Annotated in this window: 427 protein-coding genes, 3 tRNA genes and 1 pseudogene (1 of these 431 cut by a window edge); 265 read left to right on the top strand and 166 right to left on the bottom strand. The window is 63.0% G+C overall.

The window, feature by feature from the left end:
* Positions 1-44: 44 nt before the first annotated feature.
* Entirely contained in the window at positions 45-872 is an 828-nt protein-coding gene (locus ACVZUB_RS11775) for a siderophore-interacting protein (protein WP_081557697.1), read from the bottom strand.
* A 291-nt stretch (positions 873-1163) separates the two neighbouring features.
* Between ACVZUB_RS11775 and nrdH the strand changes: the two genes are divergently transcribed.
* From nrdH to nrdE, 3 genes are all read left to right on the top strand, one after another.
* Positions 1164-1394, top strand: coding sequence for a glutaredoxin-like protein NrdH (gene nrdH / locus ACVZUB_RS11780; RefSeq protein ID WP_003944717.1), 231 nt, complete (start codon positions 1164-1166; stop codon positions 1392-1394).
* A gap of 82 nt (positions 1395-1476) precedes the next feature.
* Positions 1477-1956 (top strand): class Ib ribonucleoside-diphosphate reductase assembly flavoprotein NrdI, encoded by a 480-nt coding sequence (gene nrdI / locus ACVZUB_RS11785; protein ID WP_003944767.1) that lies wholly within the window; start codon positions 1477-1479, stop codon positions 1954-1956.
* Positions 1914-4097, top strand: a complete 2184-nt coding sequence (gene nrdE, locus ACVZUB_RS11790) for a class 1b ribonucleoside-diphosphate reductase subunit alpha (RefSeq protein ID WP_003944756.1) — start codon at positions 1914-1916, stop codon at positions 4095-4097. The genes nrdI and nrdE overlap by 43 nt, the downstream gene beginning before the upstream one ends.
* 61 nt (positions 4098-4158) lie before the next feature.
* On the opposite strand, the gene ACVZUB_RS11795 is transcribed toward nrdE, so the two are convergent.
* Positions 4159-4371, bottom strand: a complete 213-nt coding sequence (locus ACVZUB_RS11795) for a type II toxin-antitoxin system antitoxin (protein ID WP_003944723.1) — start codon at positions 4369-4371, stop codon at positions 4159-4161.
* Positions 4372-4383: 12 nt separating this feature from the next.
* Positions 4384-5301 carry an SPFH domain-containing protein gene (locus ACVZUB_RS11800; protein WP_003944699.1) on the bottom strand — a complete coding sequence of 306 codons (918 nt, stop codon included), beginning with the start codon at positions 5299-5301 and terminating at the stop codon, positions 4384-4386.
* Positions 5302-5471: 170 nt separating this feature from the next.
* Between ACVZUB_RS11800 and nrdF the strand changes: the two genes are divergently transcribed.
* Positions 5472-6437: a class 1b ribonucleoside-diphosphate reductase subunit beta gene (gene nrdF / locus ACVZUB_RS11805; protein WP_003944744.1), complete on the top strand. Its 966-nt coding sequence runs from the start codon at positions 5472-5474 to the stop codon at positions 6435-6437.
* A gap of 94 nt (positions 6438-6531) precedes the next feature.
* Here the strand turns inward: nrdF and ACVZUB_RS11810 are convergent, their stop codons facing one another.
* From ACVZUB_RS11810 to ACVZUB_RS11820, 3 genes are all read right to left on the bottom strand, one after another.
* Positions 6532-7005: an NUDIX hydrolase gene (locus tag ACVZUB_RS11810; RefSeq protein WP_007736052.1), complete on the bottom strand. Its 474-nt coding sequence runs from the start codon at positions 7003-7005 to the stop codon at positions 6532-6534.
* A gap of 66 nt (positions 7006-7071) precedes the next feature.
* A complete protein-coding gene (locus ACVZUB_RS11815; protein ID WP_231783550.1) occupies positions 7072-8076 on the bottom strand; it encodes an iron-siderophore ABC transporter substrate-binding protein in 1005 nt (334 codons plus the stop codon).
* A 157-nt stretch (positions 8077-8233) separates the two neighbouring features.
* Complete coding sequence (locus tag ACVZUB_RS11820; RefSeq protein ID WP_054187778.1) at positions 8234-9229, bottom strand: ABC transporter substrate-binding protein; 996 nt, start codon at positions 9227-9229, stop codon at positions 8234-8236.
* Positions 9230-9579: 350 nt separating this feature from the next.
* Here ACVZUB_RS11820 and ctaD point away from each other — a divergent pair, with 350 nt between their 5' ends.
* From ctaD to yczE, 4 genes are all read left to right on the top strand, one after another.
* The gene (gene ctaD, locus ACVZUB_RS11825; RefSeq protein WP_020907234.1) at positions 9580-11370 is read left to right on the top strand and encodes an aa3-type cytochrome oxidase subunit I; all 1791 of its coding nucleotides are present in this window, start codon (positions 9580-9582) and stop codon (positions 11368-11370) included.
* 116 nt (positions 11371-11486) lie between these two features.
* Positions 11487-12707, top strand: coding sequence for a phosphoserine phosphatase SerB (gene serB, locus ACVZUB_RS11830; RefSeq protein WP_003944761.1), 1221 nt, complete (start codon positions 11487-11489; stop codon positions 12705-12707).
* On the top strand, positions 12704-13489 hold the full coding sequence (locus ACVZUB_RS11835; RefSeq protein ID WP_063836273.1) for a peptidyl-tRNA hydrolase: 786 nt from the start codon (positions 12704-12706) through the stop codon (positions 13487-13489). Before serB ends, ACVZUB_RS11835 begins: the two co-directional genes overlap by 4 nt.
* Positions 13490-13526: 37 nt before the next feature.
* Positions 13527-14321 carry a membrane protein YczE gene (gene yczE, locus ACVZUB_RS11840; RefSeq protein WP_251014174.1) on the top strand — a complete coding sequence of 265 codons (795 nt, stop codon included), beginning with the start codon at positions 13527-13529 and terminating at the stop codon, positions 14319-14321.
* Here the strand turns inward: yczE and glgX are convergent.
* Positions 14234-16276 (bottom strand): annotated as a pseudogene (glgX, locus tag ACVZUB_RS11845) (glycogen debranching protein GlgX); the annotation flags it as partial. The gene yczE and the pseudogene glgX overlap by 88 nt on opposite strands.
* A gap of 51 nt (positions 16277-16327) precedes the next feature.
* On the opposite strand from glgX, the gene ACVZUB_RS11850 reads away from it, so the two are divergent.
* Genes ACVZUB_RS11850 through ACVZUB_RS11870 form a run of 5 tightly spaced genes read left to right on the top strand, consistent with a single transcriptional unit; the run spans position 16328 to position 21043 of the window.
* Positions 16328-17149, top strand: coding sequence for an ABC transporter ATP-binding protein (locus ACVZUB_RS11850; protein WP_003944728.1), 822 nt, complete (start codon positions 16328-16330; stop codon positions 17147-17149).
* Positions 17150-17205: 56 nt separating this feature from the next.
* On the top strand, positions 17206-18024 hold the full coding sequence (locus tag ACVZUB_RS11855) for an NUDIX hydrolase (protein WP_003944751.1): 819 nt from the start codon (positions 17206-17208) through the stop codon (positions 18022-18024).
* 10 nt (positions 18025-18034) lie between these two features.
* On the top strand, positions 18035-18814 hold the full coding sequence (locus tag ACVZUB_RS11860) for an enoyl-CoA hydratase/isomerase family protein (protein WP_003944701.1): 780 nt from the start codon (positions 18035-18037) through the stop codon (positions 18812-18814).
* Positions 18815-18867: 53 nt separating this feature from the next.
* Complete coding sequence (locus ACVZUB_RS11865) at positions 18868-19884, top strand: class I SAM-dependent methyltransferase (RefSeq protein WP_003944733.1); 1017 nt, start codon at positions 18868-18870, stop codon at positions 19882-19884.
* Position 19885: 1 nt separating this feature from the next.
* On the top strand, positions 19886-21043 hold the full coding sequence (locus ACVZUB_RS11870; RefSeq protein ID WP_283551761.1) for a THUMP-like domain-containing protein: 1158 nt from the start codon (positions 19886-19888) through the stop codon (positions 21041-21043).
* A 1-nt stretch (position 21044) separates the two neighbouring features.
* Here the strand turns inward: ACVZUB_RS11870 and ACVZUB_RS11875 are convergent, their stop codons facing one another.
* A complete protein-coding gene (locus tag ACVZUB_RS11875) occupies positions 21045-22352 on the bottom strand; it encodes an outer membrane protein assembly factor BamB family protein (RefSeq protein WP_020969293.1) in 1308 nt (435 codons plus the stop codon).
* 137 nt (positions 22353-22489) lie between these two features.
* Between ACVZUB_RS11875 and ACVZUB_RS11880 the strand changes: the two genes are divergently transcribed.
* The gene (locus ACVZUB_RS11880) at positions 22490-23254 is read left to right on the top strand and encodes an acyltransferase (protein ID WP_003944741.1); all 765 of its coding nucleotides are present in this window, start codon (positions 22490-22492) and stop codon (positions 23252-23254) included.
* 97 nt (positions 23255-23351) lie between these two features.
* Complete coding sequence (locus tag ACVZUB_RS11885) at positions 23352-23987, top strand: maleylpyruvate isomerase family mycothiol-dependent enzyme (RefSeq protein WP_003944749.1); 636 nt, start codon at positions 23352-23354, stop codon at positions 23985-23987.
* Positions 23988-24005: 18 nt separating this feature from the next.
* Here ACVZUB_RS11885 and ACVZUB_RS11890 read toward each other — a convergent pair whose 3' ends face one another.
* From ACVZUB_RS11890 to ACVZUB_RS11900, 3 genes are read right to left on the bottom strand one after another with little or no spacing between them, the layout of a single operon-like run.
* Positions 24006-25250 carry a glycosyltransferase family 4 protein gene (locus ACVZUB_RS11890; protein WP_003944732.1) on the bottom strand — a complete coding sequence of 415 codons (1245 nt, stop codon included), beginning with the start codon at positions 25248-25250 and terminating at the stop codon, positions 24006-24008.
* Positions 25247-26773 (bottom strand): 1,4-alpha-glucan branching protein domain-containing protein, encoded by a 1527-nt coding sequence (locus tag ACVZUB_RS11895; RefSeq protein WP_482628528.1) that lies wholly within the window; start codon positions 26771-26773, stop codon positions 25247-25249. The genes ACVZUB_RS11890 and ACVZUB_RS11895 overlap by 4 nt, the downstream gene beginning before the upstream one ends.
* A gap of 29 nt (positions 26774-26802) precedes the next feature.
* Positions 26803-27582 carry a class I SAM-dependent methyltransferase gene (locus ACVZUB_RS11900; protein WP_050794067.1) on the bottom strand — a complete coding sequence of 260 codons (780 nt, stop codon included), beginning with the start codon at positions 27580-27582 and terminating at the stop codon, positions 26803-26805.
* A 271-nt stretch (positions 27583-27853) separates the two neighbouring features.
* On the opposite strand from ACVZUB_RS11900, the gene ACVZUB_RS11905 reads away from it, so the two are divergent.
* From ACVZUB_RS11905 to ACVZUB_RS11945, 9 genes are all read left to right on the top strand, one after another.
* Complete coding sequence (locus ACVZUB_RS11905) at positions 27854-28654, top strand: electron transfer flavoprotein subunit beta/FixA family protein (RefSeq protein ID WP_003944754.1); 801 nt, start codon at positions 27854-27856, stop codon at positions 28652-28654.
* 48 nt (positions 28655-28702) lie between these two features.
* On the top strand, positions 28703-29659 hold the full coding sequence (locus ACVZUB_RS11910; protein WP_003944698.1) for an electron transfer flavoprotein subunit alpha/FixB family protein: 957 nt from the start codon (positions 28703-28705) through the stop codon (positions 29657-29659).
* 135 nt (positions 29660-29794) lie between these two features.
* Positions 29795-30631: a GNAT family N-acetyltransferase gene (locus tag ACVZUB_RS11915; RefSeq protein WP_116056878.1), complete on the top strand. Its 837-nt coding sequence runs from the start codon at positions 29795-29797 to the stop codon at positions 30629-30631.
* Positions 30631-31530, top strand: a complete 900-nt coding sequence (locus ACVZUB_RS11920) for a lysophospholipid acyltransferase family protein (protein ID WP_003944726.1) — start codon at positions 30631-30633, stop codon at positions 31528-31530. The genes ACVZUB_RS11915 and ACVZUB_RS11920 overlap by 1 nt, the downstream gene beginning before the upstream one ends.
* 52 nt (positions 31531-31582) lie before the next feature.
* Entirely contained in the window at positions 31583-32812 is a 1230-nt protein-coding gene (locus tag ACVZUB_RS11925) for a cysteine desulfurase family protein (RefSeq protein ID WP_073512980.1), read from the top strand.
* Positions 32812-33924, top strand: a complete 1113-nt coding sequence (mnmA, locus tag ACVZUB_RS11930) for a tRNA 2-thiouridine(34) synthase MnmA (protein ID WP_029255100.1) — start codon at positions 32812-32814, stop codon at positions 33922-33924. Before ACVZUB_RS11925 ends, mnmA begins: the two co-directional genes overlap by 1 nt.
* The gene (locus tag ACVZUB_RS11935; protein ID WP_397523856.1) at positions 33921-34943 is read left to right on the top strand and encodes a uroporphyrinogen decarboxylase/cobalamine-independent methonine synthase family protein; all 1023 of its coding nucleotides are present in this window, start codon (positions 33921-33923) and stop codon (positions 34941-34943) included. The genes mnmA and ACVZUB_RS11935 overlap by 4 nt, the downstream gene beginning before the upstream one ends.
* A gap of 81 nt (positions 34944-35024) precedes the next feature.
* Positions 35025-37106 carry an NAD-dependent DNA ligase LigA gene (gene ligA, locus ACVZUB_RS11940; RefSeq protein ID WP_372027845.1) on the top strand — a complete coding sequence of 694 codons (2082 nt, stop codon included), beginning with the start codon at positions 35025-35027 and terminating at the stop codon, positions 37104-37106.
* A gap of 47 nt (positions 37107-37153) precedes the next feature.
* Complete coding sequence (locus tag ACVZUB_RS11945; RefSeq protein ID WP_003944764.1) at positions 37154-37642, top strand: GNAT family N-acetyltransferase; 489 nt, start codon at positions 37154-37156, stop codon at positions 37640-37642.
* A gap of 13 nt (positions 37643-37655) precedes the next feature.
* Here ACVZUB_RS11945 and ACVZUB_RS11950 read toward each other — a convergent pair whose 3' ends face one another.
* Positions 37656-38306, bottom strand: coding sequence for an ACT domain-containing protein (locus ACVZUB_RS11950; RefSeq protein ID WP_003944719.1), 651 nt, complete (start codon positions 38304-38306; stop codon positions 37656-37658).
* Between the two features lie 280 nt (positions 38307-38586).
* Here ACVZUB_RS11950 and gatC point away from each other — a divergent pair, with 280 nt between their 5' ends.
* Both gatC and gatA read left to right on the top strand, forming a co-directional pair.
* On the top strand, positions 38587-38886 hold the full coding sequence (gatC, locus tag ACVZUB_RS11955) for an Asp-tRNA(Asn)/Glu-tRNA(Gln) amidotransferase subunit GatC (RefSeq protein ID WP_003944747.1): 300 nt from the start codon (positions 38587-38589) through the stop codon (positions 38884-38886).
* Positions 38883-40361 carry an Asp-tRNA(Asn)/Glu-tRNA(Gln) amidotransferase subunit GatA gene (gatA, locus tag ACVZUB_RS11960; protein ID WP_208689634.1) on the top strand — a complete coding sequence of 493 codons (1479 nt, stop codon included), beginning with the start codon at positions 38883-38885 and terminating at the stop codon, positions 40359-40361. The genes gatC and gatA overlap by 4 nt, the downstream gene beginning before the upstream one ends.
* Before the next feature lie 57 nt (positions 40362-40418).
* Here the strand turns inward: gatA and ACVZUB_RS11965 are convergent, their stop codons facing one another.
* Positions 40419-41807 (bottom strand): alpha/beta-hydrolase family protein, encoded by a 1389-nt coding sequence (locus tag ACVZUB_RS11965; protein WP_397523854.1) that lies wholly within the window; start codon positions 41805-41807, stop codon positions 40419-40421.
* Positions 41804-42478: a membrane protein gene (locus ACVZUB_RS11970; RefSeq protein WP_039973090.1), complete on the bottom strand. Its 675-nt coding sequence runs from the start codon at positions 42476-42478 to the stop codon at positions 41804-41806. Before ACVZUB_RS11970 ends, ACVZUB_RS11965 begins: the two co-directional genes overlap by 4 nt.
* Before the next feature lie 164 nt (positions 42479-42642).
* On the opposite strand from ACVZUB_RS11970, the gene ACVZUB_RS11975 reads away from it, so the two are divergent.
* The 4 genes from ACVZUB_RS11975 (at position 42643) to gatB (ending at position 47273) form a co-directional block, all read left to right on the top strand.
* Positions 42643-43917 carry a sensor histidine kinase gene (locus tag ACVZUB_RS11975; protein ID WP_208689632.1) on the top strand — a complete coding sequence of 425 codons (1275 nt, stop codon included), beginning with the start codon at positions 42643-42645 and terminating at the stop codon, positions 43915-43917.
* A 9-nt stretch (positions 43918-43926) separates the two neighbouring features.
* Complete coding sequence (locus tag ACVZUB_RS11980) at positions 43927-44589, top strand: response regulator (protein WP_054187770.1); 663 nt, start codon at positions 43927-43929, stop codon at positions 44587-44589.
* Between the two features lie 115 nt (positions 44590-44704).
* Positions 44705-45736, top strand: a complete 1032-nt coding sequence (locus ACVZUB_RS11985; RefSeq protein ID WP_047271265.1) for an ATP-dependent 6-phosphofructokinase — start codon at positions 44705-44707, stop codon at positions 45734-45736.
* Between the two features lie 25 nt (positions 45737-45761).
* A complete protein-coding gene (gatB, locus tag ACVZUB_RS11990; RefSeq protein ID WP_007729370.1) occupies positions 45762-47273 on the top strand; it encodes an Asp-tRNA(Asn)/Glu-tRNA(Gln) amidotransferase subunit GatB in 1512 nt (503 codons plus the stop codon).
* 88 nt (positions 47274-47361) lie between these two features.
* Here gatB and ACVZUB_RS11995 read toward each other — a convergent pair whose 3' ends face one another.
* Both ACVZUB_RS11995 and ACVZUB_RS12000 read right to left on the bottom strand, forming a co-directional pair.
* Complete coding sequence (locus ACVZUB_RS11995) at positions 47362-48408, bottom strand: NAD(P)-dependent alcohol dehydrogenase (RefSeq protein WP_482628438.1); 1047 nt, start codon at positions 48406-48408, stop codon at positions 47362-47364.
* A 140-nt stretch (positions 48409-48548) separates the two neighbouring features.
* Positions 48549-49679, bottom strand: a complete 1131-nt coding sequence (locus ACVZUB_RS12000; protein WP_003944688.1) for a PQQ-dependent sugar dehydrogenase — start codon at positions 49677-49679, stop codon at positions 48549-48551.
* A 90-nt stretch (positions 49680-49769) separates the two neighbouring features.
* Between ACVZUB_RS12000 and ACVZUB_RS12005 the strand changes: the two genes are divergently transcribed.
* Positions 49770-50597 carry a DoxX family protein gene (locus ACVZUB_RS12005; RefSeq protein WP_003944742.1) on the top strand — a complete coding sequence of 276 codons (828 nt, stop codon included), beginning with the start codon at positions 49770-49772 and terminating at the stop codon, positions 50595-50597.
* 69 nt (positions 50598-50666) lie between these two features.
* Here ACVZUB_RS12005 and ACVZUB_RS12010 read toward each other — a convergent pair whose 3' ends face one another.
* From ACVZUB_RS12010 to ACVZUB_RS12020, 3 genes are all read right to left on the bottom strand, one after another.
* Complete coding sequence (locus tag ACVZUB_RS12010; protein ID WP_003944693.1) at positions 50667-52202, bottom strand: amino acid permease; 1536 nt, start codon at positions 52200-52202, stop codon at positions 50667-50669.
* A 767-nt stretch (positions 52203-52969) separates the two neighbouring features.
* On the bottom strand, positions 52970-54811 hold the full coding sequence (gene ilvD / locus ACVZUB_RS12015; protein WP_007729361.1) for a dihydroxy-acid dehydratase: 1842 nt from the start codon (positions 54809-54811) through the stop codon (positions 52970-52972).
* Between the two features lie 72 nt (positions 54812-54883).
* Positions 54884-55405: a PH domain-containing protein gene (locus ACVZUB_RS12020; RefSeq protein WP_083057532.1), complete on the bottom strand. Its 522-nt coding sequence runs from the start codon at positions 55403-55405 to the stop codon at positions 54884-54886.
* Between the two features lie 266 nt (positions 55406-55671).
* Here ACVZUB_RS12020 and ACVZUB_RS12025 point away from each other — a divergent pair, with 266 nt between their 5' ends.
* From ACVZUB_RS12025 to ACVZUB_RS12070, 10 genes are all read left to right on the top strand, one after another.
* Complete coding sequence (locus ACVZUB_RS12025) at positions 55672-57612, top strand: acetolactate synthase large subunit (protein ID WP_030535411.1); 1941 nt, start codon at positions 55672-55674, stop codon at positions 57610-57612.
* Positions 57609-58112 carry an acetolactate synthase small subunit gene (ilvN, locus tag ACVZUB_RS12030; RefSeq protein ID WP_003944718.1) on the top strand — a complete coding sequence of 168 codons (504 nt, stop codon included), beginning with the start codon at positions 57609-57611 and terminating at the stop codon, positions 58110-58112. Before ACVZUB_RS12025 ends, ilvN begins: the two co-directional genes overlap by 4 nt.
* Before the next feature lie 53 nt (positions 58113-58165).
* Complete coding sequence (ilvC, locus tag ACVZUB_RS12035; protein WP_030535412.1) at positions 58166-59167, top strand: ketol-acid reductoisomerase; 1002 nt, start codon at positions 58166-58168, stop codon at positions 59165-59167.
* 250 nt (positions 59168-59417) lie between these two features.
* The gene (gene serA, locus ACVZUB_RS12040) at positions 59418-61010 is read left to right on the top strand and encodes a phosphoglycerate dehydrogenase (protein WP_003944758.1); all 1593 of its coding nucleotides are present in this window, start codon (positions 59418-59420) and stop codon (positions 61008-61010) included.
* A gap of 74 nt (positions 61011-61084) precedes the next feature.
* Positions 61085-62098: a 3-isopropylmalate dehydrogenase gene (locus ACVZUB_RS12045; RefSeq protein ID WP_003944691.1), complete on the top strand. Its 1014-nt coding sequence runs from the start codon at positions 61085-61087 to the stop codon at positions 62096-62098.
* A gap of 84 nt (positions 62099-62182) precedes the next feature.
* Positions 62183-62956: a fumarylacetoacetate hydrolase family protein gene (locus ACVZUB_RS12050; protein ID WP_003944722.1), complete on the top strand. Its 774-nt coding sequence runs from the start codon at positions 62183-62185 to the stop codon at positions 62954-62956.
* Positions 62957-63347: 391 nt separating this feature from the next.
* Positions 63348-64508 (top strand): alkane 1-monooxygenase, encoded by a 1161-nt coding sequence (locus ACVZUB_RS12055; protein ID WP_482628439.1) that lies wholly within the window; start codon positions 63348-63350, stop codon positions 64506-64508.
* Positions 64509-64581: 73 nt separating this feature from the next.
* Positions 64582-66057, top strand: a complete 1476-nt coding sequence (gltX, locus tag ACVZUB_RS12060) for a glutamate--tRNA ligase (protein ID WP_083057476.1) — start codon at positions 64582-64584, stop codon at positions 66055-66057.
* Positions 66058-66213: 156 nt separating this feature from the next.
* Positions 66214-66285, top strand: a tRNA-Gln gene (locus ACVZUB_RS12065).
* Between the two features lie 96 nt (positions 66286-66381).
* Positions 66382-66454 (top strand) — tRNA-Glu (locus ACVZUB_RS12070).
* Positions 66455-66593: 139 nt separating this feature from the next.
* Here the strand turns inward: ACVZUB_RS12070 and ACVZUB_RS12075 are convergent.
* The 3 genes from ACVZUB_RS12075 to ACVZUB_RS12085 form a co-directional block, all read right to left on the bottom strand.
* A complete protein-coding gene (locus ACVZUB_RS12075) occupies positions 66594-66791 on the bottom strand; it encodes a DUF5302 domain-containing protein (protein ID WP_007729345.1) in 198 nt (65 codons plus the stop codon).
* An 83-nt stretch (positions 66792-66874) separates the two neighbouring features.
* The gene (locus ACVZUB_RS12080; protein WP_003944740.1) at positions 66875-67378 is read right to left on the bottom strand and encodes a pyridoxamine 5'-phosphate oxidase family protein; all 504 of its coding nucleotides are present in this window, start codon (positions 67376-67378) and stop codon (positions 66875-66877) included.
* 55 nt (positions 67379-67433) lie between these two features.
* The gene (locus tag ACVZUB_RS12085) at positions 67434-68135 is read right to left on the bottom strand and encodes an IclR family transcriptional regulator (RefSeq protein ID WP_007729342.1); all 702 of its coding nucleotides are present in this window, start codon (positions 68133-68135) and stop codon (positions 67434-67436) included.
* A 158-nt stretch (positions 68136-68293) separates the two neighbouring features.
* Between ACVZUB_RS12085 and leuC the strand changes: the two genes are divergently transcribed.
* The 3 genes from leuC to ACVZUB_RS12100 all read left to right on the top strand — a co-directional run bounded on the left by leuC (position 68294) and on the right by ACVZUB_RS12100 (position 71196).
* A complete protein-coding gene (leuC, locus tag ACVZUB_RS12090; protein WP_003944727.1) occupies positions 68294-69715 on the top strand; it encodes a 3-isopropylmalate dehydratase large subunit in 1422 nt (473 codons plus the stop codon).
* A gap of 28 nt (positions 69716-69743) precedes the next feature.
* A complete protein-coding gene (leuD, locus tag ACVZUB_RS12095) occupies positions 69744-70352 on the top strand; it encodes a 3-isopropylmalate dehydratase small subunit (RefSeq protein WP_003944724.1) in 609 nt (202 codons plus the stop codon).
* 157 nt (positions 70353-70509) lie between these two features.
* Complete coding sequence (locus ACVZUB_RS12100) at positions 70510-71196, top strand: HU family DNA-binding protein (RefSeq protein WP_047271271.1); 687 nt, start codon at positions 70510-70512, stop codon at positions 71194-71196.
* Positions 71197-71363: 167 nt separating this feature from the next.
* Here ACVZUB_RS12100 and ACVZUB_RS12105 read toward each other — a convergent pair whose 3' ends face one another.
* Genes ACVZUB_RS12105 through cofC form a run of 3 tightly spaced genes read right to left on the bottom strand, consistent with a single transcriptional unit; the run spans position 71364 to position 75352 of the window.
* Positions 71364-72290: a bifunctional NUDIX hydrolase/histidine phosphatase family protein gene (locus ACVZUB_RS12105; RefSeq protein ID WP_058038612.1), complete on the bottom strand. Its 927-nt coding sequence runs from the start codon at positions 72288-72290 to the stop codon at positions 71364-71366.
* Between the two features lie 17 nt (positions 72291-72307).
* Positions 72308-74551, bottom strand: a complete 2244-nt coding sequence (locus ACVZUB_RS12110; protein ID WP_003942685.1) for an RNA degradosome polyphosphate kinase — start codon at positions 74549-74551, stop codon at positions 72308-72310.
* 51 nt (positions 74552-74602) lie between these two features.
* Positions 74603-75352, bottom strand: coding sequence for a 2-phospho-L-lactate guanylyltransferase (cofC, locus tag ACVZUB_RS12115; RefSeq protein ID WP_482628440.1), 750 nt, complete (start codon positions 75350-75352; stop codon positions 74603-74605).
* A gap of 126 nt (positions 75353-75478) precedes the next feature.
* On the opposite strand from cofC, the gene ACVZUB_RS12120 reads away from it, so the two are divergent.
* The 3 genes from ACVZUB_RS12120 to ACVZUB_RS12130 all read left to right on the top strand — a co-directional run bounded on the left by ACVZUB_RS12120 (position 75479) and on the right by ACVZUB_RS12130 (position 78803).
* Entirely contained in the window at positions 75479-76477 is a 999-nt protein-coding gene (locus ACVZUB_RS12120) for an NAD(P)H-dependent glycerol-3-phosphate dehydrogenase (RefSeq protein WP_030535420.1), read from the top strand.
* Entirely contained in the window at positions 76474-77625 is a 1152-nt protein-coding gene (locus ACVZUB_RS12125; RefSeq protein WP_083057460.1) for a cystathionine gamma-lyase, read from the top strand. The genes ACVZUB_RS12120 and ACVZUB_RS12125 overlap by 4 nt, the downstream gene beginning before the upstream one ends.
* Positions 77626-77696: 71 nt before the next feature.
* Positions 77697-78803, top strand: coding sequence for a D-alanine--D-alanine ligase family protein (locus ACVZUB_RS12130; protein ID WP_042450837.1), 1107 nt, complete (start codon positions 77697-77699; stop codon positions 78801-78803).
* On the opposite strand, the gene ACVZUB_RS12135 is transcribed toward ACVZUB_RS12130, so the two are convergent.
* Complete coding sequence (locus ACVZUB_RS12135) at positions 78804-79496, bottom strand: DUF3515 domain-containing protein (RefSeq protein WP_003942765.1); 693 nt, start codon at positions 79494-79496, stop codon at positions 78804-78806.
* Positions 79497-79573: 77 nt separating this feature from the next.
* On the opposite strand from ACVZUB_RS12135, the gene ACVZUB_RS12140 reads away from it, so the two are divergent.
* The 3 genes from ACVZUB_RS12140 to ACVZUB_RS12150 are packed head-to-tail and all read left to right on the top strand — an operon-like array spanning position 79574 to position 81807.
* A complete protein-coding gene (locus tag ACVZUB_RS12140; protein ID WP_082920675.1) occupies positions 79574-80605 on the top strand; it encodes a thiamine-phosphate kinase in 1032 nt (343 codons plus the stop codon).
* 9 nt (positions 80606-80614) lie between these two features.
* Positions 80615-81136 (top strand): gamma carbonic anhydrase family protein, encoded by a 522-nt coding sequence (locus tag ACVZUB_RS12145; protein ID WP_007729328.1) that lies wholly within the window; start codon positions 80615-80617, stop codon positions 81134-81136.
* On the top strand, positions 81136-81807 hold the full coding sequence (locus ACVZUB_RS12150; protein ID WP_007729326.1) for a uracil-DNA glycosylase: 672 nt from the start codon (positions 81136-81138) through the stop codon (positions 81805-81807). The genes ACVZUB_RS12145 and ACVZUB_RS12150 overlap by 1 nt, the downstream gene beginning before the upstream one ends.
* Before the next feature lie 66 nt (positions 81808-81873).
* Here the strand turns inward: ACVZUB_RS12150 and ACVZUB_RS12155 are convergent, their stop codons facing one another.
* The gene (locus ACVZUB_RS12155) at positions 81874-82668 is read right to left on the bottom strand and encodes an enoyl-CoA hydratase-related protein (RefSeq protein WP_003942812.1); all 795 of its coding nucleotides are present in this window, start codon (positions 82666-82668) and stop codon (positions 81874-81876) included.
* Between the two features lie 159 nt (positions 82669-82827).
* The gene (gene rpmB / locus ACVZUB_RS12160) at positions 82828-83019 is read right to left on the bottom strand and encodes a 50S ribosomal protein L28 (RefSeq protein WP_003942669.1); all 192 of its coding nucleotides are present in this window, start codon (positions 83017-83019) and stop codon (positions 82828-82830) included.
* 333 nt (positions 83020-83352) lie between these two features.
* On the opposite strand from rpmB, the gene ACVZUB_RS12165 reads away from it, so the two are divergent.
* The 24 genes from ACVZUB_RS12165 (at position 83353) to trmD (ending at position 111662) form a co-directional block, all read left to right on the top strand.
* Positions 83353-85062, top strand: coding sequence for a DAK2 domain-containing protein (locus ACVZUB_RS12165; RefSeq protein WP_083057458.1), 1710 nt, complete (start codon positions 83353-83355; stop codon positions 85060-85062).
* A gap of 73 nt (positions 85063-85135) precedes the next feature.
* The gene (gene recG, locus ACVZUB_RS12170) at positions 85136-87397 is read left to right on the top strand and encodes an ATP-dependent DNA helicase RecG (RefSeq protein ID WP_083057529.1); all 2262 of its coding nucleotides are present in this window, start codon (positions 85136-85138) and stop codon (positions 87395-87397) included.
* A gap of 120 nt (positions 87398-87517) precedes the next feature.
* A complete protein-coding gene (locus ACVZUB_RS12175; RefSeq protein WP_003942675.1) occupies positions 87518-90922 on the top strand; it encodes a pyruvate carboxylase in 3405 nt (1134 codons plus the stop codon).
* The gene (gene rsmD / locus ACVZUB_RS12180) at positions 90919-91485 is read left to right on the top strand and encodes a 16S rRNA (guanine(966)-N(2))-methyltransferase RsmD (RefSeq protein WP_030535425.1); all 567 of its coding nucleotides are present in this window, start codon (positions 90919-90921) and stop codon (positions 91483-91485) included. The genes ACVZUB_RS12175 and rsmD overlap by 4 nt, the downstream gene beginning before the upstream one ends.
* Positions 91482-91976: a pantetheine-phosphate adenylyltransferase gene (coaD, locus tag ACVZUB_RS12185; protein ID WP_003942776.1), complete on the top strand. Its 495-nt coding sequence runs from the start codon at positions 91482-91484 to the stop codon at positions 91974-91976. The genes rsmD and coaD overlap by 4 nt, the downstream gene beginning before the upstream one ends.
* Before the next feature lie 131 nt (positions 91977-92107).
* Positions 92108-92869: a DivIVA domain-containing protein gene (locus ACVZUB_RS12190; RefSeq protein ID WP_003942696.1), complete on the top strand. Its 762-nt coding sequence runs from the start codon at positions 92108-92110 to the stop codon at positions 92867-92869.
* Positions 92870-93058: 189 nt separating this feature from the next.
* On the top strand, positions 93059-93619 hold the full coding sequence (locus ACVZUB_RS12195) for a YceD family protein (protein ID WP_007729319.1): 561 nt from the start codon (positions 93059-93061) through the stop codon (positions 93617-93619).
* A gap of 2 nt (positions 93620-93621) precedes the next feature.
* A complete protein-coding gene (gene rpmF / locus ACVZUB_RS12200) occupies positions 93622-93804 on the top strand; it encodes a 50S ribosomal protein L32 (RefSeq protein ID WP_007729318.1) in 183 nt (60 codons plus the stop codon).
* Positions 93805-93823: 19 nt separating this feature from the next.
* Positions 93824-94597 (top strand): ribonuclease III, encoded by a 774-nt coding sequence (gene rnc / locus ACVZUB_RS12205; RefSeq protein WP_003942759.1) that lies wholly within the window; start codon positions 93824-93826, stop codon positions 94595-94597.
* Positions 94598-94605: 8 nt separating this feature from the next.
* Positions 94606-95475: a bifunctional DNA-formamidopyrimidine glycosylase/DNA-(apurinic or apyrimidinic site) lyase gene (gene mutM / locus ACVZUB_RS12210; protein WP_003942752.1), complete on the top strand. Its 870-nt coding sequence runs from the start codon at positions 94606-94608 to the stop codon at positions 95473-95475.
* Between the two features lie 42 nt (positions 95476-95517).
* Positions 95518-95970 carry an OsmC family protein gene (locus ACVZUB_RS12215; RefSeq protein WP_003942740.1) on the top strand — a complete coding sequence of 151 codons (453 nt, stop codon included), beginning with the start codon at positions 95518-95520 and terminating at the stop codon, positions 95968-95970.
* Positions 95970-96893 (top strand): SMP-30/gluconolactonase/LRE family protein, encoded by a 924-nt coding sequence (locus tag ACVZUB_RS12220; RefSeq protein ID WP_042450824.1) that lies wholly within the window; start codon positions 95970-95972, stop codon positions 96891-96893. The genes ACVZUB_RS12215 and ACVZUB_RS12220 overlap by 1 nt, the downstream gene beginning before the upstream one ends.
* Before the next feature lie 5 nt (positions 96894-96898).
* Complete coding sequence (locus ACVZUB_RS12225; protein WP_007729313.1) at positions 96899-97183, top strand: acylphosphatase; 285 nt, start codon at positions 96899-96901, stop codon at positions 97181-97183.
* 26 nt (positions 97184-97209) lie between these two features.
* Complete coding sequence (gene smc / locus ACVZUB_RS12230; protein ID WP_482628441.1) at positions 97210-100797, top strand: chromosome segregation protein SMC; 3588 nt, start codon at positions 97210-97212, stop codon at positions 100795-100797.
* Between the two features lie 42 nt (positions 100798-100839).
* The gene (gene ftsY, locus ACVZUB_RS12235) at positions 100840-102264 is read left to right on the top strand and encodes a signal recognition particle-docking protein FtsY (RefSeq protein ID WP_063316584.1); all 1425 of its coding nucleotides are present in this window, start codon (positions 100840-100842) and stop codon (positions 102262-102264) included.
* A 247-nt stretch (positions 102265-102511) separates the two neighbouring features.
* Positions 102512-103771 carry an ammonium transporter gene (locus tag ACVZUB_RS12240; protein ID WP_042450902.1) on the top strand — a complete coding sequence of 420 codons (1260 nt, stop codon included), beginning with the start codon at positions 102512-102514 and terminating at the stop codon, positions 103769-103771.
* A gap of 56 nt (positions 103772-103827) precedes the next feature.
* Positions 103828-104166 carry a P-II family nitrogen regulator gene (locus ACVZUB_RS12245; protein WP_003942772.1) on the top strand — a complete coding sequence of 113 codons (339 nt, stop codon included), beginning with the start codon at positions 103828-103830 and terminating at the stop codon, positions 104164-104166.
* On the top strand, positions 104156-106663 hold the full coding sequence (locus tag ACVZUB_RS12250; protein WP_482628442.1) for a [protein-PII] uridylyltransferase: 2508 nt from the start codon (positions 104156-104158) through the stop codon (positions 106661-106663). Before ACVZUB_RS12245 ends, ACVZUB_RS12250 begins: the two co-directional genes overlap by 11 nt.
* A gap of 115 nt (positions 106664-106778) precedes the next feature.
* Positions 106779-108356: a signal recognition particle protein gene (gene ffh, locus ACVZUB_RS12255; protein WP_003942713.1), complete on the top strand. Its 1578-nt coding sequence runs from the start codon at positions 106779-106781 to the stop codon at positions 108354-108356.
* A 3-nt stretch (positions 108357-108359) separates the two neighbouring features.
* Positions 108360-109442 carry an amidohydrolase family protein gene (locus ACVZUB_RS12260; RefSeq protein WP_482628443.1) on the top strand — a complete coding sequence of 361 codons (1083 nt, stop codon included), beginning with the start codon at positions 108360-108362 and terminating at the stop codon, positions 109440-109442.
* Positions 109443-109651: 209 nt separating this feature from the next.
* A complete protein-coding gene (rpsP, locus tag ACVZUB_RS12265; RefSeq protein WP_003942818.1) occupies positions 109652-110122 on the top strand; it encodes a 30S ribosomal protein S16 in 471 nt (156 codons plus the stop codon).
* Complete coding sequence (locus ACVZUB_RS12270) at positions 110119-110361, top strand: RNA-binding protein (RefSeq protein ID WP_003939023.1); 243 nt, start codon at positions 110119-110121, stop codon at positions 110359-110361. The genes rpsP and ACVZUB_RS12270 overlap by 4 nt, the downstream gene beginning before the upstream one ends.
* A 14-nt stretch (positions 110362-110375) precedes the next feature.
* Positions 110376-110948 (top strand): ribosome maturation factor RimM, encoded by a 573-nt coding sequence (gene rimM, locus ACVZUB_RS12275; RefSeq protein ID WP_050656639.1) that lies wholly within the window; start codon positions 110376-110378, stop codon positions 110946-110948.
* A 9-nt stretch (positions 110949-110957) separates the two neighbouring features.
* Positions 110958-111662 carry a tRNA (guanosine(37)-N1)-methyltransferase TrmD gene (trmD, locus tag ACVZUB_RS12280; protein ID WP_003942745.1) on the top strand — a complete coding sequence of 235 codons (705 nt, stop codon included), beginning with the start codon at positions 110958-110960 and terminating at the stop codon, positions 111660-111662.
* Here the strand turns inward: trmD and ACVZUB_RS12285 are convergent.
* The gene (locus ACVZUB_RS12285) at positions 111659-112234 is read right to left on the bottom strand and encodes a dihydrofolate reductase family protein (protein WP_063316583.1); all 576 of its coding nucleotides are present in this window, start codon (positions 112232-112234) and stop codon (positions 111659-111661) included. The genes trmD and ACVZUB_RS12285 overlap by 4 nt on opposite strands.
* 68 nt (positions 112235-112302) lie before the next feature.
* Between ACVZUB_RS12285 and ACVZUB_RS12290 the strand changes: the two genes are divergently transcribed.
* Positions 112303-112881: a TetR/AcrR family transcriptional regulator gene (locus ACVZUB_RS12290; protein ID WP_003942695.1), complete on the top strand. Its 579-nt coding sequence runs from the start codon at positions 112303-112305 to the stop codon at positions 112879-112881.
* Between the two features lie 4 nt (positions 112882-112885).
* Here the strand turns inward: ACVZUB_RS12290 and ACVZUB_RS12295 are convergent, their stop codons facing one another.
* Positions 112886-113332, bottom strand: a complete 447-nt coding sequence (locus ACVZUB_RS12295; RefSeq protein WP_063316582.1) for a GtrA family protein — start codon at positions 113330-113332, stop codon at positions 112886-112888.
* Positions 113329-115527 carry a hypothetical protein gene (locus tag ACVZUB_RS12300; protein ID WP_063316740.1) on the bottom strand — a complete coding sequence of 733 codons (2199 nt, stop codon included), beginning with the start codon at positions 115525-115527 and terminating at the stop codon, positions 113329-113331. Before ACVZUB_RS12300 ends, ACVZUB_RS12295 begins: the two co-directional genes overlap by 4 nt.
* Positions 115528-115699: 172 nt before the next feature.
* Here ACVZUB_RS12300 and ACVZUB_RS12305 point away from each other — a divergent pair, with 172 nt between their 5' ends.
* Together ACVZUB_RS12305 and rffA are read left to right on the top strand one after the other, a co-directional pair.
* Positions 115700-116686, top strand: coding sequence for a glycosyltransferase (locus tag ACVZUB_RS12305; RefSeq protein ID WP_003942691.1), 987 nt, complete (start codon positions 115700-115702; stop codon positions 116684-116686).
* Positions 116676-117818: a dTDP-4-amino-4,6-dideoxygalactose transaminase gene (rffA, locus tag ACVZUB_RS12310; protein WP_003942806.1), complete on the top strand. Its 1143-nt coding sequence runs from the start codon at positions 116676-116678 to the stop codon at positions 117816-117818. Before ACVZUB_RS12305 ends, rffA begins: the two co-directional genes overlap by 11 nt.
* 26 nt (positions 117819-117844) lie before the next feature.
* On the opposite strand, the gene ACVZUB_RS12315 is transcribed toward rffA, so the two are convergent.
* Positions 117845-118831: a serine hydrolase gene (locus ACVZUB_RS12315; protein WP_007729299.1), complete on the bottom strand. Its 987-nt coding sequence runs from the start codon at positions 118829-118831 to the stop codon at positions 117845-117847.
* A gap of 75 nt (positions 118832-118906) precedes the next feature.
* Between ACVZUB_RS12315 and ACVZUB_RS12320 the strand changes: the two genes are divergently transcribed.
* The 6 genes from ACVZUB_RS12320 (at position 118907) to ACVZUB_RS12345 (ending at position 124602) form a co-directional block, all read left to right on the top strand.
* Positions 118907-121246, top strand: a complete 2340-nt coding sequence (locus tag ACVZUB_RS12320) for a Tex family protein (RefSeq protein WP_047271289.1) — start codon at positions 118907-118909, stop codon at positions 121244-121246.
* 104 nt (positions 121247-121350) lie between these two features.
* Positions 121351-122238: a hypothetical protein gene (locus tag ACVZUB_RS12325; protein WP_003942742.1), complete on the top strand. Its 888-nt coding sequence runs from the start codon at positions 121351-121353 to the stop codon at positions 122236-122238.
* An 89-nt stretch (positions 122239-122327) separates the two neighbouring features.
* A complete protein-coding gene (gene rplS, locus ACVZUB_RS12330) occupies positions 122328-122669 on the top strand; it encodes a 50S ribosomal protein L19 (protein ID WP_003942791.1) in 342 nt (113 codons plus the stop codon).
* Between the two features lie 55 nt (positions 122670-122724).
* Positions 122725-123528: a signal peptidase I gene (gene lepB / locus ACVZUB_RS12335; RefSeq protein WP_172403453.1), complete on the top strand. Its 804-nt coding sequence runs from the start codon at positions 122725-122727 to the stop codon at positions 123526-123528.
* A 50-nt stretch (positions 123529-123578) separates the two neighbouring features.
* Entirely contained in the window at positions 123579-124259 is a 681-nt protein-coding gene (locus ACVZUB_RS12340; protein WP_024487346.1) for a ribonuclease HII, read from the top strand.
* A 37-nt stretch (positions 124260-124296) separates the two neighbouring features.
* Complete coding sequence (locus ACVZUB_RS12345) at positions 124297-124602, top strand: DUF2469 domain-containing protein (RefSeq protein WP_003942715.1); 306 nt, start codon at positions 124297-124299, stop codon at positions 124600-124602.
* 84 nt (positions 124603-124686) lie between these two features.
* Here the strand turns inward: ACVZUB_RS12345 and ACVZUB_RS12350 are convergent, their stop codons facing one another.
* The 3 genes from ACVZUB_RS12350 to ACVZUB_RS12360 all read right to left on the bottom strand — a co-directional run bounded on the left by ACVZUB_RS12350 (position 124687) and on the right by ACVZUB_RS12360 (position 127273).
* The gene (locus tag ACVZUB_RS12350; RefSeq protein WP_007734861.1) at positions 124687-125868 is read right to left on the bottom strand and encodes an RtcB family protein; all 1182 of its coding nucleotides are present in this window, start codon (positions 125866-125868) and stop codon (positions 124687-124689) included.
* 97 nt (positions 125869-125965) lie between these two features.
* Positions 125966-126184: a hypothetical protein gene (locus tag ACVZUB_RS12355; protein WP_003942716.1), complete on the bottom strand. Its 219-nt coding sequence runs from the start codon at positions 126182-126184 to the stop codon at positions 125966-125968.
* 81 nt (positions 126185-126265) lie between these two features.
* Positions 126266-127273 carry an iron-siderophore ABC transporter substrate-binding protein gene (locus ACVZUB_RS12360; protein WP_207623858.1) on the bottom strand — a complete coding sequence of 336 codons (1008 nt, stop codon included), beginning with the start codon at positions 127271-127273 and terminating at the stop codon, positions 126266-126268.
* Between the two features lie 144 nt (positions 127274-127417).
* Here ACVZUB_RS12360 and ACVZUB_RS12365 point away from each other — a divergent pair, with 144 nt between their 5' ends.
* Positions 127418-128224, top strand: coding sequence for a helix-turn-helix transcriptional regulator (locus ACVZUB_RS12365; protein WP_007734863.1), 807 nt, complete (start codon positions 127418-127420; stop codon positions 128222-128224).
* Positions 128225-128339: 115 nt separating this feature from the next.
* Here ACVZUB_RS12365 and ACVZUB_RS12370 read toward each other — a convergent pair whose 3' ends face one another.
* Positions 128340-129074, bottom strand: a complete 735-nt coding sequence (locus ACVZUB_RS12370) for a hypothetical protein (protein ID WP_030535439.1) — start codon at positions 129072-129074, stop codon at positions 128340-128342.
* A 266-nt stretch (positions 129075-129340) separates the two neighbouring features.
* Between ACVZUB_RS12370 and ACVZUB_RS12375 the strand changes: the two genes are divergently transcribed.
* From ACVZUB_RS12375 to ACVZUB_RS12395, 5 genes are all read left to right on the top strand, one after another.
* Positions 129341-129697 carry a YraN family protein gene (locus ACVZUB_RS12375; RefSeq protein WP_063316738.1) on the top strand — a complete coding sequence of 119 codons (357 nt, stop codon included), beginning with the start codon at positions 129341-129343 and terminating at the stop codon, positions 129695-129697.
* Positions 129697-131205, top strand: a complete 1509-nt coding sequence (locus ACVZUB_RS12380) for a YifB family Mg chelatase-like AAA ATPase (RefSeq protein WP_063316580.1) — start codon at positions 129697-129699, stop codon at positions 131203-131205. Before ACVZUB_RS12375 ends, ACVZUB_RS12380 begins: the two co-directional genes overlap by 1 nt.
* Positions 131202-132329 (top strand): DNA-processing protein DprA, encoded by a 1128-nt coding sequence (dprA, locus tag ACVZUB_RS12385; RefSeq protein WP_063316579.1) that lies wholly within the window; start codon positions 131202-131204, stop codon positions 132327-132329. Before ACVZUB_RS12380 ends, dprA begins: the two co-directional genes overlap by 4 nt.
* 461 nt (positions 132330-132790) lie before the next feature.
* Positions 132791-133150: a histone-like nucleoid-structuring protein Lsr2 gene (locus ACVZUB_RS12390; RefSeq protein WP_003942721.1), complete on the top strand. Its 360-nt coding sequence runs from the start codon at positions 132791-132793 to the stop codon at positions 133148-133150.
* A 293-nt stretch (positions 133151-133443) separates the two neighbouring features.
* Positions 133444-134214, top strand: a complete 771-nt coding sequence (locus ACVZUB_RS12395; RefSeq protein WP_063316578.1) for a siderophore-interacting protein — start codon at positions 133444-133446, stop codon at positions 134212-134214.
* Here the strand turns inward: ACVZUB_RS12395 and ACVZUB_RS12400 are convergent.
* Positions 134211-135383 (bottom strand): multidrug effflux MFS transporter, encoded by a 1173-nt coding sequence (locus ACVZUB_RS12400; protein ID WP_007734871.1) that lies wholly within the window; start codon positions 135381-135383, stop codon positions 134211-134213. The genes ACVZUB_RS12395 and ACVZUB_RS12400 overlap by 4 nt on opposite strands.
* An 84-nt stretch (positions 135384-135467) precedes the next feature.
* Here ACVZUB_RS12400 and ACVZUB_RS12405 point away from each other — a divergent pair, with 84 nt between their 5' ends.
* Together ACVZUB_RS12405 and ACVZUB_RS12410 are read left to right on the top strand one after the other, a co-directional pair.
* Positions 135468-136394 (top strand): tyrosine recombinase XerC, encoded by a 927-nt coding sequence (locus ACVZUB_RS12405; protein ID WP_003942767.1) that lies wholly within the window; start codon positions 135468-135470, stop codon positions 136392-136394.
* A 123-nt stretch (positions 136395-136517) separates the two neighbouring features.
* Positions 136518-137627, top strand: coding sequence for a MinD/ParA family ATP-binding protein (locus tag ACVZUB_RS12410; RefSeq protein ID WP_003942711.1), 1110 nt, complete (start codon positions 136518-136520; stop codon positions 137625-137627).
* A 25-nt stretch (positions 137628-137652) separates the two neighbouring features.
* Here ACVZUB_RS12410 and ACVZUB_RS12415 read toward each other — a convergent pair whose 3' ends face one another.
* Complete coding sequence (locus ACVZUB_RS12415) at positions 137653-138147, bottom strand: M23 family metallopeptidase (protein ID WP_231915103.1); 495 nt, start codon at positions 138145-138147, stop codon at positions 137653-137655.
* Positions 138148-138460: 313 nt separating this feature from the next.
* Here ACVZUB_RS12415 and rpsB point away from each other — a divergent pair, with 313 nt between their 5' ends.
* From rpsB to ACVZUB_RS12445, 6 genes are all read left to right on the top strand, one after another.
* Positions 138461-139318 carry a 30S ribosomal protein S2 gene (gene rpsB / locus ACVZUB_RS12420; protein WP_003942709.1) on the top strand — a complete coding sequence of 286 codons (858 nt, stop codon included), beginning with the start codon at positions 138461-138463 and terminating at the stop codon, positions 139316-139318.
* 152 nt (positions 139319-139470) lie between these two features.
* Complete coding sequence (tsf, locus tag ACVZUB_RS12425) at positions 139471-140298, top strand: translation elongation factor Ts (protein ID WP_054781688.1); 828 nt, start codon at positions 139471-139473, stop codon at positions 140296-140298.
* A 200-nt stretch (positions 140299-140498) separates the two neighbouring features.
* Complete coding sequence (gene pyrH / locus ACVZUB_RS12430; RefSeq protein WP_003942722.1) at positions 140499-141227, top strand: UMP kinase; 729 nt, start codon at positions 140499-140501, stop codon at positions 141225-141227.
* Positions 141228-141270: 43 nt separating this feature from the next.
* Entirely contained in the window at positions 141271-141828 is a 558-nt protein-coding gene (gene frr / locus ACVZUB_RS12435; RefSeq protein WP_042924420.1) for a ribosome recycling factor, read from the top strand.
* Positions 141829-141876: 48 nt separating this feature from the next.
* Positions 141877-142773 (top strand): phosphatidate cytidylyltransferase, encoded by an 897-nt coding sequence (locus tag ACVZUB_RS12440; protein WP_003942673.1) that lies wholly within the window; start codon positions 141877-141879, stop codon positions 142771-142773.
* A gap of 6 nt (positions 142774-142779) precedes the next feature.
* Complete coding sequence (locus ACVZUB_RS12445) at positions 142780-143508, top strand: class I SAM-dependent methyltransferase (RefSeq protein ID WP_054827408.1); 729 nt, start codon at positions 142780-142782, stop codon at positions 143506-143508.
* A 79-nt stretch (positions 143509-143587) separates the two neighbouring features.
* On the opposite strand, the gene ACVZUB_RS12450 is transcribed toward ACVZUB_RS12445, so the two are convergent.
* Positions 143588-144430: an HpcH/HpaI aldolase/citrate lyase family protein gene (locus ACVZUB_RS12450; RefSeq protein WP_030535660.1), complete on the bottom strand. Its 843-nt coding sequence runs from the start codon at positions 144428-144430 to the stop codon at positions 143588-143590.
* A gap of 95 nt (positions 144431-144525) precedes the next feature.
* A complete protein-coding gene (locus tag ACVZUB_RS12455) occupies positions 144526-144936 on the bottom strand; it encodes a LapA family protein (RefSeq protein ID WP_073512295.1) in 411 nt (136 codons plus the stop codon).
* Positions 144937-145038: 102 nt separating this feature from the next.
* Here ACVZUB_RS12455 and rlmN point away from each other — a divergent pair, with 102 nt between their 5' ends.
* Positions 145039-146148 carry a dual-specificity RNA methyltransferase RlmN gene (rlmN, locus tag ACVZUB_RS12460; RefSeq protein ID WP_003942816.1) on the top strand — a complete coding sequence of 370 codons (1110 nt, stop codon included), beginning with the start codon at positions 145039-145041 and terminating at the stop codon, positions 146146-146148.
* A gap of 78 nt (positions 146149-146226) precedes the next feature.
* On the opposite strand, the gene ACVZUB_RS12465 is transcribed toward rlmN, so the two are convergent.
* Positions 146227-146496, bottom strand: coding sequence for a DUF2631 domain-containing protein (locus tag ACVZUB_RS12465; protein ID WP_003942762.1), 270 nt, complete (start codon positions 146494-146496; stop codon positions 146227-146229).
* A 120-nt stretch (positions 146497-146616) separates the two neighbouring features.
* Here ACVZUB_RS12465 and dxr point away from each other — a divergent pair, with 120 nt between their 5' ends.
* From dxr to ACVZUB_RS12490, 5 genes are all read left to right on the top strand, one after another.
* Positions 146617-147774, top strand: a complete 1158-nt coding sequence (gene dxr / locus ACVZUB_RS12470) for a 1-deoxy-D-xylulose-5-phosphate reductoisomerase (protein WP_063316575.1) — start codon at positions 146617-146619, stop codon at positions 147772-147774.
* A 7-nt stretch (positions 147775-147781) separates the two neighbouring features.
* Positions 147782-148993: a M50 family metallopeptidase gene (locus tag ACVZUB_RS12475; protein WP_030535658.1), complete on the top strand. Its 1212-nt coding sequence runs from the start codon at positions 147782-147784 to the stop codon at positions 148991-148993.
* A gap of 87 nt (positions 148994-149080) precedes the next feature.
* On the top strand, positions 149081-150238 hold the full coding sequence (gene ispG / locus ACVZUB_RS12480) for a flavodoxin-dependent (E)-4-hydroxy-3-methylbut-2-enyl-diphosphate synthase (protein ID WP_007734888.1): 1158 nt from the start codon (positions 149081-149083) through the stop codon (positions 150236-150238).
* A gap of 111 nt (positions 150239-150349) precedes the next feature.
* On the top strand, positions 150350-151186 hold the full coding sequence (locus tag ACVZUB_RS12485; protein WP_058226322.1) for a GNAT family N-acetyltransferase: 837 nt from the start codon (positions 150350-150352) through the stop codon (positions 151184-151186).
* 69 nt (positions 151187-151255) lie between these two features.
* On the top strand, positions 151256-153070 hold the full coding sequence (locus ACVZUB_RS12490; protein WP_204855719.1) for a penicillin-binding transpeptidase domain-containing protein: 1815 nt from the start codon (positions 151256-151258) through the stop codon (positions 153068-153070).
* 4 nt (positions 153071-153074) lie between these two features.
* Here the strand turns inward: ACVZUB_RS12490 and ACVZUB_RS12495 are convergent, their stop codons facing one another.
* Positions 153075-153884: a LuxR C-terminal-related transcriptional regulator gene (locus tag ACVZUB_RS12495; RefSeq protein WP_042450799.1), complete on the bottom strand. Its 810-nt coding sequence runs from the start codon at positions 153882-153884 to the stop codon at positions 153075-153077.
* A gap of 178 nt (positions 153885-154062) precedes the next feature.
* Between ACVZUB_RS12495 and ACVZUB_RS12500 the strand changes: the two genes are divergently transcribed.
* A complete protein-coding gene (locus tag ACVZUB_RS12500; protein ID WP_003942743.1) occupies positions 154063-155685 on the top strand; it encodes an AMP-binding protein in 1623 nt (540 codons plus the stop codon).
* A 56-nt stretch (positions 155686-155741) separates the two neighbouring features.
* Here the strand turns inward: ACVZUB_RS12500 and ACVZUB_RS12505 are convergent, their stop codons facing one another.
* The 6 genes from ACVZUB_RS12505 to ACVZUB_RS12530 are packed head-to-tail and all read right to left on the bottom strand — an operon-like array spanning position 155742 to position 161484.
* Positions 155742-156527 (bottom strand): ABC transporter permease, encoded by a 786-nt coding sequence (locus ACVZUB_RS12505; RefSeq protein WP_003942733.1) that lies wholly within the window; start codon positions 156525-156527, stop codon positions 155742-155744.
* The gene (locus ACVZUB_RS12510; RefSeq protein ID WP_378503874.1) at positions 156502-157404 is read right to left on the bottom strand and encodes a 2-aminoethylphosphonate ABC transporter permease subunit; all 903 of its coding nucleotides are present in this window, start codon (positions 157402-157404) and stop codon (positions 156502-156504) included. The genes ACVZUB_RS12505 and ACVZUB_RS12510 overlap by 26 nt, the downstream gene beginning before the upstream one ends.
* Positions 157401-158576 carry an ABC transporter ATP-binding protein gene (locus ACVZUB_RS12515; RefSeq protein WP_003942699.1) on the bottom strand — a complete coding sequence of 392 codons (1176 nt, stop codon included), beginning with the start codon at positions 158574-158576 and terminating at the stop codon, positions 157401-157403. The genes ACVZUB_RS12510 and ACVZUB_RS12515 overlap by 4 nt, the downstream gene beginning before the upstream one ends.
* 2 nt (positions 158577-158578) lie before the next feature.
* Positions 158579-159628, bottom strand: coding sequence for a 2-aminoethylphosphonate ABC transporter substrate-binding protein (locus ACVZUB_RS12520; RefSeq protein WP_003942754.1), 1050 nt, complete (start codon positions 159626-159628; stop codon positions 158579-158581).
* 25 nt (positions 159629-159653) lie between these two features.
* Positions 159654-160331 (bottom strand): phosphonatase-like hydrolase, encoded by a 678-nt coding sequence (locus ACVZUB_RS12525; protein WP_020907384.1) that lies wholly within the window; start codon positions 160329-160331, stop codon positions 159654-159656.
* Positions 160332-160356: 25 nt separating this feature from the next.
* Positions 160357-161484 carry a TIGR03364 family FAD-dependent oxidoreductase gene (locus tag ACVZUB_RS12530; protein WP_482628444.1) on the bottom strand — a complete coding sequence of 376 codons (1128 nt, stop codon included), beginning with the start codon at positions 161482-161484 and terminating at the stop codon, positions 160357-160359.
* A 96-nt stretch (positions 161485-161580) separates the two neighbouring features.
* Between ACVZUB_RS12530 and ACVZUB_RS12535 the strand changes: the two genes are divergently transcribed.
* Positions 161581-162324 (top strand): GntR family transcriptional regulator, encoded by a 744-nt coding sequence (locus tag ACVZUB_RS12535; protein ID WP_003942751.1) that lies wholly within the window; start codon positions 161581-161583, stop codon positions 162322-162324.
* Positions 162325-162426: 102 nt separating this feature from the next.
* Positions 162427-163278, top strand: a complete 852-nt coding sequence (locus ACVZUB_RS12540; RefSeq protein WP_030535650.1) for an SDR family oxidoreductase — start codon at positions 162427-162429, stop codon at positions 163276-163278.
* 15 nt (positions 163279-163293) lie between these two features.
* Here ACVZUB_RS12540 and ACVZUB_RS12545 read toward each other — a convergent pair whose 3' ends face one another.
* The 7 genes from ACVZUB_RS12545 to ACVZUB_RS12575 form a co-directional block, all read right to left on the bottom strand.
* Complete coding sequence (locus ACVZUB_RS12545; RefSeq protein ID WP_482628445.1) at positions 163294-164421, bottom strand: FAD-dependent oxidoreductase; 1128 nt, start codon at positions 164419-164421, stop codon at positions 163294-163296.
* A gap of 9 nt (positions 164422-164430) precedes the next feature.
* A complete protein-coding gene (locus tag ACVZUB_RS12550) occupies positions 164431-165117 on the bottom strand; it encodes a TetR/AcrR family transcriptional regulator C-terminal domain-containing protein (RefSeq protein WP_482628446.1) in 687 nt (228 codons plus the stop codon).
* Between the two features lie 306 nt (positions 165118-165423).
* Positions 165424-166569, bottom strand: a complete 1146-nt coding sequence (locus ACVZUB_RS12555; protein ID WP_482628447.1) for a serine hydrolase domain-containing protein — start codon at positions 166567-166569, stop codon at positions 165424-165426.
* A gap of 126 nt (positions 166570-166695) precedes the next feature.
* Positions 166696-167601, bottom strand: coding sequence for a hypothetical protein (locus ACVZUB_RS12560; protein ID WP_232508948.1), 906 nt, complete (start codon positions 167599-167601; stop codon positions 166696-166698).
* A 125-nt stretch (positions 167602-167726) separates the two neighbouring features.
* Positions 167727-169085 (bottom strand): L-serine ammonia-lyase, encoded by a 1359-nt coding sequence (locus ACVZUB_RS12565; RefSeq protein ID WP_482628448.1) that lies wholly within the window; start codon positions 169083-169085, stop codon positions 167727-167729.
* Positions 169082-170296 (bottom strand): amidohydrolase, encoded by a 1215-nt coding sequence (locus tag ACVZUB_RS12570; protein WP_482628449.1) that lies wholly within the window; start codon positions 170294-170296, stop codon positions 169082-169084. Before ACVZUB_RS12570 ends, ACVZUB_RS12565 begins: the two co-directional genes overlap by 4 nt.
* A gap of 84 nt (positions 170297-170380) precedes the next feature.
* Positions 170381-171724 (bottom strand): DUF3100 domain-containing protein, encoded by a 1344-nt coding sequence (locus ACVZUB_RS12575; protein ID WP_003942681.1) that lies wholly within the window; start codon positions 171722-171724, stop codon positions 170381-170383.
* Between the two features lie 136 nt (positions 171725-171860).
* On the opposite strand from ACVZUB_RS12575, the gene ACVZUB_RS12580 reads away from it, so the two are divergent.
* Positions 171861-172859: an Lrp/AsnC family transcriptional regulator gene (locus ACVZUB_RS12580; RefSeq protein WP_228232586.1), complete on the top strand. Its 999-nt coding sequence runs from the start codon at positions 171861-171863 to the stop codon at positions 172857-172859.
* 36 nt (positions 172860-172895) lie between these two features.
* On the opposite strand, the gene ACVZUB_RS12585 is transcribed toward ACVZUB_RS12580, so the two are convergent.
* The 4 genes from ACVZUB_RS12585 to ppk2 are packed head-to-tail and all read right to left on the bottom strand — an operon-like array spanning position 172896 to position 179221.
* Positions 172896-173861, bottom strand: a complete 966-nt coding sequence (locus ACVZUB_RS12585) for an endonuclease/exonuclease/phosphatase family protein (protein ID WP_482628450.1) — start codon at positions 173859-173861, stop codon at positions 172896-172898.
* Between the two features lie 48 nt (positions 173862-173909).
* Positions 173910-175604 (bottom strand): SulP family inorganic anion transporter, encoded by a 1695-nt coding sequence (locus ACVZUB_RS12590; RefSeq protein ID WP_482628451.1) that lies wholly within the window; start codon positions 175602-175604, stop codon positions 173910-173912.
* Between the two features lie 17 nt (positions 175605-175621).
* Positions 175622-178363: a cation-translocating P-type ATPase gene (locus ACVZUB_RS12595; protein WP_482628452.1), complete on the bottom strand. Its 2742-nt coding sequence runs from the start codon at positions 178361-178363 to the stop codon at positions 175622-175624.
* Positions 178364-178390: 27 nt separating this feature from the next.
* A complete protein-coding gene (ppk2, locus tag ACVZUB_RS12600; RefSeq protein WP_482628529.1) occupies positions 178391-179221 on the bottom strand; it encodes a polyphosphate kinase 2 in 831 nt (276 codons plus the stop codon).
* A 191-nt stretch (positions 179222-179412) separates the two neighbouring features.
* On the opposite strand from ppk2, the gene ACVZUB_RS12605 reads away from it, so the two are divergent.
* Positions 179413-179664, top strand: a complete 252-nt coding sequence (locus ACVZUB_RS12605; RefSeq protein WP_007734945.1) for a three-helix bundle dimerization domain-containing protein — start codon at positions 179413-179415, stop codon at positions 179662-179664.
* Between the two features lie 133 nt (positions 179665-179797).
* Entirely contained in the window at positions 179798-180175 is a 378-nt protein-coding gene (locus ACVZUB_RS12610) for an SHOCT domain-containing protein (RefSeq protein WP_003942794.1), read from the top strand.
* On the opposite strand, the gene ACVZUB_RS12615 is transcribed toward ACVZUB_RS12610, so the two are convergent.
* Together ACVZUB_RS12615 and ACVZUB_RS12620 are read right to left on the bottom strand one after the other, a co-directional pair.
* Positions 180153-181598, bottom strand: coding sequence for a hypothetical protein (locus ACVZUB_RS12615; RefSeq protein ID WP_050656479.1), 1446 nt, complete (start codon positions 181596-181598; stop codon positions 180153-180155). The genes ACVZUB_RS12610 and ACVZUB_RS12615 overlap by 23 nt on opposite strands.
* Before the next feature lie 75 nt (positions 181599-181673).
* A complete protein-coding gene (locus ACVZUB_RS12620) occupies positions 181674-182072 on the bottom strand; it encodes a DUF7144 family membrane protein (RefSeq protein ID WP_007734954.1) in 399 nt (132 codons plus the stop codon).
* Positions 182073-182234: 162 nt separating this feature from the next.
* On the opposite strand from ACVZUB_RS12620, the gene ACVZUB_RS12625 reads away from it, so the two are divergent.
* Entirely contained in the window at positions 182235-182828 is a 594-nt protein-coding gene (locus ACVZUB_RS12625) for a GNAT family N-acetyltransferase (protein WP_482628453.1), read from the top strand.
* A 17-nt stretch (positions 182829-182845) separates the two neighbouring features.
* Here ACVZUB_RS12625 and ACVZUB_RS12630 read toward each other — a convergent pair whose 3' ends face one another.
* The 4 genes from ACVZUB_RS12630 to ACVZUB_RS12645 form a co-directional block, all read right to left on the bottom strand.
* Positions 182846-183922, bottom strand: a complete 1077-nt coding sequence (locus ACVZUB_RS12630) for an iron-siderophore ABC transporter substrate-binding protein (RefSeq protein ID WP_223304443.1) — start codon at positions 183920-183922, stop codon at positions 182846-182848.
* A 142-nt stretch (positions 183923-184064) separates the two neighbouring features.
* Positions 184065-184901: a helix-turn-helix transcriptional regulator gene (locus ACVZUB_RS12635; RefSeq protein ID WP_030535637.1), complete on the bottom strand. Its 837-nt coding sequence runs from the start codon at positions 184899-184901 to the stop codon at positions 184065-184067.
* A gap of 55 nt (positions 184902-184956) precedes the next feature.
* The gene (locus ACVZUB_RS12640; RefSeq protein WP_003942819.1) at positions 184957-185283 is read right to left on the bottom strand and encodes a DMT family transporter; all 327 of its coding nucleotides are present in this window, start codon (positions 185281-185283) and stop codon (positions 184957-184959) included.
* Positions 185280-185630 carry a DMT family transporter gene (locus tag ACVZUB_RS12645; RefSeq protein ID WP_064073692.1) on the bottom strand — a complete coding sequence of 117 codons (351 nt, stop codon included), beginning with the start codon at positions 185628-185630 and terminating at the stop codon, positions 185280-185282. Before ACVZUB_RS12645 ends, ACVZUB_RS12640 begins: the two co-directional genes overlap by 4 nt.
* A gap of 53 nt (positions 185631-185683) precedes the next feature.
* Here ACVZUB_RS12645 and ACVZUB_RS12650 point away from each other — a divergent pair, with 53 nt between their 5' ends.
* The 5 genes from ACVZUB_RS12650 (at position 185684) to ACVZUB_RS12670 (ending at position 190374) form a co-directional block, all read left to right on the top strand.
* Positions 185684-186403, top strand: coding sequence for a transglutaminase domain-containing protein (locus tag ACVZUB_RS12650; RefSeq protein ID WP_218695133.1), 720 nt, complete (start codon positions 185684-185686; stop codon positions 186401-186403).
* Positions 186404-186432: 29 nt separating this feature from the next.
* On the top strand, positions 186433-187290 hold the full coding sequence (map, locus tag ACVZUB_RS12655; RefSeq protein ID WP_007734970.1) for a type I methionyl aminopeptidase: 858 nt from the start codon (positions 186433-186435) through the stop codon (positions 187288-187290).
* Between the two features lie 8 nt (positions 187291-187298).
* A complete protein-coding gene (locus tag ACVZUB_RS12660) occupies positions 187299-188810 on the top strand; it encodes a cobyric acid synthase (RefSeq protein ID WP_003942774.1) in 1512 nt (503 codons plus the stop codon).
* Between the two features lie 84 nt (positions 188811-188894).
* Positions 188895-189464, top strand: a complete 570-nt coding sequence (locus ACVZUB_RS12665) for an RNA polymerase sigma factor (RefSeq protein WP_007734974.1) — start codon at positions 188895-188897, stop codon at positions 189462-189464.
* Positions 189465-189540: 76 nt separating this feature from the next.
* Complete coding sequence (locus ACVZUB_RS12670) at positions 189541-190374, top strand: ANTAR domain-containing protein (RefSeq protein ID WP_482628530.1); 834 nt, start codon at positions 189541-189543, stop codon at positions 190372-190374.
* Here ACVZUB_RS12670 and ACVZUB_RS12675 read toward each other — a convergent pair.
* A complete protein-coding gene (locus tag ACVZUB_RS12675) occupies positions 190371-190796 on the bottom strand; it encodes a DUF6069 family protein (RefSeq protein WP_063316565.1) in 426 nt (141 codons plus the stop codon). The genes ACVZUB_RS12670 and ACVZUB_RS12675 overlap by 4 nt on opposite strands.
* An 88-nt stretch (positions 190797-190884) precedes the next feature.
* A complete protein-coding gene (locus ACVZUB_RS12680) occupies positions 190885-191754 on the bottom strand; it encodes a PhzF family phenazine biosynthesis protein (protein ID WP_228232590.1) in 870 nt (289 codons plus the stop codon).
* A 121-nt stretch (positions 191755-191875) separates the two neighbouring features.
* Between ACVZUB_RS12680 and ACVZUB_RS12685 the strand changes: the two genes are divergently transcribed.
* Both ACVZUB_RS12685 and ACVZUB_RS12690 read left to right on the top strand, forming a co-directional pair.
* Entirely contained in the window at positions 191876-192337 is a 462-nt protein-coding gene (locus ACVZUB_RS12685) for a PPOX class F420-dependent oxidoreductase (protein ID WP_063316564.1), read from the top strand.
* Between the two features lie 208 nt (positions 192338-192545).
* The gene (locus tag ACVZUB_RS12690) at positions 192546-193091 is read left to right on the top strand and encodes an alpha/beta fold hydrolase (protein WP_003942671.1); all 546 of its coding nucleotides are present in this window, start codon (positions 192546-192548) and stop codon (positions 193089-193091) included.
* A gap of 77 nt (positions 193092-193168) precedes the next feature.
* On the opposite strand, the gene mtr is transcribed toward ACVZUB_RS12690, so the two are convergent.
* Both mtr and ACVZUB_RS12700 read right to left on the bottom strand, forming a co-directional pair.
* On the bottom strand, positions 193169-194545 hold the full coding sequence (gene mtr, locus ACVZUB_RS12695; RefSeq protein ID WP_063316563.1) for a mycothione reductase: 1377 nt from the start codon (positions 194543-194545) through the stop codon (positions 193169-193171).
* Entirely contained in the window at positions 194542-195591 is a 1050-nt protein-coding gene (locus ACVZUB_RS12700) for an alpha/beta hydrolase (RefSeq protein WP_003942674.1), read from the bottom strand. The genes mtr and ACVZUB_RS12700 overlap by 4 nt, the downstream gene beginning before the upstream one ends.
* Before the next feature lie 146 nt (positions 195592-195737).
* On the opposite strand from ACVZUB_RS12700, the gene mqo reads away from it, so the two are divergent.
* The 10 genes from mqo (at position 195738) to ACVZUB_RS12750 (ending at position 207155) form a co-directional block, all read left to right on the top strand.
* A complete protein-coding gene (mqo, locus tag ACVZUB_RS12705; protein ID WP_003942820.1) occupies positions 195738-197276 on the top strand; it encodes a malate dehydrogenase (quinone) in 1539 nt (512 codons plus the stop codon).
* Between the two features lie 11 nt (positions 197277-197287).
* Entirely contained in the window at positions 197288-197764 is a 477-nt protein-coding gene (locus ACVZUB_RS12710) for a GNAT family N-acetyltransferase (protein ID WP_003942808.1), read from the top strand.
* 224 nt (positions 197765-197988) lie between these two features.
* On the top strand, positions 197989-199950 hold the full coding sequence (locus ACVZUB_RS12715; RefSeq protein WP_042925829.1) for a magnesium chelatase subunit D family protein: 1962 nt from the start codon (positions 197989-197991) through the stop codon (positions 199948-199950).
* A gap of 21 nt (positions 199951-199971) precedes the next feature.
* Positions 199972-200586 carry a cob(I)yrinic acid a,c-diamide adenosyltransferase gene (gene cobO, locus ACVZUB_RS12720; RefSeq protein ID WP_003942784.1) on the top strand — a complete coding sequence of 205 codons (615 nt, stop codon included), beginning with the start codon at positions 199972-199974 and terminating at the stop codon, positions 200584-200586.
* Positions 200580-201956: a cobyrinic acid a,c-diamide synthase CobB gene (locus tag ACVZUB_RS12725; RefSeq protein WP_039973452.1), complete on the top strand. Its 1377-nt coding sequence runs from the start codon at positions 200580-200582 to the stop codon at positions 201954-201956. The genes cobO and ACVZUB_RS12725 overlap by 7 nt, the downstream gene beginning before the upstream one ends.
* The gene (locus ACVZUB_RS12730; RefSeq protein ID WP_063316562.1) at positions 201940-202353 is read left to right on the top strand and encodes a cobalamin biosynthesis protein; all 414 of its coding nucleotides are present in this window, start codon (positions 201940-201942) and stop codon (positions 202351-202353) included. The genes ACVZUB_RS12725 and ACVZUB_RS12730 overlap by 17 nt, the downstream gene beginning before the upstream one ends.
* The gene (cobA, locus tag ACVZUB_RS12735; RefSeq protein WP_047271356.1) at positions 202350-203576 is read left to right on the top strand and encodes a uroporphyrinogen-III C-methyltransferase; all 1227 of its coding nucleotides are present in this window, start codon (positions 202350-202352) and stop codon (positions 203574-203576) included. Before ACVZUB_RS12730 ends, cobA begins: the two co-directional genes overlap by 4 nt.
* 59 nt (positions 203577-203635) lie before the next feature.
* Positions 203636-205102, top strand: a complete 1467-nt coding sequence (locus ACVZUB_RS12740; RefSeq protein WP_042925809.1) for an MFS transporter — start codon at positions 203636-203638, stop codon at positions 205100-205102.
* An 80-nt stretch (positions 205103-205182) separates the two neighbouring features.
* Positions 205183-205611: a CBS domain-containing protein gene (locus ACVZUB_RS12745; RefSeq protein WP_007735005.1), complete on the top strand. Its 429-nt coding sequence runs from the start codon at positions 205183-205185 to the stop codon at positions 205609-205611.
* Positions 205612-205646: 35 nt separating this feature from the next.
* Positions 205647-207155, top strand: a complete 1509-nt coding sequence (locus ACVZUB_RS12750; protein WP_482628454.1) for a protein adenylyltransferase SelO — start codon at positions 205647-205649, stop codon at positions 207153-207155.
* Positions 207156-207167: 12 nt separating this feature from the next.
* Here the strand turns inward: ACVZUB_RS12750 and yaaA are convergent, their stop codons facing one another.
* On the bottom strand, positions 207168-207911 hold the full coding sequence (gene yaaA / locus ACVZUB_RS12755) for a peroxide stress protein YaaA (protein ID WP_482628455.1): 744 nt from the start codon (positions 207909-207911) through the stop codon (positions 207168-207170).
* A gap of 55 nt (positions 207912-207966) precedes the next feature.
* On the opposite strand from yaaA, the gene ACVZUB_RS12760 reads away from it, so the two are divergent.
* The 5 genes from ACVZUB_RS12760 to ACVZUB_RS12780 all read left to right on the top strand — a co-directional run bounded on the left by ACVZUB_RS12760 (position 207967) and on the right by ACVZUB_RS12780 (position 213710).
* Complete coding sequence (locus ACVZUB_RS12760) at positions 207967-209712, top strand: proline--tRNA ligase (protein ID WP_054188575.1); 1746 nt, start codon at positions 207967-207969, stop codon at positions 209710-209712.
* Between the two features lie 79 nt (positions 209713-209791).
* A complete protein-coding gene (locus ACVZUB_RS12765) occupies positions 209792-210463 on the top strand; it encodes an O-methyltransferase (protein WP_020969392.1) in 672 nt (223 codons plus the stop codon).
* 22 nt (positions 210464-210485) lie between these two features.
* Positions 210486-211145: a rhomboid-like protein gene (locus ACVZUB_RS12770; protein ID WP_007735016.1), complete on the top strand. Its 660-nt coding sequence runs from the start codon at positions 210486-210488 to the stop codon at positions 211143-211145.
* A 58-nt stretch (positions 211146-211203) separates the two neighbouring features.
* Complete coding sequence (locus ACVZUB_RS12775) at positions 211204-212934, top strand: acyl-CoA dehydrogenase family protein (RefSeq protein ID WP_007735018.1); 1731 nt, start codon at positions 211204-211206, stop codon at positions 212932-212934.
* Positions 212931-213710 carry a nuclear transport factor 2 family protein gene (locus ACVZUB_RS12780; protein WP_030535621.1) on the top strand — a complete coding sequence of 260 codons (780 nt, stop codon included), beginning with the start codon at positions 212931-212933 and terminating at the stop codon, positions 213708-213710. The genes ACVZUB_RS12775 and ACVZUB_RS12780 overlap by 4 nt, the downstream gene beginning before the upstream one ends.
* 75 nt (positions 213711-213785) lie before the next feature.
* On the opposite strand, the gene ACVZUB_RS12785 is transcribed toward ACVZUB_RS12780, so the two are convergent.
* Positions 213786-214211 carry a pyridoxamine 5'-phosphate oxidase family protein gene (locus ACVZUB_RS12785; RefSeq protein WP_003942732.1) on the bottom strand — a complete coding sequence of 142 codons (426 nt, stop codon included), beginning with the start codon at positions 214209-214211 and terminating at the stop codon, positions 213786-213788.
* Positions 214212-214370: 159 nt separating this feature from the next.
* Between ACVZUB_RS12785 and ACVZUB_RS12790 the strand changes: the two genes are divergently transcribed.
* Both ACVZUB_RS12790 and ACVZUB_RS12795 read left to right on the top strand, forming a co-directional pair.
* Positions 214371-215666: an MFS transporter gene (locus ACVZUB_RS12790; RefSeq protein ID WP_063316737.1), complete on the top strand. Its 1296-nt coding sequence runs from the start codon at positions 214371-214373 to the stop codon at positions 215664-215666.
* A gap of 91 nt (positions 215667-215757) precedes the next feature.
* A complete protein-coding gene (locus ACVZUB_RS12795; RefSeq protein ID WP_007735024.1) occupies positions 215758-216714 on the top strand; it encodes a DMT family transporter in 957 nt (318 codons plus the stop codon).
* Here ACVZUB_RS12795 and ACVZUB_RS12800 read toward each other — a convergent pair.
* The 3 genes from ACVZUB_RS12800 to ACVZUB_RS12810 all read right to left on the bottom strand — a co-directional run bounded on the left by ACVZUB_RS12800 (position 216676) and on the right by ACVZUB_RS12810 (position 218732).
* A complete protein-coding gene (locus ACVZUB_RS12800; protein ID WP_003942723.1) occupies positions 216676-217509 on the bottom strand; it encodes an SDR family NAD(P)-dependent oxidoreductase in 834 nt (277 codons plus the stop codon). The genes ACVZUB_RS12795 and ACVZUB_RS12800 overlap by 39 nt on opposite strands.
* The gene (locus ACVZUB_RS12805; RefSeq protein ID WP_007735030.1) at positions 217506-218003 is read right to left on the bottom strand and encodes a nuclear transport factor 2 family protein; all 498 of its coding nucleotides are present in this window, start codon (positions 218001-218003) and stop codon (positions 217506-217508) included. Before ACVZUB_RS12805 ends, ACVZUB_RS12800 begins: the two co-directional genes overlap by 4 nt.
* 93 nt (positions 218004-218096) lie before the next feature.
* Complete coding sequence (locus tag ACVZUB_RS12810) at positions 218097-218732, bottom strand: TetR/AcrR family transcriptional regulator (protein WP_003942694.1); 636 nt, start codon at positions 218730-218732, stop codon at positions 218097-218099.
* Positions 218733-218815: 83 nt separating this feature from the next.
* Between ACVZUB_RS12810 and ACVZUB_RS12815 the strand changes: the two genes are divergently transcribed.
* Entirely contained in the window at positions 218816-220240 is a 1425-nt protein-coding gene (locus ACVZUB_RS12815; protein WP_391591004.1) for an MFS transporter, read from the top strand.
* A gap of 53 nt (positions 220241-220293) precedes the next feature.
* On the opposite strand, the gene ACVZUB_RS12820 is transcribed toward ACVZUB_RS12815, so the two are convergent.
* Positions 220294-220749: a ferritin-like domain-containing protein gene (locus tag ACVZUB_RS12820; RefSeq protein ID WP_058226297.1), complete on the bottom strand. Its 456-nt coding sequence runs from the start codon at positions 220747-220749 to the stop codon at positions 220294-220296.
* Entirely contained in the window at positions 220746-221195 is a 450-nt protein-coding gene (locus ACVZUB_RS12825) for a hypothetical protein (protein WP_234551405.1), read from the bottom strand. Before ACVZUB_RS12825 ends, ACVZUB_RS12820 begins: the two co-directional genes overlap by 4 nt.
* Before the next feature lie 271 nt (positions 221196-221466).
* On the opposite strand from ACVZUB_RS12825, the gene rimP reads away from it, so the two are divergent.
* The 12 genes from rimP to ACVZUB_RS12885 all read left to right on the top strand — a co-directional run bounded on the left by rimP (position 221467) and on the right by ACVZUB_RS12885 (position 233141).
* Positions 221467-222087, top strand: coding sequence for a ribosome maturation factor RimP (rimP, locus tag ACVZUB_RS12830; RefSeq protein ID WP_003942795.1), 621 nt, complete (start codon positions 221467-221469; stop codon positions 222085-222087).
* Positions 222084-223115, top strand: a complete 1032-nt coding sequence (gene nusA, locus ACVZUB_RS12835; protein WP_003942738.1) for a transcription termination factor NusA — start codon at positions 222084-222086, stop codon at positions 223113-223115. Before rimP ends, nusA begins: the two co-directional genes overlap by 4 nt.
* 44 nt (positions 223116-223159) lie before the next feature.
* Complete coding sequence (locus ACVZUB_RS12840; protein WP_019748063.1) at positions 223160-223510, top strand: YlxR family protein; 351 nt, start codon at positions 223160-223162, stop codon at positions 223508-223510.
* Between the two features lie 108 nt (positions 223511-223618).
* The gene (infB, locus tag ACVZUB_RS12845) at positions 223619-226564 is read left to right on the top strand and encodes a translation initiation factor IF-2 (protein ID WP_482628456.1); all 2946 of its coding nucleotides are present in this window, start codon (positions 223619-223621) and stop codon (positions 226562-226564) included.
* Positions 226565-226677: 113 nt separating this feature from the next.
* Complete coding sequence (locus ACVZUB_RS12850) at positions 226678-226968, top strand: DUF503 domain-containing protein (protein ID WP_003942205.1); 291 nt, start codon at positions 226678-226680, stop codon at positions 226966-226968.
* Between the two features lie 266 nt (positions 226969-227234).
* A complete protein-coding gene (gene rbfA, locus ACVZUB_RS12855) occupies positions 227235-227714 on the top strand; it encodes a 30S ribosome-binding factor RbfA (protein ID WP_003942248.1) in 480 nt (159 codons plus the stop codon).
* Between the two features lie 12 nt (positions 227715-227726).
* Positions 227727-228719: a DHH family phosphoesterase gene (locus ACVZUB_RS12860; RefSeq protein WP_063316554.1), complete on the top strand. Its 993-nt coding sequence runs from the start codon at positions 227727-227729 to the stop codon at positions 228717-228719.
* Between the two features lie 10 nt (positions 228720-228729).
* The gene (locus ACVZUB_RS12865; RefSeq protein ID WP_063316735.1) at positions 228730-230133 is read left to right on the top strand and encodes an MATE family efflux transporter; all 1404 of its coding nucleotides are present in this window, start codon (positions 228730-228732) and stop codon (positions 230131-230133) included.
* On the top strand, positions 230118-231041 hold the full coding sequence (locus ACVZUB_RS12870; protein ID WP_058226293.1) for a metallophosphoesterase family protein: 924 nt from the start codon (positions 230118-230120) through the stop codon (positions 231039-231041). The genes ACVZUB_RS12865 and ACVZUB_RS12870 overlap by 16 nt, the downstream gene beginning before the upstream one ends.
* A 13-nt stretch (positions 231042-231054) precedes the next feature.
* On the top strand, positions 231055-231714 hold the full coding sequence (locus ACVZUB_RS12875) for a 4'-phosphopantetheinyl transferase family protein (protein ID WP_063316553.1): 660 nt from the start codon (positions 231055-231057) through the stop codon (positions 231712-231714).
* Between the two features lie 24 nt (positions 231715-231738).
* Positions 231739-232659, top strand: coding sequence for a tRNA pseudouridine(55) synthase TruB (truB, locus tag ACVZUB_RS12880; protein ID WP_020907442.1), 921 nt, complete (start codon positions 231739-231741; stop codon positions 232657-232659).
* Complete coding sequence (locus tag ACVZUB_RS12885; RefSeq protein WP_482628457.1) at positions 232656-233141, top strand: GNAT family N-acetyltransferase; 486 nt, start codon at positions 232656-232658, stop codon at positions 233139-233141. The genes truB and ACVZUB_RS12885 overlap by 4 nt, the downstream gene beginning before the upstream one ends.
* Here ACVZUB_RS12885 and ACVZUB_RS12890 read toward each other — a convergent pair.
* Entirely contained in the window at positions 233138-233884 is a 747-nt protein-coding gene (locus ACVZUB_RS12890) for a metal-dependent transcriptional regulator (protein WP_003942116.1), read from the bottom strand. The two genes, ACVZUB_RS12885 and ACVZUB_RS12890, sit on opposite strands and share 4 nt — an antisense overlap.
* 117 nt (positions 233885-234001) lie before the next feature.
* Between ACVZUB_RS12890 and ACVZUB_RS12895 the strand changes: the two genes are divergently transcribed.
* From ACVZUB_RS12895 to ACVZUB_RS13005, 23 genes are all read left to right on the top strand, one after another.
* A complete protein-coding gene (locus ACVZUB_RS12895; protein WP_003942148.1) occupies positions 234002-234982 on the top strand; it encodes a bifunctional riboflavin kinase/FAD synthetase in 981 nt (326 codons plus the stop codon).
* 158 nt (positions 234983-235140) lie between these two features.
* On the top strand, positions 235141-235410 hold the full coding sequence (gene rpsO / locus ACVZUB_RS12900; RefSeq protein WP_007735061.1) for a 30S ribosomal protein S15: 270 nt from the start codon (positions 235141-235143) through the stop codon (positions 235408-235410).
* Positions 235411-235862: 452 nt separating this feature from the next.
* On the top strand, positions 235863-238133 hold the full coding sequence (locus ACVZUB_RS12905; protein ID WP_482628458.1) for a polyribonucleotide nucleotidyltransferase: 2271 nt from the start codon (positions 235863-235865) through the stop codon (positions 238131-238133).
* A 127-nt stretch (positions 238134-238260) separates the two neighbouring features.
* Positions 238261-239619: a M16 family metallopeptidase gene (locus tag ACVZUB_RS12910; protein WP_003942169.1), complete on the top strand. Its 1359-nt coding sequence runs from the start codon at positions 238261-238263 to the stop codon at positions 239617-239619.
* Positions 239620-239647: 28 nt separating this feature from the next.
* Complete coding sequence (locus ACVZUB_RS12915; protein WP_007735068.1) at positions 239648-240760, top strand: alcohol dehydrogenase catalytic domain-containing protein; 1113 nt, start codon at positions 239648-239650, stop codon at positions 240758-240760.
* A gap of 181 nt (positions 240761-240941) precedes the next feature.
* Positions 240942-242636 (top strand): cutinase family protein, encoded by a 1695-nt coding sequence (locus ACVZUB_RS12920; protein WP_482628459.1) that lies wholly within the window; start codon positions 240942-240944, stop codon positions 242634-242636.
* A gap of 160 nt (positions 242637-242796) precedes the next feature.
* Positions 242797-243126, top strand: a complete 330-nt coding sequence (gene hypA, locus ACVZUB_RS12925) for a hydrogenase maturation nickel metallochaperone HypA (RefSeq protein ID WP_073512368.1) — start codon at positions 242797-242799, stop codon at positions 243124-243126.
* Positions 243127-243128: 2 nt separating this feature from the next.
* Entirely contained in the window at positions 243129-243935 is an 807-nt protein-coding gene (hypB, locus tag ACVZUB_RS12930; RefSeq protein ID WP_042450725.1) for a hydrogenase nickel incorporation protein HypB, read from the top strand.
* 181 nt (positions 243936-244116) lie between these two features.
* Positions 244117-245232: an NADH-quinone oxidoreductase subunit B family protein gene (locus ACVZUB_RS12935; RefSeq protein WP_042922651.1), complete on the top strand. Its 1116-nt coding sequence runs from the start codon at positions 244117-244119 to the stop codon at positions 245230-245232.
* A gap of 54 nt (positions 245233-245286) precedes the next feature.
* Positions 245287-247080 (top strand): nickel-dependent hydrogenase large subunit, encoded by a 1794-nt coding sequence (locus tag ACVZUB_RS12940; protein ID WP_058038665.1) that lies wholly within the window; start codon positions 245287-245289, stop codon positions 247078-247080.
* A gap of 3 nt (positions 247081-247083) precedes the next feature.
* Positions 247084-247986, top strand: coding sequence for a NifU family protein (locus ACVZUB_RS12945; protein WP_003942277.1), 903 nt, complete (start codon positions 247084-247086; stop codon positions 247984-247986).
* A gap of 19 nt (positions 247987-248005) precedes the next feature.
* On the top strand, positions 248006-248626 hold the full coding sequence (locus ACVZUB_RS12950) for a DUF5947 family protein (RefSeq protein ID WP_042922570.1): 621 nt from the start codon (positions 248006-248008) through the stop codon (positions 248624-248626).
* On the top strand, positions 248623-249261 hold the full coding sequence (locus ACVZUB_RS12955; RefSeq protein WP_007735081.1) for a DUF6084 family protein: 639 nt from the start codon (positions 248623-248625) through the stop codon (positions 249259-249261). Before ACVZUB_RS12950 ends, ACVZUB_RS12955 begins: the two co-directional genes overlap by 4 nt.
* Entirely contained in the window at positions 249258-250619 is a 1362-nt protein-coding gene (locus ACVZUB_RS12960) for a hypothetical protein (protein ID WP_482628460.1), read from the top strand. Before ACVZUB_RS12955 ends, ACVZUB_RS12960 begins: the two co-directional genes overlap by 4 nt.
* A gap of 48 nt (positions 250620-250667) precedes the next feature.
* Positions 250668-250787, top strand: a complete 120-nt coding sequence (locus ACVZUB_RS12965; protein ID WP_003942178.1) for a DUF6893 family small protein — start codon at positions 250668-250670, stop codon at positions 250785-250787.
* 6 nt (positions 250788-250793) lie between these two features.
* Positions 250794-251288 carry a hydrogenase maturation protease gene (locus ACVZUB_RS12970; RefSeq protein WP_003942183.1) on the top strand — a complete coding sequence of 165 codons (495 nt, stop codon included), beginning with the start codon at positions 250794-250796 and terminating at the stop codon, positions 251286-251288.
* A 3-nt stretch (positions 251289-251291) separates the two neighbouring features.
* Positions 251292-251579, top strand: a complete 288-nt coding sequence (locus tag ACVZUB_RS12975; protein WP_065455645.1) for a HypC/HybG/HupF family hydrogenase formation chaperone — start codon at positions 251292-251294, stop codon at positions 251577-251579.
* On the top strand, positions 251576-253864 hold the full coding sequence (gene hypF / locus ACVZUB_RS12980) for a carbamoyltransferase HypF (RefSeq protein ID WP_050655148.1): 2289 nt from the start codon (positions 251576-251578) through the stop codon (positions 253862-253864). The genes ACVZUB_RS12975 and hypF overlap by 4 nt, the downstream gene beginning before the upstream one ends.
* Positions 253865-253880: 16 nt before the next feature.
* Positions 253881-254180, top strand: coding sequence for a HypC/HybG/HupF family hydrogenase formation chaperone (locus tag ACVZUB_RS12985; RefSeq protein ID WP_003942168.1), 300 nt, complete (start codon positions 253881-253883; stop codon positions 254178-254180).
* The gene (gene hypD / locus ACVZUB_RS12990; RefSeq protein ID WP_042450712.1) at positions 254177-255289 is read left to right on the top strand and encodes a hydrogenase formation protein HypD; all 1113 of its coding nucleotides are present in this window, start codon (positions 254177-254179) and stop codon (positions 255287-255289) included. Before ACVZUB_RS12985 ends, hypD begins: the two co-directional genes overlap by 4 nt.
* Complete coding sequence (gene hypE / locus ACVZUB_RS12995; protein WP_063316546.1) at positions 255279-256349, top strand: hydrogenase expression/formation protein HypE; 1071 nt, start codon at positions 255279-255281, stop codon at positions 256347-256349. The genes hypD and hypE overlap by 11 nt, the downstream gene beginning before the upstream one ends.
* Entirely contained in the window at positions 256349-257098 is a 750-nt protein-coding gene (locus tag ACVZUB_RS13000; protein ID WP_063316545.1) for a DUF6390 family protein, read from the top strand. Before hypE ends, ACVZUB_RS13000 begins: the two co-directional genes overlap by 1 nt.
* Before the next feature lie 31 nt (positions 257099-257129).
* A complete protein-coding gene (locus ACVZUB_RS13005; protein ID WP_482628461.1) occupies positions 257130-258947 on the top strand; it encodes an ABC transporter ATP-binding protein/permease in 1818 nt (605 codons plus the stop codon).
* A gap of 82 nt (positions 258948-259029) precedes the next feature.
* Here the strand turns inward: ACVZUB_RS13005 and ACVZUB_RS13010 are convergent, their stop codons facing one another.
* Positions 259030-261435 (bottom strand): ATP-binding protein, encoded by a 2406-nt coding sequence (locus ACVZUB_RS13010; protein ID WP_482628462.1) that lies wholly within the window; start codon positions 261433-261435, stop codon positions 259030-259032.
* Between the two features lie 153 nt (positions 261436-261588).
* Between ACVZUB_RS13010 and ACVZUB_RS13015 the strand changes: the two genes are divergently transcribed.
* The 3 genes from ACVZUB_RS13015 (at position 261589) to ACVZUB_RS13025 (ending at position 265760) form a co-directional block, all read left to right on the top strand.
* Positions 261589-263253 (top strand): alpha/beta hydrolase, encoded by a 1665-nt coding sequence (locus tag ACVZUB_RS13015; protein ID WP_482628463.1) that lies wholly within the window; start codon positions 261589-261591, stop codon positions 263251-263253.
* Positions 263254-263356: 103 nt separating this feature from the next.
* Positions 263357-264784 (top strand): hypothetical protein, encoded by a 1428-nt coding sequence (locus ACVZUB_RS13020; RefSeq protein ID WP_054831324.1) that lies wholly within the window; start codon positions 263357-263359, stop codon positions 264782-264784.
* A gap of 313 nt (positions 264785-265097) precedes the next feature.
* Positions 265098-265760, top strand: a complete 663-nt coding sequence (locus tag ACVZUB_RS13025; RefSeq protein ID WP_482628464.1) for a GAP family protein — start codon at positions 265098-265100, stop codon at positions 265758-265760.
* 51 nt (positions 265761-265811) lie between these two features.
* On the opposite strand, the gene ACVZUB_RS13030 is transcribed toward ACVZUB_RS13025, so the two are convergent.
* The gene (locus ACVZUB_RS13030; RefSeq protein ID WP_482628465.1) at positions 265812-267275 is read right to left on the bottom strand and encodes a glycoside hydrolase family 5 protein; all 1464 of its coding nucleotides are present in this window, start codon (positions 267273-267275) and stop codon (positions 265812-265814) included.
* Positions 267276-267451: 176 nt separating this feature from the next.
* Between ACVZUB_RS13030 and ACVZUB_RS13035 the strand changes: the two genes are divergently transcribed.
* Positions 267452-268372 carry an alpha/beta hydrolase gene (locus ACVZUB_RS13035; RefSeq protein WP_482628466.1) on the top strand — a complete coding sequence of 307 codons (921 nt, stop codon included), beginning with the start codon at positions 267452-267454 and terminating at the stop codon, positions 268370-268372.
* 16 nt (positions 268373-268388) lie between these two features.
* Here the strand turns inward: ACVZUB_RS13035 and ACVZUB_RS13040 are convergent, their stop codons facing one another.
* Complete coding sequence (locus tag ACVZUB_RS13040; protein ID WP_482628467.1) at positions 268389-269591, bottom strand: PucR family transcriptional regulator; 1203 nt, start codon at positions 269589-269591, stop codon at positions 268389-268391.
* Positions 269592-269787: 196 nt separating this feature from the next.
* Here ACVZUB_RS13040 and ACVZUB_RS13045 point away from each other — a divergent pair, with 196 nt between their 5' ends.
* The 5 genes from ACVZUB_RS13045 (at position 269788) to ACVZUB_RS13065 (ending at position 274352) form a co-directional block, all read left to right on the top strand.
* Positions 269788-270045 carry a DUF3311 domain-containing protein gene (locus tag ACVZUB_RS13045; protein ID WP_003942271.1) on the top strand — a complete coding sequence of 86 codons (258 nt, stop codon included), beginning with the start codon at positions 269788-269790 and terminating at the stop codon, positions 270043-270045.
* A complete protein-coding gene (locus ACVZUB_RS13050; RefSeq protein ID WP_003942149.1) occupies positions 270042-271538 on the top strand; it encodes a sodium:solute symporter family protein in 1497 nt (498 codons plus the stop codon). Before ACVZUB_RS13045 ends, ACVZUB_RS13050 begins: the two co-directional genes overlap by 4 nt.
* On the top strand, positions 271535-273124 hold the full coding sequence (locus ACVZUB_RS13055) for an amidohydrolase (protein WP_065455803.1): 1590 nt from the start codon (positions 271535-271537) through the stop codon (positions 273122-273124). Before ACVZUB_RS13050 ends, ACVZUB_RS13055 begins: the two co-directional genes overlap by 4 nt.
* A 50-nt stretch (positions 273125-273174) precedes the next feature.
* On the top strand, positions 273175-273330 hold the full coding sequence (locus tag ACVZUB_RS13060) for a hypothetical protein (protein ID WP_155419219.1): 156 nt from the start codon (positions 273175-273177) through the stop codon (positions 273328-273330).
* 107 nt (positions 273331-273437) lie between these two features.
* Positions 273438-274352 carry a tyrosine-protein phosphatase gene (locus tag ACVZUB_RS13065; protein WP_007735104.1) on the top strand — a complete coding sequence of 305 codons (915 nt, stop codon included), beginning with the start codon at positions 273438-273440 and terminating at the stop codon, positions 274350-274352.
* A 174-nt stretch (positions 274353-274526) separates the two neighbouring features.
* On the opposite strand, the gene ACVZUB_RS13070 is transcribed toward ACVZUB_RS13065, so the two are convergent.
* Positions 274527-275102, bottom strand: a complete 576-nt coding sequence (locus tag ACVZUB_RS13070) for a TetR/AcrR family transcriptional regulator (protein ID WP_030535586.1) — start codon at positions 275100-275102, stop codon at positions 274527-274529.
* 108 nt (positions 275103-275210) lie between these two features.
* On the opposite strand from ACVZUB_RS13070, the gene ACVZUB_RS13075 reads away from it, so the two are divergent.
* From ACVZUB_RS13075 to ACVZUB_RS13085, 3 genes are all read left to right on the top strand, one after another.
* Positions 275211-276392 (top strand): GDSL-type esterase/lipase family protein, encoded by a 1182-nt coding sequence (locus tag ACVZUB_RS13075; RefSeq protein WP_482628468.1) that lies wholly within the window; start codon positions 275211-275213, stop codon positions 276390-276392.
* 71 nt (positions 276393-276463) lie between these two features.
* Positions 276464-276970: a VOC family protein gene (locus ACVZUB_RS13080; protein ID WP_042922656.1), complete on the top strand. Its 507-nt coding sequence runs from the start codon at positions 276464-276466 to the stop codon at positions 276968-276970.
* Between the two features lie 52 nt (positions 276971-277022).
* Positions 277023-277838 carry a MerR family transcriptional regulator gene (locus tag ACVZUB_RS13085; protein ID WP_052027951.1) on the top strand — a complete coding sequence of 272 codons (816 nt, stop codon included), beginning with the start codon at positions 277023-277025 and terminating at the stop codon, positions 277836-277838.
* A 19-nt stretch (positions 277839-277857) separates the two neighbouring features.
* Here the strand turns inward: ACVZUB_RS13085 and ACVZUB_RS13090 are convergent, their stop codons facing one another.
* A complete protein-coding gene (locus ACVZUB_RS13090) occupies positions 277858-278013 on the bottom strand; it encodes a hypothetical protein (protein WP_003942131.1) in 156 nt (51 codons plus the stop codon).
* A gap of 276 nt (positions 278014-278289) precedes the next feature.
* Here ACVZUB_RS13090 and lplAB point away from each other — a divergent pair, with 276 nt between their 5' ends.
* Complete coding sequence (lplAB, locus tag ACVZUB_RS13095) at positions 278290-279339, top strand: lipoate-protein ligase LplAB (RefSeq protein WP_482628469.1); 1050 nt, start codon at positions 278290-278292, stop codon at positions 279337-279339.
* Positions 279340-279384: 45 nt separating this feature from the next.
* Here the strand turns inward: lplAB and ACVZUB_RS13100 are convergent, their stop codons facing one another.
* Both ACVZUB_RS13100 and ACVZUB_RS13105 read right to left on the bottom strand, forming a co-directional pair.
* Positions 279385-280545, bottom strand: a complete 1161-nt coding sequence (locus ACVZUB_RS13100) for a DUF7802 domain-containing protein (RefSeq protein ID WP_030535582.1) — start codon at positions 280543-280545, stop codon at positions 279385-279387.
* Entirely contained in the window at positions 280545-281492 is a 948-nt protein-coding gene (locus ACVZUB_RS13105; RefSeq protein WP_482628470.1) for a metal-dependent hydrolase, read from the bottom strand. The genes ACVZUB_RS13100 and ACVZUB_RS13105 overlap by 1 nt, the downstream gene beginning before the upstream one ends.
* Positions 281493-281717: 225 nt before the next feature.
* Between ACVZUB_RS13105 and ACVZUB_RS13110 the strand changes: the two genes are divergently transcribed.
* Positions 281718-282374 (top strand): TetR/AcrR family transcriptional regulator, encoded by a 657-nt coding sequence (locus ACVZUB_RS13110; RefSeq protein ID WP_007735111.1) that lies wholly within the window; start codon positions 281718-281720, stop codon positions 282372-282374.
* Here the strand turns inward: ACVZUB_RS13110 and ACVZUB_RS13115 are convergent.
* Both ACVZUB_RS13115 and ACVZUB_RS13120 read right to left on the bottom strand, forming a co-directional pair.
* The gene (locus tag ACVZUB_RS13115; RefSeq protein ID WP_042450697.1) at positions 282340-283074 is read right to left on the bottom strand and encodes an energy-coupling factor transporter transmembrane component T family protein; all 735 of its coding nucleotides are present in this window, start codon (positions 283072-283074) and stop codon (positions 282340-282342) included. The two genes, ACVZUB_RS13110 and ACVZUB_RS13115, sit on opposite strands and share 35 nt — an antisense overlap.
* Positions 283071-285110, bottom strand: a complete 2040-nt coding sequence (locus ACVZUB_RS13120) for an ABC transporter ATP-binding protein (protein ID WP_482628471.1) — start codon at positions 285108-285110, stop codon at positions 283071-283073. The genes ACVZUB_RS13115 and ACVZUB_RS13120 overlap by 4 nt, the downstream gene beginning before the upstream one ends.
* A gap of 111 nt (positions 285111-285221) precedes the next feature.
* On the opposite strand from ACVZUB_RS13120, the gene dapB reads away from it, so the two are divergent.
* Both dapB and ACVZUB_RS13130 read left to right on the top strand, forming a co-directional pair.
* Positions 285222-285977, top strand: a complete 756-nt coding sequence (gene dapB / locus ACVZUB_RS13125; protein WP_007735114.1) for a 4-hydroxy-tetrahydrodipicolinate reductase — start codon at positions 285222-285224, stop codon at positions 285975-285977.
* On the top strand, positions 285974-286438 hold the full coding sequence (locus tag ACVZUB_RS13130) for a hypothetical protein (protein WP_065455653.1): 465 nt from the start codon (positions 285974-285976) through the stop codon (positions 286436-286438). Before dapB ends, ACVZUB_RS13130 begins: the two co-directional genes overlap by 4 nt.
* 34 nt (positions 286439-286472) lie before the next feature.
* On the opposite strand, the gene ACVZUB_RS13135 is transcribed toward ACVZUB_RS13130, so the two are convergent.
* Both ACVZUB_RS13135 and ACVZUB_RS13140 read right to left on the bottom strand, forming a co-directional pair.
* Positions 286473-287129: a DUF3105 domain-containing protein gene (locus ACVZUB_RS13135; protein WP_003942235.1), complete on the bottom strand. Its 657-nt coding sequence runs from the start codon at positions 287127-287129 to the stop codon at positions 286473-286475.
* Positions 287130-287177: 48 nt separating this feature from the next.
* On the bottom strand, positions 287178-288125 hold the full coding sequence (locus ACVZUB_RS13140) for a hypothetical protein (RefSeq protein ID WP_058038678.1): 948 nt from the start codon (positions 288123-288125) through the stop codon (positions 287178-287180).
* Between the two features lie 200 nt (positions 288126-288325).
* Here ACVZUB_RS13140 and ACVZUB_RS13145 point away from each other — a divergent pair, with 200 nt between their 5' ends.
* Positions 288326-288724 (top strand): DUF1801 domain-containing protein, encoded by a 399-nt coding sequence (locus ACVZUB_RS13145; RefSeq protein ID WP_007735116.1) that lies wholly within the window; start codon positions 288326-288328, stop codon positions 288722-288724.
* Between the two features lie 7 nt (positions 288725-288731).
* Here ACVZUB_RS13145 and ACVZUB_RS13150 read toward each other — a convergent pair whose 3' ends face one another.
* The gene (locus ACVZUB_RS13150; RefSeq protein ID WP_020969440.1) at positions 288732-289889 is read right to left on the bottom strand and encodes an isochorismate synthase; all 1158 of its coding nucleotides are present in this window, start codon (positions 289887-289889) and stop codon (positions 288732-288734) included.
* A gap of 200 nt (positions 289890-290089) precedes the next feature.
* Between ACVZUB_RS13150 and ACVZUB_RS13155 the strand changes: the two genes are divergently transcribed.
* The 9 genes from ACVZUB_RS13155 (at position 290090) to ACVZUB_RS13195 (ending at position 309861) form a co-directional block, all read left to right on the top strand.
* Positions 290090-290320 (top strand): phosphopantetheine-binding protein, encoded by a 231-nt coding sequence (locus ACVZUB_RS13155; RefSeq protein ID WP_003942230.1) that lies wholly within the window; start codon positions 290090-290092, stop codon positions 290318-290320.
* Complete coding sequence (locus ACVZUB_RS13160) at positions 290308-291108, top strand: 2,3-dihydro-2,3-dihydroxybenzoate dehydrogenase (protein WP_003942103.1); 801 nt, start codon at positions 290308-290310, stop codon at positions 291106-291108. Before ACVZUB_RS13155 ends, ACVZUB_RS13160 begins: the two co-directional genes overlap by 13 nt.
* A gap of 41 nt (positions 291109-291149) precedes the next feature.
* Positions 291150-292814 (top strand): (2,3-dihydroxybenzoyl)adenylate synthase, encoded by a 1665-nt coding sequence (locus tag ACVZUB_RS13165; protein ID WP_042450693.1) that lies wholly within the window; start codon positions 291150-291152, stop codon positions 292812-292814.
* A gap of 36 nt (positions 292815-292850) precedes the next feature.
* On the top strand, positions 292851-293498 hold the full coding sequence (locus ACVZUB_RS13170; protein WP_003942132.1) for an isochorismatase family protein: 648 nt from the start codon (positions 292851-292853) through the stop codon (positions 293496-293498).
* A gap of 47 nt (positions 293499-293545) precedes the next feature.
* The gene (locus ACVZUB_RS13175) at positions 293546-293998 is read left to right on the top strand and encodes a flavodoxin family protein (protein ID WP_003942217.1); all 453 of its coding nucleotides are present in this window, start codon (positions 293546-293548) and stop codon (positions 293996-293998) included.
* Positions 293999-294205: 207 nt separating this feature from the next.
* Positions 294206-306667, top strand: coding sequence for an amino acid adenylation domain-containing protein (locus tag ACVZUB_RS13180; RefSeq protein WP_482628472.1), 12462 nt, complete (start codon positions 294206-294208; stop codon positions 306665-306667).
* A gap of 40 nt (positions 306668-306707) precedes the next feature.
* Positions 306708-307721 carry a Fe2+-enterobactin ABC transporter substrate-binding protein gene (locus ACVZUB_RS13185; protein WP_003942170.1) on the top strand — a complete coding sequence of 338 codons (1014 nt, stop codon included), beginning with the start codon at positions 306708-306710 and terminating at the stop codon, positions 307719-307721.
* On the top strand, positions 307718-309019 hold the full coding sequence (gene entS / locus ACVZUB_RS13190; RefSeq protein WP_007735127.1) for an enterobactin transporter EntS: 1302 nt from the start codon (positions 307718-307720) through the stop codon (positions 309017-309019). The genes ACVZUB_RS13185 and entS overlap by 4 nt, the downstream gene beginning before the upstream one ends.
* The gene (locus ACVZUB_RS13195) at positions 309016-309861 is read left to right on the top strand and encodes a siderophore-interacting protein (RefSeq protein ID WP_161120997.1); all 846 of its coding nucleotides are present in this window, start codon (positions 309016-309018) and stop codon (positions 309859-309861) included. The genes entS and ACVZUB_RS13195 overlap by 4 nt, the downstream gene beginning before the upstream one ends.
* On the opposite strand, the gene ACVZUB_RS13200 is transcribed toward ACVZUB_RS13195, so the two are convergent.
* On the bottom strand, positions 309810-311258 hold the full coding sequence (locus ACVZUB_RS13200) for an MFS transporter (protein WP_372027644.1): 1449 nt from the start codon (positions 311256-311258) through the stop codon (positions 309810-309812). The two genes, ACVZUB_RS13195 and ACVZUB_RS13200, sit on opposite strands and share 52 nt — an antisense overlap.
* Before the next feature lie 522 nt (positions 311259-311780).
* On the opposite strand from ACVZUB_RS13200, the gene ACVZUB_RS13205 reads away from it, so the two are divergent.
* Positions 311781-312194, top strand: coding sequence for a hypothetical protein (locus ACVZUB_RS13205; RefSeq protein WP_372027646.1), 414 nt, complete (start codon positions 311781-311783; stop codon positions 312192-312194).
* An 84-nt stretch (positions 312195-312278) separates the two neighbouring features.
* Here the strand turns inward: ACVZUB_RS13205 and ACVZUB_RS13210 are convergent, their stop codons facing one another.
* The 24 genes from ACVZUB_RS13210 to ACVZUB_RS13325 form a co-directional block, all read right to left on the bottom strand.
* A complete protein-coding gene (locus ACVZUB_RS13210) occupies positions 312279-313904 on the bottom strand; it encodes an ABC transporter permease (RefSeq protein WP_372027648.1) in 1626 nt (541 codons plus the stop codon).
* Positions 313901-314692: an ABC transporter ATP-binding protein gene (locus ACVZUB_RS13215; RefSeq protein WP_019748159.1), complete on the bottom strand. Its 792-nt coding sequence runs from the start codon at positions 314690-314692 to the stop codon at positions 313901-313903. The genes ACVZUB_RS13210 and ACVZUB_RS13215 overlap by 4 nt, the downstream gene beginning before the upstream one ends.
* A gap of 120 nt (positions 314693-314812) precedes the next feature.
* Positions 314813-314883 (bottom strand) — tRNA-Cys (locus tag ACVZUB_RS13220).
* 104 nt (positions 314884-314987) lie between these two features.
* A complete protein-coding gene (locus ACVZUB_RS13225; RefSeq protein ID WP_003942244.1) occupies positions 314988-315614 on the bottom strand; it encodes a class I SAM-dependent methyltransferase in 627 nt (208 codons plus the stop codon).
* Between the two features lie 20 nt (positions 315615-315634).
* Positions 315635-316351 (bottom strand): hypothetical protein, encoded by a 717-nt coding sequence (locus tag ACVZUB_RS13230; RefSeq protein WP_042922610.1) that lies wholly within the window; start codon positions 316349-316351, stop codon positions 315635-315637.
* Positions 316348-316932, bottom strand: coding sequence for an RNA polymerase sigma factor (locus tag ACVZUB_RS13235; protein ID WP_063316531.1), 585 nt, complete (start codon positions 316930-316932; stop codon positions 316348-316350). The genes ACVZUB_RS13230 and ACVZUB_RS13235 overlap by 4 nt, the downstream gene beginning before the upstream one ends.
* Before the next feature lie 30 nt (positions 316933-316962).
* Entirely contained in the window at positions 316963-317646 is a 684-nt protein-coding gene (locus ACVZUB_RS13240) for a lysoplasmalogenase (protein ID WP_065455660.1), read from the bottom strand.
* A 4-nt stretch (positions 317647-317650) separates the two neighbouring features.
* Positions 317651-319246 carry an NADH-quinone oxidoreductase subunit NuoN gene (nuoN, locus tag ACVZUB_RS13245; RefSeq protein WP_482628473.1) on the bottom strand — a complete coding sequence of 532 codons (1596 nt, stop codon included), beginning with the start codon at positions 319244-319246 and terminating at the stop codon, positions 317651-317653.
* Positions 319243-320847 (bottom strand): NADH-quinone oxidoreductase subunit M, encoded by a 1605-nt coding sequence (locus ACVZUB_RS13250; RefSeq protein WP_482628474.1) that lies wholly within the window; start codon positions 320845-320847, stop codon positions 319243-319245. Before ACVZUB_RS13250 ends, nuoN begins: the two co-directional genes overlap by 4 nt.
* Positions 320841-322733: an NADH-quinone oxidoreductase subunit L gene (nuoL, locus tag ACVZUB_RS13255; protein ID WP_482628475.1), complete on the bottom strand. Its 1893-nt coding sequence runs from the start codon at positions 322731-322733 to the stop codon at positions 320841-320843. The genes ACVZUB_RS13250 and nuoL overlap by 7 nt, the downstream gene beginning before the upstream one ends.
* Before the next feature lies 1 nt (position 322734).
* Complete coding sequence (gene nuoK / locus ACVZUB_RS13260) at positions 322735-323034, bottom strand: NADH-quinone oxidoreductase subunit NuoK (RefSeq protein ID WP_003942238.1); 300 nt, start codon at positions 323032-323034, stop codon at positions 322735-322737.
* Complete coding sequence (locus tag ACVZUB_RS13265) at positions 323031-323828, bottom strand: NADH-quinone oxidoreductase subunit J (protein WP_165638337.1); 798 nt, start codon at positions 323826-323828, stop codon at positions 323031-323033. The genes nuoK and ACVZUB_RS13265 overlap by 4 nt, the downstream gene beginning before the upstream one ends.
* A complete protein-coding gene (gene nuoI, locus ACVZUB_RS13270) occupies positions 323825-324382 on the bottom strand; it encodes an NADH-quinone oxidoreductase subunit NuoI (protein ID WP_003942192.1) in 558 nt (185 codons plus the stop codon). The genes ACVZUB_RS13265 and nuoI overlap by 4 nt, the downstream gene beginning before the upstream one ends.
* Entirely contained in the window at positions 324375-325715 is a 1341-nt protein-coding gene (gene nuoH / locus ACVZUB_RS13275) for an NADH-quinone oxidoreductase subunit NuoH (protein ID WP_047271442.1), read from the bottom strand. The genes nuoI and nuoH overlap by 8 nt, the downstream gene beginning before the upstream one ends.
* Positions 325712-328141: an NADH-quinone oxidoreductase subunit G gene (locus ACVZUB_RS13280; RefSeq protein ID WP_482628476.1), complete on the bottom strand. Its 2430-nt coding sequence runs from the start codon at positions 328139-328141 to the stop codon at positions 325712-325714. The genes nuoH and ACVZUB_RS13280 overlap by 4 nt, the downstream gene beginning before the upstream one ends.
* On the bottom strand, positions 328138-329457 hold the full coding sequence (gene nuoF, locus ACVZUB_RS13285; RefSeq protein ID WP_050655787.1) for an NADH-quinone oxidoreductase subunit NuoF: 1320 nt from the start codon (positions 329455-329457) through the stop codon (positions 328138-328140). The genes ACVZUB_RS13280 and nuoF overlap by 4 nt, the downstream gene beginning before the upstream one ends.
* 1 nt (position 329458) lies before the next feature.
* Positions 329459-330283 (bottom strand): NADH-quinone oxidoreductase subunit NuoE, encoded by an 825-nt coding sequence (gene nuoE / locus ACVZUB_RS13290; RefSeq protein ID WP_054782111.1) that lies wholly within the window; start codon positions 330281-330283, stop codon positions 329459-329461.
* On the bottom strand, positions 330280-331611 hold the full coding sequence (gene nuoD / locus ACVZUB_RS13295; RefSeq protein WP_214514353.1) for an NADH dehydrogenase (quinone) subunit D: 1332 nt from the start codon (positions 331609-331611) through the stop codon (positions 330280-330282). The genes nuoE and nuoD overlap by 4 nt, the downstream gene beginning before the upstream one ends.
* Entirely contained in the window at positions 331611-332273 is a 663-nt protein-coding gene (locus ACVZUB_RS13300) for an NADH-quinone oxidoreductase subunit C (RefSeq protein ID WP_007735151.1), read from the bottom strand. The genes nuoD and ACVZUB_RS13300 overlap by 1 nt, the downstream gene beginning before the upstream one ends.
* Positions 332270-332824: a NuoB/complex I 20 kDa subunit family protein gene (locus ACVZUB_RS13305; RefSeq protein ID WP_003942234.1), complete on the bottom strand. Its 555-nt coding sequence runs from the start codon at positions 332822-332824 to the stop codon at positions 332270-332272. The genes ACVZUB_RS13300 and ACVZUB_RS13305 overlap by 4 nt, the downstream gene beginning before the upstream one ends.
* Positions 332825-332904: 80 nt before the next feature.
* Positions 332905-333264, bottom strand: a complete 360-nt coding sequence (locus ACVZUB_RS13310; protein WP_003942165.1) for an NADH-quinone oxidoreductase subunit A — start codon at positions 333262-333264, stop codon at positions 332905-332907.
* 211 nt (positions 333265-333475) lie between these two features.
* Positions 333476-333868 carry an Rv3143 family two-component system response regulator gene (locus ACVZUB_RS13315; protein ID WP_042450864.1) on the bottom strand — a complete coding sequence of 131 codons (393 nt, stop codon included), beginning with the start codon at positions 333866-333868 and terminating at the stop codon, positions 333476-333478.
* 181 nt (positions 333869-334049) lie between these two features.
* Positions 334050-334484 (bottom strand): SRPBCC family protein, encoded by a 435-nt coding sequence (locus ACVZUB_RS13320; RefSeq protein ID WP_003942203.1) that lies wholly within the window; start codon positions 334482-334484, stop codon positions 334050-334052.
* Between the two features lie 87 nt (positions 334485-334571).
* The gene (locus ACVZUB_RS13325) at positions 334572-335051 is read right to left on the bottom strand and encodes a toxin-antitoxin system HicB family antitoxin (protein ID WP_003942206.1); all 480 of its coding nucleotides are present in this window, start codon (positions 335049-335051) and stop codon (positions 334572-334574) included.
* A 154-nt stretch (positions 335052-335205) separates the two neighbouring features.
* Between ACVZUB_RS13325 and thyX the strand changes: the two genes are divergently transcribed.
* The 6 genes from thyX to ACVZUB_RS13355 all read left to right on the top strand — a co-directional run bounded on the left by thyX (position 335206) and on the right by ACVZUB_RS13355 (position 343522).
* Entirely contained in the window at positions 335206-335958 is a 753-nt protein-coding gene (thyX, locus tag ACVZUB_RS13330; protein ID WP_003942250.1) for an FAD-dependent thymidylate synthase, read from the top strand.
* A gap of 43 nt (positions 335959-336001) precedes the next feature.
* On the top strand, positions 336002-336907 hold the full coding sequence (gene dapA, locus ACVZUB_RS13335) for a 4-hydroxy-tetrahydrodipicolinate synthase (RefSeq protein WP_003942142.1): 906 nt from the start codon (positions 336002-336004) through the stop codon (positions 336905-336907).
* A complete protein-coding gene (locus ACVZUB_RS13340; RefSeq protein WP_050655788.1) occupies positions 336908-338917 on the top strand; it encodes a ribonuclease J in 2010 nt (669 codons plus the stop codon).
* A 59-nt stretch (positions 338918-338976) separates the two neighbouring features.
* Positions 338977-339600 carry a TIGR03085 family metal-binding protein gene (locus tag ACVZUB_RS13345; protein ID WP_003942175.1) on the top strand — a complete coding sequence of 208 codons (624 nt, stop codon included), beginning with the start codon at positions 338977-338979 and terminating at the stop codon, positions 339598-339600.
* Between the two features lie 124 nt (positions 339601-339724).
* Positions 339725-342496, top strand: a complete 2772-nt coding sequence (locus ACVZUB_RS13350; RefSeq protein ID WP_030535561.1) for a DNA translocase FtsK — start codon at positions 339725-339727, stop codon at positions 342494-342496.
* Positions 342497-342541: 45 nt separating this feature from the next.
* Positions 342542-343522, top strand: coding sequence for a TerC family protein (locus ACVZUB_RS13355; protein WP_019748181.1), 981 nt, complete (start codon positions 342542-342544; stop codon positions 343520-343522).
* 16 nt (positions 343523-343538) lie between these two features.
* Here ACVZUB_RS13355 and ACVZUB_RS13360 read toward each other — a convergent pair whose 3' ends face one another.
* Positions 343539-343823: a YciI family protein gene (locus ACVZUB_RS13360; protein ID WP_003942124.1), complete on the bottom strand. Its 285-nt coding sequence runs from the start codon at positions 343821-343823 to the stop codon at positions 343539-343541.
* A 58-nt stretch (positions 343824-343881) separates the two neighbouring features.
* Positions 343882-344406: an amino-acid N-acetyltransferase gene (locus tag ACVZUB_RS13365; protein WP_007735157.1), complete on the bottom strand. Its 525-nt coding sequence runs from the start codon at positions 344404-344406 to the stop codon at positions 343882-343884.
* Between the two features lie 120 nt (positions 344407-344526).
* Here ACVZUB_RS13365 and pgsA point away from each other — a divergent pair, with 120 nt between their 5' ends.
* The 5 genes from pgsA to pspM all read left to right on the top strand — a co-directional run bounded on the left by pgsA (position 344527) and on the right by pspM (position 347979).
* Entirely contained in the window at positions 344527-345168 is a 642-nt protein-coding gene (gene pgsA / locus ACVZUB_RS13370) for a CDP-diacylglycerol--glycerol-3-phosphate 3-phosphatidyltransferase (RefSeq protein WP_003942125.1), read from the top strand.
* Entirely contained in the window at positions 345165-345662 is a 498-nt protein-coding gene (locus tag ACVZUB_RS13375; RefSeq protein ID WP_030535560.1) for a CinA family protein, read from the top strand. Before pgsA ends, ACVZUB_RS13375 begins: the two co-directional genes overlap by 4 nt.
* Before the next feature lie 90 nt (positions 345663-345752).
* Positions 345753-346133 carry a helix-turn-helix domain-containing protein gene (locus ACVZUB_RS13380; protein WP_003942191.1) on the top strand — a complete coding sequence of 127 codons (381 nt, stop codon included), beginning with the start codon at positions 345753-345755 and terminating at the stop codon, positions 346131-346133.
* Positions 346134-346289: 156 nt separating this feature from the next.
* Positions 346290-347102, top strand: coding sequence for a phage shock protein PspA (pspA, locus tag ACVZUB_RS13385; protein WP_003942098.1), 813 nt, complete (start codon positions 346290-346292; stop codon positions 347100-347102).
* Positions 347103-347133: 31 nt separating this feature from the next.
* Positions 347134-347979: a phage shock envelope stress response protein PspM gene (pspM, locus tag ACVZUB_RS13390; RefSeq protein WP_020907518.1), complete on the top strand. Its 846-nt coding sequence runs from the start codon at positions 347134-347136 to the stop codon at positions 347977-347979.
* Between the two features lie 38 nt (positions 347980-348017).
* Here pspM and ACVZUB_RS13395 read toward each other — a convergent pair whose 3' ends face one another.
* Genes ACVZUB_RS13395 through ACVZUB_RS13405 form a run of 3 tightly spaced genes read right to left on the bottom strand, consistent with a single transcriptional unit; the run spans position 348018 to position 349903 of the window.
* Positions 348018-348623, bottom strand: coding sequence for an energy-coupling factor transporter transmembrane component T family protein (locus tag ACVZUB_RS13395; protein ID WP_081557782.1), 606 nt, complete (start codon positions 348621-348623; stop codon positions 348018-348020).
* Entirely contained in the window at positions 348620-349300 is a 681-nt protein-coding gene (locus ACVZUB_RS13400; protein ID WP_081557783.1) for an energy-coupling factor ABC transporter ATP-binding protein, read from the bottom strand. Before ACVZUB_RS13400 ends, ACVZUB_RS13395 begins: the two co-directional genes overlap by 4 nt.
* Before the next feature lie 6 nt (positions 349301-349306).
* Positions 349307-349903, bottom strand: coding sequence for a biotin transporter BioY (locus tag ACVZUB_RS13405; protein ID WP_007735162.1), 597 nt, complete (start codon positions 349901-349903; stop codon positions 349307-349309).
* Positions 349904-350128: 225 nt separating this feature from the next.
* Here ACVZUB_RS13405 and ACVZUB_RS13410 point away from each other — a divergent pair, with 225 nt between their 5' ends.
* From ACVZUB_RS13410 to recX, 8 genes are all read left to right on the top strand, one after another.
* Positions 350129-350317, top strand: a complete 189-nt coding sequence (locus ACVZUB_RS13410; protein WP_020907519.1) for a hypothetical protein — start codon at positions 350129-350131, stop codon at positions 350315-350317.
* A gap of 17 nt (positions 350318-350334) precedes the next feature.
* The gene (locus tag ACVZUB_RS13415; protein ID WP_042450681.1) at positions 350335-351048 is read left to right on the top strand and encodes a PIG-L deacetylase family protein; all 714 of its coding nucleotides are present in this window, start codon (positions 350335-350337) and stop codon (positions 351046-351048) included.
* 73 nt (positions 351049-351121) lie between these two features.
* A complete protein-coding gene (locus ACVZUB_RS13420) occupies positions 351122-351760 on the top strand; it encodes a TetR/AcrR family transcriptional regulator (RefSeq protein WP_003942216.1) in 639 nt (212 codons plus the stop codon).
* A 2-nt stretch (positions 351761-351762) separates the two neighbouring features.
* Positions 351763-353298, top strand: a complete 1536-nt coding sequence (locus ACVZUB_RS13425; RefSeq protein ID WP_064444528.1) for a glycerol-3-phosphate dehydrogenase/oxidase — start codon at positions 351763-351765, stop codon at positions 353296-353298.
* Between the two features lie 12 nt (positions 353299-353310).
* Positions 353311-354474, top strand: a complete 1164-nt coding sequence (locus ACVZUB_RS13430) for a glycosyltransferase (protein WP_042450679.1) — start codon at positions 353311-353313, stop codon at positions 354472-354474.
* Between the two features lie 52 nt (positions 354475-354526).
* Positions 354527-354721, top strand: a complete 195-nt coding sequence (locus tag ACVZUB_RS13435) for a DUF3046 domain-containing protein (protein WP_003942185.1) — start codon at positions 354527-354529, stop codon at positions 354719-354721.
* Between the two features lie 288 nt (positions 354722-355009).
* The gene (recA, locus tag ACVZUB_RS13440; protein ID WP_007735170.1) at positions 355010-356047 is read left to right on the top strand and encodes a recombinase RecA; all 1038 of its coding nucleotides are present in this window, start codon (positions 355010-355012) and stop codon (positions 356045-356047) included.
* Between the two features lie 8 nt (positions 356048-356055).
* Positions 356056-356634 carry a recombination regulator RecX gene (gene recX / locus ACVZUB_RS13445; protein ID WP_054825713.1) on the top strand — a complete coding sequence of 193 codons (579 nt, stop codon included), beginning with the start codon at positions 356056-356058 and terminating at the stop codon, positions 356632-356634.
* Positions 356635-356749: 115 nt separating this feature from the next.
* Here the strand turns inward: recX and ACVZUB_RS13450 are convergent, their stop codons facing one another.
* The 4 genes from ACVZUB_RS13450 to gluA form a co-directional block, all read right to left on the bottom strand.
* Positions 356750-357646, bottom strand: coding sequence for an amino acid ABC transporter permease (locus ACVZUB_RS13450; RefSeq protein WP_007735172.1), 897 nt, complete (start codon positions 357644-357646; stop codon positions 356750-356752).
* Complete coding sequence (locus tag ACVZUB_RS13455) at positions 357643-358323, bottom strand: amino acid ABC transporter permease (protein WP_003942105.1); 681 nt, start codon at positions 358321-358323, stop codon at positions 357643-357645. Before ACVZUB_RS13455 ends, ACVZUB_RS13450 begins: the two co-directional genes overlap by 4 nt.
* Positions 358324-358421: 98 nt before the next feature.
* The gene (locus ACVZUB_RS13460; RefSeq protein ID WP_003942146.1) at positions 358422-359252 is read right to left on the bottom strand and encodes a glutamate ABC transporter substrate-binding protein; all 831 of its coding nucleotides are present in this window, start codon (positions 359250-359252) and stop codon (positions 358422-358424) included.
* Between the two features lie 124 nt (positions 359253-359376).
* On the bottom strand, positions 359377-360105 hold the full coding sequence (gene gluA / locus ACVZUB_RS13465; protein ID WP_007735175.1) for a glutamate ABC transporter ATP-binding protein GluA: 729 nt from the start codon (positions 360103-360105) through the stop codon (positions 359377-359379).
* A gap of 231 nt (positions 360106-360336) precedes the next feature.
* Here gluA and miaB point away from each other — a divergent pair, with 231 nt between their 5' ends.
* Both miaB and ACVZUB_RS13475 read left to right on the top strand, forming a co-directional pair.
* Positions 360337-361884 carry a tRNA (N6-isopentenyl adenosine(37)-C2)-methylthiotransferase MiaB gene (miaB, locus tag ACVZUB_RS13470; protein WP_063316727.1) on the top strand — a complete coding sequence of 516 codons (1548 nt, stop codon included), beginning with the start codon at positions 360337-360339 and terminating at the stop codon, positions 361882-361884.
* On the top strand, positions 361881-362471 hold the full coding sequence (locus tag ACVZUB_RS13475; RefSeq protein WP_063316728.1) for an Rv2732c family membrane protein: 591 nt from the start codon (positions 361881-361883) through the stop codon (positions 362469-362471). The genes miaB and ACVZUB_RS13475 overlap by 4 nt, the downstream gene beginning before the upstream one ends.
* Positions 362472-362565: 94 nt before the next feature.
* On the opposite strand, the gene ACVZUB_RS13480 is transcribed toward ACVZUB_RS13475, so the two are convergent.
* Positions 362566-363951: a DUF349 domain-containing protein gene (locus ACVZUB_RS13480; RefSeq protein ID WP_003942193.1), complete on the bottom strand. Its 1386-nt coding sequence runs from the start codon at positions 363949-363951 to the stop codon at positions 362566-362568.
* A gap of 139 nt (positions 363952-364090) precedes the next feature.
* Here ACVZUB_RS13480 and ACVZUB_RS13485 point away from each other — a divergent pair, with 139 nt between their 5' ends.
* From ACVZUB_RS13485 to ACVZUB_RS13515, 7 genes are all read left to right on the top strand, one after another.
* Positions 364091-364852 carry a class III extradiol dioxygenase subunit B-like domain-containing protein gene (locus tag ACVZUB_RS13485; protein WP_054188530.1) on the top strand — a complete coding sequence of 254 codons (762 nt, stop codon included), beginning with the start codon at positions 364091-364093 and terminating at the stop codon, positions 364850-364852.
* Positions 364840-365775 (top strand): tRNA (adenosine(37)-N6)-dimethylallyltransferase MiaA, encoded by a 936-nt coding sequence (miaA, locus tag ACVZUB_RS13490; RefSeq protein WP_007735177.1) that lies wholly within the window; start codon positions 364840-364842, stop codon positions 365773-365775. Before ACVZUB_RS13485 ends, miaA begins: the two co-directional genes overlap by 13 nt.
* A gap of 84 nt (positions 365776-365859) precedes the next feature.
* Positions 365860-366531 carry a class F sortase gene (locus ACVZUB_RS13495; protein ID WP_081557784.1) on the top strand — a complete coding sequence of 224 codons (672 nt, stop codon included), beginning with the start codon at positions 365860-365862 and terminating at the stop codon, positions 366529-366531.
* A gap of 32 nt (positions 366532-366563) precedes the next feature.
* Positions 366564-367433 carry a diaminopimelate epimerase gene (gene dapF, locus ACVZUB_RS13500; RefSeq protein WP_063316726.1) on the top strand — a complete coding sequence of 290 codons (870 nt, stop codon included), beginning with the start codon at positions 366564-366566 and terminating at the stop codon, positions 367431-367433.
* Between the two features lie 74 nt (positions 367434-367507).
* On the top strand, positions 367508-368983 hold the full coding sequence (gene hflX / locus ACVZUB_RS13505) for a GTPase HflX (RefSeq protein ID WP_003942213.1): 1476 nt from the start codon (positions 367508-367510) through the stop codon (positions 368981-368983).
* Positions 368984-368993: 10 nt separating this feature from the next.
* Complete coding sequence (locus ACVZUB_RS13510) at positions 368994-369983, top strand: hypothetical protein (protein WP_308252600.1); 990 nt, start codon at positions 368994-368996, stop codon at positions 369981-369983.
* A gap of 56 nt (positions 369984-370039) precedes the next feature.
* Complete coding sequence (locus tag ACVZUB_RS13515; RefSeq protein WP_234551384.1) at positions 370040-371365, top strand: alpha/beta hydrolase; 1326 nt, start codon at positions 370040-370042, stop codon at positions 371363-371365.
* 39 nt (positions 371366-371404) lie between these two features.
* Here the strand turns inward: ACVZUB_RS13515 and ACVZUB_RS13520 are convergent, their stop codons facing one another.
* From ACVZUB_RS13520 to ACVZUB_RS13535, 4 genes are all read right to left on the bottom strand, one after another.
* Entirely contained in the window at positions 371405-371662 is a 258-nt protein-coding gene (locus ACVZUB_RS13520; protein WP_003942144.1) for an HPr family phosphocarrier protein, read from the bottom strand.
* A 97-nt stretch (positions 371663-371759) separates the two neighbouring features.
* A complete protein-coding gene (locus tag ACVZUB_RS13525; protein WP_050655799.1) occupies positions 371760-373829 on the bottom strand; it encodes a PTS fructose transporter subunit IIABC in 2070 nt (689 codons plus the stop codon).
* An 18-nt stretch (positions 373830-373847) separates the two neighbouring features.
* A complete protein-coding gene (gene pfkB / locus ACVZUB_RS13530) occupies positions 373848-374843 on the bottom strand; it encodes a 1-phosphofructokinase (RefSeq protein ID WP_030535546.1) in 996 nt (331 codons plus the stop codon).
* Complete coding sequence (locus ACVZUB_RS13535) at positions 374840-375607, bottom strand: DeoR/GlpR family DNA-binding transcription regulator (RefSeq protein ID WP_003942134.1); 768 nt, start codon at positions 375605-375607, stop codon at positions 374840-374842. The genes pfkB and ACVZUB_RS13535 overlap by 4 nt, the downstream gene beginning before the upstream one ends.
* A gap of 191 nt (positions 375608-375798) precedes the next feature.
* On the opposite strand from ACVZUB_RS13535, the gene ACVZUB_RS13540 reads away from it, so the two are divergent.
* From ACVZUB_RS13540 to ACVZUB_RS13550, 3 genes are all read left to right on the top strand, one after another.
* A complete protein-coding gene (locus ACVZUB_RS13540) occupies positions 375799-377472 on the top strand; it encodes a putative PEP-binding protein (RefSeq protein WP_482628477.1) in 1674 nt (557 codons plus the stop codon).
* 75 nt (positions 377473-377547) lie between these two features.
* Positions 377548-378828, top strand: a complete 1281-nt coding sequence (locus tag ACVZUB_RS13545) for a uracil-xanthine permease family protein (protein WP_020907537.1) — start codon at positions 377548-377550, stop codon at positions 378826-378828.
* Between the two features lie 189 nt (positions 378829-379017).
* Complete coding sequence (locus ACVZUB_RS13550; protein WP_007735194.1) at positions 379018-380160, top strand: acyl-CoA dehydrogenase family protein; 1143 nt, start codon at positions 379018-379020, stop codon at positions 380158-380160.
* Between the two features lie 94 nt (positions 380161-380254).
* Here ACVZUB_RS13550 and lexA read toward each other — a convergent pair whose 3' ends face one another.
* The gene (gene lexA / locus ACVZUB_RS13555) at positions 380255-380983 is read right to left on the bottom strand and encodes a transcriptional repressor LexA (RefSeq protein ID WP_482628478.1); all 729 of its coding nucleotides are present in this window, start codon (positions 380981-380983) and stop codon (positions 380255-380257) included.
* A gap of 279 nt (positions 380984-381262) precedes the next feature.
* On the opposite strand from lexA, the gene ACVZUB_RS13560 reads away from it, so the two are divergent.
* A complete protein-coding gene (locus tag ACVZUB_RS13560; protein ID WP_482628479.1) occupies positions 381263-381976 on the top strand; it encodes a LysM peptidoglycan-binding domain-containing protein in 714 nt (237 codons plus the stop codon).
* A 194-nt stretch (positions 381977-382170) separates the two neighbouring features.
* Positions 382171-382668, top strand: a complete 498-nt coding sequence (gene nrdR / locus ACVZUB_RS13565) for a transcriptional regulator NrdR (protein WP_030535543.1) — start codon at positions 382171-382173, stop codon at positions 382666-382668.
* Positions 382669-382954: 286 nt separating this feature from the next.
* On the opposite strand, the gene hrpA is transcribed toward nrdR, so the two are convergent.
* Entirely contained in the window at positions 382955-386860 is a 3906-nt protein-coding gene (gene hrpA / locus ACVZUB_RS13570) for an ATP-dependent RNA helicase HrpA (protein ID WP_482628480.1), read from the bottom strand.
* 101 nt (positions 386861-386961) lie between these two features.
* Between hrpA and ACVZUB_RS13575 the strand changes: the two genes are divergently transcribed.
* Positions 386962-387591 (top strand): Pr6Pr family membrane protein, encoded by a 630-nt coding sequence (locus ACVZUB_RS13575; protein WP_064075592.1) that lies wholly within the window; start codon positions 386962-386964, stop codon positions 387589-387591.
* Here the strand turns inward: ACVZUB_RS13575 and ACVZUB_RS13580 are convergent.
* The gene (locus ACVZUB_RS13580) at positions 387562-387879 is read right to left on the bottom strand and encodes a DUF2322 family protein (RefSeq protein WP_054188522.1); all 318 of its coding nucleotides are present in this window, start codon (positions 387877-387879) and stop codon (positions 387562-387564) included. The two genes, ACVZUB_RS13575 and ACVZUB_RS13580, sit on opposite strands and share 30 nt — an antisense overlap.
* A 132-nt stretch (positions 387880-388011) precedes the next feature.
* On the opposite strand from ACVZUB_RS13580, the gene ACVZUB_RS13585 reads away from it, so the two are divergent.
* The gene (locus tag ACVZUB_RS13585; RefSeq protein WP_063315392.1) at positions 388012-389235 is read left to right on the top strand and encodes an aminotransferase family protein; all 1224 of its coding nucleotides are present in this window, start codon (positions 388012-388014) and stop codon (positions 389233-389235) included.
* 2 nt (positions 389236-389237) lie between these two features.
* On the opposite strand, the gene ACVZUB_RS13590 is transcribed toward ACVZUB_RS13585, so the two are convergent.
* Complete coding sequence (locus ACVZUB_RS13590; protein ID WP_064075590.1) at positions 389238-389504, bottom strand: hypothetical protein; 267 nt, start codon at positions 389502-389504, stop codon at positions 389238-389240.
* A 17-nt stretch (positions 389505-389521) separates the two neighbouring features.
* Here ACVZUB_RS13590 and ACVZUB_RS13595 point away from each other — a divergent pair, with 17 nt between their 5' ends.
* On the top strand, positions 389522-390220 hold the full coding sequence (locus ACVZUB_RS13595) for a hypothetical protein (protein WP_030536898.1): 699 nt from the start codon (positions 389522-389524) through the stop codon (positions 390218-390220).
* On the opposite strand, the gene ACVZUB_RS13600 is transcribed toward ACVZUB_RS13595, so the two are convergent.
* The 3 genes from ACVZUB_RS13600 to ACVZUB_RS13610 form a co-directional block, all read right to left on the bottom strand.
* Positions 390206-390886, bottom strand: a complete 681-nt coding sequence (locus ACVZUB_RS13600) for a PhzF family phenazine biosynthesis protein (RefSeq protein WP_003942237.1) — start codon at positions 390884-390886, stop codon at positions 390206-390208. The genes ACVZUB_RS13595 and ACVZUB_RS13600 overlap by 15 nt on opposite strands.
* Positions 390887-390966: 80 nt before the next feature.
* Complete coding sequence (gene ahpD / locus ACVZUB_RS13605; RefSeq protein ID WP_003942122.1) at positions 390967-391506, bottom strand: alkylhydroperoxidase, AhpD family; 540 nt, start codon at positions 391504-391506, stop codon at positions 390967-390969.
* Between the two features lie 2 nt (positions 391507-391508).
* Positions 391509-392096 (bottom strand): peroxiredoxin, encoded by a 588-nt coding sequence (locus ACVZUB_RS13610; protein ID WP_003942119.1) that lies wholly within the window; start codon positions 392094-392096, stop codon positions 391509-391511.
* A gap of 229 nt (positions 392097-392325) precedes the next feature.
* Here ACVZUB_RS13610 and ACVZUB_RS13615 point away from each other — a divergent pair, with 229 nt between their 5' ends.
* Entirely contained in the window at positions 392326-393246 is a 921-nt protein-coding gene (locus ACVZUB_RS13615; protein ID WP_482628481.1) for a LysR substrate-binding domain-containing protein, read from the top strand.
* A 28-nt stretch (positions 393247-393274) separates the two neighbouring features.
* Here the strand turns inward: ACVZUB_RS13615 and ACVZUB_RS13620 are convergent, their stop codons facing one another.
* Both ACVZUB_RS13620 and ACVZUB_RS13625 read right to left on the bottom strand, forming a co-directional pair.
* The gene (locus ACVZUB_RS13620) at positions 393275-394675 is read right to left on the bottom strand and encodes an FAD-binding oxidoreductase (protein WP_311094766.1); all 1401 of its coding nucleotides are present in this window, start codon (positions 394673-394675) and stop codon (positions 393275-393277) included.
* 122 nt (positions 394676-394797) lie between these two features.
* Positions 394798-395646: a LysR substrate-binding domain-containing protein gene (locus ACVZUB_RS13625; RefSeq protein ID WP_003942255.1), complete on the bottom strand. Its 849-nt coding sequence runs from the start codon at positions 395644-395646 to the stop codon at positions 394798-394800.
* A gap of 56 nt (positions 395647-395702) precedes the next feature.
* Between ACVZUB_RS13625 and ACVZUB_RS13630 the strand changes: the two genes are divergently transcribed.
* Entirely contained in the window at positions 395703-396110 is a 408-nt protein-coding gene (locus tag ACVZUB_RS13630) for a DUF5997 family protein (protein WP_007732807.1), read from the top strand.
* Positions 396111-396163: 53 nt separating this feature from the next.
* Here ACVZUB_RS13630 and ACVZUB_RS13635 read toward each other — a convergent pair whose 3' ends face one another.
* The 3 genes from ACVZUB_RS13635 to ACVZUB_RS13645 form a co-directional block, all read right to left on the bottom strand.
* Positions 396164-398668 carry a DEAD/DEAH box helicase gene (locus tag ACVZUB_RS13635; protein ID WP_065455676.1) on the bottom strand — a complete coding sequence of 835 codons (2505 nt, stop codon included), beginning with the start codon at positions 398666-398668 and terminating at the stop codon, positions 396164-396166.
* A gap of 26 nt (positions 398669-398694) precedes the next feature.
* A complete protein-coding gene (locus tag ACVZUB_RS13640) occupies positions 398695-399732 on the bottom strand; it encodes an alpha/beta fold hydrolase (protein WP_482628482.1) in 1038 nt (345 codons plus the stop codon).
* A gap of 181 nt (positions 399733-399913) precedes the next feature.
* Complete coding sequence (locus ACVZUB_RS13645) at positions 399914-400873, bottom strand: proteasome assembly chaperone family protein (protein WP_003942198.1); 960 nt, start codon at positions 400871-400873, stop codon at positions 399914-399916.
* Positions 400874-401228: 355 nt separating this feature from the next.
* Between ACVZUB_RS13645 and ACVZUB_RS13650 the strand changes: the two genes are divergently transcribed.
* Positions 401229-401984 carry a sensor domain-containing protein gene (locus tag ACVZUB_RS13650; protein WP_459682724.1) on the top strand — a complete coding sequence of 252 codons (756 nt, stop codon included), beginning with the start codon at positions 401229-401231 and terminating at the stop codon, positions 401982-401984.
* A 155-nt stretch (positions 401985-402139) separates the two neighbouring features.
* Complete coding sequence (locus ACVZUB_RS13655; protein WP_219467490.1) at positions 402140-403273, top strand: DUF4192 domain-containing protein; 1134 nt, start codon at positions 402140-402142, stop codon at positions 403271-403273.
* On the opposite strand, the gene galE is transcribed toward ACVZUB_RS13655, so the two are convergent.
* The gene (gene galE / locus ACVZUB_RS13660) at positions 403270-404259 is read right to left on the bottom strand and encodes a UDP-glucose 4-epimerase GalE (protein WP_003942257.1); all 990 of its coding nucleotides are present in this window, start codon (positions 404257-404259) and stop codon (positions 403270-403272) included. The two genes, ACVZUB_RS13655 and galE, sit on opposite strands and share 4 nt — an antisense overlap.
* A gap of 8 nt (positions 404260-404267) precedes the next feature.
* The gene (locus ACVZUB_RS13665; protein ID WP_003942150.1) at positions 404268-404954 is read right to left on the bottom strand and encodes an iron-dependent transcriptional repressor DtxR; all 687 of its coding nucleotides are present in this window, start codon (positions 404952-404954) and stop codon (positions 404268-404270) included.
* A 176-nt stretch (positions 404955-405130) separates the two neighbouring features.
* On the opposite strand from ACVZUB_RS13665, the gene ACVZUB_RS13670 reads away from it, so the two are divergent.
* Both ACVZUB_RS13670 and ACVZUB_RS13675 read left to right on the top strand, forming a co-directional pair.
* The gene (locus ACVZUB_RS13670; RefSeq protein WP_042919945.1) at positions 405131-406402 is read left to right on the top strand and encodes an acetoin utilization protein AcuC; all 1272 of its coding nucleotides are present in this window, start codon (positions 405131-405133) and stop codon (positions 406400-406402) included.
* The gene (locus ACVZUB_RS13675; RefSeq protein ID WP_482628483.1) at positions 406395-409106 is read left to right on the top strand and encodes a bifunctional acetate--CoA ligase family protein/GNAT family N-acetyltransferase; all 2712 of its coding nucleotides are present in this window, start codon (positions 406395-406397) and stop codon (positions 409104-409106) included. The genes ACVZUB_RS13670 and ACVZUB_RS13675 overlap by 8 nt, the downstream gene beginning before the upstream one ends.
* Positions 409107-409230: 124 nt before the next feature.
* Here ACVZUB_RS13675 and ACVZUB_RS13680 read toward each other — a convergent pair whose 3' ends face one another.
* From ACVZUB_RS13680 to ACVZUB_RS13690, 3 genes are all read right to left on the bottom strand, one after another.
* On the bottom strand, positions 409231-410202 hold the full coding sequence (locus tag ACVZUB_RS13680) for a sigma-70 family RNA polymerase sigma factor (protein WP_003942639.1): 972 nt from the start codon (positions 410200-410202) through the stop codon (positions 409231-409233).
* A gap of 159 nt (positions 410203-410361) precedes the next feature.
* Complete coding sequence (locus tag ACVZUB_RS13685) at positions 410362-411861, bottom strand: DUF7782 domain-containing protein (protein ID WP_054188517.1); 1500 nt, start codon at positions 411859-411861, stop codon at positions 410362-410364.
* Between the two features lie 26 nt (positions 411862-411887).
* Positions 411888-412247, bottom strand: a complete 360-nt coding sequence (locus ACVZUB_RS13690; RefSeq protein WP_003942638.1) for a DUF3099 domain-containing protein — start codon at positions 412245-412247, stop codon at positions 411888-411890.
* Between the two features lie 83 nt (positions 412248-412330).
* On the opposite strand from ACVZUB_RS13690, the gene ACVZUB_RS13695 reads away from it, so the two are divergent.
* Positions 412331-412567, top strand: a complete 237-nt coding sequence (locus ACVZUB_RS13695; RefSeq protein ID WP_003942602.1) for a DUF3039 domain-containing protein — start codon at positions 412331-412333, stop codon at positions 412565-412567.
* Here the strand turns inward: ACVZUB_RS13695 and ACVZUB_RS13700 are convergent.
* A complete protein-coding gene (locus tag ACVZUB_RS13700) occupies positions 412540-413802 on the bottom strand; it encodes a YihY/virulence factor BrkB family protein (RefSeq protein WP_030536891.1) in 1263 nt (420 codons plus the stop codon). The two genes, ACVZUB_RS13695 and ACVZUB_RS13700, sit on opposite strands and share 28 nt — an antisense overlap.
* A gap of 256 nt (positions 413803-414058) precedes the next feature.
* Between ACVZUB_RS13700 and ACVZUB_RS13705 the strand changes: the two genes are divergently transcribed.
* On the top strand, positions 414059-415837 hold the full coding sequence (locus tag ACVZUB_RS13705; protein WP_003942642.1) for a DEAD/DEAH box helicase: 1779 nt from the start codon (positions 414059-414061) through the stop codon (positions 415835-415837).
* A 133-nt stretch (positions 415838-415970) separates the two neighbouring features.
* Here the strand turns inward: ACVZUB_RS13705 and ACVZUB_RS13710 are convergent, their stop codons facing one another.
* Positions 415971-416162: a DUF7455 domain-containing protein gene (locus ACVZUB_RS13710; RefSeq protein WP_003942643.1), complete on the bottom strand. Its 192-nt coding sequence runs from the start codon at positions 416160-416162 to the stop codon at positions 415971-415973.
* Positions 416163-416396: 234 nt separating this feature from the next.
* On the opposite strand from ACVZUB_RS13710, the gene ACVZUB_RS13715 reads away from it, so the two are divergent.
* The 4 genes from ACVZUB_RS13715 to ACVZUB_RS13730 all read left to right on the top strand — a co-directional run bounded on the left by ACVZUB_RS13715 (position 416397) and on the right by ACVZUB_RS13730 (position 419354).
* Complete coding sequence (locus ACVZUB_RS13715; protein WP_209922846.1) at positions 416397-416774, top strand: DUF952 domain-containing protein; 378 nt, start codon at positions 416397-416399, stop codon at positions 416772-416774.
* Positions 416775-416860: 86 nt separating this feature from the next.
* Positions 416861-417343, top strand: a complete 483-nt coding sequence (locus ACVZUB_RS13720) for a cation:proton antiporter regulatory subunit (protein ID WP_021344116.1) — start codon at positions 416861-416863, stop codon at positions 417341-417343.
* 7 nt (positions 417344-417350) lie between these two features.
* A complete protein-coding gene (locus tag ACVZUB_RS13725) occupies positions 417351-418523 on the top strand; it encodes a cation:proton antiporter (protein ID WP_166502234.1) in 1173 nt (390 codons plus the stop codon).
* A gap of 21 nt (positions 418524-418544) precedes the next feature.
* Positions 418545-419354: a tyrosine-protein phosphatase gene (locus ACVZUB_RS13730; RefSeq protein WP_482628484.1), complete on the top strand. Its 810-nt coding sequence runs from the start codon at positions 418545-418547 to the stop codon at positions 419352-419354.
* 69 nt (positions 419355-419423) lie between these two features.
* Here ACVZUB_RS13730 and ACVZUB_RS13735 read toward each other — a convergent pair whose 3' ends face one another.
* Positions 419424-420848, bottom strand: a complete 1425-nt coding sequence (locus tag ACVZUB_RS13735) for an RNA polymerase sigma factor (protein ID WP_370333980.1) — start codon at positions 420846-420848, stop codon at positions 419424-419426.
* Positions 420849-420960: 112 nt separating this feature from the next.
* Positions 420961-421728: a polyphosphate--glucose phosphotransferase gene (gene ppgK, locus ACVZUB_RS13740; protein ID WP_118607164.1), complete on the bottom strand. Its 768-nt coding sequence runs from the start codon at positions 421726-421728 to the stop codon at positions 420961-420963.
* A 169-nt stretch (positions 421729-421897) separates the two neighbouring features.
* Here ppgK and ACVZUB_RS13745 point away from each other — a divergent pair, with 169 nt between their 5' ends.
* On the top strand, positions 421898-422776 hold the full coding sequence (locus ACVZUB_RS13745; protein WP_047269355.1) for an inositol monophosphatase family protein: 879 nt from the start codon (positions 421898-421900) through the stop codon (positions 422774-422776).
* 6 nt (positions 422777-422782) lie between these two features.
* Here ACVZUB_RS13745 and cei read toward each other — a convergent pair whose 3' ends face one another.
* On the bottom strand, positions 422783-423466 hold the full coding sequence (cei, locus tag ACVZUB_RS13750; RefSeq protein ID WP_003942618.1) for an envelope integrity protein Cei: 684 nt from the start codon (positions 423464-423466) through the stop codon (positions 422783-422785).
* A 533-nt stretch (positions 423467-423999) separates the two neighbouring features.
* Here cei and ACVZUB_RS13755 point away from each other — a divergent pair.
* On the top strand, positions 424000-424302 hold the full coding sequence (locus ACVZUB_RS13755; protein ID WP_003942593.1) for a DUF4193 domain-containing protein: 303 nt from the start codon (positions 424000-424002) through the stop codon (positions 424300-424302).
* An 80-nt stretch (positions 424303-424382) separates the two neighbouring features.
* On the opposite strand, the gene ACVZUB_RS13760 is transcribed toward ACVZUB_RS13755, so the two are convergent.
* Positions 424383-424880, bottom strand: a complete 498-nt coding sequence (locus ACVZUB_RS13760) for a DUF3093 domain-containing protein (protein WP_003942596.1) — start codon at positions 424878-424880, stop codon at positions 424383-424385.
* Positions 424881-424921: 41 nt separating this feature from the next.
* Here ACVZUB_RS13760 and dut point away from each other — a divergent pair, with 41 nt between their 5' ends.
* Together dut and ACVZUB_RS13770 are read left to right on the top strand one after the other, a co-directional pair.
* A complete protein-coding gene (dut, locus tag ACVZUB_RS13765) occupies positions 424922-425416 on the top strand; it encodes a dUTP diphosphatase (protein ID WP_317553041.1) in 495 nt (164 codons plus the stop codon).
* Positions 425417-425419: 3 nt separating this feature from the next.
* Positions 425420-426259: a DUF3710 domain-containing protein gene (locus ACVZUB_RS13770; protein ID WP_003942585.1), complete on the top strand. Its 840-nt coding sequence runs from the start codon at positions 425420-425422 to the stop codon at positions 426257-426259.
* An 11-nt stretch (positions 426260-426270) separates the two neighbouring features.
* Here ACVZUB_RS13770 and ACVZUB_RS13775 read toward each other — a convergent pair whose 3' ends face one another.
* Positions 426271-426996, bottom strand: coding sequence for an alpha/beta fold hydrolase (locus tag ACVZUB_RS13775; RefSeq protein WP_204855774.1), 726 nt, complete (start codon positions 426994-426996; stop codon positions 426271-426273).
* Positions 426997-427134: 138 nt separating this feature from the next.
* On the opposite strand from ACVZUB_RS13775, the gene ACVZUB_RS13780 reads away from it, so the two are divergent.
* Positions 427135-427509 carry an OB-fold nucleic acid binding domain-containing protein gene (locus tag ACVZUB_RS13780; RefSeq protein WP_003942613.1) on the top strand — a complete coding sequence of 125 codons (375 nt, stop codon included), beginning with the start codon at positions 427135-427137 and terminating at the stop codon, positions 427507-427509.
* Between the two features lie 52 nt (positions 427510-427561).
* Entirely contained in the window at positions 427562-428275 is a 714-nt protein-coding gene (locus ACVZUB_RS13785; protein WP_003942611.1) for a DUF3159 domain-containing protein, read from the top strand.
* Here ACVZUB_RS13785 and ACVZUB_RS13790 read toward each other — a convergent pair.
* The 3 genes from ACVZUB_RS13790 to ACVZUB_RS13800 form a co-directional block, all read right to left on the bottom strand.
* Positions 428268-428561 (bottom strand): GNAT family N-acetyltransferase, encoded by a 294-nt coding sequence (locus ACVZUB_RS13790; protein ID WP_378398203.1) that lies wholly within the window; start codon positions 428559-428561, stop codon positions 428268-428270. The two genes, ACVZUB_RS13785 and ACVZUB_RS13790, sit on opposite strands and share 8 nt — an antisense overlap.
* A gap of 33 nt (positions 428562-428594) precedes the next feature.
* A complete protein-coding gene (locus ACVZUB_RS13795; RefSeq protein ID WP_003942632.1) occupies positions 428595-429257 on the bottom strand; it encodes a potassium channel family protein in 663 nt (220 codons plus the stop codon).
* 86 nt (positions 429258-429343) lie between these two features.
* The gene (locus ACVZUB_RS13800; protein ID WP_003942587.1) at positions 429344-430009 is read right to left on the bottom strand and encodes a potassium channel family protein; all 666 of its coding nucleotides are present in this window, start codon (positions 430007-430009) and stop codon (positions 429344-429346) included.
* Between the two features lie 171 nt (positions 430010-430180).
* Here ACVZUB_RS13800 and ACVZUB_RS13805 point away from each other — a divergent pair, with 171 nt between their 5' ends.
* The 4 genes from ACVZUB_RS13805 (at position 430181) to ACVZUB_RS13820 (ending at position 435787) form a co-directional block, all read left to right on the top strand.
* Positions 430181-432175 (top strand): APC family permease, encoded by a 1995-nt coding sequence (locus ACVZUB_RS13805; RefSeq protein ID WP_007732857.1) that lies wholly within the window; start codon positions 430181-430183, stop codon positions 432173-432175.
* 48 nt (positions 432176-432223) lie between these two features.
* Complete coding sequence (locus tag ACVZUB_RS13810) at positions 432224-433492, top strand: class I SAM-dependent RNA methyltransferase (RefSeq protein WP_482628485.1); 1269 nt, start codon at positions 432224-432226, stop codon at positions 433490-433492.
* Positions 433493-433646: 154 nt separating this feature from the next.
* Entirely contained in the window at positions 433647-434135 is a 489-nt protein-coding gene (locus ACVZUB_RS13815; protein WP_003942624.1) for a MarR family winged helix-turn-helix transcriptional regulator, read from the top strand.
* A 5-nt stretch (positions 434136-434140) separates the two neighbouring features.
* Positions 434141-435787, top strand: coding sequence for an MDR family MFS transporter (locus tag ACVZUB_RS13820; RefSeq protein WP_007732863.1), 1647 nt, complete (start codon positions 434141-434143; stop codon positions 435785-435787).
* Positions 435788-435838: 51 nt separating this feature from the next.
* Here the strand turns inward: ACVZUB_RS13820 and ACVZUB_RS13825 are convergent, their stop codons facing one another.
* Together ACVZUB_RS13825 and glsA are read right to left on the bottom strand one after the other, a co-directional pair.
* Complete coding sequence (locus tag ACVZUB_RS13825) at positions 435839-436504, bottom strand: SIMPL domain-containing protein (protein WP_482628486.1); 666 nt, start codon at positions 436502-436504, stop codon at positions 435839-435841.
* A gap of 9 nt (positions 436505-436513) precedes the next feature.
* Positions 436514-438340 carry a glutaminase A gene (gene glsA / locus ACVZUB_RS13830; protein WP_047269337.1) on the bottom strand — a complete coding sequence of 609 codons (1827 nt, stop codon included), beginning with the start codon at positions 438338-438340 and terminating at the stop codon, positions 436514-436516.
* A 252-nt stretch (positions 438341-438592) separates the two neighbouring features.
* Here glsA and dxs point away from each other — a divergent pair, with 252 nt between their 5' ends.
* Positions 438593-440539 (top strand): 1-deoxy-D-xylulose-5-phosphate synthase, encoded by a 1947-nt coding sequence (gene dxs, locus ACVZUB_RS13835; protein ID WP_007732868.1) that lies wholly within the window; start codon positions 438593-438595, stop codon positions 440537-440539.
* Positions 440540-440627: 88 nt separating this feature from the next.
* Here dxs and ACVZUB_RS13840 read toward each other — a convergent pair whose 3' ends face one another.
* Together ACVZUB_RS13840 and ACVZUB_RS13845 are read right to left on the bottom strand one after the other, a co-directional pair.
* Positions 440628-442070 (bottom strand): sugar porter family MFS transporter, encoded by a 1443-nt coding sequence (locus tag ACVZUB_RS13840; RefSeq protein WP_050656622.1) that lies wholly within the window; start codon positions 442068-442070, stop codon positions 440628-440630.
* A gap of 350 nt (positions 442071-442420) precedes the next feature.
* Positions 442421-443437 carry an iron-siderophore ABC transporter substrate-binding protein gene (locus tag ACVZUB_RS13845; protein WP_054828247.1) on the bottom strand — a complete coding sequence of 339 codons (1017 nt, stop codon included), beginning with the start codon at positions 443435-443437 and terminating at the stop codon, positions 442421-442423.
* A gap of 123 nt (positions 443438-443560) precedes the next feature.
* Here ACVZUB_RS13845 and ACVZUB_RS13850 point away from each other — a divergent pair, with 123 nt between their 5' ends.
* Both ACVZUB_RS13850 and ACVZUB_RS13855 read left to right on the top strand, forming a co-directional pair.
* Positions 443561-444112, top strand: coding sequence for a TetR/AcrR family transcriptional regulator (locus tag ACVZUB_RS13850; protein ID WP_003942617.1), 552 nt, complete (start codon positions 443561-443563; stop codon positions 444110-444112).
* A gap of 102 nt (positions 444113-444214) precedes the next feature.
* A complete protein-coding gene (locus ACVZUB_RS13855) occupies positions 444215-445786 on the top strand; it encodes a GMC oxidoreductase (protein WP_081557794.1) in 1572 nt (523 codons plus the stop codon).
* Positions 445787-445852: 66 nt separating this feature from the next.
* Here ACVZUB_RS13855 and ACVZUB_RS13860 read toward each other — a convergent pair whose 3' ends face one another.
* The 5 genes from ACVZUB_RS13860 to ACVZUB_RS13880 form a co-directional block, all read right to left on the bottom strand.
* Positions 445853-447958 (bottom strand): 3-hydroxyacyl-CoA dehydrogenase NAD-binding domain-containing protein, encoded by a 2106-nt coding sequence (locus ACVZUB_RS13860; RefSeq protein ID WP_482628487.1) that lies wholly within the window; start codon positions 447956-447958, stop codon positions 445853-445855.
* The gene (locus tag ACVZUB_RS13865) at positions 447959-449179 is read right to left on the bottom strand and encodes a thiolase family protein (RefSeq protein ID WP_003942598.1); all 1221 of its coding nucleotides are present in this window, start codon (positions 449177-449179) and stop codon (positions 447959-447961) included. It abuts the gene before it with no gap.
* Between the two features lie 161 nt (positions 449180-449340).
* Positions 449341-450630, bottom strand: coding sequence for an HRDC domain-containing protein (locus ACVZUB_RS13870; protein ID WP_482628488.1), 1290 nt, complete (start codon positions 450628-450630; stop codon positions 449341-449343).
* A gap of 11 nt (positions 450631-450641) precedes the next feature.
* Positions 450642-452048 carry a WS/DGAT/MGAT family O-acyltransferase gene (locus tag ACVZUB_RS13875; RefSeq protein WP_003942594.1) on the bottom strand — a complete coding sequence of 469 codons (1407 nt, stop codon included), beginning with the start codon at positions 452046-452048 and terminating at the stop codon, positions 450642-450644.
* Between the two features lie 60 nt (positions 452049-452108).
* Positions 452109-452699, bottom strand: a complete 591-nt coding sequence (locus ACVZUB_RS13880) for a DUF3000 domain-containing protein (RefSeq protein ID WP_003942604.1) — start codon at positions 452697-452699, stop codon at positions 452109-452111.
* A 187-nt stretch (positions 452700-452886) separates the two neighbouring features.
* Here ACVZUB_RS13880 and hemE point away from each other — a divergent pair, with 187 nt between their 5' ends.
* The 7 genes from hemE to ACVZUB_RS13915 all read left to right on the top strand — a co-directional run bounded on the left by hemE (position 452887) and on the right by ACVZUB_RS13915 (position 460135).
* A complete protein-coding gene (hemE, locus tag ACVZUB_RS13885) occupies positions 452887-453966 on the top strand; it encodes a uroporphyrinogen decarboxylase (protein WP_482628531.1) in 1080 nt (359 codons plus the stop codon).
* Positions 453963-455324 carry a protoporphyrinogen oxidase gene (locus ACVZUB_RS13890; protein WP_482628489.1) on the top strand — a complete coding sequence of 454 codons (1362 nt, stop codon included), beginning with the start codon at positions 453963-453965 and terminating at the stop codon, positions 455322-455324. Before hemE ends, ACVZUB_RS13890 begins: the two co-directional genes overlap by 4 nt.
* 4 nt (positions 455325-455328) lie before the next feature.
* Complete coding sequence (hemQ, locus tag ACVZUB_RS13895) at positions 455329-456024, top strand: hydrogen peroxide-dependent heme synthase (protein ID WP_003942644.1); 696 nt, start codon at positions 455329-455331, stop codon at positions 456022-456024.
* Between the two features lie 54 nt (positions 456025-456078).
* Positions 456079-458355 (top strand): molybdopterin guanine dinucleotide-containing S/N-oxide reductase, encoded by a 2277-nt coding sequence (locus ACVZUB_RS13900; RefSeq protein WP_482628532.1) that lies wholly within the window; start codon positions 456079-456081, stop codon positions 458353-458355.
* Positions 458356-458437: 82 nt separating this feature from the next.
* Positions 458438-458911 (top strand): YbaB/EbfC family nucleoid-associated protein, encoded by a 474-nt coding sequence (locus tag ACVZUB_RS13905; RefSeq protein WP_223304570.1) that lies wholly within the window; start codon positions 458438-458440, stop codon positions 458909-458911.
* Positions 458904-459215, top strand: a complete 312-nt coding sequence (locus tag ACVZUB_RS13910) for a hypothetical protein (protein WP_003942588.1) — start codon at positions 458904-458906, stop codon at positions 459213-459215. Before ACVZUB_RS13905 ends, ACVZUB_RS13910 begins: the two co-directional genes overlap by 8 nt.
* The gene (locus ACVZUB_RS13915) at positions 459215-460135 is read left to right on the top strand and encodes a WXG100-like domain-containing protein (RefSeq protein WP_003942627.1); all 921 of its coding nucleotides are present in this window, start codon (positions 459215-459217) and stop codon (positions 460133-460135) included. The genes ACVZUB_RS13910 and ACVZUB_RS13915 overlap by 1 nt, the downstream gene beginning before the upstream one ends.
* Before the next feature lie 58 nt (positions 460136-460193).
* Here the strand turns inward: ACVZUB_RS13915 and msrB are convergent, their stop codons facing one another.
* On the bottom strand, positions 460194-460625 hold the full coding sequence (msrB, locus tag ACVZUB_RS13920) for a peptide-methionine (R)-S-oxide reductase MsrB (protein WP_003942631.1): 432 nt from the start codon (positions 460623-460625) through the stop codon (positions 460194-460196).
* A gap of 9 nt (positions 460626-460634) precedes the next feature.
* Positions 460635-461373, bottom strand: partial view of a glycosyltransferase family 87 protein gene (locus tag ACVZUB_RS13925; protein WP_042449935.1) — the 3' portion only. 545 nt of this gene lie beyond the right edge of the window; only the last 739 of its 1284 coding nucleotides appear in the window; its start codon lies beyond the right edge, outside the window; it ends in the stop codon at positions 460635-460637.

A 461373-nucleotide genomic window follows, 5' to 3' on the forward strand; every position in this document is an offset into this window, starting at 1 on the left:
GGAAGGTATGGCCCTCACTCGTATGCGAGTCACGCCCATATGCGCTAAAGCCCTTCGCGTTCCATCGCGTCGTCGACGGCGTCGCGAACCGACTCGAAATCCTTGCCGGCCATCATCGCTTCGCCCATCGCGGCGTCGATACGGTCGGCGACGACGGCGTACCGACGCTCCCAGTTCTCCTTGTCCTCCCGCCAGTAACCCATCACGTGCATGCGGGGTGCCGGGATTTCCCATGTTCGACGCAGATGGGCGCGGATGCGTCTGGCGGTCGCGGCCTCGACTGCACACCAGATGTAGCCCTCGCCGGGAGGCAGGGCAGCGCCGGCCAATTCGGCGAGCAGCGAGTCCGATTCCTCGATCCATCGGTAGTGAGCGTCGGCGCGCGTCGTGAACGTCTGCTGTTCGCTCGGCGCGGGTACCTGCGCGATGACGTGGATCGGTAGACCGTCGGGTGCTTCTTCGAGAATTCGCCCGATCGCGGGCAGAGCGGCGTGATCGGCGACCATCAGCAGCCAGTCGCAACCTGCCGGCGGCGTGAACCACCCGCTCGCCGTCGAGAGGTGAACGGTCTCGCCCGGTTGCGCAGTCGCGGCCCAGAGTGCCGCGCCGCCGTGGCCGTGGAGAACGAAGTCGATCTCCAGCTCGTTCTTCGACGGCTGCCAGCGCCGGACCGTGTAACTGCGGGCGTGAGGGGGAATGAGAGGGAATCTGACGAGCACCCGTTCGTCCGGGCTACCACTCGTCTCGAAGTCGCTCAGGCCCTCCCCACCGAAGGTGATTCTGCGCATCAACGGTGTCACCTGCTGTGTTCTCGTCACGGTTGCCTGGTGGCGTGGAGCCTCGTCCTTCGGGGGTGTTTCCACGACGCTCATGGTAGGTCCGTGGCGCGGCTCCGAGAGGCCGGCGAGCAAAAAAATAAACTGTGACGCGCGACACGCCGACGCGCCGGGAAATGAAGGCGCTGAACAGGGGCGACCTGGGAATTCCAACGATGTGACTCACAACATCTCGCGTTATGTGTTTCTGTCGGCCACTAGGTGTAGTGTCTTGAGCACTGAGAGACCACAACGCGGAACGCTTCGAGCGAGACTCCGGCAATCGGTCGTATCGGTGCTGAACATCACTACATCGGCCTTTGTTGGCTAAGCGAAAGAGGGACTCTCATGAGCATCACCGTCTACACCAAGCCCGCTTGCGTTCAGTGCAATGCCACCTACCGCGCCCTGGACAAGGCCGGTCTCGAATACAACGTCATCGACATCACCGAGGATGCCGAAGCCCGCGACTACGTCATGGCTCTCGGGTACCTCCAGGCACCCATCGTGGTTGCCGGTGAAGATCACTGGTCGGGCTTCCGTCCCGATCGCATCAAGACCCTGACCGTCGCTGCTTGAAGCGCCGCAGTGTCGGCGGTGGACACCTCCGCCGACACATCTGAGTAGTTCCGGGCACCGTACAAGAAAATGGTGACAACCGATGACTTCGCTGGTCTACTTTTCCAGCGTGTCGGAGAACACCCACCGATTCGTTCAACGTCTCGGCCTGCCTGCGACACGTATACCTATCCATGACCGTGACGGCTCATTTCGTGTAGACGAGCCCTATGTGCTGATTCTGCCCACCTATGGTGGCGGGGTCACCGTGACAGGGCGCGACACCAGTTATGTACCGAAGCCGGTCATTCGTTTTTTGAACAATCCACACAACAGGTCGTTGATCAGAGCAGTGATCGCGGCGGGAAACACCAATTTCGGTGAGTCCTTTTGCTATGCAGGAAACATCATTTCCCAGAAATGCCACGTTCCTTTTCTGTACCGGTTCGAACTCATGGGCACTGCCGAGGACGTCGACCGGGTACGAGAAGGCTTGGGGGAGTTCTGGAATCATCTCGAAACAGAGAAGGAGCACGGGCAGTGGCGCCAACCATCACTGACACGATCGCGGCAGGAAGCGTAGAGCGTGATGCGCGCGGCGGCGATTCCACCAACGGTCTCGACTACCACGCACTCAACGCCATGCTCAACCTGTACGGCGCCAACGGTGAGATCCAGTTCGAGATGGATGTCGCTGCAGCCCGTCAGTACTTCTTGCAGCACGTCAACCAGAACACCGTGTTCTTCCACAACCTCGACGAGAAGCTGGACTACCTCGTCGAGGAAAACTATTACGAGCCCGAGGTTCTCGATCAGTACTCACGTACTTTCGTGAAGTTCCTGATCGATCACGCGTACGCCAAGAAGTTCCGCTTCCCGACGTTCCTGGGTGCATTCAAGTACTACACCTCCTACACGCTCAAGACCTTCGACGGTAAGCGCTACCTCGAGCGTTTCGAAGATCGTGTCTGCATGGTTGCGCTCACCCTGGCCGCAGGCAACGAAGACCTGGCCGTCGAACTCGTCGACGAGATCATCGCCGGACGCTTCCAGCCCGCCACCCCGACGTTCCTGAACTCGGGCAAGAAGCAGCGCGGTGAGCCCGTGTCCTGCTTCCTGCTTCGTATCGAAGACAACATGGAGTCCATCGGTCGCTCCATCAACTCGGCACTGCAGCTGTCCAAGCGCGGTGGCGGAGTTGCCTTGCTGCTCACCAACGTTCGTGAGCACGGCGCCCCGATCAAGAAGATCGAGAACCAGAGTTCGGGTGTCATCCCGATCATGAAGCTTCTCGAGGACTCGTTCTCCTACGCCAACCAGTTGGGTGCGCGTCAGGGCGCCGGTGCTGTGTACCTGCATGCGCACCACCCCGACATCTACCGGTTCCTCGACACCAAGCGTGAGAACGCCGACGAGAAGATCCGTATCAAGACGCTCTCACTCGGCGTCGTGATCCCGGACATCACGTTCGAACTGGCGAAGAAGAACGAGGACATGTACCTGTTCTCGCCGTACGACGTCGAGCGCATCTACGGAGTTCCGTTCTCCGACATCAACGTCTCCGAGAAGTACTACGAGATGGTCGACGACAAGCGAATTCGCAAGTCCAAGATCAAAGCTCGCGAGTTCTTCCAGACCGTCGCCGAATTGCAGTTCGAATCGGGCTACCCCTACATCATGTTCGAGGACACGGTGAACCGGGCAAACCCGATCGAGGGCAAGATCACGCACTCGAACCTGTGCTCGGAGATCCTGCAGGTTTCGACGCCTTCACTGTTCAACGACGACCTGTCCTACTCGAAGGTCGGCAAGGACATCTCCTGCAACCTGGGTTCGCTGAACATCGCGAAGACCATGGACTCGCCCGACTTCGCCAAGACCATCGAAGTGTCGATCCGCGGATTGACGGCGGTGTCCGATCAGACGCACATCTACTCGGTGCCGTCGATCGAGCAGGGCAACAACGACTCTCACGCCATCGGCCTCGGTCAGATGAACCTGCACGGATACCTTGCTCGTGAGCGGATCTTCTACGGCAGCGAAGAAGGCATCGACTTCACGAACATCTACTTCTACACCGTGCTCTTCCACGCACTGCGTGCGTCGAACAAGATCGCCATCGAGCGCGGCTCGTACTTCAAGGGTTTCCCGGAGTCGAAGTACGCCTCGGGTGAATTCTTCGACAAGTACACCGATCAGGCTTGGGAGCCGGCAACCGACAAGGTTCGCGGACTCTTCGCCGATGCGAAGCTGCACATCCCCACTCAGGACGACTGGCGTGAGCTGAAGGCTTCGGTTCAGAAGCACGGTATCTACAACCAGAACCTTCAGGCCGTCCCGCCGACCGGCTCGATCTCGTACATCAACTACTCCACCAGCTCCATCCACCCGGTGGCGTCGAAGATCGAGATCCGCAAGGAAGGCAAGATCGGCCGCGTCTACTACCCGGCGCCCTACCTGACCAACGACAACCTGGAGTACTACCAGGATGCCTACGAAATCGGGTACGAGAAGATCGTCGACACCTATGCTGCCGCAACGCAACACGTCGACCAGGGCCTGTCGCTGACGCTGTTCTTCAAGGACACCGCAACCACTCGCGACATCAACAAGGCGCAGATCTACGCGTGGCGTAAGGGCATCAAGACGCTGTACTACATCCGTCTGCGTCAGATGGCACTCGAAGGCACCGAGGTCGAGGGCTGCGTTTCCTGCATGCTGTAAAGGGCTCCGCCCCCGTGCGCCTTTTCGGTAGTGGTTACTACCAAAAAGGCGCACAGGGGTATCAGGCCGGCGGGCGGCCGGGACCGTGCATCTTGCCGGCGTTCTTCGGCATTCGACCGTGCTCGGTGAGTGCGCGCCGAAGGAGAAACTCGATCTGGGCGTTGGTACTTCGGAGATCGTCGGCGGCCCAGCGGGCAAGCGCGTCGTGCACCGCTGGGTCCAACCGAAGAAGGATCTTCTTACGCTCGGATCGCGGAGCTGGATCCGTGGCCATGTGGCCTTTCCTTTACTGGTAGAGCGAACCGGTGTTGAGCACCGGTTGTGCGTCGCGGTCGCCGCACAGCACGACCAGAAGGTTACTGATCATCGTCGCCTTCCGTTCCTCGTCGAGTTCGACGACGTGCTTTTCCTCGAGCTGCTTGAGTGCCATGTCGACCATGGACACCGCACCTTCGACGATTTGCTTGCGGGCGGCGATCACTGCACCCGCTTGCTGGCGCCGAAGCATCGCGCTGGCGATTTCGGGTGCATACGAGAGCCGGTTGATGCGTGTCTCGATAACTTCGACACCCGCAGCACGTACGCGGGCGTGAACCTCCTCCGACAAGGTGGTGGTGATGATATCGGCGTTCTCGCGCAACGAGACTCGGCCTTCGGCGTCGTACGGGTAGCTACCGGCGATATGGCGGACGGCCGCCTCGGTCTGTACGGAGACGAACTCCTCGTAATCGTCCACCTGGAACGAGGCGAGCGCTGTGTCGGCCACCTGCCAGACGACCACCGCCGAGATCTCGATGGGATTGCCGTCGGCGTCGTTCACTTTCGCCTGACCGGTCTCATGGTTTCGGATGCGCGTCGAGATCGATCGACGGACCGTCAGCGGGTTTGTCCATCGCAGTCCCGGCGTGCGCAAGGTGCCGCTGTACGAGCTTCCGAGAAGTTGCAGAACTCGGGCTTGATTAGGTTGCACCAAGGTCAGGCCCATCAGGAGGGGGAGTGACGCGATGAACAGCACCACTCCGACCGGAATCAGGGCGAAGAGTCCCAGAACTCCGCCAACGACGGACAGCGCGATTCCGGCCAGGAAGAGAAGGACGCCGCCGAGGAGCATCCAGCTGCCGGACAGGTCCCAGCCTGGGCGTTCGGCGATCGTTGTGGTGGCGACACCGGTCGGTTTCTCGGCCACGGTGGGTGTGCTGGTCATGCGAGACTCGCTTTCCATCGGTAAGTGATATTTAATTGATATCACATTTTTTGTACTCGTGGAGGGGCGCGTGCGACACATGTTGTTGTGTTGGCATCGCGAACCCGACACAACGGGTAGTGTTCAGGCAAGCCAACATTCGGCAGTATCTCTCTCGCTAGGTAGGAATTATGGTCAAGCTGGTCAGTCGCGTTTCCGCCATCAACTGGAATCGCGTCCAGGACGAGAAGGACGCCGAGGTATGGGATCGCCTCGTCAGCAACTTCTGGCTGCCCGAAAAGGTGCCGGTCTCCAACGACATCCCGTCCTGGGGAACGCTGACCGCGCAGGAGCAGCAGCTCACCATGCGCGTCTTCACGGGCCTGACGCTGCTCGACACCATCCAGGGAACGGTCGGCGCCGTCAGCCTCATCCCGGACGCGATCACTCCCCACGAAGAAGCGGTGTACACCAACATCGCCTTCATGGAATCGGTGCACGCGAAGAGTTACAGCTCGATCTTCTCGACGCTGTGCTCCACCCCCGACATCGACGACGCGTTCCGCTGGTCGGAGGAGAACCCCAACCTGCAGCGCAAGGCGCAGATCGTTCTCGACTACTACAACGGCGAGTCGCCGCTCAAGCGCAAGGTCGCATCGACGCTCCTCGAGAGCTTCCTCTTCTACTCCGGCTTCTACCTGCCGATGTACTGGTCCTCGCGAGCCAAGCTCACCAACACCGCAGACCTCATCCGCCTCATCATCCGCGACGAGGCCGTGCACGGGTACTACATCGGCTACAAGTACCAGAAGGGCCTCGAACAGCTCACCGAGGCCGAGCGTGAAGAGCTCAAGAACTACACGTTCGAGTTGCTCTTCGAGCTCTACGAGAACGAGGTCGACTACACCCAGGACCTCTACGACGGCGTCGGTCTGACCGAGGATGTCAAGAAGTTCCTGCGCTACAACGCCAACAAGGCGCTCAACAATCTCGGCTACGAAGGCCTCTTCCCGAAGGACGAGACGGACGTCAATCCGGCTATCCTGTCGGCACTTTCACCGAATGCGGACGAGAATCACGACTTCTTCTCCGGCTCGGGTAGCTCCTACGTCATCGGCAAAGCCGTCAACACCGAAGACGACGACTGGGATTTCTAGAGCGACCCGCTCGGGATTTCCAGAGCGACCTACACACCGAAGCCCGACTCCTGCACACGCGGGAATCGGGCTTCGGCCGTGTATTGGGAGCGGACTAGCGCTGAAACCACGCTTCCGGCTTGTCCAGCAACGCTTTTGCGAGGCGCAGACGCGAGGTTTCCGTCATGTCCGAAGGCAGTGCGCTCGGCGCGAACCACGCGACCTCGAGGTTTTCGTCGTCCGCCACGTGTGCATCTCCGCCGGTCCACCTGGCCAGGAAACACACGTCGAGGTACTGAGTCACGTCGCCGTTGGGGTACGTAATGGGCTCTGTGACATCGACACTCGTGATCCGAACCAATTCGGCGTCGACGCCGGTTTCTTCCTTCGCCTCGCGCACCGCCGCCGCCGACGGTTCCTCCCCAGGCTCGAGAACGCCGGACACGACGGCCCACTGACCGTTGTCGGCGCGGCGGGTGAGCAGGACCCGACCGTCGTCGTCGCGGATCACGACGCTCACTCCGGACAGCCAGAGCGGCGCATGACCGACCTTCTCGCGCAAAGCGACAATGAATTCCGGGATCGGCATGATCAGAACCCGACCGTCACAGTTGTGGCGAGCCGCCTCGAATGTGGGAGTTGTGGTTCGTTCCGGTCAGCTCGCATATCCGTTCAAGGTTCCCTTCAAGTCCGCCAATACGGCACGGGCAGCAGTCATCCCGTTTCCGTTCCAGATGTCGTCTTCCGCTACGAACACACGTCGGTCTGTGGCAGCGGCGAGGTCCTGCCACTGGTCGCTCTTCATGATCTCGGTGCCGTAGGTACGGCCGTTCGGCCCGTCGAAGAGGACGTAGATCAAGTCCCCTTCGGCGGCGCTGAGATCGTCGGCCGGAATCGGTGCCGTGGTCGCATCGGTCAATCGCTGCGCCGGTGGGCGCCGGACGCCGACGTCGCTGAGGATCTGTCCGGCGAAGGATGCAGGGCCCTCGATCTGCAGGTCCTTCGAACCGAACCGAACCACTGATGCCTGCGTCTGCGATGCATTCAATGCGTCGCCGAGCTGCACGACGTCCTGCTGGTAGCGGTCGAGCTCCGTCGCAGCCGCGGACGAACGGCCCAGTGCCTGGCCGGCGAGGGCGAACTGCGCTTTCCAGTACACGGGATCCGAGCCCGCGAACACGGTGGGGGCGATGGCGTCGAGTTGCCCGTACAAGCCGTCGGACGCCGGACTGGACCCGAGGATCAAGTCCGGCGCGGCGGCCTTCACGGCGTTGACGTCAGGTGCGCTCACGGGGCCGACACTCGGAATCTCCGAGATGCCGAAACCTAGGTACGACGGTTGAGGTGAGTCGACACCGGTCGCGGCGCCCACTACCCGCTCCCACAGGCCGAGGGCGCACACGGCGTCCATCGAGACGCTGTCGAGGACCACGATCCGTTGGGGATCGGAAGGAACCTCGGTTTCACCCGCAGTGTGTACGACTCGACGCTTCACCCCGGGGCCCGCTCCCGGGTCGGCTTGCGTCGGCGTCGGGCACGCGGTGGCGGTGTCGCGTTCGATGCCCATCACGCCGGCACCGGCGATCGACGTAGTGGTCCGGACGATGGTGCTCGCGGGATCGTCCGACGAGTCGGACGAGCAACCACCGAGGACGAGCATCGTGGCGGCGATCCCCAGGATCGAGACACGACGAACGGACGTGCAGGCGGTCGTGCGTGAGAGAACAGACGTGCGTGAGAGAACAGACGTGCGTGAGAGAACAGACAAGTCGACGGCTTCCTGTGTGAGCGGGCGCCGTTCAGGTTAGCTGTTCGACTCAGCTGTTCTGCTTGTCCACCTCGAACGTGTCCGAGAGGTCGTCGAGGATCATGTGGGCGCCCTGGATGCTGACCGGCGACATCCAACGTGAATCGTCCACGTCGACCTTGCGTCCTCGAAGCGTCTGCCACAGCGGGCTCTCGAGGAACGGCTTCGCGGCTTCGGCGCTCTTGCCCTCGGCGTCCTGCCAGGTGCTGATGAAGATGACGTCCGCGTCGGCTTCGTTGATCAGCTCGGGGCTGATCTTCATCATGATGTTGCCGGCATCGGCGGGGTCAGGTCCCTGGTTGTCCGGGCGCTTCAGCCCGGCATCCTGAAGAACGATGCCGCTGAACGAGGTAGTGCGGTAGAGGCGTGCGGTCGGTTCACCGGCGAACCGGACTACCGAGATGACCGGGTTGTTCGCCTTCTCGTTGATTTCCTTGCCGACGGCAGCCGCGCGAGTTTCGTATTCGGAGATTTTCGCCTCGGCCAGCGATTCCTTGCCCAGCGCTTGACCGACTACACGGATGTTGTCCTTCCACGTCGGACCGGTTGTCTGGGTGAAGACGGTGGGCGCGATTGCGGAGAGCTGCTCGTAGTTCTTCCCGTCGCGGACCTCGGCGGAGATGATGAGGTCCGGCTGCAGTGCGGCGATCTTCTCGAGGCTTGCACTGCTGACCGTCCCGACCGAGACTGCGTCCGGGGCGAATTCCTCTCGGGAGGATCCGAGGTAGTCGGGCAGACCGGGCTCGCGGTAGTCGACGTAGCCGACGAGCGGGGATTCGAGGAGAAGGACGGCGTCGGTGAAGCTGTTGTCGAGCGCGACGATCCGCTGGGGTGCGGCCGGGATTTCGGTGCTTCCGCGGAAGTGCTCGACGGTACGGGGAAATGCGCCCGACTCGGTCGAGTTGGTGTTTGCAGCGGGCTCGTCGTTACTCGAGCACGCTGGAACGACCAAGGCGATCGAAGCTGCGACCGCTACCAGCGCGGCCCGGCGGGGAAAGAATTTCACTGATTGGCTCCTGAGATGAGTTAGGCGAGGGTGACCTTATCAGTGGAGGGGTTGGCCGAAAACGGACACCGACCGAATTCTTCGACGCGCACGACACGCCGATTCGGAAGTGGGTTCGGACTCCCGGGGGAACATAAACCGCAGGTCGTTCGTTCGGTGCCGTGAAAAACGGATGCTCGAGTACGACGCAGAGTAGGACCGGGTCGCGGTGCCTCGGAGTCACGGTCTACGATTCGATGAGCGCAAGCCAGAAGCCGTTGTCCGCAGCCCGGGCGACGGACCCTGCGGGCGCAACCAAGGGCTCTTTGACGGAGTCTGCGGAGCGACCAAAGGCACATTCAGGAGGATCAGTGACTGCCGTAGCGCCCCAGCCAGTCCCCACGATAGCGCCGGCCAGGCCTTACCCGCCGCGGCAGGGACCCAAGGGCTCATTCATTTTCAAGATGATCACGACCACCGATCCCAAGGTGCTCGGAATCATGTACTTGGCGACTTCCATCGCCTTCTTCCTCATCGGTGGCCTCATGGCACTGATGATGCGTGCCGAACTTGCTGTACCCGGCATGCAGTTCCTTTCCAACGAACAGTTCAACCAGCTGTTCACCATGCACGGCACGATCATGCTGCTGCTGTACGCGACCCCGATCGTCTTCGGCTTCGCGAACTACATTCTTCCGCTCCAAATCGGTGCACCCGACGTCGCGTTCCCGCGCCTGAACGCGTTCAGCTACTGGCTGTACCTGTTCGGTGCGATCATCACGACGGCCGGATTCGTCACGCCCGGTGGCGCAGCAGACTTCGGTTGGACGGCGTACACGCCGCTGACCAGCGCGCTGCACAGCCCCGGCGTCGGCGCCGACCTGTGGGTCCTGGGTCTGGCCGTCGCCGGCCTCGGCACCATCCTCGGTGGCGTCAACATGGTCACCACCGTGATCTGCCTGCGCGCACCCGGTATGACCATGTTCCGCATGCCGATCTTCACCTGGAACATCTTCATCACCAGCATCCTGATCCTGCTGGCGTTCCCGCTGCTGACCGCTGCATTCATGGGTCTGTTCGTCGACCGCCATCTCGGTGGGCACATCTTCGACCCGGCAACGGGCGGTGTGCTCCTGTGGCAGCACCTGTTCTGGTTCTTCGGTCACCCCGAGGTGTACATCATCGCGCTGCCGTTCTTCGGCATCGTCTCGGAGATCTTCCCGGTCTTCAGCCGTAAGCCGATCTTCGGCTACAGCGGCCTGGTGTACGCAACGTTGGCCATCGCCGCTCTGTCGATCGCTGTGTGGGCCCACCACATGTACGCAACCGGCGCTGTTCTCCTGCCGTACTTCTCGTTCATGACGTTCCTGATCGCCGTGCCGACAGGTGTGAAGATCTTCAACTGGATCGGCACGATGTGGAAGGGGCAGTTGACCTTCGAATCGCCGATGCTGTTCTCGATCGGCTTCCTGATCACCTTCCTCTTCGGTGGTCTGTCGGGTGTCATCCTCGCGAGCCCGCCGCTCGACTTCCACGTCACGGACAGCTACTTCGTCGTCGCCCACTTCCACTACGTGGTCTTCGGCACGGTCGTGTTCGCCACGTACGCCGGTATCTACTTCTGGTTCCCGAAGATGACCGGTCGCATGATGGACGAGCGCCTCGGCAAGTGGCACTTCTGGACCACGTTCGTCGGTTTCCACGGCACGTTCCTCGTTCAGCACTGGCTCGGCGCCGAAGGTATGCCGCGTCGTTACGCCGACTACCTGCCCTCGGACGGGTTCACGGTTCTGAACTCGGTGTCCACGATCTTCGCCTTCGTACTCGGTGCCTCGACGCTTCCGTTCATCTGGAACGTCTTCAAGAGTTACCGCTACGGCGAAGTTGTCACCGTCGACGATCCGTGGGGTTACGGAAACTCGCTGGAGTGGGCAACCACCTGCCCGCCGCCGCGTCACAACTTCACCGAGTTGCCGCGCATCCGTAGCGAGCGTCCGGCGTTCGAGCTGCACTACCCGCACATGGTGGAGCGGATGCGCGCGGAAGCGCACGTCGGCCCCGGCCACGGCGGGAAGAACGCCAGCACCGTGCTCGAAGATGCTCGTCACGAGCCGCTCACGGTCGGGGACGAAGGCGACCCCGGAACCGACAGCCGCTCCTGAGCGAAGTAACACACTGAAGTAATCAGCGAAGGCCCCGCCCGAGTAACGGGTGGGGCCTTTCGCTTGGCACAATAGTGACGATCAAGACGCGAACGAAGAAACGATCGGAGTTTTCGGTGGGTGCCTCTGACACCACTGTTCTGGTGACTGTGACCGGGCCGGACCGCCCTGGCGTCACCTCGGTACTGTTCGCGGCGCTGTCGCGGCACGATGTGCGTCTACTCGACGTGGAGCAGGTGGTGATTCGAGGTCGACTGACACTCGGTGTCATGGTTGCCTGCCCGAACGATCCCGAAGCGCTTCAGGAAGAACTCGAACAGGCGATGGCGACGGTCGGAATGAACGTCGACATCGAAATCGGTGCCGATCCCGGACGGCCCGCGGTGTCCACCCACGCGGTCGTTGTTCTCGGTAGCCCGGTCAATGCTCGCGCAATGCGATCGGTGGCACGCGAACTCGCGAAGCAGGGCGCAAACATCGATTCCATCCGTGGTGTCGCCGACTATCCGGTCACCGGCCTCGAACTCAGCGTCAGCGCGGCCGATACGGCCGACGGCGACGCGAAGCTGCGCACCGGACTCGCCGAGGTCGCCGCTCTCGAAAACGTCGACATCGCGGTCGAGCGCGCAGGTCTCGCTCGCCGGGCCAAGCGTCTGATCGTGTTCGACGTGGACTCGACGCTCGTCCAGGGCGAGGTCATCGAGATGCTCGCCGCGAAGGCCGGCGTCGAGGACGAGGTCCGCGCCGTCACCGAAGCTGCGATGCGCGGCGAGATCGACTTCACCGAATCACTGCACCAGCGTGTGGCGACACTCGCCGGTCTCGACGCCTCCGTCATCGACGAGGTGGCAGAGAGCATCGAACTGACGCCGGGTGCGCGAACCACGATTCGCACCCTGCGCCGTCTCGGATTCCACTGCGGCGTGGTGTCGGGTGGCTTCCGGCAGGTCATCGAAGGCCTCGCACACGAACTCGAACTGGACTTCGTGCACGCCAACACCCTCGAAATCGTCGACGGCAAGCTGACCGGACGTGTGATCGGTGAAATCGTCGACCGCGCCGCGAAGGCCGTTGCGCTGCGCAAGTTCGCCGATCAGGTCGGTGTGCCGATGGAACAGACCGTCGCCGTCGGTGACGGTGCCAACGACATCGACATGCTCAACGCCGCGGGCCTGGGCGTGGCGTTCAACGCCAAGCCTGCGTTGCGGGAGGTCGCAGATGCTGCGTTGTCGCATCCCTTCCTCGACGCTGTGCTGTTCATTCTCGGTGTGACCCGCGACGAGGTCGAGGCTGCGGACGCCGTCGACGGTGGCGTGCGACGCGTACCGATTCCATGAGTTCCGATCCAGCATTCAGTTCCGATCCAGCTGTGATGTCCGGCCCCGATTCGCGCTGGCGCGAGCGCCACGCGGTGCTGGCTGCTGGGTACGGAGGGCGAGACGATCCCGCGGATCCGGCGCTGGTGTTGGCGATGCCGATCGTTCTGCACATTCCGAAGGCAGACCCGCCCAAGCGCACCGCACTGCTGGAGGCTGCGGCAACGGCGGCTGTGGCGCTGTGTCTGGACGAACGCGTCGGGTTCACCGAAGACGGGGAACCCGGCCCCTGGCACGAGGACTATTCGGCGTGGGTGGGTGCCCGGATTCGGAAGGTGTCTCGTCGAGCGCGAGGAGCGCAGTGGCTCGCCGCGCAGGAGGTACCGGGAATCACCGTCGATGTGGATGGCGCGCAGGCGCGGGCTCTGGTTCCCGGGCCGGTCGGAGAACTGGACCCGCGAATCAAGAAGTTGCAGATCGGTGGGACCGATCTCGAGCACGACGAGCCTGGCCCGCCGGAGCCTGGTCTTCCGGTGCTGTGGATCGACTCGGCGCTCGAGATGACGGTTGGCAAGGCGTCGGCACAGGTCGGGCATGCCTCGATGTTGTTGGCGGCGGCCATGTCCGAGAAACAGTGCTGGGCCTGGGCGCAGAACGACTTTCGCTGCTCGGTGCGCGACGCGAGCCCGGAACAGTGGGCCGAAGCAGTAGTTCGGCTGAAGAAGTCGGAGGCCGTCGCGGTTCGTGACGCTGGTTTCACGGAAGTGGCACCAGGCTCCATGACAGTCATCGCGGTTCCGTAGAGACGCAACCGACCAGTCCAGTATCGGCAACTTGGCTATGGATGAACAGTCCAGTGGCCATCAAGATGGTCGGGTGTTGATACGGAGATTCGCCTCGCTGTTCGTTGGTCTGTGGTTGTACGGCTTCTCGATGGCCATGATGATCACAGCCGGTCTTGGTCTGGATCCCTGGGATGTGTTCCATCAGGGCGTGGCCGAGCATGTTTCGCTCAGTTTCGGCGTGATCACTGCGATTACCGGTGCGGTGGTGCTGCTGCTCTGGATTCCGATCCGTCAGCGGCCGGGATTCGGAACGGTCGCCAATGTCGTTGTAATTGCCATCTCGGTGGATACCTCACTGGCCTTCTTGCCGGTCTTTGATTCCATGCCAGTTCGAGCCATGATCATGGTCGCGGGAATCCTCCTCAACGGACTGGCCAGCGTTCTCTACATCGGCGCGGGCATGGGGCCGGGCCCCCGCGACGGATTGATGACCGGACTGGTCGCTCGCACAGGTCTGTCGGTCAGGCTCGTGCGTACCAGCATCGAGATCGCGGTCCTCACGACCGGATGGCTCCTCGGTGGAACCGTCGGCGTCGGAACAGTGTTGTACGCCTTCGGGATCGGACCGACCATTCAATTCCTCATCAAGGTGCTGCCGGATTCCATGACAGCAGCGGTGACCGGAGGACGTGTCACGGAACGTAAGGCCAAGACCGTGGGGCCGGTCAGCGAAATCTCGGTGCCGACGGGAACTTCGGCCGTGGAGGCAGGTTCTCCGGTGGGTGACGCCGAATCGAACGATGCAGTCAAGGTGCCGTCGAACCATTCCGGAGTGCCGACGGTGACCTGAACCGGTCCACCGGAATGCAGGATCAGGAGCCAACTGTCGTCACCGAGTGGGCGCCCGGTTCGAGTGTGAGACCGAACGTCGGCTCCGTCGATCCAGGCCTGCAGCGTTCGGTGACTCTCGTCGTACCATGCGGTGTCGTCGAACTCGACGCCGGCAGCGTCGAACCAGACGAGGTCCGGGTGCTCCAGTCTTCTTCTGCCTTCGAAGAATTCGGGCTGACGCAACGCTGGTGCTGCTCGGCGTAATCCGAACGCTCGGGAGACGAACTGCACCAACGACTGATCGGCCGCCGTCCAGTCCAGGGCCCACGAATCGGCTGGGGAGGCAAGTGTGGGAACACAATACGCGTTGTTGTTTCCGCCGAGACTGTGGCCGAACTCGTCTCCGGCGGTGAGCATCGGTGTACCTGTCGACAGCACGAGTGTGGCCAGTAGCGCCCGTACGTGACGTGCCCTGGCGTCCTGAATCTCGGGATCGGTGCTCGGGCCTTCGATTCCGTGGTTGAACGAATCGTTGTGATCGGCGCCGTCACGATTGTCTTCACCGTTGGCCTCGTTGTGTTTGCGGTTGTATGCCACGAGATCGGCGGCGGTGAACCCGTCGTGCGCTGTGACGAAGTTGATCGACGCCCAGGGGCGACGGCCGCTGCCGGCAAAGATGTCCTCGGAACCGGCGAGGCGCGACGCGACCTTCCGGACGCTGGATCCGCCGTTCCAGAACTGGCGAATGGTGCTGCGGTACTTGTCGTTCCATTCGGACCACTGGAGTCCGAAGTTTCCGACCTGGTAACCGTCGGCAGTCGCATCCCACGGTTCGGCGATGAGCTTGCACCGAGTCAGTACCGGATCGGAGGAGATGGCGGACAGGATGGACGCCCGCTGGTCGAAGCCTCCGCCGCGCGGCCTACCCAACGCGCTCGCAAGATCGAATCGGAAGCCGTCGACACCCATTTCGGTGGCCCAGTAACGGAGGCTGTCGGTGATCATGCGGACGGCGATGGGGGAGCAGGCGTCGACCGTGTTGCCGCACCCGGTCAGGTCGATGTCGCGGCCGTCGCCGTCGAGAAGGTAATAGCCGGGGCCGTCCAAACCTCGCCAGCTGACACTGATTCCGTCGACACTCTGCTCGCAGGTGTGGTTGTAGACGACGTCGAGGACGACCTCGATGCCTGCCGCGTGTAGTGCGTCGACCATGATCCGGAACTCGGTGACTTCGCCGCCCGGAGTTGCCGCGTATCCGGGATGCGGGGCGAAGTACGACGCCGTCGAGTATCCCCAGTGGTTGCGCATCCCTCGCTCGCGGACGCTCTGTTCGGTCAGAAACGCCTGTACGGGAAGCAGTTCCACGGCAGTGACGCCGAGTGAGACGAGGTGATCGATCACGGCCGGTGCCGTCAGGCCGAGGTACGTTCCGCGGTGGGCGGCGGGTACTCCTGGATGACTGGCGGTGTACGCGCCCACATGCAGTTCGTAGATGACGCTTTCCTCCCACGGCGTCTCGAGGCGGGCTCCGGCGGGCGCGAGGCCGGGAGTCACCACGGACAGCGGCACGTGGCCGAGCGAGTCGACCGTCGACGGGTCGCCGAAGGGATCGTCGGCGTACGACAGGAGGGCACGGTGATCACCGAGATCCCCCTCGATGCGGCGCGCCCACGGATCGACGAGCAGCTTGTGTGGATTAAGTCTCAGCCCGGCGCGCGGATTCCACGGGCCGGACGCCCGAATTCCGTAACGCTGCCCCGCACCGATCCCGGAGATGATTCCATGCCAGATTCCGTACGTGTGTTGCCGAAGTTCGACGCGATCTTCGTTTCCGTCCTGGTCGATCAGGCAGATGTGGACGCTCGACGCGGCCGGGGCGTGGACCGCGAACTGGGTTCCGGAGTCCACGATGTTGGCGCCGAGTGGGAACGGAGACCCGGGCGTCGGGGTGTGAGTTTCGATGAGAGGCGACACGCAAGATGATCCTGCCGTGAACGGCCGGAGAATGTGCGGGAAGATGTTCGGGTGCCGCTACCTGATCCAGATCTGCTCATCGATTTCGACAACGTACTCATCCGTCGGGGAGGGTCCACTCTCGTGGGGCCCGTCACCTGGAAAGTGGAGCTGGACGAGCGATGGGTGGTGCTCGGACCCAACGGTGCCGGCAAGACCTCGCTGCTGCGCATCGCGGCCGGTGAGACTTTCCCGACCAGTGGTTCTGCCCACCTCCTTGGCGAAGTTCTCGGCAAGGTCGACGTCAACGAGTTGCGCCCGCGAATCGGTTTGTCCTCGTCGTCGTTGGCGAACCGCGTGCCCGGCGACGAGAAGGTCAGCGACCTCGTCGTGTCGGCGGGCTACGCCGTTCTCGGTCGGTGGCGCGAGGAGTACGAATCCATGGACACCTCGCGCGCTGTGGAGATGCTCGAAAGCCTCGGCGCCGAGCACCTGGCGGATCGGACGTACGGGACGCTTTCCGAAGGCGAGCGCAAGCGCGTCCTCATCGCGCGAGCCTTGATGACCGATCCCGAACTTCTTCTTCTGGACGAGCCCGCCGCCGGGCTCGACCTCGGTGGCCGTGAGGAACTTGTGGCCAGACTCGCCGAACTGGCTGCCGATCCGGACGCCCCGGCTACCGTTCTGATCACCCATCACGTCGAGGAAATCCCGCCGGGATTCACCCACGCACTCCTTCTCAAGGAAGGGGAGGTCGTCTCTCAGGGCCTTCTGGACGACGTCATCACCGCCGAAAATCTGAGCGCGGCATTCAGCCAGTCCATCAGCCTCGACAAGGCGGACGGCCGATACTTCGCGCGCCGCGCGAGGCCGTCCGGAGCTCATCGCGCGTGAGCTTCAATGGGACCTGAAATGCGGCCCAGATCACAGATCGCGTAGGTTCGCGAAGCATGGCTAACGAGAATGCAAACGCTGTCCCCGAGCCCAAGGATGCGTCGACCGTCATCTTGGTGCGCGATGCCGAATCCGGGATCGAGATCTTCCTGCTTCAACGAGTACAGGGGATGGCGTTTGCCGGGGGCATGACGGTATTCCCCGGCGGCGGCGTCGACAAGTCCGATGCGACGGCCGAGGTCGAGTGGGCCGGACCGTCGGTCGAGTGGTGGGCCGAGCGGTTCAGCACGGATGTTGCTCGGGCGAAGGCTCTCGTCTTGGCTGCGGTGCGGGAAACTTTCGAGGAGTGCGGTGTCCTGCTGGCCGGCCCCACGGCTGACACGGTCGTCGCGGACACGGCCGGCTATGCACAGGACCGCGTTGCTCTCGAAAAGCACGAGCTGTCGTTCAGCGATTTCCTGAAGAAGGAGAACCTGGTCCTGCGCACGGATCTGCTGCGGCCGTGGGCGAACTGGATCACGCCGGTGGGCGAGACCCGCCGCTACGACACGCGCTTCTTCGTCGCAGCGTCACCGACCGGACAGATCGCGGACGGGGTCACCTCCGAGGCCGCCGAGGTGCGTTGGCAGAGCCCGCAGGACGCGCTCGCGCATTGGCGGGAGGGTGGCAGCATCCTGTTGCCGCCGACGTGGAGTCAGCTGACCGAATTGGCCAAGTTCAGTTCGGTGGCGGAGATACTCGCAGCCGAGCCGGAGATTCCCGTCATCCTGCCTACGTTGATCACCGACGAGGAAACGCTGCGCGTCGAGTTCCCGAACCAGGACGGTTACTACGTCGCCGGGCCGCATCCGTGGTCGGTCAAGGCGGCAAAGTAACCTCTCGACCATGGCTGAATTTGTGACTCTCGAGGTTTCCGAAGGCATCGGCACCATCCGTCTGGCGCGTCCGCCCATGAACGCTCTGAACCGTCAGGTTCAGGACGAGTTGGCTGCTGCCGCACACGCTGCGACCGTCGACAAGGCAGTCAAGGCCGTCATCGTCTACGGCGGCGAGAAAGTCTTCGCAGCAGGTGCAGACGTCAAGGAAATGGCCGAGATGGATTACGGCCAGATCCGTGACGCGATCGGTGGCATGCAGGCCGGGCTCGGCGCCGTGGCGTCCATCCCGAAGCCGACCGTTGCCGCGATCACCGGATACGCACTCGGTGGTGGACTCGAAGTTGCACTCTCGGCCGATCGCCGGATCGTCGGAGACAACGCCAAGCTCGGAGTTCCGGAGATTCTGCTCGGAATCATTCCCGGTGGCGGCGGAACGCAGCGCCTGGCTCGTCTGATCGGTCCGGCAAAGGCCAAGGATCTGGTCTTCACCGGCCGTTTCGTCGGGGCTGACGAGGCGTTGGCCATCGGTCTGGTCGACGAGGTCGTCGCTCCCGACGACGTGTACACCGCCGCTCGCACGTGGGCCTCGCAGTTCGTCGGGGGAGCGTCACGTGCGTTGGCTGCTGCCAAGGCAGCCATCGACGAGGGTCTGAACACCGACCTGGAATCCGGGCTCAAGATCGAGCAGCATCTGTTCGCCGGATTGTTCGCGACCAAGGATCAGGCGATCGGCATGGAGTCGTTCATCGCGAACGGTCCGGGCAAGGCCGAGTTCACGGGCGAGTAGGCTCCCCTAAACTAGAACTTGTTCATCTCTTACCAGCGAGTAGGATAGCCGCCATGACAGCCAGCCCGAATGACGACGCAACCGTCACGCCGCCCGCCGCTACCGACACCTCGGTAGTCGACCCCGCGCCGCGGCCGCACGCCACGGCCGAAGAGGTCGAGGCCGCTCGTAAGGACACCAAGCTCGCCCAGGTGCTCTACCACGACTGGGAAGCCGAAACCTACGACGACAAGTGGTCCATCTCGTACGACGAGCGCTGCATCGACTACGCACGTGGTCGTTTCGACGCCGTCGCGGGCGATCAGCCGCTCCCGTACGAGCGCGCGCTCGAACTCGGTTGCGGCACCGGATTCTTCCTCCTGAACCTGATGCAGGGTGGAGTCGCCAAGACCGGTTCGGTCACCGACCTCTCGCCCGGTATGGTCAAGGTCGCACTGCGCAATGCCGAAAGCCTCGGCCTTCCGGTCGACGGCCGTGTTGCCGATGCCGAGACCATTCCGTACGAGGACAACACCTTCGACCTGGTGGTCGGCCACGCCGTGCTGCACCACATTCCGGACGTCGAGAAGTCGCTGCGTGAGGTCCTTCGTGTCCTCAAGCCCGGCGGACGTTTCGTCTTCGCCGGTGAGCCCACCACTGTCGGCAACTTCTACGCCCGCTGGCTCGGCCGCGCGACGTGGGAAGCAACCACACGCGTGACCAAGCTGCCGTTCCTCGCAGACTGGCGTCGTCCGCAAGAGGAACTCGACGAGTCTTCTCGTGCAGCAGCTCTCGAAGCTGTCGTCGACATCCACACGTTCGACCCCACCGACCTCGAGAACATGGCGAAGTCTGCGGGCGCCGATCAGGTCCACGCTGCCACCGAGGAATTCGCCGCGGCGCTTCTCGGCTGGCCTGTCCGTACCTTCGAAGCGGCTGTTCCGCCGGAGAAGCTCGGTTGGGGCTGGGGGCGTTTCGCTTTCGGTGGTTGGAAGACGCTCAGCTGGGTCGACGAGAAGGTGCTCCGCCACGTCGTTCCTCGCGGATTCTTCTACAACGTCATGATCACCGGCGTGAAGCCCGGCAACTGAATTGGGTTATGACTTCACCCTCGGCGACGTCGACTATCTCGGAAGTGATTCCGGCGTAGCTGCCTTGGCCGAGGTGGATCAGCTCGAACTGTCCACGCGTACGCGTCTGGCCGACATCGGCCGGACGCGTACGCGTTTCGGTGATCACATGCCTGCGCTCGTGGACACCGTCCTGCTTCGACGCAAGGCCGTTACGAAACTGCCCGGCAGTGATCAGTGGTTGTTCACGGACGACGCGATGCAGCAGGCCACTCCCGGTGTTGTGGCGGCGCACCGCGCGCAGCGTCTGATCGGGCGCGACGTCCACGACGTGACGTGCTCCATCGGCGCCGAACTGCATGCCTTGACCGGAGTTGCGCATCGCGTGATCGGCAGCGACATCGATTCCGTTCGCCTGGCGATGGCACAGCGCAATGTGCCGAGCGCAGCGTTGCTGCGGGCCGACGCGCTCCGCCCGACGACACGCGACACCGTCGTACTGGCAGACCCCGCACGGCGATCGGGCGGTCGCCGCACTCACGATCCGGCAGCGTTGATGCCACCTCTACCGGACCTCATCGAGGCGTACTCCGGCCGTGATCTCGCGGTGAAGTGTGCTCCCGGACTCGATTTCGACAATCTGGGCTGGGACGGGGAAGTCGAGGTCGTCTCGCTCGACGGCGGCGTCAAGGAAGCCTGCCTGTGGTCGACGGGGCTGGCCGAGTCCGGCGTCACGCGTCGAGCTTCGGTGCTTCGCTCCGACGGGAGCGGGTGGGCGATCACCGACGCCGAGGACGACGTGATTCCGGAGCAAGCGCCGGGGGAGTGGATCATCGACCCGGACGGAGCGGTAGTGCGCGCGGGCCTCGTGCGCCACTACGCGGCCAGACACGGCCTCTGGCAGCTCGATCCACGCATCGCTTATCTGACCGGTGACAGCGTCCCTGAGGGAGTTCGCGGATTCCGGATCCTCGAGCAGATCAAGTACTCCGAGAAACTGCTCAAACAGACACTGTCCAAGCGGGACTGCGGTGTGGCCGAAATCCTGGTGCGAGGAGTCGACGTGGACCCGGCAGTGCTGCGTCCACGGCTCAAGCTCAAGGGCTCGCGTGCACTGAGCGTCGTGATCGTGCGGATCGGACGATCGGCGTCGGCCTTCATCTGTGAGGCGTCCCGCTAGCTCACTTGAAGACGAACAGCTCACCGATTGCGCTGGGCGTCAACACTTCGCCCTTGGGGCCGATCGAGGTGCCGACGGTGAAGCCGACTGCTCCCGGCAACGTGTCCTGATCCACCGTCTCACCGGTTTCGGTGTCGAAGGTGATCAGGCTCAGTCCGTTCTCACCCTCGCGGACGACGGTGTATCCGGTGTTGCCGGCGGTCTGCGCCGGAACGCCCAGTTGCAGAAGGTCTTTACGTTCCCAGGCCAGTTCGGCGTGATCTCCCTCGTCGCGCACGGCAAGGAGGTGGCCCTTGTCGCCGCCGGCGGGAATGATCAAACCGTCGTCGGACGTCGAGGCACTACCGGCCGAGTTGAAGCCGATGTCGTAACTCCACCTGGTGTCACCGGTTTCAGCGTTCACTGCCCAGAGAGATCCGTTGTTGTCGGTGGCGTAGACGGTCTTGCCGTCCTTCGACAGGTCCGGGCTCGACGCCGTTCCACCGGGAAGCGCGTCGGTGGACCACTCGCGGGTGATGGACGGATTGTCGCCGCCTGTGTACTTCATGGCGACCAGATCGGCTGCCTGAGAACTGGGTCCGTAGAAGGTGAAGTAGAACTTGCCGGTGCCCAGGTCCACTGCCGGGGTATTGGCCACCGGGCAGCCGGACGTGCCGAGGAAGCACTCGTTCAAACCCTTGTTGTCGGGAATGAGTTCTGCATTCGCGCCCTGGTCGATCGACGGCGGCGGGATCAGGTCGAACGACGGAACCACTTTTGCGCCGGTCTGCGGGTTGAGCACGTTGATCTGACCCAATTGGGTGATGAACAACAGGTTTCCGTCGCCGGTGAACTGTGACGAGAGAGGAGTGCCCACAACGAGCGTGCGCCAACGCAATTGACCAGTCTCGGTGAAGGACATCATCGCGCCGCTCTCGCCGACATAGACATTGGTGGCCGTGTCGACGATGGGTGTGGACGCGACTACTCCGTCGTTGAGTCGAGCGCACCACTTCTTGCGACCCGTATCCATCTGGAACGAGAAGAGATTGCAGCCGTTCTCGGTGCGGGCGGTGACGAAGCTCTGGCCGTTCGCGGCCACCGAGGCGTACGCGGCAACCGGACCGCCGAGAGGGCGTGACCATGCGAACTCGACATCGCGTGATCCGGTGACCGGGCTCGTGTCGCTGTTGCGGGCGTCGGCATGCATGGCCGGCCAACCCGCCGACGCGTACCGGTCCACCCGTCCGTCGTCGCTGCCGCAACCGGCGATCAGGGCCGCAGCGATCGCCGTCGACACCATCACGGACGACCGTAGGACCCGCCGCATCACAATCTCCCTGCCTTCACTTGATCAAGAGCCCTCGGTAACTGCACAAGCCCGGACCAGAGACTATCCCGACCGGGGCAACGTGACGGGGCACACCCCGAGGGTCGGTGAGTCGGCCCCACGTAGGCTGAACACTCATGACGAGCATGTGGGGCGCACCGTTGCGCACTCGATGGCGGGGATCACGCCGAGGCGACAGCGATCAGGCCAAGTTCTTGACGGTCGATTCCCTCAAATGGGTTCTGGCGAACAAGGCGTACACACCCTGGTATCTGGTGCGGTACTACCGTCTCGCCAAGTTCAAGATGGCCAACCCGCACGTGATCCTGCGCGGCATGGTGTTCCTCGGCAAGAACGTCGAAATCCATTCCACCCCCGACCTGTCCCGCCTCGAGATCGGGCGCTGGGTGCACATCGGTGACGGCAACGCGATCCGCTGCCACGAAGGCTCGCTGCGCATCGGCGACAAGGTCGTCTTCGGCAAGGACAACGTCGTCAACACGTACCTCGACATCGAAATCGGTGCGTCGACGCTCGTAGCCGACTGGTGCTACATCTGCGACTTCGACCACCGCATGGACGACATCAACACACCGATCAAGGACCAGGGCATCGTCAAGGGCCCCGTCCGTATCGGCCCGGACACGTGGGTGGCAGCGAAGGTCACCGTGCTGCGAAATACCCGCGTCGGACGCGGTTGTGTCCTCGGGGCGCACGCCGTCGTCAAGGGAGACATCCCGGACTACAGCATCGCGGTCGGCTCGCCCGCGAAGGCGGTCAAGAACCGCAAGTCCGATTGGGAAGCCGGCGCTGCCGATCGTGCAAAGTACATCGCGGCGCTCGAGGACATCGCACGCAAGAAGGCTGCTGCGGACGCTGCCGACGCGTCGTCGACGTCGTAGCTCACTTTTCGGCAGAACCAGCGATTACTTTCGGCGCCGCAACCGGTCTGTATCGGTATCGGCGCCGAAAGTCTGCGCCGGTGAAAGGAGTGCCGACATGAGCGAACAGACACCCGAATGGGTCGTGGCGCAGCGCCGCGAACTGGTGGGATTTCTCGAAGGCCTGAGCACGGAGCAGTGGAACGCGCCGACCCTGTGCGAGGGGTGGCGGGTCCGCGAAGTGATCGCGCACATCACCATGCCCTACCGATACTCGGCGCCGCGATTCGTCGTGGAAATGGTCAAGTCACGCGGAAACTTCAACAAGATGTCGAACCGGCGAGCGCTCGCCGATGCGTCGGAAGTCGGTGAGCGACAACTGCTTGCCTCGCTTCGCGACAACGTTGCACACCCGTGGAAGCCACCAGGCGGCGGCTTCGAGGGTGCGCTCTCGCACGACGTGATCCACGGTCAGGACATTCGCGTGGCACTCGGCGACGATTACGTGGTGCCCGAAGACCGGCTCACTCGTGTGCTCAGCGGACTCTCGCCCAAAACCGTGAAGTATTTCGGAACTGACCTCGACGGCGCTCGGCTGCGCGCCGACGACCGAGACTGGACGTACGGTGCCGGCGCCGAGGTTCACGGGGCGGCGCAGGATCTCCTGCTCGTGCTGTGCGGCCGGATGCTGCCACCAGGCCATCTGCTCGGGGATGCGAGTTCTCGTTTCACCGCGCCACTCCCGACCCCCTGAGATCAGCACAAAGCGAGCTCAGCGACCGGGCAGCGGACGCTCGGGGATCTGCGGACGGGCCAACGGCTGTCGCACCCGACGCTTCGCGCCCGCGTAGACGTGAGCAGTCTCCTCGGCGACCTGATGCCAGTCGAAGTCCGATGTCAGGCGTGCGCGGGCGGCCACTGCCCGTTCCTGTGCCCCGGCGGGATCGTCGAGTACCTCGCGGACAGCCGAGGTGAGCCCGGCGATGTCGCCCGGTTGGAAGGACATCCCCGTCACCCCGTCGACGACGGCTTCGCCCAGTCCGCCTGCGGTGGACGTGATCAGCGGAGTGCCGGCCGCCGCCGCTTCGAGGGCGATGATCCCGAAAGGCTCGTAGCGCGACGGCAGGACGATGGCGTCCGCTCCGTGCAGCCAGCTGAGCAGTTCCGTGTGATCGAGGTTGCCGAGAAAGTCCACCGCCCGCGCGACGCGATGCGTGCGTGCCTGTTGGTAGAGCCAGGTGAACTGGGTGCCTTCGCCCGCGATCGCGAGGGTCGTGCCGGGGTGGCTACGACGGATTCGGGGGAGTGCTGCGATGGCGTCCTGCACGCCCTTCTCGTATTCCAGGCGGCCGACGAAGAGGAGTTTCGGCGGTCCGGATCGCGGTCCACGTTCGCGAAAGTTCCACGTGGTCACGTCGATTCCGTTGCGGATGACGGTGATCGGCGGCAGCGTCGGGCCGTAGAGCTCGGTCACTTCTTCCTGCATGGACGCCGAACAAGTTATGAGAGAGTCGGATTCGTTTGCCAGCCACCACTCGACGGAGTGGACCTGGCGGTTGATGCGTCCGGAGATCCAGCCGCTGTGGCGACCCGCCTCGGTGGCGTGAAGTGTGGAAACCAGTGGGACATCATAGAATTCGGCCAGGGCGATCGCCGGATGTGCGACCAGCCAGTCGTGCGCGTGCACGACGTCGGGCTGCCAGCCCTCGCCCACTCCTGGCTTGTGCAGCGCCATCCCGGCACGGACCATCGCGTGACCCATCGCGAGGGTCCACGCGAGCATGTCCTCGCCGAAGACGAAGTGCGCGGGGTCCTCGGCCACTGCGACGACAAGGACGCCCTCGGAAATGTGCGTGATCGTCGGGTGCGTCGACGCATCCGTGCCGGAGGGGCGACGCGAGAGAACAACGACCTCGTGGCCCGCGGCTGCCAACTCGGTGGCGAGATGGTGGACGTGTCGACCGAGCCCGCCGACGACGACCGGTGGGTACTCCCACGAGACGATGAGAATTTTCACGACGGACTCAGTTCTGTGTCAGGTAGACGGCGAGCATCCAGTCCCGGGAACAACCCGTCGGCGCGATTCCAGCCTTCGGCGAGTCGCTCGGCGACGGCATCGCGGCCGGAAACGAGCGCTTCGGAGATTTCCCTGGTCGCGTGGGCGTGCTTGTGTGCGCGTTCGCGGGCGTACCCCGCGGCCGAATCCTTGCTCACCATGAATGCCCAATCGCTCGAAACTGTCATCAGTGTCTCGCGAAGTACCTGATCGTTGACCCGGTTTCGCAGTTCCGGTCGTCCGGGTGCGTTGTCGCGTCCGCGAGACTTGTCCACGGTGCCGAGCGCGGTATCGACCACCTCGGAGTTCAGTTGCACCAGGTCGGACACCTGATCGCCAGCCCAGACACGCCAGTCCTTACCCGATCCCCAGGACGAATCCTCGAGTTGAACGGGTTCGCCGACGTATCCCGACGCCTTGGCGTCGGCGAGGGTGCCGACGCGAATTCCGGCCTCGGGAAGCGCGCGCAGGAGTTTTTCGAGCCACTGCGGACCCTCGTGCCACCAGTGCCCGAACAGTTCGGTGTCGAAAGCTGCGACCACCAGGGCGTCGCGGCCGATGCGGGTGGATTCACTGCGCAGACGCGCCCGAACGGTTTCGACGAAGTCGGCGACATGCTTGTCGACGGCGGCGGCGGCGAGTTCGGGGTCGTACGGCAACTTGTCGGCGGAGTCGACGGTCCGTCCGGTGACCCGCGACGGCTTGAGGCCCGTCTCGTGGTCGTAGGTGTGGAAGTCGCGGTAAGCAGCGTGTCCCGGATATCCGGATTTGGGGGACCAGACGCGGTAGCTGACCTGCAGGTCGCGGCCGAATGCAACCACGTCGGATTCTCGAACCGGGCGGCCGAGGGACGTGTCGCCGCGCAAGGCGGGGCCGTCGACCATGAAGTGGGTGACGCCCGCTTCGGCGTACCCGCGCTCCATGCCCGGGGTGTACCCGCACTCAGGTCCCCAGATCCCGGTCGGAGTGTGATTCCACCGGGCATGCGCGTCGGCGAGACCTTCGCGGAGGGAGAACGCCCGCAAGCGAGGATCGAGCAGCGGTTGGAACGGGTGAGCCAGCGGCCCGCCGAGAAGCTCGAAGGCCTCGCGATCGATGAGGTCGCGGAACACCGGTGAGGCGCCGTGCTGCCAGTGAGTCTCGAAATCTGCGAGAGCGGCAGCTGAGGCCCGGTGCTCGCGCGCGCCGAGTTCGCGGTGCGCCGCGTCCGGCATGCCGGCAGCCTCGTGGGCGCGGATTTGCCAGTTGCCGAGCCAGTGATGCATCCCGGCGAGGCAGTGGGGATCGTCCAACTGGGCCGCGAGCACCGGCGTGATTCCCAGCGTCAGCAGGTGCGATCGGCCCTCGTCGGCCAGGCGACGTAGCGCGGCGGCGAGCGGAATGTACGACGCAGCCCAGGACTGGTAGATCCATTCCTCGCCGACTGGCCATCTGCCGTGGTTGGCGAGCCACGGCAGATGGGAGTGCAGAACCAGGGCGAACATCCCCGGTTCGGTGACGGGTGTTGCGTTACTCACTCGCCGGATTCCTTCACGGCAATAGCGACGAGGTCGAGGCTGTCGTCGATGTCGGGTTCGCTGATGCTGAAGTCGTCGACGGTGATGCCCTCGACGTCGCGGGTGAGATCTTCCGGCCAGGGCTCGCCGGCCAACGCGCGGTCGATCTGCGCATTGATGAACGATCCGCCGTGCTTGGCGTCGAGTTCCTTCAGACGTGAACCGTGATGGACGCCGGTCATCAACTGAACGCGGAATCCGGCGTCTTCGAGCAATTCGGTCATTTCGGAGGCGTTGAGCTCACGAGTGTGGAAAGGGTTGAGCGGCGTGTCGCGGCCGGGGGAGAAGGTGATCCGGTTGGGGGTGCTGATGAGAAGTTCACCGCCGGGAGCGAGAACTCGGAAGCATTCGCGTAGGAACTGACCCTGATCCCACAGGTGCTCGATCACCTGGAAATTGACGACGACGTCAACCGAGTTGTCCGCCAGTGGAAGCTCGGCGAGGTTGCCGTGGAGCATCTCGACGCGGGGGTAGCGGGCACGGACGTGCTCGACCGCGGAGATGTCGTAGTCGAGGCCGGTAACCTTTGTTGCGACGTCCGCAATCATGTTGGCGCCGTAGCCTTCTCCGGAACCGGCCTCGAGGACTCGGCGGTCCGTGCAGCGCTCCAGAAGTGCGCGGTACACCACTTCGTGGCGTCGGAACCAGTAGTTCTCCTCGGGGATTCCTGGCACGGTTCGTTCGCCCGTCAAGGGCAGGGGTGCGTCCTCGTGGTTGCTGACACTCGTTTCACTCACCCGTGCGAGATTAGTGCCATCCGAGTAGAACGTGTTCGCCGTGGTCCAGATCACTGCTGTCAATTCCTGTTCGTGCCGTTATGGTGGACGAGGTTCCACGTTAAGTTACCCACCGGTAACTTAACGTGGGGTAATCTAACGCACAGCCGACGTGAACCGAGAAATTCGCCCGTAGGGAGACCTGTCGGACTCTCTTTTCGGACGCTCGGACTGCGCGAGCACCACAGACGATTTATCAGGTGAATTACACACAGGAGGTCGACGAAGACCCATGACGAATATCGTTGTTTTGATCAAGCAGGTCCCCGACACATGGTCCGAGCGCAAGCTGACCGACGGCGACTACACGCTTGACCGTGAAGCCGCCGACGCAGTCCTCGACGAGATCAACGAGCGCTCCGTCGAAGAAGCACTCCTCATCAAGGAAGCTCAGGGCGGTGAGGTAACGGTGCTGTCCGCAGGTCCCGACCGCGCCACCGACGCTATCCGCAAGGCTCTCTCGATGGGCGCCGACAAGGCCGTCCACATCAACGACCCGGCACTGCACGGCTCCGACGCGATCCAGACCGCATGGACGCTCGCTGCTGCTCTCGGACAGATCACCTTCGAGAACGACGAGCCTGCCGACCTGATCATCGCCGGCAACGAGGCCACCGACGGCCGCGTCGGCGCTGTTCCGGCCATCATCGCCGAGTACCTGGGCATCCCGCAGCTCACGCAGCTGCGCAAGGTCGTCGTCGCCGACGGCAAGATCACCGGTGAGCGCGAGACCGACGAGGGCGTCTTCGGCCTCGAGGCTTCGCTGCCCGCGATCGTCTCGGTCACCGAGAAGATCAACGAGCCGCGCTTCCCGTCCTTCAAGGGCATCATGGCCGCGAAGAAGAAGGAAGTTCTCGTCTACACGCTGGCCGACCTCGGAGTCGACCCGGAGACCGTCGGAGTTGCCAACGCCGGCACCACCGTGACGTCCTCCACCCCCAAGCCCCCCCGTACCGCTGGTGAGCGCATCGTCGACGAGGGAGACGGTGGCACCAAGATTGCCGCGTACCTCGTCAGCAACAAGGTCATCTGATCGCGCCCTTCTAGACATCCAGCAGAAGAACTCAGGGAGAGTTAAGTCATGGCAGAAGTACTTGTGCTCGTAGAGCACGCAGAGGGTGCGCTGAAGAAGGTCAGCACCGAACTCATCACCGCTGCACGCGCACTCGGTGAGCCGTCGGCAGTTGTCGCCGGCCCCGCGGGCACCGCAGCAAAGCTCGCCGACGCTCTGGCAGCAGCCGGCGCCGAGAAGATCTACGTCGCCGAGTCCGACGACATCGACGGCTACCTCGTCACCCCCAAGGTCGACGTTCTCGCCGCTCTGGTCGAGTCCACCAGCCCGGCAGCAGTCATCACCGCAGCCGGCACCGAGGGCAAAGAGGTTGCCGGTCGTCTGGCCGCACGTCTGGGCTCCGGATTGCTGACCGACGTCATCGAGATCAAGGCTGACGGCACCGGCGTCCACTCCATCTTCGGTGGCGCGTTCACCGTCGAGGCCAAGGCCAACGGCGACGTTCCCGTCTACTCGGTTCGTCCGGGCGCAGTCGAGGCTGCTCCGCAGGCCGGCGCAGGCGAGCAGATCACCGTCGAGGTTCCGGCCCAGGACGAGAGTGCCGTCAAGGTCACCTCGCGTGAGCCCATCGTCGGCGGCGACCGCCCCGAGCTCACCGAGGCGTCGGTTGTCGTCTCCGGTGGACGTGGTGTCGGCAGCGCGGACAAGTTCTCCGTCGTCGAAGAGCTGGCCGACTCCCTCGGCGCTGCAGTCGGTGCTTCGCGTGCCGCTGTGGACTCGGGTTACTACCCCGGACAGTTCCAGGTCGGTCAGACCGGTAAGACGGTCTCCCCGCAGCTGTACATCGCGCTCGGCATTTCCGGTGCCATCCAGCACCGCGCCGGCATGCAGACGTCCAAGACCATCGTCGCGGTCAACAAGGACGAAGAGGCACCCATCTTCGAGATCGCCGACTTCGGCATCGTGGGCGACCTGTTCAACGTCGCACCGCAGCTCACCGAAGCTGTGAAGTCCCACAAGGGCTGAAAAGCACAAACTGCTGTGCGCCTTTATCAACCCCCCGCGGTTGATAAAGGCGCACAGTGCTTTATTCACCCGGCCTGCATCGGCATGTCACTTCGTCGATACCGAGACGCCGTTCGCGCTCGATAAACCTTGCGCATGACAATTACGTCAGTCCTTCGCTCCGCGAGTGACAATCTCGGCCGTGAGGTCGCCCAGCCGAGATATTCCCTGATCGTCTCCTCCGACCGCGAGCATCGTGTCGCAGCGCAGCGCCTTCGATACCGAGTGTTCGCCTCCGAGCCAGGCTTCTCCCTCCCGGCCTCGGCCGGGGTCTTCGAACTCGACGCCGACGGCTTCGACGAATTCTGTGATCATCTACTCGTTCGTGACAACATCACCGAGGAGTACGTCGGCTGCTACCGAATGCTGCCGCCGGATTCCGCTGCGGCGGCGGGTGGGTATTACACCGCAACCGAATTCGACATCTCCGCGCTCGATCCGGTGTCGAACAGGATTGTCGAAATGGGTCGCGCGTGCGTCGATCCCGCTCACCGCACCGGATCCGTCCTGAGCCTGATGTGGTCGGGCATCCTGCACTATCTCGAATTGACCGGATACGAGTGGGTGATGGGCTGCGTCTCCGTGCCCGTCTTGCCGAGCCCCGATTCAATTGCCGGCGCCGATGTCCGCGGCGTCCGTGACTTCGTGATGAACAAGCACGCCAGTCCGGGGTCGCGGCGGGTGATCCCACGAAACCCGGTGGTCCTCGGGGGTCTGACGCTCGACGAGATCGCCGCATCGGAACGCGTGACGATGCCGCCGTTGCTCCGTGGTTACTTGCGGATGGGCGCGATGATCTGCGGGGAACCTGCTCACGATCCCGAGTTCGGTGTGGCCGATTTTGTTGCACTGCAAGGCCTTCACTCCGCCAACAAGCGTTACCTCGAACGGCTGCGATCGGCGGCCGCCGCACACGAGTCGGGGATCGGCTGATGACCGCGGCGGTGCCGTACTGGGTGCCGACGAGCCCCTGCGGCGACGGGTGCCTACCCGCGGACGCACCCGGTGTGTCGAGTATCACCGTGATGGCCCGCGGGGTCATGGTCGGTGCCGCACTGGTGACTGCGCCTGTGCTTTCAGCCGGCTGGCTGCTCCCGCGCACCTGGCGTACTGAGATGCAACGCGGATACTCGCGCGCGTTGCTTCGTTGTCTGGGGATGAAGCTGACGGTCGACGACCAGCGGTTGGGGCGCGCGGAACCTGACGGGGTCATGGTTGTCGCCGGTCACGTGTCCTGGACCGACGTCCTCGTCGCGAGCGCCGTTGCTCCGGCCAACTTCGTCGCCCGCGCCGACCTGCTCGACTGGGCAGTGCTCGGCGGTCTCGCGCGCCGGATGCGCGTCGTCCCTATCGACCGCGCCCGACTGCGTGAACTCCCCGGAACCGTCGACGTCGTTCGCGAACGCCTGCAGCGAGGTGTCCGGGTGATGGTGTTCCCCGAGGGAACGACCTGGTGCGGGCGGGCGTACGGCGGTTTTCGTCCGGCGATGTTCCAAGCAGCCGTCGACGCCGAATGCCCGGTTCAGCCGATGGCGATCCGCTACGAGAACGCCGACGGTTCCCTGTGCACCGGACCCTGCTTTGTCGGCACCGAAACGATCGGTCAGTCCATCCGTCGGATCCTGCGTCAGAAGAACGTCGAGGTGAAGGTCAGGCTGGCTCCGCTCGAGGAGGCAGGGGAGTGTCGAGCCGATCTCGCGCAGCGATGCGAGAGAGCCGTACGCGGCGTCGACATCATCGATCTGGCAGCTCATGACATCTTCGACCCCGCACCGGAACTCGTGACACAAGCCGTGGGACAAATCGATCCTTCCCCGGCGATGAGCGCTTAGCCTGCTGAGCGAGGCTGGTCGAACTCTCGTGCTGGGCTATCCTTGTCAAGCCATGACTCTGCCTGCACACAGTGCCCACGCCGGATTTCCGGTGTACCTCGATCATGCCGCCACGACTCCGATGTCGGCAGCCGCTATCGAGGCGATGACCGATACCTTCAAAACCGTGGGCAACGCGTCCTCGCTGCACGGCTCCGGCCGTGCGGCCCGGCGCCGCGTCGAGGAATCGCGCGAATCGATCGCCGCCAGCCTGGGTGCGCGGCCGTCGGAGGTCATCTTCACCTCCGGAGGCACCGAGAGCGACAATCTCGCGGTCAAGGGCATCTACTGGGCTCGCCGTGACGCAGACCCGCGACGCACTCGCATCCTGGCCAGCTCCGTCGAGCATCATGCTGTGCTCGACGCCGTCGAGTGGCTCGAGCAGCACGAGGGCGCGCGCGTGACGTGGTTGCCGGTCGACGAGAACGGTGTCGTCGACCCGCAGACCTTGCGTGACGAGCTTTCCGTCCACGCCGACGAGGTAGCACTCGTGACGGTGATGTGGGCCAACAACGAGGTCGGCTCGATCATGCCGATCGTGGAGTTGGCGGAGATTTCGGCTGAGTTCGAGATTCCGATGCACAGCGACGCGGTTCAGGCAGTTGCACAATTGCCGGTCGATTTCGCGGCGAGCAAATTGGCCGCGCTGAGCATCGCGGCGCACAAGTTCGGTGGTCCGCACGGCGTCGGCGCGCTTCTGCTCGGACGCCAGGTTCCCTGTGTGCCGCTCCTTCACGGCGGCGGACACGAACGTGATCTGCGTTCGGGGACGCCGGACACCGCGGGAGTTGTCGGGATGGCTGCGGCGCTGCGCGCGAATGTCGCGAACTTCGATTCGAGCACAAGGGAATTGGCGAAGCTGCGTGACCGTTTGATCGACGGGGTCCTGGAGATTCTTCCCGAGTCGGTGCTCAACGGCCCGACCGGATCCGATCGGCTTCCCGGTAACGCGCACTTCACCTTCCCCGGCTGCGAGGGCGATTCGTTGCTGATGCTGCTCGACGCCGCCGGTATCGAATGTTCCACCGGTTCGGCCTGCACCGCCGGTGTGGCCAGAGCCAGCCATGTCTTGATCGCGATGGGCGTCGAATCGCCCGTCGCGCGTGGCTCACTGAGATTTTCGCTCGGACATACGTCGAGTGTCACCGATGTGGACGCGCTGATCGCTGCGCTTCCACAAGTAGTAGAGCGCGCTCGGGCCGCCGGTCTTGCCGGTGCCGGTTCGCGTGGAGGGGATCGCTGATGCGAGTACTCGCAGCCATGAGCGGAGGTGTCGACTCCGCTGTCGCCGCCGCCCGCGCTGTTGCCGCCGGACATGACGTCGTCGGCGTTCATCTTGCGCTGTCCACGGCGCCGGGTGCATTGCGGACGGGTTCGCGTGGATGCTGCTCGAAGGAAGATGCCGGCGACGCCAGGCGCGCCGCCGACGTTCTCGGAATACCCTTCTACGTCTGGGATTTCGCCGATCGCTTCAAGGAAGACGTGATCGACGACTTCGTGGCGTCGTACGCAGCGGGTGAGACCCCCAATCCGTGCCTGCGCTGCAACGAGAAGATCAAGTTCACCGCACTCGCCGACCGTGCAGTCGCTCTCGGCTTCGACGCCGTGGCGACCGGTCACTACGCGCGCCTCGAAGGCGGCGTCCTGCGCCGGGCGGTCGACGCTGACAAGGACCAGTCGTACGTCCTCGGTGTCCTGACGGCCGATCAGCTTTCGCGAGCGATGTTCCCGATCGGTGACACACCGAAAGAACAGATCCGCGAGGAAGCCGCCGAGCGCGGTCTGGCTGTGGCGAACAAGCCTGACAGTCACGACATCTGCTTCATCCCGACCGGCGATACCCGAGCATTCCTGGGTGCGCGCATCGGCGTTCGTCCGGGAAGCGTCGTCGACGCCGATTCGGGTGAAGTCCTCGCTGCGCACGACGGCGTACACGGCTTCACGATCGGACAGCGCAAGGGTCTCGGCGTCGAAGGTCCCGCAGGTGACGGCCGTCCGCGGTACGTGACCGCGATCGAGCCCGAAACCGGAACGGTCCGAGTGGGTTCGGCCAAGAATCTCGACGTCTGGGCCATCTCGGCGCAGCGTGCGATCTGGACCTCGGGCCAGGCGCCTGAGGGCCCCGTCGAGTGCATGGTGCAGGTCCGTGCGCACGGCGGGCTGGCGCAGGCCGTTGCGGAGGCCGTCGACGACGGTACTTCGGGCGGCGGCATCTCCATTTCGTTGCGCGAACCACTGACCGGCGTCGCGAAGGGCCAGGCCGTCGTGCTGTATCGCCCCGACAGCGAACTGGGCGACCAGGTTCTCGGCAGTGGCACCATCTCCGGCACCGAATCCGAGCCGAACACACTGTGACACAGCAGGTTTCCATCGGTGGCCTCGTCACCGGAATCGGATCCTGGCCGGGCACGGACGCCCGCGAAAGCGCCGCAACCATCCTTGGCGAACTGGGCGGTTTCCCACACCTGGTGGAGTTGCCGAGCCGCGGTCTCGGCGCTGACATGGTCGGCCGGGCGGGGGCAATTCTGGTCGACATCAACCTCGACGCCTCGACCCGTGCCTATCGAGTCGTGCCTCGGAGGGGCAATGTCGCGAAGCGAGCCGAGGACTTTCTGAATCAGGATCTCGACGCGCTCGAGGAAGCCTGGGAGTCGGCGCGCTTGGTCGGCGAAGACCACGTCGTCAAGCTCCAGGTCGCCGGCCCGCTGACACTCGGCGCCGAGATCGAAGTCGCAAACGGTTCGCGAGTTCTCGTCGACCGCGGTGCGCTCCGCGACGTCGCAGAATCACTCGGTGAGGGTCTCGCGCGTCATGCGGCCGAGGTCACTCGCCGCACCGGCGCCGCAGTGGTGATTCAGTTGGACGAGCCGCAGATCGCGGCAGTTCTGGCCGGTTCGCTGCCTGGGCGCACCAAGATGGAGAGCGTTCCGGCACTGCCGGAACCCGAGGCACTCGCCGTACTCGACTCGACGATCAGCGGTTGCGGACTGCCCACAATCGTCCACAGTTGCGGCACAGACATGCCGTGGGATCTACTGAGGCGAAGCCAGGCGTTCGGCGTGAGCTTCGACATGTCGCTCATCGGCTCACGCGATCTCGACGGTATCGGCCAGTTGTTCGACGCCGGCAAGGAATTGGCGCTCGGTCTGGTTCCGTCCGTGGAGCCGGAAAAGCCGGTGACGTGGAAAGAGTGTGCGATGCCCGCCGTCACACTGGTAGATCGTCTCGGCTTCTCTCGTGAACTCCTGCAGACCCAGGTCGCGGTCACTCCGCGTTGCGGTCTTTCGGGTGCGAACCTCGACTGGGCTCGTGCCGCCCTTCTGCTGTGTACAGACGTCGGCAAGGCATTGGTGGACGATCCGTCGGCGTTCTAGTGTGTGCGTTCCGATGTGGAGTCGTGTGGTGTGTCGGTGTGAACCGATAATCTTCTAGCTGTGACTGAAACCGCGGATGCAATGCAGCCAGCGCCCAACGAGGCGCGCGAGCAGTGGACGGAGCTGGCCGAAGAGGTACGCCAGCATCAGTTCCGCTACTACGTTCGTGATGCGCCCGTCATTTCGGACGGTGCATTCGACACATTGCTCGGGCAGCTCAATGCTCTCGAAGAGCAGTACCCGGATCTGCGAACTCCCGACTCTCCGACGCAACTCGTCGGTGGCGGATTCGCGACGGACTTCACGTCCGTCGACCACCTGGAGCGGATGCTCAGCCTCGACAACGTCTTCGACGAGTCGGAGCTCCGAGCATGGATCGCCAAGGTAGAGCAGGAAACCGGGCCGGAACTGCACTATCTCTGTGAAGTGAAAATCGATGGTGTCGCCCTCAATCTCGTCTACGAGAACGGCAAACTCGTTCGTGCCGCAACCCGCGGTGACGGTCGTACGGGCGAGCTGGTCACGCTCAACGCTCTGACGATCAACGACATCCCGGAGCGCCTTACCGCCACGGACGAGTACCCGATTCCGAGCCTGCTCGAGGTGCGTGGCGAGGTGTTCTTCCGCCTCGAGGACTTCGCAGCACTCAATGCCTCCCTGGTGGAGGAGGGGAAGGCGCCGTTCGCCAATCCGCGCAACTCCGCGGCGGGCTCCCTGCGTCAGAAGAATCCTGCCGTCACCGCGCGTCGCCGCCTCGGAATGATCTGCCACGGGTTCGGGCGCATGGAAGGTTTCGAGCCGGCCTCGCAGTACGACGCCTACGTGGCCCTCGCCGCCTGGGGTCTGCCGGTGTCCACGCACACCTCACGGGTGGTCGGCGCCGACGCCGTGGTCGAGAAGATGAAGTACTGGGGAGAACACCGCCACGACGTCGAGCACGAGATCGACGGGTTGGTGGTCAAGGTCGACGAGATGTCGTTACATCGACGTCTGGGCACCACGTCGCGCGCACCACGGTGGGCTATCGCGTACAAGTACCCGCCGGAAGAGGTCACGACCAAGCTCCTCGACATCCGGGTCAGTGTCGGACGTACGGGTCGTGTGACGCCGTTCGCGTACATGGAACCCGTCACAGTGGCGGGTTCCACTGTGTCCTTGGCCACGCTGCACAACGGCTCGGAGGTCAAGCGCAAGGGTGTGCTGATCGGCGACACCGTGGTGTTGCGCAAGGCCGGAGACGTCATCCCCGAGGTTCTCGGTCCCGTGGCAGACGTTCGTGACGGTACCGAGCGCGAGTTCGTCATGCCGACACATTGTCCCGAGTGCGGCACGTTGTTGGCACCCGCGAAAGAGGGCGACGTCGACGTGCGATGCCCCAATCAGCAGTACTGCCCGGCGCAGTTGCGCGAGCGCGTGTTCCACGTCTCGGGGCGCGGTGCATTCGACATCGAGGTGCTCGGTTACGAGGCCGCGACCGGGCTGTTGGAGGCGAAGGTCATCGGCGACGAGGGCGATCTCTTCTCACTCGACGCCGAGAAACTGATCGAAGTTCCGATCTTCCGCACCAATGCGGGATCCCTGTCCGCCAACGGAAAACGCTTGCTGGCCAACCTGGATTCGGCCAAGGACAAGCCGCTGTGGAGAGTGCTTGTGGCACTGTCGATTCGGCACGTCGGCCCCACTGCCGCGAGGGCGTTGGCCGGCGAATTCGGCTCGCTGCAACGCATTCGGGAAGCCTCGGTCGACGAGTTGGCTGCAGTGGACGGCGTCGGATCGACTATCGCCGCCGCCGTCGTGGAGTGGTTCTCCGTCGACTGGCATCAGCAGATCGTCGACAAGTGGGCGTCGGCCGGAGTACGCATGGAGGACGAACGCGACAATTCGATTCCGCGCAATCTCGAGGGCCTCTCGATCGTCGTCACCGGTTCGCTCGAGACCTACTCACGTGATCAGGCGAAGGAAGCGATTCTGGTGCGCGGCGGCAAGGCGGCAGGGTCGGTCTCGAAGAAGACTGCGTTTGTCGTCGTCGGTGAAGCGCCCGGTTCCAAGCACGACAAGGCGGTCGAATTGGGTGTGCCGGTGCTCGACGAAGACGGCTTCCGGCGGTTGCTCGAAGATGGCCCGGATGCGGTCGCTCCCACCGATTTGGACGAACCAGAGTGACTTTGTCCGATTTCTGAGATTGGTGTGCTGGGTGCGATAGTGACGCCATGATCGAGATTCGTGAAGTTCTTCCGGCTGAGTTCGAGACCGTCGGGGAGCTGACTGTGCAGTCGTACGTGGGTGGCGGATTTGTCGCCGGCGGATCGCCGTACGCGGAGCGCCTGCGCGACACCGCAACTCGGGTGGAGCAGGGGCGGGTGCTGGTTGCGGTTCTCGGTGACGAAGTCGTGGGCTCGTTGACGATCGCAGAACCCGGCACGCCCTTCGCGGATGTTGCGCAGAAGGGCGAACTCGAGTTCCGCATGCTCGCAGTCTCGCCGCAAGCTCGGGGATCGGGCGCCGGAACCGCATTGGTTCGCGCAGTGATCGCCGAAGCCTACGACCGCGGCGATCACTCGGTGGTCATCTCGACGCAGCCCGAGATGGTCGATGCCCGTCGTATCTACGACCGCAACGGTTTCGTCCCCGATCCCGAGCGGGCGTGGGAGCCGATTCGCGGTATGGAACTGACCGTCATGGTTCGCGGCCTGGCCTGATCAGCCAGCCTGGTCAACCCAGTACCGTCGCCACGATTCCTGCGAGGTAGCCGAGGCGGGCTATCTCCGAAGGGCGGAATTCGGGCCCACCGGGACGACCGAGCATGAGGACTCGATTGCCGGAGCCGAGAGGTGCGGCAGCGAGGCTGGTGTTCATGTCGCGCCATACGTCCGGAACCCAGTCGGCCTCGCCGTCGAGGGCGGTGGGCTTGTCCAGTGGCATCCACGGAATGTCGGTGGCGTGGGTTTCCGGCGCGCCGGCGCTACCGACGACGCGGTACGCACCGTGCTTGCCGATGTCCGCGACGACGCACCAGCCGACTCGCAGTACACGCGGCGCGCCGTCGACGAGGACCTGTAGTCGATCGTTTCGGGCCGTCGCAACGGAATCTATGAGTTCGAGCTCACGGTGAGTGTCGAGAATCCCGGCGTAGGGGCGGATCGAATCGACCAGCACGTCCGGTAGATGCTCGGCAGCGGTGATCAAGGTGTCGGGCAGCGCGCCCGGTTCGACGTCGACCACGAGGTCGTCGATGGCAAAACCGTCACCTCGTTCCACGACGTCGAGGGAGAGGATGTCTGCGCCCACGGATCCGAGAGCTACGGCGAGCGCGCCGAGGCTGCCTGGTCGATCGGGCAGTTGGACGCGAAGCAGGTACGACACGTGCGTGCCTTTCGCTGATCGGTTCTCGCCCGGATCACGTCGACCCGGGCCTGACTCATCTTTGCACTTGCCCAACTTGCGATGGTGGGCGCCGCGGCGGCGTCACGCCGGATGCACATGCTTGTCACACGAGCGAAACACACCGCGGGCATCCGGCGTGGCGATCGACACAGTGAGCGTGCTCGTCGTTCGATACAGCGGGCGTGCTTACAGGTCTGTCGCGGCGAGCAACTAGGCTGGACCGGCAATGTTCACGTCCTCTTCCGAAAGGGGCCCCGCGGTGCCTGCCATCTCCCGTGACGAGGTCGCGCACCTCGCGCGGCTGTCCAGACTCGCCCTGTCCGATGCCGAACTCGACGAGTTCGCCGGTCAGTTGGATTCGATTCTCAACCACGTCAAGGTGGTCACCGAGGTTGCGGCCGACGACGTCCCGCCCATGGCGAATCCCAATGCCGTCACCAACGTGACGCGCCCCGACGTGATCGTGCCCGGGTTGACCCCCGAGCAGGCATTGTCCGGAGCACCCGCAGTCGAACAGGATCGCTTTGCGGTTCCGCAGATCCTTGGAGAGGGCGAATGACCGATCTGACCACGCTGGACGCCGCTGAGCTGGCCGGCAAGATCCACTCGCGTGAGGTGTCCTCGGTAGAGGTCACGCAGGCGCATCTCGACCGCATCGCGGCCGTCGACACCGAGTACCACGCCTTCCTGCACGTTGCAGGCGAACAGGCTCTCGAAGCCGCCGCAGCAGTGGACAACTCGCTGGCGGGCGGAAACGAACCCGCTTCGGCACTCGCCGGCGTTCCGATCGCGCTGAAGGACATCTTCACCACGACGGACATGCCGACCACCTGTGCGTCGAAGATTCTCGAAGGCTGGGTCGCGCCGTACGACGCGACTCTGACCTCCAAGCTGCGCGCTGCCGGCATCCCGATCCTCGGCAAGACGAACCTCGACGAGTTCGCGATGGGCTCTTCGACCGAGAACTCGGCCTTCGGCCCGACGCGTAACCCGTGGGACGTCACCCGCATCCCCGGTGGCTCGGGCGGCGGTAGTGCAGCGGCGCTCGCGTCCCGTCAGGCCCCGCTGGCCATCGGCACTGACACCGGCGGTTCGATCCGTCAGCCCGCTGCGGTCACCGCAACGGTCGGCACCAAGCCGACGTACGGAACTGTCTCACGCTTCGGACTCGTCGCGTGCGCCTCCTCGCTCGATCAGGGCGGTCCCTGTGGCCGCACCGTGCTCGACACCGCTCTGCTGCACGAGGTCATCGCCGGGCACGATCCGCGTGACTCCACGTCCATCGACGCCCCCGTGCGTCCGGTGGTCGCTGCGGCACGTGAAGGTGCAGCCGGCGACCTGCGCGGCGTCAAAGTCGGTGTGGTCAAGGAACTTCACTCCGACAGCTACCAGCCAGGCGTCATCGCTTCCTTCGATGCTGCCGTCGAGCAGCTCAAGGCACTCGGTGCCGAGGTTGTCGAGGTCTCGTGCCCGAGCTTCGAGCACGCGCTCGCGTCGTACTATCTGGTGCTGCCCAGTGAGGTCTCGTCCAACCTGGCCCGCTTCGACGCGATGCGCTACGGACTGCGTGTCGACGACGGCAACATGAGTGCCGACCAGGTCATGGCGGCAACCCGCGCCGCCGGTTTCGGTCCGGAGGTCAAGCGCCGCATCATGATCGGTACCTACGCACTGTCCTCGGGCTACTACGACGCCTACTACGGTTCGGCGCTCAAGGTTCGTACCCTCATCGCACGCGATTTCGACAGGGCCTACGAGAAGGTGGATGTACTGGTCTCGCCGACCAGCCCGTTCACGCCGTGGAAGTTGGGGGAGAAGGTCGGCGATCCGTTGGCCATGTACCTCTCCGACCTGTGCACGCTGCCGACCAACCTGGCCGGACACTGCGCGATGTCGGTGCCCTCGGGCCTGTCCGCGGACGACAACCTGCCGGTGGGCTTGCAGATCATGGCGCCCGCCATGGCTGACGAGCGCCTCTACCGTGTCGGTGCGGCCTACGAAGCTGCACGCGGCCCGATCGCGACTGCAGTCTGACCTGTTTGCTGTGCGCCTTTATCAACCCCCCGCGGTTAATAAAGGCGCACAGCAGTTTCAGGAGCAAGTTCTCAGGGCCGTCCCCTGATCGGTTCCGTAGCGATGGCCGTGACCGGCGGGGACACCGAGCGAACCGAGCATGTCGACGGTGGTCTGCAAGAACGTGACACCCGGGATCCACTGCGGGATCGGTGCATCTTGCACGGCACGGCTCAGATCCGGCTTCTGCGTCGCGAGGGCGGGGGACCACCACACCACCGGGTCAGACGTGTTCGCTAGGACGGTTGCGCCGTCCGTCCCTGTCGCGCCGGCCGGGGGACCTGCCCACAACACGTCGCACGGGACAATGGGACTGCCCTCGGACAGTGCGGCGCTGCCGCCGACGGCGCCGAGGCTCTGTCCGTAGAGGAACAGGTCCGGTCGATCCTCGGCGGGCATGGCGGCAATGTGGCTACCGACAGCTGTGAACAGGGCGGTGGCTGATTCCTCGGCGTCGTTGCGGCTGAACAGGAATGTCGCCCAACTGGGTGCGTCGGAGTATTGCTGCCCGACTATTGCGACGTCGCCGCCGAACCGTTGCTCGATACCGTCGACTGCATGCGTGTCGATCCACCCCGATCCGGTCGGAACGGCCACTACGACGCTGTTGCGGGTAAAGCCGCCGACGCGATCGAGTTCGCTCACCGCGAGAGCGGCACGTGATGCAGTGTCGGGTGCCGAATCCAAACCGGCGTAGACGCGCACCGAGTCTTCGCCTGCTGCGACGAACTTGCGTCCCTCAGCCCCCATCGAGGTCCACGAGATGAGCGATTCGGAGCTGCCTGTCGCGGAGGCCGAAAGTGGCTGTGTCAGAGCGGTGTCGATGTACGCGTTGGACTTGTCGAACGAATCGGAAAGACCGTTCCACACGGCGGGACCGACTACCAACTGCACTCCGAGAACACCCATGACCAGTGCGCCAACACTCCGCGCGAAACCCATCCACCGCAGCGCCTTCGAAAGTCCGACCCCGAGGCCCCAGAGTGAAAGGGCGGTCAGTGCTGCAATGCAACCCGCCTCCGCCCAGTGGAGAAGTCCGGCAGACGGTGCGCCCATCGCCGCTCGCAACGAGTTCTGCCAACCGGCGGCGGCGAACATCGCAACTGCGGTGCCGGCAGTCGACAACCCGAACGCGGTGATGCGCCAATGACGTTCGTCGAATCGGGCCTTGACCCGGTCGGGGACGAGCCGACGGGCTACCGCGGAGAACGCCCACATCGCCAGTAGTCCGGCCGCGACGAGCAGACCGCTGAACACCCCTTGTAGTACGGCTGATCGCGGCAGGAGTCCGGGAGCCAGCGAGATGGCGGACATCGCTGCCACGGCGACGCTCGTGGACACGCGGGGGAGTGCGAGCGCCCCGACTCGGGCGAGGACGGGGGTCCGTGACGCATTCAGAACGCTCATGCTGCAATCGCTTTCGGGGAGTAGGAGAACTCGTTCGACGGGTCGAGGCGCCGCGATCGCATCAGGGTGAAGCCGAAGGCGGAGACTGCCAGAACACCGGCCGTGCCATAACCGAATCCCGATTCCGCGACCGGCGTCAGATAGCTTTGGCGCCAGGAGTTTCCGTTCACAGCCGTGACTGCTACATCGGCCATCGCGAAGCAATACCCTCGTGAGAGAAAGGACGTGCGGTCTTCACACGCGGCATGCATTCGCTGGTCGAGCTGACCGTCGAGGACCTGACGTGCCCACGGCCCCAGTTCCGTTCCGTGCGAATGCGCGTAGCGGAGTAGGTCGTAGCCTAGATCGTGCGCTTTGCAGGCCGAGTCGAATTCGTCGGGAAGTGGGACCGGCGACGAGCAGTCGCCGTGGGGATTGGCGAGGTATCCGTCGACGACGGCGGGGGTGTAACCGGCGAATGCCGCAAAGTCCGCCGGGATGGTGGTCGCAGCGTCAGCGGCATCCGCAGTAGTCACGGTGGCGATCGCCCTGGATGCGTTCGAATTCTCGGTGCGCGGCGACTGGGCTCCGCTCGCTCCGGCAGTGACCGTGATCGCTGCCGTTGCAGCCAGCGCCAGGGCAGCCCAGGTGCCGGCGCTTCGAGAGATGTCTTTCACCCGTGTGATCCGCATGCCGTTCACGCTATGAACGGACAATCCTGGCGGTCATCGCTCTGTGGAGGGGTTCTCCGACGCGCATTCGGGTGAGAATTCCCTCCCCTGTGATACCTCGGAGGTAGGGGGATCTCACTCTGCAGTATGAGGACTTTCGGGGTTCGCCTTCATAGGCTTGACGAGTGATCAAGGTCCGTAGGAAGAACAAGGGTGCACCGGATGTGCCCGCGCCGACATACGCCACCGCCGGGTCGATGCTGTCCGGCCTCGACGGGGCGGTCGTTCATTCGGAGAAAGTGCGTCGGGCAACCAGTTTCGTGGCCCGCGGTCAGTTCTGGAACATCGTCATCGTAGCGATCACTCTGATCCTCTATTCGATTGCCTGGCCGACACTGCAACTGACGCATCATGTTTCGCCGCCGATCATGCCCTTCGTCGCCGCGTTGGCTGCATTTCCGTTCGTCCTGATCCGGATCAACGCTCCGTTGGGGTGGGCGGTGTCGGCGGTCTCGGCGTTGATCATCCCGTTGGTGTTCGACAACACTCCCGGTTACGACTACCCGTGGCAGGTCGTCCACATCATCGTGCTGATGTCGTTGCTGGCCGCAGTGAGTCTGCGGGCGCCTATTCAGGTTGTCGGTGTCGCCTGGATCGCCACAGTGCTGCTCTTTCTCGGCAACGCCCCGGGAAGCGACGGCGCCGGTTGGGCTGTGGGGCTGAGTGCCCTGGTCGTCTTCTGCCTGTTGATCCGCTGGTTGGTCCTCTCGCGCCGCCAGTTGGCCAAGCAGGAGGAAGTCAGTGAACTCGAACGCACTCGACGCACGATCCTCGAGGAGAAGGCGCGGATCGCCCGCGACTTGCACGACATCGTGGCCCACCACATGTCGATGGTGGTCGTGCAAGCTCAGAGTGCGCCGTACAGACTCGATGCAGTCACTCCGGAGATCCGAACCGAATTCGAATCGATAAGTGAGACAGGGCGAGCAGCGCTCAACGAGATTCGTGGTCTCCTCGGAGTGCTGCGCAGCGACGGGGACCCCATGGTGACAGCTCCGCAACCGGGCGTCGACCAGTTGGACGAACTGTTGCTCGGCAGTACCCGTGCCGGTTTGCCGGTGTCGTGGCGAGTCGACGGCGATCGAGCGTCGGTCTCGGAATCCACGGGCCTTGCGCTCTACCGGATCATTCAGGAGTCGATCACCAACGCGGCCAGGCATTCGCCAGGCGGACCCATCGAGGTCGCCGTGGCATTCGGTCCGCAATCGGTGAGCGCGCTCGTGAACAACGGACCTTCGCCATTGGGTGGCAATCAGCACTCGGCGTCGGAAACCACTGGTGGCAACGGAATCCGCGGAATGCGAGAGCGGGCTTCGGCGGTGGGCGGCATGCTGCTGGCAAACCGGCGACAGGACGGAGGGTTCGAGGTCCGGGCCGAGTTGCCGTCGATGCCCGCCTAGGCTGTCCGAGTGCCCATCACAGTATTCATCGCAGACGACCAGGCGATGGTTCGACAAGGGTTCGGAGCCCTACTCTCCGCCCAGCCCGACATCAGCGTGATCGGCGATGCGCCGGACGGCAAGATCGCCGTCGCCGAGGTCGCGCGATTGCGTCCGGATGTGGTCTTGATGGATGTTCGCATGCCCGAGATGAACGGACTCGACGCTGCCCGCCAGATTCTGTCCGCCGGATGGGAACCGCCGGTGCGAGTCCTCATGCTCACCACTTTCGACATCGACGACTACGTCTACGAGGCCCTGAGCGTCGGAGCGAGCGGGTTCATGCTCAAGGACGCACCGGCTGAGGAGCTGATTCGGGCGGTACGCGTCGTTGCCGAAGGGCAGGCTTTGCTGGCGCCGACGGTGACTCGGCGTCTGATTGCCGATGTGACCAGCCGGCGGGCGGCCCCGCGCGCACGGCCCGAAGCGCTGGACGCCCTGACCCCGCGTGAGCGCGAGGTCCTCGAACTGATCGCCCGCGGATTGTCCAACGTCGAGATCGCCGAGCGGCTGTTCGTCGCCGAGCAGACCGTCAAGACCCATGTCGGAAAGGTGCTGTCGAAGCTCGATCTGCGCGATCGCGCCCAGGCAGTCGTGTTGGCGTACGAAAGCGGGCTCGTCACGCCGGGTTAGGGGTCCCGTGCGGCGCGGCGTTGCGGCTCGGCAACGCCGCTATCCTGCGGCAATACGGTGACTGGGGGAAGATGGACACCAAGATCCACAATCCGGTCACGAGAGGTGCTGCACTATGCGAATCGGAATCCTCACGGGCGGCGGCGACTGCCCGGGCTTGAACGCGGTCATCCGCGCCGTCGTACGTACGTCGGCCGGTCGTTACAGCAGTACCGTGGTCGGATTCCGGGACGGCTGGCGAGGATTGCTCGAGGACCGCAAGGTCCCGCTCGACTCCGATGACCGCATCAACCGCATCCTCACCCGCGGTGGCACGATCCTCGGCACCGCTCGCGTGAACCCCGACAAACTCCGTGCGGGCCTCGATCAGATCAAGCAGACTCTCGACGACAACGGGATCGACGTCCTGATCCCGATCGGCGGCGAAGGCACACTCACCGCGGCCAGTTGGCTTTCCGAGAGCGGCGTACCCGTGATCGGTGTGCCCAAGACGATCGACAACGACATCGATTGCACTGACGTGACTTTCGGTTTCGACACCGCCTTGGCTGTCGCCACCGACGCCATCGACAGGCTCCACACAACCGCCGAATCGCACCAGCGCGTCATGCTCGTCGAGGTCATGGGCCGGCATGCGGGCTGGATCGCGCTGCAGGCCGGACTGGCGTCGGGGGCACACCTGACTCTGGTTCCGGAACAGCCGTTCGACGTCGACGAGGTGTGCGCGATGGTCAAGAAGCGCTTCCAGCGTGGCGACTCCCACTTCATCTGCGTCGTGGCTGAAGGTGCGATGCCCGATCCCGCGTCGATGACCCTGCGCGAAGGTGGCATAGACGAGTTCGGCCACAAGATCTTCACCGGTGTCGCGCAGCAGCTCGGAAACGAGATCGAGCGCCGGATCGGCAAGGAAGTTCGCACCACCGTCCTCGGGCACATTCAGCGCGGTGGCACCCCGACGCCGCACGACCGCATCCTCGCCACTCGCTTCGGCGTTCATGCCACCGACGCAGCTCACCGCGGAGATTTCGGTCAGATGGTCGCGTTGCACGGAACGTCCATCGACCTCGTTCCGCTCGCCGAGGCGACCCGCAAACTCAAGACGGTGCCCAAGGAGCGCTACGAGGAGGCAGCCGCATTCTTCGGCTGAGCCGCAGACGCATAAACTGATCACCATGACTGCTGTCGATGCGCCCGACATCCTCGATTACGACGAAGTACTGACCAAGTACGAGCCTGTGATGGGTATGGAGGTGCACGTAGAACTCGGCACCGCGACCAAGATGTTCTGCCCGTGCCCCACCGAGTTCGGTGCCGAACCCAATACCCAGGTGTGCCCGGTCTGTCTGGGCATGCCCGGTTCGTTGCCGGTGGTGAACGCAGCCGCTGTCGAGTCCGCGATCCGGATCGGCCTTGCGCTCAACTGCTCCATCACGCCGTGGGGCCGATTCGCACGCAAGAACTACTTCTACCCGGATCAGCCGAAGAACTACCAGATCTCCCAGTACGACGAGCCGATCGCAACCGAGGGTTACCTCGACGTGATCCTCGACGACGGCACGACGTGGCGCGTCGAGATCGAGCGCGCCCACATGGAGGAGGACACCGGTAAGTCCCTCCACGTGGGTGGCGCTACCGGTCGTATCCACGGTGCCAGCCATTCGCTGCTCGACTACAACCGTGCGGGCGTTCCGTTGGTGGAGATCGTCACCAAGACCATCCACGGTGCCGGTGAGCGCGCCCCCGAGGTTGCTCGCGCGTACGTCACGGCGCTTCGTGATCTGCTGAAGTCCCTCGACGTCTCCGACGTCCGCATGGATCAGGGATCGATGCGCTGCGACGCCAACATCTCCCTCATGCCGATCGGTTCCACCGAACTGGGGACCCGCACCGAGACCAAGAACGTCAACTCCCTCAAGAGCGTCGAGGTCGCAGTTCGCTACGAAATGCGCCGTCAGGCAGCAGTTCTCGACGCCGGCGGTGAGGTCATCCAGGAGACCCGCCATTTCCAGGAAGGCGACGGCACCACCGCAGCGGGACGCCGGAAGGAAACGGCCGAGGACTACCGCTACTTCCCGGAACCGGATCTCGAGCCCGTCGCTCCGAGCGCCGAGTGGGTCGAAGAACTGCGCGGTACCTTGCCGGAGCTTCCCTGGATTCGCCGTGCGCGGATCCAGAAGGACTGGGGAATCTCCGACGAGGTCATGCGCGACCTCGTCAATGCCGGTGCCATCGATCTGGTGATCGCGACCACCGAGGCCGGTGCTTCGCCCGAGGCAGCGCGCTCCTGGTGGCTGTCCTACCTGTCACAGCAGGCGAACACCCGTGGCGTCGAACTCGGCGCTCTGCCGATCACCCCGGCGCAGGTTGCCCAGGTCGTAGCTCTCATCGACAGCGGCAAGCTCAACAACAAAGTGGCTCGCCAGGTCGTCGATCACGTCCTCGACGGCGAGGGTGACCCGGAGCAGGTTGTCGCGGCCCACCCGGAGTTGGTCGTCGAACGTGACGAAACCAAGCTCAAGGCAGCCGTCGACGAAGCGCTCGCAGCGAACCCCGACATCGCGGACAAGATTCGCAGTGGCAAGGTGCAGGCCGCCGGAAAGATCGTCGGCGACGTCATGAAGGCCACTCGTGGACAGGCAGACGCGGCTCGTGTGAAGGAACTTGTCATCGAGGCGTGCAGCTAGCGCACACTGAATTTCTGACACTGATGCCCGGCCGAATCGAATTCGGCCGGGCATCAGTGTTTTTCGCTGTCGTTTTGCCGCTGTCGGTCTACAGACCAGGGACCACAACCGCGCGGCCGCTGAGCGTTCCGGCGGCCAGTCGTCGATACGCTTCGGCGCCGTTGTCGAGACTGAAGGTCTCCACCGCGATGTCGAAGATGCCGGCGTGCGCCAGGTCGATCAATTCGATCAGCTCGTTGCGGGCACCCCAGTACGGAACTGTCACAGAAGCCTCGTAAGGACTTTGGAAGAACCCGACTTTGGCATGGGCCTGCCCGTCGCCGATCCCGACGATCGTGACGTCCGATCCGACGCCGGCGACAGCCATCGCGGTGTCGATGGTGGGCTGATAGCCGACGAAGTCGAGAACCAGTGCGGCGCCCCGACTTCCGGTGATCCTGCGGACGTTCTCGGCCGCGTCCTTGTCGGACAGGACCACTTCGTGAGCGCCTACCTTGGTTGCCAGTTCGAGCTTGTCCGCGCTCACGTCGAGTGCGATGACGGTTGCTGCCGAGAGGTGGCGGAGGAGTTGGATGGCGACATGGCCGAGACCGCCGGTACCGATGACGACGGCGTACGCGCCACCGCGAAGTTTCGGCAGTGAACGCTTGATCGCGTGATACGGAGTCAGACCGGCGTCGGTCAGCGGCACCGTCTTGACCGGATCGAGGTCGCCGATCGGGACGAGGTGGCGAGGTGAATCGACGATCATGAATTCGGCCAACGCGCCGGGTGCACCGAGACCAGGAGGATTGATGCCGAGTTCTTTTGCCCGAGAACAGTAGTTTTCGAGTCCTTGCGAGCAGTGCCAACAGCTGCCACAGCCCCAGGGTCCGTAGACGACGACATTGGTTCCGATGTCGAGTCCTTCGACGCCCTCGCCGACGGCGGCGACCCGGCCGGCGCCTTCGTGGCCGAGCGTGAGAGGAAGGCCGTAGGTGTACTGCTCTTCGGGCAGGCTCATGATGAAGTCGTCCGAGTGGCAGACGCCGGCAGCGGTGACTTCCAGGAGCACTTCACCTGGACCGGGCTCGGGTTTGGGAATCTCCGTGAGTTCGGGTTCTGCGCCGATTCTCGTGTACTGGATTGCCTTCATACCGACTCCTTTGTCGTGGTTGGGCCAACCGGTCCTGGCAAATGCGTGGTGTTTAGCCCCGCTAACAAAAGAGTACGCATCTGTGCATGTTCGGTCACGGGATCCGTGACCGAACAGACATGCTGCTCGGCGATCTCAGCTCAGTCGATCCCGCCGCTGCCACTCGGCATCGGGATCTTGACCACCTTGTCGTCGTTCGGACCCGGCTCGCCCGCGGTTTTGTTTATCGTGCTCGCCCACATCAAACCGTCGGATCCGAGTGCCAAACCGCCCAGCTGGCCGTACGTGTCTTTCGCCACTGCCGACGGCGCGGTCGTAACTGCTCCTGTTCCTGGATCTGCGGCCAGCGCCGAGATCGCTTTGCCGGCCCCCAGCGCGACAGCTACCACTCCCTGCGCCGCGATGCACCCGCCGACTCCGGGTCGGTCGGGCCACGTCCACGCGGGGGATGTCACCGTGCCGTCGGCGCCGACGCGTTGGAGGCGATCCTCGAGAGTGGTTCGGTCCGTGACCCACGTTGCGATTCCCGGATCGACGCACACGCCGCCGCCGTTTCCGATTCCGGACAGAACAACTTCCGGGCGAGGCGGCGCAGCGTTGGGTGTCAGCGATCGGACCCGCAAGAGTTTCCCCGCCAACGAGGCGGGATCCTGAGCAACCGCAGGGTTTCCGGTATCGCCTGTCAGAACCATGAGCTGGTCCGGGGCCGCGAACTCCAGTGACCCGCCGTTGCCGCTCGCGCCGCGCGGGATTCCACCGAGTACTTCCTTGGCGGTGTCACCCGGAGCGATGCGGACCACCCGGTTGTCCGTTCCGGTGGTGACGTAGGCATAGATCAGGTTGTCTTCGACAAACGTGGGGGAGAGTGCGATGTCGAGCAGGCCGCCGTCACCGCTGCCGTCGACGTCGATCTTGGCTACCTCGACCGGTGTCGTGTTGGGAGCTACCTGCATGATCCGGCCGGTCCGCCGTTCGGCGACCAGTCCGGAGTTCCCGTCCGGGAGTGTGACGAGCCCACCCGTGGTGTCGAGACAGGTTGCGATCACGGCGGTGTCGGCATCCTGACACGGTCCGAGGGGGCCGGTCCGCGGCGCCGGCGGCGTGGTCGACGGCGGCGGGTTCTCCGGCTGCACTTCCGCGCTGGCCTGGTTGGTCGGTTCGGGTGTGAACGGCGAGGCAGTCGATTCGTCGAAGTCGGCGCAACCTGCGAGCAACGATGTCCCGAGCACCAGCGCCAGTGCGCCCAGCGCTGCATGCCTACCCGTAGTCATGCCCAAGACGTTACGTAATGCACGGCAGATGCCGCCACGCCGGACCAAGGTTCCCCGTCGAGTTCGTGAATCGGTCATAGGCTCACCTACGTGACTGACGAGCGAAAAGATCCCAGCGAGTTGTCGGATGCGGACAAGCCGACGGGCAATGTGTCCAGTCCGTATGATTCGCCCACCGAACAATTTCCGACGGTGAGCGCCAAGAATCCGTTGCCGCGGACCGACGACGATCTCGATTTCGGTTCCACGAACGCCAACTCCCTGACCGAACAGATACCGACATACCGAGCACCTGGCGCGGATCAGCCGACCGTGGCTCTCGAGCGTGAGACGGCGTACGACGCTCCGATCGCCGCCGTCCCCACCGCCGAAGCCGTGGCAGGTACAACTGAGTCTCCGCGGGGCCGAGGCACTCTCGACCTCGGGTTGCTTGCACTGCGATTGGCCGTCGGTGGAACTGCGTTGGTGCACGGTCTGCAGAAGTTGACCGGTATCTGGAACGGGCCGGGGCTGAACGGGTTCGAGTCGATGCTGGCGGACGCCGGGTTCCAGCAGGCGAAGTGGATGGCGATACTCGGCGCCGTCGGTGAAGTCGCAGGTGGCGCCCTCCTGATCCTCGGGTTGCTGACTCCCGTTGCGGCAGCGTCGGTTCTGGCGGTGATGATCAATGCGTGGGCGCTGCGTCAGGCGAGCGCACCCGGCCTGGAGTACTTCGCCCCGGCCGGGACCGAGTACGAGATGCTGCTCGGAATCTGTGCGGGCGTCATCATTTTGACGGGACCAGGTCGTATTGCGCTCGACGGTCGTCGTGGCTGGGCAACTCGTCCGTTTATCGGATCGCTCGTGGTTTTGATCCTCGGTATCGCTGCCGGTGTCTGCACCTGGATCTTCCTGAACGGTGCCAATCCGCTCATCTGAAACTCGCGCCGTCGAACAAAACGAACCGCCGCTCTCCGAATCGGAGAGCGGCGGTTCGTTTGTGAAGGATCAGTCCTTGACGAGTACCGGGTCGGCGTTCGCGGACGGGATGGCCGTTCCGTCCTTGAGCTTGCGACCGAGGACCGACTTGCGGTGACCGTAGGCGAAGTACACGAGCACACCGATGGCCATCCAGACGAGGAACCGGATCCAGGTCTCGACCGAGAGGTTGAGCATCAGCCAACCGCAGGCGAGCACGGCGACGATCGGAACGAACGGCACCAGCGGGACGCGGAATCCGCGCGGCAGGTCGGGGCGGGTGCGGCGAAGGACGATGACACCGACACAAACCAGGACGAAGGCGAACAGCGTTCCGATGTTGACCATCTCTTCGAGCGTGCCCATGGGGAAGAACGCTGCCAGGACGGCAACGATGCCACCGACGATCAACGTGATGCGCATCGGGATGCCCTTGGCGTTGGTCTTGGCCAGGCTGCGCGGCATGAGGCCGTCACGGGACATGGCGAAGAGGACGCGGGTCTGGCCGAGCATCATGACCATGACAACTGTCGTGAGGCCGGCCAGGCCACCGAAGTTGATGGCGGTTTGTGCCCAACCGATTCCGTTGGCCTCGAATGCGGTTGCGAGGGTGGCGCTGGAATCGCCGACCAACGGACTGCCGTCCTTGAGTTCGGTGTACTTGACCATGCCGGTCAGTACGAGCGTGACGGCAACGTAGAGAACCGTGACGATGGCGAGCGAGCCGAAGATTCCTCGCGGCAACGACTTCTGCGGGTTCTTGGTTTCCTCGGCGGTGGTGGCGACGACGTCGAAACCGATGAAGGCAAAGAACACGAGGCTGGCGGCTGCGAGCAATCCGTAAGCGCCGTAGCTACTTCCGCCTGCGCCGGTCAGCCAGGAGAACAAGGTCTGATGGATTCCGCTTGCAGAACTCTCGGTTCCTTCGGACGGCGGGATGAAGGGGGAGTAGTTCTCCTTCTTGATGTAGAACGCGCCCACGACGATGACGAGCAGGACTACTGCGATCTTGATCGCGGTGATGATTGCGGAGACTCGCGAGGAAACCTTGGTGCCGATCGCGAGGATCAGCGTGATCGCGCCGATGATGAGCAGAGCGCCCCAATCGAAGCTGATCGAACCGATGTGGGCGGTGGTGCTTCCGCTGGCCCCGATGACGTTGCCGAGGTACAGCGACCAGCCCTTGCCGACGACGGCGGAGGCGAGAGCGAACTCGAGAATGAGGTCCCAGCCGATGATCCAGGCGGCGAACTCCCCGAACGTGGCGTAGGAGAACGTGTATGCGCTGCCTGCGACGGGGACGGTGGAGGCGAACTCCGCGTAACACAGCGCGGCGAGGCCACAGGCGATGGCAGCGAGAACGAATGCCAGTGAAATGGAGGGTCCTGCGACATTGCCTGCGGTTCGAGCAGTCAGCGTGAAGATGCCTGCGCCGATGACGACGGCGACTCCGAATACCGTGAGGTCCTTCGCGGTCAGTTCCTTCTTGAGCTTTGTCTCAGGCTCGTCGGTGTCCGCGATCGATTGCTCGACGGATTTGGTGCGCCATATGCCGACTCCGGGCATGTATTGCTCCTTGGTTGTTTCCCGTCGACCTTGTGGGTGACGGGCGGTGGCTGACTGTCGTCGTTGTGATGTGCGTCTCAGCGACCTGATGAGGGAACCACTGGTGAGCGCCGTGTGCAAGTCGGCTCGCTCGAACTGACCGAAATGATCACCTGACTGAAAGTCATCCCCCCTCATGTATCTGAATTGATCAGCTGGTGTCTGAAACCCTACGTCCAAGTGAATTCGCTCACGAGCCGGACGCGCGATTCGGTCTGAAATGTCTGATAGCTCATATCGTTCCGTTGGTGCTCCGCGTGTCGCCCGACTATTCGGTACCTGTCGGTCGGTCTTGCTGTCGATGAGTTGCACTGTCGCTGTACCAGCACGTCCCATTTCACCCGTATCGGGGCGACAGGCGAGAGGACCACCGCGTACCTGGATCCGGTCGAGCGTCCATCACGCGTCGTGGCAGAGTGTGTCGGCGACGGGATGATCGGATTGGGTTGTGGTTCAAGCTCATACAACACCGGAGGAAGTATGGCGTGTTCGGACGCAGTCGGTCCCGCGTTCTTCTCCGCGGTGAAATGAACCCGACTCTGTCGACCCTCTGTCGTGGCCCGTTGGCGAGCATTCTCGTGGAGCTGAGTTCGTTGCCGCACGTGCGGCTGCCCGAAAATCTTGTGTGACTGTCACATCGGCTACGGGCGTCTCGAGCCGCACGAGCGCTGACAGAAAAAATCCCCGGCCGAAAAGCGGCCGGGGATTTTTTCGATTCGTGGCAGAACTTACGGAACGTAGCGAACCGCGCCCTTGTCGGCGGACGTCGCCAGAGCGGCGTAGGCGCGCAGTGCTGTCGTCACGGTGCGCTGACGATCGACCGGCTGCCACGGGCGCTCCGAGGCCTCCATCTTCGCGCGTCGCTCGGCGAGGACGTCGTCGTCGACCAGGATCTCGAGCGTGCGCGAGGCGACGTCGATGCGAACCTGATCGCCGTTCTGGACGAGACCGATGATTCCGCCTGCGGCAGCCTCGGGGGAGATGTGACCGATGGACAGCCCGGAGGTTCCGCCCGAGAAACGACCGTCGGTGATCAGCGCGCATTCCTTACCGAGGCCTGCGCCCTTGAGGAAGGCAGTGGGGTGCAGCATTTCCTGCATGCCGGGGCCACCCTTGGGGCCTTCGTAGCGCACGACGAGAACGTCGCCGGCCTTGATCTTCTTCTGCAAGATGACCGAGACGGCTTCTTCTTGGGATTCGACGACGAGCGCCGGGCCCTGGAAGGAGAACAGTTCCTCGTCGATGCCGGCCGTCTTGAGGATTGCGCCGTCGAGTGCGATGTTGCCACGCAGGACAACCAAGCCGCCTTCGACGGTGTAGGCGTTCTCGACGTCGCGGATACAGCCGCCGGCCGCATCGGTGTCGAGGGCAGACCAACGGTTGTCCGTGGAGAACGGTTCGATGGTGCGCACGCCGCCGGGAGCCGCGTGGAAGAGTTCGATTGCCTCGTCGGTTGCCTTGCCGGAGCGGATGTCCCAGTCGTCAAGCCACTGGTCGAAGCTCTTGGTGTGCACGGTGGACACGTCGGTTTCGAGGAGTCCGCCGCGGCGAAGCTCACCGAGCAGGGCGGGGATTCCGCCGGCGCGGTGGACGTCTTCCATGTGGTAGTCCGAGTTGGGAGAGACCTTGGACAGGCACGGAACCTTTCGGCTGATCGCGTCGATGGTGTCGAGGTCGAAGTCGACCTCGCCTTCCTGCGCCGCAGCCAGCGTGTGCAGGACGGTGTTGGTGGAACCGCCCATGGCGACGTCGAGAGCCATCGCGTTGCGGAACGCTGCCGGGGTCGCGATGTTGCGTGGCAGCACCGACTCGTCGCCGTCGCGGTAGTACTTGAGGGCAGCCTCGACCACGGTGGTGCCCGCACGAGAGAAGAGTGCGTGACGAGCCTTGTGAGTTGCCAGCGTGGAGCCGTTGCCCGGCAATGCGAGGCCGAGGGCCTCCGTCAGGCAGTTCATGGAATTGGCGGTGAACATTCCGGAGCAGGACCCGCATGTCGGGCACGCGCTGCGCTCGACCTCGTCGAGGCCCTCGTCGGACACGGCATCGTTGGCAGAGGCGGAGATCGCGGTGATGAGGTCGGTGGGGGCTTGGGCCACGCCGCCGACGACCACTGCCTTACCGGCCTCCATCGGACCACCGGAGACGAAGACGGTCGGGATGTTGAGACGCATTGCAGCGTTGAGCATGCCGGGAGTGATCTTGTCGCAGTTGGAGATACACACCAGTGCGTCGGCTGTGTGGGCGTTTGCCATGTACTCGACCGAGTCGGCGATGATCTCGCGGCTCGGGAGCGAGTAGAGCATTCCGCCGTGGCCCATTGCGATGCCGTCGTCGACTGCGATGGTGTGGAACTCACGAGCGACGCCGCCGGCCGCACTGATGGCCTCGGCAACGATCTCGCCCACGTTCTTGAGATGCACGTGGCCGGGTACGAACTGGGTGTACGAGTTCGCTACGGCGACGATCGGCTTTCCGAAGTCGGAATCCGTCATTCCTGTGGCGCGCCACAGGGATCGGGCTCCGGCAGCATTACGTCCGATGGTGGTGGTGCGTGACCTCAACGGGGGCATGGGCGTGTTCCTTATGTGATCGTTGCTGGTCCACTCAAATAGAAGCGAGGGCCTTTCAACGCTACTCGCGTGTTACGGGCGCTTCTCTTCGGGCTGGTCCTGTGTGTTCTCGGCGACCTCGGATTCTGCGTCTGCTTCTGCAGCTGCTTCTTCCTCTTCGGCTTCCTTGGCGGCGAAGGCTTCTGCGGCAGATGCGTAGGGATCGGTGATGCGGCCGCCGCTGGCGATCGCGATCTCGGGAAGCCTGACGAAGCTGACCGCAGGCAGGGTCACCTCGGTTCCGTCGGTGAGTTCCGCGCGCGCCCAACTCCGCTTCGGGAAGCGGAAACCCTTGACGTCGTCCCAGGCGAGGGTGCGCTTGGAGAACGTCGAGCGGACCTCGAGGCCGTCAGGGCTGACGGTGGTGCGCAGTCGCGCGACGAGATAGACGGCGATGATCGGAAGGATCAGCAACCAGCTGAAGGCGACGGGCCACCCGAAGATCGGGAAGCTGACCGCGAACAGAAGGAACGCGCACGCCATGTAAGCGAGCTGCGAAATGCGGATGACGTGCCGAAGTGGTTTCGGCGTGTGGGATGATTGAGCCGGTGGCACGGGCTGCTGCGAAGTTGACACCTCTACATCTTCGCATTGCAGCCGATGTATCTCAGATTCTGGGACGGTCGACTCACCAAGTTTGCCGTTCGCGACTAGCGCCTCTACTGTCGAGTGCGTGAAACAGAATGAGTTGCTCGTAATCGGCCGGCGCGTCGTCGCCTGAGTCGATTTTTCAACTCACCAGATAACGACGCGCCACCCTCGCTCAGCAGATGCTGACGGGGGTTTTTTGTTGCCCGGAGCCAGAATCAGAGGATTTCCCAGTGAGCGCACCAACAGCACGGCCTCAACCCACGCCGCGCAAGTCAGGGACACCGAGCCCGACAACCGCGGCTGCCGCAACCCAGACGGCCAACCGTCGCCAGCTCCCGCCTGAGCGGGTAACCGGCGCGCAGTCTGTGGTTCGAGCCCTCGAAGAGCTCGAGGTCGACACGGTATTCGGCATTCCCGGCGGTGCCGTGCTCCCGGTTTACGACCCACTCTTCGATTCGGTCAAGGTCCGCCACGTGCTTGTGCGCCACGAGCAGGGTGCAGGCCACGCTGCCACCGGTTACGCCCAGGCGACCGGCAAGGTCGGCGTCTGCATGGCCACCTCGGGTCCCGGTGCGACCAACCTGGTCACGCCGCTGGCCGACGCGCAGATGGACTCCGTTCCGATCGTGGCGATCACCGGACAGGTGGCGCGCTCGCTGATCGGTACCGACGGCTTCCAGGAAGCCGACATCTCAGGCATCACGATGCCGGTCACCAAGCACAACTTCCTGATCACCGACGCGATCGACATCCCGCGCATCATGGCCGAGGCCTTCTACCTCGCGGCCAGCGGTCGCCCCGGCGCCGTCCTGGTCGATATCCCCAAGGACATCCTGCAGTCGCAGACCACGTTCTCGTGGCCGCCGGAGATGCGTCTGCCGGGCTACCGCCCGGTGACCAAGCCGCACGGCAAGCAGGTTCGTGAAGCTGCACGTCTGATCGCCGACGCCAAGTCGCCGGTTCTGTACGTTGGTGGCGGCGTCATCAAGTCCGACTCCTCGCCGGAGCTGCTCGAATTGGCCGAGCTGACCGGTATCCCCGTCGTCACCACGCTGATGGCCCGCGGAGCGTTCCCGGACAGTCACGACCTCAACTGCGGTATGCCGGGAATGCACGGCACCGTTGCCGCAGTCGCCGCTCTGCAGCGTAGCGATCTACTGATCACCCTCGGTGCGCGTTTCGACGACCGCGTCACCGGTCAGTTGAATTCCTTCGCGCCCGACGCCAAGGTCATCCATGCCGACATCGACCCGGCCGAGATCGGCAAGAACCGCTACGCGGACGTCCCGATCGTGGGCGACTGCAAAGAGGTCATCACCGAACTCATCGAGGCGATCCGTGCCGACATGGCCACGGGCACCACGTTCGACCTCACCGAGTGGTGGGCGTACCTGAACGACATCCGTCGTACGTACCCGCTGAGCTACGACCGTCCCACCGACGGTCAGCTGAGCCCGGAGTACGTGATCCAGACCGTCGGCAAGCTCGCCGGACCGGATGCCATCTACTGCGCCGGCGTCGGTCAGCACCAGATGTGGGCCGCGCAGTTCGTCGGCTACGAGAAGCCGCGCACGTGGCTCAACTCGGGCGGGCTCGGCACCATGGGGTACGCGGTTCCCGCAGCCATGGGCGCCAAGATGGGTATGCCCGACACCGAGGTGTGGGCGATCGACGGCGACGGCTGCTTCCAGATGACCAATCAGGAACTCGCAACCTGCGCACTCGAAGGTATTCCGATCAAGGTTGCCCTCATCAACAACGGCAACCTCGGCATGGTGCGCCAGTGGCAGACACTCTTCTATGAAGAGCGCTACTCCAACACCAACCTCGGAACGCACGGCGCCATCCGCATCCCGGACTTCGTGAAGCTCGCAGAAGCATTGGGCTGCCACGGAATTCGTGTCGAGCGTGAAGAAGATGTCGAAGCTGCGATCCGTGAGGCGCAGTCCATCAACGACAAGCCTGTCGTGATCGACTTCATCGTCACCGCCGACGCACAGGTGTGGCCGATGGTCGCTGCCGGAACGAGCAACGACGAAATCATGGCGGCCCGGGGCATCCGGCCGCTGTTCGACGACGACGAGGCAGTTGCCGAGCCCGCCGTCATCCACGAAGCCATGTCACGCGAGCAAGCCGGACCCGCCGCGGGCACAGGGGAGGATCAGAAGTGAGCACCAGTCACACCCTCAGTGTTCTCGTCGAGGACAAGCCAGGCGTGCTGGCTCGCGTCTCCGCACTTTTCTCCCGCCGCGGATTCAACATCGAATCCCTTGCGGTGGGCGGAACCGAGATCCCCGAGATCTCACGTATGACCATCGTCGTCACGGTCGACGAGTTCCCTCTCGAGCAGGTGACGAAGCAGCTCAACAAGCTGATCAACGTCATCAAGATCGTCGAGCAGGACGGTGAAGCATCCGTCGCTCGTGAGCTCGTGCTCATCAAGGTGCGCGCTGATGCAAGCGTGCGCACGCAGGTCATCGAAACGGTGAACCTGTTCCGCGCCAAGGTGATCGACGTCTCTCCGGAGTCCGTCACCATCGAGGCGACCGGTACTCGGTCCAAGCTGGATGCACTGCTGCGGATGCTTGATCCGTACGGTATCCGGGAGATCGTTCAGTCCGGGGTCGTGGCAGTCGGTCGAGGGCCGAAGTCGATCACGGCCACCCGCTAGTACTTTTAGACACGTAAAAATCCAAGGAGAGGTTGAGAACTGTGGCAGTCGAGATGTTCTACGACGACGATGCCGATCTGTCGATCATTCAGGGCCGCAAGGTTGCTGTGATCGGCTACGGAAGCCAGGGCCACGCCCATTCGCTGAGCCTGCGTGACTCGGGCGTCGATGTGCGCATCGGCCTCAAGGAAGGCTCGAAGTCGCGTGAGAAGGCTGAAGAGCAGGGGCTGACGGTCGGTACGCCGGCAGAGGTTTCCGAGTGGGCCGACGTCATCATGGTGCTCGCACCTGACACCGCGCAGGCGAGCATTTTCACCAATGACATCGAGCCGAACCTCAAGGACGGCGACGCGCTGTTCTTCGGTCACGGCCTGAACATTCACTTCGACCTGATCAAGGCCCCGGAGTTCGTCACCGTCGGCATGGTCGCCCCCAAGGGCCCCGGCCACCTGGTGCGTCGTCAGTTCGTCGACGGCAAGGGCGTTCCCGCGCTCATTGCCATCGACCAGGATCCCAAGGGTGAAGGACAGGCTCTCGCTCTGTCCTACGCCAAGGGCATCGGCGGAACCCGCGCAGGCGTCATCAAGACCACGTTCAAGGAAGAGACCGAGACGGACCTCTTCGGCGAGCAGGCCGTGCTCTGCGGCGGCACCGAGGAACTGGTCAAGACCGGTTTCGAGGTCATGGTCGAGGCCGGCTACGCACCCGAGATGGCGTACTTCGAGGTTCTGCACGAGCTCAAGCTCATCGTCGACCTCATGTACGAGGGTGGCATCGCCCGCATGAACTACTCGGTGTCCGACACCGCTGAGTTCGGTGGATACCTCTCCGGCCCGCGCGTCATCGACGCCGACACCAAGGAGCGCATGAAGGCGATCCTGGCCGACATCCAGTCCGGCGAGTTCACCCGTCGTCTGGTTGCCAACGTCGAGAACGGCAACACCGAGCTCGAGGGCCTGCGCAAGGCCAACGCCGAGCACCCCATCGAGGTCACCGGCAAGAAGCTGCGCGACCTGATGAGCTGGGTCGATCGTCCGATCACCGAAACCGCGTAATTCGCAGTTTCACGCTCCACGTCTCCACTGGCCTGATGCCGCGCCGGTTCAATTACGTTGAACCAGCGCGGCATTGGGCCGGAGTCGTTTTCCGGGTCGTCTGAGTCCGGATTCATATTCCATCGAGAATTTGCCCGCGAATGTGTCCACTATGTGGTATTGCCTACCGCGTTGTGGATTCCAAGTGAGCGCGCACTAAACTATCGGTGGTTAAACCACCTTCACACCCACCTAATCAGGGAGTTTGCACGTGAGCCAGCCTGGCCGTCCCGTTGTTCTGATCGCCGACAAGCTCGCGCCGTCCACAGTCGAGGCGCTCGGTGACGGTGTGGAGGTGCGTTGGGTCGACGGACCCGACCGCCCGGCGCTGCTCGCCGCGGTACCCGAGGCCGACGCGATTCTCGTCCGTTCCGCCACTACCGTCGACGCCGAGGTTCTGGCTGCCGGCACCAAGCTGAAGATCATCGGCCGCGCCGGTGTCGGCCTGGACAACGTCGAGATCCCCGCAGCCACCGAGCGCGGCGTGATGGTCGTCAACGCACCGACCTCCAACATTCACTCCGCTGCCGAGCACGCTGTCGCGCTCCTCATGTCGACCGCTCGCCAGATTCCCGCAGCAGACAAGACCCTGCGTGAGAACACCTGGAAGCGAAGCAAGTTCAACGGTGTCGAGATCCTCGGCAAGACCGTCGGTGTCGTCGGACTCGGCCGCATCGGCCAGCTCTTCGCGCAGCGTCTCGCTGCGTTCGAGACCACGATCATCGCGTACGACCCCTACCTGCCCGCAGCGCGCGCAGCGCAGCTCGGCATCGAACTGGTCACCATCGACGAGCTCGTCGAGCGCGCCGACTTCATCTCCGTGCACCTGCCCAAGACCAAGGAAACGGCCGGCCTGATCAACGCCGAGCGCCTCGCCAAGGCCAAGGACGGCGTCATCATCGTCAACGCCGCTCGCGGTGGTCTGATCGACGAAGATGCGCTCTACGACGCACTCGTCTCCGGCAAGGTCCGAGGCGCCGGTCTCGACGTGTTCAGCACCGAGCCGTGCACCGATTCCAAGCTTTTCGAGCTCGACAACGTCGTTGTCACCCCGCACCTCGGAGCATCGACGTCCGAGGCTCAGGACCGCGCAGGCATCGACGTGGCGAAGAGTGTTCTCCTCGCTCTGGCAGGCGAATTCGTTCCCGAGGCTGTCAACGTCTCCGGCGGCCCCGTGGGCGAAGAAGTTGCTCCGTGGCTCGAGCTGGTCCGCAAGCTCGGTCTCCTCGCTGCGACGTTGTCGCCCGAAGCTGTGCAGACCGTGCAGGTTGTCGCCACCGGCGAGCTGTCTGCCGAAACCGTCGACATCCTCGGACTGGCTGCACTGCGCGGCGTGTTCTCCGCCAGCAGCGATGAGGCTGTCACGTTCGTCAACGCTCCGGCACTGGCCGAGCAGCGCGGCGTGACCGTGTCGGTCGAGAAGCACTCCGAGGCTCTTGCTCACCGCAGCGCGGTCGAGGTGCGTGCAGTTGCCGCCGACGGCACGGTCACGTCGGTCACGGGTGCACTCACCGGTCTGCAGCAGGTCGAGAAGATCGTCAACATCAACGGACGCAGCTTCGACTTGCGCGCCGAGGGCCACAACATCGTCGTTCACTACAGCGATCGCCCGGGCGTTCTCGGTGTCCTCGGCACCGTCCTCGGAAACGCGGGCGTCGACATCCTCGCAGCAGCACTGAGCCAGGATGCCGAAGGCGAAGGCGCAACTGTCATCTTGCGCGTCGATCGCGTCGTCGGTGACGCCGAGGTCGAGGCAATCGTCTCGCAGCTCGACGCTCGCGTCGCCCAGGTCGACCTTTCCTGATTGTTTTTGCTGTGCGCCTTTATCAACCGCCCGCGGTTGATAAAGGCGCACAGTTCTACTGAGATGAGGACTCCATGAAGCTTGCGGTCATTCCGGGTGACGGAATCGGCGTCGAGGTCACTGCCGAGGCGCTCAAGGTGCTCGGCAAGTTGGTTCCGGATCTGGAAACCACCGAATACGATCTCGGTGCCCGTCGCTACAACGCCACCGGCGAGTTGCTCCCGGCGGACGAGCTGGACCAGATTCGTCAGCACGACGCAATTCTGTTGGGCGCCATCGGTGATCCGCGGATCGTCGCACCCGGCATCCTCGAGCGTGGTCTGCTGCTGAACATGCGCTTCCAGCTCGATCATCACGTGAATCTTCGCCCCGCACAGCTGTATCCGGGTGCGCTGTCGCCGTTGGCGGCCCAGCCGGAGATCGACTTCGTCGTGGTTCGTGAAGGCACCGAGGGTCCGTACACCGGAAACGGTGGAGCGATCCGCGTCGGCACCGATCACGAGATCGCAACCGAGGTGTCGATCAATACCTGGTTCGGTGCCGAGCGCGTGGTGCGTTACGCATTTGCCTTGGCGCAGACCCGGTCCAAGCACCTCACCTTGATTCACAAGACCAACGTGCTCTCCAACGCGGGCGCAATCTGGACGCGTGCAATCGAGACCGTCGGTGCCGAGTTCCCGGACGTCGAAACCGCGTACTGCCACATCGACGCGGCCACGATCTACATGGTCACCGACCCGTCGCGCTTCGACGTGATCGTCACGGACAACCTCTTCGGTGACATCATCACCGACCTCGCCGGCGCCGTAACCGGTGGCATCGGTTTGGCCGCAAGCGGAAACATCGATGCCTCGGGTACCAACCCGTCGATGTTCGAGCCCGTTCACGGCAGTGCTCCGGACATCGCCGGCAAGGGAATCGCTGATCCCACCGCCGCGATCCTCTCGGCCGCACTGCTTCTTCGCCATCTCGGACGCGAGGACGACGCCGCTCGGGTCGAGGCTGTGGTCGCTGCCGACCTGGCTACCCGCGGCGAAGGTCCCATCTCCACAACGGAGATCGGCGACCGGATCACTGCAGCGCTGTAAGGAATTCTTTCACGAGACTGACGCGCGTAAGCCTTTCGGCTTGCGCGCGTCAGTCGTTTCCGGCACCCCGATAGACTGGCCGGCATGCGTCTTGGTCGAATTGCCAGTCCCGATGGTGTTGCGTTCGTCAGTATCGAAGGTGAAGAGGATGCCCTCGTCGCCAAGGAAATTGCGGAGCACCCGTTCGGGAACCCCACATTTACCGGCCGAAGTTGGCCGCTCGCCGATGTTCGTCTGCTGGCTCCGATTCTCGCCAGCAAGGTGATCTGCATCGGCAAGAATTATGCAGATCACATCGCGGAGATGGGCGGAGAGGCTCCCGCGGACCCCGTGATCTTCCTCAAGCCGAACACGTCCATAGTTGGCCCGGGTGCCCCGATCGTCTTGCCTCCCACCTCGAACGAGGTGCACTTCGAGGGTGAACTCGCGGTCGTCATCGGTCAACCGTGCAAGGACGTTCCGGCGGCGAAGGCGTTGAGCGTGGTCCTCGGTTACACGATCGCCAACGACGTGTCGGCGCGAGATCATCAGCGTCACGACGGGCAGTGGACGCGCGCGAAGGGCCACGACACTTTCTGCCCACTCGGCCCCTGGATCGAAACCAGTCTGGATGCGTCCGACGTCGATATCAAGACCGAGGTGAACGGCCAGGTCAAGCAGGACAGCAGCACGGCTTTTCTCCTCCACGACATTCCGAAGATCATCGAGTGGATCTCGGCGGTGATGACTCTCTTGCCTGGCGACGTCATCCTCACCGGCACCCCCGCCGGAGTAGGCCCGATCGTCGACGGCGATTCCGTGTCGGTCACGGTCTCGGGGATCGGCACTCTCACGAACCCGGTGACCGCCAAGAGCTGATCCTGACCCGGTTCGTTCAGTCACGCGACTACTGAGGCCCCATCCAACCGGATGGGGCCTCCGTCGTGGTGTGAGGTCGAGAGGTGTCTGTCGCAGAAAAGTTGCAAGATGGTAACTATCGCCAGTGGGGTGATCGGGATTGCCTACCGACTCGAAGAAATCAGGCTCTGGGACTGACCTGCGGGTTTCATGACCCAGGCGAAGCTTCGCTTCTGATCCTCCTGGCGTTATGTCGGATTTGGCCAGGTTGGGAGAGTTCGCCCCACGGTTTGCTGTCGCGGCCCGTAACAGACCAAATTCCCTGAAATGTAACGCTGAGCAGTAGGGTGACCGATAACTGGATAGAAGCCGATGGGGCAATCGAGTGGATTGCGCAGAAACGTGGTGATACATGACGACCTTCGCGGAAGCCTCCCGGACAGCGGCAGGGCAAGCGCGGAACGGGCAGCGGCCGGTGTGGCGAGACAAGAAGCGCTACCTGTGGCCACTGGGTTTGCTGGTTCCTCTCAGCCCGTTCGCTGCGTGGTTCCTGGTCGACAAATTCAGTCTCGGGCTCTTCTGGGCCATCGGGGCGTGGCTGATCGTCATCGTCATTCCCCTGATCGATCTCCTGGCGGGCGAGGACGGCAACAGCCCACCGGACGAAGCGATCCCTGAATTGCAAGAGGATCGTTTCTACCGCTGGTGCACGTACTTGTTCCTGCCCCTCCAATACGTCGGGCTGGTGTTCGTCGCGTGGTGCTGGGTGAACGCTCCGATAGCGGCGGGGGAGAAGTTCGCGCTCGCGATGACTGCCGGCGTGGTTGCCGGTGTGGGGATCAACGCGGCGCATGAATTGGGGCACAAGAGTGAGAAGCTCGAGAAGTGGCTCGCGAAAGTAGCGCTCGCGCAGTCCTTCTACGGCCATTTCTACGTCGAACACAACCATGGTCATCACGTCCGCGTCGCGACGCCGGAGGATCCGGCCAGCTCGCGGTACAAGGAAAACTTCTGGTTCTTCTTGCCTCGCAGCGTCATCGGCGGCCTGCGCTCGGGATGGCGGATCGAAAGCGCTCGTCTGAGGCGTCAGGGGAGACGGACGTGGAGTTACCGCAACAACATCCTGAACGCGTGGGCGATGAGTGTGGTTCTGTTCGGCAGTCTGATCGCCGCGTTCGGCTGGGAAATTGCGCCGTGGCTCGCCGTTCAGGCAATTGCAGGCTTCACGTTCCTCGAGACCGCCAACTATCTCGAGCACTACGGCTTGCTACGTGCGAAGCGGCCTGACGGCTCGTACGTCCGGTGCTCGCCCGAGGACAGCTGGAACAGCGACCACGTCGTCAGCAATCTGTTCCTCTATCAACTTCAGCGTCACAGCGACCATCACGCGAATCCGCGTCTGCAGTACCAGAGCCTGCGAAGTGCGGCCGAAGCGCCGCAACTTCCAGCGGGTTACGCAGTCATGATCGTCTGCGCGTGGGTGCCGCCGCTGTGGCGAAAGGTCATGGACAAGCGACTGCTGGCCTACTACGACGGCGACATGACACGCATCAACGTCCTGCCGGGTAAGTGATCGGCCGGATGGAGGAAGGGCTGCCGGACTAACCTGTAGTACGACCATCCATCATCGCCGAGCCAAGTGAGCCATGACCAACAGCGAAGTACGCGTCCGTTTCTGTCCGTCACCCACCGGAACCCCGCACGTGGGTTTGGTGCGCACCGCCTTGTTCAACTGGGCATTCGCACGACACCACGGCGGCACATTCGTGTTCCGTATCGAAGACACCGATGCGCAGCGCGACAGTGAAGAGTCCTACCAGGCCATCCTCGACGCCCTCCGCTGGTTGGGGCTCAATTGGGACGAAGGCCCGGAGGTCGGTGGGCCGCACGCACCGTATCGCCAGTCCGAGCGTCGCGACCTGCATCTCGACGTTGTTGCCAAGTTGCTGGCCGCGGGCGAGGCCTACGAGTCCTACTCGACGAACGAGGAGGTCGAAGCGCGACACAAGGCGGCCGGACGCGATCCGAAGCTCGGATACGACAACTTCGATCGCGAGCTCAGCGACGAGCAGCGCGCTGCCTACATCGCCGAGGGGCGCAAGCCCGTCGTCCGCCTCCGGATGCCCGATTATGATCTGACCTGGAACGACCTGGTGCGGGGCGAGACCACGTTCAAGGCAGGCACCGTTCCGGACTTCGCGCTGACTCGCGGCAACGGCATTCCGCTGTACACCTTGGTCAACCCGGTCGACGACGCGTTGATGAAGATCACCCATGTACTGCGCGGCGAAGATCTGCTGTCCTCGACTCCGCGTCAGCTCGCGTTGTACGAGGCATTGATTCGTATCGGTGTCGCCGATTTCACACCGTCGTTCGGGCACTTGCCTTTCGTGATGGGTCAGGGCAACAAGAAGCTTTCCAAGCGCGATCCCGAGTCCAACCTCTTCATCCACCGCGATCGGGGCTTCATTCCCGAGGGATTGCTGAACTACCTGGCTCTGCTCGGGTGGAGCATCGCCGACGATCACGATGTCTTCTCGCTCGACGAGATGGTTGCGGCCTTCGACGTCTCCAAGGTCAACTCCAATCCTGCCCGCTTCGACCAGAAGAAGGCCGACGCGATCAATGCCGAGCACATTCGTCTGCTCGAGCCGGCCGACTTCGCCGGTCGTCTGAAGTCGTTCCTGGTGGAGCACGGACACATCGGCGCCGACGTCGACGAAGCGACGTTCACTGTTGCGGCGGACCTCGTGCAGACGCGCATCGTCGTCCTGTCCGACGCGTGGGATCTGCTGAAATTCCTGTTCGTCGACGAGGCGTCGTTTGCTCTCGATCCGGCCGCGACGGCAAAGAACTTGAAGGAAGATGCCGGTCCGGTTCTGGACGCGTCTCTTGCGGCGCTCGATGCCATCTCAGAGTGGTCGGCGGCCAGTATCGAGGAAGCACTCAAGAAGGCCCTCATCGAGGATCTGGAGCTCAAACCGCGTAAGGCCTTCGCTCCGGTTCGGGTCGCGATCACGGGCTCTCACATCAGCCCTCCGCTGTACGAGTCGATGGAATTGCTCGGTCGTGAGGTCTCGCTCGCTCGGTTGCGCGCCGGTAGGGCAGCGGTAACCGCCTAGATCGGACGGTCTTCCGGCCGAAAATGAAGCAAAAACCTCCTGTGACCATACGATTTGGTATTTGGGGCAGGGGTACTGGTAATCTTCTTTTCGGCCGGAGACGAGCCGCCGAGCACAACAGCGAAGCGGATCGAGCAAGGCTGGTGAGCAAGACCTTGGGGTATGGTGTAATTGGCAACACAGCGGTTTCTGGTACCGCCATTCTAGGTTCGAGTCCTGGTACCCCAGCGGAAATCCGGTCGATTTTGTGGCCGGACTCAGACAAGCTAAGCTTGCTGAGCATCCAAGAGCAAGACTGAAATACCACGTTTAAAAGCGTGTCCTGGCCCCGTCGTCTAGCGGCCTAGGACGCCGCCCTCTCAAGGCGGTAGCGCGGGTTCGAATCCCGTCGGGGCTACAAAGGAAAGACCCTCTGATCATTGATCGGGGGGTCTTTTCGTATGTGCGGGAAATGTATCCGGCGGTGCGAAAAACGATCACCCCCAGTCGAATTCGACTGGGGGTGATCGTCATCTCACTCTGTTGTCCGCGATCGGTTATCCGCTCTTACGGCGGAACTCTCGCTTGTGATCGGCCGGGCCATGCGTGTTGTGGACCTTGGACTGTCCGTCGCGATGGTCGGTCGATTTGGCGTTCTGATGATTCTTCCGTTCGAGGGCCTCACGGAACTTTCGTTTGGTTTCCTCCGATTGGGATTCGGGTTCGGACGGGGTGTTGCTGTCGAGATCGCTCATATGCTCACTCCTTGTTGTTGGGCCTGTTGGTGAAACTACGCCGGCCCGAATTCGATTGCTCGTGATTTTTCCGCTCACGAATCTCAGGGCTGCGGCGGCGGTGCGGTAGAGCCGGAAAGAGGCATCGCAGGCATCCCGAGCTTGCGGTGATCCCACGAACGAGTTCGATCGGGAACGAACCGTACCGCGACGCGCTTGTGGAGCATCGCGTCGACGGCCGGGCGGAGATCGTCGGTGTACGGGCCCGTGTATCGCTCCCAGACGCTGATTCCCACAGCGAAGAGGGCTTCCGGATCTTCGACGATGACCCCGGTACCCTCCATCGAGACTCCTCGGAGCGTGTCGTACGTCTGACCGTCTTCGATCAGGACGGACATTCGGGCGTCCCGGCGAAGATTGACGGCCTTCTGCGACTTGGCTTTGGTCTCGAACCAGATTTCGCCGTCGACTATCGCGAACCACATCGCGATCAGGTGAGGCATTCCGTCGGCGCTCAACGTCGCCATCGTTGCCGTACGGCTCTTTTCGACGAAGCTCGAGATTTCGGCCTCGGTCATCGTGATCTGACTACGCTGCTTTCCTGCCATGGTCGCGTCGCACTCCTACGTGCTCGAGGATCTGAAGGCCTTACTGTGTCACGAATTACAGACGCTTGTGGAGCGCTTCGGCAGCTGCGAGAAGGTCCGCCGCCCAGCGAGCTCCCGGTCGTCTACCCATCCGATCGATGGGGCCGGAGACCGAAATCGCGGCAATGACAGCGCCTGCCGAGTCGCGGACGGGAGCCGCGACGCTGGCGACACCGGGCTCACGTTCGGCCGCGCTCTGTGCCCAGCCGCGCCGGCGAACCTCGAGCAGCACTCGTTCGCCGAAGGATGCATCGGCGAGGACGGTCCGTTGGGTTTGTGGATCTGCCCATGCGAGAAGGACCTTGGCGCCGGATCCGGCGTTCATCGGCAGTCGGGCTCCGACGAGCACCGTGTCACGCAGGCCGGTCGGTGGTTCCATCGACGCGACGCAGATGCGTTGTGTGCCTTCGCGACGGTACAGCTGGACGCTTTCGCCGGTGATTTCGCGAAGGCGGGGGAGGATGAGTCCGGCCGCAGCAATGAGTGGATCATTAGCGGTGGCAGCGAGTTCGGCGAGTCCGGGCCCTGGGCACCACTGACCGTCCGAGTCGCGAGTGAGGAGTCGATGGACTTCGAGACCGACGGCGAGTCTATGGGCGGTCGCGCGCGGCAAACCGGTTCGTGCACAGAGTTCGGTGAGGCTGCACGGTTCCTCAGCTACTGCATGAAGCACGCCCATTGCTTTGTCCAGGACGCCGATGCCGCTATGCTGTCTCATAGGTCGATACCAGTTTCTCGCATAGTGGGATGCTACCGCATTTCCTGGAGGGATAGCGCATTTCCTCGGGACAGTCTGCATCTGCTGTGAAGGCTGGGGACCTACTTCACGCGCGGCGGGCCAGCCCGTAGTCCGCCGACGCGAGGCTACGTACAGAGGTGGAAGACATGGCACAGAAAGCACGCACTCTCGCCGAGAAGGTGTGGGACGACCACGTTGTCGTGAAAGGGGAGGGGCAGGATCCCGACCTCATCTACATCGATCTCCACCTCGTTCACGAAGTGACGAGCCCCCAGGCATTCGACGGACTTCGCCTGGCGGGACGCCAGTTGCGCCGTCCCGACCTGACGATCGCCACCGAGGACCACAACGTTCCGACGATCGACATCGACAAGCCGATCGCAGATCCTGTGTCCAAGACTCAGGTCGACACCTTGCGCCGAAATTGCGAGGAGTTCGGAGTTCGCTTGCACCGCATGGGCGATCTCGACCAAGGCATCGTGCATGTGGTCGGACCGCAGCTCGGCCTGACGCAGCCCGGAACCACCGTGGTGTGCGGCGACAGTCATACGTCGACGCACGGCGCATTCGGTGCGCTCGCAATGGGAATCGGCACCAGCGAGGTCGAGCATGTGATGGCAACGCAGACATTGTCGTTGCGCCCCTTCAAGACCATGGCGATCACGGTCGACGGCGAGCTGCCTCCCGGCGTCACGAGCAAGGACTTGATCCTCGCAGTCATCGCCAAGATCGGCACCGGCGGCGGCCAGGGCTACGTACTGGAGTACCGCGGCGAGGCCATTCGCAAACTGTCGATGGAAGCTCGTATGACCATCTGCAACATGTCGATCGAGGCCGGAGCCCGCGCGGGCATGATCGCACCGGACGAGACCACTTACGAGTTCATCAAGGGCCGTCCGCATGCACCGTCCGGCGCAGAGTGGGACGAAGCCGTCGCCGCGTGGGAGTTGCTCAAGACCGACGAGGGCGCGGAATTCGACAACGAGGTTCACATCGACGCAAGCGCATTGACGCCTTTCGTCACGTGGGGAACCAATCCGGGACAGGGTGCGCCGCTCGGCGACCGTGTGCCTGATCCCGAACTGATCGTCGACGAGAGCGAGCGTCAGGCAGCCGAGAAGGCGCTGACCTACATGGGTCTCGACGCCGGTATGCCGCTTCGGGATGTTTCTGTCGACACCGTGTTCGTCGGTTCGTGCACCAACGGACGCATCGAAGACCTGCGCGCAGTGGCGGAGGTGCTCGAGGGTCGCCATGTGGCAGAGGGCGTTCGGATGCTCATCGTTCCCGGCTCGATGCGGGTGCGGGCTCAAGCCGAAAGCGAAGGTCTCGGTGAAATCTTCACAGCGGCAGGGGCTGAATGGCGCCAGGCCGGTTGCTCGATGTGCTTGGGAATGAACCCTGACCAGCTTGCTCCCGGCGAGCGTTCGGCATCGACGTCCAACCGGAATTTCGAAGGCCGACAGGGTAAAGGCGGCCGGACTCATCTGGTTTCCCCGCTCGTCGCGGCTGCCACGGCGGTCCGCGGAACGCTCTCGGCACCGGCCGATCTGGTCTGACCCACTTACCATCTCGAGGAGAATTTCGATGGAATCCTTTACCACGCACAAGGGTATCGGCGTCCCGCTGCGACGCTCGAATGTCGATACCGACCAGATCATCCCTGCCGTGTACCTGAAACGGGTGACGCGCACCGGATTCGAGGACGGGCTGTTTGCAGGCTGGCGTACCGACCCCAACTTCATTCTGAATCTGGCTCCGTACGACAAGGGAAGCGTCCTCGTGGCCGGTCCCGATTTCGGCACGGGCTCTTCGCGTGAGCATGCCGTGTGGGCTCTCTCCGACTTCGGATTTCGGGTCGTCATTGCTTCCCGGTTCGCCGACATCTTCCGCGGAAACGCCGGAAAAGCCGGTCTCGTAGCGGCACAGGTCGAGCAGAGCGACGTCGAATTGCTCTGGAAGTTGCTCGAAGAGCAGCCCGGACTGGAATTGACAGTAGATCTCGAGAATCGGACCGTCAGCGCCGGAACTACGGTGGTGCCGTTCAATATTGACGACTACACACGGTGGCGTCTGCTGGAGGGTCTCGACGACATCGGACTGACATTGCGGCAGGTAGACGCGATTTCCGAGTTCGAAAAGTCAAGGCCTTCATGGAAACCGACTACCCTTCCAGCCCGAATTTCGCAGGGCTGAACCGAAATCCGCAACTCCGCGCGGGAAGAGAAATAGGTCACCATTTCGCAGTCACGTTGAATGAGAATTGGCGTGGCACATAGACTCTTGCCGTTATCAGGTTTACCGTGGTTCTCAGTCGGTCCGACGGTGGACCACAATTAGCGGAGGAATTTCAATGAACAAGGCAGAGCTCATCGATGTTCTGACTGAAAAGCTGGGTTCGGACAGGCGCACAGCGACCGACGCAGTGGAGCACGTCGTGGACACCATCGTCCGCGCCGTCCACCGTGGCGAGAGCGTGACCATCACCGGCTTCGGAGTCTTCGAGCAGCGTCGTCGTGCAGCACGTGTTGCACGCAACCCGCGTACGGGCGAGACCGTCAAGGTCAAGCCGACGTCGGTTCCGGCTTTCCGTCCGGGTGCGCAGTTCAAGGCTGTTATCGCTGGTGGACAGAAGCTTCCGGCCACCGGCCCGGCAGTCAAGCGTGGCGTAGCAGCACCGGCCACCAAGGCTGCAGCCAAGAAGGCTGCTGCCAAGAAGACCGCAGCCAAGAAGGCTCCGGCCAAGAAGGCTCCGGCCAAGACCGCAGCCAAGAAGACGGTTGCCGCGAAGGCTCCCGCCAAGAAGGCTCCGGCCAAGACCGCAGCCAAGAAGACGGTTGCCACCAAGGCTCCCGCCAAGAAGGCTCCGGCCAAGACCGCAGCCAAGAAGACGGTTGCCACCAAGGCTCCCGCCAAGAAGGCTCCGGCCAAGACCGCAGCCAAGGCTCCGGCCAAGAAGGCTCCGGCCAAGAAGGCTCCCGCCAAGACCGCAGCCAAGAAGGCTCCGGCCAAGAAGGCTCCGGCCAAGCGCGCAAAGTAGTCGCGTTCGGGTGAAAAACCCGATGCCGTAAGACAAAGAGGTGCAGCCGCGGATCAGATCCGCGGCTGCACCTCTTTTTTGCTGTCTGGGAGAAGTGTGAATTCTCCTGTGTTTCAGTGCTTTGCAAAACTACCGAATCGAGCTGAGTGTCGGTTGGTCCAAATCCCTCAGGAGTTGGCGACTTTGGGGAGCGGGCTGTCGAGGTGATCCGCGGCTACCAGACGGCCGTCGAGGAACGAGAGCACCCAAGTGCTCGCCTTACGGTTGCGCGCCGAGGGCAGTGTTACACCGGCCGTATCAGCCCACCAGCGCATCAAATCGGGGATGACGCCTCCTTGGCTGCAGATTACGGGAGTGCCCTCCAGTGCGGCGATCTGCAGCGCACGCGCCCTGGCGGCGTCGGGATCGGCCTCGTAACCTTCTTCGGTCAGAAGAGGTTCCGTCGAAATCTCTACACCCAATGCCTCCGCCAATGGCATCACAGTGTCGATGCAGCGCGTACGGTCAGCCGCGAAAACCGAATCGGCTCCGAAGATTTTCAGCTGTTCGACCAAGGCGGCGGATTGCTCTTTGCCCTTGGCGTCGAGTGGACGCACATTGTCGTCGCCCTTGTATCGCTTACGGCTTCCAGCTTTTGCGTGGCGGACGAGTAATACCGTTTTCGTGTCAGGCCGAAGGGAAACGAAGCGGCGAAGAATCATTCGATCCATCGGGTAGGAAAGATGATCGGCGACCTCGGTGACCGGAAGCCAATAGAGAACATCCACTTCGCTATTCGGCCCGAAATCTCCGTCCACTGCTTCGGCCGACCAGTATTCGACCCGTTTGAGTTTGCGATGTCCCGGGATCGGGTACGTCACGCCACCGAGGTGCCTTCCGAAACGTCCGGTGATCGAGGTCTCTTCGCGGACCTCCCGAACTGCTGCGGTCAAGAAGGTCTCGCCGGGATCGAGCTTTCCTTTGGGGAATGACCAGTCGTCGTACTTCGGTCGATGTACGACGGCGATCTCGATGGCGGAAGGATCCTGAGGAGCCTTCCGCCACAGAACCGCGCCTGCGGCAAAGATGTTGGCTTTGACCGGCTTGTCGTTCATTGTGTGATCCGAGCCCGTCAAGACCCGCTGGCGGTGCGGCTGCGCATCAACGACTGTTGATGCTCACGTACGTCCTCACCGCGTTCGGGGGCAGCGACCCAACTCCCGTCCGGATGCAGTACCCAGCAGCGAGTTCGGGGATCGAGCGCGGAGTCGAAGATGTCACCGAGTTGCTTCGACAGTTTCGGGTCCTTGACCTGCACCATGACCTCGACGCGGCGATCGAGGTTGCGGTGCATCATGTCTGCGCTGCCGATCCAGAATTCGTCGGCCGAGCGGAAATGGAACATTCGCGAGTGTTCGAGGAAGCGTCCGAGAATGGAACGTACTTCGATGTTTTCGCTGAGGCCGGGAACGCCCGGCTTGAGCGCGCAGATTCCGCGGACCACGATCTCGACGGGGATACCGGCCTTGGATGCGCGGTACAACGCGTCGATGACCTGCTCGTCGACCAATGCGTTGGCCTTCAAGCGGATACCGGCATCGCGGCCTGCGAGCTTGTGAGCGATCTCGTTGTCGATCCGCTCGATGATCCCGCGGCGAACCCCGTACGGCGCTACGAGAAGGTTGCGGTAGCTCGTCTTTCGGGAGTATCCGGTCAGCGAGTTGAAGAGGTCGGTGAGGTCTGCACCGATCTCCGGTGCTGCGGTGAGCAATCCGACGTCCTCGTACATGCGCGCGGTCTTCGGGTTGTAGTTGCCCGTGCCGATGTGGCAGTAACGACGAATGGTCGAGCCCTCTCGTCTGACGACGAGGCACGTCTTGCAGTGAGTCTTGAGACCGACGAGACCGTAGACGACGTGAACGCCGGCCTGCTCGAGTTTGCGTGCCCACTTGATGTTGGCCTGCTCGTCGAAGCGGGCCTTGATCTCCACCAGCGCGACAACCTGCTTGCCCGCTTCGGCGGCGTCGATCAGTGCATTGACGATGGGGGAGTCGCCGGAAGTGCGGTACAGGGTCTGCTTGATCGCGAGCACCTGCGGGTCGGCGGCGGCCTGTTCGATGAAGCGTTGAACGCTTGTGGAAAACGAGTCGTATGGGTGGTGGACGAGCACGTCGCCTTCGCGCAGGGTCGAGAACACGCTCTTCGGAGTCTCGCGTTCACCGAACGCCGGATGCGTCGCCGGGACGAACGGAGCGTCTTTGAGAGCGGGGCGGTCGACGGCGTAAACCTGCCAGAGGCAGGACAAGTCGAGGAGACCGGAAACTTCGATCACGTCGGCCGGATCGACGTCGAGTTCACGCAGAAGCAGTTCGAGCATGTGCTCGGTCATGTCGTCGGCAACTTCGAGGCGAACGGGTGAACCGAAACGACGACGCGCCAATTCACGTTCGAGTGCCTGCAGCAGATCCTCGTCCCGATCTTCTTCGACCTCGAAATCGGCGTTGCGTGTGATTCGGAAAGCGTGATGTTCGACGATTTCCATTCCGGGGAACAGCACGTCCAGATGAGCCGAAATCAGTTCTTCCATCGGGAGGAAAGAATCGATGGTGGACGAAGATGTCGTGCTCTTGACTCGCACGAACCGGCCGACGTTGTCGGGAACCTTGACGCGAGCGAAGTGTTCGCCGCGGGTGACGGAGTCCTTCACTGTCACGGCGAGGTTGAGGCTCAGTCCGCTGATGTAGGGGAACGGGTGGGCGTGATCGACTGCCAACGGCGTCAGTACCGGGAAGACCTGCTCGTGGAAATGCGCCGAGAGCCGGCCGTGATCGTCGGCACTGAGGTCGGCCCATCGAACAATTGAAATGCCTTCTGCCGCCAGGGCAGGGCGGACTGAGTCGAGAAACACGTGTGCGTGCTTGTCGGCGAGTTCCTGGGTGCGACGCGCGATGAGCGCCAATTGTTCGCGTGGGGAGAGGCCGTCGGCGGACCTGACCGACAGTCCCGTCTCGTCGCGGCGCTTGAGTCCGGCGACCCGGACCATGAAAAATTCGTCGAGATTGGAAGCGAAGATGGCGAGGAACTTTGCGCGTTCGAGCAACGGCAGTGACTCGTCGGCGGCCAATGCGAGAACACGGGCATTGAAATCGAGCCAGCTGAGTTCGCGGTTGAGGTAACGATCCTCGGGAAGTCCGACGAGCAATTCGGGTAGCTCTGCCTTGGTAGCTGCAGGGGGAGCGCCCGGGATGTTGGTGGCGACCGCGACGGCCTGAGATCGCGGCGAGGTGGCCGCGCCGTTCTCGTGCCGGCCGGAGCTGTGGTCTCCGTCCGACTGGTCTTCGGAAATACGGTTTTCGAGTGCTTCGCCATTGCTCACTCGTCGATCATCCCCCACAATCGCGCGGTCCGACAATCGATGAAAGAAAATTCATCGACTGTTCGACGGCGTGGCCTTGAGTCTGGTCAACGAAGCCGATGTCGCGGGGCCTACTCCCAGTGCTCGCACAGTGCCGAGATCGGCATGGGTGTCGACGTCGGTGCGCAGTCCCGGCCATTGGCCGTTGAGTGGACGAGCACCTGAATTGGCATGTCCAAGTGCGGATTCCGGCCCGAACCGAGGGTCGAGCGCGCTTTCGCCGCACGCAAACAATGCGGAAGTGCCGGTGCCGTGGTGATCGACGACGACTGAACGTCCGCCGCTTCGGGCCGCGGCCACGGCCTCCGTCAGTTCGCTCGGTTGCATGGCGGGCAAGTCGGCTTGCAGCACAACGAGGTCGACCACTCCGCGCTTGGCTCGGATATCGGCGGCCGCTGCACTCAACGCCGCGTTGAGGGTTTCCTCCGTGCGCGGTGTTGCGCCGTTGGTTCGGGCGGCGTCGGGAGCTGGATCGGCGTAGACCGTCACGCCTACGGAATATGCAAGGGCGGCAACGGTGGGGTCTGGGGTGACCACTGTGACGCTGTCGATGGCCGAGACGGCTGCAACTGTGGCGAGGGTGTCGTGAAGCATGGCCAACACGAGGTCTGCACGCGCGTCCGAGTCGAGTTCGCCCGCGAGGCGGGACTTGGCCGATCTCAAGGACTTGACGGCCACTATCGCATGCATGGGGCGTTCGATCTCCGTGCGCGCATGCGGTGTCACCACGGCGTGTGGGTACGGGGGTTCCGCGCTGTCCATCCCTCGATCTTGCCAGTCATCACGCTCGGTGTCCGCGGCTGCCCACCGCAGTGCACCACAGGCGATACTCTGTGCAGACGATTTTTCTGGCGGCGACCCGCTTCGCCGGGTAGACGGGGTGAGCGTGTGAGTAAGGCAGCTGTATTGGGCGCAGGTTCGTGGGGAACGGCGTTGGCGAAGGTGATGGCCGAGGCCGGAACCGACGTGACGATGTGGGCCAGGCGTGAAGAGGTCGCGAAGCGCATCGACACCACGCACGAGAACAGCGACTATCTGCCAGGCATTGCTTTGCCTTCGTCGATTCGCGCGACCCACCACCACGAGGAGGCGATGGCAGGTGCTGACTTCATCGTGCTGGCGGTTCCCTCGCAGTCGCTACGAGCAAACCTGGAGCAGTGGAAAGGCTCGATCGGACCCGATGCGACTCTGCTGAGTCTGGCCAAGGGAATCGAGACCGGGACGCTCATGCGCATGAGCCAGGTCATCGTGTCGGTGACCGGCGTGGAACCGGGGCGCGTCGCGGTGCTCTCGGGCCCGAACCTTGCACACGAGATCGCCGGCGGGCAGCCCGCGGCGACGGTGATCGCCTGTTCGGATTCCTCGCGTGCCCTCGCTCTCCAGGATGCTTGTGCTACCGGCTATTTCAGGCCGTACACCAACTCCGACGTCATCGGATGCGAGATCGGTGGTGCGTGTAAGAACGTGATCGCGCTGGCCTGCGGCATGGCCGCCGGCAGTGGATTCGGCGACAACACGGTTGCCAGCATCATCACCCGTGGGCTCGCCGAGACGATTCGTCTCGGCGTTGCGCTCGGCGCCAAGGCGTCGACTCTTGCAGGCTTGGCGGGCGTCGGTGACCTGGTAGCGACCTGCACGTCCGAGTTGTCGCGAAACCGGACGTTCGGAGAGCGGCTCGGACGAGGCGGGTCGATGGAGTCGGCACAGAAGGCAACCAACGGTCAGGTCGCCGAGGGCGTGAAGTCGTGCACGTCGGTACGCGCACTCGCTGCCGGATACGACGTGGAGATGCCGTTGACCGACGCGGTCCACCGGGTGTGCCACGAAGGCATGGCCGTCAGCGATGCGATCGGTCAGTTGCTCGGACGCCGGACGAAGCCGGAATGAGTGAAATCGGTGTGGGTCGCTTCGAGGATTACGGGGATTCGACGCGCAGCGTGAGCGCCGTCGCGCGCGAACACGCCGCGGGTCAGCCCATGCAACTGGGCCCGATATTCGCAGCGCCGTACCAACTTTCGGCGGACGAAGGTTCCGAGTCCGATACCTATGCACGTGCATCGAACCCGGGTTGGCGCGGACTCGAATCCGCGCTCGCGGCGCTCGAGAGAGCGGACCACGCCCTCGTCATGGGATCGGGGATGTCCGCGATCACCGCTACCTTGCGCAGCGTCCTCGTCGCGGGGGATACCGTCGTCGTGCCCTCGGACGGGTATTACCAAGTGCGGTTGTACGCGAACGAGCGCCTCGCGCCGTTGGGAATCACCGTTCGCGAGGTTTCGACTCTGCAGATGGGCGACGCGAGCTTCGTAGATCTGCTCGACGCGTCACCGGGCCGCGTGGTCGTCGTCGCCGAGACGCCGTCCAACCCGGTGCTGGACGTGGTCGACCTTCGCGTGCTCGCCGACGTGTGCCACCGTTCGGGTGCGCTGCTGATCGTCGACAACACGACCGCGACACCGCTGGGTCAGCGCCCGCTCGAATTGGGTGCCGACGTCGTGGTGGCCAGCGGTACCAAGGCTCTCAGCGGGCACAGTGACCTCCTGATGGGTTACGTCGCCACCTCCGATGCGGCAGTGAGTCGGCGAATCGAGCGTGAGCGACTTCTCTCGGGAACGGTGCTCGGCCCCTTCGAGACGTGGCTTGCGCACCGGAGCCTCGGCACGGCAGGCCTGCGATTCGGGCGTCAGTGCGACAACGCGCTGGCGCTTGCCGAGATGTTGGTAAATCACAAAGCAGTCCGGTCCGTTCGTTACCCCGGCCTTCGCGGTGACCCGTCCCACGCAACGGCATCCGGTCAGATGAATCGATTCGGTGGATTGGTGAGCGTCGAGTTGGATTCGGCTCAGGCATTCCACTCGTTCGTCGAAGCGAGCGCTCTCGTCACGGCTGCTACCAGCTTCGGCGGGATCCACACGACGGCGGATCGCCGTGCGCGCTGGGGCGATCCGGTCAGTGCAGGTTTTGTCCGAATCGCTTGTGGCATCGAGGACACCGCCGATCTCCTGGCCGACATCGAGCGCGCACTCGACGCGTAAACGGGCCGGGTCGACGAAATCGGTCCGGCCCGATCGCGTGCCGCAGTCGATTCGGCGGTACGGTTTGACGCGTGAACAGCAGTCGTACCCGCGTGGCCGTGATCTTCGGTGGCCGGAGCAATGAGCATTCAGTGTCCTGTGTTTCCGCCGGAAGCGTCCTGAGCAACCTCGACCCCGATCGGTACGACGTCGTACCGATCGGCATCACCGTCGACGGTTCCTGGGTGCTCGGTTCGAGCGACCCCAGTTCCCTCGCGATCAGCGGGCGCGCGCTGCCGTCGGTCGACAAAGACGGAACGTCGGTGGTCCTCAGCGCGGACCCCACCCGCGAGGGCGAGGTCATCTCCTTCGACGGCTCCGACGCCGGTGCTGTGCTCGCGTCGGTCGACGTCGTGTTCCCCGTTCTTCATGGGGCTTACGGTGAAGACGGCACGATTCAGGGTCTGCTCGAACTTGCCGGGGTTCCGTACGTCGGACCCGGAGTTCTGGCCAGCGCCGCCGGCATGGACAAAGAGTTCACGAAGAAGCTTCTTGCTGCTGAAGGACTTCCCGTCGGAGTGCAGGTCGTGCTTCGACCGGGAACCGCAACGCTGACCGAAGAGCAGAAGGCGGAATTGGGCCTTCCGGTTTTCGTCAAGCCCGCTCGTGGAGGCTCGTCCATCGGCATCACTCGGGTGAGCAATTGGGACGGTCTGGACGGGGCGATCGCTCATGCACGCCTGCATGATCCCAAGGTGATCGTCGAAGGCGCGATCATCGGCCGCGAGGTTGAATGCGGCGTCCTCGAATTCCCGAACGGCGACGTCAAGGCGAGTGTGGTCGCCGAGATCCGGATGCCCGATTCCGACGCCGATTCGGACGCGTTCTACGACTTCGACACCAAGTACCTCGACGACGTCTGTGAATTCGACATCCCCGCGAAACTCGACGAGTCGGTGAGCGACCAGATCAGGGAGCTTGCTGTCCGCGCGTTCAAGGCACTCGATTGCCAGGGACTCTCGCGGGTCGATTTCTTCGTCACGGCTGACGGCCCGGTGATCAACGAGATCAACACGATGCCCGGGTTCACTTCCATCTCGATGTACCCGAAGATGTGGAACGCCACCGGAATCGATTACCGCACTTTGATTTCGACTCTGGTCGACACCGCCGTCGCTCGCGGCACCGGCCTTCGCTGATCAGGGAACCGCGACCGGCGCCGGGTCGAGAGGCTTCTGTTCGAGAGTCGCCGTGATGGTGTCGGAGATTTCCTGAATCGGCGTCGGACCGGTCCCGTCGGGGATCGTGATACCGATGTATTCACCGCGGTCTACGGCAAACCAAGTGCTCGCCGCCAAACCGATGTCGGTTCCCGAGACCTGGAACCACTGGACACCGTTCACGACCTGTAGTGCTGCAGCCTGGTCGAACTCGGACGGACGGTCGAGTCCGCAGCGCAAGACGATCGGCTCTCCTTCGCTGCGCTGCCACGCTGCCGCACCGGCCGGAGCAGGTTCCACCAATTCGGCTTTCGTGAAGTCGTCGATCTTGTCGGGGAGCGCGCCGAGAAGGGAAACGCAGGCCGGCGACTCCGCTGCCGGTGCCGGTACGGGTCCCAATGCAACCGGCGAGAGTTCAGGGTTGTTTCCCGCGACGACGGCCGCGATCACTACTCCGACGATCAGGGCTACCGGGAGTGCGATGGCGGTGGCGATCAGCGCCGGACTGCGGCGCTCTGACGGATCGTCGTCGCCGTCGGGGTCGATGTCGGCGTTGTCTGCGGTGGAGGTGTTTTCTGCCATGCTCAGTTCTTCGCTCGGGTCCTGGTCCAGTCGATCAGCGGTCTTGTCACTTCTGAGAGCATGTCGGTGAATCGGTAGGATTGCCGACACACGCGTGAGCTTGCAGAAGCATTCACGACCACAGCTAGAAGGTACCGCAGGCCGCTTACGAGCGAATTGCGTCGGCATTGGAGAGACTCATCGCATCATCGGAGTTCACTGCATCATCGGAGTTCGGGTCGGAGCCCACTGTCGAGCAGGTGGGGGAGTTCGACGTGATCGCGCGATCTCTTCTCGGCCGAATCCAACCGGTCACCACTGAATTGGGGCCGGGTGACGATGCCGCCATCGTGACTTCCGGAGACGGCCGTGTGGTTGTCTCGTCCGACATGTTGGTCGAAGGTCGACATTTCCGAATGGATTGGTCTTCACCACGCGACATCGGCCGGAAGGCAGTGGCACAGAACGCTGCTGATGTGGTCTCGATGGGAGCGCGGCCGACGGCCTTCACGGTGTCTCTGGGGTGCCCGCCTTCGACACCCGTCGACGTGGTCGACGCAATCTCCGCGGGAATCTGGGACGCGGCAACCGATCTGGGTGCCGGTGTGGTCGGCGGTGACCTGGTCCAGTCACCGGTGATCGTGGTGTCGGTGACCGTGCTCGGCGATCTCGGTGGCCGTGCGGCAGTTCTGCGTTCGGGAGCAAAGATCGGTGACAAGATCGCGGTCGCCGGGTTGTTCGGTTGCTCGGCAGCAGGGTTGGCACTACTACTCGACGAAGCCGTACTGCTCGACAAGCCCGCAAACTTTCCAGATTTGCTTGCCTCCCATCGCGTTCCGAATCCGCCGTATCAATCGGCATGGGACGCCGCAGAATCAGCACATTCCATGACGGACGTGTCCGACGGATTGATCGCGGACCTCCGACATCTCGCAGAGGCCTCGCACGTGCGGTTCGACATCTTCTCGGCTGCGGTTCCGACCTCACCGGATGTCGCATCGGCGGCCGAGGCGCTCGACGTCGATCCGCTGGACTGGATCCTCTCCGGTGGTGAAGATCACGGATTCGCAGCAACTTTCGGGCCTGAGGTCGAGATTCCGTCGGGTTGGATCGTGATCGGTGAGGTTGCCGCCGGTTCGGGCGTGAGCGTCGACGGTTCGCTTCGCGAGAGCGACGGGGGCTGGCACAGCTTTTCGACCACCGGTACCACCGCGGTATAGGTTGCTTTCATGGCTGTATACGCACTTGGAGACAGAGTTCCGGACATTCATCCGGACGCATACGTCCACCCGGACGCGGTGGTGATCGGCGCCGTGACTCTCGCAGCGGGTACCTCGATCTGGCCGCAAGCGGTATTGCGTGGTGACTACGGAACCATTTCGGTGGGAATCGGATCGAACATCCAGGACGGAACCGTCATCCATTGCACCGCCATCGATGCGACTGTCATCGGTTCCGGTTGCGTCGTGGGCCACAACGCGCACATCGAGGGATCGACCATCGAGGACCATTGCCTGATCGCGTCGGGGTCAGTTGTTCTCAACGGAACGGTGATCGGGACGGGGTCGATCGTCGCCGCGGGTGCGGTGGTGGCCAACAAGATGCAGGTTCCCCCGCGCAGCATGGCACTCGGTGTGCCCGCCAAGGTCCGTGCGGGATACGAAGTTCCGCTCGGCCACCTCGACGGAAACGTCAAGATGTACGCAGCCAATGCGGCGTACTACCGCGACGCGTTGCGCAGGCTCGACTGATGGCGCCGCTTGCAGAGATCGTCGATCCAGGGTGGGCGCGGGCACTCGAACCGGTCTCGGAGCAGATCTCCGCGATGGGTAAGTTCTTGCGCGAAGAGATCGCTGCGGGACGGGAGTACCTGCCGGCGGGGGAGAACGTCTTGCGTGCGTTCACGAACCCTTTCGAGGACGTTCGAGTGCTCATCGTCGGTCAGGACCCTTATCCGACGCCCGGTCACGCTGTCGGGTTGAGCTTTTCGGTTGCACCGGACGTGCGGCCGGTTCCGCGAAGTCTCGGCAACATCTACAAGGAGTATCACCAGGATCTCGGGTTGCCGATACCGCCGAACGGCGATCTGACACCGTGGTCGAAACAAGGTGTGCTGCTTCTCAATCGCGTTCTCACCGTGCAGCCGGGTCAAGCCGCTTCTCATCGTAAGAAGGGCTGGGAGCCGGTGACCGAGCAGGCTATCCGCGCTCTGGTCGCGCGGTCGTCGCCGATGGTGGCGATCTTGTGGGGTCGTGACGCGGCCACTCTCGCGCCGATGCTCGGCGACACACCGATCATCGAATCCGCGCACCCGTCACCGCTTTCGGCCTCGCGTGGCTTCTTCGGTTCGCGCCCCTTCAGTCGTGCGAACGAACTCTTGACCGGACTCGGAGCCGATCCGGTCGACTGGAATCTGGGCTGATCGAACGGTGTCTGCACGAACCGGCCTGCCGAACGTCGAGTCGCGACGTTCGGCACGGCAGTTCGACTAGGCCTGCTTTGCGGAAGTGAAATCGGGCCGACGCTTGTCGACGAACGCGTCGACGCCCTCGCGTCCGATCGGGCTGTTCGCTGCGATGGCGATGGACGCGGCTTCGGCGTCGAGTTGCTCGGCGAGCGAGTTCGTCCGCGACGAACGCAGCAGTGCTTTGATTCCCGAGTACGACGTACTCGGTCCGTTGGCCAGAGCGCGGGCGAGGCGAGCTGCCTCTTCTTGGACCTCGTCGTCGCCGACGAGTCGGGTGAGGATCCCCAGGCGGACGGCTTCGTCGCCACCGATCACCGAATCGTTGAGAAGAATCTCGCGAGCGCGTGCCACGCCGACGATGCGTGGAAGCGTCCACGACATTCCGCCGTCCGGGGTGAAACCGATGGAGGGGTACGCGGGGCGAAGCTTGGTGCCGGTGCCGCCGATTGCGACGTCGGCGAGGCAGACCAGGCTCATTCCGGCGCCGGCAGCCCATCCGTGGACCCCGGCCACCACTGGAGCGGTCGCAGCGTCGAGCGCGCGAACGAACACGTGGAAGACGCGGGCAACCTCGGCGACGTACTCGCCGCGGTCAGGGGCTGCGGCGAACGCACGGACGTTGCCGCCGGCACAGAAGTTTGCGCCTTCGCCGACCAGAAGGATGCTCCCGATGTCGTTTCCGACTGTCTCGAGCGCCTGCGCGCCCTGAACCAGTCCTTCGTCGTCGAGGGAGGTGCCGTTGGCGGCGGTGGAAATGGTGATGCGGAGTACGCCCTCGTCGAGGGTCACTTTGCTCAGGTCATCGATGGAAGTCACTCAACGCACATTACGGGTGTCGGACAGCCATGCGAAACACGGGGACACATAGATACAGCCACATAGATACAGCCACATAGATACAGCCACATAGATACAGCTCTGCCCCCGTCACCGAAGTGACGGGGGCAGAGCCTGCAATAGTTTGTGCTCGGGCAATCAGCCCCGAGCGACCTTGCCTGCCTTCAGGCAGGAGGTGCACACGTTGACCTTACGGGTGTTACCCGGGGCAACCTCGGTACGAACAGACTGAATGTTCGGGTTCCAGCGACGATTGGTACGCCGGTGCGAGTGCGAGACCGACTTACCGAAGCCGGGCCCCTTGGCGCATACGTCGCAGACGGCAGCCATAGTCGCGAACTCCTTGTTAGAAATGAATATTGAAGTGGTTACCCTACACGGTAGGGCAGCCAGAATTACAATCCGAATATACTCGACTTCGAACCGATCCTTGACCGCTCACTGTGCAGTCGAACGTGAAAACAGTCAATCAGCAACAAACAAAGTGCAGCATTATTTCGTGTAGCCCGTTCGAGGCAACCGTGTAAGAGTAACCGCTTCCGGCCCGAATGGCCAAACCGCCCGGTAATGACGGTTGCGCAGAAGCGTCGGACTACCCTCGACTGCACCGATCACCGATCTCTTTTTCATCGTCAGTCTTTCCATCGTCGAGGGGAACCGTCAGTGGGGGAAGTGCAACGCGTCGCCGAAGAAGCGGAATCCGTCGCGGACGGACATCTGCTGCGGCGCTGGGCCCGCCGGGCGGTCGACAGCCTCCAGAAACGTCGCGGTGAGATCAACAACCTCAACGTCTTTCCCATCCCTGATTCGGATACCGGCACCAATCTGCTGTTCACGATGCGGGCTGCACTCGATTCCGCTGAGACGATCGAGGACGACGTCCGCAGTGCGGGCCGCGTCGCCAACGCTCTGGCTCGGGGCGCCGTGTCCGGTGCTCGCGGTAATTCCGGAGTGATCCTCTCCCAGGTGATCCGGGGCATCGCCGAGAGCGTTCAAGGTGAGCACATCGACGGCCGAAGCTTCGCGAACTCGCTGACCACGGCGACGACGCTGGCCTCTCGGGCTGTCTCCGATCTGGTGGAAGGCACCATCGTCACGGTATTGCGCGCATCGGGAGTAGCAGCGCAGGAGTGCGTCGACACCAGGACACCGAGCGGCGAGGATCTTGCATCCGTGGTTGCCGCCGCTGCCGACGCCGCTGCGGTCGCACTGAACAAGACGCCGGAGCAACTGGACGTTCTCGCGTCCGCCGGGGTGGTCGATGCCGGGGGATTCGGTCTGGTTCTGATCCTCGACGCCTTTGTCGAGGTGCTGACCGGGAAGCCGCAGGTTCGCGAAGATCTGGGGACGCCGGACCCGAGGTCGAGCGCAGTTGTCGACGTCAGCGCATTCGATCACGATTGGGCTCACAAGAGCCCGATCGAATGTGGTGATCACTCGGAACAGGATTTCGAGGTCATGTACCTCGTCGACGACTCCGACGACGATCGCATGACGGCGCTGCGCACGCGGCTGTCCGTCCTCGGAGATTCGACGGTCATCGTCAGCGACGGTTTCGGCGGCTGGTCGGTGCACGTGCATTGCTGCGATGCCGGTGCAGCCGTGGAAGCCGGCCTCGAGGCCGGGAAGGTGCACGGTATTCGCATCAGCAGTTTTCTCGTCGACGAACGCGACCAGTTGGTGGCACGGGCGGAGAGGCGATTCCCCGGGGCCGGCGCGCGCGGCGTACTGGCCGTCGTTGCCGGTGACAGCGCGGCGGCGTTGTTCGAGAGTGAGGGTGCGACGGTTCTTCGGTGCGACGATGCGCCGGTGACACGCGCACAACTGCTCGGCCGCATTCGTCAGATGGAACGCAGCGAAGTTCTGGTGCTGCCGAACGGCGCCTTGACCGCTCAGGAACTCGTCGCAGTCAGTGCTGCTGCACGCGATCCGCTTCACCAGGTTCTGCTGCTGTCGACGTCGTCGATGGTCCAGGGCCTGGCAGCACTTGCCGTTCACGACCCTCAGCGCAACGTCGCCGACGACGGCTTCACGATGTCCGAGGCGGCGGCCGCCACGCGATGGGGATCGTTGCGGATCGCGGTCGAGCGTTCGCTGACCTACGTCGGGACATGTGATCCGGGTGACGCGATCGGTCTGATGGGGCACGAGGTGGTGCTCATCGGTCCCGACGTCGCGGAGTCGAGTGCGCGACTGGTCGACCTCGCGCTCGGATCCGGTGGCGAACTCGTGACCCTACTCATGGGCGCAGACGCGCCGGACGACCTGGCCGGGCAGCTCGAGGCGCACGTCGTCGCGCACCACCCGGGCGTCGACGTGCTCGTCTATCAGGGTGATCAGCCGGGTGACCTGTTCCAGTTGGGTGTGGAGTGATCGAACCGGGTCTGTCGGTGACTGCTGATATACGAACACATGTGCTTACCGCGACACTGTGCTGGAGGAACTGATGGCGACGCTCGCCGACCCACTCGATCGGCTGCTGGGAAAGAAGACCGCGGACGCGCTCGACGAGGCATTCGAGATCCGCACCGTCGAGGACCTGCTGCGTCACTACCCACACCGGTACGCGTCGGCAGGCAAGGAGCTTGCCGAGAAGGAGCCGCCCGAGGGTGAGCACATCACCATCATCGCGCGGGTGGCGTCGGCGGCCGTCGTGAAGATGAAGAACCGTCCGGGGCAGATGTTGCGAGTATCGCTGGCGACTGATTCGCAGACCGTGGACGTCACGTTCTTCAACCCGCAGAAGGTGCGGCACGTCATCAAGCCCGGCGTTCGGGCGATGTTCTCCGGGACGGTGAAGTACTTCCGCGGCAAGTGGTCTCTCACTCATCCGAGCTACCTGATTCTCCCGGAACCTCGTGTCGGCGAAGAGGAGTCGGTAGTTCCGCTTGCATCCATCAAGGGAGCCGGTGACCTTGCGGGCCTGGCTCGCGCAAATCAGGATCCCGGCGCCGAACTCGATCTGTCCGTCTTCGACCGCGCGTTGATCCCGCTGTACCCGGCGACCCGCGAGGTCGAGAGCTGGACCATCATGCGGTGCGTGCGGCAAGTGCTCGACCAACTCGATCCGATCGAGGAGCCGTTGCCCGCCGAGACTCGGGCCGAGCACGGATTCATCGGTTTGGACGAGGCGCTGCGCACCGTTCACCTGCCAGATACCAAGGAAGACATCGAACGAGCACAGGATCGTCTGCGTTTCGACGAGGCGCTGTCTCTGCAGTTGGTCCTCGCGATGCGTCGTCACGACAATTCCGAGCGTGTGGCTCCGGCCTGCGCTCCGGTCGCCGGCGGGATCGCGGACCAGTTCGAGGAGATGCTCCCGTTCACTCTGACGGAGGGACAGCAAGCAGTCGCGGAGGAGATCTCCACCGACCTTGCCCGCCCACACCCGATGAGCCGCCTTCTTCAGGGCGAGGTCGGGTCAGGCAAGACGATCGTGGCTCTGCGCGCGATGCTGCAGGTCGTCGATGCGGGTTATCAGTGCGCATTGCTCGCACCCACCGAGGTCCTGGCAAATCAGCACGCGCGATCACTGCGCAAGATGATGGGCTCGCTGGCTGCAGGTGGTGAACTCGGTTCTGCCGAACATTCCACCCGTATCGCCCTTCTTACCGGCTCGCTGCCAGTCGCTGCGAAGCGCGCAGCGCTGCTCGAAGCCGTGACCGGCGACGCCGGGATCGTCATCGGTACCCATGCGCTCATTCAGGACAACGTCGAGTTCTTCAACCTCGGCATGGTTGTCGTCGACGAGCAACACCGCTTCGGCGTCGAGCAACGTGATCAGTTGCGATCACGTGGCCGTGAAGGACTGAGTCCGCATCTGCTGGTGATGACGGCAACGCCGATTCCGCGAACCATCGCCATGACGGTGCTCGGCGACCTCGAGGTCTCGACCCTGCGAGAGCTTCCACGTGGGCGAACCCCGATCAAGAGCAGTGTCGTGCCCGCGAAGCAGAAGCCGCAGTGGGTCGATCGCGCATGGGAACGAATCCGTGAGGACGTAGCCGACGGCCGTCAGGCGTATGTCGTGTGCTCGCGGATCGGTGACGGCGAGCAGGGTGCAGGCGAAGACCAGTTCACCGAGGAGAAGCAGCCCGAGACCAAGTCGGCGGTCGACGTCTTCGAAGAGTTGTCGAGTGGTCCGCTGGCCGATCTGCGAGTCGGGTTGCTGCACGGTCGACTGCCTTCCGACGAAAAGGACGTGGTGATGAGCGCGTTCAACGTCGGTGACATCGACGTCCTCGTCTGTACGACCGTTGTCGAAGTCGGTGTCGACGTTCCGAACGCGACGGTGATGGTGATCGTCGACGCCGAGCGGTTCGGCGTCAGTCAGCTCCATCAGTTGCGTGGCCGCGTCGGTCGAGGGAAACACCAGGGCCTGTGCATCCTCGTCACCGGAAGCAATCCCGGGGGGCCGGCGTACGAGCGGCTCTCGGCGGTGGCAGCGACCAACGACGGGTTCGAACTGGCTCAACTCGACCTCGCGACCAGACGTGAAGGAGACATCCTCGGTGCGGCGCAGTCGGGCACAACCTCGAATCTGCGGCTGCTTTCCCTCATGGCCCATGGAGACATCCTCGAGTCCGCCAGGGAGTTCGCTCAGGGAATCGTCGACTCCGATCCGTCGCTCGACGGTCATCCCGCCCTCGCTTCCATGGTGACCGCCGCCCTGGACTCCGACCGGATCGAGTACCTCGAGAAGTCGTGAAGGGTATGACGACAAGCTGAAATCGAATAGCACGAGGACCGCCGGGTTGGTTTCTCGATTCAGTCCGAAATATGAGACTCCGCATGTAGACGCAAGATGAAATCGGGGTAGTTTTCTCGAATGTTCTCCAAAGTGCTCGTCGCGAACCGCGGCGAAATTGCGATCCGTGCCTTCCGCGCCGCCTACGAACTAGGTGCCGGAACCGTCGCGGTGTTCCCGTACGAGGATCGGAATTCGATCCACCGTCTCAAGGCAGACGAGAGCTACCAGATCGGGGAGAAGGGTCACCCCGTTCGCGCGTATCTCTCGGTCGAGGAAATCGTCGCCGCCGCCAAGAGCGCCGGAGCCGACGCCATCTACCCCGGTTACGGTTTCCTCTCCGAGAACCCGGACTTGTCGGCGGCGTGTGCCGAGGCAGGCATCAAGTTCGTCGGCCCGTCCGCCGAGATCCTCGAGTTGACCGGAAACAAGGCTCGGGCCATCGCAGCGGCAAAGGCCGCCGGTCTCCCGGTGCTCGCGTCTTCGGAGCCGTCAGCGGACATCGACGAGTTGCTCGCAGCCGCCGAGGACATGACCTTCCCGCTCTTCGTCAAGGCTGTCGCAGGCGGCGGTGGGCGCGGAATGCGCCGCGTTGCGGAGCGCTCACAACTCAAGGAATCGATCGAAGCCGCAGCGCGCGAAGCGGAATCGGCCTTCGGCGATTCGACGGTCTTCCTCGAGCAGGCCGTCATCGACCCCCGGCACATCGAAGTGCAGATCCTCGCCGACGAGCAGGGCAACGTCATCCACCTCTTCGAGCGTGACTGCTCGCTGCAACGTCGCCACCAGAAGGTGATCGAGCTCGCTCCGGCGCCCAATCTCTCCGAAGAGTTGCGCGCCAAGATCTGTGCCGACGCCGTCGCCTTCGCGAAGGAGATCGGATACACGTGCGCGGGCACCGTCGAGTTCCTTCTCGACAAGCGCGGCAACCACGTCTTCATCGAGATGAACCCGCGAATTCAGGTCGAGCACACCGTCACCGAAGAAGTGACGGACGTGGACCTGGTCCAGTCGCAGCTCAAGATCGCGTCCGGTTCGACGCTTGCAGAACTTGGTCTGTCACAGGAGACGATCAAGCTTCGCGGCGCGGCGCTGCAGTGCCGCATCACGACCGAGGATCCGGCAAACGGATTCCGCCCGGACACCGGCCGTATCACCGCGTACCGCACCCCGGGCGGAGCCGGTATCCGCTTGGACGGTGGCGCCACACTCGGCGCCGAGGTCGGAGCGTACTTCGATTCCATGCTGGTCAAACTCACTTGTCGCGGTCGCGACCTCGAAGCCGCTGTGGCGCGAGCTCGCCGCGCGGTCACCGAGTTCCGCATTCGTGGTGTCTCGACCAACATTCCGTTCCTGCAGGCGGTTCTCGACGACCCGGACTTCCGGGCCGGACGTGTGACGACCTCCTTCATCGAGGAACGTCCTCAGTTGCTGACTCTGCGTTCTTCGGCAGACCGCGGCACGAAGATCCTGACCTACCTCGCGGATGTGACGGTCAACAAGCCTCACGGTGAGCGGCCCTCGGCGGTGTACCCGCAGGACAAGCTGCCCAAGATCGATCTTTCGACGCCTCCTCCTGCCGGTAGCCGTCAGCGCCTGCTCGAACTCGGCCCCGAAGGTTTCGCAAAGGCACTGCGTGAGCAGAAGGCAGTCGGCGTCACCGACACCACCTTCCGTGACGCGCACCAGTCGTTGTTGGCCACGCGAGTTCGAACCAGCGGACTGCTCGGAGTAGCGGGGCACGTTGCGCGGTTGACGCCGGAACTGCTCTCGATCGAAGCCTGGGGCGGCGCGACCTACGATGTGGGACTTCGCTTCCTGCACGAGGATCCGTGGTACCGGCTTGCCGCACTGCGTGAGGCGATTCCCAACATCTGCCTCCAGATGCTTCTTCGCGGTCGAAACACGGTGGGCTACACGCCGTATCCCGAAAAGGTCACGCGCGCATTCGTTCAGGAAGCCACCGACACCGGCATCGACATCTTCCGAATCTTCGACGCGCTCAACAACGTCGACCAGATGCGCCCTGCCATCGACGCGGTGCGTGAGACCGGAACGGCTCTCGCCGAGGTGGCGTTGAGCTACACCGGCGATCTGTCGGATCCGAACGAAACGCTGTACACGCTCGACTACTACCTGAAGTTGGCAGAAGAGATCGTCGATGCGGGCGCTCATGTGCTCGCGATCAAGGACATGGCGGGCCTGCTGCGCGCTCCGGCGGCCACCAAGCTCGTGACGGCGCTACGCAGCAACTTCGATCTTCCGGTTCACGTCCACACGCATGACACCCCCGGTGGACAGTTGGCCACGTATTTCGCCGCGTGGCAGGCGGGCGCCGACGCAGTCGACGGTGCTTCGGCGGCACTGGCCGGAACCACCAGTCAGCCTGCGCTCTCGGCCATCGTTGCCGCCGCTGCGCACTCCGAGTTCGACACCGGACTGAACCTGCAGAACGTGTGCGACCTCGAACCGTACTGGGAGGCGCTGCGAAAGGTGTACGCGCCGTTCGAATCCGGACTGCCGGCGCCGACGGGACGTGTGTACACGCACGAGATTCCGGGCGGCCAGCTCTCCAATCTCCGGACCCAGGCCGTTGCTCTCGGTCTCGGCGACCGGTTCGAAGAGGTCGAAGCCAAGTACGCCGACGCGGACCGCATGCTCGGGCATCTCGTGAAGGTGACGCCGTCGTCGAAGGTCGTCGGCGACCTCGCCCTCCACCTTGTCGGCGCCGGCGTGCCTTCGGAGGAGTTTGCCGCAGATCCGGCGAAGTTCGACATTCCCGACTCCGTGGTGGGCTTCCTGCGCGGTGAACTCGGTACGCCTCCCGGTGGTTGGCCGGAACCGTTCCGCAGCAAGGCACTCGAAGGACGTGGCCAGGCCAAGCCCGAAGCGACGTTGTCCGCTGAGGACGAGGTGCTGCTCGAGGGCTCGTCGAAGGACCGTCAGGCGACGCTGAATCGTCTGCTGTTCCCCGGCCCGACAAAGGAATTCCTCGAACACCGCGAGAAGTACGGTGACACGTCGCGGCTTTCGGCGAACCAGTTCTTCTACGGTTTGCGGCGCGGCGACGAACACCGCGTCGAGTTGGCTCCCGGCGTTGAGCTGATCATCGGTCTCGAAGCGATCTCCGAGCCCGACGAGCGCGGCTACCGCACTGTCATGTGCATCCTGAACGGCCAATTGCGCCCGGTCTCGATCCGCGATCGCTCCATTGCCAGTGACGTACCGGTGGCGGAGAAGGCCGACAAGAACAACCCGGGCCACGTGGCGGCACCGTTCGCGGGTGTCGTGACGCTCGCGGTGAAGGAAGGCCAGAAGATCGAGGCCGGCGACACCGTGGCCACGATCGAAGCAATGAAGATGGAAGCGGCGATCACCTCGCCGCGCGCCGGCGTCGTCTCTCGGATCGCGATCAGCGCCGTCCAACAGGTCGAGGGTGGAGACCTGCTGGTAGTCGTCTCGACGGGGGAGAGCGCCGCAGAGTGACACGCATCATCTCGGGACTCGCGGGCGGTCGACGCCTGCGAGTCCCGCCGAGCGGCACCCGTCCGACGTCGGATCGGGTTCGTGAGGCGCTGTTCAGTGCTCTCGAAGCGCGCATCGATCTCGAAGGGTGCGCGGTTCTCGACCTCTTTGCGGGTTCGGGTGCTCTCGGCCTCGAGGCGCTCTCGCGGGGAGCCGAGCACGTTGTTCTCGTGGAATCGGATGCCAAGGCTGCTGCCGTCATCAAGGCGAACATCGGCACTGTCGCGTTGCCTGGGGCGACGGTTCGCGCCGCTCCGGTTGCGGCCGTGGTCTCGGGTCCGAGCGCGCGTGAATACGACATCGTGATCGCGGACCCACCGTATGCGGTAACCGACGAGGCCGTCGTGTCCATGCTCACCGATCTGCAGGCCAACAAATGGGTGGGGGAGGGCACGATCGTGGTACTCGAACGATCGTCGCGCTCGCCGGAGACCGTGTGGCCTCAGGGCTACGAGCCGATCAAGGCCAAGAACTACGGTGAAGCCCGCATCGAGCTGGCCACCTGCTACGGTCTGGACTCATGACTGGCGCCGTCTGCCCCGGATCCTTCGACCCTGTGACCAACGGTCACCTCGACGTAATCGGAAGAGTTGCTGCGCAATTCGACGAGGTCGTGGTCACCGTGCTGATCAACAAGAGCAAGCGTGGCATGTTCACGATCGACGAGCGGATCGAGATGCTCGAAGACGCGACGAGTCACCTGCCCAACGTTCGCGTCACGTCGTGGCACGGATTGTTGGTCGACTACGCGAAACAAGAAGGCCTCAGCGCGATCGTCAAGGGTCTGCGCGGCGCGAACGACTTCGATTACGAGCTGCAGATGGCTCAGATGAATCAGAAGCTCACGGGCGTCGACACACTGTTCGTCGCCACGAATCCGACGTACAGCTACCTGTCGAGTTCTCTGGTGAAGGAAGTCGCGACTTTCGGCGGCGACGTCTCCGACATGTTGCCGGCCAAAGTGCATTCTCGGCTACTCGCACGTATCGCCGAGCGAGCAGCCGAAAACAGCTGATCCCCGACACACCGACCACGACGACACCCCGTTGGCCGTTCTTCCGGCAAACTTGGACAGGAACGGGCACAGGTCCGAGTGGACCGGTGACGATGTGGGCCGATTTCGGCCGGTAGAGATTGGGGTTGCTTGTGTACCGCGTATTCGAGGCACTGGACGAACTGGTCGCAATTGTCGAAGAGGCGCGCGGTGTTCCCATGACCGCAGGGTGTGTTGTGCCTCGCGGTGACGTACTCGAGCTACTCGACGACGTCCGGGACGCAATTCCGAGCGAGCTGGACGACGCTCAGGACGTCCTCGATCATCGCGACAAATTGGTCGGTGACGCGCGAGCAAACGCTGAGAAGACGGTCAGCAGCGCCAATGCCGAGGCAACCTCGACTGTGGAGAACGCACGCGACGACGCCGACCGGATTCTGTCCGATGCCAAGGCTCAGGCCGATCGCATGGTTGCCGAAGCGCGTGCGCACGCCGATCAGTTGGTCGAGGACGCCGAAGCAGAAGCGGAACGGACCGTCACCGACGGCCGTCGTGAGTACGAGGCCGTCACCGGACGGGCGCGTGCCGAGGCCGATCGGATGATCGAGTCCGGCCAGGCCTCGTACGAACATTCGGTGGCGGAGGGAACGGCGGAGCAGGCTCGTCTGGTGTCGCAGACCGAGGTTGTCCAGTCCGCTCACGCGGAATCCGCGCGAGTGATCGACGCCGCTCATGCCGAGTCCGACAGGATGCGTTCGGAGTGTGACCTGTACGTGGACACCAAGTTGGCCGAGTTCGAAGAGTTCCTCACCGGGACCGTTCGGTCGGTCGGGCGTGGTCGTCAACAGCTTCGAACGGGTTCGGGAGTTCCCGACTACCAGGACGACGATCGTCGTTCCGAGCGGCGCCGATAGAGCAGACAAGTCAGTCGAGGGTGGGTCGTCCGATATGGGGCGGCCCACTTTTTCGTGGATCGAATTGGGATTTGCCTTGTAGCTGCCGTATTGTGGAGTGGTTGCCCATACCAGTTTCAACAGTTAGGTGAGTTCTCTTTGTCAACGCATCGTCGTAGTTCGTCGCATCAGTCAAGTGATGCGGGATTTTTGCTGGACACGGTCAAGCTCGGTCGTCGTCCAGGGTCGATGCGTACCGTCGAGAGAACAATTCAGTCCCCGAACCGTATCGGTCTCGATCTGATCGCGATCGAAGCGGGCGCGGACATAGATCTCGATCTTCGTCTCGAAGCAGTGTCCGAAGGCGTTCTCGTCACCGGAAACGTGCACGCACCCACCAAGGGTGAATGCTCGCGGTGCCTTGAACCTTTCACCGACACCGTGGACATCTATCTCACGGAGTTGTTCGCTTACCCGGACAGCACCACCGAGGAGACGACGGAAGAGGGAGAGGTCTACGCGGTCGAAGACGACGAAATCGACCTCGAACCGGTCATCGTCGATGCAGTCGGGCTGGCGCTTCCGCTCCAGCCTCTGTGCAGTGACGATTGCCTGGGATTGTGCTCAGAATGTGGCATTCGCCTGGCGATTGCGGAATCTGGGCATGGGCATGACATACTTGATCCTCGCTGGGCTGGTCTCGCGGCCAAATTTGGCGTGGAATCAAACACCAGCGAAAATCTTGTGATCACCGAAGCCGAGGAGAAGTAGAAGTGGCTGTCCCCAAGCGCAAAATGTCGCGATCCAACACGCGGTCGCGTCGTAGCCAGTGGAAGACCACTGTGCCCACCCTCGTTACCTGCCCCAACCGTGGCTGTGGCGAGCAGACCCTTCCCCACATCGCATGCCCGTCATGCGGTACTTACAAGGGCCGCCAGGTAACCGCTGCTGTCTAGTTCTCCCCGGAGAAAGACTATGACGAGCGAAAATACAGTTTCAGCCGCCGGCGGCGAGGGCAATCACGACAAGCTCCTCGCCGCTGTCGGCGTAGATATAGAGCCCGGTCTTCTGACCCTGGCTCTCACGCACCGCTCGTACGCGTACGAGAACGGCGGACTGCCCACGAATGAGCGCCTCGAGTTCCTCGGGGATTCCGTTCTCGGCGTCACGGTGACCGAAAATCTCTACCTGTCCCACCCGGACAAATCCGAAGGTGATCTGGCGAAGATCCGTGCCAGCGTGGTCAACATGCATGCACTCGCCGAGGTTGCCAGGACTCTGGGTGAAGGTGGACTCGGAGCACACCTGCTGCTGGGTAAGGGCGAGGAAATGACGGGCGGCCGTGACAAGCCGTCCATTCTCGCCGACGGTATGGAGTCGATTCTCGGCGCCATCCACCTGCAGCACGGCATCGAGACTGCGCGACGCGTCGTCCTCGATCTGTTCGACGATCTACTCACTCGCGCACCGCTTCTGGGCGCGGGTCTGGATTGGAAGACGAGTCTGCAGGAACTGACCGCAGAACACGGTGCCGGAGTTCCCGTTTACGAGATCACCGCCACAGGACCCGATCACGACAAGGAATTCACGGCCACCGTTCTCATCAGTGGCAAACCCTTGGGTGTCGGTGTCGGTCGTTCCAAGAAGGAAGCCGAGCAGAAGGCAGCAAGTTCGGCATGGAAGACGATGTCGGAGAATGCCGCTGCTACCGCAGTCGCTGCTGACGACACGCCTGATCTTGCCGGCTGAGTTCACTCTTGCCTGAGCTTCCCGAAGTCGAAGTCGTTCGCCGCGGCCTACAGTCTCATGCTGTAGGTGCGGCGATCGAGGCCGTCGAGGTACTCCATCCCCGCGCGATCAGGCGCCACATTCTCGGTTCCGAGGACTTGATCGGCCAACTCACCGGGCAGACCATCGCTTCGGCAGAGCGTCGCGGCAAGTACCTGTGGCTGGTTCTCGAGCCTGCCGGTGTCGGACTGGTGGTTCATCTCGGGATGAGCGGACAGATGCTGGTCCAACCCCCGACAGTCGACTGGGAAAAGCACCTACGCATTCGGTTGGCCCTCGATTCCGGGGCCGATCTTCGATTCGTCGATCAGCGGACCTTCGGTGGCTGGTCGATTTCACCCCTCGTCGAGGTCGACGGAACGATGCTGCCCGAGTCGGTGGCGCACATCGCCCGCGATCCCATGGATGCGGCGTTCGATCTCGAATCCGTCGTGAAAGTCCTGCGGGGCAAGCACACCGAGATCAAGCGCGCGATTCTCGACCAGACGGTGGTCTCCGGAATCGGAAACATCTACGCCGACGAATCATTGTGGCGCGCCAAGATTCACGGCAACCGAATCGCCGAAACGCTTACCAGGCCCAAACTTCGAGAACTGTTGACCGCGGCACACTCGGTGATGGGTGAAGCGCTCGATCAGGGCGGTACGTCCTTCGACGCGCTTTACGTGAACGTCAACGGGGAATCGGGCTACTTCGACCGGTCGCTGTCGGCGTACGGGCAGGAAAACCTCCCGTGCCCGCGATGCGGCGCGCCGATCAAGCGTGAGAAGTTCATGAATCGATCGTCGTTCAGTTGCCCGCGGTGCCAGCCGACCCCGAGGGCACGGCGAATCGCCTAGGTCTCCCGCCCCTTCGGTTCGGCGGAGTGGCAAGATTGCGTCATGGCTGAACAGACTCCCGACACCACTGCAACCGCCCCGGCTCACACGGAGCTTTGGGTCGAACGAACCGGAACCCGCCTCTACACCGGCAAGAGTTCGCGCGGCGCAGAGGTTCTCATCGGCTCCGAATCGGTGCCAGGAGTCTTCACGCCCGGCGAACTCCTCAAAATTGCACTGGCCGCATGCACGGGGATGAGCTCCGACTTCCCGATCTCGCGCCGGCTCGGTGACAACTACGACGCGACGGTCCGAGTGTCCGGAGCCGCCGATCGTGAAAACGAAGTCTACCCGCAGCTCGACGAGGTCCTCGAGCTCGATCTCAGCGAGTTGGATGCCGAGGCACAGCAGCGCCTCATCACTCTCGTCGAGCGTTCCGTGGACAAGGTATGCACGGTCGGGCGCACGCTCAAGGCCGGAACCAAGGTCACTCTGTCGTTCGACACGGAAGCCTGATGTTCCGCGCCGGCAGCGTTGTCGCTGCGATCGCACTGGGTTCCGTTGTGGCGCTGAGTGCTCCAGCGCAGGCCTCGGTCCCGGCCGACGGCTCGGCCGGTAGTTGCGGCACATGGACGTCGAGCGTCGTGACGACTGGTGCCGGAATGCTCGAGAACCTCGAATTCGACGGCAACGGATCGATGGTGTTGTCGCAGTCGGCTCTGATCGGGCCGGGTGCACTGCTGAAAGTGGCGCCGGACGGAACACGGACAACTTTGGTCGGTGACGTCACCGGACCTGGCGGTCTGGTCGCGCGTGAGGGATCCGTGTACTTCACCACGGGCAACTCGACTGTCTCGGGACTGTTCGGAATCGCCGACGGCAGCCTCCGCAAGGTCGACGTCGCAGACGGGTCGGTGACAACGATCGCCGACGGTCTGGTGATGCCGAACGGGCTTGTGCAGCTGGACGATAACCGTTTCCTCACTGCCCGCACACTCGCCAGGCCGGGGCTCACGGTCGTCAACAGTGACGGAAGCAGTTCGATCGTTCGTGAAGACCTCGGCACCGTCGACGGCCTCGCACGCTCCGGTTCGACGATCTACGTGAGCACGACCTTCGACATGGTCACCGCCGTCCACATCCTCGACGCAAACGATCTGGGCGGGCCGGTGCGAACGATCACGCTCCCCGGGTTCGGTCCGGCAAACATGGCGGACGATCTGACCGTCGGACCGGACGGCGCGTTGTACGTCGCATTCAATGCCGGCGGCAAAGTTGTTCGCGTCGATCCGGATTCGGGATCTTCGTGTGAGATCGCCTCGGGTCTGCCGTTCACATCTGCGGTCAAGTTCGGCGCCGGACCGGGCTGGGATCCCAACGCGCTCTACACCACCGGATTCCTGGGTGACGTTCACCGTCTCGAACGTGTGGCGGGCTGAGCGTCATGGCTGAAGCAGCGCCTGTGCGGTTGACGGCGTGGGTTCACGGATACGTTCAAGGCGTCGGGTTCCGGTGGTGGACCAGGGCCCGCGCTCTCGAACTCGGATTGATCGGATATGCGTCCAATCAGCGTGACGGTCGAGTGCTCGTCGTGGCGGAAGGCCAACGCACGCAGCTCGAGCGATTGGTGGAGCTGCTGCGCTCCGGCACTACCCCGGGCACGGTGGATCTCGTGGTCGACAGCTGGGACACCGCCAGGGGCGACCTGACAGGGTTCGTCGAACGCTGACCTGTTTGGCGGTAAAGTTTCCCCCCATGCACCTCAAGAGTCTGACACTCAAGGGATTCAAATCCTTTGCGTCGGCAACGACTCTTCGGTTCGAGCCGGGAATTACCTGTGTGGTCGGCCCGAACGGCTCGGGTAAATCCAACGTCGTCGATGCGTTGACCTGGGTGATGGGCGAGCAGGGCGCCAAGGCCCTGCGCGGCGGCAAGATGGAAGATGTCATCTTTGCCGGCACCTCCGGCCGCGCGCCGCTGGGCCGCGCCGAGGTGACCTTGACCATCGACAACGCCGACGGGGCGCTCCCGATCGAGTACTCCGAGGTGTCGATCACGCGCCGCATGTTCCGCGACGGCGCGGGGGAGTACGAGATCAACGGCTCGTCCTGCCGTCTGATGGACGTCCAGGAACTGCTCAGCGACTCCGGCATCGGCCGCGAAATGCATGTCATCGTCGGGCAGGGACGGCTCGCCGCGATCCTCGAATCCCGTCCCGAAGATCGACGCGCCTTCATCGAAGAAGCCGCGGGAGTCCTCAAACATCGCCGCCGCAAGGAAAAAGCGGTGCGCAAACTCGATTCCATGCAGGCCAATCTCGCTCGCCTCAGTGACCTCACCGCGGAACTGCGTCGGCAACTCAAACCGCTGGGACGCCAAGCCGAGGTTGCTCGGCGAGCACAGACGGTCCAGGCTGACCTGCGTGATGCAAAGATGCGTCTGGCCGCTGACGATCTGGTGACCCGTCGAAACCAGTTGAACGACCAGGCACAGGACGAGAAAGCGGCCCGTGAACAGCACAACCAGGTGGCGGCTGCGCTCGACGAGGCCAACCTCGAACTCGGGCGCCAGGAGCAAGCTCTCGCTCGTCTGACTCCGGGATCGGAAGCGGCTGCACAGAGTTGGTTCCAGCTTTCCGCGCTTGCCGAACGCGTGAACGCCACTGTGCGCATCGCCCGCGAGCGTGCGCGTCATCTCGACTCCGAACCCGTCGGCAACCGCGGCCAGGACCCGGACGAGATGGAGGCGCGCGCCGAACGTCTTGCTGCCGAGGAGGCCGAACTCCTCGAAGGCGTCGAAATCGCGCGAGCGGCGTCGGAAGCTGCTCGGGACCAGCTCGCAGCCACCGAAGATGCTGCAGCAGAAGCGGAACGGGCGCACATGGCGGAAGTTCGTGCCGTCGCCGACCGCCGTGAAGGTCTTGCTCGACTCTCCGGTCAGGTCGACACTCTGCGTACCCGCGTCGAATCCGTCGACGCGGAAGTGTCTCGGCTGACCGACGCGATCGACGAGGCTCGTCTGCGTGGCGATGCCGCACAGGCCGAGTTCGACACGGTGCAAGAAAGCATCGGGGACCTCGACGCCGGTGAAGTCGGCCTCGATACCAATCACGAACGCGCCATCGAGGCTCTCGAGATGATCGACGCGCGCGTCGAAGAGCTTCGTGAGGAAGAAAAAACGAGCGGGCAACGCATCGCTTCGCTCCGGGCGCGCATCGAGGCACTGTCGATGGGTTTGCAGCGCAAGGACGGTGGCGGCTGGCTGCTCGAACACCGCGGCGACGACGGCATCACCTCGCTGGTCGGATTGATTCACGTCGAACCCGGCTACGAGGCCGCGATCGCTGCCGCGATGGGGCCGGCGGCGGACGCCGTCGTGGCGCAGTCGCTGGACTCTGCTCGCTCCGCTGTCACAGCACTTGCCGATCAGGACGGTGGACGTGCATCACTGATCGTGAGCGGTGAACCGGCGATCAAGCGCGAGGCCGAGATCGCGCCGGGTAGTCGTCCGGCCGTCGACGTCATCGCCTGCCCTGACGAGTTGCGTGCCGGATTGACCGCCATCCTCGATGGCGTCGTCCTGGTCGAGACTCTCGATGACGCGATTCGAGTTGTTGCTGACCACAAGGGAATTCGCGCAGTGACGCGTTCTGGCGATCTGCACGGTTCGGGGTGGATGATCGGTGGCTCGGATCGGCAACCGAGCACGCTCGAGGTGCAGGCGGCGATCGACGCGTCAGCAGCGGAACTGGCGGCAACGGAGAGCCGATCCGAGGAACTCGACGCTGCGCTGTCCGGCGCTCTGGCCGAACAGGCCGCTCGACGCGAGACCGCGGAGCAAACTTTGGCCGCGCTCAACGAGTCGGACGCTGCCATGTCCGCCATCTACGAGCAGTTGGGCAGATTGGGGCAGGCAGCACGAGTCGCCCACGCGGAATCCGAGCGGTTGACCGCCCAGCGAGTGCGTGCCGAGGAGGGCCGCGGTGAGTCGCTGACAAAGCTCGCGGATCTGGAGGAACGTCTGCGCGTCGCCGAAACCGACGGCAGTGCACCGGGACACGGTGCGGAATCGACCGCTGCCGATCGCGAAATGGCCGCAGCAGCGCTCGCCGAAGTGCGCATCGTCGAAATGGATGCTCGCCTTGCCGTGCGCACCGCCGAAGAGCGTGCGGAATCCGTACGCGGAAAGGCTGATTCGCTTCGCCGCGCCGCGGCCGCCGAACGAGAAGCGCGGATCCGCGCCGAACGGGCTCTGCGCGCCAGGGCGCACGCTGCGGAGGTCGCAGCTGCCGTGGCCGAATCGGGACAGCGTGTGGCGGCCGAACTCGAGACCGTCGTCGCCGCGGCTCTTGCTCACCGTGACGAGTTGGCTCGGGCCCGCACCGAGTGCACGGCCAAGCTGGATCAGGTCCGCGAGACAGTCCGAGCACTGACTGGACAACTCGCTTCGCTCACCGACGCCGTCCACCGCGACGAGGTAGCGAAGGCACAGGCAGCGCTGCGCATCGAACAACTCGAGGAGTCGATCCTCGATCAGTACGGTATCGGCCTCGACGATCTGATCGCCGAGTACGGGCCCGAGGTCGAACTGCCGCCGACCGCTCTCGAAATCGAGGAGTACGAGCAGGCCAAGGAGCGTGGGGAGCAGGTCACCGCCCCCGCTCCGCTTCCGTACGACCGCGCGACTCAGGAACGGCGCGCCAAGCGGGCCGAGAAGGACCTCGCCACCCTCGGCAAGGTCAATCCGCTGGCGCTCGAGGAATTCGCAGCTCTCGAGGAGCGGTACACCTTCCTCTCCACTCAGCTCGAGGACGTCAAGACCGCACGCAAGGACCTTCTTGCTGTGGTCGCAGACGTCGACGCACGAATTCTGCAGGTGTTCACCGAGGCCTATGCCGACGTCGAGCGTGAGTTCGTGGGAGTGTTCGAGAAATTGTTTCCCGGGGGAGAAGGGCGGCTGGTCCTCACCGATCCCTCGGACATGCTCACCACCGGCATCGAAGTCGAGGCGCGTCCGCCCGGTAAGAAGGTCAAACGGTTGTCGTTGCTGTCGGGCGGCGAGAAGTCGTTGACCGCGGTGGCCATGCTGGTCGCGATCTTCCGGGCACGCCCGTCCCCGTTCTACGTGATGGACGAAGTCGAGGCGGCGTTGGACGACACCAACCTGCGGCGGCTGATCGGACTCTTCGAACAATTGCGGGAGAAGTCGCAGTTGATCGTGATCACTCACCAGAAACCGACGATGGAAATCGCCGATGCGTTGTACGGCGTCAGCATGCGCGGCGACGGCATCACCACCGTGATTTCGCAGCGACTTCGCGGTCAAGACATGGCCTCGACGTAAGCCCTGCTCACTTTCCGGGTCGGAGCCTGAAACAATGGGCCGGTGACTACCCAGGCTTGGATCATCATCGCGGCTGTAGCGGCCGTACTACTCGTCGTTCTCGTTGCCGGATTCCTGCGCTACCGCAAGGGGCAGGTATCGCTGAAGGCACCCGAGACGAAGCCGGAGCTCGGCGCCCCCGAGAAGGACAAGTCAGGCGGCTACAAGGCCGGTGGCGGGTTCAACTTCAGTCAGGGGTCGACGGCAACGGCGCCACCTCCGGTGGTTCCGACACCTCCGGTCGCCGAGAAGCCGCCCGTCGTCGAAGAACCTGTCGTCGAAGAACCTGTCGTCGAAGAACCGGTTATCGAGGAACCAACTGTCGCGGAACCGGTTGTCGAAGAACCTGTTGCGGAGAAGCCGGCCGCCGTCGAAGAGCCGGTAATCGAAAAGCCGGTCGTAGAAGAACCAGCGGTAGCAGAACCTGTTGTCGAAGAACCTGTCGTTCCCGAACCTGTTGTCGTTCCCGAACCCGTCGAGCCTGCACCGCGCGTGCTGGACGAGATCGACCCGACCGAGGGTCGGTTGGACCGACTGCGCGGGCGCCTTTCCCGCTCGCAGTCAGCAGTCGGCAAGAGCTTGCTGGGTCTGCTCGGTGGCGGCGATCTGGACGAGGACTCGTGGGAAGAAGTCGAGGACACCCTCCTCATCGCAGACCTCGGCTCCGCGACCACGGAAAAAGTCGTCACGAAGCTTCGTGAGCAGATGGCGGCCCGCAGCGTCCGGACCGAGGCTGCCGCCCGCGCCCTTCTGCGCGAGGTGTTGATCGCCGAACTGCGTCCCGAACTGGACCGCTCCATCCGCGCATTGCCGCACGATGATCACCCGGCTGTTCTGCTCGTCGTCGGCGTCAACGGGACCGGCAAGACAACGACCACCGGCAAGCTGGCTCGCGTGCTCGTCGCCGACGGTCGTCGCGTCGTGCTCGGTGCCGCGGACACGTTCCGCGCCGCCGCCGCCGATCAGCTCCAGACGTGGGCCGAGCGTGTCGGCGCTGAAGTTGTTCGTGGCAAGGAGGGTGGCGATCCCGCTGCGATTGCCTTCGACGCGGTCTCACGGGGCATCGCGGACGGCGTCGACGTGGTCCTGATCGACACCGCCGGCCGTCTGCACACCAAGACCGGTCTGATGGACGAGCTCGGCAAGGTCAAGCGGGTTATCGAGAAGAAGGCCTCGGTCGACGACGTTCTGCTGGTTCTCGATGCGACGGTCGGCCAGAACGGACTGGCGCAGGCTCGCGTGTTCGCGGAGGTCGTGGACATCACCGGCGTCGTACTGACCAAGCTGGACGGAACCGCCAAGGGCGGAATCGTCTTCCAGGTTCAGCATGAACTGGGTGTGCCGGTGAAGTTGGTCGGCCTCGGTGAAGGTGCCGACGACCTGGCGCCGTTCGAGCCGGGTGCGTTCGTCGACGCCCTCCTGGGCTGACGCCCCCGTGCGCCTTTTTGGTAGCGCGAACTACCGAAAAGGCGCACAGGGTTGGTAGAACCCCCTGGCGAAACCTGTTTGCAACAAATTTGGGCAATTGGTTCACGTCTGCGAAACGCGACAGCGCCATGGACGAAACACCAGCCCAGCACTCTTCTCCTTAACGACGTGCTGCCCGGCACGTGCGACTAGGAGGTAGTAAGTGAGTACCGACGATTTGTTGGCGAACTCCGGTAACGCCGCATGGATGCTGATGGCTGCATCTCTGGTCTTGCTGATGACACCCGGCCTCGCTTTCTTCTACGGCGGGATGTCTCGGTCCAAGTCCGTCCTGAACATGATGATGATGTCCTTCGGGGCCATGGCCGTCATCGGCGTCATCTACGTTCTGTGGGGATGGTCGATGTCCTACGGCACCGAGAACATCGGGGGCATTTTTGCCAACCCGTTCGAGTTCTTCGGCCTCAAGAACAGCATCACCGATGCTGACGGCAACTTCATCGCCGGCGCCTGGGGCTACCCCAACGTCATCGACATCGCGTTCCAGGTGACATTCGCGATCATCACCACCGCCCTCATCAGTGGTGCCCTGGCCGAGCGGGTCAAGTTCGGCACCTGGCTCCTGTTCTCGGGTATCTGGGTCACCGTCGTCTACTTCCCGCTCGCACACATGGTGTGGGGTGGCGGACTCCTCTCGGGTTCCGAGGACGGCATCGCGGCAAAGCTCTTCGGCACCACGGTCAACGACGACGGAGTCACCGTCGCCAACGTCGCTCCGATCGACTTCGCCGGTGGCACAGTCGTTCACATCAACGCGGGTATGGCCGGTCTGGTCCTCGCACTCATCGTCGGCAAGCGTCTCGGCTTCGGCAAGACCGCCTTCCGTCCGCACAACCTGCCCTTCGTGATGCTCGGCGCCGCACTCCTCTGGTTCGGTTGGTTCGGCTTCAACGCCGGCTCGGCATTCGCCGCCGACGGTAACGCCGGTCTCGCCTGGGTCAACACGACCACCGCGACGTGTGCCGCAGTCCTGGCCTGGCTCGCTACCGAGCGTATTCGTGACGGCCACGCCACCAGCCTCGGCGCAGCTTCCGGTGCGGTCGCCGGTCTGGTCGCCATCACCCCTGCTGCCGGTGCGCTCAACCCGGTCGGTTCCATCTTCCTCGGCGCAGTAGCCGGCATCCTGTCCGCTCTCGCAGTCGGCCTGAAGTTCCGCTTCGGCTTCGACGACTCGCTCGACGTCGTCGGTGTTCACCTTGTCTCCGGCCTGTGGGGCACGATCGGTATCGGATTCTTCGGCACCGCAACCGGCCTCTTCTACGGCGGCGACTACAAGCAACTGGTGGTTCAGATCGTGATCGCACTCGCAGCACTCGTCTTCACCGGCGTTCTGACGACGATCATCGGCTTCGCACTCAAGCCCCTGGGCTGGCGAATCTCGGCCGAGGACGAGGCACGCGGCATCGATGAGACCGAACACGCAGAGACCGCATACGACCTCGCGTGATCAGCACGTGATTAAAGTGAATTCAAGCACTTCAGAGTTTGGAAAGGGATGAGCACATGAAGCTGATCACAGCAATCGTCAAGCCGTTCACGCTCGAGGACGTCAAGACCGGACTCGAGCAGGCCGGAGTGCTGGGTATGACAGTCAGCGAAGTTCAGGGCTACGGCCGACAGAAGGGCCACACCGAGGTGTACCGAGGCGCGGAGTACTCCGTGGACTTCGTACCCAAGGTCCGGGTCGAGGTCGTCGTCGACGACGCGGCCGTGGACAAGGTGGTCGAGGTGATCGTCGAGGCCGCTCGAACCGGCAAGATCGGTGACGGCAAGGTGTGGGTCTCGCCAGTCGAGTCGGTCATCCGGGTTCGCACCGGGGAACGCGGTGGCGATGCACTCTGACCCGAAAGGGTCCGAGAACTTCGGCCCTGGTTCCGTCGCGAAAGCGACGGGGCCAGGGCCGGTCTCGTCAGGGGGATCCGACGAAGCTGCGGACCTGGCCCGCGCACGCAAGGCCCTACTCACCGGAGGCGTCAAGAACAGGAGGCTCGACGCCCCCGCGCTGCGACATGCACTGGTCGATCTGCACGAATTCTGGTTGACCACCAAGGGGACCGAACTGGGCATCAAACCGGATTGTGGGTTTGCCATCGTCGCCGTGGGTGGTCTCGGCCGACGCGAACTGCTGCCGTATTCCGATCTCGATCTGATTCTGCTGCATGACGACATGGACCCGGCGGTCGTGGCCCAGGTCGCGGACAGCCTGTGGTACCCGCTGTGGGACGCGCACATCAAACTCGACCACAGCGTGCGGACGCTTCCGCAGGCGCTTCAGGTTGCGGCCACCGACATGACGGCGGCACTCGGAATGCTCGAAGCACGCCACATTGCCGGCGATGTGGAGCTGAGCAACCTGCTGATCAGTGGTGTCCGTCGACAGTGGCGCATGGACATCCGCAGCCGATTCGACGAATTGATCACCCAGACCCGTACGAGGTGGGAGCGCAGCGGCGAGATCGCCCATCGCGCCGAACCGGATCTCAAGAGCGGTCGTGGCGGGCTGCGAGACGTCCAACTGCTCAACGCCCTGTCCATCGCGCAATTGACCGACGGGATGCCGGGGCTGGGACCCAACTCGCCCGGCGGCGGTCTGGCACTTGCGCACAGGCGGTTGCTCGACGTGCGCACCGAACTTCACCGCGTTGCCGGTCGCGCCCGCGACCAACTGCGAGCACAGGACGCCGACGAGATCGGTGCGGCGCTACGGATCGGTGATCGATTCGATCTGGCCCGCCTTCTCAGCGAATCGGCGCGCACCATCAGCTATTCGGTCGACGTCGGTATCCGTACCGCCGGAAACTCCTTGCCCCGGCGTGGTTTGTCGCGGCTGCGTCGCGCGCCGGTGCGACGACCACTGGACGAGGGCGTCGTCGAGCATGCCGGCGAAGTAGTTCTGGCGCGCGATGCGAGACCGAAGAAGGATCCCGGTCTGGTGATGCGGGTCGCGGCAGCGGCGGCCACCAACGGCATGCCCATCTCCGCGTCGACGCTCAATCGCCTGGCCGACAACGCCCCCGAATTGCGTGAGCCGTGGCCGAAAAATGCAGTCAACGATCTCTTGGTCGTGCTGGGTTCGGGATCGCGTGCGGTTCCGGTGATCGAGGCGATGGACCGGACCGGGCTCTGGGGTCGACTCCTGCCGGAGTGGGGGACCATTCGCGATCTTCCGCCGCGCGACGCCGTCCACACGTGGACGGTGGATCGGCACCTGGTCGAAACCGCCGCGTATGCAAGCGGATTCACCACTCGCGTCGCTCGGCCGGATCTGCTCATGCTCGGTGCGTTGATCCACGACATCGGGAAGGGGCGAGGGGGAGACCACAGCGTCGTCGGTGCCGAATTGGCCACCGCGATCGGAAATCGCTTGGGACTCTGGCCTTCCGACGTCTCGACGTTGACGGCGATGGTGCGCTACCACTTGCTGTTGCCGGAAACCGCCACCCGTCGCGACCTCGACGATCCGGCAACGGTGCAGCGAGTGGTCGACGCACTCGAGGGAGACGGGACCCTTCTCGATCTCCTGCATTCGTTGGCGGAAGCGGATTCGCTGGCCACCGGGCCTGGTGTCTGGGGCGACTGGAAGTCGTCGTTGATCGGCGAGCTGGTGCGTCGTTGTCGTTTGCTGATGGCAGGGGAGGAGCTCCCGCAACCCGATCCACTCGCTCCCGAGCAATTGGCCATCGCCGAGGAGGGCGGGGTTCACGTCTCGCTCGTTCCGGCCGAGAATGCGCACACCTACGTCGTGACCGTCATCGCGCCCGACGCTCCCGGGCTGCTGTCTCGGGCTGCCGGAGTTCTGGCGCTGCAGTCCTTGCGGGTGCATTCCGCATCGCTGGGGTCGCATGCAGGTTCGGCGGTCAACTCGTTTGTCGTGACGCCGAGGTTCGGCACACCCCCGCAGGCGGTGCTGCTCCGGCAGGAATTGATCCGGGCTTCGGCCGGTGAACTGAATTTGCTCGAACTTCTCGACGCGAAGGACGAGGAGGCACGGGCAGAGCAGTGGGACGACCCGATCCAGACCAACAAGGATTCCGCGGTTCCAGTGCTCTATGCGCAGGCGCCACCGCGGGTCATCTGGTTCGACGCGCCCGGTGACGGTCAGGCGATCCTCGAATTGCGTACCGAGGACCGCGTCGGCCTGCTCTGCCGACTGGCCGCAGCACTCGAACACAGTGGAGCCGACATCCGGTGGGCGAAGGTCGCCACCTTGGGTTCCTCGGTGGTCGACGCGTTCTGCCTCGACTTCGGTGAGGCCGATACCCGCGCGGCGCGAGAGCGTGTCGAGGAGGCGGTGCTGGCGGTGGTTCCGGTGCCACAACCCAAGAAGAAAGAGGATTGACGGACCGGTTTCGGCAGTTACGCCCGCATCGGCTGGGATCGGTGCGGGCGTAGCGGCTAGGCTGGTGCCCGAGAATATCCACGGCTAACTCGCACGACCTTCAGGAGCGCACTCGGTGTTCGAATCCCTTTCCGACAGATTGACCGGATCTCTCAAGGATCTGCGTGGCAAGGGTCGTCTGTCCGGCGCCGACATCGACGCTACGGCCCGCGAGATCCGCCTTGCCCTGCTCGAGGCCGACGTCGCGCTTCCCGTAGTGCGCAGCTTCATCGCCAAGATCAAGGAACGCGCCAAGGGCGCCGAGGTCTCGGGTGCACTGAACCCGGCTCAGCAGGTCGTCAAGATCGTCAACGAAGAACTGGTCGAGGTTCTCGGCGGCGAAACTCGTCGACTGCAGTTCGCCAAGACGCCGCCGACGGTCATCATGTTGGCCGGTCTGCAGGGTTCCGGTAAGACCACGCTGGCCGGAAAGTTGGCCAAGTGGCTCAAGGATCAGGGGCACACGCCCCTCCTCGTCGCCTGTGACCTTCAGCGTCCCGGCGCCGTCACTCAGCTTCAGATCGTCGGTGAGCGTGCAGGCGCCGCAGTCTTCGCGCCGCACCCCGGCACCTCCATCGGCGGCGGCGAGAACGCACTGGGCGTTTCCGCAGCCGACCCCGTCGAGGTCGCCCGCGCCGGCGTCGAAGAAGCACGCAACAAGCATTACGACGTCGTGATCGTCGACACCGCCGGTCGCCTCGGTATCGACTCGGAGCTGATGGCGCAGGCCGCCGGTATCCGTGACGCCGTCAACCCGGACGAGACCATCTTCGTCCTCGACGCCATGATCGGTCAGGACGCGGTCAGCACGGCCGACGCTTTCCGTGAGGGAGTCGGCATCACCGGTGTCGTCCTCACCAAGCTCGACGGCGACGCCCGCGGTGGTGCCGCGCTGAGCGTCCGCGAGGTCACCGGCCAGCCGATCCTCTTCGCGTCCACCGGCGAGAAGCTCGAAGACTTCGACGTCTTCCATCCCGATCGCATGGCCAGCCGGATCCTCGGCATGGGCGACGTCCTGAGCCTCATCGAGCAGGCCGAGCAGGTGTTCGACGCCGATCAGGCCGAAGCGACCGCAGCGAAGATCGGTTCCGGTCAGCTCACCCTCGAAGACTTCCTCGATCAGATGATGGCCGTCCGCAAGATGGGCCCGATCGGCAACCTCCTCGGTATGTTGCCGGGTGCAGGCGGCATGAAGGACGCGCTTGCCAACGTCGACGAGAAGCAACTCGATCGCATTCAGGCCATCATCCGCGGTATGACGCCGGCCGAGCGCGACGATCCGAAGATCATCAACGCCTCACGCAGACTGCGCATCGCGAACGGTTCGGGCGTCAAGGTTTCCGACGTCAACCAGTTGGTGGACCGTTTCTTCGAAGCCCGCAAGATGATGGCTGCCATGGCCGGCCGTATGGGTATGCCCGGCGCGCGTAAGCAGGTTCGCAGCAAGAAGGGCAAGAAGGGCAAGAAGGGCGGCAAGGGCCCGACGCAGCCCAAGATGCGCGGAGGATTCCCCGGCATGGGCGGATTCCCGGGTATGCCCGGCGGAATGCCGGCCGGTATGCCCGACCTGTCGAACATGCCCAAGGGTCTCGATCAGTTGCCGCCCGGACTGGAAGGCATCGATCTCTCCCAGCTCAAGCTGCCCAAGAAGTAGTCGGTGGCTGCGCTTCATCTGCGGGGTATCGGTCTGCCCGATGCCGAGCCGATCGAATTGTGGATCGTCGACGGGCTGATCTCCTTCGAGCCGGTGTCCGGTGCGGAGACGATCGTCGAATCGGGTTGGATCACACCGGGTCTCGTGGATGCGCACTGTCACGTCGGTATCCGCTACGGCGGTGGCGGCGGCGAAACCGTCGACGGCTTGCTGGGGCAGGCGAAGACCGAACGTGACGCGGGCGTGCTGTTGCTTCGTGACGCCGGATCGCCGGTCGACACCAGGTTCATCGACGAGCGCCTCGATCTGCCGCGGATCATTCGCGCAGGCCAGCACATCGCAGCACCGAAGCGGTACATCCCGGGCCTGCCGGTCGACCTGGACGACGAATCTCAGTTGCCGGCCGAGGTGGTGCGTCAGGCACGCGCCGGTGACGGTTGGGTCAAGCTCGTCGGGGACTGGATCGATCGTTCCATCGGTGACCTCGCCCCGTTGTGGAGCGACGAGATTCTGGTCGAGGCCATCGCTGCCGCCCATGCCGAAGGCGCAAGGGTCACCGCTCACGTCTTTGCCGAGGATGCTCTGCCCGGCCTGATCAACGCCGGCATCGACTGCATCGAGCACGGCACCGGATTGACGGACGTAACCATCGAGTTGATGGTCGCTCACGGCACGGCCTTGGTTCCGACGCTGATCAACATCGCAACTTTCCCCGAGATCGCGGACTCCGCCACGCGGTATCCGATCTACGCGGCGCACATGCGGGATCTGCACGCTCGTCGACATCGGACGATCGGTGCCGCTCACGAGGCCGGGATTCCGATCTATGCCGGAACGGATGCCGGCGGATCGATCAGGCACGGGCGGATCGCCGACGAGATCGCCGAACTCGAAGTTGCCGGTTTGACGGCGCATCAGGCGCTGGGCGCAGGCTGCTGGGACGCGCGGAGTTGGTTGGGTGCGCAGGGGATCGAAGAAGGAGCGCCCGCCGACCTGGTGGTTTATTCCGAAGATCCGCGCGGAAACCCCGATGTGCTCGCGAAGCCGATGCGTGTGATCCTCCGCGGAACCCCCGTGAGCGGTTAGGGAGTCCCCGCTCTCTCGAAGCGCGCACAGGGTGGTTTCCGAACGAGCCCACCCATCTGGCACAATGGACCATTGTTCGTCGCAACCGGTTACGTACCGCTGCGACGGTCACAGGATAGAGGCAAAACCGGGCTCACAAATCGTGTGGGTCGCTGAATTGCACGTGACATGCGCAGCACTGTTGTGCGCGCTGAAGGAGAACTGCAGCTGTGGCTGTCAAAATCAAGCTCACCCGCCTCGGCAAGATCCGCAACGCTCAGTACCGCGTTGTCATCGCCGACTCGCGCACCCGTCGTGACGGCCGTGCGATCGAGACCATCGGCAAGTACCACCCCAAGGAAGAGCCCTCGCTGATCGACATCGATTCCGAGCGCGCTCAGTACTGGCTGTCCGTGGGCGCACAGCCCACCGAGCCCGTCGAGGCACTCCTCAAGATCACCGGTGACTGGCAGAAGTTCAAGGGCCTCCCGGGCACCGAAGGCACCCTGCGCGTCAAGGAAGCCAAGCCCACCAAGCTCGAGCTCTTCCAGGCTGCGCTCGCGCAGGCCGAGAACGAGCCGGTTGCAGAAGCAATCACCCCCAAGAAGAAGAAGGCTGCAAAGGCTGACGAGGCCAAGGCAGAAGACACCGCGGCTGACGCCGAGGCTCCCGCTGCAGACGCCGAGGCTGCTGACAAGTGAGTGCCGTCGTCGCTGATGCGGTAGAGCATCTCGTGCGTGGCATCGTCGCCAATCCCGACGATGTGCGCGTCGAGCTGATCACCGGACGTCGGGGACGGACCGTCGAGGTGCACGTGCACCCCGACGATCTCGGCAAGGTCATCGGTCGGGGTGGTCGCACGGCGACCGCTCTGCGGACCTTGGTCTCCGGCATCGGTGGCCGCGGTATCCGTGTTGATGTCGTCGACACCGATCAGTAGACGGCAGTAAACAGGTGGAACTCGTAGTCGGTCGTGTCGCGAAGTCGCATGGCATCAAAGGTGAATTGGTAGTCGAGGTTCGTACAGACGAGCCCGAGGATCGTTTTGCCGTAGGTTCCGTGCTGCGTGGGCGCAAGCCGCGCGAGTCCACACTGAAGTCGTACACAGTGGAAGCCGCCCGGGATCATTCCGGGCGGCTTCTGCTGCGCCTGGAAGGCGTCAGTGACCGTGGCGACGCAGATGCGTTGCGCGGCACACTGTTTGTCATCGACAGTTCCGAACTCGAGCCTTCGGATGATCCGGACGAGTTCTACGATCACGAACTCGAAGGACTGAAGGTCGTCCTCACGGACGGCACCGAGATCGGTTCGGTCATCGAGGTATTGCATTCCGCCGCAGGTGAATTGCTATCGATTCGCCGCGCCGGTGAGACGTCCGGTGAATTGCTGATCCCGTTTGTCGCAGCCATCGTCACCTCGGTGTCGATCGCCGACGGCGTCGTGGTGATCGAGCCCCCCGAGGGACTGCTCGACCCGGACTTCGGTGACAAGTCGAACAGCGACAATTCGAACGCCGACAGCGACTGATCGCTTGTCATGCGTCTCGATGTAGTCACCATCTTTCCCGAGTATCTCGAACCGCTTCGTGCTGCCTTGCTGGGCAAGGCAATCGAACGCGGCTTGATCTCGGTCGACGTCCACGATCTGCGGTCGTGGACCCATGACGTACACAAAGCCGTCGACGATTCCCCGTACGGCGGCGGACCCGGCATGGTCATGAAACCCACCGTCTGGGGCCCGGCACTGGACGACGTGATCGGGCGCTCCGATTCTTCCGGCCCCGATGATGCCGAGACCATTCTGGTGGTGCCCACTCCCGCCGGCGTTCCGTTCACCCAGGAGACCGCGCACCGCTGGTCCAACGCCAAGCACCTTGTGTTTGCCTGCGGCCGATACGAAGGTATCGATCAACGGGTTTTCGACGACGCCGCCAAGCGGGTCAGAGTCGAAGAAGTCAGCATCGGCGATTACGTCCTGATCGGCGGCGAAGCAGCCGTGCTGGTGATGGTCGAGGCTGTCGTGCGACTGATGCCCGGCGTTCTCGGCAATCAGCTGTCACACCAAGAGGATTCATTCTCCGACGGCCTTCTCGAAGGGCCTAGCTACACTCGCCCGGCTGTGTGGCGCGACCTCGAAGTTCCGCCGGTGCTTCTCTCCGGTGATCACGCGAAGATCAAAGCGTGGCGCCATGAGCAGTCGCTGCAGCGCACGGCCGAGCGTCGACCGGATCTACTTCCTTAGGTATTTCGCTTCAACCAGGTGATGCTTGCGCCGTCGTCGAGCGATTCGGTTGCAGTCGGTGTGAACAGTGTCGGCTCGAAGTTACCTCTGATCATCGGTATGCCTGCGCCGGCGACTACCGGATACCTCTTGATGATCAACTCGTCGATCTCTGGTAGTAGTTCGCCGGCGAGAGTTCCGCCGCCGCACAGCCAGATATATTGTCCTTCTTCCTCTTTGAGAGATCTGACTACCCCAAGCGGATCGGCGCGAACGATGGTGACGGGGGGATCCTCGGCGTCAGGGATGGTTGTGGAGACGACGAACTGACGCAGGTGCGCGAAGGGGCTTTTCACTCCGGCGGCCAGCCCGGGCTCGTAGGAGCCGCGGCCCATGACGACCGTGTCGAAGGTCTTGTTGGGAGCGTCCTCGATTCCGAGAGCGGGCCGCACATGCGTTGGCACGGTTTCAGGATATCGATCGCATATCCAGGCCGTGATCTGTTCGGAGACCGGGAGGAAATCGAATTCGCCACCAGGCCCCGCGATGTATCCGTCGAGGGAAGCTCCCACGTAGTACACAAGCTTTCGCATATAACGCTCCGTTCGTAGTACTATGTTTGTAGTGGTTTAACTTAGGGTCGTGTCAGGAGTGATGTCAAGTGCGAAAGAACCCGGAACGCCGGCTTGCCCTGATCGACGCGGCAATCGAGGTGTTGGCCCGAGAGGGTGCTCGAGGCTTGACGTTTCGAGCCGTCGACGCCCAGGCAGCAGTGCCGAACGGGACAGCGTCGAACTACTTCTCCAATCGCGACGACCTGCTCACTCAAGCGGGTGGCCGGATCTACGAGCGACTGATTCCGGAGGACCTCGAAGGGATGATCGATCCCGTCAACGGCACCGATCGTGAGCGCCTGGTGACGCTCATGCTCGACGTGGTCGAGCGCGTCACCTCGTTCGGAACGGGTTTCCTCGCGCTCATGGAGTTGCGACTGGAGGCGACGCGTCGACCGGACCTGCGAGCGGTGCTGACCGTCCGCATCCGAGAAGACTTCGATCTGAACGTAGCCAATCATCTGGCGTCGGGCGTGCCGGGTGATGCGATGACCGTTCGCCTGCTCTATTTGTCGCTGAACTGGCTCGCACTGGATCGACTCACATTGCCGAACCTGTTCGGAGAGGAAGATATTCGGACGATCGTCGAGGCGGCAGTGGATCGAGCGCTACCCCGCGAATCGTAGAAGGTCAGTGCCGTTCGGCAGGTTTGCGGCGGAACGAGAAGTATCGATGACCGAAGAAGCTCACACCGGCGACGATCAACATGACAACCGCCTGGGCGGGAAGCGGCGGGGCATGCAGAATCGACACCGCGATTGTTCCGAGTATCAGATTCAGCACCAGGCCACCGGAATTGACGACGATGAACGCTCCCAGGTCGCGTGCCACATGTCCGCGGACACGGAAAACCAGAGTCCGATGCAGAACGAAAGCGATGAGCACGCTGATGGAGTACGCGCCGATCACAGCCACTTGATACAGATCCTTGTTGTCGAGGATCAACGACCACATCACGAAGAGCACGTATCCGATCGCCGTATTAGCCACTCCGACAATGGCAAATGCGATGGGCTGATGCTTGACCACCCGAAGCAGTGGGCCGGGGTTCTCGGGTGATGCGATGTCTTCGGTCATGAAGACTCGGTTTTCACGGTGTTGATCCCGTCCTTGCGTCGGTTCCGCAGATACATCCACTCGAGCACGCCGAGTCCGAGGACTCCGGCGACCATCGAAGCGCCGCCGACCTTCCATCCCGGGGGACGCCACGTCAGGACAAGTTCCGCGTCTTTCGTACCGGCTGGAACGTCTACGGTGACAAAGGACTTCGCGACGACGTCGATCGGGACAGGCTGACCGTCGATGCTCGCCCGATATCCGGGCCAGCCGAGCCGTGCGAACACAACCTTGCCGCCGGTCTCCGAACTGACACGAAGGGTGCTCGACATGTTCGATTCCGCGATCGACGTAGCCTCGACGCCGTGGGCGTCGGCGATGCGTCCGTTGCGTGTCGAGACGGGGCCGTCGACGCGTTCGAGTACCGAGATGTAGTTCTCGTGTCCGGGGTAGTCGACCCATTTCCATCCGTCGGGAGCCGGGTTCTTGCGTGCATCGGGGTAGAGAGCGTTCTGAAGTACGACGCGGTCCACGTTCATCAGGTCGACGATGGTGCTGCCGGTGGTGGGTTCGACGGTGAATGCGCGCCGAAAGGCGTCGGGGCAGACGCTCATGTCCCAGCGCATGCAGAGCAGATCACCGAAGTAGAAGTGCCCGTTGGGGGTGTAGCCGCTGGTGTAGGTCAGTTCGAGGTCTTTGGGGTAGTTGCCGAAAGCCAGGGAACCGTACGCTCCGTCGAGGGTTTTGTCCCCGGGTGCGATGAGTGCACGGTCGCCCAGTTGCAGTGTCGTGCCTTCGAAGTCGGGGAAGGCCTCTTTCATCTCCGAGCGGGATTCGGGCAGGTTCCAGCTCATCGGGGTGGGTTGCGCGGCCCGAACCTGGGCGTAGGCGATGGGGGAGACCGCGACGATCGCTACGAGGCATGCGAAAGCAGTGCCCTTGGTACGGCCGAGCCAGACCATCGCGGCGCCGAGTGCGGCAACGAGCAGGGCCGAGATCACATGCCATTTCGCGAGCCCGGGAGCTGCCGAGGCTGACCGAATCAGAAGCAGGCCCACGAGGATTCCCGCTGCAACGCAGCGCCCGCGCAACTTGTCGGTCGTGGCGTAACGCCCGAGCAGGATGCACACCAGAAGCAGGAGTCCGATGGCCACCATCGGAAGTACGCGCGCGGGCCACCGCAGTGGGCCGATCGTGCTCGGCCCGGCAGTCCACATGAGGACGGCGACCGTGAAGATCCCGACGGCGGTCAATTCGCGTGCCGCGGCGCGTGCCTTGCCCCAGTCGATGAATGCCAGGGCGGGTATGAGGAACCAGGCGATGTAGACCATGGGCATGGTCTGGATGTATCCCCACCACGAGGTGAACGCGGGCATCGTGCTCGGCAGGCTCGCGTTCAGCGATTCCGACCACGGGACGGCGAGGAATGCATCGTTCTTGACTTCGGATGCACCGCGCCAGGTGACGTCCGCGGTGAGCAGGCTCGGCAGATACGTCGCGAGACCGGCCAGAGCGGCACACGCGGACACCGCCAGAAGCCGCAGTGACGGCAGCCAACGCCGCTGATAGACAACTTCGCCGATTGCGACCGCGCCGATCATCAAGCCGGATTCGACTGCGGGGAAAACATATTGGACCGACATCGCGAGATACAAGAACACGAAGGTCGGGATCGGACCGCTCTTACCTCGGGCGTAGCGGATTGCCGACGCCCACGCCTGAACCATCCAGGCAGTGCCGGTGAAGGCAGTCATCCAACTGGCCGAGTCGAAGAACAGCAGGAAACCGGTGAACGGAATCGAGACGCCGGCGACGGCAGCCCACGTGGGCTTCGAGCCGTACTCGAGGCAGATCCGATAGACGCCGAGTGCAAGGATGATCGCGAAGATCAACTTCACGATCGTCGCGTACAACGCCAGGTTGTCGAAGGACGGTGCGATCAGGTCGATCAGGAGTTGCGGTGGATTGAGAAGGCCTGCTTCCTCGATCGCGTAGTTGCCCGCCATCCAGTTCTCGGGGACGAGCACCGGGAGGTGTCCTTCTCGCAGACTGCGGCCGAGCATGACCCACAGCGGCGCGTATTGGGACTCGGTGTCGTCGGTGTAGAAGTGACGAGCATTCGCGAGCACCACGGCCAGATAACCGGCGATGACACCGATCGCCGTGACGGCGCCCCACTTGTACACGTCTGCCCGGGCGAGAGTGCGAGTTTCCACCACGAGTTCCAGACCTTAACAGGGCAGGTGGGGCGTGCGGAGACGCGAGCGCGTCACGCGCCGCCGGCATCCGAAGTCAAGACATCTCTGCGTGTTAAAGTTCGCGACGGTGTGGGCCCGATCGTGCCTGTCTCTCGGCGCCAGTCGAGCCCCCTGAAGGGAGTGGAAGCGAGTGCACTCGATTTCCGTCGTAGTGCCCGTTTATCAGGGCGAAAAGACGATCACGGCGCTCGTCGAGGAGTTGGACGGCCTGGGCACACCGAGTGCGACGCCCGGTGGTGCGCAGTTCTCCGTCGACGAGATCGTGCTGGTTCACGACAACGGCCCGGATCGCTCCGACGTCGTGTTACTCGAATTGGAGCGCCGTTTCGAGCAGGTGCGTGTCGTGTGGCTCAGCCGCAACTACGGCCAGGACGCGGCGACCATCGCCGGCATGGCCGCTGCAACTGGACAGTGGATCGTGACGATGGACGAGGACGGCCAGCACGACCCGGTGCACATCGGGGCTTTCCTCGACACCGCGCTGACGGAGCGATCCGATCTCGTGTATTCCAAACCCACGAACACACGCCCGCACGGATTCTTGCGGAACCTGACCTCGCGCGGCGCAAAGATCGTCTTGGCGACGGTATTCGCGTTCCCTGATTCGACGAGATTCGAAAGTTATCGCCTGATCCGCGGTGACATCGGCCGACAGTTGGCCGGCGTCGCGGCCAACGGCGTGTATCTGGACGTTGCGCTGACGTGGGTTGTCGGTAACACGGCCACGGCGCCGGTGACACTTCGAGCCGAAGGCCGCGAAGAATCCGGGTACAACTACCGCCGTTTGTTCTCGTTGTTCTGGAAGATGGTGTTGTGTAGCGGAACACGCGGTCTGCGGCTGGTCAGCCTGCTCGGAGTCACCCTGGCGTCGGCCGGCGTGATCATGGCCGCGGTGATCTTCATCGGGGCCATGACCGGCGACAACAATGATCCCGAAGGATGGGCGTCGATCATCATGGCGCTGCTGGTCTGTTCGGGTGCGATTCTGTTCTCGCTCGGGCTCATTGCCGAATATCTCGGTGTGGCACTGCACGTCCTTGTCGGAAAGCCGCTGTATCTGACTGTCGACTCCCCGCGGCCCGGAACCTCGATCGATCGGCGTAGTCGTGAGCACTGATCGCATCATCTTCTCCCGCCCCTATCGGGCATCGAACGAATTGTCGAATCTGGCAACGGTTCTGGAGTCCGACCACATTCACGGTGACGGACGTTTCACCAAGTCCGCGACTGCAGCGCTCAAGGCGATCACCGGATCCACGCATGCTCTGCTGACCACCTCGTGCACGCATGCACTCGAATTGGGTGCGCTGCTGCTCGAATTGGGCCCGGGCGACGAGGTAATAGTTCCGAGCTTCGCGTTCAGTTCGGCGGCGACCGCCGTCGCGTTGCGCGGGGCCACTGTTGTTTTCGTCGACATCGATCCGAGTACCGGCAACATCGACCCGGCGTGCGTCGCGGCGGCGATCACCGAACGCACCAAAGCTGTACTGGTCATGCATTACGGCGGAGTCGCCGCGGACATGGAACCTCTCCTCGACCTCGCGGAACTCCACGGCGTTGCGTTGATCGAAGACAACGCTCACGGACTCGGCGGAAAGTGGCGCGGGCGCTCGCTCGGCACCATCGGAACAATCGGAACGCAGAGTTTTCACGACACCAAGAACGTTCACTGCGGTGAGGGCGGCGCGCTGTTGCTCTCCGACGATCAGTTGATGACTCGCGCCGAAATCATCCGTGAGAAGGGGACCGACCGTGCGCGTTTCCTGCGCGGGCAGGTCGACAAGTATTCGTGGCAGGACATCGGGTCGAGTTATCTGCCCAGTGAACTCAATGCCGCCGTCCTCGACGCACAACTCTCCGAGTTCGACGCGATTCAGGCGGCCAGGCATCGCGTCTGGGATGCCTACAGCGTGAGTCTGGGCGAGTGGGCGGCCGCGAACGGTGTCGTGCCCATGGCGGTGCCCGATGATCGCGAGCACACTGCGCACCTGTTCTATCTCAAGATGCCGACCGAAGAGAGCCGTGACGGCTTGATTCGGCACCTTGCCGGTGACGGAATCGTGGCGCCGTTCCACTACGTTCCGCTCGATACGAGTGCGGCCGGTGTGCGCTACGGACGAACACCGCAGCCGTGCGTGCGTAGTGCCGAGTTCTCCGCGTCGATCCTTCGACTGCCGCTGTGGCCCATGCTCACGTTCGAACAACAGGACCGTGTCATCGGTTCGGTGCTCGAGTACAAGCAGGCTTGAGGACGAACACGACCGCGTGGATCGAATCAGGGCCCGGAAGCTTCGGGCATCGCCGAATCCGCGGTCGTGGATGCCGCTGCCCAGTCGTCGATGCTTCCGCTCGGGAAGAGAATCTGCGTGACGCCGGTGACCGTGTCGCGTGCGTGCAGTGCACTTTCGTCGTCGACGGCATCGGTGAACGAGGTGTCGGGATAGAAGCTGTCCTCATCCGTGTACTGGACGTCTTCTCGCGAACCGATCGCGATGATGTATCGGTTGTCGTCACCGACGATGCCGGTGGACAGATGGATCCACTTGTCCTCGACACAGCACATCCAGCCCTGTTTGACTCCTATGACGGGCTCGCCGAACAAGGCCTCGGGCAGGCCGAATCTCTGGTCGTAACCGTCGGTTCCTTCGGGAGTGGATTGCCGCAGGTACTCGACGAACTGCTCGACCCGTTCAGGTCCGAGTTGATCGGAGTCGTCGAGGACACCGCTGTAGAAGGTGACCAGGTCACGTGTCGTGGTCTCGGTGTTCCACCACATTCCGTCCCAGGGCGGCGTCGTCGCGGTCAGTGCGTAACGCTCGGCGACGCGGGTGATCACCTCTTGGCCGCCGACCTCGTCCCACAGGAGGTTGGCTGCGGTGTCGTCGGAGGATTCGAGCATCGCCGCCATGAGGGTGCGATCGTCGTCCGTGATGGGTCGCTCACCGCGCGCATCCTGATGAAGTAGATCCTCGGCGATGAAAAGTTTTGCCACCGAGGCTGTTTCGATCTGCTGGTCACCGGCGACGTCGAGGTACTTGTCCGAGGAGCGGTCGAGGATGGCGATGGAGACGTCCGCACCACGCCCGAGCGCAGCCACCTGAGCCTGTCCCAGACGGCCGTCGAGGGTCTCGGCTACCGGAACATTGGTGTCGGGAAAGGCGGGGGTCTGCATCGGATCATCCGGGTTCTGTCCACCGCTGCACGAAGCCGCAAAAGTAACTGCGGCCACCATTGCGGCAATCCGGACGTACCGCGTACTCATTTGTTTCCCCCGGTAGCCCTGACACGGCACTGTTGCCGATCTTCTTGTCTCAGGATAGCGGTAGGGTCGGATCTCGTGATTCTCAAGACCGTGAACCAGCGCATTGCCGAGGAACTCGACGTCCGCGAAGGCCAGGTTGCAGCAGCAGTCGACCTTCTCGACGGCGGAGCCACGGTGCCCTTCATCGCCCGGTACCGCAAGGAAGTCACCGGCACGCTCGACGACGCCCAGCTGCGACTCCTGGACGAGCGGCTGCGGTATCTCCGCGAGCTCGACGACCGTCGTGACGCCGTGCTCACGGAGATCGACTCTCAGGGCAAACTCGACGATCAACTGCGCGGTCAGATCATGCTGGCCGAGACGAAAGCGCGGCTGGAGGACATCTACCTCCCCTTCAAGCCGAAGCGGCGCACCAAGGCGCAGATCGCCCGCGAGGCCGGCCACGAGCCCGTCGCCGATGCTCTCATCGGAGATCCCACCACCGATCCCGCGAAGTATTCGGACGAGCAGCTCGACGGTGCCCGGTCGATCCTCGTCGAGCGCTTCGCCGAGGACGCCGATCTGGTCGGTGAATTGCGTGAGCTGATGTGGAATCGCGGCCAGGTCGTCTCCTCGGTCCGCAAGGGCAAGGAAACCGATGGCTCGAAGTTTGCTGACTACTTCGAGTTCTCGGAACCGTTCTCCAAATTGCCCTCGCACCGCATCCTCGCCGTCCTGCGCGGCGAGAAGGAAGAAGTGCTGTCGCTCAACATGGCGGCAGACACCGAAGAACTCGCGCCGGGGGAGCGCACGGTCTACGAAGGCCGCATCGCGTCGCGGTTCGAGATCGCCGACCGTGGTCGGGCCGCCGACGGGTGGCTTCTCGACACCGTCAAGTGGGCGTGGAAGACGAAGTTCGCCGTCACGCTCGGTATCGACACTCGGATGCGTCTGCGGCAGTCGGCCGAAAAGGACGCCGTCGACGTCTTCGCCACCAACCTCAAGGATCTACTCCTCGCAGCTCCCGCCGGCGCCCGACCCACCATGGGACTCGACCCCGGATTCCGCACCGGAACGAAGGTTGCCGTCGTCGATGGAACCGGCAAAGTTGTTGCCTACGAGACGATTTACCCGCACCAGCCGCAGAACAAGTGGGACGCGGCTCTCGCGACGCTTGCCCGACTGGTCGCCGAACACGGCGTCGAACTGATCGCCATCGGCAACGGCACGGCCTCACGCGAGACCGACACGCTCGCTACCGAACTGATCAAGAAGACCGGCGCGCCCAACCTGACCAAGATCGTCGTCTCCGAGGCAGGCGCATCGGTGTACTCGGCTTCGGCCTACGCGTCGCAGGAACTTCCCGACCTCGACGTCTCGATTCGCGGTGCGGTGTCCATTGCGCGTCGCCTGCAGGATCCGTTGGCGGAGTTGGTCAAGATCGATCCCAAGTCCATCGGCGTCGGTCAGTACCAGCACGACATCACCGAATCGCTGCTCTCGCGTTCCCTCGACGCCGTCGTCGAGGATGCCGTCAACTCGGTCGGCGTCGACGTCAACACCGCGTCCGTGCCGCTGCTTGCTCGGGTGTCCGGAATTGCAGGATCCCTTGCAGAGAGCATCGTCGCGCATCGGGACCAGAACGGTCCGTTCAAATCCCGCAAGGGTCTCAAGGATGTCTCCCGCCTGGGACCCAAGGCATTCGAGCAGTGCGCAGGCTTCCTGCGGATCACCGACGGCGACGACCCTCTCGACGCGTCGAGCGTCCACCCGGAGGCATATCCGGTGGTTCGCAAGATCGTTGCGAGTGCAGGCGGGGACGTGCGCACCGTGATCGGAAACTCGCAGGCACTTCGATCGGTCAAGGCGTCCGACTACGTCGACGAGCGATTCGGTCTACCGACCGTCACCGACATCATCTCCGAGTTGGAGAAGCCGGGACGAGATCCACGACCCGAATTCAAGACCGCAACCTTTGCCGCAGGTATCGAGAAGGTCGCGCATCTCAAGCCAGGCATGACTCTCGAAGGCGTGGTCACCAACGTCGCAGCCTTCGGTGCCTTCGTCGACATCGGAGTTCATCAGGACGGTCTGGTTCACGTCTCGGCGATGTCACACAACTTCGTCAAGGACCCACGCGAGGTCGTCAAGTCAGGTGACGTCGTCAAGGTGAAGGTCCTCGAAGTGGACGAGGCACGCCAACGCATCGGGCTGACGCTTCGTCTCGACGACGAGGTGGGAGCGCCCCGCAAGTCCGAAGGCCAGCGAGGTGGGCAACCTCAGCGGCAGGGCCAGCCGCAGGGCCAGCGTCAAGGGCAGGGTCAGCAACGAGGAAATGGCGGACGCCAGGGCGGACGCGAGCAGCGACCGGACAACCGCGCGCCTGCTGCCGGGTCGATGGCCGACGCTCTGCGCAAGGCGGGCTTCGGCAAGTAAATCCGTCCGCCGGGTTTTCGAAGTCCGTATCGTCACAATCGAGTCGGTTGGGGGTATGAATCCGATCAGGGTCGGATCATGAATTCGGTGAAGGGAGGACAGTGATGCGGGAGTGGCTCGAGCGCGAGATCATCGCCCATGGCCGATTGCCGTTGCTGTTCTTCCTGCTCGGGTTCCTGTCCGCCTTCCTTTTCATCCGCCTCAGCGTCCGGATGATTCGCGCGCAAGTGAAATGGTGGCCGGGCAACATCGCGCCCGGAGGCCAGCATGTGCATCACGTCGTGTTCGGTGTGATCGCCATGATGATCTCCGGTGGTGCGTTGATCGCGGTCTACGTCGATGGTTCGCAGACCACCGGTGCCGTCCTGGCGGCGATCTTCGGTATGGGTGCGGCGTTGGTGCTCGACGAGTTCGCACTGATCTTCTATCTGAAGGATGTGTACTGGTCCGAACAAGGTCGGACCTCGGTGGATGCGGTCTTCGTCGCGATCGCCGTGACCGGCCTGGTGCTGCTGGGTTTCCGCCCGCTCGAACTTCTCGACGTCGCCGGATTCCGTGAAGAACGCGATCCGTGGATCAAATTGGTCTTCGTTTTCGTCGCGTTGATCAACTTCGCCTTGGCAGCCATCGTGATTCTCAAGGGGAAGATCTGGACGGGGCTCGTCGGTCTGTTCGTTTTCCCGTTGCTGGTAATCGGAGCGGTCCGCCTGAGCCGGCCGGGTGCACCGTGGGCTCGCTGGCGGTACACGCGCAAGCCGAAACGGATGAACCGCGCGCTCGAACGCGAACGGAAATGGCGTCGGCCCGTCATCCGGGCCAAGATCTACGTCCAGGATCTGATAGCCGGATCGCCGAGCGTCGAACATGCGATGACCGCGGCCGAGCAGGAACTGGACCACACCATCCACGCAGCTCCGCCGCCACCGATTTCCCCGCTGGTATCCGCGTCTGGCACAATGGACGGGTTGCCTGGACCAGGCAGCAGCACTTGATCTGGGCACGAACCAGACGAGCGCCGTTTCGGGAGACCGAAACGCGTGCCGCTCGGTTCCTCTGCTCCTGCGAAATACAAGGATGACATATGAACACCCTGGACTTCCTGGACAAAAAGTCGCTCCGCGACGACATCCCCGAGTTCCGTCCCGGCGACACGCTCAACGTGAACGTCAAGGTTATCGAAGGCTCCAAGGAGCGCGTGCAGGTCTTCAAGGGCGTCGTTATTCGTCGCCAGGGCGGCGGCGTTCGCGAGACCTTCACCGTCCGTAAGGTCTCCTTCGGCGTCGGCGTCGAGCGCACCTTCCCGGTTCACAGCCCCACGCTGGCCTCCATCGAGGTTCTGACCCGCGGTGACGTCCGTCGCGCCAAGCTGTACTACCTCCGTGAGCTTCGTGGCAAGAAGGCGAAGATCAAGGAAAAGCGCTGATCTTTCCGATGAGCCCGGCACCGCGTACGCGCGGTGTCGGGCTAATCTGGTTTCTGTGGCAGATTCTTCGAAGGAGCAGGCATTGTCGTCCGGACCCGAGAATCACGAGGGATCAAGCGGTTCCGCGGAACCGACCTCACATCGGCCGCAGAAGAAACAGCGATCGTTTCTGCGAGAACTCCCTGTTCTGATCGGCGTAGCGCTGGTACTCAGCATCGTCCTTCAGGCATTTGTCTTCAGAGTTTTTCTCATCCCATCCGAGTCGATGGAACCGACACTGCACGGCTGTGCGGGATGTACCGGTGACCGCATCGTGGTGGAGAAGATCGGATACCGCTTCGGCGATCCGGAACCCGGCGACGTCGTCGTCTTCAAGGGACCCGATTCGTGGAACACGAAATATGTGTCCAATCGGTCCGACAACGTTGTCGTCCGCGGCATTCAAGAGGTCGGTTCGTGGGTCGGCCTCGTTCCGCCGGACGAGAACGACTTGGTCAAGCGAGTGATCGCTACCGGCGGCCAGACCGTCGAATGCTGCGACGAGCAGGGCCGAGTCCTGGTCGACGGCAAGCCGCTCGACGAGCCGTACATCAAGATGGATTTCCCGTTCACTCCGGGAACGCAAACGTGTGACACCGAATTGAAGTCGGGCCGCTGCTTCGGACCGATCACCGTTCCCGAGGGCCACGTGTGGGTCATGGGTGACAACCGCAGCAATTCCGCCGACTCGCGCTACCACGTCGACGACGAGTTCCAGGGAACCGTCCCGATCGACAACATCATCGGTCAAGCTCGTTTCATCGTTCTTCCCCCGTCGCGAATGGGCGGCATCGATGCGCCTGATATTCAGGGCAACTGAGTTGTCGGACCGCACACATGGATTCGCGTAGTTCCGAGTAGGCAGAGACAGTGAGTAGTTGGCCCCCTCGCGTTGTCATTCGCAGATCGGCAGGTCTGCGGACGATGGAGTCTGCGTTGGCGCGAACCGGACTCGGTCCGGTGGCCGGCGTCGACGAGGCCGGGCGCGGAGCGTGCGCTGGTCCACTTGTCATTGCAGCGTGTGTCCTGGCGCCGAAACCGCAAGCAGCCCTCGCGCGGCTCGACGATTCGAAGAAGCTGACCGAACGTGCGCGCGAGGAGCTTTTCCCGGCGATCAAGCGCTTGGCTTTGGCGTGGAGTGTCATCTCTGTTCCCGCTGCGGAAGTCGATCAGATCGGCATCCACGTCGCCAACATCGAGGGGATGCGACGAGCAGTTGCGGGCCTCGACCTCGAACCGGGCTACGTTCTCACCGACGGATTCCGGGTTCCGGGTCTGACGGCTCCGTCGCTACCGGTCATCGGCGGTGACGGCGCCGCTGCATGCATCGCCGCGGCGAGCGTTCTCGCGAAGGTGACCCGAGATCGTGTGATGACCGAGATGGACGACACTCATCCGGGATACGGCTTCGCGATTCACAAGGGATACAGCACGCCACTGCACATGGACGCACTCGACGAGCTGGGGCCGTGCCCTGAGCACCGCATGACCTATGCCAACGTGGTGGCTGCGGGAGTCCGGTTGGAACAACGCGCGGGCCGTACGGGATGATGGACGTTCAGACGAACTGGGAGGACTGGCTAAACCGATGAGTGCCGAGGATCTCGAGAAGTACGAAACCGAGATGGAGCTGTCGCTCTACCGTGAATACCGGGACATCGTCGGACAGTTCTCCTACGTCGTGGAGACCGAACGACGTTTCTACCTGGCCAACACGGTCGAGTTGCTGCCCCACAATTCAGACGGGGAGATCTACTTCGAGCTGCGGATGTCCGACGCCTGGGTGTGGGACATGTACCGCCCGGCGCGATTCGTGAAATACGTACGCGTCGTGACCTTCAAGGACGTCAACATCGAAGAGCTGGACAAGCCGGATCTGCGCCTTCCTGACTGATCTGCGCTTGCCGGACTGATCTCGACAACGAAGTGCCCCGCCGATATCGGCGGGGCACTTCGTATTTCGCGGAGTTGTGCGGGGTCAGTTGCCCTTGACGTTCACAATCTGACGCAGCGTGTGTCGAATCTCGACCAAGTCCTTCGCGTCGTCCATCACGACGTCGATGTCCTTGTACGCACCCGGGATCTCGTCGAGGAACGCCGCGGAACGCTTGTATTCGATGCCGACCATTGCCTTGTCGAGATCTTCGATGGTGAAGGTCTTGCGTGCCTGGTTACGTCCGTACACCCGACCCGCGCCGTGGGGGCTGGACTTGAACGACGGTACGTTTCCCTTCCCGACGACGACGTAACTCGCCGTCCCCATCGAACCGGGGATGAGCCCGGGCGTGCCCTCGTCTGCCTTGATCGCACCCTTACGGCTCAGCCACACACCCCTGCCCATGTGGAACTCCTTCTGGGTGAAGTTGTGGTGGCAGTTGATCCGCTCGACTTCGTCGATGATCGCGGGTTTGCCGTCTCCCATGAAGTGCGCGAAGTCCTTCACGACGCGGTCCATCATCTCTTCGCGGTTGAGCAGAGCGAAGTGCTGAGCCCAGTTGAGATCGGTGATGTACGAGTCGAATTCGGGCGTCTTCTCGACCAGGTAGGCAAGATCCGGATCGGGAAGGTTGATGTACCACCGCTCGCACAAGTCCTTGGCGATCTTGATGTGATGCTGCGCGAGCTTGTTTCCGATACCGCGGCTTCCCGAGTGCAGGAACAGCCAGACGCCGTCGCTCTCGTCGAGCGTCACCTCGATGAAGTGGTTACCAGAGCCCAGCGTTCCGAGCTGAAACCTCCAGTCGTTCTTGAACTTGTCGTAGAAGGACAGGCGATCGCCCGCCATCGCCTCGAGTTCTGCGATGCGGATTTTCGCCGTGTCGCTCAGCGTCTTGTTGTAGACACCTGCCGAGAGCGGGACGGAGCGTTCGATGCTGTGGCGAAGTACGGTCAGGTCGCGGCCTTGAAGGTCGCGTGCGCTGAACTGGGTTTTGACCGCGATCATTCCGCAGCCGATATCGACTCCGACGGCGGCGGGCATGATTGCGCCTTCCGTCGGAATGACCGAACCCACCGTCGCTCCCGCACCGAGGTGCGCATCCGGCATAAGCGCCAGATGTGGACGGACAAAAGGCATCTGGGACGTACGCAGCGCTTGCTCGCGAGTGTTCTCGTCGAGTATCGATGCCCAGTTCCACAGCCTCTTGGTGATCTTCTCCATCAGATTTCTCCCACATAGTTCACAGCCGAACCGATCGGTCCGGTGTGTCGTGCAGGAATGACCATGCGCTCGGTCAGTGGTTGTGTGCAACCCCTTTTCAGGTTCGCAGGCCGTCTGCGAGTTCGTAGATTCGTCCGACGTACTTCTCCTGGAAGGCTTTTCGGGCAGCATCTGCTTGTTGCCGTGCGCCCATCTGGGAGTAGAGGTACTCGAGATGAACCAAACTCTCGCCGATGTCGACGCGTCGCTGGTCGAGAACCGTCAGCTCGTCGACCAGTCGAGCCAGATCTAACGCGGTGTCCGGTACCTCGTCCATGGTGATCCTCGATGTCCGTGAGTGCTTCCTGACCCCGAGGCTAACACTCTTCGAACATATTTTCGATACCTGCCCTGTAGTTTACTTCGACAACGTGGCTGTCAGTTGGTCGATGGCATACGGAATGCTCAGGACGGTATTGCCGGACATCGCCGCGCCGACGGGTGGATCTGCGGTGTACCGCACGACCATCGCATTTCCGCTCTTCACGGCGGGTAGTCGCTGGTAGAGCGTGTTGCCGGCGAGGGCCTTCTCTCCCTCCGGGTCGGCCATCACGATCAAACGATCAACGGGTTCGAGGATGTCGTATCGCTCGTTCGGCATCCAGTCGCCGAACTGGTCGCCGACGAATGCGTCGACGGTCGCGGGGAGGGTGAACCCGAGTGACGAGAGGAAAATGCCGCGTGGATCGTGCGACGAGAACACGTAGCCCTCGGGAGTGTCGAGGTTGACGATCGTTGCGGTTTGCCCGGCAAACTCCGGGTGTGCAGCGCGGGCGGCGGCAAACGCGTTTTCGGTATCCGTGATCAGTTGCTGAGCTTGTGGTCCTTTGCCGAGGGCGCGCCCGGCGGTGAGCGTCATGTCGGTCCACGGCGTTGTGTACGCGTCGTAGTCCTTGCTCTGCGCGACAGTCGGCGCAATCGAGGTCAGCTTCTTGTAGGTTTCCGTGTCGATGTCGGCGTACAGCGCGAGGATCAGATCTGGTGCGAGGGAGGCGATTTGCTCGAAGTTGAAGTCTCCGCCGCTGTTGATGTAGGTCGGAGTTTTCCCCTTCCAGTAATTCTTCGTCCACGGCCAGCTTTCATCCATGCCGGACCCCCACCATTCGGCCATGCCTACGGGTTCGACTCCCAAGGCGAGCAGTGGTTCGTGATCGGTGTATCCGAGTGTCACTACCCGCTGCGGTTCGGCATCGATTGTCGTCGAACCCTGTGCGTGCTCGATCGTCACGGGGAATGCGTCGTTGCTCTGGGTCGCTGATGCGGTGTCGAAGCCTTGCGAGGTTCCACAGGCGGTCGAGAACCCGATGATCGCGGCCGTCGTGAATAAGGCGGCGAGGATTCGGGTGCTATGTGAGGGCACGTGCATGCTCCTTCGAAGTCGTGGGCGAAGTGATCTGAGGTCCGCGTGAAGTGCTGAGCTGGTCGCGTCAGCAATAAAGTGAGGCTAACCTTTGCAGGATCGTCGGTCCATCCTTCAGGATGGACTCGGATACGCCCAGAAAGACGCAAAATGTCCACTATCGAGTACTCGACTCGCCCAAAGTCCTTGCTAGCGCTGCCCGATAGTCGCGGACGGACATTCAAAGATTTTCAGGTCTACACCAACGTCGTCGAGGGCGTGACCGCGTACGGGGCTCACCGCCACCCGGAGCATCAGATCGCCTGGATGAGTGAAGGGACGATGCAGATTGCTGCCGGGGGCAACGTGTGGCACCTGCACAGCGAGCACTTGGTCTGGTTGCCGGGCACCGTTCTCCACGACATGACGCTTCTGTCGGCGGGATGCATGATCGCGGCCTATGCGCGTCCGGATCTACGCCCTGGCGGGCCCAGGTGGACTCAGCCACTTGTTCTCGAAGTCGATGCTTTATCCGCTCAATTGCTGCGCCATCTCGCAGATCGGACCATCGACGATGCTCGGCGGTTGATGAGTCAGGAGTTGCTCTACGACATTCTTGCTGCCGCGCCCGAACGGCACGACGTCCTCGCGGTTCCTCGCAATGCTGCGGCGAGTTCGGTTTCTGCCCGCATCCTTGCCGATCCGGCAGACTCGCGAACATTAGGGGAGTGGGCGGGTGAACTCGGGGTCAGTTCCAAGACTTTGATGCGTGCCTTTGTCGCCGATACCGGGATTACCTTCGGACAGTGGAGGACTCGCGCCCGAATGTATGCGTCGCTCGAGATGCTCGCGCGGGGTGAGGGTGTCAACGACGTTGCCCCGCAGGTGGGTTACCGAACCAGTAGCGGGTTCATCGCCGCATTTCGGGAAACCTTCGGTACGACGCCGGCCCGGTACGGCGGAAAGCTGACGCGGTGATTTGCTGATGATTTCTTGAACTCGGTTGACGGCAAAGCTTTGTTCGGCAACGTAGAAATGGGCCGAGTTGCCAGCATGTGCTGTTGGCTCGGCCCATTTACTAATCTGAACTGAGTCAGCTCATGTTGCCGAGCACATTGCCCAGGACGCCGCTGATGACATTGGTCATCGACCCCTGCGGGTCGGTCAGGGAGCCGAATACCTGGCCCGATCCGGAGTTGAGCGAGCCGAAGCCCATGTCTTCGAGGCTTCCGGCGCCGGCCTCGACGGGGTTCGGCTGCCGGATGGTGACACACACGCCCATCGGATTGATGTCCCAGTCGCCCGCCGCCAGCACAATGTTGGTGCCGGCGCCGCTGTCGAGCTGAGAGCCGACAACTGCGTTATCGGGAACCTTGTAGGTGGTCTCCAATGCGATGATGCCGCCACCAGCAGTGGTCCATCCGCCGCCCTTTGCCACCACGGAGTTGTTGCCGACGACGACGGTCTTGGTGACGTCGTCCCACTTCTGGTCGCCGATAAGCCATTTGACGTTCAGGCGAGCCTTGACCAGCTGGAATCCTGCCGGGTGGAAATCGCGGATCTGATTGACGAGTGCTCCCGAACCGGAAACCTTTGTCAGGTAGGTGACCGTCTGTCCCGGGGCGACCTTGCCGTCGCCGACAACCTCCTTGCTGACGGTGTACGGCGTCCCGAGGGAACCGGCCCAACTGTCGGTGACCGACTGGTTGAGCGCGCATGCCGGTGCTGCTTGCGCCACCGAGGCTCCAAGTCCAACAGTGACGCCGGCGGCGATGAGAACGAGGGATGTAGTGGTTGCTACTGCGTGGCGAAGTGAGCGGCGGGCCATGTAGAACTCCATTCAGCGGGGTGCGTGACGGTTTGAGCAAAACTGTAACTAGTTCTACTGGACTTTCGTCCAAGATGTGGCTGATTTCAGAAAATTGTCAGGTTTCGGGTCGCCGTTGGTGTGTCGCGCTGCCGAATTCCACAGGTTCCGAGTTGTGAACAGGTTGTTTTCGGATGGCTTGGTTTTGTGGTGGTGGGTCGAGGGTGGTGGTTGGGACGCGCTTCGTATGGGGCGGGCGCGCGGTCGTGTGAGTGGTGGGGGCTGCGATGGCGAGGAATATGGCGTTGGGGGCTCGGGGCGAGGATGTGGCTGTCGAGTTCCTGATCGATGCGGGTTTGGAGATTGTCGAACGCAATTGGCGTTGTCGGTACGGCGAGTTGGATGTGATTGCGACGTCCGGTGATCGAATTGTGTTCGTGGAGGTGAAGACTCGGTCGGGTGTCGGGTACGGGAGTCCGGCGGAGTCGGTGACGTTCGCGAAGCAGCGTCGGATTCGGGTGTTGGCGATGCAGTGGCTCACTGATTCGGGTCGGTCGTGGTCGAGGGTGCGTTTTGATGTGGTGGCTGTGTTGATCGGTCGCGACGGTGTGCCTTCGGTCGAGCATTTTGTGGATGCGTTCTGATGGCGTTGGGGCGGGCGCATTCTGTTGCGGTCAGTGGTGTGGACGGGCAGATCGTGGAGATCGAGGCGGATATCGGGCGCGGGTTGCCTGCGGTGCATTTGGTGGGGCTGCCTGATACGGCGTTGCACGAGTCGCGTGATCGGATTCGGGCCGCGGTGACCAATTCTGGTGAGGAGTGGCCGGACAGCAAGGTGATTTTGGCGTTGTCGCCGGCGACGTTGCCGAAGGTGGGCAGTGTTTACGATTTGGCGTTGTCGTTGTCTGTTCTCGATGCGGCGAAGAAGTTGCCGCGGAAGTTGTTGCGGGAGACTGTGTTTTTGGGGGAGTTGGCACTCGACGGTCGTTTGCGGACGGTGCGCGGTGTGTTGCCTGCGGTGCTTGCGGCGAAGCGGGCGGGATGGGGGACTGTGGTGGTTCCAGCTCGGGCGTTGGCAGAGGCGGGCCTGGTCAAGGGGATCGAGGTGCTGGGTGCCGATGATTTGTCTGCGGTGATCGGGTGGTTGCGTGGTGAGTTGGCGCTGGCTGTTCCCGATGTCTTCGAGCGCGCTGATGTGGTGACGGCGCGGGATCTGAGTGAGGTTGTCGGGCAGACGGATGCTCGGTGGGCGATAGAGGTTGCTGCGGCGGGTGCGCATCATTTGATGTTGACGGGTCCGCCGGGGATCGGGAAAACGATGTTGGCGCAGAGGCTTCCGGGGATTCTTCCACCGTTGACGGAGGGGGAGTCGTTGGAGGTGACGGCGATTCATTCGGTGGCGGGGGTGTTGCCGGAGGATCGGCCGTTGATCGATATGCCGCCTTTCATTGCGCCGCATCACAGTTCGTCGGTCAGTTCGCTGGTGGGTGGTGGTAGTGGGATGGCTCGTCCTGGTGCGGTCAGCCGCGCCCATCGCGGCGTGCTGTTTCTCGACGAATGTGCCGAGATCGGGGTGAAGGTGCTCGAAGCGCTACGCACGCCACTCGAAGACGGGGAAGTGCGAATCGCCCGGCGGGACGGAGTGGCGCGTTATCCGGCGCGATTCCAGCTCATCCTGGCCGCGAATCCGTGCCCGTGCGCGCCGCCCCGAGACGCGGATTGCGTCTGTGCGCCCGCGGCACGTCGCCGATACCTGGGTAAATTGTCCGGCCCGTTGTTGGACCGGGTCGACATTAGAGTCCGGATGCAGGCGGTTGCAACCGGAGCGCTGATCGACGAAGTGGGGGAAAGCACCAGCGATGTTCGTGCGCGCGTGGCGGCAGCTCGAGACACTGCGGCCCAGCGGTGGAGTGAGTACGGGTGGCGGACCAACGCGGAGGTACCAGGGCCGGCGTTGAGACAGAAGTTCAGACTCTCGCGTGCGGCGCTGGCGCCGGTGGAACGGGCGCTACGTAAAGGGGTGATCACAGCTCGAGGGGCGGACCGAGCGTTGCGGGTTGCCTGGAGTGTCGCCGATCTGGCAGGTGAGGCGATGCCCGGACCAGATCAAGTTGTCACCGCACTCGACTTCCGCGACAGGGGATTCCAATGACTGCACACGACCCACGACTACTTGCCTGGGCATATCTGTCCCGCGTCGTGCAAGGGCCCAGCGCGTATATGTCCATGTTGATCGACGAGCTCGGGGTCGAAGAAACTGCGAGGGCGGTTCGCAACGGCGATCTGCCACCCGCGATCGAGGAGAAGACGCGAGCCCGCGCTCACATCGACACAGCCCAACGAGACCTCGACCTGATGGAGGCGATGGGTGGCAGACTCGTAACACCGAACTGCGCCGATTGGCCGGCGTGGCGAATGCTTTCCTTTGACGGACTCGATCCCTCCGGGGGTGAGACGGCACCATTTGTGTTGTGGGTGTTGGGGTCCGGGGATTTGGTTGATCTGACCGAGAGATCGGTTGGAATTGTGGGCACGCGGGCATCTACTGCGTACGGCGAACACGTGACGGCAGAGATTGCCGGTGACCTGGCTGTCGACGGGTGGACCGTGATTTCCGGGGCGGCCTTCGGTATCGACGGGGCCGCGCACCGCGCTGCATTGGGCGTAGGTGGAACCACACTGGCTGTCTTGGCCTGTGGGGTCGATCGAGCGTATCCGTCAGGGCATGCGCGACTACTCAAACAGATAGCGAGTTCGGGTGCAGTGATAAGTGAATATCCACCGGGCACAACACCTGCAAAGTTCCGGTTTCTGGCAAGGAATCGACTGGTAGCTGCGTTGTCGGACGGAGTAGTGGTGGTCGAGGCGGGTTGGCGCAGTGGTGCACGCAATACCGCCAATTGGGCTCGGAAGTTAGGCCGTCCCGTGATGGCGGTGCCCGGACCGGTTACCTCGGCATCGTCGACCGGATGCCACCGGATGATCCGAGAAGGTGAAGCGCAACTCGTTTCCAATGCCGTGGATGTAGTCGAAGCGTCAGGCCCATTTGGTGTCGGGGATTCCGCGGAGGATGCGGCCGCGACGCGTGACATCGACGCATTGCGAGGCAATTCTCGATTGGTATACGAAGCATTGCCGGGAACGGGGTCTCGCAGTACGCGTGAGTTGTCCGAGGAATCGGGATTGCTCATAGCTCAGGTTCGTGCCACTCTTCCTCTGCTCGAACTGGAGGGATTTGCAAGTTCTGATTCGAGTGGATGGTTTCGGACGCGGTAGTACGTGAACTACTTCTGCGCCCGTCAGACCATGCGTGGCGATGCTCACTAATCGTTTGCGAAGACCGTGAATCGTCAATACCCGCAGCGCATCGGAAATGGCACGTCAGGGCTATTTTTCACGAATTTGCTCGACTGTGTGCAATGTAATTCTCGATGCGTTTCGCCGACCCGACCTGCAAGTTCGACGGGTCTCAGGAAAGCCTCAGGTCAATGTGCATGGAAGTCCGATTAGTCTGGATCACGATGACGGCGGGCATTGATTGACACCCGGCATCCGAGGGATGAATGTGCAGAATTTTCAGGGTCGTGTTCGGTCGAGGCAATGCCGCTAACCCGCTGCTAATTCGGACCATTGAGTCTGTTCGGAAACGGTGAAGGCTTTCGAACTTCTTTTGTTCATCAACGCTCTATCTGTGTATTGTGAAGGAGAATTGAATCGATCATTGAAAGAGGAGTGCAATGGCTGAGAAGCTGATTCGGCAACTCATCGACGACCTTGATGGTAAGCCGATTGACGATGGATTCGGTGATCGAATTGAGTTCTCTTACCAGGGAACGGATTACGTGATCGATCTGCGCGCCACCAATGCAGAGAAGTTCGACGCTGCGGTGAAGCCGTTCGTCGAGGCTGCTGCGAAGGTGAGCGGGAAGCGCGGCAAGAAGGCTCAGGCTGCATCTCCGCAGGCCACATCAGGTTCCGGACGCTCCAAGGAGACGCTCCAGGCCATCCGTGACTGGGCAGGTAAGAACGGTTACGAAGTTGCTCCGCGTGGGCGTATCAAAGCGGAAATCATCGACGCTTTCGACGCTGCACACTAGATTGAATTAAATACACCTCTGGCTCTCGGCGAACTCGCCGGGAGCCAGAGGTGTATTTTACTGTTGCTTTGCCGAGTTCTCGGACAGCTTTGTCCGACAGGTCGTCCGTGTGAAGCAGATCAAATAATTCGTCTAAACAGCACCGAATTTACCCAGCAGATTGGTCGGTTTCTTTCGCTCTGTACAAAGGTCGACAGAGCGCTGTGTGGAGTCGCCGGCGAGGTATTTCGCCCTCGTGCTGCAATTGTCGTGTACATTAGTTAGGTAACACTAACTTTCGGAAGGATCTTTCTGTGGCCAAGCCGACAACTGCATTGACGGTTCTGCGGACCGAACAATTGACCCCCCATATGGTACGAGTGTTTCTCGGGGGACCAGGCTTCGAGTCGTTCACTCCCAGCGAATACAGCGATTCCTATGTAAAGATCGAATTCGGCACTCCTGATCAGCCGACACTGCGCACCTACACGATTCGTTCGTACGATCTTGATGCCAAAGAGATTGCAATCGATTTTGTCGTCCACGGCGACATGGGTGTCGCAGGTCCGTGGGCCGCGTCAGTTCAGCCGGGCGCTGAGATTACTCTGCGGGGACCTGGTGGCGCGTTTTTGCCGTCACCAACCGCTGATTGGTATCTCTTCGTCGGAGACGAGACCGCAATACCCGCTATTTCCGCGTCGATAGCGCGATTGGCGCCGAATGCGGTCGGCTACGCCGTTGTCGAAGTCGGGGGACCGGAAGACGAAATCGCGCTCGATGCCCCAGAAGGTATTGCCGTGACCTGGCTACATCGCGGGGCATCGTCCGATGCGGTCGGCGAAGAATTAGCGGGCGACAACGCTCCGGTTGTCGCCGAGGTCAAGGCACTCGAATGGTTGCCGGGCGAACCGCACGTGTTCATTCACGGTGAAGCACAAGCCGTCATGCACAACCTCCGACCGTACATTCGCAAGGAACGAAATGTCCCGGCGTCGGCTGCTTCTATTTCCGGCTATTGGCGTCGTGGTCGCACCGAAGAGGGCTTCCGGGTCTGGAAGTCCGAACTCGCCGCGGCCGAAAACTAACTCGCGGCGGCCGTGCCGCGAGTCAGCAACACGAGCGCAACGGCCGCGAGAACTCCGAAGGTGGGAATTGCGATTGCCATCGGAACTGCCGTGTCTTCTCCCGCAATTCCCACCAACGGCGAAACCAGCGCCGCCAAGCCGAACTGGCCCGCTCCCATCAGCGCTGAACCGGTCCCGGCCGCGTTGGTGACCTCTCCTTGGGCGAGAGCGGTCGCATTGCCCATGATGAACCCGATGCTCGAAATTGCCACGAACAGTGGGACCAAGATCAACCAGGTATTCGTGGAACTGAAAACCACGCTGGTGCAGAACAATACGGCGCCGCCCATGAGGAGTAGGCACACCCCGAAACGCAGCAGCGTGCGTGCTCCGACGCGACCGAGCAGGCGAGTGGTGATCATCGCTGCCGTGACCATTCCGGTGGCGTTCACTGCGAACGCGATCGAGAATTGTGACGGACTCAGCCCGAGAACGTTCTGAACGACGAACGGTGACGCGGAGATGTACGCGAACAAGGCGCCGAATCCGAAGACGAATGCGAGCGCATATCCGAGGTAGTGCCGATTGCGGACCACGTATCGCAGATTCGAGATCAGGGCCTTCAATCCGCCGCCGTGGCGTCGCTCGGGCGGAAGTGTCTCGGGAACGAGCAAAACGACACCAGCCACCATTACAGCGCCCGCGACCGCCAGGACCCAGAAGATCCCGCGCCACCCGACGGGGCCGAGAAGTGCGCCGCCGATCAGTGGCGCGACCACGGGAGCGATACCGCCGATGATCATCATGATGCTGAAGAGCTTCGCTGCGTCGTCGCCGCGCGCTCGGTCGGCAATACAAGCGCGGGCAAGAACGATGGCAGCGCCTCCACTCAAGCCCTGGACGAGTCGTGCACCGATGAGAAACTCGATGTTCGGCGCCACCGCGCATGCCGCGCCGCTCAGTGCCGTGATGATTGTCGCGGCCAGCAGTATTCGTCGCCTGCCAAGTCCGTCGGAGATCGGACCGATGATCAGCTGGCCGATTCCGAGGCCTGCCATGAAGGTGGTCAGCGTGAGCTGAACGCTGGCCGCAGTAGTGTCGAGTGCATCCGCCATCAACGGTAGGCCGGGCAGGTACATATCGATGGACAGTGGAGCGATTGCGGAAATCAGTGCCAGTACGCACAATATCTTCACAGGAATTGCTCGATTCACCGATCAACCCTATCGGCGAGGGAGCTTGCAGTTTCAATCGCGGCGAGCGAGCGTGTGTTCATGACTGACGCATTGCCGGCGAGCTTGAGCGTTCACCTCGATGCGTATGCCGAGCACCTCCGACTGAGCCGAGGCCGGTCGGAACACACGATCCGCGCCTACGTCGGTGACGCGCGGGCATTGCTGACCCATTTCTCCGCGGGTTCGGAGAATGCAGATCTCGACCGCCTCGACCTAAGTGTCATGCGTTCGTGGTTGGCCGCCCAGAATGCCGTAGGAACAGCCCGTACGACGGTAGCTCGACGGGCTTCTTCGGCGCGTGGGTTCACTGCGTGGCTCGCGCAGACCGGACGCATTTCCGTCGACCCGGGCACACGTCTGGCGGCTCCACCCGCTCGCCGGACGCTGCCGACGGTGCTGCGTCAGAGCCAGGCCCTCGACGCAATGGATGCGGCGGAAAGCGGTGCGCAGCAACAAGAGCCGCTCGCCCTGCGAGACCGACTCATCGTGGAATTGTTGTACTCCACCGGAATTCGCGTCGGCGAGTTGTGTGGACTGGACGTCGAGTCGGTCGATGCCGATCGACGATTGCTTCGTGTTCTCGGCAAGGGGAACAAGGAGCGGTCGGTGCCATACGGCCTGCCCGCAGAATCGGCACTGAACGGCTGGCTGGAGCACGGACGACCCGCGCTGTGTTCGGATCGGTCCGGGCGAGCGTTGCTCCTCGGAGTTCGAGGCGGCCGGCTCGATCAGCGTCAGGCGCGTTCGGTGGTCCACGAAACCATGGCTGCAATTCCAGGGGCTCCCGACATGGGTCCGCACGGGCTTCGGCACTCGGCTGCGACACATTTGCTGGAGGGTGGTGCGGACCTTCGTGTGGTCCAAGAACTCCTCGGTCATGCGAGTTTGGCGACCACTCAGCTGTACACGCACGTGTCGGTCGAACGGCTTCGATCCGTCCACGATCAGGCCCATCCGCGCGCCTGATTTGTGGAGCGACGCGAGTTCTCGGCTGGTATTTGGTAGCGTCGCAGCTCAGAAGAGTGAACAATCGGCAAAGTTCGATCGTCGTATCGAGACACTCGATTACATGCGATATCCGGGGGATTCGTGAACCGCCAAGATGTGAAGCACCTGCCGAACAGCGGCCAACCAGCCTGGCTGTCCGAATCGCCGCAACCGGCTCCCGAGCCGGCGCCGACGCCGGAGCCTGTGGCGCGACTGCAAGAGGTCTGGTCCACGCCACCGCCACCGTCGAGCCAACAGCAGGTGACAAACCAGGATCTGGTTGCCGAAGCTTTACTGAAACGCCCGAAACGGACGCCGCGTGGCGGCTGGCGTAGGGGATTGCATCGTGCGACCGGAGGTGTGGTCAATCTGGGGGATTCGACCAACGAACAGCGCAACCGTGCACTGGCCGCCCGAATCGAGCAGCCGATCCGCAACGACTACCGAGTCGCTCTGCTCTCGCTCAAAGGGGGAGTGGGCAAGACGACGGTCACGGTCGGACTCGGTGCGACGTTTGCTTCGCTGCGTGGTGACTGCGTCGTGGCGGTTGACGCCAATCCCGATTTCGGGACCTTGGCACAACGTGTTCCGCTGCAGACCAATTCGACAGTGCGCGATCTGATTGCTGCTAGACCGGACATAAAGAGCTATTCGGACGTTCGAGTGCACACATCCCAGTCGTCGAGTCGTCTCGAGGTGCTGGCGAGTGAGCAGGATCCGGCGATTTCGGAGGCATTCAGCGAGGCCGACTATCGCCAGGTCATCGACATCTTGCAGGTCTACTACAACATCATCCTCACTGATTGCGGTACCGGGATCATGCACTCGGCGATGAACGGCGTTCTCGATCTTGCCAATTCGTTGGTTCTGGTCAGTTCGCCGGCAATCGACGGAGCGCGCAGTGCGGCGGCAACGCTCGATTGGCTTCAGTTGCACGGATACGGCCATCTGGTCGAGCGGACCGTCGTCGTCATCAGCGCCGCCCGACCAGGGTCGAGCGTCATCGACATGGACGCGTTGGTGGACTATTTCATGCGTCGATGCCGCGCCGTCGAGGTCATTCCTTTCGACGAGCATCTCGCGGAGGGGTCGGTGATGGACCTCGAATTGATGCGACCGGCCACCAGACGAGCGTTCATGGAACTGGCAGCGATGGTGGCCGACGACTTCGCGGACGCTGTGGGTCGGCACGCCGTCTCCGAGTGGCACTGATTCTGCGACCGATTTCTGCGACCGATCAGCCTCCTTTCAATGGCTTGAGCCTGAGCGGTTGCGACCGAACCAGTCCGAGTGGATCGAGATACTCGCGTCCTCTGCGCAAGCCCCAGTGCAAACATGCTTCGACAGCGCACCCTTCGTGCCCGGTTTCAAGGGTTCCGATCACTGACCTGGCTGCGACGCGTTCACCTGTGCGAACGACTGCGGTGACGGGTTCGTAGGTCGTGCGTAGGCCGCCGGAATGATCGATCGACACCGTCGGCTTTCCGGCGACCACTCCCGCGAACACCACGATGCCGTCGCCGGCCGCGAGGACGGATTGGCCGGCGCTGCCGCCGAGATCGACCCCGCGATGACCCGGCAGCCAGTTCTCGGCCGGTTTGTCGAAAGCGCGTTCCACGTGCGGCCGAGGAGCGAGCGGCCAGTCGAATCGCGTGTCTGCTGACGCCGTGCCTACGGCGACACAGCAGGAGATCACGGCAAAGACCACGCCTCGTCGAGCTCCGCGCAACATCGTCATTCCTTGATCTTGCGTGGAGTAGCGCACGCTTCAATGCAGATCAGACGGGTAATCCACAAGGTAGCCACCGATCCACAACCGCCGGTTCGGTCTGTTGCTTCCGGGGTGGTTATGGCATCGGGGGACGAGGACGTACACTTGTCGAGCGGTCTGTGCTCGCACAGTCCGACTTCGCGCGCCCGCGCACGTTTTCCGGCCTCGGCTGGTCCTGGTTCTCACGAAACAGGTCCGACGGCCGTGCGGGTGCCAGGGCAGGGATCACCCGATCGCCTGCATCAACCGGATTGAAAGTTTGAGGTACACAGCCATGGCTGTCGTAACCATGAAGCAGATGCTCGATAGTGGAACCCACTTCGGACATCAGACCCGTCGCTGGAACCCGAAGATGAAGCGATTCATCTTGACCGACCGCAACGGCATCTACATCATCGACCTCCAGCAGACGCTGACGTACATCGACAAGGCGTACGAGTTCGTCAAGGAGACCGTTGCCCACGGCGGCACCGTTCTCTTCGTCGGTACCAAGAAGCAGGCGCAGGAGTCCATCGCTTCCGAAGCGACTCGCGTCGGAATGCCCTACGTCAACCAGCGTTGGCTCGGCGGCATGCTCACCAACTTCACCACCGTTCACAAGCGTCTGCTTCGCCTCAAGGAGCTCGAGGCAATGGAGCAGACCGGTGGATTCGAAGGTCGCACCAAGAAGGAAATCCTCATGCTCACGCGTGAGATGACCAAGCTGGATCGCACCCTCGGTGGTATCCGCGACATGGCCAAGGTTCCTTCCGCGGTGTGGATCGTCGACACCAACAAGGAGCACCTGGCAGTTGCCGAGGCTCGCAAGCTGAACATCCCGGTCATCGCGATCCTGGACACCAACTGCGACCCCGACCTCGTCGACTACCCGATCCCGGGCAACGACGACGCCATCCGTTCCGCAGCACTGCTGACCAAGGTTGTCGCTTCCGCGGTTGCCGAAGGTGTGCAGGCACGTGCAGGACTGAGCGCCGACAAGGACGCGAAGCCCGAAGCCGGCGCAGGCGAGCCCCTCGCCGAGTGGGAGCAGGAACTGCTCTCGCAGGCAGCTCCGGCCGCAGAGGCTGAGGCAGCTCCGGCTGCAGAGGCTGAGGCAGCCCCCGCCGCAGAGGCACCGGCCACCGAGGCCTGATTCGTTGAAACCGGCCCTGACCAAGAGTTCTTTTGGTCAGGGCCGTTTCACCGTTAGGCCCGAGCACCACCGTCAGGCCGTGCTTCACCGTTAGGCCGTGCTTCACCGTTAGTCCTAGGTCCGAAACAGACACATGAGGAGGCTCGCTAATCATGGCGAACTACACCGCCGCTGACGTCAAGCGGCTCCGTGAGCTCACCGGCTCCGGAATGATGGCATGTAAGAACGCACTCGCAGATGCAGACGGCGATTTCGACAAGGCCGTCGAGCAGCTGCGCATCAAGGGCGCGAAGGATGTCGGAAAGCGCGCAGAGCGCACCACCGCTGAGGGTCTCGTCGTCGCCAAGGACGGCGTCATGATCGAGATCAACTGCGAGACCGACTTCGTGGCCAAGAACGACGAGTTCATCAAGCTGGCCGACGAGATCGTGACCGTCGCTGCTGCTGGTAAGCCTGCTGACCTCGACGCTCTCAAGGCGCTCGAGCTCGACGGCAAGACCATCGACACCGTCATTGCGGAGCAGTCCGCGAAGATCGGTGAGAAGCTCGAACTGAGCCGCGTCGCTTCCTTCGACGGCCCCGTTGCCGTTTACCTGCACAAGCGCAGCTCCGACTTGCCGCCCGCTGTCGGCGTTCTCGTCGAGTACACCGGTGAAGGCGATGCTGCTGCTGAGGCCGCTCGCGGCGCTGCAATGCAGGTCGCAGCACTCAAGGCGAAGTACGTCACGCGTGACGAGGTTCCCGAGGAGATCGTCGCTTCCGAGCGTCACATCGCCGAAGAGACCGCCCGCGCAGAAGGCAAGCCCGAGCAGGCACTGCCGAAGATCATCGAAGGCCGCGTCAACGGTTACTTCAAGGACGTCGTTCTGACCGAGCAGTCTTCGGTCACGGACTCCAAGAAGACCGTCAAGGCGATCCTCGACGATGCAGGCGTGACCATCAAGCGCTTCGTGCGTTTCGAGGTCGGCGCCTCCGCTTAATTCGGAGCCCGCACACATGGACCCCGCCTGAAGAGCATTTGCTCTACCGGCGGGGTCTACGTGTACCTGGGGCCTCCGATGAGGCAGGATGAGAGTGCCTCGGGACGAGTCCCGGGGGCTTTCCTATGCCGCGGTGTCCGATTCGGCGGCAGAAGAAGAATGAAGGACCTACAAGGTCTTGTATCGAACTGAGGAGAACAATGTCCGAACCAGCCAACGAACGTCCAGGATTCAAGCGGGTCCTGCTCAAACTCGGCGGCGAAATGTTCGGAGGCGGCAAAGTCGGTCTCGATCCCGACGTGGTCACCAAGGTGGCTGAGCAGATCGCAGAGGTCGTTCGATCGGGCGTACAGGTTGCAGTGGTCATCGGCGGCGGAAACTTCTTCCGCGGAGCGGAACTGCAGCAGCGTGGCCTCGATCGCGCGCGCTCCGACTACATGGGCATGCTAGGCACCGTCATGAACTGCCTCGCTCTGCAGGATTTCCTGGAGAAGGCGGGCGTCGATTCTCGCGTGCAGACGGCCATCACCATGGGCCAGGTCGCCGAGCCGTACCTCCCCCTTCGCGCACGCAGGCACCTCGAGAAGGGGCGCGTAGTCATCTTCGGTGCCGGGATGGGTATGCCCTACTTCTCGACTGACACCACTGCTGCGCAGCGCGCGCTGGAGATCGGTGCCGAGGTAGTGCTGATGGCCAAGGCTGTCGACGGCGTCTACTCGGCCGACCCGCGTCTCGACCCGGACGCGACGATGTACGAACAGATCACGCACCGTGAGGTCATCGAACGTGAGCTCAAGGTCGCGGACGCGACGGCATTCAGCCTGTGCATGGACAACTCGATGCCGATGATGGTGTTCAACCTCCTCACCGAAGGAAACATCGCTCGCGCGGTGTCCGGTGAGAAGATCGGCACCCTGATCAAGTCGTGAGTGACACCCAAAAAATGATGCAGAACAACATGGAGGAACAGCCGTGATCGATGAAGCGCTCTTCGAGGCAGAAGAGAAGATGGAAAAGGCTGTCACGGTAGCCAAGGACGATCTCGGCTCGGTTCGCACCGGACGCGCGAACCCCGGTATGTTCTCGCGCATCGTGATCGACTACTACGGTTCGATCACGCCGATCACGCAGCTCGCGAGCATCAACGTCCCCGAGGCCCGCATGGTCATCGTCAAGCCGTACGAGGCCTCGCAGCTCAACGCGATCGAGACGGCGATCCGCAACTCGGATCTCGGTGTGAACCCGTCCAACGACGGCAGCATCATCCGCATTTCGGTTCCGCAGCTCACGGAAGAGCGTCGACGTGAACTGGTGAAGCAGGCCAAGTCCAAGGGCGAGGATTCGAAGGTCACGCTGCGCAACATCCGCCGCAAGGCGATGGACGAACTCAGCCGGATCCAGAAGGACGGTGAAGCCGGCGAGGACGAGGTCGGTCGCGCAGAGAAAGAACTCGACAAGACCACGGCGAAGTACGTGCACACGGTCGAGGAACTCGTCAAGCACAAGGAAGCAGAGTTGATGGAGGTATAGCCTCCTCATTTGCAGTGTTTGTCGTCGGGAGTAGATCAGGGAGTTTGGGTGCACGCACAAGAGGGAACCGCCGGTGGTCCCGTCACGGACGGGCCTACGGGCGGCGCTGAGGGCGCGCAACCGCCGAAGTCGAAGGCGGGCAGGAACCTACCTGCCGCCATCGGCGTCGGAGCTGGCCTCGGCGCCTTGGTCATCGGCACTTTGATCTTCCTGCCCCCGGGATGGATCGCTGTCGTCGCGATCGCGATGTTCATCGCGACGTGGGAGGTCACCACGCGGCTTCGTGAAGCCGACATCGAGGTGCCGCGAATTCCGCTTCTCGTCGGCGGGCAAGCCACGATCTGGCTCGGCTGGCCGTGGGGACCGGTCGGGGTGCTCAGCGGATTCACCGCGACCGTTCTGGTGTGCATGGTGTGGCGGTTGTTCGACCACGGGCTCAAGGCGACCCCGAAGAACTTCCTGCGAGACACCTCCATCACGGTGTTCGTTCTGGCGTGGATCCCGCTGTTGGCGTCATTCGGTGCGTTGATGGTGCTCGAAGACGACGGCCCCGGTCGCGTCTTCGTCTTGATGATCGGTGTCGTGTGCTCCGACATCGGCGGCTACGCGGCTGGAGTGCTGTTCGGGAAGCACCCGATGGTGCCGGCTGTGAGCCCGAAGAAGTCCTGGGAGGGATTCGTCGGCTCCCTCATTTTCTGCGTCATCGGCAGTTTGCTTTCGGTGACGTTGATCCTCGACGCGAATTCGATGATCGGCGTCCTGCTCGGTGTCGTCCTGGTGGTAGTCGCGACGGTCGGCGACCTGATCGAATCGCAGATCAAGCGTGAACTCGGCATCAAGGACATGGGAACCTTGCTTCCCGGCCACGGCGGAATCATGGACCGCCTGGATTCACTCCTGCCGTCGGCATTTGTCACCTGGCTGATTCTGTACGCACTCGTCTGATTTCTCGTGCGTGATTTCTTCTCCGGCCGTTCCAAGCCGATCCCCAGCCCGAACATCTGGCATTGGCCGGACGTGTACGAAATCGAGAACCGCGCGCAGGACGTCGACGGTTCCCTCTGGGCCGCGATGCGAGCCCAGGTCGACTGGTCTGGACGCGATGTCGTCGATGTCGGCTGTGGGGCGGGGTTCCATCTACCGGAGTTCGCTCGTACTGCCCGTCGTGTTGTCGGAGTGGAGCCGCACGCACCGCTGGTGAGGGCCGCGCGGGAACGAACCCGCGATTCGGCGTCGATCGACGTAGTCCAGGGTTCAGCAGAGTCCACGGGTCTGGTGGATGCTTCAGTCGATCTCGTTCATGCCCGTACGGCGTACTTCTTCGGAAAAGGCTGCGGCCCGGGAATTCGTGAGGCCATGCGCATCCTGAGGCCCGGGGGAGTCTTGCTGATCGTGGATCTCGATGTGAGCGCCGGCCCGTACGGGGAGTGGATGAGGGCGGATCTGCCCAAATACGATCCCGCGGCGGTCGAAGCGTTCTTCGAGGCTCAAGGATTCTCGCTCACGCGCGTCGAGACCCGGTGGGAGTTCGAGAATCGAGACGATATGCGGCGGGTACTCGGAATCGAGTTCACCGAGAAGACTGCCGAGCGTGCGTTCTCGCAAGTAACGGGATTGGGCTTCACGGTGCGATACCGGATCCATGTTCGGTCCAAACCACGATCACTCGAACTTGCGTGAAGGCGGGCTCAAAAGACGAACGTCAGGCGCTCCGACTTGAGCGCCTGACGTTTTCTGCACCGATTCAGTAGTAAAAAAATCAGTGATCGGTGGGGATGTGGAACAGGGTGGCGAGCTTGTGAATCTTCTTCGCCTTGGCGAGCTTGGGCAAGTCGCTGCCGTCGCGCACGCGTGAGCCGTCTTCGCCGAGATCGTCGATGACATTCTGAGCCCAGATCGCGTCGGCTACAGAGGGACTCAGTCCTGCGTTGACGGGGGCAGTCTGCGCGGTGGTCATGCAGAGTTTGCCGGCCATGCCGAGTGACAAGGTGATCGCACAGTCTCGGGCGAGCAGATCCAGATCGGGGCCGAGCGTGGGACCGTCGATCGGCGGAGCGATGCGTGCCGCGCGGCTGGCGATGGTGAGCCGCGAACGCGGGTACGACATCGACGTGGGGGAGTCGTCCATCCCAGTGTCGCGCCGGAAGTCGCCGCTGCCGAATGCGAGACGGAAGATGCCGTCAGTGCGTGCGATCTCGGGCGCAGCCTCGAGTCCCACCGCGGATTCGACGAGAGCAAGAATCTTGGTGCCGTCGGGAAGTCGCTCGGCCGTGGCGTCGGCCTGCTGACCGCTTTCGGTCTTTGCGAGCATGACACCCTCGAGTCCGGGGAGGCCCGCGAGTACGGCCAGATCCTCTTCCCAGAACGGTGTCGTGGCGTCGTTGATCCGAACCCAGGCGTGATTGTGTTCGCTCAGGAATGCGGCGACATCGCGGCGGGCAGCTGGTTTGTTGGGTGCGGTGACGGCATCCTCGAGGTCGAGAATGACGGCGTCGGCCGCACTCGCGAGTGCGGCGTCGAAGGTGTCCGGTTTGGACGCGGGGACGAGGAGCCAGGATCTTGCCTGCTGCGGGGCAATTCGCGAGGTCACAGGTCTCTCCATGTGAGTAGTCACATCAGGGCCTTTCCGGTGATTTCCACGACATCAATGATGCCTGCTGGCCCATCGATCGACCCAATTGCGTAACTAGATTTCAGTCACATCTGCCGCTTCGCTGCGCGCCGGATCTGAATGATGCGAACGCCGCCTGCCAACGCCATGATCAATGCGCCCGCGATGGCGGAAAGCAGGATCGTGATTCCGAGCGGAAAGTCGATCTGCCAGGCGAGGATCTTGACGGAGACGCTCTCGAGGTTCTGCAGGATGAACACCAGCAGTAAGATCAACACGATTGCACCTATGACCAGGCCAACCCAGGTCGTGGCGGCTCTGGTTCGGTCGGTGACCGACGTTCCGGTCGGCACCGGTTCAGGCGTCGGTGTCGGTTCCGGATCGTGTTTTTCCACTGCCTTGTTCTCGTCCACCTTCGGAAGTTCCGGATCGGGGCCGAAACCGTCGGCTGGGCCGTACACGGGGGAATTCGACGGATCCTCTGGTGTGGTTGACATGACATGATCATCACTCAACCTGCGCGAAGTTGCACGGGTAATCCGGCCACAATCGGGTGGCAGTGGGGTAGCACCCCAAAACAATGGGACAATGGTGTAACTATGGCTGCCTCTCTTCCCCTCGTTTTCACTGCACCCAAGCGCGGAATGCCTCCACGGCACCTCGCCGATCTCGATTCCGCCGAGCGCAAAGAAGCGGTGAAAGAGCTCGGCCTTCCGGCTTTCCGGGCCGATCAGCTGGCGCGTCAGTACTACGCGCGGCTGGAAGCCGATCCGGAGAAGATGACCGATCTCCCCGCATCGGTGCGCGAGAAGGTTGGGGAGTCGCTGTTCCCGACCTTGTTGACCCCGATCAAGCACCTCGCGTGCGATTCGGGCGACACTCGCAAGACCCTGTGGAAGGCACATGACGGAACGCTGCTCGAAAGCGTCTTGATGCGCTATCCCGACCGGGCAACACTTTGCATCTCGAGTCAGGCAGGCTGCGGAATGGCCTGCCCGTTCTGTGCGACGGGTCAGGGCGGCCTCGACCGCAACCTCTCGACCGCCGAGATCGTCGATCAGGTTCGCGAGGCAGCGGCCGCCATGCGCGACGGTGAAGTCGCCGGCGGCCCCGGACGCCTCTCGAACGTCGTGTTCATGGGTATGGGCGAGCCTTTGGCGAACTACAAGCGTGTGGTGGCAGCGGTACGACGGATCACCTCGCCTGCACCCGACGGCCTCGGCCTGTCTCAGCGGTCCGTCACGGTCTCGACCGTCGGCCTCGCTCCCGCGATCCGCAAGCTCGCTGACGAAGGCCTGAGCGTCACGCTGGCGGTATCGCTGCACACACCGGACGACGAACTGCGCGACACTCTTGTCCCGGTCAACAATCGCTGGTCAGTGTCGGAGGTACTTCAGGCTGCCCGGTACTACGCAGACAAGACCGGTCGCCGTGTGTCAATCGAGTACGCGATGATCAAGAACGTCAACGATCAGCCGTGGCGTGCGGACATGCTGGGCAAGAAGCTGAAGAAAGCACTCGGCGGGTTGGTGCACGTCAACCTGATTCCGCTCAACCCGACTCCGGGCAGCGAGTGGGACGCGAGCCCCAAGGACGTCGAGCGCGAGTTCGTGCGTCGGGTCATCGCCCAGGGCGTCTCGTGCACGGTGCGCGATACGCGCGGTCAGGAAATCGCCGCAGCCTGTGGCCAGCTGGCAGCCGAGAACTGAAACGTTCCAGGCCTGAAACACGTAAAGAGAAGGCCTCCACGAACTTTCGTTCGTGGAGGCCTTCTCTTTGTCAGGTTTCTAGCGCGGGCGGCGACGGATGACGATGTCGCGGACCAGAATGAAGATCATCAATCCGGCGGTGCCGATGAGCCACAGATCCTCGACCTTGCCGTGATGGTTTCCGATCATCATCAGAAGCAGGAATATTGCGAAGAACCATCCGAGGAAACGGAAAAACTTGAGTCCTTCACCACTCCACCCCCATGCGGCAGAGGGAACCTCGGCCTCATCGACGTGCGAGACCACGACGGGGGCGCTGGACTTGACGTCCAACTGGGTATCGGCCACGGTCGATCCTCCTGCTCATTCGGTTGCACTACTGCCCAATATGGTGACATACGACTGCCTGTCGTACGTAGTTGGGCGTCGATAAGGTTGTTCTCAGGTGTTATCAGGAACAATGGGCGAGTGCAGGAAACCACACGTACCCGCGTCCTCCTCCTCGGCAGTACCGGTTCGATCGGTACCCAAGCGCTGGAGGTCATCGCTGCCAACCCCGACCGTTTCGAAGTAGTCGGTCTTGCAGCGGGCGGCAACAACGTCGAGTTGTTGGCCGAACAGATTCGTGCAACCGGCGTCACGGACGTCGCCGTCGCCGATCCTGCAGCGGCATCGGCGCTGGAATCGGTAACCGCCCGTTCGGGACCGAGCGCCGTGACAGAACTGGTTCGGGACAGCGGTGCCGATGTTGTCCTCAATGCGCTCGTCGGTTCGTTGGGACTCGAACCGACACTGGCGGCTTTGAACTCGGGAGCGCGCCTGGCGCTGGCGAACAAGGAATCGCTTGTCGCCGGCGGAGCGCTGGTGACGAAAGCCGCCGCCCCCGGTCAGATCGTGCCGGTCGACTCGGAGCATTCGGCGCTTGCCCAGTGCCTACGTGGTGGAACAGGCGACGAGGTGGCCCGGTTGGTTCTCACCGCTTCGGGTGGGCCGTTCCGTGGCTGGAGCGCCGAGGAGCTCGAAAGTGTGAATCCGGCTCAGGCAAAAGCGCACCCCACCTGGTCGATGGGCCCCATGAACACCCTCAACTCGGCAACTCTGGTCAACAAGGGCCTCGAGTTGATCGAGACGAACCTGCTGTTCGGGATCGACTACGACCGCATCGACGTCACCGTGCATCCGCAATCGATCGTGCACTCCATGGTGACCTTCTTCGACGGATCGACGCTGGCACAGGCGAGTCCACCGGACATGAAGCTCCCGATCGCTCTCGCTCTCGGCTGGCCGGACCGCATCGAAGGTACGGCGTCGGCATGCGACTTCACCACCGCCTCCACCTGGGAATTCGAGCCGCTCGATTCGTTGGTGTTCCCCGCCGTCGATCTGGCGCGAAGCGCAGGAAAATCCGGAGGTTGCTTCACCGCGATCTACAACGCGGCCAACGAAGTGGCGGCTCAGGCATTCCTCGACGGTGTCATTTCCTTCCCGGCGATCGTCCGCACGGTGGCTGCTGTTCTCGACGATGCAGGTCAATGGTCCGCAGAACCGGTTACCGTGGACGACGTTCTGGCCGCAGACGGCTGGGCACGCACACGAGCGCGTCAGCTCGTGAAGCAGGAGGGCTAGAGCTTTCATGGTTTTTGCACTGGGCGTAGTGCTGTTTGCCCTCGGCATCGGCGTGTCCATCGCCCTGCACGAAGCCGGTCACATGTGGACGGCCAAGGCTTTGGGAATGAAGGTTCGCCGCTACTACATCGGCTTCGGACCGAAGATCTTCTCGTTCCGTCGAGGTGAGACCGAGTACGGCCTCAAGGCGCTGCCGCTGGGCGGATTCTGCGACATCGCGGGCATGACGGCCCTCGACGAGATGACGCCTGAAGAAGAGCCGCACGCGATGTACAAGAAGGCGGCGTGGAAGCGCGTCGTCGTCATGTCCGGCGGTATCGCGATGAACTTCATTCTCGGGTTCCTCCTGATCTACGCATTGCTTCTCGGCTGGGGCCGAACTGAGCCCGCTCAGCCAGTGGTCCAAGAGGTCACGTGTGTGGCCCCCGATCAGCTGGGCCAGGACGGCAACTTCGAGCTGACAGAGTGCTCGGGTGGGGGCCCCGCGGGAGATGCGGGCCTGCAATCGGGAGATCGGATCACCGCAGTCGACGGAAAGTCGACGAGCACCTTCCCTGAGGTGGCAGCAGCTATTCGAGGTGTGGATGGTCCGATCGTGTTGTCGGTTGATCGCGACGGAGAGGCCTTGTCGATCACGGTCGTGCCCGAACGAGTCCAGCGATATGTGAACTCGGCCAGTGGCGTTCCCGTGAAGCAGGAAGTATCCGCTGTCGGAATCGGTGGACCGGGCTCGGCGCTGGTCGAGTACAACGCTCTCACGGCTGTTCCGGCAGCCTTCGACTACACCGGCCAGATCATGGTCGACTCGGTGAAGGCGTTGGCTGACATTCCGTCGAAGGTGGGGGCTCTGTGGGAGTCGATCACGGGCGGCGAACGCGCCCAGGACACACCGATCAGCGTGGTCGGTGCCAGCGTGATCGGTGGCGAGGCCGCAGATCGAGCCGAGTGGCCGATGTTCGTCGGACTGCTCGCATCGATCAACTTCTTCCTCGGTGTTTTCAACATCCTGCCGCTGTTGCCGCTCGACGGCGGTCACATCGCGGTGGTCTTCTACGAGAAGATCCGTGATTGGTTCCGCGCCCGCCGAGGCTTGATTCCCGGCGGCCCGGTCGACTACACGCGACTCCTTCCGATTACTTACGTATTCATCGTGATCGGTGGCGCGTTCATGTTGCTGACACTCACGGCTGACATCGTCAATCCGATCAAGATCTTCTGACCGTGTGAGAAGGGTGACGGTTGCCGCGCGGTAGTGCGGCGATCGCCCGGCTAAACTTGCAGTGAAGCTATGAAAGAAGGCACAGACGTGACCATCCCTATCGGACTGGGAATGCCCTCGGCACCCGCAGCGATTCTTGCTCCTCGACGCAAGACACGGCAGCTGCAGGTCGGCACGGTAGGTGTGGGCAGCGATTTCCCCATCTCGGTGCAGTCCATGTGCACCACGAAGACGCACGACGTCAATGCAACGCTGCAGCAGATCGCGGAACTGACCGCGTCCGGTTGCGACATCGTTCGTGTCGCCTGCCCGCGTCAGGAAGACGCGGACGCGTTGTCGATCATTGCGAAGAAGAGCCAGATCCCGGTTATCGCCGACATCCACTTCCAGCCGCGCTACATCTTCGCGGCAATCGATGCGGGATGCGCTGCGGTGCGCGTCAATCCGGGCAACATCAAGGAATTCGACGGCCGTGTCAAAGAGGTGGCCAAGGCTGCCGGTGACGCAGGCATTCCGATCCGTATCGGTGTCAACGCGGGATCGCTCGATCCTCGGTTGATGGAGAAGTACGGCAAGGCGACGCCCGAAGCGTTGGTCGAGTCCGCGCTGTGGGAGGCCGGGTTGTTCGAAGAGCACGGCTTCGGTGACATCAAGATCTCCGTCAAGCACAACGATCCGGTGATCATGGTCGAGGCTTACCGCCAACTCGCCGCCAAATGCGATTACCCGTTGCACCTCGGCGTCACGGAGGCAGGGCCGGCGTTTCAGGGCACGATCAAGTCCGCGGTCGCCTTCGGTGCGCTGCTCGCGGAGGGTATCGGCGACACGATCCGGGTTTCGCTCTCGGCCCCGCCGGCCGAGGAAATCAAGGTCGGTAACCAGATTCTGCAGTCTCTGAACCTGCGTCCCCGCAAGCTCGAGATCGTCTCTTGCCCCTCGTGTGGCCGTGCACAGGTCGATGTCTACACACTTGCCGACGAGGTCTCCGCCGGCCTCGAAGGCATGGAGATCCCGCTGCGCGTGGCAGTCATGGGTTGCGTCGTGAACGGACCGGGTGAAGCGCGTGAGGCCGACCTCGGTGTGGCGTCCGGCAACGGCAAGGGCCAGATCTTCGTCAAGGGCAAGGTCATCAAGACGGTGCCCGAGGCGCAGATCGTCGAGACGTTGATCGAAGAGGCGATGAAAATTGCCGAAAGCATGGAGGGTGACGCCTCGGAGGGTGCGCCGGTCGTCACCGTGAGTTGAGTGATTGCCGGATGAATCTTCCCCGTCGGTGTCAGGTTCGTGGCAATCTGAGTGCATCATGATCGGGTAGTGATATTCGTGGACGCGCAGTCGAGTCGAGGGGGTTGACGGATGCTCAAACTCCTCGGAGCCAAGCAGGTCGGAAGTCGAGATCTCGAAGACGTCCGACGGGTACTCGACGCCGATCCGGTGGCGGCCTGCATGATTGCCGCGCGCGTCGAAGAATGCGGCGTCGACCCACGAATGATTCACGGCGAGCTGTGGAGTCGAGGCGGGCCGTTGTCCTCACTGTGCTTTGCCGGGGCGAACCTGGTTCCGCTTCGAGGCGATCCGGATGACATTCGGGCATTCGCCGACCGTGCCTGTCGGATTCCGCGCATGTGCTCGTCGGTGGTCGGCCGCGCCGAATTGGCGTTGCCGTTGTGGGAGATGCTCGAGCTCGACTGGGGAACTGCGCGGGAGGTGCGCCCCGAACAGCCGTTGCTCGCGGTTTCCGAGCCGCTGGCGTGCCCGTCGGATCCACTGGTCCGGCAGGTTCGCTCGGACGAACTCGAGATCTATCTGCCTGCCGCGATCGCGATGTTCATCGAAGAGGTCGGAGTCGACCCGCGTGCCAACGACGGTGGGCGCGGATACCGGCACCGTGTCGCTAGCCTGATCGCCGCTGGTCGAGCGTGGGCGCGCATCGAGGACGGCCAGGTCGTTTTCAAGGCTGAGGTCGGTTCGATGTCTGCTCGCTGTGGCCAGATCCAGGGTGTGTGGGTCAACCCGGAATTTCGTGGGCAGGGCTTCGGCGTGACCGGTACAGCGGCTGTAGCGGAGTCGATCATGGCGACCGGTCGCATTGCGAGCCTGTACGTCAACAGCTTCAATACGATTGCGCGGTCGACCTATTCGCGGGTGGGGTTCCGACAGGTCGCGACCTTCTCGACGGTGCTGCTCGACTGACCGTACAAGCTGCGTGCAATGGTCGCGCCTACGCTGGGTGGAGCATTTGTCGCCCTACTATGGGGCTCGATGAACACTCGGCATTTCTCTCGTAGTCGCTCGGCCCAACTGTTGGCCTCCTGCACCGTGATTTTCTTGGCGGTGGGGATCAGTTCGTGTACTCCGAAACCCGCCGGCCCCGAGCCCGTCGCGCAGCAGTTCCTGAGAGCGTTCGGTGACAGGGATATCGACGAGGCAGCAAAACTGACGGACCGGCCTGATTCCGCGGGTCCTGTATTGAGTGACACCTGGGATGCGCTCCAGGCCGAGTCGATGACTGCCGAGACCACGTCGGTGAAGATGAACGGTGACACTGCGACGGTCGGCTACACCTACGAGTGGCACCTTCCGAAAGACCGTGTGTGGACGTACGACGGCGAGCTGCAGATGGGACGCAAGGACGGCGACTGGTCCGTCCGGTGGAGTTCGACGGACGTTCACCCGCGCCTCGGTGACAAGCAGACGATGTCGTTGCGGGCAACCGCGGCGCCGCGAGCGCGGGTCAACGAGCATTCGGGCACGGATGTCCTGGTGCCGGGAATTGTCTACCGAGTGAAGTTCGATCGCTCCAAGAGCAACGACATCATTGGTTCCGCAAACAATCTCGCAAGTGTTCTCGGTCGGTTCGATTCTTCGCTGACGGGTCAATCGATCGCCGAATCCTCGACGGCCGTCAAGGGCGACTATCTGGTGACCCGCCTGCGCAGTGACGACTACGACCAGGTATCGGCGCAACTGGGAGCCATCTCGGGAGTCTCTGTCTCGGACGAATCGGATCTCGTCTCGACGGACCCGGAGTTCGCGCCCGACCTTCTCGGGCAGATCAAGAAGACGATCATCGACGAGGTCGACGGCAAAGCCGGCTGGAGTGTCGTCACGGTCAATCAGAACGGCGTCGACACCGATGTGCTGACCGAGACTGCGCCGCAACCTGTTCCGTCGTTCAGTATCAGTTTGGATCGCAACATTCAGATCGCTGCTCAGCGTGCCGTGAACGTGAACAAGGATCAGGCGATGATGGTAGTCATCGAACCGTCGAGTGGGGCGATCCTGGCTGTCGCACAGAACAAGGCAGCAGACCGCGACGGACCGGTCGCGACGATGGGTCAGTACCCGCCCGGTTCGACGTTCAAGATCATCACGGCAGGCGCCGCAATTTCGACCGGTCAGGCGACCCCCGACACGATGGTGCCCTGCCCGGGCCGGATCGAGATCGGTGAGCGCAGCGTCCCCAACTACAACGAGTTCTCACTCGGCACGGTGCCGATGGCAACGGCCTTCGCGCGTTCGTGCAACACGTCCTTCGCCAAGCTGGCCAGCGAGATGCAACCAGACACGTTGACCACTGCCGCAGCGCAGTTCGGCATCGGCCAGGACTACAACGTGGTGGGATTGCCGATCGATTCCGGTTCGGTGCCGCCGGCGTCGGACCTGGTGCAGCGGACCGAAGACGGGTTCGGTCAGGGAAAGGTCGTGGTCAGTCCGTTCGGAATGGCGATGGCAGCGGCGACGGTCGCGAACGGTTCGACTCCGGTGCCGCAACTGATTTCAGGGCGCGAAACCACCATCGACGGTGAGCGCCCGGCGATCTCGCCCGCCATGGTCGACGGCCTGCGCGGCATGATGCGACTCGTGGTCACCAGCGGTACTGCAGAACGCGTCGAAGATCAGGGTGAGGTGTACGGCAAGACCGGGGAAGCCGAGGTCGAAGGGGGATCGCACGCGTGGTTCGTCGGCTATCGCGGGAACCTGGCCTTCGCGACTCTGGTTGTGCGGGGCGGAAGTTCGGACAACGCCGTCGCAGTCACCCGCGACATGCTCACCGCCCTGCCTGAAGGCTACTGACCCGTCAGGGGAGCAGTCCCAACCTCCGGGCGGTCACCACGGCTTCGTGGCGTGAGCTCGCGTCCAGCTTTCCCATCGCGCTTCGCAGATAGCTCTTGACTGTTTCAGGGCGAAGGGAAAGCCGTTGGCCGGCTTCGATGTTGGTGCAGCCGAGTGCGACCTGAGAGAGAACATCCACTTCACGCGGGGTGAGCGTGACGTCGGATTCGGCGTCGGCGGTAGGACGCAGCAGGTTGGCCAAACGCTGGGAGAGTCCGCGGAGTTTGGTCTGCAAGTCGGTGTCGGTGACGGTCTGGGCGACACTGCGTAGTTCGGCGTGGACTCCGCGGATCTCTTCCGAAGACATACCGTCGGCGGTAGTCGCGGCGGCGGCCTGCAGTAGTTGCAGGCGACGATCGACTTCGTCGCGGATGGCGAACTCCATCCCGAGACGCCGGGATGCGCCGACCATGACGTCTGCTGTGCGGTCACCCAACGGAGCGGAATCGCGGATCGCGGCGTAGAGCACAGCGCGCGATTTTCCCGAAACCATGACCGGAACGGCGATGATCGAATGCAGGCCCTCGCTGAGAACAGGACGGTCGAAGTGATGAGTGATGGACTGCGAATTGCCGTAATCGTTGACGGTGATCGGTGAACCCTGGGCTACGACGCGTCCGCCCATGCCCGAGCGCGGCGGGATGGCCAAGCCCTTGAGGTTGTTGGTGCGGGTGCCGACGAATTCGCTCAGGTGCAGGGTTCCGTCCTGGACCTCGCCTCCGAACAGCACGGGAACAACGCCCTGAGCTGCGATTGTTCGGAGTTCACCTCGCATTGCGTCCCCGTCGCGGGGGCGCAGAAGTGACGAAGCATGTCGGTTCACGCAGGTACCCCTTTCTGGGGGTAGTGAAGTTCTCTTGTGAGCTAGATCATAGGGGGTGAACAGTACGTATGACGAGCCGCCAACGTAACCGGTCGGGCCAACCATACGACGATCGACAAGGAGCAAGTTGATGAGCACCGATCCCACCGCACGGGTGCGCGAGCTGCTGGACCAGTACGACACCCCGCATGCCAGCGCCGCAGAATTGCTCTGCGATCGGCATCCCGCGGATGGCGTTGCATTCACCGTCGTCGAGGCAGACCTTAGCTCGGTGGACCTCACTTACGGTCATCTACGTGAGCAGTCGGCGCGTTTCGCGGCAGCTCTGGCCGACCTCGGAGTCGAGCCGGGTGACAACGTCGCGACCTTGATGGGTAAGTCTGCGGACCTGGTGGTCGCGCTCCTCGGAATCTGGCGCCGCGGAGCGGTCCACGTGCCTTTGTTCACGGCGTTCGCTTCGCCGGCCATCGCTTTCCGCTTGACGGCCAGCGGCGCGAAGGTGGTCATTTCCGACGCCAATCAGCTCGAGAAGCTCGCGCCGGGAGAGGACATCCCCGCCGACGCAGCGTGGCAGGTCATCGTCGCGGGCGGCGCGGCCGGTGACGAGTTGGACTTCGACGCACTTGTCGCAGCTCAGGATGCCGAAGACCCGAAGGGCGCTGCTCAGGCAGTCGGCGGCAACGCACCGATGGTGCAGTTGTTCACCAGTGGCACCACGGGAACACCCAAGGGCGTGCCGGTTCCGGTGCGCGCGCTCGCCTCGTTCCACGCATACCAGGAGTTCGGCCTCGACGTCCGAGAGGACGACGTGTTCTGGAACGCCGCAGACCCGGGCTGGGCGTACGGGCTGTACTACGCGTTGCTCGGCCCGCTTGCCGCCGGCACGCGAAGCTTGCTGCTGCACGCCGGATTCTCCGCGCCGCTGACGTGGCAGATCATCGAGAAGTTCGGTGTCACCAATTTTGCCGCCGCTCCGACTGTCTACCGCAGTCTGCGTGCCGACAAGGCTCCCGTTCCGGAAGGCATCTCGCTGCGCCGCGCTTCCTCGGCCGGTGAGCCCTTGACTCCGGATGTTGTTGCGTGGTCGAAGAACTCGTTGGGCGTCGAGGTCCGTGATCACTACGGCCAGACCGAGCACGGCATGTTCATCGTCAACGCCTGGGCCGACGGACTTCGCGACGATGTCCGTCCCGGATCCATGGGTCGTCCGTTGCCGGGTTGGTCTGCCGCTGTGCTGGAAGACAATTCGGATGACATTGCACCGGCCCGCACTCAGGGACGCGTGGCGATCGATACTCACAACAGCCCGTTGATGTGGTTCACCGGGTACGTCGATGCGCCGGAGAAGACGAAGCAGCGATTCAGCGAAGACGGCCGCTGGTACATCACCGGTGATGCGGGAATGACGGACGAGGACGGATTCTTCTTCTTCTCCTCGCGCGACGACGACGTCATCATCATGGCGGGCTACCGCATCGGTCCCTTCGACGTCGAGAGCGTGCTGGTCATGCACGAGCACGTCATCGAGGCCGCCGTGGTGGGCATGCCCGACGAGTTGCGTGGTGAGGTTCTCGAGGCGTTCGTCGTTCTCCGCGAAGGCGTCGACGGCGACGACGAACTCGAGAAGGAACTGCAGACGTTGGTGAAGAAGAAGTTCGCCGCGCACGCGTACCCACGCACGGTGCACTTTGTTCCGAACCTGCCCAAGACCCCGAGTGGCAAGGTTCAGCGGTACATCCTGAGGAAGGGATAAACCCCTGCTGTGCGCCTTTATTAACCCCCGGCGGTTAATAAAGGCGCACAGCAAGGTCAGCGCCGACGAATTCTGCCGACCACCATGAGGGCGACCAGGGTGACTGCAAGCAGCAGTGTCGTATTTGCTGCGGCAAGAAATACCTGGCCACGGTCGGTGAGTCCGAAGATGCTGACCGGCAAGGTCTTCCATGTCGCCGGGTAGACCATGACCGTTGCGCCCAGCTCACCCATCGACAGTGCGATGGAAAGCCCGGCGGCCGCACCCAACGCTGGGAGCAGCAGCGGTAGCGTTACCCGTGTCAGCACCCGCACCGGGCCGGCGCCGAGTGATTCGGCAGCTTGACGGTAGGCGGGATCGAGCCGTTCGAGCGCGGCCGATACGGAACTGAATGCAAAGGCAAGCACCAAAACCGTGTGAGCGAGAATCACGATCCACTTGGTGCCGCCGAGCAGTAGCGGGCGCTCGTTGAAAGTGATGAGCAGACCCAAGCCGATCGCGACCGACGGAACCGCAATCGGTAAATGGAATACGGCATCGGTGATGCGCCGCAGCCACATCGGTGCCTCACGCGAGGCCAGCGCGGCCCACGTTCCGACTATCAATGCCAATGCCCCCGCGATGAATGCAGTCTGCAAACTGACGATCAGGCTGGCGAAGTTCTCGTCGGACAGCGCCGTGGAGAAGTTCTTGCCGCCGAGATTCGACGGGAGTGGACCGGTCCACGATCCGGCCAAGGCAGCCGCGACGACGGTGGCGATGGGCGCGACGAAAACCACCGCGACGACCAGGGTGAAGAATCCGAGTACGAGGGCCCTAGAGCTTCGTGTCCACAGCAGCACGGCTGCCTCCCATCAATCTGTTGAAGGTGAATCGGTAGAGGCAGTACAGGCCGAGTGAGAGTGCGACCTGGACCGTCGCGATCACTGCCGCGCCGGGCAAGTCGAAGGTGACAATGCCGCGGGTGTAGATGAGGACCGGCAGAGTTACGACGTCTTTAGCCCCGGTGAAGAGCACGATGCCGAATTCATTCAGCGTCATCAGAAGCACGAGCGATCCACCGGCCAGGAGGGCCGGCCACGCTTCCGGCATCACCACCTGCCGCAGAACTCGGACGGGTGACGCGCCGAGACTGGCTGCCACGTCGAGTTGTTCACGCGGAATCTGGGTGAACGCTGCCAATAGCGGACGCACGACAAAGGGTGTGAAGAAAGTGATTTCGGCCGCGATCACACCGAACGGAGTGTTGAGGAAATTCAGTGGGCCGCTCGCGTCGCCGGTGATGCGGACGATCAAGGCGTTGACGGCGCCGGCTGTCCCGTACAGGAACGTGAACGCCAGCGTGATCAGGAAAGACGGCAGGGCGAGCACCGTGTCGATCAATCGCCCCACCACCTTGGATCCGGCGAACGGAACGAAGGCCAGCACCAAGGCGAGGAAGGTTCCCAGGATCAGGCAACCCAGGGTCGACGCCACGGCGATTTGGATGGTCCGCCAGAGTGCGGTTCTGAACAGTTCCGATCCGAGCACCGAAGACCACGTGGACAACCCGGTGCCGCTTCCGGTGCTCAGAGATTCCGTGAGGACACGTGCGGTGGGATAGACAGCAAACACGAGGACAAGAAGCAGTGGTGGTAGCGTCCACCCGATCCGGCGCCACGGGATCGGGTCTTTGTGCTGGGGCACAGCGGTTTCGGGGCGCTCCAAGGTTGTCGTCATGGGTGGCGATCCGCCGGAACCAGGACACTGCCGTCCGTGGGCAGGACGACGCCCACTTCGGTGCCGACCGGGCGCTCGTCGTGCCCTGGAACATCTGCGTCGACGCGGACGTCGTCGAGGCCACGTACAGCCAGCGTCAGACGCGTCGTGGAACCGCGCCAGACGCTCGAGACGATGCGCGCCGGGAATGATCCTCGTGCGCCGACGCCGCTTACGGCTACCGCGTGTGGACGAACACACAGGTAGGCGTCCATGTCGGACTCCCATTCGATGTGCCCGATCTCGGGCTGCGGGGCGTGAGCAGTGAACGGCGTGCCACCGATCGAGACCAGCGCGGAGGTGCCGATGACGCGTGTGACGGTGCAGGGCAGCAGGTTGGCACCCCCGAGGAACGCCGCGGTGAAGCTGGACGGCGGACGTTTCCACAAGGCCTCAGCGGTGTCGATGTCCGCGAGTCTGGCGTTGCGCATCACTGCGATTCGGTCTGCCAGCGCCAGGGCTTCACTCTGATCGTGCGTCACATAGAGCATTGCTGTGTCAGGTAGTGCTGCGCGCAGTCTCGCCAGTTCGCCGAGCATGCTCTCGCGAAGTTGAGCATCCAGGGCGGCCAGTGGTTCGTCGAGGAGGAGTACTCCAGGGCGAATTGCCAACGCTCGGGCAATGGCGATTCGCTGCTGTTGACCGCCGGAAAGTTCACGGGGAAGCCGCTTTCCGTACGCCGACATCCCGACCATGTCGAGGGCTTCGGCCACGCGAGGGCCGATCTCCGACCGCGGCACGCGATGGGCTCGGAGTCCGAAGGCTACGTTTTCGGATACTCGCATGTGCGGGAAGAGAGCGTACGACTGAACGACGACACCGATACCGCGTTGTGCGGGAGGCAGATTGGTGATGTCTCGGGTGCCGAGCTTGACGGAACCGGACGTGGGGCGGACAAATCCCGCGAGGGCCTTCAGAGCGGTCGACTTGCCGGATCCACTGGGCCCCAGCAGTGCCACAGTTTCACCCGGCGCCACTCGTAGATTGAAATCGACGAGTGCATGGGTTGCGGTCTTCCCGCGGCCGTAGGCGACGTTCACACGATCGAACGTGATGGCCGGAGCGGAATGTTCGATCGCTCCGTGAACACCGACGGTCTCGGGGAGCGTCCGCCCCAGTCTGGTTCTTGCCATGATCAGCTCCCGGTGGCTTTCTGGTAAGCGGCGATGTCGGCGTCGAGCGAGCTGAGGACGTCGTTCCAGTTCGGGGTCCACACGTTGACGCCCTGCAGAACTCCGGAAGGCGTGTTCTTGTCGGTGGATTCACCGGCAGCGCTTCGGACGTCCTCGCGGACCGATACGCCGAGTGCATCGGTGGCGACGGTCTTCTGGGATTCTTCGGAAAGCAGGAACTCCATCAACTTCTTGGCTTGTTCGCTGCTCGGTGCGCTCTTGGCGAGGCCCATCACGTAGGGCAGTGCAATGGTGGTGCGAGTGCCGTCGGCTCCAGCGGGGAAGAAGATGTCGAACTTCGATCCGTCGTCGGCGATGGAGGCGAGGTTCATCTGGACGTCACCGTTGGCGACCAGCAGCTCTCCGTTACTGACCTTGGGCTGGAGCTTTCCGGTGGAAGACGAGGGTCCGACGTTGTTGGCCTGGAGCTTTCCGAGGTAGTCGAGTGCTCCTTCCTTACCCATCAGGTGCTGGAGCAGCAAGAGCACCGCGGTGCCGTCGCCGGCCTGGCCGGGCGTGGAGTACTGCAACTTGCCCTTGAACTGGTCAGTGAGCAGATCGTCCCAAGATTGTGGGGCGGGTGATGCAGTCGGATTGGCGATGAACGAGAGGTAATTCTCGACGACGGGTACGTACTTGCCGGCGTCGTCCTTCTCGTCGGCAGGAACGGCGGAGGTGTCGATTCCGCTGGGCTCGAGCAGACCTTGGGCATCGGCCTTCTGGATGAACGGGGGCAGCGTGATGATCACGTCTGCCTGTGGGTTGGACTGCTCCTTTTCGACGCGGGAGACGACCTCGCCGGATCCGGCTTCCACGAGGTTGACGGCGATACCGGTCTGCGCGGTGAAGGCGTCGAATCTTCCCTTGTACCAACCGGACAGGCCGTCGGCGCTGTATACGGTGACGGTCTCGGTGTCTGATCCGGCAGCAGTGCCGGTGCCACCGCAGGCAGTGGTGAACGAAAGGACGGACACGGCGAGAGCGGCCGCAGCGATGCTCGGGCGTAGACGCATGACGATTCCTTTTTCGGAGGTGAGATCAGGAGTGGGTGAGGAGTTCGGCGAACTCCGTCACGGACGGGACGATGTGGGTGGCTCCGGCGTCGCGAAGCTGTTGCTCGTCGTGTGCGCCGGTCAGAGTTCCGGCGACGATGGATGCGCCGGAACGAATGCCGCTGAGCACGTCGTTGGACGTGTCGCCGAGTACGGCGATCTGGTGGACGTCGTCGATCGAAAGTTTGAGCAGGGCAGTCAGAATCAGGTCCGGGTACGGTCGACCGCGACCGGCCTCGGCGGGGGAGAGGGTGAGATCGGCGAGGGTTTCCCAGCCGAGCGCGACGAGGAGTTTGTCCTGGGTCGATCGGCTGAACCCGGTGGTCAAGGCAACTTTGATGCCGGCCTCGCGCAAAGTGGTGATGGCTTTCTCGGCGCCGGGGATCGGCTCGGCCAGGCCCTGGTCGATGAGGGAGTCGTACGTGGTTTCGAAGGCGGCGTTCGCGGCCTGGGCGCGGTCTTCGTCACCGAAGATCGCCCGGAACACGACGATCTTCGACTGGCCCATCGTGTCGAGGACGTACTGGCGAGCGGCGTCGGCTTCCGGGCCTTCGGCGGGCAGTCCGCCGGCTTCAGCGGCGGCAGCGAAGGCGCGAAGAACCAGTCCGTCGTCGGCGACGGTGGTGCCGGCCATGTCGAGAACGGCAAGGGTGATCGGAGACATGAGAAGTCTTTCTTGTCGGAGAGATTCAGAGACCGAGCTGGTCGGCGGTTTGTTCCGCCAGTGCCGGGCCGAGCGTCATACCGCGGCCACCGGGGCCGGCAACCACCCAGACGTTGTCGGCGGCTTGTGCGCGGTGTACAAGTTGTGAGGGGTCGATGCACTGGCTGTAGACGCCCGCCCAACGCTTGACGATTGGCGGAAGATCGCGTCCCAGAAGTGTTTCCACGACTCCGGACAGATGGCGATAGGGCGCCTCGTCGACATCGAAGTCGAAGGGTTCCTCGTATTCGTGGGTGTCGCCGATGGTCAGCCCGCCGTGCAAGCGCTGCACGCACAGGAGTTGCATGCGGTGTTCCTCGGCAGTCGGTTCCTGCGGCTGCACTGTGCGGAGATGATCGAGGGCAGATCCGGCGAAACCGGGGTAGTAGCGGAAGCTGTCACCGTCAGCGATTGCGGTGGTGAGCTTTTCGCCGAGTGGGGCTGTCTGCATCATCTGCAGGCGCACACGGCGCAACGGGAGATCGCCGGCGAGATCGCGAGCCAATCCGCCGAGTGTCGCTCCGGGGCAGACGATCACGAGATCGGCGTCGAAGCTGCGACCGTGGTCGTCGCGGATGTGTGCGCCGGAGGTGGTCATCGTGATCTCGCGGGCTTCCGTTCCGGCGTGGAAGGTGTAACGGCCGGTGGATTCGAGGTAAGAACGGATGGCGGGGAGCGCTTGCCGTGACTCGACAGCGGCGTCCAGCGTGCAGTGCAGTCCGCCGAGAAACTTGCCCCGGAGCGCGGGGTTGACGACGCGAACGGCGTCGGGATCCAGAAGCGCGAACCCTCGGTTGTCGGCGTCCGGCCGAGAGAACGCTTCCTGCGCGACCGCGACCTCCTCCTCGGTGCGCATGAGGGTGATGGAGCCGGCTGGGCGGTATCCGACGCCGGGGACACGGGCGGCAAGGTCTGCCCACAGTTCGCGCGAGCGCAGCGCAGCTTCGAGTTCGTGCGGGGCTCGCCCGGATACCCAGACGAGGCCGAAGTTCCGTACCGTGGCACCGCGGGCTTCGGGCTCACGTTCGAGATGGATGACGTCGTGTCCCCGACGGATTGCCTCGTCGGCGTGCGCCGTTCCGAGGATCCCTCCGCCCACAATCAAAATTTGCATGTAGAGATAGTGACGTTTGGTCTAGACCAATAGGGGGAATCGAGACGAACTCCAGGTTAACAATTGGTATAGACCGAATTCTTGTACGCTTGCGCCATGAATCAGCAGACGTCCACCGGGCCGGGGACCTCGAGCGTCGTGATCGAACCGGAGTTGAAGTACTACCGGGTGCGCACCGAGATCGAGACCATTCTCAGTGGGCTCGAGGAGGGCGACGCAGTCCCGTCCGAGCGGGAATTGGCGGCGCGGTTCACAGTCGCTCGCGAGACGGTCCGTCAAGCGCTTCGTGATCTTCTTGTCGAAGGGCGAATCGAGCGGCGGGGGCGGGGCACTGTCGTCGCGAGTCCGAAGTTGGTTCAGCCGCTATCGATTCGTTCCTATACCGAAGGTGCTCTGAGCGCTGGGCGAGTACCCAGTCGTAAGGTTGTGACCTTCGAACGAATGTCGGCCGACGACGGTCTCGCCACGGAATTGGGTATCGAACCAGGTGACAGCGTCGTTCATCTCGAGCGTGTTCTCTTCGCCGACGGAGAGAAGATCGGACTCGAATCAACGTTCCTGCCGGACAGCAGGTTCGGTGAGATGCTCGACGCTTTCGATGCGACGACGTCGCTGTACGCGGCTATCCGTTCCATCGGCGTGGTCTTTGCCTCCGCAACCGAACGGATCGAGACGGTGCTCGCTTCACCGCGGGAGGCAATGCTCGTCGAGTCCACGACCTCGATGCCGATGCTTCTGCTGCACCGGACCTCCGTCGACCCGGAGGGTGTGCCGATCGAGCGCGTTCGTTCGCTCTACCGTGGTGACCGTATTGCCTTCTTGACGACTCTTCGCGAGTAGGAGGGGCGTCGAGGGGGTCTGCTGTTACCGGGAACGATAGGCACTCCCAGGCCCGTGGAATCTGTTCTGTACTGGACTCCATCAAACGGGAGGACAGTGAACATGGGTGACAAGAAAGTCTGGTTCGTAACCGGCGCAGGCCGGGGCATGGGAGTCGACATTGCTCAGGCGGCTCTTGCCGGCGGGCACGCGGTGGTGGCAACGGGGCGTGATGCGGACCGTGTTTCTGCAGCGATCGGTGAGCATGACGACCTGTTGGTGATTGCCTTGGACATCACCGACGAACAAGCCGCATATGCTGCGGTGGACACGGCAGTTGCACGATTTGGTGGAATCGATGTACTGGTGAACAACGCCGGAAACTTCTACGCCGGGTTCTTCGAGGTTGTCAGTCCGGCGCAACTTCGCGCTCAGATGGAGACCAACTTTTTCGGGCCGATCAATGTGACACGGGCGGTGTTGCCGGTAATGCGTAGGCAACGGAGTGGACGTGTCGTGACTGTCAGCTCGCTTGCGGGCCTGGTTGGTCAGGAGTTTTGCGCAGCCTACGCGGCGTCGAAGTTTGCGCTGGAGGGTTGGATGGAATCATTGCAATTCGATGTCGAACCGTACGGAATCGGGACGATGATCGTGGAGCCGGGATTCTTCCGGACCGAACTGCTTGTCGAGGGTGCGTCGTCGGTCTGGCCGGAATTGTCGATAGACGATTACGACGCTCGGACTGGCGAGACCGTCGAAGCGTGGAAGAGTATGAACGGTGCCCAGGGCGGGGATCCGGTGAAACTTGCCGCGGCACTTGTGGCACTTGTCGATTCGCCGCTACCCCCACGTCGTTGGGTCGCCGGTGCCGATGCAGTGTCCGTGGTTGAGCAGAAAGCCCACCAACTACTCGATCAAGTTGAAGCCCATCGCGGTTTGTCCTCGTCGCTTGCCCACGTGGACGTGACGACCTGATCCGAGTTTGTCAGGTCACGGGAGTGAGGTGAACATGTCCATGAGCCCCTGGGGTGCGTTCTCGCCGAAGCACATGTCCAGTCCATCAGCGGACTGTTGTGCCGATGCGGCGCTGCGTGGGAAGAGGCGCTCTTCGTAGACAGCTAGCCCTTCCTCCGTGCTGCTGTGCGAAGCGATCGCCTGGCCGAGTTCCGCGCCGTCGAGCATTGCCAGGTTCGCACCCTCTCCGGCAAACGGCGACATGACGTGTGCCGCGTCCCCGAGCAGAGTGACCCCGGGAGTACGGCTCCAACTGTGCCCGATGGGAAGAGCATGGATGGGGCGAGGGGTCAGCGAGCTGTCCGCTTCGACGATCAGTGAACGCAGTGACTCGTCCCAGTCCGAGAAGTGTTCCAGCAGAACCTTCTTCGCGATGTGATCGTCGGAGAAGTCGACACTCGCTGCCCAGCTCTCGGGAACTCGCAGGGCGGCGTAGATGTGCAGACTGTTGTCGGTCTCACGGTGGGCAAGGAAGCCCTTGTCGGCACTGAGTGCGAACATCATTCCGCCGCCGACGGTTTCAGCGGCATCCACGTGCTGGTTGTCGGCGTCGTCGAGGTCGAACTCCACGAAAGATATTCCGGTGTACGCAGGAGTGTCGTTTGAAACCAATGGACGGATTTTCGACCACGCACCGTCGGCGCCGACCAGGAGATCGGTGGTGAAGTGGGTGCCATCCGCGAGGTGAACTTCGTGTCGACCATCCGGCAACGGATGAGCACTGCGGACCTTGGCTCCCCAGTGGATTGTTTCCTTCGGAATTGAGCTGAGCAGTAGGTCACGCAGCTGGCCGCGGTCGATTTCCGGGCGGTCGCCGTCTCCGGTATCCTGCTCGCTCAGATGCACGACGGCATTTCGATCGAGGACGCGTGTCTCTTCCCCGCCTTGATGAACGAGGCCGCGGAACTCCTCATAGAGGCCGGCGGCACGAAGCGCGATCTGACCCGAGTCTTCGTGGATGTCGAGCATCCCGCCTTGAGTTCTGGCTGTCGGTCCGGATTCGAGATCGAATACCGCCGAATCGATTCCGCGGAGATCGAGGACTCGGGCGAGGGTGAGGCCACCGAGGCCGGCGCCGATGATTGCGATGGGGTAGTGGTTCATGGTGGGTTCCTAAGAAGTGAGTGGGGTGTTCTCGATGCCCGTGATGAGCGTGCGGAATCCCCAGGAGAGGCGCGCGGTGGGTTCACCGGCAAGTAGAGCTGTTGCATGTCTTGCGACGAGTGGGTGCGTCTGCGGGTTTGCGTTCTGGATTGCGTCGGTCAACGCGCTCCATCGGGCATCCGCGTCGGCGGAATTGTTCGGCGCCGAGTGTTCGGCAGCAGTGGACGTCGCGTACTGCAGTAGCAAGTCCACGCCCCACGCGGCCTGACCTGGAGGGACTTCGCCTTCGTCGAGCAATGCCAGCAGGCGCTCGAGCAGGCGTACGTAGTGAACTCCGCTGGGTCGGGAAACGAGTGCCGACTGGGCGAGACCGGGATGATCGAACAGCACGGCCGTGTACGAGGTCAACACCCGTTCAAGGCGAGCTTGCCAAGTGCCGGAGGAATTTTCGGCGAGGTCGACCACTCCGAGAAGTGTGTCCAGAACGGCGGCGTGCAATTCGGCGGTATTGCGCACGTACACGTACATCGATGCCGGCCCGGTGTCGAGTTCGAGGGCGAGTCGACGCATCGTCAATTTCTGCAAGCCCTCCGACCGCAAGATTTCCACCGCGGTACTGACGATGCCCTGGCGTGTCAGAGCGGGTTTGGCCGGACGATTGCGACGGCTCGACGGACCTGTTGGCTGAGTGGGCATGATTTCACCGTACACGAACATGTTCGTAACGAACATGTTCGTTGGATCACGCACTGAACGTCCACCGCTGTGCGGAGCCATATCGGGAACGGTGGGTTACATGCCTGTACCGCCGGAGAGCATTGCGATCGTCAGTAGGATGCCACCCACAATCCCCACGAGCGGGCTGTCGCTGTCGAGAAGCCAGTCGTTCAACGATCCCATGAGTGCCTCTTTCGGGTTTCGATCTGTCGACGGTCGAGCCTATCGACAGATCGAAACCCGAGATGTCACTTTCGTCCGAATTGTGGATCGGACCCGAGGTGATCAGCCGTAGACGTTGCCCGGGCTGATCAACTTGGTGATCGGCACCATCAAAGCGCTGGTCAGGTCGGTCTCTCCGTCGATGTCGGTGTTGATGAAGACGACCAGGGTTGTGTCCTTCTCGGGCAAGTAGACCGAGACTGTCTTGTAGCCGGGCAGGCTTCCGTTGTGACCGATCCAGCCGCCGCTGTTGAACAAACCGAGTCCGTAGCCGGAGCTGTCGTCCCCTTCGCCCAGGGGCTCGGTGTGCAGGCGCTGCTTCTGAGTGTCGTCGGCGAGGAGATCGCCCTTGGCCAGCGCCGGAACCCAGATGCGCATGTCGTCCAACGACGAGATCATTGCGCCCGCGGCGCCTCCCCACGACGGGTTCCAGTCCGTTGCTGCGGTCACGGATTCGTCGAGTGTTTGGTTGGTGTATCCCTGTGCGTGGGGGTTCGGGAACGCGTTGGTGGTGGGAAAGCTGGTGTGCTCCATTCCGAGTGGTGTGGTGATCTTGGTGTCGATGACGTCCGACAGTGTTGAGCCGGTGACCTTCTCGATGACCATGCCGAGCAGAAGGGTGTTGGTATTCGAGTAGTCGACAGTGGTTCCTGGTCGAATTTGGAGTGGGAGGTCCTTGACGTATCCGAAGAGCTCTTCGGATGTGAATGATCGGCGAGGGTCGGAAAGAACATCCATGACAAACTGTTCGGACGTCGTGTAGGCCACGAGGCCGCTGCGCATCCCCGCCAGCTGGCGCAGGCTGATCGCATCGCCTTCCATGACGCCGTCGACGTACTGGGAGATCGGATCGTCGAGACCGATCTTTCCCTCGTCGACCAATTGCAGCAGGGCGGTGACGGTAAATGTCTTGGTGACGCTACCGATCCGGTGGTAGAAGTCGGTCTCCATCGGTGTCTTGGTTGCAGTGTCGGCGACTCCTGCAACCTTCACATAGTTGCCGTCTGGTCCCCAAATGCCCACCATCGCACCGGGAATCCCGGTCGAATTCACCGCTGCGTCGACGATCGAATCGAGCTGGTCGGTGATGGTCGAGTCCATGATCTTGTCGGATGTGTCTGTGGATTTTTCCGTGCTGCAGCTGATTACAGCTCCAAGCATGGCGCTGCACAGGCCGACAAGCAGGATGCGTCTTGCTCCGGTTTTCATGAGTCGAACTCTGCCTGTCCGAGGGCACTCACACATCGACCCCGGGTACGGCAGACGCAGTCCCCAGGTACCTCCTCAACCGGTACCGGGGGACTACGGAACCCTGGCCTGAACCCTTGACTTGGGTCAGAGTCCGCCGTCGAAGAACGCCGCCAGCGCGGGTGCAGGGTCTGCCGCGGTACCCATATTTGCTACGCCGACAACGATCAATCCCAGCGTGAACAGTGCAGTGAGAAGACCGATCGACCCCGACACGAATCTCGTCCGTCGCTCGGATCGCGCCGTTCTCGCGAAGCGTGCCCACACGACCACAGTCACGGTCAGTGATATTGCTGCCGCGATCAGCGCGATCACCGCCATGGCCAAGTGATACCGCGCGAAGTCGCTGATCATCAGTTCGAGGACAGGGCTTTGCTGGTTTCCGGTGCCTGTCGACTGAGCGAGCTGTTGGCGGACCTGCCCGACAGTGTCGCCAAGTGCCCCATCCGCCTGGGCCACGGGCAACATCGAGATCAGCGAAGAGAAGGGTGCAACGACACCTTGGATATTTGCCATCACGAGTACCGAGGAAAACATCGCGAGGAGCGTGACCAGCCCTCCCGCCGAGACGAATGCGAGTTTCTTTCCAGCCGTCAGAGGGCCGGCGTTCACGAACGACGCCTTGAGCATCCGGCCGAGTGCGAGCAGAACCGTCAGCAGGATTACCGCGATCACGGCCTTGGCCACGTGGTACCGCAGCCAGTAGTCGACAGCGGACTCCAAGCTCGGCGAGAAGGCTTGGACACCGGAACTCCAGTATTCGACGAACGCGGCGCGGACCGTCTCGACGAGTTCTCCCTGGTCTGCGTACCCATCACCCGGCCTACTCGTCAGCATGCCCGGGGCGAGAACGAAGGCAGCGGAGAAACCGGCGACCAACGCGATCAACGCGGCGATCTTGCGACCGGAGGACTGCGTCGAGCGCGACGGCCCCGCAGTGTTGTGCCGTGAAGAATTGTGCAGTGGGATTCCTCCAGCGTGATGAGCGATCATCTGGTCACCGTCCACAAAGTCATGTCACCGAGTGTAGAAATCGGTACACCGGACTTCATCGTTCGAGAGGATGATATTTGCGGCGACGGCGTCCGCCCGCCCTCGCCGCTGCCGCCGACATCCCCTCAGCACTCGACGACATTGACGGCGAGCCCGCCTTCACTGGTTTCCTTGTAACGCACGGACATGTCGTTTCCGGTTTGGCGCATGGTTTCGATGACGGTATCGAGGCTCACCACATGCGTCCCGTCACCGAGGTATGCGAGCTGAGCTGCGGTGACTGCAGTCGAGGCGGCTACGGCATTTCGTTCGATGCATGGGATTTGGACCAGGCCACCAACCGGATCGCAGGTCAGCCCCAGATGGTGTTCCATGGCAATCTCAGCTGCATTCTCGATTTGTCGTGGCGATCCGCCCATGACAGCGCACAAGCCGGCTGCCGCCATCGCGCAGGCAGCTCCGACCTCACCCTGGCACCCCGCCTCCGCGCCCGAGATCGAGGCATTCGCCTTGATGATCGATCCGATTGCGGCAGCGGTGAGGAGAAAGGTTCGAACGTCGTGAATACCGGTGCCCGTCGCACCTATGTGGTGGTAGAGCACTGCAGGCACGATGCCTGCGGCACCGTTCGTCGGAGCCGTTACCACGCGGCCACCTGCTGCATTTTCTTCGTTGACCGCCATGGCGTAGACGGTCAGCCACTCGCGTGAGGAGGGTGCGCAGTTACGTTGTTCCAGTTGAATGTTCGCAGACCGTGCTCTTCGGCGAACTCCGAGACGCCCGGGCAATACACCTTCGGTCTGGGTGCCGCGTTCGATGCAGTCGCGCATCGCGGACCAGATCGCGTCGATGCCGGTCAATGCCCGATCCTGGCCGTGTATCGCGATTTCGTCCGACAGTGCCAGTTCGGCGATAGTTCCGGAGCCGGATTCCGCCAGTAGCTCTTTCGCGGTTCGATAGCGTGAGTTGATCGAATGCGCGCTTGCTTGCGTCTCCGTTCCGGCACGCAGTACGAATCCGCCACCGATCGACAGATATGTACTCGTACAGACGATTTCGCGACCGCTGAAGGCGGTCAGTGTCATCGAGTTGGGGTGCCCGTGACGGCGAACGAGCGGCTCGAACACCATGTCCTCGTGAGCGAACACAACGTGCCCGAGTGAGCCGCCGACGAGCTTCACCGATCCGCCGTCCGAGAGCTCGGCCCAACGCCCGTGAACGTCGTTCGGCTCGCACGTTTCAGGATCCAACCCACGAAGTCCCGCGATCACCGCGTCGGGAGTGCAGTGCCCTATTCCGGTGGCGGCGAGAGAGCCGTGCAGATTGCAGCGAATTCGGTCGACCGACGCGGTCAAGCCGGCGTCGGAGAGCTCGCCGACAAAAGTGCGGGCGGCTCGCATCGGACCGACCGTGTGTGAACTGGAGGGCCCGATGCCGATGGAGAAGAATTCGAGCGCGGAAACATAGACGCCGGTGGTGCTCATTCGGCGCTCGTGACGGTAGTCGCTCCTGACTCGCGCTGGGCCGCAATCGTCAGGAGGTTGGAGCGCGAGTCCCCGGTGGCGGCTTGGATCACAGTGCGCGCCATTGCAATTGCTCCGTGCAGAACAGCTTCGTCGCCCGCTGCGGAGCGGGCATCAGCGGCAAACTCGATCGTGTGAGGAACTCCGGTAACGCCGCGTAACGCGATCATCGGGTGGATCGAGGGAACCACCTTCGACACGTTGCCCATGTCTGTCGAGCCGCCGGTCAGGGGAGTTCGGGCGGCCGCGGTGCGGCCCAGGCTCGCGATCTCCTCGTCCCAGATCGTCGCCAGCACGCGATGTTGAACAAGCTCCTCGTAGCGCGGTTCGGCGCGTTCGGTCGACCAGGAGCAGTCGCTGGCCACAGCTGCGCCCTCGAAGCAGGCGAGCATACGACGCTTGGCGTCCAACAGCACCTCGAGTTCTGCGGCCCGAACTTCCGCTCGCACCAATGTCGAGGCCGGAATGATGTTTGTTGCTTCGCCGCCGTGCTCGACGTAGGCGTTCAGCCTGACGTCGGAGGGAAGTTGTTGACGGAGGAGTCCGATGGCGACCAAGGCGATCGTGGCGGCGTCGCCTGCGTTGATGCCCTTGTGTGGCGCAGCGGCCGCGTGTGCGGCTCGTCCGGTGTAGGTCACGTCGAACCGGTCGACTGCCTGCGTTCCGGTGACGGTGCAACTGACGTCTTCACCTGCAGCGCCGTGGACCATGATCGACATCGCCGCGCCCTCCCATGCGCCACGTTCGAGCAGCAAGACTTTCCCGCCGCCATGTTCTTCGGCCGGCGTACCGAGAAGGACGACGGTCAGGCCGTGTTCCTCCGCGACCTCTCCGAGCGCGACAGCTGCTCCCAGTCCGGCAGCGGCGATGACATTGTGTCCACACGCATGACCGATGTCGGGAAGGGCGTCGTACTCGGCGCAGACGACGACGCGGAAAGGGCCGGAGCCCCGCACCGCTTCGAATGCCGTCTCGAGGCCGTAGGCGGCGCGTGTAACCGTGAAGCCGGCTTCCTGCGCGGCGTCCGCCAAGAGGGCCGACGCATGATGCTCTTCGAATGCCAACTCTGGGTGAGCATGGATGGTGTGGCTGACGTCGATGAGGCGTGATGCCCACTTCTCGATCGTGCTCGAAACCGAGTCTGTGCGGGTGCGGGTGTCAGCGATGGACATGGGTATTGGTTCCTTTCAACATCTTTGGTTCTCTGTGTCTTCGGATCGCGGTGTCTTCGGTTCTCAGCGTCTTCGGGTGCAGTTCTAGTGCCAGAGGCCCAGCGCGAACTCCGCGACGACCACGGAAAGTAGGTAAGAGGCGAGGATCGCGACGATTCCGACGGGCACGATCTTCCAGCCGATCGTCTTGAGCAAGGGAAGGTCCTTGCCGAGGCTGAGACCTGCGACAGTCAAGGTGAGGGTGCAGATCGAGAGAAAGTCGACAGTCCCGACGGTGCTCGAGACGAAGTCACCGATGGGGGACCACGGTGTTGTCGCCAAGGCGCCGATGGTGATGATTGCGATCATCGCCGCGATCTTGCCGCGGGTCAGGCGGGCCACGCCGACGCCCAGGAGCAACAATCCGGTGAGGATCAAGTAACCGACGATGATCGATCGAGATACGCCACCCGCTGCGATCGAGGAGACGATGACCCCACCGACGAACAGAATCGGAACGATCGTGGTCAGCGGCACGGTGACGCTCGGCGCAACCGCTCGTGGGGCAGTGTCGGCTTTCCGTTCGCTGGTCGTCTTCGAGCGCTTGGTGAGTGCGCCGTAGATTCGATCAGCAAGGGGGAGTGCGACATACATGCCGACATACACGCCGAGGAGGCCGGTGATGATGTTGGATGTGGCCGCCACGGCGAGTACCTGGTCGGCCATCTCGGGGTGCGCCGAAACGACGCTGGCGGCAGCGGCAGCCATCATCGAGCCGGATCCGACGCCGGCACCCATCGCCAACGCGAGGGGGTCGAAGATGTTGAAGGATGTAGCCAGTGACGCAATCAGGCTGATCAGCACGGCACCGAACAGAGTGCCGAAGACGTACATCGACAGGACTCCACGGTACTGGTCGGAATCGGGGCCGTAGCGTTCGCTGACCATCGCGAAGGAACCCTCGCGGTCGATGGAGAAGGTTGCTCCGACGGTGGCCGGCCCCATCCGAAGGAGTACCGCCAGCGGGAGTGCGAGAGCGATAGTGCCGAACAAGTGCCCCAATTCCTGCAGTAGCAGTGCGGGGCCCGCCTCGAACAACAATTGGATGTTCGGGCCGATGGTGAAAGACAACCTTGCACAAAGCAAGAGAACAGCCAGGCCCATGATTGCCGAGGCTGCAGCCTGAAGGTCGAGGCCGAGTGGTTTCCACTTCTGGCTCGAGACGACACCGCCGGCAATCAGTCCCCACACCATGGGCAGGATCGTGATGGCGGCAGCGCCGACGGGAATCACTGCGGGGCCGATCAGTTGCGCGCCTGCCGCAAGCCCGAGGAGCAGAGTCACCACGATCCACAGGCGTGGCGACCGCATGGCGAAAACGACTTTTTGCGTCGCGGTTTGATCGCTGACCGGAGAATCGTCATGCGAGACAGGGAATGCTTCGGTCATGTCGGTGTCTTTCTCGAGGGGGCGAACGAACGCAAGATGTAAGCGTTCTCGAGGCTCAGGATTTGGTGGACTATTGATGTGATGAAGTTAGGATCGACGCGTTTCGATCCTGTTTCGGTGCAGCATTCTTTTGAAAGTGAGGTCCTCGGTGCAGGATCAGATGCTCAAGGACGACGATCTTCGGCTGTTGAACGCACTGCAGATCAGGCCGCGAGCGTCGTGGTCCGAGCTTTCACGCGCGATCGGTTCCGACCCGGTCACCCTGACCAGGCGTTGGGAGCGTCTGCACTCGCAAGGAATAGCGTGGATCGCTGCGTACCGTGGTGGACCCATCGTGTCGGCGACCGCACTTCTCGAGATCGAATGCGCACCGGCACAGACCATGAGCGTTGCCGAACAGATCGCGCACGATCCCGAAGTTCTCACAGTCGATCTCACAACCGGCAATCGGGATCTGCTCGTCACGCTCACCTGCACTGACCTCGATCAATTGTCCAGGTACGTGTTGGAGCGAACACAATCCCTGCCGATGATCACCGCGATGCGAACTCAGATCGTGTCCTCGGCGAACTCCGACGCGAGGAACTGGCGTCTACGTGCTCTCGATGCGGAAGAAATTGCCGCGCTCGAGTCGGCCCCGGCGGGAAAGATTCGTGGTGTACGCGCCGGCGAAGAGGAACAGTCGCAGCTGTTCGACATTCTTTCTCGCGAACCACGTGTCACCGTCTCGGCACTCGCTGCGGCCCTCGGAGTCACGCCGGCTCGCGCTGGGGCGCTCCTTTCTCACGAGCTGTCGACGGGGCGACTGGTCGTCCGCACGGAGATTGCTCGGCCCTACTCCGGCTGGCCGGTCTACGCCTGGTACTTCTTACGTCTCGACGGGCGAAAGGAGGCAATTGCTCAGCGCCTTTCGCACCTGCGTGAGGCGAGGCTTGTTGCTTCTACGATCGGCAGCTACGACATCGCATTGGCGGTGTGGCTGCGCTCGATCGACGACGTGCAGCGTCTGGAAGGTTATCTCGCCGACCAGTTTCCGGGCGTATCCGTGGTGGACCGGTCGATCGTCCTGCGTACGCCGCATCACCTGCATCGGACGATCGATGTGTCGGGTCGAAGCATGCCGAAGCACGGGTGATCCGCAACGCGTTCGCGCGGGTCGGGTGCTCTCCGACTAGTTGGGGATCGCCACGTCGACGAACAAGCCGAAGTGATCGGAACCTTCGATGTCGATCCGCTCGAGTGACTTCGCCTGTCCGCCCCGCAGAAGTACATGGTCGATGCCGACGATCGCGGGAAATTTCTTGTCCGCCGGATAGGTGCGCACGATGCCTACTCCCAATTGGTCTGCGGCATCGGAGTAGCCGACATCGAGGAGGTCACGGAATTGCTTGTGCGTGAATGTGGTGTTGAAGTCGCCACTGACGATGACGGTTTCCTCGGCGGCAGCAGCGTCGAGCGCGTTTCGCAAAGTGCTCAGCTCGGCAGTCCACACGTCGGGCGGGGTCACGTACGCCGGTCCGGGGTGAACCGCCAGAAGGGTGAACGGAGTCGAGAAGCCCACTTCGGCAACAAGATTGGTCGGTCCGAATCCGTTCAATTCCCGAGTGTCCGTCAGCGGATAACGGCTGTAAATACCGGCGCCACCCCCGCCGGCCTCGTCCGGTACCAAGTAGTGATGCGGCAGCAGTTGCTCGAGTCCTTGATCTCTGAGAGAGCCTTCGAGTGATGTGGTCAGTTCCTGAACCGTCAGGACGTCGACTGCCTTCTCGCGCACCGTCGCAGTCAAACTGGCGGGATCTGCCTGCCCGAAGAGAAGGTTTGCTTGCATTACGCGCAGAGTCGGCCCGTCGATTTCGGAACTGTTTGCCACATACAGTGGACTGATCACCGACGCGCCCACCGCAATCAGTACCACCGAGATCGCCAGCAGGATCCAGCGGCGAAAGACCAGGCATATGAGGGACGCTGCGAGTGTGACCGCAAGCAGTATCGGGACGAAGGAGGCCACGGCGATCAACGGGTTGATCGGCTTGGTGGAGTACAACGCGATCAGCGAGACAACGCCGACGGCGATACCGCCCACGCCTGCGACCTGAGCGATACGGCGTGCCGGAACATTGTCCGTCGTGAATCCCATACCAAACGGTACCCAATGCAGCCACGGCTCCCGACTGCCTGGCGTTTGTCAGTCGCCGGTTCGGGTGCGGAATGCGTTCACGGCGGCTTCGACGGTCGGGTAGAAGTGCGTCGAATCGAATCGATCCCCGACTCCGAATCGGATGAGTCGATCCTTGATCGGACCTTTCATCTCTGCGAATGCCAACCGAATTCCTTTGCCTTCGAGGAATGTATCCAGATCGACGAGTTCGTCGACTGCCGTTGTGTCGAGTCCGGTGATCGGTTCGGCGGCTATAACCACCCAGTCGACCGGATCTGGCGCCTTGGCGACGACGGAGCGAACGTATTCGTCGAAGATCTCGCCGTTCGCGAAAAACAGTGGCGCGTCAAACCTCACCAACACCAGGCCGGGGATGCGATGCCCATCTGGATGGCGTTCGATGTCGTGGAATCCGGTGGGTTCGCCCGTCTCGACGAGTTCGGTTCGATGTGGCTGCCATACCTGCGCGATGACCGCTGCGAAGGACAGTCCGATCGCAACAAGGATGCCTTGTAGCACACCGACCAGGGCGACGCCCAGAAACGCCGCGACGGCGAGGCCGAATTCCACGGTGCTCATGCGCCACATGCGGACCATGCCGCCCACGTCGATCAGTGCACACGCGGCGACGATGACGACGGCGGCCAGTGTTGCATCGGGCAGATATGCCGTGAGTCCGGGAGCGACGAGGACGAACACCAGGACCGCGAGCGCCCCGACGACGCCGGCCAATTGTGTGTGCGCCCCACTCTGTTCGGCTACCGGAGTTCGTGACCCGCTCGCCGAGATCGGAAACCCGCCGAACAGCCCGCCGGCCACGTTCGCGACACCGATCGCCTTCATTTCGGTACTGCCGTTCACGTCCTCGCCGTGGCGGGCGGCGAAGGTGCGCGAGAGAACGCCGGTGTCGGCGAAGGCAATCAATGCGATACCGGCGGCGGGCCCGATCAGATGGCCGACGTCCTGCCAGGTGACTCCACCGACGGAAGGGAGGGGGAGTCCTTCCGGTAGTGCGCCGACCATGCCGATGTCATCGGTGAGACCGGCGGCAGCGGACAAGACTATGGCCGCGACAACGGCCACCAGAACGCCGGGAACAACAGGTACCCAGAGCCGGAAGGCGACTATGACGACTAGCGAACCGACACCGATGGCGGCAGCGAGGGGGTCGACGTCGCCACCCACCAGGGCCTTTGAGATCCCGCCGATTTCACCGAGTAGACCGGACGCGTCGACGGAGAATCCGAGCAGCTTGGGGATCTGACCAACTACGACGACGAGTGCAATGGCATTGAGGTAGCCGAGACGGATCGGTTTCGAGAGGAGTTCGGTCACGAAGCCGAGACGAAGGAATCCGCCGATCACGAGGATGAGTCCGACAAGAATGGCGAGAACACCGGCTAGTGCAAGCGCATTCTCCGAATCGCCGACCACTGCCAGCGGTATGACCGCGGCGGCAATCAGCGGCGCCAGTGACGAATCAGGTCCGAGTACAAGGATTTTCGAGGGCCCGACTACCGCGTACGCGAGCAAAGGCACGATGGTGGCGTACAGCCCGGCGTACGCAGGCAACCCGGCGGCCTCGGCGTAGCCCATGCCTGCCGGGATGAGCAGGGCAGTCAAGACGAGTCCGGCAGTGACGTCTGTTCGCAACCACTCGCGGCGATACCAACGGGCAGTCGCGACGCCCGGTAGCCGACCTAGACTCTCCGCCCACATCATCGTTTGATTGTCCTCCCTCAGTGGAGCGAACGGGCGCGCTCGGGGGCAACCGCGGTGGTCGCAGGGAGGGGCGCAGGTGCCTGTGCGAGGCGGCGGCGTCGAATTGCCTTGTCCAACTCGACGACAACCGGGATGATCAGCGACCAACCCAGGCAGGCGAGCCACTGGGCGCCGGTCAGTGAGGTTGTCATGAGGAGGTCCTGGAGGACGCCCGCCTCGACGGCGAATACGGTCACGACCGTGGGGATCGTCAAGATCTTGATGGCACCGAGAACCGGTGGAACCACGCCGGACTCGGGATCACGCCGCATGGTCAGCCCCGCGAGAATCGAACCGAGAGAGAGCACTACGAATGCTGTGGTCATGGGAACATTCGCCTCGGAAGTACTCATTTCACCGGGTGCGAGAAGCATCGCCGCGAGTGTCACGGCAAATTGCAGGACACCGTACGCGAGCCACTGAGCGACTGCGCTTCGATGTGCGATCGGCATCTTGGGATCGCGCGGAGGCTTGTTCATCAGATCCGGTGGCGGCGGGTCGAGCATGATCACGGCGACGGGGAACAGTGTGATGAAGAAGTGCTGGAACAGCACCATCAGTGGCGTCAGTGCCACACCCTCGTTGATGTTGAAGATGCTCGCAGCGAGGAAGAGGAGAACCAAGGAGAAGAGTTTCGACATCTGGTACCGGATGTATGAGACGATTTTTCCGTAGATGTTGCGGCCCAAAGTGATCGCGGTGATGAGGGTACCGAAGTTGTCGTCGGTGAGCACCATCTTGCCCGCCTGTTTGGTCACCTCACTGCCCGAGCCCATGGCGACGCCGATGTCTGCCTTCTTCAACGCGGCGGCGTCGTTGACCGCGTCTCCGGTCATCGCGACGACGGCGCCACCGCTCTGCATGACATCGACCAAGCGAAGTTTGTCCTGCGGAGTGACGCGGCCGAACACGTGCAGGTTCGGCAACGCGGTCGACAGTTCTTCATCGGTCATCGCTTGCAACTCGCCGCCGCCCACCGAGCCCGGGCCGAGTCCGAGTTCGGCACCGATCGCTGCGGCGGTGATGGCATGGTCGCCGGTGATCATGCGGACCTCGATGCCGGCCCGGTGTGCGGTGCGCACCGAATCGACCGCCTCCGGACGCAGCGGGTCGATGATGCCTGCCATACCGACAAACGTCAGGTCCTCGACAAAGGACATGGGGTCGGCCACGACAGCGTCTTCCCGTCCGTCGAGGCGTCTGACCGCGAATGCCAGCACCCGAAGACCCTTTTCGGACATGGACTGATTTGCTGCCGTGAGTTCGTCTCGGACTTCCTCGATCGGGACCTGCCGACGGCCGGGGAGAAAGGCCGAAGAACACCGAGCGAGGACGACATCGGGTCCGCCCTTGACCAATCCGACGAACTGACTTACGCCGTCGACTTCGAGATGGTGGTACGTGGCCATGAACTTGTACGCGGAATCGAACGGAACCGTCGCCACCCGCGGGTAGGTCCGTCTGGTCAGTGGGGCGTCGGCACCGATCTTTGCCGCGAGCACCACGAGCGCGGCCTCGGTCGGGTCGCCGACAACTTCCCCGGAATCGGAAACCGTTGCATCGCTGTCGAGACACAGTCCGTATGCGAGAAGGGTGAAGTCGGGTGGTGCCTCGCCGGCAACCTGCGTGATCCTTCCCGCTTTGGCGTAGCCTTCGCCGTCGACCGTGTACCAACGGCCGTGGACGTACAGCGATCGGACGGTCATCTGGTTCATGGTCAGCGTGCCGGTCTTGTCCGAGTTGATTGCACTGGTCGCGCCGAGTGTTTCGACGTCGGTCAGGTTCTTCACGACGGCCTTGGCGTCGGCCAGTTGACGGGCACCGTAGGCCAGCATCACCTGGACGAATGTTGGCAGGCCGGTCGGAATCGCGGACACTCCCATTGCGATACCAAGGAGCAGAAGCGTAGTCAGGTCCTGCCCACGAAGGAGCCCGATGACGACGATGACGATCACTGCCGTCCACGCGATGATTCCGAGAAGTTTGGTGAGAGAGTCCAATTCACGTTGAAGTGGCGACTTGCCAGGGGCGACCGCCGACAACATCGACGCGATCTGGCCTATCTGCGTCTGCATCCCGGTCTCGGTGACCACCATGGTCGCCGTGCCGCGGGTGACCGAGGTGTTCTGGAAGACCAGATTGCTGCGGTCTCCGAGCGGAATATCCGCGTTGTTCAGCGTATTCGGGTCCTTCGGTATCGGCGCGCTTTCCCCGGTCAATGCGGCTTCCTGCGTCTCCAGGGTGGTGGTGGCGAGCAACCGTCCGTCGGCAGCGATGATGTCTCCTGCCTCGACTTGGACGATGTCACCCGGCACCAGTTCGGTAGCGTCGAGTTGTATCAGGTTCCCGTCACGAATGACCCGTGCTTGGGGCGTCTGCATCTTGGCGAGGGCGTCGACGCTGGCCCGTGCCTTCAACTCCTGTCGAGTTCCGAGGACGATGTTGAGCACGACGAGCACCGCCACCACGATTGCTGTCGGCACTTCACCGATGGCGATGCTGACCGCGGCCACGGCGACGAGCATCAAGTTCATCGGATCTTTCAGCTGCAACAGCGCGATCGACCACGTCGACGGCGGTGGCGTCGAGGTGATTTCGTTCGACCCGTAGCGTCGTCGCCGTTGGTCGGCCTCATCCGACTGCAGTCCGCGCTCCGGGTCCGACTGCAGTACGGACACGACTGATTCGCCACTCTGCGCATGCCACGGCGTGGGGCTCATGACCGCACATCCTTTCCTTGGCGATCGTCAATACCGGGTCGGAATCCAGTGCAGCGGTTGTTTGGGCGTCTGGTAGCCGTGAGCCTTCTGCCGTTTCGGCAGGGTGATGTCCGTGGATTGCACGGGCTCGTAGGGGATCTGACTCAGAATGTGGCTGATGATGTTGAGTCGTCCGCGTTTCTTGTCATTGTTGTTTGCGACATACCATGGCGCCCAGCCGGTGTCGGTGAAGCGAAACATCTCGTCGCGGGCACGCGAGTAGTCGTACCAATGACTGAACGACTTCAGATCGAGATTCGACAGCTTCCAGATCTTTCGAGGGTCGTCGATCCGGCTCTGCAGACGTAAGAACTGCTGTTCTTCGCTGACCTCGAGCCAGTACTTGAGCAGAATGACTCCCGATTCGACGATCGCGCGTTCGACGGTCGGAATGAGCTGGAGAAATTGATGTGCTTGTTCTTCGGTGCAAAAGCCCATTACTCGTTCTACACCGGCACGGTTGTACCAACTTCGGTCGAAGATGACGATCTCACCGGCAGCCGGAAGATGCGGGACGTAGCGCTGGACATACATCTGCGAATGCTCTCGCTCGGTCGGGGCGGGTAACGCAACGACCCGGAACACTCGCGGACTCACTCGCTCGGTGATGGCTTTGATGACACCGCCCTTCCCCGCGGTATCTCGACCTTCGAATACGATGCAGACCTTGGCTCCAGACGATTTGACCCACTCCTGCAAAGCCACGAGTTCGCCGTGCAACGGCTTGAGTTTGCGGCGGTACACCTTGTTCTTCATCGGCTTTTCTGCCACGGGCGGCGCGTCGTCGGTAAGGGTCGACGGGGTGTCGTCGTGAAGAATCCGAGCGTTCTTTCCCACTTCCACTCCCTGGCATCATGAGCGCAACGCGAGCGCGCGGGGAACCGTCCGCCCTTATGTGTATGCCCCATATTCGGTGAACCTATTCTCTTCGCAATCGAGACCCGAATCGTGTTGTTTTCGAACCCTTTCCGAGTCTTGACGTGCTCGGCTGGACGGACGACCATTAATGGATGACTGGCGACGAAGAGTTGCTCCACGTCGAGCGGGTGATCACTCGCCTGATTTCCCGCTATCCCGCCGTTCCTCCACCGGAGATCGAAAACAGAGTGCGAACAATTCACCAGCGTTTTGCGGGATGTCGGATCCGCGACTTCGTGCCTCTTCTGGTCGAAAAAGCGGCCAGACAAGAGATCTCGGATCGGAGAATCGTGATTCCGATAATGGATGAGCGGTCGGCGAGTCTGAACTCTCTCGAGCTGTAGCCGGAACGGGGATCGTCGGCGCATACTGAAATGACCTTGGACCAGGGAGTTCTGGCCGAATGCAGGAGCTCAGGCGCGGAACGTCAGCCTCCCGAACTCCTGATGTGTAAAACCGAGTACAGGGAGCGTTGACATGGAAGGTTTCTGGGAATTCTTCTGGTTCATCTTCGTCTGCTTTGCCTTTGTGGCGTACTTGAGCGTGTTGTTCTCGATCATCACCGACTTGTTCCGTGATCACGAGACTTCGGGCTGGGCCAAGGCGTTGTGGATGATATTCCTCTTCGTCATTCCATTCCTGTCCGCGATGATCTACGTGGTCGTCAAGAATGACGGAATGACGAGGCGGTCGATGGAAGCCGCTCAACAGCACATACACGCGCAGAGTGATTACATTCGAAAGGTCGCCGGGAAATCGCCGACTCAGCAGATCGCCGACGCCAGAGAGCTTCTCGACTCAGGCGCGATCAACGAAGAGGAATTCCAGGCCATCAAGGCAAAGGCGCTGGCGTAGTTTTCGTATCTTCTGCCCCGGGCCTGGCGTCGTCGGTTCCGCCGTCGTCAGGCCCGGCGTCCTGCGCGGCGGCGCGTGCGGGACGAACCAATACTTCCAGTGCGACGAGAGCAACGAGCGCAATGACGACGATCCAACCAACGACCAATCCGGTGGGGTAGCGCCAGAAGAGCAGCAACAGGGCGGCGATGCCGATGATGGCACAGCGCAGTGGGACACGAAGCTGATTGGCCCACCGCTCCACCTGATTCGGCGTTCGGCCGCTTGCAGAATGCCGGACGAAGTCCAACGCCTGCCCGTAGCCTCGACGAACGGCGATCGCCGACGACGACCCACCGATCAGGTAGGCGCCGAGCCCCACCACCACACCGAGGAGCGCAACCGCGCGAAGGCTCGTCCGAAGCGGAACCAGAACTGTGTCGATGACAGCGGTGGCGGCGTCTGGCGAGAGGATATCGGTAGGGACACTGTCGAGGTAGATTGCACGTCCGATCAGAATTCCGATCGCAAGAACAAGCATTCCCAACGCAATCGACAGACCGACCAGGGACAGCGTACGAAGCCTGCGACCGGTTGGCGCAACGGCGACAGCGGCTGCTGCGCAAGCGATTCCCAACCACGGCAGCACCGCCGAGACCTTGTCGAGTGCCGAGACGGCTCGCTGCGCCTTCACCAGCTCGGGGGACTGGAAGAGAACAAACTCCTTGTCCACGGACGGGATTTTGTCTGCGAAAGCGAAGCCGCGGTCGGTCAGCGCCGTTTTCACGCGGTCGATGATCGTGCTCAGTGAAATGCTGACCGTTCCGCTCTGGTCGACCTCGACCGAGTCGGGTCCGTAGTTTCCGGTCATGACGGCGACGAGGGAGTTGTGCGCCGCTCGGTTCGCCTGAATCCAAAGGTCTTCGAACTGCTGCGTCCGAACGAGCGAGGCCACTGTGTCGTGGACGAAACTCTTCGCCTGGCCGGCGATCACCGGTGCCAAACCCACCAACGCCTGGTCCACGCGAGGGGCGTTGGCTTCGAGATTCGACACGTCCGTCAATGCTGTGAGTGCCTCGGTGGTGAGCCCTTCGACGTCGACGCGATCGAAGATCTCGTCCGTGACTTGATTCGTGATCTCCGCTTGCACGGCTGGATTCTCACCCAGTGGCGCTACCGTGCTGACGTAGCGGTCCGTGTCGAGGATCTGACTACGTACGAAGCGGGTGGTTACCGACAAGACTGCGAGCAGTGCGACCAGCACCAGCAGGATTGTCACCGCGGTCCACCGCAGCCCATGTCGAGGTGGTCGGGAGACTTTCTCGACGGTCGTTTCGCGGGCGCTGGGAGTCTGCTCGCGAAGTGTTGCTACCTCTTCGCGCAACCGGGCTAGTTCGGCACGTTCGTCCTCCTGGAGTGGTCCGTCGCTCGTGCCGTTTGCCATGATGGTCCTCCCGGGACGGAAACTACTGGCGCACAGTTGAAATGCTGAACTGCGAAGATGATTCGGCGGGTGACCTCAGATGACCTCGGGATTCCAGGTCGCGACGGCCCAGATGACGAATACGTCGAGCGCGATGATGATGATCGACCACCACGGCGAGTGGGGTAGCCACAGGAAATTCGCGAGGATCGACAGAGAACAGATGACTATCGCGCCTACCCGTGCCCACGTCGCGCCGGTGAAGAGCATGATTCCGACAGCGGTGACGAGCACACCGAGTACGAGGTGGATCCATCCCCACGAAGTGAGGTCGAATTGGTACGTGTATTCCGGGCCGACGACTGTCACGTCGTCCTCCGATATCGCCGAGATGCCTTGGAGGATTTCGAGCACGCCGACTGTGATGAGGAGAACGGCTCCGCCCAGCGCGCTTCCTTTTGCCACACCCTGCTTTACCAGTGAATCCTCGGACATGACCGCCCCTAGATTTCAAGCGCGAAATAGCCTGGCATATTTCCCTGTCCCGACCTTTTACGGTGGTGAAGTAGCCCGTCGGAGGGCAAATCAAACATTGAGCGCTGCACAGCATTGCGATATTCATTCGCCTACGAATTCGAAAGAACCTACCGTGACGGCATGGATATGGCGGACGTAGGTGTGGCGATGAGGCCTGCACCGGGTGTGATCCGGACGGACCGGCTGGTGCTCCGTACCTACCGCCCAGGCGATCACCGGGATCTTCTCACCTTCTACGGGCGCAGCGACGTATGCCGGTATTTGCTCAACGAACCCTGGAGTCTCGCGGAGGCTCGAGAGGCCGTGCAGACCAGAATGTCTCGCCGCGACCTGGCATCGGGCGCGGTGGCACTTGTTGTCGAGTACGGGGGCCGGGTTGTCGGAGGCGTGAGTGCTTGGCGAGTCGAAGAATCTGATTGCACAGCCGAAGTCGAGCACACCGCCGAACTCGGGTGGGCATTTTCGCCCGAGTTCGGCGGCCGAGGATTCGCGACGGAAGCAGTGACCGCTCTGATCGACCTCGCGTTCGCGACACCCCGATTGCGCCGCGTGGTCGCGCGAATGGATTCGAGAAACGAATCCTCGGCGCGACTCGCGCAGCGGATCGGTATGAGGCGAGAGGGACATTTTCGGCAGAACGCGTGGATCAAGAACGAGTGGACCGACACCGTGGTTTTCGCGACACTTCGCGGTGAGTGGCCTTCAGTTGCTTGATCAGACCGAGCGGGCTGCTATTTTGCGACCAGTTCGGTCAACTGTGGCACGAGTTCGTCGGTCGCCCACGGAACACTCAGAAGGCTGACGTACATTGTCGCCGCAGTCAGGCGATTGTCGGTGATCCACAGGTCCTTGCCGTTGGCGATGACCGGCCACCGCGAGAACAGAGTGTTGGCCAATGTGCTGTCGACTTCCGACTGATCGCTTGCCCAACCGAGATACACGTCGGTGTCGATCGTGTCGAGCTTTTCCATACTGATGCCGAAAAGGAACGAGTCGCCGGCAAAGTTCTTGGCGCCGTTCACCACGTCGGGAGCGACTGTGAGCCCGAGGTTTTCGACAAACTTGACGCGCGGATCGTCCGGACCGTAGATGGCGGTTTCGGTTTCTCCTTCACGGATGTAGGAACCGAAGGCGAAAGTGACTCCGTTGAATTCGGGATGACTCGCCTTCGATTCCTGGACCGATTCCTCAACCGACTTGATCAGCGCCGCGGTCTGAGCGGGACGCCCGAGTGCCTTGCCGACATCGGTGGCGAGGTTTTGCCACGAGCTGGGCTGATACGGCTTGGTGTCGTACGGGAGGGTCGGGGCGATCGAGCTCAGGCGCTGGTAATCCTGCTCGGAGAAGCCCGAGTACGGGGCAAGAATCAGATCAGGCGCGGCATTGAGAATCTGCTCGAACAGTAGCTCGCCGCTGTCGGAGTAGTACGGCGCAGGCGTGGGCAGCGTCTGGCCCGACTTTTCGAGTTCGGCGCGGGTCCACGGCAGGAACCCGTCGGCGTCGCCGGCCCAAGAGTCCTTCTGCATCGCGATCGGAGTGACACCCAGGGCGATGACCGTGTCTGCCGCTGCGGAATCGAGGGTGAGGATCCGTGTCGGCTCCTTGTCGATGGTGGTCCCGCCGAAAGCGTGCTTGATCGTCACGGGATAGGCGCCGTCCTCGACGGCGGATGCCGATGAATTGTTTTCCTGGGCGTCCGATGACGACTGTGTGCAGGCGGTCAGAGGCAGTGCCGCCGCCAGCATGAGCGCAACAACGATTCGTCGCCTCCGCTGGGGACGAATTCTCTGACGGGCAGATCTGAACACGCGAAACTCCTCGGGATTGATCAGGGAAGTGCTTGCACGACTCAGCGCAGTACGCACGTGAGAGCAGGCTTACCTAAGTGAATGTAGGGCGCGTGCGTGTAGCGAAGGGGCCAGCCGATGTCGACAACAGGTCAGGCTCGAGTCAGTTGACAGCGGCGAGCGCATTGCCGGGGGTGTAGCCGACCGTCTTGCGAAAAGCGGCGATGAAGGAACTCGACGTCCCGTAACCGACACGGCGGCTGACGGCGTTCACACTCATTCCGGTCCCGAGCATGCCGAGGGCCGTGCTCATGCGAACCAGAGTGCGCCACTGCGCAAAGCTCAAGGCGAGTTCCGCGGCAAAAATCCGGGTGACCGTACGTCGGCTGAGATTGAGAACGTGAGCCCACTGATCGAGTGATCGATCGTCGGCGGGATCCGACAGCACTTTGTCGACGAGCATCCGTAGCCGCGGATCTCGGGGGATCGGTACGTCGAAGTGAGGTGCCGATGCCGGGGTGAGGAGATCGACACAAACCTGCTGTGCCCGAAGGCGTTGTTCTGCAGGCATTCCGGTGTGGGCGAGGTGTATCAGCAGTGCCCGGGCTGCCTCACTCAGTGTCACGATGCACGGTTCGTTCCAGGCGGGAGTCCACAGCTCGGGGGTGAAGAGCGTGGCGCGGAATGCGACGTGGGGATTTGCCTGACCTTCGTGGAGGACCCCGCGGGGGATCCACAGGCCGACGCCGGGCGTGACGGTCCAGAGTTGATTGTCGATGATCATGTTGACGACACCGCGGTCGGACCAGATCAGTTCGTGCTCGACGTGAGCGTGCTCTGGCCACCGGGTGATGTGGTCGGTCTCGACGATGTACGTCGTGAGTTGGAACGGCGCCGGGACGGCGCGCGCCATCGGAGTGTGGCGGTCGGATTCCCGTAAGTGGGAATCGTCGTCCAGCTGTGGACCGTCGGCGATTTCACGAAGGGCAGGGATCAGCACCGTGGACTACCTCCAGAGCAAAGTTAGGTAAACCTTACACTGATGTGTGCAGCGATCAGTGACTCGCACCGAGTTCGATGAGAAGCACGCCTGCCGCGATGAGGCCGATCCCGACCATCATGAGCCTGGTCAGCGGTTCGCGAAAGAGAATGCGGGATGCGATTGCCGTCAACGCCACTCCACATGCGGTCCAGATTCCGTATGCGACGCCGATGGTGAGGCCCGCGTCGAGCGCGAGGGTCAGGAAGGCGAAAGCGGCGAGATACCCCACGGTGACAACCGCGAGCCATCGTTTGTCGCTGCCGTCCTGCGACGCCATCCGTAGTGACAACGTCGCGGTGACCTCGGAAATAATTGCAGCGATCAGAAATACGAAGGTCATGCTGGGTCCGCCGGCCCGCTGTCGGCGGCAGCCTGAGAGCCGAGTTCGACGCACAGCACTCCGCCGATGACCAGTGCAATCCCGATGCCCATGGTGGCCGTCAGAGGATCTCCGAAAAGGAAAGTTGCGAATACTGCGGTCAGGACAACTCCGGTTGCGCCCCAGATTCCGTATGCAACACCGAGTCCCATGCCCTCCCGCAGGACGAACGACAAGGCGGTGAATGCTGCGAGATATCCGCCGACGACCACGATGTACCAAGCCGGGTGATCGAGGGCGGCGCGCAACGACAGCGTCGCAGACACCTCGGTGAGGATCGCGGTGATCAACAACAGCCATTTCTTCACGGTTGGGATTCTGTCAGGCTCCACCGATTCCGGTCGCGCACTACGGTTGAGACATGACGTGCGTACTGCTCGGTGGAATCCGCAAAGGTGACATCCGCCACGACGCGTCGGGTGGCGATGTGGCCGCAACTCCGATCCTCGACTGGGGCCACGACGACGTGGCCCGCCTCTACGAGGACATTGCAGAAGGTGCGATCCAGTCGGCGCAGGAGTTCCTGGTGTCGGCGCATCGCAGCGTCGCTGCAAATATTCGGCCGGTGTACGGCCTCGACGACCGGCAACCCGTCTCGGTGACATTGAGTCGAGAGCGCGGATCCTGCAGTCAGAGACTGGCTATCGTCGAAGCGTTGGCTCGCCGCCGAGGTATCGCCACCCGAGTACGCGGTCTCGTACTACGCGGGGAATTCTGGTACCCGAGATTTCGGCGTCTACATGCGGTGATTCCGAAGTCAGTGCTGCTGGCGTGGCCGGAATTTCTGGTCGACGGACGCTGGCAGGACATCTCCGAGATCGTTTCACCTGCGGTGGTCTCAGCGCTCGAACCGTTCACGAATACCGGCAAGGAGACACTGTTCGACGCGATCGGACGCGCTCCGATCAGTTGGGGCAAGTCTGTTTCGTGTGATTGCTTGGACTTCTCCGAATTCGTCGACCGCGATCTGGGCACCTTCGAATCTCGCGACGTGCTCTTCGAGGAATTCGGACAGACGATGTCGACCCCCGTCAGAATTCTCGTCGACCCGGTTTTCCGGAACTGGAGTGCATCCGGCTGACGCGCGACGCGAGGTCTAGGCTGTTCTGCATGTCTGTGCGTACCCCATTGGTCCCTGGAACCGTCTCTCCCGTCCTCGCTGTGCCCTCGAAGATCGAGCGGCCCGAGTACGCGTGGAAGCCGACCGCCAAAGAGGGCAACGAGCCCTGGGTTCAGACGCCGGAAACGATCGAGGCGATGCGCATCGCCAGCAAGATCGCTGCAGGCGCGCTGCAGGAAGCCGGCAAGGCTGTCGCTCCCGGTGTCACGACCGACGAACTCGACCGCATCGCACACGAGTTCATGCTCGACCACGGTGCATACCCGTCGACGTTGGGCTACAAGAGCTTTCCCAAGTCGTGCTGCACGTCTCTCAACGAGGTGATCTGCCACGGAATCCCCGACTCGACTGTGATCCAGGACGGCGACATCGTCAATATCGACGTCACCGCGTACATCAACGGGGTACACGGCGACACCAATGCGACATTCCTCGCCGGTGACGTGTCCGAAGAGAACCGCTTGCTCGTCGAGCGCACACACGAGGCAACGATGCGGGCCATCAAAGCCGTCAAGCCCGGCCGCGCGCTCAACGTGATCGGACGTGTCATCGAGTCCTACGCCCATCGGTTCGGGTACGGCGTCGTCCGGGACTTCACCGGACACGGAATCGGCGAGACCTTCCACAACGGCCTCGTGATCCTGCACTACGACGAGCCCGCGGTCGAGACGATCATCGAACCGGGCATGGTCTTCACGATCGAACCGATGATCAACCTCGGTGGTATCGACTACGAGATCTGGGAGGACGGTTGGACCGTCGTCACCAAGGACCGTAAGTGGACGGCGCAGTTCGAGCACACCTTGGTGGTCACCGAGACCGGTGCAGAGATTCTCACCCTGCCTTGAGTTCGGAGATGCGCGGCGCTCTGCTGGTAGCCGGCACAACGTCCGACGCAGGCAAGAGCGTTCTGGTGGCCGGATTGTGTCGCATGTTGGCGCGTCGAGGCGTCCGAGTGGCGCCGTTCAAGGCGCAGAACATGTCGAACAACTCCGTGGTCACGCTGGACGGCGGAGAGATCGGCCGTGCGCAGGCACTTCAGGCGCGGGCATGCGGTCTGGAGCCGAGTGTTCGATTCAATCCCGTGCTGCTCAAGCCTGGAAGTGACCGCACTTCGCAACTGGTCGTTCGGGGCAAGGCGATGACCACAGTGGGTGCTCGCGACTACATGCAGCATCGGCAGTGGCTTCGCGCCGTCGTGGCCGAAGATCTCGAATCGCTTCGATCCGAGTTCGACGTCGTGATCTGTGAAGGCGCCGGTTCACCGGCCGAAATCAACTTGCGCGCAACGGATCTTGCCAACATGGGATTGGCTGAGGCTGCGCGGATTCCGGTCGTCGTCGTCGGTGACATCGATCGCGGCGGCGTCCTGGCCCATCTGTTCGGGACCGTTGCTGTGCTCTCGCCGAGCGACCAGGCATTGATCGCGGGATTTGTGATCAACAAATTCCGCGGTGACGTTGCACTGTTGGAACCCGGACTGGAACAACTGCGCAGCCTCACCGGTCGACCCACTCTCGGAGTGATCCCGTTTGCCGACGATCTTTGGCTCGACGCCGAGGATTCGCTTGGCGTCACCGGCAATGCCCCGGTAGGGCGCCCTGGCCCACCCGTCGGTTCGGCCTGGCTCACCGTTGCTGCGGTTCGGCTCCCGCGCATCTCCAACTCCACGGACGTCGAGGCACTGGCATGTGAACCGGGCGTGGCAGTTTCGTGGGTGACCGATCCGTCGCGGATTCGCGACGCGGACCTCGTGGTGATCCCCGGTAGTAAGTCCACCGTGAGTGACCTCGAGTGGTTGCGAAGTACCGGCCTGGCCGACGAGATCGTCGCGCGAGCAGGTCGCGGGCAAGCAGTCCTGGGAATCTGCGGCGGTTACCAGATGCTGGGTAATTCCATCGTCGACGACGTCGAATCAGGATCAGGGACCACCGCGGGACTGGGTCTGCTGGACCTCGATGTCGAGTTCGCTCCGGACAAGGTGCTGGCGCAGATGACCGGTACGGCAGACGGTATCTCGGTGTCCGGGTACGAGATTCATCACGGACGCGTCGTGCGCAACGGGGACCACCCATTGCTGGCGGACTCGAGCGGTATGCCGGAAGGCAGTGTGCGAGGGCCTGTTCGAGGGACACACTGGCACGGTCTCCTGGAAAGTGACGACTTTCGGCGCAGCCTGCTGCGTGAGCTCGCGGTTCCCGGTTTTGTTGCTGCACCCGACACCGCGGTTGCCGCGGTGCGAGAACAACAACTCGACCTTCTCGCTGATCTCGTCGAGCAGCACCTCGATCAGGATCTACTCGAGAAACTGATCAACGGTGGGGCGCCTATCGGGCTCCCCGTCATTGCTTCCGCACTCGAAGCCTGAGAGCGCTCCCGCGGGTGTCGACGTGGACGCGGTAGAATAGCCAGGCCTCACTCCCGCGACGGCTCCCTAGTAGGAGTGTGCGCGGTGACAGATCAATTCGACGGCTTGCTGACCGACTTCAGTGACGAGGTGCTGGTCGACTCGGCAATGCTCGGCGATCACGCGGCCTTCGACGTCATCGTCCGCCGATACGGCCCGCACTTGTATCGATTTGCCCGTCGACTGCTCGCGAGCGAGAGTGACGTCGACGACATCGTCCAGGAAACCTGCGTCGCTGCGTGGCGCCAACTTCCGGGGTTTCAGCGGCGCTCGAGCACCAAGACCTGGTTGTTCGCGATCTGTTCTCGCAAGATCTCGGATTTCTATCGAAAAGTCGGCTCCTGCGCCGCCGATATGGACGAACTCCGGGAAGAAGCTGATCCCCGTTTGCGTGATCCGAGCGAAGAAGTCTGCGGCACAGCATTTCTCGACGCCCTGGAATCCGAACTCGATCGCCTGCCACTGCGTCAGCGTGCTGCCTGGGTCTTGCGAGAAGTGGAGGGCATGACGTATCCACAGATCGCTGTTGTCCTGGAACTGAGTCCGGACGCGGTTCGTGGCCAGCACACTCGGGCGAGGCGGAATCTCGGTGTCGCACTCGATCGATGGCGATGACGACTCGGCGGTTTGCCGGGGTCTGTCACCGAACTCACTCTCCTTGGTGCCCGTGAAACTGGAAGAATGCTTCGTCGTGGATACCGCTTTCGACCCCAGAGGCTTCGACCCGAGAACCGAGGATTCGGTGCCGTCGGTACTGCCGGACGATGCGACGGCAACGGGTGCTGACGTCGCCGTCGAGGCTGCGGAAACTCGGCTGACGGCACGTGCGGTCAGAGAGTTGCTGGCAGCGCTCGGGGGAAGTATCGGCGACGAGGACGAACTCGTGGTTCTCCTCCAACGCGCCGTCGAAATCGCGAACGACGCCATCGACGGCGCCGACAGCATCGGCGTCACCATCGATCTTGCCGGGCAGACCTACACCGCCGTTCACACCGATTCGCGGACCCTGCGCGTCGACATCGAGCAATACGACGCCGGCGACGGACCATGTCTGCACGCGGCTCGAACCGGTGAAACCGTAGTCGTTGATGCCGAGACCAGCGCAGATCGCTGGCCGCGGTTCGCGGCGGCCGCGAAGGACGAAGGGATCAAGTCCTTTCTCGCGGCGCCGCTCTTCACGCCGGATCAGCGACTCGGTTCGTTCAACTTGTACGGACGTGCCCCAGCGGCCTTCGACAGCGTCGACGCGGAAGTCATGGAGATTCTCACGACAACAGTCTCACGCGCGATCGGAGACTTCTCCCGTTTCAAATCTGCCAAGGCCGTAGCTGACGCCCTGCAACGCGCGCTCGAGACTCGGGCGCCGATCGAACAGGCCAAAGGCATGCTGATGGCCATCCATCGGATCGACGCCGACACCGCATTTCACATGCTGCGCAGGCAGTCTCAGACCACGAACACCAAGTTGCGTAACGTGGCAGCCGAGATCGTCGAGACGTATTCCGCGCCGCCTACCGCGGTCTAGTTCGACGGAGACCGACGTACGGCCTCGAGCGCGACGACCACGCTCGCGGCGACAACCACGTGCATCAGCGCGAGCGTGACCGTGCTGGCGGCGTCGAAGTCCGCGGCAATCGTCAGGGCGATGGTGCCGAGCGCAAACACTGCACCCACGACCTGAGCGATGCGGATGATCGGCTCCCACTTCAGTGCGATCAACATTGCGAGCGACAAACCGACCAGCAACGGCACTACCGTAAGTGTGATGACCCCGCCGGGAGCTACGCTCGCCACCTTTCCCTGATCTGTCATCTCGAACGATCCGCCCGATGCCAGGCCGATCAACCACAGGATCAGGTTGGCGACGAGGGCCATGACCGTGGCCCCGAGTACGGCACGCGGCTTGGTGAGGTGGAGGTTGTGTGCGGTTGAAGCGATTGTAGACATGATGTTCTCCCGGCTCGATGCGATGCTCTTGTGACGTCGCTCTGGTGAATAGACCCGCCGGCGGGGAGAAACTCATCGCTGAGGTTGACTATTGCCCGTCGACGACGGGCACTGCGGTGCCGGTGACCGAGATACCGCCGTCGACCGGGATGTCGACTTCGAGCACACTGGGACGCCCGACGTGTCGGCCCTGGTGGATGGTGATCCGCCGCGGAGTGGCCGCGGGTTCGAGTTTGCGCAGGTAACCGCCGGTCGATGCCGCTGCGGACCCGGTTGCGGGATCCTCGACGATGTTTCCCACCGGAAACAGATTTCGGGCTTCGAAGGTGTTGTCGTCGAGGGGATGCAGGATCGTCACCGTGCCGGCCCACCCCTGCGCGTCCATCAGAATTCGCATTGCGGATGGATCGAAGGTGAACTCGTCGAATGTCGACTGATCACGAAGTACGACGATCGGGTGAGTGTTGCCGGCGTACGAAAGCATTGCGGGATACCGCGCGTCGAGCGCAGACGAATCGACGCCGATGAGCCCGAGCAGCGCTGTCAGCACGGCGTGATCGATCGGCGAGACCGACGGTTCGACGCTGGTGAAGGTCGCGGTGGACCTTCCGTCCTCGTCGGTCGCCGTGTCGATGGATACCGGTCCGATCGGTGTTTCGAATGTGAAGGTTCCCTCACCGTCTCGCTCGGTGAGAGCGATGGCCGTCGCAATAGTGGCATGACCGCAGAACGGTACTTCGGCGATAGGGGAGAAGTACCGGATCCGGCTGTGGCGCGGGTTGCCTCCGAGCACCGGTTCGATGAGGAACGCCGTCTCGGCATACCCGACTTCGGCTGCAACAGATTGTAATTCGGAGTCGTCGAGTCCACGCGCGTCGAGCACTACGCCGGCCGGATTACCGCCGGCCGGATCCGAACTGAACGCAGTCAGCCGGAGGATGTCGCGAGAAGTTGCCATGTCGACCATCTTTGTCCGCTGTCGTCCATCGAGGGAAGAGTGATCGCGCGATTGCGGTCCGCGATCTTCGAACTGGACTGCCTCCGGAACAAACCGGCCGCACGGCGTCGTTGGTGCAGACATGAGCAATGACACAGACACCGACGACGCGTTGTTCGCACTCGTGGCCGAGGGAAAACAAGGTGTGCTGGCAACCGTCAAGCGTGACGGCCGCCCACAGTTGTCCAACATCATTTACCGCTGGGATGACGAGTCGAAGACGGCTTCCGTGTCCGTCACGGCCGATCGCGCCAAGAGTAAAAATGCGATCCGCGATCCGCGGGTTTCCCTTCACGTCAGCGCGCCCGACTTCTGGAGCTACGCCGTGATCGAAGGACTTGCTGTGGTGACACCCGCAGCGGCCGATCCTCACGACGAAGTGTCGGACGCCCTGGTCGAGCTGTACCGGGACATCAGCGGCCAGGAGCATCCCGATTGGGAGGAGTACCGCGAAGCGATGGTGGCAGAGCGTCGACAGATCCTCACGGTGCGCGCTGATCACGTCTACGGAATGACGAGGCTCCCCAAACCGTCCGGTACCTAGAGCCGCGCCCCACTGGAGTTCGGCCCACCCCCACTTCGAGCGAACGGTACGTCCGTCGCCTCAGATGCGCCGAAAGCCACTTTCGCTCCGAGTGGAGGCGGTGCAGAGCGAACAATTCGGGCTCGTAGCGGCGCGTGAATGTATGAGTGGTCATACTTCTGTCGACTCCAGGGTCCTCCGCTGTGTGGATCGCGTACCGTTTCCAGACATGGAATTGACTCGAGTAGCGGTGGGCAGTGGTTCGTGCACCGTTCGGATCGACGGGCCGGTCAGCAAGCATGCGGTACTCCTGCTTCCCGGCAAGGGCGACCCCGTCGACTTGTACGACGATGTGTGTGAGCGACTGCACCATTCGGATCTGCGGACCGTCGCGGTGGAATCGATCGAGAATCTCGACGAGACCTCGGCAGTGGTACTTCTGGACGAGTTGAACATCGCCTGGGTGAACCTGGTCGGTCACCGGGAGGGCGCCGATCTCGCGTGGCTGTTGGCTGCACGTCAGTTCGGCCGCTTCGCGAGTTTGATCGCCGTGGACCGTGGACATCCGTCGGCCAGCGATATTGCCGGCGTACCGCCGGTCGAGGTTCCGACCACCGTAGTCGTGGGCAGTGGAGGTCGGGCCATCGCCGACGCCAGCGGTCGTTTCGTGTACTCCGACTTCCGCGTGACGGAACTTCCGGGTGTCGACGACGTCGTCAAGTCGGCACCGGCCGAACTCGCAACCGAGATCGTGCTGCGTACCAGCCCCTGGTGAAACTCTGACCTACGAAAAGGCGGGCATTCCCATTGCGAGGAGTGCCCGCCTTTTCGGCGTCATAAGGGCTGCGGGGCTCAGATGTCGAGGCCGAGCAGCGCGTTCTCGACCACTTCGGCCAAGGCCGGGTGGATCCAGTACTGGCCGCGCGCCATGTCCTGAGCTGACAAACCGAAGCTCATCGCCTGAATGAGCGGCTGGATCACCGTCGGAGCCTGCGTACCCATGACGTGGGCACCGAGAATGCGTCCGGTGCCGCGCTCGGCGATCACCTTGCAGATGCCCTCCTGATCCTCCATCGCCCAGCCGTAAGCGACGTCGCCGTAAGCCTGCACCTTGACCGTGATGTCGAGTCCGGCGTCGCGAGCCTGCTTCTCCGTCATTCCGACGTCGGCGATCTGCGGGTCGGTGAACACGGCTGCCGGTACGAAGCGGTGATCGGTGCTGCGAAGCCCGGACGTGTCCTTCCACGCGTCCTGGAGCAGGTTGTGTTGAACAACGCGCGCTTCATGGTTGGCGACGTGCTTGAGCTGGTACGGCGAGGAGACGTCACCGAGTGCGAAGACGCCCTCTGCGGTGGTGCGTTGGTACTCGTCGACCACGATCGAGCCCTTGTCGTCGAGTTCGACGCCGGCCTTGTCGAGACCGAGTAGGTCACCGTTCGGCTGACGACCGACCGCGACGAGGAGAACGTCACCGGAAACGACTGTGCCGTTTGCCAGTTCGACGGCGATGTTGTCGCCGTCGCCGCGTACCGACGTGAGGGGGGAGCCCAGATGGACGTCCCACTTCTGTTCGGCCAACTCGGTGAAGCGCTCGGAGATCTCGTCGTCGAGGTGCCGCAGCAGTCGCTGGCTGCGACCGATGATCGACACGCGAGAACCCAACGCGGAGAACACGTGTGCGAACTCGGTGGCAATGAATCCTGAGCCGACGATCACGAGGTGCTCGGGAAGTTCGGGCAGTCGCATGATGTCTTCGTTGGTGTAGTACTTCACACCGCTCGACGCGATCTCTTCCGGGATGATCGGACGCGAACCGGCAGCGATGACCACCTGATCGGCGGTGATCGTCTCGCCGGTTCCGGTGTCGATCGTCTTCTCGCCGGTGAACGTTGCGTGGCCGCGGTAAACGGTGGTGTTGGGGCTGTCTTCGCTGCGATACCGCTCGCCACCTGCAGAAATGGGATCGATGCGGCCGAAGACGCGCTTGACGATGTCGGACCAACGAACGCCGTCGAGCGTGGCGTCGACGCCGTACTTCTCGGCAGTGGTGACGGTGCGTGCCACCTCGGCGGCGTAGACGAACATCTTGGTCGGGATACACCCGACATTGAGGCACGTTCCGCCGAAGGTGCCCTCTTCGAGGATTGCGATCTTCTTGCCGTCGAACCGCTCGTCTGGCAGCGAGTTTCCGGATCCGCTGCCGATGATTGCAAGGTCGTAGTGCGTCACTGCGCGATCTCCTGTGTGTTGCTTGCTGTGCTTGCCGAACTTTCTGCGGCCGGCGTGAGGTGGCCGTCGAGCCACTCCAACCACAGGTCGAGTTCGGAAAAGGCTGTGGCCAAGGGCTTCTCGGTCGAAAGGAACACGTCGTGACGGGCGCCGTCGATCGGGACGATGGTGGTGCGATCGCCGAGGCAACCGGCCCAACGTGCGATCTGCTTGACGTCGAGCACGGAATCGGCGAGGTCGACGCTCGGGTTGTACGCCTTCGCGAACTGCGACTTCTTCGAGCGCAGAATCAGCGCGGGCACTCCGATGTCTAGGCCGCGGTGAAGTTTTGCGTGACCCGCTCGGACGGCCCGCATCCAGCCGAAGGTAACGGGGCAGCCTGCCAGTGGCTTCCAGTCGAGGTTGTAATCCCAGACGCCGTTGGCCGAAACATGAAGACTGGAACCGTAAGTCGGTAGCCCAGTTCCCGGGATCACCGTCTTCGCCGATACCCGTCCGAGCGCATCGATCGCCGTAGTACCGACGTTGCGCACCACTGAGGGACCCTGAAGGTCGAACCAGGGGCTGTTGAGTACCAGCCCGCAGATTCCGGCGCCGTCGCTGCCACCGGGCTTGCGCTGCAAACGGTTCAGCCAGAGCGGAACGATCAGACCGCCGGTGGAGTGCGCCATGAGCAGCACCTCGCTGCCCTCGGTCTCGCTGCGGACGATGCGCAGCGCTTCGTTCAGTTCGGCGTCGTAGAGCGCAAGGTCGGAGACGTAATGAGCTGTGTGCCCCGGTTTGAGGGAGCGGCCGCACTTACGCAGGTCGAGTGCGAAGAAGGCGTAACCCTGCTCGGCAAAGTGCTCGGCGAGGTGCTTCTGGAAGAAGTAATCGGTGAAGCCGTGCACGTACAAAACGGCACGGTGTGTCTTCACCGCCTCCTTCTGCGGTTGGTAGCGGACCAGTGTTGCGTCCACCTCGCCTTCGCCGTCCGGATCCGTTCCGAGCGGGATCGTCAGCTGCTGATATCCGTCACCGAGGACGTCTGGAACCCAAGTAGTCACAAATCACAATCTAATCGTCGTTTCGAGTGCGCGTTGTAGAGCACAATTGGGGGTGGTGAACCGCGCGTGTACGCACGGGTAACCTATTCGGCGTAACACAGCAGGCGGATGCGCGCACGGCTAATGACAAGGAAGTCGATTCTCCAGTGTCGAATCAGAACGCGGTAGAGACGAAGACGGATGTAGTGCTCGTGGGCGCAGGCATCATGAGCGCCACGCTGGGTGCATTGCTGCGCCAGCTGCAGCCCGATTGGTCGATCTCGACCTTCGAGCGGCTCGATGCCGTCGCAGCCGAGAGCAGCGACCCCTGGAACAACGCGGGAACCGGTCACTCAGCCCTGTGTGAGCTCAATTACACACCTGAGAACTCGGACGGCACGGTCGACATCAAGAAGGCCGTCAACGTCAACGAGCAGTTCCAGGTGTCACGCCAGTTCTGGGCACACGCGGTAGAGCAGGGCGTCCTGACACAGCCCAAGGAATTCATCAACCCCATCGCGCACGTGAGCTTCGTTCACGGTGAGGCCAACGCCAAGTACCTCCGTGCTCGTTACGACGCACTTGCCGGCCACACGCTCTTCCGCGGTATGGAGTACATCGACGATCCGGCCGAGTTCAGCAAGCGTTTGCCGCTCATGGCCAAGGGACGCGACTTCTCCGATCCCATCGCCCTGAACTGGAGCCAGGACGGCACCGACGTCGATTTCGGAGCGCTCACCAAGCAGCTCATCGGCTACATCGGCAAGACCGGCGGCAAGATGTACTTCGGCCACGAGGTCACCAACCTGACCCAGAACTCGGACAAGTCCTGGACCGTCAAGGTCACCAACCGTCGCACCGGTGAAAAGCGCACCGTTCGCTCGCGCTTCGTGTTCGTCGGTGCCGGTGGCGGCGCCCTGCACCTGCTGCAGAAGTCGGGCATCAAGGAAGCCAAGGGCTTCGGTGGCTTCCCGGTCAGCGGTGCCTTCCTGCGATGCACCAACCCCGAACTCATCGACCAGCACAGCGCCAAGGTCTACGGCAAGGCTGCCGTCGGCGCCCCGCCCATGTCGGTGCCTCACCTGGACACCCGTGTCATCGGCAACAAGCCGGGTCTGCTGTTCGGTCCCTACGCTGGTTGGTCGCCGAAGTTCCTCAAGCAGGGTCGCGTCACGGACCTGCCCGGCTCGGTCAAGCCGAACAACATCCTCTCGATGCTCGGTGTCGGTGTCAGCGAGCTCGGCCTGGTCAAGTACCTGGTCAGCGAGCTTGCCAAGAACGAAGCCGGTCGCATCTGGGATCTGCGTGAGTTCGCGCCCAAGGCGCAGGCCCAGGACTGGGAACTCATCACCGCGGGCCAGCGCGTCCAGGTGATCCGCCGTGCCAAGGGCAAGGGTGGTGTCCTCGAATTCGGTACCGCTGTGGTCGCCGCTGAGGACGGTTCCATCGCCGGCCTGCTCGGTGCTTCGCCCGGTGCGTCCACGGCCGTCCCGGCGATGCTGGACGTACTCGAGCGCTGCTTCCCGACCGAGTTCCAGGGTTGGAAGGGCAAGCTCCGCGAGATGGTTCCGTCCATCGGCGTCAAGCTCACCGACAACGAAGGCCTGTTCAACCAGGTCTGGGATTGGTCCTCGAAGGTTCTCGAGCTCGATTCCGCCGGTGCTTCCGAATCGGCTCCGGTCGCGGATACCGCCGCGACTGTGTGATAGTCCAACCCATGACGGCAACAGCAGCTTTGAAGCGTTCATGGGCACTCGATCTCGACAACAAGACGTTCTACGAGTTGTTGAAGCTTCGAGTGGAGGTCTTTGTCGTCGAGCAGGCTTGCCCGTATCCCGAGTTGGACGGGCGGGACCTGCTGACGGAAACACGCCACTTCTGGCTCGAGCAGGACGGCCAGGTGGTGTGCACGCTCCGGCTGCTCGAAGAGCACGACGACGGAAACAAGAGCTTCCGAATCGGACGCCTGTGCACGTCGCGTCAAGCTCGCGGCCAGGGCCACACGACCCGCCTCCTGCAGGCCGCACTGGCCGAGGTCGGCGAAGCGCCGTGTCGGATCAACGCCCAGACCTACCTGGTCGAGATGTACGCCAAGCACGGATTCAAGGCTGACGGCGAAGAGTTCATCGAAGACGGCATCCCGCACACCCCGATGCGTCGAGGTGGGGGAGAGCCTTTCGTGGCCGTCAGCTAGTTTGTCGGAGAATTGACCCTGGTCGGCTCGTGGGAAAGCGAGCCGACTAGGGTTTTTTCGATACCGAATGTTCGCGGGGAAGTCCTGTTCGATCCAGGCGCGGTCCCGCCACTGTGAAAGATCTCTCCTCTACCGATAAACCGGGAGATCTCAGCCAGGTTGCCGCGACATTCGAGTGCAGCCAAATTCTCGGCGAGGAAACCGAGAGGTGGAGGGATATCGACGTGCGAAGTGAAGAAGATCGACCAGTGGCGGGCTTCCCGTTCAGTGCTGTGGTCGGCCAGGATCAATTGCGATTGGCGCTGATCCTGTGTGCGGTGCATCCAGGGATCGGTGGGGTCCTGGTCCGCGGTGAGAAGGGAACTGCCAAGTCGACGGTCGTGCGCGCGCTGACTGCGCTGCTGCCCGCGGTCGACGACGCCGGAACGACACGACCGGCCCGCTTGGTCGAACTGCCCGTGGGCGCCACCGAAGACCGGGTGATCGGTTCGATCGACCTGGAGAAGGTTCTGCGTGACGGTGAGCGCGCATTCCAACCTGGACTGCTCGCCGCCGCTCACCAGGGTGTTCTGTACGTCGACGAGGTGAATCTGCTTCACGACCACCTGGTCGACGTGCTTCTCGACGCCGCGGCGATGGGTCGGGTTCACATCGAGCGTGACGGCATCTCCCATTCGCATCCGGCCAAGTTCGTACTCGTCGGCACGATGAATCCCGAAGAGGGAGAACTGCGTCCGCAACTTCTGGACCGTTTCGGTCTGGCTGTCGACGTCGCCGCGTCCCGCGACGTCGACATTCGCATGGAAGTGGTGCGTCGCCGACTCGACTACGAGCGTGACCCCGAGGCATTTGTCGCTCGGTACGTATCCGCCGATGAGGAGTTGGCGTCCGAAATCCTCACGGCGCGTGAGAAATTGGACTCGGTCGAGCTGAGTAACCGCGAACTGCGCCGTATCGCCTCGCTGTGTGCGTCGTTCGACGTCGACGGTATGCGCGCGGACTTGGTGCTGGCGCGCACCGCGACGGCCCACGCTGCCTGGCGCGGCGACAGTGAAGTCACTGCGGAGGACGTACGAGTAGCGGCGGAACTGACGCTGCCGCATCGCCGCCGCCGCGATCCGTTCGACGAGCCCGGCTTGGATCAGCAGCAGTTGGACGATGCGCTCGAGCAGGCTGATCAGGATGCTCAGTCGCAGGTAGAGGACGACGCGCGCGACGGAGAGCCCGAACCTCCCGAAAATCACGAAGACCGTGGCCCGGAAGATGGCGGCTCCGATGACGGCGGTCCCGGACACGAAGGGCCGGACGACGACGGGCCTGACGACGACGGCCCGGACGACCCTGACGGACCTGGTGGGGGAGTACGCGCCACCGATCGCCCCTCGGCTCCACCGGCCGGCGAATTCAAGGCCAAGCTCCTCGAAGTTCCGGGAGTCGGTGAAGGTGCACCGGGACGACGCTCGCGGTCCATGTCGTCCCGTGGACGAGTTGTGCGGTCCACGCGGGAGCGTGGGCACGGATTGCATCTGACGAGCACGGTCTTTGCCGCAGCCGAGTCTCAAGTTGCCCGTGGTCGCACTGCTGGACGGTTGCGGCTGGCACCCGCTGATCTCCGCGGCGCGATACGTGAAGGGCGAGAAGGCAATCTGATCGTCTTCGTTGTCGACGCGTCGGGGTCGATGGCAGCACGCGACCGCCTCTCCGCGGTCACCGGTGCGGTTGTCTCGTTGCTCCGCGACGCCTATCAGCGCCGCGACAAGGTCGCCGTCATCACCGTCCGTGGTCGTGAAGCGGAGCTCGTACTGCCGCCGACATCTTCGGTGGACATCGCTGTCCGTCGCTTGCAGTCGATGCGTACCGGCGGCAAATCCCCACTCGCAGAGGGATTCCTGCGTGCTCGCGAAGTGGTTCTGCGTGAACGACTTCGTGACCCGCAGCGTCGCGCCCTCGTCGTCACACTCACCGACGGCCGGGCTACCGGCGGCAAGGACGCGCTGCACCGCGCCCGCGTCGCCGCGCATCTTCTCGCCGACGCGTCCGTCGCGTCCATCGTCGTCGACTGCGAGACCGGCCTCGTGCGTCTGGGGCTGGCGGCCGAGTTGGCGCGAGAACTACGTGGCGGATACGTCCGCCTCGCCGAATTGTCAGCGCAGCAGGTCGCGGGTGTCGTCCGCGCCGCAGCCTAGATCCCAGCTCAGGAGTTCACGATGCCCAAGGGTGTTCCCGAGACAGTTCCCGACGACGGTCTGACCACGCGTCAGCGTCGTAACGCGCCGGTACTTGCCGTGCACACCGGCCCGGGAAAGGGTAAGTCCACCGCCGCTTTCGGCATGGCGCTGCGTGCCTGGAATCAGGGGTTCGACATCGGCGTGTTCCAGTTCGTGAAGAGTGCCAAGTGGAAGGTCGGAGAGGAAGCCGCGTTCCGCGCGCTCGGAAACCTGCACGACGAAACCGGCGTCGGTGGGCCGGTGCAGTGGCACAAGATGGGCGAAGGTTGGTCATGGACACGCAAGGCCGGTAGCGAGGAAGATCATGCTGCTGCCGCTGCGGAGGGTTGGCAGGAGATCGCGAGAAGGCTTGCGAGCGAGGAACATCGATTCTATGTCCTCGACGAGTTCACCTATCCGCTCAAGTGGGGCTGGGTCGACGTCGACGAGGTCGTGCAGACACTGCGCGATCGTCCGGGCAACCAGCACGTTGTCATCACGGGACGCGACGCCCCGCAGGCGTTGATCGACGCCGCCGACCTCGTGACCGAGATGACCAAGATCAAGCACCCGATGGATGCCGGCCGAAAGGGCCAACGGGGCATCGAATGGTAAGTCCTTCCACTCCGGCCGTGGTGATCGCTGCTCCTGCCTCGGGTAGCGGAAAGACTACGGTGGCAACGGGATTGATCGGCGCGCTGCGACGGTCCGGTAGCAGCGTTGCACCCTTCAAGGTGGGGCCGGACTACATCGACCCGGGTTATCACGGACTCGCGGCAGGGCGGCCCGGACGCAACCTCGACACTGTTCTGGTGGGCCCGGATCGCATCGGACCGCTCTACCGGCATGGAACCGCTGGTTGCGACATCGCCGTGGTCGAAGGCGTCATGGGTCTGTTCGACGGGAAGATCGACGAGGCAAACTCGCAGCCGTCGGCGGAGGGATCGACGGCGCAGGTCGCGTCGATCCTCGGTTCGCCGGTAGTCCTCGTGATCGACGCCCGTGGGCACAGTCAGAGTCTGGCCGCCGTACTCCACGGCTTCGCGACCTACGACGCAGGTGTGCGCATCGGCGGCGTCATTCTCAATCGCGTCGGGAGCGCTCGTCACGAGCAGGTGTTGCGTCATGCGTGCGACAAGGTCGGCGTCGCAGTGCTCGGAGTTGTGCCACGGTTGACGGAACTCGAAGTTCCCTCCCGGCACCTCGGCCTGATTCCGGCGGCCGAGCACGGCGCCGCCGCTGTGGCCGCAGTGGACGCGATGTCCGATTTGATTGCCTCGCACGTCGATCTGGGTGCTGTTCGCGCACTGGCCGCCTCGAACGTGAGTGCAGCTGCATGGGATCCGGTTGCCGAGGTCGGCGCACACGCAGAGTCTCGGCCTGTGGTTGCCATGGCGGGTGGCCCGGCCTTCACCTTCGGCTATGCCGAGCACCGGGAGCTGTTGACTGCCGCCGGCGCGGACGTGCAGGTGTTCGACCCGTTGCGGGACGAGCTTCCTGCGGGAACTGCCGCTTTGGTCCTTCCCGGTGGCTTCCCGGAAGAACACGCGGTAGACCTTGCGGCCAATACCGTACTGCTGCAGCAGGTTCGCGATCTGGCGGACGGCGGTGCACCGATCCACGCCGAGTGTGCCGGTCTGCTCTACCTCGCTCGCAGCTTGGACGGTCACAGCATGGCCGGTGTGGTCGGAGTGGATGCGACGTTCGGGAAACGCCTGACCCTCGGGTACCGCGAAGCAGTGGCGATCAGCGACTCCAGCCTCTTCGACGCAGGCTCCCGCGTCACCGGTCACGAGTTCCACCGAACGTCTCTCGTCTCGGCAGACGCGGACGGTTGCGGAAGTGCGTGGGGGTGGCGGCCCTGGGACGGCGGCAGTGTCCGCGAAGGGTTTGTTCGCGGCGGCGTCCACGCGTCGTATCTCCACACTCATCCGGTGGGGCAGCCCGAATCGATCGCGAAGTTCGTCGATGCCGCACGGGGATGACCTCTGTATCGGCGTGGGATTCACGACGAGTGTCACCGCGAAGGACATCGTCGCTGCGGTGAAGGCTGTGCTCGCGGCGCAAGGGAAGATCGTGGTACTCGCCACTGTGGCGGCAAAAGCTGAGTCTTCGGCTCTTCTGACAGCGGCCCATGAACTGAACGTCCCGATTGTGAGTTTCGCCCCGGACGTACTTGCGCGAGTTCAAGTTCCGTCACCATCGCCTCGCGTCGAGAACGCCGTCGGAACGGCAAGCGTCGCGGAAGCGGCTGCGATCCTCGCGTCCGGGGGCGGCCGACTTGTGCTGGCCAAGACTGCCAGGGATGGAGTGACCGTGGCCGCGGCCCGTAAAGTTCCCTCCAGCTTGACCAATTCTGACAACGAAACGGAGTGCGAGTGAGCGAGTCCACCGCAGACGAGACCAACTACCTGGTCGGCCTCAACCTGACCGATCGACGCGTGGTCGTGTTCGGTGGCGGCACTGTGGCTCAGCGCCGACTCGGACTGCTGGTCGCCTCTGGTGCCCGCGTTCACGTCATCAGTCGCGCGTTCACTCCAGCCGTCGAAGGTATGGCCACTGCCGGTCAGATCACGGTCGAAGAGCGCCCGTACGCCGACGGCGACCTCGAAGGTGCGTGGTACGCCATCGCCTCGACCGACGAGCCGGAAACCAATGCGGCGATCGTCGCCGAAGCGGAGCGTCGCCACATCTTCTGCGTGCGCGCCGACAACGCGAAGCACGGCACCGCCGTCACTCCCGCCAGCGCCGAGTACGACGGTATGAGCATCGGAATTCTGGCGGGCGGCGATCACCGTCGTTCGGCAGCAGTCCGCACCGCCGTCGTCGAAGGTCTTCAGTCGGGCGTGCTCGCCGATACGGCCGAGCCTGCCGCTGCGGGTGTTGCTCTCGTCGGTGGTGGCCCCGGTGATCCCGATCTGATCACCGTGCGCGGACGCCGTTTGCTCGCCCGCGCCGACGTCGTCGTGGCCGACCGATTGGCTCCGCCGGAGTTGCTCGCCGAACTGGGTCCGGACGTAGAGGTGATCGACGCCGCGAAGATCCCGTACGGCCGTGCCATGGCTCAGGAGGCCATCAACGCCGCGCTGATCGACAACGCGAAGGCAGGCAAGTTCGTGGTCCGCCTCAAGGGCGGGGACCCGTACGTCTTCGGACGGGGATACGAAGAACTCGAAGCGTGTGCCGCTGCCGGCGTTCCGGTGACCGTAGTGCCCGGAATCACGAGCGCGATCTCGGTCCCGTCGGCCGCAGGCATCCCGGTCACCCACCGCGGGGTCACCCACGAGTTCGTCGTCGTCAGTGGGCACGTGGCTCCGGATCATCCGGATTCGCTGGTCGACTGGTCGGCGCTGGCCAAGTTGCGCGGCACGATCGTGCTGCTCATGGCGGTCGAGCGCATCGATCAGTTCGCGAAGGCACTCGTCGACGGTGGACGCCCGTCAACCACGCCGGTCACCGTGATCCAAGAGGGCACTCTGCGCACCCAGCGTGAACTTCGGGCCGATCTGGCGACCGTTGCTCAGCGCGTCAAGGACGAGGAGATCAAGCCTCCGGCGATCATCGTGATCGGGCCGGTCGCGGGCTTTTCCGTCGACGCTGGGTAACGTGAAGTCTTGTGTCTGATTCCCTGAGATCCGAAAACGCTGCTGGGTCCGAAAACACCATGACGAAGTACCCTGTGGCGACACGGGCATTCGGACTGGCGATCATCGTCTTGAGCGGTATGCAATTGATGATGGTGCTCGACGGCACGGTGGCGTCGTTGGCCTTGGCCCGGATCCAGGAGGATCTCGATCTCAGCGACTCCGGTCGGAACTGGGTCATCACTTCGTATGCATTGACCTTCGGCGGACTGATGCTCTTGGGTGGCCGGTTGGGTGACACCTTCGGGCGAAAAAAGGTGTTCCTCAGCGGAGTCATCTTGTTCACGCTTGCTTCCCTCGCATGCGGCTTGGCCACCAACGAAGCGATGTTGGTGGCGGCCAGATCAGTTCAAGGCGTCGGTGCAGCAATCGCCTCGCCTACGGCGTTGGCTCTCGTGGCGACGACGTTTGCGCCCGGCCCCGTCAGGAATCAGGCTATCGCGATCTTTGCCGCCATGACCGGAATCGGTTCGGTGACGGGATTGATCATCGGCGGTGCACTTACCGAGGTGTCATGGCGGTGGATCTTCCTGATCAACGTCCCCATTGGACTGATGATCATCGGTTTTGCATTCAAGGCCCTGGTCGAAACTGGAGCCGAGCGACTGAAGTTGGATGTGCCAGGGGCAATTCTTGCCACTGTGGGCTGCACCGGAATCGTCTTCGGATTCACCGAAGGTCCCGAGATGGGTTGGACCAGCCCTGCAGTGTTGGGTGCTCTCGTCGGCGGAGTCGCGCTGTTCGTCGTCTTCCTACTGGTCGAACGGCGCGCCGAGAATCCACTGCTGCCGTTCAGCCTCTTCAAGAACAAAAACCGCGTCTTCACGTTCATTTCACTCGCGTTGATAGGTGCCGTGATGTTTTCGTTGGCGCCGTTCGTGGCGCTCTTCGTCCAGGACATCCTCGGATACAGCCCGCTCCACGCAGGTCTCGCGTTCGTGCCCTTTGCATTCGGGCTGGGAGCGGCAGCATTCGTCGCGTCCAAACTTGCAGTTCGCGTACAGGCACGATGGCTGATCGTGACGGGTTCGCTGCTGACGTTCGTGGGACTCCTGTACGGGTCGACCTTGGACGAGACGACCACCTATATGGGCAACCTGTTTGTCCTCGTCGTGGGAATCGGCTTCGGTGTGGGTTTGGCCGTCGTTCCCCTCCCGCTGTGTGCTATTGCTGGCGTGGGCCCACAGGACATCGGGCCATTGACCGCGATTGCACAGGTTGCTCAGGTACTTTTCGGTCCGGTCGGACTGGCGATCGTGGGGGCGATGGCGACGTCCCGGACCCTCTCGCTCGGCGGCGTGAGCGGAGTCGCTGCAGATATGACGCCCGCGCAGCTGTCAGCGCTGAGCGAAGGCTATGTCTTCGCGCTCTTCGGTTGCGCGATTTTCGCGGCGCTGGCCGCGATCTCTGCGCTGTTCATCAAATTCACTCCCGCTCAGGTGGCCCAGGCACAGGCTGCGGAGAAGGCAGCTCAGGGAATCGCCTGATCAGTCCTGTTTTTCCGCTTCGCTAGCCGATACGATCGTTGCAGGACGTGCCGAGAGTCTCGACGGATCGGGGTGCCGTGATGCGGATCGCGGACATATTGCGAAACAAGGGCAACAGCATCGTCACGATCGACGCCCACACGACGGTCAACGGGCTGCTGTGCGATCTTGCCCGCCACAACATCGGAGCCATGGTGGTGGTCGACGACGACGCGGTGGTCGGCATCATCTCCGAACGCGATGTCGTTCGACGCCTGCACGAGCGTGGCCCGGACCTTCTCGGGATCCAGGTTTCCGAGGTCATGACCGCTCTGATGTACACGTGCGTTCCGGCAGACGCGGTGGACAGCATTGCCGCGATCATGACCGAGCGTCGAATCCGGCATCTGCCGGTGATCGAGGACGGCAACCTCCTCGGCATCGTCAGTATCGGTGACGTGGTGAAGAGCCGCATCGACGAGCTCAAGAGCGAACGCGATCAGCTCGAGTCGTACATCGATCAGGGCTGATCGATAGGTTGTCGCACGGTGACTACTCTCGTGTGATGGCCGCATTCCAGGAATCCACAGCAGACACGGTCACCATCGTGGCCGGCCTCGAGAGCACGTTCGCCGACGAACTCGGCGCTCTGACGGTGCCGTGGCAAGGTGCTGCCGCCCCTGACCCGCAGTTGCTCGTGGTGAACGAGCAGCTGGCTGCGTCGTTGAGATTGGACGTAGCAGCGCTGCGAAGTGTGGACGGGATCGGCGTCCTGTCCGGGTCGACGGTGCCGGTCGGGGCCACACCGGTGGCGATGGCGTATGCGGGTCATCAGTTCGGTGGGTACGCACCGATTCTCGGGGACGGTCGGGCGTTGTTACTCGGCGAACTCGTCAGCAGTGCCGGGCAGCGAGTGGACTTGCATCTGAAAGGCTCCGGGCGCACACCGTTCTCTCGGGGCGGCGACGGGTACGCGGTTGTCGGGCCGATGCTGCGCGAATATCTGGTCAGTGAGGCGATGTATGCCCTCGGTGTCCCCACTACGCGCGCGCTGTCTGTCGTGGCGACGGGACGGGACGTTCGCCGCAACGGCGCAGAACCCGGTGCCGTGCTTGCACGGATCGCGTCGAGTCACCTACGCGTTGGGACCTTCGAGTTCGCGGCCCGGCAGGGCGAGGTCTTGCAGCCGCTCACCGACTACGCGATCGCCCGGCACTACCCGGAGCTGACCGAACTTCCGTCAACGGGTACACACAATCGCTATCTGAGGTTCCTCGAGGCGGTCGTCGAGGCGCAGGCGTCACTGGTGGCGAGGTGGATGCTCATCGGTTTCGTGCACGGCGTCATGAACACCGACAACACGACAATTTCGGGAGAGACCATCGATTACGGTCCGTGCGCCTTCCTCGACGCATTCGATCCGGCGGCAGTGTTCAGCTCGATCGACCACGGGGGCCGCTATGCGTTCGGCAATCAGCCCGCTGTACTGAAGTGGAATCTTGCGCGCTTGGCAGAAACACTGTTGCCGCTGATCGATTCCGCACCCGACAATGCGATTTCCGCGGCGTCGGCAGTTCTCGAGACCTTCGACGAGCGCTATGAGGGACACTATGCTGCCGGTTTCGCGGAAAAGCTCGGTCTGGCCCAGCCGTTTGGCGATCGGGCGCTCGTCGACGATCTGCTGACGTTGTTGGCGGAACACGGAGCTGATTGGACAGGCAGTTTCCGCGCACTCGCGGACGAATTGCGCGGAAATTCGGCGCCTCTCGACCAACTCGTGCCACGGGAGCACATCGCGCCCTGGTTGCAGCGGTGGCAGGGAGCCCTGACCGAAAACGGACACGGGGCCGCGGAGACCGCGAGCGCGATGGATCGCGTCAACCCGCTGTACATTCCGCGTAATCATCGGCTCGACGCTGCCCTGCGCGCCGCGACCGACGGCGACCTCGCTCCATTCGAGAAGCTGCTGGAGGTTGTCACGCATCCATTCGACCGACGCGACGAGTGGGCTGACTACACCGAGGCGGCTCCGCAGTCTTTCAGCGAAACATTCCAAACCTTCTGTGGCACTTGACAGACGAAGCCATCAATCCGTCAGGATGATCAATTCACGCTCCGACGCGATTTCGACGCGCAAGCCCGCCTTCGACGCCACCCGCGCAACACCCTTGATGTCGGTCGGTTCGGCACGCGAGACCACCAGCGCACGGGCGAGCAGACCTTTGTGGTGCTTGTTGAAGTGACTGACGATAGTGCGGGTGCCGTCCGGCTTCTCGGTGAGGACCGTTGCGATCAAGGCGTCCGGAACCGGTCCGAGGTCTTGGTAGGTGCCGGACCGTAGATCGATGACAAGGCCGTCGGCTTCGGCGGCCAGGGCCTTCGGCAGCTCCGGCTTCCACAGCGAGCGCAGCGTCCCCACCCCCGGCAGCTTGGACCCGCCAGAGAGGCGGTAGGCGGGGATCAGATCTCCTGCGCGGACAGCACCGAACAGAGCGGAACCAATGGCGATCCGATCGAGCGCCTTCGCCTTCTGGGCGCGGGTGAACGACTTTGCGTCGAGGGCGTCGAAGAGCACGCCGGTGTAGCGCTGTAGTGCGGGCCGCGTCGCGGACACCCACAGCTTGGCATTGCGCTCCACTTCGTCTGCTTGCGTCGGGCCGAGCCCGAGCGCTTCGCACGACGCCTCGACGTCAGCGGCCAGATCGACCAGCGTCTGAACCAGCAATTCGCGCGTTTCGGTCAACTGGGGCATCGACAGTTCGGCCAGATCGAGGGGCGCATCCTTGCCGCCGTCGGACTTGGTTTCTGAGGGAGGCAGCAGTACAAGCACGCTGTAACCGTACCGAGGCCCGCTCGGCCGACTGCGGCGACTATCCTTACACCTCGTGATTACCCGTCTGTCCCACCTGTTCCTGCGTACCCTGCGTGACGATCCCTCGGACGCCGAAGTTGCCAGCCACAAACTGCTGGTTCGTGCCGGCTACGTGCGTCGTATCGCTCCAGGCGTCTACTCGTGGTTGCCGCTGGGATTGCGGGTGCTGCGCGAGGTAGAGCGTGTCGTCCGTGAAGAAATGAATGCAATTGGCGGACAGGAAATCCTGCTGCCTGCGCTGCTCCCGCGCGATCCCTACGAAGCGTCGAACCGCTGGACCGAGTACGGCCCCAACCTGTTCCGCCTCAAGGACCGCAAGGGCAACGACTACATGCTCGGCCCGACCCACGAGGAGCTCTTTGCTCTGACGGTCAAGGGTGAGTACAACTCCTACAAGGACTTCCCGGTCACCCTGTACCAGGTGCAGACCAAGTACCGCGACGAAGAGCGTCCGCGTGCCGGCATTCTGCGTGGCCGCGAGTTCCTCATGAAGGATTCCTACTCCTTCGACCTGACCGACGAAGGCCTGACGGAGTCGTACCAGGCGCATCGCGGTGCCTACGAGAAGATCTTCACGCGTCTGGGCGTCAAGTACGTCATCGTCTCGGCGACCTCCGGTGCGATGGGCGGCAGCGCGTCCGAGGAGTTCCTTGCCGAGAGCGAGATCGGCGAAGACACCTACGTGCGCTGCCTCGAATCCGGCTACGCCGCCAACGTCGAGGCCGTCAAGACTGTTGTTCCCGATTCGATTCCGTTCGACGGGCTGCCCGAAGCCAAGGTGTACGACACCGCGAACACACCCACCATCGACACCCTGGTGGACTGGGCGAACGGCGCTGATCTCGGCCGTACCGTCACCGCCGCCGACACACTCAAGAACATCATGGTCAAGACCCGCCTGCCCGGCGGCGAGTGGGAACTGCTCGGTATCGGCATCCCCGGCGACCGTGAGGTCGACGAAAAGCGCCTCGAAGCTTCGCTCGAGCCGGCCGAGTTCGTGATGATCACCGAGACCGACTTCAAGAACAACCCGTTCCTGGCCAAGGGTTATATCGGCCCGAAGGCGCTGCAGGCCAACGGCGTTCGCTACCTTGTCGACCCGCGTGTCGTCGACGGCACCAGCTGGATCACCGGCGCCGACGAAGACGGCAAGCACGTGGTCGGCCTCGTTGCCGGTCGGGACTTCACCCCCGACGGAACCATCGAAGCCGCCGAGGTTCGTGACGGTGACGCCTCTCCGGATGGAGCCGGCACGCTGGTCTCGGCTCGCGGTATCGAGATCGGGCACGTCTTCCAACTCGGCCGCAAGTACACCGACGTCTTCACCGTCGACGTCCTCGCCGAGAACGGCAAGCCCGTCCGCCCGACCATGGGTTCGTACGGCGTCGGCGTCTCGCGTCTGGTGGCCGTCATTGCCGAGCAGCACCATGACGAGAAGGGTCTGCGTTGGCCCGCTGAGGTCTCACCGGCCGACGTTTACCTCGTCATTGCGAACAAGGACGAGACCGCTCGCGAAGGCGCCGAAGGCCTCGCCGCGCAGCTCGACCGCGCGGGACTCGAAGTGATCCTCGACGACCGCAAGGCATCGCCGGGCGTGAAGTTCAAGGACTCCGAGCTGATCGGCGTTCCGCTGATCGTTGTCGTCGGCCGTGGTTGGGCCGACGGCAAGGTCGAAATTCGCGACCGCTTCACTGGCGAGAGCCGTGAGATCGACGCCGACTCGGCGATCGAGGAGATCATCAGCGCAGTTCGCGGCTGATTCGAATAGTCGTCTGGGCCGCCGCAGCCACCTTCCGAGGTGTCTGCGGCGGCCCTTCTTTTCTGCCACAATCGTGGCTATGGAACGCGAACCGGATTGGGCAGAAGTCGACGGTTACCTTGTCTCCACGTTGGTAGGTGAAGATCCGGTTCTCGACGCGGCACTCGCCGCCAACTCCGAGGCCGGTCTCCCGCCCATCGACGTGGCGCCGAACCAGGGCAAGCTCCTCAATCTTCTGGCGCGAATGTGCCTGGCGCGCAATGTTCTCGAGATCGGAACGCTCGGCGGATACAGCACGATCTGGCTCGCTCGCGCGGTCGGCCCCTCGGGCCAGGTCATCACGCTGGAATTCGATCCCACCCATGCGGATGTCGCTCGGGCGAATATCGAGCGCGCCGGCTTGGCTGACCGTGTCGACGTCCGCGTCGGGGCGGCGCTCGACAGCCTCCCGTCGATCGCGAAGGAAGAGTTGGGACCTTTCGACTTGGTCTTCATCGACGCCGACAAGGAGAACAACACCGAGTACGTGCGGTGGGCATTGGCCCTTTCGCATCCCGGAACCGTCATCATCGTGGACAACGTGGTGCGTGGGGGACACGTGTCCAACCCGGATATCGACGACGAGCGCGTCAAAGCGAGTCGAGCGGTGTTGGAGATGATCGCGGCCGAGCCGAAACTCGACGGCACCGCCATTCAAACCGTGGGTTCGAAGGGATGGGACGGGTTTGCCGTTGCAGTAGTGAACGAGTGAGCGCAGACTCGAAGCGGTGAGGATGCTGGGGGCAGCAAAGGCGGCATGGCGATGGGTGCGCAGTGCTCCCGGTACCTACGTCTGGTTGCTGGCCCTGCTGTTCACCACACTGTTCCTGCGGCATCTGCCTGACAATGTCGAGGAGCGTTTTCTCGGCAAGCGCTCGACCAATCTGCATCACCTGGCCGAAGACCCGCTACGAGTCCTGTTCTCGAGTGCCTTCTGGCTCGAAGGTGGCGGTTGGTTGGGATACCTGGTTCTCTTCACCATCTTTCATGCAACGGCTGAGCGTTGGCTCGGGACGTGGCGGTGGTTGTGTGTTGTCGTCATTGCCCACGTCGGAGCCACGTACATCAGCGAAGGTGTTCTGTACGAAGGTATTCGGCACGGATACGTGGCGGAGTCGGCGGTCAACACTCTCGACGTGGGAGTGAGCTACGGTCTGGCCGGCATCATGGGGATTCTGGTGTACCGCATCGTCGATCCGTGGCGATACATCTATCTCGCGGGGTTGCTGCTCTTCTACGGTGTACCTCTGATTTTCGCCACCAATTTCACCGCCATCGGCCACATGTCTGCGTTGTTGCTCGGGTTGGCGTGCTACCCGATCACGCGCGCTCGGGCCGGCACGTGGAATCCGATGGACCTGTGGCATTCGCGAAGAATCGCAGGTCTTCCATGAATCGCACCGCGGAAAGTTACCCGCTGGTAGTTTAGCGTCATCGACGAAAGGTAATGACGTGTCTGGCACCGATGGATTGCTCTTCAACCCCCATACTTACGACCCAGCTCAGTTCGATCCGGAGACCCGCCGTTTGCTGCGAGCCACCATCGAATGGTTCGAGAGCCGCGGCAAGAAGCAACTTCTTCAGGACGACCTCGACGCCGTGTGGGTCTCCGACTTTCTCGAATTCGTCGGCAAGGAGAAGTTGTTCGCGACGTTCCAGACTCCGGCGGCATTCGCCGACGGTGACGAGAACCGTCGTTGGGACGGTGCCCGCAACGCAGCTCTGAGCGAGATCTTCGGTTTCTACGGGCTGGCGTACTGGTACGCGTGGCAGGTCACGATCCTCGGACTCGGACCGATCTGGATGAGTGACAACGACGCTGCGAAGAAGCGTGCAGCGCAGGAACTTGCCGACGGTGGTGTCATGGCGTTCGGGCTGTCCGAGCGCGACCACGGCGCCGACGTGTACTCCACCGACATGCTCCTCACTCCCACCGACGGCGACGTCGCCTTCCGCGCGAGCGGCGAGAAGTACTACATCGGAAACGGCAACGTAGCCGGAATGGTGTCTGTGTTCGGGCGTCGTACCGACGTCGAGGGTCCCGAAGGCTACGTGTTCTTTGTCGCCGACAGTGCACATCCGAACTATCAGCTCGTGGACAACGTCCTGCGCGGGCAGATGTATGTCAGCAATTTCCGCCTCGACGATTACCCGGTGCGCGAGGAAGACATTCTGCACACCGGCGTCGCCGCATTCGAGGCCGCGCTCAACACGGTCAACGTCGGAAAGTTCAACCTCTGCACCGGCTCCATCGGCATCACCGAGCATGCGTTCTTCGAGGCAATCACTCACGCGCAGAATCGAATCCTGTACGGCAATCCCGTCACGGATTTCGCCCACGTTCGCGCCGCCTTCGTCGACGCGTACTCACGTCTGATCGCGATGAAGCAGTTCAGTGCGCGGGCGGTCGACTACTTCCGCAGCGCCAGCCTCGAGGACCGTCGCTACCTGCTGTTCAATCCCATGACCAAGGCCAAGGTCACCTCCGAAGGTGAGAAGGTGGTCGGGTTGCTGCACGATGTGATCGCAGCCAAGGGATACGAGAAGTCCACGTACTTCCGCGAGGCAGCGCAGATGATCGGCACGCTGCCCAAGCTCGAGGGCACCGTCCACGTCAACGTCGGCCTGATTCTCAAGTTCTTGCCGAACTATCTGTTCAACTCGGCGCAGTTCCCGGAGATCGTCACGCGCGACGACGCCGCCGACGACGAGTTCTTCTGGAACCAGGGGCCTACCCGCGGCGCTGCGAAGATTCAGTTCCACGAGTGGAAGCCCGTCTACGAGAAGCACTCTTCGATTCCGAACGTCGCCCGTTTTTACGAGCAGGCGATCGCGCTCACCGAATTGCTCACTGCTGCAGCGCCGGACGCGCAGCAGCAGAAGGATCTCGATTTCATGCTCAACGTCGGGCACCTGTTCTCTCTCGTCGTCTACGGTCATCTGATTCTCGAACAGGCCGAGATCAGCGGGCTCGACGCCGACGTTGTCGATCAGATCTTCGACTTCCAGATTCGTGACTTCTCGGGATACGCGATCGCGCTGCACGGAAAGCCGTCGTCGACACCCGAGCAGCAGAAATGGGCCCTGGCCGCGGTGCGGAAGCCTGTTGTCGACAGTGAACGCTTCGACCGGGTGTGGCAGCAGGTCAAGGCGTACGACGGTGCATACGAGATGCGCGCGTGACCGCGCCGGTGACGCGCGAGCAGTTGATGGCCGTCGTGGAGGGATCCCCGAAAGCCGTCGGCGCGCATGACCGCTCGACCTGGGTGGCCCTGTTTGCCGGCGACGGACAGGTCAACGACCCTGTAGGTTCACGTCCGCACAACGGTCAGGCGGCGATCGAGAGTTTCTACGACACGTTCATCGCCCCCAATTCGATCACCTTCCATGTCGAGCGCGACATCGTGTGCGGCCGGACGGTGTGGCGCGATCTGAGCCTCGCTACCGAGATGTCGACCGGAGTCGTTCTCGACGTTCCGATGCACTTGCGCTACGACTTGGTGGGGGAGCCCGATTCCTTGCGGATCGGAACCCTCTATGCGCATTGGGAATTGGCGACGATGTTGAGCCAGCTCGCGACTGCTGGTGTGGCGGGGGTGAAGGCGGCCGCGAAGTTGACGCCGCAGTTGCTCTCGAACCAGGGGATCGGCGGGGCGCTCGGGTTCTCGCGCGGCATCTTCGGCGTCGGAGACAAAGGCAAGAAGGCAGCGTCGCGGTTCCTCGATGCGGCCGCTGTCGGCCGAACGCCGCCGGTACCCGTCGAGCTTCCGGCGGGGACGCAGTTGTCCAACGCTGATGTCAACGCTCTGCTCACCGGCGTGACGAAGAGCAAGATGCTGGTTGCCGGTCGCACCGTGACGGCGAGCGTCATCGTGTGCGGGGAACCGGCCATCGCATTATTCGGCTTCGAGGCGAGCGGTCATCGACTCAATCGGGTGCGTTTCTTCACCGAGAGCTGACATAGAGCCCTCCACATGCAGGTCAGGCTCGGCGCGCCACTCCGGCGCGCCGAGCCTTCGCTTTTCTGAGAATTGTCAGATCGCCCCGAGATCGGCAGACAGCCAGTGCTGCGGATTCATGTAGATCGCTACCTGTTCGCCCAACTGCGATCGCGCGAATTCGAGATACCCGTCGACCTTGTCCGGGGCCAGGTAACGCCGCGAGACTTCGACCAGCATCTCGTCGGTGCCCGGAACGATCTTGTCGACGGATCCGCTGACGCTGACGTAACGGATTGTCGGATCGAGCCTTTCGGCCATCAACGAGAAATGCCCGGCCGACTCGATGAGTCGTGCCTTTCGCGAATCCTTGCCCGTGAGGATCCATGGTTTGCCACCGGGTGAGTACAGGTACCAGATCGGGACGGTCAACGGACCGCGCTCGGTGCCGTCCGCCACGGACAGCGCCCCGATGTGGGGTTCGGCCAGGAACTGTTCACGCTCATTTTCGGAGAGTGCCATTCCTCGAGATTACCGCGACGTTTGACATGGCGTTGTGACTCCGTACACAATCGATGTGCTCATTATGAACAGGCGTTCGCAATGCGAACACGTTTCGATCCGAACTACTGGATCCCAACCGGTCGCGAACGCCCACAAGCAGTGAATGTCGAGGATCCGATGACCGCACCGCATACGCAGTCGAGTTCAATCACCGGTTCGCCTGGGGCGCGTGCCGCAATGTGGGTAGCACCGTTGTGTTGGATCGCTGTGCTTCTGGACGGATTCGACCTGGTCGTACTCGGCGCGGTCATTCCTTCGCTTCTCGACTACGACGCGTGGGGTTTGAGTACCGGCACGATTACGATGATCTCGACCTTCGGGCTCATCGGCATGACCATCGGCGCCCTCGTCATCGGCACTCTCACTGACGTCATCGGTCGACGCCGCGCGCTGCTGTACGCCGTTGCCGCATTCTCGATTCTGACTCTGTTGTGCGCAATTGCGCCCAATCCGTTCATCTTCGGGCTGCTGCGCTTCCTTGCCGGTGTGGGGCTGGGTGGCGCCCTACCGACGGCATTGGCTCTGGTCAACGAATTCTCGAAGAAACAAGGCGGTGGATCTGCGTCGACCATGCTGATGACCGGCTACCACGTCGGCGCCGTTGCCACCGCAGCGCTGGCGCTCGTCGTGATCGAACCTTTCGGTTGGCGAGCGATGTTCGTTGTGGGCGCACTTCCTGCCGTCGCCCTGATTCCACTCATGTTGCGGTATCTGCCGGAATCCCCGTCGTACCTTCTCGCTCACGGAAAGCGTGCCGAAGCCGAGGAAATCGCTGCCCGTTACGGAGTCGAACTCGAGATTGCGCCCACGTCCGAAGTTGAGCGCGCCGAAGCCGCCAATCCCGTTCGCGCACTGTTCTCTTCGAAGTTCTTGCGCAACAGCATCGCCATCTGGATCACCAGTTTCATGGGCTTGCTGCTCGTCTACGGATTGAACACATGGCTTCCGACGATCATGCGTGAGGCCGGTTACAACCTCGGGGCGTCGTTGACGTTCCTTCTGATCCTCAATGCCGGCGCCGTCGTCGGGCTGTTGATCGCCGGGGGCGTCGCGAACAAGATCGGCCCGCGGACTGCAGCCATCGTGTGGTTCGCCGGAGCTGCACTGTTCCTGGCGCTTCTGAGTGTGAAGGTGTCGTTCGGAATCTACGTGATGGTCTTCCTCGCCGGATGCTTCGTATTCAGCGCGCAGGTACTGGTCTACGCCTTCACGAGCGCCAATCACCCACCTCAGATTCGCGCGACCGCGCTCGGATGGTCGGCAGGTGTCGGCCGGGTCGGTGCGATCTGTGGCCCAATCCTGGGCGGAGTCCTCCTGGGTGCGGGTTACGCCGTGCCGTGGGGCTTCTACGCTTTCGCGCTCGTCGGACTGCTCGGAGCAATTTCTATCTCCTGCACACGGGTGCGCACCTGAAGTACCAGTTTCGCTAGTTGGCGTGCTACTGCTATCGTAAAACATGAGTATGAAGAGTAGCGCTATCGTCGCGCCGCAGGAACCGCTACCGATGCCATCGTCTCGATCCGGTTTGTGGTGGGGCTTGCTCGGTGTGCTGGCGTTCTCGTTCACCGTTCCGCTCACGAGGGTCGCCGTCGCGGATCTCGACCCCCTGTTCGTCGGTGCGGGCCGCGCCGTCGTTGCCGGGGCCCTTGCGATTGTGATGCTGTCGGTTACTCGCGCGACGCTTCCGACGCTTCGGCAGTGGTTGCGCATCGCACTCGTGACTGTTGGTGCGGTACTGGGGTTTTCACTGTTCACCACGTTTGCGTTGCAGACATCGCCGGCGAGTCACGCGGCAGTCGTGATCGGGCTACTTCCCGCTGCGACCGCGGTATTTGCGGTCGTCCGAGGAAAAGAGCGTCCCAGTAAGGGATTCTGGTGGGCAAGCGCCGCCGGCGCGGTATCGGTCGTAGGGTTCGTGGCGATTGCAAACGGCGGACTCGGCTCGTTTCATCTCGCTGATCTTCTTCTGTTCGCCGCGGTGGTGTGTGCAGCGCTGGCATATTCGGAAGGTGCGTTGCTGGCCCGCGAGATCGGGTCGTGGCAGACGATTGCCTGGGCATTGATTCTCGGACTGCCGGTCACGATTGCGTTGACGGTGGCGTCCATGGCCCAGGCTCCGGTCTCTGCCGATGTGAATTCGTGGCTTTCGTTTGCCTACCTGGGATGCGTGAGTATGTTTCTCGGGTTCTTTCCTTGGTACCGGGGTCTGGCGATCGGTCCCATTTCCACTGTGAGCCAAACACAGTTGGTTCAACCGGTGCTCAGCATTGCCTGGTCGGCGCTGATACTCGGTGAGACGTTGTCACCCTCGATCGTGGCCGGCGGTGTCGTCGTCATCGGGTGTGCCTGGCTTGCCCTGAAGGCGCGAGTGGCAGCGCCGCGTGCTGTGCCGGCACGCGACGCGACCACTGCTACTGATGAATCAGAAAAGCGGGCCGCCACCGAAGGCACTGCGGTGTGACGCCGGTTGTTTCCCGTTGGCGTCGGTGATTCCGTACTCGACGGCCGTCTCGGCGGTGATCAGTGTGTGACCGCTGCGCGCGTTCACTTCTGGATCGTTGGCCAATGCAGTGATGACTTGGCCGACGAATTCCGGGGTTTCGGCCTCGGCCAGGGAGAAGCCTTCGAAGCTCTCGATCCCACTCGCCTCCATGCGTTCGTTGCGGATCAACCCGAGCCAGAAGGAAAGTGCGGTGACGCCGGTCCCCTTCAATTCGACAGCCATGTCCGCGGCCATCTTGTCCAAACCTGCCTTCGACATCCCGTACAGGACAGAGTGCAGGTACCCGCGGGTGCCGAACGACGAGATGTTGCCGATCACTCCACTGCCCCGGGGAACCATCAACTTCGCCGCTTCCACTGAAGCAACGTAGTGGGCGCGCAGTCCGATTCCGATCAGCGAATCCCAATCGTCGATCGGCCTCTTCCAGAACGGATCGGCGAAGCCGGCATAGCCCGCCGGGTTGGCCCAGACGTTGTTGACCAGAAGATCGAGGCGGCCTGACTGTTCCTCGGCGATGCGTGCAAACAGGTCGACGATCTGTTGATCGTCGGCGTGATCGCACTGCACGGCAATGCCGTGACCACCGCGCTCGGTGATCTCGGCTGCGGTGCGATCGAGTGGGCCGTCGTCGCCGACGGTTCCTCGGGCCGTCACGTACACCGTCCACCCGTCGCTTCCCAGAGCGAGGGCAATGCCCTTGCCGACGCTCCGGCTGGCACCGGTTACGAGCGCAACTTTTCCGTTCGTCGTCATCGCGGCCCACCCAACGAACCCTCGGCGATGTCAGCGTCCGGGGACAGGGGAGTGGTGATCGACCACGTCTCCGTGAAATGGCATTGACTCATTTTCCACATACCGTCCTCGATCACGTACTTGTCGTCGTATTCGCCGGTCATCAACTTCTCGGTGCGCCCGACGGTGTCGATCTGGCGGAACTGCAGAGCCCATCGCCCCACCGCCGACGTCTCCGAGGTCAGTGTGATGTCGGGATGCAATCCGTGATGCATGTCGAGGACCGCGTACCGGCCGTCGACCTTGCGAAGAGCGATCTTCTCGAAGATGTCCGCCATCGGCCCCGCGTCGTCGAAGGCGCCGAGGCGGCCGTAGTCGATCGACGCTCCGGAACGGATGAAGCTGTTGCGGAACCCAACTGGATCCTTGGCATCACATGCTCGCCAGTAGCCGTGCTTGAGCTTCTTGATTTCCTCGATCTGTTCGAGCGCGTCGAGGCGTTGTGCGAGATCCAACGTCGGTCCTTTTCGTCTGGGTTTCCCGGAGACATGTCGGATCGACTGTAGGGTGTCCTCAGTCACATGTGTGTAGTTTTTCCCAGTGACCGGTCAGGAATCGGTGTCGGTTTCGCTCGAGGATTCGTCGCCGGTGAGCGTGATCGCAGTCGAGTCGCTGAAGACGCTGCCCCAGAGCTCGCCGAGGGCTGGATCTTCTTCGGCGTGTTCGGGCGCCATCATTGCGAGCAGATTGTTGATCAGCATCCCGTTCGCGATGAACAAACGCGCTTGCTCGGGTGTGCAACCGGTGCGCTCGCGCAGCAAGGTGTAGATGCCGGACATGGCGTTCCGGGAGACGGCGGCGACATCATCGGTGCTGGTGGCGAAGCCGTGCAACATGACAAGCAGTAGATCTCGGTCGAGAACCAGCTCGCCGTAGGCGGATCCGAGTTCGGCCCAGAACTGCGGATTGCTCGGATCGATCGTGACCGTATCCAATTTGTCGTTGAAGGTGCGGACGATTTCGTCGAGCGCGCGCGTGAACACTGCGTGGAACAAATCTGCCTTGGTTCCGAACATGCGCACGACGTAGGGCTGCGAGACACCGGCTTCCTTGGCGACGGCGTCCGTACTGGTCCCCGAGTATCCACCCTTTGCGAATGCTCGCGTTGCCGCGGCAAGGACCAACGCGCGACGTTCCGGTGCGCTCATCCTGCGGGTACGTGGTTCAGCTGCACCGATCGACATGTTGACACGTTATCACCGGATAGCTTAGTTTCGACCTAAGTAATCATTCGATGCCTTAAGGCACCTTCACTCGAGGAATCACGATGACCGTATTGACGAAGTCCGGATCGGACGCCGCATCCGGGTCGGAAAGCAGTGGAGGACGTAAGGTTCCGATCGCGATAGCGATGGTTGCTGCCTCTCTGCCCATGTTCATGGCCACCCTCGACAACCTCGTGATGACGAGCGCGCTGCCGGTGATCGAGAAGGAGCTGAATGCGTCCGTCGGGCAACTTCAGTGGTTCATGAATGCGTACACGCTCTGCTTTGCGACGCTGATGCTTTCGGCGACGACGCTCGGCGATCGGTGGGGGCGCCGCAAGATGTTCGTGTTCGGGATCGGGCTGTTCACGGCGGCGTCGATTGCTTCGGCGTTGTCGACGACACCAAGCCTGCTCATCGCGGCCCGAGCCTTTCAGGGCGCCGGCGCTGCCGCGATCATGCCGCTCTCACTCACTCTCCTCGTGGCAGCGGTACCGGAAGCCAAGCGTGCCATGGCAATCGGCGTGTGGGGTGGCGTCTCCGGCCTGGGGATCGCGATGGGTCCGGTGGTCGGTGGAGCGGTAGTCGACGGGTTCTCGTGGCAGGGGATCTTCTGGATCAACGTGCCGGTTGCGATCGTCGCTGTTCCTCTCGCGATGTATGCGTTGCGTGAATCGACCGGTCGCACACAACCTCTCGACCTTCCCGGTGTCGCACTCGCCGGACTCGGTGTGTTCCTGGCGGTGTGGGGGATCGTTCACGGCAACGACGACGGCTGGGGATCGCTTGGAGTAGTTGCGTCGTTGGTCGGTTCCGCAGTCGCGTTGGCACTGTTCGTTTTTCGCGAGATGAAGACCTCGCATCCGGTCATGCCCCTACGTCTGTTCCGCTCACGCAGCTTCTCGATGGCGAACGTCATCGGCTTGACCTTCTCGATCGGAATCTTCGGGGCGGTGTTCCTGCTCTCGCAGTACCTCCAGATCGTGATGGGCTACAGCCCGTTCCAAGCAGGCCTGCGGACGCTTCCGTGGACGGCAGCGCCGATGATCTTCGCGCCTCTCGCCGGTTTTCTGGCGCCGAAGGTCGGGCTCCGTTCGCTTCTGCTGACCGGTCTGTTGCTCCAGGCCGGAGCATTGTTCTGGTTGGCAGCGTTGATCGGTCCCGACGTTACGTACGGGTCGCTGGTTCCGGCTCTACTGATGGCGGGAATCGGCATGGGCCTGACCTTCGCGCCGAGTTCGACGGCGGTACTCGTCGACATGGACGAGCCTGATCACGGAACGGCCAGTTCGACCAACGCGACGCTTCGTGAGATCGGTGTTGCACTGGGAATCGCGGTTCTCACTGCAGTCTTCCTTGCCGCCGGCGGTGCCCTCACGCCACTCGGGTACGGAGATGCGCTGACACCTGCACTGCGCGTCGGCGGTTGCTTCGTGTTGGTGGCCGTGGTCGCGGCGTGGTTCGTGCCCTCGCATCGCAAGGCCTGAGCACTGCTGTGCGCCTTTATTAACCGCCGGGGGTTAATAAAGGCGCACAGCAGTTACGAAGCCGGGTCCCCCGGGAACGCTGAAGTGGCCGGAGCGGTTCCCAGCGCGGACCGCCATCCGGCGCCGCGGATTGCCGCATCGGTCAGGCCGTCGATTCCGAATGTGCGGAGTTGGTCGGTATCGACCTGTTCGACGAATGCCCTGTAGGTCACGGCGGTGTCGGATTCGATCTGTGCTGCCAGTTGTGCCGCGGTAACGGCGTCCGTCACCGGAAACGGGATCTCGTACGCTGCCGCGGCTGTCGGCGGGGTCACGCCCGCGTCGGTCGACAGGGCAACCAGCGCATCACGTCGTGCGCGGTGCGCTGCTGTGTGCGTGGCAACCTCGTTGACACGGGCAGGATTCGAAAACGCGGCAACCACTCCGTAAGCGAAGATCGCGGCATTCTCTGATTCGATTGCGGTCAGCAAGGCAGAACTCTCGGATCGACGGGTGTGCGAAATGATCACGGAAGCAACACCGCAACCTGAGTCGAGCACGACGCGCTGATCGAACCGAGCAGGCCCGCGCGATAGCCGGACATCGTCCGAGCGAGATCTGCGGCACTGCGCGCCGAATCGGCCAGCGAGGTACTCAAGGTTTCGACGCCTGTAGGAGCGTTTGCGACCGAGGTCGATTGGGGCGCTGTGGTCGTAGCGGCGCCGCTGCCCGCTGCTCGCGCAATCTCGGCGTCGAGTTCGATTGCATGCGCTGTGCGTTCGGCGCTGATCGTGGTCAGTGATGCCGACTTGTCCGGTGCGAGTGCGATGGCGGCGGTTGCGGCTGCCGCGTCGGAGCGGGCTCGATCGGCCTGGGCCGTCAGCTGGTCGACTTCTGCAGCCGCCTCCGCTGTGCCGTTGTCGGTGCAGGCGGACAACGAGAAGGCAGCAGCGCCCAACGCTGCTGTTCCCGTCATCTTGAGCGCACTCCGCCGGGAGAGTGGGGTAGTAGTCATGGGCGTCAGCACCAGTCCATCGTGCCAGGTGGTCGGCCGATCGTTCGAATCCGCGGCACGTGTTCAAGTGTGACGTGCGTCGGGCACTCTGGTCACGGAGACGCGCAATGAGCGGTACTCTTGGATGCTTGCAGCATGTGGCACCTGGTGTCTTTTCATGCTCGCAGCCGCCCACGTCGACAGTCGACACAAGTCGGACAATCGACGACAACTGAAATGAGGAGTTCGCGAGATGCCGGTGCCATCCAGGGAGAGGGTGATCGAGCTGATCTCCGAACTCGTGCACGCCCAGGGTTATGACGTCGAAGACGTTGTCGTGACCAGTGCGGGCAAGCACAGCGCGGTGCGCATCATGGTCGACAGCGATGCCGGGATCGAGCTCGATGCCGCCGCGGAGATCAGCAGACTCGTTTCGGAACTTTTCGACACCCTCGAGGAAATCGGTGAAACGCCGTACACCCTCGAGGTGACCTCTCCGGGAATCGATCGCCCACTGACGCTCGATCGTCACTGGCGTCGGGCTCGCGGACGTAAAGCGCGAATCGATCTGGCCGGCGAGACCGTGGTGGGCCGTATCGGAACGTTGAACGACGATTCCGTGGCAGTTGTCATCGGTGGCCGTGGCGGACTGACCGTGCGCGAGATTGCACTGGGCGACGTTCAGAAGGCTGTAGTTCAGGTGGAGTTCTCGAAGCCCAGTGAGGCGGAGTTGGAACTCGCGGGCGGCATCCCGGAGGGGCGCGCAGTTCCCTCCGATGCGGTTGACCTCACCGAGGACTCGGGCGTGGACAGTGTCGAAGACGACGAAGCAGAATTAGAAGACGTAGAAAACGAAGAAGGGTTCGACAAGTGAATATCGACATTGCAGCGTTGCGAGCGATCGAAGCGGAAAAAGGTGTCTCGATCGAAACTGTGATCGCCACGATCCAGACCGCGCTGCTGACGGCGTACCGCCACACCGAGGGGCACAAGCAGAACGCTCGGATCGATGTCAACATCAAGACCGGTTCGGTGCGAGTGATGGCGCACGACACCGATGCCGACGGCAACATGATCGGTGAGGAGTGGGACGACACTCCCGAGGGATTCGGACGCATCGCGGCCACCACCGCGCGCCAGGTCATCCTGCAGCGTCTGCGCGACGCCGAGCACGAGCGCAGTTTCGGTGAGTTCTCGACCCATGAGGGTGAAATCGTCGGCGGTGTCATTCAGCGTGACACGCGTGCGAATTCCCGCGGAATGGTCGTCGTCCGAATCGGCAGCGAATCCAATGGCGCCGAAGGATTGTTGCCGCCTGCAGAACAGGTTCCCGGCGAGAACTACGAGCACGGTGAGCGCATCAAGTGCTATGTCGTCGGGGTTGCTCGCGGAGCCCGCGGCCCACAGATCACCCTCTCGCGGACCCACCCGAACCTGGTTCGCAAGTTGTTCGCACTCGAGGTTCCAGAGATTGCGGACGGCAGCGTCGAGATCATCAACGTCGCGCGCGAAGCGGGGCATCGTTCCAAGATCGCCGTCGCCTCACGTGTGCAGGGGCTCAACGCAAAGGGTGCATGCATCGGCCCGATGGGTCAGCGCGTCCGCAACGTCATGAGCGAACTCGCGGGGGAGAAGATCGACATCATCGACTTCGACGAAGATCCCGCGACGTTTGTGGGCAACGCACTTTCCCCGTCGAAAGTGGTCTCCGTCACTGTCGTCGATCCCGAGGCTCGTGCGGCCCGTGTCATCGTGCCCGATTTCCAGCTTTCGTTGGCCATCGGAAAAGAGGGTCAAAATGCCCGCCTGGCTGCGCGGTTGACGGGTTGGCGTATCGACATTCGTAGCGATGCGGCACCCGTTGGCGACGCGTCCGACCGGCCCGCCACGTCCAACGGATAACGGTGGAATGCAGTGATCGAGACGGTTCGGCGGTAGAGTGGACAATGGTTCGACGTGAGTCCTCGGATTCGGCGCGCGTGAAACCCGGTTCGCCGGTAAGAACGTGTGTGGGATGCAGGGAACAAGGGTCGGCTGTCGATCTGTTGAGGGTCGTGGTTGGTGAGCAGGGGCCGGAGGGTTCCCCGCTCGTCCCCGACGTATCGCGAAGACTCCCCGGTCGAGGTGCATGGCTGCACCTGGATCCGAGTTGTCTGAGCCTGGCAGAGCGGCGCCGAGCATTCAGCAGAGCACTGCGAGTGTCCGGAAATCTGGACACGTCCGCTGTCGACCAGCTGGTCGACGCAGTTCACACAAAAGCAGTACCTCTCGAGAAGAACAGGCACAAGCACTCATGAGCACACCGTGAAGCACCAACGATGAACGTCCATCGGCGATAACCCGAGGTCGTGCGGGACCCACATCTGTGGGATGCCTCCTGCTCGACCTCATCAGTGAGGAGAGCAGTGGCAGGCAAGGCCCGCGTGCACGAGTTGGCTAAAGAACTCGGTGTCACCAGCAAGGAACTACTCGCAACGCTCAAGGAGCAAGGCGAGTTCGTGAAGTCTGCGTCATCCACAGTGGAGGCGCCCGTCGCCCGTCGTCTGCGGGAGTCATTCCCGTCGGCAGGCGGAGCAGAAACCAAGTCCGAGACCGGCGCAGCCGCTCCGGCGGCTCGCCCCGCGGCAAAGCCCGGCGCACCGTCGCCGTCGGCTGCAAAGCCTGGCGCACCGCGTCCCGGCCCCAAGCCGGCCGCACCCGCACCGGCTGCTCCCGCAGCTCCGGCCCCGGCAGCCCCCGCGGCTCCCGCAGCCGCTGCTCCGTCAGCGCCGTCAGCGCCGGTCCCCACCCCGACGTTCAACGCTCCGAAACCAGCACAGCCGGCACGTCCGGCTCCGGCTGCTCCCGCAGCGTCGGCACCGGCAGCCCCCGCGGCTCCGGCCGCACCGTCCACCGGCGCAAAGCCCGGCGGACCGCGTCCGGGACCGAAGGCACCTCGCGTCGGTAACAACCCGTACTCCTCGGCACCCGCCGAGCGTCCGGCACCTCGTCCGGCTCCCGGCGCACCGCGTCCGGGCGCAGGTCAGGGCGGTTCTCGTCCGGCTCCGGGTCAGGGCGGTCCCCGTCCGGCTCCCGGTCAGGGTGGACCTCGTCCGGCTCCGGGTCAGGGCGGTCCCCGTCCGGCTCCCGGCCAGGGTGGACCCCGTCCGCCTGCAGGTCAGGGCGGACCCCGTCCCAGCCCCGGCTCCATGCCTCCTCGCCCGAACCCGGGTGCAATGCCTGCTCGTTCCGCTCGTCCCGCGCCCGGTGGCGGCGGACGTCCGGGTCGTCCCGGTGGCGCTCCCGGTGGTCGTCCGGGTGGCGGCGGCGGTGGATACCGCGGCGGCGGCGCTCCCGGCGCCGGTGCTGGTGCAGGTGCTCCCGGTGGAGCAGCTCCGGCCGGTGGATTCCGCGGTCGTCCCGGCGGCGGTGGCCGTCCCGGTCAGCGCGGCGCAGCGGCAGGTGCATTCGGTCGTCCCGGCGGAGCAGTTCGCCGTGGACGTAAGTCGAAGCGGGCGAAGCGCGCCGAGTACGAAAGCATGCAGGCTCCCGCAGTCGGCGGCGTCAGGCTGCCACGCGGCAACGGCGAGACCATCCGTCTCGCTCGCGGCGCATCTCTGTCGGACTTCGCGGACAAGATCGACGCGAACCCCGCAGCACTCGTGCAGGCGTTGTTCAACCTCGGTGAGATGGTCACGGCAACTCAGTCGGTCAACGACGAGACGCTGGAGCTGCTCGGCGGCGAAATGAACTACGTCGTGCAGGTCGTCAGCCCGGAGGACGAGGATCGCGAGCTGCTCGACAGCTTCGACCTCACCTACGGCGAGGACGCCGGCGGAGAAGAGGACCTCGAGTCCCGTCCGCCTGTGGTCACCGTCATGGGCCACGTCGACCACGGTAAGACCCGTCTGCTCGACGTGATCCGTAAGGCGAATGTCCGTGAGGGCGAAGCCGGCGGCATCACGCAGCACATCGGTGCCTACCAGGTGCTGACCGAGCTCGAGGGCAACGAGCGTCTCGTGACGTTCATCGACACCCCGGGTCACGAGGCCTTCACGGCCATGCGTGCTCGTGGTGCCAAGGCCACCGACCTCGCGATCCTTGTTGTCGCAGCCGACGACGGCGTCATGCCGCAGACGGTGGAAGCGATCAACCACGCCCAGGCGGCCGACGTGCCGATCGTGGTCGCGGTGAACAAGATCGACAAGGAAGGCGCGAACCCGGACAAGATCAGGCAGCAGCTCACCGAGTACGGACTGGTGGCCGAGGAGTACGGCGGAGACACCATGTTCGTCGACATCTCGGCGAAGCAGGGTCTCAACATCGACGCACTGCTCGAAGCAGTGCTGTTGACGGCCGACGCTTCCCTGGATCTGCGCGCCAACCCGGACATGGACGCTCAGGGTGTTGCCATCGAGGCGCACCTCGACCGTGGCCGCGGCCCCGTCGCTACCGTGCTCATTCAGCGCGGAACGCTGCGGGTCGGCGACTCGATCGTTGCCGGCGATGCTTACGGCCGCGTCCGCCGCATGGTGGACGAGCACGGTCAGGACGTCCACGAGGCACTGCCTTCACGTCCGGTCCAGGTCATCGGCTTCACGTCGGTCCCCGGTGCAGGCGACAACCTGCTCGTGGTCGACGAGGACCGTATCGCTCGTCAGATCGCGGACCGTCGCAACGCACGTAAGCGCAACGCGCTTGCAGCGAAGAGTCGTAAGCGCATCAGCCTCGACGATCTCGATGCAGCTCTGAAGGAACATTCACAGCTGAACTTGATCCTCAAGGGTGACAACTCGGGAACCGTGGAGGCCCTCGAAGAGGCTCTCCTCGGAATTCCGATCGACGACGAGGTGCAGTTGCGCGTCATCGACCGCGGTGTCGGTGGCATCACGGAGACCAACGTCAACCTGGCTGCTGCGTCCAACGCGATCATCATCGGCTTCAACGTCCGCGCCGAAGGCAAGGCAACGGAGCTGGCGAACCGCGAGGGCGTCGACATTCGCTACTACTCGGTGATCTACCAGGCCATCGACGAGGTCGAGAAGGCACTCAAGGGTCTGCTCAAGCCGGTGTACGAAGAGGTCGAGCTGGGCAAGGCAGAGATCCGCGCCATGTTCCGTTCGTCCAAGATCGGCAACATTGCCGGTTGCTTGGTCACGTCGGGCAGCATCCGTCGCAACGCCAAGGCACGTCTCATCCGCGACAGCAAGGTCATTGCCGAGACGGTCACCATCTCCTCGCTCAAGCGGGAGAAGGAAGACGCTACCGAGGTTCGCGAAGGCTACGAATGTGGTTTGACCGTCACCTATTCCGATATCAAGATCGGTGACGTTCTCGAGTGCTACGAGCTTCGCGAGAAGCCGCGCGACTGATTATGTCGACACGGGCGTTGGGGCGGACGCACGTCAGTACTAGCTGACATGGACTCTCTCGGACTTGAACATACAAGTCCGAGAGAGTCCATTCGGCTCTGTATAGGGGGAAAATGTTTGTAGGGGCACTGGAGTTCGACATCCTTTTCGGCGATGTCCACTCACTCAAGGAAAAGCGTTCGATGCTGTCGCCGATCCTGACGGAACTCCGTCGATTCGGTGTGAGTGCAGCGGAGGCGGGGGAGCAGGGACGCCTGCGTCGTGCGCTCGTGGGCGTCGGTGTGGTCAGTTCGTCTGTCGATCACCTGCACGACGTTCTCGATCATTGTGAGCGGGCGGTCGCCGAGCGTCCGGAGATTCAGTTGCTGGCTGTGCGAAGGCGAATCTTCGGCCCGGAAGACTGAGCGTCATCGGGCGGTGTCGATGAGCCACGCTTCCAGACGGCGTACCGAATCGAGTTCGTCGGCAAGGGATTCGGTGGCTTCGGGACCAACTGTGGCGGTGTTTGTGCTCACGCTCGACGCATGCGACAACTGACCTCTACCGATGGTGATTTGGTTGCCGGGTAGCCGATGGACGAGACTGTTGTCGGTAATAATTCTTGTTAACCAGAACTTTGATCGATCGAGTCACCTCGATTCGAGTGGCCAGGTAGAGGAGACTGACAGTCATGGTAGATCCAGCCCGGGCACGCAAGTTGGCAAAGCGTATCGGAACCATCGTCGCGACGGCGATCGATCACGAGATCAAGGATCCGCGACTCGCATTCGTGACCATCACGGACACCAAGGTCACCAACGATCTGCACGACGCGACGGTGTACTACACAGTCATGGGCGAGAAGGTTGATTCCGCACCCGATGTGGAAGCCGCCGCCGCAGGTCTCGAGAAGGCCAAGGGTGTTCTGCGCTCGAAGGTCGGTGCCGGAACCGGAGTTCGCTTCACGCCGACTCTGACGTTTGTCGCCGATACCGTTCCCGACACCGCGCGTCATATGGAAGAACTGCTGGCCCGTGCCAAGGCCGCCGACGACGAGGTCGCCAAGGCGCGTGAGAATGCACAACCGGCCGGAGATGCAGATCCGTACAAGGAGCCGCGAGTGGCTTCGGACGAAGACGAGGCGTCGCCAGATGTTCGTGAAGCCGACTGACGCGCACCGAGAATGACGATCACCGCACTTTCGGACGTCGACCCCTGCGAGGCGAAGTTCGCTCAGGTGGCCGAGGTTCTCGAATCGGCACACACGGTGACAATTCTCTGCCATGTGCAGCCGGATGCGGACACGATCGGCAGCGGACTTGCGCTCGGTCTCGTTCTCGAGCGTCGGGGCATTTCGGTGCAGGTCGCGTTCAGTCGGCCGTCGGCGCTGCCCGAGTCGATGCGCGATTTCCCCGGTCTCCACTTGCTCGTGGCGCCCACTGATGTTCGGGAAAGTGTCGATGTACTGGTGACGGTGGATGTCGGCAGCGAGGGCCGTCTCGGTGAGTTGTCGAGTCGACTCGCCGGCGCGAATCGCACGATCGTCCTTGATCACCATCGCTCCAATTCCGAATTCGGAAGTATCAACGTCGTCGACGAAACCGCTGCTTCGACGACGGCGCTCATCGCACGATTCTTCGATGCGTGGGGAGTCGCGATCGATCGCGATATCGCGCACTGTCTCTATGCCGGACTGGTCACCGACACCGGCTCCTTCCGGTGGGGAGGTCCGCTTCCGCACGTGCTCGCGGCGCGTTTGCTGGCGACCGGCATCGACGGCGACGCGATTGCGCGAAAGCTGCTCGACACCCATCCGTTCGGGTGGTTGCCGATGCTGGCTTCGGTACTCGGGTCCGCGGTGCTGGTCCCGGAAGCCGCGGACGGCCGTGGGCTGGTGTACGCGGTGATCCGACGCAGTGACATCGGCGATCTTCGCTCCGAGGAGATCGAGAGCGTCGTCGATATCGTGCGGACTACTTCGGAAGCCGAAGTTGCCGCCGTACTCAAAGAGTCGGTTTCCGGAAGCTGGTCGATCTCGTTGCGTGCAAAGTCGGCGATCGACGTGTCGGCGGTCGCTGAAAGTCTTGGTGGCGGCGGGCACCGGCTGTCGGCCGGATATACGTCGACCACTTCCAGCGACGAGATTGTTGCCGCGCTCGTCGCGGCACTCGGCTGAATCCGCGGCATTGAGCGAATCTGACGCCACCTCGGCGGGATCTTCGGCAGCTGATTTCGACGTCACTGGGCGACGAATCTTTTCCCTGGCGTTTCCGGCACTCGGGGTGCTGGCAGCCGAACCCCTCTATCTGTTGTTCGACATCGCCGTGGTCGGCCGACTCGGGGCGCTTCCGCTGGCCGGATTGGCAGTCGGTGGTCTGATCCTGTCGTTGGTGAGTACGCAGCTGACCTTCTTGTCGTACGGCACCACGGCGCGCGCGGCACGGCTGCACGGAGCGGGGCGCGAGCGTGATGCGGTGGGCGAGGGTGTTCAGGCGACCTGGCTGGCGGCCGCGATCGGCCTGGCCTTGGTCGTGATCGTGCAGGTGATCGCCGGCCCGCTGACTTCGGCGGTGGCCGGGACTCCCGACATCGCCGCGGCTGCGGAAAGTTGGCTCCGGATAGCGGTGTTGGGTGTTCCGCTCATCCTGGTGGCCCTGGCCGGCAACGGCTGGATGCGCGGGGTTCAGAACACGGTGCGACCGCTGCGGTTCGTCCTTGTCGGCCTGGGTATTTCGGCGGTGTTGTGTCCGATTCTGGTGCACGGCTTGCTCGGTGCTCCGCGTCTGGAACTCGAAGGATCAGCTGTTGCGAATCTGGTGGGCCAGAGTGTTTCGGGTGTGCTGTTCGCCTGGGCGCTCTTTCGTGAACCGGTTTCGGCTCGACCACATTTTGCGATCATGCGGGCGCAGATGCTGATGGGCCGTGACCTGATTCTGCGCAGCCTCGCATTCCAAGCGTGTTTCGTTTCCGCGGCTGCAGTGGCGTCGAGGTTCGGTGCGGCTGTAGTCGGTGCGCACCAAGTCGTCCTCCAACTGTGGAACCTGGTTTCGCTCCTTCTCGATTCCTTGGCGATCGCAGCTCAGACGCTGATCGGAGCGGCGCTCGGCGGTGGATTCGCAGCCGCGGCGAAAAAGATGACCTGGCGGATCACCGCATGGTCGACGGTATTTGCCGTGGTGCTCGCGATCTTCTTCGCCGCCGGCCACTCCGTGATCCCCGGACTCTTCACGTCCGACGCCGAGGTGCTCGGTCAAATGTCGATCGCATGGTGGTTCTTCGTCGCGATCATGCCGGTGGCGGGAATCGTCTTCGCACTCGACGGTGTTCTACTCGGCGCCGGGGACGTGGTGTTTCTGCGCAACGCGACCATGCTGTGCGCAGTTCTCGGGTTTCTGCCCGCGATCTGGCTCTCTCTCGCCTACGACTGGGGGCTCGCCGGAATTTGGGCAGGGCTTACCGTGTTCGTAGTACTTCGGATGGTCGCGGTGTCGTGGCGAGCGTTTTCCGGCAAGTGGGCAGTGACAGGTCCGGCGACGGCGAAGCGCGGAAGTTCAACTGAGGAAGCAGAGGGATCGTGGCAGCAAAGCTGATGGCGGTGAGCGACATTCATGTCGGTCACAACGGCAACAAGCCGATGACGGAGGAACTGTTCCCGGATTCGCCTGACGACTGGCTCATTCTCGCCGGAGATGTTTCCGAGAAAACTGACGACATTCGGTGGGCGTTGAAGCTCCTTCGCAGCCGATTCGCAAAGGTCATCTGGATTCCGGGCAACCACGAACTGTGGACGACCGCCAAGGATCCGGTTCAGATTCACGGAGCGCCGCGCTACGAGTACCTGGTCAACATGTGCCGCGAACTCGACGTCATCACACCCGAGGACCCGTTCCCGGTGTGGGAGGGAGACGAGGGACCGGTCACGGTCGTCCCGATGTTTCTTCTCTACGACTACTCCTTCCTGCCGGAAGGTGCGCGAGACAAGGAACACGGGCTCGAGATCGCGCGTGACAAGAACGTCGTCGCCACCGACGAGTTCCTACTCTCACCGCAGCCGTATGCCACGCGCGACGCATGGTGCCGGGCGAGGATCGAGTACACCCAGGCGCGATTGGATGCGCTTCCCGAAGGCACAAGAACCGTTCTCGTGAACCATTTCCCGATGGTCCGGCAGCCGACGGACGTGCTCATGTATCCGGAGTTCGCACTGTGGTGCGGAACCACCGCTACCGCCGACTGGCACGTGAAGTACAACGCGGTGTGCTCGGTGTACGGGCACCTGCACATCCCTCGAACCACCTACTACGACGGCGTCCGCTTCGAGGAAGTCTCACTCGGATACCCGCGCGAGTGGCGTCGGCGTGGACTGCCGGAGAAGTTGTTGCGTCAGATTCTTCCCGTTCCGGAGTACCCGCCGGGAACGCTCAACAAGTGGGGTGGCCACTTCAAGGTCACGCCGGAGCAGGAAGCCGAAGTCGAGCGCATGCGCGCCGGACGCTGAGAGGTATCGCTACGTGATCGAACAGATTCTTCCCGGTGGAGTTGCGACGGCCGAGGCCTTCGTGGATCCGCCCGGTCTGGTTCCGCACCCCAGTGAGGAGGCGTTGATCGGCCGCGCGGTCGAGAAGCGTCGTCGTGAGTTCGTGACTACCCGGCACCTTGCGCGTCAGGCGATGGGCAAGCTCGGTGTTCCGTCTGCCGCTGTCATGCGCGGCGAGCGTGGTGCCCCACTCTGGCCGCAGGGAGTGGTCGGGAGCCTCGCCCATTGCGACGGCTACCGCGGCGCTGTCCTGGCGTACTCCATGCAGGTCCGCTCACTCGGTATCGACGCCGAACCGCACGGCCCGCTGCCGGACGGGGTATTGCCCGCGGTCAGCGTCGAGGCGGAACGAACGTGGTTGGACACTCAGGAAACCGGCGGTCCGGTGCACTGGGATCGAGTGCTCTTCTGCGCGAAGGAAGCCACGTACAAGGCGTGGTTTCCGCTCACCGGGCGCTGGTTGGGTTTCGAGGACGCCCACATCACGTTCGAGGCGGAGTCGGAAACGTCCGGCACTTTCAACTCGCGTCTGCTGGTCCCCGGCGAGGCGACGTCCGGTCCGCCGCTCACCTCTTTCGACGGCAGGTGGTTGGTGTCGGACGGGCTCATCCTGACGGCAATTTCGGTGCAGTGAGCGCGACTGGCAGAATCGGCACACGTGTCAGCTCGTGAAAAGCCTTCCTCCGGTCTTGTCGGCGCCGGAATTCTGATTGTCGACAAAGAGGCGGGTATCACCAGCCACGACGTGGTCGCTCGGTGCCGCAAGTTGTTGAACACCCGGAAGGTGGGACACGCCGGGACGCTGGATCCCATGGCGACCGGTGTTCTCGTTCTCGGCGTCGAGCGTGCGACCAAGTTGCTCGGACTCCTGGCGCTGACAACCAAGGCGTACTCGGCGACCATTCGCCTCGGGGCAGCGACGGACACGGACGATGCCGAGGGGGAGGTCCTGACCTCCGCAGACGCTTCGCAGGTGACGGACGCGGAGATCGCGGCGATCGTGGCCACGCTGACCGGGGACATCAAGCAGATCCCGGCAAGCGTGAGCGCTATCAAGGTGGACGGTCAGCGCGCACATGCTCTGGTGCGTGCGGGAGAAACCGTCGAGCTGGCGCCGCGTCCGGTAACGGTGTCGACTTTCGAGGTTCTGGCTCGGCGAGATGTCCCGGGTGGCTTCGTCGATCTGGACGTCGACGTGGAGTGCTCGTCCGGTACGTACATCCGCTCGCTTGCCCGCGACCTCGGTCGTGAATTGGGCGTCGGCGGTCATTTGACGGCATTGCGCCGCACCCGCGTCGGGCCGTTCACTCTCGAACATGCGCGCACGCTCGAAGATCTCGCGGATCAGCCGGGTGTGAGCCTCGACATCGATCAGGCCGCGCAGACGGCTTTTCCGCATCGGCAGATCACGGCGGAGGAAGCCGAGGCGATCAGCCAGGGGCGCTGGCTCGAGCCGATCGGGATGAAGGGGATCTGTGCGGCGATCGATCCCACCGGTCACACGATTGCGCTTCTGCAGGAGAAGGGTCGACGCGCCAGTTCGGTGATGGTCGTGCGACCGGCGACGCTTCGCGGGTGATCGTCCGCGAGCGTGTCGACGGCGACCTCGACGGTTGCGTCGATGCGCTGGCACAGGTCCACGAGTGCGACGGATATCCGAACACGTGGCCGCAGAACCCGCACCGCTGGCTCAGTTCGCCCACGGTGGTGAAGGCGTGGGTCGGTGAGAGCGACGGTCGTGTTGTCGGTCATGTGGCCGTCGACAGCGAGGTCGCAGGTGCGCCCACAACCGCGGGATCGATAGCCGTGTCGCGATTGTTCGTTCATCCTGGCTCACGTGGAAACGGCCTCAGCGATGCGCTACTCGATGCCGTGACGGATTTCGCAGCCGAGAGTCGGTTGGAACTGGTGCTCGACGTCGTCGACGACGCTCTGCCGGCGATCGCACTGTACGAGCGTCGAGGGTGGGTGTACGTCGACGAGAGGCTCGCTGGACCCGGACCGACGGCGTCCGGCCCGTGGAACGCCGATACCGACTGCCGCTTTGACTACCTCGGCTAGACGAGCCAAATTGCTTGAGCGACTGGACTTCCCAAGTCGATGGTGTTGGGGCTGTCGCCGAGTCGAACGGACACTGTCCCGGCGAAATCGCGGCGTTCCTCGACGGTGATCTCGACATCGAGACTGACGCCGACGGAATCGAAGTACCGGAGCATTTCGGGATCGGAATCGGAGATCCGGGCAACGCGGCCCCGCTCACCGTTGGCGAAGTCGCTGAGCTGGCGGGCCGGGGGAGTCGGCACCGAACCGTCGGTGGCGGGAATGGGATCACCGTGCGGGTCACGTTCGGGGAAGCCCAGTTTGGCGTCCATCCGCGAGATCATCAGATCGGAAACGGCGTGTTCGAGGACTTCGGCCTCGTCGTGGACTTCGTCCCAGCCGTACCCGAGTTCCTGAACCAGATAGGTCTCGATCAACCGGTGGCGCCGGACCATGGAGACGGCGGCCGCGCGGCCACTGTCGGTCAGGGCGATGGATCCGTAGCGGGCGTGATCGACCAGGCCCTGGTCCGAGAGTTTGCGGATCGCCTCGGACACCGTCGAGGCCGAGACGCTCATTTTCTCGGAGAGGAGCTTGGTGGAAACCCGCTCGTGGGACCACTCCTGGATCGTCCAGATGACCTTGAGGTAGTCCTGGGCCACCGACGAGAGTGCGAGCGTGTCGATTGCCGCGTCCTGCGCCGAAGTGCTGTCGCCATCCGACGTCGATGATGCTTCCGAGGTTCCGGTCTTGTGAGCTGCCACAACGCTTAGCTTAGGCTACGAAATCCGGAACTTCCGTACGTGAGCGGCAGCACAGCGGTGATTCGCTGGGCGGGTCCGAACGTGACCCGCCGCCGGTGGACCCGTAGGCTGCCAATCGTGCTGAGATGGCGTGGTCTCGACGAAGTTCCGGCCGATTGGGGTCGTTGTGTGCTCACTATCGGTGTGTTCGACGGTGTGCATCGTGGGCATGCCCAATTGATAGCGAGAGCGGTTACTGCTGCCCGCAAACGTGGTGTTCCGAGCGTGTTGATGACGTTCGACCCGCATCCCATGGAGGTTGTGCGGCCGGGTAGTCATCCAGCCCAGTTGACGACGCTGCAACGGCGTGCGGAATTGGCTCAGGATCTGGGCATCGACGTGTTCTGCGTGATGCCGTTCACCGCTGATTTCATGAAGCTGACGCCGGAGCGCTACGTCCACGAGATTCTCGTCGAACGTCTACATGTCGCCGAGGTCGTGGTGGGGGACAACTTCACCTTCGGCAAGAAGGCGCTCGGCAATGTCGATCTTCTTCGTGAAATGGGCGCTCGCTTCGGCTTTGCCGTCGACGGCGTCCAGCTGCTCGCCGAGCATGCGGTGACGTTCTCGTCGACCTACATCCGCTCGTGCGTCGACGCAGGCGACATGGAAGCGGCTACCGAAGCTCTGGGCCGTCCACATCGTGTCGAAGGTGTGGTCGTCCACGGTGACAAGCGTGGACGCGAGTTGGGGTTCCCGACGGCCAACGTTGCACCGCCGATGTTTTCGGCGATTCCGGCCGACGGCGTGTACGCGGCGTGGTTCACGGTGCTCGGTGCCGGCGAGGAACTCGGAACCGTCGTTCCCGGTCGCCGATACCAAGCCGCGGTGTCTGTGGGTACCAATCCGACCTTCTCCGGCCGGACCCGAACCGTCGAGGCATACGTTCTCGACACCGAAGCAGACCTGTACGGACAACACGTCGCGGTCGACCTGGTTTCGCGGATTCGCGGTATGGAGAAGTTCGACTCGATCGAGTCGCTCATCACGGCAATGAACCGAGATGTCGAACGCGCACGCCGGATTCTGAGTGAGGATGCAGAACGCAGCGTCGGTTGAGTTCCTCCTGTGTCAGTGGCGGCCGCCACATTCGCTCCAGGTGGGCGAGAGCGCCTCATTGCTGCTGGTAGGATCTTCTCTCGGTGCGTGCTGCGGTTTGCGGTGGCCGCGCCCGATCTAGTTCCTTTCACGCAAACGTCATCACAGGAGTGAATCAAGTGGCATTGACCACGGAAGAAAAGAAGGCCGTTCTCGGCGAGTACGGCTTGCACGAGACCGACACGGGATCGCCTGAAGCTCAGGTGGCAATGCTCACCAAGCGCATCACCGATCTCACCGAGCACCTCAAGACCCACAAGCATGACCACCACTCGCGTCGTGGACTGCTCTTGATGGTCGGTCGCCGTCGTCGTCTGCTGAAGTACGTGGCAAAGACCGACGTCGCTCGCTACCGCACGCTCATCGAGCGTCTCGGCCTGCGTCGCTAGATTTTTCTCACGACGCTGATCGAAAGCAACACGGCATGCTTCGGTTTGCCGAACACTCCGTCAGCCGGCGAAGCCACGCATATACTGGGCTTCGCTGGCTTTCGGCGTTAGCTGCCGCAAGGCAGTTTCCGCTGTCGGCGCTATGCACAGTTGTCTATGCGCAGTTGTTTATGCGCAGTTGTGCAGTGCGCAGCCAGCACACCGTATGCACCAGAGAACGTGGTGTCGGTTGTCGGTAGTGGTTCTCCGGACCGGGCAAGTGCCCGAAAGCTCCGGCGGACTTCGATCGACGGCCGCCCGAACGTCGTGACGTCCCGAAGCAGAAATCGCTCGCATCGCAAGGAGCGTCTGCAATTCAAGAGGGGGACGTCCCTCGGTGCGCAGTTTCCACCAGGAGGGTGGAAACGCCCGCGCGGGTACGGCGAAGACGAGAGGGAAGTGAAGAGAAAAGAATGACAGAGAATTCCGTAGTAGAGGTCGACGAAGGCGTGTTCGAATCCACCGCCGTGATCGACAACGGGTCCTTCGGTACCCGCACCATCCGTTTCGAGACCGGACGCCTTGCTCAGCAGGCCGCCGGCGCCGTCGTTGCTTACCTGGACGACGAGACCATGCTGCTGTCCGCCACGAGCGCCAGCAAGCACCCCAAGGAGCACTTCGACTTCTTCCCCCTGACGGTGGACGTCGAAGAGCGTATGTACGCAGCGGGCCGCATCCCCGGTTCGTTCTTCCGTCGTGAGGGACGTCCCTCCACCGACGCGATCCTGACTTGCCGCCTCATCGACCGGCCGCTGCGCCCGTCCTTCGTCGACGGTCTCCGTAACGAGATCCAGGTCGTCGTCACGGTCATGAGCCTCAACCCGCAGGATCTGTACGACGTCGTGGCCATCAACGCTGCTTCCGCGTCGACGCAGATCGCGGGCCTGCCGTTCTCCGGACCCGTCGGTGGCGTGCGCGTTGCACTCATCGTCTCGGACGAGAACAAGACCGGCCAGTGGGTTGCATTCCCGACGGTCGATCAGCTCGAGAACGCCGTCTTCGACATGGTCGTCGCCGGCCGCGTCGTTTCCGGTAGCGGTGACAACGCCGACGTCGCGATCATGATGGTCGAGGCCGAGGCCACCGACAACGTCATCGCGAAGATCGCCGACGGCGCTCAGGCACCGACCGAGACCATTGTCGCCGAGGGCCTCGAGGCCGCCAAGCCGTTCATCGCACGCCTGTGCGCTGCACAGGCAGCACTTGCATCCAAGGCTGCAAAGCCCACGGGTGACTACCCGGTCTTCCCGGCGTACCAGGACGACGTTTTTGCTGCCGTCGAGGCTGCTGCGTCCGAAAAGCTCAATGCCGCACTGACAATCGCCGGCAAGCAGGAACGCGACGACAAGACCGACGAGGTCAAGGTCGAGGTTCTCGAGCAGGTTGCACCCAACTTCGAAGGCCGCGAGAAGGAACTGGGAGCAGCGTTCCGCTCGCTCACCAAGAAGCTGGTTCGCCAGCGCATCCTGCGCGATCAGTTCCGCATCGACGGCCGCGGCGTCACGGACATCCGTTCGCTGTCCGCCGAGGTTGCGATCATCCCGCGCGCACACGGCTCCGCACTGTTCGAGCGTGGCGAGACCCAGATCCTGGGTGTGACCACTCTCGACATGGTGAAGATGGCTCAGCAGGTCGACTCGCTCGGTCCCGAGACCACCAAGCGCTACATGCATCATTACAACTTCCCGCCGTACTCCACCGGTGAGACGGGCCGCGTCGGTTCGCCGAAGCGTCGCGAAATCGGTCACGGTGCACTCGCCGAGCGCGCTCTCATGCCGGTTCTGCCCAGCGTCGAAGAGTTCCCTTACGCGATTCGCCAGGTCTCCGAGGCTCTGAGCTCCAACGGTTCCACCTCGATGGGCTCGGTGTGCGCGTCCACGCTCGCACTGCTCAACGCCGGTGTGCCGCTTCGCGCTCCGGTTGCCGGTATCGCCATGGGTCTGGTTTCCGACCAGGTCGACGGCGAAACCCGCTACGTCGCGCTGACCGACATCCTCGGCGCCGAAGACGCCTTCGGCGACATGGACTTCAAGGTCGCAGGTACCAAGGACTTCGTCACGGCCCTGCAGCTGGACACGAAGCTCGACGGCATCCCGTCGCAGGTCCTTGCCGGTGCACTCTCGCAGGCCAAGGACGCACGGACCACGATCCTCGAGGTCATGGCGGAAGCCATCGACACCCCGGACGAGATGAGCCCGTTCGCTCCCCGCGTGACGGCCATCAAGGTCCCCGTCGACAAGATCGGTGAGGTCATCGGCCCCAAGGGCAAGATGATCAACTCCATCACCGAGCAGACCGGTGCCAACATCTCCATCGAAGACGACGGCACCGTGTTCGTCGGCGCCACCGATGGACCGTCTGCACAGGCCGCGATCGACATGATCAACGCCATTGCCAACCCGCAGCTCCCCAAGGTCGGCGAGCGGTTCCTGGGCACGGTCGTCAAGACCACCGCCTTCGGTGCCTTCGTTTCGCTCCTGCCGGGACGCGACGGACTGGTGCACATCTCGAAGCTGGGCAGCGGTAAGCGCATTGCCAAGGTCGAAGACGTGGTCAACGTCGGATCCAAGATCCGCGTCGAGATCGCCGACATCGATGCTCGCGGCAAGATCTCGCTGATCCCGGTCGAAGAGGGCAACGACGAGGCTGCCGCTCCGGCCGCCGACGAGGCTGCTTCCGAGTAGATCTCACTTCGTACTCTGATGCGGCCCCGCGCGGATTTCCGTGCGGGGCCGCATCTGTACTGTCTGTAGACACAGAGCCTGTAGATACCTGATTGACCACTTGCACCGAGGACTGCTGAACCTTTTCATGGCAAAGACCACTCCCAACACCACGCGCAGCCGCAGCGCTGTGCTGAAATCGCCGATCGATGCGACTCCCGAATCCGGAGTACAGCGCACGGTCCTTCCCGGCGGCCTGCGCGTCGTCACCGAGTTCATTCCCGGTGTGCGTTCCGCCTCCGTCGGTGTGTGGGTCGGAGTCGGCTCGCGCGACGAGCAGCCGAGTGTGGCCGGTGCCGCGCATTTTCTCGAGCACCTGCTGTTCAAGTCGACGCCGTCACGGACGGCGTTGGACATCGCGCAGGTCATGGATGGTGTGGGCGGCGAACTCAATGCATTCACGTCGAAGGAACACACCTGTTTCTACGCGCACGTGATCGACGACGACCTTCCGATGGCGGTTGACCTTGTCGCCGACGTCGTGCTGCGAGGGCGTTGCAGAACCGCGGACGTCGATGTCGAGCGGCAAGTAGTGCTCGAAGAGATCGCGATGCGTGACGACGATCCGGAAGACTTGCTCGGCGACGCGTTCCTGACCGCGTTGTTCGGCGATCATCCTGTCGGCCGTCCGATCATCGGTAGCGTCGAATCGATCGAGTCGATGTCGCGCAATCAGTTGCATTCCTTCCATGTTCGGCGTTACACACCGCAGCGGATGGTGCTGGCCGTAGCGGGAAACGTCGACCACAAGCAGGTTGTGACGCTCGCTCGCCGTGCATTTGCCGGACATCTCGAGCGCGGGGTCAAGCCGGCGCCGCGGCGCGAAGGCACTCTGCGTTTGCGAACGATGCCTGAACTGAGCTTGACCCACCGCGACAGCGAGCAGGTCCACCTTGCGCTCGGGGTACGCGCGTTCGGCCGGCACGAGGGCCATCGCTGGGCGCTGTCGGTGCTCAACGCCGCAGTGGGCGGTGGGCTGAGTTCTCGTCTGTTCCAAGAGATTCGGGAGAAGCGCGGGCTGGCGTACTCCGTCTATTCCGGCGTCGACACCTTCGCGGACACCGGAGCGTTCTCCGTGTATGCAGGTTGCCAGCCGGAGAACCTCGGGGAGGTTGCCACGGTTATCCGCGAGGTACTCGCGAACGTGGCGACGGACGGAATCACCGATGCCGAGATCGCCCGCGCCAAGGGATCGCTGCGCGGCGGATTGGTTCTGGCACTGGAAGATTCAGGCTCACGCATGAACCGTATCGGTCGCAGCGAACTGAACTACGGTAACCATCGCAGTGTTGCGCAGACGCTCGCGACCATCGACGCAGTCACCTCCGAAGAGGTGCTCGAGGTGGCGCAGGTGCTCTTGACGAGGCCGTTTGCAGCCGCCGTCGTGGGTCCGTACAAGCGGGTTCGTGACCTCCCCGCGTCGGTACGCGGGATCGTGGGCAAGTAGTTCGAACTATCGAAATCGGGGTGTGCAGTTGAAGATCCGTGGTGCAGTGCTCGAAGAGATCGGCCGGAAGCGTCCCTTCGCAGAGTCGACTCCGATTTCGATTTCGGAACTCGACCTCGAATCCCCGGGCCCGGGTGAGATCCTGGTCAAGATCGAAGCTGCCGGGCTTTGTCACTCCGACCTCTCCGTGGTCGACGGCAATCGGGTACGACCCGTGCCGATGTTGTTGGGCCATGAGGCGGCAGGTCGAATCATCGAACTCGGCGACGGAGTTGATTCGTTGTCGGTGGGCACCCGCGTCGTGATGACTTTTCTTCCGCGGTGCGGTGAATGTGCGGGATGCGCCACTGACGGCCGGATGCCTTGCACGGTGGGTAGCGCTGCCAACAACGACGGCAGTTTGCTCGGTGGCGCGCATCGACTGCGGCGCTCCGGCGAGAACGTCAAACATCATCTCGGTGTTTCGGGTTTCGCGACGCATGCTGTGGTCAACGCCAAGTCGGTTGTTCCCGTCGACGACGACATCCCGGCCGAAATTGCAGCCGTACTCGGTTGTGCGGTGTTGACCGGTGGGGGAGCGCTCCTCAACGCGGCGAAGCCTCGCCCGGCAGACACCGTGATGGTGGTCGGCTTGGGTGGCGTCGGGATGGCCGCAATCCTGACGGCGAGGGCACTCGGGGTCGAGAACGTCATCGGTGTCGACGCACTGGAATCCAAGCTGGCTCAGGCGCTGGAACTGGGCGCGACCGAGGTCTTCACACCGTCCGGCCTGTCCGAGAGTGGCGTTCGCGCAGACATCGTCGTCGAGGCCGCGGGAAATGCTCGGGCCTTCGAGACAGCGGTGGCTGCGACGGCAGCGGGTGGCACGACCGTCACGGTCGGGTTGCCGGCGCCTGACGCGCGCTCGTCGATCTCACCTCTCGGACTGGTCGCCGAAGCGCGGACCATTATCGGCAGCTACCTGGGATCTGCGGTCCCGTCCCGCGACATCCCGATCTACGCGCAGTTGTGGCGCGACGGGAAGCTGCCGGTCGAGAAGCTCATTTCCTCGCGAATCGAATTGGCCGACATCAATTCGGGTATGGACGAACTCGCCGACGGAAAAGCAATCCGACAGGTCATTATCTTCGACGCGGAGTAGGAGCACGTCGGTGTTATGCAGCGGAAATGAGGCGTTTGCGCTCCCGATTCCCTCCCGAGTCGCCACGGAAAATCGTTACCCGTTGTAACGCTCCTCTCGTACTGGACGACTACTCGAATGACGTTGCGTGACGCCCCGGGGGTCGGTCGTACGTTTTCCAAAAGTTGATTGGGGAGAAGATATGCCGGTTCGTGGGTTCTTTTCGCGACATCGAATACTGGCGGGTGCAGTAGCGCCCGCAGCGCTCGGCGTGGCCGCACTGGTCGCGGTTGCGGTCGCTGTGGACTCTCCGGAGTCACGCACGATCGAGACACAATTGACGTCGTCGGTCACCGAGTGTCACGACATGGTCAGCATCGCGGTTGCCGGTCGACACGACACACCGGACGCTTCGACGGTGAAGATGTTGCTGGGAGCCGACGGGAAGCCGCTGCCGGCCGCCCTGTCCGGTGACTACAAGAGTGAACGCGTCGACCAGGTGATCAACCCGGCAGGCTCCGTCAACGCGAACAAGCCCGGCTCGTACGCGGCTGTGTACATCGCGTACCCGGCCGACATGGCGTCCTACGAGGATGCCGTCGCTGCCGGCGCTGCAAATACGCAGTCCGTGATGAGTGCCATCGCCAAGGAATGCCCGAAGACTCAGTTCTCGATCGTCGGGTACAGCGAAGGCGCCGATGTGGTGCGTCGCGTCGCGATGGACATCGGTACGCAGGAGAACAACGAGTTCGGGGTCGACCCGGACAAGGTTGTCGGTGTGGTCATGCTGGCGGATGCAGGCCGTGAAGCGGGCGACGGCACGTTCCTCGGTGCCACGAATCCGTTCACGAACCCGGATAACTTCAATACGAAGTACCAGAACGGCACCTCCGCGACACCTGGCGAAGGTGTACTCCCCGGCACTGCCGGAGGTTTCGGCAAGCTGAACGGCAAGGTCGCGTCCTTCTGCTCGGACGGTGACTTCACCTGCTCGGCTCCCAGCAACATCTCTCTGTTGATCTTGGCGGCAAATGTCGGTCGGCAGTTGAACATCGACCAACTCGAAGCGCAGGGTCTGAACCCGGCCACCGGTCAAGACGTCGCGGTGGTGTTCGGCCAGATCGTCTTCGAGGCGTTCGCAGACATTTCGTCCAATCCCAACTGGATGCAGAGTGACGAGACATTCCTTCAGGTGATGCTCAAGGTCTCGGATCCGGAGTACAAGCCCGGAAAAACACCCGCGCCGGCGCCGGTAGCCGAGGGCGAGACGGTGTCCACCGACAAGGTGTCTCCGCTGGCATATCTGCCGCAGAAGCTTTTCAAGGAGATTGTCGGTCTGATTGCTACCAACCAGAACACGATTCCCGTGATCTTGAGCGACCCCTACCAGCAGACACTCGCTCCAGACGTCGGACACCACTTCGATTACTGGCGAGATGCGGATGCGGCCAACGGCAAGCCGTTGACTTCAGCTGAGTACGCAGCGGCCTGGCTCACCTACCTCGCCCAGCAGGCGAAGGAAGGAAAGCCCGTCGACACAACTGCGAAGCCGACCCCGGAACAGATCAGTGCTGCTGTCGATGCCTACATGGCTGACGGCAATGCTGAGGGCGACGCCGCGGTGGCTGAAGGCACCGGAACCGGTCAGGCACCGGCCGGGACCACTGGCTCCACGGGATCTGCTGGAGCGCCCGCAACCACGTCACAGGTGCCTGCGGCAGGATCGGCGTCGGTCACATCGGGAGCGGTTGCCACTCCGACGGGTTCGGCGGCAGTGACGCCGACGTCGACAGTTCCGACCACACCGGTAGCGGGAACGGATGCAACGACGGCGCCCCCGACTACGACAGTGACGTCGACGACCACGACGACGAAGGTGCCGGTTCCGAACCCGTAATCCTTCTCGCCGGCGTTCGTCACACGAATAACGCTGTCACAGGCTGCGATCCGCAATTAGTTGCGGATCGCAGCCTGTTTTCGTGTACGGGTTACGCACAGCGACCGTTGGTGCTTATCGTGGAAGGGAGGTTTCCGGATCACGAATCGTGGGTTTCACCGTGCACGAGCTGTCCATTGCGCAGAGTGTGGTCGAAGCCGTGTGTGAGCGTGCCGGCGAGCGACGAGTATCGAGCGTGCGGCTTGAAGTAGGGCAACTCTGCGCGGTGGTTCCACACTCTCTGCTGTTCTGCTTCGACGTCGTCACCGCGGGTACTCACGCCGAAGGTGCCAGCTTGCACATCGATGAGATTGCAACCAGCGCGCGATGCAAAAGCTGCGGCGTGATGTTCTCGCCGCCCGACATGTTCTTGCTGTGTGAATGCGGCAGTGCTGATGTCGAGGTGCTTGCCGGCCGAGAGTTACGGATCCTGTCGATGGAAGTGAGCTGAGCATGTGCGCGACGTGTGGGTGCGGGGACACCACAGGACCTCGGGTGTCGGTAGTCGCAGATGGAGAACACGAGCAGGAACACGACGGTCACGGTCACGGGCACGGTCACGAGCATGACCATGAGCACGGCCACCCCGACCACACCGTGATTCTCGAGCAACAGGTGCTCGCCAAGAACGACGGCATTGCGGTTCACAATCGTCAGTGGATGCGGAGCCGCCGAATCACGGCGCTCAACATCATGAGTTCCCCCGGCGCGGGGAAGACGACATTGCTGGCGCGAACCATCCGGGAGCTCGGATGTCAGCGACCGATAGCCGTGATCGAAGGTGACCAGGAAACCCGGCTCGACGCCGAGCGGATCCGAGAGACCGGCGCGTCGGTGGTGCAGGTGAATACCGGGGCCGGATGTCACCTCGATGCCGCGATGATCGACCGCGCACTGCGCGCCTTGGATCCCGCTGAAGAATCGCTGCTTCTGATCGAAAACGTCGGAAACCTGGTGTGCCCCGCGCTCTTCGACCTCGGCGAGGAAGGCAAGGTTGTCCTAATTTCGACGCCGGAGGGGGCAGACAAGCCGAAAAAGTACCCACACATCTTCGCTGTCGCGGACCTCGTGGTGATCAACAAGATCGACTTGCTCCCATACGTCGAGTTCGACGTCGATGCCTGCGTCGAGCAGGCGAGAATACTCAATCCTGCTGTGCGCGTTGTTGTTTTGTCTGCCACGACAGGTGAGGGCATGGACGAGTGGTACGAGTGGATCGGTAGTCGTTCGGCGATTTCTCCGGTGGCCGTTGACAACTGATCTGCTCGGGTAGTTAATGAAATGAGTGGGTGCCACGCAAGTGGGCCGAGGTTCGACTCCGGTGGCGTCAGCGTTTCGGTGCCGCGGCAATTCGAGGCCACAGAGTCTTGAGGCCATAGCGTGTCAGGCCAGTCGCGGCGCTGAGAGTCAAGGCGCAAGTGCACCCGTGAAAGCGGCTGACATGGACACACAAAAATCGACTGCTGGCACCACGGCGGAACCTGCCTCCGAAAGCGCAGCTACCCCCGCAAGCGCAGCGGCCAAAGCGGAAGAAACTCTGATCCACGTGCTGTGGATCAATGCCGGTCTCAGTTGCGACGGAGATTCGGTGGCGCTCACTGCAGCCACGCAACCCAGTATCGAGGAGATCGCGCTCGGCGCCTTGCCCGGCCTGCCGCAGGTAGCGGTTCATTGGCCGCTCATCGACTTCGAATGCGGACCGCAGGGTGGCGCTGACGATTTCCTGGAGTGGTTTTGGAAAGCCGACCGCGGAGAATTGGAACCCTTTGTTCTTGTTGTCGAAGGATCGATACCGAACGAGAAACTTCACGACGAGGGGTATTGGTGCGGCTTCGGGAACAATCGCGAAACCGGCCAACCGGTCACCACGAGCGAATGGCTCGACAAGCTGGCACCGAAAGCCACTGCGGTAGTTGCGGTCGGTACGTGCGCGACCTACGGCGGCATACATGCGATGGCCGGCAATCCGACCGGTGCGATGGGCGTGCCGGACTATCTCGGGTGGACCTGGAAATCGAAGGCGGGCATCCCGATCGTCTGCGTTCCCGGGTGTCCCATTCAGCCGGACAACCTCTCCGAGACCCTGACTTATCTTCTGTACATGGCCACTGACCAGGCGCCGATGATTCCCTTGGACGAATCCCTGCGCCCGCAGTGGCTTTTCGGTGCCACCGTACACGAGGGCTGTGACCGTGGTGGGTACTACGAGCAGGGTGAGTTCGCGACGGAGTACGGGTCACCGAAGTGCATCGTCAAACTCGGATGTTGGGGACCGGTCGTGAAATGCAATGTCCCCAAACGTGGTTGGATCAACGGAGTCGGCGGGTGTCCCAACGTCGGCGGGATCTGCATCGGGTGCACGATGCCGGGGTTCCCCGACAAGTTCATGCCGTTCATGGATGAACCACCTGGCGGCAAACTCTCCACCAATGCGGTGGGAATGTACGGGTCCGTGATTCACAGTCTGCGCCGGATCACCGGAAACACGTTGGACAAGGAACCGCACTGGCGCGAGCGCGGGTCGAAATTACTCACTGGTGCGACGCGTACGTGGTGACCGACCGGATACATTCAAATCAGTTCGTGAGCAACGTCTCTGGGAGGCACTGCAATGACGGCCATCGTTCCCGAACCCACCTCGACTGCAGACCGCGACGGTCTTGTCGAGATGGCGTGGGACCCCATCACCCGAATCGTCGGCAGTCTGGGTATCTACACCAAGATCGACTTCGCCAATCGCGAAGTGGTGGAGTGTCACAGCACGTCGTCGATCTTTCGCGGGTATTCCCTGTTCATGAAGGGGAAGGACCCGCGCGACGCGCATTTCATCACCAGTCGTATCTGCGGCATCTGCGGTGACAATCACGCCACATGCTCGTGCTACGCACAGAACATGGCGTACGGCGTCAAGCCGCCGCATCTGGGCGAGTGGATCGTCAATCTCGGCGAGGCCGCCGAGTACATGTTCGACCACAACATCTTTCAAGAGAATCTTGTCGCCGTCGACTACTGCGAGAAGATGGTCTCCGAGACGAATCCCGGTGTGCTGGCGCAGGCAGAGAACACGCGCTGCCCGCACGAGGAGCAGCACGGGTATCGCACGATCGCGGACATCATGCGGACTCTCAATCCGTTCACGGGTGAGTTCTATCGCGAAGCGTTGCAAGTCTCGCGTTCGACTCGCGAAATGTTCTGCTTGATGGAGGGCAGGCACGTTCACCCGTCGACGCTCTATCCCGGCGGCGTCGGCACCGTCGCGACGATCGAACTGATGACGGACTACATGTCGCGGCTGATGCGGTACGTCGAATTCATGAAGAAGGTCGTGCCGATGCACGACGACCTGTTCGACTTCTTCTACCAGGCGATGCCTGGTTACGAAAAGGTTGGCCTGCGGCGGACCCTGCTGGGTTGTTGGGGATCGTTCCAAGACCCCGAGTACTGCAATTTCTCCTACAAGGACATGACCGACTGGGGCCGGAAGATGTTTGTCACTCCCGGTGTGGTTGTCGACGGAAAGTTGGTCACCACGGATCTGGTGGACATCAACCTCGGTATCCGAATCATGCTGGGCTCCTCGTATTACGAGGACTGGAGTGATCAGGAGATGTTCGTCAAAACCGATCCGCTGGGTAACCCGGTCGATCGCAGGCACCCGTGGAATCAGCACACCAACCCTCACCCGCAGAAGCGGAACCTCGAGGACAAGTACAGCTGGGTCATGTCACCGCGATGGTTCGACGGAAAAGACAACCTTGCTCTGGATACGGGCGGGGGAGCATTGGCTCGCCTGTGGAGCACCGCTCTGGCCGGCCTGGTCGACATCGGATACCTGGAGTCGACCGGACACAGTGTGAAGATCAATCTTCCGAAAACAGCACTGAAGGCTCCTGTCTCGCTCGAGTGGAAGATTCCCGAACATGGCAGCAATACCCTCGAAAGAAACCGCGCGCGAACGTATTTCCAGGCATACGCAGCCGCGGCTGCCCTTCATTTCGCCGAGAAGGCGCTTGTCGAGATCCGGGCCGGCCGGACCAAGACGTGGGAGTCGTTCGAGGTCCCGGACGAGGGTATCGGTTGCGGATTCACCGAAGCCGTCCGCGGAGTTCTCTCACACCACATGGTGATTCGTGACGGAAAAATCGCGAACTATCACCCGTACCCACCGACACCGTGGAATGCGAGCCCGCGCGACAGCTACGGAACCCCCGGCCCGTACGAGGATGCCGTGCAGGGTCAGCCGATCTTCGAGGAGAACGATCGAGACCACTTCAAGGGCATCGACATCATGCGGACCGTGCGTAGTTTCGATCCCTGCCTGCCGTGTGGTGTTCACATGTATCTCGGCGGTGGCAAGACCCTGGAGAAGTTGCACTCTCCGACGCAGTCCGTGACCGGGGAGTGATCGATGGAGCAATCGGCCGACTACTGGCGCGGAGCAGGTGAGCGCATCGAGACGTTGTTGCAGGCCAACGCCGGCGCAGGCCCGGTGGCGAGAGATCGCGCCGAGCAACTGGTGCGTGAGGTCGTGCAGTTGTACGGCGCAGCACTCGAACGCACCGTCGCTCTGGCAGATCCGGCCACGATGGATGCGATGGTTCGCGACGATCTGGTGTCCAGCCTGCTACTGGTGCACGGACTTCACCCGCACGACGTGGAGACCCGCGTCCGCACTGCGCTCGACAGCGTGCGTCCGTACCTCGGTTCGCACGGAGGCGACGTCGAACTGATCGAGGTGGCGGACGGCGTAGTGCGACTACGGCTTCTCGGAAGCTGTAACAGTTGCCCTTCGTCCTCGGTGACCCTCGAAACCGCGGTCCAGGACGCGGTGCAGGCGGCGGCACCCGAGACCACCGGAATCGACGTCGAAACACCGGATTCGCATGAGCTGAAGTCGGGTGTGATTTCGGTCGAGTCCCTGTTCTCGCACGTTCACGCCGACGGGGGAGGTACGCACTGGGTGGAGGTCCCCGAATTCGCCGAAGTCGAGGTGGGAGAGGTCGCGGGCTTCCGCGTGTCGGGCACCGATCTGTTGGTCTGCCGCTCCGGTGACGATCTGTACGCGTATCGCGACCGTTGCCCGGTGTGTGAGCACTCGATGGCGGGGGCTGTGCTCGAACGCATGATGGGCCGTCCTGCCCGAGACGCCGCTGTCCTCACCTGTCCGACGTGCTCTGCCCACTTCAGTGTGTACGGGGCGGGAGCGCGGGTGGGCACCGGCTCCGAGCACCTGGCGCCTGTGCCGGTGCTGATTCGCGACGGAGTGCTCTCGGTCGCGCTTGCTGACGATTCTGTGATACCGGTGACCTAGCCGTGAACGCAGCCCGGTCATGAAAGTCACTGTGGGAGAGGTGCTCACACGAATTGCCTCGTCGCGTGTCGTTCCGACCGGACCGAGGTGTGAGATGTGTGCGGCGGGCATAGGCGACGAACACCAGCACGTCGTGGACGTACAGGTCCGGAGCCTGATGTGCGTGTGCCGACCGTGCTATCTACTCTTTGCACCGGTCGACGCGGACCTTCGATACAAAGCGGTTCCCGATCGGTACCTCGAGTTTCCGGACTTCGACCTCGGCCCTGGCCGGTGGGAGTCTCTGGAAATCCCCGTCGGCCTGGCATTCTTCTTCCGCAACTCACTCCTCGACAAGTACATAGTCTTCTATCCGGGACCGGCCGGAGCTACCGAATCCGAGTTGCCCATCGACTCGTTCGAGACTGTGCTCGAGGAGAATCCGGGGCTCGCGCAGATGCGGGCCGACGTCGAGGCGTTGATCGTGTCGGTGCCCACGTCAGGACAATCGCCGAGATGCTTCGTTGTTCCCATCGACGCCTGTTACGAACTGGTGGGACGATTGCGCACCGTGTGGCGCGGATTCGACGGTGGCCAGGATGCCGCACGCGCAGTGGACGAGTTCTTCGGGCGCGTCGAGGCGCGAAGCAGGTCGGCATGACTGTTCTCGACTTCTCGATCGACAACATGGAGGTGGAACCGTACGCGGTTACGCCGAATCTGACGGTGAGATTGAGAATGTCGGAATCCACCGGCACGACCGTCCGTGCGGTGGCTCTGCGCGCGCAGGTACGAATCGAACCACACCGCCGACCGTACTCCGACGCCGAAGGCGAAGGTCTGCGCGATCTCTTCGGTCCGCGGGAGCGTTGGTCGAGTACGCTGCGCACCTTCCTGTGGATGGAATGTTCCACGGTCGTTCAAGGATTCACCGGAACAACGGTCGCGGCCTTGCCCATGGCGTGTACGTACGACTTCTCGGTGACGGCGTCGAAGTACATGCACGCACTCGGAGACGGAACGATTCCGATCGTGGTTCTACTGAGCGGCACGGTATTCACCGACGGACCGCGTGGTTTCTCCGTGCAGCAGATCCCGTGGGACAGATCTGCTGCCTACGAATTGCCGGTCGACGTGTGGAAACAGCTGATGGCTGCGCATTATCCGGCGTCTGGTTGGGTACGCCTCGACCATGAGACGATTGCCGATCTCGTGCGGTTCAAGGCAGCGCACGGCCTCACGGACCTCGATTCAGCCGTCCGGCAGTTGCTGACGGCGAGCCAGGTGCCGCGATGACTCGAACGGAGATGGATCACGACGTTCGGGCCGTGGCCGACGCCGTCCTGTACGAGGGATATCTTCTCTATCCCTACCGGGCCGGTTCGGCGAAGAATCAATCCCGTTGGCAGTTCGGGGTTCTCGGACCGCCCGGCGCCGCCGAGGTCGGAGTCGGCGAGGAACCGTCGATGTCCGCGCAATGTCTGCTCGGCGAATTCGAGCGGAACGGCGTCGAAGTTTCTGCGACTGTGAGATTTCTGCACCACCAGTCGCGGACGGTTGAACGACTCGGCGCCGGCGGGGCGTGGATCCCGGTCGATCGGTTGGTAGTCGGCGAGCGGGAGTCGATCTCGTGGGACGAAGCCACCGAGTCCGAGATCGTGTTGGGTCCGTGGGGTCTGGACGAACTCGAGGCCGGCGTCGAAGAAACCTTCTGTGCGGCCGGAGTTGTCGAAGGAGAGACTTTGTCGGACTCTCGGGGCAGGGTGGTCGGACGGATCGTTCGGACACGGCTTCCGGTGAATGGCCTCTTGGCAGTGAGCGCCTCCGCCGGGGACGGACGCACGGTGATTTCCGTGGAGATCATGAACGCCACGAGCGTCGACGCACGGGACAAGGGCACGGCCACCGCGCAATCGATGCTGGGGACTCACGTCATTGTGAACTGCACAGGCTCGAGGTTCCTGTCGTTGTTCGAAGAAGCAGATCACTCGGAGCAGTTGCGGCAAAATCGCTGTTATCCGGTGCTTGCGGGGACCGAGGACCCCACTCACCCTGGCACATCTCCCACCGTTCTGGTGTCACCGATCATCCTGTACGACTTTCCCGAGATTGCGCCGCAGAGCGAGGGATCTCTCTTCGACTCGACCGAGATCGACGAAATTCTCACCCTGAGAATCCTTGCCATGACCGACGAGGAAAAGGCGCGGGCGCGAGCTACCGACTCCAGAGCTGCCGACATCATCGACCGATGTGAGCGATTGACGGACGACGATCTAGCCGGCCTGCACGGCGTGCTGCGAGATTCGAATGCCGGTTCTGATCTGATACCCGAGGTGCCTGACGGTGTGGACTGGTGGACCCCGGAAGCCGACACCAGTGTTCAACCACGCACCGACGCAGTTCTGATCAACGGCGTCCGTGTCTCTGGTGGAAGTACGGTTCGGCTCCACCCCTCACGCCGCGCTGATGCTCAGGACCTGTTCTTCGACGGCCGGATCGCCCACGTCGCCACCATTCATGAAGACGTGGACGGCGACATTCATGTTGGGGTGACACTGTTGGACGATCCGGCCGCCGATCTGCACAACTGGTACGGCCGCTACCTGTACTTCGCGCCGGACGAGATAGAGCCGATGCCGCGCGACAGCGCGTGACGTACTCACAGGTATCGAACTTCACAGCTATCGAGAGGAGAACTCGCCATGAGGAGCATGGGATTGCTGTCGACGGCACTTCTCGGCGCCACCGCGATCGCAGCCGCGATCGTCCTGGTGGTGTCGATGCCGGACATCCAGCGCTATCTGCGAATGCGAAAGATGTAAAGCGCTGTGCGCGTGCTGATTGCAGGTGTCGGAAACATTTTTCTCGAAGACGACGGATTCGGCCCCGAAGTTGTTCGGGCGCTGCAGCATGAGAATCTCCCATCGGGAGCTCGCCTGGTCGACTACGGGATTCGGGGCGTGCATCTGGCGTACGACTTGTTGGAGTCGTGGGACGCCCTGGTCCTGATCGATGCCTTACCGGCGACCGGAGTCCCGGGCAAGCTCGCGATCATCGAAGTGGACCCCGAAAGTGAAGGCCCGCAAGGAGGTTTCGACGCGCACTCGATGCATCCGAGTTCGGTGTTTGCCAGCCTGCAGGCCCTCGGCGGAACACTCCCGCGGACGTTCGTGGTGGGGGCACATGCGAAATCGATCGGCGACGGAATCGGATTGAGTGCGGAGATGCGTGATTCGGTAGGGCAAGCCGCTTCGGCGGTGCTGGCACTCGTCCGGTCCATCGACGTGGACTGTGATGCCACCACACTGGGGCCGGAGGTGTGAGTCATGTGTCTGGGGATTCCGGGACGGGTACGCGAACTACTGGACGGATACGGCGGTCAACTCGCTCTCGTCGACGTGGAGGGGGCACCACGCAAGGTCAACATCGGAATGCTCGACGAAGGCACCGTCACTGCAGGTGACTGGGTGGCGATCCACATGGGCTTTGCAGTCGAGAAGGTCGACGAGCAGGAAGCTCGCCACGCTCGGGCCGGCCTCGAACTGATGGGCCGTGGTGGCCACGACGGTGAGATAGTCGACTCCGATACTGGTAACGGCGAGGTCGGGACATGAAGATCGCCTGCCGTGTCATCGTTCGTGGCGTAGTCCAGGGGGTGGGCTTCCGGCCGTTCGTCCATGCGACCGCCACCGAACTGGGACTGTCGGGTTCGGTGGGAAATTCTGCTCTCGGTGTCGTGATCGACGTCGAAGGCGACGGAGAGACAATCGATGCATTTGTCGCTCGGGTGCGAAACCGCCCCCCACCGCTGGCACGGGTGGAGTCGGTAGAGCGCGAGGACTCGCGGCCGGTTGGTCGTGAGGGGTTTCGCATAGTCGAGACGGATGCGGGGTCGGTCGGGCGAACCTTGGCGCCGGCGGATGTCGGGATCTGCGACGACTGCCTCCGGGAACTGACTGATCCGAGCGATCGGCGATATCGTCATCCATTCATCACCTGCACCAACTGCGGTCCGCGATTCACGATCATCGAATCGCTGCCCTACGACCGGGCCGCTACGACGATGAAGCGATTCCCGTTGTGCGCGAACTGTGCGGCGGAGTACGTGGATCCCGCCGACCGCCGGTTTCATGCGCAACCGATTGCCTGCCCGCAGTGCGGTCCAACGCTATCGTTCGTGGAAGGGGACGCGCCCGCCGTGACCGGTGAGGGTGCACTGCTACGAGCCCGATCCCTACTGCGAGACGGGAAGATTCTTGCTGTCAAGGGAATCGGAGGATTTCACCTGGCTTGTGATGCCCGCGACGACCGCGCGGTCCACGAGTTGCGTGAACGCAAGCATCGAGCAAGCAAGCCGTTGGCGGTGATGGTGCGCGATGTGCCAGAAGCCAGAGAGTTGGGTGTGGTCGGTGATGCCGAGGCTGATGCCATGTCCTCGCGCGAGCGCCCGATTGTGCTGGTTGCCAAAGCGTCTGGATACGCGCTTTCCCCCTTGATTGCCCCCGGCATTCCGGATATCGGAATCATGCTGGCCTACAACCCGATTCAGCATCTTCTTCTGGGTTTGGCCGGAGAAGAGGCGGGCCCAGCGGTGTTGGTCATGACATCGGCGAACATCGGCGGTGAGCCGATTCTGTACTCCGACAACGATCTCGAACGATTGGGTGACCTGGCCGACGGGGTATTGACCCACAACCGTCCGATCTTGATGCCGTGTGACGACTCGGTGATGCGAATAGTCGGCAGTGGAAGACAGTTGCTTCGTCGCTCGCGCGGATATGCTCCGCTGCCCGTCACCGCGCCGTTCGACGTACCGCCTACCTTGGCGGTCGGGGCCGACCTGAAGAACACCTTCTGTCTTGCCGAGGACGGATATGTGTGGCCGAGTCAGCACATCGGAGACATGGGCGACCTCGCTGTCATCGACAGTTTTGCTGCGTCGGAGAGTCACTTCGAATCGATCACGGGGGTGGTGCCGCACCAGATCGCCTGTGACGAGCATCCTCGGTATCGCTCGTCCTCGTGGGCTCGCAGTCGTAGTGGTGACCGACCGGTGCGCATCGTCGGGCATCACCACGCACATGTGGCTTCCGTGATGGGGGAGAACGGCCGGGACGGGAGCGAACCAGTTCTCGGAATAGCGTTCGACGGCACCGGCTACGGGGCGGACGGCGCAGTGTGGGGAGGGGAACTACTGCTGGCGACGTACAAGGGTTATCGCCGTCTCGCGCATCTGGGATACGTACTGCTGCCCGGTGGCGATGCCGGAGTGGAACGGCCGTACCGAATGGCGCTCGCCCACCTGTGGCATGCCGGGTTGGACTGGGAATCCGACCTCGCGCCCGTGGCAGCCTGTCCGCCCCGAGAGCAGTCGGTCCTACTTCACCAGATGGAAACCGGTTTCGGGTGCGTGGACACCTCGAGCATGGGGCGGTTGTTCGACGCAGTCTCCTCGCTGACCGGGGTCCGTCAGAGGGTCGACTACGAAGCGCAGGCTGCCATCGAGTTGGAGGGGGTGTCGAGGGGAGTCGACAGCGCCGGTTCGCGGTACACCTTCGATTGGACGCAGTCGGACGACGATTCGTGGACAGCAGATCCGCGGTCGGTCATTCGGGCTGTTGTCCGCGATCTCCGGGAGAAGTTGCCCGCTGAAGTGATCGGCGCCCGTTTCCACGAATCCGTAGCGCACCTGGTGCTCGAGTGGGCAATTCGTGGCCGGGAACTGGCGGGAGTGGACGAGGTAGTACTCACCGGAGGTGTCTTTCAGAACCCTCTACTGCTCGTTCGGGCGTGTGCTCTGCTCTCAGACGCTGGATTCACGCCGTTGACAGGACTGGAGTTGCCGCCGAACGACGGCGGTCTCGCCTACGGCCAAGTGCTGGTGGGGAGTTCGTCATGAGGTCAGGAGTTGTGTCATGTGCCTAGCCGTACCGGGACGTATCGAGTCCCTGGAGGAACGCGACGGAACGACGATGTCGGTGGTGAACTTCGGTGGCGTCCGAAAAGAAGTGTGCCTCGAGTACATTCCGGGCGCCCAAGTCGGCGAGTACGTCGTGGTGCACGTCGGATTTGCCATCCAGCGACTCGACGAGGAATCCGCTCGCAGCACGCTGGCGGAATTCGAGCACCTCGGCGTACTGGAAGAGGAATTCGGTGACGGGTTCGAAAGGGCTGCCCGGGCCGCGGGGATCGAACCGAAGGAGACGGAATCATGAAATATCTGGACGAGTTCTCCGATCCGGAACTGGCCGGCAAACTGCTGGATCAGATCCGTGCGCTGGCCACACGGCGATGGGCGATCATGGAAGTGTGTGGTGGTCAGACACATTCGATCATCAGACACGGCATCGATCAATTACTTCCCCAACAGATCGAGATGATCCACGGACCCGGATGCCCGGTCTGTGTCACCCCGCTCGAGATCATCGACAAAGCTCTCGAAATCGCGGCACGACCCGATGTCATTTTCTGCTCCTTCGGGGACATGTTGCGAGTTCCGGGGAGTTCGTCGGATCTGTTCCGCATCAAGAGCGCCGGCGGTGACGTGCGGGTGGTGTACTCACCGTTGGATGCACTGACTATCGCCAAGGAGAATCCGGACCGGCAAGTGGTGTTCTTCGGGATCGGATTCGAGACCACCGCGCCGGCCAACGCCATGACCGTCTATCAGGCCAATCGCCTGGGTATCGAGAACTTCTCGCTACTCGTCTCGCACGTTCTGGTCCCGCCGGCGATGGCCGCGATCATGGATTCGCCAGAGTGCCGCGTGCAGGCATTTCTGGCGGCCGGGCATGTATGCAGTGTGATGGGAACGTCGGAGTACCCGGCGCTGGCCGAGAAGTACAAGGTCCCGATCGTCGTCACCGGATTCGAGCCGCTGGATCTGCTGGAGGGCATCAGAAAGACGGTGCTGCAGTTGGAATCGGGTCGATACGAGGTCGAAAATGCTTACGCCCGTGCCGTCACCGCGCAGGGCAACACCGCAGCGAAAGCGATGCTCGAGGATGTGTTCGCCGTGTCGGACCGGACGTGGCGCGGCATCGGATCGATCCCGGACAGCGGTTGGCAGCTGGCACCGAAGTATGCGTATTTTGATGCCGAAGAGCGTTTTTCGGTGACCGATATCCATACCGACGAGTCGAGCGTCTGCCGTTCCGGAGAAGTGTTGCAAGGTTTGATCAAGCCACACGAGTGCAGTGCCTTCGGGAAGGAATGCACTCCGCGGAATCCGCTCGGTGCCACGATGGTGTCGTCCGAGGGGGCGTGCGCCGCGTACTACCTGTACCGGCGCCTGGAACTTCAGGAGGCGGGTCATGCCGGCTGAGGAGACCGCTGTAGTGGACTTGTCGGCGTGGGTCTGCCCACTGCCGCTGCGTGATTCGCCGAACATCGTCATGGGGCACGGCGGTGGAGGAGCGATGTCCGCCGAGCTCATCGAGCACCTGTTCCTGCCCTCGTTCGGAAGCGCTGCCGATGCAGAACTCGGTGACTCGGCCGTATTCGACGTCGGCGGGGTGCGGCTCGCGTTCTCGACCGACTCGTATGTCGTCAAACCCATGGTGTTTCCCGGCGGAACGATCGGCGATCTCGCTGTCAACGGAACGGTGAACGACCTGGCGATGGTGGGAGCGCAGCCATTGGTGATGTCAACGGCATTCATCCTGGAAGAAGGGACGGCGCTGACCGACATCGCGGGAATCGCGAAGGCGCTCGGTGAGGCCGCGCACGTTGCCGGCGTTCGGCTGGTGACAGGTGATACCAAGGTCGTCGATGCCGGTCACGGCGACGGAGTCTTCATCAACACCGCAGGAATCGGGATTGTCGCAGACGGGGTGGACATCAGCCCCACTCGCGCACAAGTGGGTGACGTCGTGATCGTCAGCGGCGACATCGGCGTTCACGGCGTGGCCGTGATGAGTTGTCGCGAAGGTCTCGAATTCGGGACCGAAGTGCGCAGTGATTGTGTTGCCCTGAACGGCGTGGTGGCCGACATGATTGCCACCGGTGTCGACATCCACGTCCTGCGCGACCCTACGCGGGGCGGAGTCGCCGCGACCCTCAACGAGATCGCTCAGGCGTCGAACATCGGGGTTGCGCTGGTGGAGCGAGATCTGCCGATTCCCGCTGACGTGCGCGACGCCTGTGGGCTACTCGGCTTGGATCCGTTGTACGTCGCAAACGAGGGCAAGTTGATCGCTTTCGTTCCACGCGAAGATGCCGCCCTGGTTCTGGAAGCGATGCACGGCAATCCACTGAGTGTGGGAGCCGCCGTGATCGGGGAGTGCGTGGCCGAACATCGCACAATGGTGGTGGCGCGTACGGCATTGGGAGGCAATCGGGTAGTGGATTTGCCGGCAGGTGAACAACTTCCTCGGATCTGCTGATGACTGCCGTCGGTATGAACGGGCCGGCATTGTTTGCTCGTTACGCGTATCCGCCGAACGAGTTGGGTTACTGCGGACCCGACGATCCTTCAGTGCTGCTTCGTCTGGCCAGCGGCAACTCGGGCAGCGGCGACCGTGATCACGCTCGTCAATTCGACGGTGCGTGGCCGTACCTCGAGGCATTGGCTGTAGGAGCGGGCATCGACGACCCCCTGGATTCGCGAGTGATCGAAGCCTATTGGGTGGGAGGTGATCTCCTCGACTCTCTCGATTCGGGGAAGTTGTTACAGCACTTGAGGGGGGCATTCGGTGAACGCGAGAACACCGGGTTCCTCCCCGTCCTCGGGGATATGGACCGCGCGCTCGCGCACCACAGCTTTCACGTATTTCTGGTGTATCCGTGGGTCAAGCTTCTTCGGAAGCGCGGTGCGGTCCCACTGTCCGTCCTCCAGAACTGCCGGATCAGATGGGGAGTGGTCGAGGACGTCGGCGAGGAGCATGCATTGGTGGTTTCGTCCCCGCTCGAGTTCGACGGTGAGCAACTCGCACGCGGCCGACCGGCAACGCAGAGAGTGCGGTGGAGGGTCGAGGGCAACGCGCTTGCGGCGATGCCCGTCCCCGGCGCTGTGGTGACGATGCACTGGGATTGGGTGTGCGACAGGATAACGGCAGAGCAATCACGTGCATTGGATGCCGCGGAAGACTCGGGATTGCGGATCGCGAACCGAATGCTGTCGACCGATATGTGATCGTCAGTTCCCCTCCAGGGCGGAGGCTACGGTGAATTGGGGTAGCGCGGTAACGGACAGCGCACTGTGGTTGGCAGAGGCATATGCGATCACGGTAGTGGTTCTCGTCGTCACCGCGCTGCTGCTTGCTCGGTATACCGTCTGGGGCAACCAGTTTCGGCGAATGGCTTGGCCCTACTTCGATCCCCGGCGCACCGTCATTCCGCTGTCGATTCTCGCGTTACTGCTGCTGCTCACGATATTCGGTGTCCGCGTGACGGTGTTGTTCTCGTACTGGTACAAGGATTTCTACGACGCCATTCAGAACCTTGACGAAACCGCTTTCTGGCACTACCTGCGAGTGTTCGCGATATTGGCCGCAGTCCACGTCGCTAGCTCACTCGTCGTCTACCTGGTAGGCCAAACACTCGATATCAATTGGCGCAGTTGGCTCAATGACACATTGACCGACGATTGGCTCGACGGCCGCGCCTACTATCGCGGAAACTTCCTGGAGAACCCGGTCGACAATCCGGACCAACGTATTCAGGCAGACATCACCGCATTCGCGACGTCGTCCCGCACGTTGTCCATGGGCGCCGTCGCCGCAATGGTCTCGATCGTCAGCTTCACCAAGATCCTGTGGGATCTGTCCGGTCCCTTGACTGTTTTCGGTGCCGAGATTCCGCGAGCGATGATGTTTCTCGTCTACATCTACGTGTTGGTGACCACGGCACTCGCATTCTGGATCGGCCGGCCTTTGATCATGCTGAACTTCTTGAACGAGAAACTCGGCGCCACCTTCCGGTACGCGTTGGTTCGACTACGGGAGTACGGCGAAAGCATCGCCTTCTATCGCGGAGAGAACGTCGAACGACGCACGCTCGGACTACGTTTTGCTGCAGTGATCCGCAATATGTGGGCGATCGTCTTCCGGACGCTCAAGTTCAGTGGCTTCAATCTGGCAGTGGATCAGACAGCGGTGGTGTTTCCGTTTCTGGTCCAGGGATCTCGATTGTTCAGCGGGCAGATCACTTTCGGCGACGTGATGCAAACTGCTCAAGCATTCGGCCAGGTGCACAATTCGTTGTCGTTCTTTCGAGAGTCCTATGCCGATTTTGCAAGTTTCCGGGCCACACTGATCCGTTTGACCGGGCTCGCCGATGCCAATCGTCGTGCCCGCGCACTTCCCGTGCTCGACGCGTTCTCCGCTGGCAGTCATTTGGTTGTTCGGGGACTCGACGTGCGCACGCCGGTTGGTGAGGCGTTGATCTCCGAACTCGACATGTCACTGGGGCCCGGCGATGCACTGCTGGTGAAGGGTCCGTCGGGTAGCGGCAAAACCACGCTGCTCCGCAGCATCGCGCAGTTGTGGCCGTACACAAACGGTTCCGTGACCACCCCGGTCGGAGACGTCCTGTTCCTCTCACAACGGCCATACCTACCATTGGGTTCTCTGCGCGCGGGTTTGGTATATCCGGACCAGTTGCCCTCAGGTCAGCCGAACACCGGGCGCTCGGACTTCGACGACCGCAGGCTCCACGACGCGCTCGCCGAGGTGCATCTCGCACATTTGATCGGTCGGCTCGACGAGCCGGCTGATTGGACTCGAATTCTGTCGCCGGGCGAACAACAACGGTTGGCGTTCGCCCGGGTCCTCCTGATCCGACCGCGAACCGCATTTCTCGACGAGGCGACATCCGGAATCGACGAAGGCCTCGAGTACACGCTCTACGACATCCTTCGCCGTGAACTGCCCGACAGCATCATTGTCAGCGTCGGGCATCGCAGCACTCTCGACGTTTTTCACAATCGACAACTCGAACTGCGCGGTGCGGGACACTGGACTCTCGCTGATCACGAAGGCTGAGAAAACTTTCGACGGTCGGATTCTTGCGACAGGATTCGGCCGGGTTACCCGCCGCGCCGCGATCGATCGAAGACACCGACCGTCACGAGGTCGAAGGGTTGCGGAAGTCGTTTGTGCGCTGGAGCACCCAGGCCGCAATCCTGGTGCGCGAGCCGTACCCCAGTTTGTTCAGTATGTGATCGACGTGGCCGTCGACAGTGCGCTGAGAAATGACCAGCTTGTCCGCGATTGCTCGGTTGGTCAGGCCCTGTGCGACGAGTTCGGCCACCTGCTGCTCCCGCGGAGTCAGCACTTCGTCGGCCGCCGATTTCGGTGATCCACCGGGCGGTTGCTCTCTCAGCGCGCGGGCCGCTGCGTCGTCGAGAGTCAGAGCTCGTCCATGATCGAATGCTGTTTGAAACACCCTGTCTCCGAGCCGGTTACGAGCCTCGGTCACGCTGTTTTCGTGGTACGGGACCATGCTCCTGAAGGTGTCCATCGGGCTGCCCGTGGCGGTGAACAGCGTGTCGGCAGCTCCCATCAGTGTGGCTGCCAGCTTTGCGTCCCGGTCGACAAGCGTCCACGCGATTTCCTCGAGGCACCATGCACATCCGAACTGGTTACCCAGCCCTCGAAGCAATCGGAGAGAATCTTCGAGTAGCTCGATACCGCGAGCGTGGTTGCCATGACGCCACAGGGCGGATCCGTAGTCCGACATCGTCATCGACCGCCACAAGATTTCGCCGCGCGATTCGGTGAGGGCCAACTCCTCCTCGTAAATGCTTGCAGCCCGGTCGGTTTCGCCGAGTGCGTCGACGACGAAGGCGAACCAGTAGAGCGCGGGTACCAGACGGGCGATGTCGTCGTTTGCCCGGAATGCTGCGACAGCCTGCTCCAGGTACTCGGCGCCGCGCACGAGATCGCCGTCGGCGACCGCGACGAATCCGAGCGTGTACCGCGCCAGTATGCGACCGTCGTCGTTCCGCTGCATCTCGGCCTGTCGCCGAGCCTCTTCGGCAATGCTTGTCGCCGAAGCGATATCTCGTTGGAGGGCTGCCAGCAGTGCGCCTGTCGCGGCGGCCTCGACTACCACCTCACCGAGAGTGCCCTCGGTCAGTTCGGGCACCTCGGCCAGGGCGCGACCCAACCAGTAGCGACCTTCGTTGAATCGACCACGTGCAAGCCAGTAATCATGCAGAGCACTTGCGGTACGCAATGTGTCTTCGACCGAGTCGGGTTCGGTCAGACCGAATTCCAACGCGGTGCGCAGGTTGGGTAAGTCGCGGTCGATCCGCGTCATCCAGTCGATTTGGTGCGGCCCCGTCCAGTCGACTCCGGCGCGGAAGACGAGTTGCCTGAACCACTCACTGTGCCTGCGCTGCAGCGAGACCCACTCGTCGACTGACACCAGTTCACGCCCGTAGTCGCGAAGAGTCTCGAGTAGGCGGTAGCGGACGTACGAGCCGTTTTGTTCACGGATGAGGATCGACTTGTCGACAAGGGACATCACGAGATCGCCCAAGTCGTCGTTCTGTGCTTCGTCGGCGAGAATTCCTTCGACGGACCCGAGATCGAAGCTACCCGCAAATACGCTCGAGTTCGCCCACAACGACTTCTCCGGCGGCGTACACAGATCGAAGCTCCAGTCGATACTCTGTGCAAGCGTTTGTTGACGCGCTGGAGCGTTCCGGCTGCCCCGCGTCAGCAGTTGGAAGCGGTCGTCGAGTTTTTGCAGGATCTGATCGACCGACATCGCCCTCAGTCGGGCAGCCGCCAACTCGATCGGCAGCGGTAGTCCTTCCAACCGGCGGACGATCTTCTCCACAGCCGCGCTGTTCTCGCTGGTGATGCGGAAGTCCGTCACGGAGGAACGTGCCCGCTGCTCGAACAGCATCATCGCATCACCATCACGGGTGTCGGTTGGCGACGGCGCCTCGGTGGGAAATCGCAGAGGCGGCACCCGTAATACCATCTCGCCGGGAATGTCGAGCGGTTCTCGGCTGGTCGCCAGAAGTGCCAATCGGGCACAGCACCGGAGGAGTTCGGCGGCGGTGTCGGCCACCCAGCCGATGAGGTGTTCGCAATTGTCCAGAACAAGCAGGACACGTTCGTCGACGAGACGGCCGATCAGTACCGATCGCGGTGACCGCGTAGATCGGTCTTGTACTCCGAGTGCGGCAAGAATCGTCTGATCGAGAAGTGCCGGCTCCCGCAGTTCGCTGAAGTCGACGAACCAGACGCCCCCGGGGAACGTACGGGAGGAATCATCGGCGGCACGGAGCGCCAAGCGGGTTTTGCCGACCCCACCCAGGCCCGTAAGGGTCACGAGCCGGTAGTCCGACAGCAGGCGTCGGACTTCTTTGGCCTCGGACCGACGACCGACGAAACTGCTCAGTTCGATCGGTAGGTTTCCTCGTTTTGCCGCCATGAGAATCGCGCCGAATTTGTACGTGCTGAGTGGATTGACCCCACACAGTGTACGCGGAATCGCGTGTGTGAAATCTGTCAACGCACCACCGGTGTTCGCCCGTGATTGCCGTTGGGCCGAAGCTTTTCGGTGCATGACGCGGAATAGCGAACACTTTCCACCGACGTAGTTCGCGCCTCATTCGAAAGGGATGAGAGGCGCATTTCATCTTTCTGGCGCACTTACGATTCGGGCATGAAACGTGTGTGGGAAGGTGTGCGGCGCTACGGCAAGACACTGCACTCGGTCGGGTTGTCGTTCGGTCTGGTGTTTTTCGTCCTCTCGATGAGCCCGTCTCTCTTACCGCGCGCGTGGTACCTGCAGGGCGTGGCAACCGGTATTTCCGTCGCCACCGGGTACGGCATCGGTGTGAGCGTGGCGTGGATGATCCGCAAATGCGGAGTCGAACCGACATGGTCGGACCGGACCAAGCGGATCGGTTGGGCCGTACTCGCCGTACTGGCAGTGATATTGGTGCCTCTTTTTCTGATCTTGGGTTCGTGGTGGCAGCAGATCGTCCGTGATCTGGTCGAGGCGCCTCGCGTGAACCGGGCGAACTATCTTCTGGTGCTGCTGGTTTCGCTAGTGGTGTGGTTGATCTTGCTGGAGGCGGGTCGCGGTCTGCGGCATCTCACCAGAGGGCTCGCTGCCGTTGCTCTGCGGTTTGTTCCCAAGGAAGCAGCGAAAGTCGCGAGCTTGGTCGTCGTCTTCGCGTTGGCGATCTTCGTCGTCAACGGTGCCCTCTACAACGGGCTCATCGCTTTTGCGAACTGGAGTTTCTCCGGCGCGGACAACGACACGCCCGATGGTATCGACCAGCCTCTGATCGCCGAACGCAGTGGTTCACCCATGTCTGCCGAGGCATGGGATTCGCTGGGCAAGGAGGGTCGCACCTTCATGGGTAGCGGGCCGTCTGCCGTGCAGATTTCCGCGCTGACCGGCCGGGACGCGAAGCAACCCATCCGCGTGTACGCCGGCCGTGAGTCGTCGGATTCCGTCGACGGTGTCGCGCAGCGGGTCGTCAACGAACTCGAGCGCACCGGCGGCTTCGACCGTGCCGTCCTGGCAGTAGTGACCACCACCGGCCGCGGCTGGGTGGACGACGACGTGGCGTCCGCTTTCGAATACGTCCAGGGCGGCGACACCGCCATCGCGGCGATGCAGTACTCGTTCCTTCCCAGCCCTTTGGCATTCATCGCCGATCGCGAAACCCCGATGGCCGCAGGCCGGGCGCTGTTCAACTCTGTCTATGCGAAGTGGATCGATCTGCCACTCGACAAGCGCCCCAAGCTTGTCGTTTTCGGCGAGAGCCTCGGATCGTACGGGGGACAGGCCGCGTTCGCGGGAGCACAGGACATGGCGACGCGGGTGGATGGGGCGTTGTGGTCGGGGACTCCGAACTTCACCGCTCAATGGCAGGAGATCACCAGCAGTCGTGACTCCGGCTCACGGGAAGCCGTGCCGGTGATCGACGACGGGCAGTCGATTCGTTTCGCTGCCTATCCGGGGGATCTCGAACTGGATGCGCCGTGGAACGACTCACGCGTCGTGTACTGGCAGCACGCCAGCGACCCAATTGTCTGGTGGTCTTTCGACCTGCTTCTGAACAAGCCGGACTGGCTTGCCGAGCCTCTCGGCCGTGATGTCGATCCGGGAATGACGTGGATACCGTTCGTGACATTCTGGCAGGTGACACTCGACATGGTCTTCTCGGCGGACGTTCCGCCAGGTCACGGGCACAACTACGGTGCCGAGGCGGCGGACATGTGGGCGCGGATCCTGCACCCCGACAACTGGTCTCAGTCGGACACCGACGCGATTCGCGGCGCTCTGACGAACGACTTTCAACCCACCAAGTAGTAGTGCGGAGTGCGGACCTCGTGACGGTCTCTCGTCGTTGGACCGGGAGTACTCGCTCTAGATCGTTCTATCACTGTTTGTCAGCTATCTAACAAGGAGCGCGATGCATTCATCAAGAACACTCGTAGCTGCGGTGGCGCTGAGCGCGATCACTGTATTTGCCGGGGCTGGGTCCGCGGTTGCCGCGCCGGCGGTCGGATCTGTCGATTTCGGTTCGTCGAGCGGATCCGGATCAGGAACCGGTTCGGCTAGCGGATCCGAATCTGGTTCTGTCGATTTCGGATCCGGCGGACCGGACGTCGAGCATCCGGTGTCGACCTGCTTCTGGTCCGTGCCGATCAATCCCGAGCGCGCGGACCCACAGCTCAACTACGCCTTTCCTGACACTGCGGCGATTTACTGGGCTGCGCAGTTCACAATCCCCGAGAACGCCGAGTTGGTTATCCGAGGGCAGTATGCGCATGCGCGCTATCAGTCGTTGAACTCGTACAACGCGGCAACCGCGATGCCGACCGCCGTCCTCAATGACATTTCGACAGCTCCCGACGCAGGTTCGCGCAACACCTATCTTCCCGGTGCCGATCGAGCGAACGAAGGTGCCAGGTCGTACACGGCTTCCGTCCTCAACGAGGCCTCGCCTGCTGAGCCGAAACCCAACACCTTGTATGCCGGTGTGCCAGGTCAGGACCGGATAAGCCTGCTTTATCGCATCTACCTGCCGGACAATGGGCGTGATCTCACCGGCGGCGTAGGACTGCCTGAGCCAGAGCTGCACCTTCCCGGTGGTCAGGTGCTGCGGGGGCAGGATCTGTGTTCAGCGGTCGGTGCGGACAACGGAATCTTGAAGCCGGCTTCGCTGCCGCTGGACACGTACAAGGCATTGCGTGACCAACCGGGCAAGCCTGCGACATTCCCTTCCGAGCAGGCACCAGTCTGGCGGGCGTACTACAGCGCCGAGTTCACGCTCGGCTGTACCTATCTCGGCAAATGCGATGGCACACCCCAGCGGGTGGGCGGGCAGTACTCCAACATCGACAACAGCTACGTCACAGCCGAAGTCAACCGTGGGTTCGGCGAAGTTCTAGTACTTCGGGGAGAGATGCCGAGGACTCCGAAGACGACAGGCGGCGCAAAGAATCTCGACAGCGCAGTCGACATGCGGTTCTGGTCGATGTGCAGCAATGAATCGCTGGCAACGACGAAGGTAGCGACGTGTCTGTTCGACGAGCAGATGGCCACTGATGCGGATGGTCGCTACACGATTGTCGCGTCGCTCCCTGAAGACCGACCCGCAAACGCTACGAAGGAATGTGGGGTGTCATGGCTTTCGCTCTCGCCGGCCGGTGACGGCGCAGGGCATCCCGACGATTCCCTCTTGATCATGCGGAACATGCTGCCGGCCAAGGACTTCAGCCACGCTGCACACGACACCAAGACGCCCGGTGACGAGAAGGCAGTGATGGGAGAGTATCTGCCGGACGGGCAATATACGTCCAAGCTCGCGTTCGAGGGCAGTGGCTGCGCGAAGTAACCCGTCTTTACGCGTGAGGTCACTACTCGAGATTGTGTCTGGTGATCCTCCTCGATGATGTCGGCTGCGCTCTGCTGCGAGCGCAGCCGACACACCGTTGACCAAGTCTTTTCGCGATCTTCGGTGGGGAATCGAGGCCTGCGGTTCAGGCACTCATCCCTTTCGAATGAGGCATCAACTACGCAGGCGCTCGCAGTGTCAGCATTGTCGCGCAGCGGTATCAGCGGTGCTCTGTTGTCCGTCGTGGCGGACAGGGGCGCCTTTTCTCGCCTACCGCCTATCCTGCTTGCCGCAATCAGAAATGAGTTTTGACATGGGTTCCGTTGTCGGAGAACTTCTCCCGTTGGCCGTCGGTGTCGCCGTGTCGCCGGTGGCCGTCATCGCCACCATCTTGATGTTGCTCTCCAAGCGAGCGGGTAGCACCAGCGCCGGGTTCGTGGTGGGCTGGTTACTCGGAATCTTCATCGCTACAGTTCTTTTCGTCATCTTGTCCAGTGTCGTCAGCACGTCAGACGACGGACCGTCCGCCACGGTTTCGTGGATCAAACTAGCTCTCGGTGTCCTCCTGTTGGCCGTCGGGGTCAAGCAGTGGCGGGGGCGCAGCGGCGAGCACGAAACACCGAAGTGGATGCAAGCCGTCGACGAGATGACCGCGGCCAAGGGATTGGGCCTTGGATTCGCGCTCGCCGCGATCAACCCGAAGAACCTGCTCATGTGCATCGCGGCCGGAGTGTCGATCGGCTCGGCGTCGTTGGCGACCAGCGGAGCGATCACCTCGATTCTCGTATTCACGGTCATCGCCAGTTCAACTGTCGCGATCCCGGTCATCGGATACCTGGTGGCTGCTGATCGCCTGCGAAAGCCATTGGCCAATCTCAAAGTCTGGCTCGAGGACAACAACACCACGGTGATGAGTGTGTTGATCTTGGTCGTCGGAGTTGTTCTGATCGGCAAGGGAATTGGCGGAATCTTCTGATACCCGCTCTTTCGCGTGGTGTGAACGCGCGATTCCCGGATGATCGTTCGATCAGGCGCGCTTGACCGCGTAGTCGCCGTCGGCGTGACCGATCAGTTGCCATCCGCCCTCGATCGGGGACAGTCGGACGTCGGAGAGATTCGTGGTCTCGAGCTGTGGCTGGTCGGTGCCGGGGTACCAGGCCTCGACCCGTCCGGTGCCGCTCCCGTCAAACCCGTCACGCGATACCTCCGTCAGCGTGCCGGGCGCTGCCCGCGGATACGCTCGCGAGAGTGGCGCGGCGAATCCCTCTACGAGCCCGAGTGATTCACCGGACGGGCAGTCGATGCGATTCAGATTTCCCTGCGGCTGGTGGGTATTGCCGTCGCGAACCGGGTGGGGGTCACCGCACGCTTGTGTCCACGACCACCACGCGCCGCCCATCCGGTACCTGTCGGTGGCATCGACGAAGCGGTCGACGTCTGCTCTCTGCTCGTCGGCGTCGCCGAACCAACCCCATTCACCTGTCCACAACGGTGCGTCGTACCAGGCGGCAGCGAGGTCGGCGATCTTGAATCCGTCTTCGATTCCGGGAAATTCGCTACTGACCGTTATCGATTCGCTGTAGAGATGGGGCGAGAAGACCACCAGGGGATCGGTCAGGTAATGGCGTGGAGGCAGCGCGTCGAGGCCGAAAGCCGACCAGATCGCGCTGGGCTCGAAGAACAGGAGGTGTGGAAATCCTCCTGCTTCGGCCTGTCTGATGGCGTCGGTGGCTCGCTTGTAGAACTGCCCGATCTGATCAGCTGCCGTGAATGGATCGCGCAGGCCGGGGTTCGGTTCGTTCAACAGGTCGTATCCGGCTACAGCTGGTTCGTCTTTGAACTCGGCAGCCAACCGCGCCCACGTCGCGACGAGGCGACTCTGGATTCCTTGCTCGTCGTCGTAGAACGCCTGGAAGGCATGGGCGATCGCGGGTGCGGCTTCCCTGAGTCCACCGATGTTGCAGGTTGTCCATCCGCCGGTCAGGGTTGCCCACTCGGGTGCGCCGTCCCAGCCGACTCCCGGCCGCATGAATGACGGGCACGACTGGTCGCTCGGGGTGCCGACGTACGGGCCCCATGCATCCTGATGCATGTCGAGAACGGTGTAGATGCCGTGGTCTTTTGCATCCTCGACCGCTACTCGAACGCGGTCGACGTACGCAGTGTCGAATGCACCGCGGGTCGGTTCCAAGAGGGACCACGCGACGTTGAGCCGGACGACGTTGAAGCCCAGCGCTGCCATCTGCGCGAAGTCCGTTCTTCCCAGCGGCGTAACGGTGGGTAGACCGGTGCCGTTGGTTGCGTAGTCATTGAGACCGTTGGCGTTCACGCCGCGGAGCAACACCGTTCGTCCGTCGACGTCCTTGATCGTTCGATCTGCGACGGTCAGTTGGGGGAGAGTCCAGCCCGGATCCGGTGGTGCAGCGTTCGCCGGCGGAGTTGCAATCTGGAGGACCAGGATTGCGAGGGTGGCAAGCAACAGCGCACGCATCCATCGACCTTTCTAGACAAACGTCCAATTCCGAGTCGAGGCTAGCGTGAGAAGACCTCTTTCCGGCGCGGTTTGCTCATACCTGTCACGGCCCCGCGTTGCCGAGAACACGTCGGACACGTGCTCCTGCTGGAGGTGTCATCATTGTCGACAAGTCTCGACCCGAGGGAGCCCTGGTGAAGCTTGCATTGACTGATCTGATCGAACAAATGCCTCGTGACGATTTGGCGAGTACGCGAGCGTTCTATGCGTCGCGTCCTGCCGGTGCCGGTCCGAGTTCCCTGCAGGAACTGCTTGTGGTGCGAGCATCCAGGGTGGTTGATCCCACGGCGAGCCGGGCTGTTGAACACGCACTCGACATCGAGGGCCGATCCGTTTCGGTGCGCGTAGTCACTCCGAACGACGGCGATGTCAACGGGGTCTATCTGTATCTTCCGGGTGGGGGTTTCTACATGAGTTCAGCGGCCAGCGCTGACGCCCGAAGCATGAGACTTGCCGACGAGGTCGGGGTGGTAGTGGTTACCGTCGATTACCGGCTTGCACCGGAATTCCCTTGGCCGGCAGCGCCGGACGATTGTGAGGCAGTCGCCTTGTGGCTGCTTGATGTCGCTGCCGAACGGTTCGGGACGACCAGGCTCGCCATCGGTGGCATGTCGGCGGGAGCAACCTTGGTGACGACGACGTTGCTGCGCCTTCGTGATCGAGGTCTGGCCAAGGCATTTTCGGGTGCGGTGCTGGAAGCGGGCACGTACGACGTCAGTGCCCAGACTCCCGCGGGCCGCACCATCAGCGACGAATACTTCATCGAAGCCTACGTCGGCCATGTCGATGATCGCACTCTCCCGGATATTTCTCCGACATTCGGCGACCTCAGCAGCCTGCCGCCGACCCTCGTTGTCGTTGGATCAGAAGACGTGGTCCTGGCAGAGAACCTTGCCATGGTGGCGCGACTGTCGGCGGCCGGAAACGACGTCGACTTGCGTCTCTATCCTGATGTCCCGCATGGATTTACAAACCATCCAACGCCTGTTGCCCGCCGCGCTGCGTCGGATATGGGTGCCTGGCTTGGGCAATGTCTCGACGGCGAGTCGGAGTGACAAGCACGGGCGCGGTTCAGCGTGCCGAGGACACGCGGCGCGTGTTCGGTGTCAGATGGTGGTCGAGCGTTCGGCGATGAAACAGTTCGAGGCTCACGATAGATTTCATCAGGCCGTCGAGGGTTCGCGCATCCCATCCGGTCAGATGCTGCCAGCGGTCGAGTCGATACGTGACAGAGTTCGCATGCAGGTGGATGTCACGGGCGGCAGCGCTGACGGAGAACCCGCTTCGGGCGAAGGCGCGGACGGCATCCATCAGATGTGAGTGCTCTTCGGCCACGGACGCCCCAGCCTGTAGAAGCGGCAGCAGCTCGTCCTGGTGGGTGGCAAGAGTGGCGATGAGCCATTCGTCGGCAAAGCTGACCGTCGTGCCCGGCGCTGTCGCCAACTGCAATGTGCGCTCGGCGTCGGTGATGCTTTGAGCTGCGCCGACGAGCCCGACCCGGGGCATCCCGATACCTAGTGACGTTCGTGGATGATCTCGCATGATTGCGTGGATGACTTCGGTTGGTTCGCCCTGACACATCACGATTACTCGGGAGCCATGTCGACTGCAATGCGCGACAGCATGCACGGAATCCAGGGTTCGTTGCAGGTTTTCCACTTGTACTTCTGACCATTCCTCCTCGACGGCCGACAGTGCTTGGAACGATTTCTGTGTATCGAATCCGAGGGTTTGTGCCAGCTCTCGGGCGTTGCTCAGTTCCATATCCGTTGCACTGTGCAGTGTTTCGAAGAATCGGTATCGAACGCCGGCGCGGATGGCCTGCTCGCTGCGCGTTGCCTCGGAGTGTCCGACTGCGACTGCGCTCGTCGCGGCGTGAACGAGGTCCCAGAGTTTGCCGCCTGCTTGCAGCAGCTCGTGTGTTGGTTTCGTGGACCGCTGGACCATCGTGTCCCAGAGCTCACGAGATGCAATGTGATAAGTCTCGATGACATCGGAGAGGGGGAGCCCTTGCATCGCGCGACGGCGCCCGAGTTCGCGGTTTCGGTCGGTGTCTTCTGTGGTGATCGTTTCGTTCTCGGCGACGGCACACAGCATTGCGGACAACTGTTTGCGGATGTAGTTGCCTTGCTCGGCCACTGGTACCGCGGAGTAGGCCGGGAGTTCGCTGCGAATCTGTTGTACCGCGCGCTCGGTGAGCGCTTCGAGCTCGTCGGAAACCTCGCGACACAACCGTCGGATCGTGTCTTCTTCTTCGACGTCGGTTACGTCCACGGGGTTACTCCTTTGTGCGTGCTTGGTCTTGCGTCCCGTGAATTTCACGAACGAGCGTCGTGGATTCCGGGGTTCACCCATGGTCCCGCCATAGTGACGGGAGGCACACTCAACGCTAGACCGGACGACGATTCGACGGCAAAACGCCCCTCGCCTCATCTGCTCCGGATCGATCAACGGCTAAGGAGCCACAATCATGTCCAACGAGGCGAAGAGTGCCTTGCTCGCAATCGGAGTTCCGTTCGTCGGGGTGCTGGGCGGGATAGTTGCGCTCTCCGGATCCGAACTGACTGTTCTCGGATTTCCCATTTTGTTCGCGTGGCTTTTCCTGTGGATGCCGCTGACCTCGTTGTGTCTCCACATGGCATGGAAGTTCTTTGACCGCAAGGACTTCGAGGAAGCGGAACGAAACGAACTGGCTCAGGCCAAGACCGAGATCGGGGATCCGACATGATCGCTGCAACATTTACGCTCGTGCTACTCCTCGCGCTCGGCGCCGGAGTGCTTTCACGCCGTGGAAGCAAAAAAGAGATCTCCGACTACCTCGTGGGCGGGCGATCTTTCGGTCCCGTGCTGGTTTTCATCCTGGGAGCAGGTGAGGCCTACAGCATCGGTACGCTCATTGGATTCCCCGGCGGTGTGTACGCCCACGGGGCAAGCTACGGCGTCTGGTTCATCGGATACATCTTGCTTGCCTATCCGATCGGATACTTCTTTGCGCCCTACCTCTGGCGGGCAGGTAAGCGGTACAACGCGATGACGCTGCCCGATGTGGCCGGGCGGCACTTTCGGTCGCGCGGGTTGGAACTGACAATCGCGATTGCCTCGGTAGTCTTCCTCATTCCCTGGGGGCAGTTGCAGCTTGCCGGCCTCCAGGTCGCGCTGAGCGGACTTGGCATCACCATCAACCCGACGGTGGCAGTTTTCGTCGGCGCTGCGCTTGCTCTGCTCTTCCTCCTGCTTTCGGGTGTACGTGCACCGGCGTTCGTGTCTTACGTCAAGGACGCAGCTCTGCTGCTGGGAGCGATCCTGATCGGACTGGCCGCCACGGCCAAATCCGGCGGTATCACGAAGCTCTTTGCCGATGCGGCATCCCATGGGGCCGGGCAGGCCTCGCAATCCACCGTCACCGGTTCGTCGCTGACCTTCGTGCTCACCACAATTGTGTTCCAGTCACTCGGCTTTTTCGTCTTCCCCTTCATCGTGCAGGCCGTGCTATCGGCGAAGTCCGAGGCAACCCTCAAGCGAGTCGCCCGATTCAACCCGCTGTACATGCTCATGTATCCCTTCCTCGTCGCTGCTGCCTTCGGAGCAATTTCATTGCTGCCCAACAAGCTCGAGGGCGCAGAGTCCAACGAGGTCCTCCTGCAACTGTCCCGCCTCGTGCTCCCGGACTGGCTGACCGGAGTGGTGGCGGGTGGTGCGGCACTGTGCGCGATCGTTGTTCTGTGTGGCTCGGCGCTGGGAATCGGCTCGATCGTCTCGCGAAACATCGTTCCTGGAATACCCGAATCACGTCAGAGAGTGTGGGTGCGCGGGGTCATAGTCGCCTACCTCGGCCTCTCGCTGATCCTCACCCTCGCCGCACCCCAATTGCTGCTGACGCTGGTGAATACCGCGTATTACGGGGTGACCCAGGCCGTGGTGGTGTTCGCGACGATGATCTTCGGGTGGAAGCTGCGACCGGCAGCGCTCGCGATGGGCGTGGTGCTCGGCGACGTGCTGGTGCTCTGGCTGTACCTCGACACACACGGCACGGTATCGATGTGGTTGGCGGACAAAGGCATGAACATCGGTGCCGCAGCCCTTGTTCTGAACGTGTTGTTCGTGTCCGCCACCCGGGTGATGTGGCCTCCTGTCGAAGCGGTTTCGGGCCTCCGTGCAGAAAATCGATCGGCACCAGTGCCTTGCCCCGCAGTCCCGACCGCGAAGGCGGATATCCGATGACTCGGACACTACTCACCGCAGATGCAATCCTCACCCAAGACGCAGCGTCACCCCAGGTTGAGGCGCTCGTCCTCGATGGAGGCCTGGTTGTCGCCACCGGAAGTCGAAAGGACATGGGGGAGTACACCGGACCGGAAACTCGTCGGCTCGATCTCGCCGGCGCTACTGTGATCCCGGGGCTGATCGAGTCGCACATTCACCCGACCTACTCCGGCTTGACTGACGGATGGGCTGATTGCCGGACGCCACCGTGCGCCTCGATCACGGATATCCAAGGGGCTCTGCGGAACTCAACTCCCACTCACGGCTGGATACGTGGATGGGGGTACGACGACACACAACTTCGAGAAGGTCGCCATCTCACACGCGATGACCTCGACGCAGTCTGCACCGACCGCCCGATCATCGTTCTGCACATCTCGGGGCACTTTGCGGTGGCAAACACTGTTGCGCTTGCAACTGCAGGCATCGACGAATCGACGGTGGATCCCGGGGACTCGCAGTTTCCGCGTGGGGCGGACGGGAGGCTCACAGGGATGGCCTGGGAAATCGACGCCGTGGCACGGTTGAGTGGCGCGATACCAGACCTGACACAGGCAGAGGTGCAGACCGCGTTGCTGCGTAGCTTGACACTGGCGCGTTCGCGAGGAATCACGACCGTCCACGATCTAGGGGTCGGCCTGTCGGCGGGCATGCAGGAGTTGGCCGCCTATCGTGCCCTGGACACCATGGGCGAGATGCCCGTGCACACGGTTGGCTTCCTTCGGGGTGATCTCGCGATCGCAGAACTGGAGGAAAGGAACATCGCTTTCACGGCTGCACCGGCCCCAGGGTCACGCTTCCGCCTGGCCGGCGCCAAATTCTGGGCGGATGGGTCCATTCAAGGATTGTCTGCAGCCTTGCGAACTCCGTATACCTGCAGCCCGAACCATCACGGTGATCTGCTCTATCCGCAGGAGCAACTCGACGACATGGTTCTCCAGGTGCACCGCGAGGGAGGTCAGGTCGCGGTGCACGCCAACGGCGATGCGGCTGTAGCCGCCGCCATCGCGGCGCTGCGCAGTGCGCACCGCAGTGACGGACGTCGAGCGCGGCACCGTATCGAGCACTGCCAGGTGAGTGGGCCTGCGGATCTCGAGGCGATACGTGATGCCGAGATCGGGGTGAGCTTTTTCGTCAACCATGTTTTTCATTGGGGCGATCGTCACCGTGACCGTTTCCTCGGTCCTGAGAGAGCCGGCAACCTGGACCCGCTGGCGTGCGCCGATGACATCGGCTTGAAATTCGGGCTGCACTCGGATTGCCCGATAACGCCGATGGATCCCCTCCAGACGATTAGGACTGCTGTGAATCGGCTGACCATGGGCGGTGCCGTGCTTGGCGCCCACCAACGGATCGGAGTGCAGCGTGCAGTGCAGGCCATGACTGTGGACAGTGCGTACTTGGTCCATGACGAAGGACGGGTGGGGATCTTGGCGCCGGGTCGTCGTGCGGACCTTGTCGCGCTCGACGGCACTCTTGCTGCTCTCGCAGACGCTTCGTCCGACATTCCTCAGCCTGCACTGGTCATGGTCGACGGCCGGTAGCGCATGAGATTGATTTCGTCCCAACGGATACCAGCTCGAGGTGGAGATTCGTGCAGTTGCTCGACAGTGAAGTTGTTCGGCGCTGTGCAGTTACGGCTGCCGCCGCGGCCGCGGTCTGTCGTTCGATCGGGCCCGGCGTGGTCGATGGCGACGCAGTGACGGGCAAGAGTTTCTTCCTGCAGGATGGCGGCTGGCCGGGCACCTGAACACATGTCCGGTTTCTGGAGCAAAGTCGGGACGAGGAGCGTGCCACCCTTGTAATCTCGCACGGGAGTTTGCGGGGCGCGGGGTATCCCGCACAGCGAATGAGAGGATGAAGGTGACAACTGTCTACACGCGCCGCCGAGGGGCGCGCCCTTTCGGAATCGCCCTCGCTGCGCTGGTCGCTATGGGTGCGGCCCTGACAGGCCCCACACTCGCCTCCGCTTCGAGCGGCGACCTGCAATTGGGTTCGAGTCAGTTCGGATCGTCCGGGGAGCAACCGCCGCTGCCGGAGATCCCACCGCCGTCCGCGGCCGAGATCAGGCTCGACGAGGCGCGGAACTTCCGCGATATCGGCGGGTATCGGACTACCGACGGCAGGACCGTCCGGACAGGCCTGGTGTTCCGTTCCAACAAGCTCAGCTCGCTCAATGAGACTGATCTGGCAAAACTCACCGCCGCGAACCTGACCCTCGACGTCGACCTGCGCAACGCCTCCGAACGTGCGGAGGATCCCGATCGGATCCCCGCCGGGGTCACCTACCAGGTCGCCGACGTCGTCAGTATCGAACACGGCATCGCGTTCCACGAGTTCGTTCCCCTGACCCTCGGTCGCGCGTTGATCGACGGCGCAGTCAAGGGAACCTCGAACATCGGCCAGAGCATCGGCTACCCGTTCATGGTCAACTACCGTGGTTCCGATGTCGCCTTCCGTGACCTGCTGACTGCGATCGCGAACAACTCCGACGGCGCAACCGTCTACCACTGCAGTGCAGGGAAGGACCGCACCGGTTGGGGTACCGCGATCCTGCTGACCATTCTGGGTGTCCCCCGTGAGTTCATCAGTGCCGATTTCATGGCGTCGAACACGTACCTGGGCCGGGACGACGCGGTGGACCTGTCGTGGCTCGATGCGGCGTATGCACAGGTGGACCGGCTCTACGGCGGTATGGATACTTACGTACGGGAGGGCCTCGGCGTCGACCAGGGCACTGTCGACTCTCTGCGCGCCAAGCTTCTCCTCTAAGCGGAGCTCCACGCCCGGCTTCTTGCCTACTCGGACCTTCTTCTGTCCCAGTGCGACCTGTGGTTGCGGGAGCGCGCGATTGTGTGGCGCCGCTCCTGGGGTGGGCCCGAGGTTTCTTGGCCGTGTGCGATCACCAAGTGGCGCAAGAACTTGGCGCGCAAGAATCACGACTGGTCATGGACTCGACGCTGGCCAATTGGTCAGCATCGAATCGAGAGCCTCGAGGATTCTTGCCCAGCTTTCGGCGCTGTCCGGTGCACTGTGGCTGAACGATCCACCCAGCTCGAGGCTGGCGTACCCATGAAAAACGCTGCCGAGCAACCGAACTGCGTGGGTCTGATCGAGATCGGTGAGGTTGTACCCGCGCAGAATCGATCGCATCATCTGCGAGTGTCTGAAACCCGCGCTCGCGGCCGCGGCCTCCGGGGTGAGGCGCATCTGTGACGCGGCGTACCGACCAGGGTGTGACCTCGCGTAGTTGCGGTACACGTTCGCGAAGGCGGTCAAGGCGTCGCGGCCGGACCGACCGGCCACGGCGTCGGCAGCCTGGTCGGCCATCTCTTCCAAGGCAAGCAGCGCGATTCTGGTTTTGAGGTCGTTCGAACTTTTCACGTGCGAGTACAGGCTTGCGACCTTGACGTCGAACGCTCTGGCGACCGCCGATACGGTCACCTGCTCGAAGCCCACCTCGTCGGCCAATTCGGCGCCCGCCACGGCGAGGCGTTCGGGTGTCAGTCCTGCGCGAGGCATGTCCGTTGGTCCTGTTCGTCGAGAAGTGAAACCGCTTGCCTAAATAGTATAGGCAAATTACTGTGTGCTGTAGTTAAAACCTTCGCAACTTAGCTACAGGTGAATGAGATGAACAGCCAGAGCAGCTGGATTACTACCGCAATTTCCGAGGACATCGTGCGCGGAGCCCTCGAGCTCGAGCGGACCGAACGCGGTGTGCTGACACACCGTCTGCCTGCCAGAGCTCGCACGCAATTCGCTGACGGGCAGATGGCAATGGCGCAATCACAACCGTCCGGAGTGCGGCTGGTGTTCCGAACCAGCGCTACGGCCATCGAACTCGACACTCTGCCCACGAAAATGATCTACATCGGTGCTCCGCCGAGGCCGCAAGGGGTGTACGACCTGATCGTCGACGGCGAACCAACCGGGCACGCAATCGCTGAGGGTGGCAACACGGTGACGATCGACATGGCGACCGGTACCGCTCAGAGACAATCCGGACCCGTCAGCACCATCCGCTTCGCGGACTTGCCCGCGCGATCCAAGACCGTCGAGATCTGGTTGCCGCACAACGAAACCACCGAACTTGTCGCATTGCGAACCGACGCCCCGCTCGAACTCGCAGTCGGCACGAAGCGCGATGTGTGGCTCCATCACGGAAGCTCGATCAGTCAAGGCTCCGGCGCTGAAAGTCCCTCCCGCACTTGGCCTGCTCTCGCAGCCTCCCTCGGCGGCGTGGATCTGATCAACCTCGGGTTCAGCGGCAGCGCTCTGCTGGACCAGTACGTCGCCCGCGCTATGCGAGACACTCCTGCCGACCTCATCAGCATCAAGATGGGCATCAATCTGGTCAACTCCGACGTGATGCGCCTGCGGGCCTTCACGTCGGCAATGCATGGCTTCCTCGACACGGTCCGCGACGGTCATCCAGTGGCTCCACTGCTGGTCGTCTCGCCTGTCTATTGCCCGATTCACGAAGACACGCCTGGACCTGGTGCATTCGATTTCGACGCGCTTGCCAGAGGCGAAATGCGATTCGTTGCTACCGGCGATCCTGCCGAGCGTGCAGCCGGAAAGCTGACGCTGCGCTCTATTCGGGAAGAGTTGGCGCGCATCGTAACCCAGCGATCGGCGGCTGATCCCAATCTGCATTACGTCGACGGGCGCGATCTCTATGGTGCGGCCGAGAACGAAGAGTTGCCGCTTCCCGATCAGCTCCATCCGGACGCTGCGACGCACCGTCTCATAGGCGAACGCTTTGCCCAACGGGTATTCGCAGACGACGGCGCATTCGCACGCACGGTGTGATCGCGCAATCTGGTTCGATCGGATTTCACACGATTTGACCCTGACGTAGCGTGAGGGCTCACGATGACTTCATGACCGATACTTACCCGGCATTCGACATCAGCCCCGTCCCTGTCCCCGCTACAGACGCCGTGCCTCCGGAACAGTTCCGAGGTCTCTACGGAATGCCCATGTTCGTGTCGGTTCCGACATCGGATCTGGCCGAATCTGCCGACTTCTGGATCCGTGGGCTCGGTTTCTTCGACCTCTTTTCGGTACCGGATCGACTGACGCACCTGCGACGCTGGGCATTTCAAGACGTTCTGCTCGTGCCCGGCGAATGTGCAGATTCACCACCGTCCGTCAGCGTGAGCTTTGCGTGTGTGCTGAGTCAGATCGATCAGATAGCCAAGGCGTGTGAGGAATTGCGGCCCGGATGCACCAGCGGTCCACATCTGAAGCCGTGGAATTCACTGGAGTTGGAGATTGTGACACCGGAGAACGCGCGTGTGATCATGACGGCCGCTCGTCCGTACGACCCGAACAGTGCCGAGGCCGAGCATCTGCGAGGCATGGGAATTGACGGACCCGTCGACTGAACCGAGGTCTGACGCTGTGGCCTCCCGAACCGCGTCTGTCAGACTGGATCACGTGACGGACCAACTCTTCGGAGACGAGGCAGACAGTGCTCTCACTGTCGGTGCTGCCGCATCACGACTAGGCATAACCGTACGTACCCTCCATCATTGGGACGCAATCGGTTTGGTGCGTCCGTCCGGGCGCAGTGACGGGGGCTACCGGCAGTACACCGACGCGGACCTCGGCCGCATCGGCCGGGTGCTTGTCTACCGTGACGTGGGTTTGTCGCTCGACGAGATCAGGATATTGCTCGATGCGCCCGCAGCCCACGTGGACGAGACGCTGCGTGGGCAGCGCGCCGAGTTGCGGCAACGGATAGCCGACTTGGAGGAACTGGGCGAGTCCTTGGATCGCATCATCGATGCCAGGAAGTCGGGTGTGCTGTTGCCGGCACACGAGCAGGTGTCGATCTTCGGCCGACACTGGCAGCCGTCATGGGGACCTGAGGCGCACGAGCGTTGGGGTGACAGTGCGCAGTGGGCGCAGCACGCGGAACGGTCGGCGGGTAGGACCGCTGAGGATTGGCAGAAGATCGCCGACTGCGTCGAGACGCTCAACGAAAATCTGGCGCTGGCCTGCCGATCCGGTGTCGAACCGGGAAGCGCCGAGGCGAATTTGCTGGCAGAACGGCACCGAGCGTCGATCGGGGTTTACTTCGACTGCACACATTCGATGCAGGTGTGTCTGGGACGGATGTACGTGGCCGATCCGGGATTCACCGCGTTCTACGAGCAGGTCGAGACCGGTCTGACAGTGTGGCTCCGCGCTGTCATCGATGCGAATGCTCGGGCCAACGGGGTTGTCCCCGAATCGGCGACGTGGGTGTGAGTGAGCTGGTGGTCGCTCGTCAGTCCAAAGACGCACACGCAGTGCACCACGGTCGGCCGTCGACTCCGGGGGCACGATGGGACACTGCGATGCGCGCGGCCAAAATGCAGCTTTCGTTGTCGTGATAGACGTCGAGATCCGAAGGAACCGTCGAGTGGAACGCCGGGACCTTCATGTCTACCTCCGTTGTGGCTCGCCAGGGAGTTGGCTCGTTGCGGCAATCCTCCCACCACAGAGATCATCTCGCCTGTCGGCAGAAGCAGGGCCGTTGCTCGGCCATATGGCCAGGGGTCGACACGTGCGGTCCCGTCCGCGCGATTATGCAGCCCCGCAGCGACTTACAGGTGTGGTTACTTGGTCGCCCTGCCTTCCGAACAGATGCGCACTGCGTGCGCGGTGTGATCTTCGACGGCGCTCACCGCAGAGAATCCCGCAGGGATAGGCTGGACGGATGCGTGGAGAGTACAAGGTTCCTGGTGGAAAACTGGTCGCGGTCGACGTCGAGGTGGCGGACGGTCGGCTGGCCGAAGTCGCAGTCTCGGGGGACTTCTTCCTCGAGCCCGACAGCGCGCTCGACGACATCAACTCGGCGTTGCGCGGAATGCCCGCCGACTCGGATGCAGAACAGTTGGCACATGCCATCTCCACTGCGCTCGACGAGTCCGTCTCGATGATCGGCTTCACGCCGCAGTCGGTCGGCATCGCGATCCGGCGCGCACTCGGCCACGCCACGAGCTGGGCGGATCACACGTTCGACCTCATCCCGCCGGTGGTTCTCGATCCCGCGATGCACGTCGCGCTGGACGAGGTCATCGCGCGTGAGGTCGCATCGGGTGAGCGTCCGCCGACATTGCGTTTCTGGGACTGGGACTCGCCCTTGGTCGTGATCGGATCGTTCCAGTCCGTGCGTAACGAGGTCGACTCCGAGGCGGCTGCGCGGTACGGCATCGGGGTGGTGCGCCGAATCTCCGGTGGCGGCGCGATGTTCATGGAACCGGGCAACTGCATCACGTACTCGTTGGCAGTACCGGCGTCATTGGTCGAGGGTTTGAGTTTCGAGCAGTCCTACGCGTTTCTCGATCAGTGGGTCATGGGAGCGCTTGCCGAGGTCGGTATCAACGCTCGGTATGTGCCGCTCAACGACATCGCCTCGGACAAGGGCAAGATCGCCGGCGCCGCTCAGAAGCGATTCGCGTCCGGCACTGTGCTCCATCACGTGACCATGGCCTACGACATCGACGCTGAGAAGATGACGCAGGTGTTGCGAATCGGACGAGAGAAGATGTCGGACAAGGGAACCAAGAGTGCGGCCAAGCGCGTCGATCCGCTGCGTTCGCAGACCGGAATGACGCGTGCAGCAATCCTGGAGTCGTTTGCGCAGCACTTCCGAGGTCAATACGACACCCACGACAGCGATTACACGGACCCGGAGTTGGAGCAGGCGCGCAAGCTGGTGGACACGAAGTTCAGAACCGAAGAGTGGACTCACCGCGTCCCGTGAAACCGAGAAACCGGGACGAGACCCGAGCGGTCTCGTCCCGGTCGCCTAGGTAGCCGGAGTCGCTGAGTTTGCCCCGAGGAGCTCGGCGTCGGCCGTCCCGGAGTTCCGCTTCGGAATGGTGAAAGTTGCGCTCACGCACAGGATTGCGATGACGAAGCACGCCACTGTGTACCAGAGGTTCCCGATGGGATCTCCAGCGCTGGTGGAACCGTCGACCGCGTCGAAGAAGTCGGGAAGCGCACTCGCCCACAGGACGGCCATGACAACCAGGTACACCACGCTGTAGATCTGCACGAACCTGTTGGTGTGTGCAGGAGTGTTCGATTCTGCCGAGCGCAGGTGCGTCCATTGGCGGACGAGAACCACGATCGCGACCACTGTGAGGACTGCAAGTTCAGCGGCGTAGAGGAACCCGCGGACAGTGTCGCTTCCCATACCGAAGACCGTCGCCGGGAGCGGGAGAATGAACGTACCCAGCGAGGCCAGCAGGCCGATCACGATGGTGCGCCATACCAATTGAAGTCCGGAGAAGTGCTTGCCGGCATCGACGTGCCGTCCGACGAAGTACTGGACGCAGAATGCCAACGACATCGGCCACAGCGCGGCGAAGACGACCACGCTGGGAAGTGGAACCGCGTCGAACATGGGTTGGTTGATCGGGTTCGACGTCGACCACTCCCACCACCGCAACTGGGGCCCCAGGTGGTCGAAGATTTCGTAGAACGCATGGTGGACGAAGCCGACGCAGACAGCGCCCAGTAGTGGACCGTATTTGCGGAAAACGCCGAGCATTCTGACTATTTCGAAGGCCAACGTCGCCATCAGTGGATAGATGGCAACGATGTACAGCGGCAGTCGACCCCACATGAAGTCGACGGTGAACACGTTGTGCGCGAACATCGTGTCCACTTGTTCTTCGATGCCGAACGCCGCCGGGAAGTACAGCGGAGGCTCGATGATGAACAGGTAGGCGGTGGCGCCGAACCAGAGAACCAGATTGGTGGGGTCGCCGTTGCGGCGCAACCGCACGATCGCCAGGACCAGTGCGAGCACCGAGCCGACGATGATGGTCCATTCGAGGACGGGCAGGGTCCAGTTCTCCAGCGCCGCCGGGTTACGGAACTCGACGAGTCCACCTGCTTCCTGACAGGAGAAACCGAGTTCTGTTGCGAGCTGGGAGAACGTGGGGGAGCAGTGTTCTGCCATCAGTTGGCCCCTGACGTGATCGACTCGGCTAGTGCCTGAGATTCGGCGGTGTACCAGCGTGTGCAGTCGTAGCCGTCGTCGTAACGCTTGAACCACTGGTCGGCGAGTGCGGGGAGTTTCTCGTGGTCCGGGTTGTGATTGGGCATCTGGCTGCGGAAGACACCGCCGAGTGCGACGAGTTGTTCTCCGAGTTGAAGGTGATCGAAGGCGCGAGGCATCGTGCCCTTGGTCAGATACGGAGCGAACGACGTCAGAATCTTCTGCTTGGTGCGGTGGGTGGCGAACATCGACAGTGAGTCGACTTGCCGCTCGGAGAGCGGAACGTGCTGGTTGAAGCCTGCGCAGGCGATACGAATCACCTTCATGACGTGTGCGAAGATCGACGGCGCCATTCGCATCCGGTAAAGCTCGCTTCCGACAACGGAATTGAAGATGATCAGAGCCGAGCTGCGATGCTCGACCTCCTCGACGAAGTGCCAGATGAACAGTGACGCGACGCGGTCGTCTCCCGGGCGGAACAAGGTCGCCTCGTTGTCGAGCATCAGCTTGAACACCGGAGTGAAGGTCGCCTCCAGATCTGCGGTGTATGCAAGCCGGTAGTTCAGCGAGGTCGCCTCGGTCAGTAGATCGAATTCACCGATCACAGCGTCGAGCGTGTTCTGTAGTCCGGGGTAGCGCCTGATCAGAGCCTTCACATGCTGGCGGTGCGCGGTCGAGTGATGGCCTTCCTGACGCATGAACGCCACGGCTTCCTCGGCCACTTCAGGATCGCTGATCCGCGACTTGGTCTGCATGATCATCTTCACGATCATCTTCTCGAAACCGATGGCCAGGAACGAGACCGCGTTGGACATGCTCGACCAGGCCGGGTTCTCCGGGTTCCACAGGAAGGGAACGTCCTGATCCTCGAATCCGAAGTCCATTTTTCGGGGTTGAAGGTTGGTCACTTGTCGAACCTCGTCTTTCGGAGGGGCTGGTCAGGTGGCCGCTCTGGCACTCGAAGCCACGTGTGGCGGTAATCATACATATTGGTGTGCAGTTGTATGTTCACTTTCGGAGAGGGGAGTGAATTCGAGGGGCGCAGATGCAAAACCTGCCTGTGTTAGCCTGTGGCTCTTGGACTTCGAGCGCAAAGACATGGTTCGAGCCTCGTTCGAGCGAGGAAGTGGGCAGTGGCACGAAGGCGTGGGTGGGGCGGCAATCCACCGGACAGTGACGAAGATGCGTCTCGTCGCATTGTCGAGGCCGCGGTCGAGTTGATCGGACGGACGAGTTCGGAAATCAGCATCGGCGACGTCGCCGAGTCACTGGGCGTGATCCGGCAGACCGTGTATCGATACTTCCCCAGCGCCGACGCTCTGATGCGGGCAGCGGCAATCGCGTCGGTCGACGGCTACCTCGATCGGCTCACCACACACGTGAGCGGCATCGAAGATCCCGTCGAGGCGATGACCGAGGGTGTCGTCTACACCCTGACCCAGGTCCACCGAACGCCGCATCTCGGCATTCTGCTCACCAGCACGAATTCGAGTCTTCATCCCGAGGGTCTGACCTCTCAGGAGGCGCAGGCCTTCGGAATGGCGATGATCACCCGCTTCGACGTGGACTGGGTGCGTTTCGGATACGACGACGCATCACTTCAGGAACTGGTCGAATACGTCCTGCGGACGATGCAGTCGTTTTTCCTCGCGCCCGGCGACCCGAAGCGGAGCGACGAGGAACTGCGGCGATACCTACGGCGCTGGATGGGTTCTGCGATCATCGCCCAGGGAAATTCTGTCAGCGGTGATCCGATCAGCGCAGAACCAGAGTCAAAACAACCGCGCTGACGCACGCGGCGATGACGACGATCAGCGCGAACAGGTCGGCGAGCTGAGGGCGCTTGGGGTACGCCGCGATCAAACCGGTGCCCCCGCGAGCGGAGATCGCTTCACCCATCTCGGCAGAGCGCCGAATTGCCACCGACATGGTCGTGGTGATCAGATCGACTATCGAATTGTCGGCAGCGCTGTTCACCACAGCTTTCGGGCGTAGTCGTCGCGCCGCCACCAGGGTGAGCATCTCGTCGATCAAGAGCGGAAGTGAACGAATGCAGAGGGCCGTCGCGATCGCCCACTCGTCGACCGGGATCTTGAGGAATCGCAGCGGTCTACCGAGCGTTGCCAGTGCCGGCGCCACATCGCTCATCGACGTGGTCCATGCCAACATCAGTGAGACGCAGAGCAATACAAGACCGAACGTCACAGCTTGCAGGTAGATGAACACTGCGTCGAGGCCGATCGGAAGATTGATCAACGCGCCGAGCAGGATCAGCGCCCACAACCACCACGGAGGTCGCGGAACTGCAGTCGGGGGGATGCGTCCGATCACCGCGGTCAGCAACAACAATCCGAGTACGACGCCGATCGCCGGCCAGGACGGAGCGGTCACGACCACGATGCTGACGAGAACGACGGCAACGATCTTCGTTCCGGCCCACAATCGGTGGATCGGCGATGAAGTCGGGACTTCGCGCAGAAGTGTTGTCACGTCGTCGATCCTTCCAAGGCGCTGCTGGCGGCAGGGTCGAGGATGCGACCCTCCGACAGTCGAATTGTTCTGCTGCACACGGCGTCCATGCCGTCGACATCGTGGGAGATGACGACTACTGCGGTTCCGTTCCGACGAATCCACCTGAGTACGTTCAGGATTTCGTGTCGACCGGGTGGATCGAGACCGGCCAGCGGTTCGTCGAGGATGAGTACCCGCGGTTGGCGCACGAGGAGACCGGCCAGGACGACGCGTCGCATCTGTCCGCCGCTCAACTCGTCGATGCTGCGGCCGGCGGTGTGACGGTCGAGTCCGACGGCGTCGAGCGCCCACGAGACTTGCACCGATCCGATCTCCGGACCTCCGGCGGCCTCGATGTCTTCGGCGACGGTTCGGCGTTGCAGCTGCAGTCGCGAATGCTGGAACGTGAGACCGACGGTGCCGAGTTGGCGTGAGACGGGTTTGCCGTCGAAGACTGCGGTTCCCTTGCTCGGTGCGATCAAGCCCGCCATGATCCAGGCCAGAGTCGATTTACCGGAACCGTTGCCGCCCAGAACCAGCAGCCCGTCGCCGTCGCCGATTGTGAGGTTGACGTCCGACAGTGCGCGCCGCGACCACGGAGTCCGGTCGTTGTACTTGTGGGTGACATCGGTGAGTTGGAGGACAGCTCGAGTGCTGACCGGCCACGGCGCAGACGGCGGACCCCCGAACGTCGACGTCATCCAACCGGGTTGGTGATCGATCTGCCGTCCGCGTTGTAGTTGAATCACCCGATCTGCGTTGCGGGTGTCGGCGTGGTGATGGGTGACCAGTACCACGGCCATCGGGTGGCGTCGCGGAAGTTCGGCGAGGAGCGAGACCAATTCCTCCCGGCCGGCCTGATCGACCATCGCGGTGGCTTCGTCCGCGATCAGCAGAGCGGGGCGCCGCGCCAGCGCGGCTGCAACAGCCAGACGTTGCATCTCGCCACCGGACAGCCCGGAGGTCTCACGCATACCCATGCCCGCGAGTCCCACCTCGGCCAGCAGTGCATCGACGTCGGGATGCGACTCGGGGGGGAGCCCCCAGACGACGTCGTCCGCGACGCGGGTTCCGAGGATCTGGCTTTCGGGTCGTTGGAGGACGACGGCGGTTCCGCCGTGTCGGCCGAGACCGGCGGACCCGGGTCTCGTCAGCGTCCCGACAGTCGGCGCGCGACCGGCGAGCAACCGGGTGAGTGTGGACTTGCCCGAGCCGTTGTGGCCGACGACGGTGACGAACTCTCCTCGTCGCACGGTGAAGTTGACGTCGACGAGGGCCGGTGTCGTTGCACCCGGATAGGTGAAGCCCACGTGATCGAAAGTGACCGGCAGAGGATCGATCGGACGGTCGTCGGGTGCTGTCTGGAGCGGGTCGGCCGAAGGGAGTGCAGCCAATCGGTCGAGGACGGCGCCGAGGACGAAATAGGAGACGACGGTACTGAGGACGATTCCGGAGATGATGGACACGCCGATCCACAACCACCAGTAGTCGATGATCGAGCCGATGCTGTTCTCGATCCATTCGGCTGCGCCGACCAGTGTGGGGGCACGCTTCAAGATCTCGGCCACGCCCAACGCGGTGTTCTCGAGCGAGGTCAACAACAAGGTGCGCAGCGGAGCGAGAACAAGCAACAGGACTATGGAGAACAACGCCAGCGCGGGCCCGATGACCAATGACGACAGCAATGCGGAGACGAAGCCGAGACCGCGCCGCTTGACCGTACCGATGATTCCGCCGAGGAGAGCGCTCAATGCGACCGCCGCCGCAGATCCCGAACCCGCCGCGACAAAGGCGACTGCCGTGGCCGAGATACCGGCCGTCGTCACGGCGCGGACTCGGAAGCGCTGGGCAACAATTCCCATCGGAACGGCGGCCACGAGGTTGAGGGCGCTGGCCATGGGGATGACCGTGGCAATGACGGACAACGCGACCGTGAATCCGGCCATGACGGCACCCGTTGCCAACTCGAGTGGTCGAAGGTTGCCGGTTTCGCGGACTTGCGGACGGTTGCTCACTACGTCCAGTGTGCCAGTGGTGACATAACTCCCGCCCGACTGATGGTGAGCGCATCGGGGTGATTGCGTAGGCTTCACCTCAAACAATGCATCGGACGGAGCGTGGAAGACGTGAGTGCAGCACCCATCAGGGTCGGGGTTCTGGGAGCCAAGGGCAAGGTCGGTCGAGCGATCTGCGAGGCAGTGGAAGCTGCTCCCGATCTGGAACTCGTCGCTCAGGTCGACACCGGTGATCGCATCGAGACGTTTGTCGACACCCGCACTCAGGTAGTGGTCGATTTCACGCACCCCGACGTCGTCATGGGAAATCTGGAATTCCTCGTGGCCAACGGAATTCATGCAGTGATCGGCACCACCGGTTTCGACGAGTCCAGGCTTGCGACTGTTCAGTCCTGGCTCGACGCCCAGCCGGCAACGGGTGTTCTGATCGCCCCGAACTTCGCCATCGGTGCTGTGCTGTTGATGCGCTTCTCGGCTGCCGCGGCGCGCTTCTTCGATTCCGTCGAGGTCATCGAACTCCATCACCCCAACAAGGCAGATGCTCCCTCGGGCACCGCATACCGAACGGCCGCGATGATCGCCGAGGCTCGCGCGGAAGCAGGCGTGGGACGCAGCCCTGACGCCACCACGACCGAGCTCGAGGGTGCGCGCGGAGCGGACGTCGACGGCGTCCGGGTTCACTCCGTGCGGATGGCCGGACTGGTCGCGCATCAGGAAGTGATTCTCGGAACTCAGGGCGAGACACTGACCATTCGCCACGACTCGATCGACCGGAATTCGTTCGCGCCGGGCGTTCTGCTCGGTGTCCGCCAGATCGGCTCGCGTCCGGGTCTGACGGTCGGTATCGATTCCTTTCTCGATCTATGAACAAGACCACTCGCACCGTCGCACTGATCGTCGCGATTTGCATTGCGCTCGCGGTGTACTTCGTGCTGCTCGGCCAGCGCGGAATCCAGCTCGTCCAGGACGGTGGCGGCGCCGCGATCGGTCTCGGGATCGGCGTGCTGATCCTGCCGTTCCTGGGGCTGTGGCTCGTCATCGCCACGCTCCGTGCCGGCTTCACGCACCAGCGCCTCGCGCAGCAGATTCACGACGAGGGCCTCGCTGTCGACGCGTCTGCGCTTCCGAAATTGCCTTCGGGCCGGATCGAGCGAGCGGCTGCCGACGAGTTGTTCGCCCAGATCAAGGTCGACTGGGAAGCAGACCCGGACAACTGGAAGCAGAACTTCCGACTCGCTCGCGCCTACGACTATGCCGGTGACCGAAGCCGGGCTCGGGAAACCATGCGACGGGCAGTCGAACTGGAACGCCGTTCACGAGGCAAGTAGGTGTCTACGCCGCGAAGCGGGGCCTGCTGAGACGCTACCGCTCCGGAACGGTTGTGGGAGATGACGGATCCGGAGTGGTGGGGTCGAATGGCGGCGGGTTGTTCGGGTCGAAGCTCGTCACCGGCACCGAACAGGTCGCGCCCACTTCGGGATACGTGTTCGGGTTGACGCGCAGAGCCGAGACGAACTGATCGATGCGCGCGTCCGCGGCGTTGTCGAGCTTGAGCTGACGGCCCCACGACTGCAGCGAGATCGGCGAATCCAGGGTCGGATACGGCGACATCAACGTGTAGCTCATGCCCTCGACTCGCTGTGCCAAGCGAGCCTGATCCTCGCTCGAGACGAGGTCGGGGTTGTACGTGATCCACACGGCCCCGTGCTCGAGAGAATGGACCGCATTCTCGGTCCGAATCGCTTGTGGATAAACAACTCCGGTGCAGTTTGCCCAGACCGAGTCATGACGGCCGCCGAAGGGCGGTGAATATGTGTACGCCACGCGTTCGTTCGGGCGTACGTGTTGGGCTGCTGGGTAGTCGACCGTGACAACTCCGTCGATGGCTTCGGACGGATCCGGGTTGTCGATGCTCGGAACAAACGCATCCGGGCGCGGTGATCCTTCGAGGGAATTCGCACACGAAGCCAGTGCGAGAACTGCCGAGACCACCACTGTCGCTCGAAGTTGTTTGTTCACTCGGCCATGATAGCGGCGCCTGTCCGCTTTCCCGGGGACGCGAATCGACTACGACCCGAGAGAGCCGCTCGCTCCGCCCGACAGTGCGATGTCGCTGGCGCCGCGAAGAATTCGGATTGGTGGTAATGGCCCTCGGTATGCCTCGGAGCCACTGATCAGATCACCGGCAGCGTCGAACGCGATCGCCTCACCTTGTGGCTCGTCGGGAAGGGGGACGCGAATCGGGTTGGTGTTCAACGCTTTCACGATATCGCCGTCGGGAGCTGCGTACAGGTAAGCGTCGGTATACGTGCGGAGCGCTACCACCGTGCCGTCCTTGCTCACGGCGCCGCCGGTGACAGCCATCGTTCCGGCGTGGGGAACGGGCCCACCGGGTGTGAGGGTGGGAGTAAATCTGAGCTGACCTACTTTGGCCAACATGGTCGGCGAGCCCGTACTCAGATCCTGAACCTGCTGTCGCTCAGCGGTTGTGTAGACCACGCTTGCACCTAGGTAGTCCTTGGTGACGATGACGGGAACCCCGTCGCTCTGGATCAGTAGTGTCTCGGCGTCGTGCGCGCCGTCGGGATAGACCAGGGGGTAGGAGGTCGCCGCACCTGAAGCCGGATCGAGTTCGATCAGCCCGACCGACGTTCGTACCGCGTTGTTGTCGCCGATGTCTGCCAGCCACAGATGGCCGTCGGGAGTCGACGACAGATCCTCGACGTCGACACGAGGGGTGCCCACGCTGATCCAGCGCTGCACGTGGCAGTTCGAATCGAGTTCGGCGACCCGATCGTCGGAGCCGCTGTCGCCGATTGCGTACATCCCGGCCGCGGTGACGGTGAGTCCGGACAGCTCGGAAAGGCCTGCATCGGTGGGTGTGCACAGTACGTCGAAGACGCGGGCCTGTTGCGCCGCCGCAGGAACGGTGTGAACGCCGACAATCGCGGCGGCGAGAACAACCGATCCGGCAGCCCAAGCGACTGAGTGGGTGAGCGGTCGATTCCAGATCACGATGCAGTCCTCCAGGCCGAAGAATCGGGACTTAGTACCCAGAGAATACTGGACGTCCGTCTCACTTTGACCGAAACTGCAAGAAATCGCATCTGCCGAGACGCCGTGATGCGTCAGTGATTCACCGAGTGAATCCGCGTGCAGGAGGGGATACTCGACTCACCGGAGATCGGCGGCGACGAGCAGGAAGTGACGAAGCGATGGCGAAGAGTGAGTCCGACAAGCAAGGCGCAGATTCCCCGTCTCGGTTGATCGACAAGCGAATCGAGGAACTCGGAGACTGGCGGGGCGAGATGCTCGCCCGGATACGAACTCTGATCAAAGAAGTGGATCCGGATGTGGTGGAGGAATGGAAGTGGCGAGGTGTTCCCGTGTGGTACCACGCCGGAATGATCTGTACCGGTGAGACTTACAAGAGCGCAGTGAAGGTGACCTTTGCCAAAGGCGCATCACTCGACGACGCTTCAGGACTCTTCAACTCCAGCCTCGAGGGCAATACGCGGCGGGCGATCGATTTCCACGAGGGCCAAGCCGTCGACGAAAAGGCGTTCAAGGCACTCGTTCACGCCGCGATTGCCCTGAACACCTCGAAGAAGTGACGCCCTGTCAGAGATGATGTTCAGCGAGGTCGAACGCACTGAGTAGCGTGCGGAATTTTGTACTGGTCTCTCTCAATTCGATTTCCGGGTCGGAAGTAGCGACGATGCCGCCGCCGGCGTAGGCCCGCGCCGAGAGGCCGTCTGCTGCGATCTCGGCGCAACGAATAGCTACCATCCACTCGCCGTCTCCAGTCCGGTCGCACCAGCCCACGGCACCGGCATAGAACCCACGATCGGCTTCGGTTGCGGTGATGTGCTCGCGTGCGGCGACCGTCGGTGTGCCGCAGACAGCGGGAGTCGGATGCAGCGCCATTGCGAGTTCGAGCGAGGTCAGGCTCGGGTCGATCAGGACACCTTCGATCTTGGTCCCGAGATGCCACAGTTGCGGTGTCCGAAGGATTTCCGGTGCGCTGGGTGCATTGAAGGACGTGCACAGTGGTCCGAGTATCGCGCTGATGGAGTCGACGACAAACGCGTGTTCGGCCAGATCTTTGGTCGACGCGCGGAGTTGCTCGGCATTCGCCTCGTCCTGATCCGAATTCGGATGGCGTGCAATCGAGCCCGCCAGCGGGTGGCAGGTGACGACGCCGCCTCGCCTTTCGATCAGAACCTCGGGCGTCGAACCGACCAGCGAACGCCCGCGGTACTTTCCTCCGGCGGGGGACAGGTCGACGCAGAAACCGTTGTGCGCGTGATCGAGTGCAATCAGTTTCTCGGCCAGAGCGGCGGGGAAGATCGTGGACTCGGCCTCGATGGTCAGGGAGCGTGCGAGGACAACTTTGTCGAGTTCGCCTGCTCGAAGTCGTTCGATGGCTCCGCGGACCCTGTCGGTGTGGATCTGCGGGCTGGGTTCGAATCCGGCTACCCGCGAAGTGGGTAATGACGGGATGTTCGAGTGATATAGATCACCGCGGACTCGTGTGAAACTCAGTGGCGCGGTGAGGGCGGACGGCGTCTCCGGTGAGAACGGCAGGGCGCCGACGACCGAGTCGATGCGCCCGGTCTTGAGGGCTTCGGCAGCGTCGAAGGCCGAGTCGAATTCTTCGACTACTCCCGAAGTGCGGATCGACGTTTGCCTACGTGAGAGCAGGAAAACGGAGTCCGTTTCATCGTCAGTCCGGTTGTTGCGCAACGGGAATTCGGAGACTTCGGCGAGTGCTGACATGGACACCCTTCCAGTTCGACAGATTGCTTGTTATGTTGAGGCTAGCCTTAGTTTGGGTGAATTTGTGTTGCGAGCGCCCGGGTTGTGTACTTCCGTACCGTTATGGTTAGGCTGGCCTAAAGTCAAGGCGTGCGGACGGGGTCGACACGAGGGTTGGGTTGGCTCGATCTGAGCGCGTCGACCACTACTCGAGGAGACCGATGAGCAACACCGTGGACCGTGACCAGATCGTGCGCGACGTCGCCGAGGTTCTGTCGATGAGGGCAGAGCAACTCGGCGACGACGCGGACCTGGGTGACGAAGGCCTTGACTCGGTTCGCTTGATGACGCTCGTCGAACGGTGGCGGGGAGCGGGCGCGGATGCCGACTTCGCGGAGTTGGCAGAAGAGCCCACGATCAATGCCTGGGTTCAGGTCCTGTGCCCGCAGTGAGCGAGCGCCGAATCGCCGTGGTCACCGGTGCTGCGGCGGGGATCGGCGCCGCAGTGGCCCGTACGCTTGCGCGCGACGGGTATTCGCTGGCGTTGCTCGATCGCGACGACGTCGAATTGAAGCGGGTAACTGCGGAATTGGCAGAAACAATCGTCGAAGGCGCCGATATCGAGAGTCACGTCGTGGACGTGACCGATCGGCAGGCAGTCGACGCTGCAGTGGCCTCGACGATGGACACGTTCGGCCGGATCGACGCGCTCGCGCACGTCGCCGGAATTCTCGACACCGGATCGGTGCTGGACTCCGATCCGGACCAGTGGCGGAAGATATTCGGCGTCAACGTCTTCGGATTGCTGAACGTGCTGCAAAGCGTGGGACTGGAAATGCGTCGCCGTCGGGCCGGGGCGATCGTGGTCGTCTCGTCGAACGCGGCCGGTGTCCCACGTATCGGGATGGGTGCTTACGGTTCGTCCAAAGCTGCTGCCACCATGTTGGTTCGAACCGCTGGACTGGAGCTGGCTACTGACGGCATTCGTGTCAACGTGGTCGCTCCGGGATCCACCGACACAGCGATGCAGCGGTCACTGTGGTCGGACCCTTCCGACGATTCGGGTGCCGACGCGGTCATCGAAGGCAATCTGGCGAGCTATCGCCTGGGTATTCCGCTCGGAAAACTGGCCACCGCAGACGATATCGCGGACTCGGTGCACTTCCTGCTGTCCGACCGGGCGGCCCACATCACCATGCAGGCGCTGTACGTCGACGGTGGAGCGACGCTCAAAGCGTGAGACGTATTTGCTGACAGTACTTTCGAACAGGAGTCACTTGCATGACCTCGAGGATCGCTCGCGAGCCCTTGGCACCCGTCGCACAGTATCCACCCGATTTGGTGACGTATTATCGGGAACGAGGCTATTGGACTGACGAGACGCTGGCCGGATTCGTCACGGCCGCGGCCGCACGGCATCCCGACAACGAAGCGGTGGTCGGCAGCGATGCCTTTGGCACACAGACACGGCTGACGTATTCCGACCTCGATCGTCGCAGCTCGGCCGTGGCCGGAGGCCTGTCCGGCTTGGGTGTTCGCGCCGGTGACCGGGTGCTTCTGCAGCTGCCGAACATCGTGGAATACGTCGAAGCATTGTTCGGTGTGTTGAAGCTCGGCGCCCTGCCGGTATTCGGGTTGCCGGCGCATCGCCGAACCGAAATCGGATACTTCTGCCAGTTCGCTGATGTCGCTGCCTATATCGTCGCCGACCGTCATGGCGGGTTCGACTACCGCGCGCTGGCGCGTGAGGTGAACGAAGGCCTCGAGACTCCGCCTGTTGTGATCGTGGCCGGTGACCCCGAAGAGTTTGTCGGTTTCGATTCGCTGCGCGGATACGAGGTTCCCGTTCTTGCCGACGTCGATCCGTTGTCGGTCGCCTTTCTTCAGCTTTCCGGTGGCACGACCGGTGTTCCGAAGCTGATTCCGCGAACGCACGCCGACTACCTCTACTCGGTGCGAGCGTCCAACCCGATCTGTGGCGTCGACGACTCGACGCGCATGTTGGTGGTTCTTCCTGCAGCGCATAATTTTCCGATGAGTTCGCCGGGCATCCTGGGCGTTCTCCACGCGGGCGGCTCCGTGGTTCTGGCGCCGGACACCATGCCCTCCACAGCTTTCGGTCTGATCGAATCAGAGCGAGTCACGCACGCTTCCTTGGTTCCACCGATCGCGTTGGCCTGGATGGCCGCCCCCAGTAAGGCAGATCACGATCTGTCGAGCTTGCGGGTTCTCGGCGTCGGCGGAGCGAAGTTCAGCGCCGAAGCCGCTGCACGCGTACCCACGGAGTTGGGCTGCACCCTCCAGCAGGTGTTCGGGATGGCCGAGGGGCTGGTCAACTACACCCGCCTCGACGACACGCAAGAATTGATCGTCAGCACTCAGGGCCGGCCCATTTCACCCGACGACGAGGTTCGTGTGGTCGACGACGAAGGCGCGCTCGTCGCGCCCGGAACCACGGGGCACTTACTGACTCGGGGTCCGTACACGATCCGCGGCTATTACCGGGCGGATGCGCACAATGCCGAGGTCTTCGACGCCGAAGGTTTCTATCGCACCGGCGATCTGGTCAGCGTCACCGATTCAGGACATCTGATAGTCGAGGGGCGCGCAAAAGACCAGATCAACCGCGGCGGTGAGAAGGTTGCGGCCGAGGAGATCGAGAACCACCTGCTCTCGCATCCGGCTGTCCACGATGCGGCCGTCGTCGCCGTTCCCGACGAGTACCTGGGCGAACGAACCTGTGCTGTTCTGGTGATTTCCGGAGATGCCCCGACCGTCGGCGAGATCAAGCGATACATACGAGGCCGAGGCGTTGCGGCGTACAAGGTTCCGGATCGAGTGGAGTTCGTGACCGAGTTCCCCGTCACCGGCGTCGGAAAGACCAGCAAGGCGGCCTTGCGCCGTGTTCTCAGCGAATCGATTGCCGCACAGACTCTGTCGAGTTGATCGGTTCCCACCCCCACATTTTCGAGGAGATTCATCATGGCGCTACCCACAGCAGTGCGATACGAGATGCCCACCGAGTTTCCGCAAAATCGGGTCGACTGGACTCTCGATCCTTCCCGAGCGGTGTTGCTTCTGCACGACATGCAGGAATATTTCGTGAACGCGTACGACCGAAGCGTCGACCCGCTCCAAACCGTGGTTCCGAACATCGACCGGCTTCGTTCGTCGGCGCGAGCTGCCGGAATCCCGATCGTCTACACCGCGCAACCCGGTGATCAGGATCCCGAGGAGCGTGCGTTGCTGTCGGATTTCTGGGGACCGGGTCTGAAGGCAGATCCCGCTCACACCGACGTGATCGCCGAGTTGGCTCCGCATTCGGACGACGTGATGCTCACAAAATGGCGCTACAGCGCCTTCATCAAGACGGATCTGCGTGAGCGGCTGCGCGAGAGTGGGCGTGACCAGCTGATCATCACCGGAATCTATGCCCACATCGGTTGCCTGACTACCGCTTTGGACGGGTTCATGCAAGACGTGCAGATCTTCTTCGTGGGCGACGCGGTAGCCGACTTCTCCCTGGACGAGCATGTCGGTGCGCTCGAGTACGCGGCCGGGCGCTGCGCCTCGGTCACCCGAACCGACGACCTGGTCAAGGCGATGAGCGCGGAAACCGTTTCGGCGTAGGCGTGAACGGCGACGGGTGCGCCACCCGTCGCCGTATTGTCAGATGTGTGAAGACTCTGTTGGTGGTTCACCACTCGCCCTCGCCGACAACCCACGAATTGTTGGATGCAGTCCTGGCCGGGGCTCGCGATCCCGAGATCGAGGGCGTCGAGGTGAAGGTGATGCCGGCGTTGGCGGCGACGGTGCCCGACGTCCTCGCTGCTGACGGCTATCTTTTCGGAACCACCGCCAATTTCGGTTACATGTCGGGCGCGCTGAAATACTTCTTCGACACCACGTACTACCAATGCCTCGGCGCGGTTTCGGATCGACCGTACGGCCTGTGGGTTCACGGCAACAACGACACTGCCGGTGCAGTGTCCTCGGTGCGCAAACTCGCCACCGGGCTCGGATTGGTCGCGGTGGCGGATCCGCTCGAAGTGACTGTGAGCGTGGACAAATCTGTCCGCGATGGTTGTTATGAACTGGGCGGAACCGTCGCGGCAACGCTGATGGACTAGCCTTCACTTTCTCGTTTCGATTCACGAAAGAGACTGTCCCGCAAGCGGTTGTAGAAGCGCGTGTCCTCTGATTAACGCGTCGGGAGCCGTCGGTTCTCGGGTCACCGGCGAGGCGGATTCCCCGATTCATTGACATTTAGTTTAGGCTACCCAAAACGACGTTAGGTCACCCTTGGGTGACGTGTGTCCACAGACGAGGGGATCAGTGTGAGCGTTCTTCCAGGTTCGAACTCCGGAGCGGCGAGCGAAGCTACGTTTGCTCTCACAGGAGCTCAACTCGGGATTTGGAACGCACAGAGGCTTGATCCCGAATCTCGGAGCTACCTCGTCGGCGAGGTGCTCGAAATCTCGGGTGACGAACCGATCGACACCGAACTGCTGACAGCCGCCATCACGGCGACGATCGGTGAAGCCGAAACCATGCGGCTGCGGATGATCGAGACGGCGGACGGCCCGCGTCAGTACATCTCCGACGAGCCGGTTGGCATCATCCCGATCACCGACGTCCGTGACGAGCGCGATCCCGTAGCCGTGGCGCACGCACTGGTCGACGCCGAGCGCAGCCGGGCGTCCGAGTACTGCCGCCTGATGGTGGAGCGTCCGCTGTACACGTACTCGCTGATCAGGCTCTCCGATCGCGAGATCTGGTGCATCCAGCTCTATCACCACTTGATCGTCGACGGCTACAGCGCAGCCATGATTTCGCGTCGTGTCGCCGCGCACTACACGGCCGCGAAGAAGGGAACCGACGTCGCACCAACGCGATTCGGTTCTATGACAGATCTGGTCAGCGAGGACGAGGCGTACCGGGCTGGCGAGCAGTTCGCGGAAGATCGTGACTACTGGCGTGATGTCCTGACGCCGTTGCCCGCGTTGGACGGACGCGGCCAGCAGGTCACCGGTCCGGCGGAACGAACGATCCAGGTTCGCGAGATCATTACCGCCGACGCCCTCAACCGCCTCAAAGACGTGGCAGACGCGACGGGAACAACGTGGGCCGAGGCACTGATCGCCTGCTACGGCGCGTTTCTCCACCGACTGCTCGGCGAGACGGATGTTGTCATCGCGATGCCACTCATGGCGCGCGTAGGTCGCACGGCACTCAAGACGCCGGCCATGGCAGTCAACGTTCTGCCTCTCCGGTTGACGATTCGCAGCCACGATCGACTCGGTGACCTGAGCAAGCAGGTGGCCGCCACGATGAAAAGCCTGCGCGCACACCAGCGCTACCGCGGTGAGAATCTTGCTCGGGACCTGGGCGTCGCCGGAACCGGCGCACTGCTTCACGGGATCGGAATCAATCTCAAGGCTTTCGACTTCGCCCTCGATTTCGCCGGCGCTGTGGGTGTACTGCGAAACGTCGCCGGGGGACCGCCGGAGGACCTGGGTTTGACGGTGACGCCCATTGCGGACGGCGAAGTTCTACTCGGATTCGAAGTGGACGCGCGTACCAATACTCGGGAATCGGTTCAGCGTCGCCTCGCCGGTTTCGTCAGCATCGTCAACGCGATGGTCGGGGAGGGAGATCCTGCCGTCGGTCAGGTGGAGATGATGCCTGCGGCCGAAGCCGCGCGGATTCTCGCCGGCCGCGAAACTGCACCGCTGCCCGGCTCGGTCGAACTCGTTCCCGACGTGTTCGACCGCATCGTTGTCGAGCACGCGGATGACACAGTCCTCGTGTGCGGTGACGAACGTTTGACAGGCGCAGAACTCGGTGGCCGCGTCCACAAGCTCGCCCGGTTGCTTCGGGCCCGCGATGTCGGCCCGGACGACATTGTCGGACTTGCGCTTCCGCGTACTTCCGAGATGGTGGTGGCTCTGCTCGCGACATTGAACGCGGGCGCAGCGTACGTGGCCCTGGATCCGCAGCACCCGGCCGAGCGGTTGCGAGATCTGATCGACGACGCGCAGCCGAAGGTCGTGATCACCACTTCCACTCTGGCCGAGCAACTCGTCGGAGGTTCTCGGCCCGACCCCCTCGTCATCGATTCCGACGCAGTCCGCGAAGAACTCCGTGCTAATTCCGAGCTTCCACTCGAACTCGGTGAACTGGCGACAGCACGGCATGGTGATCACCTGGCGTATGTCATCTACACCTCGGGATCGACAGGCAAGCCCAAGGGTGTGCTGGTCAGAGGCGGTGGATTGGCGCACCTGCTTCACCACCATCGCGCCACCATCTACCGGGACACCGCCGAGCGCGTCGGGAACCGTCAACTGCACACCGCGCACACAGCGTCGTTCGCCTTCGATGCGTCTCTCGATCAACTGTTGTGGCTGCTGTGTGGTCATCGTGTGCACGTATACGACGAGGAACTGCAGAAGGACGCGGTTGCTCTGGTCGCGGCGTTCGAGCGAGATTGCGTCGACGTGGTCGACACGACGCCGTCGATGGCGGCAGCGATGGTGGACAACGGGTTGCTGCGTACGCAGCGGTTGCAGCTCCTCGTCGTGGGTGGCGAGGCGGCACCGCCCGCACTGTGGGACGCGATCATCGAATCCGGTGTTCCGGCTCGAAACCTGTACGGCCCCACAGAAACGACGGTCGACGCGATCGCGACCACGGTCGAAGGTGCCGGACCGCATATCGGGTACCCCCTCGCGGGTACCCGTGCGTACCTTCTCGACAGCGCGCTCGAGCCGGTCGCCGACGGTGAACGAGGTGAGCTCTACCTGGCGGGACCGCAATTGGCCAGGGGCTACCTCGGCCGCGCCGGCGCGACCTCCGAGCGTTTTGTCGCAGATCCTTTCGGGGCTCCGGGAGATCTGATGTACCGCGCCGGGGACGTGGCGCGGTGGGTGCCGGGGCGGGGCTACGACTTCATCGGTCGCAGCGACAAGCAGGTGAAGATTCGCGGACATCGAGTCGAGTTGAGCGAGGTCGAGGCTGTTCTCGGATCGGTACCCCGAATCGGCGCGGCTGCCGCGCTGATCCGTACGGATGGGGGACGGCCCAGCCTCGTCGGCTACGTTGTAGCCGCCGCCGGCGCGACGCTTCCGCCGCAGGAAGAATTGCGCCGTGACCTCGCCGGTCGCGTACCGGATCATCTCGTTCCCGCCGCAATCGTCGTTCTGGACGAATTACCCGTCACGGTGAACGGAAAGCTCGATCGTGCGGCACTACCAGCCCCGGCTGCCGAATCGGCAGGTCGCGCCGCATCCACACCGCACGAGGAAATCCTCTGTGACGTGGTGGCCGAGGTGCTCGGCCGCGAACGCGTCGGCGTGGACGAGGACTTCTTCGGCCTCGGTGGTGACAGCATCACGGCAATCAGTGTCAGCAGTCGCCTGCGGGTGCGCGGACTGATCGTTGCTCCCAAAGAACTACTGGCACAGCGAGATCTGGGAACCATCGCCGCTGTGGCACGTGAGATTGCCGATGACGCCGACGCCGTAGCCTCGGTTGCGGACGTGGCCACCGGCACCGTGATCGCCCCGCCGATCGTTCGAGCACTGATCGACAAGAATCCGACAGACGAGGCAATCGCGGGCTACGCGCAGTGGACCGCAGTGCGCATCGACGACAGCCTTTCACTGGGTGACCTGCAGTCCGGCGTGCAGACGATCCTCGATCACCATGACGCTCTACGCCTGCTCCTGCGCCGTGACAACGACAGCGGCACTACCGAATTGATCGTCCGGGACCCCGGCGCGGTGCGCAGCGAGGGACTCGTTCGCGCGGTGTCCGACACCTCCGAGCCGTCCCGGATCAGAGACCTCGCGGAGGCGTCGGCGGCGAGTCTCGACCCACGTGCCGGTGAACTCCTGCGAGTCGTACTGGTCAATACCGAGGCCGGTCGACCCGACCAATTGATCGTCGTAGCTCACCATTTGATCGTCGACGGTGTGTCCTGGCGAATTCTGCTTCCAGACCTCCACGAAGCCACCGATGCTGCACGCGAGCGTAGGTCGGCCCGGTTGGCTGCAGGCGGAAGTTCGTGGCGTCGATACGCAGGGTTGCTCGCGGAATTCGGGGCCTCTGGCAGCAGGGCGTCAGAGCTCGAGTACTGGAAGTCCGCGTCGGTGCAGGCGGACGACGAGCCGATCGGCAGTCGTCGTCTCGACCCGAAGATCGACGTGACCGCAACCGCCTCTCGCACGACAACCATTGCGCCCCCGGCCGTCACCGACGCGCTGTTGACCACGCTTCCGGCGGCGTATCGAGCCAAGGCCGACGAAGTGCTTCTCTCGGGTTTGATGCTTGCCTTGCGCTCATGGCAGCACGGCCGCGGCCTCATCGGGCTGCCCGCGCAGACAGTTACCGTCGAAGGTCATGGCCGCGACGCGCTCACCAGCGACACCGACTTCGCCGGAACCATCGGGTGGTTCACCAGTGAGTTCCCCGTCCGGGTTCCCACCGATGCACTGCTCACCGCAGACGATCTTGCCGACGCACTGAGCGGCGGAGCAGCTGCGGGACATCTCCTTCGTGCGGTGAAGGAGGCAAAACGCGCCGTACCCGGAGGCGGAGTCGGCTATGGAGTTCTGCGGCATCTGGATCCCGACACCGCACCTGACCTTTCCGCGTGCGCTACACCCGAACTGCTGCTCAACTATCTGGGCCGCTTCCCGTCCTTGCCCGGAACCGGATGGCGATTGCCGGAGCAGGATCCATTCGCGGTCATCGAGCCGGCGACGAAGGTTATGTCGGAAGTGCTGGCGCTCAACGCATTTGTCCGAGAGGACGACTCGACGACGCTGGCAGTCGAATGGACTGCGGCGGGTTCAGTGCTCGACGGCGCGACGATCGTCGAGCTGCAAGAGCATTGGGAACGTGCGCTCGCTGCCCTGACCGCGCATGCCGCGCTCTTCGAGGGTGGTTTGACGCCTTCCGATTGCTCGGCGACGATCTTCGGCCAGGGCGCGGTGGTCGATCAGGCAGGGATCAACGAACTCGAAGCCGTCCACGGACCGCTTGCCGACGTCCTTCCGCTCTCGCCGCTACAAGAAGGTCTCCTGTTCCATGCGGTCCGTGACGGAGCCGCAGACGTCTACACGCTCACTGCACGCTTCGACCTCTCCGGGCCACTGGACGAGGCGAAGTTGGCCGACGCGTTCGAGACCGTGATCGACAGGCACCCGAACCTTCGCGCAGCTTTTCACTACGAGCAGTTCGAACGGCCCGTTCAGATCATTCCGCGCGGCGCAAAAGTCGAGTGGCGTTCGGTCGATCTGACCTCCGTTCCAGCTGACACTGCATTCCGCTCTGCAGATCAGCTCGAGGACGAGGCCGCCAAGCATGTCTTCGACGTCAGTACACCGCCTCTGCTGCGTGCACTACTGGTTCGGCTGCCCGGCGGGGTGCACCGTTTGGTCCTCAACGCGCACCACCTGCTCACCGACGGTTGGTCGACTCCGATCGTCCTGCGCGAGCTGATGAACGTCTACCACGACGGCGACAGCCGCCTCCCTGCGCCGACGCCGTATCGCGACTACTTGGCATGGATCGCCGGCCGTGATCAGGACTCTGCCCGCGCAGCGTGGAGCGAGCGTTTGCGTGGGCTCACCGCGCCGACTCTCGTTGCCGATGCCGGAGCGCCGCGAAGTGTGCCCGTCGCGCTCGAGGTTCCTCTCGCGACATCGGACGCCGAAGCGCTGATCGAACTCGGCCGTGCGCGAGCGCTGACGGTCAACACCCTGGTTCAGGGTGCGTGGGCAGCAGCGCTCGCCGAAGCGACAGGACAGTGGGACGTCGTGTTCGGCGCCACGGTGTCCGGCCGACCTGCCGAACTCTCGGGGGTGGAGGGAATGGTCGGGTTGTTCAGCAACACGATTCCGGCCCGCCTCGACATCGTCGCGGACCGGCCTTTGCTCGATCAGTTCGTCGATCTCCAGAACGCCCAATTCGACATCGTGGACGTCGAACACACCAGTTTGGCCGAGATCGAACGCATCGCCGGAATCGGGCAACTGTTCGACACGCTCCTGGTGTTCGAGAACTTCCCGAACTCCGGTGCAGGACAGCCTGCATCGCACACACTGCGGGTCGAGGGATTCACCAACCGCGGAGTCACGCACTATCCGATGACGTTGATGGCGCCGCCGAGCACCGGTCTGGATCTGGTTCTGTACCACGATCCGGCAGTTGTCTCCGACGCCACGGCGGAGCGAATGGTCACACGGCTCGCGGAGATCCTGCGTGGGTTGCTGACCGAGCCGACAGCTCCCGCATCCGCGGTGCTCACGGTAGTCCGACAGGCAGCGTCCGTTGCCGATGCGGTGTCTGCCGCGAAAAATGTCGCTGTCACGAAAAAGGTGGCCGCGTCCGATCCTGCGATCGATGTCGATCCCGCGGTCGTGGATGCAGTGTGCGCCTGTGTCGCAACGGTGTTGGAGATTCCCGACGTCGATCCGGGCGACAATTTCTTCACTCTCGGCGGTCACTCGCTCACTGCGATGCGGTTGGTGGGAAGCCTGCGCAAGCTGGGAATTCGCGTCGTCGTCTCGGATGTCTTCGACACCCCGACCCCCCTCGGTCTTGCCGTGGCCGCACGCGTCGATCGGACGAAGTTCTCGCCGGATTCGGTCGTTGGCGTCGATCGACCCGTCGTGACCGTGGCGACGTTCCGCGCCCCGGCGGTGGCGGGAAATCCTGATCACGAGCGGTACTGGGTTCGCACGCTCGCGGACCTGCCCCTCGAAACGGACCTTCCGTATGACCGCCCGCGCGGCGAAGAGTACCGCCCGCACACCTACCTCCGTCAGCTACGCGATGCCCGGTTCGGTGACGAACCAGGATTCGACGCGGTGCTGTTGGCCGCCGTGGCGGCGACGCTGAACAGCTTCGGCGGTGGTCGGGACCTTGCGGTCGGACTGGTCTCGGAAGGGACTGACACCCTGATTCGGGTCGACCTGTCCGGTCGGCCGAGAATTGCCGATGTCGTTCGGCGAGTCGAAAACGCTGTCTCCGAGGCACTTGCGCATTCCGATGTCAGCCTCGACCGAATCGCCGATCTACTCGGGCGTCCGACGAGCAGCCTGTTCGCTGCCCGTGTCGGTCACTCGCCCGGAAAGAGCGTCGACCTCGAATTCGTCCGAACCGCAACAGAACTTCGATTGACGGTTGATGCCGGGCTGTTCGACGCCGCGACTGCGGACGCATTGCTCGACGGTGTGATCGCGGTCCTCGGTCACGAAATCAGCACTGTCGTCGCGGATCTGCGACTGGCGGAAAACAAGCCGGATCGCGACCCGGGCCGACGCGCGACGCCGCCGTCGGGGATCTCGCAGTTGTTCGCTCGACACGTCAGCCGCCACCCCGACGACATCGCGGTGATCTCCGGCGAGGTCGGAATTACCTACGGGGAACTGTCGGCGCGCGTCGACGAGCTGGCCCGCGAACTTCTCGCGGTCGGCGCCGGACCCGAGAAGGTAGTCGCCGTCGCGCTGGATCGAAATGCGGATCTGGTGGCCGGACTGCTCGCGGTACTGCGCATCGGCGCTGCGTACCTGCCACTCGACGTCGATTACCCGACTGAGCGGCTCGAGTTCATGATCGAGGACGCGGCTCCGGTGTGTGTCCTGACCAGTATCGACAGCGCCGGGCAACTTCCGTTGACGGTCGCCACGAGTGTCTTCGTGGACGGTGAGTTCACCAACTCGGGTGTCGTGCTTCCTCCGCCGCCCGCGGCGGGTGATCACCTCGCCTACATGATCCACACCTCCGGTTCGACGGGTCGCCCCAAGGGCGTGATGGTCTCGACGGGCAACCTCGCAGCCTTCGCGGACACGGTACTCGAGGATTGCTGGATCAGGCCGGGCGATCGCATCGTCGCGGTGACAACGGTGTCGTTCGACATCGCGGCACTCGAGTTGCTGTGCCCGCTCGCGGCGGGCGCGACTGTCGTGATCGCAGACCGCAGGACGGTTCGCGACCCGGATGCGTTGTCGGCGTTGATCATCGCAAGCGATGCGACAGTGATGCAGGCAACGCCGGCGCTGTGGCGAGTGGTCACCGAACACGAGAACGCAGTCGGACTCGCCATGGTGCGAGCCCTGGTGGGAGGGGAAGCCCTCCCGCAGGATCTGGCCGACGATCTGGTGGCCAACGCTGCTTCGGTCCGGAATGTCTATGGACCCACCGAGGCCACGGTGTGGGCGACATCTTCGGTCATCACGACCGGCGACCGAGTCACGATCGGTCAGCCCTGGACCGATGTGCACGTGCGAATCCTCGACGACGACCTGCGTGAGGTTCCGGAAGGCGTTGCGGGCGAGCTGTATCTGGGCGGTGCGCAGGTGGTCCGCGGATACCTGAACCGCCCCGATCTGACCGTCGCTCGGTTCGTCGCCGATCCTTCTCTGCCGGGGGCACGCCTCTACCGCACCGGCGATCTGGTCCGACGCCGGCGAGGGGTTTTGCACTTCCTTCGTCGTGCTGACGATCAGGTGAAGGTTCGTGGTTTCCGCATCGAGCTCGGCGAGGTCGAAGGCGCGCTCGGATCGGTGGCAGGTGTGTTCCGCGCGGCAGCCACCGTTCGCGTCGATGCGGCGGGTACCGGAAGTCTGCACGGATATGTGGTTCCCGAAGGTGCAACCACGCTCGATTCGGTACTGGTGCGCAAGGAGATTGCGCGGCTCCTACCCGAACACATGGTGCCGCAGACCATCACGGTGCTCGAAGCACTACCACTCACCCTCAACGGCAAGGTGGACCGGAAGGCATTGCCCGACACCGCGCCGGATCGTGTGCCGAGCCCATTCGTAGCCGTCGATGCGGATCGTCGGGCACGGCTCGAGTCGCTGAGCCCGGGCTGGCAGGACGTGCTGCCACTCGGTCCCTTGCAGGAAGGCATGTACTTCCAGTCGGTTCTCGACGGCGCCGGCGGCACGGATGTCTATCACATGCAGCCGCGATTCGAGTTCTCCGCCGATGCCGCCGTCGACGTTCGCTCAATCCGAGCAGCGGGGGATGCGCTCTTGCGGCGCTATCCGAACCTGCGGGCCGGCTTCACACACGCCGGTTTCGACGCTCCGGTGCAGTTCGTGCCCAGGGCAGCCGAAATGCCTTTCCGCGAAATCGATCTGAGCGCAGTCGCACCCGAGAACTTGGATATCGAGGTCCGCGCCGTCGACGAGGCTGAATTCGGCAGGCTGTTCGACTTGAGTGCGCCGCCACTCATTCGAATGGTGTTGGTCTGGTTGCCAGGTGGGGGAGCGCACCTCGTCTTCACTCAGCACCACCTGCTGACCGACGGTTGGTCGCAGACCTTGATGTACGCGGAGTTGTTTGCGCTCTACGAGTTTGCTCGCACACACGGCACGGACCCGGTTGGACTCGACGGCGCGCTCGACAAGCCTGCGGACTTCCGTGATCACCTGCGATGGATCGCCGAAGCGGATCGCACGGACGCCATCTCGTCCTGGAAGGACTACCTCGCGGATCTCGAGCAACCCACACTCGTGGGTGGTACGGGATCAGGCGGGCGCGCTCCGTTGCCGGTGTTCACCCGGGTTCAGCTCGAACAGAGCATCACCGAGCACGTACGCGAGCTGGCCAGACGTAGCGGAGTGACGCTGTCCACCGTCGTCTCTGCGGCGTGGGGCCTGGCATTGCGCGCCGTGACGGGGCGTGACGACGTGGTCTTCGGATCGACGGTTTCGGGACGTTCACCCGAGGTCGAGGGCGCCGACCGCATGGTGGGCTTGGCGCTCAACACCATTCCCGTGCGTGTCCGGGTCCGGCCAGGCGAGGAGATCTCGGCGTTGCTCGGACGCCTGTTCCGTGAACAAGGTTCGCTGCTGGGGCATCACCATCTCGGGCTCGGCGACGTGCAGCGAAGTGCAGGGTTCGCCACGCTCTTCGACACGCTCTACGTTTTCCGCAACACCCCTCGCGACGAACAGGCACGTCGAGACACGTTCGGTCGCAGTGGAATCGTCGGGTTCGATGCGGTGGACGGCACGCACTATGCGCTCACGCTCGACGTGGATCCGGGTGTCGGGGACGCGGCGATGGCGCTCACACTCGAAAACCGTCCTGACCTGATTCCGCACGACGTGGCTCAGGACATCCTGTCCCGCGCCATCACGATTCTCGAAGTGATGGCGAGTTCCGATACCGCCACGGTGGCGGACACGGCGGTTCCGCTTTCGCGCACCCCCGCGGAATTCGCTTCGGAGCACGTCGTGATGCCACGGCCGGACCAGGCCGGCGGTAGCGTGGACGCACTACTGCGCGAAAGGGCAGCGGCAACTCCGGACGAGACGGCGCTGGTCTTCGGAGACGTCACACTGAGCGCAGCCGAGATGAACTCTCGGGTGGACAGACTGGCACGGATACTCGCGTCGGCGCTGGGGCAGTCGGTACCAGGCGGGGGACCGACCCGTGTTGTCGCGCTCGCACTTCCGCGTACTGCCGATCACGTCGTCGCAATCTTCGCCGTCATGAGAACCGGAGCGGCCTACCTTCCCTTGGATCTGGCTCACCCGCCGGCACGCCTGCGCGAACTCATCCTCGACAGCGATGCGGCGCTGGTAGTCACCACGACTCAGACGCGTGACCTCGTTGTTCCCGATGGACAGGCATGTCTGGTACTCGACGACCCGGACGTGGCCGGGGTACTCGACGGGCAGTCTTCGGCACCAGTTGTCGACGAGGCTGCGGTCTGCGGGCCGACCTCACCGGACCAGCCTGCCTACGTCATCTACACCTCGGGCAGTACCGGAAAACCCAAGGGCGTCGTGGTGGGTCACCGCGGGTTGACGACGATGTATCACAATCACGAGGCCGAGATATTCACTCCGACCGAAAACAGTGTGGGTGGCCGACGTCTGCGCATCGCGCATACAGTCTCGTTCTCGTTCGACATGTCGTGGGAGGAACTGTTCTGGTTGCTCGCGGGGCACGAAGTTCACGTGATCGACGAGCAGGCGCGACTGGACCCCGCGTCTCTGGTGAAGCATTACCGCGAAGTCGGTATCGACGTCGTGAATGTAACCCCCTCGTATGCCAGGGAACTGATGGCCGCCGGTCTCCTCGACGGTGAGCGGACGCCGGTGTTGGTGATGCTCGGCGGAGAAGCTGTACCTGCCGAGTTGTGGTCGCGATTGCGCGATCAGGACGGTGTCGACGGGTACGACCTTTACGGGCCGACGGAGTTCACGATCAACGCGATGGGATCCCCGGTTCAGGGGAGCGAGACACCCTGCTTGGGTCGTCCGATTCTGAACGCGTCTGCGCGGGTACTCGATTCGGGTCTGCGGGAGGTACCGATCGGAGCGGCGGGCGAGCTGTACATGTCCGGAGACGGAACGGCGATGGGTTACCTTCACCGGACCGCGTTGACCTCCGCTGTGTTCGTTGCTGATCCCTACTCCGTCGGCAAGCGCATGTACCGCACGGGTGACGTTGTACTGCGTCGCCGCGACGGCGAACTCGAATATCTGGGTCGCGCAGACCATCAGGTCAAGATCCGAGGCATTCGGATCGAATTGGGTGAAGTCGAATCCGCGCTGGCGTCGTTGCCGGGAGTGTTGAGAGCGGCAGCGTCAGTCCGTAGCGAAGGCGGTGCGCCGCCGCGACTGGTCGGCTACGTCATCGAAGAACCCGGCGGTGATCCAGTCGATCTGCGAGCTGCGTTGCGGGAACGCGTACCGGCACACCTGGTTCCGTCGGACATCGTCGTCGTGGATTCGATCCCGTTGACGCCCAACGGAAAACTGGACCGCGGTGCGTTGCCGGCACCCCCCGCCCGAGCAGCGGCCCGAGCACCGCGAACCGAGATGGAAAGGCAACTGTGCCAGGTCTTTGCGCGGGTACTCGGCGTCGAGGCAGTCGATCCCGAAGAGAGTTTCTTCGATCTCGGCGGCGACTCGCTTCGAGCTATGCGACTGGTGGGGGAGATGGAGCACGACCTGTCGGTGAGCGTCGGTGTGGGAACGCTGATGGCCCGTCCGACAGTTGCAGAACTTGCAGTACACCTTGACGAGTCGGCGTCCGAAATCGATCTGAGTCGTGATCGCCTCCTGACACTGCGAGCCGAAGGCAGCGGAGAACCACTGTTCTGCGTGCATCCGGCCGGTGGATTCGCTTGGCCCTTTGCGCCTTTGACCGGTGTTCTCGAGGCCGACCGTCCACTGTTCGGCCTGCAACTGCCCACAGTTGCCGGGGAGCCACTCGAACCGACGAACGTGGACCAACTGGCAGCGATGTACGTCGACACGATTCGCGGCGTGCAACCGAGCGGGCCGTACCACCTGCTCGGCTACTCGTTCGGTGGCAACGTCGTTGCCGCGATGGCGGCTCAGCTGGTCGATATCGGCGAGACAGTGGAGTTCGCCGGTCTGATCGATACTCATCCACTGGGAGATCGTGACGATCGCGGTCGCGACGATGCCGACGACCGAGATCTGGCCGCCGCCCTGCCACCCGAGATCCTCACTCAGGCACCGGGACTGGTCGACGCTGTTCGGGCGGGTTTTGATGCCACTCGTTTGCTCGTGGCCAGCTCGACCGACACAACCTACGACGGACCGGTTACTCTGATCACCGCCGACGCCGAGGCGTCCGGACAGCTGCTGGCTGATCGCTGGCGCGGAGTCCGCGGGGACCAGGACATGGCAGTACACCATCTGCCGTACGACCACGCCGGATTGGTGACCCCAGCCGGGTGGGCGGCGATTGCCCCGCTGCTCGACAGCTATTTGTCGAAACGCACGGCCACATAGTTCGAAAACCACACAGTTGAAACACAATGGGAGCTCAATGATGAAGTCCACACCGCCCCTCGCGATACGGAGTTGGCGACGTTTCGTCGCCATCGCAGGGTTGCTGATCGTCGCACTCGTGGCGATGATCGGTTGCAGTAGCGATTCGAACGACGAACCGACCAAGGCTGCAGAGCCCACGACCCGCGTGATCGAGACCGAGAAGGGCTCGGTCACCGTGCCCGCGTCGGCGGAGCGCATCGTGGTTCTGAGCGGCGGTCTCGCCGGATACCTGTACGCCCTGGACGCACCGGTGGTTGCCACCGATACCCGCGTCCTCGGTGTCACGAACCTCGACGGTGGATTCCCGCCGGCTTGGGCGGACGCCGCAAAGGCGCAGGGCACCAAGGAATTGCCGGCCGGCGAGCAGCTCAACATCGAAGCCGTCGCGGCGGCTGAGCCTGACCTGATCATCGGCGGTGGCCAGGGAATCACCTCTGTTCAGTCCGAGGAACTCTACGATCAGCTCACTGCTATCGCACCCACCGTCTTGGTCCCCAAGACGGTCGCCGCGTGGGACAAGCAGCTCGAAATCGTCGCCGACGCGGCGGGTCGTTCCGACCAGGTTCCGGCACTGATGAGCGCATACGAGGACAAGGTCAAAGAGGTCAAGGGCAAGATCAAGGTTCCCGAGGGAAACGTCGTCTACTTCCTCTCGGTCTCGAGCAACAAGCCGTACCTCGTTCCGCCGACGGCCGCGCTGCCCGCGATGCTCGCCGAGCTCGGTTTCAAGGCCGACGACGTCATGGCCAAGGCCGGCAACCCGCAGCTCTTCGGCTCGGGTGACTCGTTCGAGGTCAGCCCGGAACTGCTCTCACAGGTCGCCGATGCTCCTGTCGCCTTTGTGATTCCGGTGTCCGGTCGCCCGATGGCCGAACTTGCCACCGATCCGCTTTACTCGCAGTTGCCGTCCTTCAAGGCAGGCACGACGTTCGAGCTCCCCGCCAGCAGCTACCGTCCTGACTACGACGGCGCAATGGCTACCCTCGACCTGATCGGCCAGACCTTCGCATGACTCGATTCGGTGGGCTGGTGATCGATGTTTCACCCTTGCGGACCAGCCGTCCCTTCAGGTACGCCTTTTCCGCGCGATTGATCTCGCTGCTCGGGATCGGACTGCTCGTCGTAGCCGTCCCCGCGCAGACGTACCAGCTCACCGGCTCGACCTTGCAGGTTGCCGGAGTGTCCACGGCGATGGCCATCGCCATGTTCTTCGGCAGCCTGTTCGGCGGCGTGCTCGCTGACCGTTACGATCGGCGACGCACCATCCAGTTGGCCCGCAGTGCTGCGGGTCTCGGCTTTGTCATTCTCGGGTGCAATGCGCTCTTGCCACACCCGTCGATGTGGGTCATCTACGTCGCGGCAGCTGTCGACGGCTTGGCCGGCGGTGTCAGCAGCTCGGCCTTGATGGCTTTGATGCCGACGTTGTTGCCGCGCAACAAGATGGCTGCGGCCGGCGCTTTGGTAGCGCTGACCACCGACATCGGGACGATGATCTCGCCGGCAATCGCCGGCGTGATCATCGCCTCCGGCGGCATTCCCGCGACATACTTTGTTGCTGCGGTGGCCACCGCAGCAACTGTCACGTTGTTCCAAGCCATCGGCCCTTCTCCTGCACCGGGCACGAATCACGAAAGCCCGATGCGCGCGCTGGTGACCGGCGTGAAATTCGCCGGCACGCACACAGTCATTCGCGGCATCCTGATCAGCGGTCTGTTGGTCATGTTCGTCAGCGGGCCGATGGTGTTGCTGCCTGCCTTCGTCGACCAGGTCCTCGGCGGCGGACCCACCATGCTCGGTCTGCTCTACGGCGCCCCCGCTGTCGGCGCTGTGGTCGGTTCCCTCACCAGCGGTTGGACCGGACGAGTCCACCGCAACGGCGCCGCGATGTTGATCTCTGTTGCGCTGATGCCTCTCGGCCTGGTGGTACTGGGTGCGTCGGGAGCAGCGATTGTCGCGTTCCTGGGCCTGGCCGGATTCGGCCTCGGCCGCGCACTCAACGACATTCTGAGATTTGCAGTCCTTCAACAGAACACTCCGGACGAATTGCGCGGACGCGTGTCCAGTCTGTGGATGGTGCAAGCCGTCACGGGTACGGCGATCGGTTCGATGGCAGCCGGGTTCCTCGGGCAGTGGCTCGAGCCTGGCGCCGCGCTACTGGTCTTGGGGCTCGCCGGTGTGACACTGGGCCTGGTTCTCCTGGCAGCATTGGGTTCGGTGCGCCGGGTAACTTCGGAGATCAACGAAGTCGATCTCTCCGAAAACACTGTGCCGGTGGGGAATGCTCCGCCGGAAAAGGAAGGTAGTTCATGAACCGAGGAGACCACCTCGCGACCATCGCCGAAGTTCTGGCGGGGACCACCGGCGCAAAAGTGCCGTACCCCATCGGCATTCGCGAACTCGAAGTTGTTCGCAGCGAAATGGTCGGGACCGGACTGTTGCGTCTGACCTTGGGTGGACCGGAGTTGGCGGGCTTCGAATCGCACGCTCCCGACGAGCATGTTCGCCTGGTCTACCCGGATGCAGACGGAACTTTACGTCTACCCGAACGCGACGGATTCAGCCTGAAGTGGCCTCGTCCATTGCCGATCTCGCGTGAGTACACCGTCCGTCGATACGACGCCGAGGCGGGGGAGCTGGACCTCGACTTCGCGCTCCACGAAGGTGGGTACGCCTCTGATTGGGCTCAGGCGGCCACCGTCGGCACTCGGGTGCACGTGGCAGGTCCGCCCGGTGGCGTCGTGGTTCCGTGGACGTACGACCGCTATCTGCTGGCCGGTGACATCACCGCCCTTCCTGCCATAGCTCGTTGGCTCGAGATGATGCCCGCTGCTGCCGCCGGGTGGGTGTTCGTCGAGATCACCGACCCCTCACAGGAAATCGAACTCGCTGTTCCGGAAGGCGTCGAGGTGCGATGGCTGCACCGCGGTGACGTCCCAGCCGGTCACTCGGATCTGCTCGAACAGGCAGTACGGACGGTCACCGTGCCCGAAGGTGAGCGCCTCTACGCCTGGATCTCCGGTGAGGCCACCAGTCTCAAGCCGATTCGCAGATTCGTGCGCGACGAACTCGGCCTGAGTTCGGGCGACCACCTGATCACGGGCTACTGGAAGCGCGGAGTCGCAGACTTCGACGAGGACGAGGACGACCACTGAACATCGGTTGATGCCGGTTTCGGCATCGTCACCGCGACAACGAGTCCGACAATCGCAACGATTGCCGCCACTCCGAAAGCTGTGGCGAATGCCGAGTGCTGGGGAAGGCCGCCGGATGAAGTCGCGCTCGCGATGATCCCGGCGGCAATTTGGGTTCCCACAGCAGAACCCAGCGATCTGGCGATCGTGACTATTGCCGTCGTGACACCTACGCGGTCTGCCGGTGCGCTGTCGGCGGAGATGACGAACACTGCCGTCGACGCGGCGGCAACGCCGGTACCCGCAAGGATCAGCACCACAACGATCTGCCACATCGTTGTTGCAAAGACCCCGACGGCGCCGCTCAGGCCGAGGAAGGCAACTCCCGCCACCGCAATGGCTTTCGGGCCGACCCGTTGTGCGAGCTTTCCGGAGATCACCGACGCGATGACCGCTGCGCCGTAGCCGACGCACAGCAGGAAGCCGATGGCGCTGGTCGACGCACCGCGGCCGAATCCGCTCTCTGCCGGCACGGCGAGTTGTTGCGGAAGTAGATAGACAACAGCGCCGTAGGTGAACCCGAAAACCACGCCGACGACCACGGCGCTCCACATCGAACGATGCCGCATCATCGTCAGGTCGACCATCGGCTCGGTTGTCCGGCTCTGATACCTGGCCCAGATCGCGAACACGGCAGCGGAAGCGAGAAGCAGCAGCATCGACGTCGGTGCGCCCCACCCGTTGCTCGATGCGCTCGCCAGCCACGCCGTCAGCGTCAACAATCCCAGAGCCAATCCGCCCGCTCCCGGCCAATCGAGTCGGCCGCCGACGTTCGACATGTGATCTCGTGGTGTGCTCACGGCAAAAGTAATTGCGCCGAGCAAAACGAACGCGGTCGGAACTGCATACATCGCGGTGCGTGAGACGTTTTCCGCGACGGGCCCGGACAATACGACTCCCAGAGCGCCGCCGGCCACTACAACAGCCCCGAGCAAACCCGTGGCCGTCTTCAGTCGGTCCGAGGACAAAGTGCGTCGTAGGACCACGAAGCTCACGGGAAGCAACCCGATTCCGAATCCCTGGAGAAATTGGCCGAGGACGAACAGCGGGAAGATCTTTGCGAGAGCGGACACGCTGCCGCCCAGGACAACGATTGTCGTGATCGCGAGCAAGGTGGGGCGGGCGCCGTACACGTCGGCTATTCGCCCGGCCATCGGCGTGACGAGGACAGTGCTCAACGTCAGAGCGACGGATGCGAGCGCTCCGACGTCGGCCGTCACTCCGAAGTCTCTCTGTATCAGGGGGAGTGCGGGGACGATGATGCTTTCGAGCGCGGCCACGGCAGCGATCAGCAGGGTCAGGCTTGCGATAGTTGCTACCGGTCGCGGCTGATTGCCGAAGACGCTCTCTGTGGTCATCGTGCTCTCTTTCGATCGGGGAGTGAGGAGCTTATGGACGCGACGAAACGCCGCCCCTCCAAGAGCCCGGAAGGGTTGTGGCACTGGATATATCGGGCTGTCAAGTAGACCGTCTCTTTATTTCGTTACGCGTACCGTTATTGTGGAGAAATGTAATCGGATTCAGCGCACAAAGCAAGAGTCGGATGGGGTGGAAATGGTGTCATGTATCGCCAGATCGCAACGGGCAGACTTTTGCTGCCACCGTCGGTCGGTGTCAGGTGATGTGACGATGGGGCTCATTTCTCGATGAGCATGACGCTGGTCACCAAAATGCTTCTCCGAGCAGGGAGTTCATCTGCCGGACACATCCAAGGTCCCCGTTTGAATGCCGGGTTTGTTAGCTTTCTGCCTGTGACGCGACGTCACGGAAAGTTCACGAATCACGGAGGATCATCATGGGTTCTATTTCAACGATCATCGGAATCTTCGAGCTCTACAAGCTTCTCGAGCCGCTGCTGAGCTCGCTGAGCTGATTCAGGTGTGATTTCGCTGTTGAGCCGGGGCGCCGAGGGACTCGGCTCGACAGCGGATCTCGAGGATCCGGCGCGATCAGGACCCGTGGAACGGATGTCGGCACCGGCAGAATTCCATCGCTCCGGTGTAGTGGTCCATCACCAGGATTTCTGCACACCGAGCGGGCTGCGGTGCGAACCTGAGGCAGCGCTCGATCCAGCCGCGCTCCAGCGAAGGGGCGGGGTGCGCGCAGTTCCCGCATCGGCCGGGACGTTCGGCGACACGTACGGAACCGTGGTGTTCCGGGGACATGCCAAACATCTTGGTGGTGCGATGTTTCCAGGGCAATGGTTCGGCTCGAGCGGAAGCTATGTCACGAAAGCCCGGCGGCGATATGCGAGGACCGAACCCGTTGAGCTGCGCTACCTGGATCCCGGATAATCCGATTGCCCAGACTGAGTTTTTTGGTGCAAGTTGCGGCTACTGCGCTGACGCCCAGAAATTCTCGGACTATCTGGGCAACGATCATGCGGTGGTAACCGCGAACAGAATCCGATCCGGCTCGCGTTGCATACGGGTGATCGCGACGCGGCCCCCGATCCAAGCACCAAGTGCACCAATCGCAACAGCGACAGGGATGGCGGAATAGTTCACCGGATTCGGTAGCAGCGCCCCGAGTAGCACGCCGGGCGCCGTTGTCGCGGCGAAGATGACGATGGCGAGAATGATCAGTCCGAAGGACGAGCCGTTGAAGGATCCGCGGGTGTTGAGGGAGAACGACTTCTTCATCTCCGGGACCGGGTAGGGGGCTTTGGCGGATATCGCTACTGCCAGTCCTGCACCGACTCCCATCATCGAAATGCCGACGGCGAGCGGCACGGCCAGTCGGTCGGTCCCGAGGTCCCCGAAGATCCGTACAGCAGCTGTTGCGACGACCACGAAGGGTGTCATCACGATCGCCCACGCGAGTTGTCGGCCCCGGACGTCAGCGGCAGCGGCTTCGGGGATCATCACCAGATGCCAGATCGATGCGCCGTCGAATCCGTACAGATTCGATCCGGCTGCCATTGCCAGGTAGATCAGGAACCAGGCACCCCATGCGGCGGAGAAGGGGATCGATGACGAGATCAGCGGTCCGAAGCCGGAGACCAAGGTCATGATGGCAACGGAGAGCAGTTGTGTTCGTCGGCGCATGTCTCCGTGCCAGAGCGAAAGCTCGCGAGAGATGACGGTGCCCAGTCGGGATGCGCGCCAACCGGTTCGAATGTCGCGGCCCTGGTTCTTCAATTGCACGGAAGTGGCGCCCGCTGATTCTGCGACCTTCCCGTTGAAGTAGCGAACGACCAGGCGTTGCCATGACCACAGCAGTGCGAGATCGACCAGCACCAGGGCGAGGACTGCTCCGGCGGCGAGGAGCCAGGCGCCTCCTGCTGCTGCGTCGACACTGGTGATTCCCCACGCGAACGGGATCGAATGCGCGACCGTGAGCGGCCACGTGACGTCGCCGTCCACGACCGTGCCGAGGCGACTCTGCAGCGGAAATTGCAGCAGATACAGTCCGCCGAAGAACGTGCCGAATGCCAACAGTCCCAGTTCGCGGCTGCGACGACTCCGCAGGAGCTGCGACATCGCCAGCATCGCGACCCGTGAGGTGCCGACAATGAGCAGGACCGTTGCGGGCCAAGCGATAATGGCCAGTGGCAGTGCGGCAGGGTGGTGTGTAGCGGCATAAATTGGAATCGCTGCTGCAGCCAACGCGGTAATCGGCACGGTCATACCGACCAGCGACGTCGAGAACAGTGCTCTGGCGAGTCGGACGGGTTCCAGGGGGAGTAGTTGGAAATGTCTGGGGTGAAGATTGTCATCTGACAGACCAGACATGATCGGCATCAAGATCCACATCACGGCGATAGCCGAAAGTGCGAGACTGGTTGTGCCGCTGACGAGATCGGGAGAAACACCGTTCTTTCCCGAAGCTCGTAGGCACAGTAGCGCTGCCCCCAGAACCCCGAACAACGCTGCAATGACCTTGATTACAGCTCTTCCACCGGTGAACTGACGTTTGTAGAGGGTCATGCGCATGCGGAGAACAGTGCGCCACACAGAGACCGACGGGTTCCAGCGTGTCGGTGAAAAGCTGGTGGTGGTCATGCGCGCATCCATGACAGTCCGTCGGGATTGGGACTGCGGCTACCGACAAGGCGAACGAATGCCTCGTCGAGAGTGTTGCCTGCGCGCACCTCGTCGACCGTTCCTGAAGCCACGACGCGACCGTCTGCGATGACTCCGATGTGAGTACACAGTTGTTCGACAAGGGCCATCACGTGACTGGAAAGAATGACCGAGCCACCTGAGTGGACGAACGAGAGCAGAATGCTCCGAATTCCGGCCGAAGAAATGGGGTCGACAGCTTCGAACGGCTCATCCAGTACCAGTAAGCGAGGGCCGTGCAACAAGGCCGAGGCCAACCCGATTTTCTTCGTCATGCCCGCTGAATAATCGGCGATGACCGTTCCACCTGCATCGGCGAGATCGAGCGCGGCCAACAGTTCGTCGCGTCGTGACGCGATGACGTCCTCCGGCATACCGCGCAGTCGCCCGAAATAGGTGAGTAGTTCATGACCGGTGAACTGGGCGGGTAGCGCCAAACCGTCGGGTAGGACGCCGAGCAGACTCTTCGCTGCCACAGGGTCGTTCCACACGTCGTAGCCGTACACCAGGCTGCGACCGTAGTGCGGGCGAAGCAATCCGACAGCCATCGACAGTGTGGTCGTTTTTCCCGCACCATTCGGCCCAACCAGTCCGAACAACGAACCTGAGGGCACCGCAAGGGAAAGGTCGTTGACAGCAACTTTCGCGCCGAACGCCATGCAGAGGTGTTCCACTTGCAAAGCCATCGGTCCGGGAGGTAACTGTCCTGTCTCGGGGAGAGGGTGCATCGATCGAGGGTAACTGTCCGCAGTCCTCTGCGCGGAGACGGAGCGGAGCGATGCAGGCTGCGTGCACCGAATGTCATTCCTAGGTGGGGGTTGCGACATGAGTCGCTGGTTCGCAAGGGGAGCGGATGGCAGGAGTCGAACCTGCGTGGACGGTTTTGCAGACCGCTGCCTTGCCGCTCGGCCACACCCGCATTGATCCAATTATGTTCGTAGTGAACAACAGTCGCCACCATTGTGATCAGGGTGAGTTGATCGCTGTGTGACGGATCGCAGGGACTGCGGGGGAAGTGCCGGGTCAGGCGCGGGAGAACACCGCGACCAGGAATTCGGAATCCTCCTTGAACGGGCGAAGATCCCACGTGGAGAGCAGCAGATCAGCCTCGAGGCCACTCGCGGTCGCGTCGGCGAGAAACTCGGGGAACTCGTAGCCACGGCCGGCACCGAATCCGATGACTACTCGGCCGCTCGGAGCGAGATGACGAGCAAATCCTGACAATACTGCTTGCCTGGTGGACGGCGCGAGAAACGCCACCACATTGCCTGCCGACACGATGACGTCGAAATCCGCCTCGACACCGCGGGCCGGCAGATCGAGTTCGGCGAGATCGCCGACAAGCCACGTCGGTCCGGGGTGGTCTTCTTCTGCGGCAGCGATGAGAACCGGGTCGACATCGACTCCGACAACCACATGCCCGACGTCGTGCAGATAACCGCCGAGTCGGCCAGGCCCGCACCCTGCATCGAGAACCCGGCCACCTCGTCCGAGCATCGCGTCGATCAAACGTGCTTCCCCGACAATGTCCTTGCCGTCCGCTCTCATGGAACGGAAACGCTCGACATATCGTGTGGAATGCGTCGAGTCGGCTGCAGTGATCTCTTCCCACTGGCTGGGGATGCGCTCGTTCGGGGCGTGTGCAGTCATCTTTCGAGGGTACCGACAGCTCACCGGGTGCCGACGACCGTCCCGTCTGCGGCATATCCGACGAGGGTTGGACGAGGGGACGTGAGCGACAGGGGAATCCATCCGTAGAAGCGGTCTTCGGCAAGAATTGTCGGATAGATATGGCCGTCTGCGGTGTGAAGTTCGGCTCGGACAGCACCTCCCGCCCCTGCGTCGTAGGTCGCCTCGTGCGGACCGGCCTCGTACCCGGCGCCGCCCCCGAATGAATCCGCGCCGTACAAGTCAATTGATCTGCAGCCGTGTCCGAGGCCGATGAATTTCGACGGACCAACCTTGTCGATGTCGGCTGACGCCTCGAAAACCGGGGCGACGCACCTCCAGCCATTGGCGCCGTGGGCGACAAAGACGCTGAACAAGGTTCCGTCAGGTCCGGGAATGGACCCGACCCGCTCGGCGGTGGACGGATCTATTCCGCCGTTGGTTCCCGGCATCGTCTGCCAACCCGAGTACATGTCGGTGAACGCTTTCGGCATCATCCCCGTGGCAGCGGCGCAGCCCACCACCACTGCTGCGCAGATCGCCGCGACGAGAACGATGGCACCGACGCGACGGCGTGGAGCCTTGGTTGCCCCAATGTTGTTTTCGGTAGCCATGATTCGGGTGCGTACGGCATCTTGGACGTTCTCGGGCCAGAGTTCGGCGGAAACCGTATCGCTCGGCCGCAGCTTCTCGAGCGTGGTCAGCAGATCTTTGGTCATGGGGTACTCCCGTGTTCGGCGGCAGCGCAAGGTCGGGCGGTGTTCATCGGGATTACGGTGACGGATTCTGAAGGCAACCCGGCGCGCAATCGACGCCGAGCGCGAAAGAGACGAACATGCATGGCCGGAACCGAACACCCAGCGACCCGCGCGGCTTCGGTGGCGGTCAACCCGTCCCAGGCAGTCAGGAGCAGGGCTTCACGTTCGGTGACGGTGAGTGTTGCCAGTGCTTCGAGCAGTTCCGTGCGTTCGGTGACAGTGACGTCGGCGCCCGGCGTCGATGCCGCAATCTGCTCGATGCGTCCCATCTTCTCGGTGAGCGCGTCAAGGCGCCGAACGCTGCGACGGTTATTGTTCACGGTGTTTCGAGCCACCACCAACAGCCATGGCAGTGCCGGCTCGGGCACTTCGTCCAAGCGTCGCCAGGCAACGAGGAACGTCTCGGAGACAACCTCCTGCGCGCTGTGATGATCAACGTGGCGACAGGTATACGCGAACACCCGACCGGCGTAGGCGTCCCACAGGGCGGTGAACCGGTCTTCGCCGCTCGGCGGCGGTTGTTCCTCGGATTTCGGGGTCATATGAAGAGATGTCCGGCTGGTTGCTGATCCTTACAGCCGCTGAGCTAATGGACGGTTTGGCGTCTTACTCCGGCCGAGAACTCCCACTGTCAGAAGCAACAGAGCGAGGATGTACAGCGTCATGATCCAGATGCCCGCAGCGGCGGGCTGCCACTTGTTCGCCTGGCCGAGCAGGATGAGGGCGTCAGAGGTGAGGAACAGCGCGCCGCCGATACCGGTGATCGAGTTGTACGTCAGTGCGGTTGATGCGGTTCCCACCAGGATTGCGGCGTACACGGGGACGGCAATTCGAAGTTCAGGTTCGAGACCGGTCCAGGTGTACGACACTAGAGCGATCCCAGCGACGGTGTAAGCGCACAGAAACCATGGCCGCCTTCGTATCTCCCGAAGCGCGCCGTGTGAGAGAAAGAATCGGATGAAGCAGAGGTGACCGATCGCGAAGGCTGCCATCCCGATGACAAACGTGGAGTCCCAGATCAGGAACAAATCTCCGAAAGCACAGGCAATCAGCGCAGCAGCAACAATTCGAGGTCCGCGTCGGGCGACAACCCAGGCAGCCAGAATCGGCGCGAGCATGACCTTGGTGATCCCGTCCCAGGGCGCAGCATCAGCGGCATTGAGGATCAGATGGACAATCGCTACCGCTGAAAACCCGACAAACCATGGCGACCGGATGGTGCTCGGCAGTCCGGCGTCGCAATCAGATTCACGCATCGGCTCAGTGTAGGAAGTCCGCTGCACGCTCGGCGAGGTCGAGCGCCGGCTGGGGGAGTATGCCGAGGATGAGCGTGACACCGGCGCCGAGGCCGATCACACTGCTGGTCAGTGCACTCGGTACCACGACGGTCGGAGCGTCTGCGGCCGATTCGGTGAAGAACATCAACACGATCACTCGCACGTAGAAGTACGCGGCGATCGCGCTGCACAGGACACCGACGATCACGAGAGGTGCGGCCCCGCCCTCGGCTGCCGCGCTGAACACCGCGAACTTTCCGATGAACCCACTGGTCAACGGGATCCCGGCGAAAGCCAACAGGAACAGTGCAAACACAACTCCGACCAGCGGTGAGCGCCGGCCCAATCCGGCCCAGCGCGAGAGCATCGCGACCTCACCGTCTGCGTCCCGAACCAGACTCACGACGGCGAACGCGCCCACGGTGCTGAATCCGTAGGCCAGAAGGTAGAACATCGCCGAGGCCAGGCCGGCATCCGAATCCGCAACCACAGCGGTCAGAATGAATCCGGTGTGCGCGATGGCCGAATACGCGAGCATCCGCTTCATATCGGTTTGCGTCACAGCGACGATCGATCCGACAACCATCGTGAGAATCGCGACCGCCCACATCAGTGGACGCCAGTTCACGTACTCGTTCGGCAGAGCCACATAGAAGACACGAAGGATGGCACCGAATGCGGCGATCTTGGTCGCAGTAGCCATGAAACTGGTGATCGGCGTCGGCGCCCCTTGATAGACGTCGGGAATCCACGAATGGAACGGCACGGCACCGACTTTGAACAGTAATCCCACGGCCACGAGTGCTGTCCCGAGCCACAGGAAGGCGTCGGTACCCGACCCGCTGCGTGCTGCGTCGGCGATACCGGAGAGCGTGACCGTCCCGGCATAGCCGTACAGCAACGCGATTCCGAAAACGAAGAACGCCGACGAAAATGCCCCGAGCAGAAAGTACTTGAGCGCAGCTTCCTGGGAGAGCATGCGACGTCGGCGTGCCAGACCACACAGGAGATACAGAGGTAGTGAGAACACCTCGAGCGCAACGAACATCGTCAGCAGATCGTTGGACGCGGGAAAAAGGAGCATGCCGCCGACAGCGAAGAGGGTGAGCGGAAAGACCTCGGTCTGGGCGATACCGACCTTGACCGCTTCTTGTTCCGCAACACTTCCGGGGACGCTCGACGCTTGAGGGGTGAAACCGCCGAGCGCGTCGTGTTGCGCGATCACCTCGGCGGTGTTGCCCGAGCCTCGCTCGGCGATCAGCAGTACTGCGGGGATCGACACGAGAAGGATCGTGGCCTGTAGGAAAAGGGTCGGACCGTCGACCGCTACAGAACCCATCATCGCCGTCGACCGCGTGCCGGCGAGTAGAAGCACTGCCACGAACGCGGCCGCCAAACCTGCGACACCGAGGACGAGTTGCACGGGGTATCGAATGCGCCGGGGTGCAAACGCCTCGATGAGTACGCCCACAACCGCAACACCGAACACGATCAACATTGGCGAGAGCAAGCTGTATTCGACACTGGGTGACGCCGTGCCGGCTGAGCCGAGGATGGTCACGTCGTTGAAGGAACTCATTTGTGGGCACCTCCTTCGTGGTCGGCGACGAGCGGGGTCGGAGCCTCGTCGACGACCGTATGGCTCACTGCAGGAGTGATGACGTCCAAGGCAGGCTTGGGGTAGATGCCGAGAAGCAACAGGAGTGCGATCAGAGGGGCGACCACCACAAGTTCGCGTCGAGCGAGGTCGCGGATCGTTCCCTGCCCTTCCTTCACAGGTCCGCCCATCATGCGCTGGTAGAGCCAGAGTATGTAGATCGCGGACAGGACAAGCGCGGCAGTCGCCGCGATAGCGGCCACGTGGTATCGCGAATACGTCCCGATCAGCACCAGGAACTCACTGACGAACGGCGCGAGACCCGGCAGCGACAGCGTTGCCAACCCCGCAACGAGGAATGTGCCGGCAAGTACGGGTGCAACTTTCTGGACGCCGCCGTACGCCGCGATCGATCGAGTACCTCGCTGCGAGACGAGGAATCCCGCAATCAAGAACAGAGCCGCAGTGGAGACTCCGTGATTGACCATGTACAGCGCGGAACCCGCCTGGCTCTGGCTGGTCATCGCGAAGATTCCGAGAATGATGAAGCCGAAGTGCGAAATCGACGTGTAGGCGATCAGTCTCATGACGTCTGTTTGCGCGATCGCCAGTGTTGCGCCGTAGACGATCCCGATAACGGCGAGCGTGATGATCCACGGTGCAAAGGTCGACGACGACTCCGGGAACAGTTGCAGGCAGTAGCGAATCATCGCGAACGTGCCCACCTTGTCCACGACCGCCATCATCAACACTGCTGTCGACGGAGTCGATTCCACCGCGGAGTCCGGCAACCAACTGTGCAGCGGCCAGAGCGGTGCTTTCACCGCGAACGCGAACATGAATCCGAGGAACAAGGCGTTGAGCACCCCGGGTCCAACACCGAGTTCACCGCTGTTTGCCGCTGAGGCGATCGCCCGGAAGTCGAAAGTGCCGCTGGCGAAGGGACTCTCGTCGCGCGTGGTGACCACGTACAGGCCGATGACTGCAGCGAGCATGACCAGGCCGCCGAGGAGGTTGTAGAGCAGAAACTTCACGGCTGCGCGAGATCTGCCCACTCCGCCGAACCCGCCGATGAGGAAATACATCGGTATCAGCATTGCCTCGAAGAAAATGTAGAACAAGAGAATGTCCAAGGCGCTGAACGAAATCATCACCATGGACTCGACAACAAGGATCAGCGCGAAATAGTTGTGCGGCATTCTCTTGGGTGATGCCGGGTCTGCCGGGACGTCGTTCCAGCCCGCGATCAGTAGTAATGGCACCAGCACTGCGGTGAGAAGAACCAGAACGAGTGCGATCCCGTCGAGTCCGAGTGTGTAGCTGGTGCCGAAAGCCGGTATCCAGCTGTGGCTTTCGACAAATTGAAATTGTTCGCCGCCGCGGTCGAACGCAACTCCGAGAACGGCGGCGACCACCAGGACTGCCACGGACACAGCCAATGCGAGAGACTTCGCAAATTGGTACGACCGTGCCGGCAGAGCGAGGACAACACCCGCTCCGATGAGCGGAAGCAACCAGAGCACCGTCAGCGCGGGGAAGCCGGTATTGGTCACAGAGTCGCTCACCGCCGCTTCGATCACCACAGTGTCACCGCCATCATTGTCGCGACCACGAGTGTTGCTCCGACAAACATCACCAGCGCGTACGAGCGAACAAACCCGGTCTGTAGCTTCCGCGTGAGCGCGGACAGCCCGGTGACGACCACCGCAAAGCTGCCCACGACGCCGCCTATTCCCTTGGTGTCGAACACTTCCAACGACTTGGTGAGTTGTTGTCCGGGCTTCATGAACACCGTCTCGTTGAAGGCGTCACCGTACAGATCGCGGCGAGCCGCACCGGTCAACGGTGAAACCGGAGTCGGTGCCACAAGTGGAATCTCCCGGGTGGCGTACTCGCGATACGCAATCGCGACGCCGGCGGCAACTGCGAGCAGCGCCAGCGCGGTGATCGACCATGCGGGTATCGGCGGTTCGGCGTGATGTGAGCCGACAACCGGTTCGAGCCAGTTCTGCAAGCTGGACCCGATGGTCAGGAGCATCCCGGCGCCGACGGACCCCACCGCCAGGATGATCATCGGAGACGTCATCACCGCCGGAGATTCGTGAGGTTTCTGGTTCTCCCAGCGGGCCTTCCCGAAGAAGGTCATCAGCATCACGCGGCTCATGTAGAAGGCAGTGAGCGTCGCACCCAACAGCGTGACGATGCCCAGCACAACACCCTTGATGCCGCCCTCGCCGATCGCAACCTCGATGATCTTGTCCTTGGAGAAGAACCCGGCAAACGGCGGAACACCAATGATGGCAAGGTATCCGAGCCCGAACGTGACAAAAGTCAGTGGCATGAACGCTCGGAGCCCGCCGTAGCGCCGCATGTCGGTTTCGTCGTTCATCGCGTGCATCACCGAACCCGCGCCGAGGAACAGGCCTGCCTTGAAGAATCCGTGGGTGATCAGATGAAGGATTGCGAAGGCGTATCCAGCTGGTCCGAGACCCGCTGCCAGGACCATGTATCCGATCTGACTCATGGTCGATGCGGCGAGCGCTTTCTTGATGTCGTCCTTCGCGCAGCCGATGATCGCACCGAACAGCAGCGTCACGGCACCGACGATGACAACCACGAGTTGAGCGTCGGGTGCGAGATCGAAGATCGGATTGGAGCGCACGATCAGGTAGACGCCGGCCGTGACCATCGTGGCCGCGTGAATCAGAGCCGAGACGGGGGTGGGGCCCTCCATCGCGTCGCCGAGCCACGACTGCAGTGGCACCTGCGCGGACTTCGCGCATGCAGCGAGGAGGAGCATCAGGCCGATCGCCGTCAGGACACCTTCGCTTGCACCAGACGCGTCGGCGAAGACGCTGCTGAACGAGAGCGAGCCGAACGTGCTGAACATCAACATCATCGCGATCATCAATCCGATGTCGCCCACCCGATTGACGACAAAAGCCTTCTTGGCAGCGGTCGCCGCCGACGGCTTGTGCTGCCAGAAACCGATCAGCAGGTACGACGCCAAACCGACGCCTTCCCAGCCGACGTAGAGCCCGAGGAAGTTGTCGGCGAGCACGAGGAGCAGCATCGCAGCGAGGAAGAGATTGAGGTAGGCGAAGAACTTACGACGCTCGGGGTCGTGCGCCATGTAGCCGACCGAGTAGATGTGGATCAGCGAACCTACACCGGTGATGAGCAGGACGAAACACATCGACAGTTGATCAAGCTGCAGTCCGAACTCGACCTGAAGACTGTCGACCGGGACCCAACTGAACAGGTGCTCGGTGACGGTGCGGTCGGCGGTGTCGCGGCCGAGCATGGCGATGAAAGACACCACTGCGACGACAAACGACGCGAGTGTCATGACGCAGGCGAATAGGTGGCCCCACGCGTTCGTGCGACGACCCGCCAGCAACAGGACAGCGGCGCCGCACAGGGGCAGGGCGGGGAGCAACCAGATGGCGGACGTGATTCCTCCTGACATGTCAGTACTTCAGCAGGTCTGCGTCGTCGACGGATACAGAACGCCGAGATCGGAAGATGATCATGATGATTGCCAAGCCGACGACTACTTCGGCCGCAGCTACCACCATCGTGAAGAAGGCGAAGATCTGGCCGTCCAGATTGCCGTGCATGCGCGCGAAGGTCACGAATGCCAGGTTCGCGGCGTTGAGCATCAATTCGATACACATGAACACCACGATGGCGTTGCGTCGCAGGAGGACTCCCGCAGCCCCGATGGTGAACAACAGGACCGACAGATACAGGTAATTCTCGGGATTCATCGCGCAGACTCCTCACCGGTACTCGGATCCGGGGAACGCGGAGTGAGTGCGCTGCTGACGGAGAGCGTCGAGAACGTTCCGTCGGGCAACAGTGCCGGCATGTCCACTGCGTTGTGACGTGCGTACACGCCGGGACTGGGGAGGGGAGTGGCCGAGCCCTTGTCGGGATTGCTCTCATCGCTGCCCAGGTACGCGAATCGTTGCTGCGAGAGTTCGCGTTGGCTGAGCGTGGATCCGATCTTCTCCCGATGCGCGAGCATCATCGCGCCAAGTGTCGCCGTGATCAGCAGTGCGCCGGTCAGTTCGAAGGCCCATACGTAGCGGATGAAGATGAGATCGGCGAGAGCGTCGATGTTGCCCTGGTCGAGTCCGGTGAATCCGGTGAACCCCGAGATCGACGCATTTCCGAGGCCGCCGATAAGGAGTAGCCCGAATCCGACGCCGATCACGATCGCGCTGACGCGTTGTCCCCGTAGCGTTTCGACCAAGGAGTCCGAAGAATCCACGCCGACCAGCATCAGGACGAACAGGAACAACATCATCACTGCGCCGGTATAGACGACGATCTGGACGACACCGAGGAACAGTGCGCCCTGCACGATGTAGAAGACGGCCAGGATGATCATCGTCATTGCAAGGAAGAGCGCAGAATAGACGGCCTTGGGGGCGGCGACCACACCCAAAGCGCTGATCACCGCAAGGGTTCCGAGGATCCAGAACTGCACCGCCTCGCCGGTGGAGGTCGATGTCATCGTTCCCTCCGCCAGGATCGTAGTCGTGACCGCCGCGATCATTTCTCGGTCTCCGGGTTCGGCTCTTGCTCGGGTACTGCCTGTTCGGGAGCTGCTGTGATGTCGCCGCGGTAGTAGTCGTCCTGAGTTGTGCCGGGACGCAGCGCGTGTGGTGGCGCTGCCATGTCGGGTTTCAGGGGCGCGAGAAGGCGGTCCTTCTCGTAGATCAATCCGGCTCGGTTGTCGTCGGTCATCTCGTACTCGTTGGTCATGGTGAGAGCCCGAGTGGGGCAAGCCTCGACGCAGAGGCCACAGCCGATGCACCGCAGGTAGTTGATCTGATACACCCGCCCGTAACGCTCGCCGGGGGAGAACCGTTCTTCTTCGGTGTTGTCAGCACCCTCGACATAGATCGCGTCGGCGGGGCAGGCCCAGGCACACAGTTCGCAACCGATGCACTTCTCGAGTCCGTCCGCATACCGGTTGAGTTGATGGCGACCGTGGTATCCGGGCGCGGTGGGGCGCTTCTCCTCCGGATAGAACTCGGTCTCGGGCTTCTTGAACATTGTCGAGAGCGTCACTCCGAAACCCGCGATAGGTCCGAGGAAATCAGGCATGGGAGTCCTCCGATGTGTCGGAAACATCTGTCCGCCGCGGCGGTGGCACATTCTGACCCGGTAGTTTTCGGGTCGGCAGCGTTTGACCAGGTAGGGGTGGAACCGGGAAGCCGCCCGACATCGCATCGAAAGGCCGGGTCCCCGAATCGGGCACCAACGCGGCGGTTCGGCGTCGGCTGCGGTAAGTCCCGGCCAACACGATCAGGAGCGCAGCTCCGAGAACCAGTGCGACGCAGAGAAGTACGACCCAGGTGTTGTAGCCCTCGTTGCGGAACGCACGAACGGTCGCGATCACCATCACCCATACCAAAGCTGCGGGGATCAGAACCTTCCAGCCGAGATTCATGAACTGGTCGTAGCGCAATCGAGGAAGCGTGCTGCGCAACCAGATGAAGACGAAGAGGAAGCCCCACACCTTGGCGACAAACCACAGCACCGGCCACCAACCGGAATTGGCGCCGTCCCACAGGTTGAACGGGAACGGTGCGTGCCACCCGCCCAGGAACAGTGTCGTGGCCAGAGCGGACACCGTCACCATGTTCACGTACTCGGCCAGCATGAACATCGCGAACTTGAGTGAGGAGTACTCGGTGTGGAACCCACCCACCAGTTCACCCTCGGCCTCGGGAAGGTCGAAGGGAGCCCTGTTGGTTTCGCCGACCATGGCTGTCACGTAGATCAGGAAGGACGGCAGGAGGAGAAAGACGTACCAGGCACCTTGTTGGGCACTGACGATTCCGGACGTGGACATCGTTCCGGCGTAGAGGAAGACGGCGGCGAAGGACAGCCCCATTGCTACCTCGTAGGAGATGACCTGCGCGGTCGATCGAAGTGCGCCCAATAGTGGATACGTCGATCCGGACGACCAGCCGGCAAGCACGATCCCGTACACACCGATTGAAGTCACGGCGAGGATGTAGAGAACTCCGACCGGAAGATCGGTCAGTTGCAGGGGTGAAAGGGTTCCGAAGATCGACACCTGCGGACCGAACGGGATGACGGCAAAGGCCATGAACGCGGGCACGACTGCGATGACGGGCGCGAGGAGATAAATCGGTTTGTCGGCGCCGGTCGGTGTGATGCCCTCCTTGAGGGCGAGCTTGATTCCGTCAGCGAGACTCTGGAGCATTCCACGGGGGCCGACGCGGTTCGGTCCGACACGCATCTGCATGCGTGCCATGACCTTTCGTTCCGCGTAAATTGCCACCAGCGGTGTGAGTACGAGGAACACGAAAATGGCGAGAGCCTTGCCGATCACCAACCACCACGGGTCGTGCCCGAACGCCGACAGGTCGACCGGAGCTGACACGGTCCCGTACTCGTGGGTGGTCATTGCGCTCCCGCCTTCGCAATCTTCACCACGGAACCCGCGGTAACGCAGAGCGTTTCGTAGATCGTGCTACCCGGTGAATTGAGCGGGAGCCAGACTGTTCGAGGCGGGAGTTCGGTGATCTCCAACGGTAATGTGATGGAACCGGATTCAGTCGACACCGCAACGTGATCGCCGTTGTCGGCGCCGATCTCGGCAGCGGTCTCGGCAGACAAACGTACGAGTGGGAGCCGTGCCGTACCCGCCAGGTTGGGCTCGCCGTCTTGCAATCGGCCGTTGTCGAGCAGCATTCGCCAACTCGACAACACTGCCTCGCCCAGTGCCGGTGTGGGCATGGTGCCTGACGGGACCTGAGGCGAGGTGGGGCGCGATCCGGACCAATCGCCGAGGCGGTGTATCTCCGAGCGTGCGGAATCTGCGTCGGGTAGGCCCAGATCGATGCCCATCTCGGCTGCGATCGCGTGGAGAACGCGCTGATCCGGCATCACTCCTGTCGTTCTCAACGCAGTGTCGAACACGCGCTCGCGGCCTTCCCAATCGAGGAAGGTTCCGGGCTTCTCGGCGACCGGTGCCACCGGGAAGACGACGTCGGCGAGTTCGGTGACTCCGCTGTGACGGATCTCCAAACTCACCACGAAACCTGCTGCTTCGATCGCGGCCCTTGCCTTCGCCGGGTTCGGGAGATCACTCAATTCGACGCCGCCGACAAGAAGGGCAGCAGTCGTCTGCCCCGGATCCAGCAGACTCGCGGCGTCGCGCCCGTCGGATGCCGGGATGGAGGCCCCCCACACTGATTCCACCTCCCGACGTGCTGCCGGGTCCGCAACGGGGCGTCCGCCGGGAAGCAATCCCGGTAGTGCGCCGGCCTCGACGGCGCCGCGATCACCAGCGCGGCGTGGGACCCAAGCCAAACAAGCTCCTGTCACTTCGGCGAGACGTACCGCCGCGGCGAAGCCGCCCGCCACCTCACTGAGTCGTTCGCCCAACAGGATCACTGCACCGGGCTGCCGGAGGAGCTGGCCCTCCTCACTGCTGGGGTGAGACAACGAATCCATCAGAGCTGCTTCACTTCCGGGTACGGTCCGAAGCAAAGAGCCGCCCATCTTCTGCAGGCCGCGCGTAGCGAATGGCGCGCTGGAGAGCACCGTCGTCTTGCCGAAACGTGCGGCCTTGCGTAGCCGCAGGAAGATGATCGGTGACTCCTCCTCGGGCTCGAGAGCTACCAGCAATGCGGCCGGGGCCGACTCGAGGTCCTGGTACGTCACCGACTCTTCGAGTGTGCGGCCGGCGACGTGTGCTGAGAGGAAACCTGCCTCTTCGGCAGAATGAGCACGGATTCGGAAGTCGATGTTGTTGGTAGCGAGAGCAACTCGCGCGAACTTGCCGTAGGCGTAGGCGTCCTCCAAGGTAGAGCGTCCGCCGACGAGTACGCCTGCGTCACCGCGGGCCTGCGCGAAGGATCGCGCAACGAGGTCGAGTGCCATGGGCCACGACGCCGGAATCAATTCGCCGTCAGCGTTGCGGATCAGGGGAGTGGTGATCCGATCACCTTGGGTCGTGTACGTGAATGCGAAACGGCCCTTGTCGCAGTTCCATTCCTCGTTGACTTCGGGGTCGTCCCCGGCGAGACGGCGGAGAACCTTTCCGCGACGGTGGTCCGTGCGCTGAGCACATCCGTCGGCGCAGTGTTCACACACGCTGGGGCTGGACACCAGATCGAACGGTCGCGCCCGGAATCGGTATGCCGTACTGGTAAGCGCGCCGACCGGGCACACCTGGATGGTGTTGCCCGAGAAGTAGGACTCGAAGGGCTCGTTGGCGTAGATCCCGACCTGTTGAAGCGCGCCACGCTCGAGGAGATCGATGAACGGGTCGCCGGCGATCTGGCCCGAAAACCGCGTGCATCTGGCGCAGAGGACGCAACGCTCGCGGTCGAGGAGGATTTCGGACGAGAGTGGGATGGGCTTGGGATAGGTCCTTTTCTCCTCACCGAACCGGGATTCGGTGCGACCGGTCGACATCGCCTGGTTTTGAAGCGGACACTCGCCGCCCTTGTCGCACACGGGGCAGTCCAGCGGGTGGTTGATGAGCAGGAGTTCCATCACCCCGCGCTGCGCCTTCTCCGCCACCGGTGACGTGAGCTGTGTGGTGACGACCATTCCGTCCGCAACCGGTGTCGTGCAGGACGCCACCGGCTTGCGTTGACCTTCGACCTCCACGATGCACTGTCGGCACGCCCCGACCGGGTCCAGAAGAGGATGATCGCAGAACCGCGGAATCTGTGTGCCGATCATCTCTGCAGCGCGAATGATCAACGTGCCCTTGGGTACCTGGAGTTCCCGGCCGTCGATGGTGAGGGTGACGAGATCAGTGGGCGGTGCCGTGTCGGTCTTGGTGGCGTCGTTCTTGGTAGCGTCGGCTGCAGTCATGAGACGAACGCTCCTGTCGCGAGAACGGATCGGCGAGGATCGAACGGGCATCCGTTGCTGTCGAAATGCGCTACGTATTCCTCGCGGAAGTACTTCAGGGAGGACATGATCGGGCTGGTCGCTCCGTCGCCCAACGCGCAGAAGGATTTTCCGAGGATGGTGTCCGAGATGTCGAGAAGTTTGGTGAGATCAGCTTCAGTACCTGTTCCGCCTTCGAGCCGACGCAGGATCTGCACCAGCCAGTACGTGCCTTCGCGGCACGGCGTGCATTTACCGCAAGATTCGTGGGCGTAGAACTCGGTCCACCGCAGCACCGCGCGCACGATGCAGGTTGTGTCGTCGAATATCTGCAGTGCCTTGGTGCCGAGCATCGATCCCGCCGCGCCGACACCCTCGTAGTCGAGTGGGACATCGAGATGTTCGTCGGTGAAGATCGGAGTCGAGGATCCGCCGGGAGTCCAGAACTTGAGGGTGTGCCCGGTGCGAACGCCGCCCGCGTAGTCGAGAAGTTCTCGCAACGTGATGCCGAGCGGCGCCTCGTACTGGCCGGGAGTGGTGACATGACCAGAGAGCGAGTACAACGTGAACCCCGGCGACTTCTCGCTTCCCATCGACCGGAACCACTCCGGGCCGCCCAGGACGATCGACGGCACACTCGCGATGGACTCGACGTTGTTGACGACGGTCGGGCAGGCGTAGAGGCCGGCGACGGCGGGGAATGGCGGCCGCAGTCGAGGCTGACCGCGTCGTCCCTCCAACGAATCGAGGAGGGCTGTCTCCTCACCACAGATGTACGCGCCTGCTCCGGCGTGCACGACGAGATCCAAGTCGAATCCCGAACCGAGGATGTTGCGGCCCAGGTATCCGGCCGCGTAGGCCTCGGCCACGGCGGTCTGCAGACGTCGCAGGACCGGGACCACCTCGCCCCGGACGTAGATGAACGCCTTGGCCGCTCGAATTGCATACGCCGCGATGATGACTCCCTCGACCAACGTGTGTGGGGTCGCCATCATCAACGGCATGTCCTTGCATGTGCCCGGTTCGGACTCGTCGGCATTGACGACGAGATAGTGGGGCTTGCCGTCTCCTGGCTTGTCTTCGGTGCTCTGTGGGATGAAACTCCACTTGAGGCCCGTCGGGAAACCGGCGCCACCGCGCCCACGAAGGCCCGCGTCCTTGACCGTTTCGATCACGGCGTCGGGGGACATGGCTAGCGCTTTGCGTAGGGCTTGGTAGCCGTCGTGACGAAGGTAGCTGTCGAGAGTCCACGAGTTCGGTTGATCCCAGTAGCGACTCAGGACGGGGGCGAGTGTCATGTCACTTCCCTTCGCCGGTAGCGTCGGCTGCTGAGGCCGAGCCGGGTGGGTTGTCGTCGTGAGATCGGCTGATACGCAGTCCGGCAAGAGTTGCCACGCCGATTGTTTGTGCTTCGGCTGCTTCGATTCGCGTATCGGGGAACCCGGCCAAGGTGCGTGCGGTCTGTCGGAACGAACACAGTGTGGCACCGCGACTGGGTGTCACGCGCTCTCCGGCGCGGAGCGCATCGACGAGTGAGCGCGCCGATTCCGGAGTCTGGTTGTCGAAGAACTCCCAGTTGATCATCATGACGGGGGCGTAGTCGCACGCCGCATTGCACTCGATGTGTTCGAGGGTGATCTTGCCGTCGGACGTCGAGATGGAGTGTCCGCCTTCGTCTCTGGAGCCTGCTGACCCGAGATGCTCTTCGAGTGCTGCGAGGATGTCGTCTCCGCCCATGATCGCGCACAGCGTGTTGGTGCAGACTCCGACCAGATACTCACCCGTCGGACCACGGCGATACATCGAGTAGAAGGTGGAAACGGCGGCAACCTCGGCGCCGGTCAAACCCAGCTTGGCACTGCAGAAATCGATCCCGGCCGGGGTGATGTACCCGTCCTCGGACTGCACGAGATGAAGGAGCGGCAGGAGGGCTGATCGACTGGTGGTCGCCGCGGCGTCAGGCTCACGGTAACGAGCGATGACGGTTTCGGCATCGGCGTCGAGTCGGGCGAGTACGTCAGGCGGATAACTCGATCGTGCGCCAGGGCGTACCAGTTGCGTGGGCTCGTCCGGGCGCGGCCCGAGTTCGATGAACACCCGTGACGAGCCGTTCGGGCCGGTCATCGGTCCACTCCGCCCATGACGGGATCGATACTGGCAACCGAGGCGATCACGTCGGACACCATGCCTCCCTCGCACATCGCCGCTACCGCTTGAAGGTTGGTGAATGACGGATCCCGGAAATGGACGCGGTACGGCCGGGTTCCCCCGTCGCTGACCATGTGCACACCCAACTCGCCACGCGGGGACTCGACGGCGACGTACACCTGGCCGGGCGGCACGCGGATTCCTTCGGTGACCAGTTTGAAATGGTGAATCAGACCCTCCATGGACGACTCCATGATCTTGGCGATGTGCTTCTGCGAATTGCCGAGGCCATCCGGTCCGACAGCGAGATCGGCAGGCCAGGCGATCTTCTTGTCGTCCACCATGACCGGCCCCGGTTGCAGTTTGTCGAGGCACTGCTCGACGATCTTGAGGGACTCCTTCATCTCCTCGACACGGATGACGTACCTTCCGTAGCAATCGGATCCGTCGTACGTCACGACGTCGAACTCGTAGTTCTCGTAGCCGCAGTAGGGCTGCGCTCGACGCTGATCGTGGGGGAGACCCGTGGCGCGTAGGACCGGCCCCGTCACGCCGAGCGCCATGCAGCCGGTGAGATCGAGATATCCGATTCCCTGGGTGCGGGCTTTCCAGATGGAGTTGTCACTGAGCATCAGTTCGACGTCACGCAACCGTTTCGGTAGGACCTTCAACAGTTCTCGTACCTTCGCGACCGACCCGTCGGGTAGATCCTGAGCGAGACCACCAGGCCTGATGTAGGCGTGATTCATCCGCAGTCCGGTGATCGTCTCGAACACGTCCAGAATCAATTCGCGTTCGCGGAATCCGAACAGCATCGCCGTCACGGCGCCCAGTTCCATTCCACCGGTTGCCAGGGCGACAAGGTGCGACGAGATTCGATTGAGCTCCATCATCATCACGCGAATGACGGTGGCTCGCTCGGGAATGTCGTCGGTGATGCCGAGAAGTTTTTCGACTCCGAGGCAGTACGCGGTTTCGTTGAAGAACGGTGACAGGTAGTCCATTCGAGTAACGAAAGTGACGCCCTGCGTCCAGTTCCGGTATTCGAGATTCTTTTCGATTCCGGTGTGCAGGTAGCCGATTCCACACCGAGCTTCCACGACTGTCTCACCCTCGATTTCGAGAATGAGGCGCAAGACGCCGTGAGTGGACGGATGCTGCGGGCCCATGTTGACCACGATCCGTTCGGCCTCGCCGGTTCGCTGGCGAGCGGCCGCGGTGACGATGTCGTCCCAGTCCTGACCCGATGCTGTGACGACGGTTTCCGTCGTGGCACCGGAGTTGCTTCCTGTCGTCTCGTTCATCAGTTGTACGACCTACGCTCGTCGGGTGGAGGAGTCTGGGCGCCCTTGTACTCGACCGGGATACCGCCGAGCGGATAGTCCTTGCGCTGTGGGTGGCCCTTCCAGTCGTCGGGCATCTCGATACGGGTCAGGGCCGGGTGACCGTCGAAGACGATCCCGAAGAAGTCGTAGGTCTCACGCTCGTGCCAATCGTTGGTGGGGTATATCCCGACGATGGACGGAATATGTGGATCGGAGTCCGGCACGGACACTTCCAGTCTGATCCGGCGGTTGTGCGTGATCGAAGCAAATGGATACACGGCGTGGAGCTCGCGACCGGTGTCCTGCGGATAGTGGACTCCATCGACACCCAGGCAAAGTTCGAAGCGCAGTTCCGATTCGTCGCGCAGTCTGCGCGCGACCTGCGGGAGGTGAGACCGTTCGACATGCAGCGTCATCTCGTCTCGAAAGATCACTACCCGCTCGATTGCATCGGTGAAAGTGCTGCCCCCGCTGCGCAATGCGGCATCCAAGGAGTCCGCAACTTCGTCGAAGTATCCACCGAACGGTCGAGAGGCCTTGTCCTCTACTGAGATCGGCGGGGCGAGCCGGCTGTAGCCCGAGGTGTCACCACTGCCGCGGACCCCGAACATCCCCCTCGATCCGTTGTTGCCCGCGGTCATCGCAGAAGCCCCTTCATGTCGATGGTGGGGGTGGATGCCAGTGCGGCGCGCTCGGCTGCCGCGCGTGCCTCTTCGCGGTTCACGCCGAGGGGCATCTCCTGGATCTTTCGGTGCAGTTCGATGATCGCGTTCAGGAGCATCTCCGGCCGCGGCGGACAGCCGGGCAAGTAGATGTCGACCGGCACGATGTGGTCGACGCCCTGTACCACTGCGTAGTTGTTGAACATACCGCCGGACGACGCACACACACCCATGGCCAGAACCCATTTCGGCTCGGCCATCTGGTCGTAGACCTGACGAAGTACCGGCCCCATCTTTTGACTGACCCGCCCGGCCACGATCAGAAGGTCTGCCTGTCGCGGCGACGCGCGGAATGCCTCCATGCCGAACCGCGCCAGGTCGAAGCGACCTGACGTGGTTGCCATCATCTCGATCGCGCAGCACGCGAGCCCGAAGGTGGCAGGCCACAGTGATCCTTTGCGGGCATACCCTGCCAGGCCCTCGACAGTGGTCAGTAGAAATCCGCTGGGGAGCTTTTCTTCGAGACCCATATCCGACTCTTTTCAGTCGTAACAGCTGCGGTGTGACCGGTTTTGTCTGACGTATGTGTGCTGTACCTGTGTCCGCTGGCCTAGTCCCAACCGAGACCGCCTCGTCGCCATTCGTATGCGTATGCCACCGAGACGTTGACTATGAAAAGTCCCATCGCCGCGAGGCCGAACAAGCCGAGCGAATCGAAATGCACCGCCCACGGGTAGAGGAAAACGATCTCGATGTCGAAGATGATGAACAGCATTGCCGTCAGATAGAACTTGACGGGAAACCGCCCGCCACCGGCGGTACGGGGTGCCGGTTCGATTCCGCATTCGTAGGCTTCGAGTTTCGCCCTGTTGTACCGCTTCGGACCGACCACGGACGCGAGAACAACCGACACCACAGCGAAGGCCATCGCGATGACCCCGAGGACGAGAATGGGGATGTAAGCGTTCATGTCACCCGAACTCCTCTCCGCTGTGCGGATGTCCGCCCAGCCCGAAGGTGCCGTTCGATTTCGATACTGCCAGCAATTCGATACTTATGTGACCTGCGACACCCACACTAGGGGAGGCCTCCGACATTGGGTTCGTTTTCGGGGTGCCGAGTTTCGCTCTCGAAAGTCCGAAGTAGTCGGCGCCGCAACGAATCACCGCTGCAACGGGTGCTCACCGGCTCAGTTGTCGACGCAGAAGCGCGATGACGGTGGAAGCAAGTTCGATCGGATCTATCGGCTGCGGCACTGAGGCTTCCGCTCTCGACCACGACGCCAGCCACGCATCGTCGGGTCGACCGGTCAGTACGAGGATCGGTGGACAGTCGGCGATCTCGTCCTTGAGTTGTTTCGCGACGCCCATGCCGCCCGCCGGACTCGCCTCGCCGTCGAGAATGGCGAGGTCGATTCCGCCGGCATCGAGCTTGGCTACGACGATCGGTGCCGTCGCGACCTCGATGTAGTCGATGGTGGGCATCGACGGATGTGGGCGCTCTCCGAGAGCGAGCCGAACTTGCTCGCGCGTGTGTGCGTCGTCGCTGTAGACGAGGATGCGCACGGGTGCCATGGAGTTGGGCTCTGCGGTCTCGGCGGACACGCGGCCGACGTTACTCCGGGCGGTCCCCGGCTACCGGCGAATCTTCAACATCGGCAGGGACTTCCGCGAAAACACAGCTCGGCTTCACGGCAAACGGCCCCTACCCGGCGATGAACGCCGGAAGTAAGGGCCGCCTGAATTGCGTGTGCGCTCAGAAGTTTTCGACGAACTTCGTCAGGCCCTTGCTCGCTGTTTCCAGCGCCGTCTTCTGTGCCTTCTTCACCAGGAAGCCCGGCAGCGGGATCTTGGGATCGATGGTCAGTTCGAAGGTGACTTTGGTTCCACCGTCGGTGGGAGTCAAGACGTACGAGCCGTCCTGCTGGTTCTGCTGACCGCTCTCCACGAGGGTCCAGGTCACCTTCTCGTCGCCCTCGAAGGTGTAGTCGACTACCTGCTCGTCGTTGATTCCCAGAATGGACACGGCCATGCGAACGCGATGGGGGCGACCGTCGTCGTGGGTGCTCTCGATGGTGATCTTCTTGTGTGCAGACGACCACTCCGGCAGCCGATCGACGGCTGCTACGGCCTTCATCACCGTTTCCGGATCAGCCTTGATCTCGAATTCCTTGACGCCCGAAACGGCCATGAACGTGCTCCTTCTCGCCTTGCGGCAACGGTTCGTGATTACTGCAGTTGCGCAATTAGATCATTCGGTGATCGGGTTGGCGTCGAGCTAGTCCATGCCGTTCTTGCGCATCTGGTCCCGCAATGCGCCCTGGACGGCTTGTGAAACCCACGAGTTGAGGGAGACTCCGTTCTGATTGGCGGCCTCCTCGGCGCGGGCTTTGATCTGTTCCATCATCCTCAACGTCACCCGGCTGATATCACCGCTGACGTCGTCGAACGAGTAGGTTGAGTCCTTCTTCTCGTCGTCTGCCTTCTCGTTTGCACCTTCGCCGCCTGTCGAGTTCGGCGGGCGAACGACGTCGACCAGTAATTCGCTTCCGTCGAGATTCACCTTGACCTCTCGGTCGCCCAGCTTCGCCCCGATCTCCTTGGCCAGTTCCGTCGCCGCGGCCAACAAGACCAGGCGGACCGAGGGTTCGATGGCGGCGGACAACGACGCCGCAATCCGGCGCGTGTGATCGTCGCCGAGTTCGGCTGCAGTGGCGAGGTCGTTCTGCAGCTTTGCGGTGTACTCCGAAATGTCCATGACACCACAGTGGCGTCAAAAGTGACGTCAGTCAAGGATGTGATGACGTCACTCGGTATCGAGGGCGGTCGACCGCTATAGAGTTGCCCAGCACCTGAGGCGAACGGCGCCCGGGTTTCGTGCTGGTCGTTTCGTGCTTGTCGAGGAGTGGGTTGTGCCGAACACGGTGTCACTGAAAGTGCAGTTGGTGGCGAAGTCCGAGTTCTTCCCGCCCGAGGACATTCCGTGGGAGACGGACGCGGATGGTGGCGAAGCGCTGGTCGAGTTCTCCGGTCGAGCCTGCTACCAGAGTTGGTCCAAGCCGAATCCGCGAACCGCAACCAACGCCGGCTATCTGAGGCATCTGCTCGAGGTCGGACACGTTTCGGTGCTCGAGCATGCGACAGTGAGCTTCTACATCACCGGTATCTCGCGCTCGTGCACTCACGAATTGATTCGTCACCGGCACTTCTCGTACTCGCAACTCTCGCAGCGATTCGTCCGTGAGAACGATGCAAACGTCGTCGTGCCTCCTGCTGTCGAAGGTGATCCCGAGCTCGAAGCACTGTTTCTGAATGCCACCGACGAAAGCCGTCGCGCTTACGGGGAACTGCTGACTGCCCTCGAAGGGAAACTGCAATCGGTGCCCGGTGCCCCGATGCGGGGCAAGCAAGCCAGGCAGGCTGCGCGCTCGGTGCTGCCCAACGCCACCGAGACGCGCTTGGTCGTGACCGGGAACTATCGGGCCTGGCGGCACTTCGTCGAGATGCGTGCCACCGAACATGCGGATGTCGAGATCCGGCGAGTCGCGGTCGAGTGCCTGCGTCAGCTTCGTGATGTCGCGCCAAATGTGTTCGGGGACTACGAGATTCTTCGCGGAAGCGACGGATCGGAAATTGCCGTCAGCGCATTTGCGGCCGAGTCGTGACTCGTGTGCAGAAGTAAGAGCTGAACCGGGTAACCTTCTGACCATGACCTACGGTGATTCCGCTTCTCTTGTCGAGCGTCCGTTCGGCACCATTTCCGTTGCGATGGTGACCCCGTTCACTGCCGACGGGAAGTTGGACGTCGACGCGGGAGTGCGCCTCGCAGCCCATCTCGTCGACAACGGCTGTGACGGCCTCGTTCTTGCCGGTACCACCGGTGAATCTCCCACCACCACCGAGTCCGAGAAGCTCGACCTGCTCCGCGCAGTGATCGACGCCGTCGGTAACCGCGCGAAGATCGTTGCAGGCGCCGGCAGCAACGACACCGCTCACAGCGTCGAACTCGCACGTGACGCGGCTCGCGCCGGAGCGCACGGTCTGCTCGTCGTCACCCCGTATTACTCACGTCCGCCCCAGGCCGGACTGTTTGCACACTTCACCGCCGTCGCCAACGCGACCGACCTGCCCGTCATGTTGTACGACATTCCGCCCCGCTCCGTCGTTCCCATCGAGACCGAGACGATCCGCCGACTCGCCGAGCACCCGCGAATCAAGGCCGTCAAGGACGCCAAGGGCGACCTCAACGCCGGCGCAGAGTTGATCGGCACCACCGAGCTTCAGTTCTTCTCCGGCGACGACCCGCTGAATCTGCCGTGGCTCGCTGTCGGCGCCACCGGCTTCGTCAGCGTCATCGGCCATCTTGTTCCGGGTCGTCTCCGTGACCTTCACACCGCGTTCGTGTCCGGCGACATCGCCCGCGCACGCGAGATAAACCTCAGTTTGATCCCTGTGATTCGTTCCGTTGCCCGCCTCGGCGGTGTCAGCGCTTCGAAGGCGGGTCTGCGACTCATCGGAATCGATGTCGGAGAACCACGCCTTCCGCAGGTTGCACCCACTAAAGAGCAGATCGACGGTCTTGCCGCCGATCTGCATGCGGCAGGAGTTTTGTAAATGACCCGTCCCCCCCGACGTCGTAGTGCCAGTCGTCAAGCCGGTCCGCCTTCGCCTCCGGCTCCCGAAACGGCCGCAAAGGCCGCACCGGTAGAGGCACCAGCTGCGCCGGCGGCAGAAGCGGCCCCCGCCGCAGCCGCCCCGCCCAAGAAGGCCGCAGCAACCAAATCTGCAGCAACCAAGTCCGCTGCCACCAAATCTGCTGCACCCAAGAAGTCGACCGAAGAGAGGTCGCCGCGCAAATCTTCCGGCGGTAACCGACCGGCAGCATCGAAGTCGGGCAACGGGCGCGGAAACAAGCGCCCCGAGAACCGTCCGGCCGTCGATCCCACGGGTCGCCTCGGAACACCCCCGAAGGCGCCGGCATCGGGTCTGCGCATCGTCGCGCTGGGCGGCATCGGCGAAATCGGTCGCAACATGACGGTGTTCGAGCACCGTGGCAAGTTGCTGATCGTCGACTGCGGTGTGCTGTTCCCCGAGGACCAGCAGCCTGGCGTCGACCTGATCCTCCCGGACTTCCGCTACATCGAAGACCGTATGGACGACGTCGAAGCCGTCATCTTGACTCACGGACACGAGGACCACATCGGGGCTCTGCCGTTCTTGCTGCGTCTGCGCGCGGACATTCCGGTCATCGGCGCGAAGTTCACTCTCGCTCTCGTTGCCGCCAAGTGCCGCGAGCATCGCCTGCGTCCGAACCTGGTCGAGGTCGTCGAGGGAAACACCACCACCCATGGCCCGTTCGACTGCGAGTACTTCGCGGTCAACCACTCGATTCCCGACGCTCTCGCGATCGCGATTCGCACCGACGCCGGCGTCGTACTGCACACCGGTGACATCAAGCTCGATCAGCTGCCTCTCGACGGCCGCCTGACCGACCTCGCCGGATTCTCCCGCCTGGGCGACGAGGGCGTCGACCTGTTCCTCGTCGACTCGACGAACGCCGAAGTTCCGGGATTCGTCACACCCGAGCGCGAAATCGGGGGAGTGCTCGACAACGTCATCGGCAAGGCGAAGCAGCGCGTCATCGTGGCATCTTTCGCCAGCCATGTGCATCGCATCCAGCAGGTCGTCGACGTAGCCGCTCGGTACAACCGCCGCATCGTCTTCGTCGGCCGCTCGATGGTCCGCAACATGCAGATCGCCCAGGATCTGGGCTACCTGACGGTGCCCGACGGCCTCGTCGTAGACATCGACACCGCCGCCACCCTTCCCGACGATCGCCTGGTGCTCATTTCGACGGGTTCGCAAGGTGAGCCGTTGGCAGCGCTCTCGCGTATGGCGCGCGGCGAACACCGTCAGATCAACATCCGCGCCAACGACCTGGTCGTTCTCGCGTCTTCGCTGATCCCGGGCAACGAGAACTCCGTTTTTGCCGTGGTCAACGGTTTGGCCAAGCGCGGTGCCACCGTCGTGACCCAGCAGAGCGCCAAGGTTCACGTCTCGGGCCACGCGTCCGCCGGTGAGTTGCTCTACCTGTACAACGCGGTTCGGCCCACCAATGCCATGCCCGTCCACGGTGAATGGCGGCACCTGCGTGCCAACGCCGCGCTGGCAAAGGCAACCGGCGTGCCGGAAGAGCGCATCGTATTGGCCGAGGACGGCGTCGTGGTCGACATGGTGGACGGCCTCGCCGAGATCGTCGGACGCGTACCGGTCGGACACGTCTACGTCGACGGTCTGTCCGTCGGCGACGTCGGTGAGCCGACGCTGTCCGATCGCCTCGTGCTCGGTGAGGGCGGCTTCATCGCGATCACCATCGTCATCAACGAGTCGACGGGCCGTGCGGTCAGCACCCCCGAGGTGTCCGGTCGCGGCTTCTCCGACGATCCGACAGCGCTCAAGGCTGCCGCGGATCTCGTGGAATCGGACCTGGCCCGGTTGGCGAGCGAAGGCGTCATCGACGCTCATCGCATCGCGCAGTCGGTGCGCCGCGTCGTCGGACGCTGGGTCGCGGACAAGTACCGCCGCCGTCCGATGATCATTCCGACGGTCATCGCGGTTCCGTAGATTCGGCACAGCAGGTCGCTTCCGCTCGAACCCGGTCCGGTTCGAGTACTTTGGCGAAGGTGACCTTCGCTCATGACGAACGACTCGCCCTGGTGGACAGCATGGTCGAATTCGGCCCCGATGCTCCGACACTGTGTGGGGAGTGGACCAATCGTGACCTGGCAGCACATCTGATAGTCCGGGAGCGGCGTCTCGACGCCGCTCCCGGAATCATGTTGAGCCCTCTTGCCGGACACACCGAGAGCGTGCGTAAGGCCGCAGCGGCGCGTCCGTGGGAGGAGATCCTCGACGACGTTCGGAGTGGGCCGCCTCGGTGGTCGCCGATGTACTGGCTCGACGCGCAGGTGAATACCACGGAAATGTTCGTCCACCACGAAGATGTACGACGCGCACATCTGAACTGGGCGCCGCGTCCGTTGTCGGAGGGTCGGCAGGCTCAGCTGTGGAAGTACGCCCGGCAGATCGGCAAGATGGGTTACCGCAAAGCCGCTGTCGAGGTCATTTTCGAACTTCCGTCCGGCGAGAGTGCGGTCGTCCACAAATCCGGCTCTCGCAGTGTTGTCCTGCAGGGTGAACCCGCCGAGTTGCTGCTGCACGCTTTCGGTCGCAACGAGGTGAAGATCGAAGCCAAAGGTGAACTGGCCGACGTTCAATCCGTGATGGCGCTCGATCGCAGTTTCTGATGGCCCCCTTCTGCCGGAGCCGAGCTCGACAGACGGGTTGTGAAGATCACGTTTCGCACTCGCCACCAGTGTTGCTGGTGTTGCGGATGGTCCAGATGGGGTCGCACAGACTAGCCTGAACTCCATGGCAGGTAAGTCGAGCGCCCGGGGATCCAGTACAAGCACGTCTACGTCCAGGGCATCGACCAGGTCGTCAGCCTCTACTCCGAGCGCGCGCGCAACCGCAAAACCTCGTGCCTCGCGCACCACGCGAACCGTATCGACTCCTCGAAATGTCACGACTTCGGCCAGGGCTGGTGGGCGCCCCGCGTCGGGCAAAGGCTCCAAGCCGGCGCCCAAGAAGGCGTCCGGTACGTCGTCGGCCGCGCGCCGCCCGGTATCGAAAACCTCTCAGCGGGCCAGCCCGTTGGCCGCTGTGGGCAAGGGAATCGGAGCCGGGTGGTCCCTGGCTGCCCGCGGCGTCGGCGCCACCACACGCACCGTCAGTAAGGTCGGCGAGATCGAAGCCGGCCACCGCCGCGACGGAATAGCGCTCGGCCTGATCGCATTCAGCGTCGTCATCGCCGGTGGCGTCTGGTTCAAGGCCGGTGGTCCGATCGGCGGCGGCATCGACACCCTCGTGCGGGCGATCTTCGGCGCGGCCTCGGCCGTGCTCCCCATCGTCGGCGTCGGCCTCGCGATCCTGTTGATGCGCACCGAACCGAAACCTGAGATCCGGCCCCGACTGATCATGGGATCCTTGCTGGTCGGTCTGCCGGCGCTCGGCCTCTGGCACATCATCTCGGGTTCACCGACAGACGCCACCGGTCGCTCCAACGGCGCAGGGTTTGTCGGATACGTCGTGGGCGGCCCGCTCACCAACGGGCTCACCGTCTGGCTGTCTGCGCCGCTGCTGGTCATCGCCGCCGGATTCGGAATCCTCCTTCTGACCGGAACGACTCTGCGTGAGGTGCCGAGCAAGTTCCAGTCCTTCTTCGGCGCCTCGTATCGCTCGGACGAATACGGCGACTACGGATCCGAATTCGACGAGGACGGTGAGCACCACTACGGCGAATCTGCTTACGATCCTTCACTGTTCGACGCCGACGGCTACCCGGTCGACACCTACGCCGAGCCGCCGCTCAAGCCCGCCAAGCGGACCAGCCGACGCGCACCGATCGACAACTACCCGACGGACGAGTTCGAATCCGGAGACAAGAAGACCGAAGTCCTCGGTCTGTGGAACGCCGACGACACCGCAGTACCCGACGAGCCCGTCGCGGCTGCGGCAGCGCCCGTCGTGGAGACGCCGGCACCGCGCCCCAAGGTGCCTGCGCGTTCGGTCCCCATCGCCAAGCCCGTGCCGAAACCCGAACCGGAGCCGGAGGAGAAGGAACACTTCGTCACCGATCGGGTCACCGACGGCGACTACAACCTCCCGCCGACGACGTTGCTGATCGAGGGAGACCCGCCCAAGCTCCGCAGTTCTGCGAACGACGCGATGATCGAGGCGATCAGCGAAGTCCTCGAACAGTTCAAGATCGATGCCGCTGTTACCGGTTTCACCCGCGGACCGACGGTGACGCGCTACGAGGTCGAACTCGGCCCAGGCGTGAAGGTCGAGAAGATCACCGCGCTCGCCCGCAACATCGCGTACGCCGTGGCAACCGACAACGTCCGCCTCCTGGCCCCCATTCCGGGTAAGTCCGCGGTGGGTATCGAGGTACCGAACTCCGACCGCGAAATGGTCCGCCTCGCCGACGTTTTGAACGCGCCGAGCACCCGACGCGATCACCATCCGCTGGTGATCGGTCTGGGTAAGGACATCGAAGGTGACTTCGTCAGCGCGAACCTCGCGAAGATGCCCCACCTTCTGGTGGCAGGTTCGACCGGCTCGGGTAAGTCGAGCTTCGTGAACTCGATGCTCGTCTCGTTGCTCACCCGAGCAACGCCCGAAGAAGTACGGATGATCCTCATCGACCCCAAGATGGTCGAGCTCACGCCGTACGAAGGTATCCCGCACCTGATCACGCCGATCATCACTCAGCCGAAGAAGGCAGCGGCAGCGCTGGCCTGGTTGGTCGAGGAGATGGAACAGCGCTACCAGGACATGCAGGCCAACCGGGTGCGTCATATCGACGACTTCAACTCCAAGGTCAAGTCCGGCGAAATCACCGCCCCGCTGGGCAGCGAGCGCGTCTACCGTCCGTACCCCTACATCCTGGCGATCGTGGACGAGCTGGCAGACCTCATGATGACCGCGCCGCGCGACGTCGAAGAAGCAATCGTCCGCATCACGCAGAAAGCCCGTGCTGCCGGTATCCACCTGGTGCTGGCAACGCAGCGCCCGTCCGTCGACGTCGTCACCGGCCTGATCAAGACCAACGTGCCTTCGCGTCTGGCGTTCGCGACGTCTTCACTGACGGACTCGCGAGTCATCCTCGATCAGCCCGGAGCCGAGAAGCTCATCGGTATGGGTGACGGCCTCTTCCTGCCCATGGGCGCGGGTAAGCCGACCCGTATGCAGGGCGCGTTCATCACCGACGAGGAAATCTCGGCGGTCGTCGACTTCGCGAAGAACCAGGCCGAGCCCGAGTACACCGAAGGTGTCACCGCGCAGAAGGCAGGGGAGAAGAAAGACGTCGATCCTGACATCGGGGACGACATGGATGTCCTCCTGCAGGCCGTGGAATTGGTCATCACGAGTCAATTCGGTTCGACGTCGATGTTGCAGCGCAAGCTACGAGTCGGGTTCGCCAAGGCCGGCAGACTGATGGACCTCATGGAAAACCGCGGCGTCGTCGGACCCAGCGAGGGCTCGAAGGCACGCGAGGTGCTCATGAAGCCCGAGGAGCTCGACGGTCTGCTGTGGTCGATACGCGGCGGCGACCCGGATGAGGCACCTGCAGACGAGTAGGGACACCTCGGCGGAGAAGCCGTCGACAGACGACCGGAGGAACCCGTGCATGTGACGCCGTTGGCTTGGGGAATCACGATCGTGGTGATCCTCGGCCTGTTCGTCTTCGACTTCTTCGCCCACGTCCGCACTCCGCATGCGCCGACCTTCCGGGAGTCCGCATTCTGGTCGACGGTCTACATTTCGATCGCCATCGTCTTCGGCCTCGTCGTGATGTGGATCTGGGGCACCACGTACGGCGGTGAGTACTTCGCCGGCTACGTCACGGAGAAGGCGCTCTCGGTCGACAATCTGTTCGTCTTCGTGATCATCATGTCGACGTTCGCCGTCCCGCGAGAGTTCCAGCAGAAAGTCCTGCTGATCGGCATCGTCCTCGCATTGGTGATGCGCGGAATCTTCATCGGAGTCGGTGCGGCCGCCATCAATGCGTACAGCTGGGTGTTCTACCTCTTCGGTGCGTTCCTGATCTACACCGCGTACACCCTGATCCGCGATCACGGGCATGAGAAGGAAGCCGAGGAGAAGCGCGACAGTCGCATCATCTCACTCGTGAAGCGGGTGCTGCCGACAACCGAGGAATACGACGGGGACAAACTGATCACCCGGATCGACGGCAAGCGCGTCGTGACACCGTTGTTGTTGGCGCTCATCGCAATCGGGTTTGCCGACGTGCTCTTCGCGCTCGATTCGATTCCGGCGATCTACGGTCTGACCCAGGAACCGTATCTGGTGTTCACCGCCAACGCCTTCGCGCTGATGGGTCTACGGCAGCTGTACTTCCTGATCGGTGGGTTGCTCGAACGGCTGGTCTATCTCTCGTACGGGCTCTCGATAATCCTGGCGTTCATCGGTGTGAAATTGGTACTCCACGCGTTGCACGAGAACACCCTCTCGTTCGTCAACGGAGGTGAACACGTCTCCGTCCCTGAAATCTCCACGGCACTCTCACTCGGAGTGATCATCGGAGTATTGGCGGTGACGACGGTCGCGAGCCTGTTGAAGACTCGCGACCGGGCGGGGGAGTAAGCCGGGGCCGGGACTCTCAGGCGCTGAACTGACCCAACACCGGAACCCACTCGGTGATCCGGACCTTCTCGATCAAATCGGCGATCGCGAACGGATCGTGGGTGAAGAGGAGGGAAACGGTGTCGGCGTCTGCGGCGTCGACGATGATCAGCGCGCCGTTTCCATCTGCAAACGGGCCGGATGACAAGACGATCGAGCGGGAAACCAGATCCGCGAGCCACGCGCGGTGATCGCTACGGACTTCGTCGCGCTGAGCGTTCTTCTCGGGCGCGTAGGTGTATTCGACGAGGAACAACGACATCGTGAACCGCTTTCGGGGCTGGTGATCGAGATGGTGGTGTGTGAAGAGTCTGAACGGTTCAGAGAGTCAGGAGCATGCGAGTATTGCCGAGTGTGTTGGGTTTCACATAGCTCAGATCGAGGAACTCGGCGACGCCGGCGTCGTAGGACCGACACATTTCCGCATAGACCTCGGCGGTGACGGGGGTGCCGTCGATCTCTGCGAATCCGTGACGGTGGAAGAACTCGGTCTCGAACGTCAAAACGAACAACCGTTCCAACTCCAATTCCTTGGCGACCTCGATGAGTTTGTCGACGACGTGGAAACCTGCGCCCTGGCCTTTGGCGGTCGGATCGACTGCGACGGTGCGGATCTCACCCAGGTCCGCCCACAGCACATGCAGTGCGCCGCAAGCGATTACCTGGCCGCCTCGCTCGGCGACCCAGAACTCCTGGACTGCCTCGTACAGCGTCACGAGATTCTTCTCGAGGAGGATCTTGCCGGCGTAGATGTCGATCAGACGCTTGATTTCGGGGATGTCCGACGTTCGCGCGCGACGCACGATCAACTGGCTCTCGGTATAGGTCGGCGCGGTCGAAGTCATGTGGTGCACATTAGTCAATGGCCCTACCGATATTCTAAGTCGCGTGCCTGTCCGCCCCACGCAATTCCCGCGCCGCTCGGCTTTGTCCCGGGTTCGGCTCACCGCCTGTGCGGTGATCCGATGAGTACCCCGCGCGATCAGACCGACGCCCATCGCGCCGCCGTCGGCCCGTCCGACGGCACACCTGTCGCGGACAACCCGGTTCCGTTGCTGAACATCGCGAACATTCTCACGATGGTCCGAATGGTTCTCGTTCCGGTTTTTCTCGTTGTTCTGTTCGTCGACGGCGGACACTCGACGTGGTGGCGTCTCGGGGCAATGGGCGTGTTCATCGTCGCCGCGATCACGGATCGGATCGACGGCCAATTGGCTCGGAAGTACGGTCTGGTCACCGATTTCGGCAAACTCATGGACCCGATCGCAGACAAGGCACTGATCGGCGCCGCGCTGATCGGTCTTTCGGTTCTCGGTGACCTGTCGTGGTGGGTGACCGGAGTGATCATCGCCAGAGAACTCGGAATCACGCTGTTGCGGTTCGCGGTACTGCGGCACGCGGTCATCCCGGCGGGCAAGGGCGGCAAGCTCAAGACCCTCGTGCAGGCCGTCGCGATCGGGTTCTACCTGTGCCCGCTGCCGAGCAGTTGGGACATCGTCAGCGGATTGCTGATGGCTGCTGCCGTCGTGCTGACGGTGGCGACGGGAATCGAATACATCGTGCAGGCGATCAGGCTTCGCGCCGGAGTTCGCGCAGTCGAGTCATGACGGACCCGCTGCTCGCACTCGGAGTGGTCGAACTCGTCGACGCCCTTGGCGCCGCGAGGCATACTGTCGCCGCCGCCGAATCTCTGACGGCTGGCTTGTTCACGGCTGCGGTCGCGTCCGTGCCGGGGTCGAGCGCGGTGCTGCGTGGGGGCCTGGTCGTGTACGCGACCGACTTGAAAGCGACGCTGGCGGGTGTGGATCCCGAGCGTCTGGCAACGGACGGCCCCGTGTCCGAGAGCACGGCGGTGGCGTTGGCGCTCGGCGCCCGGACGAGGTGCGGCGCCGACTGGGGTATCGGACTGACCGGAGTCGCCGGTCCGAGTGAGCAGGACGGACACCCGGTCGGAACGGTGTTTCTCGGTATCGCCGGTCCGGACGGAACCGAATGCGTACCGCTCGCGCTCGGCGGCGAACGGTGGGAGATTCGGACAACCGCAGTCGCAACTGCCGTGTCGCGGTTACGTGATCGTGTCGCAGAGCGTGCGGCACGATAGGCTCGGGAACCAATCGGATGTGTTCGGACGTTGACGATTGTGAAGACGTACGACCATGCACGATGAGGTCACGGATGAAGGAGGAGCGAGATGGCGCTGCTATTGCGTGAGGCAATCGGTGACAGTCTCCGGCGTACGCGCGTTTCGCAGAGCCGCACGCTACGTGAGGTGTCGAACAGCGCGCGTGTGAGCTTGGGCTATCTGTCCGAAGTGGAACGTGGACGTAAGGAAGCATCGAGCGAACTGTTGGCGGCGATCTGTGATGCGCTCGCAGTCCCACTGTCCGACGTGCTGGTCGACGTGAGCGAGACCCTGGCCACGAAGAAGAGCGCTCCGGTAGCTGGTCGACAGGTCGCCGAACCCGCCGTGTCGGCTTCCGGTTCGGTCTCGGCTTCCGGTTCGCCGACAATCGCACGCGATACCCGCGTCGTGATTCCGGCACCGAACGCTCGAAGGTTGGCGGCGGCGTAGCCACTACCGGCCGTAACCGATAGATTTTGTACGTAACCGCCGGTTTCCAGCAGGTGGGGTCAGAGCAGATAGGGCGCAGCCCTTGTTTCGGTGCGCGACGGTCGCGCTCCGGGTCGCGTTCGGCGCGGCGCATCAGATGGAGGCAGGATCAAACCAATGGCTAATCCTTTCGTCAAGGGCTGGAAGTACCTGATGGCGCTCTTCAATTCGAAGATCGATGAGAAGGCAGATCCAAAGGTTCAGATTCAGCAGGCGATCGAGGACGCACAGCGCCAGCATCAGGCGTTGTCCCAGCAGGCTGCGTCGGTGATCGGTAATCAGCGTCAACTCGAGATGAAGCTCAGCCGTCAACTCGACGAGGTCGAAAAGCTCAACGCCAACGCGCGCCAGGCCGTCAACCTCGCCGATCAGGCCGCTGCTGCCGGCGACAACGACAAGGCGATCCAGTACACCAACGCTGCCGAAGCTTTTGCGGCCCAGTTGGTGACGGCCGAGCAGGGCGTCGAAGATCTGAAGGCACTGCACGACCAGTCCTTGCAGGCCGCCGCTCAGGCCAAGAAGGCTGTCGAGCAGAACGCGATGACTCTGCAGGCAAAGGTTGCCGAGCGCACCAAGCTGCTCAGCCAGCTGGAGCAGGCCAAGATGCAGGAGCGCGTGAGCGAGTCCCTTCGGTCCATGGACAGCACGCTGTCGGCTCCCGGCAACACACCCAGCCTCGATGCTGTGCGCGACAAGATCGAGCGGCGTTACGCCGACGCACTCGGCTCTGCCGAACTCGCTCAGAACTCCGTTCAAGGCCGCATGATGGAGGTCCAGCAGGCCTCGGTCCAGATGGCAGGGCACAGTCGCCTCGAGCAGATTCGTGCTTCCATGAAGGGCGAGGCACTGCCGTCCGGCGGCGCAGCAGCCACTCCTGCGACTCCGTCCGTCGAGAAGCAGCCCCCGGCTGCCGGTCAGACCGGGCAGTAGCCGAATCCTCGATGTCGGCAGTGATGCTCTGATGTTTTCTTCACGAGACGGTCGATCTGGGCGCGAGCCCCGGTCGGCCGTTCCCGTTTCCGTATCCGGCGCCTTCGGAGCGTTGGGACGCACCGCGGACACATTGCGCGAGGTCGGACTGTCTGCGGCGGATGCCGCTCGGCGGTGGCAGGACCCGCGCGCCAAATTCGAGCGCAAACGTGCCCGTGCACGTCGACGCGCTCAGCGTTGGGGTTTCATGTCCGGCGGATCAGTGGTCGGCACGGCCGGCCTTGCTGTTGCGTCGGCCCCCGAGTGGTCGGTGGTCGTGGCAGGCGGGGGAGCGGCACTGTTCGCGGTTCCCGCCGTCATCGCGGTCGGCCGTTACCGTTCGATGAGTTCCGGCCCACCGCCGTCGGCGCCGATTCGCCGGCGCTTGCCACCGTCGTCGTCTCGCGCGTTCATCCCGATGTCTCGCCTCATCGGCGCCGAGACTTCGTTGTTCGAGATCTTGAGTGTGCTCAGGCGCGCCGACACCATCGACCCCGGTGAGTTGGACGAAATCACTGTTACCGCCGATTCGGCATTGAGAGCGATGTTCGCGGTGTCTTCGGATGTCGTCGCGATGGAACGCGCCGTGGCCGCTACACCCAAGGTGACCGAACCTCTTGATCCCACCATCGACGGCGCAGTTCGTGAGTTGCAGTCGGGGTTGGATCAGTACGAGGATCTGGTGACCTCCGCAGCTGCATTGACAGCGCCTCACAGCCCTTCGGCTCTGGTGGGATTCAACCGAGAACTCTCGGCGCTGCACGCGGCCGCCGAGCGACTCTCGGCGCTTGCCGACGCCATCGGTGAGGTGGACGACATCACCCGCAAGTACAACTGATCGGTCCTCGCGCCTGATCGATGCACCTGTTCGAAATCTCAGTCGTCGGCGCCGCGGGCCGCCAACGCTTCACCCATTGCGTCCGCGGTCATCAGGGTGCCGACGATGACCGGAACTGCGAAGGATCGCAGCGAGAATCCGAGCCCTCGCGCCTTGCGTGCCTCGGACACCTGTGTGATGACCTCGAACATCAGCGGGATGCACCGGATCGTCATTGCGAGGAGCAAAGCGATCCGTTCGGGATTGACCCCGAAGCGTCGCAAGGGTGTCAGGAACCGGGTGATCGCGTCGAGCATCTCGGAGATCCGTGTGGTCAGACCCATGATCGCCGCGAAGGCGATCGAGATGATCAGAACCCCGCACACGACGGCCGCTCGCTGCCATCCCGCGACTACCAGCTGGAACGCCCCGATGAAGAGCAACATCCACAGCGCCGGACGCAGCTGCCGGATCGCAGTCATCGGAGGAATGCGCGCAATCGCGTACAGGGCCACAACGACGATCGTGGGAACTGCCAGTTGCCACGGCTCACGAACGAAGATCGAGACGGCGAGGATGGCCACGACCAAGGCGAAGAGCTTGATCCCCGTCGGCATCCGGTGCAGGAGCGATGTACCCGGCCGGTAGACGCCGAGAGTGGTCACGAGACCAACGACCGGTAATGGCCGATCGAGTCGGCGGGGGAGCCGTCGGCGACGACACGGCCTTGGTCGACAACCAACACCCGTTCGAATGATTCGAGGAGATCGAGTTGGTGGGTCACGACGATCAGTTGCTGATCGAGTGACTCGAACACCGAGGTGATCAGCCGAGAGTTGCGAAGATCGAGGAGCGTGGTGGGCTCGTCGGCGACGAGTACGTTCGGTTCCGTCACCATGATGGCCGCGAGCGCGAGTAGCTGCTTCTGCCCGCCCGAAAGCTGGTGGGTGGGATGGTCGGCGTGCCCGGCGAGGCCGTAGCGTTCGAGCACCGAGGCCACCTTTGCGGCGCGCTCGGCTTTGCCCAATCCGCTACGGCGGAGCGAGAATTCGATGTCCTCGGCAACCGTCGGCATCACGATCTGGTGGTTGGGATCGGTGAAGACGAATCCGACCTGCTTGCGTACGTCGCGGCCCTTCTTCGCCGTGTCCAAGCCGTTGACGTGGACGTGTCCTTCCGTCGGAACGACCAGTCCGTTGATCATGCGAGCGAGGGTCGACTTGCCGCTTCCGTTCGCACCCACGATCCCGATTCGCTGCTCGCTCAGTCGCAGATCTATCTGCTGAAGGACCGTTCGTTCACCGAAGCTGTGTCCGACGTTCTCGAAGACGATCTCACTCATCGGAGATTAATTCGCCACCACGGTCTTGTTCGACGAGATCACCGAGTCGCGCAGTAGTGCCGGGTATGCCCGGTGAACCTGGGACGCGACCAACGCGGTGACGACCGCTTTTGCGGCGTCGAGCGGGATGAAGGCGGCGTTGGCCGACCATGCGGCAACGAAGCTCATGTGTCCGCGGACCATCATTCCTACGATGCCGAACGCGTAGAGAACGACGACGCCGCCGAGAAGGTTGATGCCGATGCCCGCGATGATCCGGTACTTGGGCAGCATCTTGGCGGTCAGCCATCCGATGACAAACGCCGTCGGGATCCAACCGATGAGGAATCCGGCTGTCGGGCTCGAGAGAGACACGAGTGCGGTGCGACCGCCGGCAAGGACCGGTAGACCGACCAATCCCAGAGCAATGACCGTCAGGACGGCGAGAACACCCTTGCGCGGTCCGAGTAGAGCGCCGGCCATCATGACGCCCATGGACTGAAGGGTGATCGGCACGCCGGAAATGCCGATGTTGATCGACCCGGGTAGGCCCAGCGCGATGATGAGTGCGGCGAAGACGGCTACATGCGCGAGATCGCGAGCGGGGAAACGGGTCGTAGACACTGCGGACGTGCTCCTTCGGCATACGGGATCGAACTTCGCGAGTTTACGCCAGGAGCAAGCTCCCATGGGTTGGACACCTGACCTGCGTGAGGGCCGGTCTCGGGGTGAACCCTGATCTTTACCTGAACTTGCCGCTGAGCTGCTGCTTTGTCACGCCAGACCTGTCAGGCTGGTTCTACGGACGACGCAGCACCTGTCCGATTCGACTGATTATTCAACGGCACGTTGGAGGTAAGCATGTTTTGGAAGATCGTTTTGGCCGTCGTACTGGTGTGGGTCGCACTCGCGGTGGTCGGTGCCCTGATCAAGGGGCTTTTCTGGGTTCTGGTGGTCGGCGCTGTCGGCTTCGGAATCTACTTCCTGGTGAAGGCGATGTCGGGAAGTGACGACAATTCGCCCGCTTCGCGGTTCTGACGGGCAAGATCTGCACTATGGAAAACTTCCCCGAGGACTGGCAGCGCGCGATTGTCATCGTGGCGCATCCCGATGACATCGAATACGGCGCAGCCGCAGCAGTGGCGCAGTGGACCGATCGCGGCAAAGACGTGCGATATGTCCTGGCCACGCGCGGCGAGGCCGGAATCGCCGGTCTGTCGCCCGAAGAGTCCGGCCCCATCCGCGAGGAAGAAGAGCGTCGCTCGGCCGCGATCGTCGGTGTCGGTGAGGTGGAGTTCCTCGGCCTGCCCGACGGTCGTCTCGTGGAAGGCTTGGAGTTGCGCTCGACTCTCGCCGCAGCAATTCGCCGCCACCGTCCGGAATTGGTGGTGACGATGAACTTCTCCCACACCTGGGGCCCCGGCTATCTGAACAGCGCAGATCACCGTGCACTCGGGATCAGCGTTCTCGACGCAACTGCCGACGCAGCAAACGAATGGATCTTTCCCTCATTGACGGCGCAGGGACTGGCGCCGTGGCCTGGTGTTCGGTGGGTTGCGGTCAATACGATGACTCCCACACACTGCGTCGACGTGACGTCGACGGTCGATCGCGCCGTGGATTCGCTCGCGGAACATGCGCGATATCTGGCGGCGCTGAGTTCCACGCCGATCCGGGAACAGGCGCGCGCACAGATCGACATGGTCAGCGGACCGAAGCCTGGTTTCGACGCCGAGCGAGCAGTTGGTTTCGAGTTGTACTATTTCTGATGATCTCTGAGCGAGAGAAATCGAAAGTCCCGACGGGATTACCGGTGACTTGTCCGGTATTGTGTTACACACGATGGTAATCCGTAACGCAGATGACTCAATTGCCCCTCGCAAGGCAGATGGTCAGCGCATCCCCAGCCGCGAGATCGACGACGTGATTCTCGACGCAGCAAGGTCGTGTGTCCTCGATTTCGGAATGCAGCGAACCACACTTGCCGAGATCTCGCGTCGCGCCGGCGTGAGCCGACCGACGGTCTACCGGCGATGGCCGGACACGCGAGCTGTCGTCGCGGACCTGCTCACCCGGGAGATCCGATCGGTGCTGCCCGAGGTGACCTTCAACGGGTCTGCCGGCACGTTGCTCGTGGAGGCGATCGGTGACGTCGTCGGCCAGATTCGCGACCATCCGCTCTTCGTGAAAATTCGGCAAGCCGATCAAGAATTGCTGACGACCTACATCGTGGACCGGCTCGGCGCGAGCCAGAAGTCGATTCTCGAGCTGATCACATCCGTTGTCGCTGCCGGCCAACAGGATGGTTCGATTCGCGAGGGAAGCGTCAACGAGATCGCGGCGATGGTTCTACTGATGGCTCAGTCCGTCGTCATTTCTGCGCCGACTCTCGAGCCGGAGCTTTCCTCCGATGCGTCGGTCGAGCAACTTCGATATGCGGTCGCTGCTTATCTGGCACCCGTCAAGAATTCGGGAGAATAGCTGTGAGCCCCCTAGATTCAGCAGGCAGCGATTCAGCGCTCAACGCACAACGGCGTACTCGTGAACTCGAGCAGTTGGCGAACGGCGATTCGGTCGACGTCCTGGTGATCGGCGGCGGAATCACCGGTGTCGGTGTCGCTCTCGACGCCGTGACTCGTGGGCTCAGTGTTGCGCTGGTCGAAAAGCACGACCTCGCGTTCGGCACCAGCCGCTGGAGTTCGAAACTCGCACACGGCGGCCTTCGGTACCTGGCTTCCGGCAATGTCGGTATAGCGCGTGAAAGTGCGGTCGAGCGCGGCATCCTCATGACGCGCACCGCGCCGCACCTCGTTCGCGCCATGCCTCAACTCGTACCGCTGTTGCCCGAAACGTCGTTCTTCGGGAAGGCCCTGGTGCGTACCGGTTTCCTGGCCGGTGACGCTCTGCGCATGTCGGCGCGAACCCCGGCTTCGGTGCTGCCCAGATCACGGACGGTCAGCGCTGCGCGGGCGCGCGAATTGGCTCCCGCGGTCAAGCAGGAGAACCTACGAGGCGCCTTGACCGCGTTCGACGGGCAGCTCATCGACGACGCCCGCCTCGTCGTCGGTATCGCCAGAACCGCAGCGTCGCACGGCGCGCGAATCCTGACCCGCGTCGGTGCATACGACGTATCCGGAACGTCGGCCACCTTGCGCGACGAGTTGACCGGATCCGAGTTCTTGATGCGTGCCCGCGTCGTGGTCAATGCGACCGGTGTCTGGGCTGATCAGGTCGACTCCAGCATCACCCTGCGCCCCAGCCGCGGGACGCACCTGGTGCTCGATGCAGCGCGATTGGGGAACCCCACGGCAGCGCTGACCGTGCCGATTCCCGGCGAGACCAACCGTTTCGTCTTCGCCCTGCCCGCCCAGCTCGGCCGGATCTACCTCGGGTTGACCGACGAAGCAGCGCCGGGACCGGTGCCAGACGTGCCGTCGGCGTCAGAGGACGAGATCGACTTCCTGCTCGACACCGTGAACACGGCGTTGGAAGTTCCGCTGACCCGTGGGGACGTCTTGGGGACCTTCGCGGGTCTGCGTCCGCTGCTGGACACCGGTGAAGGCTCGACGGCCGACCTCTCGCGCAATCACGCTGTAGTCCGTTCGGACTCGGGCTTGGTCACGGTGGTAGGCGGAAAACTCACGACGTACCGCAAGATGGCCGAAGACGCCGTCGACGCTGCGGTCGAGGTCGGGTCGCTGAGCGCCGGGGCATGTCGGACACGCGCGTTGCCGCTGGTAGGCGCTGCATCACCGGCGGAATTGAAGAAGATCAAGGCACCCGCGTCATTGGTGGCGCGATACGGCACCGAGGCCGAGGTCGTTGCCGCGGCGAGCGGCGATCGTCTCCGGTCGGTTGCGGACTTGGAGATCTGCGGTGCCGAGTTCGATTTCGCGGTGTCGCATGAAGGCGCCCTCGACGTCGACGACGTCCTCGATCGCAGGACGAGAATCGGATTGGTGGCTTCGGATCGCGAACGCGCACTGGGTGCGGCGGAACAGGCCTTTCACTCGGTGTGACACTCTGATCCGGTGCGTGTAGCCGTTGTTGCCGGGCCGGACCCGGGTCATGCTTTTCCCGCAATAGCGTTGTCGCTGGCGTTGATCCAGGCCGGCGACGAACCGATCCTGTACACGGGGACCCGGTGGGTCGAGGCAGCGCGAGCAGCCGGCGTGGAAGCCGAGCCGCTCAAGGGCTTGGCCCCGCGGCCGGGAGACGACGATCTTGATGCAGGCGCTCGGATTCATTCGCGCGCCGCCTATATTTCCACCGAACTGCTTCCCGACCTGAAATCCGTCTCCCCGGATCTCGTCGTTTCCGACATCCTCACTGCCGGAGGCGGATTGGCCGCCGAAAGACTTGGCATCCCCTGGGTGGAACTCTCGCCTCACCCGCTGTACTCACCTTCACGGGGGTTGCCGCCGATCGGCAGTGGGCTCGCTCCCGGCGTCGGAATTCGTGGTCGACTCCGCGATACCCTGATGCGCGCAGCGACGGGACGTTCGATCAAGCAAGGGTTGGCCCAGCGATCCCAGGCCCGTGTCGGTGTCGGACTGCCCGCTCTGGATCCCGGTCCGCAAGCGCGGCTGATCGCAACACTTCCGGCACTCGAAGTGCCTCGCCCCGACTGGCCGGAGCGCGCTCACGTCGTCGGACCGCTTCTGTGGGAGCCGACCGAGGTGATTCTGGATCCACCGCCAGGTGACGAACCGCTGGTTATGGTGGCGCCCTCCACGGCGCACACCGGCGCAGTGGGAATGTTCGAGGGCACGGTCGAAGGACTCGGCGGAGCCGGTGTGCGGCTGATTGCGTCGATGCTCGACGGGGCTGAAGGTGAGCATCCTGATTGGGTTCGTGCAGGTCTCGGACGCCAGGACGCGATGCTGCGTGACGCGTCGGTGTTGGTATGTGGCGGCGGGCACGGCATGTTGGCGAAGGCCCTGCTGGCCGGCGTGCCGACGGTCGTCGTTCCCGGGGGCGGGGACCAGTGGGAGTTGGCCAATCGCGCTGCGCGGGCAGGGACGTCGGTGATCGTGCGGCCCGCAGATGCTCAGTCGATTCGCGATGCCGTACTGCAGGTGCTCTCCGACAAACGATTCGCGGAAGCTGCGAGAGCGGCTGCCGCGACTGCGTCGCAGGTCACCGATCCGGTGGCGGTGTGCCGACAGGTGGTCAACGGAGGTGTGACGGCGTGAGCACGTTGCGCCTGAATGCAGGTGCACCGCTCTGTGGACTACGGTGGCGGCTGTGCGGTTGACCGAATTTCATGAAATGGTGCGCGAAGAGTTCGGGCAGGTACGAGGCGACTCGATGCTGATCGACCATGTACTCCAGAGTCTCGACGGAATGACTGCCGCGGAGGCCGTCGAAGCAGGCTGGGAGCCTCGCGAAGTGTGGCGTGCGCTCTGTGTGGAGTTCGACGTACCACCCGCCCGCCGCTGATTCTTCGGCGTGTCGAACGTCTCCCATCTTCTGTTCGAACACGTGTTCGTCTATGCTGAACCTGTTCGGTGGTGACGCTTCTTTGGTAACTGCGAACTTTCGATGTTCTACAAACGCGGTGACCTACAAACGCGGTGATCGACAAGCGCTAAAGCAAGATCGAAAAGTCTGTCGGTGGCCGGATCTACTCTGATCGCAACACACCAACAGGGTCGGCTCAGGCAGGCGCTGAAGAGACGGAGTCTGCTCAGGCAGGCACTGAAGACTGAAACAAGGATGGGGATCACGATGGCACCACAGGCACCTGATCGGGACAAGGCACTCGACCTCGCGTTGGCGCAGATCGACAAGAACTTCGGCAAGGGTTCGGTGATGCGCCTGGGTGAGGGTGTCCGCCAGCCCATTGCCGTCATTCCCACCGGTTCCATCGCGCTCGACGTCGCGCTGGGTATCGGCGGACTGCCGCGTGGCCGCGTCATCGAGATCTACGGCCCGGAATCTTCGGGTAAGACCACCGTGGCACTGCACGCAGTTGCCAATGCTCAGGCCAACGGCGGCATCGCGGCGTTCATCGACGCGGAGCACGCACTCGATCCCGACTATGCAGCCAAGCTGGGCGTCGATACCGATGCACTCCTGGTCTCGCAGCCCGATACGGGTGAGCAGGCCCTCGAAATCACCGACATGCTGATCCGTTCAGGCGCCCTCGACATCGTCGTGATCGACTCCGTGGCCGCTCTTGTTCCTCGCGCCGAGATCGAAGGCGAGATGGGTGACAGCCACGTCGGTTTGCAGGCTCGACTGATGAGTCAGGCGCTGCGCAAGATCACCGGTGCCATGAACAACTCGGGCACCACCGTCATCTTCATCAACCAGCTTCGCGAGAAGATCGGTGTGATGTTCGGTTCTCCCGAAACCACCACCGGTGGTAAGGCACTGAAGTTCTACGCTTCGGTCCGCCTCGACATCCGTCGTATCGAAACTCTCAAGGACGGTACCGACGCAGTGGGTAACCGCACTCGCGTCAAGGTCGTCAAGAACAAGGTCGCGCCGCCGTTCAAGCAGGCCGAGTTCGATATTCTCTACGGCCAGGGCATCAGCAAGGAAGGCTCGCTCATCGACATGGGTGTCGAGCACGGGTTCATCCGCAAGTCCGGCTCCTGGTACACCTACGAAGGTGACCAGTTGGGTCAGGGCAAGGAAAATGCTCGTAAGTTCTTGCTGGAGAACACCGATATCCGTGACGAGATCGAGAAGAAGATCAAGGAAAAGCTCGGTATCGGTGCTGACGTCACTGCAACCGACGAAGCTCCCGCCGACTTCTGAGTTCAGTCATGAGCTTCGACGACGGTGACAACGGCGAGAATGCTCGTGAAGAGTACGGCGCTCCTCGGCGTCGATCCCGTCAACGATCCGAGAAGCCGTCGCAACGCGCAGAGGGTGGGACGGAGGCGCAGGCCAAAGATGCTTGCCTACGCCTCCTGACCGACCGGGCGCGCAGTCGTTCCGAGCTGGAAACAAAGCTGAGCGGGCGCGGCTTCGAGCCCGAGATCATTGCCAAGGTCCTCGATCGACTCCAAGAAATCGGGTTGATCGACGACGCAGACTTCGCGAACCAGTGGGTTCATTCGCGGCATACGTACTCGGGCAAGGGAAAGCGTGCGCTTGCAGTCGAGTTGCGGCTCAAAGGAATCGACCAGGACACCGCTTCCGAAGCGTTGTCACAGATCGATCCGGAAGATGAACGCGAGCGAGCAGCGGAGCTGGTTCGGCGGAAGCTGAAGAACAAGCCCGTCGATGATCGCGACAAGGTCACGCGTCGACTGGTCTCGATGCTGGCACGCAAGGGATATTCAGCGGGGATGTCCTACGAGGTGGTCAAAGCCGAGATGGCGGCGGTCACCGACTCGTAGCGAAGTGCAGCATTCAGAACAAAAGGGCGGGGGTACCACCGAAATTCGGTGGTACCCCCGCCCTGTTGTGTATTCGCGCTAACGCGGCTGGATTCGACTCACGGCTCCATCTGATTCACGGCTTGGTCAGGTCCATACCCGGAACCGAAACAGCTGGGTCGGCGGACGGAGCCGCGATGGGGCCCTTGCCCTTTCGCTTCCCGGACCGCAGGCGCTTCTCCACCTTGGTTGCCAGGAAGGTCAGAGCCGAGTTGAGAGCGATCATGATCGCTGCGACCACGATGAGCGCCGGCAGGAAGTTTCCGTAGAAGGTGCCGAGCTGTTGGGCCTGACGCACCAGCTCGACATACCCGATCAGGTAGCCGAGGGCGGAGTCCTTCAACGCCACGACCATCTGTGAAATCAGTGCCGGGAGCATGGCGGTAACCGCTTGGGGGAGCAGGATTGTCACCATGATCTGCGTCTTGCGCATGCCTAGTGCCTTGGCGGCCTCACTTTGCCCTCGTGGGAGTGAGTTGATTCCGGCGCGGACGATCTCGGCGATCACTGACCCGTTGTACAGGGTCAAGCCCACGACGACTGCGGCGAGTGCGAGGTACTTGGACTTGAAGACTTCGTATTCGGCGAACACCTGATACGAGAAGATCATCAGAATCAGAACCGGTACTGCTCGGAACAATTCGACGATGACGCCGCAGATCTTCCGAATGATGTTGTGCTCGGAGAGTCGGCCGATACCCAGGGCAGAACCGAGGATGAGCGCGAAGACGATGGACATCGCAGCCGCGATCAGCGTCCCTCGGATGCCGGGTATCAGATACGTTGTCCACGAGGTGGATTCGAGGAACGGATCCCACTTCGCTGCTGTCAGCTGGCCCTTTTCGTCGAGTGCGCGGTAGATGACGTAACCGATTGCGACCATGAGTGCGGCGACGACAAGGGATGCGAATCGGTAGAGATTTCGCGCTCTCGGACCTGGCGCGTCGTAGAGGACTGTTGCGCGGTTGCTCATCGTGAAACCTCGAATCGCTTGCTCAGCTTGCCGAAGATCAAGCCCATGGGAAGTGTCAGGATCACGAAACCGACAGCGAAGATTCCACCGACGACGAAGATCGCCGCTTCGTTTTCGATCATCTTCTTCATCAGCGCTGACGCTTCGGATACGCCGATCACCGCGGCGATGGTCGAGTTCTTGGTCAGTGCGATCAGCACGCTACCCAGCGGTGCTGTGACCGCGCGAAATGCCTGAGGCAGGACGATCAGCCGAAGATTTTGTGCAAACGACAGACCGAGTGATCGGCCCGCTTCGGCCTGGCCGACCGGAACGGTATTGATTCCCGATCGAAGTGACTCACACACGAACGCGGCGGTGTAGACACTGAGGCCGAGGACGGCGAGTCGGAAGTTGTTGTCCACCAGAAATGTCGGCGAATCCGACTTGGCGAGGTTGACTCCGAGCGTCTGCGAAAGACCGAACAGACAGAACAACAGAATCAGTGTGAGGGGGGTATTGCGGAACACGGTCACGTACGCGGCGCCCAGGAATCGGGCGACCGGGACCGGTGACACGCGCATCGCCGCGATCAGCACACCGATGATGACAGCGCCGATCGCGGAGAAAAATGTCAGCTGGATCGTGGTCCAGAAGGCTTCCAGAAGCTGGTCGCCGTACTTGCTCAGAAGGTTCACTTGCCGTCTCCCCAGATCACGGGATCTCCGTTGGTGGCGTCACGCGCTGCGGCTCCCGAAGTGGGAGCCGCAGCGAGATTGACGGTGAAAAAAGCAGGTCAGTAACGATCAACGGTGGGCGGCGCCGGGATGGGGTAGCCCGAAGCGCCAACGGTGTTGTTGAAGGCTTCTTCCCATGCGCCGGTGGAGATCATCTTCTCGATGGCGTCGTTGATCTTGCCGCGGGTCTCGGAATCGTCCTTGGCCAGGCCGACGCCGTAGTTTTCCGTTGTGAACGGTTCTCCGACGACCTTCAACTGGCCGGGGTACTGTGCGGCAAAACCAGCGAGGATGATGTCATCGGTGGTGACTGCGTCGACAGCGCCGTTGCGCAGTGCTTCGACACAAGCAGAGTAGGTGTCGAACTCCTGAAGTTGGACGTCAGGTACGGAGTCCTTGACCTTCTGAGCCGGAGTGGAGCCAGTCACCGAGCAGAGCTTCTTGCCGCCGCTGAGAGAATCGCGACCGGTGATGTCGGTGTTGTCGGAGCGAACGAGCAGCGATTGGCCGGCGATGAAGTACGGACCGGCAAAGCCGACCTTTTCCTTGCGTGCGTCGGTGATCGAGTAGGTGGCCACAATGTAGTCGACCTCGCCGTTCTGGATCAGGGTCTCGCGTTGGGCTGACGGTGATTCCTTGAAGGTGATTCCTTCGGGCTTCACGCCGAGTTCGTTCGCGATGTACCGGGCTACCTCGACGTCGAAGCCGGAGAACGTCCCGTCCGGATTGCGCTGACCGAGGCCGGGCTGATCGAACTTGATACCGACGGTGAGCGTTCCGTCGGCAGCACTCTGCGATGCGCTCTTTTCTTCTCCTCCACCACAAGCCGTGGCAGCGAACGCGATAGCCATGATTCCGATTCCGAAACGGACGGAGCGATTGATCTTCATGAAGATCCTCTCAGTTGTCGACATGCAAACGGTGCAGTCGAGATGAACGGTGCAGCCGAGGTGAACGGTGCAGTCGAGCAAGTTGTCTTGTGGACGAGGACAGGACTGTCGGAGGGGACTGTGATCAGTGAGTGAGGATCTTGCCGAGGAAGTCCTTGGCCCGATCCGACTTGGGATGGGTGAAGAACTCTTCGGGCGTGGTGTCTTCGACGACCTGGCCGTCAGCCATGAACAGCACACGATCGCCGGCTTTGCGGGCGAATCCCATCTCGTGCGTGACCACGAGCATGGTCATGCCTTCCTTGGCGAGGGAAGTCATGACGTCGAGGACCTCGTTGACCATCTCGGGGTCGAGAGCGGAGGTGGGCTCGTCGAACAACATCACCTTCGGCTGCATCGCAAGAGCGCGAGCAATCGCGACACGCTGTTGCTGACCGCCGGAAAGCTGCGCCGGGTACTTGTCGGCCTGATTGGCGATACCGACGCGCTCGAGCAATGCCTGCGCCGTCTTCTTGGCTTCGTCCTTCTTCGCCTTGCGAACCTTCATCGGTGCGAGCATGACGTTCTCGAGGATCGTCTTGTGTGCGAACAGGTTGAAGGACTGAAAGACCATCCCGACGTCGGCACGAAGTGCGGCAAGTGCTTTGCCCTCCTCGGGGAGCGTCTTGCCGTCGACGGCAATGGTGCCCGAGTCGATGGGTTCCAGGCGATTGATGGTGCGGCACAGAGTCGACTTACCGGAGCCCGACGGACCAAGGACGATCACCACTTGGCCCTTGGGTACCTCGAGATTGACCTCTTGCAGGACGTGAAGTTCCCCGAAGTGTTTGTTCACCGAGGTCATCGAAATCATGGATGTGGAATCGCCGGAGGTGGTCGGCGTCGTCGCATCGTCGGCTTGGGTCATAAACGAGAACCTTAGGCGTAGTTTGCGTCGACGCCCGTGATTTCGCCATGGTTCTTGCCATATGTAATGGAAATTTTACTGTGACGACGTTTATGTCGCGTTTCGGCTGTTTATCAGGGCGTTATTACACGTCGTAGTGGACGTGAGCTAGGCTGAAGCGTGTCACTGATCGACGAAATGTCCCCTGCACTTCCGGAGCCGACTGCAGTTCCGGAGCCGACGGCGAAGTCTGTTCGCACCTACGAGGTGCGGACGTACGGCTGTCAGATGAACGTCCACGATTCCGAGCGACTGTCCGGTCTGCTCGAGGACGCCGGGTATTCGAAGGCGGAGACCGGCACCGATCCTGATCTTGTCGTCTTCAACACGTGTGCGGTCCGCGAGAACGCGGACAACAAGTTGTACGGCAACCTCAGCCAGCTCGCCCCGAACAAGGAGGCGAACCCCGACATGCAGATCGCGGTCGGCGGGTGCCTGGCGCAGAAGGATCGTGACACCGTCGTCAAGAAGGCGCCGTTCGTCGATGTCGTCTTCGGCACTCACAACATCGGCTCGCTTCCCGCGCTGCTCGACCGTGCGCGTCACAATCAGCGCGCCGAGGTCGAAATCCTCGACGCACTCGAGGCGTTTCCGTCGACACTGCCAGCCAAGCGCGAATCTGCTTATGCAGGTTGGGTTTCCATCTCGGTGGGCTGCAACAACACGTGCACGTTCTGCATCGTTCCGGCCCTGCGTGGCAAGGAAGTAGATCGACGTCCCGGCGACATCCTGGCCGAGGTGCAGGCACTCGTCGACGAGGGTGTCTCGGAAGTGACCCTGCTGGGACAGAACGTCAACGCCTACGGCGTGTCGTTCGCCGATCCGGAGCAACCGCGCGATCGCGGAGCCTTCGCCTCCCTCTTGAAGGCATGTGGACACATCGACGGCCTCGAACGGGTCAGGTTCACATCGCCGCACCCGGCAGAGTTCACCGATGACGTCATCGAAGCGATGGCAACCACTCCCAACGTCTGCCCGCAACTGCACATGCCGTTGCAGTCCGGTTCGGACAAGGTTCTCAAGGCGATGAAGCGCTCGTACCGCAAGTCGAAGTACCTCGGGATCATCGAGAAGGTGCGCGCCGCAATGCCGCACGCCGCCATCACCACGGACATCATCGTCGGGTTCCCGGGGGAGACGGAAGAGGATTTCGAGGAGACGCTGGACGTCGTGCGCAAGGCGCGATTCTCCAACGCCTACACCTTCCAGTACTCCAAGCGCCCGGGCACGCCGGCGGCGGAGATGGCCGATCAACTCCCCAAAGAGGTTGTCCAGGAACGCTACATGCGATTGCTCGCCGTTCAGGAAGAAGTGAACATCGAGGAGAATCGCAAGCTCGTCGGCACCGAGGTCGAACTCTTGGTGGCAGCGGGGGAGGGGCGGAAGAACGCGGCGACTCACCGTCTCAGTGGTCGCGCGCGAGACGGCCGCCTGGTGCATTTCCGCCCCGAGGGAAACCTCGACGGCACAATCCGACCCGGTGACGTGGTGACGGTCGTCGTCACCCACGGAGCCCCTCATCACCTCGTGGCAGATGACGGAGTGCTCACGCACCGTCGGACCCGCGCCGGTGATTCGTTCGAAAAGGGCATCACACCCAAGACCCCGCCCATCGGCGTAGGTCTCGGACTACCGAAGATCGGTGCCCCGGCCCCACAACCCGTTCAGATGGGATGCAACGCATGACCTCGCAACACGAGAACACGACACCACAGCCGGGCGACGACGCCTTCGAGGGCTACCGCAAGGACCTCGACGACGCGGAACGCAAGGTCGCGGGAGAAATTGATCCGGGTGCGCGCGCCATGGTTGTCGCGGTTGCGGTGCTCGTGCTGGTCGGCACCCTTGCACTGCCCCATGCGGGAGTGGCGAACGGCTGGGATGTGCTCGCGTACAACCAGGACGCGGAAAGTGAACGGATTGCACTGTTCTCACGCTTGTTCGTGTGGTTCGTCGTCATCTTCGGCATCGGATTCTCGATGCTCGCGCTGGTCACGCGGCGTTGGAGTCTGGCCTGGGTCGCACTCGCCGGCAGTGCCGTGGCGAGCGCTCTCGGCATGATGGCCGTCTGGTCGCGTCAGACCATTCCCGCCGGTTTCAATGTGGCAGGACCGTCGATCGGGCTGATCATCGGATGGTTTGCCGTCGTGTTCTTGACGTTCCATTGGCTCAAGGTGGTCTGGACACGAACCAACATTCAGCTCGCCGCCGAGGAGCAACGCCGGATCGCTGCGGCCGAAGCCGAGAAGCATCAGGAATGGAACGTCGGCTGACACAGCAGGCCGTCCGTCCAAAGCACAAGACAACGCCGGCTGACTCCTTTCGGAGTGAGCCGGCGTTTTTGTTGTCTTTACAGCTCGTCGTCGATTACTCGTTGACGGCGCTTTCGGCAGCTTCGGCCCACTCACGCCACTGCTTGGCCTGAGCGAGAGCCTTCTCGGCGTCCTTCGTCTTGCCGGCAGCCTGAGCCTTGGCGGCCTGCTCCTCGAACTGGCTCACCCGCTCCTTGAACTGCGCGACCCGGGCAAGTGCTTCCGGATCGGTGCGACGCCACTCGGCGTCGACCGCGTCGCGCACCTTGGTTTCGATGGCCCGGAGCTTCGCTTCGAGTTCCTGCATTCGGTCGCGCGGCACCTTGCCGATCGCGTCCCACTTCTCCTGCAGATCGCGAAGCGCTGCGCGGGCGTTCTCGAGTCCGTGCGCCGGATCGATGTTCGCATTGGCAGCGAGCAGCTCCTCTTTTGCAACCGCGTTCTGCTCGAATTCGGCATCGCGCTCGGATGCAGCAGCGTTGCGCGCGGCGAAGAACACATCCTGAGCGCCCTTGAAGCGCTTCCACAGGTTGTCGTCGGCCTCGCGCGGTGCGCGGCCGGCAGCCTTCCACTCGCTGAGTAGATCGCGGAATTCCCCGGCGGTCTGTCCCCATTCAGTGGAGGTCGACAGCTTCTCGGCGCGCTCGACCAGTTCTTCCTTCGTCGAACGGGCGCTCGCACGATCCCGGTCGAGTTCGGCGAAGTGGGCTCCACGTCGCCGGTTGAAGGACTCACGAGCCTTCGAGTAACGCTTCCACAGTGCGTCGTCGACCTTGCGGTCGATTCCGCGAATCGTCTTCCACTCGTCGAGAATCTCGCGCAGTCGATCACCCGCGGTCTTCCACTGGGTCGACTCCGAGCCGATCTGCTCGGCCTCGACTGCGAGGGCCTCCTTGCGGGCGGTGCTTGCCGCGCGCGACTGTTCCTTCTCTTCCTTCGCGTGCGCTGCGGCCTCGTCGGAACCGGCAACGATCACGTCGAGTCGGCGAGCCAAAGCGTCGAGGTCACCGATCACTGCAGCGGTCGAGAGGGATTCGGACAGAGCGATGGCGGCAGCCTTGGTCTTCTTGGCGTCTCCGGCGCCCGACGTCAGTCGCGCCTCGAGTAGCGAGACCTCGGTCGCGAGGTCGTCGTAGCGACGACCGAAATGGGCGAGGCCCTCGGTGGCGTCGCCGGCCTGCCACGAACCGATCTGACGTTCACCGTCAGCGGTCTTCACCCAGGCGGTTCCGTCTTCCTCGACGCGTCCGAACTTGCTCGGGTCGCTGGCCGGTGCGGCGGTGACGGCATGCGAGGCTGCTGGTCCGGGGCGAGGTGCTCCGGGGCGGGGCGCACCGGGGCGTGGTCCACCAGGTTTGGGAGCGCCGGGTTTGGGTGCTGCCGGGCTCGGGCTGGCCGAACTGCTGTCGGCGCCGGTGGTGGGTTCACTGTTCTCGGTCATCGGTCCTCGTCTCTGCCGCGCGTCACGGCTGCCTGATCGCATTCCTGGTTCCATTGAACCCGGTACTCACGTTCTCCGACTATTGAATCAGGTAAGAGGGTGTGAGGTCGCCACCTCGGGGTCGACTAGCGTGGCAACTGTGTTGACTTCCGCTGTTCTCGTCCCCTCGGCGCCGTTACTCGTGCCGGAATTGTCCGGTGATTCGGCCGAGTCCGCTCAGGTGCGTGCTGCAGCGACAACCGCCGTGAGCCGGCTCGCTCACGAGGCGGTGCACTGGGTGGGCGTCGGTGTCGGCCCCGAGAATGCAGAACCCGAGAAAGCAGCAGGCGAACTCTGGCGATCGGGCGTCGGACGTGGGCAGATCGGTACGTTCGCTGGATTCGGCGCCGATGTCCGGACGTCACTGGACGCGGATGCGGCAGGCGAACCGGTGCCATCTCTCGAACTGTGCGCCCTTGTTGCCGGCTGGTTGCGTGGCCGAACAGACGTGGAGATAACCGTCGACATGCACGTCGTCAGTGCAAAGGCGTCGGCGAATGAATGTCGTGAATTCGGGCAGCAGCTGCGCAAGCAACTCGACAGCGACAACCGACCGCAAGGGCTTCTGATCGTTGCTGACGGTGCGTCCACGCTGACGGCAAAGGCGCCAGGAAGCTTCGACGAGCGCGCCGCGGGTGTGCAGTCGGCCATCGACGACGCCCTGACGGCCGGGGACCCGGAGGCGCTGCTTGCTCTCGATCCGCGGCTCTGCCGCAGTGTCGGAGCCCAGGGGCGCGCGGCGTGGCAGGTCCTGGCCGGTGTCTTTACGTGCTCGTCTCGGTCGGCCCATCCTCGCGCGACGGTCGACTACAGCGATGCGCCGTTCGGCGTCGGTTACCACGTCGGGACGTGGCGGCCGTGAACGTCCCTGAAGAACTTCGCCCGATCGCAGTTGTCGGTCCGACAGCGTCGGGAAAGTCCGATCTCGCGTTGGCACTGGCCGAGGAATTCGGCGGTGAAATCATCAACATCGACGCGATGCAGCTCTATCGCGGCATGGATATCGGGACCGCCAAACTGACACCGGCCGAGCGCCGTGGGATTCCGCATCACCTGCTCGACGTTCTCGATGTGAAGGAGACCGCCACCGTCGCGCGTTATCAAAGCGACGCGATCGCGATCGCCGAGGATCTGATCGCGGCGGGCAAGGTTCCGGTGATCGTCGGCGGATCCATGATGTACGTCCAGTCTTTGCTCGACGAATGGTCCTTTCCGGCAACCGATCCCGAGGTTCGTGCGAAGTGGGAGGCGGTGCTCGCCGAAGGAGGGGTCGGTGCGGTGCATACGGCGCTTGTTGCTGCTGATCCGGTAGCAGCGGCGTCGATACTGCCGACGGACGGTCGGCGGATGGTTCGGGCGCTCGAGGTCGTCGAGCTGACAGGTCTGCCGTTCGCGGCCTCGGCGCCGCAGATCGGTGACCCTCGATGGGGAACTCGCATTCTCGGCGTGGATCGGGATACGGAAGAACTCGACGCCCGGATTCGGTTGCGAACAGAGCTGATGTTTTCAGACGGACTTGTCGACGAAGTCGCCGTGCTCGTCGAGCAAGGATTGCGTGATGGCGTCACCGCGCCGCGAGCCATCGGCTACGCACAGGTGCTCGCACATTTCGACGGTGAATACGATCTGGCCGAAGCACTCGAACGGACGTTCATCGGGACACGGCGCTATGTTCGCCGACAACGATCATGGTTCCGTCGTGACGCACGCGTGCACTGGCTCGACGGTGCCGATCCGGAGCTGCCCAACTCCGCCTTCGCGGCGCTCGCAGATCGCGGTCTGTAACACGATCGAGCGGATCAGCTATCTTACAGTTAGCTATTTCGCGATCGATCGGTTTCGCGAGCGATGAACTGGAGGTCAACGAGCATGGCGCAGACCGCGGCGCACGCGCATCCGAAACGTCGACGCGCGGGTCGGCTACCGCTGGTTCTTCTGCTCGTCACATTTCTCACGGTCGGCGGGGTACTGATCTACTTTGCGGTGAGTGCGGCCGGGAAGCCCATCAGCGCACCTGTTCCCGAAGCACCCTTCGACGTGGGAGCTCCAACCGATCCAGGGGCGACGTGGGCGCCTGCGCCAACGGATCTGCCGCCGAACACGCTCGCGATTCCCGATCTCGATGTGCGAGCCGACATCGTGACCAGTGGGTTCGGCGCCAACCGCGGAATGATCCTTCCGCATCCTGACAAGGTTTCGCATTTCACCAACGGCGTGCAGTTCGGATCTTCGGAGGGTACCAATCTTGTTGCCGGCCACGTCGACGACGGTGATCGCACGCACGGCGCCTTGTGGGCGCTGCACCAGATGAAGCCCGGAACACCGATCTACGTGAGCGACGACACCGGAACGATGTTCACCTATCACGCAGCGAGCCTGAAGCTGTACGAAAAGGTGGCTTTGCCGGCCGAGTTCTTTTCCGAAACGGGTGCGCCCAGGCTGGTCCTCGTGACCTGCGGCGGCGCAACCGTGCCCGACCCCTCGTTGCCGTCCGGCTTCACGTACGAACAGAACGTCGTGGTCACCGCGTCACCTGCGTGAGTCGGTCGGCAGGTCCGGATAGGATGGCGACCATGGATTTCAGTAAGGGCCACGGCACGCAGAACGACTTCGTTGTTCTCCCTGACCTCGACGTTCGGGTCGATCTCGAGCCGGCGCGAGTTTCAGCGTTGTGTGATCGTCAGCGTGGCCTCGGCGCCGACGGCATCCTTCGTGTCGCCCGGGCAGGCGCACTTGCGGACGCGGGCGTGCTCGGTGCGCTGCCCGACGGCGTCGCTGCCGAAGACTGGTTCATGGACTACCGCAACAGCGACGGCTCCATCGCGGAGATGTGCGGAAACGGAGTTCGCGTATTCGCCCACTATCTCAAGGCCTCGGGCTTGGAGAGCAAGGACGAGTTCGTGGTCGGCAGCCGCGCCGGAGCGCGTCCGGTCGTGGTGCACGGCTACGACGCCACACATGGTGACGTGACCGTGGCGATGGGCCCGATCAAGGACCTCGGCACCAGTTCGGCAACAATCGACGGCCGCGTCTTCGCCGGCGTCGGCATCGACGTCGGTAATCCGCATTTGGCGTGTGTCGACGAGCACGTGACGGCAGAAGTTTTGAGTGCGCTCGATTTGAGTGTTTCTCCGGGCTTCGATCCCGGGTTCTTCCCGCACGGGGTCAACATCGAGATCGTGACGCCGATCCACGACGGTGGGGTCCACATGCGCGTACACGAGCGTGGTGTGGGCGAGACTCGTTCCTGCGGAACCGGAACGGTCGCAGCTGCGGCCGCGGCGCTGAGGTACGACGGCCGCGATGAAGGCTCGGTACTGGTGCGCGTGCTCGGCGGCGAGGTACAGGTCACCGTCGAAGGCGGCAAAGGGTCGTTGCGGGGGCCCTCGGTTCTGGTGGCGAGCGGAACGATCAGCGACGCGTGGTGGCAATCGCTTGTGTGATATCGCCCGCGGAAATACGCCTGCAGGAAATACGGATGCACCGTGGCCAGGTTTCGTGGGACCATGGATCTTGTATGACGAACACACATGAAAACGAAGAGTCCACCGCTCACGAGCAGTCCGAGTACGCGCAAGCCGAATACACGGCAGCGTCCGCATCGGGCAACCCGTCGACCGGTGAGATGCAACTCGCAGATCGCGGCGCCCTGCGCCGCGTGGCCGGTCTGTCGACCGAGCTCGAGGACGTCACCGAAGTCGAGTACCGCCAGCTTCGACTCGAAAGAGTTGTCCTGGTCGGCGTCTGGACGCAGGGAACTGCCGAGCAGGCCGAGGCGAGCATGACCGAGTTGGCCGCACTTGCCGAGACGGCCGGCTCCGAGGTCCTCGAAGGACTGGTTCAGCGTCGCGACAAACCCGACGCTGCCACCTACATCGGTTCCGGCAAGGCGCAGGAACTGCGCGAAGTAGTCCTGGCGACCGGCGCCGACACCGTCGTCTGCGACGGTGAGCTGACGCCGGCGCAGCTCACGGCGCTGGAGAAGATCGTCAAGGTCAAGGTCATCGACCGGACAGCTCTGATTCTCGACATCTTTGCTCAGCACGCCACGTCTCGTGAGGGTAAAGCCCAGGTGGCTTTTGCTCAGATGGAGTACATGCTCCCGCGTCTGCGTGGTTGGGGCGAGTCGATGTCGCGCCAGGCCGGTGGCCGTGCCGGCAGTAACGGCGGTGTGGGCCTGCGTGGTCCCGGTGAAACGAAAATCGAGACGGACCGCCGCCGTATTCGTGAGCGCATGGCAAAACTACGCCGCGAGATCAAGGGCATGAAGGCCGCTCGCGACACCAAGCGCACACGTCGACTGCAGAGCGACATCCCGTCGATCGCCATCGTCGGATACACCAACGCGGGCAAATCGAGTCTGCTCAATTCGCTCACCGGATCGGGTGTGCTCGTGGAGAACGCGTTGTTCGCCACCTTGGACCCGACCACTCGCCGCGCAGCACTCGACGACGGCCGCGAGTACGTACTCACCGACACGGTCGGCTTCGTGCGACACCTGCCGACTCAGTTGGTCGAGGCATTCCGCTCGACTCTCGAGGAAGTAACCGACGCGGATCTGCTGCTGCACGTCGTCGACGGTTCGGATCCGTTGCCGACAGAACAGATCAAGGCTGTTCGGGAAGTCGTCACCGATGTTCTGCGCGAGACGGATTCGAAGGCTCCGCCGGAGTTGATCGTGGTCAACAAGATCGACGCGGCAGATCCGGTTACGTTGACGCAACTGCGTGGTCTGTTGCCTGGTGCCGTGTTCGTCTCGGCGCGGACGGGTGAGGGAATCGCCGAACTAAGAGCACATCTCAGCGAGGTGCTGGTTCGGCCGGAGGTCGAGGTCGACGTGCTGGTGCCGTACACGCGCGGTGACTTGATGGCTCGAATCCACTCGGACGGAACGATTTTGGAATCGACTCACGAAGAGGCGGGAACGCGGGTGCACGCACGCGTGCCACAGATGTTGGCCTCGGCATTGGTCGAGTACGCACCTAGTGCGTAGTTTCGGGGCCGTGGTCGCGGTGATTGCTGCGACTACGGCAGCCGCACTGCTTCCCGGAGCGCTCGCACAGGCGTCGTCGTTCGAACCGAGCGAGTTCGCCCCACTCTGTACGCCTACCGATCCTGCGCTCCAGGAGTTGTCGGGGATGGTCGTCGTCGACGATCGGATCTACGCGATGGGTGACGGCGGCAGTGACGACTTCGTATTCGAAATGGACCTGAACTGTGTTGTCCAGAAACAGATTCCGGTCCCGATAGATCCTTACGACGTCGAAGATCTTGCGGTGAGTGGGCGAACGCTCGTTCTGTCGGACACCGGTGACAACCTCCGGACCCGCGAAACAGTGGCGTTCATCACGATGGACCTCGATTCCGGTGACGGTACGTTGCACCGCCTCACGTACCCGGACGGTGCGCACGACACCGAGTCGATACTGCTCGACCCCGACGGCCACGTTTTTGTCGTGACCAAGGAATTGTTCGGCGAAAGCAGTGTCTACACACCGGTCGGGGATCAGAAACTGAGTGACTTGGCGCAGCCCGGCCCGACGCCGCTCGAGCGCGTCGGAGCCGTGTCCCTCGGACCGGAGAAGCCCGTGTCGGTGATGTTCACCGGGGGAGCGGTGTCGTCGGACGGTTCGGCGATCGCACTTCGGAGTTACTCCGACCTGTACGTGTACGAAGTCGTGGACGGCGGAATCGGCGCGACGCTCACCGGTACCGAACCGCTGCGGATCCCGCTCCCGAAGGAGCCTCAGGGTGAGGCGGTGGCATTCAACGATGCGGGCGATGTTCTGATCGGTTCTGAATCTGCCGGCGGAGCGTTGCCGCCGGTGTACGTGATGCGAGCGCTCGTGGACGCGACAGAAGCGACGGCTGACTCGTCTGACGGTTCGGTCGGTGTCGGGGTCGATCCGTGGACATTCGTGTGGGCCGGGTTGGTCGCGGCAGGATGTGCGATCGGGGGCGCGGCGTTCGTGAGATTTCGACGACGCCGCTGATTCCCAAATAATTCCACGAATTCGCAGACCGCCGGTAGATGTGGATACTGGAACGAATGCACGGGCATCAACTCCTGACGCGGCTCTCGCGTATGTCACTCGAGCACGGACACATCACCGCAGTGCTGCTCGTGGGTTCCGTCATCGTCGGCGTCGGCACGTTGCTTCTGCTTCGGTGGTTGCCGCGTCGGGCCGCGTTGGTTGCGCTAGTTCTGTCAGTGCTCGGATCAGCCACCGGTGCGACGTTCGTGTGGCTCAGCTTTCGGCCGCTGCCCGCGCAGCTACCGGCGTCGAATTTTGTCTGGATAGCGCTGGCGATGTTCGGAGTCATCGGCGCCGCACTCGTTCTCCTTCGGCGCCCAGGGCTTGCGCGTGGCCTTTCGGTGACGGCATTCGCCGGGCTGGCCGCGATCGTCGCAGTAGGTCAGGTCAACGCGCAGACCGGCACCTATCCCACACTCGGCTCACTGGTCGGGCACTGGCCGGTGGGCTCGGTCGAGAACGTTGCCTTCGATTCGCTCCCCGGGGCCGAACCTTGGGTTCAACGGGGACTGCCCACCGAAACTCATTGGCAGGTTCCGGTGCGGATGCCGAGCAACGGTGTCGTGACGGAAGCGGCGATTCCAGGAAACGTTTCGGGATTCGACGCGAGGCCTGCGACGCTGTATCTCCCGCCGGCCTATCTTGCCGATCCGCGTGCCGAGTTGCCCGTACTGGTGTTGGTGGCGGGTGAGCCCGGCAGCCCCAGCGACTGGCTGGACAGTGGCCGGCTCGCGACCACCGTCGACGCCTATGCGTCGAGGCATTCCGGGCTTGCTCCCGTCGTGGTGGTGCCCGACGCGTTGGGGGACTACGACGCCAACCCCGGCTGCATGGATTCTGCGCTCGGCAACGTCGCGACGTATCTGGACCAGGACGTCCCGAACTGGATCGAATCGAACCTTCAAGTGAATCCGGACGCTGCGCAATGGGCTATCGGTGGGTTCTCCTACGGCGGGACATGCGCGATCGAGATGGCCGTGAACTTCCCGGACCGATACCCGTCGTTCCTGGACTTCTCCGGCCAGGACGAACCGTCGACCGGTGATCACGAGGACACCGTGGCGGCCATGTTCGACGGTGACGAAAGCGCGTTCGACGCGGTCAACGCCCGAGACCTGATGGCGCAGAATCGGTATCCGCAGTTGTCGGGTGTATTTGTCGCGGGTGAGGACGACGACATCTACCGCCCTCAGCAGGAGATCATGTTCGAGGCTGCACGCGCCGCCGACATGAACGTGGACTACTACACCCTTCCCGGCGGGCACTCGGGTGATGTGTGGGGCACTGCTCTGGAACTCGAAATGGACTGGCTGGGCCGGACACTCGCACTGACTCCGTGAGAGTGTCCGGCCCGCTACACAGCACCGACTGACATCAGGTCAGGCGTCGAGATCAGCGGCTACCAGCTCGGCGACCTTGGCGAGTGCGTCGGCGTCGTCGGACTCGATGGTTACTTCGGTGTCCTTGGCGGCTCCGAGCGTCATGATCATCAGTGCCGACCCTGCATCCACCGGTTCGCCGTCGGCGACTGCGAGGGTGACCGTGGCGCCGGAGGCTCCGACTGCTTCGGCGATGAGAGCGGCGGGGCGGGCGTGGAGGCCGACTGCGGAACCGACGGCAACTGTCTTGCTGGGCATGGGATCTCCTCGTTGTAGAACTGTCGTTGCGGACGTTATGGGGTGTTCGGGCAGATCTGGTGACTCAGGTGGTGACTGCAGCGTTGCCTGCTGTCGATCATGCCGCAGCGGGCACGATTTCGGGGTCGAGTTCGGCATCGGACGGCCCCTTGCGGAAGAACTCCTTGGCTCCGACGACGGCGAGCGCAGCTACCACGGTTCCCGCGGCGAGCGAGACCAGGAACCAGCCGATTCCGCCGACTGCGAAGAAGACGAAGATCCCGCCGTGCGGGGCGCTGAGAGTGACGTCGAAAGCCATGATCAGCGCGCCGGTGACCGCGCCGCCCGCCATCATCGAGGGGATCACGCGAAGCGGGTCGGCAGCGGCGAACGGAATCGCGCCCTCGGAGATGAATGCCGAACCCAGCAACCAGGCAGCCTTTCCGTTCTCCCGTTCGGCTTCGCTGAAGAGCTTGGGACGCAGCACCGTCGAGGCAAGTGCCATGGCAAGCGGCGGAACCATACCGGCAGCCATGACAGCCGCCATGATGCGCAAAGTGGCCGGGTCGTTGACGTTGAGTCCGGCGACGGCGAAGGCGTAAGCCGCCTTGTTGACCGGTCCACCGAGGTCGAAGCACATCATCAGGCCGAGAATGATGCCGAGGAAGATGGCCGAGCTGCCGGACAGTCCGTTGAGCCAGTCGGTGAGACCGGAGGTGATCGCGGCGAGCGGACGCCCGAGGACGATGAACATCAGTGCTCCGACGACCAGCGTCGCGAACAGCGGGATGATCACCACCGGCATCAGGCCTCGCAGCCACTGCGGGACGGCGATCCGGCCGATGTAGAGCGCGACGACACCGGCGATGAGACCACCGACCAAGCCGCCGATGAAACCGGCACCGACGAACACGGCGACCGCGCCGGCTGTGAAGCCGGGAGCGATGCCAGGCCGGTCGGCGATGGCGAAGGCGATGTAGCCGGCCAACGCGGGCACCAGGAAGCTGAATGCCAACGAACCGATCTGGAACAGCACTGCGCCGAGATAGGTGGCCAGACCACCGTCGGGAAGGTTGGTGATCGAGTTGTTGAGAACGATGTCCTTGGCCGGACCGGAGATCTCGTATCCGCCGAGCAGGAAGCCGAGTGCGATCAGCAGACCGCCGGCCGCGACGAACGGGATCATGTAGCTGACACCGGTCAGGAGGACCTGACGGAGGTGGGTGCCGAACCCTACGGAACCGGCATCGGAATCCGCGGCCGCTGCGGCGGTGCCGTCAACGGTGGCGGCGGCGGGATTCTCGGAGGCGCGCAACGCTTCTGCGAGCATCTTGTCCGGCTCGTTGATTGCCCGCTTCACACCGGAAGCGACGACGGGCTTACCGGCGAATCGTTCGCGGCCCTTCACTCCGACGTCGGTGGCGAAGATGACCGCGGCGGCTCCCGCGATCACCGAAGGGTCAAGGGGGGTGCTTCCGCTCGAACCTTGCGTTTCGACGTGCACCTTGACGCCGGCGCGTTCACCCGCGGCGACGAGTGAGTCCGCCGCCATGTAGGTGTGAGCGATTCCGGTCGGGCAGGCGGTGACCGCGACGATGTGACGCTCCGCGGGCGCTGGTGCCGGGGTCTCCTCGGTAGCGTGTTTCCCGGTGGAAACGGGTGCCGGGGGTGTCGCTGCCGCAGCCTTTGCTGCAGGATCCTTCGGTGCGGGGTTGAGTACCTCGTCGACCAGTCTCACGATCTCGTCCGGCGTCGACGCTTCACGAAGTGACGTGACGAACGCGGGCCTGACGAGTGCTCGGGCCAAGGAGGAGAGCAGCTTCATGTGCTCGGCCCCGGCGCCTTCGGGTGCCGCGATCAGGAAGACCAGATCGGCGGGGCCGTCGGGTGCACCGAAGTCGACCTTCGGATCGAGTCGAGCAAACCCCAGGGACGCGGACGAGACAGCCTCGGCGCGGCAGTGGGGAATTGCGATTCCGCCGGGCAGTCCGGTCGCGGACTGCGCTTCGCGAGCGAGTGCGGCATCGACCAGTCCCGCGGCGTCGCTCGCCCGCCCCGCTGCAGTCAATCGCGCTGCGAGAGAACGAATGACATCTTCCTTGGTCGAACCCAGGTCGGTGTCGAGTGAGATCAGTTCGGGACTGATGATCTCCGGGCCGGAACTGCCGGCTGCGGTGGTATCGGACATGTCAGGTTCCTTAGGGCGTCAGGCGAGTTCGGTGGGGACGGGGATGGGAGAGGCGGCATCTGCTGCAGATACCGAAACCGCTGCCAGATCGATCTGTTCGGGTGTGGGAAGGGTTGTGCCGGGAAGGGAGGCAGCGGCGCTTCCGTAGGCGACCGCGTGACGTAGCCGCTCGGATTCCGAGCCGCCGCCCGCTTCGGCGAGGATGTAGCCGGCCAGCGACGAATCGCCTGCGCCGACGGTACTGACTGCGACAATCGGGGGAGCGGTGGCGATCCACGCGCCGTCGGCCGTGACGAGGACGGCACCGGCTGCGCCGAGTGTGGCGAGCACACTGCCGACGCCGCGGTCGACCAATCGCTGTGCCGCCGTGATTGCAGGCCCGGGATCACCGTTCTCGGCAGCACGTTCGAGGACGTGGCCGTCGACGCCGGTCAGTTGCGCGAGTTCCTCGCCGTTGGGTTTGAGCAGATCAGGTGCCGAGCCGGGGAAGCATTCGGCGAGTGCCGTCAGTGGGGCGTCCGAGGTGTCGACCGCTACCTTGCACGGGTGATCGCGCAGCGCCGCGACAAGTTCGCCGTACCACCCCAGAGGAACGCCGGGAGGCAGTGAGCCGGACAGCGCGAACCACAGTGCGGTATCGGCGCGGGCGATCAACTCCTGTGCCAGGGCGTCGAGCGTCGAACCGGACAGCGTTGCGCCGGGTTCGTTGATCTTCGTCGTGGTCCCGTCCGGTTCGGCGATGGTGATGTTGGTGCGAGCCGGACCCGTTGTGGCGACGCCGATGTGGGGAATCCCACCGGCTGCGAGCGCCGAGAGCAAGGGATCGCCACCATTTCCCGGTAGCACCGCGAGCACGTCGAGGTCGGCTGCGGCGAGAACACGCGCCACGTTGACCCCCTTGCCGCCGGGGTCGCTGCGAGTGGAGTGGGCGCGTAGGACGGAGCCTCGTTCGAGCCGTTGCTCGAGTTGTACGGTCCGATCGATACTCGGGTTGGCTGTCAGTGTGACGATCATGCGATCACCACCTCGATTCCGTGGTCGTGGAACTCGGATGTGTCTGTGGGACTGATCTCTTCGTCGGTGATGAGGACGTCGATGCTGTCGAGTGGTGCGAAGCTGATCAAGTGCTCGCGGCCGACTTTGCTGGAATCGGCCACCACGACAACGTGATTGGCGGCCTTGACCATCGCTCGTTTGACGGCGGCCTCTTCGCTGTCCGGGGTGGAGAGTCCGTGCCCGACGCTGATCGCGTTGGTTCCGACGAAGGCGACGTCGACCCGCAACGTGCTCAGCAGGCGCAGAGCGTCCTCGCCGACCGCGGCTTGCGTCACCCCGCGTACTCGTCCGCCGAGCAGGATCAGGGAAATCGAGTTCATCGATGCCAGTCGTGCGCCGATCGGCACGGAATTGGTCACGGCCGTGAAGTCGTTCTCGGTCGGAAGTTCGGGGATCATGCGGCCCGTGGTCGTGCCCGCGTCGAAGATGACGCTGCCGCCGGTAGGAGGGAGATAGGTGACCGCGCAGCGGGCGATCCGGTCCTTCTGTTGCGCGCGGGTCTGATCGCGTTCCGCCATGCCCGGTTCGGTCACGTGGAGGGATCCGGTCGGAACGGCGCCGCCGTGTACACGCCTGATCTGTCCGATCCGCTCGAGGAAGGCCAGATCGCGACGCACGGTCTCGGTGGTCACACCGAAGGTCTCCGACAGCGCCGCCACGGACATGCGTCCGCGCTGCGACACCATGGTGCCGATCGCTTGTTGGCGTTCTTCCGCGTACACGTGCTCTCCGATTCCGAAATGTGATCCGACGGTGCGTTGTGGATCACAGTGAATGTTGCTTTATGTTGTTTTACGCCCGAGTGTGTTGACATGTCAAGACTTGGGAGTAATCTTCGTCACAACGAAGGTGAGGGCTTTACGCGCTCGAGGTGATCCGGTGTGGCACCGGGCCCATCGCTCAAGGAGGACAGATGACCGAACAGCTCAACCGAATCACCGTGCACGGCACCCCCGTCGTGCCCGGAATTGCCTACGGCCCGGCTATCTGGCCGTCCAGCCGACCAGAACTCGTCACCGATGCGCCCGCACTCGACGAGGCCGATCGAGAGGCCGCTGCAGACGCCTTCGTCGCAGCAGCGAAGGCTGTCGAGAACCGCCTTCTCGGACGGGCTGCCGAAGCCACAGGCGCGGCCGCCGAGGTCTTGCAGGCCAACGCGGCGATGGCAGCCGATCGCGGCTGGATCGGGGCGGCAAAGAAGTCGATCGCCGGCGGAGTGCCCCCGGTGCAGGCTGCGATCGCGGCGACGGAGCAGTTCGTGGTGCTGTTCACCAAGGTCGGCGGTGTGATGGCCGAGCGCGTCACCGATCTCGAGGACATCCGCGACCGCGTGATCGCCGAACTCTCCGGATTGCCCGAACCCGGAGTTCCGATGCCCGAGACGCCGTCGGTGCTGTGCGCGGACGATCTGGCTCCTGCGGACACCGCGGGCCTCGATGCAACCAAGATCATCGGACTCGTGACCATCTTCGGCGGCCCGACCAGCCACACGGCAATCATCGCGAGGCAGTTGGGCATCCCGTGCATCGTGGCTGCGAAGGAATTGGAATCCATCGCGGCCGGAACACCGATTCTGATCGACGGAACCACCGGCGACGTGATCGCGGAGCCGGATCCCGAACAGGCGCGCGAACTGGTCGAACAATCCCGGATCGATCGCGAACGCGTCAGCACGTGGACCGGACCAGGCCGGACGTCGGACGGTCGGCCGGTAGACGTTCTCGCCAATGTTCAAGACGGCGCGGGCGCTCGCGCCGCGGCGTTGACCGCAGCGGGAGGCATCGGGCTCTTCCGGACCGAACTCTGCTTCCTCGGCCGTGAGACCGAACCGACCGTAGACGAGCAGACGGCGATCTACGCCGAAGTTCTCGAGGCCTTCGCAGGAAAGAAGGTCATCATTCGCACGTTGGACGCGGGTTCGGACAAGCCGCTCAAATTCGCCAACCATCAAGAGGAAGCGAATCCGGCACTCGGCGTTCGTGGGGTCCGAATCGCCTGGCAGGACATGGGAATTCTCGACCGCCAGCTCGACGCGATCGCGGCAGCCGCGGCGTCGACCAACTCGTCCCCGTGGGTCATGGCACCGATGATCGCCACCCCGGCCGAGGCGAAACGTTTTGCCGATGCGGTGCGGGCACGCGATCTTGTTCCCGGTGTGATGGTGGAGATCCCGGCGGCGGCGCTGTTGGCCGACCAGATTCTCGAACACGTCGAATTCCTCTCGATCGGTACCAACGACCTCGCTCAGTACACGATGGCCGCTGATCGGATGTCCTCCGAACTCGCCGACCTGACCGATCCGTGGCAGCCCGCGGTGCTCGCCCTTGTCGCACGTACGGCCCAGGCCGGTCAGGCGGCAGGCAAGCGCGTCGGCGTCTGCGGTGAGGCGGCCGCCGATCCACTGTTGGCGTGTGTTCTGGCCGGACTCGGAGTTTCCTCGCTGTCGTGCGCTGCGGCGTCGGTCGCGGGTGTGGGAGCGAAGGTCGGGTCAGTCACCATGGCGCAATGTGAGGCGGCTGCGGCGGCGGTGCTGGCAACCGGTGATCCGGTGGCAGCGCGCAAAGCGGCGGCCGACGCAATCAGCTGAACTGGTTTCGTTGGTCTCGGTCGGAGACCGAGCGCCTGACCTCTAGTATTTCGACCTGTGATCGAACGAGAAACAATGACCGGGGCCGGCGGAATCGGCTGGACTGTCCACGGAGACGGCAAGCGGATCGCCGACGGCGCCGTCGTGGCGCCGGACGAACGACTGAGTTGGCCGCGCACCATCGGGATCGGGATGCAGCACGTCATCGCGATGTTCGGAGCGACACTGCTCGTTCCGACCATCACCGGCTTCCCCGTCACGACGACGCTGTTGTTCTCGGGTATCGGCACCGCGCTGTTCCTGCTCATCACCCGGGGCCGGATCCCGAGCTATCTCGGTTCGTCCTTCGCGTTCATCGCCCCGCTGACAGCGTCGGCAGGATCGGGCCCGGCCGCGCAGCTCGGTGCCGTCATGGCCGTCGGCATCGTGTTGATGTTGATCGGCGTCGCCGTACGTCTGATCGGCAGCCGGGTCATCGACGCCGTCATGCCGCCGGTAGTGACAGGCGCCGTCGTCGCGCTGATCGGTCTCAACCTCGCTCCGACGGCGGTCGGTTCCTTCGAATCGCAGCCGCTGATCGCCACGGTCACGCTCGTTTCGATCCTGCTGGTCACGGTCGTCGGTCCCGGGCTGCTCGGCCGGTTGGGCATTCTGGTCGGCGTCGTGATCGGCTGGGTCTTCGCCGCGGTCATCGGTGGTCTCGACAGTGAACGAGTGTCCGCTCTGCGCGAAGCCGACTGGTTCGGGCTGCCGAGTCTGCACGGACCGTCGTTCGACTGGTCGGTGATCGTGCTCGCGCTGCCCGTGGTGATCGTTCTGGTCGCCGAGAACGTCGGACATGTCAAAGCGGTGTCCGCCATGACGGGTAAGTCCCTCGATGACCTGGCCGGAAATGCGCTGTTTGCAGACGGTCTCGCCACGACCTTGGCGGGCGCCGGCGGCGGATCCGGAACCACCACGTATGCCGAGAACATCGGTGTCATGGCAGCGACGCGTGTGTACTCGACCGCGGCGTACTGGGTAGCGGCCGCCACCGCCGTGATCCTGGCATTTTCGCCCAAATTCGGTGCACTGGTCTTCACGGTTCCGAACGGCGTCATCGGCGGTGCGACGATGGTTCTCTACGGACTCATCGGCATTCTCGGTGTGCGCATCTGGATGGAAGCGAAGGTGGACTTCACCGATCCGGTCAACCTGACCGTCGCCGCTGCCGCACTGGTTGCCGGCATCGGGAACCTGACGCTGACCATTGGTTCGGTCGAGCTGGGCGGCATCGCTTGGGGGTCGATCGGCATCCTCGTCGCCTACCCGATCATGCGATACCTCGCCAAATTCCGTACTTCGAGTAACAGATAACCGCTACAGTCACGAATCGTGATCGTTCGGGTCATCGACGGGTATCGCAACAGGTTCTACCGTCGGAGGCAGTGACGTGGGCCCGCGAACTTCGGCGTGCCCAGTCTCAGCGAAAATATCCCGACCGGGTACATCGTCCCCACCGGGTACATCACTGAAGTGCCGTATATCGAATTGCAAGGAGTCGGCGTGGAGCGCACCCTGTTCGAACCGGAACATGAACTCTTCCGGGAGTCGTACCAGAAGTTCTTGGCACAGCACGTGGCACCGAACCACGAGAAGTGGGAAGAGCAGAACATCGTCGATCGTGACGTCTGGGTCGAGGCCGGAAAGCAGGGATTCCTGGGAACCGCGGTACCTGAGGAATTCGGCGGCGGCGGTGTCAAGGATTTCCGCTACAACGCGATCATCACCGAGGAAACCACCAAGGGTGGCTTCAGTGGTATCGGCTTCACGCTGCACAACGACGTGGTGGCGCCGTACCTCCTGGAGTTGACCAACGAGGAGCAGAAGCAGCGTTGGCTACCCGGATTCGCGTCGGGTGAGCTGATCTCGGCGATCGCGATGACCGAACCGGGTACCGGTAGCGACCTGCAGGGCATCAAGACGAAAGCAGTTCGCGACGGGGACCACTGGGTACTCAACGGTTCGAAGACCTTCATCACCAACGGAATCAACGCCGACATCATCATCGTTGTCGCGTGCACCGACCCGGACAAGGGTGCTCAGGGCTTCAGCCTCCTCGTGGTCGAGCGGGACATGCCCGGCTTCGAGCGAGGACGCAATCTCGACAAGATCGGCATGAAGGCTCAGGACACCGCCGAACTCAGCTTCACCGACGTACGCGTTCCCGCTGCCAACCTGCTGGGCGAAGAGGGAATGGGCTTCTTCTACTTGATGAAGAACCTTCCCCAGGAACGACTCTCGATCGCCGTCGTTGCTGCCGCCGCAATGGAATCGGTTCTCGAGAGCACGATCCAGTACTGCCGTGACCGCAAGGCATTCGGCAAGTCGATCGGCAGCTTCCAGAACACCCGATTCGTACTGGCCGAATTGGCAACGGAGACCACGGCAGTGCGCATCCTGGTGGACAAGTTCATCGAGCAGCTCAATGCCGAGAAGCTGACCGTGCAGGAAGCTGCGATGGCAAAGTGGTGGACCACCGAAGCTCAGGTCAAGCTCATCGACCGCTGCCTCCAGCTGCACGGAGGCTACGGCTACATGAAGGAATACCCGGTTGCCAAGGCGTACATGGACTCTCGTGTGCAGACCATCTACGGTGGCACAACCGAGATCATGAAGGAGATCATCGGACGCTCGCTGAACCTCTGATTCGGGTGATGCACCGCTGATCGTCACGTAAAAGACTCTGGGCCCCGGCTGATGCCGGGGCCCAGAGTCTTTAGGTCGTGGGATGCGAGCGAATTCAGATCTTCCGCATGACCGTGACAACCTTGCCCAAGATGACGGCGTTGTTGCCGGGAATCGGCTCGAAGAGGTCGTTGTGCGGCATCAACCACACCTCCTTCTTCGTACGCTTGAACGTCTTCACGGTGGCTTCGCCGTCGATCATTGCGGCCACGATGTCACCGTTCTCGGCGACGTTCTGCTGACGGACGACAACCCAGTCGCCATCGCAGATCGCTGCATCGATCATCGACTCACCGACAACCTTGAGCATGAAGAGCGAACCTTGGCCGACGAGCTCGCGGGGGAGTGGAAACACATCCTCCACAGCTTCCTCGGCGAGGATCGGTCCGCCGGCAGCGATGCGGCCCAGGATGGGGACGAACGCCGGCTCTGGCAGCGGGTCGGCACTGTTGTACTCGCCGGAATGCTTCGACACCGACGCGATGGCGGTATCGGCCGCAACCTCGTCGAGACCCCGAACATCGACTGCACGAGGGCGATTGGGATCGCGTCGAAGGAAGCCCTTGCGCTCCAACGTTCGCAGTTGATGCGCGACCGACGACGTGGAGGTAAGCCCCACCGCATCCCCGATTTCGCGAATGCTCGGCGGATACCCGCGCTCCGTCACCGAATCGCGGATCACTTCGAGAACGCGCCGCTGACGCTCGGTGAGCATCTCGCTCGACGGAGACGGAACTGCAGAAGCTCCTGCCTCCGCGGCTGTGCTGGAGCGATCGTCCTTCATGGCCTGTTGCCTCCGTGTCTGAAGAAGTCGTGTCTGAAGAAGTCGTGTCTGAAAAACAGCCTGCAAAAGTGCCTGCAAAGTGCCTGGTGCAAGTCGCGCAGAAACCTGTCGGTGCCTCCTGCCAACATTCGAGCTGTCGACAAACACGGAGGCTTTCGCAATTCCCGCTGTGTGGTCTGACACGAATCTAGCCGGATTTGCTCGCGGTTTCAAACATCTGTTCGATTCGTGTCGCTCCAAGTAGAGACATTGTCGGCCAGGCGTGGTAGAAATTCGAACATGCGTTCCATCGAACGCATGATCGAACACATCGATCGGTGTCGACCAGCGGAGGTCACGATGGGTAACGCAGCACTGAAAAGCAACAGGGTTTTCGACGACGCGATTGGTTTCGACGCGTTTGGTTTCGACGGTACGTCGGCACTGAAGTACCACCCCTCGTTCTATGGGCCCGATGCAGACGCTGTGTCCTTCGAACGGCGCGGAGCGGCCGAAATGCATGGCGTGGCCAGGGACGTCGACAACGAACCGCAGGCGGCCGTCGTTCGCCGGGTTCCGGCGGTGGGCGCGGTTTCAGGTTTGCGTTCATTGCGCGAATCTCCTCGCCGGTGGGACAGCGAGCACGATTCGTCACGCCCGTACGGAGGAAGTTTCGCGCACCGAAACAGGGTCGGTGTGTCACGGGTCGAACATGAAGTGGCCGCCGAGGATGTCACTTGGAAGACGGTTTTCCTGGGCGCCGTATTCACCGCATTCGCAGTGTTGGCGTTGGTGGGGATCGGCGCTTTGTCGAGTGGTGACGTAGCTGCGACAAACGGCGCGACCGAAGTGGTTCGTGTTGCCGCGGGTGAATCCCTCAGTGATATTGCTGCCAAGGTTGCACCTGGCCAGGCTGTCGGTTCGGTGATCGAGCAGATCATGGATCTCAATGCGATGTCGAGTTCCGGACTGTCAGTGGGACAAACGCTGATCGTGCCGGCCTCGGGGCGCTGACCTACCCCGTACCGGGCGGGGGCGTACCGAGCGTGAGAGCAGTCCGTTCACAGCGAGTAAGCTGTCCACTTGACAGTCCCACCACCTCGGGTGGTCGCGTTGAGTACGTGGATCTGCTCTGTAAATCGTCGGAGGATTTGCAGTCGGTAGCGAATCTGAGTTGCGGCCATTTCGGCGACAACGAAGGAACCCCGATGCATTGCCCGTTCTGCCGGCACCCTGATTCCCGAGTGGTCGATTCGCGCGAGGCCGACGAGGGCCAGGCGATCAGGCGGCGTCGTTCGTGCCCCGAGTGTGGCCGCCGATTCACCACGGTCGAGACGGCAGTTCTCTCGGTCGTGAAGCGCAGCGGCGTCACGGAGCCTTTCAGCCGAGAAAAGGTTGTCAAAGGTGTGCGTCGCGCATGCCAGGGCCGCCAAGTGGACAACGATTCGCTGAATTTGCTCGCCCAGCAGGTCGAAGATGCCGTTCGAGCTTCGGGTTCTGCCGAAATTCCCAGTAACGAGGTAGGGCTCGCGATCCTCGATCCGCTTCGAAATCTCGACGAAGTCGCCTACCTGCGATTCGCATCGGTGTACAAGTCCTTCAGCTCGGCTGCGGATTTCGAACGTGAGATCACCGACATGCGCGAGCATGCAGAGACCCGTGCCGCCGAGAAGGCTCCCGGCGCCGAGACCGTTTCCGTCGACTGAGGCCTTCGCCTCAGATAACGCTGAGAGCACAGAGCGGTCTTAGGTAACGCTGAGAACACAAAGCGAACAATCGAACAAATCGGGCACGTTATTCGCTTAGTGTCTACCAGGTACGTTCGTCCGCATCTCGGATCTTCACGGAGGCGTTATGAACTTAGTTGCAGTTCTCGGAGTCGTGAACAGCCTGGTAACCCTCGGGTTCGCCAACACTGTTGCCACCTTTGGCGGTTTCCTCACCAACGTCAACATTCAGACAATCTACTGATCGCGCAATTCTCGCCGAACATCAACGCTTGATCGCTTCGATAGCTTTCAGGACTCGCTTTTCGGAAATCGGTGTGGGTGTACCGAGGGACTGCGCAAACAGGCTCACGCGCAGTTCCTCGATCATCCAACTGATCGCGTCGACATCTCGAGCAGTGCGACGCTCTTCGGGAAGCGAACTCAACAACCGGTCGTACGCTGCGTACACCCGGTCGAGGACATCCATAGCCTGCTGATCTCGTTGTGCACTTGCGGGCAGAGCTTCGAGACGGAATTTTGCTGCGGCAAGATACCTCGGTAAATCGCGTAGGCGGGCCGATCCCAGTTCGGCGACAAATCCCGGAAACAGCAGTGAGGTCAGCTGTTCTCGGACGTCGTCGGCTGCCTCGCTGCGCGAGCGGTCCAGCACGACGCTCAGTTGGTGTGCTTGTTCGAGGATCGGAACAATCATGCGCAGGATCGCGGAAACGCGTCCGGCCAGTTCGGAGCGTGCGATCTTCACCAGGGCATCGAACGCTTCAGGCGTGCGTACCGGTCCACCGTGAGCCGCAATCACTTCGTTGGCAGCTGCCACCCGGCAATCTTCGACGAGGGCCTCCAAGCCGCCGTCCGGATTCTGGCCGAGAGCCAGACGCTGAGTGTTCGACAAGCCGGCGGTCACTGCCTTGAGTTGGGTGGGAACGGCCGCGAGGAGAAGCGCCCGCGTACCTTCCCTCATCGCCTGCGCCTGCGCGGCCGGCGTACTCAGGACACGAACGGCAACTCCGCCGTTCTCCGGCACCAGAGCTGGGTAGCCGGTCACCTGCTGTCCGCCGATGGAGCGAGTGATGGTCTGTTCCAATGCGCCCAGCGTTTCGGATGTCCAGACGGTTGCCGCTGCCCGTTCGGTTCCGGTTGCCGCCTTGGCCACTTCCTTCTGCACGCGCGGGGCGAGCGTGCGTCGTAGCTGCGCCAGATCCTTACCCTTCGCGAGCACCTTGCCCGATTCGTCCTCGACGACAAATGTCATCCGAAGATGGTCGGGCAGCGCGGCGGGATCGAAGTCCTTGGCGTCGATCTGGATCCCGCCCAAGTGCGAGAGTTCGCGGGCCATCGCGGTCATCAACGGCTCGGATCGAGGTTTGACTGCTGCCAATGCTGCGGCGGCATAATCCGGAGCCGGAACGACAGCGCGTCGAATGTTCTTGGGCAACGTCTTGATCAGAGCGGTAACGAGATCGACGCGCATACCGGGGACCAACCAGTCGAAGCCGACCGGCTGAAGTTGCGCGAGCAGGCCGACCGGGATGTGCGCGCTGACGCCGTCGTCGTCCTTTCCCGGCTCGAATTGGTAAGTGAGTGGAAACTGCATGTCGCCTTGGCGCCAGGCGTCCGGGTACTCGCCGCCCAGTACTGCAGCTGCGTCGGAGTTGACCACCGTTTCCGGTGTGAAAGTCAGCAGACTCGGATTCTTGCGCCGCTCGGTCTTCCACCACTGGTCGAAATGCTTGGCGGATACGGCTTCCTGGCCGATACGTTCGTCGTAGAACTCGTAGAGAGTTTCGTCGTCGACGAGGATGTCGCGTCGGCGCGCGCGGTTCTCGAGTTCTTCGACGTTGTCGAGGAGTGCACGGTTTTCGTGGAAGAACTTGTGGTTCGTCTGCCATTCGCCCTGCACGAGCGCATGGCGGATGAAGAGATCGCGAGAGGCCTCGGGATCGATTCGTGAGTACGTCACTGCGCGGCCGGTTACCAGAGGAACTCCGTAGAGAGTGACCCGCTCGTATGCCATCGCCGAGCCGCGCTTGGAGGACCAGTGCGGTTCGGAATAGGTCCGTTTCACCAGGTGCGGGGCGAGCTTTTCAGCCCACTCGGGTTCGATACGCGCGGACATGCGCGCCCACAGCCTCGACGTTTCCACGAGTTCGGCGGCCATGACCCAGCGTGGTGGCTTCTTGAACAGTCCCGATCCGGGGAAGATCGCGAAGTGGCTGCCTCTGGCGCCGAGGTAGTCCCGCTTCTCGCCCTCGCGTAGCCCGATATGCGAGAGCAACCCGGCAAGGAGCGACTGATGGATCGCGTTCTCGCTTGCCGGTGTCTCTCCCACTGTCCAGCCGAGACCGCGGGTGATCTGCCGGAGTTGCCCGTGCAGATCCTGCCATTCGCGGATGCGGAGCCAGTGCAGGAACTCGTTCCGGCACATCTTGCGAAACTGGTTGGAGGACAGATCGTTACGTTGTTCGCGTAAGTAGTCCCACAGTTTCAGGTAGGCCAGGAAGTCGGAGTTCTCGACGTTGAAGCGGGCGTGCTTTTCGTCGGCGGCTTGCTGGAACTCGGCGGGCCGCTCGCGAACGTCCTGGATGGACAACGCCGCGACGATGACAAGGGTTTCGTGAAGGCAACCGTTGTTCTTGGCTTCCACCAGCATCCGTGCCATCCGCGGATCCACCGGAATCTGGGCCAGCTCGCGGCCGACCGGCGTCAGTTCGGGGTGGCTGGCCTCGGAACCTCGCGCGATGGCGCCGAGTTCCTCGAGGAGTCCGATTCCGTCCTTCACGGCACGCTGGTCCGGCGGTTCGACGAAGGGGAATGCCGCGATGTCGCCCAGGCCGAGGGCCGTCATCTGCAAGATCACGGATGCGAGGTTGGTTCGCAGGATCTCCGGTTCGGTGAATGCCGGCCGTGACTCGAAGTCCTCCTCGGAATACAGGCGGATGCAGATTCCTTCGGCGACGCGGCCGCAACGCCCGGAACGCTGACGAGCTGACGCCTGCGAAATGGGCTCGATCGGCAACCGCTGAACCTTGGTGCGCACCGAATATCGCGAAATGCGCGCGGTTCCCGGATCGACGACGTACCGAATGCCGGGAACGGTCAGCGAGGTCTCGGCCACGTTGGTGGCAAGGACGACGCGTCGGCCGGTGTGCGGCGAGAACACTTTGTGTTGCTCGGCGGCAGACAGCCGCGCGTACAGCGGGACGATTTCGGTGTTGCGAAGACGCCGATCGCGTAAAGCATCTGCGGTGTCGCGAATTTCGCGTTCGCCGGAGAGGAAGACCAAGATGTCGCCTTCGCCCTCCGCGCTCAGCTCGTCGACCGCCTCGCAGACCGCGTCGACGGGATCGCGGTCGAAGGTGATGTCGCCGGATTCGACGGTCAGTGGCCGGTAACGCATTTCGACAGGGAATGTTCGCCCGGATACCTCGACGATCGGCGCGGGCTTACCGTCGACAGCGAAGTGCTTGGCGAAGCGCTCGGGATCGATGGTCGCCGACGTGATGATGACCTTGAGATCGGGTCGGCGGGGGAGCAGCTGAGCCAGGTAACCGAGGATGAAGTCGATGTTGAGACTGCGTTCGTGCGCTTCGTCGATGATCAGCGTGTCGTAGCGTCGGAGCATACGGTCGCGCTGAATTTCGGCGAGGAGAATGCCGTCGGTCATGAGCTTGACGTAGGTGCGGTCCGAGACCTGGTCGGTGAACCGCACGGTGTATCCGACGGCGTCGCCGAGTTCGGTGTCGAGTTCTTCGGCGATACGTTCGGCAACGGTGCGTGCTGCCAACCGGCGCGGCTGTGTGTGTCCGATCAAACCGCGGACGCCACGTCCGAGTTCGAGACAGATCTTCGGGATCTGGGTTGTCTTACCCGAGCCAGTCTCGCCGGCGACGATGACTACCTGATTCTCCGAGATCGCGGTCGCGATGTCGTCCTTGCGCTGACTGACGGGCAGAGCTTCCGGATACGAGACTGCGGGAACATTGGCGGAGCGTGCGGCCAACCGCGTGCGCGCCGTTTCGATTTCCTCGGCCAGCGCCACCAAAGCGTCTGGTGTGCGGGCACGGTCGAGTTTGCGACGGAGTCGACTCTCGTCGCGGAGTGAGACCTGCGCCAGCGCGCTCTTCAGGTCACTCCGCTTGGGGGAGAGCGGGGCCGGTGGTGTTGTAGACATGCTGATGACAGCCTATCGAACGCGTTCACAACTACCGCTCGCAGATCGTGCTGATGTGCAAATATCGACCAGTGACGACAAATACCGCAAATGAGTCATCGGTGCCTGTCTTGTCGACGCCGATCGCCGTGCGAGCCCTGAGACTGTTGTTTGCTGTGTTCGGACTTGCCGCTTTGCTGTGGATCCCGATCCGTGACGCGGCTGAGCTGTCTCTGTCGAACTATCTGAGCTACTTCACCATCGAGAGCAACATTCTTGCGGTGATCGTGTTGCTGGTCGGTGCAATTCGAGATCCACAATCGCAGGCGTGGCAGTCGATCCGCGGGGCGGTGACGCTGTACATGGTGATCACCGGCATCATCTATGCCGTCCTCCTGGCAGATATCGACGTCAATTTGAACGATGCCTGGATCAACTCGGCACTGCATCGGATTCTTCCGTTGGTCATGCTGCTCGACTGGGTGTTCTTCGCCTCGAGGCACAGGATCTCCGAAGCACGTTCACTGCAGTGGTTGCTGTTCCCGGTCGTGTACGGCGTGTACACGTTGATCCGAGGTTCGATCGTCGACTGGTATCCCTACCCGTTCATGGATCCGCGCCACCAGGGCTATCTGGCCCTGTTCATCGGATTCGTCGTACTGGGCATCGCGATGGCCCTGATGGCGTTGGCAGTCAATGCCGTCGGACGGTTGGGCGCCGGGCTACGCGGACGGAACGCTGCGAAGTCCTAGGGGATTGCCGGAGGCGAGCACCTGATCGAGTCGGTCCACGTTCGGGTGCTTGCCCGGGTTCGCCCGCGCGTCCTCGGTGTGCTCGGCGAAGATCGTCAATCCTGCCGAGGCGGCTTCGGGTGTCAGCGCGCCGTAGACCTGAGCGAGATGGTTGTACACCTTGACCGAGCCGGACTTTCCGGGCTTGTTCTCCACGGTGTCGACGACGGTTCCGTCGGCGTCGAGTACCTCGATGGCGGCCAGATGATCGATGGTGGGCAGTGCGGCGAGATTGTCGGCAAAAGTCATGGTCGACAGATTACGGGTGCGCCCGGAAATGCCGGTGCCGGGCGAGCGCCGTCATGCGCGGATTCCTGGTGTCGATATAGTCGCAGCACATCGTTTGCACACCAGCATCGTTTGTATTCGAAGGGGACAATGATGGCTTCGGCATTGTGGCACGGGTTCGCGGACATGGGCGCTGTGGAGAAGAACGGCGCGTTTGTCGTCTCTCGCGGTGAGGGCGCGTACATCTGGGACCGCGAGGGCACTCGGTATCTGGATGCGACGGCGGGCCTGTGGTTCACCAATGTCGGGCACGGGCGCACGGAGATCGCGGACGCGGTGGCGGCTCAGTTGTCGAAGATCGCTCATTTCTCGAATTTCGGTGATTTTGTTCCCGAGACCACGCAGGTGTTGGCGGAGCGTCTGGCGGCCATCGCGCCGGTTGCCGGGAGCAAGATCTTCTTCACTTCGGGTGGTTCGGATTCGGTGGACACTGCGGCGAAGCTGGCTCGTCGGTACTGGCACGAGGTGGGGCAGCCGGAGAAGGCGATCATCGTCGGTCGTCAGAAGGCGTACCACGGAATGCATGTTGCGGGAACGGCTCTCGCTGGTATTCCGGTGAACCGTGAGGGGTACGGCGAGCTGATGGCGGATGCGGCCACGGTCGGCTGGGATGATGCGAAGAGTCTGCTCGAGTTGATCGAGCGGGTCGGTGCGAACAAGATCGCGGCGTTCTTCGCGGAGCCGATCATCGGTGCGGGTGGGGTGTATCTTCCGCCGGAGGGGTATCTGGCCGAGGTGCGTGACATCTGCCGTGAGCACGACATCCTCTTTGTCGTCGACGAGGTCGTGACCGGTTTCGGCCGGATCGGTGGTGAGTGGTTCGCGTCCACCCGTTTCGATTTGCAGCCGGACATGATGACCACGGCAAAGGGTTTGACGTCGGGTTACGTTCCGATGGGTGCGGTGTTCATCGCGCCGCGGGTGGCGGAGCCGTTCTATGCCGGTTCGTGGTGGCGCCATGGGTACACCTACGGCGGGCATGCCGGTGCTGCTGCGGCGGCGATGGCGAACCTCGACATTCTCGAGCGTGAGAATCTGCTCGCGGAGTCGAAGCGTTTGGAGGCGTCGTTGCATACGCATCTGCAGCCGCTGGCGGAGCATCCGCGGGTGGCGGAGGTTCGTAGTGGGCTCGGTGCGGTCGCGGCAGTGCAGTTGGCTGATCCGGCGGAGGCGTTGCCGTTCGTGAAGACGCTTCGCGAGCACGGTATTTCGGGTCGCGCCGCGGGTCAGGGTGCGATGCAGATTTCGCCGACGTTTGTGATGACCGACGATCAGGTCGCCGAGATGGCCGCGGGGATCCTCGCAGCCCTCGGCTGAAGTCAGCTGCGGCGCCGAAAGAGTTTCTCGATTCGGCGCCGCACTGCGTTGGGCGCAGGTTCCAGTTCCAGAACCTCTTGCTCCGACTGCTTGGCGTACGCCTGGGTGTAGCGCTCGTGTAGCACCGAGCGAATCTCGTCCGGAGAGTAGGCCCGACGCTGGCGTTCGCCGCGCGCAACGAGAACCCCGGTGGCGGCAACGCCCATTGCACCGGCGAGGCCGACCAGTTTCCAAACGTGCGAGGCGCGCAGAGGAGTCGTGAGTTTCATCCCTCTACGCTAGAGGCATGGACCGACGATTGCTTTCGCAGGTGAGTCTCGACGAGGCCGCCGCGGCGACCCGCACGGGCGACATCTGGATCTTCCGCGGAGAGTCGACGGCGGACCGGGCCATCCAGACGCTGACCAACAGCCCGGTCAACCACGTCGGAATGTCGGTCGTGATCGACGACCTTCCGCCGCTGATGTGGCATGCGGAACTCGGTCACTCGCTGCAGGACATGTGGACCGGACGCTTCCAGCGTGGTGTCCAACTGCACGATCTGCGATCGGCCGTTCAGGTTTGGGGCGCCAAGTACGGGCAGCGTGGATGGTTGCGCCAGCTCGACCACGAGATCACCCGGGAGCAGGAAGACGCTCTGCTCGAGACGATCGCGCGGCTGGACGGTACGCCTTTCCCGTCGACGGCCAAGCTTGCTTCGCGCTGGTTCGGCGGCCGAATCCCGAAGCTGCGCAAGAAGTCCGACGTATCGGCAGTGGCCGTCGAGAGCGCCTACTGCGCCGAAGTGGTTGCCAAGACCTATGAAGCGATGGGTCTGCTCGTCGGTAATCGTCGTGTCAACTGGTTCGACCCGGGCAAGTTCTGGAGTGGAGATCAGTTGCCCCTCGCTCCGGGAGTTGCGCTCGGTGACGAGATCTCGGTATCACTGAGTGCACGTGACCTCGAGGCCGGACGCAATCCCGCCGGGTACTCACAAGGTTCGTGACGGCTCGGCGACGACGCGGCCGCCGACTTCGAGCCAACCTTCCGGAGAGAAGGTCGTGTGAAGGACCGATCCGCGTCCCTGGGTGATGAGCAATGATTTCCTCAATCGGTCCGTGATGCGCAGCGCTGCAGATCCGGTCGCCTCGTCCTCGGCGATTCCCATCACCGGTGCGAACATGCGTGCGCGGATGGCAGCTTCGAGCTTGTCCTGCCATGCCCACAGATACGAATGATCCGCCTCGTAGTCGGACGGATCTGCGTCGATGACGTCGTCCACCGTGTCCATCGGATAGATCGCGAATTCCGGTGCCCATTCGGCACGCGCGCGTACCCACGTCAAAGCGCCGGATTGGCGGACGTCGACACTGCCGGCAGGAACGTCGAGGGCGCTCACGCGACGGCCCTGTTCGCCCAGCCACCACGTGGCACCGACGGTCGGGTGTCCGGCGAAGGGGAGTTCTGCTGCCGGAGTGAAGATCTGGACCCGCGCACGCGAGGCGCCGTCATCCGGAACGTCGATGAAGATGGTCTCGCTGTAGTCGAGTTCCTTCGCGACGGCTTGTCGATCCGATTCTGCAACCGTGGACGCGTCGACGATTCCCAGCGGATTCCCGTGCTTGCCGTTCTCGTCCGTGAAGACCCGGACCACACTCACCTCGATACCCATCGGTCCACCCTAGCGCGCGAAAAGCCCTCCCCACCTTCACGGTGGGGAGGGCTCGTCGAACTGCACTCAGGTCCGAGTGATCAGACCTGTGCGGCAGAGAGGATCTCGTTGGCTTCGACAGCCTGTGCGACACCCGCGACGATGGAACCGGCGCGGATCGCTTCGAAGATGACCTCGCGGTCGACACCTTCCTGGCGGAGGGTGTTCTCGTGAGCTTCGAGGCAGTGGTTGCAGCCGTTGATCGCGGACACTGCAAGCGACCACAATTCGAAGTCGGCCTTGTCGACGCCCGGGTTGCCGATGATGTTCATCCGCAGGCCGGCACGAAGGTCGTCGTACTTACCGTCGAGGTAGCCCTTGGTGCGGTAGAAGACGTTGTTCATGCCCATGATCGACGCTGCGCCGAGAGCGGCGTTGTATGCCTCTGCCGACAGGTTGTCGGCAGCCTCGGAAGCAATCTCCTTGAGCGTGGACGCAGACTTGGTGGCTGCGGCCGTTGCGAGGAGCGTTCCCCACAACTGCTGCTCGTTCAGGACCGTCGTGCGCGCAATGGAACTCAGGTTGAGCTTGAGGTCCTTCGCGTACTCCGGAAGCGAGTTCTTGAGGTTCTCGACGCTCATACTCAGACGCTCGCAGTCAGGAGCTCGCCGGCGTTGATGGTCGGGTCGCCCTTCTTCCAGTTGCATGCGCACAGCTCGTCGCTCTGGAGAGCGTCGAGGACGCGGAGAACCTCATCGACGTTACGGCCGACGGAACCGGCTGTGACGGAGACGAACTGGATCTCGTTGTTGGGGTCGACGATGAACGTCGCGCGGTCTGCAACGCCGTCGGCGTTGAGGACGCCGGTGGCCTCGGCAAGCTCGCGCTTGAGGTCCGAGAGCATCGGGAAGGGGAGGGTCTTGAGCTCTTCGTGCTGTGCACGCCACTGGAAGTGCACGAACTCGTTGTCGACGGAAGCGCCGAGAACCTGAGCATCACGGTCTGCGAACTCTTCGTTGAGCTTGCCGAATGCAGCAATCTCGGTGGGGCACACGAAGGTGAAGTCCTTGGGCCAGAAGAAGACGATGCGCCACTTGCCTGCGTAGTCGTCACTGGTGACGGTGGTGAAGTAGTCATCGGGCTGCTGGGCATCGACCTTGGACAGGTCGCCGCCGATGACAGCCGTGAGGTTGTAAGCGGGGAACTGGTCGCCGATTGTGAGCAGAGCCATGTGTCTCATTCTCCTACGTGTCTCGTGAACAGGAATTTCTTGCGCACACGATCCGGCTGTTCGGACTGTGACGGCCGAACGTGCTGGATCGAGAGGGTTTGTCACCGTCAGCGGGTCGGACGGTTTCGACTGGAGTGTCGAGGTTGTGACCGGCGCTTTTTGGTATGAGTCCATTCTGCATCAAACCGTTCAAAAGGTAAAGGTGATGGGTGGCACTACACTGATAGGCATGTCTGATCAGACTTATCAACCTTCCTTGTCACAGCTGCGTGCCTTCGTGTCGGTCGCCGAGTATCGGCATTTCGGTACTGCCGCAGCGCGTTCCGGTGTGAGCCAACCCACACTGTCGCAGGCGCTGGCAGCTCTCGAGGCGGGGCTGGGAGTCAGACTGATCGAACGCAGTACCCGGCGTGTGCTCGTGACCGCGGACGGACAGCGCTTGCTCGGTCAGGCCAAGCAGATTCTCGAAGCTGCCGACGGTTTCGTCGCGAGCGCGGCCGGCTCCGGCGACTCTCTGACCGGACCGCTACGCATCGGGTTGATCCCGACCGTTGCGCCCTACATTCTTCCGGGGTTGTTGCCGGAGCTGCGCGAGAAGTTGCCGTCGTTGGCGCCGCAAATAGTCGAGGATCAAACGGCGCGCCTACTCGATGCACTGCGATCGGGAGCGCTCGACGTCGCGTTGTTGGCGCTTCCTGCCGGAACACCTGGCCTGGTGGAAGTTCCTGTGTACGAAGAGGATTTTGTGATGGTCGTGCCGAACGATCATTCCTTGGCCGGACGTGTCGATCTCACGGCGGACGTGCTCGACGCGCTGCCGTTGCTCTTGCTCGACGACGGCCACTGCCTGCGTGACCAGACGTTGGATCTGTGCCGTTCGGTAGACGCCCATCCGCTTGCCGGCGACACGCGGGCTACCTCTCTCGCGACAGTCGTGCAATGTGTGGCCGGGGGACTCGGGGTGACTTTGGTCCCGGAATCGGCTGTTGCAGTGGAGGTTCGACGCGGGGACTTGTCGACGGCGCGTTTCGCTTCGCCAGCTCCAGGTCGCACGATCGGCGTCGTGTTCCGCTCGTCGAGTGGCCGAGCAGAAGGATTCCGTCAGCTGGCCGAGCTGGTCCGTTCGGTCAGCCCGACGGTTCCTCGATGACGTAACTCGTTCGACGTCGACGTGAAAGCTAGTCGAGAGAGCCTTCTTTCACGGCAATGACCGCTCCGGGATTGAGAATTCCCAGCGGGTCGAGCGCATCCTTGACCTTGCGATTGAGGGCCATGACGTCTTCACCCAACTGTGACGGCAGCCAGTCGCGCTTGAGTCGACCCACCCCGTGTTCGCCGGTGATCGTGCCGCCGAGCGCGATGGCGAGATCCATCACCCGTCCGAATGCGATCTGTGCGCGTTCGGACATGTCCGGGTCTGCGGGGTCGAAGACGATGAGCGGGTGGGTGTTTCCGTCTCCGGCGTGCGCCACCGTGCAGATCAGGACGTCGAGGTCGTCTGCGATGGCTTCGACCCCGGTTACCAGCTGGGGGAGTGCGCGCATGGGAACGCCCACGTCTTCGAGAAGCAGACTTCCCATCGCGAGCACGGCCGGGAACACCGCTCGCCGTGCCGCCGCAAAAGCGTCACCTTCGGCCTGGTCATCGGTGGCGAATACTTCGGTGGCTCCGTTGTTTTCGCACGCCTGAACAATCGTCTCGATTTCCAGCACGCCTGCCGCGCCGGGTGCGTCGGACTGCGCGAGCAGTAGTGCGTGAGCCTTGCGGTTCAGACCCATGCGTACCGAATCCTCGACAGCATTGATACTGGCGTGATCCATGAACTCGAGCATCGCCGGACGCATGTTGCTGGTGATCGTCAAGACCGCGTCGGCAGCTTCTTGTACCGAGTCGAACGACGCGACGACGGTTGATGCGGGCGGCTGCGCGGGAATCAAACGCAACGTGATTTCCGTGATGATGCCGAGAGTGCCCTCGCTGCCCACGAACAGTTTGGTGAGTGAGAGTCCGGCGACGTCCTTGAGAAGGGGACCTCCGAGGCTGACAGCTGTACCGTCCGCCAGCACGACCCGGAGTCCGAGAACGTAGTCGGTGGTAACTCCGTACTTGACGCAGCAGAGTCCGCCGGCGTTGGTGGCTGCATTGCCGCCGATGGAACAGATCTCGAAGGACGACGGGTCAGGTGGGTACCAGAGTCCGTGCTCTGCGGCGGCTTTCTTGACCTCCGCATTCATCAAGCCGGGCTGAGTAACCGCCACACGGGCGACCGGGTCGATCGTGATCTGTCGCATTTGCTCGGTGCTGACCACGATGCAACCGTCGACGGCGCTGGATCCACCGGACAGGCCCGAGCCGGCACCTCTGGGAACCACCGGAACGCGGTGGGCGGTTGCCCATCGCATCACGGTTTGGATGTCTTCGGTGCACGTAGCGCGAACCACGGCAGCGGGGTGGCCGGCGGTCGGATCGGCGGCCCAGTCCTGGCGGTAGCCCGCGGTCACATCCGGATCCAGCAGGACGGCTCCCTCGGGGAGTGCCGCTACCAATTCGTCGAGGGCTGAAGAACTCGCGGGAGTCATACTCTCATCATGCTCGACGGAGTTCGACGATGCGCCAATTCGCGAGACCACAGCCCGAGTCTGTCGCGCCTGATCAGTTCAGCGTTGTCCGGCAGCGATCCTCCGAGTTGCCAGTTGAAGCCCTAGCGGCCCTTCTGCTTTCCGGAGAACCGGCCACCCGAACTCTTGGTCCCACCGGACTTCCCGCTGCCTGATTTGCCGCCCGCCTTGGCCTTACCGGAACCGGCGTTGCGTCCGGATATGTTCTTCGCGGTGCCGGCGCCCTTAGCTTTCTGCCCGTTCTTGGCAGCTTCTGCGCGACGCTCGCGGGCCGCGATCTTGGCCTTGACGGAGCCCTTGATCTTCTCGGCCGGCTCGCCGTTCCGTCCGCGGGAACTCTGTGCCGTTCGGCCCCGCACGATGCCGATCAGTTCCTCGACCAGATCTGTGGTCTTGGACTCCATCCATGCCAAAGCCACAGGAGCCTCGGGCGCACCGTCCACCGGACGGAAGGTCAGGTCCTTGCGATGGTGGAACCGCGCCAGCGAATGGGGAACCACGACAACTCCGACGCCGGCGGCCACCAACTCGATGGCGTCGGCGATGGTCGCGGGTCGCTCGGCGGCGGTCTTTCCGGGACGGGTCGGCCAGTCGAGTCTGTCGTCGAGAGGATCGAGCACTATCTCGTCGGCCAGATCGTCGACGGAAATCTGATCGACAGTAGTGAATACGTGATCTTTCGGTACCACCACCACCGGGGTTTCCGCGTACAGCGAGATGGCGCTGATGCCGGTCCGGTCGATCGGCAGTCGAACCAACCCTGCATCTGCTTCACCGGCGCGAAGTGCAGCTTCGAGTTCGAGAACCGGGAACTGAACAAGTTCCAGACGCACCTCGGGGAGCCGCTCGTGCCACACCCGGACCCACTTGGTGGGCGTCACCCCCGGGGCGTACGCGAGTCGAAAAATTGCCTGACTATCCGCGTCTGTCACCAGGCAAGGCTACCGCCTTGGTAAAAGCACCCGTATCGGCTGGTTACTCTTGTTGCATGACGTCGAACAAAACTCCCCAGACGATGAAGCCGACGACGGCTGCCAAGAAGCTGGGTGTGTACCTGGAAGCAACACCTGCGCAGTTCCAGGAAGGCGACGTGACTCGTGACGAGCTGACCGCTCTGCAGACCGATCCGCCGGAGTGGCTGCTGGAGCTGCGACGCACCGGACCGCACCCTCGCCCGGTCATCGCCGCCAAGCTGGGCGTATCGATCGCCGGGCTGGCCCGCGGCGGCGTCGAAGAAGCACTCACCACGGATCAGATCGCCGCACTCCTCGAAGAGAAGCCCGAATGGCTCGAAAAGGAACGCGCTGTTCAGGCCGAGGTGCGGGCCGAGAACGTTCGCATCAAGGAAAAGCGCGCTGCTCGCCGCAACCAGCCGCGGAAGGCTCGAAGGGGCTGACGCCCCCTGTGCGCCTTTTTGGTAGCGATGACTACCAAAAAGGCGCACAGGCGCTAGCCTTCCACGACGCTCAGCTCGTCGAACACGATTTCACCCGCGGCATCCGATTCCGGGATGTCGACGACGGCAAGCAGTGCCCATCCGTGATCGCCCTCCGGATCCTCGAGCACCTGCCGCACCCGCCAGAACTCACCCTCTTCGGTGACCTGGAAGAGCGCCGGCCCGCGCGCCGATGGCCCGGTTCCGATTGTTGCGTACTCCTCGAAGTACGGGAGTAGTTGCTCCTCCCACTCGGCGGCGTCGATACCGTCCTCGAGGTTTTCCAGCTCGTTCCACTGCCGACGCGACGCGAGGTCGATGCGTCGGAACATCGCATTGCGCACCATGACGCGGAATGCGCGCGGGTTCGCCGAGATGGGACGGGGAATGTCGGCGCCGAACGCAACCTCTTCCGTGTCTGCCTCGGCTCCGGGGTCGGTGAGTGACTCCCATTCGTCGAGCAGGCTCGAGTCGACCTGACGGATCAGCTCGCCCAACCACTCGATGATGTCTTCGAGTTCCTCGGTGCGCGCTTCCGCCGGGACGGTCTGTCGCAGCGCGCGGTAGGCGTCGGCGAGGTAGCGCAGGACGAGGCCCTCGGACCGGGTGAGTCCGTAATGGCTGATCAACTCGGCAAACGTCATGGCGCGTTCGATCATGTCGCGCACCACGGACTTGGGGGAGAGGGCGAACTCGGTGATCCACGGGTGGCCACCCCGGTACATTTCGAAAGCCGGGAACAGCAAGTCCGACAACGGTTTCGGCCACGTAACCTCTTCGAGGAGTTCCATGCGCTCCTCGTACTCGATGCCGTCGGCCTTCATCTGCGCCACCGCTTCGCCACGAGCGAAGTGCTGCTGCGCCATCAGAACCTGACGCGGATCGTCGAGCGTCGACTCGATGATCGAGACGACATCGAGTGCGTAACTGTCGGATTCGACGTCGAGAAGTTCGAATGCCGCCAAGGCGAACGGTGAGAGTGGCTGGTTCAAGGCGAAGTCGCGTTGCAGGTCCATCGTCAACCGAGCCATGCGGCCGTACTCGTCGGGTTCGTCGAGGCGTTCCACGATGCCGGCGCTGAGCAATCCGCGATACAGCGAGATCGCTTTGAGGATGTGCTTGCGCTGCGCCGGACGCGATTCGTGGTTGTCCTCCAACAGGTGCCGCATCGCGTCGAAGCAGTTACCCGGGCGGGCAATGACATTGAGCAGCATCGAGTTGCTGACCGAGAATCGCGACACCAACGGCTCGGGCGATGCGGCGACCAAGCGATCGAACGTCGCTTCGCTCCAGGACACAAACCCCTCGGGAGCCTTCTTGCGTTGAATCTTCTTGATCTTCTTCGGATCGTCGCCGGCCTTGGCGACTGCCCGCAGATTCTCTACTTCGTGTTCCGGTGCCTGGACGACGACGGTGCCCATCGTGTCGTAGCCTGCACGACCCGCGCGGCCGGCGATCTGATGGAACTCGCGGGCTTTCAGATGCCGAGTGCGGACGCCGTCGTACTTGGCCAGACCCGTGAGCAGCACCGTGCGGATCGGGACGTTGATGCCGACGCCGAGGGTGTCGGTACCACAAATCACCTTGAGAAGCCCGTCCTGTGCGAGAACTTCGATGAGCCGTCGGTACTTGGGCAGCATGCCCGCATGGTGAACGCCGATGCCGTGCCGGACCAGGCGGGAGAGTGTTTTTCCGAACCCGGTGGTGAAGCGGAAACCACCCAGCGCCTCGGCGATCGCTTCCTTCTCTTCTTTGGAACAGAAATTGACGCTCGTCAGTGCCTGGGCGCGTTCGAGGGCGGCGGCCTGCGTGAAATGCACGATGTAGACGGGGGACTGGTTGGTGGTCACCAGATCTTCGATGGTTTCGCCGACCGGCGTGGTCGCGTACGAGAACATCAGCGGCACGGGGCGTTCTGTGCCGGAGACGACGGTGGTGGGTTTCCCGGTACGGCGCGTCAGATCTTCGGAGAAGAAGTCGACTTCACCGAGAGTTGCCGACATCAACAGGAACTGGGCGTGCGGCAACTCGATGAGCGGAACCTGCCACGCCCAACCTCGATCGGGTTCGGAGTAGAAGTGGAACTCGTCCATCACGACCTGGCCGATATCGGAGTTCGGGCCCTCGCGCAGTGCAAGATTCGCGACGATTTCGGCCGTCGCACAAATGATCGGCGCCGACGAGTTCACGGCGGCGTCGCCGGTCATCATGCCGACGTTCTCGGCACCGAAGACCTCACACAGTGCAAAGAACTTCTCGCTCACCAAGGCCTTGATCGGCGCTGTGTAATAGGTGCGCTTGCCGAGCGACATCGCATAGAAATGCGCGCCGATCGCCACCATCGATTTGCCTGACCCGGTCGGCGTCGCAAGGATCACGTTTGCACCCGAGACCAACTCCATGACGGCCTCTTCTTGGGCCGGGTAGAGCGTCAAACCTCGTTCGATGGTCCACGAAGAGAAGGCGTCGAAAACGGAATCAGGATCCGCGTTGTCGGGGAGAAGTTCCGTCAGCAGCACTCGTACAGGCTAGCCGCAACCGTGGATCAGGTTGCGCTTCGCTCGTCCGAGCCCATGGCGTCGAGCACCGCCATGCGGGTGGACGACGTTCCGGTGATGGTGTTCTCGCCGACCCCGGAGATCAGCATGTGGCGCCATCGAGCCTCGTCGAAGACGAGTGGTGCGGTGCTGGAAAGAAAATCTTCGACGATCTGCAGGAAACGCATCGGATCGTCGCGGAACGGGAAGTGGCCCGAGCCGCGGAAGACTTCGAGGCGTGAGTTCGGCATCGCCGCGTGCGCGAGATGAGCGTGGGAGACGGGAATGACGGAGTCGTCGTCGCCCCAGATCAGTTGAACCGGCAGATTCTCGGTCAGATAACAGCGGTCGAGCATCGTGACGACCTGTCCGCGCCAGTCCACGACGGCCCGCAGCGTACGAAGGTAGGCCTCGTAGGCAGTGGGGTCGGGGAGATCAGCGAGCACGCGAATCAGGTCCGGTGTGTCATGCAACATGGTGCCGGGACGCAGATTTGAACCGTGAACTACGCCGGCAAGGTTCCCGGCCATCCGGACGAGCGGCATCGCACCAGGTATCCGGAGCAGCTTTACCACCTCGTTGATCACCGGAACGGACATGAGGCGCAGCAGCGGATGGACGTCCTTGGTGACGCCACCGGCCGAGACCAGCACGAGGCGATCCACCATGTGTGGGAATTGGTAGGAGAACTGCATCGCTACGCCGCCGCCGAGCGAGTGCCCGATGACGGTGACGTGCTCGATGCCGAGCGTCGACAGAAGATCCCGCATGCCGTTGGCGTACGCGGCTACCGAGTAATCCGCGCGTGGCTTGTCGGAACGGCCGTGACCCAACAGGTCAGGTGCGATGACCGTGTACTTCTTGGCGAGGTGGGGAATGATCTCGGTCCACGTCGACGAGTTGTCGCCGATTCCGTGCAGGAGCAGTACTGCCGGACCCTCGCCGGCTATCCGAAATGCGCGTCGGTAGCCGTGAATCGTCCGGAACATCATCCGCGGTTCCTCGTCGGGGACCGGTCGGAGCTGACGGTTCCGTGGTCTGCTCATGTCGCCTCCTGGCTCGGCGTGTGACCACGTTGACTGTCTGCTCCAGTTGTTGAGCCGTCAACGAAAATCACACAGAGTTTGAGGCTATCCGACGGATGTGTCCTGAACAACAGCCCAGGTAACGGAGGGGTTGCGGAATGCGCACAATGTCGAATTATGCGCCCCGCCCGTCACATTTTCGTCAGTTGTCGCCTCGATCGAGGTCTCCAGCTGAGCCGAAGTCGTCATTTCCTGCCTGTTCGGCCAGGAACTTTTCGAACTCTGCGCCGATCTCGTCACCGCTGGGAAGGTCGGCCTCGCCGGCCAGAAGGGACGACTGTTGTTCCTGAGCGGCGACAAAAGTGTCGTATTGACGCTCCAAAGCGTGGACTACAGTCTGAACTTCTTCGTTCCCGGCTATGTGCTCGTTAACCTGTTCCCGAACGCGCGCCGCGGCCTCACCCAGTGCAACCAAGGGCAACTCCAGATCCGAAACCTCGGAAACGTTTTCGAGCAAAGTTTCTGCGGCGCCCGGGTAGTCCGTTTGCGCGAGGTAGTGGGGGACATGCACCGAAAAGCCCATCGCCTCGTGCCCGTGCTGAGACATACGAAGCTCGAGCAGTGATGATGCGCTGCCGGGAACCTGCAGTTCACCTGACCAACGCTGATGGTCCTGGATCAGGTCCTTGTTGGTCGAATGTGCTGTCACACCCAGCGGTCGGGTGTGCGGGATTGCCATCGGAATCGCGTTGAGCCCGATGGTTCGACGCACTCCCAACTGTTCGGACAACAGGCGAACGGCTGTGGTGAACCGCTCCCACTTGAGGTCCGGTTCCATCCCCGCGAGCAGCAGGAACGGCGTGCCGGCCGTATCGCGCAGTGCGTACAGATTGAGCGCCGGAGCGTCGTAATCGGAGAAATGATCGGCCTTGAACGTCATCGTCGGTCGACGTGAGCGGTAGTCGATCAGCTCGTCGACAGCAAACGACGCGACAAGCTCGGTCTCGAGGCTTTCGCGCAGATGCGTCGTCGCCAACTTTACGGCGTGACCGGCGTCGGAGTAACCCTCGAGTCCGTGAATCAGGATCGGTCCCTGGCCGTCGGCAGCCGCCAACTGGGGCGCCGGAAATTCCAGCTCGTACATCCTCGACTGTTCGTCCATCGCAGTCCCCTTCGCTCTTCGGTCTTGATCTCAAGTGTCCACTATCGGCGCACGCTCGACAGCATCGGAGTCAGGTGCCCGACAGCACTGGATCAGACGTTCATCGGTAAGAACACCGAGTCGGTGACCGATCATTCCCGATCCGACGAGACGGGCGTTCGCCGAGAGCGAAGCCGAGCGGTATCTTTCGACACTTGGCCTGGGCGTTCGCTAGATGTCGGGTGCGCGGCTTCGGACATGGCAGAGTGGAAGACAAGGTCGGCACGGCCGATTTGTCCGAAATGGATTGGTCGAGTGTCGGGATCGGTCGAGTGCGGAGGCTTACATGCGGGTGTGTCCACGATCGTCCAGGCGAGTGGCCGCATGCTCACTTGCTGCGGTGGCCGCCGTTGCACTACTCGCGGGCTGCTCCGGGTCTGTCCAAGGAGCACCCGTTCCGGACTCCGTGCCGGCGACTGCCGGTGCGACCGACAGCGGCTCGGCGGCGCCGAGTACGACGGCTGCACCCAAATCCTCGACGCCGAAATCCACCTCTCCGAAAACGGCGGCACCGCTGTCCGAACTGCTGCTGACTCCCGAGGAATTCCCTGAGCCCTTCGGCGCTGTTGTGCTGCCCCCGCAAGCCGTTCCGATGGCAGCGCCGGATCTAGTCGGCGTCCCGCGCGGTGCCACCGTCGATCCGTCCGAATGTGAGCCACCGGAACAGGATTACGGTCCGAACGGGACCGTGATGGCGGTCGGGACCGACAACGCGACGAGGGCAACGATTTCGGTCGAACTCACGAAGGTCGATGCACCACTGGACGAGTTGGAAGCGCAAACTCGGCAGTGCCCGTCCATGACTGTCACTGCGAACGGCGTCACTACGACAGTGACGACGGAAATTCTTCCGCCGTCGCCGATCGATGCCGACAAGACGATGTCACTTCGCCGCACTGTCGTGTCCCCCAAGGCCACAGCCGGTGATCAGACGATGCTGACCTTGATCGCGCAGGTCGGCGACGTACGGGTGGCGACAACACTGATGACGTTCGGTTCTGCGACGCCCTCGACGGCACCGCTGGATCAAGCGTTCACCGCAGCCGTACAGAAGGTCAAAGCAGGCAAGTGATTTCGCAGCACACAGGTCCGACAAGTAGCGGAACTGCTCGGTGCGGCGCGGTACTTGGTCCCCAACAAATGCGGTAATCCACAGACGAGTTGGACGCAGCTGTTTTCCCTGGTCGAGCAGACGGCCGGGTCAGGGTGATCAGCGACGGTGTGTGCATGACGACATCACCTCTTCCTGGAGAATTCGAATTCTCCGACGACGACCTTGCCGCCCTTCTCGGATGCGTCGAACGCGTCTCCGATCCAGGCGAATTGATCGCGGCAATACCCGCACTCCTGGGCTTCCATCCGTCCAACTCCGTCGTTGCGCTGTCTCTGATGGGCGCCTCTGCCTCGACGCTCGGACCAGTGATGCGGCACGACTACTTTCCCAGTGTCAGGGGAAAGCCCGCGAGGCAGATGAGCGCGGCGCTGCGCCAGTTCGCCGCCGTCTGTGACGGGGAAGGCGCGCGTGCGGTCGTTCTCGTGGTGATCACCGATTGCTCGGCAGCTGAAACTCTGATCGATGAAACCATCGATCTGGCCGAGGTATTCGAAGACATGCTCTGCGGAACCTGCGTCGAGCTGGCCGACGTATTGTGCACGGCCGCAATAGAATCTGGCCAGCCGTGGACGAGCGTCATGCGTTCGATTCACCGCGGCACCCTGCCAGACCCGGCATCTTCGTCGGTTGCAGCAGCACAGGTGTTGGGCGGGAGGGTCATTCGCCGTTCGCGTGAGGAACTGGTCCGGTGGGTACACGGCGCCGCTCGCAATCACGACACGATTGCCCGACTGATCGCGAGCCGACGAGAGTCGAGCGCGCACAGTGGGGGACCGAGCGGTGAAACCGCAGTTCAGTGCCGGATCGATCTGGTGTTGGAACATGTCCGCCGTGTCGAGGCAGGCGCTCACTGCCCTGACCCGCAGGAATGCGCCGATCTGGTGGTCGCATTGACGGACGTACGCGTGCGCGACGTGGTGCTGGGATTGGCGATCACGTCCGTTGCGGCACATGCTGAGCAATTGTGGCTCGTGCTCACCCATGAAGTACCGTCACCCGAACGAGCTTGGCCGGCAACACTTCTCGGCTTCTTTGCATACGTGCGTGGCGACGGCCCTCTGGCAGGTGTTGCGCTGTCGGCCGCACTGTCGGCCGATTCGGAACACACCTTGGCGGGATTGCTGGATCTATCGCTGCAATCCGGTGTGCGCCCCGACGGAATCCGTGACCTCGCGGCCGTCGGATTGTCCATCGGGGAATCGCTCGGAATCACCGGCTTGCCGCCGGCACTGCCGAGTGGAAGCTAGCGAGCAGCGTGTGAGCGGTCGCCCAGATCCTGGAGGAACTGCCATGCGTCGGCGACGATGACGTCGAGATCGGTACGCGTGGGCGTCCAACCGAGCTCGGCAATCGCCTTGTCGCTCGATGCGATCAGTACTGCCGGATCACCCAGCCGTCGTGACGCGTCCTCGACGTTGATCGGCAGGCCGGTGACCCGCGCACAGGCGGCGATCACCTCGCGCACGCTGAAGCCGGCACCGCTTCCGAGGTTGTAGATGCGGTGCTCGCCGGGAACCGAGGATTCGAGCGCCAGTAGATGTGCTTCGGCGAGGTCCAGCACGTGGATGTAGTCGCGTACCGCGGTTCCGTCCGGCGTGGGCCAGTCGGTTCCGAAGACCGAGATCTTGTCCCGCTGTTCGAGCGCGACCTGCAGGACGAGTGGAATCAGGTGGGTTTCGATCACCCGGTTCTCGCCGGCGGACTTGTACGCACCTGCGACGTTGAAGTAGCGCAAGCTCGTCGCACCGAGGCCGTGGGCGATCGAGTACGAGGTGATCGCATGATCGATCGCGAGCTTGGTCGCGCCGTACGGATTGGTGGGGCGGGTCGGAGCGGTCTCCACGATGGGGGACTGCTCCGGTTCGCCGTACGTAGCGGCGGTGGACGAGAACACGAGGCGCGGAGTACCGGAGACACGGATCGCCTCGAGCAACTCGATGGTCGTGACGACGTTTCCGCGCCAGTACTTTTCGGGGTGCAGCACCGATTCGCCGACCAGCGACTGCGCCGCGAAGTGAAGCACACCGTCGAAAACCGGTGAACCCGCACTGCCGAGGACGTCGGCAGCAAGCGCTCCCACGTCTCCTTCGATGAACTCGGCACCGGCAGGCACCGCGTCGGCATTTCCGGTGGATAGGTCGTCGATGACGACAACCTCGTGTCCACGCTCGAGCAACACAGTGCTGCACACACTGCCGACGTAACCGGCGCCGCCGGTGACCAGGAGTTTCATCTACTTCCTCAGACCTGCTTGACCTGAACGGCGTGAGCCATTTCCTCGGACAGGTCGAACCCGCTGTGACCCGGCACGATGATCGTCACCGAGCCCGGACGGGTTTCGACCGTCACCCTGGCGTCGGGAACGACGCCGGCGTCACGCAGCTGCGCGATCACCTCGGGATCGGACTGCACGTGCTCGGCCAGTCGCCGAACGACCACAGCTGTCTGTGCGCCGTGCGGAATATCGGTCAGGCGCACCAATGTTTCGGTGGTGGCAACCGGGCCGTCGAGTCCCAACTGGTCCAAGCCCGGAATCGGGTTGCCGTAGGGCGACGTCGTGGGGTTGTTCAGAACGACGACGAGCCGACGCTCGACCTCCTCGCTCATCACGTGCTCCCAACGGCATGCCTCGGCATGTACGTCTTCCCATTTGAGACCGATGACGTCCACCAGCAGGCGCTCTGCCAACCGGTGCTTACGCATGACAGAGATCGCGAGATCGCGACCCTTGTCGGTGAGTTCCAGATGTCGATCGCCGGCGACCATCAGCAAGCCGTCACGCTCCATACGCGCAACAGTCTGGCTGACGGTGGGTCCGCTCTGTTCGAGCCGTTCGGCGATCCGCGCCCGGAGTGGGACTACGCCCTCTTCTTCCAAGTCGTAGATCGTCCGGAGATACATCTCCGTGGTGTCGACTAGATCCTTCACACTCAACCCCTTCGTCAGTTGATCATTCTACCGTTCAGTTCGTGGTTCCGGTGCCGCCTCCACCGCGGCGAGTCCAGCGCGTGTCCGAATTGGATTCGTGTCACTCGATCTCGGTCTCCGAAGCGGGCCACGAGTGTGGTGTGCAGCACGAAACGAGAAGGAAGTAGCGTGATCCCATGACCGCGTCGATCAGATCTGACGGGGACCCCGCGGCGTCTCGAGCGAATCGAGTCGTGGTGTGGAGTCCGGAGTACCTGAGCTATCGGTGGAGCGCCGATCACCCGATGAATCCCACTCGCCTCGATCTCACGATGGCACTCTCGCGAAGCCTCGGACTTCTCGAGGGCATCGAATTTCTCGAACCGAGTGCCGCGTCCGATGCCGACCTCCTCAGAATCCACACACCGGCATATCTTGCAGCGGTCAAAGACGCGGGTAACTCTGCGAACAACGGTGTGAGCGGCCAGGATGTTCCCCACGGGCTCGGTACCGAGGACAACCCGGTCTTCCCGCACATGCACGAAGCCAGTGCGATCCTCGCCGGCGGCTCGCTGGCCGCAGCGCAGGAAATCGCTTCGGGACGTACGAGGCGCGCGGTCAGCATCGGCGGCGGCATGCACCACGCGATGGCGGATTGGGCCTCTGGATTCTGCGTCTACAACGATGCGGCGGTTGCGATTTCGTGGCTGCTCGACAACGGCTACGACCGCATCGCCTACATCGACGTCGACGCTCACCACGGCGACGGAGTGCAACATGCGTTCCTCGGGGACCCGCGGGTGCTCACGGTCTCGCTGCATCAGCACCCGGCAACCTTGTGGCCGAACACCGGATGGTCGAGCGAGGTCGGCGACGGGGCCGCCGAAGGTACGGCGGTGAACATCCCGGTGCTGCCCGGAACCGTCGACGCGTTGTGGCTGCGTGCATTTCACGCCGTCGTCCCGGGAGCCATTGCAGCCTTCCGCCCGCAGATCATCATCAGCCAGTGCGGAGTCGACTCGCACCGCGAGGACCCGCTCGCGGATCTCGCCCTCACCGTCGACGGTCAGCGCGCCGCGTTCCTGGCGATGCGTGACCTCGCCGACCGCTACTCCGAGGGGCGGTGGCTGGCAGTCGGAGGCGGGGGATACGGACTGGTGCGCGTCGTGCCGAGGGCATGGACTCACTTGATCGCTGCAGCGCTCGATCGCGAGATCGACGTCGACATCGCTGTCCCCGAAGACTGGAAGGAATCGACGAAGCTGCGAGCGCCGAGCGTCGACCTCCCGCCGACCATGGGGGACGGCGGCGATGTCGCCTACACGCCGTGGGACGGCCCGGGTGGTACACCGGAGACAGGTGTCGCCTCGGTGGACCGTGCACTCACCCGTATCGACTCGGCGATCATCGCGACACGTCGCGCTTCGTTCCCACTACTCGGACTCGACCCGGAGGATCCCCGTGACTGAACAGTCCGATACCGAAGCTGCCGGCGGCGAGGCGAGCGGCCAGGCGCCGAAGACCGACCCCGCTCACACCTATCCCCATTCCTGGGTAGTCGATGTTCTCGCCTCCGACGGCGGAGCGGTGGCGTTGCGACCCATCGTTCCCGAAGACGCGGACAAGCTCGTCGAATTCCACGGCAAACTCTCCGAGCGCACCCGGTATCTGCGCTACTTCGGCCCGTACCCCACGATGTCGGCGCGCGACGTCAAGAACTTCACGACGGTCGACCACCACAACCGCGTGGCGTTCGTGATGATGCTCGGCGACGAGATCATCGCGGTGGGTCGATACGAGCGACTGCTCGACGTCGGTGACGGAAAGTCTGCCGAGGTCGCCTTCGTCGTCGCCGACGCACACCAGGGGCGCGGCCTCGGCCCGATCCTGCTCGAGTACCTGGCAGCGGCAGCGGCCGAGAACGGTCTGACGATGTTCGTCGCCGAGGTCCTCTCCGAGAACCGCAACATGGTGACGGTGTTCCGTGAGGCGGGGTATCAGGTGAGCCGCTCTTTCGACGGTGGCGTGCTGAGACTCGAATTCGCGATCGACCCGACGGAAGCGCTTGTTTCAGTACGCAATTCGCGTGAGCGGGCAGCTGAGGCCCGCAGCATGGGAAACGTGCTCAGCCCGCGATCGGTGGCGGTGATCGGCGCATCAGCGGACCCGGCCAAAGTGGGTAACGCGGTGTTGACCAACCTGCTGCGCGGCGGATTCACCGGACCGGTCTATCCCGTCAACGCAGAGCATCGTTCGGTACACGGCGTTCGGGCATATCCGACGGTTCGTGACATCCCCGACGACGTCGATCTCGCCGTCGTGGCTGTACCTGCAGAATCGATCAATTCGGTACTCGACGACTGCCTCGACAAGGGCGTCAAAGCGCTGGTGGTCGTCTCGTCGGGCTTCAGTGAGAGTGGTCCGGACGGGCGCTCGTCCGAACGCAAACTGGTCCATGCAGCGCGCGCTCACGGTATGCGCCTCATCGGCCCGAATGCGCTGGGTGTCGCGAACAACGACCCGGCGATTTCGTTGAATGCGACGCTCGCGCCGGTCTTGCCGGTGGCAGGCAACGTCGGCTTCTTCTGTCAGTCCGGCGCGCTCGGTATCGCCATTCTCGACGAAGCCGCTCGCAGCCGAATCGGATTGTCCGCCTTCGTTTCCGCCGGTAACCGTGCGGACGTCTCGGGTAACGACCTTCTGCAGTACTGGGATTCCGACCAGTCCACCGAAGTGGTCCTTCTCTATCTGGAGAGCTTCGGCAACCCACGGAAGTTCTCTCGCATCGCCCGTCGAGTTGCACGGAAGAAGCCGATCGTCGCAGTGAAGAGCGGTCGGCACGCGGTTCCGCCGGTGCTCGCCGCCACCGGAGTCGAGATCGACGATTCGATCGTCCGCGCCCTCTTCGAACAGGCGGGCGTCATTCAGGTCGGTTCCATTTCACAATTGTTCGACTGCGCCTTGCTCTTCGGATACCAACCGTTGCCCGCCGGCCCACGGCTTGCGGTCATCGGCAACTCGACCGCGCTCGGTGTCCTCGCTGCGGACGCGGCCCGCAGTGAAGGTCTGCAGGTCAGCGACCCGGTCGACCTCGGCGCCCAGGCGAGTCCGGAACTGTTCGCCACTGCCGTGCGCGACGCTTTGGCGTCGTTCGACGTCGATGCCGTCATCGCCGTCTTCGTTCCTCCGGTAGCCATTCCGGTCGAGCCGTTCGCGAAAGCACTCAAGGACGCCGTCGAAGGCTCGGACAAGCCGATTCTCACCACGTTCCTCGCAGCTGAGGGTGTGCCGGACGTCCTGGCGGTTCGTGACGAAGTCGGTAACCCGACCCGCGGTTCGGTGCCGTCCTACCCGGGGCCGGAGCGTGCCGCCCTGGCGTTGGCGAGGGCTTGGCGATACGCGGAGTGGCGCAGCAAGCCTGCGTCGAAGGTGGTTCGCCCCGTGGGTATCGACTCCGAGCGAGCCCAGAAGATGGTGGCCGATTGGCTTGAAAACTCTCCTGGCCGTTGGCTTTCAGATGTGGAAGCGGCGGCACTGCTCGAGTGTTACGGGGTCGCCGTCGTCGAATTCCGTTCGGTCCTGAGCGAAGACGAAGCAGTAGAGGCAGCGGATGCTGTCGGCTACCCGGTCGCGGTCAAGGCAACCGGCGAAATGTGGCGACACCGACCGGATCTGGGCGGTGTCAGGCTGGATCTGAGTGGACCGGAATCGGTGCGCCTCGCTTACCGAGATCTTGCGGCCGCGTCGGGTGAACCGCTGCTGCACGTGCAGAAAATGGCAACCAAGGGCATCGGATGTGTGGTTGGTGTCCAAGACGACCCGTCGTTCGGTTCGCTGATCTCGTTCGGGCTTGCCGGTGTGATCTCCGATCTCCTCGGTGACCGTGCCTATCGCGTACTGCCTCTCACCGAGGACGCTGCTACGGAATTGATCGACGCGCCCAAGGCCGCGCCGCTTCTCTCCGGATACCGCAACGCCGTTCCGGTCAACAAGGGTGCGTTGGTTGATCTGGTCCAGCGCATCTCGGCGCTGGCCGACGACATTCCCGAAGTCCGCGAACTGGCCTGTGAGCCGGTACTCGCTTCGGCTACCGGCGCGGAGATCACCGATTCACGTGTCCGAATCGGACCTGAGCCGAGCGCAATCGACCTGGGGCCCAGGCGGCTGCGGTAGACACAGCGAACAACACCGGCCACCGCACATTCCCGAGGGGGAGGGAAGTAGCGGTGGCCGGTGCTTTGTGCGGTGCGTCAGCGCGAGTGGTGTGGCGCGCTGACGCACGTGCTGTGTTGTTTGATCAGCTCGCGTAGGACCGCAGTTTCTCGGCGCGATCACCGACGCGGAGCTTGCCCATGACCTCACGCTCGATCTGACGAACCCGCTCACGCGAGAGGCCGAAGAGCTTGCCGATCTGATCGAGGGTGCGGGGCTGGCCGTCGTCGAGACCGTAGCGAAGTCGGATGACCTGCTGCTCCCGCTCGTCGAGCGTCCCGAGCACGCTGCGCACATCGCTGTGCAGCAGACCGGCGATGACGGCGTTCTCGGCCGAGGTCGCCTCGGAATCTTCGATGAAATCGCCCAAGGGCGCTTCTTCGTCGTTGCCCACAGGCATATCCAGGCTTACCGGGTCGCGGCTGTGGTCGAGCAGGTCGGCAATCTTGTGCGCCGGGATGCCCGACTCTTCGGCCAACTCGTCGTCCGTGGCTTCTCGCCCGAGCTGCTGGTGCAGTTCGCGCTTGATGCGGGCGAGCTTGTTGACCTGCTCCACGAGGTGGACTGGGAGCCGGATGGTGCGGCTCTGATCAGCCATTCCGCGGGTGATCGCCTGACGGATCCACCAGGTGGCGTACGTCGAGAACTTGAAGCCCTTGGCGTAGTCGAACTTCTCCATTGCACGGATGAGTCCGAGGTTGCCTTCTTGAATCAGATCGAGGAGCGGCATGCCGCGGCCGGTGTAGCGCTTGGCCAGCGACACGACGAGTCGTAGGTTCGCTTCCAGGAGGTGGCTACGTGCCGACTGTCCCTCGCGAACGATCGTTGCGAGATCCCTCTTCTTGGCGACTGTCAGGCGCTTTCCCGTGGCAAGGACGTGGCTGGCGTACAGCCCCGCTTCGATTCGCTTCGCCAGTTCGACCTCGTCTGCTGCTGTCAGCAGTGCAGTACGACCGATCCCGTTCAGGTAGACGCGGACCAGGTCTGCGGCCGGGCTCTGGGCGTCCAGATCTGCGGCGCTCGGACGAATGCGAGTAGTGGTGCTGGGGCTTGTCATGACTTGCCTCCCTATCGGCGGTCTCTCACACAGTTCAACGTGTGAGAGTTCCGGGAAAGTTCCCGTGCCGATTTCCGCTAAATCGCCGTGACCTGCAGTTATTTCCCAGTCGTCCTGAGAAGTTGCTGAGAACACAAAAATCTGCAACTCACCGGGAACTCAGTTCGTGACGGGAAGCACCAACCCGTGCCGAACCAGCGAGACCATCATTGTGACGACGGCCTCACGTAGCTGGTCCGGGTCTTCGCCGTTCGCCGCGGCAAGAAGTTCGATCAATTCGTCGACCACCAGTCCATCCGCTCGGAGTCCGGCCAACAGCGCAGCACCGAGCTCGTCGATCTCGTGCTGCCAGTGCGGTCCGTTGCCGCGGTGCACACGCGTGACCACTTGTTGCCATCCCTCGTCACCGGGGAGGTAGACGCGTTCGAGAGCCGTGTCCGGATCGAGGACGAAGCGTTCCTCGAGGACGTCGTGTTCACGCAACCAGGCAAGACGGTCGAAGTAAGCGAGCGCCTCGGCCCCGAGCGGGTCCGAGAAGCCGTGCATGAGGTCCTCGGCCATCAGGTCGGTGGGGGAGTCGGTGCGGCGAAGGAACACGAAACCGAAGCCGACGCCCTCGACGTCGGATTCTTCGAGGTGATCCAGCCAGGCGTTTGCTCTCGATGCCGTTTCAGGATCTCGCGGATCCTGCCCGCCGTCCTTGAGCCACGTGCCGACGTACAGAGCCGGATCCGCGACATCGCGCTGGACCACCCAGGCATCGACGCCGTGGGCCGGCAGCCACGACGCGATCCGCGACCGCCAGTCCTGCCCTTCGACGTGCACCCAGGACGCCAGCAGAGCTGCCGTGCCGCCGGGGTTCAGGTAGTCGATCGATTGCGAGATCATCAATTCGCTCGCACCGTCGAGATCGAGGCCGGAATCGCGGTACGTGTGATGGACGCGTGCCTCGCCGACGACAAACGGCGGATTGGCGACCACCTGGTCGAAGGTTCGACCCTCGACGGGTTCGAACCAGGACCCTTGAAGGAGTTCGACGTCCAGTCCGTTGAGGGCCATGGTTGCTGCCGTGAGGTCGACAGCGCGTTGATTGATGTCGGTTGCGGTGACCGAATCGGCGTACGTGTTCGCGTGCAGGGCTTGGATGCCGCATCCCGTACCGAGGTCGAGCACGCTGCCGACCCTCGCGGTGGGCGTGGCCTGCAGCAAGGACAGTGACGCATGCCCGACGCCCAGCACATGATCGGCCGTGGCCTTCTTGGGACGGATTCCGCCGTCGAGATCCGAGATCACCCAACGATCGCCGTCGCCGACGTCGATGGGGCGAAGATCCACCGCGGCCCGCACGAGCGGATTCTCACTGTCGAAGTTCTCACCTTCGAGCAGACCGGCGTCGACGCACTGCGCGATTGTCAGCGGAGCCAGCGCCGCGGCGACGTCGCCCGCCGGGCAGTCATCGGCGAGAAGGAACAGTCTGATGAGAACGCCCAGGTCCCCGAGTTCTCGGGTGGCGCGGCGCACGGGCACCGGCTCACTTCGGCCGAGAGCAGCGTGAACTTCGGGACCCAACGCCTCGAGCATGGTTCCGGTGTCGAATCGATTGCGAAGCAGAGCCTCACGCAGCGCAGGGGTGATGGACAGGAGCGTTTCGCTTCTCACCCTGTCATTCTCGCAGGCGGAACTTGTCAGCCTTCGATGGTGTGGTGCGTCGCGGATTCGATCTCGCCTGCGGTCTTCTTTCGTCCGTCGTATCGACTCGGTTCGTCCTTGGTGCGCGGTGGTCGGTCGTTGGCGATCAGGACGGCGATCCAGGGAAGCGGAATGGATGCACCGATGATGAGCATCGAGATCCAGGCGTTGGCCCAGATGCCGTACGCGATCGCCGCGAGGATCAACGCCGGGAACCGGAAGGACATGATGATCATGTACTTGCGCACTCGGGCTTTGTGCTGTTCTTCGACGGACTGCTGCGCTTCGGTGATCAGTACGGGATTGTCGGGAGTCCCGGCCTCGTCGGACCTGCCGAACGCGCCATTTCGTGCCATGACTCCACTGTTCCACTCTCGGCCGACAATTGCACACGACCCGTGGGTCGCACCGCTGTGACGGAGACGGCATTATTGGAGGGGTGAGCACTCAAACCAAGGAACGTCCCGACGTCTCCACCGACGAAACGACCGACGACGACACCCCGAAGTTCTTCCACTACGTGAAGAAGAACAAGATCGCCGAGAGCGCCGTCATGGGAACCCATGTCGTCGCGCTGTGCGGTGAGGTGTTTCCCGTGACGAAGTCCGCCAAGCCGGGATCACCGGTGTGCCCGGACTGCAAGAAGATTTACGAAGGACTCCGTAAGGGCGACTGACCTCGGGTCAGGCGAGCGGGAGTACTTCCGGAGCTCGGCGGATCGACAGCCTCGACGCAGTCGGCCGCCGGGCTCTTCGCGTCTGCGTGCGGTTCATCGCAGGGATCTTGGTCGACGCACGAGTTCTGGCGCGACTCCGATTGTCTGCTCTCGGTTTGTCTGCTGCGGGGCCGCCCGTACGAGGGGACCGTGGCCGGGTCCGCTTTGTCGCCCGAGATGCGGATCGGGCTGGTGGCCAGGTGCCAGGTCAGGTTGGTGACCGGACCGGTCTTTTCGTCGGTGTTCTGAGCCGCAAGCCACTCTCGCATCTGCTCCATCCGAGTGGCACGAGCGGGCCAGAACTCCTGAACCGTCGCGTTGAACTCGGCGCCGAGCACGACGGCAAAACCGAGGAAGAACGTGAAGAGCAGAAACGCGATCGGCGTTGCCAGTGCGCCGTACGTGTAGCCGGTGCTGGTGACGAATCCCAGGTACCAGCGCAATCCAGTGCTGGCGGCCATGAAGAACACACCAGCGACCAGGGCGCCCGCGAGCAGCCGATGCCACGGCAGCGACTTCGGCAGAGCGACTTTGTAGAGCGTCGTGAGGCCGATGATCACCAGCAGACCGACAGCGGGGTAGTAGAACGTGTCGACCAGATTCGATCCGACCACGTACCAGGAGGCCGGCAGTGCTCGCCCGACGAGCGTCGGCCCCAGAGCTACCAGCGGCAGGATGAACACCGCCATCACCAGGAACATCACGTAGAGCAGCAGGGCGAAGATGCGCTGCCAGATGGGATTGCGGGCATCCTGCTGCCCGTGTGCTTCCACGATCGAGTCGACGAACGTACTGATCGCCGATGATCCCGCCCACAGGGAGAGCAGGAAGCCCACCGAGATGATCTCCGGGCGTCCGCGCTGAAGGACGTCCGTCACCGTCGGGCGGATGATCTGGTCGACGACGCTTTCGCTGAAGATCGTTCCGCTGAACGTGACGATCTTGGATTCGATGATCTCGACGGTGTTGGGTCCGAACCACCCACCGATGTAGCCGATCATTCCCAGAAGGCCGAGCAGCAGGGGAGCAAGCGACAGCGTTTGCCAGAACGCGGCCGTAGCCGCCTTTCCGAAGATGGAATCGTCCCAGGCCTTGCTCAGGGTTCGACCGATCAACTGCCCGGTGCGGCGTAGCGGATGCCATCTGCGGTGGTGCAGATCACTTCCGCTCGACTTCTCGCCTCGCGCTTCACTCATGATGTCTCCAGCATCCCTGACGACACACCCGGTTGCCCAACCATGGCGCCGACGTGTCGCACATTTCTGAGACAATTCGCGTGCAGGTCGGCAGGATGCGAGAGAAGCGAAACCTCGCCGGCCGGAGTGAGAACGGCCATGAGTACGCGCTTCGAGTGCGGCTTTCGTCGGTGGCGGCGGCTAGGCTCGTCGCCGGACATTGATGAAAATTCGAGGAGCGCGAGACAACAGTGCGATTCCAGTGGAGGCGCGGCCTATGACGTCTGAGACCGTGGCAGCCGAGTTCGGCAAGTCGCCCGAACCCGCCGGAGCTCAATCCGCGGGAACCCAACCTGGCGCCCCTACCGGTTCCCTTCGTGCATGGCAGCGCCGTGCACTGACCAAATACCTTTCCAGCAGTCCGCGTGACTTTCTGGCGGTCGCAACGCCGGGAGCAGGTAAGACCACCTTCGCTCTGCGGGTAGCTTCGGAATTGCTCCGTGACCGGACGGTCGACCAGATAACCGTCGTGGCGCCGACCGAGCACCTCAAACACCAGTGGGCGGAGTCCGCACAGCGCTCCGGCCTCGCATTGGACTCGCGGTTCTCCAACTCGACCGGCCAGACCTCGAGTGACTATCACGGCGTCGTGCTGACCTACGCCCAGGTTGCCTCGCACCCGTCGAAGCATCGTGTGCGCACCGAGGGCCGCAAGACGCTGGTCATCCTCGACGAGATCCACCACGGCGGCGACGCCAAGAGCTGGGGCGACGCCATTCGTGAAGCGTTCGGCGACGCGACCAGGCGTCTCGCACTGACCGGAACCCCGTTCCGCAGTGACGACAGTGCCATTCCTTTTGTCGAGTACGAGCCGGACAAGGAAGGTCTGCTCCGCTCGAAAGCCGACCACTCCTACGGATATTCGGATGCCCTCAAGGACGGCGTGGTTCGCCCCGTCGTGTTTCTCGCCTACTCGGGCGAGGCACGGTGGCGAAACAACGCCGGCGAGGAATTCACCGCTCGACTCGGCGAGCCGCTGAGCGCCGAGCAGACGACTCGGGCATGGCGTACGGCCTTGGACCCTGCCGGCGACTGGATTCCTGCCGTGCTGCAAGCAGCAGACACCCGTTTGGCGCAGCTGCGCAGTACCGGTATGCCCGATGCCGGCGGACTTGTCATCGCGACGGACCAGACAGTGGCCCGCGAGTACGCGAAGGCCCTGACCGCGATCACCGGCGAACAGCCGGCTGTCGTGCTGTCCGACGACCCCACCGCGTCCAAGCGAATCGCCGAATTCGGTGCGAGCGACCAGAAATGGATGGTCGCGGTCCGCATGGTGTCCGAGGGCGTCGACGTTCCCCGTCTGGCGGTCGGTGTGTACGCGACCAGCGCGTCGACTCCGCTGTACTTCGCTCAGGCGATCGGGCGCTTCGTACGTTCGCGTCGTAAGGGCGAAACTGCCAGCGTCTTCCTGCCGTCGGTGCCGGTGCTTCTCGACCTTGCCGCACAGCTCGAGGCCCAGCGTGATCACGTACTCGGCAAGCCGCATCGTGAGAAGGACGGCCTCGAAGACGACCTGCTCGCCGATGCGAACAAGCAGAAGGACGAGCTGGGCGAGGAGGAGAAGGCGTTCACGTCCCTGGGCGCCGATGCCGAACTCGACCAGGTGATCTACGACGGATCATCCTTCGGTACCGCGACATTCGCCGGAAGTGACGAGGAAGCCGACTACCTCGGTCTGCCAGGCCTACTCGACGCCGATCAGATGCGGGCATTGCTGCGTCAACGCCAGCAGACGCAGGTCGAGGCCAACTCGGCCAAGGCCGCCGCCCCGCAACCCACGGCGGCAGTGGTATCCGATCGAGCGGCCACGGCAGATCAGCTCGGTGCGCTCCGCAAGGAGCTCAACGGGTTGGTGGCGATGAACGTTCACCGCACTGGTAAGCCGCACGGCATCATTCACGCGGAACTGCGCCGAGTGTGCGGCGGTCCGCCGACGGCCATCGCTACTGTCGATCAGCTGACCGAACGCATCGCGATTCTCCGCAGCTGGTAGCAGCCGATACCGGTCCCGCACGCTTCGCGTGCTTGCGGCCCCGGAACGGCAGAACGGGCGATCACAGTGATTGTGATCGCCCGTTCTGGCGTTCATGGCGCGCCTCGTGAAGAGGCCACCCCCGGCTGACAGGTCAGATTGCGGGTTCGCTTTCGGAGACGACGGCATTCATCTCGCGAAGTCGATCCGCGTGTTCGGTTGCGTGGTGTCCGCAGAAGAGAAGCTCGCCGCCGGTGGGAAGCACGGCGCGTACGCGTGCTCCGGCACCGCACCGGTCGCACCGGTCGGCAGCGGTCAACTGTGGGCTGGTCAGTGTTCCGGGCATGACTCCTCCGTACTGGCTTTGCGGCATTCGGGCCGCGTGCCTGGGGCCTGGTCCGCCGCGTCGGAATGGCGCGGTAGATCCACTCTTACAGACGTTTGGGGTTTACGGGTTGTTCCCGAAGGCGTTTCTTAGTGTTGTGTCTCACTGGAAATGCGCTGGGCAGGCATTCTCGGGTGAAGATTGTTCGCTGACAGCTGATTCGGATCGCCGACCTCAGCCCGATATTCTGGGCGGATGAACCCGGGACGCGAACCACTTGTCGACGAGAGCGTCGAGTTGCTCCACATGTGCACGCGCGAGGAGTGGGCGCGGGCACAACAGCTCGGTGAACGTATCCCCGACGGATTCGAGGCGGAGGGATTTGTCCACATGTCGACTCCGGCGCAAGTTCATCTCCCGGCCAATCGGATCTTTGCCGGCCGTGACGACATAGTCCTTCTGGCTATCGATCCGGCCTTGCTCGGCGGTCAGGTCAAGTACGAACCGGGTGTCCCCTCGGACCCGGAATCGATGCGATTCCCGCATCTGTACGCCCCGATTCCCGTCGCAGCCGTCACCGCTGTCGTCGAGTATTTTCCGGACGAGAACGGCGTGTTTTCGCCGGTTCGGTAGGTCGCCGGTTCGCTCGCCGCGAAGTGCTCCCCGCGGATAACGGCCCTCCCGCGATGCAGGTCACCGATCGGCGCTACCGTTGGTATATGAACGTAGAAGTCACCCCACTACCGGGGATCGGGACGCGCAAGGATTTTGTTCTGTCTTCCGGTCGTCGCGTGGGTGTCGTCACCCATCGGGACGGTCATACCGACCTCATCGTTTCCAAGGCAGACGACCCTGACGCGTGTGCTGCCTCGCTGCCTCTGACCACCGAGGAAGCGGCAGCGCTCAGCAATCTCCTGGGTGCCCCCCAGCTCGTTGCTCAGCTCGAGGAAGAGCACCGTGATCTTCCGGGCATTCGAACCAAACAGCTCTACATCAAGGACGGTTCTCGCTACGACGGACAGACCCTCGGGGACACCGGCATGCGCACGCGTACCGGAGTGTCCATCGTCGCCGTCATGCGGGCAGGACAGGTGAGCCCGTCTCCGAACCCCGACTTCACGTTCACCGGGGGAGACCTTCTCGTGGCAGTCGGAACGCCGGACGGTTTGGCTGCAGCGGCAAAAATCTTGGCCAACGGCTGACTGGCGCGTGGACACAACCACCCTCGCACTGATCGAACTCGGCGCGGTCTTCTTCGCGCTCGGACTGCTCGGACGGCTCGCTGCTCGCGTCGGCATGTCGCCCATCCCGTTCTACCTGATCGGCGGCCTGTGCTTCGGACAGGGCGGTTTCATCCAGCTCGGCGACATCGGCGAGTTCTCCCATCTGGCAAGTGAGATCGGGATCGTCCTGCTCTTGCTGCTGTTGGGGCTCGAATACACTGCGGCCGAGCTCGTCACCGGTCTCAAACGCTCGCGGGTAGCCGGCATCGTCGACATCGTCCTCAACGCCACCCCTGGCGCGGTTGTCGGCTTGATGCTCGGCTGGGGCGTCGTGGGGGCGACGGTCATGGCCGGCGTCACCTACATCTCGTCTTCGGGAATCATCGCCAAGGTGCTCAGCGACCTGGGGCGCCTCGGTAACCGCGAGACACCGGTCGTGCTGTCGATTCTGGTGTTCGAAGACTTGGCGATGGCGCTGTACCTGCCGATTCTGACCGCGATGCTCGCGGGCGTGAGCTTCATGGGCGGGCTCGAAGCGGTCGGGATCTCGTTGTTGGTCATCACCGTGGTTCTTGTCGTGGCCCTCCGATACGGACGGTACGTCTCCGCCCTCCTCGACAGTCCCGACAGTGAGACGCTCCTGCTCAAGCTGCTCGGTGCCGCACTGTTGGTCGCCGGCATCAGTTCGGCGATGCAGGTGTCGGCGGCTGTGGGCGCATTCCTCCTCGGAATCGCGATCTCGGGGTCGACGGCGCACAATGCCAGTCGCGTGCTCGAGCCCCTTCGAGATCTGTTCGCCGCAATGTTCTTCGTGGTCTTCGGTCTCAACACCGATCCCAGTTCCATTCCGCCAGTCCTCGGATGGGCCGCGATCCTGGCAGTGGTCACGGCGATCACGAAGCTGATCACCGGCGCTTGGGCGGCCAGACGTCAGGGTGTCGCGCGAATGGGTCAGGCGCGCGCCGGTGCCGCTCTGATCGCCCGCGGTGAGTTCTCCATCATCATCGCCGGCCTCGCGGTGTCCGCAGGCGCCGTCGACGCCGAACTTGCCGCATTGGCAACTGCTTACGTGCTCCTGATGGCGGTCATCGGCCCGGTGGCGGCAAGAGTTATCGAACCGGTCGCCTCGTTGTACATCAAGGTTCGTACGAAGTCCTGATTGCGGTCCTATTCTGTCCGGATGTCGAACAGAATCGCCCGTCCCGCCGCGACCGCTCTGTGTGCGCTGATCACCTCGTGTGCACCCGTCCCGGCGCTCGCCGGTGGAATTCCCGCTCTCGACCACGCCGGACCCACAGCTGCGCAGGTTGCCGCGGATCGATCGCTACACCTCGAGGGTGCGTCGAACGCGCGTGACATCGGTGGCTACGACGCCGCGGACGGGCAGACCGTTCGGTGGGGGAAGGTATTTCGCTCGAATGCCCTCGACAAGCTGACACCGTCGGATCTCGCGTCGTTGAGCGAACGCGGAGTGGAATCGGTCGACGACTTCCGTACGGTCGTCGAACGAACGCTCTCGCAGGATCGCCTTCCGAACGGGGCGCGAAGCAACTGGTTCGACGTCATCGGAACCAACCCCGCCAACCTCCCGGCGCTGGTGGACATGCCGACGATGTACGCGTTGATGGTGACCGATCCGGGGGCGAGCCGCGCATTCCACGACGCGCTGGTGAACGTCGCGAACACCGACGGTTCAGTCCTCTACCACTGCTCGGCGGGCAAGGACCGTACCGGTTGGATGACCGCAGTTCTCCTGACCGTCCTCGGCGTGAGTCGCACCGACGTGAACGCCGATTACATGCTCAGCAATCAGTACCTCACCGGACCCCGCACGGGGAGCGCGTTCATCGACGGCGTCGAACAGTCTTGGCTGGACACGTCTTTCGCCACGGTGGATCGGGTGTACGGCAACTTCGACAACTACGTCCGGGACGGCCTTCAGTTGAGCGAGGACGATGTCGCACAACTCCGGGACACACTCTTGGTCTGAGGCGGCAAACGCACAAGAGCCGCTCTCCGGCGATCCGGAGAGCGGCTCTTGTGTGCATAGCTGGTGTGACTAGTCGAGGTAGTCGCGCAGAACCTGCGAACGCGACGGGTGGCGCAGCTTCGACATCGTCTTCGATTCGATCTGGCGGATACGCTCACGCGTGACGCCGTAGACCTGTCCGATTTCGTCTAAAGTCCTCGGCTGACCGTCGGTGAGACCGAAGCGGAGGCGAACCACGCCGGCTTCGCGCTCGGACAGCGTCTCGAGTACCGACTGCAGCTGATCCTGCAGCAAGGTGAACGAGACGGCATCGACTGCGACAACAGCTTCGGAGTCCTCGATGAAGTCACCGAGCTGGCTGTCGCCCTCGTCGCCGATGGTCTGGTCGAGAGAGATCGGCTCACGCGCGTACTGCTGGATTTCCAGCACCTTCTCCGGCGTGATGTCCATTTCCTTGGCGAGCTCTTCCGGCGTGGGCTCACGGCCCAGGTCCTGGAGCAGCTCACGCTGGATACGGCCGAGCTTGTTGATGACCTCGACCATGTGCACCGGGATACGGATGGTGCGAGCCTGGTCGGCCATTGCGCGGGTGATGGCCTGACGGATCCACCACGTGGCGTAGGTCGAGAACTTGTAACCCTTGGTGTAGTCGAACTTCTCGACTGCACGGATCAGACCGAGGTTGCCTTCCTGGATGAGGTCCAGGAACGCCATGCCGCGGCCCGTGTAGCGCTTGGCCAGCGAGACGACCAGGCGGAGGTTGGCCTCGAGGAGGTGGTTCTTGGCGCGGTTGCCGTCGCGGCAGATCCAGCTCATGTCGCGTCGCTGAGCCGCAGGCAACTTCTCGCCCTTGTCAGCGAGGTCCTGCATGATCTGCACGGCGTAGAGGCCGGCCTCGATGCGCTTGGCCAGTTCGACTTCCTCTTCGGCGTTGAGGAGTGCGACCTTGCCGATCTGCTTGAGGTAAGCGCGAACCGAGTCGGCGGACGCCGTCAGTTCGGCATCCTTGCGTGCCTGACGGAGAGCCTCGGACTCTTCCTCGTCCCAGACGAAGTCGCCGGAAGCCTTGTCCTTCTCGGACGGCTCTGCAGCGGTCTCTTCGTCTTCGCCGACTGCTACGACCTCGACGACATCGGACTCGACCTCGGCAAGGTCGCCGTCCGTGATGTCGATGTCTTCCAACTCGACATCGCCGTCTTCGGCGTCAGGATCGCCGGCCTTCTTGGGGCTGGCCTTCTTAGCTGCTGCCTTCTTGGCCGGAGCTTTCTTGGCCGGAGCCTTCTTTGCTGCTGCCTTCTTGGCGGGGGCCTTTTTCGCCGGAGCCTTCTTGGCTGCCGGAGCGGTGACGGTGGCCGCCTCCACGGCTGGAGATTGTGGCTCTGACTCTGATGGAGAATCAGCAGTCTGACGTGTATCGGTGGCTGCCACGTACGCCCTTTCGTGACGGTGTCGTGCGGCGTCACGCCAGAGTGGTGATCCGGCGGAGAGGTCAATGGTTGTTGGCCGGCGCGCAGCCGGACTTCACCATTGTAACGACTCTCAGGAAACTCTTACGTCACGGCGGGCCGTAACAGGTAGATTTTCCGCTTTTCACGTGCGGGTTTTCTCATCCGGCGACGGAGGCCGGCCTGGTCAGTCCGACCGATGCGAGCGCAGCTCCGGCAATTCCGGCGGTGTTGAGAAGGGTGGCGGGGACGACCTTGGTGCGGTTGGTCAGATGCGGAATCCACTTCTCGTGCTTGCGGCTTATACCGCCTCCGGCGATGAAGAGATCAGGCCAGAGCAGGTTCTCGAAGGTGGTCAGAACTCGCGAGACCTCGACGGCCCACTCCTTGTAGCTCCAGTCCTTCTTTTCCTTCACCGACGACGCCGCCCGGTGCTCGGCTTCCTTGCCGTCGACCTCGAGGTGACCGAACTCGGTGTTGGGCAACAGAACTCCGTTGTGCAGCACGGCAGATCCGATTCCGGTGCCGAAGGTCAACAAGATCACGACGCCGGAGGTGTCCTTACCCGCTCCGAACGAGTCCTCGGCGATTCCGGCAGCGTCGGCGTCGTTGAGGACGGTGACCTCGCGCCCGCCCAGCGCCTTGCCGAACAGAGCGGCCGCGTCGGTGTCGATCCAGGATTTGTCGATGTTCGCGGCGCTTCGCGCGACGCCGCCGGTCACGACAGCGGGCAAGGTGATGCCGACCGGACCGGTCCACTTGGCCTGCTCGACGATTTCGGCGACAGTGCCCGCGATCGCATCGGGTGTGGACGGCTGCGGGGTCAGGATCTTGATGCGTTCACCGATCATTTCCCCGGTGCTCAGGTCGATCGTGCCGCCCTTGACGCCGCTACCGCCGACGTCGATCCCGAAACCTGTGGTTGTCATCGTCCTGCGCTCCTGAGTGTCGAATTCGAGGTCACGATCTACCGTTGCAAACACTAACCCGAACAAGGACCCGGGCGCGTCCTCTCGAACCGCCCGCCTCGAGACGTTCGAGTGGTGCCCCTCGGTAGAGATGTGTTGCGATGGTCCGGTGCGCCCTTCAGAAAGAACGTTGCCCGACTTTTCCGCCGATTCTCTGGACCCCGCACAGTTGCGGGAAGTAGCCGTAGCCGTCGCCGAACGCGCAGCCGAACACGTCCGTTTGCGTCGGCCCGAGGTATTCGGCCTGGTGGGTTCCGGTGCCGCCGAGGGTGGTTCGGTTGCGGCGAAGAGCACGCCCACCGATCCCGTCACGGTGGTCGATACCGAAACCGAACAAGTGATTCGCGACCTTCTGGCGCAATTGCGCCCTGCGGATTCGATCCTGGGTGAGGAAGGTGGCGGAGACACCGACGATTCCGCGGGAGTTCGATGGGTTGTCGATCCCATCGACGGCACGGTGAATTTTCTCTACGGAATCCCCGCGTTCGCCATCTCGGTGGCCGTACAGATCGACGGGGTCTCGGTAGCCGGGGCTGTCGTCGACGTGTCGTTGGAAACCACGTACGCCGCGCATCGGGGCGGCGGTGCAACCATGACCACGGCCGACGGCGTCGTCAGCGACCTGCAAGCCAATGAGGTTACCGAGCTGTCAATGGCGCTGTTGGCCACCGGCTTCGGTTACGGAGCGGATCGCCGGAAGGTGCAGGGCACGTTGATCGGGCAGATCCTGCCGCAGGTCCGCGACATCCGACGCATCGGTTCGGCTGCGTTGGATCTGTGCATGGTTGCCACCGGCCGGGTCGACGCTCACTTCGAACACGGACTGAGTCCGTGGGACTGGGCAGCCGGCTCCTTGATCGCTTCCGAAGCGGGCGCCGTCATCAACGTCCCGGCGCCCAATTCCACGTCGGCCGACGGCGATGTCGTTTACGCAGTCGCTCCGGCGATCGCCGAGCAGTTCGCGCACATGCTCAGTTCGATCGGCGCAGATCAGCCGATTCCGAGCTGAGGCCTGTCAGCATCGCGCCGTGCGCGCTGCTTTGAGCAGTGCGATGTCCATCGGAGCGACTTCGGCGTTTGCGGGCTGCTCGGCCAGAGCATGCAGGATCGCGGTGGCGTCGGTGTTGGGGGTCAGGGCGCCCTTGTTGTAGGTGCCGAGAGCCAGGTCGACGGTGTCGTCGCCGCGGCCGTCCTGGACCAGTTCGGCGCAGGGGGCGACCAGCCAGACGGAACTGGCGGCGGCGAGGCCGTTCGCTCCGAATCGGATCTGACCCTGGCACTCCATGTTCTGGTCGACGTAGACGGGGTCGTTTCCGACCTGGACGTCCGGCGCGCTGGAGAAGCCGAACTCGCTCAGTTGCGCTGCCACCTGGGCCGCCTGACCGTGTTCACCGTTGGCGTTGAACACACGAACCTTGGTGGCGGCGAGGGGAGCGGGATCCACGTCGAGCAGCTTCGAGCGGTCGACGACGGTTCCCAGCGGTAGTGGCGCCGCTGCCGAAGGATCGGACGAAGGTTGCGGCAGGTTGCAGGCGACGGTGTCACTGACTTCCGCCTCGGCGCTCAGGATGCGGACCCACAAGACACTGCCGATCAATGCGAGTACCGCGAACACGGCGATCACCGGCCACGCGCGCCGACGGCGGAACGGACGTCCCTGGTCATCGGTAGAGCTGCCTTCGGTGATCAGAGAAACCACGGTATCCCTCGACTTTCTTGACGAAACTTCTACTTCGCCATCGGGCCGAGCGGCGCCGGCATGACGTTCGGTGCCTACCTTAGAGGGCCTGTGTGACGAGACAGCCGAAGCGAGGCTCGACGCGTCGAGTCCTTGTCGATTGCGAAACGGCAGTTGGCCGATTACCGGCCTGCTTCTACCCGGATTCGGCCCGAAAACATCGTGGAAAGGTCACAGCTTGCTCTTGCCTTGGTGACAATTCGCAGTCATTTTTCGGAAATTTCCGATTCGGTTACTACTTTCGTGCTCACGTCGGCTACTGTCTGGCGGCCCAGGTCGTTCAACTGGGCATCGGCCGGACGCCGAAATGACAACCAAATGAGGCGCAGATCACGTTCTCGGAAGGAACTTCCGGGCACTAATTCCAGTCCTGCAGCGTTATGCAGCGACAGGGAATGATCTGGATGCCACGGCGGTTTCCATGCGCATCAAGGATCTACCGGATTCTCGGCGCACACGGGACCGGGATACACGAAGAGGATGGGGTAGACGAGATGGCAACTGACTACGACGCACCGAGGCGTACAGAGTCCGACGAGGTTTCGGAGGACTCGCTCGAGGAGCTGAAGGCGCGACGCAACGAAGCGCAGTCAGCCGTCGTCGACATCGACGAGACGGACACCGCGGAGTCCTTCGAGCTGCCGGGTGCCGACCTTTCCGGCGAGGAACTCTCGGTTCGAGTTGTTCCGAAGCAGGCAGACGAGTTCACGTGTTCGAGCTGCTTCCTGGTTCATCACCGCAGCCGCCTGGCCAGTGATGCCAACGGACAGCTCGTATGCATGGACTGCGCTGCCTGATCTCCCTTCCCGGTGGTCGACCCGTCAGCGCGAGGGTCGACCAAGGGTCGGGAAGTACTGCTTTGCTGTGACCGCGCTGGTCAGAGATCCAGCGCAGCCAGCAGATCAGCGGGACGACGTGTGCTCACCAACCAGTACGGCGTGGGATCCTCCGGGTCGTCGAGCACGATCAACACCATTGTCTTGACCCATGGGCGATGCTGGACGAACGCCGACGGATCGAGTTGGCGCCCCATCGCAGCACTCTTCGCGGAAGCCGGCACTGCTGCCGCCCGTGAAATCAATTCGACCGGCAGGTGGGCTCTACCCACGTGCAGTTCCTTCACCCCTGCTGTCTCCACCACCTCGACGCGCATCCGGCTGAGCCAGAATGCCGCCCAGATCGGGATCGGGAGTAGTACGACGTACGCCAGGTACGAGAGAAGCCCCGGGCGGCCCATGTGGACCTCGGCCGCGAGGAGTCCGGCTACGGCCAACCCGGCGATCCACCACCAGATCGGCACCCACAGGCGCTCGGAGTACAGCGTCGTGGACGGGGGCGTTGTGGTGGCGACGTCAGGTCGAGATGTTTCGGGCACCTGTCAAGGATAGTCCGTCGCTACGAGTAGTCTTGGCCCACGTGAGCGACCATCTCTCCATCGCCTTGAAGCGACTGGATCCAGACCTGCCCGTTCCACAGCGTGCGCATCCCGGAGATGCGGGTGTGGATCTGTGCTCCACCAGCGACGTCACCATCGAACCCGGACACCGAACACTGGTCGGAACGGGGATCGCGATCGCTTTGCCGGTGGGCACCGTCGGGTTGATCCATCCGCGTTCCGGACTCGCCGCCAAATCGGGACTGTCGATCGTGAATGCGCCCGGAACCGTGGACGCGGGATACCGGGGCGAACTCAAGGTCTGCTTGATCAATCTCGATCCGGCCACAGCCATCGACATCCGCCGCGGTGACCGAATCGCTCAGCTCGTGGTTCAACGAGTCGAACTTCCGATTTTCGAGGAAGTCGAATCGCTGGACGACACGACCAGAGGAACCGGAGGCTACGGTTCCAGCGGCGGGCACGCGATACTCGATACCGATGCGCCTGGCGCGGTAGTCGGAGAGGGAGTCTGAATCATGTTCGGACGCAAGAAGAAGACAGATGTCGACGAGGAAACCACCAGCTTCTTCGGTGACGAGAACGACGAGTCGGTGGAGATCGACGAGGTCGAAGACGATCTCGAAGTCACCGGCGACGAGTTCGGTGACGAATCGGAAGGCCCTTACGACATCTCGGAGATCGATTCCGACGATCCGACGGCAGGCCGTGACGGTCAGCGTCTTGATCTCGGTTCCGTTCTGGTGCCGATGCCGACCGGCGGGCAGTTGCAGGTCGAGATGGCGCCCAACGGTTCGCCGCAGGCCGTGCACCTGGTCACCGAGCACGGCCGCATCACGGTTGCTGCCTACGCCGCCCCGAAATCGCCCGGTCAGTGGCGTGAGGTCGTTGCCGAGCTCGCGCAGTCGCTTCGCGACGACAATTCCGCGGTGAGCGTCGAGAACGGCCCGTGGGGCCGTGAACTGGCTGCTGTGACGGCCAACATGGACCTGCGGTTCATCGGCGTCGACGGTCCCCGGTGGATGGTGCGCTGCGTGGTCGCGGGTCCGAGTGGATCCACCGCCGCGAACGCTCCTCTGGTGGCAATCGCACGGGACATCTTGCGTGACACCGTCGTCAACCGAGGATCAGAGCCGCATCCGGTGCGGACACCGCTGCCCGTGGTGCTCCCGCAGGTGCTCGCCGAGCAGTTGGCGGCCGCACACGAGCAGCAGTTGGCGGCAGCGCAGCAGCAACAGGTCGCCGCCCAGCAGCAACAGCAGTCAGCACCGCCCGCTCCGCCGGCACCTCCAGCACGGCCGACCCCGCCGCCTCGTAGCGGCGAATCCGGTTCTGCCATGCAGCAATTGGGTCAGTAACAGAATTTTCTTCAGGCGCTCGCGGTGGTATCGGATTCGATCGCCGCGAGCGCTTTGATGCAGGTGGACCCGAGAATCGCGGGGTCGCGCCCGATCATGTCGAGCGTCGTCGTGGCGACTGCGCCGCGGGGGAGTGAAGCCGCCCAGGCCTGCGCCACTGACGCGGGATGAACCGGATCGTCCACCGCCGACGCAATGCCGACCGGAACGCCTACCGCCCGTAGCGCGCTCTCGCCGAGTGAGTGGTACGACGCCGCCTCGTCGAGCGCAGCCGGGAGATCGGGCCACTGAGAGCGCCAGGAGCGCTCGAGTTCGGCTCCGAGCCACGCCGGACTCGACGCGAGCATCGCAGCGATCACCGACTCCAAGCCTTCGGAGCGCAGTTGCCCGGCGGTGAACCGCGCGCTCGCTGCTGCGGGGGCGTCGTCGGCCGAGCCCGTCCAGGCCGGAAGCGCTGCCAACACACTCACGGTTCGATCGGGATTGTCGGCGGCCCACTGGAGTGCAACGGCCGCTCCGATCGAGACCCCTCCGACGATGATTCGGCCGTGCGTGTCCGCGGCTCTGTCCATCGCGTCCAGATAGCCGTCCACGACACGCCGAGGGTCCGGTTCAATTGCGACGATGCGCACACCCAGAGCCTCCAGCGGCGCCCGGAATGCGCGGTCCGCGAAGTGGGCGTCAGAGCCTGTACCTGGGAGAACGACGGCAACGGTCGCCAATTCCGAGTTCTGCATCTCTTGATCTTGCCCGGTGCCCCCGAGACGCGGACTGACCGGTGTGGTTACACGCTCGTAATGGGTCTACAGTGGCGATCACACAGCCCTTCACGTGACGCGAAACCCTTGCGTCACACATGTTCGCAGGAGCGCGCAATGGCACCCGCCGCCGCAGGATATTTTCGTCGACTGACCCAGCGTCTGACCGAGGACGTCGACCAGTTGGACGCCCAGGAGATGGCCGAGTCCAACAAGGCTTCCGGAGGTCAGAAGGCATGCGATTGTCGTCGCGGTGAAGAAGTCACGATGGTGGGCCGACTCCGCAGCGTCGACGCGTGTCCCAAGTCGGGAAATGCCAGTATCGAGGCCGAGTTCTTCGATGGCACCGAGGTGATCAATCTCGTCTGGATCGGGCGTCGCCGGATCCCGGGAATCGAGACCGGTAAGACCCTGCTGATCCGCGGTCGTGTGGGCGAGCGTGACGGTCGCAAGGCGATCTTCAACCCTTACTACGAACTGCGCGGCGAATAGGCGCGTTTCCCGCATTTACCGTGCAACTCGGTGACTGTGGCACCCTCGACAGGTGACTGAAACACAACAGCGATCGGTAATCGACCAACTCGGCGGGCTGAGTGGTCTGATCTATTCGTCTTTGCCGATTCTGATTTTTGTCCCGGTCAACAGCATCTGGAATCTCACCGCGGCAATCTGGGCCGCATTGGGCGTCGCTGTCGCTATCGCGGCCTGGCGCCTCTTCCGCAAGGATTCCCTCCAACCCGCTATTTCCGGTTTTCTCGGAGTCGGAGTTTCCGCATTCATCGCCTACCGCACCGGCGACGCCAAAGGATACTTCCTCTTCGGTATCTACACGAGCCTCGCCTACGGTGCGGTCTTCCTGATTTCGATCCTCGTACGCTGGCCCCTCGTCGGAATCATCTGGGGCTATCTCAACGGGCACGGCAATCTCTGGCGCAAGCACAGCTCCGCCGTCCGGCTCTACGACGTCGCGACGGCAGCGTGGGCGTTGGTCTTCGGTGCGCGGTATCTCGTTCAGTCACAGCTCTACGACACCGACCACACCGGATGGCTCGCAGTCGCGCGTATCGGCATGGGTTGGCCGTTGACCGGTTTGGTGCTGCTCGTGACGGTCTGGGCTGTGCGTAAGGCCGATCGCATCGTCGAGCCTGAACCGGTTGTGGAGCCCGAAAGCAGCGAGCCCACCGCCACGGACGCAGGGTCCGAAGAGGTGGGCTCGGTGAATCTGACGAAGCCGCGCGAAGACCGCGATCTCAGCTGATCAGGTCCTGGTACTCGGGGTGCTTGTCGAGGAACTTCACGACGTACGGGCACACCGGGTGAACCTTGAGGCCGCGTGCTCGTAGGTCGTCCAGAGCCTGGCGGACGAGAACCCCGGCCAATCCGAAACCTTCGAAGGCGGGGTAGATCTCGGTGTGGTTGAACGAGACGACGTCACCGGAGGTGGTGTAGTCCTCGATCCCGGCGAGGTCGCCGTCGGCATGGATCTCGTACCGGCTCTGGGTCGGATTGTCGGTGACTACGGTGTTTTCGGGCGCTTGTGCCATGTGATTCCCTTTCGTCGTCAGTGTGTTCGTCGGTCAATTCTCCAGGCGGAGTGCAACGCGCAACTGATCCTCGGCGTCGACGGCCGCAACGAAGAGCAGTTCGTCCCCGCCTTCGATGGGATCGTCCATCTGCGGGACGATCACGCGTCCGCCACGCAGGATGGTGACCAGTGCGCAGTCTCGCGGAAGTTCGAGTTTCTTGACGGCTTTTCCGGCAAGAGGTGTGTTGTCGGGCAACGTGATCTCGACGAGGTTGGCCTGTCCCTGCCGCAGTGTCATCAGTTTGACCAGGTCACCGACCGAGACGGCCTCTTCGACGAGCGAAGCGAGCATCCGCGGTGTCGAGACGGCGACGTCCACGCCCCAGGACTCGTCGAAGAGCCACTCGTTGCGGGGATCGTTGACGCGGGCGACAACTCGGCGAACACCGAACTCGGTTTTCGCGAGCAGACTGAGGACCAGGTTTGCCTTGTCGTCGCCGGTCGCGGCAATCACGACCTCGTACGACTCCATCGACGCGTCCTCGAGTCTGCTGAGTTCGCAGGCGTCCGCGTGCACCCACTTCGCCTCGGGCACCGACTCCGGTTCGATGTGATCGAGTTTGCGTTCGATCAGCATGACGTCATGTGAGCTTCGAATAAGCTCTCGCGCAATGGAACGGCCTACGGCGCCGGCTCCGGCGATGGCGACCTTCATCGAGAACTTCCAATCACGTTGTAGTGCAACACAGTCGCAGTCTTGTTGTGGGGGACGGCGTACGGATCAGTCATCTGCGGCCTCCCTCAGTCGTCGCTCGGCGGCGGGTTGCCGGCCAGTGCGACTGCTTCGGCGACGGTTCCCGACACGGCGGCGATGTAGACCTGATCGTCGGCCTGGATGACAGTCTTGCGGTCGGGGAGAATGCCGGTCCCAAAGCGGATGATGAAGGCGACTCTCGAACTGGTCGCGCCCTCGAGGAGCGCGATCGGCTTGCCCGCCCAATCCTCGTGCAGGGCAAGTTCGGTGATGGCGACAGTGCCCGAAGGATCGCGCCACTTCGCAGTCTGACTTTCCTTGGTCAACGTGTGCAGGAAACGATCCGTCGACCACGGCACGGTGGCGACCGTGGGAATGCCGAGTCGCTCGTAAACGGCGGCCCGCTTGGCGTCGTAAATACGTGCGACGACGCGTTCGACGCCGAAAGTCTCGCGTGCGACTCGCGCTGCGATGATGTTGGAATTGTCTCCCGAGGACACCGCGGCAAAGGCGTCGGCCCGCTCGATTCCCGCCCGGACCAGCACGTCACGGTCGAACCCCATTCCCAGAACCTTGGTTCCCGGGAAGTCGAGATCGAGACGCAGAAACGCACTCTGATCGCGGTCGATGACGGCGACCTCATGTCCGATCCTGGTCAGAGACGCGGCGAGGGAAGAACCCACTCGACCGCACCCCATGATGACGACATACACGCCCTACTCCGTTCATGGACCCTCATGGCGCGATTGCACGCCGAATCGAACGGTACAGCCCCTCACGGGAAGAGCAAGTACAACGGTCGCCCGCGTGCCGGTTGTCACGACAAAAGGTGAAGTTGGGGCTCTGATGACTCCGAATCGGGCGAGACGGCTTACGCTTTGCACGTGTCTAAGCTCTCGACCGCTACCAAGCGGCTCCTGCTCGGTCGGCCGTTCCGAAGCGACAAACTCGGGCACACGCTGCTACCCAAGCGAATTGCACTACCGGTCTTCGCGTCCGACGCGATGTCGTCCGTCGCGTATGCCCCCGAAGAAATCTTCCTGGTTCTCTCCGTCGCGGGTATTTCCGCGTATGCGTACACACCCTGGATCGGATTGTCCGTCGCCATCGTCATGGCTGTGGTGGTGGCGAGCTACCGCCAGAACGTCCACGCATACCCCTCCGGTGGCGGCGACTACGAGGTCGCTACGGTCAACCTCGGCCCGACCGCCGGTCTGACCGTCGGTAGTGCGCTGATGGTCGACTACGTGCTGACGGTCGCCGTGTCGATCTCGTCGGCGGCGTCGAACATCGGCTCGGCTCTGCCGTTCGTCGCGCAGCACAAGGTGTTGTTCGCGGTTGCGGCGATCGTGTTGCTGACCGCGGTCAACCTTCGCGGTATCCGTGAATCGGGGACCGCGTTCGCAATTCCGACCTACGCATTCATCGTCGGCATGTTCCTGATGCTCGGGTGGGGATTCTTCCGGATCTACGTCCTCGGTGAGGATGTGCACGCGGAATCGTCGTCGTTCACGCTCAACGCCGAGGATTCGCATCTGTACGGAATTGCCTTCGCGTTCCTGATCGCCCGCGCATTCTCCTCGGGCTGTGCCGCACTGACCGGCGTCGAGGCCATCAGCAACGGCGTACCGGCGTTCCAGAAGCCGAAGTCGCGCAACGCTGCCACGACCTTGCTGCTGCTCGGGTCGATCGCCATCGTCCTGCTGATGGGCATCATCATCCTGGCTCAGAAGATCGGCATCGTCTACGCACACAATCCGCAGGAACAGCTGGTCGGAGCGCCGGAGGGCTACCATCAGAAGACCTTGATCGCGCAGATCGCCGAAGCCGTGTTCAGTGGTTTCCCGATCGGTTTCTTCTTCATGGCGATCGTCACGGCACTGATCCTGGTTCTGGCCGCGAACACCGCGTTCAACGGATTTCCGGTACTCGGATCGATCCTGGCGCAGGATCGGTACCTACCGCGTCAGCTGCACACGCGCGGCGACCGACTGGCATTCAGCAACGGAATCCTCTTCCTCTCCGGTGCTGCCATCGCATTCGTCGTGGTGTTCGGCGCCGAGGTCACCAAGCTCATCCAGTTGTACATCGTCGGCGTCTTCGTCTCGTTCGTGCTCAGCCAGACGGGCATGATCAAGCACTGGACTCGGCATCTGAAGTCCGAGACCGACAAGGCGCAGCGGGCCCGTATGCAGCGCTCGCGAGTGATCAATTCGATCGGTCTGGCAATGACCGCCACCGTCTTGATCATCGTTCTGATCACCAAGTTCGCTGCCGGCGCATGGATCGCCATCGTCGCGATGGTCGCGATCTTCATCGTGATGAAGATGATCCGCAAGCACTACGACAGCGTCGCAGCCGAGCTCGAGGAGCAGGAGTGGGACGGCGTACTGCCCAGCCGCACGCACTCGATCGTGCTCGTCTCGAAGTTGCACATGCCGACGATGCGAGCTCTCGCCTACGCGCGAGCAACGCGACCGGACACCCTCGAAGCCATCACGGTCAACGTCGACGAGCCGGACACCCGTGCACTCGTGCGTGAGTGGGAGAAGAGCGACGTGACGGTTCCGCTCAAGGTGATCGAGTCGCCGTACCGCGAAATCACCAAGCCGGTTCTCGATTACGTCAAGCGTGTACGACGCGATGCTCCGCGTGACGTCGTCACCGTCTTCATTCCCGAGTACGTCGTCGGACACTGGTGGGAGCAGATCCTGCACAATCAGAGCGCGCTTCGTCTGAAGAGTCGTCTGCTTTTCCAGCCCGGCGTGATGGTGACCAGCGTTCCGTGGCAGCTGAGTTCGTCGGCAAAGGCGAAGCCGCTCGACATCGAGAAGACCGCAGGTGCCACGCGTCGCGGTTACGACACCGGCGAGAAATGATCACCGGCGAAAAATGATCGGCAACATCGAAATGGCAGGCGTAGTTCGTTGAGTGAGAATTGGACCGGACAGACCTTCGAGGTCGATCTGGGCAACCCCGGTCACGGCGGGTTCGTCGTCGCCCGGCACGAGGGGCGGGTCGTGTTCGTCCGTCACGGTTTGCCGGGGGAGCGGGCGCTGGTCCGGGTGACCGAGGACAAGGGCGGATCGTTCTGCCGCGCCGACGCGATCACCGTTCTCGACGCTTCTCCGCATCGGATCGATCCGACATGCCCGATCTCCGGCCCGGGCGGGGCGGGCTGCTGCGACTACTCGCACGCGGATCTGAGCGTCCAACGTGAGATGAAGACCTCGGTCGTGCGGGAGCAGCTTCTGCGACTGGCTCGTGTCGAATCGGACGTCGAGGTAGAGGAACTGCCCGGAACCGGAGACGGAACGGGTTGGCGCACGCGAGTCCGGTTGGCGGTGGACGGGCACGGTGTCGCCGGATACCACGCGTACCGCAGCAACCGGATCGTCACAGACCTGCGGTGCACCCAGATCGATCAGAGCGCGTACGACGGTCTCGGCGGTGCGCAGTGGGCGCCAGGTAGCGAGCTGCAGGTCGTTCTCGACGCTGCGGGCGAGCGGCACGTCGTGGAAATCGCGGCACCCGCGGTGTCCAAGACGGGACGGCGGACGCCCGGGCGACGCGGCGCGATGGCACGCCGAGCGGCAAGCGGCGGCCCGCGAAAGACCCGAGTTGCCATCGGATCGGACACAGTGATCGAGCGCGTCGGCAATCGAGAATGGGCGCTGGCCGCGACCGGTTTCTGGCAGGCCCATCGCGGCGCTGCGGCCACTTACTCACAGGTGGTCGGTGATTGGGCCGGAGCCGCTACCGCGGACACGGCCTGGGATCTCTACGGCGGTGTCGGCGTGTTCGCAGCAGCGCTCGCCGAGCTTGTCGGGCCGTCCGGCGTGGTGGAGTCCGTCGAATCTTCGGCGCGTGCAGTCGCGGACGGGCAGGCAGCGCTGTCCGATCTCGGTCAGGTGCGCTTCCACAGCGCCCGCGTCGAGAACATCATCGCGGATCTGGAGCGTTCGCCTGCTGTCGTCGTGCTCGACCCGCCACGTGCGGGAGCCGGCCGTCCGGTCGTGGAAGCTCTCGCCGCAACGGGCGTTGAGCGGATAGTCCATATCGGGTGCGACCCGGCGTCGTTCGGTCGCGATATCGGCCTCTACCTGGAGCAGGGCTTCAGAATCGGTGGCCTCCGGGCGTTCGACGCGTTCCCCCAGACTCACCACATGGAGTGCATCGCGCTCCTCGAACGCTGAGACGTCCCGAAATCTTTCCCTGAAACGGTGTGACGCTTCTCGCGTTCACAACAGTTGCTTGCATTACGCAACTAATCGTATAGTTGCGTTCTGCAAGTAGTTTTCCGTTTTCAAGTCACGGCTCGTTCGGGCCACTCGAATTCAGGGGTAGGCAATGTCGGTACAGCCGGAGACGGCCCAAGCGCTCGTCGACACGATCTTCATGTTCGGCAGATCGCTGCGAGCCGCGGTCACCACCGGTGCAGACAGCCTGCTGCCGCCTGCGCTGGTCAGTGTGTTGTTCATGCTGGCAGCGCGTGGGGAGTGCCGACAGAACGAATTGGCCGTCGATCTGTGTGTCAGTCAGTCGTCGCTCAGCCGACAAATGTCGGATCTGGTCGACGCTGGGTATGTCGAGAGAAATCCCGATCCGGCTGACAAGCGGGCGTTCCGCATCCGAGTATCGGAAGAGGGACACGACGTTTTACGGAGAACCACGCAGCGGCGTGCGGCGCGTTTGCGCAACATGCTCGAAGACTGGAGCCAGGAAGAGGCCATGGCCGCAGTGACATCGCTGCAACGTCTCAACGAGACGTTCGGCGCATCGAATCGGCAGGCCTCACCGGCAGTTCCGCACACGGGCGTAGAAAGTATTGGGAGATAAGGCACATGGCAGCAACAGTAGGAGAAACCCGGGCAAGTACCGGAGGTGACGGATCGGCTCGCGAAGCGGGCGCGATGACTCACCGCGAAATTCTCGAAGCACTCACCGGACTCATCGCGGCGCTGTTCACCGCGCTGCTCAGCAGCACCATCGTTTCGACAGCGCTTCCCACGATCATCGGTGAACTGCACGGAACTCAGACGCAGTACGCCTGGATCATCACGACAGCGTTGCTCGCCACCGCGGCGTCGACGCCGATCTGGGGCAAGCTTGCCGACCTTTACAACAAGAAGGTGCTGGTCCAGACCGCGATCGTCATCTTCGTGATCGGCTCGGTCATCGCCGGCGCGGCGCACAACGTTCCGTTGCTGCTCGGTGCGCGTGTCATCCAGGGCATCGGTATGGGCGGTCTGACCGCTCTCGTCGTAGCCATCATCGGCACGATCATCCCGCCGCGAGATCGCGGTCGCTATTCCGGATACATGGGTGCGGCCATGGCCGTCTCGATGTCCGGTGGACCGATCCTCGGCGGCGTCCTCGTGGACACTGCCGGCTGGCGCTGGTGCTTCTACGTATGTGTTCCGCTGGCAGTCATCGCACTGTTCCTGCTTCAGCGCACACTGCACGTCGAGACCGTGAAGAAGGACAACGTCTCCATCGACTGGATGGGCGCCACCTTGCTCACCGCCGGTGTCAGCGTCCTACTGATCTGGGTGTCGTTTGCCGGTCAGGACGACTACTACGCCTGGTTCTCGAAGGAGTCGGCCTTCTTCGTCATCGGTGGTCTGGCCCTGCTCGGCCTGACGATGTTCGTCGAATCCAAGGTCAAGGATCCGATCCTGCCGATCAAGATCATCACCGAGCGCACAACGGCTCTCGCGATCATCGCCTCGATCGCAGTTGGTGTCGGCCTCTTCGGCGCGACGACGTTCCTGACGCAGTACTTCCAGACCGCACGCGGATTCGATCCCACCGAAGCCGGATTGCTCACCATTCCGATGGTCGCAGGCATGCTCGTCGCCTCGGTCGGCTCGGGCCAGCTGATCACCAAGTTCGGTCAGTGGAAGCCCTTCATCGTCGCCGGCGCAGTTCTGCTGCTGGTCGGTTTCGGGCTGCTGTCGACGATCGACCACGCAACCAGCCTCTGGACCATCGGAATCTTCATCGCCATCGTGGGTCTCGGTACCGGCATGCTGATGCAGAACATCGTTCTCGCCGTGCAGAACACGGTCAGCGTCGAGAACATCGGCGCGGCCAGCAGTATCGTGGCGTTCTTCCGCACCTTCGGCGGCGCGATCGGCGTGTCGGTGCTCGGTTCGATTCTTGCGACCCGCGTCAAGACACTGACAGTCGATTCGGTCTCCACCTTGCCGCCCGAGCAGCAGGCAGTAGCTGGCAAGAGCCTCCAGGACGGCCTCGACCTGAGCAATATGCCTGACTTCGTCTCGCAGATCGTTCGGTTCGCCTACGGCGACGCAACAGGACGGATCTTCCTGGTCGCAGCGGTCGTCGCCGTGGTCACGCTCGTGTCGGTCATCTTCATCCCGAACCGTCCGTTGCGCACCACCATCGACATGGCAACCCCCGACGCCGAGCAGAAGTTCGAAGAAGAACGCGAAGAGAAGAACGAGGAGAAGAACCTCACTCGCTGATCCGCAAGCCCGGCTGGTCTACTGCCGGCCGCGTCTTCTGAATTACTGTTGTCACGCCATAGCCCATCGAACGCGGACCGAGATCGATTCTTCGATCTCTCCGCGTTCGACGGCTATCGGGGCCGAATTCGCTTTCATCGCCGCGACACGTCCGCGCATCGGCACGATCTGGTCGAAGTCCTCGAGCACCTCGAGGACTTCGACCAGATCTTTGTCTGCCAGGTCTGCGAACTGTCTGGCCTTCGATTCGGCTGCCGTCCAGGCCAATTCGCGTGCTCTTGTCGCCAGATCGCTGCGGTCGTCGAGATCGAACTCCAGTCCGTCGAGCCGAATCGCGTCGCCACCCACCGATACACATGCCGCGATGACGGCAGCGGGGGAGTTCGCCGCTTCCGGCTCCAGCTCTCGCAGTACGACTCGGAAAGTTGTCGATGCCGTGAATCCTGTTGTCTCCTGGCGGCCTCCGTCGCTCCACTGAGTCTGCGGATGGACGCTCAGCCCGGCGGTGGTGGGGTCCGCTCCGCGCACACCGCGCGCGTGCAGGGTCTCGGTCAGCGCAGTGGACAGACGCGCGACGGCGTCGAATGCGTCGGAAACGGCCGTCTGTGTCACCGATACTCCGATCGTCAATCGCACGATGTCGGGAACAGCTGTTGCAGTGGCAGTTCCGGTCACCGTGACAGTGGACGGCTCCGAGGTGAAGGCGGTGGTGGGCACGTGTGGTTCCTATCCGATTCGTCCGGCGGATATGACACTCCGCAACATCAGGTCCAATTGCTCGTAGGCGCCCGCAGCCAGTCGTTCGAGAAGCGCAAGTTTCAACTCGGGTGCCTGTGCGGTCAGTTCTGCATATCGCTCCGGAGTCAGCACGGCCACGGTGACCGTGGAATCGGCGCGGATGTCGTTGAGGAACGGAGTGTCGAGGAACATCGTCATCTCGCCGAACGTCATTCCGGCGGAGAGCGTCGTGATGCGGTGCTCGACCCCGTGCGCGTCGGTGAACATGGTGCTGACCTGGCCACTGAGAATCAGGTAGAAGCCAGACGCCGATTCACCTCGGCGGGCGATCTTCTCGCCGCGGGCATAGGTTCGCGTTTCCAACTCTGCCGAGAATCCCTCGATCTGTGCCGCGGACAGAGCATCGAGAACTGGGTGGTCCTCGATCGAGATCGTCGACGCCTGCCGATCGGCCTCACAATGCACCGCAAGCAGCGTGTCTTCGCACCACTGCATGGCGGAATCGAGATCGGCAAAAACCCGACCACTTCTTCTGGCGGGGTCGATGCTCGAACTTCGTTGTCCCAGCAGTCCTTGCGGATCGACGACGGCCACCGCACAAGCCTGCTCGGCCAGTTGAACCTGCAGCGCGGTGATCATGCGTACTGCGACGTCGCTGGCGTCGTCGACGCGGCGGACGTCGATGACGACAACTTCGAGGCCCTCGTCCACCGAGCCGATTTCGCGGACCGCCGATTCGGCACCGGTGAAGAGGAGATCGCCGTGCAGTTCGTAGACCCGGCTGCGCTTGCCGACGTCGTCGAGCACGGCTTGTTCGGTCGGGGTGCGTCGTACTCGCGACGGTGCTTCGATGACGCTGTATCTGGCCCGGATCGACGAGCGTGACGCCCGCGTCACGTGGAGGAAGTGCAGTTCGAGTTCCTTCGACAGTGCCCGGGCAGACGCAACTCCGCGAACACTGTTGCCGTGAACGTCGAGCCTGGGGGAGTACACGGCGATCCCGATCTGGCCCGGCAGAACCGCCAGCACTCCGCCGCCGACACCGCTCTTGGCCGGCAATCCGACCTCTACCAGCCACTTGCCGGCGCCGTCGTACATCCCGCAGGTTGCCATGACACTGAGGACCTGTTCGACGCCTGCGGGTGCCAGCGCACGCTCGTGGGTGAGCGGATTGACGCCGTTGTTCGCCATCGTCGCAGCCATCAGACTCAGATCACGGCAGGTCACGTCGATCGAACACTGACGGAAGTACAGGTCGACGGCCTCGTCGGGATTGCCGGTGATGACGTCGAAGGATCGCAGCATGTGGCCGATCGCACGGTTGCGGTGACCGGTGCGGGCCTCGGAGGTGTAGACGGCTTCGTTGAAGGTCAGCTCGCGGCCTGCGTATCGCGAGTACGCCGAGCGGATGCGCTCGAAGCGGGCCTCGGGATTCGGTCCGGCAACCAGTGATGCAGCGGTGATCGCCCCGGCATTGATCATGGGGTTTCGTGGCCGTTCGGTGAGCGGGTCGAGGCTGATTTCGTTGAACGGCTCGCCGGATGGTTCGACGTCGATTTTCGCGGCAACCGCCTCGCTTCCTCGATCGGCGAGAGCCAAGGCGTAGGTGAAGGGCTTCGAGATCGACTGAATGGTGAACGGGATTCGCGAGTCACCGATCTCGTAGACGTAACCGTCTACGGTGGCGATGCAGATTCCGAACGAATCGGGGGCGACCGCCGCGAGTTCGGGGATGTAGTCGGCCAACTCGCCTTCGTCGAGTGATCGGACTTCGTCGAACACTCGCGTTATCAGGTCGTCGACCACAGTTCCCATACGTCGACCTTAAGCTGACATGGCGGTCGTTTTGTGGAAGAAGAGTTGCCGAGTCGATCGCGACGGATCCCATTTGTCTGTGATTGCGATCACGAGCGATCCGCGGGATTTCGCTGTTACGCGAAGTCACACCGGAATCGGGCCGAGTCCGCGTGTCGGTTCGCCGGAACGCTCCGTAGACTGGCAGCACTGTCGCGAAGACAGCCGCGGCGCGCACCGGTGCAGCTGTGAAGCACGGAGGGAGCGATCTCGTTGGGTGTTCTTGCCCGCATTCAGGGTCCTGACGATCTACGTCAGTTGAGCCACGCCGAGATGACGGAGTTGGCCGACGAGATTCGTGAGTTCCTCGTGCTGAAGGTCGCTGCGACCGGTGGTCACCTCGGGCCCAACTTGGGCGTCGTGGAGTTGACCCTCGCACTGCACCGAATTTTCGACTCGCCGCAGGACGCGATCATCTTCGACACGGGCCATCAGGCCTACGTACACAAGATCCTCACCGGTCGTCAGGATCAGTTCGACACTCTGCGTAAGCAGGGCGGACTGTCCGGGTATCCGTGCCGCGCCGAGAGCGAACACGACTGGGTCGAGTCCTCTCACGCTTCCGCCGCGCTGTCCTATGCCGACGGCCTCGCGAAGGCCTTCGCGCTGACGGGTCAGAATCGCCACGTAGTTGCCGTCGTCGGTGACGGTGCGCTGACCGGCGGAATGTGTTGGGAAGCTCTCAACAACATCGCGGCAGGCAAGGACCGTTCGGTGGTGATCGTCGTCAACGACAACGGCCGCTCCTACGCACCGACCATCGGCGGACTCGCCGACCATCTTTCGGCACTGCGCACTGCGCCGAGTTACGAGCGCGCCCTCGACAGTGGCCGACGCATGGTCAAGAGACTGCCCTGGGTGGGGCGCACCGCGTACTCCGTCCTGCACGGAATGAAGGCGGGTCTCAAAGACGCGGTCAGCCCTCAGGTCATGTTCACCGATCTCGGTATCAAATACCTCGGACCGGTGGACGGACACGACGAAGCCGCCATGGAATCGGCATTGCGCCGGGCGAAGGCCTACGGCGGACCGGTCATCGTGCATGCCGTCACTCGAAAGGGCAACGGTTACGCACACGCCGAGAACGACGTGGCCGACCAGATGCATGCCACCGGTGTCATCGATCCCGTCACCGGTCGCGGCACCAAGTCGTCCGCGCCGGACTGGACGTCGGTCTTCTCGGCCGCGTTGATCGAGCAGGCTTCGCGTCGTGAGGACATCGTCGCCATCACCGCGGCGATGGCCGGGCCCACCGGCCTCGCGGCCTTCGGTGAGAAGTTCCCCGATCGGATCTTCGACGTCGGTATCGCCGAGCAGCATGCGATGACCTCGGCCGCCGGTCTTGCACTTGGCGGACTTCACCCCGTCGTTGCTATCTACTCGACCTTCCTCAATCGGGCTTTCGACCAGTTGTTGATGGACGTCGCTCTGCTCAAGCAACCGGTGACAGTCGTGCTCGACCGCGCCGGGGTCACCGGAGTCGACGGCGCCAGCCACAACGGCGTCTGGGATCTTTCGCTGCTCGGAATCATCCCGGGGATCCGCGTCGCGGCACCGCGTGACGCCGACACGCTGCGGGAAGAACTGGACGAGGCGCTTCTCGTCGACGACGGCCCAACCGTCGTTCGTTTCCCGAAGGGCGCTGTACCCGAAGCGATTCCGGCCGTGAAGCGACTCGACGGAATGGTCGACGTTCTCAAGTCCAGCGAGGGTGAGCGCGGCGACGTGCTCCTCGTCGCGGTGGGCCCGTTTGCATCCCTGGCACTCGAGATTGCCGAGCGGCTCGACAAGCAGGGCATCTCGGTTGCCGTCGTCGATCCGCGGTGGGTTCTGCCGGTCGCGGATTCGCTGGTGAAGATGGCGGACAAGTACGCCCTCGTGGTCACCATCGAAGACGGTGGTCTGCACGGCGGCATCGGTTCGACGGTCTCGGCGGCGATGCGGGCAGCCGGAGTGCACACGTCGTGCCGCGACATGGGCGTTCCCCAGCAGTTCCTCGATCACGCCAGCCGCGAGGCCATCCACAAGGAACTCGGACTCACGGCTCAGGACCTCTCCCGCAAGATCACCGGCTGGGTGGCGGGCATGGGCAGCGTCGGTGTCCACGTCCAGGAAGACGCGTCCTCGGCGTCGGCTCAGGGCGAAGTCGCGCAAGGCTGACGGCTCGTCTCACGATAATCTCGAAAAGCGGTGGCCCTCGGATCAATCCGAGGGCCACCGCTTTTCGGTGTGACACCGTGAGATCTCGTTACTGGACGGATTCGAGTGTGCTGCCTCGCGTTTCCTTCACGAATCGCAGGACGACGAACAGCGACAACACTGCCATGACGGCGTAGCCGGCGTAGGTGTACGACAGATTCCAATCGGCCAGTGCCGGGAACGTCCAGGAGACCAGGAAGTTCGCGACCCAGTTGGTGGCGGTCGCAATTCCTACTGCTGCAGCACGCACGCGGTTGGGGAACATCTCGGAGATCAACACCCAGACCACCGGGCCCCAGGACAGAGCGAAGAAGAATACGAATGCGTTCGCACCGATAAGTGCGATAGTCGCGTTCGCTCCGGTCAGCGTGGCCACAGATTCGCCGATCTCGTTCTTGGTCACTGTTGCCGAATGGAAACAGAACGCCGCGGTGCCCAGTGAGATGGCCATACCGGCGGAACCGACCAACAACAGCGGCTTTCGACCGACCCGGTCGATGACGGCGATGGCGACAAATGTACCGACGATGTTGACCAAGGCGCTCACGACGCTGATCAGCAGGGATCGGTCGGCGCCGAATCCGACCGCCTGCCAGAGGGTGCTCGAGTAGTAGAAGATCACGTTGATACCGACGAACTGCTGCAATGCGGCGAGTGCAATACCGACCCACACCAGATGGGAGACCCCGAGCCGCTTCGAGAAGAGTTGGCGGACTGTGGTCTTGGCTTGCTTCTCCGTCAGAGATTCGCGGATCTCGTTCATGCGTTCGGTGACGGCGTCGTGATCTCCACCTTCGAGATCGGAGATGATCTTGCGAGCACGATCGTCCTTGCCCTGCGCCACGAGGAACCGTGGAGATTCGGGAATCGTGGTTGTCATGATCAGGTACAGGACTGCGGGAACCGCCTCGAGCATCAGCATCCACTGCCAGGCTTCGAGGCCTGCGATCTGATTGCGATCACCACCGGCCGCGGCCTGGAGGGCGTAATTGACCAACTGCGACACGGCGATTCCGAGAACGATCGCCAGTTGGTACATAGAGCCGAGACGTCCGCGAATCGCGGCGGGGGAGATCTCCGCGATGTAGGCCGGGGCGATGACTGACGCGAAACCCACTGCCAGGCCGCCGACCACGCGCCAGAACGTGAGGTCGTAGACGCTGAACGGAATTGCGGAGCCTACGGCGCCGATGATGAACAACACCGCGGCTATCTGCATGACGCGGATGCGGCCGAGTCGGTCGGCGAGTGTGCCTGCGATCCAGGCGCCGAGTGCTGCGCCGAGCAGAGTCAGTGAGACCGTGAGCCCGGTGCCCGAGGCGCCGATGTCGTACTTGTCTCGGATCGCACCGACCGCCCCGTTGATGACGGCGGTGTCGTATCCGAACAGAAAACCGCCGAGCGCGGCGGCGCCGGCGAAGAGCACTGCATGTCCGACGTCGGCGCGAGTAGCGCCTGATCCTCCGCCGGAGGCGGTTCCGCTGAATGCCATTCCTGCCCCCTCAAAGGCCCTACGGTCGACACCCCGATGCGCCGATCCATCCGCGAGCACTCTGCACGCTACGCCCACCCGGGCAGATTTGGCGGGGACTCACGCGCCGTTACCCAGCTGAGTCCATTCCCGCAGCGAATCAGCTGGACACAGTAATGCCGTATTGATTGCAGTTATTATGCAAACAATATGGTAAGTGCAGGTGAGGGCGCTTTACTCGCCCGAGCGGCGCTCGGCTTTTGCTGCGATGTCTTCGAGATCCTTCGCCATGAATTTCCGGGTCACCCGCCTCTCCGGCGAGCCGTTCGATACGGATCACGCCGGAGAGGGTTGTCGGGAAAATCTCGTTTCTAGGCGGAGGCGCGCTTTGCGGCTTCGCTCAACGTCGGTGTGATCTGGCCGAGGACCCACGGCGTGCTCAGGACGTTGACGTTGCTCAGTCCGCCGATGACCCGGGTGTCGCTGAGGAATGCGGTGGATCCACGCTTGACCGCGCCGAGTCCACCGACTGCGGGTATGCCGGACGGATCACCGGAGCCGTCGGTGAAGCCGACGATCACATCGGCGTCGATGTCGGCGATGTTCTCGTAGGAGATCGTCTTGAAGAACGATCCACCTGCATTGTCCGCGGCTAGCTTCTCGACGCCCGGCGCGTTGACGAATCCGAGTTCGGTCAGCACCTGGACCCGCGGATCAGTGGGCAGATAGACGTTGATGTTGCTCGAATCGGTGTCGAAGTTGACCACTGCCAATGTCTTTCCGGCGAACTCCGGGTGGGCTGTGGCGGTATCGGCGAGAGTCGCGTCGAGGCCGTCGACGAGCTTGTCGGCCTCTTCGCTCTTGCCGACTGCCTTGCCGACGATGCGGGTCTGGTCCTGCCAGGATGTCTGCCAGGCCGCGCCGGGGTAAGCGGCCGTCGGTGCGATCTTGCTCAGTTGGTTGTAGACGGATTCCTCGAAGCCCTCGTACGGCGCGAGGATGACGTCGGGGGTCAACGACGCGATGGACTCGATCGGCGGTTCTCCGCTGGCCGGCATGTCGAAGAGCGTTGTCTTGTCCGCGTCGAAGTAGTCCTGCGCCCAGGGCATGACGCCGTTGTCGTCCGCACCGTAGGTGTACTTGGGCTGTCCGACCGGAGTCAGATCGAGTGCGTACAGGATGTCCTGCGCGTTCCATCCGAGGGTGACGAGGCGCTCGGGCTTCGAGTCGATGGTCGTGGTGCCGAAGGTGTTCTCGATGCTGACGGGGAATCCGCCCGTACCTTGGGATGGCGTGGATGTGCCTGAATCCGAGGAGCACGAGACAAGTGCGGTGACCGCGATTGCAGCCGCACCGAGGGCAGTGAAGCCCCGAACAGAAGTTTTCATGAAGGGCAGCCTAACCTACTGAATTTCGGCAGCCAAACGAAACCGATTGTGCCGTTTATGCAGGTGGGAGTCGGATCTGGACCGCGTTCTCAGTGCACCGTTTCGGTGGGCAATACTTTCCTCGTGCGATCACAGCAGAAGATTCTCGGCGCCGCCCTCGGACTGATCGAAGGTGGCGGATTCGAGGCTGTGAACATTGCCGCAGTTGCCACCGCGGCCGGTGTCTCGCGCCAGACGGTGTACTCGATTTTCGGCACACGTGAAGAGGTCGTCTCTCAGGCGATGGGCGGTCTCGCTGTCGAGGTCCTCGGGGAGATCACGGCACAGGTGGAGTCGGTCGATACGGCGTGTGACTACGTCGTCGAATTCATCGTTGCCGCGCGAACTGCCGTGCGTGCTCACCCGGTGCTCGCGACTCTGCTCCTCGCCGAGCGGGGAAACCCTGTCTTCGATCTCGAAATGATGAGTCGAGCAATACCTTTCGCTGGTCAGATGCTCACCCCTATGGTCGAACGTGGCCTCGCCACGGAGGCGGAGTTGGATGAGATAGTGGAAATCGCCGTGCGACTGGGGCTTTCGGTTGTTGCATTCGACAGTGACCTCGTACATTCCGACGACTCCTTGCGGGCCTTTCTCTCGAGGTGGCTCGGGCCCGCAATCCGGTCGACCTCGTAGTTCCTTGCCTGCTCCGCCAAAACCTTGACACTCGAGCGTCAGAGTGTCTAGTTTTGGCGTGCCCGGAATTCTCTGGCGACATTCTTCGAGGGAGCACCAGTCATGTCCGGAGTGAAACGTAGATCGTTCTTGGCCGGTACGGCCGCCGTGGGAGTCGCGATGATGGCGCCACGCACGGCCAGGGCTGCAACAGGGATTCCGCTGACACGTGAAGTGCACCGTGTCGTGGTTATCGGATCGGGGTTCGGCGGCGGGGTGACGGCACTTCGCCTGGCCGAGGCGGGGGTTCCGGTCACTTTGCTGGAGAGAGGGATTCGGTGGCAGACCGGGCCGAATGCCGAAACTTTCCCGCACCCCGCCAGCCCGGACAAGCGCATCCTCTGGCATCAGTCCAACCCGACTCTGTTCGGCAGGCCGGCGATCTTCGAGCCATACGCGGGTTTGTTGGAGACGGTGACCGGTGAGAACATGACCGCGATCTGCGCAGCCGGTGTGGGCGGCGGATCGCTTGTGTACCAAGGGATGACGCTGCAACCGGAAGAAGCGGTCTTCAACACGCACTTTCCGGAGGAGCTCGATTACGCACGAATGGGCCGCGTCCATTACCCGCGGGTGGCGCGGATGCTGCAAGTGGAAACTGCACCAGACGAACTGATTTCCAGCCCGAACTACGAGGCGGCACGTGTATTCGCGCGTAACGCAGCGCGTTCCGGTCTACCCGTGTCGAAGATTCCGATGCCGATCGACTGGAACTTCGCGTTGGCCGAATTGAGGGGTGAGATGAAGCCGTCTTACACCAACGGTGACGGCGCGCTCGGTGTCAACAACGGTGGCAAGCATTCGGTGGATGTCACCTACATTGCGGCTGCGGAAGCGACCGGATTGGTGAATGTGGAGACTCTGCACCAGGTCACCGATGTCGAGCGGGCCGCCGACGGACGGTGGCGCGTGTACGTGGACCGGACCGACATTTCCGGCAAGATTCTCGAGAACAAGATCTTGACGACGGATGCGCTCGTGATGGCTGCAGGCAGCATGAACACCACCAAACTCCTGGTCCGCGCCGCGGCAACGGGGCGGATCAGGGATCTACCGGACGAGCTCGGCGCAGGGTGGGGGACCAATGCCGATCGGATCTACATCTGGTCGGATCTCGCCGAGAACTTCGGTGCGACGCAGGGCGGGCCGGTCGTCTACGGCAGCCGGAACTGGGACGACCCGCATAATGCGTTCACCGTCATTCAGGCGTCGTTCCCGCCCGTTGCGTTCGACGCTCACAGCACGGTGATGGTCGGATTCGGTGTGAGCGGCGACCGAGGTCGGTTCGTGTACGACTCGGCGCGGGGTGAGGCGGTGCTCCGTTGGCCGAAGGACGGGGATTCGGCGATCCAGCAAGGCCACATCGGGCCGGCCGCCCAGCGGATCGCGGCAGGAGGACTGCTCACCGACACGAACGCGATACTGCCCTCCACGTGGCATCCCCTCGGCGGTGCCTGCATGAACTCGGTGTGCGATCTTGATGGGCGGGTTCTGGGCCAGCGGGGGTTGTACGTGCTCGACGGCGCTCTGCTGCCGGGAAACTCCGCTGCGTGCAATCCGTCGATGACCATCGCCGCCGTCGCGGAGCGTGCGCTCGAGAACATCGTGAAAGACGATGTGGGAACACTATTCTGAACCTGCGCAAACGCCACGGACGGCGTACCCGAAGGCACGCCATCCGTGACGGGTCGATCGACTGACTCAGACGCTGGCAACACCAGGCGCGAGGAAGCGCTTGCCGTTGACAGCCTCGGAGGTACCGGTGCGGTCCAGGTACGGCGTGATGCCGCCGTTCCAGAATCCGAATCCTCCGCCGAGCAGCAGGCAGAGGTCGATGTCCTCGGCTGCCGCTACGACGCCCTCGTCGAGCATGATCTGAATTTCCTCGGCAAATGCACGACGTGTGCGCTCGAGGACCTCTTCCGAGGTGGACACCTTGTCACCCTGCGGCCACAGTGCGGCGACCTCGGGGTCGACGGCCTGACCGTTCTCGCCCCAGGTCCACACGCCGGGCTTGCGGGCCTCGACGAGTGCTTCGAGTCCGGGTGAGCTCTTGAACCGGTCCGGGTACGACTCCTGCAGGGTCTCACCGGTGTGCAGTGCCACTGCGGGTCCGACGAGGGCCAGCAAGGTGAACGGCGACATGGGCATGCCGAGTTCGGCGATGGCATTGTCTGCGACGTCGAAGGGGGTGCCTTCGTCGACGGCGGACATGACCTCACCCAAGGTGCGGGTGACGAGGCGGTTGAAGACGAAGCCGGCCTTGTCGCCGCAGAGGACGGCGGACTTCTTCAGCGACTTCGCGGTGGCGAAAGCCGTTGCCAGAGTGGCATCATCGGTCTTGCTGCCCTTGATGATCTCGAGGAGGGGAAGAACGGCCACCGGGTTGAAGAAGTGGAAGCCGACCACACGCTCGGGATGTTCGAGGCCGGACGCCATCTCCGTGATGGAGAGCGAAGACGTGTTGGTGGCGAGGATGGTTTCGGGAGCGATGAACTGCTCGAGTTCCGCGAAGACCTTCTTCTTGACGTCCATGTTCTCGAAGACGGCTTCGATGACGAAGTCGGTCTTGGCGAACGCGGCCTTGTCGAGGGAGCCGGAGACGAGCGCCTTGAGGCGGTTCGCAGCGTCGGGGGACAGGCGTCCCTTGCCCTGGAGCTTCTCGATCTCGGTGTGGACGTAGCCGACACCCTTGTCGATGCGTTCCTGGTCGATGTCGGTCAGGATGACCGGCACCTTGAGCTGGCGGACGAAGAGCAGCGCGAGCTGGCTGGCCATGAGGCCGGCGCCGACGATGCCGACGCCGCTGACCTTACGAGCGAGCGAGCGGTCGGGTGCTCCGGCGGGACGCTTGGCGCGCTTGTTCACCAGATCGAAGGCGTACAGACCAGCCCGGAGCTCGTCCGTCAGCAGAAGATCGGCAAGAGCCTCGTCCTCGGCCGCGAAGCCCTTGTCGAGCGAGGCGGCATCGGTGATGTCGGTGCTGCGAGCCAGTTCGAGCAACTCGACGGCCTTGACGGCGCCGGGAGCGTTGCCCTTGGTCTTGCCGTCGACGATCGCCTTCGCACGAGCAATCGCGTCGTCCCAGCCCTGGCCACGATCGATCTCGGGGCGAGCGGGGGTCACTGTGCCGGCGAGGACCTGCGACGCCCAGGCGAGGGACTGCTCGATGAAGTCGGCGGAATCGAGAACGACGTCGACGACGCCGAGTTCGAGTGCCTTCTTGGGGGAGAGCACCTTGTTCTGGTTCAGCGAGTTCTCGATCACCACGGTGACGGCGTTCGACGGGCCGACGAGGTTGGGGAGCAACTGCGTTCCGCCCCAACCGGGGACCAGACCGAGGAATGCTTCCGGAAGACCCAGTGCGCCCGCATTGGCGGCAACCGTGCGGTAGTGGCTGTGCAGTCCGACCTCGAGGCCGCCGCCCAGAGCGACACCGTTGATGAAGGCGAACGTGGGAACGGACGACTCACGCAGGCGTCGGAACACCTTGTGACCCAAGCGGCCCAGCTCGAGTCCCTGCTCACGAGAGGTGATCGCGGGAACACCCTTGAGATCCGCGCCGGCGGCGAAGATGAACGGCTTGCCGGTGACGGCGATGGCAACCGGGTTGGCGGCAAAGGCTTCGTCGAGGGCGGCGTCGAATGCTGCGAGTCCGCCGGGACCGAAGGACGACGGCTTGGTGTGGTCGAAGCCGTTGTCGAGGGTGATCAGTGCAAAAGGGCCCTCGATGCCGGGGACCGAGATGATCTTCGTGTAGGCGTTCGTCACGACCTCGTCGGCGAATGCTGTTGCAATATAAGACATTTAGTTGACTCCTGCCTGGTAGTCAGCGTGGTTCGGGTTCTCCCAGATGACGGTGCCGCCCATGCCGAGGCCGATGCACATGGTGGTCAAGCCGTAGCGCACGTCGGGGCGTGTCGCGAACTGGCGGGAGAGCTGCGTCATCAGGCGAACGCCCGAGGAAGCGAGGGGGTGGCCACACGCGATGGCGCCGCCCCACTGGTTGACGCGCGGGTCGTCGTCGGCGATTCCGTAGTGCTCGAGGAACGCGAGGACCTGAACGGCGAACGCCTCGTTGATCTCGAAGAGTCCGATGTCCTCGATCTTGAGGCCGGTGCGTGCCAGCAGCTTCTCAGTGGCGGGAACCGGGCCGATGCCCATGACGGCGGGGTCGACGCCCTGGTAGGCGAAGCCCACCATGCGCATGCCGACCGGCAGGCCGAGCTCGGCTGCGGTGTCCTCACCGGCGAGCAGTGCTGCGGTGGCACCGTCGTTGAGTCCGGCTGCGTTACCGGCGGTGATGCGTCCGGCCGGTCGGAACGGCGTCTTGAGCTTCGCGAGATCTTCGACGGTGGTTCCGGGGCGCGGCGGCTCGTCTTCGGTGGCCAGACCCCAGCCCGCGGAACTGCGGGTGGCGACGGGGACCAGGGTGTCGGCGATGAAGCCGGCCTTCTTGGCAGCGTCGTACTTGTTCTGGCTGTTGACGGCGTAGGCGTCCGTGCGGTCCTTGGTGATGGTCGGGAACCGGTCGTGCAGGTTCTCGGCGGTGTTACCCATCACGAGGGCGCTCGGGTCGACCAGGCGGTCGGCGAGGAAACGCGGGTTGGGGTCTGCGCCCTCACCCATCGGGTGGTGACCCATGTGCTCGACGCCACCGGCGATCACGACGTCGTACTGGCCGAAGCCGATGCCCGACGCGGTCGTGGTGACGGCGGTCATCGCGCCGGCACACATGCGGTCGATGGCGAATCCGGGAACGGTTTCGGGGAGACCGGCGAGGATCGCAGCGGTGCGGCCGATGGTCAGGCCCTGGTCACCGGTCTGCGTGGTGGCTGCGACGGCAACTTCGTCGATCCGTGCGGGATCGAGCTGCGGGTTGCGGCGAAGCAGCTCACGAATCGCCTTGACGACGAGATCGTCTGCGCGCGTGTCGGCGTACATGCCTTTCGGGCCGGCCTTGCCGAACGGGGTGCGAATGCCGTCGACGAAGACGACGTTGCGTTGGTTGTTTGTGGATGGAGCCACGCGAATTCCTCCTGATGGAGCTGCCCACCGCACCGAAGGGCGGTGAGACGTTGGTTCGGCGATCACGGCCAGGCGTCCGGCCTCGTATCGAGCGTACTACTGCCCATTACTGACCGGTAACTTAACGTGCCGAATTGCTCCAACCTCACACCGGGGTCAGGTCAGGATTCCGGCTCTTCCACTTCGGGCTCGGCCGGGACCACGGAGTTCAGTGCCTCGGCGAGGACGGGAACGGTCAAAGTGCGTTGCCAGCCACGTGCGCCACCGGAAGTGAGCTTGGTCTCGATCGCACTCTCGACTTCGGCGATGTCCGAGTCCGGTCCCAGTTTCCAGTCCCAGCACAGGCGCCTGACCAGGTCGGGTTGGAGCAGATTCTCCACGGGCACCGAAACCTCTTTGCTCAGGTCCGACAGTGCTGCGCGCGCCGCGGTCAACCGATCAGCCGCCGCTGGATCCTGGCGGGCCCAGCGGCCGGCAGCGGGCGGCCCGACGATGGGCGGGGTTTTCGGCGGAAGCTCGCTGTCGGGGAGCCTGCGCGCGGCTTCCAGTGCGTCCATCCAAATACGCGAATACCGGCGTTGACGTGGTCCGCCGAAGACGGGAAGCGAGCGGAGCGCATCCAGCGACCGAGGATCTTTGAGAGCGGCATCGATGATCGCGGAGTCAGGAAGAACCCGACTCGGAGACACGTCGCGCTTGCGTGCGAGATCCTCGCGCGCCTGCCACAGCGCCCGTACTGCCGCCAACTGACGGGTGGTCTTGAGTGAGGTGATGTGCGACGTACGACGCCAGCGGTCCGGTTTGGGCTTGGGCGGGCCGGCCAGACGGATGTACTCGAACTCTTCCTTCGCCCACTCGAGCTTGCCTTGGGATTCGAGTTCGGCTTCCATTGCGTCGCGCAGTTCGAGAAGCACTTCGACGTCGAGGGCGGCGTAGTTCAACCAGGCGTCCGGCAGCGGACGTGTCGACCAGTCCGCAGCCCCGTGACCCTTGCGAAGTTCCACTCGCAGGGTTCGTTCCACGATCGCGGCGAGTCCGACTCGCTCGAACCCGGCCAGTCGTCCGGCCAGTTCGGTGTCGAACAGCTCGGCCGGCGTCAGGCCCAGTTCGGCGAGTCCGGGGAGATCCTGATCGGCAGAGTGCAGCACCCATTGCAACGGGTTGATCACCTCGGCCAACGGCTGCAGGTCTTGCGCTGTCGGAATCGGGTCGAGCAGGAACGATCCTGCTCCTTCGCGTCGAAGCTGGATCAGGTACGCCCGTGCCGAATAGCGGAATCCGGATGCGCGCTCGGCGTCCACGGCGAGCGGGCCGTGGCCGGAGGCCAGCGCGGCCGCGGCGTCGGCGACACCGGCGGCAGTGGTGATGACGTCCGGAACTCCGTCACGCGGAACGAGCAGCGGAACTACGTCGGAGGTGGGCTCGGTTGCATCATCGGTGACTTCGGACATGGTCACTGACTCTACGTCGCCGTCGGGGCCGGGGTTGTCACCTCAGCGTCGAACAGTTCGTCGAGTGCGGCTCCGAAACCTTGCGCGAGCTGGTCCAATTCGGGTGCCAGATCGGAGCAACTGACGATGCCGACGTCGAGTTTTCCGTCGAGAGACATCACCGTCACGTTGAGACCTGCTCCGTGAAAGATCGGGCCGAGCGGGAACATTCCCTTGATCTGGGCACCGAGGAAGTAGAGCGGGACCGGCGGTCCAGGCACATTCGACACGACCAGGTTGGACACGACGGGGTGACGCTCGGCGAGTTTGAGCGACGAGTACACGCGCATGGCGGCGCCGAACACCGCCGGCGAAGCGAACTGCGACCAGTCCTGGAGCATGTTCGCGCCCAGAGCCTCGTTGTGGTTCTTCGAGGTGGCGTTGTAATCGCTGATCGCGTGCAGGCGTTCGACCGGATCGGCGATCTGGGTGCCGAGTTGCGTGAACATGCCCGAGATCTGGTTCGTGCCCGGACGATCGGATTTGCCGTGGACCGACACCGGCACCATGGCGACGAGGGAGTCCTCCGGCAGCTCGTCCCGGTCCTCCAGATACTTACGCAGTGCCCCGGCGCAGAGCGCGAGAACCACGTCGTTGACCTTGACGCCGTGACGGTCCTTGACGGCTTTGACCTTCGCGAGATCGAGTTGACTGAACGCGACGTTGCGGTGACCGGTGATCGCGCCGTTGAACGAGGTCCGCGGCGCGGTGAACGGAGCAGGCATCGCTTCACCCTTTCGCGCACGCGTCACCCACTTCGGGAGCATGGCGATTCCGCCGGGGACCAGACGGGCAATTCTTGCGGGTCGGGCGATGACGGCCATGAGTCCGCCGATGGCGATGTCCAGCGTTCCCGCGTCGCCCGCACCCTGTGCGGTGGGATCCACGAGCGCCGGTGAATCCGGTTCGAGACTGCACAGCTGAGCCAGGATGTTCGCGCCGGTGACACCGTCGGCAGCGCTGTGATGGATCTTCGACATGACGGCGATCTGTCCGTCGGCAAGTCCCTCGATGACCCACATCTCCCACAGCGGTCGGGAACGATCCAGCGGTTGGCTCGCGATGTGTCCGGCGAGCTCTGCCAGTTCCGCGTGTGTGCCGGGAGCAGGTACCGCGGTCCGGTGGCAGTGCCGCTCGATGTCGAAATCGTGATCGTCGACCCACACGGGGTAGTCGAGATTGAGACGGGAATCTTTGAGTTTGCGCCGGAAGGTCGGCATGGTGGCCATTCGCGAGTCCAACTCGCGAAGCAGCTTCCGGTAGTCGTAGCCGCCCGGGATGGTCGTGGGGTCGAGCAGGACAAGTCCACAAACGTGCAATAGCTGGGTCGGTGTTTCCAAGTAGAGGAAGGTCGCGTCGAGTCCGCTGAGACGTTGCATGACTCATTCTAGAACAGGTTCTAGTATTTTTCCGGGGGAATGCTCAAACGAGTGACAGAGTTAGTCGTTCTGCCGCGACAGCGTGGTTATCCCGGCAGGCGGAAGCCCCGCCGCGTACGCGAGAACCTCGCAGAAAGCCTCGACGTGGTGAGCCAATTCGGACGAAGTTGCAGTCCAGGACGCTCGCAACTCCAGTTGATGGGCTCGCGGAGGCCCGGCGATGTCGCCGTACCGCACGGAAGTTGTAGCTGTGACCGTACCGCCCAGGGCCACAAAAGGTTCCGGTCCGGCCTCCAAAGCGTCCACCAGCCAACTCCAGGCTACTTCGGGAAGTAGTGGATCCGCGGCGACGGCTTCGTCGAGATCGGCCTGGATATACGCCACCAACCGCATGGTGCCGTTCCACGCCTCGTCGCCGTCCGGATCGAACAACAGGATCAGGCGGCCGAAAGCGTCACCTTCGGACTGCTCGGCCACTACATCGGAGTCCGGGTGGAGAACCTCGGCCCCCACCGCGTGGCTGTACGGAGCGAGACGCTGCGGAGGGCGGATGGGACCGACCTCTATCTCGGGCCGAACCCGCGCAGCGGTCATCGCCTCCACGGCGGCACGGAACTCGGCCGGGTCGGCTGTCGATCCGGATGTCGTCACAGGTCAGGACGTTAGTCGGGGATGCGGGCGGGGAGGTGGAGGCGCGCCGACCGAGTGTGGCTCGGGTGTGTGGCCGCTCACGAACCGCTCGGGTGTCCGATCCCGAGTGTGGGACGTGGCAGCATTGAGTCGATCGAAGACACACGTTGGCGGAGAGCGCGAGGGACTGATGAGCGGGTTGGACAACATGAATTCAGGCATTACCGGGTCGGCGGAATACAGCGCTCGGCGAGTCTTGCCCGACGCACCGTTGCTTGCCGCGGCGACCGGACGCACTCCGAGTCGACGGCCGGTGTGGTTCATGCGTCAGGCCGGGCGTTCGTTGCCGGAGTACCGCGAGATCCGCGCCGGGATCGGCATGTTGGAATCTTGTTTCGATCCGGCGCTGGTCTGTGAGATCACGATGCAGCCGGTGCGCCGTCACGACGTGGACGCGGCAATCCTGTTCTCGGACATCGTCGTTCCACTCAAAGCCGCGGGAATCGATCTCGACATCGTTGCCGGCGTCGGACCGGTGGTCGCCAATCCGATTCGCTCCATCGCCGACGTTGCAGCACTCCCGCGACTGGTCCCCGAAGAGGTAGGCGCAATCGCGCAGGCCGTTCGGCTTCTCACCACCGAGTTGGGCTCCACGCCGCTGATCGGCTTTGCCGGAGCGCCGTTCACTCTGGCGTCGTATCTGGTCGAAGGTGGTCCGAGCCGGAACCACGAGAAGACCAAAGCGCTCATGCACTCCGATCCGAAGACCTGGCACGCGTTGCTCGGAAGCTTGGCCGACACCACGATCTGCTTCCTGCAGGCGCAGCTCAAGGCGGGCGTCGACGCGGTCCAGCTGTTCGACTCGTGGGCCGGCGCGCTCTCGCTGGCCGATTACCGGGAATTTGTTCTCCCGCATTCCGAGCGAGTGTTCGCCGAGGTTGCCGCTGCCGGCGTCCCGCGTATCCACTTCGGTGTCGGCACCGGTGAACTTCTCGGCGCGATGGGGGAGGCAGGCGCCGACGTCGTGGGTGTCGACTGGCGGATTCCGCTCGACGTCGCGGCTGGTCGTGTCGGTCCGGGTAAGGCGCTGCAGGGCAACCTCGATCCCGCCGTACTGTTCGCGGGCCCCGAGGTGATCGATCGTGAGGTGCGCCGGATCGCCGCCGAAGGGGACCGCGCGATCGAGGCCGGTGCCATCGGCCACATCTTCAACCTCGGCCACGGAGTTCTTCCCGACACCGATCCCACGGCGATCACCGCGGCGGTGGAGCTGGTGCACTCGCTGTGACGACCAATCGGCCGTCGGTCGCGGTGATCGGAGGAGGAATCTCCGGTCTGGTTGCCGCGTACCGGCTTCGGCGCAGTCTGGGCTCCGAAGCCGACATCACGATCGTCGACGACTCACCGCGACTGGGCGGGAAGCTGCGAACGATTGATCTGGGCGGTGGCCCGATCGACATCGGTGCCGAGGCTTTCATCGCCCGTCGGCCGGAAGTTCCTGCGCTTCTCGCCGAGCTGGGACTGACCGATCAGATCGTCTACCCTGCGGGGCTGAGCCCGTTGATCTGGTCTCAGGGATCACTGAATCGGTTGCCCACCGGAACCCTGATGGGAATCCCGGCATCGGCGGAGTCGGTGAGAGATCTTGTCGACGAGCAGACCCTGGCTCGCATCGCCGCAGAGGCCGGCGTCCCGCTGGAGTGGACCCGCGGTTCCGATTGCAGTGTTGCCGAACTGGTTTCACAGCGATTCGGTGGTCAGGTGGTCAGCCGATCGGTGGATCCGCTTCTCGGTGGGGTGTACTCGGGGCTGGCGGAGACCATCGGCGTGCGTGCAGCTTTGCCGACACTCGCTGCGGCCCTCGATGCGGGCTCTCGGAGCCTCACGGATGCAGTCGCAGCCGCATTGCCGACGCCTGCACCGGGGCCGGTGTTCGGAGCGCTCAGAGACGGGTACGGCATCCTGCTCGATGCGCTGCAGCAGGCCGCCGACGCGACCTTCGTCCGCGGCGAGGCTTCTGGGTTGCGCAGCGACGGGGCTGGTTGGAACGTCGATCCGCTCGGAAGCGTCGACGCGGTGATTCTGGCCGTCCCGGCGCCGCGCGCGGCGGCGCTGTTGGCCGGAGTCGATGCGGATGTTGCGAGTACCGTCGCTCGGATCGAACTGGCGTCGTCCGCGGTGGTGGCGCTCCGGTTGTCCGGGCAGGTCGAACTTCCGCAGAATTCAGGGATCCTGGTAGCCACCGACGCCGACCTGACCGCCAAGGCGTTCACGCTGTCGAGCCGAAAGTGGACACACCTCGCTGATCGCGGTGAGCACCTCGTTCGGGTGTCGTTCGGTCGATTCGGTGCATCGGAGATCGTCGACCGGCCGGATGGTGAGTTGATCGACTTCGCGCGCGCCGATCTCGAGACCGTGACCGGAATCACCGAGGAGCCAGGCGCGACCTTCGTACAGCGGTGGCACGGAGGTCTTCCCCAATACGCCCCAGGTCACACGGAAATCGTGGCTGAAATCGAGTCCGGGATGACGCAGTTCGACGGCCTCGCCCTGGCCGGGTCGTGGCTGCACGGCGTCGGGGTTCCGGCGTGTGTCGCAGTCGGCACGACGGCGGCTACACGGATATTCGAGCGAGTGGCACGATAGACCCATGGCACGCCTTGATTTCGACAAACTGAACTCTGAAATCCGTTACCTCATGTTCTCCGTGTTCCAGGTGGAACCCGGTGTGCTGGGCGATGATCGGGAAGCTGCGGTCAAGGACGCCCGCTTGTTCTTCGAGGGTCTCGAAGACAAGGGCGTCGTGGTTCGCGGGATCTACGACGTCGCCGGCCTGCGCGCCGACGCGGACTTCATGATCTGGACCCACGCGGCCACCATCGAGGAACTGCAGGCCGCGTACGCGGATTTCCGTCGCACCACCGTCCTCGGACAGGCCAGTGCTCCCATCTGGAGCAACTCGGCGGTGCACCGCCCCGCGGAGTTCAACAAGAGCCACGTGCCCTCGTTCATCGCGGGTGAGGATCCGGGCGACTACATCTGCGTCTACCCGTTCGTCCGCTCGTACGAGTGGTACCTGCTCCCCGACGAGGAGCGTCGCAAGATGCTCGCCGATCACGGTATGGCTGCTCGTTCGTACAAGGACGTTCGCGCCAACACGGTCCCGGCCTTCGCCCTGGGGGACTACGAGTGGATTCTCGCGTTCGAAGCACCCGAACTCATTCGTATCGTCGATCTGATGCGCGATCTACGTGCCACCGAAGCTCGCTTGCACGTTCGCGAAGAGGTGCCGTTCTTCACCGGCCCGCGCGTGGACATCGAGAAGCTGGTCCTTTCCCTTCCCTGATCTGCTTCGAAAGTAGTTCCTGTGACAACTGCACCGAACCGGCGTCGTCAACACATGTCCCATTGGGGAATGTTCACCGCCGAATCGGTCGCCGGCGAGGTGACCGCCGTGCATCCGTACGAGGGTGATGCGAATCCTTCGCCGATGCTCGGGAACCTCGCCGGTTCGGTGCGCAGTCGGGCTCGTGTTTCGGGCCCGGCGGTGCGTCGGGGTTGGCTCGAGAACGGGCCGGGTCCCAGCGACCGACGTGGAGCCGACGAATTCGTCTCGGTCTCCTGGGACGAACTGACCGAACTCCTCTCGCGTGAACTGCGTCGCGTGGTCGACGCGCACGGAAACAACGCGATCTTCGGCGGCTCGTACGGCTGGGCCAGCGCCGGCCGATTCCATCACGCGCAGAGCCAAGTTCACCGATTTCTGAATCAGCTGGGTGGATACACCAAGTCAGTTCACAGCTACTCGCTCGGTGCCACCGGCGTCATCATGCCGCGTGTGGTCGGAACGCACTGGAAGTTGTTCGCGCGCTCCACGTCGTGGGACGTCATCGCGAAGCACTCCGATCTCCTCGTCTCGTTCGGGGGAGTGCCGATCAAGAATACCGGAGTCAATGCCGGTGGTACGAGTGATCATCCGACGCGCGGGGCGCTCGACGCGTTTCGTGCCCGCGGCGGAAAGATCGTCTCCTTCAGTCCGTTGCGTGACGACGTCGAGGGTGACTGCGAGTGGATCGCACCCGTTCCGGGAACCGACGTTGCAATCATGCTTGCCCTGGCGTTTGTCCTGGCGTCGGAGGACCTGCACGATCGCGATTTCCTGGGCCGTTTCTGCGTCGGTTACGAACGCTTCGAGGACTACCTGCTCGGACGTTCCGACGGTGTACCGAAGGATCCGCGCTGGGCGCAGAAGATCTCCGGTGTGTCGGCGGAGTTCATCACCGACCTGGCTCGGAGAATGGTGTCTGGCCGGACGCTGGTGACCGTCACGTGGTCGTTGCAACGCATCAAACACGGTGAACAGGCACCGTGGATGGGCGTGACACTCGCAGCGATGCTCGGCCAATTCGGGCTTCCGGGTGGAGGTTTCGGGCACGGCTACGGTTCGATGAACGAGCCGGGTCTGGCTCCGGTGCCGTATCCCTTGCCGACCTTCTCGCAAGGTGTGAATCCGGTGTCGGATTTCATTCCGGTAGCCGCGATTTCCGACCTGCTGCTTTCGCCCGGGGAGGAGTTCGATTACGACGGCCGACGCTTGACCTATCCCGACATCCGGTTGGTCTACTGGGCCGGTGGCAATCCGTTTCACCACCATCAGGATCTCCCGAGGCTGCGACGGGCATTTGCGCGTCCGGACACGATCGTCGTTCACGATCCGTACTGGACGCCGATGGCCCGCAACGCCGACATCGTTGTCCCGTCGACCACCTCGCTCGAACGAAATGACCTGAGCTGCACTCGAAACGACCCGCTTCTGGTCGCGATGCAGCAGGTCGTTCCACCTTTCGAGAACTCGCGTGACGACTACGACACGTTTGCCGCTCTCGCTTCTGCGCTCGGATTCGGGGAACAGTTCACCGAGGGGCGATCCTCACAGGAGTGGATCGAGCATCTCTACGGTCAATGGCGGCCGTTCGTCGATGCAGACGGCGGCAACACACCGACGTTCGAGGACTTCTGGGCAGAAGGGCACTACCGGATGCGAACCGAAGACAACCTCGTGCTCTTCGGTGACTTCCGTGAGAATCCCGAGAAATATCCGCTCTCGACTCCGAGTGGGAAGATCGAGATCTTCTCCGAGACCATCGAGTCCTTCGGCTACGACGACTGCGCCGGCCATCCGCGCTGGTACGAGCCCGACGAGTGGCTGGGTGGACCGCGAGCCTCGCAATTCCCGCTTCACTTGATCGCCAATCAGCCCAAGACGCGTCTGCACAGCCAACTCGATCACGGCGCTGCGAGCCAGGCGTCGAAGATTCAGGGACGCGAGCCGATTCGTATGCACCCCGATGCAGCGGCCGCGCGCGGCGTCTCGGCAGGAGACGTGGTGCGGGTGTTCAACGATCGCGGAGCGTGCCTTGCTGGTGTGATCGTCGACTCGGACTTGCGGAGCGACGTCGTCCAACTTTCCACCGGTGCCTGGTACGACCCGCTCGATCCTGCCGATCCCGACTCTCTGTGCGTGCACGGCAATCCCAACGTTCTGACACCGGACATCGGTACGTCGTCACTCTCGCACGGGTGCACCGGCCAGCACGTTCTGGTGCAGATCGAGAAATTCGACGGGGCCCTGCCGCCGGTCAAGGCGTTCGATCCGCCCGTGCTTCGTTCACGCTGACGGAACCGATCGGCCACCTCTCGCGTCGAACCTCGTGAGCGCCTGAATCAGGTGTCACGATCTATCGAAGGTGGGGGCCATCGTGAGTGCAGCGGATGTTGGTTCGATGCGGGGGCAAGTCGAAGTACTTCGGGCTCAGATCGATTCGATGCAGCACGTTCTGTTGGAGCGGACTCGATCGCTGGCGGACTTGCAGGAGAGGATCGCTCGAGCGACGGCGAGCGCGCGTTCGAGTGACGGCAGCGTGGAAATCGTCGTCGACGCCTCGGGGGCGGTGGTGGGAGTCGATCTCTCGGGGAGTTCTTACGCCAAGCATTCGCCGGCAGCGTTGGGGAATCTGATCCTGGCTACGGCCGCGTCTGCGGCAGAAGACATACGCCGACAGGTTGCCGAGATGACGAAGCCGCTCACGGAGGCGGCCGGAATCGACTTGCCGGACCTGGTTCCGGGCGTGCTCGGATTGCGCGAGATTCTCGAACCTCGTCCGAGCTCCACACCGGCTTCCTGCGACGAGAACTGGGACCGCACCGTTCTGAGGAGCTCCGGCAATGTCTGAGCTGGGCGTGAATGTGGCCGCGATGAAAAGTGCTGCACCAGCCTTCGCGGTGGTCGCTGCCGATCTCGACGAGGCGCGGAGCGCTCTCGACGCAGTGGTCGCCGCCGAAGAGGGTTGCTGGGGCACTGACCAGTTCGGATCCGCATTCTCAGGCGCATATGTTCCCGGTGCTGAGTCAGCAGTCGGTGGGATGACGCTGGTCGCGGGCGCGCTGCGCGAATTGACCGCCACGCTGATCGAGATCACCGATCGTTTCGAATCGATCGACACCTCGCTTGCCGACGACATGGCGGGTGGGCTCTGATGGGACTCGAGATTCCAGGCTGGTTACAGGCGGTTGCGTCGGTCGCGGTGGGCAGTGACTGGCCGCAAGGAGACGAAACGGCACTGTGGAGGTTGGGTGATGCCTGGTCAGGCGCGGCTGATCGGATCGAGGCTTCGGCCGCTGCCGGTGGTTACGGATTGCAGGCAGTACTGGCATCGATCGACGGTCGAGCCGGCGACTCGTTGTCTCGGTATTGGTCCGAGGCCGGGGGAGTTGCGGAGGTCTTCGAGCGGTTGTCCTCTGCCGCGGCCGAACTGGGTCAGTCATGCACCGATACCGGCACGGACATCGAGTACACCAAACTGTCGATCCTCGCGGCGCTGGGCGCACTGGCGCTCGAGATTGCCGCCATGGTGGCGGCTGCTGTCCCGACACTGGGTGTCAGTACCGCCGGGGTCGTGGCGGCTGAGGTCGCAACAACACTCACGGTCCGAATGTTGTTGCAGCAATTGTTGATACGAGTGATCGAGGCTGCGGCAGTGGAAGCTGCCGCTGCCGTCTTCTCCGGCCTCGCCATTCAACTCGGGCAGATGACGATGGATCATCGCCAGTCGATCGACGGTGGCAAGGTCGTGACCGAGGGGCGCGACGGTTTCATCAAGGGACTTGCGAACGGAGGGTTGAAGACGACGCCGGATCGTGTCGGCCCTGACCCGAACCCGCTCCCGACCGGTTCGAGAGTGCAGGAGATCGCGCGGGGCGCCTTCGACGACGCGGTGTCGGGAGCGTCCGCTGCGATCGTGACGAAGGAAGTCACGGGCGGCGACGCCTCGTTGACTGACATCACTTCCGGCGCGATCGGTGGCGGGATCGGTTCCGTCAAAGACGGACTTGTCGCTCGCAACGAGGACCTGAATGCGGCCGGTCTGAGCCCGACTGCGCTGAACTGGGACTTCTGAGTGGAAAGTCTCGAATCGTGGGCTACCAGTGACACGGGGTAGGTAGCCCACGACCTGGCTACTGAGCGGGCTTGAGAACCAGCGAGATCGAGTTGATGCAGTACCGCTGATCGGTCGGCGTCGGGTATCCCTCGCCCTCGAAGACGTGACCGAGGTGGCTGTGGCACTTCTTGCAGATGACCTCGACCCGGCGCATTCCGAGTGAGCTGTCTTCTTTCAGGATCACGGCATCCGAATCCGCCGGATCGAAGAAGGACGGCCACCCGCAGTGCGATTCGAACTTCTCGGTGCTGCGGAACAGTTCGGCTCCGCAGGCCCGGCAGGAGTAGACACCTTCCGTGGTGGTGTCGGTGTACTCGCCGACGAAGGGGCGTTCGGTGCCGGCTTGGCGCAGGACGGCGAACTCCTCCGGCGTCAGTTTTTCGCGCCACTCGCTCTCGGTGTACGTGACCTCAGGTGTGCTGTCGATGCCATCGTGTGAAGAACTCATGCCTCCACGCTAATGCTTTGTCGCCGTTTCGGCTTCGTGGGCAGGTGAGACGGTATCGAGTGGGGGATCGAGGAGGTACGCGGGATCGATTCCCCGATCCAAGCGGCCCTCTCGACGCGCGACCAGATACCGGTATCCGAGGACACAGAAGATCACGATCAGCAGAAGGCTCCAGCCGAGGGTGCTCTTGGTGTATTCGGCCGCCCGGCCGAAGGTCGGCCAGCGGTTCGACCACCAGCTGTCGAACGTCATGAAGCCGTAGACGGCGAGCCAGGCCGGCCAGTTCCGCATGACCGAGTTCTTGAGCACCACGGACATCAGGAGCGGGAGCAGCATCATCGAGTAGTACATCTGGCCGAGCGAGGGCAGCAGGAACGACGCGGTCATGATCACACCGGTCGCGGTGGTGAGGAAGAACAGTTCGTCGTTGCGGTAGTAGCGGTACAGAAGCCACAGCGAGACGACGACCATGGCGGCCAACACGACGCGCAAGAGCAGGATCAACCATTCGGGCAGACCGAAGTAAGCGCCGTTTCCGACAATCGAACTGTTGAAGTAGTCACGAGATTCGAGCAGGTACGGCACGGTGCGGCGGACGAAGTCCATCGGATCCGACGCCAGCGGCCATGCCACGACCGTGAGAATGAACGGGATGCCCAGGGCGGTGACGAACACCTTCCACTGACCGCGAACGAGTGGCAGCAGGAGCAGCGGCGCGAGAGTGGGTTTCACTGCGATGGTGAGACCG

The organism is Rhodococcus sp. OS5 (assembly GCF_056837585.1).

Excerpts from the sequence above, each read along its gene's own strand:
- ACVZUB_RS11775 (WP_081557697.1), bottom strand. The coding sequence starts at position 872 with ATGAGCGTCGTGGAAACACCCCCGAAGGACGAGGCTCCACGCCACCAG.
- nrdH (WP_003944717.1), top strand. The coding sequence starts at position 1,164 with ATGAGCATCACCGTCTACACCAAGCCCGCTTGCGTTCAGTGCAATGCC.
- nrdI (WP_003944767.1), top strand. The coding sequence starts at position 1,477 with ATGACTTCGCTGGTCTACTTTTCCAGCGTGTCGGAGAACACCCACCGA.
- ACVZUB_RS11795 (WP_003944723.1), bottom strand. The coding sequence starts at position 4,371 with ATGGCCACGGATCCAGCTCCGCGATCCGAGCGTAAGAAGATCCTTCTT.
- ACVZUB_RS11800 (WP_003944699.1), bottom strand. The coding sequence starts at position 5,301 with ATGACCAGCACACCCACCGTGGCCGAGAAACCGACCGGTGTCGCCACC.
- nrdF (WP_003944744.1), top strand. The coding sequence starts at position 5,472 with ATGGTCAAGCTGGTCAGTCGCGTTTCCGCCATCAACTGGAATCGCGTC.
- ACVZUB_RS11810 (WP_007736052.1), bottom strand. The coding sequence starts at position 7,005 with ATGCCGATCCCGGAATTCATTGTCGCTTTGCGCGAGAAGGTCGGTCAT.
- ACVZUB_RS11815 (WP_231783550.1), bottom strand. The coding sequence starts at position 8,076 with ATGCTCGTCCTCGGTGGTTGCTCGTCCGACTCGTCGGACGATCCCGCG.
- ACVZUB_RS11835 (WP_063836273.1), top strand. The coding sequence starts at position 12,704 with ATGAGTTCCGATCCAGCATTCAGTTCCGATCCAGCTGTGATGTCCGGC.
- yczE (WP_251014174.1), top strand. The coding sequence starts at position 13,527 with ATGGATGAACAGTCCAGTGGCCATCAAGATGGTCGGGTGTTGATACGG.
- ACVZUB_RS11855 (WP_003944751.1), top strand. The coding sequence starts at position 17,206 with ATGGCTAACGAGAATGCAAACGCTGTCCCCGAGCCCAAGGATGCGTCG.
- ACVZUB_RS11860 (WP_003944701.1), top strand. The coding sequence starts at position 18,035 with ATGGCTGAATTTGTGACTCTCGAGGTTTCCGAAGGCATCGGCACCATC.
- ACVZUB_RS11865 (WP_003944733.1), top strand. The coding sequence starts at position 18,868 with ATGACAGCCAGCCCGAATGACGACGCAACCGTCACGCCGCCCGCCGCT.
- ACVZUB_RS11875 (WP_020969293.1), bottom strand. The coding sequence starts at position 22,352 with ATGCGGCGGGTCCTACGGTCGTCCGTGATGGTGTCGACGGCGATCGCT.
- ACVZUB_RS11880 (WP_003944741.1), top strand. The coding sequence starts at position 22,490 with ATGACGAGCATGTGGGGCGCACCGTTGCGCACTCGATGGCGGGGATCA.
- ACVZUB_RS11885 (WP_003944749.1), top strand. The coding sequence starts at position 23,352 with ATGAGCGAACAGACACCCGAATGGGTCGTGGCGCAGCGCCGCGAACTG.
- ACVZUB_RS11895 (WP_482628528.1), bottom strand. The coding sequence starts at position 26,773 with ATGTTCGCCCTGGTTCTGCACTCCCATCTGCCGTGGCTCGCCAACCAC.
- ACVZUB_RS11905 (WP_003944754.1), top strand. The coding sequence starts at position 27,854 with ATGACGAATATCGTTGTTTTGATCAAGCAGGTCCCCGACACATGGTCC.
- ACVZUB_RS11910 (WP_003944698.1), top strand. The coding sequence starts at position 28,703 with ATGGCAGAAGTACTTGTGCTCGTAGAGCACGCAGAGGGTGCGCTGAAG.
- ACVZUB_RS11915 (WP_116056878.1), top strand. The coding sequence starts at position 29,795 with ATGACAATTACGTCAGTCCTTCGCTCCGCGAGTGACAATCTCGGCCGT.
- ACVZUB_RS11920 (WP_003944726.1), top strand. The coding sequence starts at position 30,631 with ATGACCGCGGCGGTGCCGTACTGGGTGCCGACGAGCCCCTGCGGCGAC.
- ACVZUB_RS11925 (WP_073512980.1), top strand. The coding sequence starts at position 31,583 with ATGACTCTGCCTGCACACAGTGCCCACGCCGGATTTCCGGTGTACCTC.
- mnmA (WP_029255100.1), top strand. The coding sequence starts at position 32,812 with ATGCGAGTACTCGCAGCCATGAGCGGAGGTGTCGACTCCGCTGTCGCC.
- ligA (WP_372027845.1), top strand. The coding sequence starts at position 35,025 with ATGCAGCCAGCGCCCAACGAGGCGCGCGAGCAGTGGACGGAGCTGGCC.
- ACVZUB_RS11945 (WP_003944764.1), top strand. The coding sequence starts at position 37,154 with ATGATCGAGATTCGTGAAGTTCTTCCGGCTGAGTTCGAGACCGTCGGG.
- gatA (WP_208689634.1), top strand. The coding sequence starts at position 38,883 with ATGACCGATCTGACCACGCTGGACGCCGCTGAGCTGGCCGGCAAGATC.
- ACVZUB_RS11965 (WP_397523854.1), bottom strand. The coding sequence starts at position 41,807 with ATGAGCGTTCTGAATGCGTCACGGACCCCCGTCCTCGCCCGAGTCGGG.
- ACVZUB_RS11970 (WP_039973090.1), bottom strand. The coding sequence starts at position 42,478 with ATGCGGATCACACGGGTGAAAGACATCTCTCGAAGCGCCGGCACCTGG.
- ACVZUB_RS11985 (WP_047271265.1), top strand. The coding sequence starts at position 44,705 with ATGCGAATCGGAATCCTCACGGGCGGCGGCGACTGCCCGGGCTTGAAC.
- gatB (WP_007729370.1), top strand. The coding sequence starts at position 45,762 with ATGACTGCTGTCGATGCGCCCGACATCCTCGATTACGACGAAGTACTG.
- ACVZUB_RS11995 (WP_482628438.1), bottom strand. The coding sequence starts at position 48,408 with ATGAAGGCAATCCAGTACACGAGAATCGGCGCAGAACCCGAACTCACG.
- ACVZUB_RS12000 (WP_003944688.1), bottom strand. The coding sequence starts at position 49,679 with ATGACTACGGGTAGGCATGCAGCGCTGGGCGCACTGGCGCTGGTGCTC.
- ACVZUB_RS12010 (WP_003944693.1), bottom strand. The coding sequence starts at position 52,202 with ATGCCCGGAGTCGGCATATGGCGCACCAAATCCGTCGAGCAATCGATC.
- ilvD (WP_007729361.1), bottom strand. The coding sequence starts at position 54,811 with ATGCCCCCGTTGAGGTCACGCACCACCACCATCGGACGTAATGCTGCC.
- ilvC (WP_030535412.1), top strand. The coding sequence starts at position 58,166 with ATGTTCTACGACGACGATGCCGATCTGTCGATCATTCAGGGCCGCAAG.
- ACVZUB_RS12045 (WP_003944691.1), top strand. The coding sequence starts at position 61,085 with ATGAAGCTTGCGGTCATTCCGGGTGACGGAATCGGCGTCGAGGTCACT.
- ACVZUB_RS12050 (WP_003944722.1), top strand. The coding sequence starts at position 62,183 with ATGCGTCTTGGTCGAATTGCCAGTCCCGATGGTGTTGCGTTCGTCAGT.
- ACVZUB_RS12055 (WP_482628439.1), top strand. The coding sequence starts at position 63,348 with ATGACGACCTTCGCGGAAGCCTCCCGGACAGCGGCAGGGCAAGCGCGG.
- gltX (WP_083057476.1), top strand. The coding sequence starts at position 64,582 with ATGACCAACAGCGAAGTACGCGTCCGTTTCTGTCCGTCACCCACCGGA.
- ACVZUB_RS12075 (WP_007729345.1), bottom strand. The coding sequence starts at position 66,791 with ATGAGCGATCTCGACAGCAACACCCCGTCCGAACCCGAATCCCAATCG.
- ACVZUB_RS12080 (WP_003944740.1), bottom strand. The coding sequence starts at position 67,378 with ATGGCAGGAAAGCAGCGTAGTCAGATCACGATGACCGAGGCCGAAATC.
- ACVZUB_RS12085 (WP_007729342.1), bottom strand. The coding sequence starts at position 68,135 with ATGAGACAGCATAGCGGCATCGGCGTCCTGGACAAAGCAATGGGCGTG.
- leuD (WP_003944724.1), top strand. The coding sequence starts at position 69,744 with ATGGAATCCTTTACCACGCACAAGGGTATCGGCGTCCCGCTGCGACGC.
- ACVZUB_RS12100 (WP_047271271.1), top strand. The coding sequence starts at position 70,510 with ATGAACAAGGCAGAGCTCATCGATGTTCTGACTGAAAAGCTGGGTTCG.
- ACVZUB_RS12105 (WP_058038612.1), bottom strand. The coding sequence starts at position 72,290 with ATGAACGACAAGCCGGTCAAAGCCAACATCTTTGCCGCAGGCGCGGTT.
- cofC (WP_482628440.1), bottom strand. The coding sequence starts at position 75,352 with ATGGACAGCGCGGAACCCCCGTACCCACACGCCGTGGTGACACCGCAT.
- ACVZUB_RS12125 (WP_083057460.1), top strand. The coding sequence starts at position 76,474 with ATGAGTGAAATCGGTGTGGGTCGCTTCGAGGATTACGGGGATTCGACG.
- ACVZUB_RS12145 (WP_007729328.1), top strand. The coding sequence starts at position 80,615 with ATGGCTGTATACGCACTTGGAGACAGAGTTCCGGACATTCATCCGGAC.
- ACVZUB_RS12150 (WP_007729326.1), top strand. The coding sequence starts at position 81,136 with ATGGCGCCGCTTGCAGAGATCGTCGATCCAGGGTGGGCGCGGGCACTC.
- rpmB (WP_003942669.1), bottom strand. The coding sequence starts at position 83,019 with ATGGCTGCCGTCTGCGACGTATGCGCCAAGGGGCCCGGCTTCGGTAAG.
- recG (WP_083057529.1), top strand. The coding sequence starts at position 85,136 with ATGGCGACGCTCGCCGACCCACTCGATCGGCTGCTGGGAAAGAAGACC.
- ACVZUB_RS12175 (WP_003942675.1), top strand. The coding sequence starts at position 87,518 with ATGTTCTCCAAAGTGCTCGTCGCGAACCGCGGCGAAATTGCGATCCGT.
- coaD (WP_003942776.1), top strand. The coding sequence starts at position 91,482 with ATGACTGGCGCCGTCTGCCCCGGATCCTTCGACCCTGTGACCAACGGT.
- rnc (WP_003942759.1), top strand. The coding sequence starts at position 93,824 with ATGACGAGCGAAAATACAGTTTCAGCCGCCGGCGGCGAGGGCAATCAC.
- ACVZUB_RS12215 (WP_003942740.1), top strand. The coding sequence starts at position 95,518 with ATGGCTGAACAGACTCCCGACACCACTGCAACCGCCCCGGCTCACACG.
- ACVZUB_RS12220 (WP_042450824.1), top strand. The coding sequence starts at position 95,970 with ATGTTCCGCGCCGGCAGCGTTGTCGCTGCGATCGCACTGGGTTCCGTT.
- ACVZUB_RS12225 (WP_007729313.1), top strand. The coding sequence starts at position 96,899 with ATGGCTGAAGCAGCGCCTGTGCGGTTGACGGCGTGGGTTCACGGATAC.
- smc (WP_482628441.1), top strand. The coding sequence starts at position 97,210 with ATGCACCTCAAGAGTCTGACACTCAAGGGATTCAAATCCTTTGCGTCG.
- ACVZUB_RS12240 (WP_042450902.1), top strand. The coding sequence starts at position 102,512 with ATGCTGATGGCTGCATCTCTGGTCTTGCTGATGACACCCGGCCTCGCT.
- ACVZUB_RS12245 (WP_003942772.1), top strand. The coding sequence starts at position 103,828 with ATGAAGCTGATCACAGCAATCGTCAAGCCGTTCACGCTCGAGGACGTC.
- ACVZUB_RS12250 (WP_482628442.1), top strand. The coding sequence starts at position 104,156 with ATGCACTCTGACCCGAAAGGGTCCGAGAACTTCGGCCCTGGTTCCGTC.
- trmD (WP_003942745.1), top strand. The coding sequence starts at position 110,958 with ATGCGTCTCGATGTAGTCACCATCTTTCCCGAGTATCTCGAACCGCTT.
- ACVZUB_RS12285 (WP_063316583.1), bottom strand. The coding sequence starts at position 112,234 with ATGCGAAAGCTTGTGTACTACGTGGGAGCTTCCCTCGACGGATACATC.
- ACVZUB_RS12295 (WP_063316582.1), bottom strand. The coding sequence starts at position 113,332 with ATGACCGAAGACATCGCATCACCCGAGAACCCCGGCCCACTGCTTCGG.
- ACVZUB_RS12315 (WP_007729299.1), bottom strand. The coding sequence starts at position 118,831 with ATGAGTACGCGGTACGTCCGGATTGCCGCAATGGTGGCCGCAGTTACT.
- ACVZUB_RS12325 (WP_003942742.1), top strand. The coding sequence starts at position 121,351 with ATGCGGGAGTGGCTCGAGCGCGAGATCATCGCCCATGGCCGATTGCCG.
- rplS (WP_003942791.1), top strand. The coding sequence starts at position 122,328 with ATGAACACCCTGGACTTCCTGGACAAAAAGTCGCTCCGCGACGACATC.
- ACVZUB_RS12345 (WP_003942715.1), top strand. The coding sequence starts at position 124,297 with ATGAGTGCCGAGGATCTCGAGAAGTACGAAACCGAGATGGAGCTGTCG.
- ACVZUB_RS12350 (WP_007734861.1), bottom strand. The coding sequence starts at position 125,868 with ATGGAGAAGATCACCAAGAGGCTGTGGAACTGGGCATCGATACTCGAC.
- ACVZUB_RS12355 (WP_003942716.1), bottom strand. The coding sequence starts at position 126,184 with ATGGACGAGGTACCGGACACCGCGTTAGATCTGGCTCGACTGGTCGAC.
- ACVZUB_RS12360 (WP_207623858.1), bottom strand. The coding sequence starts at position 127,273 with ATGCACGTGCCCTCACATAGCACCCGAATCCTCGCCGCCTTATTCACG.
- ACVZUB_RS12365 (WP_007734863.1), top strand. The coding sequence starts at position 127,418 with ATGTCCACTATCGAGTACTCGACTCGCCCAAAGTCCTTGCTAGCGCTG.
- ACVZUB_RS12370 (WP_030535439.1), bottom strand. The coding sequence starts at position 129,074 with ATGGCCCGCCGCTCACTTCGCCACGCAGTAGCAACCACTACATCCCTC.
- ACVZUB_RS12375 (WP_063316738.1), top strand. The coding sequence starts at position 129,341 with ATGGCGAGGAATATGGCGTTGGGGGCTCGGGGCGAGGATGTGGCTGTC.
- ACVZUB_RS12380 (WP_063316580.1), top strand. The coding sequence starts at position 129,697 with ATGGCGTTGGGGCGGGCGCATTCTGTTGCGGTCAGTGGTGTGGACGGG.
- dprA (WP_063316579.1), top strand. The coding sequence starts at position 131,202 with ATGACTGCACACGACCCACGACTACTTGCCTGGGCATATCTGTCCCGC.
- ACVZUB_RS12390 (WP_003942721.1), top strand. The coding sequence starts at position 132,791 with ATGGCTGAGAAGCTGATTCGGCAACTCATCGACGACCTTGATGGTAAG.
- ACVZUB_RS12405 (WP_003942767.1), top strand. The coding sequence starts at position 135,468 with ATGACTGACGCATTGCCGGCGAGCTTGAGCGTTCACCTCGATGCGTAT.
- ACVZUB_RS12415 (WP_231915103.1), bottom strand. The coding sequence starts at position 138,147 with ATGTTGCGCGGAGCTCGACGAGGCGTGGTCTTTGCCGTGATCTCCTGC.
- rpsB (WP_003942709.1), top strand. The coding sequence starts at position 138,461 with ATGGCTGTCGTAACCATGAAGCAGATGCTCGATAGTGGAACCCACTTC.
- tsf (WP_054781688.1), top strand. The coding sequence starts at position 139,471 with ATGGCGAACTACACCGCCGCTGACGTCAAGCGGCTCCGTGAGCTCACC.
- pyrH (WP_003942722.1), top strand. The coding sequence starts at position 140,499 with ATGTCCGAACCAGCCAACGAACGTCCAGGATTCAAGCGGGTCCTGCTC.
- ACVZUB_RS12450 (WP_030535660.1), bottom strand. The coding sequence starts at position 144,430 with ATGGAGAGACCTGTGACCTCGCGAATTGCCCCGCAGCAGGCAAGATCC.
- ACVZUB_RS12455 (WP_073512295.1), bottom strand. The coding sequence starts at position 144,936 with ATGTCAACCACACCAGAGGATCCGTCGAATTCCCCCGTGTACGGCCCA.
- rlmN (WP_003942816.1), top strand. The coding sequence starts at position 145,039 with ATGGCTGCCTCTCTTCCCCTCGTTTTCACTGCACCCAAGCGCGGAATG.
- ACVZUB_RS12475 (WP_030535658.1), top strand. The coding sequence starts at position 147,782 with ATGGTTTTTGCACTGGGCGTAGTGCTGTTTGCCCTCGGCATCGGCGTG.
- ACVZUB_RS12485 (WP_058226322.1), top strand. The coding sequence starts at position 150,350 with ATGCTCAAACTCCTCGGAGCCAAGCAGGTCGGAAGTCGAGATCTCGAA.
- ACVZUB_RS12490 (WP_204855719.1), top strand. The coding sequence starts at position 151,256 with ATGAACACTCGGCATTTCTCTCGTAGTCGCTCGGCCCAACTGTTGGCC.
- ACVZUB_RS12495 (WP_042450799.1), bottom strand. The coding sequence starts at position 153,884 with ATGCGAGGTGAACTCCGAACAATCGCAGCTCAGGGCGTTGTTCCCGTG.
- ACVZUB_RS12500 (WP_003942743.1), top strand. The coding sequence starts at position 154,063 with ATGAGCACCGATCCCACCGCACGGGTGCGCGAGCTGCTGGACCAGTAC.
- ACVZUB_RS12510 (WP_378503874.1), bottom strand. The coding sequence starts at position 157,404 with ATGACGACAACCTTGGAGCGCCCCGAAACCGCTGTGCCCCAGCACAAA.
- ACVZUB_RS12515 (WP_003942699.1), bottom strand. The coding sequence starts at position 158,576 with ATGGCAAGAACCAGACTGGGGCGGACGCTCCCCGAGACCGTCGGTGTT.
- ACVZUB_RS12520 (WP_003942754.1), bottom strand. The coding sequence starts at position 159,628 with ATGCGTCTACGCCCGAGCATCGCTGCGGCCGCTCTCGCCGTGTCCGTC.
- ACVZUB_RS12525 (WP_020907384.1), bottom strand. The coding sequence starts at position 160,331 with ATGTCTCCGATCACCCTTGCCGTTCTCGACATGGCCGGCACCACCGTC.
- ACVZUB_RS12530 (WP_482628444.1), bottom strand. The coding sequence starts at position 161,484 with ATGCAAATTTTGATTGTGGGCGGAGGGATCCTCGGAACGGCGCACGCC.
- ACVZUB_RS12535 (WP_003942751.1), top strand. The coding sequence starts at position 161,581 with ATGAATCAGCAGACGTCCACCGGGCCGGGGACCTCGAGCGTCGTGATC.
- ACVZUB_RS12540 (WP_030535650.1), top strand. The coding sequence starts at position 162,427 with ATGGGTGACAAGAAAGTCTGGTTCGTAACCGGCGCAGGCCGGGGCATG.
- ACVZUB_RS12545 (WP_482628445.1), bottom strand. The coding sequence starts at position 164,421 with ATGAACCACTACCCCATCGCAATCATCGGCGCCGGCCTCGGTGGCCTC.
- ACVZUB_RS12550 (WP_482628446.1), bottom strand. The coding sequence starts at position 165,117 with ATGCCCACTCAGCCAACAGGTCCGTCGAGCCGTCGCAATCGTCCGGCC.
- ACVZUB_RS12555 (WP_482628447.1), bottom strand. The coding sequence starts at position 166,569 with ATGAAAACCGGAGCAAGACGCATCCTGCTTGTCGGCCTGTGCAGCGCC.
- ACVZUB_RS12560 (WP_232508948.1), bottom strand. The coding sequence starts at position 167,601 with ATGATCGCTCATCACGCTGGAGGAATCCCACTGCACAATTCTTCACGG.
- ACVZUB_RS12565 (WP_482628448.1), bottom strand. The coding sequence starts at position 169,085 with ATGAGCACCACCGGCGTCTATGTTTCCGCGCTCGAATTCTTCTCCATC.
- ACVZUB_RS12570 (WP_482628449.1), bottom strand. The coding sequence starts at position 170,296 with ATGTCCATCGCTGACACCCGCACCCGCACAGACTCGGTTTCGAGCACG.
- ACVZUB_RS12575 (WP_003942681.1), bottom strand. The coding sequence starts at position 171,724 with ATGACCGAAGCATTCCCTGTCTCGCATGACGATTCTCCGGTCAGCGAT.
- ACVZUB_RS12585 (WP_482628450.1), bottom strand. The coding sequence starts at position 173,861 with ATGGGATTCACGACGGACAATGTTCCGGCACGCCGTATCGCTCAGGTC.
- ACVZUB_RS12590 (WP_482628451.1), bottom strand. The coding sequence starts at position 175,604 with ATGATGTGGGCGGAGAGTCTAGGTCGGCTACCGGGCGTCGCGACTGCC.
- ACVZUB_RS12595 (WP_482628452.1), bottom strand. The coding sequence starts at position 178,363 with ATGAGCCCCACGCCGTGGCATGCGCAGAGTGGCGAATCAGTCGTGTCC.
- ACVZUB_RS12605 (WP_007734945.1), top strand. The coding sequence starts at position 179,413 with ATGACTGGCGACGAAGAGTTGCTCCACGTCGAGCGGGTGATCACTCGC.
- ACVZUB_RS12610 (WP_003942794.1), top strand. The coding sequence starts at position 179,798 with ATGGAAGGTTTCTGGGAATTCTTCTGGTTCATCTTCGTCTGCTTTGCC.
- ACVZUB_RS12615 (WP_050656479.1), bottom strand. The coding sequence starts at position 181,598 with ATGGCAAACGGCACGAGCGACGGACCACTCCAGGAGGACGAACGTGCC.
- ACVZUB_RS12620 (WP_007734954.1), bottom strand. The coding sequence starts at position 182,072 with ATGTCCGAGGATTCACTGGTAAAGCAGGGTGTGGCAAAAGGAAGCGCG.
- ACVZUB_RS12625 (WP_482628453.1), top strand. The coding sequence starts at position 182,235 with ATGGATATGGCGGACGTAGGTGTGGCGATGAGGCCTGCACCGGGTGTG.
- ACVZUB_RS12640 (WP_003942819.1), bottom strand. The coding sequence starts at position 185,283 with ATGACCTTCGTATTTCTGATCGCTGCAATTATTTCCGAGGTCACCGCG.
- ACVZUB_RS12650 (WP_218695133.1), top strand. The coding sequence starts at position 185,684 with ATGACGTGCGTACTGCTCGGTGGAATCCGCAAAGGTGACATCCGCCAC.
- map (WP_007734970.1), top strand. The coding sequence starts at position 186,433 with ATGTCTGTGCGTACCCCATTGGTCCCTGGAACCGTCTCTCCCGTCCTC.
- ACVZUB_RS12660 (WP_003942774.1), top strand. The coding sequence starts at position 187,299 with ATGCGCGGCGCTCTGCTGGTAGCCGGCACAACGTCCGACGCAGGCAAG.
- ACVZUB_RS12675 (WP_063316565.1), bottom strand. The coding sequence starts at position 190,796 with ATGTCTACAATCGCTTCAACCGCACACAACCTCCACCTCACCAAGCCG.
- ACVZUB_RS12680 (WP_228232590.1), bottom strand. The coding sequence starts at position 191,754 with ATGGCAACTTCTCGCGACATCCTCCGGCTGACTGCGTTCAGTTCGGAT.
- ACVZUB_RS12685 (WP_063316564.1), top strand. The coding sequence starts at position 191,876 with ATGAGCAATGACACAGACACCGACGACGCGTTGTTCGCACTCGTGGCC.
- ACVZUB_RS12690 (WP_003942671.1), top strand. The coding sequence starts at position 192,546 with ATGGAATTGACTCGAGTAGCGGTGGGCAGTGGTTCGTGCACCGTTCGG.
- ACVZUB_RS12710 (WP_003942808.1), top strand. The coding sequence starts at position 197,288 with ATGACGGCAACAGCAGCTTTGAAGCGTTCATGGGCACTCGATCTCGAC.
- cobO (WP_003942784.1), top strand. The coding sequence starts at position 199,972 with ATGCCCAAGGGTGTTCCCGAGACAGTTCCCGACGACGGTCTGACCACG.
- ACVZUB_RS12725 (WP_039973452.1), top strand. The coding sequence starts at position 200,580 with ATGGTAAGTCCTTCCACTCCGGCCGTGGTGATCGCTGCTCCTGCCTCG.
- ACVZUB_RS12730 (WP_063316562.1), top strand. The coding sequence starts at position 201,940 with ATGCCGCACGGGGATGACCTCTGTATCGGCGTGGGATTCACGACGAGT.
- ACVZUB_RS12740 (WP_042925809.1), top strand. The coding sequence starts at position 203,636 with ATGACGAAGTACCCTGTGGCGACACGGGCATTCGGACTGGCGATCATC.
- ACVZUB_RS12745 (WP_007735005.1), top strand. The coding sequence starts at position 205,183 with ATGCGGATCGCGGACATATTGCGAAACAAGGGCAACAGCATCGTCACG.
- ACVZUB_RS12750 (WP_482628454.1), top strand. The coding sequence starts at position 205,647 with ATGGCCGCATTCCAGGAATCCACAGCAGACACGGTCACCATCGTGGCC.
- ACVZUB_RS12765 (WP_020969392.1), top strand. The coding sequence starts at position 209,792 with ATGGAACGCGAACCGGATTGGGCAGAAGTCGACGGTTACCTTGTCTCC.
- ACVZUB_RS12770 (WP_007735016.1), top strand. The coding sequence starts at position 210,486 with ATGCTGGGGGCAGCAAAGGCGGCATGGCGATGGGTGCGCAGTGCTCCC.
- ACVZUB_RS12785 (WP_003942732.1), bottom strand. The coding sequence starts at position 214,211 with ATGGCACTCTCCGAAAATGAGCGTGAACAGTTCCTGGCCGAACCCCAC.
- ACVZUB_RS12790 (WP_063316737.1), top strand. The coding sequence starts at position 214,371 with ATGACCGCACCGCATACGCAGTCGAGTTCAATCACCGGTTCGCCTGGG.
- ACVZUB_RS12795 (WP_007735024.1), top strand. The coding sequence starts at position 215,758 with ATGCCATCGTCTCGATCCGGTTTGTGGTGGGGCTTGCTCGGTGTGCTG.
- ACVZUB_RS12800 (WP_003942723.1), bottom strand. The coding sequence starts at position 217,509 with ATGACGACGAACGGAAAAGTTGCGCTCGTAACCGGTGCCAGCCGGAGC.
- ACVZUB_RS12810 (WP_003942694.1), bottom strand. The coding sequence starts at position 218,732 with ATGTCGATCGGTGCAGCTGAACCACGTACCCGCAGGATGAGCGCACCG.
- ACVZUB_RS12815 (WP_391591004.1), top strand. The coding sequence starts at position 218,816 with ATGACCGTATTGACGAAGTCCGGATCGGACGCCGCATCCGGGTCGGAA.
- ACVZUB_RS12825 (WP_234551405.1), bottom strand. The coding sequence starts at position 221,195 with ATGACGGGAACAGCAGCGTTGGGCGCTGCTGCCTTCTCGTTGTCCGCC.
- rimP (WP_003942795.1), top strand. The coding sequence starts at position 221,467 with ATGCCGGTGCCATCCAGGGAGAGGGTGATCGAGCTGATCTCCGAACTC.
- ACVZUB_RS12840 (WP_019748063.1), top strand. The coding sequence starts at position 223,160 with ATGGTTCGACGTGAGTCCTCGGATTCGGCGCGCGTGAAACCCGGTTCG.
- ACVZUB_RS12850 (WP_003942205.1), top strand. The coding sequence starts at position 226,678 with ATGTTTGTAGGGGCACTGGAGTTCGACATCCTTTTCGGCGATGTCCAC.
- rbfA (WP_003942248.1), top strand. The coding sequence starts at position 227,235 with ATGGTAGATCCAGCCCGGGCACGCAAGTTGGCAAAGCGTATCGGAACC.
- ACVZUB_RS12860 (WP_063316554.1), top strand. The coding sequence starts at position 227,727 with ATGACGATCACCGCACTTTCGGACGTCGACCCCTGCGAGGCGAAGTTC.
- ACVZUB_RS12905 (WP_482628458.1), top strand. The coding sequence starts at position 235,863 with ATGACAGAGAATTCCGTAGTAGAGGTCGACGAAGGCGTGTTCGAATCC.
- ACVZUB_RS12910 (WP_003942169.1), top strand. The coding sequence starts at position 238,261 with ATGGCAAAGACCACTCCCAACACCACGCGCAGCCGCAGCGCTGTGCTG.
- ACVZUB_RS12920 (WP_482628459.1), top strand. The coding sequence starts at position 240,942 with ATGCCGGTTCGTGGGTTCTTTTCGCGACATCGAATACTGGCGGGTGCA.
- hypB (WP_042450725.1), top strand. The coding sequence starts at position 243,129 with ATGTGCGCGACGTGTGGGTGCGGGGACACCACAGGACCTCGGGTGTCG.
- ACVZUB_RS12935 (WP_042922651.1), top strand. The coding sequence starts at position 244,117 with ATGGACACACAAAAATCGACTGCTGGCACCACGGCGGAACCTGCCTCC.
- ACVZUB_RS12940 (WP_058038665.1), top strand. The coding sequence starts at position 245,287 with ATGACGGCCATCGTTCCCGAACCCACCTCGACTGCAGACCGCGACGGT.
- ACVZUB_RS12945 (WP_003942277.1), top strand. The coding sequence starts at position 247,084 with ATGGAGCAATCGGCCGACTACTGGCGCGGAGCAGGTGAGCGCATCGAG.
- ACVZUB_RS12950 (WP_042922570.1), top strand. The coding sequence starts at position 248,006 with ATGAAAGTCACTGTGGGAGAGGTGCTCACACGAATTGCCTCGTCGCGT.
- ACVZUB_RS12955 (WP_007735081.1), top strand. The coding sequence starts at position 248,623 with ATGACTGTTCTCGACTTCTCGATCGACAACATGGAGGTGGAACCGTAC.
- ACVZUB_RS12960 (WP_482628460.1), top strand. The coding sequence starts at position 249,258 with ATGACTCGAACGGAGATGGATCACGACGTTCGGGCCGTGGCCGACGCC.
- ACVZUB_RS12965 (WP_003942178.1), top strand. The coding sequence starts at position 250,668 with ATGAGGAGCATGGGATTGCTGTCGACGGCACTTCTCGGCGCCACCGCG.
- ACVZUB_RS12975 (WP_065455645.1), top strand. The coding sequence starts at position 251,292 with ATGTGTCTGGGGATTCCGGGACGGGTACGCGAACTACTGGACGGATAC.
- hypF (WP_050655148.1), top strand. The coding sequence starts at position 251,576 with ATGAAGATCGCCTGCCGTGTCATCGTTCGTGGCGTAGTCCAGGGGGTG.
- ACVZUB_RS12985 (WP_003942168.1), top strand. The coding sequence starts at position 253,881 with ATGTGCCTAGCCGTACCGGGACGTATCGAGTCCCTGGAGGAACGCGAC.
- hypD (WP_042450712.1), top strand. The coding sequence starts at position 254,177 with ATGAAATATCTGGACGAGTTCTCCGATCCGGAACTGGCCGGCAAACTG.
- hypE (WP_063316546.1), top strand. The coding sequence starts at position 255,279 with ATGCCGGCTGAGGAGACCGCTGTAGTGGACTTGTCGGCGTGGGTCTGC.
- ACVZUB_RS13000 (WP_063316545.1), top strand. The coding sequence starts at position 256,349 with ATGACTGCCGTCGGTATGAACGGGCCGGCATTGTTTGCTCGTTACGCG.
- ACVZUB_RS13015 (WP_482628463.1), top strand. The coding sequence starts at position 261,589 with ATGAAACGTGTGTGGGAAGGTGTGCGGCGCTACGGCAAGACACTGCAC.
- ACVZUB_RS13020 (WP_054831324.1), top strand. The coding sequence starts at position 263,357 with ATGCATTCATCAAGAACACTCGTAGCTGCGGTGGCGCTGAGCGCGATC.
- ACVZUB_RS13025 (WP_482628464.1), top strand. The coding sequence starts at position 265,098 with ATGGGTTCCGTTGTCGGAGAACTTCTCCCGTTGGCCGTCGGTGTCGCC.
- ACVZUB_RS13030 (WP_482628465.1), bottom strand. The coding sequence starts at position 267,275 with ATGCGTGCGCTGTTGCTTGCCACCCTCGCAATCCTGGTCCTCCAGATT.
- ACVZUB_RS13045 (WP_003942271.1), top strand. The coding sequence starts at position 269,788 with ATGTCCAACGAGGCGAAGAGTGCCTTGCTCGCAATCGGAGTTCCGTTC.
- ACVZUB_RS13050 (WP_003942149.1), top strand. The coding sequence starts at position 270,042 with ATGATCGCTGCAACATTTACGCTCGTGCTACTCCTCGCGCTCGGCGCC.
- ACVZUB_RS13055 (WP_065455803.1), top strand. The coding sequence starts at position 271,535 with ATGACTCGGACACTACTCACCGCAGATGCAATCCTCACCCAAGACGCA.
- ACVZUB_RS13065 (WP_007735104.1), top strand. The coding sequence starts at position 273,438 with ATGAAGGTGACAACTGTCTACACGCGCCGCCGAGGGGCGCGCCCTTTC.
- ACVZUB_RS13070 (WP_030535586.1), bottom strand. The coding sequence starts at position 275,102 with ATGCCTCGCGCAGGACTGACACCCGAACGCCTCGCCGTGGCGGGCGCC.
- ACVZUB_RS13075 (WP_482628468.1), top strand. The coding sequence starts at position 275,211 with ATGAACAGCCAGAGCAGCTGGATTACTACCGCAATTTCCGAGGACATC.
- ACVZUB_RS13080 (WP_042922656.1), top strand. The coding sequence starts at position 276,464 with ATGACCGATACTTACCCGGCATTCGACATCAGCCCCGTCCCTGTCCCC.
- ACVZUB_RS13090 (WP_003942131.1), bottom strand. The coding sequence starts at position 278,013 with ATGAAGGTCCCGGCGTTCCACTCGACGGTTCCTTCGGATCTCGACGTC.
- lplAB (WP_482628469.1), top strand. The coding sequence starts at position 278,290 with ATGCGTGGAGAGTACAAGGTTCCTGGTGGAAAACTGGTCGCGGTCGAC.
- ACVZUB_RS13100 (WP_030535582.1), bottom strand. The coding sequence starts at position 280,545 with ATGGCAGAACACTGCTCCCCCACGTTCTCCCAGCTCGCAACAGAACTC.
- ACVZUB_RS13130 (WP_065455653.1), top strand. The coding sequence starts at position 285,974 with ATGAACAAGACCACTCGCACCGTCGCACTGATCGTCGCGATTTGCATT.
- ACVZUB_RS13145 (WP_007735116.1), top strand. The coding sequence starts at position 288,326 with ATGGCGAAGAGTGAGTCCGACAAGCAAGGCGCAGATTCCCCGTCTCGG.
- ACVZUB_RS13150 (WP_020969440.1), bottom strand. The coding sequence starts at position 289,889 with ATGTCAGCACTCGCCGAAGTCTCCGAATTCCCGTTGCGCAACAACCGG.
- ACVZUB_RS13155 (WP_003942230.1), top strand. The coding sequence starts at position 290,090 with ATGAGCAACACCGTGGACCGTGACCAGATCGTGCGCGACGTCGCCGAG.
- ACVZUB_RS13165 (WP_042450693.1), top strand. The coding sequence starts at position 291,150 with ATGACCTCGAGGATCGCTCGCGAGCCCTTGGCACCCGTCGCACAGTAT.
- ACVZUB_RS13170 (WP_003942132.1), top strand. The coding sequence starts at position 292,851 with ATGGCGCTACCCACAGCAGTGCGATACGAGATGCCCACCGAGTTTCCG.
- ACVZUB_RS13185 (WP_003942170.1), top strand. The coding sequence starts at position 306,708 with ATGAAGTCCACACCGCCCCTCGCGATACGGAGTTGGCGACGTTTCGTC.
- entS (WP_007735127.1), top strand. The coding sequence starts at position 307,718 with ATGACTCGATTCGGTGGGCTGGTGATCGATGTTTCACCCTTGCGGACC.
- ACVZUB_RS13195 (WP_161120997.1), top strand. The coding sequence starts at position 309,016 with ATGAACCGAGGAGACCACCTCGCGACCATCGCCGAAGTTCTGGCGGGG.
- ACVZUB_RS13200 (WP_372027644.1), bottom strand. The coding sequence starts at position 311,258 with ATGACCACAGAGAGCGTCTTCGGCAATCAGCCGCGACCGGTAGCAACT.
- ACVZUB_RS13210 (WP_372027648.1), bottom strand. The coding sequence starts at position 313,904 with ATGACCACCACCAGCTTTTCACCGACACGCTGGAACCCGTCGGTCTCT.
- ACVZUB_RS13215 (WP_019748159.1), bottom strand. The coding sequence starts at position 314,692 with ATGCACCCTCTCCCCGAGACAGGACAGTTACCTCCCGGACCGATGGCT.
- ACVZUB_RS13225 (WP_003942244.1), bottom strand. The coding sequence starts at position 315,614 with ATGACTGCACACGCCCCGAACGAGCGCATCCCCAGCCAGTGGGAAGAG.
- ACVZUB_RS13230 (WP_042922610.1), bottom strand. The coding sequence starts at position 316,351 with ATGACCAAAGATCTGCTGACCACGCTCGAGAAGCTGCGGCCGAGCGAT.
- ACVZUB_RS13235 (WP_063316531.1), bottom strand. The coding sequence starts at position 316,932 with ATGACCCCGAAATCCGAGGAACAACCGCCGCCGAGCGGCGAAGACCGG.
- ACVZUB_RS13240 (WP_065455660.1), bottom strand. The coding sequence starts at position 317,646 with ATGCGTGAATCTGATTGCGACGCCGGACTGCCGAGCACCATCCGGTCG.
- nuoN (WP_482628473.1), bottom strand. The coding sequence starts at position 319,246 with ATGAGTTCCTTCAACGACGTGACCATCCTCGGCTCAGCCGGCACGGCG.
- nuoL (WP_482628475.1), bottom strand. The coding sequence starts at position 322,733 with ATGTCAGGAGGAATCACGTCCGCCATCTGGTTGCTCCCCGCCCTGCCC.
- nuoK (WP_003942238.1), bottom strand. The coding sequence starts at position 323,034 with ATGAATCCCGAGAATTACCTGTATCTGTCGGTCCTGTTGTTCACCATC.
- ACVZUB_RS13265 (WP_165638337.1), bottom strand. The coding sequence starts at position 323,828 with ATGATCGCGGCGGTCACGACTACGATCCTGGCGGAGGGAACGATGACA.
- nuoI (WP_003942192.1), bottom strand. The coding sequence starts at position 324,382 with ATGCCTGATTTCCTCGGACCTATCGCGGGTTTCGGAGTGACGCTCTCG.
- nuoH (WP_047271442.1), bottom strand. The coding sequence starts at position 325,715 with ATGACCACCCACGAGTACGGGACCGTGTCAGCTCCGGTCGACCTGTCG.
- ACVZUB_RS13280 (WP_482628476.1), bottom strand. The coding sequence starts at position 328,141 with ATGACTGCAGCCGACGCTACCAAGAACGACGCCACCAAGACCGACACG.
- nuoF (WP_050655787.1), bottom strand. The coding sequence starts at position 329,457 with ATGACACTCGCCCCCGTCCTGAGTCGCTACTGGGATCAACCGAACTCG.
- nuoE (WP_054782111.1), bottom strand. The coding sequence starts at position 330,283 with ATGACCGGCCCGAACGGCTCGTCACGGGTGTTCATCGAACTCGGGCCG.
- nuoD (WP_214514353.1), bottom strand. The coding sequence starts at position 331,611 with ATGAACGAGACGACAGGAAGCAACTCCGGTGCCACGACGGAAACCGTC.
- ACVZUB_RS13300 (WP_007735151.1), bottom strand. The coding sequence starts at position 332,273 with ATGACCGCGGGCAACAACGGATCGAGGGGGATGTTCGGGGTCCGCGGC.
- ACVZUB_RS13305 (WP_003942234.1), bottom strand. The coding sequence starts at position 332,824 with ATGGGTCTCGAAGAAAAGCTCCCCAGCGGATTTCTACTGACCACTGTC.
- ACVZUB_RS13310 (WP_003942165.1), bottom strand. The coding sequence starts at position 333,264 with ATGAACGCTTACATCCCCATTCTCGTCCTCGGGGTCATCGCGATGGCC.
- ACVZUB_RS13315 (WP_042450864.1), bottom strand. The coding sequence starts at position 333,868 with ATGGCACCCGTGCGCATCCTCGTCTACAGCGACGACGCACACACGCGC.
- ACVZUB_RS13320 (WP_003942203.1), bottom strand. The coding sequence starts at position 334,484 with ATGGCCGTTTCGGGCGTCAAGGAATTCGAGATCAAGGCTGATCCGGAA.
- ACVZUB_RS13325 (WP_003942206.1), bottom strand. The coding sequence starts at position 335,051 with ATGGACATTTCGGAGTACACCGCAAAGCTGCAGAACGACCTCGCCACT.
- dapA (WP_003942142.1), top strand. The coding sequence starts at position 336,002 with ATGACCTACGGTGATTCCGCTTCTCTTGTCGAGCGTCCGTTCGGCACC.
- ACVZUB_RS13340 (WP_050655788.1), top strand. The coding sequence starts at position 336,908 with ATGACCCGTCCCCCCCGACGTCGTAGTGCCAGTCGTCAAGCCGGTCCG.
- ACVZUB_RS13350 (WP_030535561.1), top strand. The coding sequence starts at position 339,725 with ATGGCAGGTAAGTCGAGCGCCCGGGGATCCAGTACAAGCACGTCTACG.
- ACVZUB_RS13360 (WP_003942124.1), bottom strand. The coding sequence starts at position 343,823 with ATGTCGTTGTTCCTCGTCGAATACACCTACGCGCCCGAGAAGAACGCT.
- ACVZUB_RS13365 (WP_007735157.1), bottom strand. The coding sequence starts at position 344,406 with ATGACTTCGACCGCGCCGACCTATACCGAGAGCCAGTTGATCGTGCGT.
- pgsA (WP_003942125.1), top strand. The coding sequence starts at position 344,527 with ATGAGTACCCCGCGCGATCAGACCGACGCCCATCGCGCCGCCGTCGGC.
- ACVZUB_RS13375 (WP_030535560.1), top strand. The coding sequence starts at position 345,165 with ATGACGGACCCGCTGCTCGCACTCGGAGTGGTCGAACTCGTCGACGCC.
- ACVZUB_RS13380 (WP_003942191.1), top strand. The coding sequence starts at position 345,753 with ATGGCGCTGCTATTGCGTGAGGCAATCGGTGACAGTCTCCGGCGTACG.
- pspA (WP_003942098.1), top strand. The coding sequence starts at position 346,290 with ATGGCTAATCCTTTCGTCAAGGGCTGGAAGTACCTGATGGCGCTCTTC.
- pspM (WP_020907518.1), top strand. The coding sequence starts at position 347,134 with ATGTTTTCTTCACGAGACGGTCGATCTGGGCGCGAGCCCCGGTCGGCC.
- ACVZUB_RS13400 (WP_081557783.1), bottom strand. The coding sequence starts at position 349,300 with ATGAGTGAGATCGTCTTCGAGAACGTCGGACACAGCTTCGGTGAACGA.
- ACVZUB_RS13415 (WP_042450681.1), top strand. The coding sequence starts at position 350,335 with ATGGAAAACTTCCCCGAGGACTGGCAGCGCGCGATTGTCATCGTGGCG.
- ACVZUB_RS13420 (WP_003942216.1), top strand. The coding sequence starts at position 351,122 with ATGGTAATCCGTAACGCAGATGACTCAATTGCCCCTCGCAAGGCAGAT.
- recA (WP_007735170.1), top strand. The coding sequence starts at position 355,010 with ATGGCACCACAGGCACCTGATCGGGACAAGGCACTCGACCTCGCGTTG.
- recX (WP_054825713.1), top strand. The coding sequence starts at position 356,056 with ATGAGCTTCGACGACGGTGACAACGGCGAGAATGCTCGTGAAGAGTAC.
- ACVZUB_RS13450 (WP_007735172.1), bottom strand. The coding sequence starts at position 357,646 with ATGAGCAACCGCGCAACAGTCCTCTACGACGCGCCAGGTCCGAGAGCG.
- ACVZUB_RS13460 (WP_003942146.1), bottom strand. The coding sequence starts at position 359,252 with ATGAAGATCAATCGCTCCGTCCGTTTCGGAATCGGAATCATGGCTATC.
- gluA (WP_007735175.1), bottom strand. The coding sequence starts at position 360,105 with ATGATTTCGATGACCTCGGTGAACAAACACTTCGGGGAACTTCACGTC.
- miaB (WP_063316727.1), top strand. The coding sequence starts at position 360,337 with ATGTCCCCTGCACTTCCGGAGCCGACTGCAGTTCCGGAGCCGACGGCG.
- ACVZUB_RS13475 (WP_063316728.1), top strand. The coding sequence starts at position 361,881 with ATGACCTCGCAACACGAGAACACGACACCACAGCCGGGCGACGACGCC.
- ACVZUB_RS13480 (WP_003942193.1), bottom strand. The coding sequence starts at position 363,951 with ATGACCGAGAACAGTGAACCCACCACCGGCGCCGACAGCAGTTCGGCC.
- ACVZUB_RS13495 (WP_081557784.1), top strand. The coding sequence starts at position 365,860 with ATGGCGCAGACCGCGGCGCACGCGCATCCGAAACGTCGACGCGCGGGT.
- dapF (WP_063316726.1), top strand. The coding sequence starts at position 366,564 with ATGGATTTCAGTAAGGGCCACGGCACGCAGAACGACTTCGTTGTTCTC.
- hflX (WP_003942213.1), top strand. The coding sequence starts at position 367,508 with ATGACGAACACACATGAAAACGAAGAGTCCACCGCTCACGAGCAGTCC.
- ACVZUB_RS13515 (WP_234551384.1), top strand. The coding sequence starts at position 370,040 with ATGCACGGGCATCAACTCCTGACGCGGCTCTCGCGTATGTCACTCGAG.
- ACVZUB_RS13520 (WP_003942144.1), bottom strand. The coding sequence starts at position 371,662 with ATGCCCAGCAAGACAGTTGCCGTCGGTTCCGCAGTCGGCCTCCACGCC.
- ACVZUB_RS13525 (WP_050655799.1), bottom strand. The coding sequence starts at position 373,829 with ATGTCCGATACCACCGCAGCCGGCAGTTCCGGCCCGGAGATCATCAGT.
- pfkB (WP_030535546.1), bottom strand. The coding sequence starts at position 374,843 with ATGATCGTCACACTGACAGCCAACCCGAGTATCGATCGGACCGTACAA.
- ACVZUB_RS13540 (WP_482628477.1), top strand. The coding sequence starts at position 375,799 with ATGACCGAACAGCTCAACCGAATCACCGTGCACGGCACCCCCGTCGTG.
- ACVZUB_RS13545 (WP_020907537.1), top strand. The coding sequence starts at position 377,548 with ATGACCGGGGCCGGCGGAATCGGCTGGACTGTCCACGGAGACGGCAAG.
- lexA (WP_482628478.1), bottom strand. The coding sequence starts at position 380,983 with ATGAAGGACGATCGCTCCAGCACAGCCGCGGAGGCAGGAGCTTCTGCA.
- ACVZUB_RS13560 (WP_482628479.1), top strand. The coding sequence starts at position 381,263 with ATGCGTTCCATCGAACGCATGATCGAACACATCGATCGGTGTCGACCA.
- nrdR (WP_030535543.1), top strand. The coding sequence starts at position 382,171 with ATGCATTGCCCGTTCTGCCGGCACCCTGATTCCCGAGTGGTCGATTCG.
- hrpA (WP_482628480.1), bottom strand. The coding sequence starts at position 386,860 with ATGTCTACAACACCACCGGCCCCGCTCTCCCCCAAGCGGAGTGACCTG.
- ACVZUB_RS13580 (WP_054188522.1), bottom strand. The coding sequence starts at position 387,879 with ATGACTTTTGCCGACAATCTCGCCGCACTGCCCACCATCGATCATCTG.
- ACVZUB_RS13585 (WP_063315392.1), top strand. The coding sequence starts at position 388,012 with ATGGCTTCGGCATTGTGGCACGGGTTCGCGGACATGGGCGCTGTGGAG.
- ACVZUB_RS13590 (WP_064075590.1), bottom strand. The coding sequence starts at position 389,504 with ATGAAACTCACGACTCCTCTGCGCGCCTCGCACGTTTGGAAACTGGTC.
- ACVZUB_RS13595 (WP_030536898.1), top strand. The coding sequence starts at position 389,522 with ATGGACCGACGATTGCTTTCGCAGGTGAGTCTCGACGAGGCCGCCGCG.
- ACVZUB_RS13600 (WP_003942237.1), bottom strand. The coding sequence starts at position 390,886 with ATGGGTATCGAGGTGAGTGTGGTCCGGGTCTTCACGGACGAGAACGGC.
- ahpD (WP_003942122.1), bottom strand. The coding sequence starts at position 391,506 with ATGAGCGTCGAGAACCTCAAGAACTCGCTTCCGGAGTACGCGAAGGAC.
- ACVZUB_RS13610 (WP_003942119.1), bottom strand. The coding sequence starts at position 392,096 with ATGGCTCTGCTCACAATCGGCGACCAGTTCCCCGCTTACAACCTCACG.
- ACVZUB_RS13615 (WP_482628481.1), top strand. The coding sequence starts at position 392,326 with ATGTCTGATCAGACTTATCAACCTTCCTTGTCACAGCTGCGTGCCTTC.
- ACVZUB_RS13620 (WP_311094766.1), bottom strand. The coding sequence starts at position 394,675 with ATGACTCCCGCGAGTTCTTCAGCCCTCGACGAATTGGTAGCGGCACTC.
- ACVZUB_RS13630 (WP_007732807.1), top strand. The coding sequence starts at position 395,703 with ATGACGTCGAACAAAACTCCCCAGACGATGAAGCCGACGACGGCTGCC.
- ACVZUB_RS13640 (WP_482628482.1), bottom strand. The coding sequence starts at position 399,732 with ATGAGCAGACCACGGAACCGTCAGCTCCGACCGGTCCCCGACGAGGAA.
- ACVZUB_RS13645 (WP_003942198.1), bottom strand. The coding sequence starts at position 400,873 with ATGGACGAACAGTCGAGGATGTACGAGCTGGAATTTCCGGCGCCCCAG.
- ACVZUB_RS13655 (WP_219467490.1), top strand. The coding sequence starts at position 402,140 with ATGACGACATCACCTCTTCCTGGAGAATTCGAATTCTCCGACGACGAC.
- galE (WP_003942257.1), bottom strand. The coding sequence starts at position 404,259 with ATGAAACTCCTGGTCACCGGCGGCGCCGGTTACGTCGGCAGTGTGTGC.
- ACVZUB_RS13670 (WP_042919945.1), top strand. The coding sequence starts at position 405,131 with ATGACCGCGTCGATCAGATCTGACGGGGACCCCGCGGCGTCTCGAGCG.
- ACVZUB_RS13680 (WP_003942639.1), bottom strand. The coding sequence starts at position 410,202 with ATGACAAGCCCCAGCACCACTACTCGCATTCGTCCGAGCGCCGCAGAT.
- ACVZUB_RS13690 (WP_003942638.1), bottom strand. The coding sequence starts at position 412,247 with ATGGCACGAAATGGCGCGTTCGGCAGGTCCGACGAGGCCGGGACTCCC.
- ACVZUB_RS13700 (WP_030536891.1), bottom strand. The coding sequence starts at position 413,802 with ATGAGTGAAGCGCGAGGCGAGAAGTCGAGCGGAAGTGATCTGCACCAC.
- ACVZUB_RS13705 (WP_003942642.1), top strand. The coding sequence starts at position 414,059 with ATGACGTCTGAGACCGTGGCAGCCGAGTTCGGCAAGTCGCCCGAACCC.
- ACVZUB_RS13710 (WP_003942643.1), bottom strand. The coding sequence starts at position 416,162 with ATGCCCGGAACACTGACCAGCCCACAGTTGACCGCTGCCGACCGGTGC.
- ACVZUB_RS13715 (WP_209922846.1), top strand. The coding sequence starts at position 416,397 with ATGAACCCGGGACGCGAACCACTTGTCGACGAGAGCGTCGAGTTGCTC.
- ACVZUB_RS13720 (WP_021344116.1), top strand. The coding sequence starts at position 416,861 with ATGAACGTAGAAGTCACCCCACTACCGGGGATCGGGACGCGCAAGGAT.
- ACVZUB_RS13730 (WP_482628484.1), top strand. The coding sequence starts at position 418,545 with ATGTCGAACAGAATCGCCCGTCCCGCCGCGACCGCTCTGTGTGCGCTG.
- ppgK (WP_118607164.1), bottom strand. The coding sequence starts at position 421,728 with ATGACAACCACAGGTTTCGGGATCGACGTCGGCGGTAGCGGCGTCAAG.
- ACVZUB_RS13755 (WP_003942593.1), top strand. The coding sequence starts at position 424,000 with ATGGCAACTGACTACGACGCACCGAGGCGTACAGAGTCCGACGAGGTT.
- ACVZUB_RS13770 (WP_003942585.1), top strand. The coding sequence starts at position 425,420 with ATGTTCGGACGCAAGAAGAAGACAGATGTCGACGAGGAAACCACCAGC.
- ACVZUB_RS13775 (WP_204855774.1), bottom strand. The coding sequence starts at position 426,996 with ATGCAGAACTCGGAATTGGCGACCGTTGCCGTCGTTCTCCCAGGTACA.
- ACVZUB_RS13780 (WP_003942613.1), top strand. The coding sequence starts at position 427,135 with ATGGCACCCGCCGCCGCAGGATATTTTCGTCGACTGACCCAGCGTCTG.
- ACVZUB_RS13790 (WP_378398203.1), bottom strand. The coding sequence starts at position 428,561 with ATGGCACAAGCGCCCGAAAACACCGTAGTCACCGACAATCCGACCCAG.
- ACVZUB_RS13795 (WP_003942632.1), bottom strand. The coding sequence starts at position 429,257 with ATGAAGGTCGCCATCGCCGGAGCCGGCGCCGTAGGCCGTTCCATTGCG.
- ACVZUB_RS13815 (WP_003942624.1), top strand. The coding sequence starts at position 433,647 with ATGTCGGTACAGCCGGAGACGGCCCAAGCGCTCGTCGACACGATCTTC.
- ACVZUB_RS13820 (WP_007732863.1), top strand. The coding sequence starts at position 434,141 with ATGGCAGCAACAGTAGGAGAAACCCGGGCAAGTACCGGAGGTGACGGA.
- glsA (WP_047269337.1), bottom strand. The coding sequence starts at position 438,340 with ATGGGAACTGTGGTCGACGACCTGATAACGCGAGTGTTCGACGAAGTC.
- ACVZUB_RS13840 (WP_050656622.1), bottom strand. The coding sequence starts at position 442,070 with ATGGCATTCAGCGGAACCGCCTCCGGCGGAGGATCAGGCGCTACTCGC.
- ACVZUB_RS13845 (WP_054828247.1), bottom strand. The coding sequence starts at position 443,437 with ATGAAAACTTCTGTTCGGGGCTTCACTGCCCTCGGTGCGGCTGCAATC.
- ACVZUB_RS13855 (WP_081557794.1), top strand. The coding sequence starts at position 444,215 with ATGTCCGGAGTGAAACGTAGATCGTTCTTGGCCGGTACGGCCGCCGTG.
- ACVZUB_RS13860 (WP_482628487.1), bottom strand. The coding sequence starts at position 447,958 with ATGTCTTATATTGCAACAGCATTCGCCGACGAGGTCGTGACGAACGCC.
- ACVZUB_RS13870 (WP_482628488.1), bottom strand. The coding sequence starts at position 450,630 with ATGTCCGAAGTCACCGATGATGCAACCGAGCCCACCTCCGACGTAGTT.
- ACVZUB_RS13875 (WP_003942594.1), bottom strand. The coding sequence starts at position 452,048 with ATGCAACGTCTCAGCGGACTCGACGCGACCTTCCTCTACTTGGAAACA.
- hemE (WP_482628531.1), top strand. The coding sequence starts at position 452,887 with ATGAATTCAGGCATTACCGGGTCGGCGGAATACAGCGCTCGGCGAGTC.
- hemQ (WP_003942644.1), top strand. The coding sequence starts at position 455,329 with ATGGCACGCCTTGATTTCGACAAACTGAACTCTGAAATCCGTTACCTC.
- ACVZUB_RS13900 (WP_482628532.1), top strand. The coding sequence starts at position 456,079 with ATGTCCCATTGGGGAATGTTCACCGCCGAATCGGTCGCCGGCGAGGTG.
- ACVZUB_RS13910 (WP_003942588.1), top strand. The coding sequence starts at position 458,904 with ATGTCTGAGCTGGGCGTGAATGTGGCCGCGATGAAAAGTGCTGCACCA.
- ACVZUB_RS13915 (WP_003942627.1), top strand. The coding sequence starts at position 459,215 with ATGGGACTCGAGATTCCAGGCTGGTTACAGGCGGTTGCGTCGGTCGCG.
- msrB (WP_003942631.1), bottom strand. The coding sequence starts at position 460,625 with ATGAGTTCTTCACACGATGGCATCGACAGCACACCTGAGGTCACGTAC.